General features: G+C 71.5%; 365 protein-coding genes, 2 tRNA genes and 1 pseudogene (2 of these 368 cut by a window edge). 170 read left to right on the top strand and 198 right to left on the bottom strand.

Going from position 1 to position 461,373, the window contains the following annotated elements:
- The 4 genes and pseudogenes from PZE19_RS16210 to PZE19_RS16200 form a co-directional block, all read left to right on the top strand.
- A protein-coding gene (locus PZE19_RS16210) for a DVUA0089 family protein (RefSeq protein ID WP_277861680.1) crosses the window boundary here: on the top strand, positions 1-367 show its 3' portion. Its footprint begins 326 nt before the window's first position; the window shows 367 of its 693 coding nt (coding positions 327-693); its start codon lies beyond the left edge, outside the window; it ends in the stop codon at positions 365-367.
- Positions 368-493: 126 nt separating this feature from the next.
- On the top strand, positions 494-1,561 hold the full coding sequence (locus PZE19_RS16205) for a catalase family protein (protein ID WP_277861679.1): 1,068 nt from the start codon (positions 494-496) through the stop codon (positions 1,559-1,561).
- A 30-nt stretch (positions 1,562-1,591) separates the two neighbouring features.
- Positions 1,592-2,005 (top strand): annotated as a pseudogene (locus PZE19_RS32995) (SRPBCC family protein); the annotation flags it as partial.
- 99 nt (positions 2,006-2,104) lie between these two features.
- Positions 2,105-3,085, top strand: coding sequence for an MBL fold metallo-hydrolase (locus PZE19_RS16200; RefSeq protein ID WP_368411364.1), 981 nt, complete (start codon positions 2,105-2,107; stop codon positions 3,083-3,085).
- On the opposite strand, the gene PZE19_RS16195 is transcribed toward PZE19_RS16200, so the two are convergent.
- The 5 genes from PZE19_RS16195 to PZE19_RS16175 all read right to left on the bottom strand — a co-directional run bounded on the left by PZE19_RS16195 (position 3,063) and on the right by PZE19_RS16175 (position 10,350).
- Positions 3,063-5,285 (bottom strand): xanthine dehydrogenase family protein molybdopterin-binding subunit, encoded by a 2,223-nt coding sequence (locus tag PZE19_RS16195; RefSeq protein ID WP_277861677.1) that lies wholly within the window; start codon positions 5,283-5,285, stop codon positions 3,063-3,065. The genes PZE19_RS16200 and PZE19_RS16195 overlap by 23 nt on opposite strands.
- Positions 5,282-6,271, bottom strand: coding sequence for an FAD binding domain-containing protein (locus tag PZE19_RS16190; RefSeq protein ID WP_277861676.1), 990 nt, complete (start codon positions 6,269-6,271; stop codon positions 5,282-5,284). The genes PZE19_RS16195 and PZE19_RS16190 overlap by 4 nt, the downstream gene beginning before the upstream one ends.
- Before the next feature lie 7 nt (positions 6,272-6,278).
- Positions 6,279-6,737 (bottom strand): (2Fe-2S)-binding protein, encoded by a 459-nt coding sequence (locus PZE19_RS16185; RefSeq protein ID WP_438269992.1) that lies wholly within the window; start codon positions 6,735-6,737, stop codon positions 6,279-6,281.
- A 141-nt stretch (positions 6,738-6,878) separates the two neighbouring features.
- Positions 6,879-9,461 carry a protein kinase domain-containing protein gene (locus PZE19_RS16180; protein ID WP_277861674.1) on the bottom strand — a complete coding sequence of 861 codons (2,583 nt, stop codon included), beginning with the start codon at positions 9,459-9,461 and terminating at the stop codon, positions 6,879-6,881.
- A 313-nt stretch (positions 9,462-9,774) separates the two neighbouring features.
- Entirely contained in the window at positions 9,775-10,350 is a 576-nt protein-coding gene (locus tag PZE19_RS16175; RefSeq protein ID WP_277861673.1) for an RNA polymerase sigma factor, read from the bottom strand.
- 192 nt (positions 10,351-10,542) lie between these two features.
- Here PZE19_RS16175 and PZE19_RS16170 point away from each other — a divergent pair, with 192 nt between their 5' ends.
- The 3 genes from PZE19_RS16170 to PZE19_RS16160 all read left to right on the top strand — a co-directional run bounded on the left by PZE19_RS16170 (position 10,543) and on the right by PZE19_RS16160 (position 14,113).
- On the top strand, positions 10,543-11,430 hold the full coding sequence (locus PZE19_RS16170) for a phosphoribosylaminoimidazolesuccinocarboxamide synthase (protein WP_277861672.1): 888 nt from the start codon (positions 10,543-10,545) through the stop codon (positions 11,428-11,430).
- 32 nt (positions 11,431-11,462) lie between these two features.
- Positions 11,463-12,617 (top strand): chorismate synthase, encoded by a 1,155-nt coding sequence (aroC, locus tag PZE19_RS16165; protein WP_277861671.1) that lies wholly within the window; start codon positions 11,463-11,465, stop codon positions 12,615-12,617.
- A gap of 167 nt (positions 12,618-12,784) precedes the next feature.
- The gene (locus tag PZE19_RS16160) at positions 12,785-14,113 is read left to right on the top strand and encodes a hypothetical protein (RefSeq protein ID WP_277861670.1); all 1,329 of its coding nucleotides are present in this window, start codon (positions 12,785-12,787) and stop codon (positions 14,111-14,113) included.
- 291 nt (positions 14,114-14,404) lie between these two features.
- Here the strand turns inward: PZE19_RS16160 and PZE19_RS16155 are convergent, their stop codons facing one another.
- The 5 genes from PZE19_RS16155 to PZE19_RS16135 all read right to left on the bottom strand — a co-directional run bounded on the left by PZE19_RS16155 (position 14,405) and on the right by PZE19_RS16135 (position 20,125).
- On the bottom strand, positions 14,405-15,955 hold the full coding sequence (locus tag PZE19_RS16155) for an arylsulfatase (protein ID WP_277861669.1): 1,551 nt from the start codon (positions 15,953-15,955) through the stop codon (positions 14,405-14,407).
- A 430-nt stretch (positions 15,956-16,385) separates the two neighbouring features.
- Positions 16,386-17,486: a recombinase RecA gene (gene recA / locus PZE19_RS16150; protein WP_277861668.1), complete on the bottom strand. Its 1,101-nt coding sequence runs from the start codon at positions 17,484-17,486 to the stop codon at positions 16,386-16,388.
- A 71-nt stretch (positions 17,487-17,557) separates the two neighbouring features.
- Entirely contained in the window at positions 17,558-18,169 is a 612-nt protein-coding gene (gene thpR / locus PZE19_RS16145) for an RNA 2',3'-cyclic phosphodiesterase (RefSeq protein ID WP_277861667.1), read from the bottom strand.
- 88 nt (positions 18,170-18,257) lie between these two features.
- Positions 18,258-19,595, bottom strand: a complete 1,338-nt coding sequence (locus tag PZE19_RS16140) for a glycoside hydrolase family 27 protein (RefSeq protein WP_277861666.1) — start codon at positions 19,593-19,595, stop codon at positions 18,258-18,260.
- Between the two features lie 56 nt (positions 19,596-19,651).
- Complete coding sequence (locus PZE19_RS16135) at positions 19,652-20,125, bottom strand: hypothetical protein (RefSeq protein WP_277861665.1); 474 nt, start codon at positions 20,123-20,125, stop codon at positions 19,652-19,654.
- Positions 20,126-20,525: 400 nt separating this feature from the next.
- Here PZE19_RS16135 and PZE19_RS16130 point away from each other — a divergent pair, with 400 nt between their 5' ends.
- Positions 20,526-21,827, top strand: coding sequence for a hypothetical protein (locus PZE19_RS16130; RefSeq protein ID WP_277861664.1), 1,302 nt, complete (start codon positions 20,526-20,528; stop codon positions 21,825-21,827).
- 76 nt (positions 21,828-21,903) lie between these two features.
- Here PZE19_RS16130 and PZE19_RS16125 read toward each other — a convergent pair whose 3' ends face one another.
- Entirely contained in the window at positions 21,904-22,689 is a 786-nt protein-coding gene (locus PZE19_RS16125; RefSeq protein ID WP_277861663.1) for a TerC family protein, read from the bottom strand.
- 288 nt (positions 22,690-22,977) lie between these two features.
- On the opposite strand from PZE19_RS16125, the gene PZE19_RS16120 reads away from it, so the two are divergent.
- From PZE19_RS16120 to PZE19_RS16110, 3 genes are all read left to right on the top strand, one after another.
- Entirely contained in the window at positions 22,978-23,982 is a 1,005-nt protein-coding gene (locus tag PZE19_RS16120) for a YybH family protein (RefSeq protein ID WP_277861662.1), read from the top strand.
- 156 nt (positions 23,983-24,138) lie between these two features.
- Positions 24,139-25,806, top strand: a complete 1,668-nt coding sequence (locus PZE19_RS16115) for a tetratricopeptide repeat protein (protein WP_277861661.1) — start codon at positions 24,139-24,141, stop codon at positions 25,804-25,806.
- A 359-nt stretch (positions 25,807-26,165) separates the two neighbouring features.
- On the top strand, positions 26,166-26,717 hold the full coding sequence (locus tag PZE19_RS16110; RefSeq protein WP_277861660.1) for a VOC family protein: 552 nt from the start codon (positions 26,166-26,168) through the stop codon (positions 26,715-26,717).
- A gap of 137 nt (positions 26,718-26,854) precedes the next feature.
- Here the strand turns inward: PZE19_RS16110 and PZE19_RS16105 are convergent, their stop codons facing one another.
- The gene (locus PZE19_RS16105) at positions 26,855-27,838 is read right to left on the bottom strand and encodes a GGDEF domain-containing protein (protein WP_277861659.1); all 984 of its coding nucleotides are present in this window, start codon (positions 27,836-27,838) and stop codon (positions 26,855-26,857) included.
- Positions 27,839-28,193: 355 nt separating this feature from the next.
- Between PZE19_RS16105 and PZE19_RS16100 the strand changes: the two genes are divergently transcribed.
- Complete coding sequence (locus PZE19_RS16100) at positions 28,194-28,805, top strand: hypothetical protein (protein WP_277861658.1); 612 nt, start codon at positions 28,194-28,196, stop codon at positions 28,803-28,805.
- Between the two features lie 186 nt (positions 28,806-28,991).
- Here the strand turns inward: PZE19_RS16100 and PZE19_RS16095 are convergent, their stop codons facing one another.
- On the bottom strand, positions 28,992-29,621 hold the full coding sequence (locus PZE19_RS16095) for a CAP domain-containing protein (protein WP_277861657.1): 630 nt from the start codon (positions 29,619-29,621) through the stop codon (positions 28,992-28,994).
- A 1,154-nt stretch (positions 29,622-30,775) separates the two neighbouring features.
- Between PZE19_RS16095 and hisF the strand changes: the two genes are divergently transcribed.
- The 4 genes from hisF to PZE19_RS16075 all read left to right on the top strand — a co-directional run bounded on the left by hisF (position 30,776) and on the right by PZE19_RS16075 (position 35,720).
- Positions 30,776-31,588: an imidazole glycerol phosphate synthase subunit HisF gene (gene hisF / locus PZE19_RS16090; protein ID WP_277861656.1), complete on the top strand. Its 813-nt coding sequence runs from the start codon at positions 30,776-30,778 to the stop codon at positions 31,586-31,588.
- Between the two features lie 83 nt (positions 31,589-31,671).
- Positions 31,672-32,823, top strand: coding sequence for a type IV pilus twitching motility protein PilT (locus PZE19_RS16085; protein WP_277861655.1), 1,152 nt, complete (start codon positions 31,672-31,674; stop codon positions 32,821-32,823).
- Positions 32,824-33,064: 241 nt separating this feature from the next.
- Entirely contained in the window at positions 33,065-34,834 is a 1,770-nt protein-coding gene (locus tag PZE19_RS16080; protein ID WP_277861654.1) for a GspE/PulE family protein, read from the top strand.
- 91 nt (positions 34,835-34,925) lie between these two features.
- Positions 34,926-35,720: a CvpA family protein gene (locus PZE19_RS16075; protein WP_277861653.1), complete on the top strand. Its 795-nt coding sequence runs from the start codon at positions 34,926-34,928 to the stop codon at positions 35,718-35,720.
- A 28-nt stretch (positions 35,721-35,748) separates the two neighbouring features.
- On the opposite strand, the gene PZE19_RS16070 is transcribed toward PZE19_RS16075, so the two are convergent.
- The gene (locus PZE19_RS16070) at positions 35,749-36,309 is read right to left on the bottom strand and encodes a hypothetical protein (RefSeq protein WP_277861652.1); all 561 of its coding nucleotides are present in this window, start codon (positions 36,307-36,309) and stop codon (positions 35,749-35,751) included.
- A 210-nt stretch (positions 36,310-36,519) separates the two neighbouring features.
- On the opposite strand from PZE19_RS16070, the gene PZE19_RS16065 reads away from it, so the two are divergent.
- Positions 36,520-38,040 carry a DUF1570 domain-containing protein gene (locus PZE19_RS16065; RefSeq protein ID WP_277861651.1) on the top strand — a complete coding sequence of 507 codons (1,521 nt, stop codon included), beginning with the start codon at positions 36,520-36,522 and terminating at the stop codon, positions 38,038-38,040.
- A 60-nt stretch (positions 38,041-38,100) separates the two neighbouring features.
- Here PZE19_RS16065 and rpsR read toward each other — a convergent pair whose 3' ends face one another.
- Positions 38,101-38,343 carry a 30S ribosomal protein S18 gene (rpsR, locus tag PZE19_RS16060; RefSeq protein WP_277861650.1) on the bottom strand — a complete coding sequence of 81 codons (243 nt, stop codon included), beginning with the start codon at positions 38,341-38,343 and terminating at the stop codon, positions 38,101-38,103.
- Between the two features lie 332 nt (positions 38,344-38,675).
- On the opposite strand from rpsR, the gene PZE19_RS16055 reads away from it, so the two are divergent.
- Positions 38,676-39,635, top strand: a complete 960-nt coding sequence (locus tag PZE19_RS16055; RefSeq protein WP_277861649.1) for a PEP-CTERM sorting domain-containing protein — start codon at positions 38,676-38,678, stop codon at positions 39,633-39,635.
- A gap of 412 nt (positions 39,636-40,047) precedes the next feature.
- Positions 40,048-41,667: a 2-isopropylmalate synthase gene (locus PZE19_RS16050; protein WP_277861648.1), complete on the top strand. Its 1,620-nt coding sequence runs from the start codon at positions 40,048-40,050 to the stop codon at positions 41,665-41,667.
- Positions 41,668-41,787: 120 nt separating this feature from the next.
- On the opposite strand, the gene PZE19_RS16045 is transcribed toward PZE19_RS16050, so the two are convergent.
- From PZE19_RS16045 to PZE19_RS16030, 4 genes are all read right to left on the bottom strand, one after another.
- Positions 41,788-42,165: a hypothetical protein gene (locus PZE19_RS16045; protein ID WP_277861647.1), complete on the bottom strand. Its 378-nt coding sequence runs from the start codon at positions 42,163-42,165 to the stop codon at positions 41,788-41,790.
- A 110-nt stretch (positions 42,166-42,275) separates the two neighbouring features.
- The gene (locus PZE19_RS16040; protein WP_277861646.1) at positions 42,276-44,114 is read right to left on the bottom strand and encodes a M48 family metallopeptidase; all 1,839 of its coding nucleotides are present in this window, start codon (positions 44,112-44,114) and stop codon (positions 42,276-42,278) included.
- A 136-nt stretch (positions 44,115-44,250) separates the two neighbouring features.
- Positions 44,251-45,324 carry a hypothetical protein gene (locus tag PZE19_RS16035; RefSeq protein WP_277861645.1) on the bottom strand — a complete coding sequence of 358 codons (1,074 nt, stop codon included), beginning with the start codon at positions 45,322-45,324 and terminating at the stop codon, positions 44,251-44,253.
- Between the two features lie 274 nt (positions 45,325-45,598).
- Positions 45,599-47,491, bottom strand: coding sequence for a M20/M25/M40 family metallo-hydrolase (locus PZE19_RS16030; protein WP_277861644.1), 1,893 nt, complete (start codon positions 47,489-47,491; stop codon positions 45,599-45,601).
- Positions 47,492-47,897: 406 nt separating this feature from the next.
- Here PZE19_RS16030 and PZE19_RS16025 point away from each other — a divergent pair, with 406 nt between their 5' ends.
- Entirely contained in the window at positions 47,898-48,761 is an 864-nt protein-coding gene (locus tag PZE19_RS16025) for an Ig-like domain-containing protein (protein WP_277861643.1), read from the top strand.
- A gap of 95 nt (positions 48,762-48,856) precedes the next feature.
- Entirely contained in the window at positions 48,857-49,000 is a 144-nt protein-coding gene (locus tag PZE19_RS16020; RefSeq protein WP_277861642.1) for a hypothetical protein, read from the top strand.
- A 12-nt stretch (positions 49,001-49,012) separates the two neighbouring features.
- Here PZE19_RS16020 and PZE19_RS16015 read toward each other — a convergent pair whose 3' ends face one another.
- From PZE19_RS16015 to PZE19_RS16005, 3 genes are all read right to left on the bottom strand, one after another.
- Positions 49,013-49,963 carry an SDR family oxidoreductase gene (locus PZE19_RS16015; protein ID WP_277861641.1) on the bottom strand — a complete coding sequence of 317 codons (951 nt, stop codon included), beginning with the start codon at positions 49,961-49,963 and terminating at the stop codon, positions 49,013-49,015.
- 474 nt (positions 49,964-50,437) lie between these two features.
- A complete protein-coding gene (locus PZE19_RS16010; RefSeq protein WP_277861640.1) occupies positions 50,438-51,394 on the bottom strand; it encodes a DUF1559 family PulG-like putative transporter in 957 nt (318 codons plus the stop codon).
- Positions 51,395-51,515: 121 nt separating this feature from the next.
- A complete protein-coding gene (locus PZE19_RS16005; protein WP_277861639.1) occupies positions 51,516-52,835 on the bottom strand; it encodes a nucleotide sugar dehydrogenase in 1,320 nt (439 codons plus the stop codon).
- Between the two features lie 312 nt (positions 52,836-53,147).
- On the opposite strand from PZE19_RS16005, the gene PZE19_RS16000 reads away from it, so the two are divergent.
- The gene (locus PZE19_RS16000; RefSeq protein ID WP_277861638.1) at positions 53,148-53,417 is read left to right on the top strand and encodes a hypothetical protein; all 270 of its coding nucleotides are present in this window, start codon (positions 53,148-53,150) and stop codon (positions 53,415-53,417) included.
- A gap of 4 nt (positions 53,418-53,421) precedes the next feature.
- On the top strand, positions 53,422-53,820 hold the full coding sequence (locus tag PZE19_RS15995; RefSeq protein WP_277861637.1) for a YraN family protein: 399 nt from the start codon (positions 53,422-53,424) through the stop codon (positions 53,818-53,820).
- 10 nt (positions 53,821-53,830) lie between these two features.
- Here the strand turns inward: PZE19_RS15995 and PZE19_RS15990 are convergent, their stop codons facing one another.
- From PZE19_RS15990 to PZE19_RS15965, 6 genes are all read right to left on the bottom strand, one after another.
- Entirely contained in the window at positions 53,831-54,820 is a 990-nt protein-coding gene (locus tag PZE19_RS15990) for a Gfo/Idh/MocA family protein (RefSeq protein WP_277861636.1), read from the bottom strand.
- Positions 54,821-54,926: 106 nt separating this feature from the next.
- Entirely contained in the window at positions 54,927-57,620 is a 2,694-nt protein-coding gene (locus PZE19_RS15985; protein ID WP_277861635.1) for a M56 family metallopeptidase, read from the bottom strand.
- 1 nt (position 57,621) lies between these two features.
- Entirely contained in the window at positions 57,622-58,020 is a 399-nt protein-coding gene (locus PZE19_RS15980) for a BlaI/MecI/CopY family transcriptional regulator (protein WP_277861634.1), read from the bottom strand.
- A gap of 387 nt (positions 58,021-58,407) precedes the next feature.
- Complete coding sequence (locus PZE19_RS15975) at positions 58,408-59,331, bottom strand: LpxI family protein (RefSeq protein WP_277861633.1); 924 nt, start codon at positions 59,329-59,331, stop codon at positions 58,408-58,410.
- Positions 59,332-59,359: 28 nt separating this feature from the next.
- A complete protein-coding gene (lpxD, locus tag PZE19_RS15970; RefSeq protein ID WP_277861632.1) occupies positions 59,360-60,478 on the bottom strand; it encodes a UDP-3-O-(3-hydroxymyristoyl)glucosamine N-acyltransferase in 1,119 nt (372 codons plus the stop codon).
- A 279-nt stretch (positions 60,479-60,757) separates the two neighbouring features.
- A complete protein-coding gene (locus tag PZE19_RS15965; protein ID WP_277861631.1) occupies positions 60,758-61,474 on the bottom strand; it encodes an HAD family hydrolase in 717 nt (238 codons plus the stop codon).
- 188 nt (positions 61,475-61,662) lie between these two features.
- On the opposite strand from PZE19_RS15965, the gene PZE19_RS15960 reads away from it, so the two are divergent.
- Positions 61,663-61,848: a hypothetical protein gene (locus tag PZE19_RS15960; RefSeq protein WP_277861630.1), complete on the top strand. Its 186-nt coding sequence runs from the start codon at positions 61,663-61,665 to the stop codon at positions 61,846-61,848.
- 4 nt (positions 61,849-61,852) lie between these two features.
- Here PZE19_RS15960 and tsaD read toward each other — a convergent pair whose 3' ends face one another.
- The 7 genes from tsaD to PZE19_RS15925 all read right to left on the bottom strand — a co-directional run bounded on the left by tsaD (position 61,853) and on the right by PZE19_RS15925 (position 68,759).
- Positions 61,853-62,905, bottom strand: a complete 1,053-nt coding sequence (gene tsaD / locus PZE19_RS15955) for a tRNA (adenosine(37)-N6)-threonylcarbamoyltransferase complex transferase subunit TsaD (RefSeq protein WP_277861629.1) — start codon at positions 62,903-62,905, stop codon at positions 61,853-61,855.
- The gene (locus tag PZE19_RS15950; protein ID WP_277861628.1) at positions 62,902-64,386 is read right to left on the bottom strand and encodes a S41 family peptidase; all 1,485 of its coding nucleotides are present in this window, start codon (positions 64,384-64,386) and stop codon (positions 62,902-62,904) included. The genes tsaD and PZE19_RS15950 overlap by 4 nt, the downstream gene beginning before the upstream one ends.
- Positions 64,387-64,486: 100 nt before the next feature.
- Positions 64,487-66,610, bottom strand: a complete 2,124-nt coding sequence (locus PZE19_RS15945; RefSeq protein WP_277861627.1) for a thioredoxin domain-containing protein — start codon at positions 66,608-66,610, stop codon at positions 64,487-64,489.
- Positions 66,611-66,674: 64 nt separating this feature from the next.
- Positions 66,675-66,902, bottom strand: coding sequence for a hypothetical protein (locus PZE19_RS15940; protein ID WP_277861626.1), 228 nt, complete (start codon positions 66,900-66,902; stop codon positions 66,675-66,677).
- A 50-nt stretch (positions 66,903-66,952) separates the two neighbouring features.
- Positions 66,953-67,177, bottom strand: coding sequence for a hypothetical protein (locus PZE19_RS15935; protein WP_277861625.1), 225 nt, complete (start codon positions 67,175-67,177; stop codon positions 66,953-66,955).
- A 248-nt stretch (positions 67,178-67,425) separates the two neighbouring features.
- Positions 67,426-67,620, bottom strand: coding sequence for a carbon storage regulator (locus PZE19_RS15930; protein WP_277861624.1), 195 nt, complete (start codon positions 67,618-67,620; stop codon positions 67,426-67,428).
- 215 nt (positions 67,621-67,835) lie between these two features.
- Positions 67,836-68,759 (bottom strand): metallophosphoesterase family protein, encoded by a 924-nt coding sequence (locus PZE19_RS15925; protein WP_277861623.1) that lies wholly within the window; start codon positions 68,757-68,759, stop codon positions 67,836-67,838.
- Between the two features lie 275 nt (positions 68,760-69,034).
- Here PZE19_RS15925 and PZE19_RS15920 point away from each other — a divergent pair, with 275 nt between their 5' ends.
- Entirely contained in the window at positions 69,035-69,880 is an 846-nt protein-coding gene (locus tag PZE19_RS15920; protein WP_277861622.1) for an FkbM family methyltransferase, read from the top strand.
- A 52-nt stretch (positions 69,881-69,932) separates the two neighbouring features.
- The gene (gene cyaB, locus PZE19_RS15915) at positions 69,933-70,502 is read left to right on the top strand and encodes a class IV adenylate cyclase (RefSeq protein WP_277861621.1); all 570 of its coding nucleotides are present in this window, start codon (positions 69,933-69,935) and stop codon (positions 70,500-70,502) included.
- Positions 70,503-70,539: 37 nt separating this feature from the next.
- Here cyaB and lpxB read toward each other — a convergent pair whose 3' ends face one another.
- From lpxB to PZE19_RS15860, 11 genes are all read right to left on the bottom strand, one after another.
- Positions 70,540-71,790, bottom strand: a complete 1,251-nt coding sequence (lpxB, locus tag PZE19_RS15910; protein ID WP_277861620.1) for a lipid-A-disaccharide synthase — start codon at positions 71,788-71,790, stop codon at positions 70,540-70,542.
- A gap of 125 nt (positions 71,791-71,915) precedes the next feature.
- The gene (locus PZE19_RS15905; RefSeq protein ID WP_277861619.1) at positions 71,916-73,316 is read right to left on the bottom strand and encodes a sigma 54-interacting transcriptional regulator; all 1,401 of its coding nucleotides are present in this window, start codon (positions 73,314-73,316) and stop codon (positions 71,916-71,918) included.
- A 25-nt stretch (positions 73,317-73,341) separates the two neighbouring features.
- On the bottom strand, positions 73,342-74,160 hold the full coding sequence (locus PZE19_RS15900) for a S24 family peptidase (protein ID WP_277861618.1): 819 nt from the start codon (positions 74,158-74,160) through the stop codon (positions 73,342-73,344).
- A gap of 429 nt (positions 74,161-74,589) precedes the next feature.
- On the bottom strand, positions 74,590-74,889 hold the full coding sequence (locus PZE19_RS15895; protein ID WP_277861617.1) for a metal-sulfur cluster assembly factor: 300 nt from the start codon (positions 74,887-74,889) through the stop codon (positions 74,590-74,592).
- A gap of 37 nt (positions 74,890-74,926) precedes the next feature.
- Positions 74,927-75,241 carry a non-heme iron oxygenase ferredoxin subunit gene (locus tag PZE19_RS15890; protein ID WP_277861616.1) on the bottom strand — a complete coding sequence of 105 codons (315 nt, stop codon included), beginning with the start codon at positions 75,239-75,241 and terminating at the stop codon, positions 74,927-74,929.
- Positions 75,242-75,261: 20 nt separating this feature from the next.
- Positions 75,262-75,699: a SufE family protein gene (locus PZE19_RS15885; protein ID WP_277861615.1), complete on the bottom strand. Its 438-nt coding sequence runs from the start codon at positions 75,697-75,699 to the stop codon at positions 75,262-75,264.
- Between the two features lie 169 nt (positions 75,700-75,868).
- Positions 75,869-76,729 carry a sulfurtransferase gene (locus PZE19_RS15880; RefSeq protein WP_277861614.1) on the bottom strand — a complete coding sequence of 287 codons (861 nt, stop codon included), beginning with the start codon at positions 76,727-76,729 and terminating at the stop codon, positions 75,869-75,871.
- A gap of 29 nt (positions 76,730-76,758) precedes the next feature.
- Positions 76,759-78,096 carry a Fe-S cluster assembly protein SufD gene (sufD, locus tag PZE19_RS15875; RefSeq protein ID WP_277861613.1) on the bottom strand — a complete coding sequence of 446 codons (1,338 nt, stop codon included), beginning with the start codon at positions 78,094-78,096 and terminating at the stop codon, positions 76,759-76,761.
- Positions 78,097-78,299: 203 nt separating this feature from the next.
- Entirely contained in the window at positions 78,300-79,715 is a 1,416-nt protein-coding gene (gene sufB, locus PZE19_RS15870) for a Fe-S cluster assembly protein SufB (protein WP_277861612.1), read from the bottom strand.
- A gap of 93 nt (positions 79,716-79,808) precedes the next feature.
- Positions 79,809-80,642, bottom strand: a complete 834-nt coding sequence (sufC, locus tag PZE19_RS15865; RefSeq protein ID WP_277861611.1) for a Fe-S cluster assembly ATPase SufC — start codon at positions 80,640-80,642, stop codon at positions 79,809-79,811.
- Positions 80,643-80,648: 6 nt separating this feature from the next.
- Positions 80,649-81,350: a helix-turn-helix transcriptional regulator gene (locus PZE19_RS15860; protein WP_277861610.1), complete on the bottom strand. Its 702-nt coding sequence runs from the start codon at positions 81,348-81,350 to the stop codon at positions 80,649-80,651.
- 272 nt (positions 81,351-81,622) lie between these two features.
- Here PZE19_RS15860 and PZE19_RS15855 point away from each other — a divergent pair, with 272 nt between their 5' ends.
- On the top strand, positions 81,623-85,126 hold the full coding sequence (locus tag PZE19_RS15855) for a protein kinase domain-containing protein (protein WP_277861609.1): 3,504 nt from the start codon (positions 81,623-81,625) through the stop codon (positions 85,124-85,126).
- Between the two features lie 136 nt (positions 85,127-85,262).
- A complete protein-coding gene (locus tag PZE19_RS15850) occupies positions 85,263-85,391 on the top strand; it encodes a hypothetical protein (RefSeq protein WP_277861608.1) in 129 nt (42 codons plus the stop codon).
- A gap of 40 nt (positions 85,392-85,431) precedes the next feature.
- On the opposite strand, the gene PZE19_RS15845 is transcribed toward PZE19_RS15850, so the two are convergent.
- Positions 85,432-86,343: a cytidylate kinase-like family protein gene (locus PZE19_RS15845; protein WP_277861607.1), complete on the bottom strand. Its 912-nt coding sequence runs from the start codon at positions 86,341-86,343 to the stop codon at positions 85,432-85,434.
- Positions 86,344-86,710: 367 nt separating this feature from the next.
- Here PZE19_RS15845 and PZE19_RS15840 point away from each other — a divergent pair, with 367 nt between their 5' ends.
- The 5 genes from PZE19_RS15840 to PZE19_RS15820 all read left to right on the top strand — a co-directional run bounded on the left by PZE19_RS15840 (position 86,711) and on the right by PZE19_RS15820 (position 90,561).
- Positions 86,711-86,923 (top strand): hypothetical protein, encoded by a 213-nt coding sequence (locus tag PZE19_RS15840; protein ID WP_277861606.1) that lies wholly within the window; start codon positions 86,711-86,713, stop codon positions 86,921-86,923.
- 250 nt (positions 86,924-87,173) lie between these two features.
- Entirely contained in the window at positions 87,174-87,968 is a 795-nt protein-coding gene (locus PZE19_RS15835; protein ID WP_277861605.1) for a 6-phosphogluconolactonase, read from the top strand.
- Positions 87,969-88,016: 48 nt separating this feature from the next.
- On the top strand, positions 88,017-88,880 hold the full coding sequence (locus PZE19_RS15830) for a fumarylacetoacetate hydrolase family protein (RefSeq protein ID WP_277861604.1): 864 nt from the start codon (positions 88,017-88,019) through the stop codon (positions 88,878-88,880).
- 212 nt (positions 88,881-89,092) lie between these two features.
- Positions 89,093-89,695 (top strand): histidine phosphatase family protein, encoded by a 603-nt coding sequence (locus PZE19_RS15825; protein WP_277861603.1) that lies wholly within the window; start codon positions 89,093-89,095, stop codon positions 89,693-89,695.
- An 80-nt stretch (positions 89,696-89,775) separates the two neighbouring features.
- Positions 89,776-90,561, top strand: coding sequence for a TraR/DksA family transcriptional regulator (locus PZE19_RS15820; protein ID WP_277861602.1), 786 nt, complete (start codon positions 89,776-89,778; stop codon positions 90,559-90,561).
- 26 nt (positions 90,562-90,587) lie between these two features.
- Here the strand turns inward: PZE19_RS15820 and PZE19_RS15815 are convergent, their stop codons facing one another.
- The 4 genes from PZE19_RS15815 to PZE19_RS15800 form a co-directional block, all read right to left on the bottom strand.
- Positions 90,588-91,469 (bottom strand): tetratricopeptide repeat protein, encoded by an 882-nt coding sequence (locus PZE19_RS15815; RefSeq protein ID WP_277861601.1) that lies wholly within the window; start codon positions 91,467-91,469, stop codon positions 90,588-90,590.
- Positions 91,470-91,602: 133 nt separating this feature from the next.
- Positions 91,603-92,391 carry a sensor histidine kinase gene (locus PZE19_RS15810; protein WP_277861600.1) on the bottom strand — a complete coding sequence of 263 codons (789 nt, stop codon included), beginning with the start codon at positions 92,389-92,391 and terminating at the stop codon, positions 91,603-91,605.
- A 79-nt stretch (positions 92,392-92,470) separates the two neighbouring features.
- A complete protein-coding gene (locus PZE19_RS15805) occupies positions 92,471-92,731 on the bottom strand; it encodes a hypothetical protein (protein WP_277861599.1) in 261 nt (86 codons plus the stop codon).
- A gap of 282 nt (positions 92,732-93,013) precedes the next feature.
- Entirely contained in the window at positions 93,014-93,664 is a 651-nt protein-coding gene (locus PZE19_RS15800) for an ANTAR domain-containing response regulator (protein WP_277861598.1), read from the bottom strand.
- A gap of 200 nt (positions 93,665-93,864) precedes the next feature.
- Between PZE19_RS15800 and PZE19_RS15795 the strand changes: the two genes are divergently transcribed.
- Positions 93,865-94,350 (top strand): MaoC family dehydratase, encoded by a 486-nt coding sequence (locus PZE19_RS15795; RefSeq protein WP_277861597.1) that lies wholly within the window; start codon positions 93,865-93,867, stop codon positions 94,348-94,350.
- A 176-nt stretch (positions 94,351-94,526) separates the two neighbouring features.
- Here PZE19_RS15795 and guaA read toward each other — a convergent pair whose 3' ends face one another.
- Complete coding sequence (gene guaA / locus PZE19_RS15790; protein WP_277861596.1) at positions 94,527-96,089, bottom strand: glutamine-hydrolyzing GMP synthase; 1,563 nt, start codon at positions 96,087-96,089, stop codon at positions 94,527-94,529.
- 259 nt (positions 96,090-96,348) lie between these two features.
- Between guaA and PZE19_RS15785 the strand changes: the two genes are divergently transcribed.
- Positions 96,349-96,801, top strand: a complete 453-nt coding sequence (locus tag PZE19_RS15785) for a hypothetical protein (protein ID WP_277861595.1) — start codon at positions 96,349-96,351, stop codon at positions 96,799-96,801.
- 49 nt (positions 96,802-96,850) lie between these two features.
- On the opposite strand, the gene PZE19_RS15780 is transcribed toward PZE19_RS15785, so the two are convergent.
- From PZE19_RS15780 to rpmA, 5 genes are all read right to left on the bottom strand, one after another.
- Positions 96,851-97,924: an SDR family oxidoreductase gene (locus PZE19_RS15780; RefSeq protein ID WP_277861594.1), complete on the bottom strand. Its 1,074-nt coding sequence runs from the start codon at positions 97,922-97,924 to the stop codon at positions 96,851-96,853.
- Between the two features lie 82 nt (positions 97,925-98,006).
- On the bottom strand, positions 98,007-98,855 hold the full coding sequence (gene proC / locus PZE19_RS15775) for a pyrroline-5-carboxylate reductase (protein ID WP_277861593.1): 849 nt from the start codon (positions 98,853-98,855) through the stop codon (positions 98,007-98,009).
- Positions 98,852-99,610 carry a type III pantothenate kinase gene (locus PZE19_RS15770; RefSeq protein ID WP_277861592.1) on the bottom strand — a complete coding sequence of 253 codons (759 nt, stop codon included), beginning with the start codon at positions 99,608-99,610 and terminating at the stop codon, positions 98,852-98,854. The genes proC and PZE19_RS15770 overlap by 4 nt, the downstream gene beginning before the upstream one ends.
- Before the next feature lie 2 nt (positions 99,611-99,612).
- A complete protein-coding gene (gene obgE, locus PZE19_RS15765) occupies positions 99,613-100,692 on the bottom strand; it encodes a GTPase ObgE (RefSeq protein WP_277861591.1) in 1,080 nt (359 codons plus the stop codon).
- A 150-nt stretch (positions 100,693-100,842) separates the two neighbouring features.
- Positions 100,843-101,106 (bottom strand): 50S ribosomal protein L27, encoded by a 264-nt coding sequence (rpmA, locus tag PZE19_RS15760; protein ID WP_277861590.1) that lies wholly within the window; start codon positions 101,104-101,106, stop codon positions 100,843-100,845.
- A gap of 216 nt (positions 101,107-101,322) precedes the next feature.
- Here rpmA and queC point away from each other — a divergent pair, with 216 nt between their 5' ends.
- Positions 101,323-102,033, top strand: a complete 711-nt coding sequence (gene queC, locus PZE19_RS15755) for a 7-cyano-7-deazaguanine synthase QueC (RefSeq protein WP_277861589.1) — start codon at positions 101,323-101,325, stop codon at positions 102,031-102,033.
- Positions 102,034-102,070: 37 nt separating this feature from the next.
- Here queC and PZE19_RS15750 read toward each other — a convergent pair whose 3' ends face one another.
- Positions 102,071-102,850 (bottom strand): hypothetical protein, encoded by a 780-nt coding sequence (locus PZE19_RS15750; protein ID WP_277861588.1) that lies wholly within the window; start codon positions 102,848-102,850, stop codon positions 102,071-102,073.
- A 332-nt stretch (positions 102,851-103,182) separates the two neighbouring features.
- On the opposite strand from PZE19_RS15750, the gene PZE19_RS15745 reads away from it, so the two are divergent.
- The 5 genes from PZE19_RS15745 to PZE19_RS15725 all read left to right on the top strand — a co-directional run bounded on the left by PZE19_RS15745 (position 103,183) and on the right by PZE19_RS15725 (position 112,020).
- Positions 103,183-104,199, top strand: coding sequence for a S1C family serine protease (locus PZE19_RS15745; protein ID WP_277861587.1), 1,017 nt, complete (start codon positions 103,183-103,185; stop codon positions 104,197-104,199).
- 216 nt (positions 104,200-104,415) lie between these two features.
- Complete coding sequence (locus PZE19_RS15740; RefSeq protein ID WP_277861586.1) at positions 104,416-106,230, top strand: hypothetical protein; 1,815 nt, start codon at positions 104,416-104,418, stop codon at positions 106,228-106,230.
- A 103-nt stretch (positions 106,231-106,333) separates the two neighbouring features.
- Positions 106,334-109,141: an excinuclease ABC subunit UvrA gene (gene uvrA, locus PZE19_RS15735; RefSeq protein ID WP_277861585.1), complete on the top strand. Its 2,808-nt coding sequence runs from the start codon at positions 106,334-106,336 to the stop codon at positions 109,139-109,141.
- Between the two features lie 121 nt (positions 109,142-109,262).
- Positions 109,263-110,729 (top strand): RtcB family protein, encoded by a 1,467-nt coding sequence (locus PZE19_RS15730; RefSeq protein WP_277861584.1) that lies wholly within the window; start codon positions 109,263-109,265, stop codon positions 110,727-110,729.
- A gap of 49 nt (positions 110,730-110,778) precedes the next feature.
- Positions 110,779-112,020, top strand: coding sequence for a DUF4832 domain-containing protein (locus PZE19_RS15725; protein ID WP_277861583.1), 1,242 nt, complete (start codon positions 110,779-110,781; stop codon positions 112,018-112,020).
- A 33-nt stretch (positions 112,021-112,053) separates the two neighbouring features.
- On the opposite strand, the gene PZE19_RS15720 is transcribed toward PZE19_RS15725, so the two are convergent.
- Positions 112,054-112,437, bottom strand: a complete 384-nt coding sequence (locus tag PZE19_RS15720) for a VOC family protein (RefSeq protein WP_277861582.1) — start codon at positions 112,435-112,437, stop codon at positions 112,054-112,056.
- Positions 112,438-112,444: 7 nt separating this feature from the next.
- Positions 112,445-112,930 (bottom strand): EVE domain-containing protein, encoded by a 486-nt coding sequence (locus tag PZE19_RS15715; protein ID WP_277861581.1) that lies wholly within the window; start codon positions 112,928-112,930, stop codon positions 112,445-112,447.
- A gap of 132 nt (positions 112,931-113,062) precedes the next feature.
- On the opposite strand from PZE19_RS15715, the gene PZE19_RS15710 reads away from it, so the two are divergent.
- A complete protein-coding gene (locus PZE19_RS15710; protein ID WP_277861580.1) occupies positions 113,063-114,196 on the top strand; it encodes a GTPase in 1,134 nt (377 codons plus the stop codon).
- A gap of 11 nt (positions 114,197-114,207) precedes the next feature.
- Here PZE19_RS15710 and PZE19_RS15705 read toward each other — a convergent pair whose 3' ends face one another.
- The gene (locus tag PZE19_RS15705) at positions 114,208-118,092 is read right to left on the bottom strand and encodes a serine/threonine-protein kinase (RefSeq protein ID WP_277861579.1); all 3,885 of its coding nucleotides are present in this window, start codon (positions 118,090-118,092) and stop codon (positions 114,208-114,210) included.
- Positions 118,093-118,592: 500 nt separating this feature from the next.
- Between PZE19_RS15705 and PZE19_RS15700 the strand changes: the two genes are divergently transcribed.
- Together PZE19_RS15700 and hrpB are read left to right on the top strand one after the other, a co-directional pair.
- Entirely contained in the window at positions 118,593-119,948 is a 1,356-nt protein-coding gene (locus tag PZE19_RS15700) for a peptidylprolyl isomerase (protein ID WP_277861578.1), read from the top strand.
- A 100-nt stretch (positions 119,949-120,048) separates the two neighbouring features.
- Complete coding sequence (hrpB, locus tag PZE19_RS15695; RefSeq protein WP_277861577.1) at positions 120,049-122,586, top strand: ATP-dependent helicase HrpB; 2,538 nt, start codon at positions 120,049-120,051, stop codon at positions 122,584-122,586.
- 138 nt (positions 122,587-122,724) lie between these two features.
- Here the strand turns inward: hrpB and PZE19_RS15690 are convergent, their stop codons facing one another.
- The 7 genes from PZE19_RS15690 to PZE19_RS15660 form a co-directional block, all read right to left on the bottom strand.
- Positions 122,725-123,885, bottom strand: a complete 1,161-nt coding sequence (locus tag PZE19_RS15690; RefSeq protein WP_277861576.1) for a DUF362 domain-containing protein — start codon at positions 123,883-123,885, stop codon at positions 122,725-122,727.
- Positions 123,886-124,067: 182 nt separating this feature from the next.
- On the bottom strand, positions 124,068-128,885 hold the full coding sequence (locus tag PZE19_RS15685; protein ID WP_277861575.1) for a carboxypeptidase regulatory-like domain-containing protein: 4,818 nt from the start codon (positions 128,883-128,885) through the stop codon (positions 124,068-124,070).
- A gap of 4 nt (positions 128,886-128,889) precedes the next feature.
- Positions 128,890-129,282 carry a BlaI/MecI/CopY family transcriptional regulator gene (locus PZE19_RS15680; RefSeq protein WP_277861574.1) on the bottom strand — a complete coding sequence of 131 codons (393 nt, stop codon included), beginning with the start codon at positions 129,280-129,282 and terminating at the stop codon, positions 128,890-128,892.
- A 99-nt stretch (positions 129,283-129,381) separates the two neighbouring features.
- Entirely contained in the window at positions 129,382-130,086 is a 705-nt protein-coding gene (locus PZE19_RS15675) for a zinc ribbon domain-containing protein (protein WP_277861573.1), read from the bottom strand.
- A gap of 134 nt (positions 130,087-130,220) precedes the next feature.
- Positions 130,221-131,831 carry an NAD(P)/FAD-dependent oxidoreductase gene (locus PZE19_RS15670; protein WP_277861572.1) on the bottom strand — a complete coding sequence of 537 codons (1,611 nt, stop codon included), beginning with the start codon at positions 131,829-131,831 and terminating at the stop codon, positions 130,221-130,223.
- Positions 131,828-133,570 carry a SpoIIE family protein phosphatase gene (locus PZE19_RS15665; protein ID WP_277861571.1) on the bottom strand — a complete coding sequence of 581 codons (1,743 nt, stop codon included), beginning with the start codon at positions 133,568-133,570 and terminating at the stop codon, positions 131,828-131,830. Before PZE19_RS15665 ends, PZE19_RS15670 begins: the two co-directional genes overlap by 4 nt.
- Before the next feature lie 79 nt (positions 133,571-133,649).
- Complete coding sequence (locus PZE19_RS15660; protein WP_277861570.1) at positions 133,650-135,419, bottom strand: serine/threonine-protein kinase; 1,770 nt, start codon at positions 135,417-135,419, stop codon at positions 133,650-133,652.
- 377 nt (positions 135,420-135,796) lie between these two features.
- Between PZE19_RS15660 and PZE19_RS15655 the strand changes: the two genes are divergently transcribed.
- Entirely contained in the window at positions 135,797-136,654 is an 858-nt protein-coding gene (locus PZE19_RS15655; RefSeq protein ID WP_277861569.1) for a hypothetical protein, read from the top strand.
- Positions 136,655-136,765: 111 nt separating this feature from the next.
- Positions 136,766-137,935 (top strand): alpha/beta hydrolase, encoded by a 1,170-nt coding sequence (locus PZE19_RS15650; RefSeq protein WP_277861568.1) that lies wholly within the window; start codon positions 136,766-136,768, stop codon positions 137,933-137,935.
- 253 nt (positions 137,936-138,188) lie between these two features.
- Here the strand turns inward: PZE19_RS15650 and PZE19_RS15645 are convergent, their stop codons facing one another.
- Together PZE19_RS15645 and PZE19_RS15640 are read right to left on the bottom strand one after the other, a co-directional pair.
- Positions 138,189-139,799 (bottom strand): prenyltransferase/squalene oxidase repeat-containing protein, encoded by a 1,611-nt coding sequence (locus PZE19_RS15645; protein WP_277861567.1) that lies wholly within the window; start codon positions 139,797-139,799, stop codon positions 138,189-138,191.
- Positions 139,800-140,026: 227 nt separating this feature from the next.
- On the bottom strand, positions 140,027-140,707 hold the full coding sequence (locus PZE19_RS15640; RefSeq protein WP_277861566.1) for a hypothetical protein: 681 nt from the start codon (positions 140,705-140,707) through the stop codon (positions 140,027-140,029).
- Between the two features lie 584 nt (positions 140,708-141,291).
- Here PZE19_RS15640 and PZE19_RS15635 point away from each other — a divergent pair.
- On the top strand, positions 141,292-144,438 hold the full coding sequence (locus PZE19_RS15635) for a tetratricopeptide repeat protein (protein ID WP_277861565.1): 3,147 nt from the start codon (positions 141,292-141,294) through the stop codon (positions 144,436-144,438).
- Positions 144,439-144,532: 94 nt separating this feature from the next.
- On the top strand, positions 144,533-145,438 hold the full coding sequence (locus PZE19_RS15630; RefSeq protein ID WP_277861564.1) for a MotA/TolQ/ExbB proton channel family protein: 906 nt from the start codon (positions 144,533-144,535) through the stop codon (positions 145,436-145,438).
- 21 nt (positions 145,439-145,459) lie between these two features.
- Here PZE19_RS15630 and PZE19_RS15625 read toward each other — a convergent pair whose 3' ends face one another.
- The 3 genes from PZE19_RS15625 to PZE19_RS15615 all read right to left on the bottom strand — a co-directional run bounded on the left by PZE19_RS15625 (position 145,460) and on the right by PZE19_RS15615 (position 151,407).
- Complete coding sequence (locus PZE19_RS15625) at positions 145,460-148,498, bottom strand: serine/threonine-protein kinase (protein WP_277861563.1); 3,039 nt, start codon at positions 148,496-148,498, stop codon at positions 145,460-145,462.
- 109 nt (positions 148,499-148,607) lie between these two features.
- Positions 148,608-150,761, bottom strand: coding sequence for a calcium-binding protein (locus PZE19_RS15620; protein WP_277861562.1), 2,154 nt, complete (start codon positions 150,759-150,761; stop codon positions 148,608-148,610).
- A gap of 103 nt (positions 150,762-150,864) precedes the next feature.
- Complete coding sequence (locus PZE19_RS15615) at positions 150,865-151,407, bottom strand: ECF-type sigma factor (RefSeq protein WP_277861561.1); 543 nt, start codon at positions 151,405-151,407, stop codon at positions 150,865-150,867.
- Between the two features lie 241 nt (positions 151,408-151,648).
- Between PZE19_RS15615 and PZE19_RS15610 the strand changes: the two genes are divergently transcribed.
- Together PZE19_RS15610 and PZE19_RS15605 are read left to right on the top strand one after the other, a co-directional pair.
- A complete protein-coding gene (locus PZE19_RS15610; RefSeq protein ID WP_277861560.1) occupies positions 151,649-153,706 on the top strand; it encodes a hypothetical protein in 2,058 nt (685 codons plus the stop codon).
- A gap of 158 nt (positions 153,707-153,864) precedes the next feature.
- Positions 153,865-154,212 (top strand): DUF1493 family protein, encoded by a 348-nt coding sequence (locus tag PZE19_RS15605; RefSeq protein ID WP_277861559.1) that lies wholly within the window; start codon positions 153,865-153,867, stop codon positions 154,210-154,212.
- 89 nt (positions 154,213-154,301) lie between these two features.
- On the opposite strand, the gene PZE19_RS15600 is transcribed toward PZE19_RS15605, so the two are convergent.
- Positions 154,302-154,745 (bottom strand): nucleoside deaminase, encoded by a 444-nt coding sequence (locus tag PZE19_RS15600; RefSeq protein WP_277861558.1) that lies wholly within the window; start codon positions 154,743-154,745, stop codon positions 154,302-154,304.
- A 141-nt stretch (positions 154,746-154,886) separates the two neighbouring features.
- On the opposite strand from PZE19_RS15600, the gene PZE19_RS15595 reads away from it, so the two are divergent.
- Complete coding sequence (locus PZE19_RS15595) at positions 154,887-155,273, top strand: hypothetical protein (RefSeq protein WP_277861557.1); 387 nt, start codon at positions 154,887-154,889, stop codon at positions 155,271-155,273.
- A 109-nt stretch (positions 155,274-155,382) separates the two neighbouring features.
- Positions 155,383-156,387: a formylglycine-generating enzyme family protein gene (locus tag PZE19_RS15590; RefSeq protein WP_277861556.1), complete on the top strand. Its 1,005-nt coding sequence runs from the start codon at positions 155,383-155,385 to the stop codon at positions 156,385-156,387.
- An 18-nt stretch (positions 156,388-156,405) separates the two neighbouring features.
- On the opposite strand, the gene PZE19_RS15585 is transcribed toward PZE19_RS15590, so the two are convergent.
- From PZE19_RS15585 to PZE19_RS15550, 8 genes are all read right to left on the bottom strand, one after another.
- Positions 156,406-157,623, bottom strand: coding sequence for an ABC transporter permease (locus tag PZE19_RS15585; protein ID WP_277861555.1), 1,218 nt, complete (start codon positions 157,621-157,623; stop codon positions 156,406-156,408).
- 19 nt (positions 157,624-157,642) lie between these two features.
- Positions 157,643-158,203 carry a Uma2 family endonuclease gene (locus PZE19_RS15580; protein WP_277861554.1) on the bottom strand — a complete coding sequence of 187 codons (561 nt, stop codon included), beginning with the start codon at positions 158,201-158,203 and terminating at the stop codon, positions 157,643-157,645.
- 16 nt (positions 158,204-158,219) lie between these two features.
- Entirely contained in the window at positions 158,220-158,780 is a 561-nt protein-coding gene (locus PZE19_RS15575) for a Uma2 family endonuclease (RefSeq protein ID WP_277861553.1), read from the bottom strand.
- An 82-nt stretch (positions 158,781-158,862) separates the two neighbouring features.
- Entirely contained in the window at positions 158,863-159,561 is a 699-nt protein-coding gene (locus PZE19_RS15570; RefSeq protein WP_368411362.1) for an ABC transporter ATP-binding protein, read from the bottom strand.
- Between the two features lie 3 nt (positions 159,562-159,564).
- Positions 159,565-160,884, bottom strand: coding sequence for an efflux RND transporter periplasmic adaptor subunit (locus PZE19_RS15565; RefSeq protein WP_277861552.1), 1,320 nt, complete (start codon positions 160,882-160,884; stop codon positions 159,565-159,567).
- Positions 160,885-160,910: 26 nt separating this feature from the next.
- Entirely contained in the window at positions 160,911-161,645 is a 735-nt protein-coding gene (locus tag PZE19_RS15560) for a hypothetical protein (RefSeq protein ID WP_277861551.1), read from the bottom strand.
- A 123-nt stretch (positions 161,646-161,768) separates the two neighbouring features.
- The gene (locus tag PZE19_RS15555) at positions 161,769-162,383 is read right to left on the bottom strand and encodes a macro domain-containing protein (protein ID WP_277861550.1); all 615 of its coding nucleotides are present in this window, start codon (positions 162,381-162,383) and stop codon (positions 161,769-161,771) included.
- A 58-nt stretch (positions 162,384-162,441) separates the two neighbouring features.
- Positions 162,442-163,038, bottom strand: coding sequence for a glutathione peroxidase (locus PZE19_RS15550; protein WP_277861549.1), 597 nt, complete (start codon positions 163,036-163,038; stop codon positions 162,442-162,444).
- A gap of 176 nt (positions 163,039-163,214) precedes the next feature.
- Between PZE19_RS15550 and PZE19_RS15545 the strand changes: the two genes are divergently transcribed.
- Both PZE19_RS15545 and PZE19_RS15540 read left to right on the top strand, forming a co-directional pair.
- The gene (locus PZE19_RS15545) at positions 163,215-164,786 is read left to right on the top strand and encodes a thiamine phosphate synthase (protein ID WP_277861548.1); all 1,572 of its coding nucleotides are present in this window, start codon (positions 163,215-163,217) and stop codon (positions 164,784-164,786) included.
- 154 nt (positions 164,787-164,940) lie between these two features.
- Positions 164,941-167,970, top strand: coding sequence for a tetratricopeptide repeat protein (locus PZE19_RS15540; RefSeq protein WP_277861547.1), 3,030 nt, complete (start codon positions 164,941-164,943; stop codon positions 167,968-167,970).
- A 9-nt stretch (positions 167,971-167,979) separates the two neighbouring features.
- Here PZE19_RS15540 and hpnE read toward each other — a convergent pair whose 3' ends face one another.
- From hpnE to hpnC, 3 genes are read right to left on the bottom strand one after another with little or no spacing between them, the layout of a single operon-like run.
- A complete protein-coding gene (hpnE, locus tag PZE19_RS15535; protein ID WP_277861546.1) occupies positions 167,980-169,485 on the bottom strand; it encodes a hydroxysqualene dehydroxylase HpnE in 1,506 nt (501 codons plus the stop codon).
- A gap of 22 nt (positions 169,486-169,507) precedes the next feature.
- Positions 169,508-170,428 carry a phytoene/squalene synthase family protein gene (locus tag PZE19_RS15530; RefSeq protein WP_277861545.1) on the bottom strand — a complete coding sequence of 307 codons (921 nt, stop codon included), beginning with the start codon at positions 170,426-170,428 and terminating at the stop codon, positions 169,508-169,510.
- Positions 170,425-171,408, bottom strand: a complete 984-nt coding sequence (gene hpnC / locus PZE19_RS15525) for a squalene synthase HpnC (protein WP_277861544.1) — start codon at positions 171,406-171,408, stop codon at positions 170,425-170,427. The genes PZE19_RS15530 and hpnC overlap by 4 nt, the downstream gene beginning before the upstream one ends.
- 202 nt (positions 171,409-171,610) lie before the next feature.
- On the opposite strand from hpnC, the gene PZE19_RS15520 reads away from it, so the two are divergent.
- Both PZE19_RS15520 and PZE19_RS15515 read left to right on the top strand, forming a co-directional pair.
- A complete protein-coding gene (locus PZE19_RS15520) occupies positions 171,611-172,234 on the top strand; it encodes a 3-keto-disaccharide hydrolase (protein WP_277861543.1) in 624 nt (207 codons plus the stop codon).
- Positions 172,235-172,449: 215 nt separating this feature from the next.
- The gene (locus PZE19_RS15515) at positions 172,450-172,773 is read left to right on the top strand and encodes a hypothetical protein (protein ID WP_277861542.1); all 324 of its coding nucleotides are present in this window, start codon (positions 172,450-172,452) and stop codon (positions 172,771-172,773) included.
- 72 nt (positions 172,774-172,845) lie between these two features.
- Here the strand turns inward: PZE19_RS15515 and PZE19_RS15510 are convergent, their stop codons facing one another.
- Positions 172,846-173,316 carry a SprT family zinc-dependent metalloprotease gene (locus PZE19_RS15510; protein WP_277861541.1) on the bottom strand — a complete coding sequence of 157 codons (471 nt, stop codon included), beginning with the start codon at positions 173,314-173,316 and terminating at the stop codon, positions 172,846-172,848.
- 363 nt (positions 173,317-173,679) lie between these two features.
- Between PZE19_RS15510 and surE the strand changes: the two genes are divergently transcribed.
- The 3 genes from surE to PZE19_RS15495 all read left to right on the top strand — a co-directional run bounded on the left by surE (position 173,680) and on the right by PZE19_RS15495 (position 176,144).
- On the top strand, positions 173,680-174,417 hold the full coding sequence (gene surE / locus PZE19_RS15505) for a 5'/3'-nucleotidase SurE (RefSeq protein ID WP_277861540.1): 738 nt from the start codon (positions 173,680-173,682) through the stop codon (positions 174,415-174,417).
- Between the two features lie 170 nt (positions 174,418-174,587).
- On the top strand, positions 174,588-175,163 hold the full coding sequence (locus tag PZE19_RS15500; RefSeq protein ID WP_277861539.1) for an FKBP-type peptidyl-prolyl cis-trans isomerase: 576 nt from the start codon (positions 174,588-174,590) through the stop codon (positions 175,161-175,163).
- A gap of 126 nt (positions 175,164-175,289) precedes the next feature.
- On the top strand, positions 175,290-176,144 hold the full coding sequence (locus PZE19_RS15495; RefSeq protein ID WP_277861538.1) for a serine/threonine protein kinase: 855 nt from the start codon (positions 175,290-175,292) through the stop codon (positions 176,142-176,144).
- 377 nt (positions 176,145-176,521) lie between these two features.
- Here PZE19_RS15495 and PZE19_RS15490 read toward each other — a convergent pair whose 3' ends face one another.
- Together PZE19_RS15490 and PZE19_RS15485 are read right to left on the bottom strand one after the other, a co-directional pair.
- Complete coding sequence (locus tag PZE19_RS15490; protein WP_277861537.1) at positions 176,522-176,947, bottom strand: hypothetical protein; 426 nt, start codon at positions 176,945-176,947, stop codon at positions 176,522-176,524.
- 15 nt (positions 176,948-176,962) lie between these two features.
- Positions 176,963-178,429, bottom strand: coding sequence for a DUF1501 domain-containing protein (locus PZE19_RS15485; RefSeq protein WP_277861536.1), 1,467 nt, complete (start codon positions 178,427-178,429; stop codon positions 176,963-176,965).
- Positions 178,430-178,619: 190 nt separating this feature from the next.
- On the opposite strand from PZE19_RS15485, the gene PZE19_RS15480 reads away from it, so the two are divergent.
- From PZE19_RS15480 to PZE19_RS15465, 4 genes are all read left to right on the top strand, one after another.
- On the top strand, positions 178,620-179,210 hold the full coding sequence (locus tag PZE19_RS15480; protein ID WP_277861535.1) for a tetratricopeptide repeat protein: 591 nt from the start codon (positions 178,620-178,622) through the stop codon (positions 179,208-179,210).
- A gap of 194 nt (positions 179,211-179,404) precedes the next feature.
- On the top strand, positions 179,405-180,322 hold the full coding sequence (locus tag PZE19_RS15475; protein ID WP_277861534.1) for a MotA/TolQ/ExbB proton channel family protein: 918 nt from the start codon (positions 179,405-179,407) through the stop codon (positions 180,320-180,322).
- A gap of 35 nt (positions 180,323-180,357) precedes the next feature.
- The gene (locus PZE19_RS15470) at positions 180,358-180,810 is read left to right on the top strand and encodes an ExbD/TolR family protein (RefSeq protein WP_277861533.1); all 453 of its coding nucleotides are present in this window, start codon (positions 180,358-180,360) and stop codon (positions 180,808-180,810) included.
- 60 nt (positions 180,811-180,870) lie between these two features.
- Positions 180,871-181,557, top strand: a complete 687-nt coding sequence (locus tag PZE19_RS15465) for a DedA family protein (RefSeq protein ID WP_277861532.1) — start codon at positions 180,871-180,873, stop codon at positions 181,555-181,557.
- Between the two features lie 52 nt (positions 181,558-181,609).
- Here the strand turns inward: PZE19_RS15465 and PZE19_RS15460 are convergent, their stop codons facing one another.
- The 3 genes from PZE19_RS15460 to PZE19_RS15450 all read right to left on the bottom strand — a co-directional run bounded on the left by PZE19_RS15460 (position 181,610) and on the right by PZE19_RS15450 (position 184,790).
- Positions 181,610-181,906, bottom strand: coding sequence for a type II toxin-antitoxin system Phd/YefM family antitoxin (locus PZE19_RS15460; RefSeq protein WP_277861531.1), 297 nt, complete (start codon positions 181,904-181,906; stop codon positions 181,610-181,612).
- Between the two features lie 402 nt (positions 181,907-182,308).
- The gene (locus PZE19_RS15455) at positions 182,309-184,447 is read right to left on the bottom strand and encodes a glycoside hydrolase family 71/99 protein (protein ID WP_277861530.1); all 2,139 of its coding nucleotides are present in this window, start codon (positions 184,445-184,447) and stop codon (positions 182,309-182,311) included.
- Between the two features lie 100 nt (positions 184,448-184,547).
- Positions 184,548-184,790: a hypothetical protein gene (locus PZE19_RS15450; RefSeq protein WP_277861529.1), complete on the bottom strand. Its 243-nt coding sequence runs from the start codon at positions 184,788-184,790 to the stop codon at positions 184,548-184,550.
- 265 nt (positions 184,791-185,055) lie between these two features.
- Here PZE19_RS15450 and PZE19_RS15445 point away from each other — a divergent pair, with 265 nt between their 5' ends.
- Positions 185,056-186,597: a PEP-CTERM sorting domain-containing protein gene (locus PZE19_RS15445; protein WP_277861528.1), complete on the top strand. Its 1,542-nt coding sequence runs from the start codon at positions 185,056-185,058 to the stop codon at positions 186,595-186,597.
- Between the two features lie 36 nt (positions 186,598-186,633).
- Here PZE19_RS15445 and PZE19_RS15440 read toward each other — a convergent pair whose 3' ends face one another.
- The 6 genes from PZE19_RS15440 to PZE19_RS15415 all read right to left on the bottom strand — a co-directional run bounded on the left by PZE19_RS15440 (position 186,634) and on the right by PZE19_RS15415 (position 195,040).
- Positions 186,634-188,226, bottom strand: a complete 1,593-nt coding sequence (locus tag PZE19_RS15440; RefSeq protein ID WP_277861527.1) for a M20/M25/M40 family metallo-hydrolase — start codon at positions 188,224-188,226, stop codon at positions 186,634-186,636.
- A gap of 34 nt (positions 188,227-188,260) precedes the next feature.
- Positions 188,261-189,211: a glycoside hydrolase family 43 protein gene (locus tag PZE19_RS15435; RefSeq protein ID WP_277861526.1), complete on the bottom strand. Its 951-nt coding sequence runs from the start codon at positions 189,209-189,211 to the stop codon at positions 188,261-188,263.
- Positions 189,212-189,418: 207 nt separating this feature from the next.
- Positions 189,419-190,072 (bottom strand): peroxiredoxin family protein, encoded by a 654-nt coding sequence (locus PZE19_RS15430; RefSeq protein WP_277861525.1) that lies wholly within the window; start codon positions 190,070-190,072, stop codon positions 189,419-189,421.
- 40 nt (positions 190,073-190,112) lie between these two features.
- Positions 190,113-191,522 carry a PepSY-associated TM helix domain-containing protein gene (locus tag PZE19_RS15425; RefSeq protein WP_277861524.1) on the bottom strand — a complete coding sequence of 470 codons (1,410 nt, stop codon included), beginning with the start codon at positions 191,520-191,522 and terminating at the stop codon, positions 190,113-190,115.
- Positions 191,523-191,546: 24 nt separating this feature from the next.
- Positions 191,547-192,554: a DUF1559 family PulG-like putative transporter gene (locus PZE19_RS15420; protein ID WP_277861523.1), complete on the bottom strand. Its 1,008-nt coding sequence runs from the start codon at positions 192,552-192,554 to the stop codon at positions 191,547-191,549.
- Positions 192,555-193,420: 866 nt separating this feature from the next.
- On the bottom strand, positions 193,421-195,040 hold the full coding sequence (locus PZE19_RS15415) for a thioredoxin domain-containing protein (RefSeq protein ID WP_277861522.1): 1,620 nt from the start codon (positions 195,038-195,040) through the stop codon (positions 193,421-193,423).
- Between the two features lie 880 nt (positions 195,041-195,920).
- On the opposite strand from PZE19_RS15415, the gene PZE19_RS15410 reads away from it, so the two are divergent.
- Positions 195,921-197,525: an acetolactate synthase large subunit gene (locus PZE19_RS15410; RefSeq protein ID WP_277861521.1), complete on the top strand. Its 1,605-nt coding sequence runs from the start codon at positions 195,921-195,923 to the stop codon at positions 197,523-197,525.
- A 222-nt stretch (positions 197,526-197,747) separates the two neighbouring features.
- Here PZE19_RS15410 and PZE19_RS15405 read toward each other — a convergent pair whose 3' ends face one another.
- Positions 197,748-198,275: a peroxiredoxin gene (locus PZE19_RS15405; protein ID WP_277861520.1), complete on the bottom strand. Its 528-nt coding sequence runs from the start codon at positions 198,273-198,275 to the stop codon at positions 197,748-197,750.
- A gap of 223 nt (positions 198,276-198,498) precedes the next feature.
- Between PZE19_RS15405 and PZE19_RS15400 the strand changes: the two genes are divergently transcribed.
- Together PZE19_RS15400 and PZE19_RS15395 are read left to right on the top strand one after the other, a co-directional pair.
- Entirely contained in the window at positions 198,499-199,395 is an 897-nt protein-coding gene (locus PZE19_RS15400) for an HD domain-containing protein (protein WP_277861519.1), read from the top strand.
- Positions 199,396-199,534: 139 nt separating this feature from the next.
- Positions 199,535-200,239 (top strand): hypothetical protein, encoded by a 705-nt coding sequence (locus PZE19_RS15395; protein ID WP_277861518.1) that lies wholly within the window; start codon positions 199,535-199,537, stop codon positions 200,237-200,239.
- Positions 200,240-200,267: 28 nt separating this feature from the next.
- Here the strand turns inward: PZE19_RS15395 and nadB are convergent, their stop codons facing one another.
- The 4 genes from nadB to purM all read right to left on the bottom strand — a co-directional run bounded on the left by nadB (position 200,268) and on the right by purM (position 208,735).
- On the bottom strand, positions 200,268-201,914 hold the full coding sequence (nadB, locus tag PZE19_RS15390; protein WP_277861517.1) for an L-aspartate oxidase: 1,647 nt from the start codon (positions 201,912-201,914) through the stop codon (positions 200,268-200,270).
- A 276-nt stretch (positions 201,915-202,190) separates the two neighbouring features.
- Positions 202,191-202,607 carry a hypothetical protein gene (locus PZE19_RS15385; protein ID WP_277861516.1) on the bottom strand — a complete coding sequence of 139 codons (417 nt, stop codon included), beginning with the start codon at positions 202,605-202,607 and terminating at the stop codon, positions 202,191-202,193.
- Positions 202,535-207,553 (bottom strand): hypothetical protein, encoded by a 5,019-nt coding sequence (locus tag PZE19_RS15380; protein WP_277861515.1) that lies wholly within the window; start codon positions 207,551-207,553, stop codon positions 202,535-202,537. Before PZE19_RS15380 ends, PZE19_RS15385 begins: the two co-directional genes overlap by 73 nt.
- Before the next feature lie 114 nt (positions 207,554-207,667).
- On the bottom strand, positions 207,668-208,735 hold the full coding sequence (gene purM, locus PZE19_RS15375) for a phosphoribosylformylglycinamidine cyclo-ligase (protein WP_277861514.1): 1,068 nt from the start codon (positions 208,733-208,735) through the stop codon (positions 207,668-207,670).
- A gap of 252 nt (positions 208,736-208,987) precedes the next feature.
- On the opposite strand from purM, the gene PZE19_RS15370 reads away from it, so the two are divergent.
- The 10 genes from PZE19_RS15370 to dcd all read left to right on the top strand — a co-directional run bounded on the left by PZE19_RS15370 (position 208,988) and on the right by dcd (position 218,094).
- Entirely contained in the window at positions 208,988-209,452 is a 465-nt protein-coding gene (locus PZE19_RS15370) for a cytochrome c (RefSeq protein ID WP_277861513.1), read from the top strand.
- A 193-nt stretch (positions 209,453-209,645) separates the two neighbouring features.
- A complete protein-coding gene (locus tag PZE19_RS15365; protein WP_277861512.1) occupies positions 209,646-210,377 on the top strand; it encodes a lipoate--protein ligase family protein in 732 nt (243 codons plus the stop codon).
- A 240-nt stretch (positions 210,378-210,617) separates the two neighbouring features.
- Positions 210,618-213,431, top strand: a complete 2,814-nt coding sequence (locus tag PZE19_RS15360) for a 2-oxoglutarate dehydrogenase E1 component (RefSeq protein WP_277861511.1) — start codon at positions 210,618-210,620, stop codon at positions 213,429-213,431.
- Positions 213,432-213,434: 3 nt separating this feature from the next.
- Positions 213,435-214,694: a 2-oxoglutarate dehydrogenase complex dihydrolipoyllysine-residue succinyltransferase gene (gene odhB, locus PZE19_RS15355; protein WP_277861510.1), complete on the top strand. Its 1,260-nt coding sequence runs from the start codon at positions 213,435-213,437 to the stop codon at positions 214,692-214,694.
- A gap of 98 nt (positions 214,695-214,792) precedes the next feature.
- Positions 214,793-215,077, top strand: coding sequence for a hypothetical protein (locus PZE19_RS15350; protein ID WP_277861509.1), 285 nt, complete (start codon positions 214,793-214,795; stop codon positions 215,075-215,077).
- Between the two features lie 77 nt (positions 215,078-215,154).
- Complete coding sequence (locus tag PZE19_RS15345) at positions 215,155-215,355, top strand: hypothetical protein (protein ID WP_277861508.1); 201 nt, start codon at positions 215,155-215,157, stop codon at positions 215,353-215,355.
- Positions 215,352-215,609: a ParE family toxin-like protein gene (locus tag PZE19_RS15340; protein WP_368411361.1), complete on the top strand. Its 258-nt coding sequence runs from the start codon at positions 215,352-215,354 to the stop codon at positions 215,607-215,609. Before PZE19_RS15345 ends, PZE19_RS15340 begins: the two co-directional genes overlap by 4 nt.
- Positions 215,610-215,675: 66 nt before the next feature.
- Entirely contained in the window at positions 215,676-217,082 is a 1,407-nt protein-coding gene (gene lpdA / locus PZE19_RS15335) for a dihydrolipoyl dehydrogenase (protein WP_277861506.1), read from the top strand.
- A gap of 119 nt (positions 217,083-217,201) precedes the next feature.
- Positions 217,202-217,492: a hypothetical protein gene (locus tag PZE19_RS15330; protein ID WP_277861505.1), complete on the top strand. Its 291-nt coding sequence runs from the start codon at positions 217,202-217,204 to the stop codon at positions 217,490-217,492.
- Positions 217,489-218,094: a dCTP deaminase gene (dcd, locus tag PZE19_RS15325; RefSeq protein WP_277861504.1), complete on the top strand. Its 606-nt coding sequence runs from the start codon at positions 217,489-217,491 to the stop codon at positions 218,092-218,094. Before PZE19_RS15330 ends, dcd begins: the two co-directional genes overlap by 4 nt.
- Before the next feature lie 18 nt (positions 218,095-218,112).
- On the opposite strand, the gene PZE19_RS15320 is transcribed toward dcd, so the two are convergent.
- A protein-coding gene (locus tag PZE19_RS15320; RefSeq protein WP_438269972.1) for an ISNCY family transposase occupies positions 218,113-219,740 on the bottom strand; the annotation gives its coding sequence in 2 pieces (ribosomal slippage) (positions 218,113-218,732 and positions 218,732-219,740; 1,629 coding nt in all).
- Between the two features lie 191 nt (positions 219,741-219,931).
- On the opposite strand from PZE19_RS15320, the gene PZE19_RS15315 reads away from it, so the two are divergent.
- The 7 genes from PZE19_RS15315 (at position 219,932) to gltA (ending at position 227,220) form a co-directional block, all read left to right on the top strand.
- A tRNA-Ala gene (locus PZE19_RS15315) sits at positions 219,932-220,004 on the top strand.
- Positions 220,005-220,370: 366 nt separating this feature from the next.
- Positions 220,371-220,595, top strand: coding sequence for a hypothetical protein (locus PZE19_RS15310; protein ID WP_277861503.1), 225 nt, complete (start codon positions 220,371-220,373; stop codon positions 220,593-220,595).
- A 145-nt stretch (positions 220,596-220,740) separates the two neighbouring features.
- Positions 220,741-221,340 carry a hypothetical protein gene (locus PZE19_RS15305; RefSeq protein WP_277861502.1) on the top strand — a complete coding sequence of 200 codons (600 nt, stop codon included), beginning with the start codon at positions 220,741-220,743 and terminating at the stop codon, positions 221,338-221,340.
- A 275-nt stretch (positions 221,341-221,615) separates the two neighbouring features.
- Positions 221,616-222,917, top strand: coding sequence for a neutral/alkaline non-lysosomal ceramidase N-terminal domain-containing protein (locus tag PZE19_RS15300; protein ID WP_277861501.1), 1,302 nt, complete (start codon positions 221,616-221,618; stop codon positions 222,915-222,917).
- A 121-nt stretch (positions 222,918-223,038) separates the two neighbouring features.
- Positions 223,039-224,769: an NAD-dependent malic enzyme gene (locus tag PZE19_RS15295; RefSeq protein ID WP_277861500.1), complete on the top strand. Its 1,731-nt coding sequence runs from the start codon at positions 223,039-223,041 to the stop codon at positions 224,767-224,769.
- A gap of 58 nt (positions 224,770-224,827) precedes the next feature.
- On the top strand, positions 224,828-225,736 hold the full coding sequence (locus PZE19_RS15290) for a sulfide/dihydroorotate dehydrogenase-like FAD/NAD-binding protein (protein ID WP_277861499.1): 909 nt from the start codon (positions 224,828-224,830) through the stop codon (positions 225,734-225,736).
- Positions 225,733-227,220: an NADPH-dependent glutamate synthase gene (gene gltA / locus PZE19_RS15285; RefSeq protein WP_277861498.1), complete on the top strand. Its 1,488-nt coding sequence runs from the start codon at positions 225,733-225,735 to the stop codon at positions 227,218-227,220. Before PZE19_RS15290 ends, gltA begins: the two co-directional genes overlap by 4 nt.
- A gap of 33 nt (positions 227,221-227,253) precedes the next feature.
- On the opposite strand, the gene PZE19_RS15280 is transcribed toward gltA, so the two are convergent.
- Complete coding sequence (locus PZE19_RS15280) at positions 227,254-229,908, bottom strand: M16 family metallopeptidase (RefSeq protein ID WP_277861497.1); 2,655 nt, start codon at positions 229,906-229,908, stop codon at positions 227,254-227,256.
- 480 nt (positions 229,909-230,388) lie between these two features.
- Here PZE19_RS15280 and PZE19_RS15275 point away from each other — a divergent pair, with 480 nt between their 5' ends.
- The gene (locus PZE19_RS15275; protein WP_277861496.1) at positions 230,389-231,549 is read left to right on the top strand and encodes a PP2C family protein-serine/threonine phosphatase; all 1,161 of its coding nucleotides are present in this window, start codon (positions 230,389-230,391) and stop codon (positions 231,547-231,549) included.
- Between the two features lie 34 nt (positions 231,550-231,583).
- Entirely contained in the window at positions 231,584-232,771 is a 1,188-nt protein-coding gene (locus PZE19_RS15270) for a trans-sulfuration enzyme family protein (protein WP_277861495.1), read from the top strand.
- A gap of 129 nt (positions 232,772-232,900) precedes the next feature.
- Here PZE19_RS15270 and PZE19_RS15265 read toward each other — a convergent pair whose 3' ends face one another.
- From PZE19_RS15265 to PZE19_RS15250, 4 genes are read right to left on the bottom strand one after another with little or no spacing between them, the layout of a single operon-like run.
- Positions 232,901-233,158: a type II toxin-antitoxin system ParD family antitoxin gene (locus PZE19_RS15265; RefSeq protein ID WP_277861494.1), complete on the bottom strand. Its 258-nt coding sequence runs from the start codon at positions 233,156-233,158 to the stop codon at positions 232,901-232,903.
- A 52-nt stretch (positions 233,159-233,210) separates the two neighbouring features.
- Positions 233,211-234,044, bottom strand: coding sequence for a PhzF family phenazine biosynthesis protein (locus tag PZE19_RS15260; protein WP_277861493.1), 834 nt, complete (start codon positions 234,042-234,044; stop codon positions 233,211-233,213).
- A gap of 30 nt (positions 234,045-234,074) precedes the next feature.
- Complete coding sequence (locus PZE19_RS15255; protein WP_277861492.1) at positions 234,075-234,902, bottom strand: ABC transporter permease subunit; 828 nt, start codon at positions 234,900-234,902, stop codon at positions 234,075-234,077.
- Positions 234,899-235,819 (bottom strand): ABC transporter ATP-binding protein, encoded by a 921-nt coding sequence (locus PZE19_RS15250; protein WP_277861491.1) that lies wholly within the window; start codon positions 235,817-235,819, stop codon positions 234,899-234,901. Before PZE19_RS15250 ends, PZE19_RS15255 begins: the two co-directional genes overlap by 4 nt.
- Before the next feature lie 459 nt (positions 235,820-236,278).
- On the opposite strand from PZE19_RS15250, the gene PZE19_RS15245 reads away from it, so the two are divergent.
- Positions 236,279-236,437, top strand: coding sequence for a hypothetical protein (locus tag PZE19_RS15245; RefSeq protein ID WP_277861490.1), 159 nt, complete (start codon positions 236,279-236,281; stop codon positions 236,435-236,437).
- Between the two features lie 12 nt (positions 236,438-236,449).
- On the opposite strand, the gene PZE19_RS15240 is transcribed toward PZE19_RS15245, so the two are convergent.
- The 8 genes from PZE19_RS15240 to PZE19_RS15205 form a co-directional block, all read right to left on the bottom strand.
- On the bottom strand, positions 236,450-237,157 hold the full coding sequence (locus PZE19_RS15240) for a YdjY domain-containing protein (RefSeq protein ID WP_277864355.1): 708 nt from the start codon (positions 237,155-237,157) through the stop codon (positions 236,450-236,452).
- A 170-nt stretch (positions 237,158-237,327) separates the two neighbouring features.
- Complete coding sequence (locus PZE19_RS15235; protein WP_277864354.1) at positions 237,328-237,894, bottom strand: secretin GspD/PilQ domain-containing protein; 567 nt, start codon at positions 237,892-237,894, stop codon at positions 237,328-237,330.
- 4,241 nt (positions 237,895-242,135) lie between these two features.
- Entirely contained in the window at positions 242,136-244,229 is a 2,094-nt protein-coding gene (locus tag PZE19_RS15230) for a hypothetical protein (protein ID WP_277861489.1), read from the bottom strand.
- A 97-nt stretch (positions 244,230-244,326) separates the two neighbouring features.
- Positions 244,327-246,186 carry a prolipoprotein diacylglyceryl transferase gene (locus PZE19_RS15225; RefSeq protein ID WP_277861488.1) on the bottom strand — a complete coding sequence of 620 codons (1,860 nt, stop codon included), beginning with the start codon at positions 246,184-246,186 and terminating at the stop codon, positions 244,327-244,329.
- Between the two features lie 100 nt (positions 246,187-246,286).
- A complete protein-coding gene (gene pilM, locus PZE19_RS15220) occupies positions 246,287-248,815 on the bottom strand; it encodes a type IV pilus assembly protein PilM (RefSeq protein WP_277861487.1) in 2,529 nt (842 codons plus the stop codon).
- A gap of 471 nt (positions 248,816-249,286) precedes the next feature.
- Complete coding sequence (locus PZE19_RS15215) at positions 249,287-252,562, bottom strand: hypothetical protein (protein ID WP_277861486.1); 3,276 nt, start codon at positions 252,560-252,562, stop codon at positions 249,287-249,289.
- Between the two features lie 634 nt (positions 252,563-253,196).
- Positions 253,197-255,308, bottom strand: a complete 2,112-nt coding sequence (locus PZE19_RS15210; RefSeq protein ID WP_277861485.1) for a CehA/McbA family metallohydrolase domain-containing protein — start codon at positions 255,306-255,308, stop codon at positions 253,197-253,199.
- Between the two features lie 133 nt (positions 255,309-255,441).
- A complete protein-coding gene (locus tag PZE19_RS15205; RefSeq protein ID WP_277861484.1) occupies positions 255,442-255,633 on the bottom strand; it encodes a hypothetical protein in 192 nt (63 codons plus the stop codon).
- A gap of 239 nt (positions 255,634-255,872) precedes the next feature.
- Here PZE19_RS15205 and PZE19_RS15200 point away from each other — a divergent pair, with 239 nt between their 5' ends.
- The 4 genes from PZE19_RS15200 to PZE19_RS15185 all read left to right on the top strand — a co-directional run bounded on the left by PZE19_RS15200 (position 255,873) and on the right by PZE19_RS15185 (position 258,452).
- The gene (locus PZE19_RS15200) at positions 255,873-256,295 is read left to right on the top strand and encodes a hypothetical protein (RefSeq protein WP_277861483.1); all 423 of its coding nucleotides are present in this window, start codon (positions 255,873-255,875) and stop codon (positions 256,293-256,295) included.
- Positions 256,296-256,361: 66 nt separating this feature from the next.
- On the top strand, positions 256,362-256,937 hold the full coding sequence (locus PZE19_RS15195; protein WP_277861482.1) for an RNA polymerase sigma factor: 576 nt from the start codon (positions 256,362-256,364) through the stop codon (positions 256,935-256,937).
- On the top strand, positions 256,924-257,535 hold the full coding sequence (locus tag PZE19_RS15190; protein ID WP_277861481.1) for a hypothetical protein: 612 nt from the start codon (positions 256,924-256,926) through the stop codon (positions 257,533-257,535). Before PZE19_RS15195 ends, PZE19_RS15190 begins: the two co-directional genes overlap by 14 nt.
- A 173-nt stretch (positions 257,536-257,708) precedes the next feature.
- On the top strand, positions 257,709-258,452 hold the full coding sequence (locus tag PZE19_RS15185) for a YqjF family protein (RefSeq protein ID WP_277861480.1): 744 nt from the start codon (positions 257,709-257,711) through the stop codon (positions 258,450-258,452).
- Here PZE19_RS15185 and PZE19_RS15180 read toward each other — a convergent pair.
- Together PZE19_RS15180 and PZE19_RS15175 are read right to left on the bottom strand one after the other, a co-directional pair.
- Positions 258,428-259,684 (bottom strand): glycoside hydrolase family 99 protein, encoded by a 1,257-nt coding sequence (locus tag PZE19_RS15180; RefSeq protein WP_277861479.1) that lies wholly within the window; start codon positions 259,682-259,684, stop codon positions 258,428-258,430. The two genes, PZE19_RS15185 and PZE19_RS15180, sit on opposite strands and share 25 nt — an antisense overlap.
- Before the next feature lie 322 nt (positions 259,685-260,006).
- Positions 260,007-263,447: a hypothetical protein gene (locus tag PZE19_RS15175; RefSeq protein WP_277861478.1), complete on the bottom strand. Its 3,441-nt coding sequence runs from the start codon at positions 263,445-263,447 to the stop codon at positions 260,007-260,009.
- A 489-nt stretch (positions 263,448-263,936) separates the two neighbouring features.
- Here PZE19_RS15175 and PZE19_RS15170 point away from each other — a divergent pair, with 489 nt between their 5' ends.
- From PZE19_RS15170 to PZE19_RS15160, 3 genes are all read left to right on the top strand, one after another.
- Positions 263,937-264,797: an SPFH domain-containing protein gene (locus tag PZE19_RS15170; RefSeq protein WP_438269991.1), complete on the top strand. Its 861-nt coding sequence runs from the start codon at positions 263,937-263,939 to the stop codon at positions 264,795-264,797.
- Between the two features lie 91 nt (positions 264,798-264,888).
- Positions 264,889-265,590 (top strand): ankyrin repeat domain-containing protein, encoded by a 702-nt coding sequence (locus PZE19_RS15165; RefSeq protein ID WP_277861476.1) that lies wholly within the window; start codon positions 264,889-264,891, stop codon positions 265,588-265,590.
- 156 nt (positions 265,591-265,746) lie between these two features.
- Positions 265,747-267,750, top strand: coding sequence for an SHD1 domain-containing protein (locus PZE19_RS15160; RefSeq protein WP_277861475.1), 2,004 nt, complete (start codon positions 265,747-265,749; stop codon positions 267,748-267,750).
- 34 nt (positions 267,751-267,784) lie between these two features.
- Here PZE19_RS15160 and PZE19_RS15155 read toward each other — a convergent pair whose 3' ends face one another.
- The 4 genes from PZE19_RS15155 to PZE19_RS15140 all read right to left on the bottom strand — a co-directional run bounded on the left by PZE19_RS15155 (position 267,785) and on the right by PZE19_RS15140 (position 275,785).
- Positions 267,785-268,600, bottom strand: a complete 816-nt coding sequence (locus PZE19_RS15155) for a C40 family peptidase (protein WP_277861474.1) — start codon at positions 268,598-268,600, stop codon at positions 267,785-267,787.
- A gap of 145 nt (positions 268,601-268,745) precedes the next feature.
- Positions 268,746-269,441 carry an FHA domain-containing protein gene (locus tag PZE19_RS15150; RefSeq protein ID WP_277861473.1) on the bottom strand — a complete coding sequence of 232 codons (696 nt, stop codon included), beginning with the start codon at positions 269,439-269,441 and terminating at the stop codon, positions 268,746-268,748.
- Between the two features lie 91 nt (positions 269,442-269,532).
- The gene (locus PZE19_RS15145) at positions 269,533-275,109 is read right to left on the bottom strand and encodes a 3-keto-alpha-glucoside-1,2-lyase-like domain-containing protein (RefSeq protein ID WP_277861472.1); all 5,577 of its coding nucleotides are present in this window, start codon (positions 275,107-275,109) and stop codon (positions 269,533-269,535) included.
- A gap of 94 nt (positions 275,110-275,203) precedes the next feature.
- Positions 275,204-275,785, bottom strand: coding sequence for an RNA polymerase sigma factor (locus PZE19_RS15140; RefSeq protein ID WP_277861471.1), 582 nt, complete (start codon positions 275,783-275,785; stop codon positions 275,204-275,206).
- A gap of 251 nt (positions 275,786-276,036) precedes the next feature.
- Between PZE19_RS15140 and PZE19_RS15135 the strand changes: the two genes are divergently transcribed.
- On the top strand, positions 276,037-276,507 hold the full coding sequence (locus PZE19_RS15135; protein WP_277861470.1) for a GNAT family N-acetyltransferase: 471 nt from the start codon (positions 276,037-276,039) through the stop codon (positions 276,505-276,507).
- On the opposite strand, the gene PZE19_RS15130 is transcribed toward PZE19_RS15135, so the two are convergent.
- The 8 genes from PZE19_RS15130 to PZE19_RS15095 form a co-directional block, all read right to left on the bottom strand.
- Positions 276,504-277,478, bottom strand: a complete 975-nt coding sequence (locus tag PZE19_RS15130) for an RNA polymerase sigma factor (protein WP_277861469.1) — start codon at positions 277,476-277,478, stop codon at positions 276,504-276,506. The genes PZE19_RS15135 and PZE19_RS15130 overlap by 4 nt on opposite strands.
- Positions 277,479-277,617: 139 nt before the next feature.
- On the bottom strand, positions 277,618-278,220 hold the full coding sequence (locus tag PZE19_RS15125; RefSeq protein WP_277861468.1) for a PEP-CTERM sorting domain-containing protein: 603 nt from the start codon (positions 278,218-278,220) through the stop codon (positions 277,618-277,620).
- A gap of 139 nt (positions 278,221-278,359) precedes the next feature.
- Positions 278,360-278,986, bottom strand: coding sequence for a PEP-CTERM sorting domain-containing protein (locus tag PZE19_RS15120; protein WP_277861467.1), 627 nt, complete (start codon positions 278,984-278,986; stop codon positions 278,360-278,362).
- Between the two features lie 344 nt (positions 278,987-279,330).
- Positions 279,331-279,504 carry a hypothetical protein gene (locus PZE19_RS15115; protein ID WP_277861466.1) on the bottom strand — a complete coding sequence of 58 codons (174 nt, stop codon included), beginning with the start codon at positions 279,502-279,504 and terminating at the stop codon, positions 279,331-279,333.
- A gap of 122 nt (positions 279,505-279,626) precedes the next feature.
- Positions 279,627-280,043 carry a bleomycin resistance protein gene (locus PZE19_RS15110; protein WP_277861465.1) on the bottom strand — a complete coding sequence of 139 codons (417 nt, stop codon included), beginning with the start codon at positions 280,041-280,043 and terminating at the stop codon, positions 279,627-279,629.
- A 38-nt stretch (positions 280,044-280,081) separates the two neighbouring features.
- Positions 280,082-280,822 carry a YebC/PmpR family DNA-binding transcriptional regulator gene (locus tag PZE19_RS15105; RefSeq protein ID WP_277861464.1) on the bottom strand — a complete coding sequence of 247 codons (741 nt, stop codon included), beginning with the start codon at positions 280,820-280,822 and terminating at the stop codon, positions 280,082-280,084.
- Positions 280,823-281,014: 192 nt separating this feature from the next.
- Complete coding sequence (locus PZE19_RS15100) at positions 281,015-283,471, bottom strand: tetratricopeptide repeat protein (protein ID WP_277861463.1); 2,457 nt, start codon at positions 283,469-283,471, stop codon at positions 281,015-281,017.
- Between the two features lie 176 nt (positions 283,472-283,647).
- Positions 283,648-284,211, bottom strand: a complete 564-nt coding sequence (locus tag PZE19_RS15095; protein ID WP_277861462.1) for a hypothetical protein — start codon at positions 284,209-284,211, stop codon at positions 283,648-283,650.
- Between the two features lie 258 nt (positions 284,212-284,469).
- On the opposite strand from PZE19_RS15095, the gene PZE19_RS15090 reads away from it, so the two are divergent.
- Positions 284,470-285,597, top strand: coding sequence for a DUF1559 family PulG-like putative transporter (locus tag PZE19_RS15090; RefSeq protein WP_277861461.1), 1,128 nt, complete (start codon positions 284,470-284,472; stop codon positions 285,595-285,597).
- A 31-nt stretch (positions 285,598-285,628) separates the two neighbouring features.
- Positions 285,629-285,871: a hypothetical protein gene (locus PZE19_RS15085; RefSeq protein ID WP_277861460.1), complete on the top strand. Its 243-nt coding sequence runs from the start codon at positions 285,629-285,631 to the stop codon at positions 285,869-285,871.
- 62 nt (positions 285,872-285,933) lie between these two features.
- On the opposite strand, the gene PZE19_RS15080 is transcribed toward PZE19_RS15085, so the two are convergent.
- The 5 genes from PZE19_RS15080 to nusA form a co-directional block, all read right to left on the bottom strand.
- Positions 285,934-286,779, bottom strand: coding sequence for an endonuclease (locus tag PZE19_RS15080; RefSeq protein ID WP_277861459.1), 846 nt, complete (start codon positions 286,777-286,779; stop codon positions 285,934-285,936).
- A 77-nt stretch (positions 286,780-286,856) separates the two neighbouring features.
- The gene (gene rbfA / locus PZE19_RS15075; protein WP_277861458.1) at positions 286,857-287,309 is read right to left on the bottom strand and encodes a 30S ribosome-binding factor RbfA; all 453 of its coding nucleotides are present in this window, start codon (positions 287,307-287,309) and stop codon (positions 286,857-286,859) included.
- 155 nt (positions 287,310-287,464) lie between these two features.
- On the bottom strand, positions 287,465-289,906 hold the full coding sequence (gene infB / locus PZE19_RS15070; protein WP_277861457.1) for a translation initiation factor IF-2: 2,442 nt from the start codon (positions 289,904-289,906) through the stop codon (positions 287,465-287,467).
- Positions 289,903-290,670, bottom strand: coding sequence for a translation initiation factor IF-2 N-terminal domain-containing protein (locus PZE19_RS32990; RefSeq protein ID WP_368411300.1), 768 nt, complete (start codon positions 290,668-290,670; stop codon positions 289,903-289,905). The genes infB and PZE19_RS32990 overlap by 4 nt, the downstream gene beginning before the upstream one ends.
- A gap of 364 nt (positions 290,671-291,034) precedes the next feature.
- Positions 291,035-292,693 (bottom strand): transcription termination factor NusA, encoded by a 1,659-nt coding sequence (gene nusA, locus PZE19_RS15065; protein WP_277861456.1) that lies wholly within the window; start codon positions 292,691-292,693, stop codon positions 291,035-291,037.
- A 394-nt stretch (positions 292,694-293,087) separates the two neighbouring features.
- Here nusA and PZE19_RS15060 point away from each other — a divergent pair, with 394 nt between their 5' ends.
- From PZE19_RS15060 to PZE19_RS15050, 3 genes are all read left to right on the top strand, one after another.
- The gene (locus tag PZE19_RS15060) at positions 293,088-293,549 is read left to right on the top strand and encodes a Fur family transcriptional regulator (RefSeq protein WP_277861455.1); all 462 of its coding nucleotides are present in this window, start codon (positions 293,088-293,090) and stop codon (positions 293,547-293,549) included.
- Entirely contained in the window at positions 293,546-294,445 is a 900-nt protein-coding gene (locus PZE19_RS15055; protein ID WP_277861454.1) for a TatD family hydrolase, read from the top strand. Before PZE19_RS15060 ends, PZE19_RS15055 begins: the two co-directional genes overlap by 4 nt.
- 142 nt (positions 294,446-294,587) lie before the next feature.
- On the top strand, positions 294,588-294,821 hold the full coding sequence (locus tag PZE19_RS15050; RefSeq protein ID WP_277861453.1) for a hypothetical protein: 234 nt from the start codon (positions 294,588-294,590) through the stop codon (positions 294,819-294,821).
- A gap of 35 nt (positions 294,822-294,856) precedes the next feature.
- Here the strand turns inward: PZE19_RS15050 and PZE19_RS15045 are convergent, their stop codons facing one another.
- Positions 294,857-295,612, bottom strand: a complete 756-nt coding sequence (locus tag PZE19_RS15045; RefSeq protein ID WP_277861452.1) for a radical SAM protein — start codon at positions 295,610-295,612, stop codon at positions 294,857-294,859.
- A 326-nt stretch (positions 295,613-295,938) separates the two neighbouring features.
- Here PZE19_RS15045 and PZE19_RS15040 point away from each other — a divergent pair, with 326 nt between their 5' ends.
- The 6 genes from PZE19_RS15040 (at position 295,939) to PZE19_RS15015 (ending at position 302,289) form a co-directional block, all read left to right on the top strand.
- The gene (locus PZE19_RS15040) at positions 295,939-296,916 is read left to right on the top strand and encodes an SGNH/GDSL hydrolase family protein (RefSeq protein ID WP_277861451.1); all 978 of its coding nucleotides are present in this window, start codon (positions 295,939-295,941) and stop codon (positions 296,914-296,916) included.
- Positions 296,917-297,063: 147 nt separating this feature from the next.
- Positions 297,064-297,456, top strand: a complete 393-nt coding sequence (locus tag PZE19_RS15035) for a hypothetical protein (RefSeq protein WP_277861450.1) — start codon at positions 297,064-297,066, stop codon at positions 297,454-297,456.
- Between the two features lie 61 nt (positions 297,457-297,517).
- Positions 297,518-299,803: a glycosyltransferase family 4 protein gene (locus PZE19_RS15030; protein ID WP_277861449.1), complete on the top strand. Its 2,286-nt coding sequence runs from the start codon at positions 297,518-297,520 to the stop codon at positions 299,801-299,803.
- A gap of 85 nt (positions 299,804-299,888) precedes the next feature.
- Complete coding sequence (locus tag PZE19_RS15025; protein WP_277861448.1) at positions 299,889-301,388, top strand: glycoside hydrolase family 130 protein; 1,500 nt, start codon at positions 299,889-299,891, stop codon at positions 301,386-301,388.
- A gap of 65 nt (positions 301,389-301,453) precedes the next feature.
- Positions 301,454-301,705, top strand: coding sequence for a hypothetical protein (locus PZE19_RS15020; RefSeq protein WP_277861447.1), 252 nt, complete (start codon positions 301,454-301,456; stop codon positions 301,703-301,705).
- A gap of 368 nt (positions 301,706-302,073) precedes the next feature.
- Positions 302,074-302,289 (top strand): hypothetical protein, encoded by a 216-nt coding sequence (locus tag PZE19_RS15015; protein ID WP_277861446.1) that lies wholly within the window; start codon positions 302,074-302,076, stop codon positions 302,287-302,289.
- 11 nt (positions 302,290-302,300) lie between these two features.
- Here the strand turns inward: PZE19_RS15015 and PZE19_RS15010 are convergent, their stop codons facing one another.
- Genes PZE19_RS15010 through PZE19_RS15000 form a run of 3 tightly spaced genes read right to left on the bottom strand, consistent with a single transcriptional unit; the run spans position 302,301 to position 304,647 of the window.
- Positions 302,301-302,801, bottom strand: coding sequence for a hypothetical protein (locus tag PZE19_RS15010; protein WP_277861445.1), 501 nt, complete (start codon positions 302,799-302,801; stop codon positions 302,301-302,303).
- Between the two features lie 44 nt (positions 302,802-302,845).
- Entirely contained in the window at positions 302,846-303,538 is a 693-nt protein-coding gene (locus PZE19_RS15005; RefSeq protein WP_277861444.1) for a hypothetical protein, read from the bottom strand.
- Positions 303,539-303,582: 44 nt separating this feature from the next.
- On the bottom strand, positions 303,583-304,647 hold the full coding sequence (locus PZE19_RS15000; RefSeq protein ID WP_277861443.1) for a glycoside hydrolase family 130 protein: 1,065 nt from the start codon (positions 304,645-304,647) through the stop codon (positions 303,583-303,585).
- A gap of 181 nt (positions 304,648-304,828) precedes the next feature.
- On the opposite strand from PZE19_RS15000, the gene PZE19_RS14995 reads away from it, so the two are divergent.
- Together PZE19_RS14995 and PZE19_RS14990 are read left to right on the top strand one after the other, a co-directional pair.
- Positions 304,829-305,113 carry a DUF2171 domain-containing protein gene (locus tag PZE19_RS14995; RefSeq protein ID WP_277861442.1) on the top strand — a complete coding sequence of 95 codons (285 nt, stop codon included), beginning with the start codon at positions 304,829-304,831 and terminating at the stop codon, positions 305,111-305,113.
- A gap of 71 nt (positions 305,114-305,184) precedes the next feature.
- Positions 305,185-305,382 (top strand): hypothetical protein, encoded by a 198-nt coding sequence (locus tag PZE19_RS14990; protein ID WP_277861441.1) that lies wholly within the window; start codon positions 305,185-305,187, stop codon positions 305,380-305,382.
- A gap of 6 nt (positions 305,383-305,388) precedes the next feature.
- Here the strand turns inward: PZE19_RS14990 and PZE19_RS14985 are convergent, their stop codons facing one another.
- Positions 305,389-306,516, bottom strand: a complete 1,128-nt coding sequence (locus tag PZE19_RS14985; protein ID WP_277861440.1) for a Gfo/Idh/MocA family protein — start codon at positions 306,514-306,516, stop codon at positions 305,389-305,391.
- A 218-nt stretch (positions 306,517-306,734) separates the two neighbouring features.
- Between PZE19_RS14985 and PZE19_RS14980 the strand changes: the two genes are divergently transcribed.
- The 6 genes from PZE19_RS14980 to PZE19_RS14955 all read left to right on the top strand — a co-directional run bounded on the left by PZE19_RS14980 (position 306,735) and on the right by PZE19_RS14955 (position 313,532).
- On the top strand, positions 306,735-307,229 hold the full coding sequence (locus PZE19_RS14980; protein ID WP_277861439.1) for an MOSC domain-containing protein: 495 nt from the start codon (positions 306,735-306,737) through the stop codon (positions 307,227-307,229).
- 22 nt (positions 307,230-307,251) lie between these two features.
- Positions 307,252-307,755, top strand: coding sequence for a 5-(carboxyamino)imidazole ribonucleotide mutase (gene purE, locus PZE19_RS14975; RefSeq protein ID WP_277861438.1), 504 nt, complete (start codon positions 307,252-307,254; stop codon positions 307,753-307,755).
- On the top strand, positions 307,752-308,909 hold the full coding sequence (locus PZE19_RS14970; protein WP_277861437.1) for a 5-(carboxyamino)imidazole ribonucleotide synthase: 1,158 nt from the start codon (positions 307,752-307,754) through the stop codon (positions 308,907-308,909). The genes purE and PZE19_RS14970 overlap by 4 nt, the downstream gene beginning before the upstream one ends.
- Before the next feature lie 230 nt (positions 308,910-309,139).
- Positions 309,140-310,144: a VWA domain-containing protein gene (locus tag PZE19_RS14965; RefSeq protein WP_277861436.1), complete on the top strand. Its 1,005-nt coding sequence runs from the start codon at positions 309,140-309,142 to the stop codon at positions 310,142-310,144.
- A gap of 18 nt (positions 310,145-310,162) precedes the next feature.
- A complete protein-coding gene (locus tag PZE19_RS14960) occupies positions 310,163-311,938 on the top strand; it encodes a VWA domain-containing protein (protein WP_277861435.1) in 1,776 nt (591 codons plus the stop codon).
- 286 nt (positions 311,939-312,224) lie between these two features.
- Positions 312,225-313,532 (top strand): hypothetical protein, encoded by a 1,308-nt coding sequence (locus PZE19_RS14955; protein ID WP_277861434.1) that lies wholly within the window; start codon positions 312,225-312,227, stop codon positions 313,530-313,532.
- Here PZE19_RS14955 and PZE19_RS14950 read toward each other — a convergent pair.
- Positions 313,504-314,730, bottom strand: a complete 1,227-nt coding sequence (locus tag PZE19_RS14950) for a DEAD/DEAH box helicase (RefSeq protein ID WP_277861433.1) — start codon at positions 314,728-314,730, stop codon at positions 313,504-313,506. The two genes, PZE19_RS14955 and PZE19_RS14950, sit on opposite strands and share 29 nt — an antisense overlap.
- 315 nt (positions 314,731-315,045) lie before the next feature.
- Between PZE19_RS14950 and PZE19_RS14945 the strand changes: the two genes are divergently transcribed.
- The 7 genes from PZE19_RS14945 (at position 315,046) to PZE19_RS14915 (ending at position 321,130) form a co-directional block, all read left to right on the top strand.
- Entirely contained in the window at positions 315,046-315,255 is a 210-nt protein-coding gene (locus PZE19_RS14945) for a hypothetical protein (protein WP_277861432.1), read from the top strand.
- Between the two features lie 175 nt (positions 315,256-315,430).
- Positions 315,431-315,823, top strand: coding sequence for a hypothetical protein (locus PZE19_RS14940; protein ID WP_277861431.1), 393 nt, complete (start codon positions 315,431-315,433; stop codon positions 315,821-315,823).
- Between the two features lie 246 nt (positions 315,824-316,069).
- Positions 316,070-316,609, top strand: a complete 540-nt coding sequence (locus PZE19_RS14935) for an RNA polymerase sigma factor (RefSeq protein WP_277861430.1) — start codon at positions 316,070-316,072, stop codon at positions 316,607-316,609.
- A 46-nt stretch (positions 316,610-316,655) separates the two neighbouring features.
- Positions 316,656-317,402, top strand: coding sequence for a hypothetical protein (locus PZE19_RS14930; RefSeq protein WP_277861429.1), 747 nt, complete (start codon positions 316,656-316,658; stop codon positions 317,400-317,402).
- Between the two features lie 241 nt (positions 317,403-317,643).
- Entirely contained in the window at positions 317,644-319,494 is a 1,851-nt protein-coding gene (locus tag PZE19_RS14925; protein WP_277861428.1) for a hypothetical protein, read from the top strand.
- 128 nt (positions 319,495-319,622) lie between these two features.
- Complete coding sequence (locus PZE19_RS14920) at positions 319,623-320,336, top strand: hypothetical protein (protein WP_277861427.1); 714 nt, start codon at positions 319,623-319,625, stop codon at positions 320,334-320,336.
- Between the two features lie 38 nt (positions 320,337-320,374).
- The gene (locus tag PZE19_RS14915; RefSeq protein WP_277861426.1) at positions 320,375-321,130 is read left to right on the top strand and encodes an endonuclease/exonuclease/phosphatase family protein; all 756 of its coding nucleotides are present in this window, start codon (positions 320,375-320,377) and stop codon (positions 321,128-321,130) included.
- Here PZE19_RS14915 and PZE19_RS14910 read toward each other — a convergent pair.
- From PZE19_RS14910 to PZE19_RS14895, 4 genes are all read right to left on the bottom strand, one after another.
- Entirely contained in the window at positions 321,106-322,986 is a 1,881-nt protein-coding gene (locus PZE19_RS14910; RefSeq protein WP_277861425.1) for a sulfatase, read from the bottom strand. The two genes, PZE19_RS14915 and PZE19_RS14910, sit on opposite strands and share 25 nt — an antisense overlap.
- A gap of 13 nt (positions 322,987-322,999) precedes the next feature.
- Positions 323,000-323,170, bottom strand: coding sequence for a hypothetical protein (locus tag PZE19_RS14905; protein WP_277861424.1), 171 nt, complete (start codon positions 323,168-323,170; stop codon positions 323,000-323,002).
- 296 nt (positions 323,171-323,466) lie between these two features.
- Positions 323,467-324,726, bottom strand: coding sequence for an MFS transporter (locus PZE19_RS14900; RefSeq protein ID WP_277861423.1), 1,260 nt, complete (start codon positions 324,724-324,726; stop codon positions 323,467-323,469).
- Positions 324,723-325,496, bottom strand: a complete 774-nt coding sequence (locus PZE19_RS14895) for a creatininase family protein (protein WP_277861422.1) — start codon at positions 325,494-325,496, stop codon at positions 324,723-324,725. Before PZE19_RS14895 ends, PZE19_RS14900 begins: the two co-directional genes overlap by 4 nt.
- Positions 325,497-326,054: 558 nt before the next feature.
- Here PZE19_RS14895 and PZE19_RS14890 point away from each other — a divergent pair.
- Positions 326,055-328,277 carry a cellulose binding domain-containing protein gene (locus PZE19_RS14890; RefSeq protein ID WP_277861421.1) on the top strand — a complete coding sequence of 741 codons (2,223 nt, stop codon included), beginning with the start codon at positions 326,055-326,057 and terminating at the stop codon, positions 328,275-328,277.
- Between the two features lie 29 nt (positions 328,278-328,306).
- On the opposite strand, the gene PZE19_RS14885 is transcribed toward PZE19_RS14890, so the two are convergent.
- The 4 genes from PZE19_RS14885 to PZE19_RS14870 form a co-directional block, all read right to left on the bottom strand.
- Entirely contained in the window at positions 328,307-328,828 is a 522-nt protein-coding gene (locus tag PZE19_RS14885) for a hypothetical protein (RefSeq protein ID WP_277861420.1), read from the bottom strand.
- 20 nt (positions 328,829-328,848) lie between these two features.
- Positions 328,849-329,718: a sugar phosphate isomerase/epimerase family protein gene (locus PZE19_RS14880; RefSeq protein WP_277861419.1), complete on the bottom strand. Its 870-nt coding sequence runs from the start codon at positions 329,716-329,718 to the stop codon at positions 328,849-328,851.
- Between the two features lie 55 nt (positions 329,719-329,773).
- Positions 329,774-331,297, bottom strand: coding sequence for a glycine--tRNA ligase (locus PZE19_RS14875; protein ID WP_277861418.1), 1,524 nt, complete (start codon positions 331,295-331,297; stop codon positions 329,774-329,776).
- Positions 331,298-331,411: 114 nt separating this feature from the next.
- Entirely contained in the window at positions 331,412-332,188 is a 777-nt protein-coding gene (locus tag PZE19_RS14870; protein ID WP_277861417.1) for a 2-phosphosulfolactate phosphatase, read from the bottom strand.
- 608 nt (positions 332,189-332,796) lie between these two features.
- On the opposite strand from PZE19_RS14870, the gene PZE19_RS14865 reads away from it, so the two are divergent.
- Positions 332,797-334,554, top strand: a complete 1,758-nt coding sequence (locus PZE19_RS14865; protein WP_277861416.1) for a glycoside hydrolase family 16 protein — start codon at positions 332,797-332,799, stop codon at positions 334,552-334,554.
- A 10-nt stretch (positions 334,555-334,564) separates the two neighbouring features.
- Here the strand turns inward: PZE19_RS14865 and PZE19_RS14860 are convergent, their stop codons facing one another.
- Positions 334,565-335,041, bottom strand: coding sequence for a DinB family protein (locus PZE19_RS14860; RefSeq protein ID WP_277861415.1), 477 nt, complete (start codon positions 335,039-335,041; stop codon positions 334,565-334,567).
- 230 nt (positions 335,042-335,271) lie between these two features.
- On the opposite strand from PZE19_RS14860, the gene PZE19_RS14855 reads away from it, so the two are divergent.
- Positions 335,272-336,243 carry a hypothetical protein gene (locus tag PZE19_RS14855; protein ID WP_277861414.1) on the top strand — a complete coding sequence of 324 codons (972 nt, stop codon included), beginning with the start codon at positions 335,272-335,274 and terminating at the stop codon, positions 336,241-336,243.
- 7 nt (positions 336,244-336,250) lie between these two features.
- On the opposite strand, the gene PZE19_RS14850 is transcribed toward PZE19_RS14855, so the two are convergent.
- Both PZE19_RS14850 and PZE19_RS14845 read right to left on the bottom strand, forming a co-directional pair.
- On the bottom strand, positions 336,251-336,778 hold the full coding sequence (locus tag PZE19_RS14850; protein ID WP_277861413.1) for a hypothetical protein: 528 nt from the start codon (positions 336,776-336,778) through the stop codon (positions 336,251-336,253).
- A gap of 67 nt (positions 336,779-336,845) precedes the next feature.
- Positions 336,846-337,814, bottom strand: a complete 969-nt coding sequence (locus tag PZE19_RS14845; protein WP_277861412.1) for an aldo/keto reductase — start codon at positions 337,812-337,814, stop codon at positions 336,846-336,848.
- A gap of 228 nt (positions 337,815-338,042) precedes the next feature.
- Here PZE19_RS14845 and PZE19_RS14840 point away from each other — a divergent pair, with 228 nt between their 5' ends.
- Positions 338,043-338,870, top strand: coding sequence for a PEP-CTERM sorting domain-containing protein (locus PZE19_RS14840; protein WP_277861411.1), 828 nt, complete (start codon positions 338,043-338,045; stop codon positions 338,868-338,870).
- Here PZE19_RS14840 and PZE19_RS14835 read toward each other — a convergent pair.
- Both PZE19_RS14835 and PZE19_RS14830 read right to left on the bottom strand, forming a co-directional pair.
- On the bottom strand, positions 338,786-340,030 hold the full coding sequence (locus PZE19_RS14835; protein ID WP_277861410.1) for a Gfo/Idh/MocA family protein: 1,245 nt from the start codon (positions 340,028-340,030) through the stop codon (positions 338,786-338,788). The genes PZE19_RS14840 and PZE19_RS14835 overlap by 85 nt on opposite strands.
- 162 nt (positions 340,031-340,192) lie before the next feature.
- A complete protein-coding gene (locus PZE19_RS14830; RefSeq protein ID WP_277861409.1) occupies positions 340,193-341,008 on the bottom strand; it encodes a spondin domain-containing protein in 816 nt (271 codons plus the stop codon).
- Between the two features lie 266 nt (positions 341,009-341,274).
- On the opposite strand from PZE19_RS14830, the gene PZE19_RS14825 reads away from it, so the two are divergent.
- The 6 genes from PZE19_RS14825 (at position 341,275) to PZE19_RS14800 (ending at position 345,152) form a co-directional block, all read left to right on the top strand.
- Entirely contained in the window at positions 341,275-342,108 is an 834-nt protein-coding gene (locus tag PZE19_RS14825; RefSeq protein ID WP_277861408.1) for a DUF1223 domain-containing protein, read from the top strand.
- Positions 342,109-342,159: 51 nt separating this feature from the next.
- Positions 342,160-342,705 (top strand): peroxiredoxin family protein, encoded by a 546-nt coding sequence (locus tag PZE19_RS14820; protein WP_277861407.1) that lies wholly within the window; start codon positions 342,160-342,162, stop codon positions 342,703-342,705.
- 65 nt (positions 342,706-342,770) lie between these two features.
- Positions 342,771-343,433, top strand: a complete 663-nt coding sequence (locus PZE19_RS14815; protein ID WP_277861406.1) for a sigma-70 family RNA polymerase sigma factor — start codon at positions 342,771-342,773, stop codon at positions 343,431-343,433.
- The gene (locus PZE19_RS14810) at positions 343,430-343,735 is read left to right on the top strand and encodes an anti-sigma factor family protein (RefSeq protein ID WP_277861405.1); all 306 of its coding nucleotides are present in this window, start codon (positions 343,430-343,432) and stop codon (positions 343,733-343,735) included. Before PZE19_RS14815 ends, PZE19_RS14810 begins: the two co-directional genes overlap by 4 nt.
- Before the next feature lie 102 nt (positions 343,736-343,837).
- On the top strand, positions 343,838-344,443 hold the full coding sequence (locus PZE19_RS14805) for a DUF1990 family protein (RefSeq protein ID WP_277861404.1): 606 nt from the start codon (positions 343,838-343,840) through the stop codon (positions 344,441-344,443).
- Between the two features lie 4 nt (positions 344,444-344,447).
- Positions 344,448-345,152: a DUF1990 family protein gene (locus PZE19_RS14800; RefSeq protein WP_277861403.1), complete on the top strand. Its 705-nt coding sequence runs from the start codon at positions 344,448-344,450 to the stop codon at positions 345,150-345,152.
- Positions 345,153-345,182: 30 nt separating this feature from the next.
- Here PZE19_RS14800 and PZE19_RS14795 read toward each other — a convergent pair whose 3' ends face one another.
- The 3 genes from PZE19_RS14795 to katE all read right to left on the bottom strand — a co-directional run bounded on the left by PZE19_RS14795 (position 345,183) and on the right by katE (position 348,148).
- A complete protein-coding gene (locus PZE19_RS14795; RefSeq protein ID WP_277861402.1) occupies positions 345,183-345,443 on the bottom strand; it encodes a hypothetical protein in 261 nt (86 codons plus the stop codon).
- Between the two features lie 84 nt (positions 345,444-345,527).
- Positions 345,528-345,977, bottom strand: coding sequence for a hypothetical protein (locus PZE19_RS14790; protein ID WP_277861401.1), 450 nt, complete (start codon positions 345,975-345,977; stop codon positions 345,528-345,530).
- A gap of 65 nt (positions 345,978-346,042) precedes the next feature.
- Positions 346,043-348,148 carry a catalase gene (gene katE / locus PZE19_RS14785; protein ID WP_277861400.1) on the bottom strand — a complete coding sequence of 702 codons (2,106 nt, stop codon included), beginning with the start codon at positions 348,146-348,148 and terminating at the stop codon, positions 346,043-346,045.
- A gap of 203 nt (positions 348,149-348,351) precedes the next feature.
- Between katE and PZE19_RS14780 the strand changes: the two genes are divergently transcribed.
- The 4 genes from PZE19_RS14780 to PZE19_RS14765 all read left to right on the top strand — a co-directional run bounded on the left by PZE19_RS14780 (position 348,352) and on the right by PZE19_RS14765 (position 351,273).
- Positions 348,352-348,585, top strand: a complete 234-nt coding sequence (locus PZE19_RS14780) for a hypothetical protein (protein WP_277861399.1) — start codon at positions 348,352-348,354, stop codon at positions 348,583-348,585.
- Between the two features lie 147 nt (positions 348,586-348,732).
- The gene (locus tag PZE19_RS14775) at positions 348,733-349,239 is read left to right on the top strand and encodes an RNA polymerase sigma factor (protein ID WP_277861398.1); all 507 of its coding nucleotides are present in this window, start codon (positions 348,733-348,735) and stop codon (positions 349,237-349,239) included.
- The gene (locus PZE19_RS14770) at positions 349,212-349,715 is read left to right on the top strand and encodes a hypothetical protein (protein ID WP_277861397.1); all 504 of its coding nucleotides are present in this window, start codon (positions 349,212-349,214) and stop codon (positions 349,713-349,715) included. Before PZE19_RS14775 ends, PZE19_RS14770 begins: the two co-directional genes overlap by 28 nt.
- A gap of 100 nt (positions 349,716-349,815) precedes the next feature.
- The gene (locus PZE19_RS14765; RefSeq protein ID WP_277861396.1) at positions 349,816-351,273 is read left to right on the top strand and encodes a hypothetical protein; all 1,458 of its coding nucleotides are present in this window, start codon (positions 349,816-349,818) and stop codon (positions 351,271-351,273) included.
- Between the two features lie 20 nt (positions 351,274-351,293).
- Here PZE19_RS14765 and PZE19_RS14760 read toward each other — a convergent pair whose 3' ends face one another.
- Both PZE19_RS14760 and PZE19_RS14755 read right to left on the bottom strand, forming a co-directional pair.
- On the bottom strand, positions 351,294-352,199 hold the full coding sequence (locus tag PZE19_RS14760; protein WP_277861395.1) for a hypothetical protein: 906 nt from the start codon (positions 352,197-352,199) through the stop codon (positions 351,294-351,296).
- 50 nt (positions 352,200-352,249) lie between these two features.
- Positions 352,250-352,888 carry a PEP-CTERM sorting domain-containing protein gene (locus tag PZE19_RS14755; RefSeq protein WP_277861394.1) on the bottom strand — a complete coding sequence of 213 codons (639 nt, stop codon included), beginning with the start codon at positions 352,886-352,888 and terminating at the stop codon, positions 352,250-352,252.
- A gap of 524 nt (positions 352,889-353,412) precedes the next feature.
- On the opposite strand from PZE19_RS14755, the gene PZE19_RS14750 reads away from it, so the two are divergent.
- Positions 353,413-354,048 (top strand): RNA polymerase sigma factor, encoded by a 636-nt coding sequence (locus PZE19_RS14750; protein ID WP_277861393.1) that lies wholly within the window; start codon positions 353,413-353,415, stop codon positions 354,046-354,048.
- Positions 354,049-354,051: 3 nt separating this feature from the next.
- Positions 354,052-356,469 (top strand): serine/threonine-protein kinase, encoded by a 2,418-nt coding sequence (locus tag PZE19_RS14745; RefSeq protein ID WP_277861392.1) that lies wholly within the window; start codon positions 354,052-354,054, stop codon positions 356,467-356,469.
- A gap of 12 nt (positions 356,470-356,481) precedes the next feature.
- Here the strand turns inward: PZE19_RS14745 and PZE19_RS14740 are convergent, their stop codons facing one another.
- Positions 356,482-359,136 (bottom strand): glycoside hydrolase family 5 protein, encoded by a 2,655-nt coding sequence (locus PZE19_RS14740; RefSeq protein ID WP_277861391.1) that lies wholly within the window; start codon positions 359,134-359,136, stop codon positions 356,482-356,484.
- A 188-nt stretch (positions 359,137-359,324) separates the two neighbouring features.
- Between PZE19_RS14740 and PZE19_RS14735 the strand changes: the two genes are divergently transcribed.
- From PZE19_RS14735 to PZE19_RS14725, 3 genes are all read left to right on the top strand, one after another.
- Positions 359,325-360,752, top strand: a complete 1,428-nt coding sequence (locus tag PZE19_RS14735; RefSeq protein ID WP_277861390.1) for a DUF1501 domain-containing protein — start codon at positions 359,325-359,327, stop codon at positions 360,750-360,752.
- Positions 360,753-361,011: 259 nt separating this feature from the next.
- A complete protein-coding gene (locus tag PZE19_RS14730; protein WP_277861389.1) occupies positions 361,012-364,458 on the top strand; it encodes a response regulator in 3,447 nt (1,148 codons plus the stop codon).
- Complete coding sequence (locus PZE19_RS14725; protein WP_277861388.1) at positions 364,455-365,303, top strand: CheR family methyltransferase; 849 nt, start codon at positions 364,455-364,457, stop codon at positions 365,301-365,303. Before PZE19_RS14730 ends, PZE19_RS14725 begins: the two co-directional genes overlap by 4 nt.
- Positions 365,304-365,323: 20 nt before the next feature.
- Here the strand turns inward: PZE19_RS14725 and PZE19_RS14720 are convergent, their stop codons facing one another.
- The 3 genes from PZE19_RS14720 to PZE19_RS14710 form a co-directional block, all read right to left on the bottom strand.
- Entirely contained in the window at positions 365,324-365,578 is a 255-nt protein-coding gene (locus PZE19_RS14720) for a hypothetical protein (RefSeq protein ID WP_277861387.1), read from the bottom strand.
- 230 nt (positions 365,579-365,808) lie between these two features.
- Positions 365,809-366,378 (bottom strand): ankyrin repeat domain-containing protein, encoded by a 570-nt coding sequence (locus tag PZE19_RS14715; protein WP_277861386.1) that lies wholly within the window; start codon positions 366,376-366,378, stop codon positions 365,809-365,811.
- Between the two features lie 19 nt (positions 366,379-366,397).
- Complete coding sequence (locus PZE19_RS14710; protein WP_277861385.1) at positions 366,398-366,892, bottom strand: hypothetical protein; 495 nt, start codon at positions 366,890-366,892, stop codon at positions 366,398-366,400.
- A gap of 550 nt (positions 366,893-367,442) precedes the next feature.
- On the opposite strand from PZE19_RS14710, the gene PZE19_RS14705 reads away from it, so the two are divergent.
- The 3 genes from PZE19_RS14705 to PZE19_RS14695 all read left to right on the top strand — a co-directional run bounded on the left by PZE19_RS14705 (position 367,443) and on the right by PZE19_RS14695 (position 373,084).
- Entirely contained in the window at positions 367,443-369,926 is a 2,484-nt protein-coding gene (locus PZE19_RS14705; RefSeq protein ID WP_277861384.1) for an FG-GAP-like repeat-containing protein, read from the top strand.
- 431 nt (positions 369,927-370,357) lie between these two features.
- Complete coding sequence (locus PZE19_RS14700) at positions 370,358-371,470, top strand: AF_0692 family protein (protein WP_277861383.1); 1,113 nt, start codon at positions 370,358-370,360, stop codon at positions 371,468-371,470.
- 750 nt (positions 371,471-372,220) lie between these two features.
- Positions 372,221-373,084, top strand: coding sequence for a hypothetical protein (locus PZE19_RS14695; RefSeq protein ID WP_277861382.1), 864 nt, complete (start codon positions 372,221-372,223; stop codon positions 373,082-373,084).
- A gap of 46 nt (positions 373,085-373,130) precedes the next feature.
- Here the strand turns inward: PZE19_RS14695 and PZE19_RS14690 are convergent, their stop codons facing one another.
- Positions 373,131-373,991, bottom strand: a complete 861-nt coding sequence (locus PZE19_RS14690; RefSeq protein ID WP_277861381.1) for a hypothetical protein — start codon at positions 373,989-373,991, stop codon at positions 373,131-373,133.
- A 433-nt stretch (positions 373,992-374,424) separates the two neighbouring features.
- Here PZE19_RS14690 and PZE19_RS14685 point away from each other — a divergent pair, with 433 nt between their 5' ends.
- The 4 genes from PZE19_RS14685 (at position 374,425) to cysN (ending at position 381,504) form a co-directional block, all read left to right on the top strand.
- On the top strand, positions 374,425-374,991 hold the full coding sequence (locus tag PZE19_RS14685) for a Spy/CpxP family protein refolding chaperone (RefSeq protein WP_277861380.1): 567 nt from the start codon (positions 374,425-374,427) through the stop codon (positions 374,989-374,991).
- A gap of 560 nt (positions 374,992-375,551) precedes the next feature.
- The gene (locus PZE19_RS14680; protein WP_277861379.1) at positions 375,552-378,539 is read left to right on the top strand and encodes a WD40 repeat domain-containing serine/threonine protein kinase; all 2,988 of its coding nucleotides are present in this window, start codon (positions 375,552-375,554) and stop codon (positions 378,537-378,539) included.
- 111 nt (positions 378,540-378,650) lie between these two features.
- A complete protein-coding gene (gene cysD / locus PZE19_RS14675) occupies positions 378,651-379,568 on the top strand; it encodes a sulfate adenylyltransferase subunit CysD (protein ID WP_277861378.1) in 918 nt (305 codons plus the stop codon).
- Between the two features lies 1 nt (position 379,569).
- The gene (cysN, locus tag PZE19_RS14670) at positions 379,570-381,504 is read left to right on the top strand and encodes a sulfate adenylyltransferase subunit CysN (protein ID WP_277861377.1); all 1,935 of its coding nucleotides are present in this window, start codon (positions 379,570-379,572) and stop codon (positions 381,502-381,504) included.
- A 75-nt stretch (positions 381,505-381,579) separates the two neighbouring features.
- Here the strand turns inward: cysN and PZE19_RS14665 are convergent, their stop codons facing one another.
- Together PZE19_RS14665 and PZE19_RS14660 are read right to left on the bottom strand one after the other, a co-directional pair.
- Positions 381,580-382,515 (bottom strand): choline/ethanolamine kinase family protein, encoded by a 936-nt coding sequence (locus PZE19_RS14665; protein ID WP_277861376.1) that lies wholly within the window; start codon positions 382,513-382,515, stop codon positions 381,580-381,582.
- Positions 382,516-383,036: 521 nt separating this feature from the next.
- Positions 383,037-383,123: transfer RNA gene (locus PZE19_RS14660), tRNA-Ser, on the bottom strand.
- Positions 383,124-383,382: 259 nt separating this feature from the next.
- On the opposite strand from PZE19_RS14660, the gene PZE19_RS14655 reads away from it, so the two are divergent.
- Together PZE19_RS14655 and PZE19_RS14650 are read left to right on the top strand one after the other, a co-directional pair.
- Positions 383,383-384,735: a DUF1501 domain-containing protein gene (locus tag PZE19_RS14655; protein ID WP_277861375.1), complete on the top strand. Its 1,353-nt coding sequence runs from the start codon at positions 383,383-383,385 to the stop codon at positions 384,733-384,735.
- A 155-nt stretch (positions 384,736-384,890) separates the two neighbouring features.
- Positions 384,891-385,148: a hypothetical protein gene (locus PZE19_RS14650; RefSeq protein WP_277861374.1), complete on the top strand. Its 258-nt coding sequence runs from the start codon at positions 384,891-384,893 to the stop codon at positions 385,146-385,148.
- Positions 385,149-385,163: 15 nt separating this feature from the next.
- Here PZE19_RS14650 and PZE19_RS14645 read toward each other — a convergent pair whose 3' ends face one another.
- Complete coding sequence (locus PZE19_RS14645) at positions 385,164-386,318, bottom strand: hypothetical protein (RefSeq protein ID WP_277861373.1); 1,155 nt, start codon at positions 386,316-386,318, stop codon at positions 385,164-385,166.
- Positions 386,319-386,474: 156 nt separating this feature from the next.
- On the opposite strand from PZE19_RS14645, the gene PZE19_RS14640 reads away from it, so the two are divergent.
- Together PZE19_RS14640 and PZE19_RS14635 are read left to right on the top strand one after the other, a co-directional pair.
- Positions 386,475-386,945 (top strand): MarR family winged helix-turn-helix transcriptional regulator, encoded by a 471-nt coding sequence (locus PZE19_RS14640; RefSeq protein ID WP_277861372.1) that lies wholly within the window; start codon positions 386,475-386,477, stop codon positions 386,943-386,945.
- Positions 386,946-386,979: 34 nt separating this feature from the next.
- Positions 386,980-387,375: a DUF1398 domain-containing protein gene (locus PZE19_RS14635; protein ID WP_277861371.1), complete on the top strand. Its 396-nt coding sequence runs from the start codon at positions 386,980-386,982 to the stop codon at positions 387,373-387,375.
- A 25-nt stretch (positions 387,376-387,400) separates the two neighbouring features.
- Here the strand turns inward: PZE19_RS14635 and PZE19_RS14630 are convergent, their stop codons facing one another.
- Complete coding sequence (locus PZE19_RS14630) at positions 387,401-387,733, bottom strand: hypothetical protein (protein WP_277861370.1); 333 nt, start codon at positions 387,731-387,733, stop codon at positions 387,401-387,403.
- Between the two features lie 25 nt (positions 387,734-387,758).
- Positions 387,759-388,835, bottom strand: coding sequence for a DUF1559 family PulG-like putative transporter (locus tag PZE19_RS14625; protein WP_277861369.1), 1,077 nt, complete (start codon positions 388,833-388,835; stop codon positions 387,759-387,761).
- Positions 388,836-389,139: 304 nt separating this feature from the next.
- Between PZE19_RS14625 and PZE19_RS14620 the strand changes: the two genes are divergently transcribed.
- The 3 genes from PZE19_RS14620 to PZE19_RS14610 all read left to right on the top strand — a co-directional run bounded on the left by PZE19_RS14620 (position 389,140) and on the right by PZE19_RS14610 (position 394,640).
- Positions 389,140-390,186, top strand: a complete 1,047-nt coding sequence (locus tag PZE19_RS14620) for a WD40/YVTN/BNR-like repeat-containing protein (RefSeq protein ID WP_277861368.1) — start codon at positions 389,140-389,142, stop codon at positions 390,184-390,186.
- A gap of 145 nt (positions 390,187-390,331) precedes the next feature.
- On the top strand, positions 390,332-393,157 hold the full coding sequence (locus tag PZE19_RS14615) for a PSD1 and planctomycete cytochrome C domain-containing protein (RefSeq protein WP_277861367.1): 2,826 nt from the start codon (positions 390,332-390,334) through the stop codon (positions 393,155-393,157).
- A 40-nt stretch (positions 393,158-393,197) separates the two neighbouring features.
- Entirely contained in the window at positions 393,198-394,640 is a 1,443-nt protein-coding gene (locus tag PZE19_RS14610; RefSeq protein WP_277861366.1) for a DUF1501 domain-containing protein, read from the top strand.
- A gap of 12 nt (positions 394,641-394,652) precedes the next feature.
- Here PZE19_RS14610 and PZE19_RS14605 read toward each other — a convergent pair whose 3' ends face one another.
- The 4 genes from PZE19_RS14605 to PZE19_RS14590 form a co-directional block, all read right to left on the bottom strand.
- Complete coding sequence (locus PZE19_RS14605) at positions 394,653-394,877, bottom strand: hypothetical protein (protein ID WP_277861365.1); 225 nt, start codon at positions 394,875-394,877, stop codon at positions 394,653-394,655.
- Positions 394,878-394,885: 8 nt separating this feature from the next.
- The gene (locus tag PZE19_RS14600) at positions 394,886-395,923 is read right to left on the bottom strand and encodes an LLM class flavin-dependent oxidoreductase (protein ID WP_277861364.1); all 1,038 of its coding nucleotides are present in this window, start codon (positions 395,921-395,923) and stop codon (positions 394,886-394,888) included.
- Positions 395,924-396,005: 82 nt separating this feature from the next.
- Complete coding sequence (locus tag PZE19_RS14595; protein ID WP_277861363.1) at positions 396,006-400,178, bottom strand: serine/threonine-protein kinase; 4,173 nt, start codon at positions 400,176-400,178, stop codon at positions 396,006-396,008.
- A gap of 13 nt (positions 400,179-400,191) precedes the next feature.
- Entirely contained in the window at positions 400,192-400,815 is a 624-nt protein-coding gene (locus tag PZE19_RS14590) for an RNA polymerase sigma factor (RefSeq protein WP_277861362.1), read from the bottom strand.
- Between the two features lie 201 nt (positions 400,816-401,016).
- Here PZE19_RS14590 and PZE19_RS14585 point away from each other — a divergent pair, with 201 nt between their 5' ends.
- The gene (locus PZE19_RS14585; RefSeq protein WP_277861361.1) at positions 401,017-401,451 is read left to right on the top strand and encodes a hypothetical protein; all 435 of its coding nucleotides are present in this window, start codon (positions 401,017-401,019) and stop codon (positions 401,449-401,451) included.
- A 102-nt stretch (positions 401,452-401,553) separates the two neighbouring features.
- Here PZE19_RS14585 and PZE19_RS14580 read toward each other — a convergent pair whose 3' ends face one another.
- From PZE19_RS14580 to PZE19_RS14570, 3 genes are all read right to left on the bottom strand, one after another.
- Positions 401,554-401,838, bottom strand: a complete 285-nt coding sequence (locus tag PZE19_RS14580) for a putative quinol monooxygenase (protein ID WP_277861360.1) — start codon at positions 401,836-401,838, stop codon at positions 401,554-401,556.
- Between the two features lie 33 nt (positions 401,839-401,871).
- On the bottom strand, positions 401,872-402,429 hold the full coding sequence (locus PZE19_RS14575; protein ID WP_277861359.1) for a YqgE/AlgH family protein: 558 nt from the start codon (positions 402,427-402,429) through the stop codon (positions 401,872-401,874).
- A gap of 77 nt (positions 402,430-402,506) precedes the next feature.
- Positions 402,507-403,586 (bottom strand): NHL repeat-containing protein, encoded by a 1,080-nt coding sequence (locus tag PZE19_RS14570; protein WP_277861358.1) that lies wholly within the window; start codon positions 403,584-403,586, stop codon positions 402,507-402,509.
- A gap of 403 nt (positions 403,587-403,989) precedes the next feature.
- Between PZE19_RS14570 and PZE19_RS14565 the strand changes: the two genes are divergently transcribed.
- From PZE19_RS14565 to PZE19_RS14555, 3 genes are all read left to right on the top strand, one after another.
- Positions 403,990-406,539 (top strand): Ig-like domain-containing protein, encoded by a 2,550-nt coding sequence (locus tag PZE19_RS14565; protein ID WP_277861357.1) that lies wholly within the window; start codon positions 403,990-403,992, stop codon positions 406,537-406,539.
- Between the two features lie 177 nt (positions 406,540-406,716).
- A complete protein-coding gene (locus tag PZE19_RS14560) occupies positions 406,717-409,704 on the top strand; it encodes a DUF1553 domain-containing protein (protein WP_277861356.1) in 2,988 nt (995 codons plus the stop codon).
- A gap of 34 nt (positions 409,705-409,738) precedes the next feature.
- On the top strand, positions 409,739-411,160 hold the full coding sequence (locus tag PZE19_RS14555; protein ID WP_277861355.1) for a DUF1501 domain-containing protein: 1,422 nt from the start codon (positions 409,739-409,741) through the stop codon (positions 411,158-411,160).
- A gap of 22 nt (positions 411,161-411,182) precedes the next feature.
- Here PZE19_RS14555 and PZE19_RS14550 read toward each other — a convergent pair whose 3' ends face one another.
- Together PZE19_RS14550 and PZE19_RS14545 are read right to left on the bottom strand one after the other, a co-directional pair.
- Positions 411,183-411,641: a hypothetical protein gene (locus PZE19_RS14550; protein ID WP_277861354.1), complete on the bottom strand. Its 459-nt coding sequence runs from the start codon at positions 411,639-411,641 to the stop codon at positions 411,183-411,185.
- Positions 411,642-411,672: 31 nt separating this feature from the next.
- Positions 411,673-412,728 (bottom strand): DUF1559 family PulG-like putative transporter, encoded by a 1,056-nt coding sequence (locus PZE19_RS14545; protein WP_277861353.1) that lies wholly within the window; start codon positions 412,726-412,728, stop codon positions 411,673-411,675.
- A 323-nt stretch (positions 412,729-413,051) separates the two neighbouring features.
- On the opposite strand from PZE19_RS14545, the gene PZE19_RS14540 reads away from it, so the two are divergent.
- The gene (locus PZE19_RS14540) at positions 413,052-413,687 is read left to right on the top strand and encodes a hypothetical protein (protein ID WP_277861352.1); all 636 of its coding nucleotides are present in this window, start codon (positions 413,052-413,054) and stop codon (positions 413,685-413,687) included.
- 106 nt (positions 413,688-413,793) lie between these two features.
- Here the strand turns inward: PZE19_RS14540 and PZE19_RS14535 are convergent, their stop codons facing one another.
- The 6 genes from PZE19_RS14535 to PZE19_RS14510 all read right to left on the bottom strand — a co-directional run bounded on the left by PZE19_RS14535 (position 413,794) and on the right by PZE19_RS14510 (position 421,706).
- Positions 413,794-416,577 (bottom strand): M16 family metallopeptidase, encoded by a 2,784-nt coding sequence (locus PZE19_RS14535; RefSeq protein WP_277861351.1) that lies wholly within the window; start codon positions 416,575-416,577, stop codon positions 413,794-413,796.
- A 106-nt stretch (positions 416,578-416,683) separates the two neighbouring features.
- Positions 416,684-417,559, bottom strand: a complete 876-nt coding sequence (locus PZE19_RS14530; RefSeq protein WP_277861350.1) for a hypothetical protein — start codon at positions 417,557-417,559, stop codon at positions 416,684-416,686.
- Between the two features lie 132 nt (positions 417,560-417,691).
- Complete coding sequence (locus tag PZE19_RS14525) at positions 417,692-418,609, bottom strand: hypothetical protein (protein WP_277861349.1); 918 nt, start codon at positions 418,607-418,609, stop codon at positions 417,692-417,694.
- Positions 418,610-418,741: 132 nt separating this feature from the next.
- A complete protein-coding gene (locus PZE19_RS14520; RefSeq protein ID WP_277861348.1) occupies positions 418,742-419,173 on the bottom strand; it encodes a hypothetical protein in 432 nt (143 codons plus the stop codon).
- 105 nt (positions 419,174-419,278) lie between these two features.
- Positions 419,279-420,589: a Gfo/Idh/MocA family protein gene (locus tag PZE19_RS14515; protein ID WP_277861347.1), complete on the bottom strand. Its 1,311-nt coding sequence runs from the start codon at positions 420,587-420,589 to the stop codon at positions 419,279-419,281.
- 265 nt (positions 420,590-420,854) lie between these two features.
- On the bottom strand, positions 420,855-421,706 hold the full coding sequence (locus PZE19_RS14510) for a transglutaminase family protein (RefSeq protein ID WP_277861346.1): 852 nt from the start codon (positions 421,704-421,706) through the stop codon (positions 420,855-420,857).
- Between the two features lie 285 nt (positions 421,707-421,991).
- On the opposite strand from PZE19_RS14510, the gene poxB reads away from it, so the two are divergent.
- Both poxB and PZE19_RS14500 read left to right on the top strand, forming a co-directional pair.
- Positions 421,992-423,728 (top strand): ubiquinone-dependent pyruvate dehydrogenase, encoded by a 1,737-nt coding sequence (gene poxB / locus PZE19_RS14505; RefSeq protein WP_277861345.1) that lies wholly within the window; start codon positions 421,992-421,994, stop codon positions 423,726-423,728.
- A 38-nt stretch (positions 423,729-423,766) separates the two neighbouring features.
- Positions 423,767-424,504, top strand: coding sequence for a copper homeostasis protein CutC (locus PZE19_RS14500; protein WP_277861344.1), 738 nt, complete (start codon positions 423,767-423,769; stop codon positions 424,502-424,504).
- Here the strand turns inward: PZE19_RS14500 and PZE19_RS14495 are convergent.
- The 4 genes from PZE19_RS14495 to PZE19_RS14480 form a co-directional block, all read right to left on the bottom strand.
- Positions 424,501-428,982, bottom strand: coding sequence for a PVC-type heme-binding CxxCH protein (locus PZE19_RS14495; protein ID WP_277861343.1), 4,482 nt, complete (start codon positions 428,980-428,982; stop codon positions 424,501-424,503). The genes PZE19_RS14500 and PZE19_RS14495 overlap by 4 nt on opposite strands.
- Before the next feature lie 161 nt (positions 428,983-429,143).
- Positions 429,144-429,899, bottom strand: coding sequence for a hypothetical protein (locus tag PZE19_RS14490; protein ID WP_277861342.1), 756 nt, complete (start codon positions 429,897-429,899; stop codon positions 429,144-429,146).
- Positions 429,900-429,921: 22 nt separating this feature from the next.
- Positions 429,922-431,379 (bottom strand): DUF1501 domain-containing protein, encoded by a 1,458-nt coding sequence (locus PZE19_RS14485; RefSeq protein WP_277861341.1) that lies wholly within the window; start codon positions 431,377-431,379, stop codon positions 429,922-429,924.
- A 21-nt stretch (positions 431,380-431,400) separates the two neighbouring features.
- A complete protein-coding gene (locus PZE19_RS14480; protein WP_277861340.1) occupies positions 431,401-433,929 on the bottom strand; it encodes a PSD1 and planctomycete cytochrome C domain-containing protein in 2,529 nt (842 codons plus the stop codon).
- Positions 433,930-434,352: 423 nt separating this feature from the next.
- Here PZE19_RS14480 and PZE19_RS14475 point away from each other — a divergent pair, with 423 nt between their 5' ends.
- The 3 genes from PZE19_RS14475 (at position 434,353) to PZE19_RS14465 (ending at position 438,196) form a co-directional block, all read left to right on the top strand.
- Complete coding sequence (locus PZE19_RS14475) at positions 434,353-436,191, top strand: alpha/beta fold hydrolase (RefSeq protein ID WP_277861339.1); 1,839 nt, start codon at positions 434,353-434,355, stop codon at positions 436,189-436,191.
- A 774-nt stretch (positions 436,192-436,965) separates the two neighbouring features.
- On the top strand, positions 436,966-437,742 hold the full coding sequence (locus PZE19_RS32985; protein ID WP_277861338.1) for a CPBP family intramembrane glutamic endopeptidase: 777 nt from the start codon (positions 436,966-436,968) through the stop codon (positions 437,740-437,742).
- A gap of 175 nt (positions 437,743-437,917) precedes the next feature.
- A complete protein-coding gene (locus PZE19_RS14465; RefSeq protein ID WP_277861337.1) occupies positions 437,918-438,196 on the top strand; it encodes a hypothetical protein in 279 nt (92 codons plus the stop codon).
- A 23-nt stretch (positions 438,197-438,219) separates the two neighbouring features.
- Here PZE19_RS14465 and PZE19_RS14460 read toward each other — a convergent pair whose 3' ends face one another.
- Positions 438,220-438,978: an IS5 family transposase gene (locus PZE19_RS14460; RefSeq protein WP_277864353.1), complete on the bottom strand. Its 759-nt coding sequence runs from the start codon at positions 438,976-438,978 to the stop codon at positions 438,220-438,222.
- A gap of 137 nt (positions 438,979-439,115) precedes the next feature.
- Positions 439,116-439,556, bottom strand: coding sequence for a hypothetical protein (locus PZE19_RS14455; protein WP_277861336.1), 441 nt, complete (start codon positions 439,554-439,556; stop codon positions 439,116-439,118).
- 355 nt (positions 439,557-439,911) lie between these two features.
- Between PZE19_RS14455 and PZE19_RS14450 the strand changes: the two genes are divergently transcribed.
- A complete protein-coding gene (locus PZE19_RS14450; protein WP_277861335.1) occupies positions 439,912-440,220 on the top strand; it encodes a hypothetical protein in 309 nt (102 codons plus the stop codon).
- A gap of 128 nt (positions 440,221-440,348) precedes the next feature.
- Positions 440,349-442,697, top strand: coding sequence for a tetratricopeptide repeat protein (locus PZE19_RS14445; RefSeq protein WP_277861334.1), 2,349 nt, complete (start codon positions 440,349-440,351; stop codon positions 442,695-442,697).
- A 177-nt stretch (positions 442,698-442,874) separates the two neighbouring features.
- On the opposite strand, the gene PZE19_RS14440 is transcribed toward PZE19_RS14445, so the two are convergent.
- Positions 442,875-445,130 (bottom strand): fused MFS/spermidine synthase, encoded by a 2,256-nt coding sequence (locus tag PZE19_RS14440; protein ID WP_277861333.1) that lies wholly within the window; start codon positions 445,128-445,130, stop codon positions 442,875-442,877.
- Between the two features lie 97 nt (positions 445,131-445,227).
- On the opposite strand from PZE19_RS14440, the gene PZE19_RS14435 reads away from it, so the two are divergent.
- A complete protein-coding gene (locus PZE19_RS14435) occupies positions 445,228-447,171 on the top strand; it encodes an ABC transporter ATP-binding protein (protein WP_277861332.1) in 1,944 nt (647 codons plus the stop codon).
- 38 nt (positions 447,172-447,209) lie between these two features.
- Here PZE19_RS14435 and PZE19_RS14430 read toward each other — a convergent pair whose 3' ends face one another.
- The 3 genes from PZE19_RS14430 to PZE19_RS14420 form a co-directional block, all read right to left on the bottom strand.
- Positions 447,210-448,517 (bottom strand): MFS transporter, encoded by a 1,308-nt coding sequence (locus PZE19_RS14430; RefSeq protein WP_277861331.1) that lies wholly within the window; start codon positions 448,515-448,517, stop codon positions 447,210-447,212.
- A gap of 287 nt (positions 448,518-448,804) precedes the next feature.
- A complete protein-coding gene (locus tag PZE19_RS14425; protein ID WP_277861330.1) occupies positions 448,805-449,830 on the bottom strand; it encodes a Gfo/Idh/MocA family protein in 1,026 nt (341 codons plus the stop codon).
- Between the two features lie 57 nt (positions 449,831-449,887).
- Positions 449,888-452,122: a M48 family metallopeptidase gene (locus PZE19_RS14420; RefSeq protein ID WP_277861329.1), complete on the bottom strand. Its 2,235-nt coding sequence runs from the start codon at positions 452,120-452,122 to the stop codon at positions 449,888-449,890.
- 228 nt (positions 452,123-452,350) lie between these two features.
- Here PZE19_RS14420 and PZE19_RS14415 point away from each other — a divergent pair, with 228 nt between their 5' ends.
- Positions 452,351-455,311, top strand: a complete 2,961-nt coding sequence (locus PZE19_RS14415) for a M61 family metallopeptidase (protein WP_277861328.1) — start codon at positions 452,351-452,353, stop codon at positions 455,309-455,311.
- Positions 455,312-455,346: 35 nt separating this feature from the next.
- Here PZE19_RS14415 and PZE19_RS14410 read toward each other — a convergent pair whose 3' ends face one another.
- From PZE19_RS14410 to PZE19_RS14400, 3 genes are read right to left on the bottom strand one after another with little or no spacing between them, the layout of a single operon-like run.
- Positions 455,347-457,794, bottom strand: a complete 2,448-nt coding sequence (locus PZE19_RS14410) for a carboxylesterase family protein (protein WP_277861327.1) — start codon at positions 457,792-457,794, stop codon at positions 455,347-455,349.
- A gap of 16 nt (positions 457,795-457,810) precedes the next feature.
- Positions 457,811-459,280: an MFS transporter gene (locus tag PZE19_RS14405; protein ID WP_277861326.1), complete on the bottom strand. Its 1,470-nt coding sequence runs from the start codon at positions 459,278-459,280 to the stop codon at positions 457,811-457,813.
- Position 459,281: 1 nt separating this feature from the next.
- Complete coding sequence (locus PZE19_RS14400) at positions 459,282-459,758, bottom strand: flavin reductase family protein (protein ID WP_277861325.1); 477 nt, start codon at positions 459,756-459,758, stop codon at positions 459,282-459,284.
- 284 nt (positions 459,759-460,042) lie between these two features.
- Between PZE19_RS14400 and PZE19_RS14395 the strand changes: the two genes are divergently transcribed.
- Positions 460,043-460,660 carry an RNA polymerase sigma factor gene (locus PZE19_RS14395; protein ID WP_277861324.1) on the top strand — a complete coding sequence of 206 codons (618 nt, stop codon included), beginning with the start codon at positions 460,043-460,045 and terminating at the stop codon, positions 460,658-460,660.
- Positions 460,635-460,859: a hypothetical protein gene (locus PZE19_RS14390; RefSeq protein ID WP_277861323.1), complete on the top strand. Its 225-nt coding sequence runs from the start codon at positions 460,635-460,637 to the stop codon at positions 460,857-460,859. Before PZE19_RS14395 ends, PZE19_RS14390 begins: the two co-directional genes overlap by 26 nt.
- Before the next feature lie 147 nt (positions 460,860-461,006).
- Here the strand turns inward: PZE19_RS14390 and PZE19_RS14385 are convergent, their stop codons facing one another.
- Positions 461,007-461,373: the end of a hypothetical protein gene (locus tag PZE19_RS14385; protein WP_277861322.1), read on the bottom strand. The gene runs 1,133 nt beyond the window's last position; 367 of the gene's 1,500 nt are visible here — the last part of the coding sequence; its start codon lies beyond the right edge, outside the window; it ends in the stop codon at positions 461,007-461,009.

The raw sequence follows: 461,373 nt of genomic DNA, 5'->3' as shown, positions 1-461,373 counted from the left end.
CCTGCAATCGCTGCTGCCCGCCGGAGACCCGCTCACGCCCCTGGCGGCCGGCGTCTACTTCCTGGCCGTCACGAGCTACCCCATCGATCCGCTGAGCGCCGGCGGGTCCATCTTCCTGCAGCCGCTCTTCCCCGAGGAGGTCGTCGGGCCCGTGGGCCCCGGCGGCTCCTCGCCCGTGACCGGCTACGACGGCTCGGGCGAGGCCGGCGCCTACGGGATCAGCCTGACCGGCGCCCGATTCATCAACAACACGGCCGTCCCCGAGCCGTCGACGCTGACGATGACGGCCGGCGCCGCCGCGCTGGGGCTCGGCGTCGGCGCCGCGAAGTCGCGGCGCGGCCGTCGGGCCGAGTCGGGCCGCGCCTGAGCGAAAAGGCCGCCGGGGCGACGGGGCTCGCTTGAAAAGCGGTCGACGCTTCCTCTACAAAGGATCGGCCCCGGGCCGGGACGTCGATCGCGGCGGGGCGATCCCGTTTCCTCGAGGCGGCGGCCCGTGAATCACCAGGACGAACCGATCCCCGCCGGCGAGGCCGAGGCCATCCGCAAGGTGGTCGGCCTCAGCCTCAAGATGCTCGACCGCGGCCCGAAGCCGGTCCCCCGCGGCCAGCATCCGAAGGCGCATGGGATGGTCCGCGCGGAGTTCGTCGTCGACCCCTCGGGCCTGCCCCCGGAGTGCCGCGTCGGCCTCTTCGCCGAGGCGAAGACCTTCCCGGCCGTCGTCCGGTTCTCGAACGGCGCCCAGACCGACGACCGCAAGCCCGACGTCCACGGCATGGCGATCAAGCTCCTGGGCGTCGAGGGGGTGAAGCTGATCCCTGAGGAGCGGGACGCGACGACCCACGACTTCATCCTGATCGACGACCCGGTCTTCTTCATCCCCGACGCCGTCGTCTACGCCCCCTTCTTCGAGGCGTTCGCGAAGGCCAAGGGGGACGTCCCGTCGACGCTCCGCAGCGCGCTCTTCCTGCTTCCCAAGGGGCCCCGGATGCTGGCGGCGTTGCTGTCGCTCTACTACGCCCCCCGGGCCTTCAAGGGGCTCGGCCTGCTCACGCGAGCCCTCAGCAAGAAGCCGGACAGCCCGCTGACCTCGCGGTTCTGGAGCACCACGCCGTACCGCCTGGGCCCGCGGGCCGTCAAGTATTCGGCCATCCCCGCGACCACCGAGGCGCCGCCCCGAGCGGACTCGCAGGACCTCTTGCGCCTGGCGATGAAATCGACCCTCGATCGCGGCGAGGCGGTCTTCACGTTCGCCGTCCAGCTCCAGGCCGACGCGACGTCGACGCCCGTCGAGGATCCGACCGTCGAGTGGGACGAGAAGCGATCGAAGTTCATCCCGATCGCCCGGCTCGTCATCCCGCGCCAGGAGTTCGACACCGAGTCGCGGCGGACCTTCTGCGAGCACCTCTCGTTCACCCCCTGGCACGCCCTGCCCGAGCACGAGCCCCTCGGCGGCATCAACCGGACCCGCCGCGCGGTCTACCAGGCCGTCTCCGCCGAACGCCACCGCCTGAACGACAAGCCCCGCATCGAGCCGACGCTCGCCGACGTCGAGAAGCTCTGATCCCGGAATCCCGCGAGAGAGGAGGAGCCCATGCCGCTCGATCCGACGGCCCCCGTCCGCGTCGTCCGCCGATTCGAAGAGCCCGCCGAGCGGGTGTTCGACGCCTGGTTGGACCCCCTCGTCGCGGGCCGATGGCTGTTCGCGACCCCGACCGGGACGATGGTCCAGGTGGCGATCGACGCCCGCGTCGGCGGCTCGTACGAAATCGTGGAACGTCGCGAGGGTGACGAGGTCGAGCACGTCGGCGCGTACTTCCGGCTCGACCGCCCGCGCAGCCTGGCCTTCACGCTGTGGGTCCCGAAGTACTCGCAGGAGACGAGCCGGATCAGCGTCGACGTCGCCCCTCTGGAGGCCGGCTGCGAGCTGACCCTGACCCACCGGGACCTGGACCCGGCCGATCACGCGGTCGCCGAGGCCGGCTGGACGACGGCCCTGGAGAACCTGGCCGCGACCCTGGCTCAAGGGCGGCACGACGGTTGCGGCTCTCTCGCCGGAGACCCTGATTTCCCGGACCTTGCCGAAAAGCGGCCGAGGAGGCTTCGCATGAGCGTTCACCAGGAATCGGCGACGGATGCAGCGGGCGTCGAGCCCCAGGAATGGCCGCGGCCGGTCGCGGAGGGCCTGGCCTTCCTGCGGACGGGGATCGTCAACGTCTTCCTCGTCGGCCGGCCCGGGGCCGGGGATCGGAACTGGGTCCTGGTCGACGCCGGCCTCCCCGGCTGGGCGGACTCGATCGCCGACGCCGCGGCCCGGCGGTTCGGCGAGCGTGCGCGGCCCGCGGCGATCGTCCTGACGCACGGCCACTTCGACCACGTCGGCGCGCTGGAGACCCTGGCCGATCGCTGGGACGCGCCGATCTACGCCCACGCGATGGAGCTTCCCTACCTGACCGGCCGATCCGCCTACCCGCCGCCCGACCCGACCGTCGGCGGCGGGGCGATGGCGACCCTCTCGTGGCTGTACCCCCGCGGGCCGATCGACCTGGGCGACCGCGTCCATCCGCTTCCCGAGGACGGGACCGTCCCCGGCCTGCCGGGCTGGCGCTGGGTCGCCACGCCGGGACACACCCCGGGGCACGTCTCGTTCTTCCGCGACGCCGATCGCGCGCTGATCGCCGGCGACGCCTTCGTCACGACCAGGCAGGAATCGGCGCTCGCCATGATGGCCCAGCGCCGCGAGATCCACGGACCGCCGAAGTACTACACCTGCGACTGGGAAGCCGCCCGCCGCTCGGTGGAGGCCCTCGCCGCGCTCGACCCGGAGACGGCCGGGACGGGACACGGCGAGCCCCTCTCGGGCGAGGTGCTCCGGGTCGGCCTCCAGGCCCTGGCTCGCGACTTCGACCGCGCCGCCGTGCCCACCTACGGGCGCTACGTCGGCCGACCCGCGCGGGCCGACGCCACCGGGGTCGTCTCGGTGCCCAGGGACGTCCCGCATCCGCTCTTGCGGCTGGGCGCGGGGTTCGCGGTCGGCTTCGCCCTGGGGACGGCCGTCCAGCGGCTCACAAGAGATCGTCGAGCTTGATCGGAAGCTTGCGGACGCGGCGGCCGGTGGCGTGGAAGACGGCGTTGGCGATCGCCGCCGCCACGCCGACCACGCCGATCTCGCCCAGCCCTTTGACGCCCAGCGGATTGACGATCTCGTCGTGCTCCTCGACGAAGATCACGTCGATCGCGTGGACGTCGGCGTTGACCGGGACGTGATAGTCGGCCAGGTTGTGGGTCATGAAGCGGCCGAAGGCGTGGTCGAGGACGCTCTCCTCGTGGAGCGCCGAGCCGATCCCCCAGACGACCCCGCCCAGCACCTGGCTCCGCGCCGTCTTGGGGTTGAGGATGCGAGCCCCGGCGACCGCGACCACGACCCGCGTCACCCGGATCGTGCCGAAGTCCTCGTCCACTTCGACCTCGGCGAAGGTCGCCGAGTGGGTCAGACGCGTATAGCGTTGCTGCTTCGCCGATGGCCCCACGGCGGCCTCCCGCTCGATCGCCTCGACCCCGCCGGCCCGCAGCACGGCGGTGATCGCGACCGCCTTCGCGGGGGCGTCGCGGAGCCGGATCGTCCCGTCGACGAACTCGACGTCGTCGATCTTCGCGCCCGCCAGCGGCGAGCCGTCGAGCTTCAGGGCGTAGCCCAGCAGGTCGGCCCGGATCGCTTCGCAGGCCGCCTGCACGGCCGGGCCGACCGACGAGGCCGTGAACGAGCCGCCCTCGACCGGGGCCTGCGGCAGCGTCGAGTCGCCGAGCAGGAAGGTCACGTCCGCCATCGCCAGGCCGAGGGCCTCGGCGGCGACCTGGGTCATGATCGTATAGGTCCCCGTGCCGATGTCCTCGGTCGCGCTGGAGATGGTGAGCTTGCCGTCGACGGTCAGCACGGCCTTCGCGGCGGCCTTCTGCTGGTTGCTCTCCCAGACGCCGCTCGCCATGCCCCGGCCGACGAGCGTGGAGCCCCTCCGCATGGAGCGCGGCTCGGGATTGCGGTCGGCCCAGCCGAAGCGCTCGGCGGCCCGGCGGTAGCACTCCCGAAGCTCCTTGCTGGAGAACGGCTTGTCCTCGTTGCCGTCCTCCTCGGCGTAGTTCTTCAGCCGCAGCTCGATCGGATCCACCTTGAGGGCGACGGCCAGCTCGTCCATCGCCGATTCGAGCGCGAAGAGGCCCCACACGGCGCCCGGGGCCCGCATGTCGAGCGGCGTGAAGAGGTCCAGGGGCACGATCGCGTGGTCGAGCCGCACGTTCTCGCAGCGATAGAGCAGGCCCGTCCAGTTGACGATCATCTCGCTGTAGTCCTCGAACCGCGAGGTCTCCTGGAACGCCTCGTGGATCACGGCCTCCAGGACCCCTTCGGGCGAGGCCCCGAGCGCCACCCGCTGGCGGGTCGCGGGCCGGTAGCCGAGGCTGAACATCTGCGGGCGCGTCAGGACGACCCGGACCGACCGCTTCAGCTCCCGCGCCGCCAGGACGGCCAGGAACACCTGGTGCTGCGGCCGCAGGCCCGCGCCGAACCCGCCCCCGACGAACTTCGAGACCACTCGCAGGTCGTCCGCGGCGAACCCGAAGATGTTGCAAAGGTAGTCGTGGACGTTCTGCACGCCCTGGGTCTTGTCGTAGACCACGAGCTTGCCGTCCGGCTCGTGATGGACGGTCGTCGCGAACATCTCCATCGGGTTGTGGTGCTCGGCCGGGACCCGGTACGCGACGTCGACCTTCACGGCCGCCTTCTCCAGGGCCCCGTCGGGACCGCCCCGGGCCTTCGGAGGCGGCTTGATGCCCCCGCGCTTCTTGGGGGCGCGTCCTTCGGCCAGGTGCGCGTCCAGCTCCGTCGCGTGTCCCGTCGCCGCGTACTCGACCCGGACGAGCGTCGCGGCGTAGCGCGCGACCTCCGAAGAGTCGGCGACGACCAGGGCGATCGGCTGGGAGCTGAAGTGGATCTCGGCGTCGTAGAGCGGGCGGAAGGGCGAGCCCGGCGGGGCGATCTGGTCGCGATAGCTGCGGTCGAGCCAGGCCAGGCGGGGCGTGTTCTCGTGCGTGAAGACGTGGATCACGCCCGGGACCTTGAGCGCCTCCGCCACGTCGATCGCGGCGATCCGCCCCCTGGCCACGGCGCTGTTCACGATCCAGCCGTAGGCGAGCCCGGGCTCGTTGTACTCGGCGGCGTACTTGGCCGCCCCGGTGACCTTGGCCCGGCCGTCGATGCGGTCGATCGGCTTGCCGACGTGGGCGGTGCTCATGCCTGCGGCCCCCCGGCCGCTTCGAGCAGCGCCCGGACGATCACCCGCCGGGCCAGCTCGATCTTGAAGGTGTTGTGCTCGCGTCCCCGGGCGTCCCGGACGATCGCGTCGGCCGCCGCGCGGAACGCGTCGCGGTCGGCGCGGGCGCCCTTCAGGAGCGCCTCCGCGGCCTGGTCTCGCCAGGGCTTGTGGGCCACCCCGCCCAGGGCGATTCGGGCCTCGGCGATCGTCCCGCCCTCGATGCGGAGGGCCGCCGCGACCGACACCAGCGCGAACGCATACGACGTCCGGTCGCGGATCTTCTGATACGAGAAATGGCCCGCGAACCCCTCGGCGGGGAGGTCCACCGCCGTGATGATCTCGCCCGGCTGCAGGTTCGCGTCGAGATGCGGTGCGTCGCCCGGGAGCCGGTGGAAGTCCTCGAACGGGATCGCCCGCCCGCCGCTCGGCCCCTCGACCCGGACGACGGCCCCCAGCGCCGCGAGGGCCACGCACATGTCGGACGGGTGGACCGCGATGCAGTGCTCGCTCGTCCCCAGGATCGCGTGGTAGCGGTTCCAGCCGGCGATCGCCGGGCACCCCGTGCCGGGCTCGCGCTTGTTGCAGGGGGTCTGGACGTCGTAGAAGTAGGCGCAGCGCGTCCGCTGGAGCAGGTTGCCGCCGGTCGTCGCCATGTTGCGGAGCTGGGGCGAGGCCCCGGCGAGGATCGCCCGGGAGAGCAGGGGGTGGCGCCGCTCCACACGCTCGTCGTACGCGACCTGCGAATTGGTCGCCAGCGCGCCGAGCCGCAGGCCGCCGCCGTCGAGGTCGACGATCGCCCGCAGGTCGAGGCGATTGACGTCGACGAGCCGGTCGGGCCGTTCGACGTCGGCCTTCATCAGATCCAGCAGGTTGGTGCCGCCGGCGACGAACTTGACGCCGGGGCCGGCCGCTTCGAGCAGGGCCGTCGCCACGTCGTCGGCGCGGCCGTAGGAGAAGGGTTTCATCGCGGCGTCAGCCCTCCCGCTCGGCCATGGCCTGCTCGATCGCGGCGACGATGTTCGGGTACGCCCCGCACCGGCAGATGTTGCCGCTCATCAGCTCGCGGATCTCGTCCGGGGTCTTCGCGCGTCCCTCGGCCATCAGGGCGACGGCCGAGCAGATCTGGCCCGGCGTGCAATAGCCGCACTGGAAGGCGTCGTGCTCGACGAAGGCCCGCTGCACCGGGTGCAGGGCGTCGCCCTCGGCCAGGCCCTCGATGGTGGTCACCTCCGCGCCGTCCTTCATCACGGCCAGCGTCAGGCAGGAATTGATGCGGACGCCGTCGACCAGCACGGTGCACGCGCCGCACTGGCCGTGGTCGCAGCCCTTCTTCGTTCCGGTCAGGTCCAGGTGCTCGCGCAAGAGGTCGAGCAGCGACGTCCAGGGCGCGACTTCGAGCCGCCTGGGGACGCCGTTGATCGCCAGGGCGATGCGGACCTTCGGCGGCGGCGGCTGGGCGCGCCGCGCGGCGGGTGTCTCGACGGGAGAACTCACGTCCCCTCCTTTCGGGTCGCGGGCTCAAGAGGCGTTCGGGTCGGATTCATGCAAATCCCAGGCCCGAACGCCCGCTCGCTAACGCGCCTCCAGGAGCTTCCGGAAGTCCTCGCGTCCCGCCAGGGCGGCCAGGTCCGCGTCGGCCTTGGCCGCCTCGCGGAGCGACGGGTCGGCGGCGAAGGCGAGCGTCAGCTCGCGGAGGGCCGTGTCGATCATGCTCGTCCGAACGGCCTCGTCGAGGGGCGCGGCCGTCGCCAGGCAGAGCGCGCACGCCACGTTGTAGCGGTCGGCGGGCTTGAGGGGCTCGTCGGGATGGTCGAGGATCGCGGCCGCCTCGTCGCGGACGCGGACGGCCAGCCCGGCGCGGGCGAGGTCGATCAGCCGGAGGAAGCGGCGTCCCAGGCGGCCGGGACGATCGGGCAGGATCTCGATGACGCGATCCCAGTCGGGGACCGCCTCGGCGAAGCGGCCGGCGGCCTCCAGCGCCTGGGCGCGGGCGCCGTGCAGGTTCTGCAGCGTCTGGAGCAGCCGCAGCGATTTCGGCTCCTCCTGGAGCAGCGGCGCGATGCGGCGGAGCCCCTCCGTGAGCTGCTCGACCGCCTGGTCGACGCGGCCCAGGCCGGCCAGCAGGTTCCCGCGATTGACCGCCAGGTCGCAGAGGTCGGCGGCGTGCGAGGGGATCTCCGGCTGCTCGGCGGTCGCCCGTTCGAGCAGGTCCCCGGCTCGCTCGAAGTCGGCCTCGGCCTGGTCGAGACGCCCCAGGACGCCGCGGCCGTTCCCCAGGTTGATGTAGGTCTGCGCCGTGGACGCCGCCAGGCCGGGATCGTCGGGACGCTCCCGAAGGAGCCCGTCGAGGATCGTCGCGGCGCGGGCCAGGTGGGGATCGGCCAGCTCCGATCGGCCCGCGAGCTGCCAGGCCGAGCCGAGGTTGTGCAGGCACCAGGCGACGTCGTGCCGGCCCTGCCAAGACGCGGCGTCGGGGCTGCGCTCGGCGAGGGCGAGGCCCTGCTCCAGCTCGGCGACGGCCCTCGCCGGCTCGCCGTCCATCAGCATGACGCCCAGCTTGAGATGCGTGATCATCCGCGAGCGCATCAGCCCCGGGTCGTCGGACGCGTCGCCGGCGAGCGTCGTCAGCAGCCGGCGGGCGCGGAGCAGGTTGGCCTCGGCGTCGGCCCGCCGCCCGAGGACGATCTGGAGGTTGGCGGCCTCGACGGCGGCCTCGGCGGTGTCGCGGAGCACGACCGGGTCGGTCGGGTCGGCGCGGGCCAGCGCGTGGTCGTAGAAGCCGAGGGCCGCTTCGAGCTGCACCCGCCGCAGCTCGTCCAGGCGCGGCACGTTCCGGAAGCGGGGGTCCGAGAACGCGCCGGTCAGGCGGCCGAGGGCCTCGCGGGCGTCGCGGTAGTTCGACTCGGCGGCCGTCCGCTGCCGCTTCGCCTCGTTCGCGGCGACCTCGGCCAGGCCGAGCGCCGCGCGGAGGCGGCTGTCGTGGACCAGCGCCCCCGCGACGGCCCCCGCGGCCGCCAGGATCGCCAGGGTCGCGAGCGCCGCCTGCGAGGGCCGTCGCCGCGCCCACTTGACCAGGCGGTCGACCGGGCCGGCGGGGCGGGCGAGGATCGGCTCGCCGCGGAGGAAGCGGTCCAGGTCGTCGGCCAGGGCGGCCGCCGTCGCGTAACGTCGAGCGGGCGACTTCTCCAGGCAGGTCAGGCAGATCGTCTGCACGTCGCGCGGCACGCCCGGCTGGAGCCGTCCGGGGGAGGGGGGTTCGCTCGATCGGACGAGGTCCAGGGTCTCGACCGGCGAGGGCGCCAGGAACGGCGGCCGGCCCGTCAGGCACTCGAACAGGATCGCCCCCAGCGCGTAGACGTCGACCGGCGGGTGGGCCCCCACGATCTCGCCCGTCGCCTGCTCCGGCGCCATGTACGACGGCGTCCCCATGATCGCCCCGCTGCGGGTGACCGCGGCGGCGTCGAGCCGCTTCGCCAGTCCGAAATCGGCGACCTTGGGCGTCCCGTCGCCGGCGAAGAGGACGTTGGGCGGCTTGAGGTCGCGATGCACCACGCCGCCCCGGTGCGCGTGCTCGATCGCCCGCGCCAGCGTCGCCGTCAGCGCCGCGGCCTCGCGCGCGGGCATCGGGCCGGCCGCCAGGCGATCGGCCAGCGAGCCCCCTTCGAGCAGCTCCATCGCGTAGAAGGGGGTGCCGTCGATCACCCCCACGTCGTGGATCGGCACGATGTTGGGGTGGCGGAGGCTGGCGGCGGCCTCGGCCTCGACCCGGAAGCGGGCCAGCTCGGCGGGGCTGGCGTCGGCCCCGGCCGCGATCCGCTTGAGCGCCACCAGCCGGCCCAGCCCGACCTGCCGCGCCCGGTGGACGACCCCCATCCCGCCCCGGCCGATCACCGCCTCCAGCGCATAGCCCGAGGGGATCGCGACCGGGGCCGCCTCGCCTTCGCCCTCGGCGGGGCCCGTCCGCGCCGACGCGCGGAGCAAGGCGACGAGCGGGTCGTCGGCGGGGCCGTCCGCCAGCGTCGCACGGCACGAGGCGCAGGCGTCGAGGTGCCGCTCGACGCGGTCGGCGTCGACCGGGTCGATCTCCCCCCGCCCGAAGGCGGCGAGCAGTTCCCCGTCGGGATGATCGTCGGCCGTCGGCGAGGGGTCGGTCATGGTTCCGGATGCTCCAGGGTGAGGGCCGGCGAGCCGGAAGTGTCGATCTTACGTCCGCCGTCCGACAAGTGAGTGCGCCGATCGCGGCATCCTTTCAGAGGCCGTTCCCAGCCGGAGTCGACGGCCTTCCCCCCTCGCGGGGGAAGCTGGCCCGATGGGCCGGATGAGGGGGAGACGGGCACGGTGGCCGTCGCCCTAAGATCCGATCCGCCGGGGGAATCCGACGGGGCTTCGCACGGCCTCGCCCTCATCCGACCCCTGCGGGGTCTGCCTCCCCCCGCGGGGGAAAAGGCGTCGGAGGACGCCGACTCCTTCAGGAAACGAGCCCCCGGACCTCCTCGCGGAGCCGACGCAAAACGCGGGACTTGGCGATCAGGACGGCGTTGACCGTGAGGCCCAGTTCTGCGGCGACGGCCGCCGCCGGCCGGTCTTCGACGACCACCCTCCGGAACGATTGCCACGTGGAGGGGGCGAACTCGGGCTCGACCAGCCTCATGACCTGGGCGGCGATGTACTCGTCGTGCTCGCGGTCCCAGGCCGCGCTGGGCTCGCTTCCCTCGTCTTCGAGCAGGGCGAGCCGTTCCTCCAGGCCGTTGAGCGGCCCGGATCGTTTGGCCCGCCAGTAGCCCCGCAGGCGGTTGACCGTGACCGAGCGGACCCAGCTCCGGAAGGCCCCCTTGCGGCCGTTGTGGTCGAACCCCGGCAGCTCCCGGAAGATGACCAGGAGGATCTCCTGCGCCAGGTCCTCGGCGTCCGGGTCGGGCGCGCCCTGGCCGACGAGCCATTTGCGGATCAAGGGCGCGTACAGGCCCGCGAACCGGTTCCACGACATCTGGTCGTCGGGCCGGCTCCGCAGCCGATCGAGCAAGCTGTGCGAGGTCTCGTTCATCGCCGCGACTCGGCTCCGGATCGTCATGGTCCCGCCGCCGACCTTCCCTGGTTATACGACGCCGGCCCGGATGGTGACGAGGGTGCATCGCGGCAGGCGCCCGATCGCCCGGGGCCCTTGCCGCCGGCCACCTTTTCGTGTAATTTCGTCGCTTTGCGTTGATGAACGGATGTCGGGTGGAGGTTCGCGCACTTGGTCCCCCTGGGAACGCCCCTGGACGGCCTGCCGAAGAAGCAGGGGAAGGTGCGCGACGTGTACGACCTGGGGGACCGGCTGCTGCTGGTCGCCTCGGATCGCATCAGCGCGTTCGACTGGGTCCTGCCGACGCCGATCCCCGACAAGGGGCGGGTGCTCTCCAGCCTCAGCGAATACTGGTTCGAGCGGCTGGGCGTGCCGAACCATCTGATCTCCGCGAACGTCGACGACTTCCCGATCGCGCTCGACGACGCGGCCCGCAAGGCGCTCCGGGGCCGGGCGATGCTCGTCCGCAAGGCGAAGGTCGTCCCCTTCGAGTGCGTGGTCCGCGGCTACCTGTCCGGCAGCGGCTGGAAGGAGTACCGGAAGTCGGGCGCGGTCTGCGGCGTGAGGCTGCCGTCGGGGCTGGTCGAGAGCGACCGCATCGACCCGATCTTCACCCCCGCCACCAAGGCCGAGACCGGCCACGACGAGAACGTCTCGTTCGACTACATGGCCGACGCCCTCGGCGGCGACGTCGCCGCGACCCTCCGCGGCCGCAGCCTGGCCGTCTACGAGAAGGCGGCCGGGGAGGCCCGCGGGAAGGGCCTGATCCTGGCCGACACCAAGTTCGAGTGGGGGTTCGACGAGCCGTCCGGCGAGCTGCTGCTGATCGACGAGGTGCTGACGCCCGACAGCTCGCGGTACTGGTCGCTCGAAGCGTATGAGCCGGGCGGGCCCCAGCCGTCGTTCGACAAGCAGTACGTCCGCGACTGGATCGAGGCGACCGGCTGGGACAAGTCCAGCCCGCCCCCCGCGCTCCCGGACGACGTCGTCGCCCGCACCCGATCGAAGTACGTCGAGGCCTACGAGCTGATCACCGGCCGCCCGTTCCCCTGGCGCTGAGGCGCCCCGAAGAAGGTTCGAAAGACCCGCCCATGCTCCGCACCCTGACCGCCGGTGAATCGCACGGATCGGCCCTGACCGCGATCGTCGAGGGGATCCCCGCCGGCGTGACGCTCGACAGGGCGTTCATCGACCGCGAGCTGGAGCGGCGGCAGGGGGGGTACGGCCGCGGCAAGCGGCAGAAGCTGGAGACCGACCGGATCTTCATCGACTCCGGCACCTTCAAGGGCGTCAGCACCGGCGCGCCGATCACGCTCCGGCTCATCAACAACGACGCCAAGCTCGAACGCCTGTCCGAGCCCGCCGCCCCGCGCGGGGGGCACGTCGACCTGGCCGGCTCGATCAGCTACCAGACGGGCATCCGCCAGGTCCTCGAACGCGCGAGCGCCCGCGAGACCGCCGTGCGGGTGGCCGCCGGCGCGCTCGCCCGGCTGGTCCTGCGCGAGGTCGGGATCACCGTCTTCGGCTACGTCGCCGAGCTGGGCGGGATCGCCGCGCCGCCGTTGAGCCGGGACGTCGCCGTCCGCGACGCCAGCCCGGTCTACACCCTCAACCCCGAGGCCGACGCCGCCATCGTCGCGGCCATCGACGCCGCCCGCGAGGCCGGCGACACGCTCGGCGGCGTGGTCGAGACGATCGTCACGGGCTGCCCGATCGGCCTGGGGAGCCACGTCCAGCCCGACCGCCGGCTCGACGCCCGACTCGCCTGCGCGGTGATGGGCGTCCAGGCGATCAAGGGGGTTGAGATCGGCCTGGGCTTCGAAGCCGCCCGCCGGCCCGGCTCGAAGGTCATGGACCCGATCCGCTACGAGCCCGAGCACGACGCCGACGACCGCCGCTACGGCTTCCGCCGCCCCAGCAACAACGCCGGCGGCATCGAGGGGGGGACGTCCAACGGCGAGCCGATCGTCGTCCGCGCGGCGAAGAAGCCGATCAGCACGCTGGCCAGCCGGGGGCCGTCGATCAACATGGCCACCAAGGCCGAGTCGCCGGCCACGTACGAACGTTCCGACGTCTGCGCCGTGCCGGCGGCCAGCGTGATCGTCGAGAACGTCGTCGGCTTCGAGATCGCCGCCGCCCTGCTCGAACGCTTCGACGGCTCCAGCCTCGACTCGCTGAGGGCGACGATGGCGGCCGTCCACGCCCTGAACCGCGAGAAGCTGGACCACTGGGCCGAGCGCCCGTAAAACCCGAACCCGCGCCGCCGACGGGCCCCGGGCCGGCTGGATTCCCGCGGCCGGACCGGGCGATAGAACGTAGGTATCGCGCCGCCGTCGGCCGCCCGGAGGATCCCGGACGCCTGCGGCCCGCTTCCGCGCATGGCGTTCGTTCGTTCGATTCGAGGGAGGCACGGATGTTCCCCCTTTCGCGCCCGGCCCGCCAGGGGCTGGCGACGGCGGCCCTGGTGGCCCTGACGGTCCTGCCGACGGGCTTCACGGCGTTCCACGCCTGGCGGATCAACCGCCCCGGGCACGTCCGGGACGTCGAGATCACGCTCGGCCGGCGGCTCGGCCTCCAGGTCACGCTCGACGCCGTCCTCTACCCGCGCCCCGGCGAGATCCTCTACCGGGGGATCGTCCTCCGCCAGGAAGAGCCGCGCGGCAAGGGCCTGGCCGAGATCGCCCGCGCCGGGTCGCTCCGGCTGGTCGCGTCGGGCCGCGACCTGGTCGTCCACGCCGACGAGCTGGCGCTGCGGGGCGAGAGCCCGGGCCTGGCCATGACCCAGGTCGGCGCGTTCCTCCAGCGCTCGGGCGAGGTCCCCTACGATCGGGTCGAGATCACCGCGCCGGCCTGCAGGGTGGACCTCGGCGAAGGCCTGGCCTTCCAGGCCCAGGACGTCGCCGCGACCCTGACCGCCGAGGCCTCCGGGCCGACCTTGCGGGTGGCGTACAAGCTCGTCGAGCCGGGCTCGAAGCCGCGCTGCGAGCTGACGCTGAGCCGCGACCGCCGCGTCGACCCGGTCCAGACGACGCTGGCGCTCAAGACGCTGGAGGGCCTGCCGCTGCCGGGCCGGGTGCTCGACGTCTTCTTCGACGCCACCGACTGGATCGGCGAGTCCGCCCGCGTCGACGGCCGGCTGACGCTCCGCCAGTCGGGCGGCCGGGCCTGGGAGGGCGAGTTCGCCGGCGACCTGCACGACGTCGACCTCGCCGCGCTCGTCGCCCGCCGGTTCCCCAGCCACCGGCTGGCGGGCTCGGCCCGGGTCGCCGTCGAGAAGGCCCGATGGGGCGACCGGCCGGGGCAGGGGCCGGGCTGGATCGAGGCCAAGGGGAGGCTCACGGCCGGCCCCGGCAGCGTGGGCCTCGACCTGCTGGCCGCCCTCGGCCGCGAGATGAGGTTCCGGCCCCCCTCGCGGCACGCCCGGATCGACCCCCGCAAGCCCGAGGTCGAGTTCGGGTCGCTGGGACTGGCCTTCGACATGCGGGCCGACGGCGAGATCCACCTCGCCGGGGCCCTCGGCAACGAGCACGCCCCCGACGCCGTGCTGGCCGCCGGCTCCAACGCGCTGATCCACGCCCCCGAAGGCGCCTCCAGCGTCCACGGCCTGATCAAGGCCCTCGTCCCGGCGACCGCCAGCCCCGGCACCATGGTCCCGCTCACGACCGAGTCTCGGGTCCTCCTGTGCCTGCCGGTCGCGCCCAACATCGCCGCCCGGCCGACCCGGACGATGGGGGCGAACTAAGCCGGGGCCGACTTCCAGACGAACCGAAAAATCGGCTTCCCTTCGGCTTCGCTATCGGGTCCGCTCGCCAGCCGGGCGAACCGGCGATCTCGACGTTAAACCCTGTCATCAAATATCTTGAGTCCGACAATCCTCAGCGATGATTGGGTTCGCTCGTCGCATTTCGCTTATGAATTTGAGGCGTTTGAGCGTCACTTCGACCATCCTCCAGAAACCGCGGCCACTGAAGCCTATCTGAAAGGATGGGCTGCGAATGCCGTTTGCAGACGAGGAATCGCGAGGAGACCCCGTTCAGGGTCGATCGACCGCGCCGACGCGCTCGGCCCAGGCCCGCCACATCCGGGCGAGTTCCGCGACGCGCCGGGGCTCGCGGAGGGCCAGGTCGCGGGTCTCGGTGGCGTCGTCGGCGACGTGGTAAAGCTCCCACTCCCCGCGGGGAAGGGCCACCGATTTCCAGTCGCCGGCCAGAACGGCCCGCGCGCCTTCGTGCTCGAAGAAGAGCGTCCGCGGGCCCTCGCGCGGTCGGCCGCGGAGGGCCGGCGCCAGGCTCTCGCCTTCGAGCGGCTTGAGGTCGTGGCCGTCGAACTGGTTCGGATAAGCCACCCCGGCAAGCTCCAGGCAGGTCGGCATCAGGTCGATCACGTGGCCGACCTGTGCGGTGGTCGTCCCGTGAGGGGCCTTCAGACCGCGCGGCCAGTGCACGATCATCGGCGTGTGGCAGCCGCCTTCGAAGGAATCGGCCTTCCAGTAGCGGTAGGGCGTGTTCAACGCGCTGGCCCAGGGGGCCCCGATGTAGCCCCAGGTGGTCTCGGGCCCGGGCTCGAAGCGGCCGGCGTACTGGATGGGCCGGCCGTCGCGGGTCTGCGAGGCGCGGTCGAAGCCGGGGTCGAGATAGCGCTCGGGGGAGGCCCCGTTGTCGGCGAGCACCACGACGATCGTGTCCTCGGAACGGCCGGCGGCTTCGAGCGCCTTGAGGATGGACCCGACGCCCTGGTCGACCCGGTCGACCATCGCGGCGTGGACCGCCATCAACGACGACTCGTGCTCGCGCCGGCCGTCGTCGAGGGCGTCCCAATCCGGGCCGCTTCCGCTCAGCGGCGGAAGGGGGTGCGTCGCGGCGTCGAACAGGCCCATCGCGACCTGCCGGCGATAGCGCGACTCGCGGAGCGCCCGCCAGCCGCCGCGGTAGGTCTCGCGGTAGCGGTCGACGTCCTCGGGACGGGCGTGCAGGGGCCAGTGGGGGGCGCAGTGGGCGACGTAGAGGAAGAACGGCCGGTCGTCGTGCGCCATCGCCTGGATGTACTCGACCGATTTCGCGGTGATCGCGTCGGTCAGGTAAAATCCGTCGGGCACGGCCCGGACCGGCTCGGCGCCGTCGACCAGCGAGAAGGGGTCGAAGTAGTTCGACACGCCCCAGATCGTCCCGTAATGCCGCTCGAAGCCCCGGTGGATCGGGTAGGAGCGGACGTCGGCGAAGGGCCGGTCGAAATCCGCCTGGTGGTTGAGCCAGGCGAGGTGCTCGCGGCCGTCGGCCCGGCCCCCGAGCGGGGCCGTCTCCGAGAGGTGCCACTTGCCCGCCATCGCCGTCTGGTAGCCGGCAGCGTGGAGCAGCTCGGCGATCGTGGCCCCGTCGCGAGTCAGGTCGCGGCCGTTGCGGGCCAGCCCGACCTGGTGCGGATAAAGCCCCGTCAGCAGCGAAGCCCGCGTCGGGCAGCAGCGCGACGCGTTGTAGAACCGCGTGAACCGGAGGCCGTCGGCCGCGAGGCGGTCGATGTTGGGCGTGCGGATCTCGCCGCCGTAACAGCCGAGGTCGCTGAACCCCAGGTCGTCGAGCACGATCATGACGACGTTCGGGCGAGGATCCTCGGCGCGGGCGGGCGCGGCCAGGAGAGTCGCCGCGAAGGCGATCAGGATTCGAAGCCCGACGGCCTTCCTCCCTCGCGGGGGAAGGCAGACCCCGCAGGGGTCGGATGAGGGGGTGCCCTGCAGAGGGGTCGTCGGAAAGCGAAACCCCGCGTCACGTGGAGCCGCCGGCTTCCGTGCTCGTCTCCCCCTCATCCGGCCCTTCGGGCCACCTTCCCCCGCGAGGGGGGAAGGCCGTCGTCCAGACGGGTCGGAGAAGGGGAGCGACGTCACGCTGCGGACTCCCGGCGGGAAAAGGCGAGAGGACCGGGCTGACGGGGCGACGGCCTCGCGGCGCGTCTCCCCCTCATCCGGCCCTTCAGGCCACCTGCCCCCGCGAAAGGGGGGAAGGACATTACGGTGGGGTGGTTCAATCCTCGTCCGGCGGCTCGTCGTCGTCATCGTCGTGGTGGGCGACCGGGCCGTTGCCGGACTTGGCGGCGAGGGCGCCCATGCGGCTGGCCATGACCTTGGCGGCGATCTCGTCGGCGAGGGCGACGTTCTCGCGGAGGTAGTCCTTGACCTTCTCGCGGCCCTGGCCCAGGCGCAGGTCGCCGTAGTTGAACCAGGATCCCGACTTCTCGACGAGCTTGTCGGCCAGCGCCATGTCGAGGACGTCGCCCTCGCGCGAGATGCCGCTGGTGTACATCATGTCGAACTCGCACGTCCGGAACGGCGGGGCGACCTTGTTCTTGACGATCTTGACCTTCACCCGCGAGCCGGTGATCTCCTCGCCGTCCTTGACCGGCCCGATGCGGCGGACGTCGACGCGGCACGAGCTGTAGAACTTCAGGGCGCGGCCGCCGGGGGTGGTCTCGGGGCTGCCGAACATCACGCCGATCTTCTCGCGGATCTGGTTGATGAAGACCAGCACGCACTTCGACCGCGACACGCCGCCCGTCAGCTTGCGCAGGGCCTGGCTCATCAGCCGGGCCTGCAGGCCGACGTGGCTGTCGCCGATCTCGCCCTCGATCTCGGCCTTCGGGACCAGGGCGGCGACCGAGTCGACGACCACGATGTCCACCGCGTTCGACAGCACGAGCATCTCGGCGATCTGGAGGGCCTCCTCGGCGCTCCCGGGCTGGCTGACCAGCAGCGACTCGATGTCGACGCCGATCCGCTTGCACCACGAGGGGTCGAGCGCGTGCTCGGCGTCGATGAACGCGGCCACGCCGCCCATCTTCTGGGCGTTGGCGATCGCCTGCAGCGCGATCGTCGTCTTGCCGCTGGACTCGGGCCCGAACAGCTCGATGATCCGGCCCCGCGGCAGGCCCTTGCCCCCCAGCGCCAGGTCGAGCGACAGGGCCCCCGTGGAGATCCCCTCGACCTCGAGGTGGCTCCCCTCGCCGAGCTTCATGATCGAGCCGGCGCCGAACGTCTTCTCGATCTGGCTGATCGTCGTGTTCAGGGCCTTCGTCTCGGCGGATATGGGCGCCGCCTTCGTTTCGGTTGCAACCTGTCGCTTCGCCACGACGCGGCTCCTTCATGCTCGCCTGAGTTCTGTACACCCGATCACTACTGTAGCACGGCCGGGCGCATTGGTCAAGTATCCGTCCGGGCCTTTGCGGAGGCCAGGGGGGCGCGGGCGAGGGCGGCGTAGGTGGGGCCCTCGGGGGTCAGGGTGGAGGAGTAGGCGACGACCTCGCCGACGGTGAACGCGCCGGCGGTCCATTCGCGGTGCTGCTCGATCAGCGCGGTGAGGTCCGGGGCGGCCGCGGGGGCCTTGCCGCGGCCGGCCTTGAGGCGGCCGAGGGTGACGTGGGGGGTGAACCGCGTGTCCTCGGGCTGGCGGCCGATCCGCCGCAGGTTGGCGACGACGGCCTTCTGCAGCGCGGCGAGCGGTTCGAGGCCGGGGCCGGCGAACCCCGCCCAGGCCACGCGGGGGCGGTCGGGCCGGGGGAACGCGCCCAGGCCGGCGATCTGCACCTCGAAACGCCGCGAGCCGCGGGCGGCCTTGGCGGCGGCCTCGCAGACCTCGTTCAGCTCGGGGAAGGGGACGTCGCCGAGGAAGGCGAGCGTCATGTGGAACGGCGTCGCGTCGACCCAGTTGAACCCGGGGGCGAGGGGCGCGAGCTTCCTCTGAAGCTTGCTCATCCGGTCGGCGACCGCCGAGGGCACGTCGATGGCGAGGAACGTCCGGGTCGTCTGGGCCATCGCGTCGTCTCCCTCACGCCGCGGGCTGGTCGGTCCGGCGTCCCGGCATCATACCCCGAGCCCGGCGATCGTGCGAGGCGTCGGGCGCTCATCGCGGCGGTTCGGGCGCCAGGCGGAGCAGCCGGCAGGCGTGGGGGGCGAGGTCGGCCTCGACGCGATCGGACGCCGCGGGCAGGTCGCGACGCGCCCAGAGGTCGCGGGCGGCGACCGAGCTCGGCAGGCCGAGGCCGCTAAGGGGGATCGAGATGGTCCGGCGCTCTTCCGCGAGGTTGAAGAGGGCGACGACCTTGCCCCCGGCGTTCGCGGAGGACCAGACCTGGCCGCCGCGGCCGTCGTCGCGGATCAGGGCGGCGGGGAAGCCCGCCTGCTGCACGGCGATCACCTCGTCGTTGGTCAGCAGCTCCAGGCCCAGGTCGTCCAGCTTCGTGAGGTCGTCGCCCGCGTAGAGGGGCGAGCAGGCGACCGCCCAGAGCGTCATCGCGCTGCGGCGCTCGTCCGGGGTCAGGCCGCTCATCGCGCCGTTGCCGACCAGGAGCGAGTCGAGGTCGTTCCAGCCCTTGCCCCGGCCCGAGGTCGGCCCGAAGTCGCGGGCGGCGGGGAAGGCGCGGAGGATCTGGGGCCGCCAGTGCGTCAAGAGCGCGTCGTACGACTCGACGTCCTGGGTCACGCGCACGGCGTCGGCGCGGCCCCGCCAGAAGTCGGCGTGACGCATGTCGAGCTTCCACGAGACGGTGAGCCAGATCGGCCGGCCGGTCGCGAGGAGGGACTCGGACCAGGCGGCGACGTCGTCGCGGGCGTCGATCGAGGGGTCGTCGACGTCGCTGCCCGGCGTGACCCCGTCGAACTTGAGGAAATCGACGCCCCAGGCGGCGAAGCGGTCGGCGATCGACCGGACGTACTCCTTCGCGCCCGGCTTCGCGAAGTCGATGGCGTGGCCCCCCTTCCAGGCGTGGGCGAGCCGCCGGGGGGTGTGCACGATCTGCCTGACGGTGTACGAGGTCCCGAGGATCGGCGGGTCGAGCGCGAGGAGGTCGTCGTCGACGCCCGGCACGTAATAGATCCCGAACTTCTGGCCGTGCGCATGGACGTGGTCGGCGACGTCGCGGACGCCCTGCGGGAACCGCTCCAGGTCGGGGGTCGGCCGGCCGTGCTCGTCCCAGCCGCCGCGCCAGCCGGAATCGACGTTGATGCGGAGGAAGCCGTGCGCCTGGAGTCGGGCCGCCATCGCGTCGGACTGCCGCTTGACGTTCTCGGCCGTCAGGAAGGCCTTGCCGTAACCGGGGGACTCCGTCGCCTGGAGGCTCCAGCTGCTCCAGCCGAGGTAGGGCCGCTCCGCGGGGGGACGCTCGGCCCGCGCCGGGGTCGCCGCCGGCGGCGCGAGGCTCGCCAGGACCGGCAGCCATGCGATCGATCGACGAAAACGCATCTATCCCTCCCTGGACGAAGTGGACGGGCGGCCGCTCGAAGAATCTCGCGATCATGTCAACGATTGGGGAAGGTCGGCAGGTCGGGCCGGAGGCGGGCGATCCCGAGCCGGATCATCCGGATGAGGGGGGAGGGATCGTCGACTTCGACGTCCTCCTCCATGTAGCGCGACACCTCGTTGGGCTTCAGGACCACGACGACCCGCAGGCCGTCGCGGCGGGCCTGGTCCAGCTCCTCGCCCCCCACCAGGAAGCCGGGCGCGGGGTTGCCTTCCTGCACGAAGGCCAGCGTCACGTCGTCCTTCGTCCCGTTCTCCAGCCGGACCAGGGTCGAGCCTCCGGAGGGCACGACGCCGACGAGCTGCCTCACGCCCGCGTACGACGCGACCAGGTCGCGCACCGGCGTCCCGCCGCCGTTGATCACGAGCAGCGCCGCCCGAGGCTTGCGGGCGAGCCGGACGCCCACCTCGATCGCAACCGCCGCAAGGACGATCAGGACGACCGTCAGCCACCACCTGCGACTTTTGGTCATGACGCGAAGCTCGCTCGGCCCCGGAAATCGACGACTGTCCGAGGATCGCACGCCGGCGCTTCGCGCGGCAAGGCCCATTTCGCCTCCCGGCTCGGGACGCGCCGGAATCGGCCGATCTCGGGACGATCCGGGGCCGGCCGCAACGAGAAGGCCGGCGGTAGGCGTTCTGCGTCCGCGGGACCCGCCGGGGCGACCCGGAGGCCCTCGAAAACGTCAATCGCCCCCGCGGGAGGGCCGATCAACGGTAGGGGGGCGGGACGCGTCGCAAGACGGCCCGTCGCCCCGCGACGACGGATCGGGACGAGCAAACCCTGCCGATCCCCCGGCCCGCGCCGCCTGGGAAACCCCGGGCGGACGTGCGGCCTCGGGTCGGCCTCGCGCCATGCAGGATGGTCCCGCCTTGAACGAGACTTCGACCCAGCGCCGCGCCGAGCCCTGGTCACGAGTCGATCGGACCGCCGACGGCCCTCACGCCCCCGCGACCCCCCCCACGGAAACCGGACTCGTCCGGCCGACGTCGGGGCGGTTCTGGGGGCTGGTGGGCCTGGCGATCCTGACCGGCGTGACCAGCCTGGTGGTGGCCACGATCTCGATCTGGCTGACGCCGGTCTACATGGCCGCGATGGTCCTGATCTTCGCCACCCCCCGGCCGAACCGGCCGGCCGGATCGCCCGCGACGTCCCCGACGGCCCCCGCCTCGCCCCCCGACGACGCCGCGACGGCCTCTCCCGAGGCCGGAGCCGTCGCCGGGGCGGACGACGGACGGCCCGAGGGGCTCGCCGCAGCGACCGCGCCGGCCGAGGACCCCGCCGAGCCGCCGTCGACCAAGCCCCGCAAACGGCGGGGCAAGGGAAAGCGCGCGGCCAAGGCGGCGGCCCTCGCCGAGGCCGCGGCGGCGCAGCCCACCTGGATCCGCGTCGGGCCGGGCAAATTCGTCCGGGCCGACGTCCAGGCCCCGACCGAGACCGAGAACGAGACCGAGACCCCCGCCGAAGCCGAGACCGACTCTCAGGCCGATCCCGAAGCGAGCCCCACGTCCGCGCCCGGCGCGTTCGCGGCCGCCGGCGAGGCCGTCGATCCGGAGACGGACGCGGAAGCGACGCCCGCGTCGCCGTACGAAGAAAGGCCGCGCGAGCCTTCGCCGGCCCCCTTCGACGGCGACGAAGCGGCCCCCCCGGAGTTCGACGAGGAGTACGGCATCGCGCCCTCTGCACTCGCCGGATCCCGGGAGCCCGAGGCCCTTCCCGACCCCGTCTCCGACGACGAGCCGACGCCCGCCCCCGAACCGTCTTCCGTGGCCGGAGGGTTCGCCCAGGGAGAAGCCCGAGACGAGGTCCCGGCCGAGACGGGAGTCCCGGCCGAAGTCCGGTCCATGGGGGCTGCGATGCCGCAAGGGGCCGGCAGCCCGACGCAGACGATCGCCTCGCCGACGCCCGGGCGCCCCGCGCCCGAGAGGTCGGCGGCGCGGTCGTCGGAGTCGGCCGTACGGTCCCCCGGCCTCGGCGTGCTCCGCCGGGTCTCGCGGATCGTCGGCCGCGGCGAACGCGTCCGGACCTCCCGCCCTCGCGGCTCCTCGCCTCGCCCGGCCCGCTCGGGTCGGACGACGCGGGTGCGCGGCGAACGGCGGCCCGGCCGCCGCACCCGCCGCTGGGACGACGGCCGCCGCCGCCGACATCCCCGCTCCCCCCCGCGGGGAGCCTGACCCCGATCGCGCCCGAATGCGGCGCGTGCGAACGCCCCGGCCGGCGACGGCCCGGGGCGTTCTGCGTTTCGAAGGCTCAGGATTCGACGACCCGCTCCACCGGCGACTCGACGGGGGCCGGCCCGGCCGCGGTTTCGGCCGCAGGCTCGGGCTCGGACTCATGGCTGTAGGCGGCCGGTCGGGCGGAGCCGGGCAGCCACCAGTTGATGGTGAGGCAGAGGGTCACCAGGCCGATCCGCAGCGCCCAGACGCCCCACTGGGGGAACTCGGGCCAGCCGGCGACGTAGCCGGCGTGGAAGAACTCGTGGAGGTCGTGCGCCATCATGTCGGCGGCCGTCCAGGCCAGCAGCGCCGCGCCGGCGTAGGCGATCCAGCGATACCGGCTCATGATCTCGGTGATGATCGCGCTCAGGAAGAGCAGCATCATGATCGAGAGGACCAGGCCCAGGACGATCTGCGACCACGACTGCGCGGCGCTGGCGATGGCCAGGACGTTGTCCAGGCTCATGATGAAGTCGGCCATGGCGATCCGCTGGACGGCCTTCAGCAGCGAGGTCGGGGCGACGGTCGGGTCGGCGGCCGCCTGCGCCTCCTCCTGCATCAGCTTGCAGGCGATCCAGGCGAGCAGGACGGCCCCGATGAACCGCAGGCCGGGGATGAACAGCAGGGTCGAGACGATCAGCGTCAGGCCGATCCGCATGACGATGGCGAGGCCGCAGCCCCAGATCATCGCCTGCTTCCGCTGCTTGGGGGGGAGCCGGTGCGCCGCCAGGCCGATCACGACCGCGTTGTCGCCCGAGAGGACGAGGTCGAAGAGGATGATCTTCAGGATCGCGATCACGAACGCGAAATCGACAACCATGCGTGGTCCGGATGTTGGAGCGAGGGGCGGCCGCCGACGCCGGGGGGCCGTCGGCGGGGAAGGGCGGCCGTCGCGGGCCGGAGCCGGCCGCGCGCCGCGAAGCCCCCATCATAGCCCCGCCGCCCGACCCTGGGAACCTCCCTGGCGACCCGGGGGCGTCGAACGGGATTCCGGGCGAATGCCGGGAGCGCGACTCGCCCCGCCGCCTCGCGGCGCGTATTGTGCTACATAGGTAACTCATCAGGCGCGTCACGGGCCGCCCCAGGGGCGGAGAAAGGCGAGTCGCTCATGTCGAAATCCAGGGCGTCGCTGCTCCTTCTGCTGGGGACGATCCCCTTCGCCGCCGGCCGGTCCCTCGCGGAGGAGCCGCCGGCCGCCGCGACCGGCGGGGCCGACCGCGCCGCGATCGAGGCCGTCGTGGCCGACTTCGTCCGGGCCTTCGACGCCGGCGACGCCAAGGCGGTCGCCGCCCTCTTCACCGAGGCCGCCCGCATCGAGACCGAGGGCTCGCCGCCCGTCCAGGGCCGCGCCGCGATCGAGAAGCTCTTCGCCGACCGCTTCGCGGCCGGGCCGGGCCAGACGATCGTCCTCAAGATGGACTCCCTGCGCATGCTCGGCGCCGACGCGGCGATCGAGGAAGGGTCGGCCGCGATCACGACCCCCTCCGACTTGGGCGAGTCGGCCGAGGTCACGCGTTACAAGTACGCCGCCGCCTACGTCCGCAAGGACGGCCGCTGGCTCCAGGACTGCATCCACGACTACCCCTCGAACGATCCCGACGCCGACAAGGCCCCCCGCGAACGGCTCGAAGAGCTGGCCTGGCTGATCGGCGAGTGGATCGACGAGGACGACGACGCCGAGGTCCGCACCACGGGCGCCTGGTCCGAGGACGGCGCCTTCCTGATCCGCAAGTACCGCGTCAAGATCGAGGGCGAGGTCGTGATGTCGGGCGTCCAGCGCATCGGCTGGGACCCCCGGCAGAAGCAGTTCCGGTCCTGGACGTTCGACTCCGAGGGCGGATTCTCCGAGGGCCTCTGGTCGCGCGAGGGCCAGGCCGCCGATCGCTGGGTCGTCAAGGCGACGGGCGTCCTCAAGGACGGCCGGGCGGTCTCGGCCACGAACGTCCTGGCGCGTCTCGGCCGCGACGTCCTGAGCTGGACGTCGGTCGACCGGACGCTCGGCGGCGCCGCCCTGCCCGACGCCGAGGCCATCACGCTCGTCCGCAAGCCGCCCGCGCCGCGATCCGTCACGACCTCTCCCAAGCCGTCCGAACCCGCCGGGACCCAGCCATGAACTCGACGACCCGACTGGCCATCGCGGGCCTGCTCGCCGCGTGCCTCTGCTTGCAGACGACCCAGGTCCAGGCCCAGCGGGGCGGCGGCGGCCGCGGGGGCGGGGGCGGCATGCGGAGGCGGCGGCGGCGGAGGGATGCGCGGGGGCGGAGGCGCCATGCGCGGCGGCGGCGGATTCTCACCCGGCCCGGCGGCCCGGCCATCGTTCAACCGGACGCCGTCGTTCACGACCCCGGGGAACATCCAGCGGCCCAACTACGGCGGCGCGCCCGGCGGCTGGCAGGGCCAGATGCGGCCCTCCACGCCGGCCCAGCGGCCCAACTTCCCGGTCGCGCAACCCCAGCCGCCCGTGAACCGGCCCAACCTGGGGGCGGGCGTGAACCGACCGGGCCCCAACGGCCCCGTCGGCGGAGGCATGCGGCCCCCGGGCGTCGGCCCCGGCCCCGGCAATCCCGGCGTCCGCCCCCCCATCGCCGGCCCCGGCCCCGGGCCTGGCGGTCGGCCTCCCGGAGTGGGGCCCGGCGGTCGGCCTCCCGGAGTGGGGCCCGGCGGTCGGCCTCCCGGGATGGTGGGACCGGGCCCCGGCGGCCGTCCTCCCGGCGTCGGCCCTGGCGGCCGTCCTCCGGGATGGGGACCGGGGACGAATCCGCCGATGTGGGGCGGCCGGCCCGGCTGGAACAATCACCAGGCCTGGGTCAACGGCTACTGGCACGGCCGCAACAACAACTGGAACAATTGGAACAACGGCGGCGCCTTCTGGACCGGCCTGGCGGTCGGCGGGATCGCCGGCTGGGGGCTCAACTCGGCCATCTACAACTGGGGGTACCGGCCGTACATGAACCCCTACGGGATGGTCGCCAGCCAGCCGGTGATCATCCAGCAGCCCATCGTCGTGGCCGGGGCCGTCCAGCCCGTGCAGGTGGCCGAGGCCCAGCCGACCTACGACTATTCGCAGCCCTTGCAGGCGTCGACCCCCGACGCCGCCACCCCCGACCCGGCCCTCCAGACGTTCGAGGAGGCCCGCGCCGCGTTCAAGGCCGGCGACTACGCCGCCGCGCTGCAGAAGACCGACGAGGCCCTCAAGGCCATGCCCAACGACGCCGCCGCGCACGAGTTCCGCGCGCTCTGCCTGTTCGCGCTCCAGCAGTACGACCAGGCGGCGGGCGTGCTCTACGCGGTGCTCTCGGTGGGCCCGGGATGGGACTGGACGACCCTGATCGGCCTCTATCCCAACGTCGACGTCTATTCGTCGCAGCTCCGGAAGCTCGAAGATTACCGCTCGGCGCACCCCGAGTCGGCCCCCGCCCGCTTCGTGCTGGCCTACCACTACCTGACCGAGGGCTTCAACGACGAGGCGATCCGCGAGTTCAAAGAGGTCGCCAAGCTCCAGCCCGGCGACACCCTGTCCAAGCAGATCGTCGCCAGCCTGACCAGCGGCGGCGACCAGGCCGCCCCGGCCGCGGCGGCCGACGCCGGCCAGGGGCAAGCTCCGCCCATCGCCACGCCCGACACCCCGGCGACGCCCGCCGCCGACGAGCCCAGCCTGGTCGGGACGTGGAAGGCGGCGCCCGACGGCACGACCGCCATCGAGCTGACCATCCAGGCCGACGGCGGCTTCACCTGGAACGTCACCCAGCAGGGCCGCGCCCAGCCGATCACCGGCAAGTACACCTACGGCGGCGGCGTCCTGACCATGGCCCGAGCCGGGGCCGAGAACGACGCCATGGTCGGCCGGGTGACCTGGAAGGACGCGTCGAACTTCGTCTTCCAGGCCCTCGGCGGCGGGGCCGGCGACCCCGGCCTGACCTTCAGCAAGAGCCAGTAAGCGCCTCGGCGCCAAGCGGGCGGCCGACGGTCTCACCGGGAACCCTCCGAGGCCGTCCTTCCGCGGGCGGCCCCGGCCCAGGCGCCCGACGCCGGCACCTGAACGATCGCTTCGGCGACCATGACGTCCAGGCCGTCCGGCCCCCGTTTCGCCAGAGCGTCGGACGGGGGAGGCGATCGACCGAAGCTCGTCGGTTTGGGAGAGGATCTCGGGGCTTGCCGACCGTCGGCGGCCCGATATTCTGGAGTGGTCGCGGCCACTCGGGGCGCCTGGACATCGGCTCCGGGCGGCGGAGCCGCGGCCCACGCGACCTGGCGCGCCGCCGACCTGCGGCCGGTCATGGGCCAGGAGGAAGCGAGATGACGACGGCATCGGAGAAGGTTCAACCCCGCCCGATCACGCATGTGGGCGTCACCGTCACGGATATTGAAGCCTCGATCGACTGGTATCGGCGGGTGTTGGGATTCCAGCTCCTCCACGGGCCGGTGGACTACACGGCCGGCCAGGGCCACTTCGGGCGACTGGTCGCCGATATGCTCGGTCCCAAGGTCGTCCGCGGCCGGATCGCCATGCTGGACGCCGGCGGCGTCGGCCTGGAGCTCTTCGAGTTTTCCGAGCCGAAGGCCGATCGCCGGGGGGCGGAGGAGAACCAGGAGTTCTACCTGCACAAGACCGGCACGTTCCACTTCTGCGTCATCGACCCGGACGTCGAAGGCCTGGCCCGGCGGATCGTCGAGAGCGGGGGCAAGCAGCGCAGCGCGGTCTGGGAGTTCGCCCCCGGCGTCGGCTTCTACGTCTGCTATTGCGAAGACCCGTTCGGCAACATCGTCGAGATCTACTCCCACAGCACGCCCCAAATCTGGAGCACGCTGGCGCAGATCGCCAAGCAGTCGGACGAGCCGAAATCCTGATCCCGGGCGGCCGACGCCCAACGGGCGTCCCTTCGGATGGGGCGCGTCCGGCCGGCGGGGTGGCGCGAACGCCCCGGCTGAAAAACCGTCGCCGGCGGCTCGTCTCTCAGGGTCGACCGGCATGGCCGTCGCCGGGCTCAGGCCCGGGCGAAGACGTCCCGGTCGCGCCCGACGCCCGCATGCGGGGCCGCCGCGATGCGGCCGGGGCCGCATTTCCTCGCCTCGGAGAGCGCCGCGTCGGCCGCGTCGAGGAGCCCCCCCAGCGTCCCCGCGCTGGACGGCAGCGCGGCCGCGCCCACCGAGAGCGTGACGGTCAGGGGGATGTCCAGAAGGTCGACGTCGGCGGCGATCGTCCGGCCCAGCTTCTCGCCGACGTGGATCGCGTCGCGCAGGTCGGCCCGGGGCAGGACCGCCATCAGCCGATCGTCGTCGAGCCGTCCGACGAGGTCGCTGGACCGCAGCAGGCCCGCGATCCGGACGCCCACGCGCTCCACGACCCGGTCGGCGGCCGCGGCGCCCAGCAGCTCGCGGACGCCGCGCAGGGGGTCGATCGCCAGGCAAAGGATCGACAGCGGCTCCTTGTGCCGCCGCGCCTGGCTCATCGCGAACGGCAGCACGGCGCTCAGCAGGGTCGCATCGTGGACCGCCGCGTCGCGAGGCTCGCCGCCGTCGCTCTCGTCGCCGAGATTCGAAGAGCCGGCCGCCGCGTGCCGCGCCGCGATCCGCTCGATCGCGAAGGCGGCGAGCGTGGCCAGGGATTCGAGCCGGCGCCGGACCAAGGCGGGCCGGACGGCGGGCTCCACGGCCCGCCGCCTGAGGACGAGCCGGCCCCACGTCCGCCCCCGCTCCCCGACGCGGACCGGGATCGAGGCGTCGACCCCGGCCCCGTCGTCGGCCTCGTCCGGCTCTCCGGCCAGGATCAGGGCGACCGGGTCGTGGCCCGCCGCCCAGTGCGAGGCCGCGGCCAGCGCGTGGCGGATCGCATCCAGGTCGCCCGCCGCGGCCGCCGCGGCGGCGAAATCGTGGACCGCGACCTCGCCCACCGCCGCGGCCGCCGTCGCGGCCCGGTGATCCGGCGCCGGCCCCTCACCCTCGCGAAGGGTCGTCGCAGACGCCGGCACGTCTCGTCTCCATCCTCGATCTGAATGCATGGCAACCTCGTGCGATCTCGCCGCGCCCCGTGGGAACCCCTGGCCATCCACAAATAGCCTAGGCCATATCCGGGCGGCCGGGACGAAGGAGATCGGCCTTGCCGGGATTCGCAGGATCGGGCAGGATGCGGCGTCACCTCGTCCCGGCCGCGGTTCGCCCGCGTCCGGGGAGGCCGGCCCGCTCGGTTTCATGTCTTCGACCGGGCCGGGACGCCGATAGTCAGGATGCCATCGGGGCGGATCCGAAGATCCCCCGCAAGCGAATCCCACGATCGCGCGCGGGTCCCGGCGGACCGGGCAGGCCAGGCAGGATGGGGCCAGAATCATGCGCAAGTCGCGGGTCGTCGCCAAAGGGGCGGGGTTGGTCGGGGCGTTCGCCCTGACGCTCGCGCAGGCGGGATGCGCCTCGGGGTGGATCCCGACGTCGCGGGTGACGCGGGTCTTCGCGCCCGAGCCCGTCGCCGAGAACCCGCTGCGGGTGCCGGTCGACGACTTCGAGGCCGTCTGGAACAAGACGGTGGCCGAGGTGGGGGGCTACTTCGACGTGGCCTCGGAGAACCGGCTGTCGCGGACGATCACGACCGAGCCCAAGATCAGCCCCACGGTCCTGGAGCCCTGGCTGGCGGACTCCACCACCCTGGGAGACCGGGTCGAAGCGACCCTGCAGACGATCCGACGGCGTGCGATCATCAAGATCGACCCGGCACCCAACGGCGGCTTCCTCGTGAAGGTGGAAGTCCACAAGGAACTTGAGGACATGATCAAGCCCGACCGGCAGATGGCGGGTCGGGCCGTGTTCAACAACGAGTTCCCCGTGAACCGTTCGCGCGAGACCGTCGGTCCCGTGCCGGTGGCCGTGGGATGGATCCCCAGGGGCCGCGACGCCAACCTGGAGCAGGTGATCCTCTCGGGGATCCGCAGCGCGTTCTTCCTTTGAGGCGGTGCGTGCCGTCGATCGCGGCCGAGATCCCGGCGCGGTCCTTCCGCGCGCCGGGACGTCCGCCCGCGATCGCTCCCGCTCGGGGCCCGGGCCCCTTCGCCCCCGAGGTCCGCCGTCGCGGCGGAGTGCGGGCCGCCGACTTCGCCGGCCCTGAGACGCCCTCGATCGAGCGGAGACGCCCGATCAGTTGGCGTTGAACGTCCACCAGGCGCCGGCGCCGGCGATCCCGACGAAGGTGATCGTCGGGTCGAGGAGCGCCGCGCGGTGGGCCGGCGAGGCCATCCACATGTTCTCGATGCCGGGGAACCCGCCCATCGCCGAATTCTGGCGACGCGCCGGGCCCATGACGTGATGGCCCAGGCCGCGGGCGGCCTGCTGGCTGTTATTCATCGCCGCCCAGTTCGACAGGTTGGCGTCGTAGCCGACGGCGCCGAGGCCGTACGAGGCCCGCACGCCGTTGAGCCAGGCGACGAACCCGTACGGGTCGCCGGACGCGGCCGCCGGGGCGGCGGCGTACTGCTGGACCTGGGCCGGCTGCGCCGGCGCGGCCATCCCGGCGTAGGCGCTCTGGTAGTAATATTGGGGGGCCGCAGGCTGCTGGACGTACTGGGTCGGCTGGGCGACCTGGTACGTCGGCTGGGCCGCGGCGGCGGGGGCGGTTTGATAGGTATAAGTAGGGGCGGCGGTCGCGGCGACTTCCGCGGTCGGGTAGTAGTACTGTTGGGCCTCGACCCGCATGCCGGTCGCGAACAGGGCGACGAGGGATAGGAGCAACCGGCTGGGGATGCGGATCGCGAAGTTGGAAATGGGCAACGGACAAACTCCCTTGTGTCGTGCGAGTGGCGCAGCACCATGCCGCGCCCGTAACCGCCGGGCGGCGACCCGAATCCGGGAAGGATTCATTCGCGTCTCCCGAGCTTCCCTCGCACAAGGTGCCAAAATGGGACACGAATCCTCAAAACGCAAACCCTTTCTGGGCGTGATGAAAATTTTCAACATGCCTTCTGCACGACTTGCTTTTACATATTTAGATGTCCAAAATTTCTGGCTTCTCGATCGCTCCGGCGCGTTCGGGCCGTCCCGACGCGACGGCGCAACTCCAATTCGGGCTAAGCTAAGCGGGGGTTCGGGAGCGGCCGTTCAGGGGGCCGGGATCGCGGGCCCCGCCGCCCTCGAGCCGCCCCTTCGGGACCCGCCGCATCGCGGGACGACAGCTTTATGGACATCATGTCTCGCATTATACATAGCTCGATTCGACGACTGGGATGCGACGTAAGCGGGAGGGATCGGTCCTCGCCGAGAATGTGAGAAGGCGGCTTCCCGCAGGGTTCCAGGCGGACCAATCGCCCCAATCCGCGAGGTCGAACGGGCTCGGCCTCGGCCGTCGGGGGCCGTCGGCGAGGCCGGCGCGGCCGGGACGGAGGCCGCCGACGTATTGGGGATCTTGAATGGGATTTCATCCGCCCGGGGCCCGGCGGCGCAGGGCCCCCGCGATCGTCGAGAATGGGAAGTCGAATTCCAGATCAGACTCGCCGCGGGTCGGGCCGTCTGGTGAACATGTGCGAGGTTGGCCGCTCCTCGTCGAGGGGCCGCTCCACCCCCGCGCCTGCGCCCCGGCCGGGCGCCGTCGGGCGGGGGAAAAATTCCGGCCGGAGGGCGGCGAAGCCACGCCGCGGCAGACCCCGACGGCGCGGGGAGTCGCCCGGACCTCGCCGACCGGAGAAGCGGGACGCAGCCCGTCCCGAGAGTTCGGGGAATCTGGGGGATCTCGGATCGACCTTAATCGCGGCGGGGGGCGGCCCGGGACGACTCCGGGATCTTTCATCCACCCTCTAGGCTCCGCTCGACGGCTGTTATAGAATATCGCGTCGCTCTGCCGGGGAGTCGGACGCAACTGCACACGTCGAAAACGGTTCGGGCGCGCGGATGGGCGTAGGCCCCCGGTCGGGCCCGCGATGGGGTCGCGCATGCTGGCCAAGCGGATCATCCCTTGCCTGGACGTCAATCAAGGCCGCGTGGTGAAGGGGACGAATTTCCTCAACCTGCGCGACGCCGGCGATCCCGTCGAGGTGGCGCGGCGGTACGATGAGGAAGGGGCCGACGAGCTGGTCTTCCTCGACATCACGGCCAGCCACGAGCGGCGGGAGATCCTCTGGGACGTGGTCCGGCGGACCTCGGAAGTCTGCTTCATGCCCCTGACGGTGGGCGGCGGGATCCGGACGCTCGACGACGTGCGGGCTTTATTGAAGGCCGGGGCCGACAAGGTGTCGATCAACTCGGCGGCCGTGCGCGACCCCGACCTGATCCGCAAGGCGGCGCGGAAGTTCGGCAGCCAGTGCATCGTGGTGAACATCGACCCCAAGCGGGTGGACCGCGGCGGCCGGGAGGTCTGGGAGGTCCACATCAACGGCGGCCGGATCGCGACGGGCCTGGAGGCGGTCGCCTGGGCGGAGGAGGTCGAGCGCCTGGGCGCCGGCGAGATCGTCCTCACCAGCATGGACGCCGACGGCACCAAGAACGGCTACGACCTGGAGATGACCCGCGCCGTGGTCGACGCCGTGACGATCCCGGTGGTCGCCTCGGGGGGGGCCGGCAGCCCCGAGCACCTGCGGGCGGTGCTGGCCGAGGCGGGCGCGAGCGCCGCGCTGGCGGCGAGCATCTTCCACTATAAGGAGTATTCGATCCGGGAGACCAAGGACTACCTGGCCGGCCGCGGCGTGCCGGTGAGGCGGCCGGCGGCCCGGGCCGCGGCCGCGGCGACGTCGGTCGGGGCGTCCTGAACGGGCCTTCGCCCCGCCCGGCCCGCCCCGCGTCCGACACCCAACGATCCCACTCGCATCTCGATCTCGACTTGAGGAGAGCCATGTCTACAGCCGTCGACCCCAAGATCGAAACGCCGGCCAACGAGCCCGAGGCGAACAAGCTGTTCCGCATGTGCATCAAGTACGCGGGGTCCGACCTCCACCTGAAGGTCGGCATGCCGCCGTCGATGCGGCTGTCGGGCGTGCTCCGCCAGATGCAGCTGCCGCCCCTGACCTCGTCGGACATGGAACGCCTGATGTTCCCGCTGCTCTCGCCCCGCCAGCGCGGGATCCTCGACGAGGAGGGGGGCGTGGACTTCGCGCACCTCGTCTTCGACGGCGACGTCGAGACCCGGTTCCGCGTGAACCTGTTCAAGCAGCGGGGCCGGCTCAGCCTGGTCGCCCGCCGCGTGAACAACAAGATCCCGTCGTTCGAGGCGCTCCACCTGCCGGCGGTCCTGGCCGACATCACCCAGTACGACCAGGGGATCGTGATCCTCGCCGGCGTGACCGGTTCGGGCAAGTCGACGACGATCGCCTCGATGCTCCAGTACGTCAACGAGCGCGAGCGGATGCACATCGTCACGATCGAGGACCCGGTCGAATACACGTTCAAGGACGACAAGTCGATCATCAACCAGCGCGAGGTGGGGATCGACGTCATCGACTGGGACACGGCCCTGAAGCACGCCGTGCGTCAGGACCCCGACATCATCCTCGTGGGCGAGATGCGCGACCGCGAGACCTTCAGCGCGGCCATGCACGCGGCCGAGACGGGCCATCTCGTGTTCGGGACGATCCACGCCGGCACGGCGCCGTCGACGATCGGCCGCCTCCTCGACCTCTTCCCGCGCGACATGCACTCGTCGCTGCGGCAGTCGCTGGCGTTCAACCTCAAGGCGGTCATCGCCCAGAAGCTGCTGCCGACGACGAAGGAGTGGGCCGACAAGGGCGTGGGCCGGGTGCCGACCAACGAGATCATGCGGATCAACCCGACGGTCAAGAAGCTGATCCTCAACGAGGACGACAACAAGCTCGGCGACGCCATCCGGATCGGCAAGGAAGAGGGGATGATGGACTTCACCGAGAGCCTCCGCCAGCTCGTCGTCGCCGAGAAGATCGAGCGCGCGGTGGCCTTCGAGGTGGCTCCGCAGCCCGAGTCTTTGAAAATGGCCCTCAAGGGGATTACCATCAACCAGCCTGGTATCCTATAACGGTCTCGACGCCCCGACGTCGTCCCGGCGGCCCCCGCGCCGGGGGGGGCCGGGGCCCGTCCGCCCACGCCAGGGGCCGCCGCGAGGCGAGCGCGGCCCCGGGGGGACCGACCGCGAGGATCGGCGCGACGAGGGCCCGTTGGGGCTCGCCGCGCCCGGCCCGCGTCGACCCGCCGCCCGCCCGCCGCACGCCGGCCCGCTCGCCTTCGCCCCGGGATCACGCACGCAAGAAAGGTCTGCAATGATTCGTCCGTCTCTGGTGCTCGCGACGTTTCTGATCGGGACGCTCGGCGTCGCCACGGGGGCCGACGCGGCCGAAGCGTTCACGGGGCTGCTCGCGCAGGCCGCCGCCGCCGAGACGGTCGTCGCCGTCCCGCGCGGGCCCGGCTTCTACCTGAACCTCTACAAGTTCGTCCCGGTCGTCCTGATCTACCTGCTCTGGACCTGGACGACCGACTGGGTGGAGCACGACGGCAAGCTGCTCAACAACCCCAAGACCGAGACCTGGAACTGCGTGGTCTTCTTCTCGGGCGTGCTCGGCCTGGCGATGGTCTTCTCGATCCCCATCTACCCGATCGGCGTCACGCTGCTGCTGCTGGCCTACTTCATCCCGATCCTGACCTACGTCTTCATCCGCAACCAGACGGTCGCCGACGACCAGAAGGTGCTGACCCCCTACCACCTGGGCGAGGTCACCAACGACGTCCTGGCGAAGCTGGGGATGCGGCCCCTGTTCAACCGGAACATGGGCTCGGTCGACCGCGCCGGGCCGCCGATCACGTTCATCGGCAAGAGCAGCGGGTCGGCCGGCAAGGAGGATCCCAGCCGCCTCCGCCAGGCCGAGGAGTCGCGGTCGTTCATGGCGGCCAAGGAGCTGGTGTATGACGCGGTCCTCCGCCGCGCGACCGACATCCACCTGGAGCCGACGGCCGACCAGCTCTCGGTCCGCTACCGGATCGACGGCATCCTGCACTCGGCCGAGCCGTTCGACCGGCCGACGGGCGACGCCGTGATCAACGTCTTCAAGGTCCTCTCGGCGATGGACATCTCCGAGAAGCGGAAGCCGCAGGACGGCTCGTTCGGGGCCAAGCTGCAGGCCCGCGACCTGGACTTCCGCGTCGCCACCTCGGGCTCGAAGGCCGGCGAGAAGCTGGTCATGCGAATCCTCGACAACTCGTCGGGCGTGACCAAGCTCGAAGACCTGGGGATGCGCGGCAAGCTCATCGAGCAGGTCAAGAGCCTCGTCACCCAGCCCCACGGCATGTTCCTCTCGTGCGGGCCGACCGGCTCGGGCAAGTCGACCACGCTGTACGCGGCGCTCCGCGAGATCGACCGCTACCAGCGGAACATCATCACGGTCGAGGACCCGATCGAGTACCACCTCGACAACATCACCCAGATGGAGGTCAACACCAAGTCCGGGCAGACCTTCGCCACCAGCCTGCGGTCGATCCTGCGGCAGGACCCCGACGTCATCATGATCGGCGAGATCCGCGACCAGGAGACGGCCAACATCGCCTGCCAGGCGGCGAACACCGGCCACATGGTCTTCTCCACGGTCCACTCGAACGACGCGGTGACCGCCCTCTTCCGGCTGCTCGACCTGGGCGTCGAGCCCTTCATGATCGCCTCGGCGCTCTCGGCCGTGCTGGGCCAGCGGCTCGTCCGGCTGCTGTGCGAGCAGTGCAAGGAGCCGTACAAGCCCAAGCCCGAGTTCCTCAAGAAGGCCAACCTGCCGGCCGACAAGGTCGACGTCTTCTACCGCCGCCCCGAGAACCCCGAGCAGGTCTGCCCCCAGTGCGGCGGCACCGGCTACTTCGGCCGCGCCGGCATCTTCGAACTGCTCGTCCTCACCGAGCCGATCCGCGACATGCTCCGCGAGAACCCCTCGCTCACCAAGATCAAGGCCGAGGCCCGCCGCGGCGGCATGATCTACCTCCAGGAAGACGGCCTCCGCCAGGTGATCCAGGGGCGGACGTCGATCGAGGAGCTGCTCCGCGTCGTCAAGTGACCCGGACCGGATCGACCGACCCGGCCCCGCATCCCGAACCGAAACGGACCGACCCGACCGCCGCCGCCCCCAGCAGAACGGGAACCTTTCCATGTCCGTGCCCCCAGCCCTGCTCGACACGCTCCTCGTCGCCCTGATGCTCTTCATGACCTACGTCCTAACGAGCGAAGGGGCCTGGGGCGCGGCCCTGATGTTCTTCAACGTGCTGTTCGGCGGCCTGATCGCGTTCAACTTCTACGAGCCGCTGGCCAACCTGATCGACTCGACGGGGATCGGCTGGGGCTTCTCCGAGACGCTGGCGATGATGCTCATCTTCTGCGTGTCGGTACTGCTGCTGCGACTGGCGACCGAGACGCTGGCCCCGGCCATGGTGCGGTTCCCCAACCCGGTCTACCACGTCACGCGGCTGATCTTCGGCTTCGCGACGACGATCGTCACCTTTGCGATCATCCTGCTGGCCTTCCACGCCGCGCCGATCCACAAGAACATGTTCGGCTACATCAACTACAACACCAAGCCGCCGTTCGGCATGGGGATCGACCACGCCTGGCTGGGCTTCTTCCAGTACACCACCGGCGACATCTTCGCCCGCTACGGCTCGGGCGTGCGCGACCCCTACAGCACGTACGGCAAGACCGGCAACCAGCTCATGCAGGTCCACCTGTTCGACCCCCGCGGCCGCTGGCTGCTCGACCACCAGGAGGCCCGCCCGTACGGCGAGGGGGGGGCGATCCTCGAGGGCGGCGGCGAGGCGGGGGCGCCCGCCGCGGCGGGCGGCGGCCAGGCGGGCGGGGGCGGCGGCGGGCCCGCGGGCCCCGGCGGGCCTCCGGGGGCGGCGACCTCGCGGCCGATCGGCGGGCCGGTGGCCCCGGCGGTGCCGAACTGACCGCCGCCGGGTCGAGGTCGGGGCGGCCTCAGCGGGCGGCCGGCGGCGCGACGACGGCCGCGGCCTCCTCGACCGGATTCGTCGAGCGGACCTCGATCAGCTCGATGCTGAGCTTGTTCCGGACGCCGAACGCCTGCCGCACGCGATAGACGCCGGCCTTCCCGGTCGTCGTCTCGATGACGAACAGGGGGGCCCAGCCCTCCCCCAGGGTCCCGAGCTGGCCGGTCGTCATCAGGAAGTGGGGCTTGGGGCCGTTGTCGACGTCGAGCGCGAAGTCGGCGACCAGGTCGCGCTCGGCGAAGACGTCCAGGTGTCGCGTGCCGGTCGCCGTCTGGCGGTAGGTGGGGAGCGTCGCCTTCAGCTTCCCGGCCTTGTAGTCGAGGTAGTACAGGGCGTCCTCGGGGATCTGCACCTTGTGCCCCTCGTCGAACCGGACGGCGATCGGCCCGGTGACCACGATCGACTCGCCCGAGCGGTCGCTCCCCCCCGCCAGCATCGGCTGCGGCCGGCCCCCGGCGATCAGGACCCCCAGGATCAGGCCGACGATCAGGCCGAACGCGGTTCCCAGCCGAGGACGCGTCGCATTCATGTCCGTCTCCTCCGTGTCGAGATCTCGATCCTGCGCCCGGACGGGGCCCGACGGCGGCGAGCCTCCGCGCACCTTCAGGGCCGCATTCTGCGAGCCTTGTCCCGGCCCGTCCAGCCCAACCCGGCGGCGGCGGTCCCGGGGCGGGCGCGGCTGGCGGCCGTTCGACTATAATGGATTCGTCCCACCGTCACTCGGGAGGCCCTCGCCGCCATGACCTCGACGATCCTCGCCTTGCTCGCCCTGACGCTCCAGGTCCCCCCGCCGACGTCGGCCGCCGAAACGGCCAGGGGGCTGCGCGACGAGGCCCACGCGATCGAATCGCGCGAGACCGAGGCCCTCCGTTCCCTCGCCGACAGCCTGGCGAAGCAAGGCGAGGCCCGGGGCGCCGCCGAGGTCCGCAAGCTCATGGTGCAGTCGCCCCAGGGGACGGCCACGCGGCTCGTGCCGCTGCCGGAGGTGGTCGAGGCGCGCGGGCGGGCGACGGCCGAGCCCGCCTGGCGGAAGGACCTGGACGCGATCCGCAAGGCGGCCGGCGAGGCGTCCTTCGAGCTGGCTCGCAAGGCGGCGGCGGCCTCGCCCCCCCACATGGCCCGCGCGGCGGTCGCCCTGCGCGAGGCCCTGGCGCGGCTGCCCGACCACGCCGAGGTCCGCCGGCTGCTGGGCTACGTCCCCCACGAGGGGGGCTGGGCGCGGCCGTTCGCCGTCGCCCGGCTGAAGGAGGGGAACGTCGCGCATCCGACCTACGGCTGGGTGCCCGAGGCCTGGGTCCCGCGCCTGGAACTCGGCGAGCTGCCCGCGCCGGCGGTCCGGGGCAGGGAGGCGAACTGGCTTCCCGCCGCCGAGGCCGACCGCCTGCGAAACACCTGGCGGACCCCCTGGGAGATCCACACCGAGCACTTCGACGTGCTCGCCGACGTGCCGCTCGCCGAGGCGATCCGCTTCGGCCGCCGGCTGGAGGCGTTCCACGACCTCTTCTTCACCCTGATGGCCGACGTCGTCGGCGACGACCTGCCGCTCGCCCGCCGCTTCCGGTCGCCGGGCCTGGCCCCCGACGCGAGCTATCGCCCCCATCAGGTGATCTACTACGCCGACCGCGACGAGTATCGCGAGCGGATGCGGCCCGTCGCCGGCGAGCAGGTGGGGGCCGAGAGCCTGGGCTATTACGACCCGCCCCGCAACGGCAAGGGGAACCGCCGGCCGGCCTACTTCTTCCGCGACGCCGACGCCGAGCTGCCGAGCGAGGCGACCCTCTACCACGAGGTCTCGCACCAGCTCTTGTTCGAGTCGGCCGGGCCCAACTCCTACCTCGCGAACGCGGGGGATTACTGGGTCTTCGAGGGGCTCGGGACGTACTTCGAGACGGTCGCCCCGACGGACGACGGCGCGATCGAGGTCGGCGGGACGGTCGGCGCGCGGCTCGACGAGGCCGTGCGGTCGCTGGCCGCCGGCAAGTTCCTGCGGCTGGCGGAGTTCCTCCGCCAGAACCAGGCGGCGTTCAACCGCGACGAGCGGATCCACGTCAACTACCAGCAGGCGATGGCGTTGACGGTCTTCCTGATGCAGGCCGATCAGGGCGCGTACCGCGAGCCCTTCCTGGACTACGTCCGGGACGCGTACCGGGGGCGCATCAAGCGAGGCTCGGGGCGATCGCTGGAAGACCGCCTCGGGATCCCCGTCGACGAATTGGAGCGCCGGTTCAAGGCGTTCCTCGCCCCGCGCGAGGGGCGGTGAACGCGGCGGGCGGGCGGGCCGTCCGAGGCCCGGCCGCGCCCCGTCGTCGTCCGGCCGGGTTCACTCGCCGACGTACGGCAGGAGCCCCATGAAGCGGGCCCGCTTGACCGCGGCGCTCGAAGCCCGCTGAAACGCGGCGCAGTTGCCGCTCCGCTTGCGGGAGAACATCTTGCTCTGGTTGGTGCAGAGCTTCTTCAGGAGGCCGATGTCCTTGTAATCGACATAGGCCGGGCGGGGGCAGCCTTCGCGAGTGCAGAACCGGCAGCGATTCTTGCGGTTGCGTCCGAACTTCTTACGGGGCATAAACCTTCTGTCCTCAGCCGCTTACGTAAAAAAGGATGCACGAGCGACGCCGGCAGGAGCGTCGCCTGGTGTGTTTGCGCCGACTCTAGGGCAAGCTGACAGCTTAAGACCCCCGATCGGCCGCGTCAAGCCGGCCCGACGCGATCGTGCCAAGACTGCGGGATCAGGGCGTCGATCCGGGATCCCCATGACGCTCGCGCCGGGCCGCGATATCAAGGGTGTTCGCAAGGATCGTCTGGTTTTGTCTTGAATTCGGCCGTCCGCCCCCTATGCTGGCCCCTCCTCGTCGAAGAAACAGCGATGCCGGGTGAGGACGAGGTCGGGAGAACTTCATGCGCATCCGTTTCGGGCTTTCGGCGATCCTCTTCCTGACGGGCCTTCAGGCGAGCGTCGACGCGCGGGCCGACTTCCACGTCCAGGTCGACTACAACGATCCTTCGGGGAGCAACGCCGCATACTACGACCGGATCACGGCCGGGATCGATGCGGCGGCGGCCGAATGGGGCCGCTACCTGGACACGCGAAATGAGACGCTGGAGATCCAGCTGAACTTCACCAACGAGCCCACGGGCAGCGGCGGGAGCTTCCTGTACGGGTACGACGCCGACGTCTCGCAGGCCGTCGGCCTCCCCACCTTCGAGGCGGGCGCGGCGATGAAGCTGATGCGCGGGATCGACATCACCCAGGGCGCCGACGCGGTCCTGAACATCGGCAGGGACTGGCTCGAGAACGTCCTCTGGTACAACCCGGATCCCGGATCGTCGACCCCTCCTCCGCCGGGACAGGTCGACTCCCACTACTTCTTCCTGCACGAACTCGGGCACATCCTCGGCTTCTCGTCGTTCCGCGACCCCAACGGCGACCTGCCCCGATTCTCCGACGGGACGCCGTACCAGTCGACGTTCGACGCCCTGAGCGGGTTCGATTCGAATGGCGACTTCTACTATCTGGGCGAGAATGCGATGCTCGCCTACGGCGGGAAGCCGGTCCCGCTGACCTACGGCAACTTCTCGCACGTGGGCAACGGCTGGTGGACGGGCCGGCCGGGCGTCGACCTGGTGAACGACGTCATGAACGGGGTCGTCTCGCAATCGATCCACTACAGCCTGTCGGGCGTGGACGTGGGGGTGCTCTCGGACATGGGTTACTCGCTGACCGCCGAGGGCCGGGCCCTCGTCGGCCTCGCCCCGACGGCGGTCCCCGAGCCGGCCTCGCTGCTGGCGCTCGGCCTCGGGCTGGCCGGAGTTCGGGCTTCTCGGTCCGTCGCGACGCGGCGGCGCCGGGCCGCTTGACGGCCGAATTTCCGCCCGGCCCTTGACCGGCCGGGCGACCTGCGCCTAGGATGCTGCCGGTCCATCATCCCGATGCGACCCGACCCGGAGCCGCCCGATGATCCTGTCGCTTACCAGCCTCGACCTCCTCCTCCTGGGCCTTATCGGCCGTCAGGGTAGGTCGTCTTAGGGCTGGCCAGCTTCTCGATAGAGACGAAAAGCGAAGCCCCGAGACTCACCCTGACCGGTGGATCTCGGGGCTTCGCTTTTCGTCGTTCGAGCCCCGACGATCCCCGGCCGGGCCCTCGTCCTCGCCTTTCGCCTTTGCGGGCGCCCCCGAACGCGTCGTAAACTGAAGGCCAGCGAATCGCGCGGCGGCGCATCTCCACGAGACGCCGACGACCGCGCCCGAACCCAAGGAACGAGCCCCGCCATGACCGTCGACCCGACGTCCCAGCCCGCGTCGTCGAACCCGGCCCCCGAGCGCGAACGCGATCGCGTGCGGATCTTCGACACGACCCTCCGCGACGGCGAGCAGTCGCCGGGCGCGAGCATGAACCTGGGGGAGAAGCTCGAGATCGCCCGGGCGCTCGCCGGCATGGGCGTCGACGTCATCGAGGCCGGGTTCCCGATCGCGTCGGTCGGCGACTTCGAGTCCGTGCGGGCGATCGCCGCCGAGGTCGCCGGCGCGACCGTCTGCGGCCTGGCCCGCTGCAACGACCGCGACATCGACCGCGCCTGGGAGGCCGTCCAATACGCCCAGAAGCCGCGGATCCACGTCTTCCTGGCGACCTCGCCGATCCACCGCGAGCACAAGCTGAGGATGAGCCGCGAGCAGGTCCTCGAGCGGGCCGTCGCCGGCGTCCGCCGCGCCGCGGCCCTGTGCAAGGACGTCGAGTTCAGCCCCGAGGACGCCGCCCGGACCGAGGCCGACTTCCTCCGCGAGGTCATCGAGGCCGTCATCGAGGCCGGCGCGACGACCGTGAACATCCCCGACACGGTCGGCTACCTGATGCCCTCGCAGTACGCGGCGATGATCCGCGACCTGATCCAGAACGTCCCCAACATCGGCCGGGCGGTCGTCAGCACCCACTGCCACGACGACCTGGGCATGGCCGTCGCCAACAGCCTGGCGGGCGTCGAGGCCGGGGCGCGGCAGGTCGAGTGCACCATCAACGGCATCGGCGAGCGGGCCGGCAACGCGGCCCTCGAAGAGATCGTCATGGCGATCAAGACCCGCCGCGACTACTTCGGCGTCGACACGGCCATCAAGACCGAGCGGCTCTACCCCGTCAGCCGGATGCTCTCGACGATCACCGGCCTGGCCGTCCAGCGCAACAAGGCGATCGTCGGCCGCAACGCCTTCGCCCACGAGTCGGGCATCCACCAGGACGGCATGCTCAAGAACCGCACGACCTACGAGATCATGCAGCCCCAGGACGTCGGCGTACCCCAGACCGACCTGGTGCTGGGCAAGCACTCGGGCCGCCACGCCCTCCGCGACCGGATCGTCGAGATGGGCTACACCCTGAACGACGAGCAGGTCGAGGCCGTCTTCAACGACTTCAAGGCGCTGGCGGACAAGAAGAAGGAAGTCTACGACGAGGACCTGGCCGTGCTGGTCGACAAGCGGCTGGGCGACGTCCCGGCGTCGTGGCAATTGCTCAGCCTGCACACGACGGCCGGCACCGGCGTCCTGCCCACCGCGACGATCTCGATCCGCCGCCCCGACGGCGAGATCGTCCAGGACGCCGCGATCGGCGACGGCCCCGTCGACGCCATCTTCAAGGCCGTCGAGCGCGTGACCGGCGTCCACGCCAACCTCCACGAGTTCGTCGTCCGCAGCGTCAGCCAGGGGAAGGACGCGCAGGGCGAGGTGACCCTGGAGCTGGAAGTCGAGAGCGACGAGACCAGCTTCCGCGGCCGCGCCGCGTCGACCGACATCATCGAGGCCTCGGCCCTGGCGTACATCAACGCCGTCAACGCCATCAGCGCCCGCCAGGCCCGCGGCAACGTCCGCGAGGTCGTCGGCCGCCCCGGCGCGGGTCTGTAGCCTCGCCGCGAAGCCCCGGGCCGCGTTCAGAGTCCGCCCCGGGGCTTCGCGGGGACGAAGCATCGTCCACGAGGCCGTGAGGCGAGCCAGGCAGGTCGTCGACGATTCCTCCGCGAGTCATCACTCGATCCGGTACAGGTCGGCGGGCCTGGCCTCCCAGGGATGGTCGGCCAGGTGTTGCCAGCGGGAGATGGCCAGGCGATAGACCTCGCGGCTCCGGCGGAGCTGATCCATTATGGCGAGCCACGCCGCCCTCGGATCGTCGGGCGGCTTGGCCGGCAGGGCCTGTTCATCCCGGTCGTCCAGGCTCGCTTCGGCCTCGGAGAGGGACTTCTCGGTTTCCCCGAGCATGATCCGGTAATTGTCCACCTGCTGGAGGCAGTCGGCCCGGAGCCTGGCCCAGCGTAGCGCCTGCACCCCGCAGGTCGCCACACCAGTCGCGACCGCCAGGGCGACCATGAACGATCGAATGGAGAAGCGGAATGCGGTGAGTCGCATGGGCAGGCGCTCAGAAGTTGAATGCCACGGCCGGCGTGCCCCTGCGGGTGGCGGCGGTCGAGAAGGCGAAAGCTCTGCAAACGGGTCGCGTTCCTCAGGGCCGCGCCCGGTCAAACCGTGTCGGCCTGCGACTCGTCCGGCTTCTCTTCGCAGTGGCTCGCGGCGCTCAGGTAGCGGCCGTAGTAGGCCTGGACGGCCTGGATGGCCTCGGCCTGGCGGGGGCCGAAGGTCTTGGTGGGGATGGTCGCCACGTGGCGGCCGCCGCGGGTGTAGCTGACGAGGAGCGATTGGCCCTCGAACACGAAGCCGAGGACCTCGGCGAAGGCGATCCGGCCGGGCCAGGCCGAGTAGTGCAGGGAGTCGCAGGCGAGGGACAGCGAGCCCTTCTTGCCCTCGATCTCGACGTCCGGGAAGCTCGCGGCGACGATCGCCCGCTCCTCGTCGGTCTCGGGCAGGAGCCGGTACGCGAGCGTCACCTCGTGGACGTCGCGGAACCGCTCCTCGAACTCCCGCCACTGGCCGCGCTCGATCTCCTCGGCGGCGTCGATGGCGTCGTACCACCGGCCGTCGCCGGGCGAGGCGACGAGCGAGGGGACGTCCTGCGAATCGATCGGCACGCCGACGGCCTCCAGCCGCTGCGCCAGCGGCGGGTGGGTGTCGAACGGGTGGGCCGGCTCGAGGTCGCCGAGGCGGGGATCCGCGGCGAACGCCATCGCGTGCTCGTGGAACCCCCGCTCGATCCGCGCCGAGATGTCGGCGGCCTCGAGGGCTTCCTTCCGGCTGAAGAGGTCCTGCTGGATCTCGCCCCGGAACTCCGCGTACGCGGAGATCCGCAGCAGCGCGGCGGCCAGGTCGCGCGGCGACGTCGCCTCGGCCGCGATGCGGTCGGCGCGGAACTCGCGGCTCCGGCTCTGCTCGCCCCGCGACAGCTCGAACAACGCGCGGAAGCCGTTCATGAAGAAATAGACGGGCAGCGCGATGGGGTTCTCGCTCAGCGACTGCAGGTAGAGGCCGTAGCGGGCGAGCAGGGGGGAGATCTTCCGGGAATAGAGCGTGTCGTCGCCGCTGAAGTGCGCCATCTCGTGCGCCAGGACGGCCTCGGCCTCGGCGCCGGCCATCTGCTTCAGGAGCGCCAGGCTGACGTAGAGCGTCCGGCCCCGACAGACGGACCCGTCGACGTGGACCGGCGTCTCGGTGACGAAGAAGTTGGAGTCGACGCCCACGATGACGTTGTCGGGCGGGGCCGTGCCGACCTTCTCGCAGACGGCCCCCAGGTCCTCCCAGAGCCGGGGCGAACCCGCCGGGGCGAGCACCTTCCCCTCGACGTGCATGTCCATCCGGGGCTTCTTGAAGATCGCCATGACGACGGCCAGCGTCCCGGCCGCGGCGACGAGCCCGGCGGCGCCGACGAGCTTCACGGAGTAGAAGTTCATCCAGAGCGCCGTGACCCAGAACGAGAGGGCCAGGACCATGACCCCCTGGGCGATCGCCTGGAGCGCCCCGTAGATCCGCATGACCTGCCAGCCGGCCGCGAGGCTCAGGTACTGGGCCCGCTGCGACCGCCGCGAGAGCCAGAGGCCGATCGCCGCGACCGCGCACATCGCGACGCCCGCGACGATCGAGAGGGCCGACAGCCGGATCATCCACCGGAACGTCGCGAAGTAGAACCGCGTCGTCGAGTCGACGTCGGCCGCGAACCGCTCGTCCTGGATCAGCTCCGAGTAGGGGTGCTCGACGGCGAACGCGACCGCCTGCTCGCGCCGGGCGGGCGAGAGGTTCGAGGTCGCGACGTTCGCCAGGATCGCGTCGCGCGCCCGGCCGTCGCAGAGGGCCTGGGCATGCAGGAAGAAGAGCAGCGTCAGGACCGGGATCAGGAAGATCGACACGCCTGGGAGGACGTACGTCTTGAAGAATCCCATCCTCGTGAAGTCGCGTCGCGCGTCGTTCATCGCGGGCCCCGCTCCAGGTGGCGCCGGGATCGGCCGTCGAGGCCGCCCGGAAGGAGGCTATCGCGACGGCTCGCGAGCGTCAAATGAAATGGTCGTCAAAGCTTGGTTCGAGGAACGGGAGCGGCCTCGCCCCGGGTCAGCGGCGACGTTTGGCCCTGGGGGCGTCCTTCGAGGCCTCGGGCTTGAAGGAGTCGAAGAAGCGCTTCGCGTCCTTGCTGGGGGCCTTCCCCGGCGGCGCGGAGACCGTGAGGTTGTAATAGCGGTCGCCGACCAGGAAGACGCGGGAACGGAAGACGCCGGGGGAGCCGTCGGAGAGCTTCCCCTCGTAGTCCAGCTCGCGGCCGGCGAGCGTCCCCTGCGTGACCGGCCGCGACTTCGAGAGCCGGCCCTCGACGCCGTCGACCATGCCGTTGGCGCTGGCCTCCAGGAACTGCGACGCGGCGTTCCGGGGCACGGCCTCGGGGAGGGTCATCTCGACGACCGCGAACGACGCCCCCTGGACGACCACGGCGGAGGCGAGGACCTTGGCCTTGCGGCCCTCGATCTCGGGCTCCGTCGCCTGCTCGGTCGGGTCGCCGGGCATCTGGATCGAGTAGCGGGCCTGTTTCGACGCGTAGGCCTTCCAGTCGGCCTTCCCCGCGTCCTTGGGCGCCGCCATGCCGGGCTTGTCGGCCGGAGTCTCCGCCAGCGCATCGGGAGGGGCCGTGAGGTGGAAGCTGTTCAGGTAGGCGTCGACTTCGGGGCGGGTCGAATCGGCGACGCGGTCGCCCGGCATCGCCATCGTCACGGTGTAGGCGAAGCCGTTCGCCTGATAGAAGCGGACGACGGCCACGCCCGAGTTCGCGTGCGGCAGCCTGATGAAGCCCTCGACCGTGATCTCGCGGACGGGCCGGCCGTCCTGGGTCAGGTCCTTCTTGTCGAGGACCTGGCCGTTGACGCCCTTGACCATCGCCTGCTCGACGCGGTCGTAGATCGCGAGCAACGCGAGCCTGTCGGCGGGCTGTTCGAGGGGGGCGCGACGGATGAGGTAGAGCCGGCCGTCCTTCTCGCACGTCCAGGTCGCGGTCTCCTCGCCCGCCGCGTCGGTGCTGCGGTCCTCCTGCGGCAGGAGGGGCGTCACCACCGTGAAGTCGCCCATCGACGAGCGGTAGGGCCGGGCCGGGGTCGCCTGGCCGATCAGGATCGCCGCCAGGATCAGGGTGGTCTTCATCGCGAGTCCTCGTACCCGGGGAGCAGGATGGGAACCTCGCCGCCGGCGAGGGCTGGACCGAGGCATGCTAACGCGACGGATTGCATGCGTCAAATCCAAAGGCGGATCGCGATCTCGTGCGAGTGTTCCGCTTCTGGTCCATCCGGTCGGCGAAGAACTCGGATGACGAGAAAAGGCCGGATGAAGGGGGCGACGGCTTGTGGTGCGTCTCCCCCTCATCCGGCCTTCGGCCACCTTCCCCCGCGAAGGGGGGAAGGCCCTCATCGATCCAGGCTCACTGGCCGCCGCCGGCGGTGGCGGCCGCGGCGCGGACCTCGGGGCGGGCGGGGGTGCGGGCGGGCTTGCGGGGGAGCTTCTCGTCGAGGTTGGCGGTGTTGTAGATGAACGCGGCCATGACGATCGAGGCCTGCTTCAGGTCGTCGACCTGGGCGCGGTCGTAGACGTCCATGTTCGAGTGGTGGGTGCGGGTGTCGTACTCGATCTCGTCCTGGATGAACTGGAAGCCGGGCAGGCCCACGGCGTCGAACGAGAGGTGGTCGGTGCCGCCGGTGTTGGCGATCGAGATCGTCTGGGCGCCCATCTCGCGGAAGGGCTGGAGCCACTTGCGGAAGAGCGGGCGGACGGCCTCGTTCCCCTGCAGGTAGACGCCGCGGATCTTGCCCGTGCCGTTGTCGAGGTTGAAGTAGCCGGAGAGCTTGTCGAACTCGGGCTTCGTCTCCTCCTTCTCCTCGGCCGGGGTCTCGGGCGCGTTCGGTCCGCCGGGGCCGCCGAAGCCCATGGGGCGGTCGGGGCGCTTCTTGAAGTGCTCGTCGACGTAGGCCTTGGAGCCGAAGATGCCCTGTTCCTCGCCGGTCCAGAGGGCGACGCGGATCGTGCGGCGGGGCTTGAGGTCGAGCGCCTTGAGGATCCGGGCGGCCTCCATGGCGACCGAGCAGCCCACGGCGTTGTCGGTCGCGCCGGTGCCGCCGTGCCACGAGTCGAGGTGGCCGCCGAGCATGACGATCTCGTCCTTCAGGTCGGTCCCGGGGATCTCGGCGACCGTGTTGTAGGCGTTGAGGTCCTGGTCGTGGAACTCGACGGCTAGGTCGACGGTCATCTTGAGCTTCTCGCCCTGCGCGAGCATGCGGACGAGGCGGTTGTAGTGCTCCTTGGCCATGACGAGCTGGGGGATGACCTTCACGTCCTTGTCCCAGGCCGAGGGCCGCCGGGCCGGCGGCGCGGCCGGGGCGCCCGGCTCGCTCGGCGTCGGCGCGGGGGTCGGGCCGGGGACGCTCGCCGACTGGACGAAGAGCGTGCCGCCGTCGCCGTTGCGGCTGGGGTCGATCAGCAGGGCGGGGGCCTCCTCGACGAAGAACCGCTGCTTCTTGGCGGCCAGCTCCATCTGGGCCCGCATGTCGGCCGGGAAGGCGCGACCGGGAGGGGCGGCCGGCGGGGTCGCGGGGGCCCCGAGCGCCGCAGGCGCGCCGGGGGCTCCGGGCGCGCCGGGGGCTCCGGGGGGGCGGGGACGGCCGCCGCGGCCGGCGCCGGGCTCGGCGGCGTCGGCCAGGTCGAGCAGCTCCTTGTCGGTCTGGCGGCGGGCCAGGGGTTCGAAGCGGGCGAGGACCTCGGGCGCGACGCCGGTCAGGACGATGGCCCCCTTGAGCTTGCCCTTGTACTTCTCGAAGTCGGCCTCGGTCTTGGCGTCGAAGTGGACGACCTCGGCGGTCAGGACGCCGTCGAGCGAGGGGGACCAGGCCTTCGGCACGGCGATCAGCGGGATGCACTGGGGCTCGACGACCTGCGCCGAGAACCTCTTCAGGGTCCACCCCCGGCCGAACGGGCCCCAGGATTCCAGGTGGGCGTTCTCCATGCCCCACTTCGCCATGGCGTCGCGGGTCCACTCGTTGGCGCGCTTCAGGCCGGGCGAGCCGGTGAGCCGGGGGCCGATGACGTCGGTCAGGGTGCTGAGGGTCGCCATCACCTGCGAGCGCTTGTCGCCCTCTTCCTTGATCCGCTCGATGGGGTCGGCGGGGGGCTTGGGGGCCTCGGCCTGCGCCGGGGCGGCGGGCTCCGCCTTCTTGGCCTCGGCGGGCGGTGTCGGCACGGGGGCCTGCGCCCGGGCGCAGGGGATGAGGCCGAGCAGGCCGGCGACGGCGAGCGTCGAGGCCGTGGGGCGGATGCGTAGCATGGGCGTCCTCCAGGGGTCGATCCGAGCGATGGGGATTCTCGACGAAGCCGCGGCGCGCGGCCGCGAGACGACGCGCGCCGGGCGGGAGAGGAGGTGGGCCGAGCGGGCCGCGGAGCCATCATAACAGCCCCCGGCGGGGGATTCCCAGGGCCCGCCGGCCGGACCCGGCGGCCCGTTTTCGGCAAGACGCTCTAGGCGGAACCCCCCGGTTCTGGTAAAGATCCCGCCTGCCCGGCCCCCGTTCGCGGCGCCCGGGCGACACCTCGCGACGGATCAGTTCAGATCGAATCTTTCGGACGAGAGGCCGGACGTCACGTCCTTCCGGCGGCTCTCGCGCTCCGTCGGCCCGCACGTCCGCGATCACGCGGGGCGGGGGCGCGACGTATCCGCCAAGGAGACTGGTGCGATGGATCGCCGCCGTTTCATACCCGGGCCGGAGAGCATGGAGAGCCGGATGATGCTCTCCACGGCGGCCGCCCCCGCCGTCGCCACGGCCGCCGCGACGACCACGACCACCGTCGACGCGAACCTGCCGTACACGATCCAGCAGAAGATGACGCGGATCGACCGGATCCCCATCAACATGCGGGCCCTCGCGCCCAACCGGGTCCTCCCCCAGGGGATGATCGACGCGATCCAGCAGGGGATGGAGGAGACGATCAGCTCGCTGAAGCCGGCGTCGACCGACGCGATCAAGGGCTTCAACAACGTGCTGAGAGACGTCGTCAGCCGGCCCTCGCTGCGGGCCTCCGACGCCAAGGCGCTGAACAACTCGCTCACGCAGGTCCTCGTCTCGGCGGGGGCGTCGACCGACGCGATCGACAAGATCACGACCAACCTGGAGGCGCTGGCGACCACCGTCAACACGGCCCAGGGCCTGCCGGTCTTCCTCACGACCAACGACTACGCGCTGGTCCTGCAGATGACCCTGATCGTCGGCCAGCCGATGCCCGCGCCGACGCCGCCGCGGATCTCGCCGAGCACGGGCACCCAGGTCGACGCGCTGCACAACATCGGCAAGGAGGGCGTGGCGCCGATGTTCACCGGCACGTATCAGGCCACCGCCCAGATGCAGATCCTCCAGGACGGCTCCAACGAGGTCCTGGGCGAGGCCCAGGCGGGCGCCAACGGCCGCTACTCGATCACGCTCAACCAGCCCCTGGGCGTGGGGACGTACAAGCTGCGGATCCGGGCGGTCGACGAGCTGGGGCACGTCGGCAACTCCAGCGGCGTCTTCATCCTCAAGGTCGTCCCGCCCCAGGGCCAGTGACGACTCGGCTTGCGTCGGGCCGGCCCGAGGTGGCATAATCGCCTCTCTTCGAACGGGTTCGAATCGAGGTTCCGGGAAGAAACGAGCAGGTCGTCATGAAGTCGAAGACGAAGAATCGCAAGTCGAGCAAGTGGCGGCGGAAGGCCAACTCGTCGCCGATCGCCAAGGGCCGCCGCACCAAATTCCACGGCGTCCGCAGCCCCCGCAAGCGCAAGCACCTGGGCGGCAAGGGCCTCTGAGCCGACGCCGGCTCAGCTCGCGACGGTCGCGGCGACCGTCCGTCGCAGGCCCTCGGCGAACTCGACCGAGGGCCGATAGCCCAGCTCGCGGCCGATGAGGTCCAGCCCGGCGAGCGAGTCGCGGACGTCGCCGGCGCGGGCGGGGAGCCGCTCGGGCTCCAGGTCCGTCCCCAAAATCGCGTTCAGCGCGGCCACCAAATCGAGCAGGCTCACCCGCCGGCCGCCGCCGACGTTGAGCGCGGCCCCCTGCAAAGGTTTCGGCCTGCGCATCGCCGCCAGGTTGGCCGCGACGACGTCGGAGACGTAGGTGAAGTCCCGCGTCTGGAGCCCGTCGCCGTAGATCCTCGGCCGATCGCCCCGCGCCATCGCCTTGATGAACAGCGAGATCACCCCCGAGTACGGGCTCGACGGGTCCTGCCGGGGCCCGTAGACGTTGAAGTACCGCAGGCTCACGCCGTCGAGCCCCATCGTGCGGGCGTAGACGCGGACGTAATGCTCGCCCGCCAGCTTGCCGGCCGCGTACGGGCTGAGCGGGTCGGGCAGCATCGTCTCGACCTTGGGGAGCGTCTCCGACTCGCCGTAGGCGCTGCTGGACGCGGCGAACATCACCCGCCTCACGCCCGCCCGCCGCGCCGCCTCCAGGACGTTGAGCGTGGCCGTCGGCCCGCTCGCGTGCGAGGGCAGGGGCTCGGCCACCGACCGCGGCACGCTCGGGATCGCCGCCTCGTGGAAGACGTAGGCGACCCCCTCCGCCGCCCGCTCGCACGCCGCGAAGTCCGCCGCGCTCGCCTCGATCCACTCGATCCGGTCGCGCACGCCGTCGAGGTTCGCCGCGCGGCCCGTCGACAGGTCGTCGAGCACGCGGACCGGGTGGCCCTCGGCCAACAGCGCCTCGACGAGGTGCGAGCCGATGAACCCCGCGCCGCCGGTGACCAGGATCTTCTCGCGATCGTTTCGACTCATACGCTCCTCGGGGAGTGTCGTGGTTGTAGGGACGGAAGCGAGGGCCCGTCGTGGATCGTCGTTCCCCCCTCGTGGGAAAAGGTGGCCGCAGGCCGGATGAGGGGCTCGTCATCCGAGGCCGGCCGTCGTGATCCGGCCGCCCATCCGGGCTCGAAGTCGGTGGCCCGATCGGGGTCCCTCTCATCCGGCCCTTCGGGGCGCCTTCTCCCACGAGGGGAGAAGGACGCTCGGTCTCGGTGCTGGATTATAGAGGGACGAGCCGCGGGGGGGACGGACTCGACCGAATCCTCGCCCCCTGGGCGGCCGCACGACCTGCCTGCCAGCCGACCTGGCCAGCCACCTTGATTTTCCCACCGTCTCTCGTCGCGTCGGCGACGGGAGTGCAAGGATACGGAACGCCGACCAGCCCGATGGATCGAGTGCTCGAGGTTGCCAATCCGTTTGTTGCAAAATCGCCCCGGACATCCACTCCATTCAAAATCCAATCCCGTCCATGATTTCGTCGCCGGCCCGCGTCCCCATCGCCCTCCAGTTCATGGGGCCGATCGTCTCCCGGATGGATTGGACATGCCCATCCACGAACCCCACCTGGGCAATCCCCGCATGCCAACTTCCGGCAGTCCACGCGCCATCGGGCACATAGCCGCCATTTATACACGACGAACCATTTACCACGACGATATGATTGTAACGCGCCGCGCCCATTTCTCCGCGCAACCACGTTTCCCCTTTGACTTCCCAAATGATTATGTTCGATGCATCGACATTGTTGTTGCAATAGCTTGCAAATCGTTCCAGTCTTTGATCGCCTCCAAACCAAGGCGTCTTGAACACGCACGTCCTTCGGTCCATCATCGGCGGATTGTCGCGTATGCCTGGATCGCCGACCACCCATTCCGCGAACAAGGCGGTATGCAAGCCGCCGTCCCTGACGCTCGCCATGGTTGCCCCCCCCTTGACGAACATGCCGTTTTCCGAGACGCCTGTTTGGAAGCCTGTCCCAGCGTTGCCTGCGTAGTTCGTGGGGGCCGTCGGGCGAACGGCCGGATTATCAGCCGGGCACAGCAGCACGCTCAACCTCGTGTTCGCGACGGTCGTGTTCATGCCTGCGGGCAGGGTTACCATAATTCCGCTCGTGTTTATGGACGAAAACAACGCCGCCTGTTCGAGATACGGAAGGAGGGCCGCGAACTGAGATCCGACGCGCGACGATCGGGCAGGAAACACATTGTATGTTGATTCATAGTTGAGCGCCGCCAGCCCGAGCTGTTTCAGGTTTGACGCGCAACTCATTCTTCTCGCGGCCGCCCTCGCCGCCTGCACGGCGGGAAGGATGATCGCGACGAGCAGCCCGACGACGGCGACGACGACGAGCAGTTCGATGAGAGTGAATCCGCGCCGCCCCGAGGAAGTTTCCGAGATCGTCACCATGATCCTCCTGATCCGAGATTGATCGCCGTCCACTGCGGGGCTGCGGGGCCGCGCCTCGGCCCGAATCAGACTGAGAGTCGCGCCGGCATGCCGGCGCGGCCGGGCCGCCGGAAGTCGATCCTCACGCCCGGATGATCGTCGCCCGGCCCGACAGGCCGCGCAGGGCGTTGCGGGTGTCGACGATGAGCGACGCGTGGGCGACGATGCTCGGCCAGTCGTAGGCCGAGTGGTCGGTGGCGATCAACAGGCAGTCGCGCGAGCGCAGGTATTCCGGGGTCAGCTCGCGGCTGGACATTTTGAGGTTCGGGTAGCGGCGCATCGGCTTGAGGGTCGGGATGTGGGGGTCGTTGTATTCGACGTCCGCCCCCTTCTGCAAAAGCAGGTCCATCAGCTCGAAGCCCGGCGACTCGCGGGGGTCGTCGACGTCACGCTTGTAGGCCATGCCCAGGATCGTGATCCGGCTCCCCTTGACCGGCTTCTCGCGGTCGTTGAGGGCGTCGGCGATCCGGCCGACGACGTATGCGGGCATCGACGTGTTGATCTCGCCGGCCAGCTCGATGAAGCGGGTCGCCAGGCCGTGCTTGCGCGCCACCCAGGTCAGGTAGAACGGGTCGATGGGGATGCAGTGCCCGCCCAGTCCGGGCCCGGGGTAGAACGCCTGGAAGCCGAACGGCTTGGTCTTGGCGGCCTCGATGACCTCCCAGACGTCGACCCCCATGCGGTCGTAGAGCACCTTCAGCTCGTTGACGAGCGCGATGTTCACGGCCCGGTAGGTGTTCTCCAGGATCTTGCAGCCCTCGGCGACCTCGACGGTCGAGACCGGGACCACGCGGACCACGATCCGGGCGTAGAGGGCCGTCGCCGCCGCGAGGCTCTCCGCGTCGAGCCCGCCGACCACCTTGGGGATCGTCGGCGCCGAGAAATCCGGGTTGCCCGGGTCCTCGCGCTCGGGGCTGTACGCCAGCAGGAAGTCGACGCCCGGGCGCAGGCCGCCGGCCGCCAGGATCGGCAGCACGACGTCGCGCGTGGTGCCGGGATAGGTCGTGCTCTCCAGCACCACGAGCTGGCCGGGACGCAGCCGCGCGGCGATGGCGCGGGCGGATTCGACGACGTAGGCCAGGTCCGGGTCGCGGGTCTCGGTGAGCGGCGTGGGGACGCAGATCAGGATCGCGTCGGGCTCGTCGAGCCGGCCGAAGTCGGCCGTGGCGTCGAAGCCGTTCGCACGCATCGAGCGGACGACGTCGGAATCGATGTGGCCGATGTAGCTGCGGCCCTCGCGGAGCTTCGCGACTTTGGCCGGGTCGACGTCGAAGCCGAGCACGTCGACGCCCTTCTCGATGAACGCCCGCGCCAGGGGCAGGCCCACGTAGCCCAGGCCGATCACCCCGACCGTGACGTCGCCCGACCGGATCTTCGCCGCGAGTGCCGCTGCCGCGCTCATGGAACGTGCCTCTCCCCGCCGCGAGGACCTCCCCGGAGGCGGTCGCGTCGACACGTCCGATCATACCGCAGGCCGCGACCGTCGAGATAGCGACGTCCCGGCCTTCCGGGGGCGTCGTCCGCATGGCTCGGACGCCGCGCGAGGCCGGCCGGAACTTGAGCTGGACCAACTCGGGCGGACCGGACATAGTACGTCGCCATTTCGTGGAGACGTCCCGCCACGGGCCCTCGCCCGTGGGAAGACCTGGAGCCCGCCCGCCGGCTTTCGATCGGCCCGAGGCTCCGCAAGGCTCAAAGCAAGGATGGTGCGGCCATGCGGCGACGCATACTCGTCCCGGCGTGTCTCTTGACGGCCTGCGCAGCTTTCTCGGCGGCCGGCTGCGACACCCTGAAGCCCTCGACCCGGAAGCACGCCGAGGCCGTGAAGGCCGACGAGGTCGAGGCGGTCGGCGGCTCGGCCGAGAAGGTGCTGGGCCTCGACGCCGACCCCAAGAAGCCCGCGCCCTTCTTCAAGAACAGCCGCAAGACCGGCGGCCTCAGCGACGAAGCCCGCGACATCGAGGCCAGCCTCGGCGTACGATGACGGCATGAACCCGATCCTGCGAGCCCTGCTCAACCGGCTCCTCGGCGACCGTGGCGAACGCGCAGCCGCCCGGCTGCTGCGCCGCGAGGGCCTGCGCGTGCTCCGCCGCGGCTACCGGACGGCGCACGGCGAGATCGACCTGATCGCGCGCGACGGGGACGTCCTCGTCTTCGTCGAGGTCAAGGCCCGCCGCCGCGGCGTCCCGGCCGAGGCCGTCACCGTCGAGAAGCAACGCCGGCTGACCCTCGCCGCGCTCCACTTCCTCAAGCGGCACGGCCTGCTCGAATGCCGCTCGCGGTTCGACGTCGTCTCCGTCCTCTGGCCCGACGACGACGGCGAGCCGACCCTCGAGCATTACCGCGACGCCTTCGAAGCCCAGGGCCGTGGCCAAATGTTCCGCTGAGGCGGTCCGCTCAATCCGTCCCCACCCATCGCAAGATCCGTTCGAGGACCCGCATCTGCGCCAGGCCGTCCTCGGCGGGGGCTTCGAGCGCGCCGGCGGCGACCGAGCGGTCGAACGAGTCGACCATGGCCGCGTACTGGTCGACGGCGGGGAACGTCAGGGTCTCGACGCGGTCGTCGCCCGCTCCCACGTCGGAAGGCGCGGACATCGTCCGCAGGACGGCCGTCGGGCCGGATGCGGGGGGGAGGTAGGCGTCGGGGACCGTGATCGAGCCCCGGGTGCCGACCAGCTCGTATGTGCATAGGAAGGGCTGTTCGAAGCTGCAGTCGACGGCGGCCAGGACGTCGCCCGGGAAGTGGAGCACGATGGCCACGTTCATGTCGACGCCGCTGGCGGACCGGGTGCCGACGGCCTGGCCGCTCCTGGGCTCGGCCCCCGCGAACAGCCGCGCGGCGTTCACGCCGTAGCAGCCGACGTCCCACACCGAGCCGCCGCCGCGGGCGGGGTCGAGCCGCCAGTCGGACAGGTCGATCGGGAACGAGAACGACGAGCGGATCAGCCTGAGCCGGCCGATCGCCCCCTCGTCGACCATCTTCCGGATCGCCAGCGTCCGGGGCTGATGCCGCCACATGAAGGCTTCCATCAGCAAGACCCCGCGCGATCGGCAGTGCTCCACCATCCGCCCGGCCTCGTCGGCGTCGAGCGCCAGCGGCTTCTCGCAGAGGACGTGCTTGCCGGCGTCGGCCGCCCGCATCACCCAGGGCTTGTGCAGCTCGTTGGGCAGCGGGACGTAGACCGCGTCGACCTCGGGGTCGGCGATCAGCTCCTCGTACGAGCCGTGCGCCCGGGGGATGGCGAACTCCCCGGCCCACGCCTTCGCCTGCCCCGCGTCCCGGCTCGCCAGCGCCGCCAGCGTCCCCGATTCCGACGCCCGGATCCCCGGGATCAGCCCGCGCCGACAGATCCGCGCGCAACCCAGCAAGCCCCATCGCAACCCCATGCCGACACCTCGCGACGACGTCCCCGATTCCGGCCGACCGACCCGCGGCATCGAAGATACCCCAGCGGCCCCCCGATGGCGACGGCCCGACGGCCTCGACCGCGCGTCACCTCGGTTCGAGCACGAACGTCGCCTCTTCCGTCTGGCCCTCGGCCAGCTTCATGGTCCGGCTCGCCGAGACATAGCCGTCGGCCCTCACGCTGACGAGCACCTCGCGGTCGGGCAGCATTTGCAACGTCCGATAGCGGCCGTCGTTGATCTCGCGTCGGAGCGAATCGGCCTGTCGCCGCCCGCCCAGCACGCGGACCGCGGGATCGCCCTCCAGGTCGAGCGCGTGGTACTGGACGTCGGCCTGGAATCCCTCGATCTGCCGCCCCTCCCTGGTCGTGGCGTTGATGAGGATGACCGGGGCGTCGTAGCGGACGATGTCGAAATCCTTGACGTCGTGGTCGAGCGTGCCGAGGTCGGCGATCTCGCCCACCGCCAACGGAGCCTCCTTGCCGATCCTGCGTCGCATCGAGGTGTACTCGCCCGCCAAGGTGTCGACCTTCGCCAGCCGCAGCCCGCGTGGGACCATCAGCGAGAAGATCCCCTGCGAATCCGGGTTGGTTCTTGCGAACCAGGATTCGCCGCCGATCTGTCCGAAGAGAGTGCTGCTCCAACCCGATCTGGGTCGCCCTTGGCTGTCGAGCCAGCGGCCCTCGACCACGACGTGGGGCGATTCGCGGATCTCCAGGACGGGGGGAGTGGCGTCCTCCGCGATCGAGACCTTCCGCGGCAAGAAGACCCCAGGCAGCTTGCGGCCCCGGCGTTCCGAGGGGTCCACGCGGATATCGATGGCGGTGGGGGCGACTTGATACTCCCCAGGGGGCAGGTGATTGAAAACGAACCGCCCTTCAGCGTCGGTCTCGGTCGTGCTGCGGATCTTGTCGGCGACATTCATCTGGTTGAGGGCGTCGGCATCCGGCCCGCTCTCCTGCTCGCGTCGGGCCGCGATCAGCAGGCGCGCGAGAGGCGTCCCCTGGAGGTCGACGACGCGCCCGGTCAGTGACGCGCCCGGCTTCAAACGAAACGTCCCGAGGTCCCCGCGCCGGCCGTCGGCCAGCACGTGCATCTGCGGGGCGTAAGTCTTCGGCAGGATCCAGAAGACCCCCGGACCGGGCGTGGTGATCGGCAAGCGGAACGCGCCATCGACGTCCGTCCTGGTGTGAGCGAAGGAGCCGGGCGCGTACATGCCCCAGGGGTGTTTGTCGACACGGGAATAGGCATGCACCTCGACACCCGCCGCAGGCGTGCCCTCGGGCGTCTCGACGCGCCCGGTGATCGGCTGCGCAGGGTCCAATTCGATCCTCTCGAAGAAGGGCCGGACTCCAAACCCTTCGTCCTTGCGGATGATCGCCAGGGCTTTGCCGAACCCGGTGCGGGTGGCGTAATCGGGGTGCTCGACGTCCAGTTGGACGTAGAGCGCCCGCTCGGCCGCCTGCTCGGGGGGGATCGTGAACGCGAATGTCCCGTCGGCCGCGGTCGTGTGCCGGGTCTCCTGCAAAATCCGATACACGTCATCCCGATAGATCGAGCGGCGGACGACCACGGCGGCCCCCGCGATCGGCTTGCCGGTGTCCTTGTCCTTGACGATCCCCTTGTAGTTCAGCGTCTCGCCCGCCGGTTTGGCGGCCTCGGGCGGCTTCGGGGCGTCTTGAGCAGCGGCCTCCTTCGGGGCCGGGGCGGCGTCGAGCCGGAGGCCCGAGGCGGCGAGGACGACGACGGCCGACGTGGCCACGGCGGCGAGGCTCCAGGCGGCGCGACAGCGGGGCTCCAGCGGTTCGCGGTCCTGAATCAGCATGACGACCCTCCGGTACAGGCTCGAGCGACGGTCGCCGATCCCCAGGGCGGCCCGGGACGGCCCGGCCTCGTGGATCCGCGCGAGGTGGAGGAGGAACGCGGCGTAGTCCTCGGCCGAGCCCGCCGCGGCGGCGCGGGCGTCGGCGAGATAGTCCTGGCAGAGGCGGAGCTGACGCCGGAGCCACCAGAACAGCGGTTGATAGAAGAGGACCAGGCCCGCCAGCCCGGCGAGGTTCCAGCCCCAGGCGTCGCGCCGCTCGACGTGCGACCACTCATGCGCCAGGGCGTAACGCAGCGCCCGGCCTTCCCGGCCGTCGCAGAGCGACGCGGGGAGCAGGATCACCGGCCGGAGCCAGGTGTACGTGAACGGCAGGGCGATCCGGTCGCTTTCGAGCAATCGGACCCGCTCGCCCGCGGGGCCGGCGAGGTCGATCAACACGTCGCGGGCCGCCCTCGGAGCCGGCCGCGCCGCGCGGGCGATCCGCCAGAGGGCGAACTGCCCGAGCCACCACCAGCCCGCCCAGCCGGCCGCCGCGACGATATAGGCCCCGGCCGCCATCACCCCGAACGAGGGCGCGACCTCGCGCCAGGAGGCCCGTCGTGGGGCGGGCGGTGCGGCGGATCCCTGGACGGAACGGGCCTTCGGCGACGGTCGCTCGACGGGTCCTTCATGGACCGTCTCATCGTGGAGCCTCGCCGCGATCGGGGCGGCCGTCTTCCGCTCGACCGGCGGAGCGACGGCCGACGCCGGGAGGAGGCCCAGCGACCATCGGGGGGTGAAGGGCAGGGCGGCCAGGCCGGGAATCGCGGCCGCGCCCAGCAGTGTCAGGACGACGAGCCGGGCGCGATGCACGGGCTGTCGACTGAGTCGGACGGCCAGGCTCCCCAGGACGAGGACGACCAGGCCGCCGCCGGCGGCGTTCGCCAGCCGGCCGCCGTCGAAGATCGGCCAGTCCATCTCAGCCTCCTTCGGTGTTCGTGCCGCCTCCGGACTCCTTCCGCTTCCGCGCCGCGGCGATCAGCCGCTCCAGCTCGCGAAGCTCCGCTCCGCTGGCGTCCTTGACTTCGAGCAGGCTCAAAACCACCTGATCGAGCGCCCCGTCGAACATCCGGTTCAGCAGCCGCGAGGTCACCCGGTCGCGCGTGTAGGTCGGCTCGTAGACGAACGTCCGCCCGTCGGCGCGATGCCGCACGAGCCCCTTCGTCTCCATGATCCGCAGCAGCGTCTGGATCGTGTTGAACGCCAGCTCGCCCCCGGGACACATCCGCTGATGCACCTCGCGCACGCTCCCCGAGCCCAGGGCCCAGAGCGCCTTGAGCACGTCCAGCTCCCTCGGACTCGGCTCCGATTCGGACATGGTTCGCCTCCCTCCACCTGACTTATTAAGTTAGGTGAAAAGTAGCGAGTCCTTGTCGGTCCGTCAAGAGTATCACCTAAAAACCCAGGTGAAGCTCCGCGGCGTTGACCCTTCTCCCCCCGGGAGAAGGACGGGACGAAGAGCGGTCGAGAGTTTCGAACTGGCATCCTGGTAGTACAATCCAGGAGAAGGGGCCGCGTGGGGAGGATCTTGATGAGCGACTTGCGGGGGGGGTCGAAAATGATGCGTCGTTTGGGCCGAACGAAGCCGATTTCCGGGACCGGCGATCGCAGCGCAAACAAAACCTCGGATTGACTTTGCATCAACCCACGGGCTTCAAAACTGCGCAGGAGCGAACCCGAGGATCGAAGCCGATTTCGGGTCCGTTCAGGCGGCGGGGTCGTCGCGGACGGCGATGATCGTCATGCCGTAGCGGTCGGCGAGGGCGACGACGTCGGGCTGGTCGACGACGATGGTCCTGTCGGCCTCGACGGCGAGCACGCGGCCGCCCGCCTTGTGGAGGTTCTCGACGGTCTTCACGCCGATGGTGGGGACGTCGAACCGCATGTCCTGCTGGGGCTTGGCGACCTTCACCAGGGTCCAGCCGCCGGCCCGGCAGAGCTGGCCGGCGCGTTCGATGCAGCGGTCGGTCCCCTCGATGGCCTCGATCGCCAGGGTGGCCTTCTCCTTGACCGCGACCGACTGGCCGACGTCGAGGCGGCCCATCTCCTTGGCCATCCGCCAGCCGAACTGCACGTCCAGGCGCTCCGCGGGCGACGGGGCGCGGCGGGTGAGGACCCCCTCCTTCACGAGGAGTTCCGGGCAGTAGTCGAGTGCCGAGGTGAAGGTCATACCGTCCCTCTCGAATTCGGCGATGACGGAGAGCAGCAGCGAGTCGTCGCGGTTGTCGGCCCGGTCGCGGCGGTACCACCACTGGACGGTCCGCAGGTCGGGGCAGAGGTGCAGCCAGCGCATGGGGGTGTAGATCACGTTCTTCGTGACCTTGCCCGCCATGACGATCTCCTTCACGCCGCGGCGGCGGAACGTGCGGATCATCCGGCCCATCTTGGCCACGCCCGCGACGTCGAACGTGGTGCAGATCTCGCGCAGCTCGGCGGGGGCCTCGTACTGGATCCCCACGCAGGCGACGGCGTAGCCCTGGCGGCGGGCGGCCTCGGCGAAGAGGATCGGGAACCGGCCGCTGCCGGCCAGCAGGCCGATCGCGGGCGCGTCGGGGTCGACGCGGGCGGGGCCCCGGCGGAGGCGGCCCAGTCCCAGGCCGCGACGGGTCGTTTCCTGCAGCGACGGCACGTCGAGTCTCCCTGGTTGAGATTCGGGCTCAGAAGCCGGTCGGGTCGGCGGCCCCGTCGCCGTCGTCGAAGCCGACGGTCCCGTCGTGGCTGGGGGTCATCGGCAGGATCGCCGAGACGGCCTCGATCTGGGCGGTCAGCTCGCGGAGCTGCTTGTACATGTCGGGGAGCCGGGCGATCATCTGGAACAGCCGGCGCTGCTCGCGGACGGGGATCGCCGGCGAGCCGAGCACCTGCTGGCCGCTGGGGATGTTGCGGTGCACGCCCGCCTGGGCGCCGACCACCACGCCGTCGCCGATCACGGTCTTGTCCTTGATCCCGGCCTGGCCGGCCATCACGACGTAGTCGCCGGTCTTGCAGCTGCCGGCGATCCCGACCTGGGCGCAGAGCAGGTTGTGGCGGCCGACCTGGTTGTTGTGGGCGATCATGACCAGGTTGTCGATCTTGGTCCCCTCGCCGATCCGGGTGGCCTCGAAGGTCGCCCGGTCGATCGTGCAGTTCGCGCCGATCTCGACGTCGGAGCCGACTTCGAGGCGGCCCGTGTGGGGGACCTTGACGTGCCGGCCGTCGACCTGGCGGTAGCCGAAGCCGTCGCCGCCCAGCACGGTGCCCGAGTGGATCTCGACCCGGTCCTCCAGCACGACGTCGGGATAGAGCACGACGTTGGGGTGGATGACGCAGTCGCGGCCGATGCGGACGCGGTCGCCGACCACGGCCCCGGGATGGATCGTCGAGCCCTCGCCGACCACCGCCTGGTCGCCGACGTAGGCGAACGGGTAGATGGCGGCCTCGGGGCCGATCAGCGCCGTGGGGGCGACCCACGACTGGGGGTGGACCCCGACCCAGCGGGCCTTGCTCGCGCCCGAGAGGTGCTTCCGCACCATGATGAACGCGGCGATCGGGTCGTCGACCTCGATCACGGCCAGGGTGTCCTTGACCGGCGTGCGCTTGCTGCGGAAGTGGGGGCCGACGATCGCGGCGGACGCCGGGGACGTCCGCAGCAGCTTCGCGTAGCGCTCGTTCTCGATGAACGTGATGTCGCCGGGGCCCGCCTCGTCCACCGGCCGCGCCGAGCGGATGGCGACGTTGCCGTCGCCCACGAGGCGGCCGCTGACCAAGGCCGCGAGCTGTTCGACCGTTGCGACCACTGGCGATTCCTTTCTTCCCTGAAAGGAGCAGACCAGGAAGGACCAAGGCGACGAATCAGGAGGTGGAGCTTCCGTTCCAGTCCGGTCTCTTTGGAAATCCGTTTCCCTGGGAGCCGCGATCCGTTCCGATCCGTCGTCGGCCTTGCCGGCCGCCGGGAATCTAAACCAACTCGTCCCCGCGGGCAAGCCGAGTCGAGGGCCGCCGACGGCCCGAGGCCGCCCTGGCGACGTCCTCGACGCCGTCCCCTCTCGTCAATCGTCCAGGAGGCCCGCCGAACTTCAGGCTTCCGCCCCCCGAAGCGCCGTAAGGGCGGTCAAATCGGTGACGCTGGGCACGTCGTCGACCCCTTCGCCGCGGCGGCTCAGGAAGAGCGCCGAGAGCCCGGCCCGACGCGCCCCGTGGACGTCGTTCTCCAGGTCGTCGCCCACCGACAGCACCCGGTCGGGGGGGAGCCCCATGCGCTCGCAGGCGGCCCGGAAGAAGGCCGCATGGGGCTTGCGGTAGCCGACTTCCGACGAGACCACGATCGCCTCGACGACGTCGGCCAGCTCCGGCAGGCCGGCGACCACCCTGTGCAGCCGGCCGTCGAAGTTCGAGCCGATGCAGACCCGCATCCCGGCCTCGCGGATGGCCTCGACGGCCGGGGCCGAGTCGGGGAAGGCCCGCCACGATTCGGGCCGGCCGAAATGATCCCAGAGTTCGTCGAAGGCCCGATCGGGGTCGGGCGCCTCGGGCAGGACCCGGGCCACGATCGCCCGCCACCGCCGCCGCTCGACCCCCTCGTCGGTCGACAGGACGCCGTCCGCCCCCTGGACCAGGTCGCCCCGGAAGGCCGCATGGAACCGCCCCCGCACCAGCTCGGGAGCCAGCTCCACCCCCTGCCGCGCGGCGGCCTCGGTGTAGGCCTCGGAGACGGAAGGCGTCGGCTTGATTAAAGTCCCCACGGCGTCGAGGACGATACCCTGGATACGTTCCCATTTCGGTTGCGTGTTCATCGACGTCCGTTGGTTGGCACCGTGGTTCTTCGGCCAGGCTGAGTTCCGCATCTCGTCCCGACCTTCGGCTCGCGGCCCCGTCACACTGGGTAAGCCGCGTTGATATTGTCGGGGCTGATGGACGTCAGGGGAAGTCGGATTTTCGACCGAGCGGGAGACGCGTCCTTTTCACCCAGGGAGTCGCCGCCATGCGTTCGCTCCACCACGGCCCGAGCCCCGTTCGCCAGGGTCCCCACGTCCACGCCGAGACCCTGCCGCCCGAGCAGGTCCAGGCGCTCGATCGGCGCCGGACGCTCGACCAGCAGCAACGGGCCTACCAGGGTATGCACACGCCGAGCCCGAACTCGGGATCGGGACGCCGGCCCCCCTCCTGATTGATCAGGCCGTCGGCTTCGGCCGGACCAGGCCCGCGGCGACGTCCACGTCGAGGTCCGCGGTCCGGCCGGCGGCCAGCTTGAGCAGGGCCACGCCGGCCATGGCCGCGTTGTCGGTGCAGAGCGAGAGGGGGGGGATGAAGGTCTCGACCCCCATCGCGTCCATCGCCGCGCCGAGCTTCTCGCGGAAGCGGCCGTTCGCCGCGACCCCGCCGCCGACCCCCAGCCGCTCCATGCCGGTCTGCTCGAGCGCCTGGCGGGCCTTGGCGACCAGGATGTCGACCACGGCCTCCTGGAAGCTCGCGGCGAGGTCTGCGGTCAGCTCGGGCGTCGGCTCGACGACCCCGCGCTCCTGGTTCGGCCCCCGCAGGGCGTACAGGACGGCCGTTTTGAGGCCCGAGAAGCTGAAAGCCAGCCGGGGCTCGTGCAGGAACGACCGGGGGAAGGCGAACGCCTTCGGGTTCCCGGCCTTCGCCGCGCGCTCGATCTCGGGGCCGCCGGGGTAGCCCAGGTTCAACAGGCTGGCGACCTTGTCGAACGCCTCGCCGGCCGCGTCGTCGATCGTCCCGCCCAGGAACGCGCAGTCGAGCGGTTCTCGGCAGGCGTAGAGGCTCGAATGCCCTCCGGAGACGACCAGGCCCACGCAGGGGAAGACCCGGCGGTCGGGGTGGGCGAGCTGGCAGGCGTAAAGGTGGCCTTCGAGGTGGTCCACGGCGACCAGCGGGACGTCGAGCGCCAGGGCGAGGGCCTTGGCGGCGGTCAGGCCGACGACCAGGGCCCCGACCAGGCCGGGGCGGGTCGATACGGCGACCGCGCCCACATCTTTGAGGCCGACGCCGGCCCGCTTGAGGGCCTCGTCGATCATCGGCACGACCTGGCGGACGTGGGCCCGCGAGGCGATCTCGGGCACCACCCCGCCGAACCTCTGGTGCAGGCCGATCTGCGACGAGACCACGCTCGACAGGATCCGCGGGACCGATTCCCCGAGGGGTTCCCGCCCTTCCAGCACCGCCGCGCCGGTCTCGTCGCAGGTCGACTCGATCGCCAGCAGGATCACGCGGCCTTCTTCTCCTCGGCCGGTGCGGGGGCGTCGAGCTTGCCCTTGAGGACTTCGAGGGCCTTGTCCAGGACCTTGTCGACGAAGGGGGGCGCGCCCTCGGGAGGCGTGGCGGCCTTGGGGGGCTCGGGCTTGGTCGGATCGGCCGGGGGCTTCTCGTCCTTGGGGACGTCCTTGGTCTCGACCTTCTCCTTGTTGTCCTGGGCCTTCTCGGCGTCGGACTTGGCCTCGACGGGCTTCTTGGCCGCGTTGAGCTTGGCAAGCGCCGGGAGGTCGCGGCCGCGGCGGGCGAGGAACCAGTCGCGGTACTCGGCGGGGGTGAGCTTGACCTCCATGCCCGGGTCGGGCGTGACGCCCCACTTGTCGCTGGCCTTGGCGTCGCGGAAGCGGTGGATGTTCTCGCCGGAGGGCCGGTGGTAGCTGGCGACGGTCAGCTTGAGCACGCTGTTGCCGTCTTCCAGCTCCAGGATGTTCTGGACCGAGCCCTTGCCGTAGCTGCGCGAGCCGACGACCACGGCCCGCTTGTGGTCCTGCAAGGCGGCCGAGACGATCTCCGACGCCGAGGCCGAGTTGCCGTTCACGAGGACGGCCATCGGCAGCGACTCGTAGGGGCTGTCCTGCTGGGCGACGTACGACTTGGGGATGGTGTTCCGCCCCTTGGTACTGACGATGTCCCCCTTGTCGAGGAACAGGTCCGACACCTCGACCGCCGCGCTCAGGAGGCCGCCCGGGTCGTCGCGGAGGTCGAGGACCACGGCCCTGGCCCCCTCGTCCTTCAGCTTGTCGAGGGCCTTGCGGACCTCGTCGCCGGTCGACTGCATGAAGTTGGTGATGCGGATGTAGCCGATCTTCTTGTCTTTATCGAGCATGAAGTCCCAGCTGCCGTCCTTCTCGCGGCGCTCGCCCAAAACGCTGGGGACCTCGATGACGGCCCGGCTGAGCTTGATCGGCGTGGGCTGCTCGGAACCTTCGTGCAGCACGTTCAGCTCGACCTCGGTGCCGGGGCGGCCGGTCAGGGTCTCGACGGCCTTGTCCGACGACATGCCCTCGGTCGAGTGGCCGTCGATCTCCAGGATCAGGTCGCCGGCCAGGATCCCGGCCTCGTACGCCGGGGTGTTGACCATCGGCGCGATGACCCGGAGGCGGCCCGTGTCGTGGTCGATGCCGACCTGGATGCCGATGCCGCCGAACTTGCCCTCGATCTGCTTGCGGAACTGCTGCCATTCGCCCATGTTGATGTAAGACGAATGCTGGTCGAGGTTCTGGAGCATCCCTTCCAGGGCGCTCTCCAGCAGCTCCTTGCGGTTGACGGGGCGGACGTAATTGGCCTCGACCTTCTCGACCGCGTCGACGAAGAGGCCGTACAGCTCGAGCATCTCGTCCTTGGGCTTGGCGGCGCGGGTCCCGCTCGCCAGCCAGCACAAGGGGCTCAGGACGGCCGCGGCGGCCAGGGCCAGAAAGATCCGTCTCCGTCTCGACATCGGCGAGCCTCCCAGGTTGTCGCACCCACGCCGCCCGCCCCGTTGGGGCCGAGCGGTCCAGTCGTTCAAGTCTAGTCGACGACCGCCGCGAGCGGCAAGCTCAGCCCCGGCCGGCCCCCGCCAGCGCCGCGAGGACGCCCGACGTCCCCGCGACCGGCGCGCGGCAGGTGAAGTTCTCGCAGTCGTAGAGCGTGACGTGGTCGTCGACGGCGGGCCGGGCTTCCAGCAGCGGGACGAGCTTCGCCAACGCCTCGCGATCCTCGGCGGGGGCCGGGGCGACGACGGCGTGGGGGAGGAACCGCGCGAAGGCGGCGTCGAGCGCGGCGGCGAACTCGCGGCGGTCCGACCCGGCGACGATCGCCAGCTCGCGAGGGGGGGCGAGCAGGAAGTCGAGCGCGATGAGGGTCTGGCCGCCCGCGGAGGGCGCGCCTTCGAGGATCTTCGCGGCGGCCTCGACGGCCTGGCGGCCGATCGTCGCGAGGTCCTCCCGGCCCGTCAGCGCGGCCAGGCGGACCAGGGCGGTCGCCGCCATGCCGTTGCCCGAGGGGGTCGCGTCGTCGAACAGGTCCTTCTGGCGCGTGAGCAGGGTTTCGTGGCTCGCGCCCGTGTAGTAGAAGCCGCCGTGCCCGGCGTCGCGGAACTCGGCGACCATCACGTCGGCCAGCTCGACGGCCGAGGCCAGCCAGCGCGGGCCGCCGGTCGCCTCGAACAGCCGGGTCAGGCCGTCGATCAGGCAGGCGTAGTCGTCGAGATAGCCGTTGAGCTTGGCGATCCCGTCCTTGTAAGTATGGAGCAGCCGCCCGTCGGACGTCCGCAGCCGGTCGAGCAGGAACGCCGCGGCCTTTTCGGCGGTCTCCAGGAAGCGGGGCTCGGCCAGGGCCCGCCCCGCCTGCGCGAGCGCGGCGATCGCCAGGCCGTTCCAGGCGACGAGCACCTTCGTGTCCTTGCCCGGCGCGATGCGGCGGCCGCGCACGGCCAGCAGGGTCGCCCGCGACTCGGCCAGCTCGGCCTCCAGCTCGTCGGCGTCGCGGCCCAGGTCCTTGGCGGACTCGGCGATCGGCCGGGGGAGGTTCAGGATGTTCTTCCGCTCCCAGTTGCCGGCCGGCGAGACGTCGTAGGTGAGCGCGAAGTTCCGCCCCAGGTCGACGCCGAGGACTTCGAGGATCTCGCCCAGCGACCAGACGTAGTACTTGCCCTCCTCGCCCTCGCTGTCGGCGTCCTCGGTCGAGTAGAAGGGGCCGTCGGGGTCGGTCATGCGGTCCAGGACGTAGCCCAGCGTGGCGCGCGCCGTGCGGGCGAAGCTCGCCTCGCCGGTCGCCTGGAAGGCCTCGACGTAGGCCGAGGCCAGCAGGGCGTTGTCGTAGAGCATCTTCTCGAAGTGGGGGGCCAGCCAGCGCTCGTCGGTGGAGTAGCGGGCGAAGCCGCCGCCGAGGTGGTCGTAGATGCCGCCCCGAGCCATCTTGCCGAGCGTGAACGTCGCGGCGTGCAGCGCCTGGGCGTCGCCGGTGCGCGCGAACTGCCGCAGCAGCACGCGGAGGTCCATCGGGTGCGGGAACTTGGGCGCCTGGCCGAAGCCGCCGTGGCGGGCGTCGAAGTTCCGGATCAGGGCCTTCGCCGCGTGGTCGAGCAGCGCGGTCGAGAGCGGAGACGCCTCGCCCTTCCCCCGGCCGGCATCGGCCGCGTTCCGCAGGTGCGAGGTCATCTCGACGGCCGACTGGCGGATCTCGCCCCGGCGCTCGGCCCATGCGCGATGGACGCTCAGCAGGACGCGCGGGAACCCCGGCATGCCCCGCGAGTCGCTGGGGGGGAAATACGTGCCGCCGAAGAACGGCTCCCCTTCAGGCGTCAGGAAGACCGACATCGGCCAGCCCCCCTGGCCGGTCATCGCCTGGACGGCGTTCATGTAGATCTGGTCGAGGTCGGGACGCTCCTCGCGGTCGACCTTGATGTTCACGAAGTGGGCGTTCATGATCCGGGCGATGTCCGGATTCTCGAAGCTCTCCCGCTCCATGACGTGGCACCAGTGGCACGCCGAGTAGCCGATGGACAGGAAGATGGGCCGGTCCTCGGCCTTCGCCAGCTCGAGCGCCTCGTGGCCCCAGGGGTGCCACTCCACCGGGTTGTGCGCGTGCTGCAGCAGATAGGGGCTGGTCTCGCCCGCCAGGCGGTTGGCGGGGTGCTCGGACGCGCCGGCGCGATCGGGGCTCGCATGTGATGACGACATGCCGGGATTCTAGGCCCCCGCGCGCTACGTCGTCAACGACGCCCGGGCGATTCGCGGGCCGGCCTCAGACCTCGTTCGCCAGCGAGTAGATGCCGTGGCCCTCGCGCTTGAGCTTGCCCTCGGTCGCCAGCTCTTCCCAGATGCCCGGGGGGTGGCCGGCGGGGGGGGTGATGCCGCCGATGCGCGAGGTCTTGGTGCCGGGGCTCAGGCCGGACTGGTCGTCCAGGCGCGCGAGCTTGAGCCGCTTCTTGAAGGCCTTGTACGCGTGCTTGCGCTCTTCTTCGGTGGACATGTTCGGGCTCCCAGGCCGGCGGAGGGAGGGTCGTCCGCCAGGGGTCGGGGTCAGACCGCGTCGGCGAGTCGACGACTGACGACGTCGAGCAGTCGCCCGACTTCTCCGGTCTGGAAATTGCCGTTGAACCGGACGCTGAACGTCCTCTCGTCCGGTTCCGAACCATTGCCGACGGCGTCTCGGGAGTGGATGACGACGCCTTGAAACGTGGTGCGGCGGAGGACCTCCTCGATGAGGTCCTCGGTCGCGAAGAGCTCCAGCTCGGGAACGCTCATCCTCGTCCTCGGTGAGAATGGGAGGAGCCCGCCCGACTCCCCGCGACCGCGCCGTTGCGGATTCGCATCCGGATCGGCGGCCTCCCGCCGCATTCTAGCGGGCCTTTCCGAGGCGTGGAAGGTCAAGGCGGCCATCACGACTCGAGGCGCCGAGGTCGCGCGGCGACGCCTCTCGACCGGGGCCCGGATGACCGGGCCGATGGCGCCTTTCGAGGGACGCCCCGATGCGCGACGACTCCTGGCCTGGCTCAGGACGAGAGCGACGACAGGAGGACGTCGCGATAGGTCCGAATCCGGGATCGATCCTCCCCACGCTCGACGGACGTGTCGTCGGGGTATTCGATGGCCAGCCGCACGCGGTCGCCCCGAATCTCCACGACGGTGACGACCACGTCGTCACCGATCACGACGCCTTCGCCCTCTTCCCTGGGGATGATGATCACGGTTCCACCTCGTTGCTAAGCCCCTGGGTCCCATCCGACCGACGCCCGGGGAGGACGGCGGGCGGCACGACCTCCCGATTGTAGCGAGGCGCCCCCACCCGTCAATCGCTTACTCCGGCCCGCGACCGAGCCCCACGGCGACGACCGCACTTGCGCGGACGAAATGGCGTTTTTTTCGGATTCGCGGCGGCGCCGGACGGCTCGCCGCGGGGTCGTCAGGCACCGCGCCAGGCCAACTCGGCGCGTTCGCCGTCCTTCGACCGATCGCCGCCGGTGCATCGCAGCTCGAACGTCGCCCCCCGGCCGTCGCGGAGCGGCTCGAAGCGGCACCAGCCCACGGGCTCGGTTTTTTCGAAGGGGTAGGCGACCGCCGGCAGGTTGACGAGGTGCAGCCCGTCCTCCTCGCTCCGCCGCCAGGCGTGGGTGTGGCCGTACACGAGGGCCTTCACCTGCTTGCGAGGCCGGAGGATGTCGAGCAGCGCGGCCGTGTCCTGCAACGTCCCCGGCGCGGGCTCGGCCGTGGGCGAGGGGTTGTGGTGCACCAGGACGACCGTCGCCGCGGCGGGCGCGGCGTCGAGGGTCCTCGCCAGCCAGGCGCGCTGGGCCTCGCCGAGGAGCCCGGGGACCTCGTCCACCTTGTCGAGCGAATCCAGCAGCACCAGCCGCGCGCCGGCGGCCTCCACGACGGCGGCGCATCGGCCCTCGACCGCGGCCTCGGCTTCCTGGTGCAGCGCCTTGCGGAACGCGTCGCGGTCGTCGTGGTTGCCCAGGGTCAGGTGGACGGGGATCCCGCGCTCGCGGAGCGGGGCGACGAGCTCCAGGAACCGGCCGTAGTCGCCGGGCTGGCCGTTCTTGAGCGCGAGGTCGCCGACGACCGCCACGCACGCGGGCGGCCTCGGCTGCGCGAGCACGTCGGCGACGACGGCGCGCAGGCTGGCGCTCACGTTGAAGGCGTCGCGCACGACCTTGCCGGCGTCCTGGTCGATGTGCGTGTCGGCCAGCAGCGCGACGTAGCCGCCCGGCTCGTCGCGCCCGGCCGCGGACGTCGGCCGGATCCCGGGGAGGACGAGCGCGGCCCCCCCCAGGGCGAGGCTGTTGAGGAACGTGCGACGCGAGGTCGGGGGCAGATGGATCGGCATGGCTCGGCTTCCCATCGTCGGCGGCGGGTTCGATCTTCGTCGGGGCTGCGGGCCGCCTCGGCGACTCCGCACCCCTCCCTCGAACGGGTATCCGCGTTCGGGGCGCCGGAATCAAGGGGGGATCGCTCCCTCCCGGCCGGCGTCCCGCGGGGGGCCGGCCTCCTGGCGGGTGGCGACGGGCGCCGTCCTTGGTTATGATTCGTGCTTCCAAAACCCAGGTCTCCGGCGAAGCCTCCGGGTCGAGAAAGGCTGACGCTGACATGGAAACGAGCGCCGTGCGAGAGACGACGAAGCCCAAGCCCCGCCGATGGTACCGTCGCGTGGCTGACAAGGTCCTCAGCGAGAATCGCATCCAGCAGATGAAGTCCTACGTCTGGCGGTTCAAGAAGGACAACTGGTACATCGGCAGGTACATCGAGCTCACCGGGGACGTGATCGACTTCCACGGCGTCAAGGTCTCCCTCGACAACCCGCTGATCCGGACGCGCGCCAAGAGCCTGATGTATTACGGCTGGCACGAGAACGACGAGATCGACTACACGCTCAAGTACCTCGACCCGGCCCTGCCGACGGTCGAGTTCGGGGCGTCGATCGGGGCCCTGTCCTGCATCACGAACCGCCATCTGCAGCGGCCGACCGAGCACGTCGTCGTCGAGGCGAACCCCGTGGTCGTGCCGACGCTGCTGAAGAACCGCGAACTCAACGGCTGCCGCTTCCAGATCATCTCCGCGGCCGTCGGGGCCGAGAACGCGCTCATCGAGTTCCAGATCGACGACCACCTCGAGAGCCGGATCTCGAGCGGGGGCGACAGCCGCGTCACGGTCGCCGCGATCGGGCTGAAGGACATCCTCAAGCATCGCGGCTTCCAGACGATCAACCTCCAGATCGACGTCGAGGGGGCCGAGATCGCGCTGGTCGACGACGAGCTGGAAACCCTGCGCGCGCACGTCAAGCACATCGTCATGGAAACCCACGCGCGTTTCCTCACCGGCGACGGGACCGAGAAGATGCTCGAGAAGCTCGAGCGGGCGGGCTTCGAATGCCTCGTGGCGGCGACGCCCAGCAGCCCCGTGGTCGTCTTCCGGAATCGCGCGCTCGACGGGCCCACGCGGGCGGAATAGTCCTCGGCCGGACGTCGGGGCGACGTCCGTCCCCTTTGCGGATCGGGACCCCATGGGCTACGAAGTCGAGGTGAAGTATCGCGACGTCGACCACGACGCCCTGCGCCGCGCGCTGGCCGCGCTCGGGGCCGAGGAGCGGGGGACCGTCGACGAGGAGGATTCGTACCTGAACCACCCGGCGCGCGACTTCGCCGTCACCAACGAGGCGTTCCGGATCCGGCGCGTCGGCGGCGACAACCGCGTCACCTACAAGGGGCCGAAGGAGGCCGGGCCGACCAAGACCCGCGAGGAGATCGAGATCCCCTTCGACGCCGGCCCGGAACGCCACGAGCAGCTCGCCCGGCTGTTCGACCGGCTCGGGTTCCGGCGCGTGGCCGTCGTCCGCAAGCGGCGGACCTCGTTCCACCTCCGGTTCGACGGCCACGACCTGGAGACGACCCTCGACCGCGCCGAGGGGCTGGGCGACTTCGCCGAGGTCGAGGCCCTGGCGCACGGCCGCGACGACCTCCCCCGGGCCCAGCAGGCGGTCCTCGGCCTCGCCGCGAAGCTCGGCCTGACGGAGGTCGAGCCCCGCTCGTACCTCCGCATGCTCCTGGAGAAACGGCGGCAGGCGCGTCCGTGAACGCGCCTGCATCGGTCGATCGAACGCCGGGGGCGATTCAGACGCCGTCGTCCGCCTCGACGGAATCGAGCCCGACCGGGTCGAGGTCGAGCGACCGGGCGTGGGGGCCGCGGTAGGCCGTATCCGTCGCGGCGTGGTCGCGGAGCCACGCGAGGATCCGGTCGGCCGCGCGGGCGGTCGCGCCGGGGCGGGCGGCCGTGTAGCGGAGCGCGGCCAGGGCGGCCGTGGCGCGGGCCTTCGCCTCGGGGTCGCCGAGCCAGCTCTCGGCGTGGCGGACCAGCTCGTCCGAGACGTCCCGGCTCGTCAGGTATTCGGGCATCAGCTCGGCGTCGGCGAGCAGGTTGACGAGCGTGATGTACTTCGCCTTGATGAACGGCCGCGCGATGACCAGGTCGATCGGCCGGACCTTGTACAGGATCACGGTCGGCAGCGCCTCCATCATCAGCTCCAGGCTGACGGAGCCGGAGACCGACCAGGCGACGTCCGCGACCCGGATCAGCTCGGGCGTCCGGGCGGAGAAGACCTCCAGGTCGGGGGCGGGCAGGCCCGCGAGCCCCTGGAGCGTGTCGGCGATGATCCCCTCGGCCAGCACGCGGTGGGGCTCGTGCAGGCAGGCGACGGCGAAGCGGACGTCGGGCCGGCGGGCCGCGAGCTTGGCCGCGGCGCGGATCAGGATCGGCAGGTTCCGCTTCAGTTCGAGCGTCCGGGAGCCGGGCAGGATCGCCAGCAGCGGCCGGCCGTGGGCCTCCTGGGCGGTCGTGAACGCCTCGTCCAGGTCGCGGTCCTGGAGCTCGTCGAAGTACGGGTGGCCGACGTGGACCGCGTTCGCGTAGCCGTGCTCGCGATACCAGGCCGGCTCGAACGGCAGGCTGCACAGGACCAGGTCGACGAACCGGCGGACCTTCTCCACCCGCCAGCCGGCCCACGCCCAGAGCTGGGGGGGGACGAAGTAGAACACCGGCACCCCGCGCGCCCGGGCGCGGCGGGCGACCCACCAGTTCAGGCCCGGGTAGTCGACCAGCACCACGGCGTCGGGCTTCTCGTCCCGGAAGCAGCGGTCGGCCATGACGAGCACGCGGACGAACGTGACGATGTTCTGGAAGACGCTCAGGAACCACATCACCGCCAGGTTCACGAGCGGGTATTTCAGCGTCGCGCCCGCCTCGATCATCCTGGGCCCGCCGAAGCCGGTGAACTCGGCCTCGGGGACGCGCTCGCGCAGCGCGTGGATCAGGTTCGCGGCGTGCAGGTCGCCGCTGGGCTCGCCGGCCGAGATGAAGATCTTCATCCTTGGGTCGCTCGCTTCCGTGCTCGGTTCGGAGGGGGCGGATCGCGACGGGTCACGGCCGCGATCCGCGTCCAGGACCGTGATCCCTATCAGAATCCCCCCGCGCCGGGAAGGCGAACCGGGCGTCAGTCCTCGTCGGCGTCGGGGAAGCCCAGCTCCTTGAGGCGGCGGTACAGGCGGGGCCGGGAGACGCCCAGGATCTCGGCGGCCCGCGACTTGTTGCGGCGGGACCGGGACAGGGCGTTCTCGATCAGCCGGCGCTCGACGTCGGTGAGGATCTCGTCGAGGGGGCGGGGGGGGGCGGGCCGGGGCGGGGGATGGGCGTCTCCCAGGTTCCCGCGGACGTCGGCGGGGAGGTCGGCTTCGGAGACGAGGCCGGCCTCGCCCCGGCCGTGGGCGTGCTCGACGACCCGCGCCAGCTCGCGGAGGTTCCCCGGCCAGTGGTAGGCGGCCAGGGCGTCCTCGGCGGCGCGGGCGAACCCGGGCCGCTGGCGGCCCCCGCGGCGGTTGAGACGCTCCAGGAAGTTCTGGGCGAGCAGGGGGATCTCGTCGCGTCGATCGCGCAGGGGGGACAGACGGATGGTCAGCACGGAGAGGGCCAGGTAGAGGTCGCCGCGGAGGACCTCGGAGCGGACGTCGGCCTCGGGGTCGCCGGTCGTCACGGCCAGGATCCGCACCCGGTCGTCGCCGGCTTCGAGCGCGGCGGCCAGCTTCGCCTGGATGTCGCGAGGCAGCGCCGCGAGGTCGCCGATCAGGAGCGAGGAGCCGTCGGCCGCGGCCAGCCGGGGCCGCGCGGCGGGTTCGGCGGCCGCCCCGGTCTCGGCCGCGACGAACAGCTCGCGGTCGAGGATCTCGGCGGGCAGGGCCTCGCAGTCGAGGACCTTCAGCGCGGGGCCGTCGCCGGCGCCGAGCTGGTGGACGGCGCGGGCGGCGTGCCGCTTGCCGGTCCCGGCCTCGCCGACGAACAACACGGGCCGGCGCACCGCCGCGGCCAGCCGGACCTGCTCCAGGAGCCGCCGATGCGCCGGTCCCGATCCGACCATGGAGTCGAAGCCGAAGCGCTCCAGGAGCGAGGCACGGGCGTCCATCAGCAGGACGCGCAGGCGATGCCCCTCGGACTCGGCCCCGGGCGGCGGCGAGGGGGGCGACTCGTCGGCCTCGAGGATCCGCCCCAGCAGACCCAGCAGCGCGCCCCGGCCGTCGCGGAACGGCTGGAAGGCGACGGCCCGTCGCAGCCGCGCGCCGTCCGGGCGCACGAAGAGGGCGAAGGCCGTCGCGCAGCGGCCGGCGAGCGCCTCCGGCGGGGGCGACAGGCTGGCCGCGAGGTCGGCGGCGTCCCCTTCGCCCGACGGCCCGTACGCCGGGCAGGCGGACCCCACGACCGCGGCGGCCGCGACCCCCGTCAGCTCCTCGAAGGCCGGGTTCACCCAGGCGACCCGGAGTCCGGCGTCGAGCCAGAAGAGTGGCTCGCGGGCCGATCGCCAGACCTGTTCCGGCCGCAGGGTCGGGGGGCGGGAAGGCGGCATCGCGAGCCTCTTGCGTCTGGTCGGCTCAACCCTCGCCGAACCGGCTCCACGACCAGACGACCCGGCCGATGAGGAAATCGGCCGGCGCGTCGTCGATCTCGACCGGGACCAGCGGGTGGTCGGGGCCGGCGTGGTTGGGCCGCAGGATCACGTGCCGCCCGCTCAGGTCCAGCCAGCGGATCATGACCTCGCCCTCGAGCCGCGCGGCCACGATCTTGCCCCGCAGCTCCCTCGGGTCGGTCAGGGACCGGTCGATGGCGACGATCGAGCCCTTGGGCAGGATCGGGCTCATCGACTCGTCGACGGCCCGCACCGCGATCGTCGCCCCCGGGTTGGGGAGCCAGTGACGATAGGCCAGCACGCGGCCCACCGACCGCGCCGTATCGAGCGTCGGGCGGTTCAGCTCCTCGAAGGGGAAGACCAGCACGGCCTGGAACTCCGTCCCTTCGCGCCCGGGGGCCAGGGGCCCGTCCTGGCCCGACCCCGGCGAGGAGGAGAAGATCGGGCGTTCCCGTTCCAGCTTCTCAAGTCCGCGGCGGATCAGCTCGAGCGGCGAGAGGTCCGTCATCCGGCGGTCCTCCGACGGGCCGACGTACCGCGGGCCTTCGCCGGTCGTCAGGTAGGTCGGCGACGCGCCGGTGAGCTCGATGAACGAGAGCAGGATCTCGGCCGGGACGGTGACGCCCGTCTCGTAGTTGTACCATGTGCGCGCCGGCAGGTTCAGGCGGCGGGCCAGTTCCGGACCGCCGTGATCGCCGAAGAGTTCCTGGCGGATCTCTCGCAGTCGACGCGAGAGCGACGTCTTGATCGTCAGGCGGACTTTGGGGGTCTTTTTCCGAGCCACGGCGCTCGATCCCATGAAAGGGGACCAGTGGGCCCCATACCCTGATCATCGGTCGCGAAGTATGGGTTGGAAAAACGCTTAGGGAGGGAGGGCCGAGCAAGACGGGGATCAATCCCTTCCGGCAGCCTTCGGCGGACGACCCTGCACGAGTCTCCCGCCCTGGCGGGCCAACTTAACACACGGGACGGGCCGCGTCATCAGGGGACGGCGACATGTCTAAAGAAGTGTATGACGATGTCGGAAAACGGCAACGCAGGCCGCATGCTTGCAGGTTCCATCCTACATACGATGCCTTTTCGGCGTGATCCGGCGGCGACGGGAAAGATGAGGCGGGTCGCCGACCGCGACGCGGCCGGGGGCGACGCGCGATCGGCTTTCTCAAGCAAGGAGAACGAAGGGGGGAAGGGGCGGCGACCGGACCCGGCCCGGTTAAAACATGCCGAGTTCGTCGCGGGCGTCGTCGGTCATGCGGTCGGGGGTCCAGGGGGGGGTCATGACGAGCTTGACGTCGACCTTCGCGACCCCTTCGACCTTCTCCAGGGCGGCGACCGAGTTGCGGAGGATCTCCGGCCCCATCGGGCAGGCGGGCGAGGTCAGGGTCATCTCGACGTCGACGCGGTCGTCCTCCGCGCGGATCGAGTAGACCAGGCCCAGGTCCACCACGTTCACGTTGAGCTCGGGGTCGTTGACGGTCTTCAGGGCCTGGACGAGGGCCTCGTGTTCGATCATCGCGGGATCCTCGGAGGGGGGGGTGCCGTTTCGGGCCTCAGCCGTCGATCCGGACGTAGACGCCGTCGTCGCGGACTTCCACCGGGTGGGTGGGGACCGGCTCGATGGCCGGGAAGCGGACCGCCGCCCCGGTGCGGACGTCGAACCGCGCGCCGTGGCGGGGGCATTCGACCTGCACGCCGTCGAGCTCGCCCTCGGCGAGGGGGCCGCCGTCGTGGGTGCAGACGTCGTCGATGACGTAGTATTCGTCGCCGACCCGGAACAGCGCCAGGGCGCGGCCGTCGACGTCCACGAGCTTCTTGCCGCCGGGGGCGAGTTCCGACGCGGCGGCGATCTTGACGGCTTCCGACATGGGCGTCTCGTCCGATCCGATCAGGGGGTCGAGTGGTGGGCGAACGCGACGCGGGCGACGTCGCGCTTGATGCGACGCAGGACCCCGGAGAGCCCGCGGACCCGGAGCATGCCCAGGACCTCGGTCAGGCCGCAGAGGTCGACCAGGTCGCCGGGGACCTTCAGCACGTCCTCGGGCGACGCGCCGTTGAGCCCCTCCAGCAGGAGCGAGACGAAGCCCCGGACGGTCGGCGCCTCGGCGGGGGCCTCGCCGTAGAGGGCGACGCGGTCGCCGATCATCTCGACGAACAGGTAGACCGGCGACTGGCACTCCTCGACCCGGTGCTCGGCGTCCTTGCGCGCCTCCAGCTCGGGCGGGAGGGGCGGCAGGTTCTTGGCGAAGTCGATCAGGAGGTCGATCCGCTCCTGGCGGTCGGACTCCTTCAGCTCGTCGATGATGGCGTCGAGTGCGGCGGGCATGGAGATGGTCTGCTCCTTCCGGCTGTTGGGAGAGGGCCGGCCCCGGCGGGCTCGGTCGCGGTCGGGTCGTCGGCGCCGCACGCGGGTCGCCGACCGATCGGACCGGGCTCCGAGCTCCCGGGTTCGTTCCATTCTTCACGATGGCGCGAGGCTGGGCAAGGCGCGTTGTTCAGGCGCCGGCCCCGCGCTCGATCGGGGCGCGGACGAGGTTGCCCCACTCGGTCCACGAGCCGTCGTAATTGCGGACGCGCGGGTAGCCCAGAAGGTAAGTCAGCACGAACCAGGTCAGGCTGGAACGCTCGCCGATCCGGCAGTAGGCGACGACGTCGTCGGCGGGCTTGAGGCCGACCTCGCCCTCGTAGATCGCCCTGAGGGCGGCGGCCGACTTGAACGTGCCGTCGTCCTCGACGGCGCGACTCCAGGGGACGCTCTTGGCCCCCGGGATGTGGCCGGCGCGGAGCGAGCCCTCCTGGGGGTAGTCCTCCATGTGGAGCATCTCGCCGGTGAACTCCTTGGGGCTCCGCACGTCGATCAGGGGCCTGCCGGCGCGGACGTGGGTCATCACCTCGTCGCGGAAGGCGCGGATGGCCGCCTCGTCGCCGCCGGCGACCTTGTAGTCGGTCCGGGGGGGCTTGGGGGTCTCGCGGGTGATCGGCCGGCCCTCGTCGATCCAGAGCTTCCGGCCGCCGTCCATCACCTTCAGGCTCTCGTGGCCGAAGAGGGTGAAGGCCCAGAAGGCGTAGCAGGCCCACCAGTTCGACTTGTCGCCGTAGAACACGACCGTCGTGTCGGCGGCGATGCCGTTCTTCGAGCAGAGGTCGGCGAACTTCTCGGCGTCGATGTAGTCGCGGACGATCTGGTCCTGCAGGTCCCCCTGCCAGTCGATCCGCACCGAGCCCGGGACGTGGCCCAGGTCGTAGAGCAGGAGGTCTTCGTCGCTCTCGACGATCCGCACCTTGGGGTCGTCGAGGTGGTCCAGCACCCATTGCGTCGAGACGAGGACTTCGGGATGCGCGTAAGCTTCCCCCATGAGACAGGCTCCCTGGCTTTCCATGACGATCAAGAATCCCCGAGCTTCGCCGCGACGGCGCGCCGGAGCGTCTCCCGGACGGGGTCGAGGGTGATGCGGTCGTAGACGTTGGCGAAGAACCCCTCGACGATCAGCCGGACCGCCGTGTCGCGGGGGATGCCCCGCGCCTGGCAGAGGAAGATCATCTCCTCGTCGACGCGGCCGGCGGTGGCCCCGTGCGTGCAGCGCACGTCGTTGGCCTCGATCTCCAGGCCGGGGATCGAGTCGGCGCGGGCCGAATCCGAGAGGATCAGGTTGTCGTTCTTCTGGTAGGCGTCGGTGCGCTGGGCGTCCTTCTCGACGCGGATCATGCCCTTCCAGACGATCCGCGAGTGGCCCTTGAGGCCCCCCTTGTAGAGCAGGTCGCTGGTGGTGTGGGGGGCCTGGTGGTCCTGGCGGGTGAAGTACGCGAGGTGCTGGCGGCCGGTGGTGAACATGACGCCGTTGACCTGGGCGGAGGCCCCCTCGCCGGCCAGGACGACCTCCTGGTTGACCTTCGACAGCCGCGACCCGAGCGCCCCGACGGTCCACTGCAGCGACGCGTCGCGGCCGATCACGGCCCGCTCGCGGGTGAAGTGCCAGGTCGACGCGTCCCAGTTCTGGATGTTGACCAGGCGGAGCCGGGACGACGCTCCTTGCACCACCTCGAGCGCCCCGACGTGCAGGCCGGGCGCGTCGCCGCGGCCTGCGCTGGCGGTCTCGCGGACGAGCGTGGCCTCGGCGCCCTCTTCGAGCACGACGAGGGTGTGGCCGAAGTCGATGCGGCCGTCGGCCGACATGCCGGCGATGCTGAACAGGGGCAGCTCGACGGCGACCCCCCTCGGGACGTAGAGCAGCGAGCCGCCGCTCCAGAAGGCCGCGTGCAGGGCCGCCAGGACGTCGTCCGAGGGCTTGACGACGTCGGTGAGGAGGTGCTTGCGGAGGATCTCGGGATGGTCCTTGACCGCCGTCTCCAGGTCGACGAACGTCGCGCCGCCGAGCTTGGCCGGGTCGGGCCTGCGGACGACGGCGCCGTCGACGTGCGCGACGCCTGTGGCGTAGTGCGAGGAGAGGCTCTCCCAGAGCGGGTCGAACGCGGCCGTCGCGGCGGCCGAGGCCTCGGCCTGCGCGGGCGGCCCGAAGTCGGCCGGCTTGAAGGCGCGGATGTCGGTCCGCCGCCATTCCTCGTCCCGAGCGGTCGGCCAGGCGAACGCCTGGAACCGCGCGAACGCCTCGCGACGGCGGTCGACGAGCCATCCGGGCTCGTCGCGCCCCTTCAGGAACGCCTCGAAGGCTTCCTCCGAGAAGCCGGCGGGGGCCAGGGTCGACGCGGAAAGGCTGCTACTCATGGTGCTTCCAGGACTTGAACATCAAAAAGAATCGATCGGATCGCCGACACGCCCGACGAGCGCCGGCTCGCTATCCTTCGCGGACGCACGCCCAGGCCGAGCATGAACGGCGACGAGGCCGCCCGCAGGCCGCCTCGTCGCGATCGTACCGCGGGGACCGCCCGACGGCGAGCCGCCGTCGGGGGCGGAAACAGGTTCGGCCGTCAGCCGACGGAGCCTTCCATCTGGAGCTGGATGAGCTTGTTCATCTCGACGGCGTACTCCATCGGCAGCTCCTTGACGAGGGGCTCGATGAAGCCGCTGACGATCAGGGTGGAGGCCTCGGCCTCGGAGAGGCCGCGGCTCCTCAGGTAGAAGAGCTGCTCCTCGCCGATCTTGGAGACGCTGGCCTCGTGGCCGATCTTGACGTCGTCCTCGTCGATCTCGATGTACGGGTACGTGTCGGAGCGGCTGCTGGGGTCGAGGATGAGCGCGTCGCAGACGACGTTCGACTTCGAGCCCTTGGCGCCCTTGGCGACCTTGAGCAGGCCGCGGTAGCTGGCCCGGCCGCCGTTCTTGCTGATGCTCTTGGAGATGATCCGCGAGCTGGTGTGGGGGGCGGCGTGGACGACCTTGCCGCCGGCGTCCTGGTGCTGGCCCTGGCCGGCGAAGGCGATCGAGAGGATCTCGCCGCGGGCGCCCTTGCCGACCATGTAGACGGCCGGGTACTTCATCGTCAGCTTGCTGCCGAGGTTGCCGTCGACCCACTCCATGACCGCGTCTTCGTGGGCCACGGCCCGCTTGGTGACGAGGTTGTAGATGTTGTTGGCCCAGTTCTGGATCGTCGTGTAGCGGCAGCGGCCGCCCTTCTTGACGACGATCTCGACGACGGCCGAGTGCAGGCTCTCGGACGAGTACATCGGGGCGGTGCAGCCCTCGACGTAATGGACCTGAGCCCCCTCCTCGACGATGATGATCGTCCGCTCGAACTGGCCCATGTTCTCGGCGTTGATCCGGAAGTAGGCCTGCAGCGGGATGTCGACCTTGACGCCGGCCGGGATGTAGACGAACGAGCCGCCGCTCCAGACCGCCGAGTTCAGGGCCGCAAACTTGTTGTCGGCGATCGGGATGATCGTGCCCAGGTACTCGCGGACCAGGTCGGGGTGCTCGCGCACCGCCGTGTCGGTGTCGACGAAGATCACGCCCTTCTTCTGCAGGTCCTCGCGGAGGCTGTGGTAGACGACCTCCGACTCGTACTGCGCGCCGACGCCGGCCAGGAACTTGCGCTCGGCCTCGGGGATGCCGAGCTTGTCGAACGTGTTCTTGATCTCGGCCGGGACGTCGTCCCAGGTGCGGCCCTGGCGGTCGGTGGCCTTCATGAAGTAGCGGATGTCGTCGAAGTTCAGGCCCGCCAGCTCGCCGCCCCAGGTCGGGGTGGGCTTCTGGCGGAAGATCTCGAGCGCCTTGAGGCGGAAGTCCCGCATCCAGGCGGGCTCGTTCTTCATCTCGGAGATCTGCTCGACGACGTCCCGGGTCAGCCCCTTGCCGCTCTTGAAGGCGTAGTTGGCGTCGGAGTCGCGGAAGCCGTACTTGTCATCTTCCTTGATGCCCGCAACCTGGAGATTCAGATCGGTCGCCATCTCGGGTCCCTTCGTCTAGGGGGGTGCTCCCCGCCTCTCGTCTCTTCGCTTCGCTTGGTGGTTCGGGGCGAGGCCGGGCCGGGCGGCGTCTCGTCAGACGCCCACGCCCTGCTGGTCCTGCTTGGAGGCTTCCAGCTCCTCGGCGCGGCGGGCGGCCTCGGGGTACTTGGCGCGGATCCAGTCGTAGCCCTCGGCTTCGAGCTGCTTGACCAGCTCGCCGCCCCCCTCCTCGACGATCTGGCCGCCGAAGAGGATGTGGACGAACTGGGGCTTGATGAAGGTCAGGATCCGCTCGTAGTGGGTGATGACCAGGATCCCGGTCGAGTGCTTGGCGGCGACCCGGTTGACCCCCTCGGAGACGATCCGGACGGCGTCGATGTCCAGGCCGCTGTCGGTCTCGTCGAGGATGGCGAAGGCGGGGCGGAGCATGGCGAGCTGGAGGATCTCGGCCCGCTTCTTCTCGCCGCCCGAGAAGCCCTCGTTGAGGTAGCGGCGGGCGAACGCCGGGTCCATGCCCAGGTCGTCCATCTCCTGGCGGATCTCCTTGCGGAAGTCGCGCATCGGGATCAGGTCCTGGCCCTCGCGGCGCTCGGGGTTGCGGACGTTCGTGACCGCGTGCCGCAGGAAGTTGGCGACCGTCACGCCGGGGATGGCCGTGGGGTACTGGAACGCCAGGAAGACGCCCGCCTTGGCCCGCTCGTCGGGCTCCATGGCCAGGACGTCGTCGCCGTCGATCGTGACCGAGCCGCCCGTCACCTCGTAGTTGGGATGACCCATCAGGGCGTAGCTCAGGGTGCTCTTGCCCGAGCCGTTGGGGCCCATCAGCGCGTGGACCTCGCCCTGCTTGATGGTCAGGTCGACCCCGCGGAGGATCTCCTTGCCCTCGACGGCGACGCGCAGATTCTCGATCCGAAGTACCTTGCTCATCGACATTTAAACCCTGTTGACGTCGTCTTCGTAAGAGAGCGGTGCGAACCCCGAGGGGGGCGGCCCCAGGGCCAGCACGGCCGGGGCCGTCGGCTTGGCCTCGAAGTCGCAGGAGCGGCCGCCGTCGAGCCGGCACTGGCTGAGACGCAGGCCCCGGCCCAGCACCTTCTCGAACATCTTCCGCTCCAGCCCGCAGATGGCCCGGTCCAGCTCCGCCAGCTCGTAGTAGGGGCACGAATGCTGGCGGAGGAAGGGCGGCAGGCCGTCGCCTCCGGGGGCCACCTCGGCCTCGACCCCGCGGACCTGCAGCAGGCCGCTGAGCTGGGTCAGCCGGCCTTCCCAGCCATCGCCCCCGACCTGAGTCCGATACATCTCGGCCAGGCGGACGGTGATCCTCTGGAAGATGGCCCGGCGGAGCTTGCGGTCCTCCACCGTCCCCATCATCTCCTCCCAAAGCGCCACGGCGAGGTCGGCGTAGTTCTGGCCGAGGCGCTTGTGGGCCTCGACGCTGGCCTCGTACGTGTGCTTGGGACGCCCCCGGCCGTCCTGGCGCGTCTTCCGCTCCACCAGTCCGGCCCCGAGCAGCCGCGCCAGCCGGTTCCGCACCGCGGTCCCGGTCACGCCCACCGCCGCGGCCAGCTCGCAGACGGTCAGCGGCCCGCGACGACGGATGAGGTCCAGCAACGCCCGATCCGAAGTTTCCGACATGGAAGCCGCCCTTCGATCGCTCGTCGCCCCGGTGCAACCGTCCCACGTCCCTCGCGGAACCTTATTGTAGACGCCCTCTTCTGTCCCGTCCACTCGCCGCGGGCCCCTTTCTCGACTTTCTCGCAAGAAGAATTGCGAAAAATCGAGCACGCGGCGGGCCCCGGCGTGAGGCCCGTTGCCGGCCGGCCGGGGATCGTTCAGAATGCAACCGCGGCGAGGGTGACGACGGCCGGGCCGGGCGTCGCGGCGCGGGCGATTCGGGGGCTCGATTCGTGGGCGAGCATGGCGGGGCCGGGGACGACGAGGAGGTCCTCAGGGCGTTCCTGGCGGGGATGACGGGGGCGATCCCCCGGAACGCGACCGCGTCCATCCTGGAGCAGTGGTCGCACGCGCCTCAGGTCCACCTCTCCGAGCTGCTCCAGAACCTCGGCAAGCTCGACACCAGCCAGATGGAGGCCCTGGGGTGCGTGGCGTCGGCCCACTACCGGGCCAACGGCTGCGACCTGGCCCGCAGCCTGGCCGCCTGGCGCATCTCCACGGTCCGGGACGACGAGGCGGCCGGGGGCGTCCCCGGGGACTCGCTCGCGACGACCCTCCCGGGCGAACCGCCCACGCCCTCGCGGACCTCGCCCGCCGTCCCCCGAGAGGCCCTCGCCGCGCGCTACGAGCTGCTCAACGTCCACGCCCGGGGGGGGATCGGCCGGGTCTGGAAGGCCCTCGACCGCCAGCTCCAGCGCGAGGTCGCGCTCAAGGAGCTTCAGCCCCGGAACGCCGACCGCGAGGACCTGCGCGCCCGCTTCCTGCTGGAGGCGGAGATCACCGGCAAGCTCGAACACCCTGGCATCGTGCCGGTCTACAGCCTCGGCGAGGACGAGGCGGGCCGCCCCTATTACGCGATGCGGTTCGTCCAGGGGGACAGCCTGTCGGTCGCGATCCGCGACTTCCACGAGGCCCGCAAGAAGGCCGAGGCCGCCGGCGGCGACCCCGCGCAGGCCTGGGGGGTCGAGTTCCGTCAGCTGCTGCGGCGGTTCCTGGGTGCGTGCGAGACCCTGGAGTACGCCCATAGCAAGGGTTACATCCACCGCGACTTGAAGCCCGGCAACATCATGGTCGGCCCCTACGGCGAGACCCTCGTCGTCGACTGGGGCCTGGCCAAGGACGTGGGATCGGGGCCGGAGCCGCCCGCCGGGCCCGCGACCGCGCCCGAGGGCGAGGAAAGACCTTCGCCGAGCGGGACGAGCCCCGGCGACCAGCTCGGCACGCCGCAATACATGAGCCCGGAGCAGGCCATGGGGGACCTGGACCGGATCGGGTTCCCGTCCGACGTCTACAGCCTGGGGGCGACGCTCCACGAGCTGCTGACCGGCGAGTCCCCCTTCCACGGGGTCGACCGACACGCGGTCGTCGTCGCCGTCCTCCGCGGGCCGGCCGCCCCGCGATCGATCGTGCCGACGATCCCGCCGGCCCTGGAGGCGATCTGCCTCAAGGCGACGGCCTTCGAGCCCGCCGACCGCTATCCCTCGGCCGGCGCCCTGGCGCGCGACGTCGAGAACTGGCTGGCCGACGAGCCGGTCTCGGCCTATCCCGACGGCGTCCGCGGTCGCCTGGCGCGCTGGGTCCGACGCCACCGCACCCTGGCCTACGCCGCCGCGGCGGTGCTCGTGGGCGTCAGCCTGGCCGCGACGACCGCGGCCTTCTCCATCGATCGAGCCTGGCGGAGCGAGCGAGCCGCCCGCGGCGAGGCCGAGGAGAACTTCAACCTGGCGCAGCAGGCCGTCGAGGATTACCTGACCCGGATCAGCCAGGACAAGCTGCTGCTCATCGAGGACTCGGTCGACATGCGCAGGCTCCGCAAGGACCTGCTCCAGTCGGCCCTCCAATACTACGAGAAGTTCGTGGCCGAGCGCCGCGACGACCCCAAGCTGCGGCGTCGACTGGCGAAGGCCCACCACAACCTGGGGGTCATCCAGACGGACATCGCCGCCCCGCAGGACGCCGTCGTCGCCCTGGAGATCGCCCTGCAGATCTGGGACGCGCTCCTGGAATCGACCCCGGCCGACGTCGGCTTGGCCCTCGACCGCACCCGGACGCTCCAGCGGCTCGGCAAGATCCGGAAGCTCCAGGACCGGCCCGCGGAGGCCCTCGGGGCCTACTACCGGGCGATCGCCGCCCTGGAGGCCCTGATCGCCCGGCCGGGGACGCCCCCCGCGCGGGCGCTCGAGCTGGCCGACTGCCTCTCCGACGTCGCCGCGATCCAGGCGAAGCAGGGTCAGGTGGAGCTGAGCCTGCGGGCGTCGACCCGCGCGCGACGGATCCTCGACGAACTGCTCGCGGCCGACCCCGACCGGCCTTCCTATCGGGCGGCCCTGGCCGAGGTGGCCAACAACCAGGGTTTCGCCGCCAGCCGGAAGGGCGATCATGCGGCGGCCATGGAGGCCTTCGCCGAGTGCGGGGAGATCTGCCGGAAGCTCCTCCAGCAGGTGCCGGAGGGCGAGCCCCGGCCGACCCGCGTGGTCGAGCTGGCCGGCGTCAGCGCCGCGAACACGGGCGACATCCTGTCGACCCTGGGGCGGTACGCCGAGGCGAAGGACCACTATGAGCAGAGTCGCCCGCCCCGCGAGGGGCTGGCGGCGGCGCATCCGACGGTCACCCGCCACCGGCTCCACCTCGGGCTGACCTATCGCGGCCTCGGCTACGCCCAGCATTACGGCGGCGACGACGCCGCGGCGCTGCAATCGCTGGGACGGGCCCGGGTCGCCTTCGAAGAGCTCATCGAGCTGGATTCCGACGTCCCCGAGGCGCACGACTACCTCGGCTGGACCCTGAACGTCATCGGCAGCATCCTCGACGAGCACGGCGACCACCGCGAGGCGATCCCGGCGTTCGAGCGGGCGATCGCCGAGCACCGCCTGGCGACGGCCGGCGCGACCGACGTGCTCGAGTATCGCTTCCACCTCGCGAGCAGCCTCTTCAACCTCGCGGAGCAGCACGCCGACCTGGGCGACGTCGACGCGGCCCTGCCGGCCGCCGAGGAGGCGGCGCGCGGCTCGCTCGACGTCCTGCGGGCGGCCTCCGCCGGCCCGACCCATTTCGCGACCTGCCTCGCCCTCGCCTCGACGTGCGGCGAATGGAGGCTCCAGGCCGGCGACCCGGCCGGGGCGTCCTCCCGGCTCGACGAGTTCGCCGCCGCGATCCGGGAGACCCCCGCGGCCCCGTCGCCTTCGGCCCGCGACGCCGCCCTGGACGCGATCCGAGCCCGGCAGGCCGCCTGCCTGATCGCCGCGAAACGACCCGCGGAGGCGAGGACGATCCTCAAGGACGTGGAGGCGCGACTCCGCGAACGAAACCGCACGGCGGCGGGAGAGACGCCCGACGCGGAGGCGCGGGGGGCCCTCTCCGAAGTCCTCTGGCTGCGATCCCACGTCGCACGACTCCGGGGACTCGACGAGGAGGCCGCGGAAGCCGACTCGGGCCGGATCGGCCTGTGGGGCCCGCGCGACGCCGAGGGCCTCGTCGAGCTGGCGGCGCGGGCGGCCCGTAGGGCCTGCCTCGTCGGCTACGGCCGGACCCCGCTCGCCGCCGCCGGCGAGGCGGCGCGATCGCTCGACGTCGCGACGGCCGAGGACGACGTCCGCCTCGCCCTGGCCCTGGGGTACGCCGACCGGGCCCGCATCCGGGGCGATCGCGAATTGATGACGACCCTCGACCGGCCCGCGACCCGAGACCTCCGCGACGACGTCGGCTTCCCCGACCCGCCCTTCGCCCCCGCGCCGTAGCCCGGCCCACGCCCGTCGCCCGGCTCGTTTGTAAGGAAACGCCCGGGGCCCCGTAGGTTCCCGTCGTACGGACCTCGCGAGGTCCCGAGCACCCGGGATGAGACCCCTCCGCCTGAATCCGCGACAGGAGCCATCGATGGCCGCGACCCAGTCCAATTCGACGACCAAGCCGAAGCCCGAGACCGAGCCCGCCAAGAAGGAGACGATCATCACCCCTCCCAAGCCGATCCCGACCCCGATCGGCAGGCCACCGACCGGGTCGTGAACCGTCCGACGCCGCCGACCGCGGCGGGGATCGTCCCGGCTCAGGCGGGGCGGTCCAGCACGTCGGGAACGACGCTCGGCGGCGCGGCGGGCGGGGGAGTCGCGGAGGTCGTCACGGGCCGATCGGGCGCGGCGGCCGGCCGCGAGACCGGGGGGACCGTCCAGGGCGAGGCCCCGGGGGCGGACGCGGCGATCGTCGAGGCCGGCCGGCCGGCCTCGACGGCCCGGATGATCACCTCGGCGGCGATCTCCAGGCCCAGGCTGTTCGAGTCCAGCACCAGGTCGTAGTTGTGCGGGTCGGCGCTGTTGACCCGGTGCATCGTCCGTTCGAACGCCGCCCGGCGGGCGTCCAGGTCTTTCGCGGCCCGTCGCGCCGTCCGCGGCGAGACCCCCATCCGCTCGCCCAGGCGGTAGGCCCGCGCCTTCAGCGGGGCGACGATCCGCACCGACAACGTCGCGTCGCGCGGCAGCAGGAATCCGCCGCCCCGGCCCACGAGCACCGACTGGCCGGCGCGACCGATGGCCTCCAGCAACTTCGCCAGGTGGTCGAGATAGGCTTCCTGGGGGGCGTAATGCTCCTCGCGGAGCGGCAGGAGCCAGTCCTGGATGACGCTCGGGGCCAGCTCGTCGAACGTTCGGACCTCGTCGACCGTCGTCTGCATCCGGTGGGCGATGGCCTCCAGCAGCTCGTGGTCGAACACCTTCCAGCCCAGCCGACGGCCCACCATCCGCGCGATCGCGCCGCCGCCGGCGCCCGCCTCGCGGCTGATGCAGATGTTCTGGAACCGCGCCGAGCCGCCGATCGCCAGCGGCAGCTCGCGCTCGTCCTCGCCCCAGCCGAACAGCCAGCGCACGACGGAACGGGGCCACTCGCCGAGCCCGCCCCAGCCCCGATCGGCCGCCGGCGGCGGGGTCTCCGAAGTCGAGATCGAGAATGGTTCCCACGCGCCCATCTGTCCGTGCCTCCTGAGGGCCTGGTCTTCCTGACACTCTAGGGCATCGGCGGGCCGTTGAAAAGCCGCCGACCCGCCGGCATGCGGCGTGGAACCAGGACGTTCCGACCGACTTGGCCCCGATGTGTAACTCTTACAAGAACGGCGAGGGATCGGAAAGAACTCGCGGAAATTGTCGATTTTCGCTCAAGTTCCGATCCGCCCAGGAGTTCTGCGCCGGCGCGATGACCGCGACAGGTAGCGGCACGCGGCTTGCTCTTGGTGAGCGACGTCAGCAGACGAGGGCCGGACGAGTCGGCGGCCCCGCGATTGCGGATCGGCCGCGTTCCCCCGATCACGATGGACCCGGATGAAGGATCGTCCCACGATGAGAAATCGGCGACACACCCTATTGTGGATGAAGGATTTGCTCGAACACATGTCGCAGTGCCACGACCAGCTCCAGTGGGCCAGCGACGACCCCACCCAGGCCTTCCTCGCCGATTCCCTGATCGGCGACCTCGTCGAATGCCAGAAGCTCTGCGAAGAACTCCGGGGCCCCAAAAACCGCCGCCCCGCCCGCGAGATGGTCCTCTCCTGATCCCTCATCACGGCCTTCCTCCCTTCGCGGGGGAAGGTGGCCCGACAGGGCCGGATGAGGGGGAAGACGGGCCTGGACGCCATCGGCGTTGCGACGGATTCGAGCCCCATCCTCTTCGAGATGGGTTGCAGCCTGGCGCGACGTCCGACGCCGAACGGTGGCGGACGCGGGCCGATTCGGCTATCGTCTCTTTCTTCCGGAAGACGACCCGAACCGCCCGACGTTGGACGACCGAGGCCAGCCGCCCACGATGACCCCGCCCCCTCCCGCCCCCGTCGCCCGCTTCACCGTCGACGAACTCGACGTCCTGGTCTACGAGGATCGCGGCCAGGCCGGCAGGGCCGCCGCCGCGGCCGTCGCCCTCGCGATCGCCGCCCGCCAGGAGACGGCCGGCAAGGCCAACGTGATCTTCGCCGCCGCGCCCAGCCAGAACGAGTTCCTCGCCGGGCTCGTGGCGGCCGAAGGCGTCGACTGGTCCCGAGTGGCCGGCTTCCACATGGACGAGTACCTGGGCCTGACGGCCGATCACCCGGCCTCCTTCAGGCGCTACCTCCACGAGCACCTCTTCGGCCTCGTCGACCTGGAGGGCCTGCACCTGATCCCCGGCGAGCAGGCCGAGCGGCCCCTGCTGGCCTGCCTGGCGTACGAGGAGATCCTCCTTCGCTACCCCACCGACGTCGTCTGCGCGGGGATCGGCGAGAACGGCCACCTGGCGTTCAACGACCCGCCCGTCGCCGACTTCCTCGACCCGCTCCTGGTCAAGGTCGTGCGGCTGGACGCGTCCTGCCGCGAGCAGCAGGTCCACGACGGCTGCTTCGACGCGCTCGCCGACGTCCCCACGCACGCCTACACGCTGACGGTCCCCGCGCTGCTGCGGGCGGCCGTCGTCTCCGTGGTCGTGGTCGGCCCGCGCAAGGCCGACGCCGTCCTGGCCACGCTCCGCGGCCCGATCTCCGAGGCCTGCCCCGCGACGGCCCTCCGCCGCCGCCGGGGCGCGACGCTCTACCTGGACCGCGACGCCGCCCGGCTCGTCCTCGAATCCTGATCCGCATCCGACCGCCAACCCATCGCCCTCGGGAAGGGAGCCGTAACCGTGCGCTTCGTCACCGTCGAGACCGATCGAGGGCCGCGCGCCTGCGGCGTCCGCCAGGACGGCTACATTGACCTGAACGCGGCCGACCCGGCCCTGCCCGCGAGCCTCAAGGCGATCCTCGCCCTGGGACCCGACGGCGTCCGCCGCGCCGGCGAGGTCACGAAGGAGGCCGGCGCCGTCCTGGATCCGGCGACGGCGAAACTCCTGCCGCCGATCCCCGACCCCCAGAAGATCCTCTGCATCGGCCTGAACTATCGCGATCACGCCATCGAGAGCGGCGCGGCGATCCCCCCCGAGCCGGTCCTGTTCAGCAAGTACCCCAACACGCTGATCGCCCACGGCGACGCGATCGTCCTGCCCCCCGAGAGCGCCGAGGTCGACTACGAAGCCGAGCTGGTGGTCGTCATCGGCCGCGGCGGCCGGCGGATCCCCCGCGAGTGGGCGTTGAAGCACGTCGGCGGTTACATGCCCGGCCATGACGTCTCGGCGCGGGACTGGCAGCTCAACAAGCCGGCCAAGCAATGGACCGCCGGCAAGACCTTCGACACCTTCGCCCCCACCGGCCCGTTCCTCACCACCGCCGACGAAATCCCCGACCCCCAGGCCCTCGGCATCCGCCTGCGCCTCAACGGCCGGACGATGCAGGATTCGTCCACCGCGCAGTTCATCTTCCCGATCGCCGAGCTGGTCTCTTACCTCTCGAACATCATGACGCTGCTCCCCGGGGACCTCATCTTCACCGGCACCCCCCCCGGCGTCGGCATGGCCCGCAAGCCCCCCGTCTGGCTCAAGCCCGGCGACTCCGTCGAGGTCGAGATCGACGGCCTCGGCGTCCTCCAGAACCCCGTCGCCGCCGAGGCGTGATGAAGGCCGTCTCCGTCGGCGGGTGAGTCGGCCGAGGTCCGTCGACAGGCCCGTTTCGACGTGCCTTCGCACCGTCGCTGGCGTCATGCATCAAGATTTCCTACGATGATCGCTCTGCGAGGCCCGCCGGTCCGGAATCCCCGGGATCGAGCGCCGGCGGCTGACGATTCGGCGGCCTCGGCCGCGAGTTTCGGCATTCTGGAGGTTCGTCGATGTCCGAGCGGCTGCCGCGGATCGTGCTGGTGCGTCACGGCGAGACGGAGTGGTCGGCGACGGGCCGGCACACGAGCCTGACGGACGTCGCGTTGACCGAGCGGGGCGAGGCCGACGCCCGACGGCTGGCGGCGGGGTTGCAGGGGAGGGAGTTCGCGCTCGTGCTCACCAGCCCGCTGCTGCGGGCGCGACGGACGTGCGAGCTGGCCGGCTTCGGCGACGCGGCCGTGGTCGATCCCGACCTCGTCGAGTTCCGCTACGGTGCGTACGAGGGCCTGACCACGGCCGAGATCCGTCGCCGGCGGCCTGGCTGGGACGTCTTCCGCGACGGCTGTCCCGAGGGTGACTCGCCCCAGGACGTGGCCGCGCGGACCGATCGGGTGGTCGGCCGGCTCCGCGAGGCCGGGGGCGACGTCCTGGTCTTCGCGCACGGACACATCCTCCGCGGCCTGGCGGTGCGCTGGGTCGGGCTGGAGATCCACGCCGCCAGCCGGCTCGCCCTGACGACGGCCTCGGTCAGCATCCTGAGCTTCGACCACGACTGCGGCGAGCCGAACATCCGGGTCTGGAACGACGAGGATTTTCGAGGCTCGCCGCCCTGATCCGCGGCACGTCGGATGCAAGAGAGGGGGCCGTCCTTTCGACACCACCAGGCGGACGAGCCCCAGGGAGCGAGGCGATCATGGCGACGACCCGGAAGCGGACCGAGCAGTTTCGACGCATCTTGGAGACGATGGACGCGCGGGTGCGGGGCGACCTCCAGAGCCTGGAGGAACAGACCCGCAAGGGCCTGGGGGGCGAGTCGGGCGGCGACCTGTCCGGCGCCCCGATGCATCTGGGCGACCTCGGCACCGAGCAGTACATGCAGGAGTTGAACGCGACCCTGTTCGAGAACGAGGCGTACATCCGCCTGGAGATCCGCGACGCGCTGGGCCGGCTCGATCGCGACGAGTACGGGCTCTGCGAACGGTGCGGCGAGGCGATCCTGGAGGAGCGGCTCGAAGTCCTCCCCTACACGCGCTACTGCACCCCGTGCTCGGCCGCGGTCGCCGACGGGGCCGACGTCAACCTGAACAACGGCCGACCCCAGGGCGGCATGGTCGGACTCGAACTCCGCCAAGGCGACGAGGACGACGACACGGCAGCGGAAGACCTCGACGACGCCGCGACCGACGCCGCGCCGAGGCGGGGTCGGGATCAGGACGTCCACGCGGCCGGCACCGCCGGCGGAGGCACCGCGATCGGCGGGCTGGCCGGCACCAACATCGGCGACGGCGATCCCGACGTCGGCGACCTGGAAGACGCCACGGCCAACGGCGACTTCGACCAGGCGGCGGACGACGACCACGAGGACGCGCCCGCCGATCCCTCGCCCGCCAAAGGCGGCGGAGCCAGGACCGGCGGCCGCAAGGCCGGCGGCGGCCGCGCCCCCCGGTCCGGACGCGGCGAGAAGTCCGTCGGTCGTTGATCCCTCGATGGACGTCCCCCGCCGCGTCAGCGGCGGAGGCGTTCGCTGAGGTTGAGGGCCTCGACGTCGCCGGGGGCCAGGCGGAGGGCGTTCTCGGCGGCCTGCAGGGCGTCGGCGGGGCGGCGGGCGGCGTCGAGGGCGTGGGCGAGCGCGAGGTGCACGTCAGGGCGGTCGGGCAGGTGCTGGGAGGCGGTGCGGAGGTCGTCGACCGCCTGCGGCACGTGGTGCAGGGCCAGGTGGGCGCGGCCGCGGAGGAAGACGGACTCGGCGTCGCCGGGGTTGGTCTCGATCGTCTGGTCCAGCCGCACCAGGGCCTGATCGGCCTCGTTGCGCGAGAGCTGGATCGCGGCGATCCGGCGATTGGCCTCGATCAGGAAGGGGTCGGCCTTCAGGGCGCGATAATAGGCGGCGAGGCCGTCGTCGGTCCTCCCCAGGGCTTCGAGCACCTGGGCCAGCGTGAGGTGCCCGGCGGCGTCGTGGGGCTCGATCTCGATGGCCGTCTCCAGCCGCTTGAGGGCCGAGTCGAGCTGGCCGCGGGCCGCCTCGATCCGGCTCAGTCCGATCAAGGCCCCGACGAAATCGGGGTCCAGGTCGAGCGCCTTGCGGAAGCAGGTCTCGGCCTCGGCGGGACGGCCCCGGAGCTGGAGCACCGCGCCCAGGCGCTGATATCCCTCGGGCGATCCGGGCGAGATCGCCACGAGCTGGGCGAGTTCGGCCTCGGCGGTCGTCAGGTCGCCGGCGTCGACGGCCGCCTGCGCGCGCTCGCTGACCGCCTTGGCCTGGGCGGCTTTCTCGGGGCTCAGGGAGTCTTTCGAACCCCGGCGCGCGCCCGCCCAGCTGCACCCCGGGAGCGCCGGGAGCATCCAGATCAGGACGCCGACGAAGGCGATCAGGCCCTTGCGCCGCATGCGATCGGTCCCCCCTCCCTGGGGTGGGCTGATCGAACCAACCCTGGCGCGGCCGTCGCGGGACGGGCCCGGACGACGCGCCTCTTCCTTCCGGATCGAAGCCCCCGAAGGCTACGCCCGATCGGGCGGATGGTCAAGGGCGATCGGCCCGCGTCTTCCCGGCGGCGGCCGAGTTCGGGGCGGGCGGGGTCCTGGGGAAGACGACGCGGACCACGGCCCCGCGGCCCTCGTCCGAATCCAGGAGGATGCGGCCGTGGAGCTGATTGGCCAGCTCCAGGCCGATCGAGAGGCCCAGGCCGTTCCCCTCGGCGGACGAATGCTCGTCGCGGTTCAGCCGGTAGAAGGGCTCGAAGATCCGCCCCTGCTGGTCGGCCGGGACGCCCGGGCCGTCGTCCGAGACGATCAGGCTCCAGGAATCGGCGTCGGCCTTCCCCTCGACGTGCACCCGGCCGCCGGCGGGGGTGAACTTGATGGCGTTCGAAACCAGGGCGGCGAAGATCTGCTGGCAGCGCGTGGCGTCGGTCGCCACCAGGACGTCGCCGTCGACGGCCTCGGCGCGCCAGTCGAGGCCCTTGGCGCGGGCCGCCGCCCCGAACGAGCGGTCGATCTCGTAGACCAGGGCGCGGATCGAGAAGGTGCCCAGGCTCGGCGAGCGGCCGCCGCGGATGACCTCGGCGTAGTCGAGGTAGCTGCGGGTCAGGCGGAGCAGGTCGTCGCAGAGCGACCGCATGGTGGCGACGTGCCCCTTCTGGTCGCCCGTGAAATCGGCCGGCCCGTCGCCCAGCATCAGGTCGAATCCCGTCCGCAGCGAGGCCAGGGGGCGGCAGAGTTCGTCGCTGAGGCTGCAGAGCAACTTGTGCAGTTCCCGCTGATCGAACCGCGTGGGGTGGCTGTCGGGACAGGCTTCCAGGGGCGCATCCATGGCGGGCTCGGGGTGGAGGACTGGATCGGGGCTCGCGTCGGCTCGGCCGGGGCGATCGGGCCTCGATGGGGCGGAGGGATCAGGAGACGACGATCTGGTTCGCCAGGAGGGGATGACCGTCGGTCAGGTCCAGGACCGCCTGCTGAGCGATCTGCTTGGCGTGGTAGGTGCGCGACCGCCCCTGGAGCAGGATGCGATCCTCGGTGTAGTCCACGCGGAGGTCGCGGATCCGGCCGTTGGCCATCCGATTGACGTGGACCTCGATGTCCTGGGCGAGTTCCCGGTGCGTCTTGCCCGGCCGGAACTCGAAGGGGTCGGTTCGTACGTTCAGCATCGGCATGACCGTGTCCTCGTCCTTGGTGCCGCGATGCGAGATGAACCGGACGCCCGGCCGAGGCGGGTCGCCATCCCTGCAAAGCGGGTCGCCCGCGGCGGGCGGACGAGGCGGCGATTCGGGTCGAGGGCCGACCGCCGGGTCATCCTTCCCCTCGCCGCGCGGAAGCCCCGCATCCGATCGGGACGGCCCGCTGGGCGGGCGCGCCGAACTCGCCTTTTGAGGGGTCTCCCGACCCGGGCGTCCCGGCGCACACGTAGCCTAACCAGATCCCCCGGCGTCGTCAACTCAGTCGAGCGGGGGGTCGACGGGCCGCCGCAGGGGCCGCGCGGCGGGGGCCACGGCCTGGCTGGGGGAGTCGAGCAGCTCGTCGGTCTGGATGATCGATTCGGCGAGCTTGGCCATGGGGACGCGGCGGTCCTGGCTCTGGCGCTGGAGCAGGCGGAAGGCCTCGGTCTCGTTGAGCTGCTTGCGCGACATCAGGATGCCCTTGGCGCGCTCGATCAGCTTCCGCTCTCGGAGGGTCATCTTGAGGTGGTCGACGTTCTCCTGCAGCGCCAGGATCTCGCGGGCGCGGGCCACGGCGACCTCGACGGCGGCCTGGAGGCTGGGCGTCGTCATGGGCTTCAACAGGTACGAGATCACGCCGTCCTCGACGGCCTGGTCGATCAGGTTGGGGTGGCCGTGGGCCGTGACGATGATCACCGGCGTGCCGGGATCCTCGGCGATCTGCCGGGCCGCGGCGAGGCCGTCGAGGCCGGGCATCTCGATGTCCAGGAAGATGGCGTCGGGGGCCAGCCGTCGGCAGATCTCGACGGCCCGCTGGCCGTCGTGGACGACCGCGACGACGTCGTAGCCCAGCGACTCCAGCTGGTTTTGCAGGCCGGCGGCGACCGCCTTCTCGTCGTCCGCGATCACGAATCGGTATGGGCGTGACATCCTCGTTCCTTCCCCTCCGCTCGATAGGTTGTTCGATCGTCGCCCGCGAGCCCCGGTGCTCAACGCGACGCACGCGGCTTCCGCCCTCGCGACGGACCGGATAGACTCGGGGGCCCCGGCCCGAAGCCCGGCGTCCCCGAAGAAATACGAACATGGAAACGGCTCGAAATCCACACCCGACCCCGGGGAGCCCGCCGAAGGTGACGCGACATCGTGCGACGGTCCTCGGTTTCAACGACCTCGTGGTCGGCGACGAATGGGAGAGCGCCGGCAGGACGGTCACGGAGGCGGACGTGGCGACGTTCGCCGGCCTTTCCGGGGACTTCAACGCCCTGCACGTGGATCATGCGTGGGCGGCGAAGGGCCCCTTCGGCCGGCCGGTCGCCCACGGCCTGCTCGGTCTCGCCCTGGCGTCCGGGCTCGCCAGCACGGCGCCCCGGATGGACACCCTGGCGTTCCTGGCCGTCCTCGAGTGGAAATTCCTGCTCCCCATCGCGTTCGGCGACACCGTCCGGGTCGTCTCGACCGTCGAGTCGATCGAGCCCCAATCGCGCGGCCGTCGGGCCGTCGTGATCTGGCGTCGTCGCCTGTTGAACCAGGACGACCGGCCGGTGCAGGAGGGTCGCACCCAGACCCTCGTCCGGGCCCGCAGCCTCCCCGCCGACGACGAGCCGTCGCAAGCCTGACGAATCACCCGGCCTCGCCCGATCCGGCGATCGGCCCAGGTGGCGACCCGTCGCATCCGTCGTCTCCTTCCCGTCGTGGACCTTTCGGTCGAACTTCACCATTTCCACCGACGTTCGACCGAGTAGCAAGCAAATTCAGGACCGCAGCCTTCGAATCCCGCGGCGGGGGGTTGCGGCTACTCCCATTCGATGGTCCCCGGGGGCTTGCTCGTGACGTCGTACACGACCCGGTTGACGCCCTTGACCGTGTTGATGATCCGCGTCGACGTCCGGGCGAGGAGGTCGTGGGGGAGCCGCGACCAGTCGGCCGTCATGAAGTCCTCGGTGTCCACGGCGCGGATGGCGACGACGTTCTCGTAGGTCCGGGCGTCGCCCATCACGCCGACCGAGCGGACCGGCAGCAGCACGGCGAACGCCTGCGCCGTCTGGCGCTCCAGGCCGGCGGCCCGCAGCTCGTCGAGGAAGATCGCGTCGGCCTGGCGGAGGACGTCGAGCCTCGGGGCGGTGACCTCGCCCAGGCAGCGGACGGCCAGCCCCGGGCCGGGGAAGGGGTGCCGCCAGACCAGCGAGTCGGGCAGGCCCAGCTCCAGGCCCAGGCGGCGGACCTCGTCCTTGAACAGGTCGCGCAGGGGCTCGATCAGCTCGAAGCCCAGCTCGGCGGGGAGGCCGCCGACATTGTGGTGGATCTTGATCGTGGCCGCCGGGCCGTCGGGCTCGCCGCCGCTCTCGATGACGTCGGGGTAGAGCGTCCCCTGGGCCAGGAAGTGGGCCCCGGGAATCGAGCGGGCCTCCTCGCGGAAGACCTCGATGAACGTGTGGCCGATCTTGACCCGCTTCTCCTGCGGGTCGGTCACGCCCTCGAGAGCCTTCAGGAACGCCGCCGAGGCGTCGACGACCCGCAGCTCGGCGTCGCTGTGGCCGCGGAAGACCTCTTCCACCTGGTCCCGCTCGCCGCCGCGGAGCAGGCCGGTGTCGACGAACACACAGACGACCCGGGGCCCGAGCGCCTTCGCCAGCAGCGCCGCGCAGACCGCCGAGTCGACCCCGCCCGAGAGCCCGCAGACGACCCGCTGGTCGGGCCCCACCTGCGAGCGGACGCGTTCCAGGGCCTGCTCGATGAAGGCTTCCATGGTCCAGGCGCGGGGGTTGCCGCAGATCCGGTCCAGGAAATTGCCCAGCATCAGGGCCCCGTAAGGGGTGTGCGAGACCTCGGGGTGGAACTGGAGGCCGTAGAACGGGTAGGTCCGATGCTTGGCCGCGGCGATGGGGCAGGTGGCCGTGGCCGCCAGGGGCAGGAAGTCGGGCCCGGCGTCGAGGATCTGGTCGCCGTGGCTCATCCAGACGGTCGTCTCGCGAGGGACGTCGTGGAAGAGGGGCTCGGCCGGGTCGATCACCCGGCAGTCGGTCCGGCCGTACTCGCGGGCCGGCGGCGCGTCGACCTTGCCCCCCAGGGCCTGCACCGCCAGCTGCATGCCGTAGCAGATCCCCAGCACCGGCACGCCCAGGCGGAACAGCTCGGGGTCGCAATGGGGCGCGCCCGGCTCGTACACGCTGCTGGGGCCGCCCGAGAGGATCAGGGCCAGCGGGTTCAGCTCGCGGACGCGCTCGGCCGTGACGTCGTGGCGGACGATGCGGGCGAAGGCGTGCCGCTCGCGGACCCGGCGCGCGATGAGCTGCACGTACTGCGCGCCGAAGTCGAGCACCAAGACCGGCCGCGACGAGGGATCGGAGGGACCCATATCAGGCTTGCCCATTCAGCGACGAAGTTGAAAAAGTCCGGCCGCGAGGCGTCGCGACGCGGCTCGGCAAATCGTCAGTCTAGCACGCCGGCGGGGGATCGAAAACCCGCAGAGCCCCGGTTTCACCGCGGGCCGGATCGGAGGGGCCGATCGCCCGAGACGCCGCCCCCCCCGCTTGACAGCCCCGGCGGCGCGAAGTCAGATAAACGAAGGGGGGATGCAAAATCCCCGCGGAAGGCTCGCGCGAAAGGTGGCAGCGATGGCGACGGCATCCGGCGGCGTAGGTCCCGCGACACCCCCGATCCCGGCCGAGGTCGGCGCCCCGGCCGCCCCCGCCCGACCCGAATACGAGTTCAACGAGGCCGAGGACCGGATCATCCTGGACCTGGGCTCGAAGATGAGCTTCGTCGGCCTGTTCATGGTCGGCATCGGCCTCTGCTTCGCCGTTTCGGCCGTCCAGCGCTGGTCGCGGTTCCAGGAGTTCGAGGTCGGCCTGCTATTCCTGACGATGCTCTTCATGGTCTTCGGCGTCTGGACCCACCGCGCCGGCCGCGACTTCGGCCGCGTCGCCGAATCCCGGGGCCGCGACGTCGCCCACCTGATGTCGGCCCTGTCGTCGCTGCTGAACTGCTATCGACTCATCTACCTGATCTTCTTCGTCGGCCTGATCTTCGCCCTGATCCAGCTCGCCGCGACCAACCTGGGGGGTTGAAGGCGGCCGGCGCACGGCGGATCCGGGACCTCGCGGCACGTCGTCCTCGTCACGCCGCGTCGGGGATGATCCGCTCGCGACGCAGCCTCGCGAAGAGGTCGAAGAACGCGCGGTCGCTCGTCTGATATTCGCGGAAGCCCAGCTCGCGGCTCTTCGACATGTCGGCGAGGCATTCGAACGGCCGCGAGAGGTCGCCGTCGGTGTGCCAGAACGAGGCGATTCGATCGAGCCTGGGCTCGACCAGGCCGTGGCGGCCGGCGATGTCCGCCCAGGCCGGGCCCGCGTCGACCATCTGCTCGGCGAGCGGGCTGTGCTCGCCGGGGAAGGGGGCCGGTTCCAGGCCGAACCACTCGGCGATGCGGCCCCACATCCAGCTCCAGCGGAAGACGTCGCCGTCGACGACGTTGAGCGCCTGGTTCCGCGCCGCGGGGGTCGTCGCGGCCCACTCGAGATGCCGCGCCAACAGTCGAGCCTCGGTCATGTCGGTCAGCCCGTACCACTGTGCGGCGCTGCCGGGGAACGTGAACGGCCGGCCGGTCTCGCGGCAGAAGGACGCGTACACGGCGAGCGTCGACCCCATGTTCATCACGTTGCTGGCGGCATGGCCGATGATCGTGTGCGGCCGGTGCACGCTCCAGCCGAAGCCGTCGCGCTCGGCGGCCGCGAACAACTCGTCTTCCAGCGTGTAGTAGAAGTTGGGGACGTCCAGCCTCGGCAGCGACTCGCGGAAGGGCGTGACGGGGGGCGTCCCCTTCGCGTACATCTCGAACGGCCCGAGATAATGCTTCAGGCCCGTCACCAGCGCGAAGTGCTCGACGCCTCCGTTGGCCCGCAGGACGTCCAGCAGGTTGCGCAGCATCGTCCCGTTGGCTCGAATGTTCTCGGCCTCGGTGGGATGGCGCGACCAGGTCGCGTAGAAGACGTGCGACGGTCGGATTTTGTCCAGGACGACGCGCAATCCGCCAGGATCGAAGAGATCGGCCGCGACGGGCACCGTCCCGTCGACGCCGCCGGACGGCCGCCTCGCCAGGCTGACGACCTCCCATCCACGCCCGAGCAGGTGCTCGGCCAGGCTGGTGCCCACGATGCCGGTGCCGCCCACGATCAACGCCTTGCGACTCATGATCCCGCTCCTTCCTGTGACCGGTCGGCGGACTTTCTCAGCCCTCGCCGAATCCTAGGGGGCCGGTTTCATTTCGCAAGCTTCAGGGCCGAGCCGGTCCCGCCAGCTCGGCCGAGCGGCGGGCGGCGGCGTCGACGGCGTCGATCAGGGCGCCGCGGAGGGCCGCGCGTTCGAGGACCTGGACGCCGGCGATGGTGGTGCCGCCGGGGCTCGTCACCTGGTCCTTCAGGGCCCCGGGGTGGAGGCCGGTCTCCAGGACCATCTTGGCGGCGCCGAGGACCGTCTGGGCGGCCAGGGTCGTCGCGACGTCGCGCGGCAGGCCGGCGCGGACGCCGCCGTCGGAGAGGGCCTCGATGACCATGTAGACGAACGCGGGGCCGCTGCCGGAGAGGCCCGTCACGGCGTCGAGCTGCGACTCCGGCACCCGCACCGAGCGGCCGACCGAGTCCAGGAACCGCTGCACGGCCTGGGCGTCGGCGTCCGTCGCGTCGGGCCCGAGCGCGTAGGCCGAGGCCCCCTCGCCCAGCAGTGCAGGGGTGTTCGGCATCACGCGGACGATCCGCGTCGACGCACCCAGGGCGGCGCGCATCGCGCCGATCCCCACGCCGGCCGCGATCGAGACGATCAGGTGCCGGGGCGCGAGCATCGGGGCGATCTCGGCCAGCACGCTCGCCATGCTCTGCGGCTTGACCGCCAGGACGATGGCGTCGCTCGCCTCGACCACGGGGGAGTTCGACGCGTGGACGGCGATACCCGCCTCGCGCGCCAGCTCGTCGCGGGTGCCGGCCTGCGGGTCGCTGGCGACGATCCGGTCGGGCGTCGCCACCCCCGCTCGGATCATCCCCTTGACCAGGGCCGAGGCCATCCGGCCCGATCCGATGAAGCCCCAGCGGAGTGCGTCGCGGTCGGCCGTTGCGGCGGGTGGCTTCATGGCTTGCTCGGAAAGGCGGCGTGGACGAGGCCCTGGAGGACGAGGTCGGGGACGACGCGGGCGGCGGGGCCCTCGACGGCCGGCGCCAGGCGGAAGGCGTCGCCGCCGGTCCAGACGACGAGCGACGGGCCCAGGTCGGGCTCCTGGCGCGCGATCAGCTCGCGGACCGCGCCGACGGTGCCCCAGAAGACGCCCGCCTCCAGCGACGGGTTCGTGGACCGCCCCCACGACGGGGCCGAGCGGTCGGGCGAGACCAGCGGCAGCTGCGCCGTGAAGTGGTGCAGCGCGCGGGCGCAGAGGCCCAGCCCCATGGCGATCGCGCCGCCTTGCCAGACGCCCTCGGCCGTGAGCCGCTCGACCGTGATCGCGGTCCCGCACGAGACGACGAGGATCGGCCGCCCCCGGCCCAGGAGCCGCGAGGCCCCCAGCACCGCCAGGGCGCGGTCGGAGCCGCCGGTGTCGGCCCCCTCGACGTCCTTGGGCACCGGGACCTCGGCGGCGGTGAGGAACCAGCGGATCTCGGCCGTCTTCCTCTCGGCGAGGAAGGCCGCCAGACGGCCGGCCAGGGGGGGGTTGACCGACGACACGGCCCACGTCGACGAATCCGACGCCGACCGGTGCCAGCCGTCGTAGACCGCGCCCCAGGCCTTGGGGTCGTCGAGGGGGAGGGAGACCGTCGGGCCGAGGCCCCCCTGATCGTCGAGTCGGGCCCACTTGAGCCGGGAGTTGCCGATGTCGGCGACGATCCGCGGCATGGTCATTCGCTCGCGGCGGGGGCCGCGACCGGGGCCGGCGCGCGGGTGGGGCCCGAGGCCGGCGGGGGGAGCGGGATCTCGGCCTCGACCGCGGGCCGGTCCCGGAGCCGCTGCTGGATCGTGCGGAGCAGCTCGGGGACGCCGCGGCCGGTGACGGCCGAGATCGAGAGCACCTCGCGGCCGATCTCGCGGGCGATCCGGTCGCGCGATTCCCCGGCGTCGGTCAGGTCCATCTTGGTGACGACGACCAGCTCGGGGCGGTCGGCGAGGGCCTGGCTGTACTGCGCCAGCTCCTGGCGGATCATCTCGTAGTTGCGGACCGGGTCCGAGCCGTCGACGGGGATCGCCTCGACTAGGTGGACGAGCAGGCCCGTGCGCTCGACGTGGCGGAGGAACTCATGGCCCAGGCCGAGGCCGGCGTGCGCGCCCTCGATCAGGCCGGGGATGTCGGCGACGACGAAGGCGTTCTCGCTGTCGACGATCACGGTCCCCAGGTTCGGGTACTTGGTCGTGAACGGGTAGTCGGCGATCGCGGGGTGGGCGCGCGAGATCCGCGAGAGCAGCGTCGACTTGCCGGCGTTGGGCAGGCCGACCAGGCCGACGTCGGCGATGACCTTCAGCTCCAGGACGATCCAGCGCTCCTCGCCCGGGAGGCCGGCCTCGTGCTGCCGGGGGGCGCGGTTGGTGGACGACTTGAAGAAGGTGTTGCCGTGGCCGCCCCGGCCCCCCTTGGCGACGACGACCTGGTCGCCGTCGTGCTTGAGGTCGCGGAGGATGTGGCCCCGGTCGCGGTCGCGGATGATGGTCCCGGGGGGGACGTCGATGGTCATCGGCTCGCCCCGCTTGCCGAAGCAGTTGGAGCCCTGGCCGTGCTCGCCGCGCTCGGCCTTCCAGTGCCGCTGGTGCGACAGGTGGGCGAGGTTGGTGAGGCCCTCGGCCGCGCGGATGATCACGTCGCCGCCGTCGCCCCCGTCGCCGCCGTTGGGGCCCCCCTTGGGGACGTACTTCTCGCGCCGGAAGCTGAGGCAGCCGTTGCCCCCGTCCCCGCCGCGAACATTGATGGTCACGCGATCCGCGAACATGCGACGACTCGATTCGATCCTGTGGACGGGGCGGGGGGCCGGTCAAGCGAACGGAGAGCGGGAACCCCGGCGGATGGCCGCGGGACGCCCGCCCTCCCATTGTTCTTCGCTCGTCCGCATCCGGGCGTTCGCGCCCGGGCAGGAATCATCTCAGTTGGAGCTGACCTCGGAGGCGGGGAAGACGTTGATCCGACGGCCTTCCTGGTCGAACTTGACCTTGCCCTCGATCAGCGAAAAAATCGTCCAGTCGCGGCCGACGCCGACGTTCTTGCCGGGCGTCCAGCGGGTGCCGCGCTGGCGGCAGATGATGCTGCCGGGCTTGGCCGCCTGGCCGCCGAACAACTTGATGCCCAGCATCTGGGGATTCGAGTCGCGGCCGTTGCGGCTCGAGCCCTGTCCTTTTTTGTGAGCCATCTCGCTCGACCTTCTCTGTCTCTGGGGATCCGTCGCAGGGAATGCCGACGTCCGGTCCGGTCCATGCCGGGGACGGGCGGGGGCGGGTCCGTCCGGGCGCAGCGTGAGGCGGCGCAGGTCGGTTTCCCGCCGATCATGATAGACTATCCGAACGATCCAAGGCCCGACAAGTCCGGATCTCCCGGCGGCCGGACCTGGAACCAGGAGGGACGCCCCGTGAGCGTGGACCCGAACGACGAGAAACGGCCGGCGGTGGTCCTGCTCAGCGGCGGGCTCGACTCGGCCACGGCGCTGGCCGAGGCCGTGGCGGCGGGCTTCGCGCCTTACGCGCTGACGGTCGCCTACGGCCAGCGGCACGCCGTCGAGACGGCGGCGGCCCGGCGGGTGGCGACGGCGATGGGCGTGGTCCGCCACGTCGAGCTGGCCATCGACCTGCGGGCCTTCGGCGGCAGCGCCTTGACGGCCGACGTCGACGTCCCCAAGGACCGCGACGAGGCCGAGATGGCTTCGGGCATCCCGATCACCTACGTCCCCGCCCGCAACACCGTCTTCCTGTCGCTGGCCCTGGCCTGGGCCGAGAGCCTCGGGGCCTTCGACCTGTTCGTCGGCGTCAACTGCGTCGACTACTCGGGTTACCCCGACTGCCGGCCCGAGTTCCTGCACGCCTTCGAGCGGCTGGCCGACCTGGCGACCAAGGCGGGCGTGGAGGGGGCGGGGGCGTTCAAGATCCACGCCCCGCTCCTGAAGCTGACCAAGGAGGCCATCATCCGTCGCGGCCTGGAGCTGGGGGTCGACTACGGCCTGACCCACAGCTGCTACGACCCCACGCCCGAGGGCCTGGCCTGCGGGCGTTGCGACTCCTGCCGCCTGCGGCTCGCGGCCTTCGAGCGGCTGGGGATGCGCGACCCGGTCGCCTACGCCGGCTGAGGACGCCCGGCGCGGGCGGGGCCGGGTCGGGCCGGGCTCACCAGTAGACCCACTCGTACGGGGGCTCGTTGGGCTCGATCTCCTTCTCGGAGATGTTGCGGTCGTCGCCCCGGCGGATGAAGTCGAGCCGGAGCGTCTTGTACTTGACGATCGGCTTGCCGCCGTCGGGCGGGGCGACTTCCTTGTAGCCGTCGGAGAGGCCGCGGACGTAGATGCTGAAGCGGTCGGACGACGTGTCCCACCTGTCCCACACGGCCACGCCGAAGACGGCGTCGTCGACGCCCTGCTTGGTGCTGGGCGGGAGCACCCCCATGATGTTGACCGCGCCCCGGACCGGGATCGAGGGGTCCTCGCGGTTCTGGACGACCGGCACGGCCTCGGGGACCACGGCGTCCTCGATCCGCTGCCCGCGCTCGTTCACCATGATGAACTGGGGGTAGAAGGGCCGGGGGGCGGCCGTGCGGTTGACGACCTTGTAGTAGAGGTAATGCACGGCCTTACGCCCCTTGCCGGGGACCTCGACCGTCTGGATGCGGAGCGGCTTGAAGGCGAAGTCCAGGACCCAGATCCCCTCGCGGTCCTTGGGCAGGGGCGTGGTCTTGATCGGCGTCCAGCCGTGGGAGAGGCGGTCGTGCCGCCAGGGGATGGTCGGCAGGTCGGGGACCATCTTGGGCGACGGGTCCTTCTCGGGCCGGACCAAGTCGGCCGGGTCGGCCGCCGGCTTGGCGGCGGGTTCATCCTGCGCCCGGCCGACGCCGGCCGCGACGGTCGTCGAGAGCGCGACGGCGAGCGCGAACCGCCTTGTGAGGATCCACACGGGACTGTCTCCCCAGGTCTATGTCCCGCGGAAGGGACGGGGCCGAGAGCGTATCGTATTTAAGGGGGCGGAGGTCGGCGGACGCGGTCGTTGCGACCCGGGCGTCGCTGCGAGTAGCTAGCCCGAATCGTCAAAGTCCGTCAAGTCGTCTTCAAGTTTAGCCGGTCTTTTAGCAAACTAGCCAAGGGAGTCGGCCGGCGACGCGGGATTTTCCGGCAAGCCGGCCGCATCGCCAGGGTTGCAACGCCTGCGCGGGCTTTTACAATGAAGCGCCGCGGGGCCGTCGGCCCGGGACGGATCGTCGGGACGAACCAAGAAGGACTCCGCCGCCTATGCGTGGGATTCGAGTGATCGGCGCCGCGACCCTGCTCGGCCTCGCGGCCGGGGCCGGCGCGGCCCAGGGCGACGGGTTCGAGACGATCTTCCTGAAGGACGGCCAGCGGGTCGTCGGCGACGTCGTGGCCGAGAAGCCGGAGGCCCTCTACGTCGACCTGGGGTACGACCTGCTGAAGGTCCCCCGCGAGTCGATCGCCCGCCGGGCCAAGGGGGAGGAGGCCGGGGCCGTCGTCGCCGCGGCCCCGGGCGCGACCACCGTCGACGCCTCGGGCTTCTTCTCGACGGGCGTGCTGCGGCCCTCGCCGGTCAAGGAGCTGGTGGCCAAGTTCGGCGAGTCGGTCGTCTCGATCGAGACCCCCTCGGGCAAGGGTTCGGGGTTTTTGATCAACGACCAGGGCTACGCGATCACCAACGCCCACGTCATCGAGGGCGAGACCCGGATCGCGGCGATCTTCTACCAGAACACCGCCGGCGGCGGCCTGGCCCGCCGCCGCGTCGAGGACGCCGAGATCGTCTCGGTCAACCCGTTCTTCGACCTGGCCCTGATCAAGCTGCCGCTGCCGGCCGACGTGAAACCCAGCCACGTGATCCTGGGTAATGGGGAGGACGTCAACACGGGGGACTCGGTCTTCGCCGTCGGCAACCCGCTGGGCCTGGAGCGTTCGGTGACGCAGGGGATCATCAGCAACCGCAGCCGGAACCTGGAGGGCCAGCTCTTCCTCCAGACCGACACCGCGATCAACCCGGGCAACTCGGGCGGGCCGCTGTTCAACGCGCGGGGCGAGGTCATCGGGGTCACCAGCCGGGGCGCGCGGGCGGACATGGCCGACAATCTGGGCTTCGCCATCCCGATCGCCTACGTCAAGGACTTCCTCCACCATCGCGAGGCCTTCGCGTTCGACAAGACCAACCCCAACAGCGGCTACCGCTACCTCGACCCGCCGCGACGGCCGCGGCGCGAGAAGCCCGAGGGCCTGGCCGGGCCGAAAGCCGACCGGACGGCGACGAAGTGAGCGACCCGGCCCGCGCCCCGCGGCGCGGCGGCCGGGGTGGCATCCGGCGAGACGATCGTTCGAGAGGTGGGTTCGTCGGTCACCGCCGGCGATCCGCCGGGCTTGGAGCCCGGCGGGCGATAGGTTAGGGTCAGCGGCCGACCGGCCGCCTGACGAATCTCGATTTCCTCGGTCGGTGAACCGTGGCTTGACAGAATTAGAATGGAGTGATGATCGATGCCTAAGGCCAAGGGGGCGATTCTTCGCCTGGCCCTCGTCGGGTGGCTCGGACTGACGGGCCTCGGACTCTCCGCGGATCGCGCCGCGGCCGCGGCCCCGCCGGAGCAGGTGCTGCCGGACTCGACCCTGTTCTTCCTCAAGGTCGCGGACGTCGGCAAGTTCCGCGAGGCCTTCCGCGGCAGCACGTACGGCCAGCTCTGGAACGACCCGGCCCTCGCCGAGCTCCGCGCCGACCTGGCCGAGAAGACCAAGTCGACCAGCGACGCCCTCAAGGACAAGGTCGGCGTCACCCTGAAGGAGCTGCTCGAGCTGCCCCAGGGGCCGGTCGCCGTCGCCGCCATCGCCGGGACCGACGAGGCCAAGCCGACCGTGTCGCTGGCGATCATCGCCGACGCCGGCTCCAACGCGTCGAAGCTGACCGAGGTCCTCACCCGCAGCAACAAGCAGGCCGAGCAGGGCGGGGCCAAGGTCGCCGTCGAGACCTTCAAGGACAACCCGCTGCACGTCATCACGTCCCCCGACGCGGACGGCGACGGCAAGAACCCGCCCCCGCCGCCGGTCGTCTGGACCTCCTCGGGCAACACGTTCTTCCTCGGCAGCAACGTCGCCGCGATCAAGGACCTCGTGACCAACGCCGGCGGCCGCGGCTCCGCCGCCCTGGGCGCGAGCGAGGCGTTCGTCAAGACCCAGAACAAGATCGGCGGCGAGGCCGCCCAGGCCGTCTGGTACGCCGACGTCGTCAAGCTCATCCAGTTCGGCACCAAGGCCGGCTCCCGCGGCAACGACGCCCAGGCCCAGCAGCTCGCCTTCCAGATCCAGGCCCTGGGGCTCGACGGCCTCAAGTCGGTCGGCGGCGCGCTGACGCTCAACTCGGGCGCCTACAGCAGCCTGACCAAGACCTTCTTCAACGCCCCCGCCGCCGGGATCAAGGGCCTGCTGAAGCTCTTCTCGTTCCCGCCCGTCGCCATCCGCCCCGAGCCCTGGGTCCCCGCCACCGTCGCCAGCTACCAGACCTTCAGCTGGGACCTCGACAACGCCTACAAGGCCATCGAGGACCTGGTCAACCAGTTCCAGCCCGGCATGCTCAACGTGCTGGAGCAGCAGCTCGTCGGCCCCGAGGGGGGCCAGCCGCTGAGCTTCCAGAAGGACGTCTTCGGCCCGCTCGGCGACCGCCTCACCATGGTCGGCGACTTCAAGAAGCCGATCAAGGAAGACAGCCAGCGGATCATCCTGGGCGTCGCCCTCGAGGACGCCAAGGCCTTCCAGGGGACCCTCGACCGCCTGATCGAGCTGGCCCACGCCGCCCCCAAGAAGCGCGAGTTCCAGGGCGTGACCATCCTCGACTTCGAGCTGCCCGAGATGCCGGCCCAGGCCGGCGTGCAGGCCCAGTTCAAGGGCCCGGTCAGCGTCACCGTCGCCAAGGACACTTTCTTCCTGACGACCGACGCCACCCTGCTGGAGCAGATCCTCCGGCCGGGCGTCGTCCCGCTCTCGGAGAACCCCGACTTCCAGACCGTCGTCAAGGAGCTGCCCGAGAAGGTCAGCGGCATGACCTTCGTCCGCCCCGACGAGCAGGCCCGCCTCACCTACGACATGTTCAAGACCGGCCGCTTCGAGCAGGCCATCAAGCAGGGCATGGCCGCCAGCCGCCCCGGCCAGCCCGTCCCCGACATCCCGCAGCTCGTCGACCCCGCCAAGCTCCCCGACTTCGAGGTCTTCGCCAAGTACCTCTCGCTCGGCGGCAGCTACAGCGTGATGGACGACGACGGGTTCACCCAGACCGGCTTCAGCCTCCGGAAGGCCACCCCCTGATCCTTCCCGCCTGAACTGAAGCGACAACCTCGCGGCGAGCCGGCCCCTGCCGGCTCGCCGCTTCCATTCCGTCGCCGTCGGAGCGCCCCCGGAGGCCCTTCCCATGCCCCAGCCCGACGCCCGCATCCGACTCCGGGGCGCGCGGACGCACAACCTCAAGGGGATCGACCTCGACCTCCCCCTGAACCGCCTGATCGTCGTCACGGGCGTCGGCGGCGCGGGCAAAAGCTCGCTCGCCCTCGACACCCTCTACGCCGAGGGCCAGCGGCGCTACGTCGAGACCTTCTCGGCCTACGCCCGCCAGTTCCTGGAGCCGATGGAGAAGCCCGACGTCGACCGGATCGAGGGCATCCCCCCGGCCGTCGCGCCGGCCTCCCGCTCCCGACCCTCGGCGCGGGCCACGATCGGGACCGTCTCCGAGGCCCACGACCACCTCGCCCTCCTCTACGCCCGCCGGGGCGAGGTCCTTTGCCGGGCCTGCGGCGAGCGCGTGCAGCCCGCCACGCCCCGGACCGTCTCTGAGGCCGTCGACGCCCTGCCCGAAGGGGCCCGCTACGAGATCGCCTTCCCGGTCGAGGTCCTCCCCGGGACCGACCTCCCCGCGCTGGGGCGGACCCTCCTCGAACAGGGCCTGCCCCGCCTCCGCCACGGCGACCGCGCGATCGACCTGTCGGCCGAGACGCTCGACGCCGTCGGGCTGGCCGCCGAGGTGCCGACCCAGGTCGACGTCGTGGTCGACCGCCTGATCCGGGGCCGCGACGCCGTCCGCCGCCGGCTGGACTCGATCGAGACGGCCTTCGCCCGGGGCCTGGGCCGCTGCCGGATCCTCGCGCCGGGCGGGGTCCGCACGTTCGTCCGGGGCTGGCGATGCAGCCGCTGCGGGACCGACCACGTCGAGCCCCAGCCCAACCTCTTCCGCTGGACGAGCCCCCTCGGCGCATGTCCGCGCTGCGAGGGGCTGGGCTCGGTGGTCGACCTGGACCTCGACCGGATCGTCCCCGACCCGTCGAAGACGCTCCGCGACGGGGCCGTCGCCGCCTGGAACGCCCGCACCCACCAGGCCGAGCGCGAACGCCTGATCCGCCTGGCCCCGCAGCTCGGCCTCCCGCTCGACGTCCCGTTCCGCGACCTGGCCCCCGCGCACGTCCGCATCCTCGTCGAAGGCGCGCCCGCAGCCGGTTTCCCGGGCCTGGCGGGGTTCTTCGAGCGGGCCGAGCGCAAGGCCGGACGCGGCGACGACCCGACGGCCGCCGCGACGAAACGCGTGCGACGGACGCGGCCGTGCCCGGAATGCCTGGGCGCGCGGCTCCGCCCCGAGGCCCTGGCGGTCCGGATCGAGGGGATCAACGTCGCCGAGTTCTCGGCGCTCGCCGTCGCCCGCGCCCGCCCGGTGCTGGCGTCGTGGGCCGGGCCCGACGAGCCGGCCGACGCGGCGCGGCTGCGGGGCCGGATCGCCTCCCGGCTCGACGCGCTCGACCGCATCGGCCTGGGCCACCTGACGCTCGACCGCCCCGCGCGGAGCGTCGCCGCCGGCGAGCTGCGGCGGGCGACGATGGTCCGGGCCCTGGGGACGGGCCTGGTGGGGACGCTCTACGTCCTCGACGAGCCCACGACGGGCCTGCACCCGCGCGACGTCGGCCGGATGGTCGAGGCCCTGCGAAGGCTCCGGGACGAGGGGAACACCCCGATCGTCGTCGAGCACGACGCCGACGTGATCCGCGCCGCCGACCTCGTGGTCGACCTCGGTCCCGGCGCCGGCGAGGCGGGCGGGCGGGTCGTCTACACCGGCCCGGTCGCCGGCCTGCTCGCCGCCGAGGGCTCGGCGACGGCCGACTTCCTGACCGGCCGCCGGCGGATCGAGCGACCCGCCTCCCGCCGCGCGCCGTCGCGCGGCGTGCTGACGCTCAGGGGGGCCTCGGGACGGAACCTCAGGGCGATCGACGCGGCCTTCCCGCTCGGCGTCTTCTGCGTCGTGACCGGCGTCAGCGGCGCGGGCAAGTCGTCGCTCGTCGAGGAGACGCTCTACCCCGCGCTGCGGGACCGGCTGGCCGGCGAGGCCCTGCCGTGCCTGCCGTTCGAGTCGCTGGACGGGCTCGGCGACCTGGTCGAGGTCGTGCTGCTGGACCAGTCGCCCTGCGGGCGGTCGGGCCGGTCCAACCCGGCGACCTTCCTCCACGCGTTCGACGAGATCCGCCGCACCTTCGCCGCGACGCACGAGGCGAAACTGCGGCACTACGGCCCGGCCATGTTCAGCTTCAACGTCGACGGCGGCCGCTGCTCGGCCTGCAAGGGGGAGGGCTTCCGACGCATCGACATGCAGTTCCTCCCCAACGTGACCGTCCGCTGCCCCGACTGCAAGGGGACCCGCTACCGGCCCGAGATCCTCGACGTCGCGTACCGGGGCAAGTCGATCGCCGAGGTCCTCGACCTGACCGGCCGCGAGGCCTTCGCCTTCTTCCGGAGCCGGCCCAAGATCCAGTCGCGGCTTCGGCCGCTGCTGGACCTCGGCCTCGACTACCTGCGCCTGGGCCAGCCCGCCGCCACGCTCTCCGGCGGCGAGGCCCAACGCCTGAAGCTGGCGGCCTTCCTGGCCGGCTCGACCGCCGCGCTCAACCGCGCGGGGAACGTGGCGCACACGCTGTTCATCCTCGACGAGCCGACCGCCGGCCTCCACCCGGCCGACATGGTCCGCCTGATCGACGCCCTCTCGAACCTCGTCGACCGGGGCCATTCCGTATTGGTCGTCGAGCACAGCACCGAGATCATGCTCGCCGCCGACTGGATCCTCGACCTCGGCCCCGACGCCGGCGACGACGGGGGCCGGATCGTCGCCCAGGGGACGCCCGAGGACGTCGCCCGCTCGGGCACGGCCACCGGCGAGGCCCTGGCGAAGATTCTCGCGGCCGGATGAGATCGCCGGGCACGGGAATCGCACATCCTCGCCCCGAACCCCGCGCCCCCGCGTCGCGTCCTTGACCTGACGAACACGAGGGCCGCAGAATGACGTCTCACCCGAGACGGGAGGCAGGACGATGGCCAAGGCCGGATACGCGGGGCCGCTGGAGCAGATTTCGCCGTTCCAGTTCCGGATCCCGAAGGACTATCGCGAGGACATGCGGGTCGACGGGATGATCTTCGCCGACGACGCGCTCATCGGCAGCATCAAGGCCGACCAGGGGCCCGAGCAGGTGGTGAACGTCGCCACCCTGCCGGGGATCCAGAAGGCCAGCCTGGCCATGCCCGACATCCACTGGGGCTACGGCTTCTGCATCGGCGGCGTGGCGGCGACCGACCCGGAGGAGGGGGGCGTGATCTCGCCCGGCGGGGTCGGCTACGACATCAACTGCGGCGTCCGCCTGCTGCGCACCGACCTGGAATGGGCCGACGTGAAGGGCCGGATCCGGCCGCTCGTCGAGCAGCTCTTCCGCGACATCCCCACCGGCGTCGGCCAGCGCGGGTCGTTCGCGTTCACCAAGCCGCAGCTCGTCGAACTGATGGAGCAGGGGGTCTCGTACGTCGTCGGCAAGGGGTGGGGGACGGATCGCGACGTCCAGTTCGCCGAGGCCGGCGGCCGGCTCGACGACGCCGACCCCGGCCGCGTCAGCGACCGCGCCCTGATGCGCGGGGCCGACCAATGCGGGACGCTGGGCTCGGGCAACCACTTCCTGGAAGTCCAGGTGGTCGACCGGATCCTCGACGCGCCCGCCGCCAAGGTGATGGGGCTGCACGAAGGCCAGATCACGGTGCTGATCCACTCGGGCTCGCGCGGGCTGGGCTACCAGGTCTGCGACGACTTCCTGGCGGTGTTCAAGGACGCCCCCAGGAAGTACGGCTTCACGCTCCCCGACTGGCAGCTCGCCTGCGCCCCGGTGCGGAGCCCCGAGGGCCAGGCGTACCTGGGTGCGATGCGCGCCGCGGCCAACTACGCCTGGTGCAACCGCCAGCTGCTCACGCACCAGGCCCGCGAGGTCTTCGCGAGGGTGTTCGAGAAGCCCTGGCAGGACCTGGGGATGGACCTGGTGTACGACGTCGCGCACAACATCGCCAAGTTCGAGCATCACGACGTCGGCGGCGGGGTGAGCAAGCAGGTCTGCGTCCACCGCAAGGGGGCCACGCGGGCCTTCCCGCCCGGCCACCCCGAGATCCCCGAGGCCTACGCCGAGACCGGCCAGCCCGTCATCATCCCCGGCAGCATGGGGACGGCGAGCTGGGTCCTCGCCGGCCAGCCCGGCAGCATGGTCCACTCGTTCGGCACGAGCTGCCACGGCGCGGGCCGGATGATGAGCCGCACCGCGGCCGTCCGCCTGGCCGAGGGCCGTCGGATCGACCGCGAGCTGGACGCCATCGGCATCATCGCCAAGGCCCGCGGCCACAAGGGCCTGGCCGAGGAACAGCCCGCCGCCTACAAGGACGTCGACCTCGTGGTCGACGTCGTCGACAAGGCCGGCATCTCCAAGAAGGTCGCCCGCCTCCGGCCCGTCGGCGTCATCAAGGGGTGAGGCCCCGAAGACGTCGCCGGGCCTTCCCACCGGCCCCGAGAGGAGAACGATGAGGCTTCGCAACACGCCGGCGGGATTCGTGACGTTGTGGATCGGGCTGGCCTCGGTCGGGCTCGCCGACGACCTGAGGCCGATCCCCCTGAAGTCGCGGGTGGAGAACGTCCAGCCCATGACGGGGATCGTCCTCTGGTCGACCAACGAGGCCGTGCGCTCGGCCCCGATCCAGCTCGAGTACAGCTACCTCACCTACGCCCAGGTCGTGAAGGGGAAGGGCGAGTGCGACTGGGGGCCCGTCGAGACGCTGCTCGACGCGGTCGCCGGCCGCAAGCATCAGGCGGTCCTGCGGTTCCATGACACGTATGTGGGCAAGCCGTCGGGCGTCCCGGCGTACATCCAGGCCCTCCCGGACTACAAGGGGACCGTGGCCCTCAGCGAGAAGAAGCAGACCGGCTTCTCCGACTGGTCGCACCCGGAGCTGCGCCGGGCCGTGCTGGAGTTCTTCGGCCGGTTCGCCGAGAAGTACGATCGCGACCCGCGGCTGGCGTTCCTGGAGGTGGGGTTCGGCCTGTGGGCCGAATATCACATCTACGACGGCCCGATGACGCTCGGCGGGACCTTCCCCTCGCTCGACTACCAGCGCGAGTTCGCCGGCCGGATGGCCGAGGTCTTCCGCCAGACCCCCTGGCTGATCTCGGTGGACGCGGCCGGCGACCACGCCCCGTTCGCCACCGACGCGAAGCTCCTCGCCCTGCCGTTCGGCCTGTTCGACGACTCGTTCAACCACGCCCAGCACGCCAAGTGGAACGAGCCCAACTGGGACAAGCTGGGGCGGGAGCGTTGGAAGGTCGCGCCGACGGGCGGGGAGTTCAGCTTCTTCGAGAAGAAGGACCAGGAGCAGGCGCTGGCGGCGAAGGGCCCCCACGGCGTCTCGTTCGCGGAGCACGCGGCGAAGTTCCACATCTCGTTCATGATCGGCGACGCCCAGCCGCGATTTCAGCCCCCCGAACGGATCCGCGAGGCGGGCCTGGCGATCGGCTACCGGTTTCGCGTGGCGGCGTTGAAGGGATCGAAGACCCATACCGTCGCGACGATCGCCAACGCGGGGATCGCGCCGATCTACCACGACGCCTTCCCGGCCGTGGCGGGCGTCCGGTCGAAGACGTCCCTCAGAGGCCTCCTGCCGGGCGAGTCGAAGGAATTCCCGATCGAGGCCGGCGGCGGCCCGATGACGATCGAATCCGACCGGCTCGTCCCCGGCCAGCGGATCGAGTTCGACGCCGACCTCCCCTGAGGACGAGCCCGCCCGGGGCGACTCGGCGCGCGTTCAATCCACGAGCGGCTTGCTGCGCCAGACGAGCTGGCAGCGGTTGCCCTCGGGGTCTTGGAAGAACGAGGTCTTGATCGACTCGTCGTCGGCGGCGGTGTCGGTCTCGAAGGCGAGGCCCAGGTTCTCCAGCTCGGCCTGCTTGGCGGCGACGTCGTCGACCCAGAAGGCCAGGTGGCAGACCCACCGCTGGTCGGCGTTGGACTGATCGGCGGGGCGGGCGATCAGCTCGATCGCGCCGCCGTGGTCGTCGGCGAGGAAGTAGCCGCCGGGCGGGTTGCCGCCGCCGGCGCGGACGACCCGCAAGCCCATCGTCCGGACGTAGAAGTCCTTGAGGGCCTCCAGGTCGGCCGCGTAGATCGCGAAGTGCTCCAGTCGCGCCATGAGTCGCTCAGCCTTTCCGTGACTTCTTCGCCGGCTTGATCCCGGCCAGTTCCTGGATCGCCTTCCACTCGCCCTCGGAGACCGGCTGGACCGAGAGCCGGCTCCCCTTGCGGAGCAGCTCCATGCCGGCCAGCGCGGGGACCTCGCGGAGCCGGGCCAGGGTCAGCGGCGGGTCGACGGCCCGCACGGGCTTGATCGTGACCTGGAACCAGGTGGGCGCGTCGGGCTTGCTCTTGGGGTCGTGGTAATCCGATTTCGGGTCGAACGCCGAGGGGTCGGGATGCCCGGCCTCGACGACCTCGGCGATCCCCACGACGGCCGCCGGGTCGGTGCTCGAATGGTAGAACAAAACCCCGTCGCCGGCCCGGATCGCGTCCCGCAGGAAGTTCCGCGCCTGGAAGTTCCTGACGCCGTTCCAGCCGGTCGTCCCGTCGCGCACCAGGTCGGCGAACGAATACGAATCGGGCTCGGACTTGAACAACCAGTAGCCCATGCGAGATCCTTGCTCCGGCCCTCGACGTCCCGACGCCCCGGTACTCTATCATGACGAGGGGATCGCGTCGAGGAAGGCGGGCCGCGTGGAGGATCCGACTTGGCGACGAGCGAATCGGCGGGCGAAACGCGCATGACCGTCCTGACCCCGACCGGCCGGGGGGCGGTCGCCGTGCTGCGCTTATGGGGCCCGAACGCGCTCGCGGCGGCCGACGCGGCGTTCCGCCCGGCGCGCGGAAAGCGGCTCGCCGAGACGCCCTCGGGACGCCCCCGGCTCGGGAGGCTCGGCGCGGGGCTGGGCGACGAGGTCGTCGCGGTGGTGCTCGACGGCGATCCGCCCGGGGTCGAGATCCAGTGCCACGGCGGCTCGGCGGCCGTCGAGATGGTCGCCGAGGCGTTGCGCGGGCGGGGCGTGCGGCTCGCCGAGCCCACCGCGTTCGTCGACCAGGCGACCCCGAGCCCGATCCGCGCGGCGGCGTGGATGGACCTCGCCGGGGCCGGCACGCTGCGGACGGCCGAGATTCTCCTGGAGCAGGCCCAGGGGGCGCTCGACCGGGAGCTGGTGGGATTGATCGCGGGGATCGAGACGGGGAGCCCGGAAACGGCCTCGCGGCTCGATGGGCTGATCGCTCGTTCGCGCGTCGGCCTGCGGCTCGTCGACGGCTGGCGGGTCGTGATCGCGGGCCGGCCCAACGTGGGGAAGAGCCGGCTGCTCAACGCGATGGCGGGCTACGCCCGCGCGATCGTGGCGGCGACGCCCGGGACGACCCGCGACGCCGTGACCGTGCGCACCGCGTTCGACGGCTGGCCTATCGAGCTGGTCGACACCGCCGGCGTCCGCGAGGCCGTCGACGTCGTCGAGCGCTCGGGCGTCGAGCGGGCCCTCCGCGAGCGCGCCCGGGCCGACCTGTCGCTGCACGTCCTGGACCGCTCGCAACCGCTCGACGGCGCCGATCGGGCCCGGGCGACGGGCGGCGGGCCGGCCCTGATCGTCGCCAGCAAGGCCGACCTGCCGGCGGCGTGGGATCCGGCCGAGGCGCTCGGCGGCGACCGGCCGTTCGTCGTCGTCTCGGCCGAGGCGGGAGCGGGGCTCGACGAGCTGGGCGCGGCGATCGCGCGGGCCCTCGTTCCCATCCCGCCCGAACCGGGAGCCGGCGTCCCCTTTCGCGACGAGCAGGTCGTCGAGCTGGCCGCGGCGCGGGACGCCCTCAAACTCGGGGAGGTCGAGGCCGCCGCGCGAATCCTGCGGACCCTGCTGGGGCGCTGAGGCGGCCCGCCTTAGGAGTCGGCGTCGGGCGCGGCGGGGATGGTGGCGTAGTCGGGGCCTTTGCGGGCGAGGGGAGCCCGCGGGGCGAGGCGGAGGGCCTCGGGCGAGAGGGCGCGGGCGGGGAGGGCGGGGGCCTTGCGGTCGACGAACTCGACGTCGAGGACGGGGGCCTCGTCCCGGGCCACGAAGCTGTTGAGCCAGTCGGTGCGGGTGTAGCGCTTGGGCGACACCCCGGTCTGGCCGCCGTCGTCGACGCGGTAGACGGAGATCTCGTGATAGGCGACGTTCTCGCCGGTCCAGCGGATCCGGTCGGCGAGGCCCTCGACGCGGCCGCGGCCGTCGACGCGGAACAGGGGGGAGCCCTCGGCGCCGGTGCTCAGCACCGAGTCGCGGGCGTCGACCTGGGCGAGCGGAAGCTCGGCCTCGTCGACGGAGCTTTCCATGTGCACCAGCCCCCCCTTGGCCCGCGCCAGGACGTGTTCGAGGCGGAGCGTCAGCGTGGGCTCGTCGCGGACCGGGGCCGTCCCGCCCTGGGTGCGGAGGAGGCTGCCGTCGGCCGCGACGATCACGTTGTCGAGCCGGCAGTCGAGCCGCTGGTTCGAGGCCACGGCCACCGCGTCGCCCGCCGTCCGCAGGAAGCCGTCGCGGATGCGGACCACGGCCGGCCTGGGCGGCGCCGTCCCGGTCGCCGGCGCGGCGGTCGGCTTGACGGGCAGGACGGCGACGACGGCGTGCGAGGGGGCCTGGCCGACCAGGCTGATCGTGCAGTCGACCAGTTCGAGGCCGGAGCCGGCGGACAGGCCGACGGCGGCGAGCCGGCCCATCGACTGGTGGTCGAAGTCCTGGATCATCACGTCCAGGCCCCGGAGCTTCAGCTCGCCCCCCTGGACGTTGAACAGGCTGGTCCAGGTCGAGGACGACGAGCCGAACGGCGACGGGTGGAACCGCAGCCGGGGCCGCCGCTCGCCGGGCTCGGCCGCGATCGTCCACGAGCCGGCGGGGAAGTCCAGGGTCGCCAGCTCCAGGTCGACTCCGGCCGCGACGTGGATCACGCCGCCGCCGGGGCCGTGGTGGGCGATCATGTTCCGCAACTGCTCGGCGCTCCGGACGACGTCCTCGTCGGCGATCGCGACCTCGAGGGCCGGCGCGGGGAGCGCGCGGGTCCGATCCGGGGCCGGCTCGGCGGCCCGCGCGGGGGGCTCGGCGGCGGCGGCCGGAGTGGGGTCGGGCCTGCTCGAGGGCGCGACGGCGAGCGGGAAGGCGACCTCGTCGCCTCCCGAGAGGTCCGTCGTGGCCATCGGCGGCATGGTCGGCGGGTCGGGGGTCGTGACGAGCGCCGCGACGGCCGGGGCGACCGCCGCGCTCGATTCGCGGCCCCGGGCGGCCGCCGCGGCGACCAGCTCGGCGGCGGTCGGGACCGGAGCCGGCGACGGGGCCGCCTTGACCGGCTCGACGGCGGGGGCCGTCGTCATCGCCGTCGTGGGCGAGGCCGCCGCGGCGGGCGGCGGGCCGGCGGCGAGGATCCGGGTGCCGAAGGGGCCCCTTTGCGCTCCGGGGGGCGTCGCGACGCCGTCGACCGCGGCGACCCGGAAGGCCCGCGAGGGGGCTTCGCGGCCCAGGGCCAGCTCGCGCGCCGGGTCGGGCGACTCCCAGACCGGGGCCGTCGCCAGGGTCGACCGGGCCTCGCGGAGGTCCGACCGCCAGCGGTCGAAATCGCGGACGGCCTCCTCGGAGGCCGGCTTGCCGGCGACGTCGAGCAGGACGTCGAACTTGCCGTAGAGGTTCGAGCGGCCCGCCCAGGCGAGGTTGCGGGGGTTGTCGACGAGCGCCAGCACCCGCGGCGACGTCACAGCCGAGGCCGAGGCGTCGGCCGGGGCGAACACGCAGTCGTCGGCCTGGAACCGCGCCAGGGAGCCGCGGACCTGGAAGACCGGCGCGACGCCCGCCATGAAGCTGGAGCGGACGATCAGGACGTCGCGCGGGCCGGCCGCCGCGGCGTCGGCGTCGTCGAGCACGATCGCGGTCCCGCCGGGCCCGAAGGTGCAGTCGAGGAGCTGGACGTCGGCGGGCCCCTCGCAGTCGAAGGCGGCGGCGCCGGGGTCGAAATGGCACTGGGCGGCGACGATCGCCGGGGGGCGGTCGCCGGCGGCGGGGTCGGGCCGGCCGCCGCGGCTGCGGACCGCGGGCAGGCCGGGGCCGGCGGACGTATCGGCGGGGCGGCGGAACGAGCAGCCCGTGAGCTGCAGCGCGGCGTCGTCGAGGAGGATCGCGGCGACCGGGTCGTCGAGCGCGCGGCCCTCGGCCTCGAAGGTCAGGCCCTCGATCGCGACCCGGCCCCGCGAGAAGGACAGCAACGACGAGGGCGGCCGGTCGCCCCCCCGCGCGTCGGCCGCGAAGCGGAGCACGGGCCGCTTGCCGACCTCGGCCCGGATCGTGACATCCTTGGCCGCGCCGGCCCGGGGGCCGGACGGCCGCGAGCCCAGCAGGTAGGGCCCGTCCTCGGTGAGCGTGACGACCGCCTTGTGGGGGGCCGCGGCGATCACCGCGGCGAGGTCCTCGCCGGGGCGGACGTCGATCTTCCGGGGCGCCGCCGTCGCGGCCGCGCCGACGGGCCCGGCGCCGAGGCCCGGCGCGGGGGCCAGGGCCGGCGGCGGTCGAGACGCGCTCAGCGACGGGTACTCGGCCGCCGGCGCGGGCGCCGACGGGTCGAGCAGCTCGCGGCCCCAGTAGAAGAGGCCCGCCGCCAGGAGGACGAACCCCGCCAGGGTCGGCAACGCCAGCGAGCGGTCCCAGGCCGGGCGGTCGTGATGAGGGGGCGCCGTTTCGAAGTGCGTCAGGGTCATCCCGGCGCGGCCGGCGACGAGCAGCAGGTCGCGCACCAGCTGCTCGGGCGACTGGCAGCGGCGGTCGCGGTCCTTCGCCATCAGCTTGTCGAGCACGCGGGCCAGCGCCGTCGGCACGGCCGGGTTCAGCTCCCGGACGTCCGGCGGGGCCTCCTCCTGGTGCTGCAGCAGCTTCTGGAGCACGGTCCCGCCCGGGAAGGGGGGCTGGCCGCTCAACATGTGAAAGAGCGTGCATCCCAGCGAATACAGGTCGCTGCGGACGTCGACGTCGCGCGGGTCGCGCGCCTGCTCGGGGCTGATGTAGTCGAACGTGCCCAGGGTCATCCCGGTCTGCGTCAGGCCGCCGCGCTCGCTCTGCCGCTCGAACCGCCGGGCCAGGCCCATGTCGACGAGCTTGGCGCGGCCCTCGGGCGTGATGATGATGTTCGACGGCTTGACGTCGCGGTGGACGACGCCCCGCAGCGACGAGTGCACCAGCGCCTGGGCCATCTGGAGCGTGACGTCCACCGCCTCGGCCACCGCCATCGGCCCGTGCTCGTCGACCCGGCGGCGGATCGTCTCGCCGTCCACGTACTCGAAGACGATGTAGTGGAACGGGCCGTCCTGGCCCAGGCTGTAGACCCGGGCGATGTTCTCGTGGTCGAGCCGGGCGGCCGACCGACCCTCCTGGTAGAAGCGCTGGACGACCTCGGGGTCGTCGACCTGGTCGGGGGGCAGGAGCTTGAGCGCGACCTGGCGGTCGAGGGTCGCGTCGTGGGCCCGGAAGACGGCCCCCATGCCGCCCGCCCCGATGGCCTCCTCGAGCACGAAGGTCCCCAGCACGTCGCCCGGCCGCGGCAGGCTCGCCGCCGGCGCCCGGGCGAGGGCCGGCGCGCGCTTCGAATCGGTGCTCGACCCCCGCAGCACCGTCGGCGAGTCGACGCCCACCTGCGACGAGCCGGGCGCGTTCCCCACGCGCGGCGGGCGCGAGCCGGCCTGGAGGCGCGAGCCCGGGACGGGCGCGGCCCCGCTCGGGGGTTCGGGGGGAGGTTGCGGGGACTCGTGCTCGATCAAAGGGGCTCGTCCCCCAACAAGACGTCCGTGCGCGTTCCTGACGTTCCGGCGAGAGCAGCATCGAGGTCGGGAAGATATGGAGCCCGCACGTGCATGCTCGGACGCGGGGCTCACGCAACTATAAGCCCGGCCCCGGCTCCTGTCAATGACGGCCGCCGCCCGCCGGGGAGCAAGTCTCGATCGCGGAAGGACCTGCGTCTCGGGCCCGGCCCGGCCCCGGCCTTCCGGGCGAAACCGACTCAAGCGGAAAATCCCTGAAGGCCGATACAACCCCGGGACGCGTCGGCGACGGCCGTCTCCGGGGCCCGCAGCCCGGGGGCGAGACGCGGTCGCGGCGGAGGATGCACAGGACAGGCAGCGCCAGGAGGCAGCGTATGTGGCACCGGATCGTTCGGAGATATCCGTTTCTTGCGGCCCCGCAAGCGAGCGGAGCATCCCAGCACGCCGCCCCGCGACCCCGGCGCCGGCCCTCCCTCGAGCCGCTCGAGGCCCGCGAGCTCATGACCGCCGCGCTGGCGCCGATCACCGACGTCACCGCCCCCGCGGGCCTGGGCTACCAGCTCGCCCTCGACGGCAGCGCCAGCGGAGCGGCCAGCCAGACGTTCACCGCCACCTCCGACAACCCCAACATCAAGGTGTCGGTGGCCGACGGCCAGTTCTGGACCATCCTCGTCCAGCACCTCTCGGCCGGGGCCGGCGACCCCACCATCCTGAACGAGCCGATGACCTTCCAGTTCTTCCCGGAGGTCGCGCCCAACACGGTCCAGCGGATCACCAATTTCAGCAACAACGGCTACTACGTCAACACCGGCCGGTTCTTCCCCCGCATCCTCGACGGCTTCGTCGCCCAGGGCGGCTCCAACAGCGCCACCAGCACCTCGTCGACCAGCGGCGTGACGCCGATCGGCATCGAGGTCAACCCGGCCGTCGACTTCAGCAGCTACGGCCAGCTGGCGATGGCCAACACGGGCCAGCCCAACTCCAGCGACGCCCAGTTCTTCGTGACCTTCGGCCCCCAGACCTCGCTGAACCAGAGCTACACGATCTTCGGCCAGCAGGTCGCCGGCACCAGCACGCTGGAGAAGCTCTCGCAGGTCGCCGTGAGCGCCAACTCGTCGGGCGAGGTCTCGGTCCCGAACAACCCGGTGACGATCACGGGCTCGACGATCTCGGCCACCAACCCCAACGGCGCCCTGCTGATCGACACGACGACCGCAGGGCCGGGCCAGACGGCGAACATCACCGTCACGGCGACCGACGCCGCCGACGGCACGACGGCCGTCCGGACCTTCAAGGTCTACACCCCCGGGAACACCACCGCGGTCCGCCAGATCGGCGACGTCCTGATCGCCACGCCCCCGGCGCTCGGCAAGTTCTACGGCGGGACGAACACGATCGAGGTCAACCAGGTCCCCGCGCCGACGATCCCCGCCAGCGACAAGATCCAGGTGATCGTCAACGGGATCGCCGACACGATCCAGCCCAACCCGGCCTCGCTCTCGCAGATCATCGTCCAGGGCTCGAAGGCCAACGACGACATCACGGTCTCGAACGACGTCACGGTGCCGGCGACGATCGACGGCGGGCAGGGGGGGAAGAACGTCGTCAAGGCCGGAGGCGGCTACTCGCTGGCGCACGGCTGGTTCGGGTCCAACACCCTGGTCGCCGGCGACGGGCCCAACAAGCTCATCGGCCGGACCGGCCACGTCCGCTTCCGGGCCAACGCCAACACCACCCTGGCGTTCTCGGGCAACGCCCGCGGCCGCTCCAGCAGCGGCCAGCCGCTCAAGCCGGCCGGCACCTACTATCGGTTCGTGAACAACCACCTGGTCCCGGTTCTCAAGATCAAGAGCTGACGCTAACCTGGACGGGAAGTCGCGAAGCGGGGGCGATCCCCGCTTCGTCGCGTTTCGAACGCCGTCGGATCGGCCGATCCCCGTCGAGCCCCCGCCCGCCATGACCCCGCTGCCGATCGACCCCAGCCTGACGCGGATCCTCGACGCCCTCGCCGCCGCCGGGGCGCTCGTCCTGGTCGCCGAGCCGGGCTCGGGCAAGACGACCCGCGTCCCCCCCGCGATCGTCCGCCAGGGGCTGGGCGGCCGGGTGATCGTCCTCCAACCCCGGCGGGTCGCGGCGCGGTCGACGGCGGCCCGGATCGCCGACGAGCGGGGCTGGACGCTCGGCCGCGAGGTCGGCTACCACGTCCGCTTCGACCGCCGGGCCTCGGCCGACACCGGGCTCGTCATCATGACCGAGGGGATCCTCACCCGCCGGCTGCTCGCCGACCCGTTCCTCGAAGGGGTCGGGACCGTCGTGCTCGACGAGTTCCACGAGCGCAGCCTGCACACCGACCTGGCCCTCGCCCTGCTGCGCGAGGTCCGCCGCGAGGTCCGGACCGACCTGCGGATCGTGGTGATGTCGGCCACGCTCGACGCCGAGCCCGTCGCCCGGTTCCTCGACGCCCCCGTGATCGCGGTCCCCGGCCGGACCCACCCGATCGCGACCGCCTATCGCGACGCCCCCCGGCCGGCCGACCCGGACGCCGTCGCCGGGGCCGTCGCCGACGCCCTGGCCGACCCCGCCGACCGCGGCCACGTCCTGGTCTTCCTCCCCGGCATGGCCGAGATCCGCCGCGCCCAGCGCGAGCTGGGGCCGATCGCCGCGCGCCACGACGCCCGCGTCCTGCCGCTGCACGGCTCGCTGCCGGCCGACGAGCAGGACGCGGCGCTGCGGCCGTCGCATCAACGCAAGATCATCCTTTCCACGAACATCGCCGAGACCTCGCTGACGATCGACGGCGTGACGACCGTGATCGACTCGGGCCTGGCGCGGGTCGCCCGTCACGACGCCTCGCGGGGGCTGGACCGCCTGGACCTGACGGCGATCAGCCGGGCCTCGGCCGACCAGCGCGCCGGCCGCGCGGGGCGGACCGGGCCGGGGCGCTGCATCCGGCTCTGGTCGGAGCAGCGGCAGGCGCTTCTGGAGCCGTTCGACGAGCCCGAGATCCGCCGCGTCGACCTGGGCTCGACGCTCCTGACCCTGCACTCGTGGGGCGTGGGCGAGCCCGGGGCCTTCGGCTGGTACGAGGCCCCCGAGCCCGAACGGATCGAGGCCGCCGAGGCCCTGCTCGCCCGCCTCGGCGCGTTCGACCCCGCCGCGCGGCGGATCACCCCGACGGGCGAGCGGATGCTGGCGCTCCCCGTCCACCCTCGGCTCGCCCGCCTGCTCCTCGCCGCGGCCGACGAGGGCCTGCTGCACGAGGGCGCGGCGCTGGCGGCCCTGCTCTCCGAGAAGGACGTCGCCGAGCGCCGGCGGCCGGCGGGGCACCGCGGCCTCTCGGACATGCTCGGCCGGCTGGACCTGCTCGCCGAGGCCGAGGCCGCGCGGTTCTCGCCGTCGCTCAAGGACCGGGGGATCGACCCGATCGCCGCCCGCCAGGTCGCCAAGATCCGCGACGACCTCGCCCGCCTGGCCTCGCGCCTGGACGTCGGCCGCGCCTCGGGGCTGGACGAGGCGGCCCGCGAGGAGGCCCTGCTCAAGCTCCTGATCCTGGCCTATCCCGACCGCGTGGTCCGGCGCCGCGGTGCCGAGGAGACCGGGGTCATGGTGGGCGGCCGGGGCGTGCGTCTGGCGCGCGAGTCGGTCGTCCGCGAGGGGGAGTTCTTCCTGGCCCTCGACCCCCGCGAGGAACGTCGCCAGGGGACGCTCGAACTCCAGGTCGCGCTCGCCAGCGCGGTCCGGCTGGAGTGGCTCGAAGAGCTGGTGCCGCAGTCGATCCGCCGCGAGCGGCGGGTGGAGTTCGACCCGGCCCGCGAGCGGGTCGTCGCCATGAACCGGCTCTGGTATGAGGACATCCTGATCCGCGAGGACCCCGCCCGGCCCCCCGACGGCCGCGAGGCGTCGCGGGCCCTGTACGAGGCCCTGCTCCCCCGCGCGGGCGAGGTCTTCCGCGCGGATCCGGCGGCCTCGGCCTGGCTCGCCCGCTACGACTTCGTCCGCCTGGCCGTCCCCGAGCTGGGCTGGACCGAGCTGGCCGACGAGGCGCTCGCCGGCCCGCTGGAAGTCCTCTGCCACGGCAAGACCCGGATGGACGAGGTCCGCCAGGCGGCGAAGGTCGCCTACCTCGAAAGCCTGCTCGCCCCCGCCCAGGTCCGCGAGCTGGACGCCTGCGCCCCGACCTCGGTCACGATCCCCAGCGGCCGGCACGTCCGCCTGGCCTACGAGCCCGGCCGCCAGCCGGTCCTCGCGGCCAAGCTGCAAGAGCTGTTCGGCTGGCCCGAGGCCCCCCGCCTGGCCCGGGGCCGCGTGCCGCTGCTGCTGGAACTCCTCGGCCCCAACCAGCGCCCGGTCCAGGTCACGTCCGACCTGCGGAGCTTCTGGGCCACGACCTACCACCAGGTCCGCAAGGACCTCCGCAACCGCTACCCCAAACACCCCTGGCCCGAGGACCCCACCACCGCGCAGGCCCCCGTGCGCACGCCCCGGCCGCGGTGAAATGGGTTGGGTTCCTATCGGCTTCATTCGTCGCGGAGACCAACGAAGCCGATCGACCTAAGTTATTACCATAATTGTGGTTTACGATCAGAAAATCGATCCGCGGCCGTTGCGCCGCGTTTCGATTTTCGGGCCGATTCAGGCCTCGCGTTCGGGGGGTTCCCAGCCGAACGGGTGGCGGGCCTCGGCGAGGGGGAGGCCGACGACCTCGATGCGCTTGGGGTCGTTGGTCCCCAGGCCGAGGGCGGCGGCCATGGCCAGGTGGTTGTCGCCGGGGAAGGGGCCGGTCGCCCGCGCGGCCATGGGGTCGTAGCCCATGACGGCCGTGGCGATCGAGTCGGTGCAGACGGCGTTGCGGCCGGCGATCAGCAGGCCCGGCTCCTGCACCTTCAGGGCGGGGACCCAGGGGCCCTCGCCGCCGGACGTCGTCTCGATGCCGTCGAGGATCACCAGGTCGATCGGCCGGATGCCGACGGCGTCGACGATGTGCCGCGGCACGCGGTACGGCGGCCGGCGCGGGGTGGTCTTCGACAGTTCCTGGGGTACGCCCTCGGCCGGGCCCTCCTCGCCGGAGTGGAACATGGCCCGGCTGCTGGTGCTGTCTTCCTTGTGCTCGTGCTGGCCGTAGAGCGCGATCGGCGTGATGCCGAAGTTGTTCTTCATCCCCAGCGTGACGCCGGCCGTGTAGTGGTTCTTGAGCTTGCCCAGCGAGACGTAGACGTCGCAGTCGTGGTACGCCGGGTTCAGCTGGTAGGCCGGGAAGAGCGAGCCGCCCCCGGGGACCTTGAACTCCTGGTAGTTCTTCCGCTTGCCGAGGTTGCGGGTGTCCTCGAACTCCACCGGGGTCTTGGTCGCGGTCAGGGCGTCGAGGTCCCAGCCCGCCGCCTTGAGGTAGGGCTCGAACGCCTCATGCTGGTGGGTCGATTCCAGGAACCGGATGCGCCGGGCCCCCGCGCGGTCGAGCAGCGCGGCCACGGCCGCGACGACGGCGGGGTGGGTCTGATAGGTGCGGTTGGCCGGCTTGCCGTGGATCCCCTGGCGGACGTTCCCCACCAGGTTGACCTTCACGGCGACCGTCTTCCCCTCGACCAGCGGCCGGATGCCGCCGATCCTGTCCATCAGCCCCTCCAGCTCGGCCAGGATGGCCTGCGGGTCGTACTTCTTGCACCGAGCGATGCCCACCGGCGCGGACGGCGGCGCGGGCGCGGCCCGAAGCGATCGCGACGGGGCGACGATCGGGGCCAGCATGGCGGCCCCCGCGACTTGCAGGAATCTCCGGCGACGGCATTCCGGTCTCATCGGCATCCTCCGGCGTCCGAGTTCGAGGTGGTCGTTTCGATGTGAGCCCGTCGATCCTAAACCGCTCGGACCCGCCCCGGCAACCTCCCAGGCCGCGCCGGCCTCGGACGACGGCGCGGAATCCCCTTAAATAGCTATGGTCCCGATTCGCCGATCGCGCACCGGCCTGGGTCCGCGACGGCCTATTTGAAGTCGACCTGCTGTGTCTCGCCGGGGCGGAGCCTGACGACTCTCGAATCCAGGGGCTTCGCCATGCCTTTCGGGTCGGGGGGCGCCAGGCGATCGGGCGGGGCCTCCAGCCGGATCGTGTATTCCAGCGCCGCCAGGCCGTCGAACTCGAACCGATCCTGCCGATCGGACTGAACGAGGATCACCCCGGGCGGGGCCTCGGCCCGGGCGGCCGAGACGGCGACGCGGCCGAGGTTGGGCCACCGCTTGCGGTCGACGGTCACGACGATCCGGGCGGCGGGCTGGGCCTTGATCTCGATCGCCGCCTTCGCCGGCCCGTCCAGGCGGTCCAGGCCCTTTTCGCTCTGGGGTGCGACGCCGCCGCCCCACCAGTAGAGCGACGCCTCGGTCCCCTTGGGGACGCCCTCGAAGGCGAAGCGCCCCTGAGCGTCGGTGACGGCATCCAGGTACCGCTCGCCCTGGGGCCGGGGGGCCGGACGGCCGTAGACGGCGCCGTTCCAGTCGAAGAAGCGACGGCGAGCCTGGACGCGCGGGTCGTCCGACGGCCTCACGGCCAGGAGACGCACCTGGGCCCCGCGCACGGGCGCGCCGCCCGCGTCGACGAATCGGCCCGCGTACAAATCCACCGAGGCCGGATCGATCGTCGCGAGTCGATATTCGCCGACGGCGGCCTCCTCGGGCTTCGCGACGACCACGCGATCGGCCGCCGCCTCCTCGCGGCCCGGGGCCGAGACCAGCACGAGGACCACGCCCCCCACGTCCAGGCCGTCGAGCCGAAACCGGCCGTCCGGGGCGGCGAAATCGAACCCGTCCATGGCGTCACGGCTGAACCCCCCGTTGGGGTCGCCGGGTTTGCGCTCCCTCGGGAAATCAAGGCGGACGCGGAACGAGGAGAGCGGGGCCCCGGTGCCGGCGTCGAACGCCCGGCCCAGGATCACCCCCTTCGCGGCGAGGCGGACCTCGACCGGGTCGGCCCCGTCGAGCGGGATCTTCCGGCGACGGACCTCCGAGTAGCCCGCCTTCCGGAAGTCGATCCCGGCGTCGGCGGGGAGGGCGTCGAACCGGAAGCGGCCGTCCTCGCCGGTGGTCTGCCGGATCCGGAACGGGACGACCCCCTCCGCGTAGGAGACGAGGACCCCGGAAAGCGGCCGGCCCGCATCGTCGATGACCCGCCCCTCGACGCGATGGCCCGGCTCCAGCCTCACCGTCCTCTCGGCGGGCTGATCCGCCGGCCCGACCTCGACCGTCAGCTCGATCGGGGCATAGCCCTTCGCGCGGACGCCGAGCGTCTTGGCCCCGCTCCTGTTCGTGTAGAGGCCGTCCAGGCGGAACCGGCCGTCGGGACCGGACGTGGTGCGGACGGACTCCTCGGGAATCCCGGTCGTGTTGAGCAACTCCGCGCCGGCGATCGGCCGGCCCTCGCGGTCCACGACGACGCCCGCGATCGCGCCGCCGTAGGGCCTCGATTCGAGCACGAGGTCGACCGAGGTTTCCGCTTCCGATGTCACGAAGCGGCGGTTCGCGGGGACGTAGCCGGGTTTCCAGGTCGTGAGGGTCAATCCCTCGTCGCGAGGCAGGCCCGTGAACCGGTAGCGGCCGTCCCGGTCGGTCCGGGTGTAGTCGAGGGAGCCGGAGCGGCTCCCGCCGAACCGGACCACGTTCAGGTCGACGCCCGGCACCGGCTTGCCCGACGGATCGCGGACGACGCCTTCCAGCCCAGCGCCGGGTTCGAGCAGGAACGCGGCCCCGGCATCCGGGCGGGCGTCGACGCCGAGCAACTGCTCCTGCGTCGCGAAGCCGTCGGCCCGGACCTGGAGCGTCCAGGATCCGGGCGTGAGACCCCCGACGGCCGCGACGCCCTGGGCGTCCGTCCGGAAGGCCTGGGGGAAGGCCCCCCGGGGACGCACCTCCGCGCCGGCGATCGGTCGGCCGTCGGACCGGCTCGTCACCTTGACGGAGAGCGCGACGGCGGGCGCGAGCGTCAGCTCGACGAGCGTCGGGGCCTCGCCCTCGAAGACCGGGACCGCGGGGCATCGATCGACGTCGCGGGGCGAAACCAACCCGGCCGACGACGCCCATACGCGATAACGGCCCGGCGGGACCCCCTCGAACGCAAACGAGCCGTCCGGGCCCGTCTTCGACGTCCGCAGGACCTCGCCGGCCCAGGCCCCGGATTCGTCTTTCGTCGGCGCCAGGTGGATCGAGACCTCTGCCCCGGACGCCGGGCCGCCTCCGACCCCCGTTGCGACTCGTCCGACGATTCGCCCGTTCGCAGGCCCGGGAGCCCGGGGCTTCGCCGCCTCCTGGACCGCGGCCGTCGCCGGCGCGTCACCCTCGCGAGCCAGGACGCGGACGGTCAAGGCGGGGCCCGATTCCCGGTCGAGCTTGTATTCGTCGGGACGCAGCTCGGATTCCCGGACGCCGAGGACCCGCTCGATCACGGCCGACTTGTAGCCTGGCGCCGAGACCTTCACCGCCACCGGGTCGCCGGGCCGCAGGCAGCCCATGCGGAATCGGCCGTCGCCGGACGAGAGGTCCCACCCCCCGGCCCAACGCGGGAGGATGCGAGGCGTGGGGCCGCCGGGCCGAGGGTTCGGGCATGGGGCGATCTCGACGCGAAAGTCCGGAATCGGCCGGCCCGTCCTCGCGTCGGTCACCAGCCCCGAGAACCAGCCGGCGGATCCCAGCACGTAGCGAGGGACGTCGTCCGGTCCCGCCGGCGGGACCACGAGGCCGGAATCCGTATAACGCGGCTTCGAGAACGTCAAATCCGTAACGGGTGCGGCGACCGATTCGAATCGGAAGCGGCCGTCCTCGCCCGTCGAGACGGACGAATCGAAAGGCCCCAAGGCGTCGGCGGCGACGATGACCTGGGACAGGGGTCGACCTTCATCGTCGACGACGAGGCCTTCGAAAGGCCCCCCCGGCTCCAGGGCGATGGTCGTCTCCGCCGGCTTCTCGATCGGGCCGACGGCGACGACCGTGCGGGCGATCGCGAACCCGGGCTTGCGGACCCAGACGACCTTGTCGCCGGACCGATCGGCCCGGACGTCCTTCAGAAGGAACCGGCCGTCCGGCCCCGTCCGGGCCCGGACGATCTCGCCGGTCGACGCGACGTTGACCGCATCGGCCTCGGCGAGCGGCCGCCCGTCGCGGTCGACGACGAGGCCCGCCGCCGCGCCGCCGAAAGGCCTCGCCTCGAGCACGAGGTCGAGCGTCTTCGAGGGCCCGCCCACCGCAATCGGCGTGGATTTGGGGAGGCTCCCGGGATCCGTGGCGGTGAGCAGCAGCTCGGCCCCCCGGGGCACGTTCGTCAGCCGATAGCGCCCCTCCGCGTTTGACAGAACCGAGCTGTCGTAGAAGTCCGCCCCCAGCCCCAGCATGTCGCGGTGCCGGCACGTCACCCGGGCTCGCGGGATGGACTTGCCGAGCGCATCGCGGACGACGCCGACGACCTCGGCGCCCAGGCCGAGACGGAACTCCAGGTCGACGTCGGCGCCTTCCTCCGTCCGGATCTCGCGAGCGAGGCGGGCGAGGCCGTCGGCCTCGACTTGGAACCGCAAGGCTCCGGATGCGACCGAGCGGAACACGACTACGCCGTCGGCGTCCGTCGCCGCGCCGCGGCCGCCGGGCTCGATCCGGACGTCCGCGCCGCCGATCGGGAGGCCGTCGTCCCGGGCCTTGACGCGGACCGTCACCGTCCGTTCACGGCCGGGAGGCTGCGCGGCCGGACCAGGCTGATGGAGGAATTCGCCCGCGGTCTCCGATGCCGTCGCGCGACGGCCGAGGCGGGCCGTGGCCGTGGCGAGGACCAGGAAGATCGCGACGAAGGCGAGGAGGCGCGAGCGCCGTCGGTCGAGCGCGGCGTGGCTGCGACGGTCGTCGAAGAGGGCGATGATGCGACCCTCCAGGTGGTTCCTGCGGGCCATGCCGACGGCCGCGGCGCACCTGGGGGCGCGGAGGCGTCGGGCGAGGTCCAGGAGGCGCTCCGCGTAATCGGCGGGTCGCTCGCCCGTGGCGAGCACGGCGTCGTCGCTGGCGTGCTCGCACTCGATGCGCAGGCGGTGGATCGCGTACCAGGCCAGGGGATGGAACCAGAACACGGACGCCGCGAGTCGGGACAGGAGATGCACGAGCCAATCGTGCCGCCGGACGTGCGCCAGCTCGTGGGCGAGGACGACCCGGCGCGTGGGATCGGGCCACGACTCGGCCTCGGCCGGCAGCAGCACGACGGGACGGACGACGCCCCAGGTCGACGGGATCGTCGCCGAACCGCCCAGCCGCAGGTCGACCCGTCGGCGGATCCCGAAGGCCTGCCGCACCTCGGCCAGCAAGGGCGACCACACGCCTGCGAGCTGCCGGGACGATCGCCGCCGCAGGCCGTTCGCCGCGAGACCGACGGCCAGCGGCGCCAGGGACAGGGCCAGCCCCGAGGCCCAGCCTATCAGCCAGGCGTCGGGACGAGTCGGCCCGGGCTCCCGGCGAAGAAGCAGCGTCGGCGGCTCGGAGGCCTTGGAATGCGGCGGATCCAGGACGAATGGCGGCGGGAGCGTCGACTGAGGCGGCGCGGCGGGTTCGTCCGGGATGGGCGGGCGGATCGGCGTCGGGACCGGTTGACCGACCGGCAACACGGCGAGGGTCCAGGTCGGGGCGAGGATCGAGGCGATCGGCAGGGTGGGGAGGGCGAGGAGGGCGGTCGCCCAGACGCGGTGGCGGAAGGCGGCCGAGGAGCGCCGCGAGGCGGTCGCGAGGGCTGCGAATCCCAGCAGGAGCGTCGCCCGGACCGAGGCGTCGAACAGCAGGTCGCGCATCCTGTCACTCCTCCGGGTTCCGGGCCTGGCGGATGAGCCGCTCCAGGCGGTCGAGGTCGTCGTCGGACAATTTCGCGACCGACGGGTCGAGGATCGCCTCGACGGTCGCCGCGGCCGAGCCGGCGAAGAAGGTCTGCATCAGGTTCTTCAGGGCCGACGCCTTCGCCGTCTCCCGCGAGTGTGCGGGGCGGTAGACGTATCTGATCCCCTCCTGCCGGTGCTTCAGGAGACCTTTCGCCTCCAGCGAGCGGATCATCGTCCGGACCGACGAGTAGCTCGGCGGGTCGGCCAGCGCGGCCAGGACCTCGGCCACCGAAGCCTCGCCCAGCCGGTAGACGGCGTCCATGATCTGCCGCTCGCGGGCCCCCAGGCCCTCCCTCGGGTCGTGCTTCGGCATGCCTCGCCTCCTCGTCGTCCAATATGGCAATCGATTGCCATGTGGCAGTGTATTGCCAGAACGGGGCGGAGTCAAGCGGGGAGGGGGAGCCGGCCTGATTCAGGCGTTGGGGCGGCGCGCCAGGTCGGTGCCGGCGGGGCGGGGGGGCGGGACGACGCCGTTGGAGGGGGGGGCGGGCAGGGGCGATGGCGAGGGCGGCGAGTTCGGGGCGTAGGTCGAGCGGGCGAGGCGGCGGCTGACGTCGACGGAGAGGCAGAGGAGGGCGGCGGCGGAGACGAGCAGGACGACGGCGGCGATGGGCCGGAGCAGCTCGTTGGAGAAGAAGCGGGCGTCGTCGAACCGGGCGACGGCGAGGGCCGTCCGCACCAGGATCACGGCGGCCGCGAGGAGGAAGATGACGGCCCAGGCCTGGAACAGGCGGATCCGCCAGACCCAGGGCCGCAGCGCGAGGTAGACCCAGGGCGAGGGCCGGCGGTCGACGGCGGGGGCCGCGGCGGCGAGCGTCCCGTTGGCGTGCGCAGGGTCGGCTTCGGGATCGACGTCCCAGGCGTCGTCCCACGAGTCGAGCGGGCCGAGGCCATCGCCCAGGGGGTCGAGCTCGTACGACGAGTCGCTGGGGTCGAGGCGCGGGCGGGTCAGGTCGTGGCGCAGGTCGGGTCGGCCGACGGGCTCGGCGACCTGGACGTCGGGATCGCCGATGTCGAACCGGGATCGGCACTTGGGACAACGCGCCTGGTGCGGGGCCAGGGCCGCGTGGTCCGGAACGCGCCCGGAGAAGCCGCAATGCGGGCACTCGATGATCATGGGCGCCTCGACGTCCCCACCATTGAATCTTGGCGCGAAGACGTCATGTTAAAAACTCGCACGCGGAGTTCAAAAAGAAAACTCGGGGATTTCCCAAAACCCCGGAGCACGTCGTCCGGGGGCCGTGCGGAGGGTCATCGAGGCGGGGCGTAGGCGGCGGCCAGCGCGCGGGCGGTGCGGAGGCCGTCGACCGCGGCGCTGACGATCCCGCCGGCGTAGCCCGCGCCCTCGCCGCAGGGATAGAGGCCGGCGACGGTCGGGCTCTGGCGGGTCTCGGGGTCGCGGGGGATCCGCACGGGCGAGCTGCCGCGGGACTCGGGGCCGGTCAGGGTGGCGTCGCGCAGGAACCGGCGGTCGAGCCGACGGTCCATGATCGGCAGGCCCTTGAGCAGGGCCCGCGCGACCTTCTCGGGGAGCAGCGGGCCCAGGTCCATCGCCTTGACCGAGCCCCGCGTGTAGCTCGACGGCGGCTTCCCCTGGCTCGCCCGGCCGGCGAGGAAGTCGTTGGCCCACTGGATCGGCGCGGCGTACGACCGGCCGCCGGCGACGTAGGCGGCGCGCTCGTAGCGCTGCTGGAAGTGGACGCCCGCCAGCGGGTGCGAACTCGTCTCGCCGGGGTCGATCGTGACCACGAGCCCGCTGTTGGCGAAGGGGGAGTCGTGGCGGCTCTCGCTCATGCCGTTGGAGCAGAAGTACCCCGGCTCGCTGACGCTGGGCATGACGTAGCCGCCGGCGCACATGCAGAACGTGAACAGGTCGCAGTTGCCGGCGCGGACGGAGAGCCCGTAGTCGGCCGCCCCCAGCGCGGGGTGGCCCTCCTTGGGGCCGTACTGGGCCTTGTCGATCTGCTGCTGGGGCTGCTCGATCCGGACGCCGAACTGGAAGGGCTTGGCCATCAGCGGGACGCCCCGCCGCAGCAGCATGTCGTAGGTGTCGCGGGCGCTGTGGCCGACGGCCAGGATCGCCACGTCGGCCGCGATGTAGCCCGAGCTGGTCCCCAGGCCGCGGAGCCGGCCGTCGGCGACGTCGACGTCCTCGACCCGGCAGGAGAAGCGGACCTCGCCGCCGAGCGCCTCGAGCTTCTTGCGGAGGGTGCGGACGATCAAGGGCAGCCGGTTCGAGCCCAGGTGGGGGCGGTGCTCGTAGAGGATCGACGGCTTGCCGTGGCAGTCGGCGAGGATCTCCAGGATCCGGTCGACGTCGGGGCCGCCGCTGCGCGAGGTCAGCTTGCCGTCGCTGAAGGTGCCGGCCCCCCCCTCGCCGAACAGGTAGTTGCTCTCGGGGTCGAGGGCCCCCCCGGCGTCGAACCGGCGGACGTCGGCGACCCGGTCCTTGACGGCGCGGCCCCGCTCCAGGATCAGGGGGCGGTAGCCGTTGAGGGCGAGCAGGTAGCCGGCGATCAGCCCCGCCGGCCCCGCCCCGACCACGACCGGGCGGTGCTCCGAAGGCCGGTCGCCCGGCGCGGGCCACGAGAAGGCCTCGGGGAGGTAGGGCTGGACGATGACGCCGGCGGCGGGCCTTCGCGAGAGGGCTCGGTCGGCGTCGGCGGCGGGGAGCTCGACCTCCATCGCGTAGTTGAAGTGGAGGTCGTCGACGCGGCGGGCGTCGAGCGACTTGCGGAGGATCCGCCAGCGCAGGACCGATCCGGCCCCCAGCCCGAGGCGGTCGGCGACCCGCCTGGGGAGGGCCTCCTCGGGGTCGTCGAGCTCGAGGCGGAGGTTGTTGATCTTGACCGACGTGCTCATGACGTGGGGGGGCCTTCGGGATGCGGCTCGGGGCCGGCCAGGGTGGGGCCGAAGCAGATGAGGGTGATGTCGTCGGCCTGGACGTGGCCGAGCGAGTACTCGCGGATGTCCTGGAGGATGGCCTTGCCGACCGCCTCGGCGCCCCCGCCGGCCTCGGCCACGCGGCGGAGCAGGCGGCGGTTGTCGCGGCAGTCGTACAGCTCCTCGTCCACGCTCCGCGAGTCGGTGACGCCGTCGGAATAGACGACGGCGACGTCGCCGGGCCTGAGGAAGACCTCGGCCTGCTTGTACTCGGCGCCGGGGATGATCCCCAGCGGGAAGCCGCCGATCTCCTCGCCGACCTCCTCGACCGTGCCGTCGGCGCGGCGGACGAGGATGGGGAGGTGGCCGGCCGAGGCCATCGCCAGCGAGCCCCGGCGGGCGTCGAGCACGCTCAGGCTCAGGGTGATGAACTTCTCCTCGATGCCGGCCGAGAAGAGCAGGGCGTTGAGCTCGGCGGCGGCGGCCCCGGGGGCGTTCTCGGTGAGGATGCAGTAGCGGGTGTCGCCCGAGAACTTGGCCATCATGAGCGCCGCGGCGACCCCCTTGCCCGAGACGTCGCCGAGCGCCACCGCCAGGCGGTCGCCGACGAGCGGGACGAAGTCGTAGTAGTCGCCGCCGACCTCGTAGGCCGGCTCGTAGTGGGCGAAGAACTCGTAGCCGGCGATGTGGGGGACGTCCTGGGGCAGGAACCGCTTCTGCACCTGCTCGGCCAGCTTCAGGTCGCGGTCGACCCGCTCGCGCTCCAGCAGCGACTCGAAGAGCTGGGCGTTCTGGATCGCGATGGCCGCCTGGCCCGCCACGGCGGCCAGCACGTCCAGGTCCTCCTGGTGGAACTGCTTGCGGTCGCTGGTGTCGAGCTGGATGATCCCCACCGGCTGGCCGTTGGGCGTGACCATGGGGACGCACATGACCGACCGGATCTTGAGGTCGGCGATCGAGGCGCTGGTGGGGAGGTTCTTGTCGGTGCTGGCGTCCTGGCTGAGGACCGCCTTCTTCTGGCCCAGCACGTGGTTGACCAGCGACCGGCTCATCTGCATCGGGGCCTCGTCGGCCGGGATGCTGGTGTGGAAGTTGGTCCGGCCCCGGGCCTGGCGGACCTTGGTGGCCTTGCGGACCAGCCGCTTGGTGACCGGGTCGATCAGGACCAGGAAGAGGCGCTCGGCCTGGGGGAAGAGCTGGGCCAGCGACTCCAGCACGCGGGGGGCGACCTGGTCGATCTTCAGCTCGGTGGAGAGGTCGCGGGTGATCTCGAGGATCGCCTTGAGCTTGACCTCGGGCTTGACCATGCTGGCGACGGAGCTGGAGCGCGAGGCGTCGAGGGTGTGCAGCGGGGGGATGTCGAAGGCCTCGCCCTCGGTGACGATGACGATCTCGCCGTCGGGCTCGGGGTCGCCGGGCTCCAGGGGGTGGAAGACGAACTCGACGTCGCAGATGTTGATGCGGTCGCCGGCGACGAGCTGGCGGTCGGCGCCGGGCATCAGCTTGACGTTGTTGACCTTCGTCATGTTCCGCGACTTGAGGTCGGCGACGAAGTAGTCGTCCCCCTTGCGGTAGATCTCGGCGTGGCGGCGGCTGACCCCGTTGGGCCCCAGCACGATGTGGCACTGCTCGGGCGAGCGGCCGATCACCGTCCGCTCCTGCTTCAGCTCGATGATCTGCCCGGCGGAATCGCCGTTGGCGCGCTTCAGGAAAGCCATCCCCGTCCTCTCCTCGGCACCCGAGACCGGACCCCTCGCCGACGTGGCGAGTCCAGGATATCACGACGGCCGCCCGGCGTCATCGGACGGCGAGGTCCGCCGTCAACACGCGGTTGCGCAGCAGCAGCAGCCGGCCCCGCAGCGCCGCGAGGGCCGGCCGCTGGGCCGCCGCCCCGGTCGCGCCCGGCTGGTCGATGACGCGGAGCGCGTCGGCGACGATCTCGACGCAGAAGTCGACCAGGCCGGGGTCGGAGAGCGGCCGCTGCTTCGAGTCGACGACCCGACCCAGCCGGCCGATGACGCCGTCGACGTCGCGCCGCAGCAGGTCGCCGGCCGTCTCCAGGACGTCGGCGAGCTGCTCGTCGCGGGTCTGCCGCGCCCGCCACGACCGGATCGCCTGGGCGAGGCCCGGCACCCGGTCGGCGTCGCGCTCGCGGTAGAGCACCCGTCCCAGCTGGAGGTAGGCCGCCGACGCCCATTCGTACGACTCGGGGAAGTACGCCGGCACGGCCAGCCAGGCGGCGGCGAGGCGGCCCGGGGGGGCGACGAGCTGGGCGTAGCGGTACTGGCCCTCGGCGTTCTCCTGCCTCGGGGCCGTCGCCCAGCGAGGGCCGAGCCCCAGCGCGGGCGCCGTCGCCGCCAGTCGGCCCCGCTCCGCCGCCCGCTCGTCGACCCTCGCCCGCCAGCCCGCGAACGCCCCGACCGCCGCGCCCAGGAGCCCCAGCGCGACCAGGAGGCGGGGCCGGAACCAGGTCGAGCCGCCGGCCGACAGGGAGCTCAAAAAGGCGGCGACGTCCAGGCCGCGCGACGACGGGGCCGCCTCCACGCCCGAGAGCGAGGCCAGGCCCGACGGGTTCGCCGCCGCGGCCGCCGCCGCCGTCCCCAGCAGGACCGAAGGCGTGGACGGCAAGGTCGCGAAGTCGACGGCCGTCGCCCCCGCGACGGTCGTCATCAGGTTGCGGATCTTGGCCAGGTCCGCCAGCATCTCGGCCGCCGACTGGTAGCGGTCCTCGGCCTTCTTCGCCATCAGCTTCAGGACCAGGCGGTCGAGCTCGACCGGGATGTCGGGCCGCCGGACGCGCATGCTCGCGGGCTGCTCGCGGACGTGCTTCAGGGCCAGCGCCAGGGCGGAGTCGGCCCGGAAGGGGGGCTCGCCGACCAGCATGTGGTAGTAGGTCACGCCCAGCGAGTACAGGTCGCTGCGATGGTCCATCGCGTGCCCCTGGGCCTGCTCCGGGCTCATGTACAGGGGCGTCCCCATCGTCGTCCCCTGCTGGGTGACGTGGTGGCGGTCCGACTCCATGTCGCGGCAGAGGCCGAAGTCGGCGACCTTGATCCGCCCCTTGCGCGTCAGCAGCAGGTTCTCGGGCTTCACGTCGCGGTGGATCAGCCCCACCTCGCCGGCCGCGCCGATGGCCGCGGCCGACTGCCGCATGATCGAGAGCCCCAGGGGGAGGTCGAGCGACCCCTTGCGGATCAGGAACTCGCGGAGGTTCGTCCCCTCCACGTACTCCATCGCGATGTAATGGATGCCCTCGGCCTCGCCCAGCGCGTAGACCTGGACGATGTTGGCGTGGTTCAACTTGGCCACGGCCATCGCCTCGACGGCGAACCGGCTCAAGTAAGCAGGGCGGTTGATCCACTCGGGGAGCAGGACCTTGAGGGCGACGGGCCGCTTGAGGCTGATCTGCTCGGCCAGGTAGACCTCGCCCATCCCGCCGCGGCCGAGCAGGCGCTGGACCCGGAAATCGCCCAGGACCAGGCCGGTCAGGTCGCGGGCGGCGACCTTCGACGTCTCGGGCCAGGCGGAGGTCCGCTCGACTTCGGCTCGCTGGGGGTCGGATTTCATCGCGACGACCGTTCCCTCGACGGTGAAGTTTCCGCCCGCCGCGCCGCCATTTCCGGCCGCGTCGCGGGACGCGACCAGCTTAAGGCCGATGCATGCGTGCGTAAAGGAAAACCCGGCGACCCGGCCGCGCGAGGGCGCATCCCCGAAGTCCGCGACCGCCCGCCGCCGATATTCTACAAGAGACTACGTTCGAAATCGGGGAAGGTTCCCGGCGAGTCTTCGCGGATTCCGCCGCGAGCTTCGAAAATCCAACGCCTCACGCGTTGATCGGGCCCCCGCCGGGGGGCTATTGTGATGGGAAAGGGGCCCGTCCCCGCGCGCCGGCCGATCGGCGCGGCGGCCCGGGTCGGTCCGCGGGGGCGACGACCATGAGCAGGATGAGACGATTCCGCGCCGGACGACTCCGGATCGCCGCCTGGATGGGCCTCGTCGCCGCCTTCGCGGCGGGCCTCGACGTCGCGTCCGCCCAGGACGCCGTGCAGAACGACCCGCTCCAGGTGCCGAACGACCCGCTCCAGGAGGCGGCCGAAGGCGCGGCGGCCGGCCGCCCCCCGCAGGGCATCCCGCCGGCCCCGCCCGAGGGGGCCTGGGGCGAGATCATCAACGCCACCGAGCGCTGGATCGTCCTGCAGAACCACTCGGGCCAGCAGTTCCCGATCGCGACCGAGGACGTGCAGGAGTTCCTGATCCGCTGGCCCGGCCGCATCGACCTGATCTCGCAGGACGCCTACGTCGAGGCGATCGGCTTCAGCCCCGGCTCGAACATCATCCGCACGAACCACGTCGACTACTTCGAGGGGGCCGACCGCACCCTCGTCTCGCCGACCTACGCCGAGGTCCTGCCCAACAACATGGCGGTGACCACGATCGACCCCGGCTTCAACCGCTTCATGAACGCCTGGGACTACGGCGGCCAGAACCTGCTCTACGGCTGGGCCTACCCGATCCCCCCCGGCATCCAGGGGAACCCCGCCCGGCTGCACGTCGTCGGCGCGTTGGCCTTCCCCCAGCCGCTGCAGCTGGCGATCCCCGGCAACAACATGGCCACGGTCCTTCCCGAGGACGCCGGCGGCATCACCGTCACCCAGATCACCCGCGGCAGCTCGCGCTACATCCGCAAGGGCGACTACGCCTACCTGATGCCGATCGAGGCCCGCCTCCGCGGCCTCCGCGTGGCCCAGCTCGTCGTCTACAAGCCGATGCCGCTCCGCCAGTTCAACCCCGACGCGAAGTGACGAGATGGGCCGGGCGAGTCGGAGGCCTTCGCGGTCGACGCGCGTCGCCCGTTCGTCCCTTCGCGCCCTCCCTGCCGGGTCCCCACGCTTGATCCACCGAGGAGTTTCGTCATGAGGCCGATCGCGATCCTGTCCGTCCTCGCCGGTCTCTCGGCCCTGACGTCGCCCGCGGCCTCGGCCCAGGACCGGCCGCCGCGTCCTCCCGCGTTCGCCTCGCCCGAGGTCACGGCCGAGAAGAAGGTCTCGTTCCGGATCCACGCGCCGAAGGCCGAGAAGGTCCAGCTCTCCAGCAGCGACCTCCCCGACGCCGGCCGGGGGCTGGACATGACGAAGTCCGACGAGGGGGTGTGGGAGGCGACGGTCGGCCCCGTCGTCCCCGGCGCGTATCGGTACAGCTTCAACGTCGACGGCCTGGCGGTCATCGACCCCCGCAACCCCGCGACCAGCGAGGCCAACAACAACACCTTCAGCCTGGTGTACGTGCCGGGCTCGGAGACCTCCGACGCGAAGGACGTCCCCCACGGGGCGGTGGCCGAGGTCGTCTATCCGTCGCAGACGCTCCAGCGGCCCCGGCGGATGCACGTCTACACGCCGCCGGGCTACGAGAAGGGCGAGGGCCGGTTCCCGGTCTTCTACCTGCTGCATGGCGCGACCGACAGCGACGCCTCGTGGAGCACCATCGGCCGGGCCGGCTTCATCCTGGACAACCTGATCGCCGCCGGCAAGGCCCGGCCGATGATCGTCGTCATGCCCGCCGGCCACACCGGCCCCTTCCGCTTCGGGGGCGCGGGCGGCGTCTCGTTCGAGACCCAGATGGCCCAGTTCGAGCAGGACTTCGTCAAGGACCTGAAGCCCTACATCGAGACCAACTACCGCGTGATCGCCGACCGCGAGCACCGCGCGATCGCCGGCCTGTCGATGGGCGGGGCCCAGACGCTCAACGTCGCGTTCGGCCATCTCGACGAGTACGGGGCCGTCGGCGTGTTCAGCTCGGGCGTCTTCGGGATCACCGGCGGCCCGAACGGCGGCGCCCCGGACACGCGCTGGGAGGACGCCCACAAGTCGACCCTCGACGACGCCGAGCTGAAGAAGGGCCTGCGCCTCGTGTGGTTCGGCTGCGGCAAGGACGACTTCCTGCTGAAGACCTCGCAGGCGACCGTCGAGATGCTCAAACGCCACCAGATCGACGTCGTCTCCCGCGACACCGTCGGCGGCCACACCTGGCTCAACTGGCGCGACTACCTGGTCGAGTTCGCCCCGCTGCTGTTCCAGGGGAAGTGATCGGACGACTGTTCCAAACGTTCGTCCACGCCGCCGAACGACGACTTTCCCCCTCGCGGGGGGAGGTGGCCCGAAGGGCCGGATGAGGGGGTGACGGGCACGAGAGCCGTCGCTGTAAATTTTCCGGTCTGCCGTGGAATTCCGAACGGGCCTGGCGCGGCCTCCCCCTCATCCGACCCCTGCGAGGTCTGCCTTCCCTCGCGAGGAAGAAGGCGTCGGAAGGCCGCTCCTCTCGACTTTCAGGGACGATCTCTCAGATCTTCTTCTCCGCCTTCGCCTCGGCTTCGGCCGGGAGCGGCAGGGGGGGCGGGGGCTCGTCCATGCTCTCCTCGTCGGCGGTGCGGTAGAGGGGGAGGTAGCGGTAGTAGACCTCCAGGGTCAGGATCGAGAGCGACGTCTGGAAGAGTCGGCCGCCGGTGGCCCCCCAGCGGTCCTGGCTGGGGAAGGCCGGGTCCCAGCTGCCGTTGGGGCAGCCGTCGTCGTGGATCTGGGTGCGGATCAGGGCCTCGCGGACGTGGGGGTTCCAGCGCTCCCAGTCCTTGTTCCGCATGTTGTGCAGGAGCTGGGTGGCGTAGTACCAGTAGTAGATGTTCCGGTCCTCGGACTTCTCCAGGTGGGCGGCGACCCGGCCGGCCCCCTTGATCAGCGAGGGGTGCTCGCGGGACCAGCCCATGAGCTGGCGGCCGACGAGGGCCTCGGCCGTCATCACGGGCGAGGCTTCGCGGTTGGGCTGGTAGGCGTACATCACCTTCTTGCCGTCGACCGACGCCAGGTTCAGGTAGTCGTTGCAGCCGCGCAGGGTCTGATTGGGGACCTTCAGCCCGGCGAGGTTGGCGCTGCGGAGGGCGAAGATGTTCCAGCCGAAGACCGACGTGTCGCCGGCCTGGCCCGGCCGGTAACGCCAGCCGCCGGTCTCGGGATCCTGGGCCTCGGCGATGAACGCGATGGCGCGCCGGGCCGGCTCCTGGAGCTGGGGGTCGCGCGACACGCCGTAGGCCTCGCAGAGGGCCATCGCGGCGATCGCGTGGCTGTACAGGTAGCTGATCCCCGTCCCGCCCACGTGCAGGTCGCCGTTCTCCTGCTGGTTGGCGCAGAGCCATTCCAGCCCCCGGCGCACCGAGGCCTGGTGCCGGCTCTTGACCGTGTGGCTGTAGCCGGCGCCCAGGAGCGGCAGCAGGGCCAGCCCGGTCGCGCCGGTCTGCGAGATCACGGTCTGCTGGGCCGGGCAGGTCTGGCAGACGTCGTTGACGTTGAGCACCCAGGAGCCGTCGGACTTCTGGTGCCGGACGATCCAGGCCAGGCCGTCCTCGACGGACTTCTCGGAATGGACCGTCCCCCCCTCGCGGCGCACCAGCTCGGCGCGGCCGAGGCCCGACCGTCCCGAGAACGGCGCCTGCACGTTCGCGGCCAGCCCGGCCAGCGGCGCGGTGCCCATCAGCGAGGACGCGAGGTCGCGTTTCGGCGCGGGCCCCGCCGGGTCGGGGGCGAAGGCGACCAGGCCGGGGATCTCGGGCTGGTTCGCCAGCTTCATCGCCGGGTCGGCCGGGCCCAGGCTCATCGACGGCGGATTGGGGTCGTCGCGGTCGGTGAACGGGTCGCCCGAGCGGTCGGCCTCGACCAGCGACGTCAGGTCGGCGATCTCGCCCGGCGGCAGCTCGGCCGTGAACGTCCGCTCGGGCACGACCACCCGTCCGTGCTGGATCAGGAAGGCCAGCAGGAGCAGGGCGAACGCGTGCAGGAGCAAGCTCACTCCCCACGACGGGACCGACCGCAGGGTGCCGGGATCGATGTCCCGCCCCTCCCACGCCAGGGGCGCGCGGCCGACGCGTTCCAGGATCCTCAGCGGCAGCTCGCGGAGCCTCATGAAGTGGACTCGACAGGATCGAGATGAAAGCGTCGTCCCCCGCCGCCCGTCCATTCTAGGGGGCCGGCGGCGGCGTTGACCAGTCGGGCGAGGTCCCCCGTCCTCGAGGCGGCGTCGTCCACGATGGTCCCGTCCTGGGAATCGCCGAATTCCTTGACGGCAGCGCGCAAAAAAAATCCCCGACCATGAGGGTCGGGGACGAAAGCGCTTCGTGGAGATCCGCTCGCTCAGGCCTTGGGGGCTTCGGGCGTGGGGACCGGGGGGGTCGGGACCGCAGGGGCGGCCGGAGCCGGAGGAGGCTCGTCCGAGGCGGCCGGGGCCGCGGGAGCGGCCGGGGCCGGGGCGGGAGCGGCCGGAGCGGCGACTTCACCCTGGGGGGCCGGGGCGACGGCCGGGGCGTACTTGCCCGGGACGGTCGGGGCCTGGCCGGCCGGCGAGACGGCGGCCGGGGCGTACTTGCCCGGGACGGTCGGGGCCTGGGCGACGGGAGCCACCGCGGCCGGGGCGTACTTGGCCGGGGCGGCCGGGGCCTGCGCCACGGGGGCGACAGCGGCCGGGGCGTACTTGGCGGGAGCGGCCGGGGCCTGCGCGACCGGGGCGACGGCGGCCGGGGCGTACTTGGCGGGGGCGGCCGGGGCCTGCGCGACGGGAGCCACGGGGGCGGGCGTCCACTTGGCCGGGGCGGCCGGGGCCTGCGCCATGGGGGCGACGGCGGCCGGCGTGTACTTGGCGGGAGCGGCCGGGGCCTGCGCGACGGGAGCCACGGCGGCCGGGGCGTACTTGGCGGGGGCGGCCGGGGCCTGCGCCACCGGGGCCACCGAAGTCGGCACCTGCTTGGAAGGGGCCTGGGCGAAGGCCGACGTAGCCGCAAGGGCCACGGCCGCGCCGAACAACGAAGTGCGAAGCATTGTTGCTATCTCCACGGAAACCGGATCAAAAGGTGCTGAAGACCCGCTGACGCCTCGGAACACCGCAAGGGCGACCGAGCTTACGCAACTATACTAGATCACCGACTGCGTGCTCTGGGCGTTTTGCGAATTTTCAGTAGAATATATCGACCTCGAAGCCGAGTCCAGCATTTCCTCAGGGATTTTCGAGAAAACATATCCCCTAAATCCCCAAGGCTTCCTAGTCGAATGCAAAAGATGCGCCGTCGGGGCCGATCTTGCGGGCGGCGACCTCGCCGGGCGACGACTCCTGAACTCCCCCTGAGGAAGTCCCGTTGTTGGTCCTCGTGTCCTGAGTCTAGCATGCCGATTTCACAGGTGTGGTCGGCGTCGGAACTCCAGGGGCGGGGCGTCGGTTTTCCGCGGAGGGTTGAGCCGGGCGATGGACCGAGGATAATCAGGGTGCATCGCGGCGACTGAGCCGGCGGGGGACCGGGCGGGGCGGGCCGTCGTTCCCGATTATGGTGACTTTACGCCCGGAAGCTAGTACGTACTCCCGGGGCTCGTTCGTTGGAATCGGGCGAGACCGGGCAAGGGAGGGGCTTTTGGTCTCCCTCGTCTCGAACACGGAGGGCGGGACGGCCGCAGGCCTGCGGCGACGCCACGAAAGCCGGCGCACGGCGTGGGCGCTGCTGCTCGCGCTCGCGATGGGCGGCCTCGCCCTCGGCCAGGAGCCCGCCGAGCCGGCGCGACGGATGCCCGAGCCGCTGCGGTTCGCGCACGGACTGTTCCGCCAGCGGAAGTACGACCTGGCCGCCGACGAGTACGCGAAGTTCCTGGAATCCGACCCGCAACCCCCCGACGGCGACGACGCCCGCTTCGGCCTGGCGAGCGCCCGGCTGCTCCAGGGCCGCTACCAGGATTCCCGCGAGGCCTTCCGGGAGTTCATCCGCCGCGCCCCCGCGCATCCCCGGGCGCGGACGGCCTGGTACCGGCTGGGCGAGCTGTCGTACATGATCGGCGACCTCCCCGCCGCCCGCGAGGCCCTGGAACGGTTCACGTCCACGCCCGGCGACCACCCCAACCTGGAGACGGCCTGGACCTACCTGGGCGACGTCCTCTCGGCGCTCGACGACCCCGGGACCGCCCGGCTCGCTTATGAACAATCGTTGAAGCGATTCCCGGACGCTCGGCTGGCGGACCGCGCCCGCTACGGCCTGGGCCGGGCCCTCGCGGCGACCGGCGAGCCCCAGCCGGCGCTCGACGTCCTGGCGGAATTGATCCGCCGCAACCCGCCCGAGTGGGTCGACAAGGCCCGGCTCCAGGTCGGCAAGATCGAGCTGGCCGCCGGCCGGTTCGACGCCGCCGAGAAGTCGCTCGCGCAGGTCGCCGCCGCGGGCCCGCTCCAGTCCGAGGCCCGGCTCCGCCGCGCCCAGGCCCTGATGCGGCTGGACCGGCTCGACGAGGCCGCCGACCTCCTGCGCCCGCTGGCGGCCGACGCGGCCGAGCCGGCCTCGATCGAGGCGAGCCTCGACGCGGCGAGCGTCGACCTCCGCCGCAACCGCGCCGAGGACGCGCTGAAGATCCTCGACGCCGCCGTCCCCCGCGCCGCCAAATCGCCGCTCGCACCGGCCTTGCTCTACCGGTCGGCCGAGGCCCTCCGCGCGCTCGGCCGCGGCCCCGAGGCGCGGGCGCGGTTCCTGCAGGTCGCCGAGACGGCCCCGTCCGACCCCTGGGCCGACGACGCCTGGCTCGAGGCCGTCCGGCTGGCGCACGAGGCCGGCGATCACGACGCCGCCGAGAAGCTGGCGGAGGGCTTCGCCGCGAAGTTTCCCGCCAGCAAGCTCCTCCCCGACGTCCAGCTCGTCGAGGCGAAGGCCGCGACGGCCGCCAAGCGTCCCGAGGCCGCGATCGCCGTCTTAGAACGACTTTTGGGCGACGGGTCGAAGCCCCCGGAAGCCTCGCCCGAGGTCGTCGACGCCGCTCGCTACGAGCTGGCCCAGGCCTATCGCGGCGTCGGCAAGGGCGAGCAGGCCGACGCCATGCTGGCGACGCTGGCGAAGTCGTCGAAGAAGGAGACGGCGGCCGACGCCGCATTCCTCCTCGGCCGCGCCAACCTGGACGCCGGCCGATTCGCCGAGGCCTCGGCCGAGTTCGAACGCTACCTCGAAGCCGCCCCCGACGGCCAGGTCGCCGACCACGCCCTCGCCCACGAGACGGCCGCCTTGCTGGGCCAGGGCAAGCGCGACGAGGCCGTCGCGGCCGTCGGCCGGCTCGCGACCCGATTCCCCGAAAGCCCCGCGCTCCCCCCGGCGCGCCTTCGCCTGGCCGAGGCCCTCGCCGAGGCCGGCGACCTGCCGAAGGCCGTCGAGCAGTTCCGCCCGCTCGCCGAGTCGTCCGACGCCAAGCTCCCGGCCGCCCTGAAGGAGCGGGCCGAGCTGGGACTGGCCCGCGCCCTGGCGAAGCAAGGAGACGCCGCGGCGGCCTCCAAGGCGTTCGACGCGATCCTCGCCCGCACGGCCGACGAGTCCCAGGCCGCGGCCTTGGCCCTCGAACGCGCCCGGTCGGTCGAGGCCTCGGGCAAGGTCGACGAGTCGCTCGCGGCCTACGAGCAGGTCGAGGCCCGCGCCCCGAAGCTCGACGCGGCCCTGCACGCCGCCCTGGCCCGCGCGCGGCTGCTGGCGAAGGACAGGCCGCAAGACGCCGCCGACCTGCTCGGCAAGCTCCTGGACGGCGACGAGGCCCGCGCGCGGCTCAAGGCGATCGGCCAGCCGATCGACGCGCTGCTCGCCGAGCGAGGCTGGGCCCTGATCGACGCCGGCAAGGTCGACGAGGCCGACAGGAGCTTCGCCGAGCTGCTCGCCGCCTTCCCCGAGGGCCCGCTCGCGGCCGACGCGCGGTTCAACCTCGCCGAGTCGGCCAACGAAAAGAAGGACTACGCGGAGGTCGTGCGGCTGCTCGCGCCGCTGGTCGACGCCGAGGGCCCCGCCGCGCCGAAGCTCGCCGAGCGGCTCGCGCCCGACGTGCTCTACCGCCTCGGCCGGGCGCGGATCGAGCTGGGCGACTGGCCGCGGGCCGCCGCGACGCTCGACCGCCTGATCGCCGAGGCCCCCGCGAGCCCCCGCATCCGCGAGGCCCGCCTCCTCCGCGCCGAGGCCGCGCTGCGTCAGGACCAGTTCGAGCCCGCCGAGAAGCTCCTGGCCGAGCTGATCGCCGCGCCCGCCGCGGCCGGCGACCCGCCGGACTTGCTCCGGCTGGCGCGCGAGCGCCGCGTGCAGTGCCTGCTCGGCCTGAAGCGCTGGCAGGACGCGCTCGACGAGGCCGACGGCCTCAAGGGGACGATCACCGTCGCCGCCGCCCGCGACCCGGTCGAGTTCGCCCGCGGCCGCGCGCTGCTGGGCCTGGCCCGGCCCAACGACGCCCGCGCCGCCTTCCAGGCGGTGATCGACTCGCGGAAGGCCGGCGACCTGGCGGCCCAGGCCCAGCTCATGCGCGGCGAGGCGTACTTTCACGAGGAGCAGTTCCTCCAGGCCCTCAAGGAGTTCCTCAAGGTCGACGTCCTGTACGACGCCCCGCGCCGCCAGGCCGCCGCCCTGCTCGAAGCCGGCAAGGTCTACGAACGCCTCGGACGATGGAGCGAGGCCGCCGAGACCTATGAACGCCTGAAAACTCGATTCCCCGAAGATCCCTGCGCCGCCGAGGCCCAGGCCCGCCGCGCGGCGGTCCTCGCCGAGCACGGGACGAAGCCGTGAGCGGCCGGGCCGCGATCGTCGTTCTCCCGCCGGGAGAAGGCTCTCCAGGATCGAGGCCGACACACCATCCACGTCCCAGGGAAGGAACCCGTCCATGAGCTTGATGAGTCGTCGCGGGCCGGCCGTCGCGTCGGGCCTGATCGGGATCGTGCTGCTGGCGGCGGCGCCGGCGGCGTTCGGGGGCGAGGCGGGCGTCGACCTGTCCGTGGAGGTCCAGCGCAGGCTGGCGAGGGCGGCGGGCGACGTGCTGGTTTGGTATGAGCGGACGCCGCCGGGCGAGCGGATGGCCTGGGGCGGGCTCGGGGCCTGCGTCGTGCTGGGCGCTTGCGTGACGCTGGAGCGGCTCTTCCGGCTGCGGCGGCGGGCCGTGATCCCGAACGACTTCCTCGTCCGGTTCCTGGACCGTCTGCACGAGGGCCGGCTCGACGGCGGCAAGGCGCTCGACTACTGCGAGATGCACCCCAGCCCCGCCGCTCGCGTCGCGCTGGCCGCGGTCCGCCGCTGGGGACGGCCGGCGGCCGACCTGGAGCGCGCGGTGGGTCTCGCGCATCGCTGGGAGTCGGAACAGCTCCGGCGCAACGTCGACACGCTGCGGCGGATCGCCGTCCTGGCCCCGCTGCTGGGCCTGCTGGGGGCGCTGATGGCCGCCGACCGGCTGCTGCGCCAGGCCGGCGACGCGTCGCCCTCCGCGGCCGCGCTGGCCGACGCGCTCGGCCCCCTGACCTTCGGCGTGGCCGTGGGCGTGGCGGCGATGGTGTTCAACGACCTGCTGTCGACCCGCGTCGAACGCCTGGGCGCGGCGCTCGACCGGCTCGGGGCCGAGACGATCGACGCCGTCGCGATGACCACCGCCGTCGCGGCGCCGACCTTCCCGTCGCACTCCCCCACGCCCCACATCCGCCTCGGCGAGCCGATCGTCGAGCGCCGGCCGTCCGTCGCGGTCCCGGTCCGCGAGTCGAGTCCCCGCCGACCGCGCGACGAGCCCTCGGCCGGGGCCTGACGCCGCATGGCGCGCGGCCGCCTATCGAGGGCGATCCGGGGCGTCGGCCGGTCGATCCGCCTGCACGGGGGGCAGGCGGGTCATGACGTCCTGGAAGTCGCGTCGATCCCGGAGCGGGGCCAGGTCGGCGTCGTTGGTGATCAGGTCCCTGTCGTGGAAGCCCCGCGAGAAGGCCGTGCGAAGGTGGGCGACGGCCCGCAAAGCGTATTCCTCGGCCAGGGCGGACCGGCGATCCGGCGGCAGGGCCGGGTCCTTCGCCGCCAGGGCCGAGGCGCGGGAATAATAGCAGCCGGCGTTGTAGGCGCTGAGCGCCTTGTTCGGCCCCGCGAGCCCGGCCAGCTCGTCGGCCGAGACGACCGCCGCCGCGTGGTCCCCGAGGTCGAGTCGGACCTGCGACAGGTAGGTGAGCAGCGATTCCTCGGCCAGGGGCCCGGCCGGGTCGCGGGCCAGGAGGCCGGGCGTTTCGGCCCGGAGCCGGTCGGCCCGCTCCAGGTAGGCCAAGGCCCGCGGATAGTCCTTCCGGGCCTCGGCCACCGCCCCCATCCGGACGAGGGTCGCGACCAGGCCGGTCAGGTATGCCGGCGACCCGGGGGCCTCGGCATGCAGCCGCTCGACCAACGGCAGGGCCGCGGCCAGCAACGCCTCGGCCTCCTCGTTCTTGTCTTCGAGCGCCAACTGCTCCGCCATGTTCAGCCGGGCGCGGGCGAGCAGTTGCCGGTATGGGGCCACCGCAGGGAAATCGTCGCTCAGCCGCAGGGTCGTGGATGCTGCGTCCCGATAGGCCGCGACGGCCGCCTCGGGCCGGCCGAGCCTCACGTAAAGCATGCCCAGGTTGAGTTGCCCGCGGGCCAGCTCGTGGCGATGCTCGGGTGCGGCCGGGTAGTCGGCCGCGAGCGCGGCGTGGAGGGCGATCACTTCGCGCTGGATCGGCTCGGCCCCGGCCAGGTCGCCGCCGTCGATGAGGAGGGCGACCCGGCTCTGGAGGGCCTTGCCGAGGGCGAGCTTGATCCGCGGGTCCTTGCCCCGGGCGTCGGCCTCCCGGAGCAGGGTCACGGCCTCGTCGAGCGTCCGCGCGGCCTCGGCCGCCCGGCCGGTCCGGCGGAGGACCGTGTACAGGTTGTGCAGGGCGCGGGCCCTCTCCGAGGGGTAGAGGAGGTTGGTCGGATCGGCCGTGGCCAGCTCGCCGAGCCGTGCGGCGGCGTCGCGGCAGTCGTCCTCGGCGGCCTCGAACGCGCCCATCTCGATGCGGCCCCACCCGGCGTCGTTCCGGACCAGGGCGGCCCCCAGACGGTAGGCCGGATCCGCCGGAAATTCGACCGTCAGCCGGTCGTAAGCGGCCGCCGCGCGGGCGAACTCGGCCTGGGCGTCGGCCGGCCGGCCGTGCGTCTCCAGAAGGTCGCCGAGCCGCCGGCCGGCCTGGGCCGCGTTGGCCCGGGAGGACCGATCGGCCAGCCGGCCGAACGCGTCGATCGCCGCGCGGTAGTCGGCCTCGGCGGCCTTCGCGTCGCCGAAGAGGGCCTGGATCGAACCCAGCCGGAGCCGGGCGGCGGCTCGCACGCGCCGGATCGCGTCGGCGTCACCCTCGGCCGCCGCCAGCCGTTCGAACTGGTCGCGCACCCGCCCGAGGAACGCCCGCTCGCGGTCGCCCCACGACGCCTGCCGGCCGAGCAGCCCTTCGAGCGCGTCCTCGGTCAGCACGTCGAGGGCCTGGAACGCCCGGTCGGTGGCCCGCTCGGCCCGGCCCCGCTGGGCGGCCTCCCGGACCAGCCCCCAGGTCGTCCCGACGATCCCCGCCACCAGCGCGAGCAGGACCAGCCCCGCGGCGAAGACCGCCGTCCGGTTCCGGCGGACGAACTTGCGCGCCCGGTAGACGGCGGTCGGCGGGCCGGCCGAGACGGGCTCGTGGTTCAGGAACCGCTCGACGTCGGCCGAGAGCGCGTCGGCCGACTCGTAGCGCCGGCCGCGGTCCTTCTCCAGGGCCTTCAGCACGACCCAATCGAGGTCCCCGCGGACCAGCCGGACGAGCCGGCCCGGATCCGTCCGGCGGTCGGCGGCGACGGTCGGCAGGGGGTCGCCCGAGGCCAGCCGACGACTCGGGGCCGGCGGGTCGTCCTCCCGGATCACCCGCAGCACCTCGGTCAGCGCGGTCCGCTTGAGGAGGGTCCGATCGATGGGCGTCGTCCCGGTCAGGAGTTCGTAGAGGATCGCCCCGAGCGCGTAGACGTCGGCCCGGGTGTCGACGTCGCCGGCGGCCGGACCCGTCTGCTCCGGGGCCATGTAGAGCGGCGTCCCGGCGATCGAGCCGTGGGCGGTGAACAGGGTCTCCTCGGTGAGGACGGTCCCGCCGACGGCCTTGGCCAGCCCGAAGTCGATGACCTTCGGCGTCGGCCTGCCGCCGTGGTCCTCGACCAGGACGTTCGACGGCTTGAGGTCGCGGTGGACGACCCCCTTCTGGTGGGCGTGCTGCACCGCCCCGCAGATCTGGCGGAAGAGGTCGAGCCGGTCGGCGACGGCCAGCCGCCGCGCGTCGCAGTAGCGGCCGAGGGGGACGCCGTTGACCAGCTCCATGACGAAGAACGGCCGGCCGTCGGGCGTCGCGCCCGCGTCCAGGACCTTGGCGATGTTGGGGTGGTCCATCAGCGCCAGGGCCTGGCGCTCGGCCTCGAACCGGGCCAGGACCGTCCGCGAATCCATCCCGGGGTTGACCAGCTTGACGGCCACCGACCGCTTGACCGGCCGGAGCTGCTCGGCCCGATGGACCGTCCCCATGCCGCCGCTGCCGATCTCCGGTCCCAGCACGTAGCGGCCGGCGAGGTGGGTCCCCACGAGGCTCGACTCCGGATCCGCCGCGTCGGGAGGGAAGCCGGAGACGGTCCCCTCCAGATATTGCTCCGCGGCCGGACGGGCCATGAAGCTCCCCTCCGCGTCGTGGGCTGAGAGCAGCTCCTCGACCCGGCCCCGGAGGCTCGCGTCGTCCCCGCAGGCCTCGTCCAGGTAGGCCGCGCGGGCGGCCGGGTCGGGGATCTCGACGGCGGCCAGGAAGATGGTGCGTTCGCTCATGTCGGCGTCCGGGGTCGGGGTTGAGATCGGACGGAGGATGATGGTGCGGCCGGGATACGCCCCCGGGCCGATCGGGGAGGGACGCCTCGCGGCGTCCCTCCCGCCGCGGTCAGGAGAACAGCGAGCTGACGCCGGCCCGCTTGGAGCGCCCCTCGCTCAGACGATACAGCTCGGCCAGGGCCGCCTCCACCGGCTCGGGCGGGGCCGAGGACTTCGCCGACGGGGCGACGGAGGACTGGGCGGTCAGCGACGAACGCACCTGGAAGATGTGCCTCCTGTCGCCGCTCCCGAAGTCTCGGACGTAGTCTTCGAGCTGCCCGTCCTCCCTCAGGAGGATCACGAACGTGTCGGCGCCCGAGCCGCCGGTCATCGTCTCTCGCGAGTCGAAGTAGCCGGCGAACAGGTAGTCGTCGCCGTCTTCGCCGTAGAGTTGGTCGTGCCCGCCCTCGCCGTAGAGCTCGTCGCGGCCCTTGCCGCCGTAGAGGGTGTCGTCCCCCTCGTCGCCCCAGGCGTTGCCGTGGTTGTCGCCCCAGAGGTAGTCGTTGCCGTCGCCCCCGACGAGGTAGTCCGACCCCATCTCGCCGTACAGGACGTCGCCGCCGCCGCCGCCGTAGAGCTGGTCGGTCCCGCCCCCGCCGAAGATCCAGTCGGCGCCGCCGACCCCCGTGTGGCTGTAGGAGTCACCGTACATCGTGTCGTGGCCTTCGTTCCCATACACGACGTCCGACCCGCCCTCGCCGAATATGGAGTCGTTTCCGCCCTGGCCGGCGAGCGTGTCGTCGCCTTCGCCGCCGAAGATGACGTCGCCCTCCCAGCCGCCGTTGGGGTCGTACCGCTCGTCGCCCCAGATCGTGTCGTTGCCGTCGCCGCCATAGATCGTGTCGGAGCCGAGGTCGCCGGACAGCTCGTCGTTGCCGCCGTTGCCCAGGAGGTAGTCGTTCCCGGCCCCGCCGAAGATGACGTCGCGCCACGGCTCGGCCCCGAAGTCGTCGCCCGCCAGGGTGTCGTTGCCAAAGCCCCCGACCAGGAGGTCCGACCCGATCTCGCCGGACAGGACGTCGTCGCCGCCCTGGCCGTACAGCGTGTCGTCCTCGGTCCCGCCGTAGAGGTGGTCCTGCTCCCAGCCGCCCGCCGGATCGTAGTAGACGTCGCCCCAGAGCGTGTCATTATGGGAGCCGCCGTACAGGTAGTCGGCCCCGAGGTCGCCGGACAGGAAGTCGCTGCCGCCCTCCCCGGCCAGGACGTCGTTGCCGTCGCCGCCGTAGAGGTAGTCGTTCCCCTCGTCGCCCCAGGCGTTTCCGTAGTTGTCTCCCCAGAGCGAGTCGCTGCCGGCGTAGCCGAACAGGACGTCGGAGCCCATCTCGCCGTACAGGCCGTCGTTGCCGCCGCCGCCGTTCAGGTAGTCGTCGCCCGCCCCGCCGAAGAGCCCGTCGCTGGAGTTCCCGGCCCACGGGTCGTTGCGGTCGTCGCCCCAGAGCTGGTCGTGGCCGTCGTTGCCGAGGATGCTGTCCGAACCGCCGTCGCCGGCGATCTGGTCGTTGCCGCCCTGGCCGGCGAGCGAGTCGTCGCCCTCGCCGCCGTAGATGACGTCGTTGCCGGTCCCGCCCCACGGCTGCGCGGCGCTGTCGCCCATGACGGTGTCGGCGCCGTCGCCGCCGTAGATCGTGTCGTCGCCGCCCTCGCCGTAGAGCTGGTCGTTGTCGGCCTCTCCATTCAGGGTGTCGTTCCCCTCGCCGCCGAAGGCGAAGTCGTCGCCGAGGCCGCCCCAGACCTTGTCGGCCCCGTCGTTGCCGTAGATGAGGTCGTTGCCGCCGAGGCCGTAGATCTGGTCGTCGTTCGCCCCGCCGGAGAGGACGTCGGCGCCCGCGCCGCCGAAGAGGATGTCGTTCCCCGCCCCGCCGTCGGCCGTGATCGGCATCGTGACCAGGCCCGAGGCGTTGAGGTTGTCGTTGCCGCCGAAGCCCTGGAAGTTGACCTGCCGCGCGGTGATCTGCGAGCGTGAGAAGGACTGGGCCGTCCCGTTGATCGTCACCTTGATCTGGCCCGCGGCGCTGTTGGGGTTGATGTCCTGGATGGTGACGACGTCGGCGGCCTGGGTGCCCTCGACCATGAGGACGCCCCCCCAGATGTAGGCGGCCGGGACGATGCGGGTCTCGAGGAGGTCGTAGCCGGACCAGGTCCGGGCGACCTTGGGACGGCGGCGGCTCGCCGGCGCGGGGAAGGACCAGCGGCGCGACTTGCTGCGGACGGACTCGGCTGACATTGAAGAGGTCTCCCTGGTTGTCGGGCCGGATGTCGGCCCGTCATCCCCGGACACGCAGTCCGGCGGGAAACCGCGCCAGGTCCTCCGAAAGATTTCGGGATTTTCACCTACCCTCGCCGACGGCCGTGCGGAGCCAGGCGCGGGCGTAGGCCCAGAGGCGGTCGGCCGTGCGGGGGGCGATCCCCAGGGCGTCGGCCGCGTCGGGGATGCTCATGCCGGCGAAGTACCGCAGCTTGACCAGCTCGGCCGCCTGGGGGTCGGCCTCGGCGAGGCGGTCGAGGGCCTCGTCGACTGCGATCAGCTCGGCGTCGCCACGGTGGTCGGGGGCGGCCAGGGCGTCCTCGGGGAGGTCGATCCGGGCGACCGCGCCGCCCCGCTTGAGGGCGTTCCGGCGGCGGGCGCGATCGACGAGGATGTGCCGCATGGCCTCGGCCGCCGCGGCGAAGAAGTGGCTCCGGTCGGCCCACCGGGGGCCGTCGGCCGGGCCCACCAGCCGGATGTACGCCTCGTGGACGAGCGCCGTCGCGTCCAGGGTGCGCCCCGCGGCCTGCCCGGCCATCCGGGCGGCGGCCAGCCGCCGCAGCTCGGCGTAGACGAGCGGGAAGAGGTCGGCGGCCGTCCGCCGATCGCCGTCGGCGGCATCCACGGGTGAAGAGTCTTCGCACATGCCGCCGATTCTATTCCCGGCGCGACGCGCCGCAACTTAACTTTCCTAAACTCTCCCGGCAGGGAAATCGGGGCGGGGAGGATCGCCGCGCCGAGGGCCTTGCGGGCGATTCGGCCCGTGTGGGGCGGTCGGCGTGCGGAATACGCCCGTTTCGACTATGCTGGCACCAGGCGGGGGAGGGACGTCCCGCGATCCCCGAGGCGAGACGAGGCGTGAGCCGATGACCGGACTGGACCTGGAATCGTTCCTGCTCCTGCTGAAGGCCGACCTCGGCGCCTGGGCGCTCGTGGCGCTGGGCTGCCTGATGCTGGCGATCCTGGTCTGGGTGAGCTGGGGCTCGCGGCAGGCGATCCGCAAGTGCCTGGCGATGTCGATCGCCGCCCACGCCGCCCTCCTGCTGGGCGGCAGCAGCGTGCCGGCCGTCATGCGGGCGCTCAACCCGCAGCGGGCCGAGGACGACGGCGAGGACCACATCCGCCGCATCCGCGTCTCGCCCGTCGCCGATCCCGAGACGGCCGGGGCCTCGGCCGAGATCCTGCCGTTCGCCTCGCTCGCGGGCCGCCCCGCGCGCTCCGGCCCCGCCCCGGTGGACCGGCTCGACGAGCCCGTCGACCTCGCCGCGCCTCGGGTCGACGCGGCGCGTCCCGAGCCGGCGCCCGCCGCGGCGATCCCCGAGCCGACGCGGCCGCCGCCGCTGGCCATCGAAGGGGCGTCCCCCGCCGCGCCGGCGGTCCCGCAACCGAGCGCCCCCGAGGAGGCGCCGAGGCCCGCCGACGCCACGCCGCAGCCGCCCGAAGCCATCGCGGCGGTCGGCGACGAGACGCTCAACGCCCCCGACGTCCCCGCGCCCGAACCGGCCCCGGAAGCCGAATCGCCGCGAGGCAACGTGCCCCTGGCGGGCGACGCGCGGATCCGCACGAGCCGGCCGCGGACCCGGCCGGAGGCCGCGAAGGCCGAGTCGCCGGCCGAGCAGCCCGCGCTCCCGCCGCTCGCCCTGGCGACGCCCCGCCCGGCCCCGGCGCGTCCCGCCGCCCCGCCGCTGGCCGACCTGTCGGCGACGCCCCGCGCGCCGATCACCGAGGTCCCCAGGATCTACCGCTCGCGGCTCGACGCCGACCGCTCGGCGCGGGCCCAGCGCGCGGGCGCAAGCCCCGCCAGCGAGCAGGCCGTCGAGCGCGCGCTCGACTGGCTGGCGCGGCACCAGGACGCCGACGGCCGCTGGGACGGCGGCACCGCCCGCTTCGAGGACGGCGAGGTCGTCGAGGGCGACGACGACTACACCGTCCACTGCCCCGCCGGCCAGACCTGCTTCGGCGAGTGCGCCTACTGGGAGGCCGACACGGGCCTGACGGCGCTGGCCCTCTTGACCTACCTCGGCGCCGGCTACACGCACAAGGAGGGGAAGTACGCCGCGACCGTTTCGAAGGGCCTGGGTTTCCTGCTCCGCCAGCAGAAGCCCGACGGCGACCTGCGGGGCGTCAGCAAGACCGTCGGCATGTACTGCCACGCGATGGCCACGCTCGCCCTCTGCGAGGCCTACGCCCTGTCGCTCGACGACCGCTTGCGAACCGGGGCCGAGCGCGCCGTGGGGTTTCTGGGCCGCTCCCGCGCCCGCGACGGGCTCTCGTGGCGGTACGCCCCCGGCGCTCCCGCCGGCGACACGAGCATCCTGGGCTGGGTCGTCATGGCGTTGAAGTCGGCCCGCGAGATCGGCGTGCCGATCGCCGACCAGGCGTCGCTGGAGAAGGGGGCCGCGACCTGGCTCGAACGGGTGGCCGACGGCGACGCCAAGGGGCTCGGCAAGTATCAGCCCTGGGAGGGCGTCACGCCGACGATGACCGCCGAGGCCTGGGCCTGCCGCCAGTTCCTCGGCCTCGGCGGACCCGGCCCCGCCAGCTCCGAGGCCGCCGCCTACCTGCTCAAGCACGAGTCCGACAAGGGCGGCACGAACGTCTATTACTGGTACTACGCCACGCTCGCCATGTACCAGCACGGCGGCCGCCCCTGGGCCCAGTGGAACGACCGCGTCCGCAACCGCCTGGTCTCGCTCCAGCGCACCGCGGGCCATCAGGCCGGGAGTTGGGACCCCGACGACAGCGTCTACGGCGCCCGCGGCGGCCGCATCTACTGCACCACCCTCGCCGCCCTGACCCTGGAAGTCTACTACCGCTACCTCCGCCTCTACGACAAGCCGAGCCTCCCCGAAGACCTCGACGACGAACCGCTCCCCGACCCCGCCCCGGACCTCGACGCGCCGGTCGCGCCTGGGCGGCCGTAGAACCCCCCCGGCTCACGGGGCACGGACGGTCGTCGAGGCCGACGGGGTTGGGCAACAATAACCTGGTGAAAAACGGTCCAAGCGGATCTGATTGCGAGAATCGTCGTTCCCCCCGACGAGCCTGCAACTGCCTTAGATCCGTAAAGTAGAGGTGCCCGATGGATGCCGGTCTCGAAACCAGGGTGAAGGAATTCTTGGCGAAAGAATTGGCGACCCATCCTGCCCGCTTCAGCCTTCGGACTACTCTCCTCGCCGATCTGGGCATCGATGGTGAAGACGGCTGGGAGTTGATCGAGGCGTTCGGCAAGGAATTCGAGGTCGATCTATCCGGGTTTGATGCGTCGAAGCACTTCGGACCGGAAGCGGGCGGAACTCCATTCACGTTTGTCTATGCTTTCATACAGGAATTCCTGCTTCGAAAGGACCCCCATGACCTATGGGGGCTCTCTGCCATCACGATCGGGGATTTGATCGAAGCCGCCGAACAAGAGACATGGCTCAAGTAGCGTCTGTTGTTATCTCACGGCCCGAATAGCCATATCGGAATTCACCAGGTTATTCTTGCTCGCCTCCGACGTGCAAATCCGGGCGACGCTCATCTCACCTTCAGCCGCCCACACTCCTCACGCATGACTCCGCCGATCACCGCCGGCGCCGGCCGCCAGTCGTCGAGCGCCGGATCGGTCAGGATCGGATGAATCGAAGTGACGCCCCCGACGGCCGGGGTTTCCAATCCGTACACGACGAGGCTGATGCGAAGCTGACGGATGACATACGCGCACATGAAGCACGGCTCGGCGGTCGTGTAGAGGACCGCCGCGGCGAGGTCCCTGCGACCCGTCGCATCGAGCGCCGCCTGACAGGCGAGGATCTCGGCATGGCCGGTGACGGAGCGTCCTGTGGGCAAGGTCTCGGCCCCTTCGCCGAGGATCACGCCGTCAAGCGCGACGACGCCGCCGACCGGGGTGTCGCCGCGGTCGCGTGCCGTCGCCGCCAGTTGGAGGCAGCGTCGCATGAAGCGTTCGTGGTCGTCCGACATCCTCTCGACTCCCTTGGTCGTGCTTGATCGATTCGTGCGTCCACTTCGTTGTAAACCGGGCGCGGCCTCGTGCGTAAGAGTGAGGGGAGCCTAGCCGGCTCCGCCCGTCCCTTCGTACCTCAACCTGGTGGGGAGCGCGTCATGATTCGGTATTCCGCGGCCCTTCTCGCCATCCTCGCCTGCGGCGTGGTCGACGCGGGAGACGATGGCCAGAGCCCGGTGCGCACCTGGCGTTATCCGACCGACAACGGCCTCACCGGCACCATCTTTGGACGCGACGGAGCCGATTGGACGGAAATCCGGCCCGCCGGGGAGCCGACAAGCACGTTCAAGTTCGTGCGTCACACGAACCGCTTCACCGAGCTCTTCGACAAAGACCGGAACTTCACCCTGATCCTCTACTCCGACGGCGAGAGCGAGTGGAGCGTGGGGGAGGGATGGAACAACTGGCTCAAGGGGACGTGGGAGCCCGGCACGGCCTTGGCGGTCCGGAGCCACGGACCGATCCGATGCCGAGAGAGCGGTTGAGCCGGCGGTCGCCGGAGGCTGCGATCTTCGCCGACGGCTCATCGACAGGATGAGCGGGCGTCGGGACCGACGCATGGCGGTCGACGTTGTTTCATGAAAGGGGCTCTCGATGGACCGACGCGAAGTGATCCGACGGTCGGTCGCGATCGGCCTGATCGTCGCCGCCTCGTCGGCGGCCGTCGAGGCCCAGGAGCCCTCCGGCCGGCCGCACGCGGGCTACACCGAGGCGATCCCCGACTCGGCCGTCCGCTTCGACATGGTCGCGATCCCCGGCGGCACGTTCGCCATCGGCAGCCCTTCCGGCGAGGCGGGCCGCGGCGGCGACGAGGGGCCGCGGCGCTCCGTCACGATCCGCCCGTTCTGGATGGGCAGGGCCGAGGTCACCTGGGACGAGTACGCCGAGTTCCGCAAGGGCGGGAACATCTCGAACCGGACGAACGCCGAGGCCCTGGCGAAGGACGCCGACGCCGTGACGCGGCCCACGCCGCCCTATCCCGACGAGACGCGGGGCTACGGCCGCGAGGGCTACCCGGCCATCGGCGTCAGCCACCACGCGGCGATGGAATACTGCCACTGGCTCTCGAAGAAGACCGGCAAGATCTACCGCCTGCCGACGGAGGCCGAGTGGGAATACGCCTGCCGCGCCGGAACGAATACGATCTACTTCTTCGGCGACGATCCGAAGGAACTCGCCCGCTTCGCGTGGTTCGACGACGGCGCGAACGAGACGCCGCAGCCCGTCGGCCGAAAGGCGGCGAACCCGTGGGGACTCCACGACATCGTCGGCAACGCATCGGAATGGTGCCTCGACCGCTACGTCGCCGAGGCCTATGCGAGGCTGCCCGAAGACCGGCCCTCGGTCGGCCCCGTCATTCTTCTGAAGGAGGCGCCCCACCCGCACGTCGCGCGGGGCGGTTCCTGGGCCGACCCTGCGGCCGCCTGCCGTAGCGCCTCGCGGCGGGGCTCGGACGCGACCTGGAACCAGATGGATCCCGACGGCAGCATCCGGTGGGTCTGGGACGCCGACTTCGTCGGCTTCCGCGTCGTGCGGGCGGTCGACGAGCAGGAGGACCTCAAGGGCGTGCGCTCGCTGGTCACGAGGAGACGCCGATGAACGCGGCGCGAGGCCGGCTCACTCGTGCCGGAGCGCGTCGATCGGGTTGAGCAGCGACGCCTTGATCGCCGGGACGAGGCCGAAGACGACGCCGGTCATCGTGGAGACTCCGAAGCCCAGCGCGACGGCCCAGAGGGGGATGACGACGTCGACCATCTGGGGGTGGAGGCTCGCCAGCGAGCAGAGCCCGTAGCCCAGCGCCACGCCGGCGGAGCCGCCCAGCAGGCTGAGCGACACGGCCTCGATGAGGAACTGCAGCAGGATGTCGCGCCGCCGCGCGCCGACGGCCTTGCGCAGGCCGATCTCGCGGGTGCGCTCGGTGACGCTGACCAGCATGACGTTCATGACGCCGATGCCGCCCACGAGCAGCGAGACGCCCACGATCCCGGCCAGCACGGCGGTGGCCACCAGGCTCATGCTGTTGAAGGCGTCGAGGATCTCGTCCTGGGTCCGGACGTTGAAGTCGTTGGGCTGGTTCGCGTCCAGCCGGTGCCGCCGCCGCAGCAGGTTGACGATCTGGGCCCGGGCCTCGGGCACCGCCTTCTCCGACGTCGCCTGCGCCGTCGCCGCCAGCCGGCGGAGCTGGGCGGGGTACATTTTGAGGGCCATCGTGTAGGGGATCAGGATCAGCTCGTCCTGGCTGTTCCCCAGGAAGCTCCCCTTCTCGGAGAGCACGCCCACGACCGAGAACCGCCGGCCCTCGATCAGCAGCGAGCGGCCGACGGCGTCGTCGCCCAGCTCCAGCTTGCGGGCCACCTCGCGGCCGAGCATGCAGACCGCCCGACGCTCCTCGACGTCGACCACCGAGAACGGCCGGCCCGACGCGACGTCGAAGTTGCGGATCGTCAGGTAGTCGGCCGACACCCCCTCGAGCGCCGCCCGCATCTCCTCGCGGCCGGACTGCACCAGCACCGCGGGCGACCGCACCAGGGGCGAGAGCCGCCGCAGCGCCGGGCAGTTCTGCCCGATCGCGACGAGGTCGCGCTCGTCCATCGCGATCCGCCCCAGCCGCCGCCCCGCCTCGCCCGCCGGCCGCTCGGGCCAGACCCACATCGCGTTCGTCCCCAGCCCCTGCAGGAACTCGGCCACGTATCGCGTGAAGCCCTGCACCACCCCCACCACCGTCAGCGTCGACGTCACCGCGATCACGATCCCCAGCACGGTCAGCATCGACCGCAGCCGGTGCGCCCAGATCTGCTCGAACGCATTCCCCATGTTCGCCAGCGCGATCCGCATTCAGGACCTCTCGTTCACGTCACTCGAACAGCCGGCCGACCGTCACATCGAAGCCCGGCAGGATCGACTCGAATCGCAGGACCTCGTCCGAGCCGAAAGACTTCGACGATTTCGCGGCATCGAACAGACGCGCATTCCGCTCTTCCGGATCCAGAACGACGACGACCAGCACGCCCGCGTTGATGTATTCGCCCACCTTCCGCAGGACGTCGCCCCAGCGGTCGCTGGGCGAGAGGACTTCGAAGACCAGCTCCGGCGGGCTGGGATTGTAGCCGGTAGGCGGGTCGCCTTTGGGCAGCCGGGCGTAGCTGTAATACGACACGTCGGGGCCTCGCACCGTGTCGGGGCCTCGTTCGGTGACGACGCCGGCGTCGTTGTTCACGACATAGCCCAGGTCATGGTCGTCCACGAAGATGGCGAGGAGTTTCCCGATCCTGTTGCAGACGATCCCGTGCCTGACTCCCGGGGGCGGCGACATGATGATGCGTCCTCGCACCAGTTCCTCGACGTACCCCGAGTCGGGACGCCGGGCGAACTCCTCGGCCGTGATCAGGGCGGGCGTCTGTTCGACCGTCGCCATCGGGGATCCTCCTCGTTCACTCGAACAGCCGACCGACGACCACCTCGAAGCCGGGAAGGACCGCCTCGAATTTCAAGACGTCCTCCGGCCCGAGAGTGCGCGGTCCCTCGTCTGGCTCGAACATCCGGGCGGTCCGCTCTTCAGGATCCAGCACGACGACGGCCAGCACGCCGGCCCCGAGATAGTCGCCGACCTTGGTCATGACGTCCTTCCAGCGGTCGCTGGGCGAGAGGACCTCGACCGCCAACTCGGGGATCTCCGGGCCGTAGCCGACGTTGTCGGCGTCCGTCGGGAGCCGCTGGAAGCTGTAGTAGGCCGCGTCCGCGCCCCGGACGGTGTCGGGATCGCGGCGGATCACGATGGCCGAGTCGTTGCCGAAGACCCGGCCCAGGGCATGATCTTCCAGGAACCGCCCGATTGAGTAGACGACCCTGGCGCAGACGAAGCCGTGGCGACGATTTGGAAGCGGCGACATGACGATGCGTCCTCGCACCAGTTCCTCGATCATGCCCGAGTCGGGCCGCCGGGCGAATTCCTCGGCCGTGATCAGGGCGGGCGTCTGTTCGACCGTCGCCATCGGGGACGCTCCTTTCGCGCGGTAGGCCTGTCGTGTCGCATTGTCCCAGACGGGGCGGAAACCGTCCACCGGGGCCGGGCGGTCAGGGCTCGCGGCATTCGTCGGACTCGACGCGGCCGTCGCGGATGCGGACGATGCGGCGGCAGCGGGCGGCGACGTCGGGCTCGTGGGTGACGACGACGATGGTCTGGCCCTCGCGGTGGAGGTCGGCGAAGAGGTCGAGGATCTCCTCGCCGGTCTGGGTGTCGAGGTTGCCCGTGGGCTCGTCGGCGAGCAGCAGGGCGGGGCGCTGGACGATCGCCCGCGCGATCGCCACCCGCTGGCGCTGGCCGCCCGACATCTGGTTGGGCCGGTGGCCCATCCGGTCGCCCAGGCCCACCCGCTCGAGCGCCTCGACGGCCCGCCGCTTCCGCTGCGAGGCCGACGCCCCCGAGTAGATCATCGGCAGCTCCACATTCCGAAGGGCCGTCTGGCGGGCCAGCAGCTCGAACGTCTGGAAGACGAAGCCGATCCGACGCCCGCGCACCTGGGCCAGGTCGGCCTGCGAGAGCGCGGCGACGTCGCGGCCGTCGAGCCGATAGCGGCCGCTGGTGGGGACGTCGAGGCAGCCGAGGATGTTCATCAGAGTCGACTTCCCCGAGCCCGACGGCCCCATCACGGCGACCAGCTCGTTGGCCCCGATCGCCAGGTCGACCCCCCGGAGCGCGTGGACCGTCTCCTCGCCGACGCGGTAGAGCTTGGCGACGCCCTGCAGCTGGATGACGCTCGCGTCGGGCTCGATGTCTCAGCCCTCCTCGGCCAGCTCGGCCGTCGTCGCGACCGGGACGACGGGGTCGCCGTCCTTCATCTCGTCGAGGGCGTGGAAGGGGCCGACGACGACGCGGTCGTCCTCGCGGATCCCGGCCTTGACCTCCACCCGGCTCTCGTCGCTCAGCCCGGTCTCGATCGGCCGGGCGCGGGCGACGCCGCCTTCGAGGACGAAGACGACCTTCAGGTAGCTCAGCTCGGCGTCGCGGGCCTTCTCGCCGGGCGGCCGGGCGTTGCGGCCGGCCCATTCGCGGATCGTCGCCGAGTCGGGCAGCTCCTTGCGGCGGCGGTGGACGACCGCCTGCGAGGGGATCGAGAGGGCCTCCTCGCCGCGGCGGACCTCCACCTCGACGGTCACGCTCATGCCGGGGCGGAGCAGGGGGCCGTCGGACGCGGAGCCGGTCGGCGGGGCGACGTCCAGGTTCACGAGCGTCTCGAAGCCGACGACGTCGTCCTTCTTGAGCTTGCCCTGGGGCGAGACGCGGTCGATCTTGCCGGCGATGGGGCGGAGCTGGTCGGACTGCAGGAAGACCCGGGTCGTCTGGCCGGGGCGGACGAGCGGCACGTCGGTCTCGTCGACGTCGGCCCGCACCCGCATCCGGCCCAGGTCGCAGACCTTCATCAGCACCGAGCCGGGCAGGTTCGTCGTGCCGGCGATGACGATCTCGCCGACGTCGACGTTGATGTTCGAGACGACGCCGTCCATCGGGGCCCGGATGATCGTCCGCCGGACGTCCTCCTCGCTGGCCCGACGCATCGCCTCGGACTCGATCAGCTCGTTGCGGCTCATCGACAGGGCGGCCTCGGCCTTCGCCAGGGCGGTGAACGAGTCGGCCAGCTCGGTGGGGGTCGAGTAGCCGCGGCCGGCGAGCTTGGCCGCCAGGTCGGCGTCGCGGCGGGCCTTTTTCAGGTCGGAATCCGACTGGTTGATCGCGGCGTCCAGGCGGGAGATCCGCGCCTTGGTCGAGTCGAGCTTCGCCTGGGCGTCGGTCGGGTCGATCTCGACCAGGACGTCGCCCGTCTTGACGGCGTCGCCCTCCTTGAATTTGACGGCGATCACCCGGCCGATGATCTGGCTGGCGATCTCCGCCTCCTCGACCGACTCGACCTTGCCCGAGGCCGTGATCGTGCGCACGATCGTCGCCCGCGCCAGCGGCTCGGCCAGCACCTTCCGCGAGGGGGTGCGGACCAGGGCCCAGTCCAGCTTGACGTTGCCCGGCCGCCGCGCGGCGTTCATCGCCGCCAGCCCCGCCGCCAGGACGCAGACCCCGAGCACCGTCGCCACGCCGCGCATCATGAGCATCCCTCCTCGTCGAGTCCGAATCACGACGCGATCAGCGCCAGCCGCATCGCCGAGCCCACGAACCACGCCGCGCCGACCCTCGCCGCCAGCTCGACCGCCCCGAGCACGCCGCAGAGCCCCAGCGCGACCGCCAGGTTGGCGTCGCCGCGACGGCGCCCCGCCAGGGCGAGCGCCAGCCAGCCGACGATCGCGAAGGCGTCGAGCCCCCGCAAGGCCAGCCAGACGGCCGCCTGGTGCGTCCCGGGCGGCAGGAAGAGGGCGAGCGACGTGTCGACGTCGTCCTCGCTGCGGCGCAGCCAGACGACGAGGCCGAGCCGGACCGCCAGGCCGAGCACCCACCAGCCCTGGAGCCGCACGCAGCCGGCCCAGGCCGGCTCGAACTTCAAGGGCCTCCCCGCGAGCGCCGCGCAGGCCGTGAAGCCGACGGCCGCCGCCCCGGCGCGGAGCGCCATCGCCGCCGGCTCGAAGAGGAAGTCGCCCAGCAGCCGGACCGTCGCCCAGAACCCGAACGCGGCCCGCTGCATCGCGACCGCCTTGCGCACCGCCTCGTCGCTCGGCGCGGCCGCGCCGTCGCGCTCGATCCGCGTCACGCCCCCCTCGAGCGCCGTCGTCAGCGCCGCGGACCGGCCCCCGGACGCCCACATCGCCGCGTACAGCGCCAGCATCAGCGCGAGCCAGAGCCCCAGCATCGGGGCCCCGCGAGGCTCCTCGACCCTGATCGATCCCGACGTCCCCAGCGTTGCGGCGAGTTCCATCGCGGCGTGCTCTTCCCCCGGATGGATCCGGCGAACGCGAATGTATCGCATCGGGTTACCCGAGTCACGCGCCGAAGGTTTCAGGCGCGGCGCGTGAATCGTTCGGGACCGGTGCGCAGGCGTTCAGCGGACGACCTGGCGGTCGCCGTCGTACTGGATCGCCCGCTGGCGTTCGACGACGAAGTCCCAGTCCAGGCGATGAGGGGGTTCGAGGAAGTGGCGGTAGGCCGCCGCCATCTGCCGCGCCGCCTCGTCGAAGGTCACGCCCCCGAAGCCCGTCCCCATCGCCGGGAACGCGGCGACCTCGATCTTCCGATCGGCGGCGCGGTTGTGGGCGTGGATCGCCAGGATGGCCGCCCACGTCGCGCTGTACACCTTGTCGGTCCCGTCGATGCCGCCGGGGACCCGCATCGTCGGGGCGTGGCACAGGAACGGGACGGCCTCACGGCCGGTCTCCAGCACGAAGGCCGTCCCGACCGGCTGCTCGCCGAAATACTCGTCCATGATCCTGTGCTGGACCCGCCCCATGAGCGGCTCGCCGAAGTATTGCACGACGGCCGCGTCGATCCCGGCCGTCATGATGCCGAAGGCGTTGCCGGCGGTGACGAAGCAGTCGTGCGGTTCCAGCTCCTCGAACCGCGCCCGGACGACGCGCACGCCCGGCAGGCCCGCGAAGCGGCGCCGGAAGGCCTCGCACGCCGCCTCGTCGGGGTGGATCAGCCAGAGGGCCTGCAGCATCGCGATTCGCTCCGTCGCAGGCCCTCCGGTCGTGATCGTCGGCCCGTCCCCTACCGGCTCACTTCTCGGCCAGGGCCTTCTCCAGGGCCGCCTGGACCTCGGGCGACTCGGGCGTCGTCTTGGGGTCGAACCGGGCGACGACCTCGCCCTTGCGGTTGACGAGGAATTTGGCGAAATTCCAGCCGATGGGGCCGGCGTAGCTGGGGTTCGTCGACTCGTTCGTCAGGTACTGGTAGAGCGGGTGGATCCCCTGGCCCTTGACGACGATCTTCGAGAAGAGCGGGAACGTCACGTTGTACTTGGTGCTGCAGAACTGCTTGATCTCGTCGTCGGTGCCCGGCTCCTGCTTGCCGAACTCGTTGGCGGGGAAGGCGAGCACTTCCAGGCCCTGGTCCTTATACTTCTTGTAGACCTCTTCCAGCCCCTTGTACTGCGGGGTGAGGCCGCACTGGCTGGCGGTGTTCACGAGCAGGAGCACCTTGCCCTGGTACTTCGACAGGGCCACGTCGGCGCCGTCGATGTCCTTGACGTGGAAGTCGAGGACCGAGGCCGGCTTCTTGTCGTCGGCGGCCGCCGCCGGATTCGCGGCGAAGGCGGCCACGGCGAGGCCGAGGGCGAGGAGGAGCGGGCAGGCGAGCAGGAATCGTCCGAGCACGGTGGGGGTCCTCACTTGGGGAGCGGGCGCTTGGGGGGATGACCGGGGGGGGTCGTCGCGGCGAGGCCGACAGCGTTCATCTTCTTGTCGTACGATGGGTTTTTCAAGAGACGTCAATCAAGAGTTCAACCTTTCGGCCGGCGGCCGGGGTCGGGGCGGCGAGGATCGAGGACGCGATGGATGAGACGTTGACGCCGGGCGCCCGGCGCGCGATGGATCGGGCCGCGAGCCGGGCGCGGTCGCGGGGCGCGGCGGCCGTCGAGCCGGCCGACCTGCTCGCCGCCCTGCTCGACGAGCCGGAATCCCGCGCCTCGGAGCTGGTCGCCGAGTACGGCATGGCCCCGCAGGACGTCCGCGAGGCCCTGGGCGCGGCCCGGCTCGACGAGGACGCGATCGAGGCGGCGGGCTACGGCCTGCTCGACGAGCCCGCGGTCGATTCGCCTAGGTCGTCGGCCATCCGAGCGGTCGTCGGCGAGGCGACGGCCCGGGCGCGGGCCGACGGCCGCAAGGCGAGCGTCGGCACCGAGCACCTGCTGGCCGGCCTGGTCGCCGAGGCGGCCTTCGTCCTGGAACCGCTCCGCGACGCCGGGCTCGACCTCGACGGCCTCCGCGACGCGCTCATCCGCGACGAGGCCGAAGTCGAGCCGTTGCCGCCGCTGGAGGGCCCGCCGCTCGACCTGTCGGACTCGACCCGCACCGTCGACCTGGCGCGGGTCCTCGACGCCTCGGCCAACCGGGCCCGCGAGGGACTGCGGGTCGTCGAGGACTACGCCCGGTTCGTGCTCGACGACCCCGGCCTGACCCGCCGGCTCAAGGAGGCCCGGCACCGGCTGGCCGACGCCCTCCGCGGCTTCGACCCCGACCTGCTGCTCGCCGCGCGCGACACCCGCGAGGACGTCGGCACGCACATCATGACCCACTCCGAGCAAGTCCGCGAGAACCCCCGCGCCGTGCTCGCCGCCAACTTCAAGCGCACCGGCGAGGCCCTCCGCTCGCTCGAAGAGTACGGCAAGCTCGTCGACGTCTGGCTCGCCGGCCGCTTCGAGGTCCTCCGCTACGACGTCTACACGCTCGAAAAGCTGATGATGACGGCGGTCCACGCCTACCGCTCGCTCGCCGACTGCCGGCTGATGGTCCTCGTCGGCGGCCTGCCGACCCTGGGCGACGTGACCTGGATCGTCGGCGAGGCCCTGGCCGGCGGCGCCGACGTGATCCAGCTCCGGGAGAAGGGCCTCCCCGACCGCGAGCTGCTCACCCGCGCCCGCGAGGTCCGGATCCTGACCGCGCAGGCCAAGGCCCGGTTCATCCTCAACGACCGCCCCGACCTGGCGCGACTGTCCGGCGCCGATGGCGTCCACCTGGGCCAGGACGACGTCACCGTCCGCGACGCGCGGCGGATCGTCGGGCCCAACCTCGTCATCGGGGTCTCGACCCACGAACGGGCCCAGCTCGACGCCGCGATCGTCTCGGGCGCGGGCTACCTCGGCGTCGGCCCGGTCTTCCCCAGCGCGACCAAGGACTTCGCCGAGCCCGAGCTGGCCGGCCTGGCCTACGTCCGCACCGTCGCCGAGACGACGAACCTCCCCTGGTTCGCCATCGGCGGCGTCGACGCGACCAACGTCGACCGCGTCCTCGAAGCGGGCGCCTCGCGCATCGCCGTCAGCGCCGCCGTCGTGAAGGCCGATCGCCCCCGCGCCGCCGCCGCCGCCCTCCGCGCGGCGCTCGACGCCGCGGCCGACGGCCGCTGAGCCCGCCGCGCCGGATTCGCCGCGACGGGTTTTGCATTTCGACGGGGCGAGGACTAAGATCTTCGTACCACGTCGCGGTCATTCATGATCGCTTTTTTATAGTTCCGGCCGACGGGGGCGTCGCTCCCGCGGCCGGCCTGAGGGGGCCGCGCCGATGTCGTCGTCGCAAGGGGTCGGGTCGGAAGCGGGCGAGCCCGGCGGGGCGGCCCGAGACGGGGCCTCGACGGGCAAGCGAGGCCGGCCCCTGGTCGCGGTCGCGGCGCTGGCCGTCATCGCCGGCTCGGCCGCGTTCGTCTGGAGCCAGGTCGACTGGACCCCGAGCGTCGAGGACCGGCCGCCGCCGGCCCGCGCGGCGAGGCCGCCCCGGCCTCCGGGGTCGATGGACGTCAGCCCCCAGTCGCAGATCGACGTCCGGAGCCTCCTGACGATCCGGAAGCCGGAGGCGGGCGGGCGCGCGACGGCCTTCCTCGGCAAGCCGGACGGCCCGAAGGACGCCACCGGGGTCTACGTCTCGCAGCAGAAGCTCCTCGACCGCGAGCTGGTCCGCCAGGCGGTCCTCCTCGCCGCACGCGAGGAGCGCGGGCTGGCGACGCGCGACGAGCTGCTCGACGGCGAGGCGCCGCCCGCCGGCGGGCCCCATCCCGCGGAGATCAGCAGCAACTTCAACGAAAGGCAGACCCGCGTGCTCGCCCGCGAGCTGGACGGGAAGCGCCCGGCCGGGCTCATCGAGCCTTCGCTCGCCAGGAAGCTGGGCGACGGGCCCGACGCCGACGACTACCCCCTGCGGCTCGCCGCGATCCTGGAGGGGATGACCCGGGCCGAATTCCCGGCGCTGCTGGACCGGATCGGCGGGAAGGGGGGGCCGAATCGGGCCGTCGCCGAAGGCGCGGCGCCGGAGGGGGTCGAGGCGAGGCTGGCCACGCTGGGGCTCGTCGACCACTTCGAGGCGGTGCGCGCCCTGCACCGGTCCCTTCGCGAGGAGGGCGAGTCGCCGGAGCGCCTGGGCGCGCTGGCGCGAGCCTATGCGCAGCTCGCCGCGCTGACCGCCCACCACTGGAGCGCGGTGCATCGCACCTTCCAGGCCCGCGCGATGCTCTATGCGGAGCGGCTCGCGGCCCGGGCCCCCGATTCGGCCTTCGCGCTCCGCTGCCGGGCGTTCGTCCGCACGCTCGTCGGCGTCCATTTCGCCGCCGCGAAGGACCTCGAGGCCGCGGCCGCGCTCGACGCCAGGGCCGAGAAGCCCGCCGCCGCGCCCGGCTGGGTCGACGTGATCGACGCCGCGCTGAAGTACGATTCCGCCCGCCTGGCGGCCGCTAAGCCGCCGCACGACCGGCTCGCGGCGTTCCTCGACATGGCGAGCGTCGAGCAACCCCCGGGGACGCGGCTGGCCGTCCAGTCGGCCGAGGCCGTCCTCCGGCTCGACCCCGACTGCGGCCGGGCGTTCGACCTCATCAGCGACGGCGGCGAGCTGGGCGACCGGCACAGGTCGACGGAAGCGGCCCCGGCGGCCTTCCGCCACTTCTTCCGCGAGAAGCTGGCGGCCCTGAGCGGCCTCCCGGCGGCGGTGAAGGCGGCCCTCGGCCAGGACGCCGACGATCCGGCCCTGACCGCCGCCCTCGACGAGGCCGGGCGGCCGGACGTCGACGCCGGCGAGCCCCCGTGGGGCGCGCTCGCCCAGCTCGCCCGCGAGGCCCGGTTCGTCCAGGTCCAGCGCCGGCTGGTCTTCATGAGCCGCACCTGGGGCGTCCCCGTCGACGACTACTGGGACGAGGTGCGGCCCCTGGTCGACGGCCACCGCTACCGACCCTACCTGGGCGCGTTGACGAAGGACCCGGCCGAGGCCCGCGCGTTCGCCGAGTTCGCCAAGACGTTCGAGATCGGCGACCTGGAACCGACCGAGCACGACATGCTGCGACTGATCTCCGGGGACGGGAAGAAAGATCCCAAAAGCTACTGGGCGGTCGCCGAGGGCCATGCGTCGCGCACCGCCCGCGACCTCTCCCTCGTGATCGCCGAGGTCCCGGTCAAGCAGACGCCGCCGGCCGAGGTCCTGCTCCGGGTCAGCCCGCGCAACCCGTACGCCAAGGCGATCTTGATCCGGCAGGACTGGGACCGTTCGCAGGCGAGGCTCGACGAGTGGGTGAAGAGCGACGGAGACCAGCCGGCGTTCCAGCGCGCCCTGGGCTTCCAGTACCTCGACCTGAAGCGTTTCGCCGAGGCGCGGGAGTGGCTGGTCCGCTTCGTCCAGCGGTCCCCCGACCGGCAGGCCTACGAGAAGCTCGCGGCCTGCTACGAGGGCGAGGGCGACCGCAAGCGCTGGCTCGCCACGCTCGACGCCTACCTGGAGAACACCGAGGACGCGGGCCTCGGCCACGCCCAGGTCCGCGTCCGGATCGCGAAGTACTTCCTGTCGCAGGGACAGCCCGAGAGGGCCAAGCCCTACGCCGACGAGGCGGCGCAGACCTGGGCCGGCTGGGCCATGCTCTGCGCCTCGGAGGTCGACGAGCGGCTCGGCGACCTGGACTCCGCCGAGGCCTGGGTGCGGAACGTCGCGGAACGCTATCCCGCCAACTGGGAATACTGGTATCGCTTCTGCCAGCGCACGGGCAAGGGGGACCTCGAAACCTCCCGACGGCTGGCGAGGGCCGCCGTCCGCGGCTCGGGCCTCGCGACCCCCTACGGCCAGGCCTACTTCCACTGGATCGAAGGCGAGCCGGACGACGCGGCCCGCGTGCTCGAGCGCATGCGCGAAACGAAGCCCGACCCCAGCGTCGAGAGCCTCCTGATGCTCGTCTACGACCAGACGGGGGCCGCGGAGAAGCGCGACGCGCTGCTGCGAAAGCTGGTCGGCGACCTCAAGGACCAGGCGCCCAAGTCGTCGGCGATCTGCTCGCTCCTCCTGGGGTCGACGGCGGCCGGCGCCGGGCCGCTCGACCTCGAGGCCGTCGAGGCGGTCCTCGCCGAAACCCCGCCCGAGAACCGCCTCCCCATGCGGTTCCTCGTCGCCCGGTTCCTCCTCAACCACGGACGCGCCGAGGACGCGCGCCGGTACCTCGAAGCCTGCCTCGGCCCCGACCACGCCAACGACTGGGGCCGCGCCGCCGCGGCCGCGTGGCTCCGCGGCCTCTCCCCGGCCGCCAAGCCCCCGGGTCCCGATGCCAAGCCCGCCCCCAGCCGGACCTGACTCGGCCCGTCAGCCGCCGGCCGGCTCGGGCGAGACCTCCTCGAAGTCGGGCGCGAACCGCAGCCCGCCCGAGTCGGCCTGGGGCGTCAGCAGCCGGCCGGCCAGGCGGTCGGGAGTCAGGTCGGGGCGGAGGAGGCGGGCGGGGCGGTCGAGGTCTTCGAGGATCCCCTGGGCCGCCAGGTAGCCGCTGCGGACGGCGCCCTCCATCGTGGCGGGCCAGCCGGTGTCGGTCCAGTCGCCGGCGAGGAAGAGGCCGTCGACGGGCGTCCTCTGGGGGGGGCGGAGCGCGGCCACGCCCGGCCGGGGGGCGAACGTCGCGCCGTGCTCGGTGACGACCCACCAGCGGACGAGATTCGCGTCCTCCGCGGCCGGCCACATCTCCGCCAGGTCGGCCAGCACGGCGTCGCGGATCATCTCCTTGCTCATCCAGGCCAGGTCGTACGAGGCGCTGATGACGACCTGAAGGTACTGGCCGCCCCCCTTCGGGCTGCGGCCCTGGAGCGCCGTGTGGTTGAAGACCCACTGGAGGAACCGGCCCGGGGCGACGGCGTGGTCGAGCGGGCAGACGGGGCGGTCGAACCAGAGGTGGACGCCGGTGATGGGCGAGGATTCCAACCGGCCCAGGCCCTCGATCGCCGGCACGCGGCCGCGGATCGCCGGGTCGAGCAGGCCGCCGACGCGGTCGAACGGGACGGCCGCCACGACCATGTCGGCGTCGATCGTCTCGCCGTTGCGGAGCGTCACCCCGCGCACGGTCGAGCCGTCCTCGTCGGCGTCGATCGACCGCACGCCGGTCGTCAGGCGGACGTCGACGCCGCGGTCGCGGAGCCACGTCTCCAGCCGGGCGCCGTAAAGCTCGCCGAGCGGGGCGGAGGGGACCTCCATTTGGAAGCCCTCGCGGTTCATCAGGAAGCCGTCGACGAACACCTGGCGGGCCAGGCCGACGTCCATCTGGTCGAGCCGCTCATTGAGCGCCGAGACCAGGACCGTCGCCCAGAACAGGTGGATCGTGCGGACGTTCTGGCCGTGCCTCCAGAGCCAGTCGGCGAACGACTCGTCGCGGCGGTCGCCCCCGCCGGCGTCGCGGTCGAGGGCCAGCCGGGCCAGGCCGTAGGCGACCCGCATCTTGTCCCCCCACCCCAGGTACTTCGCCCGCAGGAAGCTGCCCCCGAGGTGGAAGGGCGCGGGGCCGAACCCGGCGCGGAGGGTCGACGTTCGGCCGTCGGGACCCAGGAACGTGATCGTCGGCTCGCGGCGGAAGAGGCCCGCGATCCCCACCCGGCGGCAGAAGTCGTCGAGGTTCGTGCAGCAGACCATGCTGACGTGTTGACAGTTGTCGACGAGTTCGCCCGTGACGGGATCGGTGAACGAGCTGGCCCGGCCGCCCAGCCGGGGGCGGCTCTCCAGCAGGGTGATCCGCAGCCCCCGGTCGACGAGCGTCGCCGCCGTCGCCAGCCCGGCGAGGCCGCCGCCGACGATCACGAGGTGGGGCGGGGGAGGGGGGTTGCGCATCATCGCGGGCGGCCTCGGCATCGGCTCAGGAGACCAAGTCGGGCTTGCGGGGGGTGCCGGCGTCGCGGCGGCCCGGGCCGAAATAGCGCGAGGGGAGCGAACGCAGGGCGATGGCGACCTTCCGCCAGCGCGGGACCGAAGTGCGGCCGGCGAGGACGTCGTAGTCGCGGCGGACGATCTCGTCGAGGAGCGCCCGGTAGATGCCGACGATCGTCAGGAGCACCGGCCGGCCGACGGGGGCGACGAGCGGGACGAGCCCGGCCGCCTCGTCGTAGAAGCCGTAGGCCCGCGCCGCGTAGTCTTCGAGCAGCCGCCGCAGGGCCGGGCCGGTCTTCGCCGCGAGCAGGTCGCGGTCGGCGACGCCGTGGCGTGCGAGGTCGTCGGCGGGGAAGTAGACCCGGCCGTTCTCGGCGTCCTCGCGGACGTCGCGGAGGATGTTGGTGATCTGCAAGGCCAGGCCGCAGCGGTCGGCCAGGCGTTCGGCGCGGCCGTGTTCGGACTCGTATCCCCAGATGTGGATGCAGCAGAGGCCGACGGCCGAGGCCACGTGGCGGCAGTAGTCGGCCAGCTCGTCGAAGTCGGCGAATCGCCGGGGGGACAGGTCCATCTCCACGCCATCGATCACCTCGTGCAGGAGCGTCGGCGGGATCGCGGCGACCCGGACGGTGTCGGCCAGCGCGACCAGGCCGGGCCAGGTCGAGGGCTTTCCCGCGAGCGCGTCGTCGAGGTCCCGCCGCCAGGAGGCCAGCGCCCGGACCTTGTCGGCCGCCGGGGCCTCGTCGTCGGCCAGGTCGTCCGAATGCCTCATGAAGGCGTAGAGCGCGCACATCGCCCGCCGCCGGTCCGGCGGCAGGAGCCGGAAGGCGTGGTAGAAGTTGCGGGCCTCGCGGCGGGCGACCTCGCCGCAGAAGCGATGGCTCTCCGCGAGCCGGGCGTCGGGCGTCACCGGGGGCTCTCCCCGCGCGGGGCCGCCGCGGCCAGCGGGGGGGCGGGGTCGAGACGGCGTGCGCCGCCGCCGGTCAGGCGGGCCCGGGCCAGGCCGAGCATCGCGCGGGCCAGCAGCCGGACCTTCGCGGCCTTGCCTAGCGACGGCCGCGCGGACAGCACGTCGTATCCGCACGCCTCGATCTTCTTGAGGATCTCCAGGCCGCCGCGCGAGAAGAGGTCGACGTCGACCGCGAACTCGCCGGGGATGCGGGCGACCAGCGGTCGGCCGGCGTCGAACAGCTCGCGCGTCCGCGCCACCTCGAACTTCAGCATCTCGCCGAAGGCCGGGGTGAAGCGACGCGCCTTCAGGTCGTCGTCGCGGACGCCGAATCGCTCGCGGTCCTCGCGGGGCAGATAGATGCGGCCGATGTCCAGGTCGCGGGCGACGTCCTGCCAGAAGTTCGCGAGCTGGAGCGCCGTGCAGGTCGAGTCGGAGAGCCGGGCGTTGGCCTCGTCGAAGGCCCCGGCGACGTACAGCACGAGCCGGCCCACCGGGTCGGCCGATCGGGTGCAGTAGTCGCGGAGCTGGTCGAACGTCGCGTAGTCGACGACCGTCTGGTCCTGGACGAAGGCGTCGATCAGCGCGTGGAACGGGCCGGGGGGGATGCCGTAGCGCCCGACGGTCTCGCGCAGGGCGATCATGACGGGGTGGCGGGCGCGGCCGTCGAACATCGCGTCCAGCTCGCCGCGCCACCAGTCGAGCAGCTCCAGCGATCGGGCGGGGTCGCCGACCTCGTCGCCCAGGTCGTCGGACCAGCGGCAGAAGGCGTAGATCGACTGGAAGGCCGGCCGGTGCTCGCGGGGGGTCAGCCAGGTGACGACGCTGAAGTTCTCGTAGTGCGTCGAAGTCAGCCGCGCGCAATAAGTGAGCGCGTCCCGGGGCGAGACGGTCTCGCAGGCCGGGGGGCCGAATCGCCGGAGGTCCGTCTCGAACGTCATCCCTGGTCGCTCCGCTTGCGGGGCCGGCCTCGCACGGCCGGGGCGTGGTCGGGCTTGATTCTACAGGCGGCCGGCCCGTCCCGCCAGTCGGGCGCCGGGCGGCCCATTGACCGCGCCCCGCGGCCCCGTGACAATCGGCGCGTCTCCGCCGGCCGACGCGATCGGCCGCGGCGTGCGACCGAACACCCAGGGGAAAACGACCATGCGCCCATCGACGACGACCCGTCTCGCGACCCTGCTCGCGGCGACGTTCCTGCTCCCGGCGACGGCGGCCCTCGCCCAGAGCGCCGGCAAGCCGCTGTTCAACGGCAAGGACCTCGACGGCTGGGTCACGCCCGCCGACAAGGCCCTCTTCGCCGTCGAGGACGGCGTGATCGTGGGCCGGACCGCCGGCGACCTCAAGAAGAACGAGTTCCTGGTCACGGCGAAGCCGTACAAGGACTTCACGCTCAAGGCCAAGGTGAAGCTCCGCAACGGCAACTCGGGCATCCAGGTCCGCAGCAAGCGCGCCGACGACGGGGCCGTCTCGGGCCCGCAGGCCGACGTGGCCGTCGGCTACTGGGGCCTGCTGTACGAGGAGCGCGGCCGCGGCATCCTCGAGCGCTACCCGGAGGCCGAGGCCGCCAAGATCGTCAAGGAAGGCGACTGGAACGACTTCGCCATCACCTTCAAGGGCAAGCGCCTGACGGTCGTCCTCAACGGCGTCACCGTGATCGACCGCGAGGACAAGGAGTTCCCCGACGAGGGGATCATCGCCCTGCAGGTCCACGTCGGCCCCGCGATGGAGGTCCGCTACAAGGACCTGAGCATCGAGGAGCTGAACTGAACGGAAGGCTCGGACGTCCCGGGGGCGTCGGTGAGGGGTCGACGCCCCCGTGCCCGTGCGAGGGACGGGGGCGCCTGGCTGTGGGCCGACGTCGACTCGTGAGGAGCCGATCATCGTCAGTCGCACGAGGGCTCGTCGTCATCGCCCTTTATCGGAAAGCAACGGCACGACCGGGGGCTGATCGGGTTGGCCTTGCCATTACCGGAGTATTGCCGATGCGGAGAGCCCTTTGCCTCGCGGGAATCCTGGCCGCGATCGCCTGCGGCGGGATCATCGGGTTCGTGTCGGGCGCGATTGTGGGGGTGGAACATCTCTACCGACGGTATACGGACCTCAAGCTCGGCAAGCATCGCCCAATCTTGCGTGAGCCGCAATTCGCAAGCGTCGAGATCGAGATTTCGTCCGCCGCACAGGTTTACCTGATGGGCAGAGTCGATTCCCGGGAGGCGTACAAATCCTTGGAGGAGCGGGTGCGGTTCTTGTTCGGCGACGAGGAGGCAAGAGACATCGTCAGGAACGTCTCCGTTTCCCAATATTGAGCGATCCTGACGTCGCGAAGACTTTCCAGCGGAACCACGACATCGTTCCACCAAAGGACGTCTTGCCCCTGCTCAGCTCTGCAGGCAGACCCAGCGGTATTTCAGCTCGCCGAGGATCTTCCAGAAGACGCGGCTGTGCATGCGGCCCGGGACGCGGCCGCAGGCCCGCGCCGAGAAGCTCCCCGGCTCGGTGTATTCGAGGTGGTGGGCGATCTCGTGGAGGAACGTGTCGAACAGCTCCTCCAGCGGCCGGCGGCCCTGCTCGGTGTCGTGGACGTAGAGCCGGACGAGGCGACGCGACCGGTAGTAGCCGCCGAGGACGCGCGCCGTGGCGCGGACGTTGACGTCCAGGTCGAAGTCGACCCGGCAGGGGAAGATCCGGTCGAGGCGGGCCCGGAAGAGCGGCCCGATGGCCGAGACCGGCACGTCGAACCGGCTGGGGAGCTGCGCCGGCTTGCGGATCTCCGACGCCGACGACATGCCGTCGACGCCTTCGCGCGCGGTCGCGCGGCCGTTGGTGGGGAGGGTCGAGTTTGTGTCCATGCTTTTCAGCGCGTCTCGAGCGAAAGATCCGGATCGGGACTGAGCCGGGGGAGACCGGGACTTGGTCGCTGGTCGCCGATCGGGCGGGGCTCTTCCTTACCAGTCGCATCCCGGTCACCGTCGACGTCAAGCCGACCGGCGGAAATCGCCCCCCGGACACTTTATCACGCCGTCCGGCCCCGCGAGAATCCGAGATCCGCACGGCGGCCCCGACTTTTCCGACGAGCCGACCCGGCCGCTCCGGCCCGATTTGACAACCCGGCGCGGGCCCTCGACAATCCAGGGATGCGGCGGCCGGCGGCCCGGTCGGGCGCGAGGACGGCGACGGATTCGAGGGTGCGGATGTCGGATCGCGGGACGCGCATGCTGGTTCTGACCAACGACGACGGCTACGACGCCCCCGGCCTGGCGGCGCTCCGGGCGGCGGCCGAGGGCCTGGGGACGCCCCGGGTGGTGGCCCCGCTGGCGGCCGAATCGGGCTGCGGGCACCGGGTCACGACCCACGAGCCGCTGCACGCCACGGCCCACGCCGGCGAGGTCGTCGCCGTCTCGGGCACGCCCGCCGACTGCGTCCGGCTGGCGCTCCACCACCTGGCGGCCGACGCCGCCTGGGTCCTCGCGGGGATCAACGCGGGGGGCAACCTGGGCGTCGACGTGTTCCACTCCGGGACCGTCGCCGCGGTCCGCGAGGCGGTCATCCACGGCGTCCCGGGGATCGCCCTGTCGCACTACATCGCCCGGGGGAGGGCGATCGACTGGGACCGCGCCGCACGCTGGGCCCGGCCGGTGCTGATCGACCTGCTGGGCCGGCCCTGGACGCCCGGCACGTTCTGGAACGTCAACCTACCCCACCCCGCCCCGGACGCCCCCGACCCCGAGGTCGTCTTCTGCCCGCTGGACCCCTCGCCCCTGCCGCTGCGGTTCGAGGTCGAGGGGGGTCGGTCGCTCTACCGGGGCGACTACCAGCAGCGGCCCCGCCGCGAGGGCGGCGACGTGGCCGTCTGCTTCGGCGGCCGGATCACCGTGAGCCTCGTCCGGCTCTTCGACGCCGGCCCGCCCGAGGGCGGATCGGGGCCGGAACCCGTCGCGGGGGGCGGCTGAGGTCTGGCCGAAGTCTTTGCGGGCGTGGCATAATCATCTGGACTCGGCCGACGCGCCGCGCGCAGGCCGCGACCGCCGGGTCCGCCCGCGACGGTCGGCCCCGCGCCATCTTTCCCGTCATTGCCGATTTCAATCCGAACCGTGTCCGGTCCGAGTGGGAGAACGATCCGATGAGGCGAGGGTTGCTGGGCGTCTGGGGGATCGTTTGGGTGTCGCTGGGGCTCCCGGGGTGCGGGGATCCGGGGCAGATCGTCGCCGTCATGCCGCCGGGCGCGATTCCGATCCGCAAGGTCGCCGAGGGGGACGTCGCCCAGGCCCAGGGCGAGACGCCCCGGCCGGCCAAGGCGGCCCCCGGCGCGGCACCCAAGGGCGAGCCCTTCCCCCCCGCCCCCCCCACGGCGGCCGGCGAGACCAAGACCCTGGAAGGGAACGTCAAGTACGAGACGATCAAGGCGGGGACCGGCGAGGAGGTCAAGTCGGGCCGCGTGGCCGTCCTCCACTACGTCGGCACGCTCGACGACGGCAGCACCTTCCAATCCAGCCGCGAGCGGGGCGCCCCCGTCGAGTTCACCCTCGGGACCGGCGGCCTGATCAAGGGCTGGGAATACGCCATCCCGGGCATGAAGGTCGGCGAGATCCGCAAGATCGTCGTGCCCCCCGAGATGGGCTACGGGGCCCAGGATAAGGGGAAGATCCCCCCCAACTCCACGCTCACGTTCGAAGTGGAACTCGTCGGCGTCAAGTGAGGCGGGCCCGCCCGACCTGAACCGCCCCGATTCGACCCGGTCCGCGCGGCGAGGCGCGGAGGCCGCACGGCGACGCCCCCCGGCCCGGGATGGCACGACACGGACTCACCACCTACGAGGCAGAGAATGGCAAGCGCGTCGGTCACGCCCAAACTGTCGACGATGAAGTACCGCGTGGTCAGCCCGCTGGGCAGCGGGGCGGGCAGCACGATCTTGCAGATCGCCGACAAGAACGGCGGCAAGCGGTACGCCCTGAAGGTCGTCAGCAAGCACGAGCCCGAGGACGAGATCTACATCGACCAGGCCAAGACGGAATACGCGGCCGCCCAGAAGCTCAACCACCCGGCCATCGCCAAGGTCTACGACCTGAAGCTCAAGAAGTCGTGGTTCAAGGTCGTCGGCGCCGACCTCCTGCTGGAGTACGTCGACGGCAAGACGCTCGACGAGATCGAGGCCCCCGAGCTGAGCCAGCTCGTCCTGATGTTCTCGCAGGTGGCCTCGGCGCTGGCGCACATGCACCGCCGCGGCGTCTACCACGGCGACCTCAAGCCGTCGAACATCATGCTGACCAAGGCCGGCCAGGTGAAGCTGATCGACTTCGGCACCGCCTGGGTCCGCGGCCAGGACAAGAACCGCGTCCAGGGGACGCCCCAGTACATCGCCCCCGAGCAGGCCGCCGAGAAGGTCGTCAACGAGCGGACCGACGTCTACAACCTGGGCGCGACGATGTACCGCATGTTCACCGGCCGATTCGCCCAGCCCGACATCCCCAAGGCGGGCTCCGAGCGCAAGCTGCCGGCCGTGAACAAGATCAACCCCCGCGTCCTCTCGAAGCTCAACAACCTCGTGCTCGCCTGCCTCGACCTCAACCCCGAGAAGCGCCCCGCCGGCATGTTCGAGATCCGCGAGACCATCTCCGCCGTCATCAAGGAGATGGGCCTCGAAGAGGTCGAGCTGAAGGGCGCCGACGAGGAGGAGTGAGCGGCTGTTCCTCAAGATGTCAGGACGGCGGCCGTTCCGGCCACCTTCCCCCGCGAGGGGGGAAGGCCGTGGTCCGAGGACGCGGCCCGCTGCGCGTCGCATCCAGCCCCGGGACGGCGACTGGCTTGGATTCGGCTTCCCTCGGGGTTCGTTGGCTCGGCCCGCTTCGCGAATCTTTTTGACTTAAATCCCTATTCTATATTGATTTAAGATCACGATTCGGCCTCGGAAAATTGGCTTCGCTCGTCGATTTTCGCGTGATTTTTCGGGCCTTTCCCGCCGTTCCGTAAGCCGCCCCCACGCGGGGCGGCCTCTCACTGGATTATAGGCGCGATCGCCGATTGCGCACGCCGGGCCGTGTCCAGCGGCCTCGCGGCTCAGGCGGGCGGCTCGCCGAGGGCCCGGGACTCGCGTCGCTTCCTCCGGACGTAGAGGATCGCGCCCGCGATCGGGCCGGCGAGGAAGAAGCACAGGCCCGTCGCGCCGGCCGTGGTCCAGCTCCGATAAGCCAACCAAACGAGCCCCCCTCCGTAGACGACGGCCAGTCCCCAGGGAGTTCGCGAGACCACGAGGACGGTGGTTGGAGGAGCCATCCCCAGGATGAAGCCGAGGAGACCGCCGACGAGCAGGCCCGGCAGTCCGGGGGCGACCCATCCGGCGGGGACGGCCCGACCCTGCCAACCCACGGTCGCCCCCACCCACGCCCCGCACGTGCCGCAGAGCAGGCAGATGGCCAGGGGGCCGAGGCGGGTCGCACGCGGCGACGGGAGGCCCTCGGTCGTCTGCGTGAACGAGGCGCTCATCGCGGGCCCTCCGGGTCAGAACAGCTCGGCGATGGGCCGGCCGCCGTCGGCGACGATGAAGTGGGGGCGCCGGTTGGCGTCGTGGTAGACGGCGTCGAGGGGGACGCCCATGTGCTGGTAGATGGTGGCGGCGAGGTCGCCGGGGGTGACGGGCCGGTCCTTGATGTGGCCGCCGTCGGCCTCGCTGGAGCCGATGACCTGACCGTGCCGCAGGCCGCCGCCGGCGAGGCACATCGACATGACGGCGTTCCAGTGGTCGCGGCCGTCGCTGCTCCCCTGCGTGCCCATCCTCGGGGTGCGGCCGAACTCGCCCATGGCGATCACCAGCACGTCGTCGAGCAGCCCGCGCTGATCGAGGTCGGTGACCAGAGTGGTGATCAGGTGGTCGAACAGCGGCAGGAGCGGCTTCAACCCCTTGCTGATGCCGCCGTAGGGGGGGATGTTGTCGCCGTGGTTGTCCCACGTGCCCGAGGCCGTGTGGTAGCTCAGGTCGAGCGTGACGAACGCCGCGCCGGCCTCGACGAGCCGGCGGGCCAGCAACGCCTGCTGACACCAGAGGTGCTTGCCGTAGCGGTCGCGGACGGCTTCCGGCTCGTCGTCCAGGTCGAACGCCCGCTGCGCGCGGCGGCCGACGAGCAGGTCGACGGCCTCGCGGCCGTAGCGGTCCATCGCGGCGACGTCGGGCGAGTGGTCGAGCGCGCGGCGGAGCCCGTCCAGGTCGTCGAGAAGCGCCTGGCGGCCCTTCAGCCGCTCGTGCGACATGCCCCCGGGGAGCTTGAAGAAGCCGGCGGCCGAGGTCCGGCCCGAGTCGACGCCGACGAGGTCGTAGACCGGCAGTCGGCAGGCCTGGTTGGCGATGAACGGGTCGAACTGCTTGCCCAGGTGGCCGCCGTAGGCGACGTGCGTCCGCGAGGTCTGGAACGCGACGTAGGGCGGGATCCCCGGGTTATTGGCCCCGTGATGCCTCGCGACGATCGAGCCGATGGCCGGATAGAGGTCCTTGCTCGGCCCCAGGCGGGGCTCGGCGTCGAGGTTGGCGGTCTGGAAGACCTTGTTCGGCTCGTGGTTGCTGTGGCGGGCGTCGACCGACCGGATGATCGTGAACTTGTCGAGCATCGCCGCCTGCTTCGGCAGGTGCTCGCAGAGCCGGACGCCCGGCAGGCTCGTCTCGATCGAGCCGAAGGGCCCGCGGTTCTCCAGCGGCCGGCCCGGCTTGGGGTCCCAGGTGTCGATTTGGCTGGGCCCGCCCGCCATCCAGAGCAGGATGACGGCCTTCCCCCCCGGCGGCCTCGCCCCCGAGGCCGAGGCGGTCGACCTCAGCCGCAGCAGGTCGGGCAGCGTCAGCCCGGCGAGCCCCGCCAGGCTCGCCTTGAGCATCCCCCGCCGACCGGCGACCACCAGCCCCTCGCGCTCCCGCGCATGCAGGCCGCCGAACGGGTGGGCGTGGTCGTGCCCCGACTGGCTTCGTCCCGGTCCACTCAAGATCGCGTCCTCCGAGGTCCGGCGGCCCTCCCCGATTCGTTTCGGGGATTTCCAGGATACCTTTTGGAAAGCCATGTGTCTGCCTGGCGTTGCGATCAGGATCCGACCGCCACGTTGACGCTCGGGTCCCCGTGGGTTGACATGAGTTCTGGTCGGCCTGCGCCAGGGGCGACCAGCGGCGGAGGACGTGATGGGCCAAAGAGAGCGGTTCAAGCGGCTGCGGCGGATTTCGAACGGGCGTTTCCCAGCCCTGACGATCCGCGTCGCGCGGCGTTACCTGATCGACTTCCCAGATCATGGCCTGAGCTGGTTGCTGCTCGGGATGGCACTCGTCCAGGTGTCCCGCTACGAGGAGGCCGAGCAGGCGATCGCGAAGTCCATCGACCTCTCCCCGCCCGAGAAGCGCCGGATCCCCCTTTCAAACATGGGCCACCTCTTCGACCAGGCCGGCGATTACGACCAGGCGGCGGCGTGGTATCGAAAAGCCATCGCGGCCGATCCTGGCGTTGCGTCCGGCCGAATCTACCTGGGTGCCGTGCTGGCCAAGCAAGGACGGCTGCACGAGGCCGAGGAGGTTCATCGGGCGGCCGTCGGCTGCCCGAAGGGATGCATCTGGGAGGCCTATCTCAACCTGGGATTGGTGCTGCGGGCTCGCGAGCGTTTTCACGAAGCCGCCGATTGCTTCCGCGAAGCGATCCGCCTAAACCCGGAATGTCGGGAGGCGCGGCGAGCCCTTCGCGACGTCGAGTATTGCATCAAGTGGACCGGAGGTCGGGCCTGACTCACTTCGGCTGGGGAACCTAGGCCGGGCGATCGGTTCGATTGACAGCGTCGGCGGGGCTGTTTACATTCACGCCGGGCCGTCGTGCGCGCGACGACGTCCCGCGCGATCGTCGTCGAACATCATGAGAAGCATCAATCGGGGACGGGCCTTCCGGCGAGGGGCCGGGCCCGAGCGGCCGGGAATCCTGATCCTTGAAACTCCGCCTTCGCTCGACCTTCGGCCCGATCCTCGCGGCGACCGCCCTCGCTTGGGGCGTCGCGCCCGGCTCGATCCGGGGGCAGGAGGTCCCGCCGCCGCCGGCGGCCGAGGCGAAAAAGGCCGCGGACGCCCCGGCCCCGAGCGTGGGGGCCGCGCCCTCCGGCGCGTCGCCGACGGCCGGGGCCGAGCCCAGGCCCGGGATCGACCGCAACGCGGTGCGGCGGCTGCTGCTGACCGCGAACCCGATGCTCTGGCCGCTGGCCGCCTGCTCGATCCTGACGATGGGCTTCGCGCTCGAGCGATTCCTGGCCCTGCGCCGCAAGCGGGTCGTCCCGCCCGAGTTCGTCGACCGCTTTTTGGAGCGGCTGGCCTCGGGGAAGCTCGACCGCGACCGGGCGCTGGAGCTGTGCAAGGCGCATGACAGCGTCGCCGGCCGGGTGTTCGGCCACGTCGTCCGGGCCTGGGGCCGGCCGGGGGCCGAGATCCGCCAGACGGTCGCGTTCGACTCGGCGGGCGAGATCATCGAGCTGAAGCGGAACCTGCGCGTCCTGAGCGCCATGGCGACGCTCGGGCCCTTGCTCGGCCTGCTGGGGACCGTGGTCGGCATCATCCAGTCGTTCGACGCCCTGGGCGGCAAGGCCGGCCCGGCGCGGGGCGAGATGCTGGCGCAGGGGATCAGCCTGGCCCTGATCGCCACGGCCTTCGGGCTGGGGATCGCGATCCTGGCGGTCTCGATGTATTACTACCTGCTCAACCGCCTGGACGTCCTGACCCGCGAGCTGGACGACTACGCCCGGCAGGTGGTCGACATGGTCGCCGGCGACTCCGTCCGGCCCTCGGGCGTCGACCGCCGCATCCCCCCCGGCCTCCCCAACGACCTCCCCCGGCCCCAGGAGACGCGCGTCGTCTGACGCGGGTCGAGCCCCGTCCCGCCCGAGGCCCCGCCATGCTCTCCAGCCGCCTCCAGGCCCAGGACGAAGCGCCCGTCATCAACATGACGCCGATGGTCGACGTGATCCTTTGCCTATTGGTGTTCTTCATGGCGGCCACCCGCCTGTATGATTGGGACGAGAGCGAGTTCGCGGTCAAGGTCCCCGAAGTGGCCGACGCCGCCCCCCTGACCGCCGCGCCCGACGACCTGGTGCTGACCGTGGTCGAGCCCGGCAAGGTCGCCGTGGGGGAGACGGTCCACGACCTCGACGGCCTGACCGTCCTGCTCCGCCGGGCCCGCGACCGCTACGCCAACCAGGGCGTGATGATCCGCGGCGGGGCCGCGCTGGCCTACCAGGACCTGGCCGACGTGCTGTCGGCCTGCGACGCGGCCGGGATCCGCAACGTCCGCCTCCCCGTCCGCTCGCGCGACGAGTCGAAGAAGGCCGGGGGCCGGGAAGCCCCCTGACGAGGGATCGTCGCCCTCCCCCGCCGCGTCCCGCCCGTTTCCACCCCTTCGGAGTCGATGATGGAGCTTGCCCGCCAGCTTTTCGAGTTCGTGGTCCACTTCAGCCCGGAGTCGCTCAACACCCTCGCCCAGGCGGTCGGGCCCTGGCTCTACGTGATCCTCTTCGCGATCATCTTCGCCGAGACGGGGCTGGTGGTGACGCCCTTCCTGCCGGGCGACTCGCTGCTCTTCGCGGCGGGGGCCGTGGCGGCCCACCCGAATTCGCCGATCCAGATCGTCCCGCTGACGGCGCTCCTGATCGTCGCGGCGATCCTGGGCGACGCCGTGAACTACGCCGTCGGCTGGTACCTGGGGCCCAAGGTCTTCTCGCGGGAGGACTCCCGGCTGCTGAACCGCAACCACCTGATGCAGGCGCACGCGTTCTACGAGAAGTACGGCGCGAAGACGATCATCCTGGCCCGGTTCATCCCGATCGTGCGGACCTTCGCCCCGTTCGTGGCCGGGATCGGCCGGATGAACTACGGCAAGTTCGCGCTCTACAACGTGACCGGCGGCGTCGCCTGGGTGACGATGTTCCTGGTGGGCGGGAAGTGGTTCGCCGGCAGCAAGGTCGTCCAGGAGAACTTCAAGATCGTGGTCGTGGCGATCGTCGTCATCTCGGTGCTGCCGGCGGTCTTCGAGATCGTCCGGGCGAAGATGAAGAAGAAGCCCGAGCCGACGGCGGCCGAGCTAGACCTCGCCGAGTGAGCGGGAGAGGGGCCTCGGCGGGAGTACTGGCGTGGGCGACGGCGTGAGAGCGTCAGTCGCCGCGCTGGTCGAGGGCCCGCTCCAGGTCGTCGAGCGGCACCGCGCCCAGGTCGCCGCCCAGGAGCGCGGTGAGCTGGAGGCCGACGAGGGCCTCGCTCGACTTGCGGCCGTCGAGGATCATGCTGAGGTAGGGTTCGGCCCCGACCAGGACCGCGCGGGGCTTGCCGTGGACGGTGAGGACGTAGCGGACCTTGTCATTCTCGAGCTCCCGCAGGATCCCCGGCAGGTTCTGGTGCAACTCCCGACTGCCGATGATCCGCACGGGAGAGTCCGAGGTCTTTTCCGCCATGAACAAGGCCTCCGCCAATCAGAGATGATGCGACGCCCCTCGATCCTCGGGGAGTTCCGCGGCCGCGGGCTGCGGCCGGCGCCGTCGCGGGGATCCGCGAAGGCCCGGGTCGACGCACGCGGCGATTTTCGACTCTTCGTATGAAATTCGTATTGGAAAGACGGGGCGACGATCCGCCCGGACAAGTCCATAAACAAACGCAGGCCGGATGCCCGACGGCTCCTGGCCCTGCGGCGGCCGAGACGTGCGTTCCGCGCGACGCGGTCCGACTATTTTACGAGACCCGCCCGCCCTTGCAAGTGACCAACCCGTCCGCGGGGCTTTTGACGGCCGTCTCAAGCCGGTCCCGGGAGTCGGCTTGCACCGAGACGCGGAGGCCGAGGATCGCGTCCCCGTCGGGGCTCAATCGGCTTTCGGGAACGTCGCCCGGTAGTTGAACCGGTCGTTGGGGGCGGCGTCGCCGTTGAGGGTGAAGTCCGACCAGTCGCCGGTCTCGGCGAGGGCGTCGGCCCACTTGAAGTCGATCGCGGCCCAGCCGGGCCTGAGGCCCAGGTCGGCGGTCGGCACGGCCAGCTCCAGGCGGTCGCCGGCGGTCGATGAGGGGACCGGCTTCGGGTCGGTCCATTCGTACTTGCCGCCGACGTTCCGCTCCAGCGTCGGCCGGCCCGGGTTGCGGCCGACGACGAAGTCGTAGCCCAGCCAGCCGGTTTTGGGATCCGAGTCGACGTCGAGGAAGAGCATCGGGCCGCCCATCTCGGGCGTCGCCAGGATCGGGCCGCCGCACTGGAGGAGGAAGGCGACGTGGTCGGCGTCCCGGCTCGCCTTCGCGGCGATCAGGTCGTTGCGGCCGGTCGCGTTGACGTAGTGGAGCGTCTTGCCCCAGCCCGGGAAGTCGCGCTTCATCGGGTCCCCGATCGTGTCGCGGAACTCGGGGGCGACGCCCTCCCAGTCGTCGAAGCGGCCGTCGACCTGGATGGGCCGCGAGACGATCTCCGGGACCGGCCGCACGCCCTTGTACCGTCGCACCTCGGAGACGAGCTGGTAATAGAAGGCGTCGCCGTGGCCCCCCTTCATCGGCTCGATGTCGCGGCTGTGCTCGCGGTCGAACTGGTCGACGAACGTGACGGGCCCCGCGCCGGCGAGCGGGAAGGTCTCGTCGAAGCGGCCGGCGATCCACTCGTTCCAGCCGGTGACGAAGACCAGCGGCGGGTCGATCTCGCGGGCCCGCTTCCACTGCTCGGCGAAGTTCCTGCCCGTGAAGTCGACCCCCTCCGGGCCGGGCTGGACGCCGTTCGAGAAGCTCCGGCCGTGGGCCCGCGGGTGGCTCAGCACGCCGAGCTTGCCGTCGACCGCGTTCTGCCCCACGCCGGCGGAGACCTGTTCGGGCTTGCCGTCCTCGTCCGGGAAGGGGTGCTGGGGATGGACTTCGAGCCAGCTCCACTGGGCCCGGGCGGTCGGGCCCTGGAAGTAGTCGGGCTGGGGCCGGCGGAACGTGAAGAACGACATCATGCGGCGGTCGGCCTCGTCGATCCGGCCGACCTTGAGGTTCAGCTCCCCCTCGCCGTCCTTCCAGACGCCGATGCGGCCTTTCGGATCCGAGATCTCCAGGTGGTACGCGCCCGCCGGCGCGGGGGCGTCGAGCGCGATCGTCTGCCAGGCGTTGTCGCGGACGTCCTCGACGCGCTTGGTAGCGACGACCTCGCCCGTCGCGTCGCCGCGACGGAGGGTCAGCGTCGCCGACGCGCCCCGCTCGCCCCAGGTCGGCGTGGCCAGCGCGGCGGAGTCGAACGAGACGTCGACCTTGAACCCCGCGCCCAGCTTGTCGCCGGCCGCGAGCGGGACCGAGGTCGTGTGCTTCTCACGCTTCAGGACGTCGTCGCGCAGCAGGTCGGGGTCGGCCAGGATGAGGGGCTTGCCCTTCCAGCGGAACCAGAGGTCGGGGTGCAGGCCGGGCTCGTAGAGCTGCGTATACAGCTCGCGGACGACCTTCCGGGGCGACCAGAACGGGGTGAGGAAGGCCATCTTGGGGACCTTCAGCCCCTGCCGGCGCATCGCGTCGAAGGCCGTCCCCAGGGCCTTCCAGCTCTCGGGGTAGGTGAGCTGGTTGGTGACGTCGAAGAAGACCGCGTCGACCCCGGCGTCGGCCAGCATCTGGGCGTGCTTGCGGAGCACGCCCGGGTCGTCGTTGCGGTAGTAGCCGAAGATCGACTCGCCCCAGTGGTGGGGGTAGTGCAGCGGCCCCCAGAGCGGGTTCTTGGGCTCGCTCATGGCGTTGGGCGCGGCCTGCAGGATCCGGGTGATGTCGAACGGCCCCAGCTCGCCGCTGCGCCCCAGCCAGAGGAAGTAGAAGATCGCGACCGTCCGGTCCGGCTTCGGCGGCCCGACCTCCGCGGCGGTCGGCAAGCGCCGACCCAAACCGTCGACGGCGACCCAGGTGTCGCTGGCCAGGTCGCGCGAGCCGTCCTCGGCGCGGGCGGCCCGGCCCGGGATCGCGACGCCCCCGAGGACGATCAGGGACCAGAGCGCGAGTCGCGTCTTCATGGGGGCGGTTCCGTGGTGGAGGGGCAGGGAGTGAGGAAGCTCGCCGCGCCCGGGGCCGTGGGGGTCGGCGCGCGGGCGCGGCGGGTCGGGCGCGGGGCGGTCAGGCGTTCGGCTCGTCCGGATGGAGGACGATCGTGCCGTCTTCGAGGTGGGTGATCGAGCCCCACCGCCGTTGCTCGTGGGCGTGCCCGAGGGCGTCGGCGACGACCTCCTGGATCGTGTAGCGACCGGGCCTGAGGTCGGCCACCACGCCCTTGAAATACGGGATCGTATCCCCGTAGGCCAGCTCCTGGCCCTCGGCGTCGATCAGGCGATACTGCTCAGGCCGATGATGATGCGACATGCTCCACCTCCCGGGTCGCCGCCGCCGTCGGCCGGCCGACCCTTCCGATCGCGGTCGTCGTTCAGGATCCAGACGCAGGATTATTATACGCCCCCCGGCCGCCGGTTCACGCCCCGACCGGGGGGCTGAGAAGAGGCGGGCCGCAACTCCTCGCATTGACTCATGGAAACCACATGGCTACGCTTCCGGGCGTCGGCCTGCGAGGCTGCGCCTCGGCGTCCGACGCGGGGGATGGACGTCCCTCGATCGCAACAAGGAGGAAGCCATGCCCTCGCCTCTCCGCGCCCCGCGCGCCTGGCTGGTCCCCGTCGTCCTGACGGCCCTCGCCGTCGTCGCCCCTCATGAGGCCTGGGCCGCGCCAATCTCGCCCTGGCAGCCCGACGGGCCGCGATTCACGCTCACGTACAGCACGAGCCTGATCGGCCGCAACCTCAATACGTCGTCGGGCGACGGCCTCCCGGGCGTCACGTTCCAGGGGGTGCAGGACCGGACGATCCTCTCCCCCGCGCCGTTCCAGGTCGGTTCCTTCCCCCAGGCGCTGCCCGGCGGCTCGGTCGTCGACCTCCCCCTGGGGACGTTGGACGTCCATATCCCGTCGGACGCGAGCCCGGAGGACGGCGAGATGTTCCGGATCCGACTGACGGTCTGGGCGACCGACGCCGCCGGATCTTCGGAGACGATGTCGGCGCAGCTCATGCTCAACATGAGCCTCATCGAGCCCACCGGGCCCTCGGGAGGCCTCAAGCTGTCGTACGGGTTCTTCGTGTTCGACTCCCCGCCCCCGATCGGCCCCCCCGGATCCATCGCGGGGGTCCTCGCCCAGGATGGATTCACCCACCTCGTGCTCGCCCCCCCCTCCTGGCAGACCATCCCGGTCTCCGCCGACGGTGTCCTCGCCCTGGATGCGAAGCTGGTCACGGCGCAGGTCGGCGGCGTCCCCGTCCCCGAGCCGTCGACCTGGCTCGTCTTCGCTGGGACTGTCGCTGCATTCGGCTTGCGACGAATGAGGCGATCGAAGTCTTCATTCCGTAGCGATGCTGCTGGTCCGGATCGCATACTTAAGAATGCCGTCCAGCCACCAGCCCCCGCTCGGCATAGGACGATCCCACTCGATGACATCCAGGAGGGAAATATGCTCTCGCCCCGCGAATTCGCCCACACCCGCGCCCTATCCACGATCCTGACGGGCCTCGTCGTCCTGGCCGCCGCCGGCCGCGAGGCTCGGGCCGTGCCGATCCCGACGCAGATCACCTACAGCACGTCCGGGCCTGAAGCGTCGCATGCGTTACCCACCCTGGGCCCTTACGAATTTCACCCGGTGACGGATGGCTTGGCGACCGTGGGCTCGGAACTGAAGTTGGGGATGATCCTCGTCCATCGCCAGGAAGCGGGCCAGTATATGCCCGTACTCGGCATACCCTTCCCGATCGAATTCCGGGTCACGAAGTTCGGGGAAGCTCCCCTCCCCGCGGGCGGTGCGAGCATCCAAATCGACAACTTCATCAATCATTACATCCGAACCGATGGGACGGTCGTCGGCAACATGGAGATGTTTATTCGTATGGATCCGCTCGACGGAGGCAAGTACGACCCGGTTCAGGTCGGGCCGATCAGTCTGTCGTTGAAGCCGATCGCGGTCCCTCCGAACTGGGACCAAAGGCCTGACCAGGAAGTCGTTGCGGTCGACGTCTACGCCCGGCTCGAAGGCGCCCCCGTCCCCGAGCCGGCCACATGGGTCGTCTTCGCGCTCGGCGCGGTGGGGGCCTGGCGGGCGACTCGAACCCGCGCGGGGCGATCACGGGCCTGAACCGCGTGAACGCCCCGCACGGTCGGCGGCCGGACGTCAGGGCTGCGCGGCCGGTTGGGCGGCCGGCTGGGCCTGGATCTTCTTCGGGGCCTCGGCGGCCTGGGCGGTCTTCCATCCCAGGCGGAACGCGGCGCGGGCGACGCGGGCGGCTTTTTCGAGGTCGGCCTTTTCGAAGTCGTCGGTCGGCTTGTGGTAGTCCTCGTGCAGGCCGGCGAAGAAGAAGATGACGGGGACGCCCTTGGCGGCGAAGTTGTAGCTGTCGGTCCGGGCGTAGTAGGGGTCGGAGTCGAACAGCATCTCCAGGCCCTCGGCCTTGGTGGCGACCGCGGCGTCGGCGACGAGGGTGTTGTAGTCGGGGTGGCTGGGCGAGGGCGTCGCGCCGATCTTGGTGCCGTCGTTGCGGCTGATCATGTCGAGATTGATGTCGGCGACGATCTTCATGCCCTCGGGCAGGGCCTGGTGATCGGCGAACCACTGGCTGCCGAGCAGGCCCTTCTCCTCGCCCGAGACCCACAAAAAGGCCACGCTCCGCGCCGGCCGGGGGGCCGCGCCGAACGCCTGGGCGACCTCGAGCACGCCGCTGGTGCCGCTGGCGTTGTCGTCCGAGCCGTTGTAGATCTGGCCCTTGTCGTCGACGCCTTCATGGTCGTAGTGGGCGCTGAAGACGACGATCTCGTTCTTCTTCTGGGGGTCGGCCCCGGGCAGGAAGCCGACGACGTTGCGGTCCTCGCGGGGCTCGCGCTTGACGGCGTGGGTGAAATGGACGCGGAGGGCGCCCGCCGGCGGGAACGGCCTCATCCTCGGTTGGTCGGCGGCCGTGTCGATCTTCGGCAGGTTGAGGGCCGGTACGAGGAGGTCGCGGATCGCGGGGGTCAGGGCGATCGCCGGGATGGTCGCGGGAGGGGAGCCGAGCGAGACGCGGGGGCGGTCGAAGCCGAACATGGCCGCAGGAGAGGGCGGCAGCGGTTCGCCCGCCACGCCGGGCGGGGCGATGATCAGCAGGCCCAACGCCCCATGCTCGACGGCGGTCTTCAACTTGTCGCCCGCGCCGCGACGGCCCGCGCCGGCGCCGCCGTCGCCCGGCTCGCCCTGATACACGAGGACGAACTTGTTCCGGACGTGCAATCCCTCGTAGTCGTTGATGTTCTGATCGGGCTTGTGGCGGCCGTAGCCGGCGAAGACGACGTCGGCCTCGACCTCGCCCCCCGCGACGCCCTGCGGGCCGTAGATGTAATCGACGCCCAGCTTGCATTCGATGACGCGCTTCGAGCGGTCGGGGGCGAGGGTCAGCGTCAGCTCCGAGCCGGCCGAGAGGGGCGTGGAGGATTCGAGCATGAAGCGCTGGAGGTAGGTCCGGCCGCCGCGGCCGGGGTCGCCGAGGGGCTCGGCGGAGATCGCGGTCAGGTGCGAGGCCAGGTACTCGGCCGTGAGCCGGGCCTCGGGCGAGCCGGCCTCGCGGCCGCGCATCAGGTCGGAGGCCAGGAACCGCAGGTGGCCGCCGATCTCGGGGCCGGTGATCGACTGCACCGCGGCCGGCGGCGGCTCGACCGCGGTGTCGGCGACGGGGGCCTGGGCGAGGGCGACGGTCGGGAAGAGCAAGGTCAGGGGCGGGATGAGAGCGCGTTTCATGAACGGTCCTTGAATCCAGGAAGTCGGAGATCCGTCACTCGCGGCCGGCCGATTCCAGGCCGGCGAGGATCGACGCGGGGACGAGCAGGACGCTGCCGTGGCGGAAGTCCTTCGGGAAATGCACGCGGTCGGACTCGTCGCGCCAGCGGACGAGGTCGGTGGAGGTGACCAGGCCGTAGCGGCCCTCGGTGTAGCGGTCGAAGTAGACGTACCAGCGGCCGCCGAGCTTGATCGCCGACGGCCCCTCCGCCCAGTAATTCCCGGTGATCGGCGACGACGGCGGCCCATACGGGCCGGCGGGCGCGGGGGCGAAGGCGACCCGGATGTTCTTGGCCGGCGGGGTCCGGGTCTCGTCCTTGATGAACATCGCGTAGCGGTCGCCGTCGCGGACGATCGTCGAGTCGATCGAGTTGAAGCCGGGGTCGTAGAGCAGCCTCGTCGGCGTGAACGTCTGGAAATCCTTCGTCGCCGTCATGTAGGTGCGGTGGTTGTAGCCGTCGTCGCCCGTCGCCTCGGTCGCGGGGAACCGGCCGGGGATCGTCGAGGCCCAGAAGATCAGGAAGCGGTCCTGCTTGTCGTCGAAGAAGAGTTCGGGCGCCCAGACGTTGCGGGCCCTGGGCTCGGCCGTCATGACGTCGACCTGGCGGGCCTCGGACCAGTGGATCAGGTCGCGGGAATGCGCGTAGCCGACCGACGAATGGGTCCAGCCCGTGGTCCAGGTCATGTGGTAGACGCCGTCGGGGCCCGCGACGATGTTCGGGTCGCGCACCAGGCCGCCGCCGACTTTGGGCTGGAAAATCGGCTTATCGTCGCGGAGCGGCGTCCAGGTGTAGCCGTCGCGGCTGGCGGCCAGGTGGAGGCCGTCGTCGCCGTCGCCGCGGAACGACGTGAAGACGAGCGCCGAGCCTTCCGGGACGATCGGCTCCTCCGCGAACGCGGCCGGGGCGAAGGCCAGGATGGCGACGACGAGCGACGGGTGTTTCATGACGAGTCGGCCTTGCGTCCCCCTGCGCACGCGCGAGCCGAGCCCGTCCGCCGATGGGACCTGACGAGGAATCCAACGGTTCCCACTCGATCAGGCCGAGAGCGAAAAAACAAGCCCCGAGGGCCGGGCGCGCGGCGGCCCGGACGCCGGTGCGGGGGGGGCGTCCGGCCCGCCGCGGGGCGGGCGAGGCTCCGGGCGGCGAGGAGGTCAGAACGGACAGCCGGAGTAGATCTCGACAGGGGCGTCCGTCGCGTCGAAGGGCATCGCCTCGACCCCGGCCAGCCGGGCGAGGCGCTCGTTCGCCTCGTTGAGCATGCCCACCGAGTATCCGGGCCAGTACCTCTCGATCGCGCCGCCCTTCGAGATGATCGCGAAGTACGCCGAATTCTCGGCCCTGTACTCGCGGACGATCTGGAGTCCGGGATCGCAGAGGATCGGAAAGGAGAGGCGATTGGCCCTCGACCACTCGCGCGCCACGTCGGCGTCGCCGTCGATGACGCCGAAGAACCGGACGCGCGAGCCGTAGGCCTGATGGAGGCGGTCGTAGAACGGCCGGGCGGCGACGCTGCACGGGCAGCCGACCTTGATGAAGACCAGGGCGAGCGGGCCTTGCTCGGCGAGGTCCCGCAGCGTGTAGGTCTCGCCGTCGTCGGCGACGGCGCGGAACGCGGGCGCCGCCCTGCGCTCCATCGAGCCGGCGGCCGCGATCATCGCGGGGGTGGCGGCGTGCTCCGGCTCGGAGACGAGGACGACGGGGCGCCCGGGCGGGCTCTCGACCTCGGCCCGGTGCTTCGAGACGGCGTAAGCCAGGCCCAGCAGCGACGCCAGCAGCGCCGGCAGGGCGAGGGTGGATTTCTTCATGGTCCGCCTTTCGTTCGAGGGGAGGGGGCCCGGCGCTTCGTCAGGCGCGGGAGGTCTGGAGTCCGAGCCAGTGGCTCACGGACGGGATCCGGCCGAGGATGAGCTTCTCGGCCGCCAGCACGGCGAGCAGCGAGGCGCCGAAGAGCGGCAGGTAGACCCCCAGGGCGAAGATCGTCAGCAGCAGCCCCGGCGCGAAGGCGGGCCGGGCCAGGGGCCTCGGCGCCCCCAGGGTCCCCGGGTCGCGGCGTCGGAGCCAGAGCACCACGGAGCTGACGCTCAGCAGGACCAGGCCGGCGGCGGTCGCGAGGCCGAGTAGCTGGTTGGGCGGGCCGAAGAGCCGCCCCTCGTGGAGCGCGATCCCCACGCCGACGATCCGGTCGATCGGGTGGCGGTCGCCGAATCCCTTGCGGCCCTTGATGGCCCCCGTCGCGCCGTCCATGACGAGGTCCACCCGGTAGGGTCGGTTGGCCGTCATCGACCGGGCGGTCCAATCCGCCAGGGAGCCCGCCGCCGGTCCGCCGGTCGACGGGGCCTCGGGAGGCGCGATCACGACCGGGGGGGGCAGACGGAGCGGGCCGACCGTCGCCGCGATCCGGTCGAGCGCGGCGAGGTCGGCCGTCGGTCTGGAGCCGGACCCGCGCCCCCCTCGCGCGCCGCCGTGCCCGGCGTGGCCCCCGTCGGGCTCCGTCATCGCCCGGGGGACCGCGCCGTTCGTCCAGTCCTGCCGGGCGACGGCCGTGCCGGTGAGCCGCCTGGCGCCCCGGAAGTAGTCGCCCCAGAACTTCGCCCAAGGCAGGCCGGTCAGCAGCAGGACCAGCGCGAATCCCGAGACCCACAGCCCGGTCGCGGCGTGGAGGTCACGCCAGAAGATCCGTGATCCCCGACCCAAGCGAGGGTAGAGGACGCCGCCGAGCCGCCGGGCCCCGCGCGGCCACCACAGGAAAAGGCCCGTGACGATCATGACGATCGCCCACGACGACGCCAGCTCGACGATCGCCGACCCCCGGTCCCCCATCAGCAGCTCGCCGTGGAGCCGGAAGAGCCGGCGCATGAGCCGGTCCTCCTCGACGACCGCGTGGAGGACCCGGAGGCTCTCGGGATGGACGTACACCCGCAACGCCTCGCCGCCTCGTCGGACGATCACCCGCGTCGACTCGTCGTCGGCCTGGGGAAGCTCGTACGCATGGAACGAGGCCCCCGGGAACGCCGCGAGCGCCGCGGCGACCTGTTTCGACGGCGGCTCGGGGCGGCCTCGCACGCTCAGGCCGTCGTACGGGCGGTCGATCCAGGACTCGATCTCCTGCTTGAACAGGTAGATCGAGCCGCTGATCGAGAGCACGACGACGAACGGGACGCAGAAGAGGCCGGCGTAGAAGTGCCAGCGCCAGACGGCGCGGTAATCGGGCCAGCCCGCGGCTTCGCCGGGGCCGTTCGACTTCGACTCGGTCATGGTGGGTCTCCGGGGTGGGTCGGGTCAGAGGGCGTCCGAGGAGACGACCTCTCCCCCGGCGCGGGTGGAGATCGCCCGGAAGGTGGGCTGATCCACGGAGTCCTTCACGAACTGGACGTGGCCGTCGAGGAAGAGCATGTTCACCCCGCCGGTGTGGAAGCTCCGCGGCGCGGTGACGGCGGCGGCGCGGCCGGCGTCGGTGCAGTCCGGGAAGCCGCTGTTCGGCGTGTAGAAGTGGTTGTAAGAGGTCATGACGAAGCTCCCGCGCGACCACTCGCGGCCGCGGTCCCCGGCCCACTGGTCGGGCGAGCCGCAGGCGGGGAGGGAGGTGCTCGGCGGCAGGAACAGGGAGGCCGGGAGCGTCCCCAGATAGCCCGACGCGTTGAAGACGGCGAGCTGCCTCCGGGCGTCGGCGGGCGGGGAGGTCCCCGGGGAGGAGACGACGTCGTTCCCCAGGATCGTCTCGCTGAAGCCGGCCGTGCCGCTGAGCCCGTCGGCCACCGCCGCGAAGCGGACGGCGCTGGTGTTGTAGAACGGGCCGTCGGGCAGGGGCTTGCCCGACAGCACGTTGAAGCTGCCGTTGTTCACCGTCCCGGTCCCGGAATTCGACGCGTAGTTGGTGGCGCCGAAGGCCGTCGCGGCCACCCGTCGCCGGCCGTCGCTGGGGCAGAGGAACGCCTGGACGACGACCGCCTGCGCCGTGGCGTTGGCCGGATGGGGGGCCTGGCTCACCAGCGAGGGGAACGAGAAGTTGATCGCGTCGTACATGTTCGCCGCCTCGATGTAGCTCAGCATCGACGCCAGCGACGACCAGAGGTACGGGTAGCCGAATCGGCCCGCCGGCAGGACGCCGTGCGCGCCCTCGTAGTTGTGCAGGGCGATCCCCAGCTGCTTGAGGTTGTTGTTGCATTGCATCCGCCGCGCCGCCTCGCGGGCGGCCTGGACGGCGGGCAGGAGGAGGGCGATCAGCACCGCGATGATCGCGATGACGACCAGGAGTTCGATGAGGGTGAATCCCCGACGTTCGGACATCTGACGTCTCCCGGAAGTTGAGCGGGCTCGGAACGTGGACCGGCGTGCCGCCGACGGCGCGGAAGGCCGGCGGACGGGGTGTCGACGAGGACGATCAGGCGACGGACGGCGAACCCGCCCCGACCGCGCGCGGGCGGGGGGCCGGGGCCTCGCGTACGAGGCCGGGCATGCGGGATCGGCGGCGCGGGACTGGGCTCAGGCGACGGCCGGAGGTTCCGGAGGCTCTTCGAGGCGGGAGGCCCGCCGGGCCGGGAGCGACGGATGCGGGGGGGCGGGGAAGAGGCGGCCGACCGCGAGGACGAAGGCCCCGCCTCGCTCGGCGAGGGCCGCGGTCTTCCCGATCGGGCCGACGGACGGGGAGCCCGGAAGCCCCGGATCGCCGCAGGGGGCGGATCTCATGCAAGGGCTGGCAGAGGCCGGGAAAGCCGGGACTGCCGGGGCGGGGGGGGCGAGGATCTTCCCGGCCTTGCGAGGGGCGCAGCAACAGGATTCGCGGCTGCAGGTCCGGCACTTGCAATATCGGGCGTGGTCGTCCTCGGCGGCCGAAGCGGAGGCGGCGGAGACCGAGGAGGCGGCCGCGTTCGAGCCGAGGACGAGGGCGAACGCGAGCGCCGGCAAGAGCCGGCGCACGACGATCGATCCTGGCTTTCGGACTCGAAGGAACATGGCGGGCGTACTCGGCGGGGAGGCCTCGATCTCGGTGGATGGGACCGGCATCCATATTCGGTGCGACAGGCGGCGGCGTCAACCCGGGCGCGGGATCGCCGCGGAGACCTTTCGCGCCCGCCGCGCACGCGAAACGACGAGGCCGGCGCCCGGGAAAGGGGCCGGCCTCGTCGTCTTGAGAGTCGGTCTCGGGCGTCGGCTCAGCGGCCGACGGCCGAGGTCTTCACGGGGCGCCAGCCGGAGGAGGTCCCGGCCGGTGCCGGGGCCGCGGGCTTGCGGGACTCGTTGCGGGGGGCGACGTCGACGTCTTCGCCGTTGATGCGACGCTCCTCCTCGTCCTGCTCGTCCTCGACGAAGGCCGGGGGCGGGAAGTGGCTGTTGTCGACGTGGGCGTCGAGGTCCAGGTCGGTCGACTCGGTCTCCTCGTCCGTCGGCCGCGAGACCCGCTTGGGCGAGGGGGTCGGCGACCAGGCGACGCGGCGGTCGCCCGTCTTGTTGCTGGCGGGCTGCACCTGGGCCGAGCGGCGGTCGGTCGGCGAGATGGGCTCGATGCCCACGATCTCGGGCTCGGGGAGCGTCACGTCGCCGGGGCGGGCGGAGCGGGGCCGCTCCTCGCGATCGGGCGACTGGCCGCGGACGCTGCGGCTCGCCCCGCCGCGGTCGGCCAGGAGCGTGTCGGGCCCGGCGAGCGACGCCGGGGCGTAGAGCGCGGCGAGCTTGTTGCGGTCGAGGAGCTTGTAGATCGACTCGGGCGCGGCGTAGAGGCCGCGGTCGCCCTGGGGCTCGGCGAAGTTGCAGACGCCCGCGACGTAGCCGTTGTCGGTGTACAGCCCGCCGCCGGACCGGCCCTGCTTCGGGGCGTGGGTGCACTCGATCGCCAGGTGCTGGTCGTTGCCCCGGAGCATCCGGGTCGGGGCCTTGGTGATGAGCGTGCTCCAGGCGGTGGCGTCGTGGCCCTCGGAGCATCCCACCGTATACATGTGCATCCGCTCTTGCGGCTGCCAGTGGGCGGGGACGACCCGGGCGAAGGGGAGGCGGCGGCCGGGGCGGATCCGGATCAGGCCGACGTCGGTCCCGAAGTCGTAGTCGACGGCCTTGCCGGGGATCCCCTCCTCGACGCACGTGAGCTGCTGCTGCCCCTTGAGCCGGCCATCGAACAGGTCGATGGCGATCTTGTTGGGGAACTTGTCGGGCGTCGCCTGCTTGCGGCCGTCGAGCTTGAAGATGTGCGCGCAGGTCAGGATGATCGACTCCTCGGGCGTGCTGGAGATGATCGTCCCGGAGCCGAAGCCGATCGAGCCGCCGTTGTAGACCTTGATCCGGACGACGGTCTCCCAGGGCTTGGGATTGACCGCCTTGGGACGGGCGCGGCGGGCGATCTCCTCTTCGGTGAGCGACTCGGCGTCGGCGGCGTCGGCCGGCGGGTCGTCGGCGGCCTGGGCGGCCCCGTCGTCGCGTTCGGCCGGCTCGTCCTGGTCGGGCGCCTGGGCCGCGGCCTTGGTGCGGGCGTCGAGGTAGAGCTTGGCGAGCTGGGCGGCCGGCTGGGCGCCGGAGGAGCGGTCCAGCTCGCGGCCTTCGGCGTCCACCACGATGAAGGTGGGGACCGCCTCGACCTCGTACTTGGCCGCCAGCTTGGGCGATTTATCGATGTCGATCGACTTGACCGGATAGCCTTTATCGGCCAGGGCCTGGACGGCCGGGCGCATCTGGCGGCAGGGGCCGCACCAGTCGGCGTGGAAGTCGAGCAGGACCGGCTGGGACTCTCCCGCCGCGGCCTGGGCGACGCTGACGAGCAGGAGCAGCGCAGGTGCGAGTTTCATGCCGCAAGGACTCCTTTCCCTCGGGGGCGTCCGTCCGCCCGGTCCGCTCGGGCGCGGGCCGGTTCCGGGACCAGCATCGTGCCGAACGCCTCGGCCGGGGCCGAGATCGGCGGCTGGGCCGGGTCTCGCGAGGGGATCCGCCGCATCGTCCGTCCCGGTCGCGTCCCCAATGCGTGGGGCGGCGGCCGGCGCGTACGAGCCAGGCCCGCGGCAGCGGGCTTGGGGGCCGAAAGAAGCGGATGACGTTCGAGGTGGAGCGCGATGTGCCGGGGGACTCCCCCGGACCTTCCTTGGGCGGCGGGCCTTGCGAAATCGGCCCCGCGGTCGACCCTCATGGCCGCCCGCGTCCCGTCGGTCCGTCTGCTGCGGTCGAACAAGGCCCCGCCGTCCCATCGCTGGGGGGACGCGGCCGACGACCCTGACAGGCCGACCGACGGTCCCGCTGCGTACGCGTCCTCCCTGATGCTCGACAACCCTGGGCGTCCCGCCCATGGGATACGACGATCGGAGGGGATCGCGTTCACCGCGGTGAGCCCCTTTTACTAGAGGTGGATCAGGAGTTCCAGGTCAGTTATCGGCGATTTCCCCCGCCCGCCATCAGCTTTCCCGGGGAATTCCGCCGACCCCCTCCGCCGAGCCTGGGATTCAAGAACGTGGATGGTTGATGCGGCCGCCGCTCGCGACGCAGACGGGGCCGACCCGCCTCGACGCGCCGCGGGTTGATGAAGGGTTTCGCCCCCTCGCGACGCGGGATGTGCGGGCGACGACCACGCCGGCCCGGGGCGGTGCGACGGCGAGGCCGAGCCGTCGATCCACCGAGGTTTGTTCAAGCGTGGAAACGATCGGCTCGTTCCTCAGGTTTCGAAGTCGGGAGACCCCCATGAACGGTGCCCAGAGCTTGTTCAAGTCGCTGGTGGACGCGGGGGTCGCGACCTGCTTCGCGAACCCCGGCACGTCCGAGATGCAGCTGGTCTACGAGATCGGCATGACCGACGCCGTGCGCCCGGTCCTCTGCCTGCAGGAGGACGTCGTCACCGGCGCCGCCGACGGCTACGGCCGCATGAAGGGCGCGCCGGCCTTCACCCTGCTGCACGTGGCCTGCGGGTTCGCCAACGGCGTCGCCATGCTGCACAACGCCGCCCGGGCCAACACGCCGGTCGTCAACGTCGTCGGCGTGAACGCGTCGTACCACCAGGCGAACTACCCGGAGCACGAGCTGGTCAACGGCCGCGCGTCAGACCTCGCCCGCGCGGTCTCGCACTGGTGCGGCGAGACCCGCAGCGCGTCGCACCTCGGCGAGCTGGGCGTGGAGGCCGCGGCGCTCGCGAAGACCGGCAAGGTCTGCACCATCGTGGCGCCCAACGATTATCACTGGAGCGACGCGACCCCGCCGCCCTCCCCGCCCGCGCCGTCGGCCCGGCCGCAGGCGGCCCGGGAGGCGATCGCGCGGGCCGCCGAGATGCTGTCGAACGGCAAGAAGACCGGCCTGGTGCTGGGCGGCCTGGCCCTCCAGGGCGAGGCGCTGGAGTCCGCCGGCCGCATCGCCGCCAAAACCGGCGTAACCCTGCTGGCCGAGACCTTCCCCTCGCGATTCCTGTCGCGCGGCGAGGGCCGTCCGCCCGTGGAGCCGATCCCTTACGAATTCGAGATCGGCGTCAAGTTCCTGGAGCCCTACGAACAGTTGGTCTTCGTCGGCGCCGGATTGCCCGTCGCCACCTTCGCCTACCGGAACAAGCCGACCCTCAAGAGCCCGCCGGGATGCGACCTGTTCGCGATGGCCTCGGCCGACCAGGATCTCGACACGGCGCTTCACGCGCTCGCGGAGGCGACCGGCGCGACCCACACGCCGGCGGTCCGGCAGCCTCGCAACGAGCCGCCGCCGGCCTCCGGAGAGCTGACGGCCGCGGCGATCGGCCAGACCCTCTGCTCGCTGCTGCCGGCCGACGCCATCCTCGTCGACGAGGCGGCCACGAACGGCCCGGCCATCCTCGCGGCGACGAAGGGGGCCCGCGCGCACGACCTGCTCAACCCCGTCAACGGCGGGGCGATCGGCGGCGGCCCGCCCATGGCCCTGGGCGCGGCGATCGCCTGCCCCGACCGGAAGGTCGTCCTGCTCCAGGCGGACGGGAGCGGCATGTATACCGTCCAGGCGCTCTGGTCGATGGCCCGAGAAAAGGCCGACGTCGTCGTCGTCGTCCTCAAGAACGACGCCTACGCGATCCTCGGCCTGGAGATGGAGCGCGTCCGCGAGCGCGAGGAGAACGCGAAGATGAAGTCGATGCTCGACCTCGACGACCCGTCGATCGGCTGGGTCGAGATCGCCACGGGCCTCGGCGTGTCGGCCACCCGCGCGGCGACGGCCGAGGAGTTCCGCGAGCGGTTCGAGGCCGCGCTCGCCGCCGGCGGGCCGCACCTCATCGAATGCCGGGTCAGCCCCACGAAAGACTGGCAGGCGCTCGAAGAATACGTCCACCGGACGCGCTGAGGCCGGCTCGAAGCGCCCTTCTCCCCTCCGTGGGAGAAGGTGGCCGGAGGCCGGACGCGGGGCTCGTCACCCGTCGCCGGTGGTTGTGATTCGAGTCCCCATCCGACCTCGAAGTGCGAGCATCCGATCGGGTTCCCCCTCATCCGGCCCTTCGGGCCGCCTTCTCCCACGAGGGGAGAAGGCGGATCGCCCCGCATCCGCGACGGAGTTTTCGCGGGGGCGTCAGTCGGCCAGCTTCAGGTCCTTGACCTTGGCGGCGACGTCCTCGGCGGCCTTCGCGACGTTGATGTTCTTGTCGATCCCCTTGATGACGCCCTGCTTGTCGATGTAGAACGTCCAGCGCTCGGGGACGGCGCGGCCCTCGTGGACGACGCCGTAGGCCTTGGCGACGTCCTTGCTCGGGTCGCTGAGGATCGGGTAGTCGGCGTTGAGCGACTCGGCGAACTTCTTGTTGTAGTCGGCCTCGTCGACGCTCGCCGTGAAGTAGGCCACCTTCAGGCCCTTCAGCGACTCGCCCGCCCCGGCGAACGACTGGCACTCCTTGGTGCAGCCCGGCGTGAACGCCTTGGGATACCAGGCCAGGACGACGCCGCTCTTGCCCTTGTAGTCGGCCAGGGCGTGCGTCTTTCCGTCCGAGCCTTGCAGCGCGAACGCCGGCGCGGGGTCGCCCACCTTGAGGTCGCCCGCCCGTGCGAACGTCGCCGACGCCGCCGCGATCCCCAGGCCCAACAGCGCGATCCTTCGAAACATGCCGTCCTCCAGCCCCGGATCCGGGGCGATTCGATGCCGATCTTGGGAAATGCCGTCGTCCCCGATCATGCCAAGCTCGGCGGGCCGAGACAACAGGGGCCCCGGCCGCCCCCCCCTCCGGCCCGCGCGCTCTTGTCAATCTCGGCCCCGGCCCGGATCATGGGATGAGGGCGCTCTCGGCGGGGCGACGACGCCCGCAAACGCCAGGGGGGTTCGACGTCCGATGCAGTGGAACGACAGGGTTTACGGGCGCGTCCAGGTCGACGACCCGGAGATCCTGGACCTGATCGAGGGGCCGACCTTCCAGCGGCTCCGGGGGATCCGCCAGGCGGGGCCGTCGGCGATCGCCTTCCCGTTCAAGAACGTCACCCGGTTCGAGCACAGCCTGGGCGTCTTTATCCTGCTGCGCCGCCTGGGCGCGCCCCTCAAGGAGCAGGTGGCGGGCCTGCTGCACGACGTCTCGCACACGGCCTTCTCGCACGCGGTCGACTTCCTGGTGACCTCGGCCGAGCAGGACCACCACGAGAGCCTCAAGCCGATCCTGCTGCGCCGGCCCGACGTCGTCGCGGCCCTCGACCGCCTGGGGTTCGTTCCCGAGGACTTCTTCGACGACTCCCGCTACCCGCTGCTCGAACGCCCGCTGCCGTGGCTCTGCGCCGACCGCCTCGACTACTTCCTCCGCGACGGGATCGCCTGCCAGGCCGTGCATGCCGACCACGCCGCGCGAATCCTGGGGGCGGCGGCGGTGGTCGATTCGACGATCGTCTTCACCGACCCGGACGTCGCCCGGCTGGCGGCCGGCCTGTTCGACGTGATGAACCGCGACTGGTGGGCCAGCGACGTCGAGGCCTACATCTACAACGAGTTCGCCGACGCGCTCCGCATCGCCTTCCGCCAGGGCGCGCTCGCCGAGGACGACCTGCTCAGCGAGGACGACAAGGTCCTCGCCAAGCTCGACGCCGCGCGGATCCCGGCCGTCGACGCCGTCCTCTCCCGGATCCGCCGATTCGACCCCGCCTTGGCCGAGGACTACGCCCCCCGGATCGCCCCCAAGCAGCGCCGGATCGACCCGCCGGTGCAGGTCGGATCAGGATTTCAGCGCCTGTCGCACTTGCATTGACGCATCACGCGGTTCAGCGTAGTTTTTCGGAGTCGGGCCGACCGGCGTCCGTCGCGGCAGCTCGACTCTCAGCTTTTGAAAGCGGTCTCGCTCGACGAATGGGAGCGCGGCCGACCTCTCCTGGACATGGAGATGCACCATGACCTGTTCAAGGAAGAACTCCCTGCTCGTTCGGCTCGCGCCGACCTTCCTCATCCTGCTCCTGCTCGCCGCGGCCTCCGCCCGCGGGGCCTTGATCCGCTACGACTTCGGGGGATCCTTCACCGAGATGACGGCGTCGGGGCCGTGGCCCGCCGACCCGCGATTCACCGGGACCTTGATCTACGACGACGCCGTCCCGCTCGGGCCCGCGACTCGCGACGTGTTCGGTGCCACGGTGCGCCGGTACGAATCGGGGACTCATCGGACTTCGGCCCCGGTCGCGGACGGGACGAGGCTCGAAATTCGGATCGCCGGCCGATCGGTCGCGCCGATCTCAACCGGGCTGACCGGCGGCCTGACCACCCGAATCATCGACGGCCAGCCGGCCGCAGTCATGTCGTTCAACAGCCACCCCTTCGAAGCGTCCGGCGGTTACCGGGGGCTCTCGATCGACTTCCAGGCGACGAACCCGTCGCTGTTTGCGGATGGGAAACTGCCGGCGGGTCTGAAGCTCCCAGACCTCGCGAGTGCGGGAATCTCGCTGTCCGGAGTCATGTACGGCGACTTCGACTACGGCAGCTCCTTCATGTACATGGGGACCATCGACACGCTGACCGCCACGCCCGTCCCCGAGCCGACCTGGACCATCGCGGCCCTGCTGGGCGCGGGCCTGGTGTTCCGGCGGCGATTCCGGGCCGGTTGAGCGGGCGCTCCGCCACGTCCGGCCCGGGTCATCGGGAGCGGCCTGTCGGGGCCTCGCTCGCCCCAGAGGCCCGCAGGGTGATGTGGCGGAGCCAGGCGGGGTCGGCGGCGGGGTAGTCGGCGCGGGAGTGGACGCCGCGGGACTCGGTGCGCTCGGCGGCGGCGGCGATCATCAGGCGGGCGGTGGTGAGCATGTTCTGGATGGCCCAGCCGGCGGGGTCGTCGAAGTCGTGGGGCAGGATGTAGCGGCACCAGCGGTCGACCTGGCGGGCGGCGTCGGCCAGCCCTTCGGCGTCGCGGGTGATGCCCATCCGCCGCCACATCAGGGCCCGCAGCGACTTGCGGAGGTCGTCCAGGTCGATCGCCGGCCGGCGCTCGCGGGCCGTGGCGATGGCGATCGGCGGGACCTCGAGCTGCCAGGGACCGCTCGCGTCCAGGTGGGCGGCGACGTCCTCGGCGACGCGGGCGCCGAAGACCAGGCCTTCGAGCAGGCTGTTGGAGGCCAGCCGATTCGCGCCGTGGAGGCCCGAGCTGGAGACCTCTCCGGCCGCCCAGAGGCCGTCGAGCGAGCTGCGGCCGCGGTCGTCGACGGTCACGCCGCCGATCATGTAGTGCGCCCCGGGGCAGACGGGGATGAGGTCGCGGGTGATGTCCAGGTCGAAGCCGCGGCAGAGGCGGTCGATGCCGGGGAACCGGCCGCGGATGAAGTCGGCGTCGAGGTGCGAGAGGTCGAGGTAGACGTTGGGGTGCCGCGTCTTGGCCATCTGGGCGGCGATGGCCTGCGAGACCGCGTCGCGCGGGGCCAGCTCGGCCCGGGGGTCGTAGTCGGGCATGAAGCGGTGGCCGTGGCAGTCGCGCAGGTAGGCGCCCTCGCCGCGAAGGGCCTCGGTCAGCAGGTGCCGCGCCGAGCCGGCGAGGTAGAGCACCGTGGGGTGGAACTGCATGAACTCCATGTCGCGCAGCTCGACCCCGGCGCGGTAGGCCATCGCGTGGCCGTCGGCCGTGGCGATCGACGGGTTCGTGGTCTCGCGGAAGAGCTGCCCCGCGCCCCCCGTGGCCAGCACGACGGCCCGCGCCCAGACCAGGGCGAACCCCCGGCGCTTGTCCCAGACCAGCACGCCGCGGCAGCGGCCGTCGAGCGTCAGCAGGTCGACGGTCGTGCAATTCTGCCAGATGCGGACGCTCTTGCGCGCCCGGGCCTGGCCGATGATCGCGCGCATGATTTCGCGGCCGGTCTCGTCGCCCAGGGCGTGGACGATCCGGGCGTGGGAATGCCCCCCCTCGCGGCCGAGGGCGACGTGGCCGTCGACCGTGTCGAAGTGGGTGCCGAGGTCCATCAGCTCGCGGATCCGATCGGGGGCCTCACGGACGACGACGTCGACGACGTGGGCGTCGCAGAGCCCCTTGCCGGCGGAGAGGGTGTCGGCGATGTGGTCCTCGACGCGATCCTCGGGGTCCATCACCCCGGCGATCCCCCCCTGGGCGTAGCTGCTGTTGCTCTCGCGGACCTCGTCCTTGGTCACCACCAGCACCCGCGCCGAGGCCGGGACCCCGAGCGCCGCGCGGAGGCCGGCGATGCCGCCGCCGACCACCACGACGTCGGTGAAGTGGTGGGGCAGCTCGCGAGGGTCGAAGTCGACGAGATAGCGCCGGGGCAAGGGCAGGGGGATGGTCATCGCTGAGGGTCGCCTGGGCGGGAGTGGATGGCTCGGATCGGGAGAGGGCGGGATGTAAGCGGCGCCCCGCCGTCGCGACGCGTCCCACTCCCCTGGTGGGAGAAGGTGGCCGAAGGCCGGATGAGGGAGGCCGTCAAGGCGGACGAGGCGTCGACGGCGTCTGGTGCGTCGCCCCCTCATCCGCCCCTGCGGGGCACCTTTTCCCCCCGAGGGGAGAAGGATGCTCGGCGTCGGCTTCTTGATCGATCCTCCCCTCATCCGGCGAGGGGAAGGGGCTCAGCGGGCGCCGCCGCTCGGGGCCGGCCGGGACGGCCGCGCGGGCGAGCCGGGGCGGCGGGAGAGGGCGTTCTTGTAGCCTTCGACCTTGCCGCGGAACTCGGCGGGAGGCGCGAAGCGGATGCCCTCCTGGTTGTCGCGGATCTCGTCCTGGGCCGTCGCCCCTCGCTCCTTGATGGTCTTGCTCGACGACCGGGCGCGGTCGCCCAGGCCGGGGAGCCCGGGCTCGGCCCGGACCCCCTCGCCGGACTGGCCGGGCTTGATCTCGATCTCGCGGCCGGGGCCGGCGGGCTCCGACTTGAGCTTCTCGTACTGCTTGACGAACTGCTCCATCTCGGTCCGACTCATGCCGGTCTCGGCTTCCAGCTCGGACGTGTCGGTCTTCTTGTCGAGCAGGTCGCGGATCGTCCGGAGCACCAGCTCCGACTGGGGCTGGTCGCGGGGAGCGATCGTCTCGCCGTTGGCGTCCTCACGCTCCTTGACCGGGGCGACAGGCTCGTCCTCTTGAGGCGGAAGCGCCCCCGAACCCGCCGCCCCGCCCGGCTTGCCACCGCCGGTCGAGCTTGTGTTCGGCTGCCCGCCCGTCCCTCCGGCCCCTGGCTTGCCACCGCCCTGCGGTTGGCCACCAGGCTGCGCCCCCTCTTTGCCGCCCTGTTGAGCGCCTTCCTTGCCGCCTTGCTCCCCCTCTTTGCCGCCCTGATGAGCGCCTTCCTTGCCGCCCTGCGCCCCCTCTTTGCCGCCCTGCTGAGCGCCTTCCTTGCCGCCCTGCTCCCCCTCTTTGCCGCCCTGCTGAGCGCCTTGCAGCGCCCTGCCCTGCGCCCCCTCTTTGCCGCCCTGCTGGCGCCTTCCTTGCCGCCCTGCTCCCCCTCTTTGCCGCCCTGCTGAGCGCCTTCCTTGCCGCCCTGCGCCCCCTCTTTGCCGCCCTGCTGAGCGCCTTCCTTGCCGCCCTGCGCCCCCTCTTTGCCGCCCTGCTGAGCGCCTTCCTTGCCGCCCTGCTGAGCGCCTTCCTTGCCGCCTTGCTGAGCGCCTTCTTGACTGCCCTGCTGAGCCCCCTCCTTGGGACTTTGCTGCGACCCCTCATTTGCGCCCTGTTGAGCGCCTTCCTTGCCGCCCTGCTGTTGTTCGCCGGAAGGTGAAGAGGACGGGTCGGACGGCCGCTGCGGGGGCGATTCATCCTTGGGCTGAGGGTTCTTGGGGTCGGCCGGCTGCGGCGAGGGCTCCTCGGCGGCGCCGTCCTCGGGCTTCGCCTTCTTCTCGGCGGGCTTCTGCGGGTCCTTGGGCTGGGGGGACTGGTACTTCTTCTGTTCGTCCTTCTTGGCGGCGTCCTTGGTCGCGTCTTTCTTCGTGGCGTCCTGGGTCGCGGCCTTCTTAATCTCGGGCTTGTCGCCGGGGGCCGGCTTGGGCTGGTCTTTGGGGGTCCCCTTCGTCTGGGGATCCTTGGGAGCATCCTTCGGCGCGGCCTGATCGCCCGGCTGAGCCTGATCTTCGGGGCGTGCGGCGTCCTTGGCGGCGTCGCGCGGGGCGTTCGGATCCTGGGGCCGCGGATTGGTGCGGGCCTTGGGATCGGCCTGCTCGGGCCGGGCCGCGGCGTCATCCTTGGCCGGATTCGCCGGGTCGGGCTTGCCAGGCTCGTTCCTGGGCTGGGCGTCCTTGGGATCGGCCGTTTCGGGCTTGGCTCCGTTCGGAGCCTCCTCGGGCTTCATCGCGCCGGGCTCGCCCGCGGGCTTCGTCTGGTCTTTGCGGACGCCGTCCTTGGTCTGCGCGTCTTTCTTCTGGGCGTCGGCCGCCTGGGCGCGCGGATCTTGATTGGCCTTCGGCTTCGCGCCGTCGGGCTGGGGACGACCGTCCTCGGACGGCTTCGCGCCGTTGGGCTGGTCCCTGGGATCATCGGTCGGCGATTTCTCCATCCCCGGTTGGGGAGGGTTCTTGGGATCGCCGGGCTGGCCGCCCTGGGGATTCTTGGGACCGTCGGGGCGGGGCTCGCCGGGTTTCCCCTGGTCGCCGCGGGCCTGAGTCTTCGGATCCGAAGGCGTACCGGGCTTGTCGGCCGGATCCGTGGAAGCGTCGGGCTTGCCCGAATCGTCGCCGGGCCTGGCCTGCGTCGAGTTGGCCTTCGGGGCGCCGGACGGGTTCGACTCGCCCGGCTTCGACCCCGGCTTGGCCGAGCCCGGATCGGCCGGATTCGACGAATCGCCGGGCTTGCCTGGCGTCTCGTTTTCCTTGTCGCCGGAAGGCTTGTCGCCGGGCCGGCCGGTCGGCCCCGGTTTGCCTTTCGGGGCCTGATCGCCGGGCTTCGGATCGCCCGGCTTCCCGGACGGGTTCTGAGTATCAGCGGTGCCGTCCGGCTTCGAATCGGTCGGCTTGCCACCCGGCTGTTGGTCGCCGGGTTGGCTGCTGGGTTTCGGGTCCCCGGGCTTACCGCCGGGCTTCGAATCGCCCGGGTCGCTCATCGGTTTCTGGTCCCCCGGGTTGCCGCCGGGCTTCGGATCGCTCGGCTTGCCGGCGGGATCCTGGCTCCCAGACTGGCCGCCCGGCTTCGGGTCGCCGGGCTCGCCGCTCGGCTTCGGAGCTGCGGGATTCGCGCCGGGGTCTTGGTCGCCGGGCTTGCCGGCCGGCGTCGATCCCGCCGGCTTGCCGCCTGGCTTCGGATCGCTCGGCTTGCCGGACGGGTCCTGATCGCCGGGCTTGCCTGCCGGCTTCGGGTCGCCGGCCTGGTTCGGGTTGCGGCCCTGGGTCGCGTCGGGCTTGCCGCCCGATTGCGGATCGGTCGGCTTCTGGTCGCCGCGCTGGCCGCCCTGCTCGTCGCCGGCGTTGGGCTGGTCGCCCGGCTTCCCGGTCGGGTCCGCGCCGGCGGCCGGCTTATCGCCAGGCTTGCCGGCCGGATTCGCGCCGGGGTTGGGCTTGTCGCCGGGCTTGCCGGCCGGATTGGGATCTCCGGGGTTGTTCCGGGCGTCGGGCTTGCCGGGCTCGTCGGCGCCGGCCGGCTGGTTGGGCGCGTTCCCAGGCTCCTTGGCGTCGGCCGGATCGCCGGGCTTGCCCCCCGGGGGCCGGTCGCCTGGTTTGGTCTGAGGCTGGTCGTTGCGACCGCCCGGGTTCGTCGCGGCCTGGGGGTTGGACGGGTTCCCGGCGGGCTGGCGCGGGCCGGGGTCGCCGGGCTTGGTCTGGGGCGGATTCCCGTCGTTCGAGGGCTTCGCGTTCGGCTCGCGGTCGCCCTCCTTGACCTCGCCGCCGGGGTTGTTCGCGCCGGGCTCGCCCTGGGGCTGACGCGGGGGCGGGTTCGCGCCCGGTTGGCCGCCGTTGGGCTGCTCCATGCGGGGACGCTCGCCGGTCGGGGCGTTCTGGGGATCGTCGTTGCTGGGCTGCTTGCCGTCGCGACGGCCGCCGGGCGAGGGCTTCTCGCCGGGCTTGCCGGGTTCGGGTTTCAGGAGGCCCTGCTTCTGGAAGGCCTCCTGGAATTTCCGCATCTTGGCGTCGGCGGCGGCCTGCTCGGGGTTCCCGGCGTCGTCGTCGGCGGAGCCGGGCTGGGGATCGCCGGGTTTCGGGGGCTGGTCGGGATCCTGGGGCGGCTCGTTGGGGGCGTTCCCGCCGCGGTCGGCGGGTCCGGGATGGTCTTCGCCACCGGCGCCGCTCTCGGGGACGCTGTCGCGCGGGGGCTCCTGCTCGGGCCCCTCGGCGCCGCCCGGCTGGCCGCCCTGGGTGGGATCGGCGGGCTGCGGGGGCTGGTTCTGCTGGGCCTCGCGGGCTTCCTTCTCGCGGCGCTCGCGGTCCTCGGCCTGCTGACGCTCGATCTCCTGCTTCTCCTTGACCGCGACGGGCTCGCCGACCTCGATGGTCTGGCGCTGGGTCTCGATGCGGTTGGAGGTCGGCTCGCGGTTGTCGCGGACGGCCAGCCAGTAAGTCAGGGTCGAGCCGGCGGGGACCTTGAGCTGCTCCAGGTTCAGGGTCTCGGCCGCCTCGAAGGCGGTGAGCGGGGGCCGGCCTTCGAGCACGTTCTTGGTGACGAGCGGGTCGTCGCCCAGCAGGACGTGGAGCGTGGCGTCCTTGACGCCGTGGTCGTCGTCGCCGGCCATCACCAGGTCGACCGGGACGTTCGCCGGGACCCGGACGGCGGACCGCTCGGGCTTGAGGAACTTGGCCGCCGGCTGACGGTCGGGGATCGCCTGGATGTCGTAGGCGACCGGGTTGGGGTTGAGCTGGCCGCCGGTCGTGCGGAAGTTGACCGTGTACATGCCGATCTTCTCGACCTTGAACTTGCCGGTCAGCTCGCGGGCGTCGGCGTCGGAGACGGTCATCCCGGCCGACGCGCCGGTGGTCAGGTTCAGCGAGCCCGCCTTGGCCGGCTCGCTGGTGCGGGCGTGGACCGTGACGATGGTCCCCTCGACGGCCTCGACGTGGCCGCCCTCGACGTGGGTGCGGGGCGGGACGCCGGTGTAGCGGGGGAACTCGTAGTCGACGGCGACCGAGTCGACCATCGGCGCGGCGATGACCTTCAGCTCGTAGTGGAGCGACTCGGCGTCGTTGGCCGTGACGTAGTAGTCCAGGCTCTGCTGGAGGTTCGTCAGGGTCGTCGACCAGGGGTCGTAGTAGTTCTTGCCGGCCTCGAACTCCTTGACCGCGTAGAACTTGCCGCCGTCGGCGCTGTAGTGGAGCTTGACCTTCTCGGGCCGGACGCCCTGGACGTCGACCGAGAACGCCACGTGCGACCCGGCGACGATCTCGGACAGCGCGGCGTCGTCGCCCGGCCGGATGTTCACCAGCTTGGTGTTGGTGGGCCGGACCACGTCGGCGAGGAACGCGCGCTTGGTCGAGTCGAGGATGCTCTTGGGCGTGATCGCGGCGTAGATGCAGAAGGCGACGATGACGCCGCAGAGCGCGTAGGCCGTCTGCATGGCCCGCCGCTGGTCGACGACGTCGTCCAGCTCGACGTGCGTCAGGTCGGCGACCGCGCGGGACTCGAGCGCGGCCATGACGTTCTTGGAGACCTTCGTCGGGTCGCGGCGGATCTCCAGGTAATTGATCAGGCTGTTCTTGATCCCCCCGTCGGCCCCCTCGATCGTCTTCGCGGCGTAGATCGTGTTGATCGAGAGCAGGAGCGGGCGGAGGATCCGCATCATCACGAACCCCGCGGCCGAGACCGTCCCGGCGATCAGGATGATCCGCCGCACGAAGGCGGGCAGGCCGAAGGCGTGGTCGAGCACGACCTCGATCAGGAGCGTCAGCGCGACGCCGACCGCCAGGACCAGGCAGGCGGTGACCAGGTCGGTGTACTTGATCCGCCGCCGCGTCAGGGCGATCTGGTGCTCGATGAACTCCTTGTAGTCCAGGAGCTTGCCCTGCGTCCGAGTCTGGGCGCCGACGGTCATGCCTGTACTCCCTGGATGTGACGACCCGGATCCGCCGCGAAAGGTCCGTGCATTATACGTCGCCGACGACCGGAAAGAACGGCCACCTCCCCCCGAATCCTTTCGGGGCCGGGCTCAGGCCCACTCGACCTCGCGGGCCCCGGGGACGACCTCGCCGATGATCCACGCGGGGATGCCGGCCTTCTGCTCCAGGTGGCGGACGATCGACTCGGCGTAGTAGTCGGCCGCGACGACCACCATGCCGATCCCCATGTTGAAAACGCGAAACATCTCGTCGTCGGCCACGCCGCCCAACCGCTGGAGCCAGGGGAAGATCGGCGGGACCGTCCACGAGCCCCGCTTCAGCCGCATGCCGCAGCCCTCGGGGAGGATCCGCGGCGGGTTGTCGATCAGGCCGCCGCCCGTGATGTGGGCGATGCCGTGGATGATCCGCTTGACCCGGTAGTGGCGGTAGACTTCCTTGAGCGCCCGGGTGTAGATCCGGGTCGGCTGGAGCAGCTCGTCGGCGACGGTCCGGCCCAGCTCCTCGACGCGGTCGTCGAGCTTCAGCCCGGCGTGGTCCAGGACGATCTTCCGGGCCAGGCTGTAGCCGTTGGAATGCAGCCCCGACGACGCCAGGCCGATCACCTTGTCGCCGACGCGGATCTCCTCGCCCTTGAGCAGGTAGCGGCGCTCGACGACCCCCAGGCAGAAGCCGGCGAGGTCGTATTCGCCGGGCTGGTAGAACTCGGGAAGGATGGCCGTCTCGCCGCCGATCAGGGCGCATTCGGCCTCGATGCAGCCGTCGGAGATCCCCTTGACGACCTGGGTCGTCAGCTCGGGGTCGTCCTTGCTCATGGCCACGTAGTCGAGGAAGATCAGCGGCTCGGCCCCGGCGCAGAGGCAGTCGTTGACCGACATCGCGACCAGGTCGATCCCCACCGTGTCGTGCCGGCCGGTCGCCACCGCGAGCTTCAGCTTCGTCCCGACGCCGTCGGTCGAGGCCACCAGGACCGGGTCGCGGTAGGTCCGCGAGAGCAGGCCGATGCGGGCGTCGAGCCGGAAGAGCCCGGCGAACCCGTCCTTCCACTCCATCACCCGGGGCGTGAACGTCCGGCGCATCAGGGGGGGGAGGCGGGCCATCGTCTCGTCATAGGTGGTCAGGTCCACGCCCGCCGATCGATAATTCAGTGGCTCGCTCATGTCCGTCCGGTCGCTGGAACCAAGGTGGGTCGCCGCCCGAAGTCGATGCTCCGAAGGGAGAATCATCGCCGAGCGGCGGCGGCGGCGACAAGGCGCCTTCGCGACGGCCGCCCGTGCTTGATCGATCCACTCGCGCGGGATAGATTAAGGTTCCCCGGGCCGAACGGCGAGGTTTCGGCCGGCGTACCGCACCCACCCCTTTTTTCGGTCCCGACGGACCACCCCGGTCCCGAGATCCGGAGGAGAACCAACATGAAGCGGAATTGGTTTGTCCTGGCCGCGTGCCTGGCCCTCGGCCTCGGACTGGGCGTGACGGCCGTCTCCCGGTCGGCCGACGACGACGAGACCCCGCTCGGCAAGATCATGGAGAAGGTGCAGAAGCACAAGGCGACCATCACCAAGGGCGTCCGCAACGTCGCCTCCTACAAGAAGTCGCAGGAGGACATCGAGAAGTCCGCCAAGGAATGGTCCAAGCTCGCCAAGGAATCCAAGCCCCTCAACGACGCCGTCAAGGCGGCCAAGAACCAGCCCGAACCCCAGAAGAAGTGGGACGAGCTGATGGACCTGTGGGGCAAGGAATCCGACAAGCTCGCCGAGCTCGCCGCCAAGGCCGACTCGACCCAGAAGGACGCCAAGGACCAGCTCAACACCATCAACAAGACCTGCACCGAATGCCACCAGGTCTTCCGCGTCGACGCCGAGGCCGACAAGTTCTGAGGCATACGGCGCTAGTCGCCGGATCGTCGAGCGCGCCCTCGACGGCCTTCCCTCGCGGGGGGAAGGCCGTCGAGGCCCGGACTCAGGGAGAGACCTGGCTCGTCGCCATCCGGCCCTCCCGGCCGCCTTCTCCCGGGGGGGGAGAAGGGTTTAAAGTCCAATCGCCCCTCACCTTGCGACAAGGCCCTGCGGCGTGACACCCGATCCCTTCGTGCTCACGCTGCCGACCGTTCATGAGAACCTGGCGTTCGACGAGGCCATGCTGGTCGACGCCGACGAGCGCGACGGGCCGCCGACGATGCGGCTCTGGGAGCAGGCGGACTTCGCCGTGGTGCTGGGCTCCTCGCGGCGGCTGGCCGACGAGGTCGACATAGGGCGCTGCCGCGAGGACGGGGTTGCGGTCGCGCGGCGGACCAGCGGCGGGGGGACCGTCCTGATCGGCCCCGGCGCGCTTAATGCAACGGTCGTCCTGCCGATGGATTACGCTCCCGAGCTCGTCACGGTCGACGGGGCCCAGGCGTACGTGCTGGGACGGGTCGCCGACGCGCTCCGGGAGCGGGGTCCCGCCGTCGAGGTCCGGGGGTCGGGCGACCTGACCGTCGCCGGCCGGAAATTCTCCGGCAGCGCCCAGCGCAGGTTGCGGCGACGGCTGATGGTGCATGCGACGATCCTTTACGATTTTCCGATCGCGCGGATCGCCCGGTATTTGCGGATCCCGGGGCGTCAGCCCGATTATCGGGGGGGCCGGACGCACGAGGACTTCTTGATGAATCTCGCCTTGGGGCGTAGAATTTTAATCGAATCGATCCGCTCGGCGTGGTCCCCCTCCAATCTCCTCACTACGACGTCGGATGTCCCACAAGATCTCCTCGAAACTCTGCGATCGGAGAAGTTCTCCGACCGATCTTGGATCGAGCGACTATGACGCCATGGCGATGGAGTCGCCTGCGGTGATGCGACCAGGTCGAGCCGCGATGGTCTTGGGGGCGTCCCCGACGCCCGCAACGCCCCCGCGCGCGCGCCGGAACCCACGATCGAAACCCCGAATCCAGCCGGACGGCCCCGCCCGCGGGACGGTCCGCGCCCCCGGATCCGGCCTACCTCCGTCTAGTCCGCGGCTCGCCCCCAGGCCGAATCGGCCGGGCCGGCCAGGAGATCCATTTCGATGACACCCACGTCGGTCGTGAGCCGGGCGAACCTGGAACTGGTCGAGGACTACCAGCGTCGCTGGCGCGAAGACCCCGGCTCGGTCGACGAGTCGTGGCGGAACTTCTTCGAGGGCTACGACCTCGGCGCCTCGCTCCTGAACCCCGAGGCCGCGGCCTTCGGCTCGTCGCCGCCCCCGGCCCAGCAGGCCGTCAAGGCCGTCACCCGGCTGGTCGACGCCTACCGCGAGATGGGCCACAACCTCGCCGACCTCGACCCCCTGAAGCTCACCCCCCGCCGCCAGTCCGACGAGCAGCTCGAGCTGGCGAGCTTCGGCCTCTCGGAGGCCGACCTCGACCGCGACTTCTACAGCAAGCTCGGGGCCGAGAGCCACGGCACCCTGCGCGAGATCCTCAAGGTCCTGCGCGAGACGTACTGCCGCACCATCGGCGTCGAGTTCATGCACATCCGCGACCTGGAGATCCGCCGCTGGCTCTTCGAGCGGATGGAGCCGGTGCGCAACCACCCCCGCTTCGACCTCAAGCAGAAGCGGCGGATCATCTACAAGCTGAACGAAGCCGAGCTGTTCGAGACCTTCCTGCACAAGAACTTTGTCGGCCAGAAGCGGTTCTCGCTCGAAGGGGGCGAGATGCTGATCCCGCTGCTCGACGCGATCATCGAGCGCGGCGGCTCGCGGGGGGTGCAGGAGATCGTGATGGGGATGCCCCACCGCGGCCGGCTCAACGTGCTGGCGAACATCCTGCACAAGCCTTACGGCCTGATCTTCAGCGAGTTCGAGGGGAACATGCCCGAGACGGTCGCCGGCGACGGCGACGTCAAGTACCACCTGGGCTTCTCGGCCGACCACGTCACCCAGGACCGCCAGACGGTCCACCTGACGCTGACGCCCAACCCCAGCCACCTGGAGGCCGTCGACCCGGTGGTCGAGGGCCGGATGCGGGCCAAGCAGCGGCAGTCGAAGGACGCCCTGCGGAAGGCCGGCGTGCCGATCCTGATCCACGGCGACGCCGCGTTCGCCGGCCAGGGCCTGGTCGCCGAGACGCTCAACCTGTCGCAGCTCCCCGGCTACCGGACCGGCGGCACGATCCACGTCGTCGTCAACAACCAGATCGGCTTCACGACCTCGCCCAGCGAGGGTCGGTCGACGCGCTACTGCACCGACGTCGCCAAGATGATCGAGGTGCCGATCTTCCACGTCAACGGCGAGGACCCCGAGGCCGTCGTCTACGTCGGCGAGCTGGCGATGGACTTCCGCCAGCAGTTCGGCCGCGACGTCGTGATCGACATGGTCTGCTATCGCCGTCACGGCCACAACGAGGGCGACGAGCCGGGGTTCACCCAGCCCCTGATGTACGACAACATCAAGAACCGGATCAGCATCCGCGAGCTCTACACCGAGCAGCTCGTGATGTCGGGCGAGCTGTCGAGCAAGGAGGCCGAGACCATCGCCGAGACCTTCGCCGACAAGCTCGGCCAGGTGCTCGAAGAGGTCAAGCGCGAGGGGATCGAGCCCCGCACGGTCTCGCCCGGCTACGCCTCGGGGCCCTGGTCGGAGCTGACGCCCAAGTTCTCGTTCGAGCCGGTCGAGACGGGCGTCTCGTACGAGACGCTCAAGGAGGTCACGGCCGTCTACGCCGACCCGCCGGGGGGCTTCACCCCCAACCACAAGCTCGTCCGGATCTTCCAGAACCGCGTCAAGACGGTCGAGGAGCGCGGGGCCGTCGAGTGGTCGCACGCCGAGGCCCTGGCCTTCGGGTCGCTCCTGAAGGAGGGGACGCCGGTGCGGCTCAGCGGCCAGGACAGCCGCCGGGGCACGTTCAGCCAGCGGCACGCCGTCCTGATCGACCAGATGACCGCCCAGCCCTGGGTCCCGCTCAACAACCTGGGCTCGGGCCAGGCCCAGTTCTGCGTCTACGACAGCCTGCTCTCCGAGGCCGCGGTGCTCGGCTTCGACTACGGCTACTCGCTCGACGAGCCCAACATGCTGATCATGTGGGAGGCCCAGTTCGGCGACTTCGCCAACGGCGCCCAGGTGATCGTCGACCAGTTCATCGCCTCGGCCGAGTCGAAGTGGGGCCGGGGCAGCGGCCTGGTCATGCTCCTGCCGCACGGCTACGAGGGGCAGGGGCCCGAGCACTCGAGCGCCCGCCTGGAACGCTTCCTCCAGCTCTGCGCCGAGGAGAACATCCAGGTCTGCGTGCCGTCGACCCCGGCGCAGTACTTCCACATGCTGCGGCGGCAGGTGCGGCGGAACTTCCGCAAGCCGCTGATCGTCATGACCCCCAAGAGCCTGCTCCGCCGCAAGGAGTGCGTCTCGCCCGTCGACCAGCTCGTCGTGGGGGGCTTCCACGACGTCCTCGACGACCCGACCGCGCCCAAGTCGGCCCGTCGGCTCCTGCTCTGCTCGGGCAAGGTCTACTTCGACCTGGCCGCCAAGCGGGCCGAGGTCGGCAAGGGGGGCGACGTCGCGATCGTCCGCCTGGAGCAGCCCTACCCGTTCCCGGCCGAGGAGCTGAAGCGGATCCTCGACGGCTACCCCGACGTCCGCGACTGGGCCTGGGTCCAGGAAGAGTCGCAGAACATGGGCGCCTGGACGTTCGTCGCCCCGAGGCTGGAGGAGCTGATGGGCTTCCCCTTCCAGTACGTCGGCCGCGACGCCAGCGCCAGCCCGGCCACCGGATCGAAGCTGGTGCACGACCGCGAGCAGGCCGAGCTGGTCGAGGCGGCCGTCGGCGCCGCGGTCCCGCACCTCGTGTCCGCCACCCCCGCCCGCGCCCTGGCCGCCGCCGGGTCGCGGCAAGGAGTCCGTTGAACGATGTCCGCCGTTCCGATCAGCGTCCCCGGCGTCGGTGAATCGATCTCCGAAGGCATCCTGGCGAAGTGGCTCGCCGCCGACGGCTCGGCGGTGAAGGCCGGCGACCCGCTCTTCGAGCTGGAGACGGACAAGGCGACCAACGTCGTCCCCGCGCCGGCGTCGGGCGTCCTCAAGGTGCAGGCGGCCGAGGGCGACACCGTCGCCATCGGTGCCACCGTCGGCGTCATCGACCCGTCCGGCGCCCCCGCCGCCGCCAAGGCCGCGCCCGAGAAAACCGAGGCCAAACCCGCCCCGGCCGCCCCCGCCGCGCCCGCGACCGGTGCCGACGGGGCCGAGCACCTGTCGCCCGCCGTACGCCGGATCGTCGCCGAGGAGGGCGTCGACCCGGCCTCGGTCGAAGGGACGGGCAAGGGGGGCCGCGTCACCAAGGGGGACGTCCTCGCCCGCGTCGAGTCGGGCCCCGTCGCCCCGGCCCCGACGTCGGCCCCGGCCCCCGCGGCCAAGGCCCCCGCTCCGGCGCCGGCCCCGACCGTCGCCGCCCCGAAGCCCGCCGCCCGCGCCGGTCGCGAGACCCGCGAGCGCATGAGCGGCCTCCGCCAGCGGATCGCCCAGCGCCTGGTCGAGGCCCAGCACACGGCCGCCATCCTGACGACCTTCAACGAGGTCGACCTGACCCGCGTCATGGCGACGCGGACCAAGTACAAGGAGGCGTTCCAGAAGGCCCACGGGACCTCGCTGGGCTTCATGTCGTTCTTCGTCAAGGCGACGATCGAGGCCCTCAAGGCGTTCCCGGCGGTCAACGCCCGGATCGAGGGGCTGGAGATCGTCTACCAGAACTACTACAACATCGGCGTGGCCGTCAGCACCGAGCGGGGCCTGATGGTCCCGGTGATCCGCGACGCCGACGCCCTGTCGTTCGCAGAGATCGAGAAGGCGATCGGCGTCTTCGCCGACAAGGCCCGCAAGGGGACCATCGGGGTCGACGACCTGCAGGGCGGCACCTTCACGATCACCAACGGCGGCGTCTTCGGCTCGCTCGTCTCGACGCCGATCCTCAACCCGCCCCAGAGCGCCATCCTGGGGATGCACGCGATCAAGAAGCGGCCCGTCGTCGTCGACGACCAGATCGTCATCCGGCCGATGATGTACCTGGCCCTGTCGTACGACCACCGGCTCATCGACGGTCGCGAGGCCGTCAGCTCGCTCGTCCGCATCAAGGACTGCCTCGAAGACCCCGAGCGGATGCTCCTGTCGCTCTGACGAGAATCGAAAGTCGGCCTCGGACCGGTCCCGCGCGGGCCCGTCCGAGGCTGGCCTGTTTTCAACCCAGGCCTCGTTAGGCGGTAGAAAGCCTCCTCGTGACGTCACCTGCGGAACTGCTGGATCTCGTCGCGGACCGCGACTCCCTCATCGCACTTGTGAAAGTGCTGGCGGCGGAACGGGCCGAGGCCGCCGAGATCGAGCGGGCCGCCCCACAGACCTATGTGCTGGACGGGGCGCACGGCTGGAAGAATGCCGGGATCGACGATTTCCTCCTGGCGTCGCTCGTCTATTTCGAGCCGAAACCCTACCACTCTCCCGAGTCGGAACCGAGTTGGCGGATGTTCGCCGAGTTCCTTTGGTACGGCAAGATCTATGAATAGAATAGCCCTGGCAGCCTGACCTTGCGTCGTCGCGTAACGCCTGGTTTCGAGTCGAGGACACTCGGTACGTCGTCATCATGAGCACCGTCGATGAGATCGAAGACGCCATCCGCAAGCTCCCGGATGAGGACCTGGCCGCGCTTCGCGCCTGGTTCGCCGAGTTCGACGCCGCGGTCTGGGACCGCCAGTTGGAGAGGGACGTCGCCGAAGGTCGGCTGGATGCGCTGGCCGACGAGGCCCTTCGCGACTGGCGAGAGGGGCGTTGCACCGACCTGTGAACCACCGCGCGACCCCGAGGTTCTGGTCCTGCTATCGTCGACTGCCCGACGAGGCCCGACGGCTGGCCGACTCCTGTTATGAGCTGCTCCGCCAGGACTCTCGGCATCCTTCCCTCCATTTCAAGAGGGTCGATCGACTCTGGTCCGTCCGGGTCGGTCTACACTATCGAGCCCTGGCGATCGAAGACGGCTCCGATCTGATCTGGTTCTGGATCGGCACGCACGCCGAGTACGATCGCTTGCTCGGCCGTTGAATCAATGGTTTCCCTCGGCGGGACGTCCGTCGAGCCTGGTTGCTAGAGAGAAACGAGGAACCCGCGGTGGCGGAACGGTACGACCTGGTGGTGATCGGGGCGGGCCCCGGCGGTTACGTGGCGGCGATCCGGGCGGCGCAGCTCGGCATGAAGGTCGCCTGCGTCGAGAAGGCCGACGCCCTGGGCGGCACCTGCCTGCGGATCGGCTGCATCCCCAGCAAGGCGCTCCTGGACTCCAGCGAGCTGTTCCACCTGGCCGAGTCCAAGTTCGCCAAGCACGGCATCAAGCTCGACAACCTGGGCGTCGACCTCGTCGCGATGCACAAGCGCAAGGACGGGGTCGTCAAGGGCCTGACCGACGGCGTCGCCTACCTCTTCAAGAAGAACAAGATCACCCCCGTCTTCGGGACGGCGAAGCTGACCTCGCCGACGACCGTGCAGGTCCCCGGGAAAGACGGCAAGACGGTCGACCTCGAGGCCGGACACATCCTGCTGGCCACCGGCTCCGAGCCGATCAACCTGCCGTTCCTGCCGTTCGACGGCCAGACGGTCGTCGGCTCGACCGAGGCCCTCGCCTTCGACGCGGTGCCCAAGCACCTGGTCGTCGTCGGCGGCGGCGCCATCGGCCTGGAGCTGGGCTCGGTCTGGCGTCGCCTGGGGGCCAAGGTCACGGTGATCGAGTTCCTGCCCCGGATCGTGCCGTCCTCGGACGTCGAGATCGGCGAGCTGCTGCGCAAGGCCCTCGTCAAGCAGGGGCTCGAATTCCACCTGGAGACCAAGGTCACCGGCGCGGAGGTCAAGCCCGACGGCGCGGTCGTCACGGCGCAGAACAAGGCCGGCGAGACCCTCTCGTTCACCTGCGACAAGATCCTCGTCTCCGTCGGCCGTCGCGCCTACAGCGCGGGGCTGGACCTGGAGAAGGCCGGCGTGCAGGCCGACCCGAAGACCGGCAAGGTCCCCGTCGACGCCCACTTCCGCACCAACGTCCCGACCATCTCCGCCATCGGCGACCTGATCGCCGGGCCGATGCTCGCGCACAAGGCCGAGGACGAGGGGGTGGCCTTCGCCGAGCTGCTGGCGGGCAAGGCGGGGCACGTCGACTACGACACGATCCCCAACGTCGTCTACACCTGGCCCGAGCTGGCGAGCGTGGGCCGGACCGAGGAGCAGCTGAAGGAGCAGGGGGTCGAGTACAAGGTCGGCAAGTCGATGTTCCTCGCCAACGGCCGGGCCAAGGCGATGGACGAGACCGAGGGGGTCGTGAAGCTCCTCGCCGACGCCAAGACCGACCGCCTGCTGGGCGCGCACATCGTCGGCGCCCGGGCCAGCGACATGATCGCCGAGCTGGTCGCGGTGATGGAGTTCGGCGGCTCGTCCGAGGACGTCGCCCGCACCAGCCACGCCCACCCGACCCTCAGCGAGGTCGTCCGCGAGGCCGCCATGGCCGTCGAGAAGCGGTCGATCAGCGGCTGATCCGCAGATCCCGAACCCCCCGGCGCGGCCGGTCCGACTCCGCCGCTTGCAACCCGCGCCGGGGCGTGTAGACTGATCGTACATACACGCCAGCCCGTCGATCAGCCAGGAGTCGGACGATGTGGGAAGTCCTCTGTGAAGTGAGCGCGGGCCTGCGCCCCACCGAGCGGACCGTGGCCGTCCCCGACGTCTACGGCAACCGCCACCACCTCCGGGTGGAGGAGGGCTTCATCGCCGAGATCGGCGGGAAGTCGTACATCCCCGTCGGCATGATCGGCGTCGACGAGGCCAAGAAGCTGGCGCTGGTCGAGCTGCCGCACGAGTCCGACGGCGGCGCGAACCGGCTCTGGGTCTGGCAGGCCAACCTGCACCGGATCGCGGCGGCCGACGCGGCGACGGCCGCCTCATGATCCTCTCGGACCGGCAGATCGAGGCCGCCCTGCGGCGGGGCCAGGTGCGGATCACGCCCCCGCCCGACGACCTGGCCTCGGACGTCTGGTCTTCGACGGCCCTCGACCTCCGCCTGGACGCCCGGCTCCAGGTCTGGCTGCCCGACGCGCCGGGGGCCCGCCTGGTGGTCGACCCCTGCGACCTGAACTTCAGCGCCACCGAGCTGGCCTCGGCGCACGCCGCCGAGGCGGACTGCAGCGACGGCTTCGAGATCGAGCCGGGCATGTTCCTGCTGGGCTGGACGATCGAGAAGCTCCAGCTCCCGCACGCCTCGCGGATCGCCGCTCGGGTCGAGGGCAAGAGCAGCCTGGCGCGGATCGGCCTGGGCGTCCACGTCACCGCGCCGACGATCCACGCCGGCTTCGGCTTCCGGGCCGAAGATCCCGGCTTCGTGGGCAACCCCATCCAGCTCGAGATCTGGAACGCCGGCCCCCTGACCGTCCGCCTGGTGAAGGGCCTGCGGATCTGCCAGGTCATCTTCGAGGAAGTCTCGGGCGTCCCCAGCCGGGGCTACGACGGCGTCTTCGCCGTCCAGGGGCCCGACGTCGCCCCGCCGGGCTGACCTCCCCTCCGAAAAAAACTAGGACGGTAGAGCCGGCTTGATCATGATCTCCTTAAGCGACAGCAGGTAAGCCGCGGGATCGCGGCGGAAGCGGTGGCCCATCTTCCTGACCTCCTGCCTCCGCTCCAGCCCACCGCGGAGCGCCCGCCACGCCGCGAGGTCCGATGGCACCAGGTCGGCCCTCTCGATCGGCCGGAGCCGGGTCGCGGTCGCCGAGACCAGCCGTACCGAGCCCCGCACCACCATCCCCGGCGACGCCACCTTGCGGCCGCTGCAACGCCGCTCGTGATGGCGATACGAGCCGAACAGTTGCTCCAGGTCGTTGTTGGTCCGCGGCAGGCCGGCCGTGTCATAGCAGGCGAACAGCCCGGGCCAGTAGCTCCGCGTCACCTTCAGGAAATGGCCGACCGCGTCGTCCAGCCCCCCGGCGGCATCGCGATGCCGCCCTATCTCCCCCATCAGCCCGACGAACCGACGCCGCACCCCGGCGGCGTCGAGCCCCGCCTTGTTCCGCAGGATCGCCGCGGCGCGATGCACCCGGCCGAACGCCGCACGCACCTCGGGCCACGCCGAATCGGTCGCCTCCAGGCCCCCGGCCAGGATCGCACGCAGCCGCGTCAGTTCTTTCGGGAGCCCCTTTTGGCGCCGACCTCGTCCAGGCCCTCGGCGACCTTCGCCAGCCGGTCCCGCAGCACCAGGCCCGAGGCCGCCAGCGGCGGCCGGCCGTCGTCGGTCAGCGACGTGCGGACCGCGGCGCAGTAGCCCCGGATCGCCGTCGCCTCGTCGTCGTCGCGGCCCTCGACGGCCCGCTCGATCGGGCGGATGCCCCGGACCTTCTTCTTGAGCGTGACCTTGGCGTGGCGATCGGCCTCGTAGATCGGCCGGGCCGCCTCGCGGAGGTAATGGAACTGGCAGAGCTGGTGCGGCACGCCGGGCAGGGCTTCGGCCACGGCGTCGCGGATGGAATGCTGGCCGTCGGAGATCACCCCGACGATCGGCACGCCGGCGGCCCCCTCGGCCTCGGGCTGGAGGGCGGACCTCACCTCGCCGAGCAGCTTGGCCAGGTCGGCCCGGCAGGAGGAGAGAAGGCTCCGGGCCAGGAGGATCTCGCCGGAGAGGACGTCGCGGATGACCCAGAGGACCTCGTGGCCGACGTCGGGCTGGAGCCCATCGATGGCCAGGATCACCCGCCCGGCCTCGGCGACGACCCGGCGGAGTCGGGCGGGGTCGGACAGCGAGAGGGCGAGCAGCTCGTCGTAGCGGTCCAGCAGGCAGGAGACGCTCCGCACGCAGATGCCCACCCCGCGTCGGGTCAGCTCGGCGTGGATCTCGGCGACGCCGCGGTGCTCGACATGGCGGAGGCGACCGACCAGGGCGATGACATCCAGGCCGAACTCCTGCTGCGGCAGGGCGATGGCCCCCTCGGCTTCGGCCCGGAGCGAGACGTTGTGGCGGGGGCAGTCGGCATCGCGGCAGCGTCGGACCTGGACGGCGAATCGGGTGAGCCCCTCGAGGGTGGCGACGACGCGGCGGCCCTTGTAGGCGGCCCAGAGGGGCCGGTCGCACCCGGGGCAGACGCGGGTGGCGGTCGTCAGCTCGACGGTGCGAGTGGGGGCCGGTCGTGGCGTCCGCTTGGGCTTGGGCATCGGTCGACTCCTGGAGGGCTTCCCCAGGAGAACCGATGGCAAACTACCGATCAAGCCGGCTCTACCGTCCTAGAAAAAAAGCGGGGGAATCGACGTTGAACTGGTTTTCGACGGTCGGTAAGATGACTCTCGTTCAGTGCGACCGAGAGCCGATAACGATGTTGCCCAAAACATCTCAGGCTTTCTTGTACGGGGGATTAGCTCAGCTGGGAGAGCGCTTGCATGGCATGCAAGAGGTCAGGGGTTCAAATCCCCTATCCTCCACTCCTCGAATCGACGATGACCGCGTCGACCCTTTCCGCCTCTTGATCGACCCGCCGCATCGCTGCGATCGAATCCGTTAGAAGCCTCGCACTCCAGGATCCACCCTGCTCGCGGCCGATCCCGAATCGGCCGCTCCGAGCATCTCCAAGCTCTCCACGGTTCGACGTCCCCGGCCGGGCGCGTTCCTGCGGGAACCACCGTTCGGGTCCGTCGTCACGATCATCCCGATCGCGAATCGAAGGATTCTGGCACGGCGCAGGGAATCGCCGACTTGGAGACGTATTGATGCGGATGTCTTGGCATGCGCAGGATCGACGGCCCATCGATCACATTCGGGCCCGCGTGTTCGTCGTGAGCCTCCCGGGGATGACCAGCGAACGCGAGCGGGTCTTCATCAACCATTGCCGCCGCCTCGCCCGCACCGCGATGGCCGCCGGCGTCCCGCTGACCGTCGCCTGGGGCGTCATCGCCCAGCGCGCCGACCGCATGACGCCCCGACTCCGCACCGAGCACGAGCGCGAAACGTTCCTCGCGATCATGCAGCGGCTGCGCGTCGAGCTGTTCCAGGACTACGCGGTCGCCTCGAGCTGAATCCACCCCGACGGGCTTCCCGTCGCGGAATCGGCAAGTTCTGGTGATGGGATCCGCTTCGCGAGCCCGGGCCGCCGACATCCCCGTAGGCCGGCGCGGCGGCCTCGCCACGCACTGAACGCGGCTCCCGGAGCCGAAGATCGACGTGGACGCCCTCGCGCAGCGTGAGGTCGATACAGTCGGCCTCGATCGCGAAATAGACGACGCCGGCTTCATATCCACGGCCCGCGGCGACGCCAGGGCTGACATGCGGATGATGCGCGAGCCGTTCGGCCGGACACGCGCCGAGGTTCGCCCCCCCAACTTCCAAGCGGCCGGGATGTCGAGGTGGCCTACAGTCGCCCCTGCGCCGGGCCGACGAGCCCGACCGAGGTGGCAGGTTTTAATGAGTAATATGGTCCGATTCGCCGCGGCTGATGTCTCACTTGATCCCCAGGTCGGCTTCGTCGGCTTCTCGGATGGGGAAGGGGAGCATTATTTCTGGATGCAACCCGGCGAGCTGACGAACGCCAAGGACGAGATCTGGCTGGAACGGGACGATCAGGAATGGGGCGGGCGAGGAGGGGCGTGGGACGTCGTCCTGAGCAGGAACACGTTCATCGTCAATACGCGGGAACTCCCGTGGATGGAGTGCGACGCGGTCGAGATCGAATTCACGGCGGACGACGGGACCTATGCGCGGCTCAAGGGGTTGCTCGAACAGGTCATGCTCGGATGCCCATCCGACCTCGATATAAGGGACTGAGCGCGCCGCCGAACGTTCGGTGCAGCGGACCCAGTCCGCCAAGGCGGCGATGCCCTCCGAAGCTCCCGCGCGACGCGAGAACCACCTCATTCTGCACGCTCGCCGGAAGGGCGGGGTGGATCGCCCCGACTTCTTCGAGTCCTCATCGCGCAAGTGTCTATGCCACGAGCGGCGAAGGGCGTACAACTGGGGGCCGTTCGCTCATCTCCCTTCATCCGGCGCGCCGTCGCGGTCCACCACGGGGGAGGGATGGAGCCTCTCCCGGAGGAATCCGCATGCGATGGCAGCCTGGGATCCTGCTCGTGGCCCTCGTCCCCATGCTCGGGCGGGCCGCGGAGCCGGCGGCGACGTTCCGCGCGGGGGTCGCCGCGTGCGACGTCACGCCCGACGCGCCGACGCCGATGTGGGGCTACGGGGCGCGGCACGACATGCTCTCGAAGGGGGTTCGAGACCGCCTGCTGGCCAAGGTCGTCGTGATCGAGGCCGGCGGGACCAAGCTGGCGGTCGTCGGCATGGACCTGGGGCGGGGGCCGACGGCCGCGATGATGGCGACGATCCGCGAGGCCCTGGCCCCGCGCAAGTTCGCCGGCCTGCTGATCTCCGGCAGCCACACCCACCACGGACCCGTCATCGAGCTGACCGACGAGCCCGGCCGCGGCAAAGGGAAGTTCGACGCCGCCGTCGCCTATTCCCGCGACCTCCCGGTCCGGCTCGCCCGCGCCATCGCCGAGGCCGACGACCAACTCGTCCCGGTCACCATCCGGGCGGCGTCGAAGGACGTCGCGCTCAACCGCAACCGGCACTCGAAGCGGGAGCCGAAGTCGGTCGACCCTCGCCTCACCCTGATCCGGCTCGACCGCGCCGACGGCTCGCCCCTGACGGTCCTCGTCCACTTCGCCGCCCACCCGGTGATGCGGCCCGGGGAACTCCTGGAATTCTCCGCCGACTACCCGGGCGCGATGCGCGCCGTCGTCGAGCCGGCGCTCAAGGCCCCCGCCGTCTTCCTCCAGGGGGCCGGCGGCGACATGAGCCCGAACTCGCCGCCCGAGGTCCACGGCGCCGACGCCTTCGGCGAGGTCCTCGCCCGCGCCGCGATCGAGACGGCCGAGGCGGCGAAGGCCGCGCCGGCGGTGAAGCCGTCGCTCGCCGTCGCGACCGAGTCGCATCACTTCGGGATGAGGCTGGACATCGCGAACCCGCTCAATCGCGTCCTCTACGGCCGGGCCTTCTTCCCGGAGCTGATCGAAAGCACCGTCCCCGATTACGTCGGCGGCACGAATCCCGAGACCACGACGGCCCTGCTGGGCGACCAGATCGGCATCGTCGGCCTCCCCGGCGAGCCCTTCCACGGCCACGCGACGCGGCTCCGCGAGCGGGCGGACCTCCCGCACGCCCTGGTGTTCGGGTACTGTAACGGCCATTACCTCTACTTCCCCACGATCGAGGCGGCCTCCGAAGGCGGCTACGGAGCCGACCCGAGGATGTCGCCGATCGCCCTGGGGGCCGGAGAGGCCATGCTCGACCGGGCCCTGATCGCACTTTATCGCATGCGCGGCAAGTTCCCGGGCGAGCCCTGACGATCGTTTCGGTTCGTTTCGACGAATCGGTCCGATTGTACGAAACGCCCTGGGATCGAGGGGCTCCGCGCGGCATAATCGTTGAGAGACGACGCCCCGGCGTCGGAAAGGAAGTCCCGGCATGTCTCGCTTCGGCCCTCGCCCCCAACGCGACCCCCGGACGGGCGAGGAGGCGGACGCCTCGGCCCCCCGCGGTTGGTGGTTGCTTCGTGACCCGCTCCTGAACAAGGGGGCGGCGTACTCGAAGTCGGAGCGCGACCGCCTGGGCCTGCGGGGGCTCCTGCCGCACGCGCACCTGACGATCGAGCAGCAGGTCGCGCTGGAGCTGGAGCACGTCCGGGCCAAGCCCGACGCGCTGGAGAAGTACATCGGCCTGGCGGCCCTGCAGGACCGCAACGAGGCCCTCTTCTACCGGGTGGTCGTCGAGAACCTGGAGGAGCTGCTGCCGATCATCTACACGCCCACGGTCGGCAAGGCGTGCCAACTCTACAGCCACATCGTCCGCCAGCCGCGCGGGCTCTGGATCACGCCCGAGGACGTCGACGACATCCCCGGCGTCCTGCGGAACGCGCCCAACCAGGACGTCCGCCTGATCGTGGCGACGGACAACGAGCGGATCCTGGGCCTGGGCGACCAGGGGGCCGGCGGGATGGGGATCCCGATCGGCAAGCTGTCGATCTACTCGGCCGCCGCGGGCATCCACCCCGCGCACTGCCTGCCGATCTCGCTGGACGTCGGCACCGACAACGCCGAGCTGCTGGCCGACCCGTTCTACCGCGGCTACCGCGGCCGCCGGCTGCGGGGGGCGCCGTACGAGGCGTTCATCGAGGCCTTCGTCGGCGGCGTCCGCAAGGTCTTCCCCCACGCCCTGCTGCAGTGGGAGGACTTCCACAAGAACATCGCGCTGTCGCTGCTGGACCGCTACCGCAAGCGCTGCCCCAGCTTCAACGACGACATCCAGGGGACGGCCGCCGTCGCGCTGGCGGGGATCCTCTCGGCCCTGCGGATCACCGGCGGCGGGCTCGCCGACCAGCGGATCGTCTATCTCGGCGCGGGCGCGGCCGGGGTGGGGATCGCCCGGCTGGTCAAGAGCGGCCTGGTGAAGGCCGGGGCCGACCTCGTGACGGCCCGCCGCGCGCAGGCCATGCTCGACAGCCGGGGGCTGGTCGTCGCGAGCGACGACCCCAAGGACCCGTACAAGAGCGAGTTCCACTGGGGTCGCGACGACCTCGACCGCTACGGCTTCGAGGGCGACGGCCCGTTCGGCCTGCTGGAGGTCGTCCGCCGCGTCAAGCCGACGGTCCTGATCGGCACCACGGGCAACCCCGGCGTCTTCGGCGAGGAGGTCGTCCGCGCGATGGCGGCGGGCGTCGATCGGCCGGTGATCCTGCCCCTGAGCAACCCCACGTCGCGGGTCGAGTGCACGCCGCTGGAGGCCCTGACGTGGACCGACGGCCGCGCGGTGGTCGCCACCGGCAGCCCGTTCCCCCCGGTCGCGTTCGGCGGCGAGACCGTGACGATCGGCCAGTCCAACAACGCCTACATCTTCCCCGGCGTCGGCCTGGGCGCGATCGTCTCGGAGACGCGCGAGGTGAGCGACCCCATGTTCCTCACCGCCGCCGAGACCCTGGCGTCGTGCGTGTCCCCGGCCGACCTCGCCAAGGGGCGGATCTACCCCGGGCTCGACCGCCTCCGCGAGGTCTCGCGGACGATCGCCGCGGCCGTCTTCCGCGAGGCCCGCGCGCAGCACCTGGGACGGAACCTCGGCGACGACGCCATCGAGAAGGAACTCGACGACTTCATCTGGTTCCCCGACTACGACCGAGACGACGACGCCCCGGCGTCCACCTGACCACCCGGGGCCGACGCGGGCGTCGCCAGCCCGCCATGCAATCGACGAGGCCCATCCCATGTTCCCAATCGTCGAGGCCGAGTTCCTCGCACCCGACGTCAAGCGGTTCGTCATCGAGGCCCCGCGCGTCGCGAAGAAGCGGCGGGCCGGCCAGTTCCTCATCCTCCGCCTCCACGACCACGGCGAGCGGATCCCGCTGACGATCGCCGACTCCGACCCCGAACGCGGCACCGTGACGATCATCGTCCAGGGCGTCGGCAAGACGACCAAGCTTTTGAACATGCTCGGCGCCGGCGACGCGATCCTCGACCTGGTCGGGCCGCTGGGCTCGCCGTCGCACGTCGAGCCGTTCGGCACGGTCGTCGTGATCGGCGGCGGCCTGGGCGCGGCGATCGCCTACCCCACGGCGAAGGCCATGAAAGAGGCCGGCAACCACGTGGTCTCGATCGTCGGCGCCCGCACGAAAGAGCTGGTGATCCTGGAGCGCGAGATCGGCGCGATCAGCGACGAGCTGCTGATCACGACCGACGACGGCAGCTACGCCCGCAAAGGGTTCGTCACCGGGGTCCTCGCCGAGCTGATCGAGTCGGGCCGCCGGCTCGACCTCGTGCTGGCGATCGGCCCGCCCCGGATGATGCAGGCGGTCGCCGAGACGACCCGGCCGCGCGGGATCAAGACGGTCGTGAGCCTGAACTCGCTGATGGTCGACGGCACCGGCATGTGCGGAGGCTGCCGGGTGCTGACGAACGCCGGGGCGCGGTTCGCCTGCGTCGACGGCCCCGAGTTCGACGCCCACGAGGTCGACTTCGACATGCTCGTCCGCCGCAACCGGACGTATCTCCAGAACGAGTCCGAGTCGCTCAAGCGGTTCCTGGAAGACCCGACCCGCGACCTGGAGCGGGTCCGCGAGTCGTGCCACCTGGAACAGAGACACCCGGAAGTCCGTCGCGAGGCCAGCCGATCATGAGCGCCGAGACCACCGACCCCGCCACCCCGGCCGTCCCGCCGTCGAAGAAGGATCGGATGAAGATCCCCCGGCAGCACATGCCCGAGCAGGACCCCGCGCGGCGGCGGCGGAACTTCGAAGAGGTGAACCAGGGCCTGACCGTCCTGGGGGCCGCGACCGAGGCCCTGCGCTGCCTCTCGTGCGCCAACCCCAAGTGCACGGCCGGCTGCCCGGTCGGGGTGAAGGTCAAGGACTTCGTCGACCTGATCGTCGCCGGCGACTACCTGGGCGCGGCGGCCAAGATCCGCGAGGACAACATCCTGCCGGCGATCACCGGCCGCGTCTGCCCGCAGGAGACCCAGTGCGAGGGCTGCTGCATCCTGGGCAACAAGTTCGAGCCCCTGGGCGTCGGCTACCTCGAACGATTCGTCGCCGACTACGAGCGCGAGACCGGCCAGGTCGGGCTCCCCGAGCGGGCCCCGGCCACCGGCAGGAGGGTCGCGATCGTGGGCAGCGGGCCCGCCGGCCTGAGCGCCGCGGGCGACCTCGTCCGCATGGGGCACGAGGTGACGGTCTTCGAGGCCCTGCACGAGATCGGCGGCGTGTTGGTCTACGGGATCCCCGAGTTCCGGCTCCCCAAGGAGATCGTCCGCCACGAGGTCGACGCCATGCGGAAGATGGGCGTCGACTTCCAGACCAACGTCGTGATCGGCAAGACGGTGACCATCGACGAGCTGATGGGCGAGGAGGGCTACGACGCCGTCTTCGTCGCCACCGGCGCGGGGCTGCCCAAGTTCCTGGGCGTCCCCGGCGAGCACCTCAACGGCGTCTACTCGGCGAACGAGTTCCTGACCCGCGTCAACTTGATGCGCGCCGACGCCTTCCCCGAGAGCGACGAGCCGGTCTACGACTGCCGCGATCGCGACGTGGCCGTGGTCGGCGGCGGCAACACGGCGATGGACGCCGTCCGCACCGCCAGCCGGCTGGGCGCCGCGACGAGCCACCTCGTCTACCGCCGCTCCGAGGCCGAGATGCCCGCCCGCGCCGAGGAGCTGAAGCACGCCAAGGACGAGGGGATCTCGCTGATGTGCCTGACGAACCCCGTCGCCTTCCTCGGCGACGAGGACGGCTTCGTCAGCGGCATGCGCTGCGTGCGGATGGAGCTGGGCGAGCCCGACGCCTCGGGCCGGCGCTCGCCGAAGGAGGTCCCCGGCTCCGAGTTCGAGATCCCGATCCAGGTGGCCGTGATCGCGCTCGGGACGTCGGCCAACCCGCTCATCCAGTCGACCACGCCCGACCTGCAGACGACCCGCAAGGGCTACATCGCCGCCGACCCGGAGACGCTCCGGACGTCGAAGCCGGGCGTCTTCGCCGGCGGCGACATCGTGACCGGCGGCGCGACCGTGATCCTCGCCATGGGCGCCGGCCGCAAGGCCGCGGCGTCGATCCACGAGTTCCTGAGCACCGGCGTCTGGGACGCGACGGCCGCCGAGACCCCCTCGTAGCCAGGGTCGGTCCGGCCCCGTCCCGTCCCGCCGTCAGTCCTCGATGATTTCCAGGTCCGCCCAGGGGATCGATTCGAGCTGGGTCCGGACGTGTTCGGCGTCGGCGACGACGACGGCGACGAGGGCCCGGGGGTCGAGGTTGCGGCGGGTGGCGGCGGCGACGGAGTCCAGGTCGACGGCGGCGATCCGCTCGGGGAAGGTCGCCAGCGAGTCGAGCGGCAGGTCGTGGATGAAGACGTTCGCGTAGCGGTTGACCAGGGCCGAGGGGGTCTCGAAGTGGCGGGCCTGGCCCTCGACCAGCGAGCGGCGGGCGTCGTCGATCTCGCGAAGGGTCGGGGGGCGGTCGCCGAGCACCTCGTCCAGCTCGTGGCGGACGTCCTCGAACGCCTCGGCCAGCTTGTCGGCCTGCAGCGAGGCGGAGATCGCGAACGGCCCCGCGCCCCGGCGGCCGTCGAAGCTGCTGCGGACGCCGTAGGTGAACCCGCGCTCCTCGCGGAGCTTCTCGTTGAGCCGGGACGTGAACTGGCCGCCGAGGACCTGGTTGAACAGCAGCAAGGGGTCGTGGTCGTCGTCGCCGCGGGCGATCCCGACGTGGCCGAACCGCACCACGGCCTGGGGGGCGGCGGGCCGGTTCAGCAGCAGGATCCGGGGCCGCTCGGCGCGGGCCGGAGCGGCGATTTTGGGCAGGGTGACGGCGCCGCCCCGCCAGTCGCCGAGGCGGGCTTCCAGGAGCGACAGGATCGCGTCGGGGTCGACGTCGCCGGCCACGATCACGCCGGCCTGCGCGGGGCCCAGGTTGCGGCCGAAGAAGCCGACGGCCTCGTCGCGATCCAGGCCGGCGACGACCGCCTCCACGCCGTCGAGCGGGTGGCGGTAGGCGTGGCCCTCGGGGTAGAGGGCCTTCATCAAGGCGCGGTGGCAGCGGGAGTCGGCCCCGTCGCGTTCGGCGCGGAGGGCGGCGACGGTCTGGCCCCGCAGCCGTTCCCACTCGTCGACCGGGAAGGTCGGCTCGCGGAGGACGTCGACGCCCAGGTCGAGCGTGCGGTCGAGCACCGTCTTGAGGCAGCGGATCGAGACGAACGCGCCGTCCCAGCCGCACGAGGCCGACAGCGACGCGCCCATCGACTCGACCTCGGCGGCGATCCGGGCGGCCGAGCGCGTCCGCGTCCCCTCGTCGAGCATCGACACGGCGAGCTGCGCCAGCCCCGGGCGGTCGACGGGCTGGAGCGCCGCCCCGCCGCGCATCGCGACGCACATCGTGACCGTCGGCAGGTCGCGCTTGGGGAGGATCCAGACGGGGAGGCCGTTGGAGAGCGAGTGGACCTCGGGCGCGGGGGCGCGGAAGGGCGTCGGCGTCCGCGCGGGGGGCGGGGTGGCGCGATCGACCTTCGCGACGCCGGCCGCCGGCTTGCGGCCGTAGATCGACAGGCCCACGTAGGGCTTGCCGTCGAGGTACGCCGCGGCCGCGGCGCGGAGGTGGTCGGGGGTCACGCGGAGGAACCGCTCCAGGTCGGTCGTGATCCGCGACGGGTCGCCGCAGTAGATGTTGTAGGCGTTGAGCCGGTCGGCCACGCCGCCGAATCCGCCGGCGTGTTCGAGGGCGAACAGGAAGGCCGACGCCTTCATCGTCTTGACGCGTTCCAGCTCCTCCTCGGCGACCCCGTCGCGGGCGATCGCGGCGACCTCCTCGAACAGGACCTTGCGGACGTCGGCCATCGACCGCCCGGGGCGGATCGTGGCGATCAGGCCGAAGGTCCCGGCCAGCTCGCGGCCCGACTGGTACGCCGCGACGTCCTGGGCCCACTGCCGCTCCAGCACAAGCGACTTGTAGAGCCGGCTGGACCGGCCCCGTCCCAGGACGTCGCCCAGCAGGCTGAGCGTCGCGTCGCCGCCGTCGAACTGGGGGACGGTGTGCCAGACGAGGTAGCAGCGGTCCAGCTCGACGCGGTCGAGCAGCTCCAGGTCGCGGGCCTCGCCCAGCTCGACCGGGGGCGTCCAGGGCCGGATCGCCCGCGAGCCGCCGGGGATGGGGGCGAAGTAGCGCTCGGCCATCGCGAACGCCTCGTCCTCGGGGATGTCGCCGACGATCGCCAGGCTGGCGTTGGCCGGCACGTAGTAGCGCCGGAAGAAGGCCGCCACGTCGTCGCGCGAGGCCGAGTCGAGGTCCTCCATCACGCCGATCGTGAGCCAGCTGTAGGGGTGCTGGGGAGGGTACATGGCCTCGGCGAGGATCCGCCAGGCCTGGCCGTAGGGGCGGTTGGCGTGGGTCTGGCGGTACTCGTTCTTGACCACGTCGCGCTGGACGTCGAGCTTCTTGTCGTCGAGGGCCGGGACGAGCCAGCCCATCCGGTCCGACTCCATCGCCAGGACGCGCTCGACGTGCACGGCGGGGACGTCGGTGAAGTAATTGGTTCGGTCGGTCGAGGTCGAGCCGTTGATGCTCGCCCCCAGGGGCTGGAGGTGCTTGAAGAAGTCGCCGGGGTAGTGCTCGGAGCCCTCGAACATGATGTGCTCGAACAGGTGGGCGAAGCCCCGCTGGTTGCGCTCTTCGTCCTTGGAGCCGACGTGGTACCAGAGGTTGACCGCCGCCGTCGGGATGCCGGGCCGACGCCGGGCGATCACGTCGAGGCCGTTGGCGAGCGTCTGCTTCCGGAACTCGAACGGCGGGGGCGTCGTCAACTCGCTCATCGCGGGAGGGCTCGCTTCGGTTCGACGTGACGCGGGGGACGCCGCCGCCGGCCGCCACGTCGCGCGGCCTCGGCCGTCCCGGAACTTCGGACCTTCCAGCTTAGCGTCTTCCTCGGTCCCCGGGCAGGCCAACGACGGCCCTTCGCGACGCGGGGGCCCGGTCCCGATTCCTCGGGGCGGGGGGCGGTCACAAGTCGCGCGCGCGGCGAGTAATATCAGGACGACGGATCATCGGCTTGCCGGCGTCGGGCCCACGCGCCTAAGCTCGTAGGACCGCCTCCGCGCGCACCCGAGAAAATTGGGAGGCGGCTGGGGGCCGTCGCGACGACGGGTTAGAATGCAGATTGGGCGGGTCGTCGCCATCGCGGGTGTCTCGAATCACGCAGGCATGGCCTCGGCGGGCCCGAGGTCGTCCGGCCCCCGCGAGGTCCGCCGCCGGGGGCGGGGGCCGTTTCCGATGTTCTTTCAGAAGGTCGGCCTGTGAACTGGGACGACATCATCATCGACGCCTCGGCCTCCGACACGGGGATGCGCCGTCAGAACAATCAGGACAGCTTCGCGGCCGTCCGCGCGGCCAACCGCGAGACCTGGCGGCGCCGCGGGCACCTGTTCATGGTGGCCGACGGCATGGGCGCGCACGCCGCCGGCGAGCTGGCCAGCAAGATGGCCTGCGACCTGATCCCGCACAGCTACATGAAGGCCAAGGTGGGCGCGGCCGGCGAGGCCATCGCCAAGGCCTTCCGCGACGTCAGCGCGCAGATCCACGTCCGGGCCGCGGCCAACCGCGACTTCGACGGCATGGGGACCACCTGCTCGTCGCTCCTATTGATGCCCGAGGGGGCCCTGGTCGCGCACGTCGGCGACTCGCGGGTCTACCGCGTCCGCGAGCGCCGCATCGACCAGCTCTCGTTCGACCACAGCCTGGTCTGGGAGCTGGTGCGCCGCAACCACCTGACGCCCGAGCAGGCGAACGTCTCGATCCCCAAGAACGTGATCACCCGGAGCCTGGGCCCGGCCGAGGTCGACGTCGACCTGGAAGGCCCGTTCGCCGTCCACGAGGGGGACGTCTTCCTGCTCTGCTCCGACGGCCTCTCCGGCTTCGTGACCGACCCCGAGCTGGGGGCCTTCGCCGGCCACTTCCACCCCCGCGACGCCTGCCGCTACCTCGTCCACCTGGCGAACCTCCGGGGCGGGCTCGACAACATCACCGTGCTCATCGTCCGCGTCGGCCCCTGGGTCGACCCCGAGTCGGGCGAGACCGACGCGCACGACCCCGACGCCAAGAAGGGCCGGCCGACCAACGGCGCGACGAAGTCGTGGAAGGACCGGCTCGTCGCGCGGTTCACCGGCCCCAAGCCGCTCCAGACGCTGGCCCCCGAGGACGAGCACCGCTACCGGACGGCCGAATGCGCGATCGACGACCGGCTCGTCGAGGAGCTTTCGCAGCTCGTCGAGGACGTCCGCGAGGCGGCCATCTCGCAGGCCTGGTCGGTCGACTGGACCCAGCTCTCCGAGCACCGCCGCAAGCTCGCCGAGGCCCAGGCCGCCCGCAACGCCTGGGTGTCGCTCCGCGAGATCGGCGAGATCGCCTCGATGCTCGGCCAGGCCGGCCGGTTCCATCGCAAGCACGCCGCCACCTGACCCGCACCGTACGTTCCCACGGACGGACCCCGCGATGCCCCACGACGAGCCCGCCTCCGACGCGACCCGATGCGCCCGCGCGCCCGAGCCCCCGCGCTCCATCAGCGAGCCGCTGGCCCCGCCGATCCAGCTCGCCTCGGTCTACCGGATCGCCGGCCTCGACGAGGTCGACGCCCTGTTCGAGGGCCGCGCCGAGGGCTTCTTCTACGCCCGCGACGGCCACCCCAACGCCGCCCAGCTCGCCGACAAGCTCGCCAAGCTCGAAGGGGCCGAGGCCGGCCTGATCTGCGCCTCGGGCATGGGGGCGATCGCCGCGTCGGTGCTGACCCTGACGGAGCAGGGGGGCCGGGTGCTCGTCTCCGAGGGGCTTTACGGCAAGACCACGACGCTGATCGCCCGCGAGCTGGCCCGGTTCGGCGTCTCGCACACCCTGTTCGACCCGTCGCGGCCCGAGACGCTGCGACGGGCCCTGGCCGAGGCCCCCGACGCCCGCCTCGTCGTGGCCGAGACGATCTCGAACCCCTTGCTCCGCGTCTGCGACCTGGAAGGCGTCGCCGCCGCCGCCCGCGACGCCGGCGTCCCGCTGATGATCGACCACACGTTCGCCCCCCTGCTGTGCAAGCCGATCGCGCTCGGGACGACGCTGGTGGCGCACTCGCTGACCAAGCTGATCGGCGGCCACGGCGACGTGACGCTGGGCGCGGTGGTCGGCCCGCGCGACCTGATCGCCCGGATCCACGCCGTCGCCTCGACGTTCGGCCAAACCGGCAACCCGTTCGACTGCTGGCTGACGATCCGCGGGGCCGTCACGCTGCCGCTCCGCGTCGAGCGGACCTCGCGCACCGCCCTGGAGCTGGCCCGCCGGCTCGAAACCCACCCCAAGGTCGAGCGGACGATGTACCCCGGCCTGGTCTCGCACCCCGACCACGCCCTGGCGAAACGGCTCTTCTCCGGCGGCTTCGGCGCGATGATCGCCTTCGACGTCGGCGGCCGCGAGCAGGCCGACCGCCTCATCCGCGGCCTTCGCGCGATCCCCTTCGCCCCCAGCCTGGGCGACGCCCAGACGACCGTCAGCCACCCGTGCTCCACCAGCCACCGCGGCCAGGACCCGGCCGTCCTCGAACGCCTCGGGGTCACCCCGGGCCTGATCCGCCTCTCCGTCGGCCTCGAAGACGTCGAGGACCTCTGGAACGACTTCGCCCAGGCGCTCGAGTTCGCGTGAGGATCGGCCGAGGCCGAGAAACGAACACGACCGCAACGTCCGGTCAATCGCCGGGTTCCTCGTCCATGAGGTCGGCAAGGATTGCGGCGAGGTCGGCTTCCGCCAGCGGGGCGTGCAGAACTTCGGCCATCAGGAGGGCCCGGCGGCCTGCCGGGAACGGACGCGGGCGATCGTGTCATGGGGGTCGAAAGGCGTCGGCTCGCCACGATCGGCCTGGGCGACGGCCTCGCCGACGTCATGGCGAAGCAGCGCCGACTTGGCTTCCTCGACATGTTCGTGAAGCAGCCTCAGAGCCGCCTCGACCACGGCGTCTTCCGAGGCGAACCGCCCTGCGTCGATGAGCGAACGGACGAACTGCTCGCCGTCGTCGGACAGATGGATCGTCATGCGAGAGCCTCCTTCCTGAGCAACATATCAAGATCGACCCGCAGCGTCGCCTTCAGAGCCCCGCCGCGCCTTGCAGGCGGCCGCGGAAGGTGGTGACGGCCTGGCCGGCGAGGGCGACGCGTTCGGCGCCGATGCGGAGGCGGAGGACGCCGCCTCGGGCGGAGACCTGATGGGCGAGCAGGTCGGCGCGGCCCAGGCGGGCGGCCCAGAAGGGGCCGGAGCAGCAATGGGCGGAGCCGCAGACGGGGTCCTCGTCCACGCCCACGTTGGGGCAGAAGAAGCGGGAGACGAAGTCGAAGGCCGGGTCGGACGACCGGCCGGTGACGATCGCCCCGCGCGGGGTGATCCCCTTCACCAGGCCGAAGTCCGGGGCCAATTCACGCACGGCGCGCTCGTCGGCCAGCTCGACCAGCAGGTCGAACGCGTTGCGATGGGCCGAGACGACCTCGCTGCGCAGGGCCGCGGCGATCGCCTCCAGCTCGGCCGGGTCCTCGACCCGTCGATCGGCGGGCTTGGCGGGGAAGTCGAGTTCGATCCAGCCGTCGACCCGGCGGGCGGTCAGGAGCCCGCTGCGGGTTTCGAACTCGGCGGTCGCGTCGGCCGCGAGCCGACCTTCCTCCCACAGGACGTGCGCCGTGGCGAGCGTCGCGTGGCCGCAGAGGTCGACCTCGACGGCCGGGGTGAACCAGCGCAGGCGGTATCTCGGGCCGCCGTCGATCGGGTGCAGGAAGGCGGTCTCCGACAGGTTCATCTCGCGGGCGACGAGCTGCATCCAGCCCTCGGGCGCGGGGGCGTCGAGGACGCAGACGGCCGCCGGGTTGCCGGCGAAGGGCCGATCCGTGAAGGCGTCGACCGTGGTGATGGCGGGCGCGGGGGCGGGGTTCACGGCGGGGATCCCTCGGGGTCGGTCCGGGCGTCAGGAGTTGGCCGGCAGGTCGCGGACGGCGAACGCCAGGAAGGCCAGGGCGATGCACGCCGAACCCAGGCCCAGCAGCACCGCCACGTCGTAATCGTAGTGGGAGCGGTCGGAGACCGCGTCCACGGGATTATAGAGGGTGAACAGCGACGCACGTTCGGCCCAGGGCCGCCAGGCCGAGTCCTTGAACACGGGGATCACGGCGATCACCCGCGCGATGAACCCGCCCAGCGTCAGCACCGAGCCCACCATGAGCGCCCGCCAGCGGACGATGTCGATCGCCGAGACGAGCAGCGTGTAGCCGTACATCGGGAAGGCCAGCGCGGCGAGGTTGAACGCCGGCCGCATCAGCAGCCCGAACGCCGGGGGCGTCTTCAAGAAGTTGTAGAAGGTCGCCGCGTACGCGCCCGCCGCCAGGGCCCCGGCGATGGCCAGCAGGCCCAGGGTCGACGTCAGGACCTGCGACGCCAGGTACGCCGACCGGGAGACGGGGCGCGACATCACCATGTCGAGCGTCCCGCGCTCGATCTCGGCGCCGACCGCGTTCGCCCCCCGGCCGATCGACCAGATCGCCACCAGCAGGATGATGAACGGATGGTTCCAGAAGGCCATCATGATCTCGATCGACGGCGGATTCGCCTCCAGGCCGAGCTGGCGGACCCACTCGAACCCCTTGCCGTCGCTGAGGGCCTGGCGGATCCGCGTCTCCTGCAGCGACGCCACGTAGACCAGCAGCCAGCCCAGGGCGAACAGGCAGACGATCGACAGGAAGAGCGACCAGCGCACGTCGTGCAGATTCTTGCGGACCAGGGTCCAGAACGGCTTCATCGGGCGGAGTCCTCATCCTCGGCGACGTCGACGTCGGGGCCGTGAAACTGGTTGTACAGGGTGTGGAGGTCCTCGGTCCCGATCGCCAGGTCCTCGACCGGGACCGTCGCCAGCCAGCGGAGCAGGGGGCCCAGCTCGCCGCCGTGCTCCAAGAGGAGAGCCGCGCCCTCCGTCCCCCGGACCTTCAAATCCAGCTCCTCGGGGAAAGGGAGGGGGGGCTCGCCGGCGAAACGAGCCAGGACCATGCGCAGGCGACGGCGTGCGTGCATGTCCTCGACATGGACCAGGCGGCCCCGGCGGAGGATCGCCACCCGGTCGCAGACCGACTCGATCTCGGAGAGGACGTGGCCGGAGAAGATCACCGTCTGGCCTTGCGCCTTCGCCTCGCGGATCAGGTTCATCACGTCGAGCCGCGCCGAGGGGTCGAGGGCCGAGGTCGGCTCGTCGAGGATCAGGACGTCGACCGGGTCGGCGAAGGCCTGGGCCAGGGCCAGCTTCTGCTTCATGCCCGTCGAGTATTTCCGGACCTTGCGACTCAGGTCCAGCTTCATCACCCGCTCGGCGATCGCCGCGGCGCGGTCGAGGCCCTCGCCGTCGCGCAGGCCGCTGAGGAACTTCAAGACCCCCAGCCCCGAGAGCGAACCCGGCATCCGCAGCTCGCCCGGCAGGTACGAGACCAGCCGCCGCACCTGCAGGCCGCCCCGCCAGCAGTCGAGGCCGAAGATCGACGCCCGGCCCCGAGTCGGCCGCATCAGGCCTAACCAAAGCCGGATCGTCGTCGTCTTGCCCGAGCCGTTCGGGCCCAGCAGCCCGAACACCTCACCCTGGCGTACGTCGAGACTTAGGTCGCGCAGCGCATAAGTCGGCCCGTAGGCCTTCGTCAGTCCGTCCGACATGATCAGGGCCGGTTGCTTCATGGGATCCGACCTTCATTGGTTGCAAAAAATGTGTTTTCCTCGAAGAACAACGCTCTTTGACGACGCGAGCGGGGATCAAAAACACGCATGCGCCCATGAAAACACAGTAGACAGGCTGCACCCTCTTGCAACGGGGTTTTATTAAGCGCAGAATCAAGCCAGCTTCAGGCGGTTCGTCTTCCGCTCATCTCGGACCAGCGACGTCCGACCCCCTTCCGCCCGAAGCGACCTCGGGGTCGGTCGCGTCGCGGGTCCAATTTCAACTCCTCGAGACGATACAGGAAAACGGCGTGCGAGCGACGAGGCTTGCGCTCCCGGGTCAATGTTGATCCTTCCCAAGAGGTAAAACGACCCCGCAGGCGTCCGTGCGGCTATGAGGCCCCGGATGCAACAGGAGCCCCGGCAGTGAATCATAACGGTCGGATGAGCGGGCTGGCGATTGCACGCGATAAAGCACCCATGCACCACGTGGTGCCGGCCACCGGATGGCGGATCAACGGCCATCCGGCGCGTCTGCTGATCTGGTCGCTGGAGGAGTGGGAGCATCTCGAAGTGCGTCCCATCGACGCCCAGTTCCATCCTTTCGGCGTCTGGTGCGCCCTCAGATTGACGGATTAGCAAACAAGGCAATCAGGGAGTTTTCGGTATTTTGGGGGGATGAGGGCTCATAATGAGCTGGACTTCGGTCCCGACGGCGGGGATGCGCGAGGTATGCGCGACGAAGGTTCGTTCGGCGTCGTCGGCCGAGCTGACGACCGGGAGGTCGAGGATCGCGCTGGCGAAGTTGGCGACGGTGATCAGGTCGCCCTCCTCGGCGGCGTAGACGGCCTTCTTGGTGACGGGGTCTTCGTAGAGGATGCTGCCTGCGAAGACCCAGTCGACGTCGAGGTCCTTCTTGGTCTTGTCGTCCTGGACCCAGGTCCGGGCGTCGGCCTGCTCGATCGCCTCGCCCCGCTTCCAGCGGACGGTCAGGCCGATGGCGGGCCCGTGGGGGGGGCGGAACTCGGGCTTGAACCGGACGGGCCCGCCGGGCTCGACGCCGGTCAGGAGCAGGCCGGCGTGGATCTGGGTGGGGGCGGCGTCGGTGGCGATGATCGCCTCGTGCTCCTTGGTGCCGCGGAGGCAGACGAGGTGTTCGAGCGGGCCCTCGCGGAAGACGACGCGGCCCCGCAGGATCAGCCGCTTGGGGCTGGACGCGGCGTCGAACCAGAGGCTGCGCCCCAGCGATTTCCAGCCCGGCTCGGGCTTGAAGGCGGGGGGGGCCTCGGCCGGCTCGTCGTCGGGGGCCTGCCAGCCCAGGGCCGCCAGGAAGGTCGCGGAGAGGATCAGGGTGTTCATGCGTGGCTCCTCGGTCGCCGCGTCGGGGTTCGGTCGCGCTCGTTTCGCCCCCCAGCATGATCCGCCGACGGCGCCGGTGCAAGCCGGACGGCGGGCGTTCGAAATGCGAGACCGCCGGGAGTTCGTCCCGGCGGTCCCTGGGTTCGCAGAGCCTTCGGCGCGGGCCTCGGTCAGAAGGCGACCGAGGGGATGCCGAGCCGCTCTTCCTCTTCCTCGAGGATGATGATCCGCGGGGTGACCATCAGCATCAGGCTGGAGGTCGTCCGGCCGATGCCGACGTTGCGGAACAGGCGGTCGATCCACGGGGCCTTGGAGAGCACCGGGACGCCGTACTCCAGGCGCTGCTCCTGGAGCTGCTTGACGCCGCCGAGCAGCACGGTGCCGCCGTCGGGGACGGTGACGGTCGTGTTGACGGTGGTGACCGTCGTGTTGGGCAGCTGGATCGTGCCGTTGATGGCCGCCGAGGCGCCGCCCAGGCCGGCTCCGCCGACCGCGGCGGGGACGGTGATGGTCGTGAAGCCGTTGACGACCTGGAAGAACGGCGAGAGGCTGAGCCGCACGTAGCGGCGGTCGGCCGTGACGACCGGCGTGACCTGCAGGATGACGCCGTTGTTCAGCTGCTGGACGTTGGGCTGGAAGGCCACCGAGCCGGGGCCGAGGATCGGGAAGAGCGACGCCACGTAGTACTGGACGTCGCCGTTCTGGATGGTCGCGGCGGCCCCGTTGAAGGTGGTCACCTTGGGCGCCTGGAGGATGTTGTTGCGGGTGTCGCCCTGGGCGGCCGTGAGGAAGAAGTAGACTTCCAGGTCGCTCAGGAACGCCAGGCCCAGCGAGGCGCCGGCGCCGGCCACCGTGTTGAACGGGGCGATCAGGCTCCCCTGGGTGTTGGTGAAGGGGATCTGCAAGGTCGGCGAGAAGTTGTAGAGGCCGCCGCCCTGGGTGCCCACCACCACCGGCGACTTGCCGCCGGGCAGGTAGTTGGAGTAGTCGCGGATCGGGTTGATGAGGTAGGCCGGCGTCTGGGTGCCGGTCCCCCCGCCGGTGCCGCCGCCGCCGGCCGTGGTGGCGCCGCCGCCGCCGATGCCCGCCCCGCCGATGCCGCCGGTGCCGCCGCCGCCGCCCTGGGTGCCGCCTGGTCGTGCCGCCGCCGCCGCCGCCGGTGGTGCCGCCGGTGGTGCCGCCGGTCGTGCCGCCGGTGGTGCCGCCGGTGGTGCCGCCGGTCGTGCCGGTGCCGCCGCCGCCGGGCGCCGTGATGACGTTGGTGACGGTGTTGTTCGGGTAGGCCCAGGTGCTCTGCTTGCCCACGCTCTTGGAGTTGATGGCGAAGTCGAAGTCGACGCCGATCTGCTCGAAGAACGAGTCGGTCACCGTGATGAACCGGACCTCGATCGAGACCTGCAGGTCCTGGAGCCTACGGAGCTGGCGGAGCAGGTCGGCGATCTGCTCGTGGACCTCCGCCGTGTGGCGGATGATCAGGCTGATGCTGAGGAAGAACGGCGTGATCGAGCCGGGGGGCCGCCCCTGGTCGATGTCGCCGCCCGCGCCGCCGCCGCCGAAGCCGCCGCCCAGGCCGTAGGCCGAGGAGACGTCCTGGTTCTCGCCGTCGCGCACCTGCCAGGTGCCCGGGGCGATCGACGTGGTGATGAGCTGGATCAGCGGGGTCATGTCGACCGGGGGCCGCTCCTCGTGGCTCGACGAGGCCGAGCCGGGGGAGCCGCCGACGCCGAGCGGCACGCCCTGGCCGCCGTTGATCGGCATGCCGTGGACGTCGGTCTGGGTCGTCGTGTTCGCGTTCAGGGCCACGCCGGGGGTCTGCCGGGCGTCCTTGCTCTTGGGCATGACCAGGTCGGCCACGTAGTAGGGGTGGGTGAAGGTCTCCTGGCTGGTCGCCTGGTTGTCGGTGATGACGAGGACGTCTTCCTCGATCGTGTAGTTCATGCCCAGCGGCTTGAGCATCAGCTTCAGCACGGTCTTGAGCGAGACGTTCGACAGGTTCAGCGACACCGGGGTCGAGGACGTGAGGCCCTCGTCGGTGAGCGCCTTGGGGTCGAGCGTGATGTTCACGCCGGTGTAGTTGCTGATGAACGCCATGGCCTCGCCGAGCGGCTGCTTGTCGAAGTTGACGCTGATCGGCTCGCGGAGCTTGGCCTCGACGGCCAGCGTCTTGGGGTTCTTCTTGGGCTCCAGCCGCTTCGTCAGGGCCGCGCGGCTCTTGCTCAGGTCGGCGAACGACTTCGGGTAGGCGATGTCGCGGAGCTGGACCTCGGGGTCGGCGACGGCGGCCAGGTCGACCTCCTGGAAGGCGGTGACGGCCCCTTCCTCCTTGGCGCTCTTGTTGGCGAGGTCGGTCTTGTAGCGACGCTCGGCCTTGGCCTTGAAGACCATGACCGTGGCGGCGACCTCGGTGGGGTCGATCTCCATGGCCTGCTTGGCGTAGGACTCGGCCTTGAAGAAGTCGCCGTCGCCGTAGGCCGCCTGGGCCTTGTCGAACAGGTCCTTGTAGCGCTCCTTCTTGGCCTTGTCGGCCTCGAGGATCCGCAGCCGCTTGATCTCGATCTCCTCGCGGGCGCCCTTGTCCTTCATCTTCTCGTCGAAGAGGACCTTGTCCTTCTTGGCGAGCTCGACGGCGACTTCCAGCCGGCGGACCATGGGCCGCTGGAGGTTGGGGGCGACGTCGGAGGCCTTCACGGCCTTGAGGGTCTGCTCGTAGATGCCCAGGGCCTTCTCGGGGTCGACTTCCTGGAGGCGGCGGGCCTCGGCGATCTTGGCGCCGACCTCGGCGTTGAGCTTCTGGGCGGCGATCGACTCGCCGTCGTCGGCGCTCCGCATGCGGTCGTTGACGACGGCCCGGCCGGCGGGGTCGCCGATCTGGTCGGTGGTCAGGCTCTTGAGCAGCTCCTGGACCTTGGCCTGCAGGTTCTCGTCGAGGGCGGGGCCGGCCGAGGCGACCTCGGTCAGCAGGGCCCGGGCGCGTTGGTTCTCGCCGCTCCGCATGAGGGCGAGGGCCGACTCGTAGAGGCTGAGGGCGCCCCCCTGTTCGGCGAGGCCGATCTGGGCGGTCAGCTCGTCGGCCTGGCCTTCGAGGCCGAAGCCGCCGGCCTTGGCCTTCTCGGCGAGCTGGCGGGCCGCGGCGTAGTTGCCCTCGGCGTAGAGGGTCTTGGCCTGGGCGATCATCCGCTCGCCGGGGTTGTCCGCGGCCGGGGCCGCGGCCGCCGGGGCGAGTTCGAGGGCCGGGGCGGCGTCGGCCTTGGGCTCGTCGCCCGGGGCGGGCGCCGGGGCGTCGAGCGCGGGCTCGTCGGCGCCGCTCTTCTGGACGTGGGGGTCGAGCAGCGGGGCCGCCGACGCCAGCGTCGGGACGGCGGCCTCCGCGGCCCGGAGCCGTTCGGCCTCGGCGAACTTGGCCGCGGCGGCGGCCTGGTCGCCCTTGGCGAGCAGGGCGTCGGCCTCGTGCTCGACGGCGTCGCTGACGGACTCGGCCGGGGCCGGGGCCGGGGCGGCGGAAGTCGGGGCGGCCGCGGCGGACGCGACGACCGGGGCCTCGGCGGCCTTGGCGCGGGCCATGGCGACCTCGTGCAGGACGGACTCGGCGCGGTCGGCCGTGAGGGCCGGCACGACGTTCATCCGCTGGGCCTGGCGGGCCTTGGCCTCGGCCTCGGCGAGCTTGCCCATCTTCGTCAGCTGGCGGGCCTCCTGGACCAGGACGTCGTAGACGCCCGGGCTGGCCTGGTCCTTCCTCGGCGTGCCGCGGATCACGTCACGCTTGCGGAGGGCGCGGGCGGCGGCGGCGACCTTGTCGGGGTTGTCCTCGAACATGCCGTACGAGAGGTTCCAGCCCTTCACCTCGAGGGCGATCGACTCGGCCACCTCGAACTGGCGGTTCGTCAGCGCGGAACGCGCCTCCTGCAGCTTGGCCTTGGCGGTCTTGTGGTCGGCGGCCTGGACGGCCTTGCCCGCGGCGGCCCCCTTGGGGCGGGCCTTCGCCAGGGTCTGGCGGGCCTTGGCCGGCGTGGAGTCGAAGAGGCCCCACTTGATGTTCAGCGACTCGACCTCGGCGATCTTCTTCTCGGCGGCGTCGTAGTCGCCGTTGATGATCTGCTCGCCGGCCTCCTGGAGGAGCCATCGGCCCTTCTGCTTCAGGTCGGGGTCGTCCCCCTTGATCGTCTCGGTCCGGGCGACGGGCCGGGCCTCGACGACCGCCGGGGCGGCCGGCGTCGGGGCCAGGGCGGGTTCCGGCGTCGCGGCCGGGGCCGGGGCCGAGACCGGGGCGGGGGCTGCGGCCGGCGCGGGGGCGGCGTCGCCGCCCTTCACCTTCTTCAGCTCCCGGGTGTACTCGTCGAGCAGGGCCTGGTGGTCCGGCTCGAGCTGATCGCGATACATCTGCGCCGCCTCGAGATACTTGGCGGCCAGGTCGAATTGCCCGCTGTTGAAGAGGCGGGAGCCCGCCTCGAGATACTTGATCGGCGGGGCCGGAGCCGGCTTGCGGCCCGTCGTCGGGGACGGCGAGGCGACCGCGTCGTCGAGGGTCGCACCATCCGTGGACGCTCCCCCCCCTGCACCGAGGATCATGATGACAGTGAGCGTTCTGAGCCTTCTCAACGCGACCTCCTTTCGCCGCCACGCGGACGACCGCCGACTTCCCTGAGAGCGGCCTCGTTCGAGTCCTCACGGCGAGACACGATTTGTTGCGGCAGCTGCGCCCGAACCCGCCCCGGAACACCGAGACGGGGTTCTTCAACCCAAGTGAAACGAGCCCTTCCCGGCGATCGCGATCGATCGAGGTGGTTGGTTCAAGGTGGTGCGCCGGGAGCGGGAGAAGATGGGGCTGTGTGTACCTGTAATGAGAGTTTCGGTCAAGACGGGGGGTCGACTTTTACCGAAGATCCGGAAAATGCGGCGCGTGTCGGTCGCGCAAGAAAAAACGCCTCCCCCCGGCTCGGGGGAGGCGTCTCGCGGTCTCTCATCGGCCGGGCGGGACGACTCAGCGGCTGCGGCCTCGTCCGCCCATCATGCCGCCGCCCATCATGCCGGAGCCCATCATGCCCGAGCCGCTCCCCATGGAGCTGGAGCGGATCTTGTTGGACTCCTTGATCTCGCGCTTGTAATTGCCCTCGACGTCCTTGCGGACCTCGTCGGGGCGGTCGTCGGCCTCGTCGCGCATCTCCACGGAGCCGTCGGGCCGCAGGAGCAGGGCGGCGGCGGGCTGGGAGATGACGTTGCCGAGGAAGCCCGAGGGGAGCGGCTTGAAGCCGCCGGTGACGTCGAGCACGAGCAGCCGGCTGTTGAAGTCGATGGTCTTGGGCTTCGCCCCCGTGCCGTCGGAGGTCGGGACCTCGGCCGTGCGGGGGTCGCCGATGATCTCGCCGGGGGCCGCCTCGAAGTTCCGGGGCACGGTCTGGCCGTCCTCGGGGTTGAACTTCACGACCTGGAAGACCGCCTTCATCTCGGACTTCGGGCTCGCCGGCAGCACGCCCAGGGCGTAGGCCGTGACGTCGGGGGGCATGTTGACTTCGGCCGAAGCCTCGCTCCACGGCCCCAGCAGCTCCTCGGACTTGGCGTCCACGCCCGGCGAGACGTCCTCGCGGTTCAGGTTCGGGTTGTAGACCACGACCCGCATCCGGTAGCGGTAGCGCTCGTCGGGCTGGGCGGTGAAGTCCAGGGCCCGGACCATCACCTTCTTCTCCTCCGACCGCCAGAATTGGGCGAGGGTCTCGGCCTGGCCGCCGCCGCCCATCCCCATCATCCCGCCGCCCATGGACGAGCCGCCCATCATCATGGACATCCCGGCCATGCCGCCCATCATCTTGCTGCCGCCGCCGCTGCCGGAGCCCATCATGGAGCCGGAGTTCATGCCGCCCATCGGGCCCATGCCGCCCATGCCGCCTTCCATCATCGAGCTGGAGCCCATCATGCCGCTGGACCCCATCATGCCGCCCATCGGGCCCATGCCGCCGGCGCCCGTCTTGGTGGGGTCGGGGACCTCCTTCAGCTCCTTGGGCACGAGGCTGGCGATGTGCACCTTCTCCCACAGGCCGGCGGTCAGGAACGGCAGGGGGTCGTTCAGGTTCTCGGGCCGGACGGTCTCCGGGGTCAGCTCCTCGTCGTTCATGGGGAGGTTGTCGAGGACCTCCAGGTTGCGCTCGGCGACCACGTCGCCCCAGTCGCTCCACGAGCCGTCCTTCTGCTTGGTCTGGCGCTGGACGTCGAGGCGGCGGTAGTTGGGGTGCGCGATCGCCTGGTTCTTGAGGGCCTTGCGGTAGTTCTCGAGCATCTGGTTGTGGTCGAGGGTCGCGGTCAGGGCGACCCAGCGCAGGCCCTTGGTGATCTCCTTGGGGGGCGGCCCCTGGGCCTTGGTGGCCGGGTCTTCCTTCTCCTCCTCATCGGCGGGCTCGTCCTTGCCGGCGAGCCGGGACGCGATCTCCTTCCGCTTCCGCTCGGCCTCGGCCTTGAGCTGCTTCTCCTGCTCGGGCGTCGGGGGCCCGCCGCCGCCCATCATGCCGCTCATCCCGCCGCCCATCATGCTGCTCATGCCGCCGCCCGAAGACCCGCTCATGCCGCCGCCGCCGCGACGGCGGCGGTTCCTGCGGATCGTGCTGGACTTGGGGACCGCCTTGGGCTCGGTCTCGACGACCCGCTTGCCGTCGGCGTCGAGCTCGTAGACGAGGGCGCCGCCGCGGCCGGGGTAGGCGTAGACGTTGGTCGGCGCGATCAGCTCGGGCTGGTCGCGGATCAGGCCCGCGCCGGGCTCGGGCGTGACCCATTGGCGGCGCGCCTTGAAGTCGTTGGCGACCAGGAGCATGTTGGACGACGTCTCGGCCTCCTTGGCGAAGTCGGACGTCTTGATGCCCTGTTCGACCAGGGTGTTGACGATCTCCTCGGTCGGCACCTTGCGGCGCAGGTTGGAGTCGGACTGCTCGGCCGCCTTCTTGATCTGGTCGGGCGAGACGTCGATCGTCGGCCGCGTGAGGGCCTTGCCCAGGCACATGAAGAAGACGACCGAGGCCAGCGCCACGGCGATCTTGTCCCCGAATCGCAGGCCGAAGTGCTTGAGCTTTTCCGCAGTGGCGTTGGCCATGCGAGGGTCTCCCTGGGAATTAGGCCCCCCGTGATCCGGGAGGGACGTGGTCTCTCGTTGATCTCACTCCGCGACGCGACGGATCGATCGAATCGAATCAGGGGGTCGGCGCGGGCGCCGGCGTCGGAGCCGGCGCCGGGGCCTCGGCGGGCTTGGCGGCGTCGGCCTTCGGCTCCTCGGGCTTGGTCGGCTCGACCTTGGGCTCCTCGGGCTTGGCGGCATCGGCCTTGGGCTCCTCGGGCTTGGCCGGCTCGGCCTTGGGCTCCTCGGCCTTCCCTTCGGCCTTGGGCGCCTCGGTCGGCGGGGCGTCGGCCTTGGGCTCCTCGGCCTTCCCTTCCTCGGCCTTGGGCTCTTCAGGCTTGGCCTCGTCGGCCTTCTCTTCGGCCTTGGCCTCTTCGGGCTTGGCGGCGTCGGCCTTCTCTTCGGCCTTGGCGGGCTCGGTCGCGGCCTCGCCCGGCGATTCGGCCGGGGCCGCCTCGGGGGTCGGCTCGTTGTAGAAGCGGGCCTGGCCGTAGACGGTGACCTCGACGATGTTGTAATAGGCGTCGAAATCGGCGGCGGGCTTGGCGGCTTCCAGGGCCTTCTCGGTCTCTTTGCGCTTCTCGGCCCGGTTCTCGCCGCGCTTGTCGACGCCCTTGCGATCCGGAGCCATGCCCGCGCCGCCCATCATGCCGCCCATGCCGCGCATCGATGCGGAGTTCATCATGCCGGGCATGCCCATGCCCATCTCGCCGCCTTCCATGCCGCCCATGCGGCCCCGATTCATCATGCCGGACATCATGCCGCCGTAGCCCATCTTGCCGCCGCGGCCGCCGGGCATCATACCGGACATCATGCCGCCCATCATGCCGCCGTAACCGCCCATGAAGGCCTCGCCCTTCTCGGGCTTGGTGACCTTCGCCGTCGGCCGCTGCAGCTCGAAGTCGCGGACCTCGATGGACATCGGCGAATTTTCGAACTCGACCAGCAGGTCCTGGACGTGGTCCTGATCGACCAGGACGGTGAGCATGATGGGGAGGATCTTGTACTGGGTGGCGTTGGGGGGCTTCAGGAAGAAGACGCTCTCGGCGGCGCCGCCCTTGGCCGCGCCCCCCATCATGCCGCCCATCATGCCGCCGCCGGAGCTCATCATGCCGCCCATGGCGCTCGAGCCCATCATGCCGCCCATCCCGCCGCCGGCGTCAACCTCTTCCTCTTCGGGCTCGTTGGGGGCCCGGATGGCCTCGGCCTCTTCCAGGACGTCGCCTTTGGAGAGCGAGCGCTGGTCCTGGGCGATGGCGCTGCCGACTTCCAGGGCCTTGATCTCCTTGACGTAGGCGGAATCCCAGTCCTTGGCGTTGCGGTTGACCTGGGCGATGACCTCCAGGGCCGTGCGCTGGACCCAGAGCCGCTCCTGGGCCGACCAGACCTCGCCGAGCTTGGGGAGCTGGACGGGGTCGAAGGTGACCTGGCGGAGGAGCATCTCCTTGGGGGCCGAGGCGACGACCCCCTCGCCGGTCTCGTAGTTGAACGGCCGGAAGACCTTGAAGACCTCGTCGACGTAGCCGGGATAGGCCTCGACGTAGTCGACGATCGCCAGCTGCACGGCGCTCGGGGCGATCTCCTCGGGCCACTTGCGGCCCCACTTCTTGAACCGCTCGGAGACCGTCTCGGGCCAGGTCAGCAGGGGGGCCTGGCGGTCGTAGAGCTGCTTCCACGCGCCGTCGACGTCCTTGGTCAGGACGGCCGTCTTCTCCTCGACGATCGGCGAGAAGTCGGCGGTCGGGACGGAGCTGGAGGCGTACTGCTGGACGTCCTTGTAGGCCGAAGTGATCTTGCCGGTCTGGTCGGTGGTCTCTTTCTGGACCGGCCCCGAGCCCAGGACGTAGGCCCCGGTCGCCAGGAGGGCCGCGATGGAGACCGAGATCCAGAATCGATAGCGGGCGACCTGCCACAGGAATTGCTTGAGCTGATCCATCGGTGGAGACCTCGTTCGCAGGAGCATGGGAGTGGACGGGTTGGGATCGCCGGCCGCCCGGGAGCTCCGCCCCGGGGGCCGGCGACGACGCCTCGACGGCTCAGGCCTTGGGTGCGGCGGCCTCGGGCTTGGCGGCCGGGGCCCCCTTGGCCGCCGGGGCTTCCTTCCCGGCCGGAGCGGCCGGTGCCCCCTTCGCGGCCGGGGGCGGCGTGCTCAGGGCCTTGTTGATGGCGCTGTCGATCGCGTCGGATTCCTTGCTCGACGCCTTCTCGATGTCGGCCTCGACCGGGATCGTGACGGCCGAATTCCCCTTCTCGGCCTCGCTCATCTTGCCGATGACCTCCTGGAGCTGGGCCTTGCGGGCCTCCAGCAGCTCTTCGGGGGTCTTGGCCTTGTCCTCGTCGCTGGGGGTCGGGGGCTGCCAGACGAACTGGATCAGGAAGTCGGTGCGGGTGAGGGTGCGGATGTTCTTCTTGGCGTCGGCGTCCATGGCGCCGCCCATGGCGCCACGTCCCATCATCCCGGGCATCCCCATGCCGCCTTCCATGCCGCCCATCATCCCGCCCGAACCCATCATCCCGCCGGAGCCCATCATGCCGCCCATCGGGCCCATGCCGCCCATCTCGCCGCGGCCGCCGCGGCGGCCCATCATGCCCGAGCCCATCATGCCGCCCATCGCGCTGGAGCCCATCATGCCGCCCATCGCGCCTCCGCCCTCGGCGTCTTCCGGGGGGGCGGCGCGGTCGAGCAGGGGGACGGTGCGGCTGGCGAGGTTGTTGGTGGCGCTCCCCTTCTCGCTGGTCCAGGTCTTGTCGGAGCTCATCCAGGCCAGGGCGATGTGGGTGACGCCGTAGAGCCGCAGCGACGGCGAGTTGAGCTTGCGGAGGACCTTGCGGACGAGGAACTCGTACGGGCCGAAGTCGACCCGCTTGGGGTCGTCCGGGCTGGCCTGGGCGAGCCGCTGCTGGTCGGGGGTGGTGGGGTAGGGGTTGTAGTGGTGGCCGACGATCTGGACGACCCAGCCCTCGCCCGAGGGGGGGTTGGCGGCGTCGTACGGGTGCATCAGCCGCTTGTAGAGCGGGTTGAGCGCGTCGAACCAGTCGACGGCCAGGTCGGTGCGCCAGACCGGCATGATCTTGTCGATGTGCACGCCCAGCTTCTCGATCAGGTACTCGTCCTTGGGGTTGTCGGCCTTGAGGTTGTACTCGGAGACCGGGTCGGGGAAGTAGCTGCTGACGGTCTTGAGGAACGCCGGCCACATCCCCTTGTTGGACGGGTCGATGATCAGGGCCTTGCCCTCGTCGTACTTGGCCTGCCACGAGGACTTGGCCGCGTCGAGCCCGCTCTTGATCGAGGCCCCGTTCTTGGAGACGCCGGTCGCCTGGTCGACGGCCGACTTGAACTGGGGCGTGGAGATCTTGGCCAGGGCGCGGTAGTCGCCCAGGACGAACAGCGAGCTGAGGCCCAGCATGATCAGGGCCGAGGCCGCCAGCGCCCAGGGCTTCTTGGCCCGGATCATGCGGACGCGCTCGATCTCGGGGGGCAGGAGGTTCGTCCTCAGGGCCGAGCGGCCCACCCCCTGCAAGGCCAGGCCGTAGGCGACGGCGAACGACGCCAGGTTGTCCTGGAACTGGGGAGCGGCCTTGACCTCCTCGCCCTCGAGCCGCTGGAAGGCGTCGACCTTCTCGACTTCCTGGTTGAGGTTCTGCTGGAGGAACTTCTGGAGGCCGGGGAGCTTGAAGCCGTTGCCCAGGCCGACGACCTTGCGGATCTTGGCCGTCCGGTTGATGCTCGAGTAGAAGCCGATCGAGCGGTTGATCTCGCTGGCGAAGTCGTTGAACACGCCCCGCATGGCGGTGAAGATGGCGCGGGGGTCGGGGGCCTTGGTGGCGTTCCGCTTGAGGTGCTCGGCCTTGGCGAAGGTGAGCTTCATCTCCTTGGTGAGCGCCCGGGTGAAGTGGTTGCCCCCGATCGGCACGTTCCGCTGCCAGATCCGCACGCCGTCGGTGATGATCAGGTCGGTGTTGTCGGCCCCGATGTCGAGCAGGACGACCGAGTCCTTGGACCCGCTCCCCTTGATCTGGTCGTAGGTGATGTAGTTGTAGAGGGCGATCGGGGCCATCTGGACCACGTCGACCTCGATGCCGGCGACGGTCAGGGGCAGGATCGCGCGGGCGATCTGGTCGCGCTTCATGGCGAAGAGGCCGACCTCGGCCATGGTGAAGTCGTCGTCGCCCCCCTCCTCCTCGTCGTCGCCGATCTGCTGGTAGGCCCAGACGACCTCGTCGAGGGCGAAGGGGATCTGCTGCTTGGCCTCGAACTTGACGATGTCGGGGATCCGCTTCTTCTCGACCGGCGGCAGCTTGATGAACTTGACCAGGCCCGCCTGCCCGGGGACGGCGATGGCGACGCGGCACCCCTTCAGGTCGTTGCGGTCGGTGAACGTCGCCAGGGCCTCGCGGACCAGCTCCTCGGGCTCGGCGTCGGGCTGGCTGAGGAGCTTGGGGTACTCGATGAAGTCGAACGCCTCGGCGGTGACGTGCTCGGCGTCGGCCCCGGGGACCAGCTTGAGCGCCTTGAGCGCGGCCTGGCCGATGTCGATCGCCCAGACGGACTGGATCTTCGCCATGAGGTGAGACTCCTCTCGGGTCGAGCCGAGCGTGCCGACGGGCGGGCGGCCCGGATCCCCGCCGGGCCGCCCGCCGTATCGTCTGAGTTGCGTGTTGGATTCGGTTGTGCGGTCGCGAGTTCGGTCGACGGACGGGGCGGCGGGCCGTCCCCCCGGCGGGCGAGGTCGGGCCGCCGGGGCCGCCCGACGGCGGGCCTCGCCCCCATCCTTCATCCCTTCGATGCGGCGCGGCTGCGAAAAGTTCCGACGTTCCGGCGATTCGGGGGCCGGAAAACCCCCGCAAGTCTAGCACAATGTCGGGACGTCGCCGCGACTTCGGGCGTCAAGGACCGCCAGTCCAGCATCTCGCGGCCCCGATGTCAATCGGGGAGGACGGCGACCTCCGGGCGCGCCGGCCCGGACGGCCGCGAGGGCTCGCGGCGACGTGTTCCGGGGCCGGGCTGCGGCGGGGGGACGTCGGCCCCCCCTTTTTCAACGTCGGCGGCCGCGCGTTTGTTCAGGGGCCCCCGCGGCGGAGGCCGCGGAGGCGGCTGGGGAGGCGGAGGAGGGGAGGCGGGGGTCGGGGAGGCGCGGGACGCGGGCCTCGCGGGGGGCGTCGGGGTCGGCGGGGGCCTCGGCGTCGCCGGCCAGGCCCGCGTCGGGCTTCTCGGGCAGGTCGCCCCGGTCCTGCTCGACCAGCTCGACGCGGAAGTCGTCGAACCAGGCCTCGCCGTAGCCGGCCAGGCCCAGGGTCACGGTGAACTCGCCGTCGGCCGGGGCCTTGCGGTACAGGACGACGCGCGACCAGTTGGCGATGAAGTCGCTGCTCCGGAACTGGAGCTGCTCGCCGCCGATCGAGTCGCGGACGATCAGGCCCCCCGCGCCCGGCGCCGAGCTGATCGGCCGCCGGACCATCACCGAGATCCGCAGCAGGTTGTTGGCCTGCACCTTCAGGGCCGGCGAGCGGACGGCGACCAGGGGATGGTCGACGAACGGCGGCAGGGTGGTCTCCAGCTCCTTGGGGTCGACCGGCGTGGCGTTCATGCGGATCGCGCGGTTGTCGGTCGGGGCCGTGGCCTCGACGACGTCGGGCGGGACGACGGCCATCTTGGCGTCGATCCGCTCGGCCTCGTAGCTCATGTTCATCCAGCCGTCGTCGGTCATCTCCTGGGGGTCGTCGAAGGTCCCCGAGGGGACGCGGTTGGCGCCGAACCGATAGCCGGCCTTTCCGCTGATCCAGTCGAGCCAGACGTACAGCTCGGGCAGGGTGGCGAACGAGACCAGCGGCGGGCAGCTCGTCGGCTTCATCAGGACGGTCGCCGCGGGCGGCTTGACGGACGTCCGGGGCGTCCCTTCGAGCGGCTCGAAGTCGACGACGCCGGCGGCCGTCGAGAGCGCCTTGTAGGCGTTCACCCAGTGCGCGAAGGCCAGGATGCGGAGCGGCCTCTGGGCCCGCCGCGCCTCCTTCCAGGCCAGCCCGAAGTCCTCGCGGTCGCGGGCGTCGCGGGCCGACTTGACGCTGGCCTCGGCCTTCGCCAGGAGGTCGGCGGCGTCGTCGAACGGCTTGTTCAGCCCCAGCGCCTGGCGCTGGCGGACGTCGTCCTGGGTGGTGATGGTGACGCCGTCGGCGGCGAGCCGGCCGTTGATCTCGGCGACCTGCTGGAGCATCAGCTCGGCCTGCTCGATGGCGAGCTGGACGGCCGTCGGCCGGGCCCGCGCGATCGCCATCTCCAGCCGGTCCTTGAGGGCCATGTCGGTCGTGCAGAGGATCATCGACGAGACGCCGAACTCCTCGACCGTGATGTTCGTCCCCCCCGGCCCCCGCTTGTGCTCCAGGACCTCGACCCCCCCCGGGCTGATCTCGAACGCCTCGACCCCCTCGGGCAGGATGGCCCGGATCACCAGGTTGCGGGCGGCCATCTGGTAGGGCTGGTACTGGACGTGGTCGTAATAGTCGGACAGCAGGAGCAGGGCCCCCCGACGGTCGATCGAGATCGCCGCCGCCTTGTGGTAGGGCTTGGGGTCGTACTCCTTGACCGGCCGGACCCGGGTCGACGGCAGCGAGCCCGGCGGCGGCAGGACCGACGGCGGGGGGTCGAAGACCGGGTGGACCGGGATCGGGTCGGCGCTCAGGGCGAGGATCCTCTCGACCAGGTCGATCTCCTCGTTGAGCAGGGCGGACTCGATCAGCAGGGGGCGGCCGCCGGGCCGGGTGAGGTCGGCGTCGCCCTGGAAGATCAGGCCGCGATAGCCGGCCGCGAGCGCCAGGTAGGTCATCGCCCGGAGGTGCTCGGGCAGGGGCCGGGGGACGCCCCAGGCCGGCGGCGGGGCGTCGCCCCAGATCGCCTGCTGGAGCGCCGGCGGGGCCGAGGCCGGCAGCATCGCCCAGTAGAGCTGGCCCGCGTTGGCCTTGGCCGTCAGCTCCCGGCGCTGGGCCAGGAAGCGGAAGAACTCGCTCTGCTCCTGGGCCGAGGCCCAGTGGTTGGTCGGGATGGCGATCGTGTCCAGGTTCGAGGGCGCCCGCGCGTAGAGGGGCAGCTCTCCGCGCACCTGGCCGATCGTCAGCCGCGAGGAGGTCGGGGGCAGGGCGTGGATGGCGTGGATCAGCTTGCGGGTGCGGTCCAGCTCCTCCTCGCGGACCTTCCGCTCGCGGTTCCGCCCCAGGTCCTCGCCGACCATCCAGAAGGCGGTCGCCGCCGCGAACGGGAAGTCCCGGACCTCGCCGAGCTGGTCCTCGATCCCGTCGCCGGCCTTGGCCCGGGAGAGCCGGGTCATGAGCGTGAAGCCCCGCTCGACGGCCTCCTTGAGGCGGGCCTCGTCGGCGTCGGGGCCGTCGACCAGGACGTCGAACCCGTACCGCCGCAGCTCGGTGACGTCGGCCCCGGGGGCCTCGACGGCCGTGGGGAACCAGTCGTGCAGCCGCTGGTCGTCGCCCAGCCGGCGGAGGCGGTTGCGGTCGAGCCGGATCCGGTCGTACCTGGCGCGGGTGGTCGCGTCGGCCACGGTCGGCGGGGCCGGGGCCGGGTCGGCGGCGGGGGCCGCCGGCGGGGCCTCGGGCTTCGTCGCGGCGTCGGGGGGCGTCCACGAGGCGGCCAGCTCGGCCGGGACGGGCCCGACGCTCAGGTCGTCGAGGAAGACCTCGGCGCCCCCCTGGCCCCCCATCAGGTTGACGACCACGCAGTCGACGTAGGCCCCTTCCAGGCTCACCGGCCGCTTCGACGACGCCCGCAGCACCCGCGCCTGGCGCTCCACCGAGGGGGGCATGTGCGTCACTTCCAGCCGCTGCCAGCGGTCGACCCGGTCGAAGACCGTCCCGGGGACCAGCACGAACGACGGCGCCCGGCTCTCGGGGTCGACGTCCTTGGGGAGCACGACCCGGACGAAGACCTGCATCCCCGCCCGATTCGCCCGGACGTTCACGACCGCCTCGAGCGCGTCGTTCACGGGCACGTTCGGGATCGGGTAGCTGACGAAGAACTGGCTGCCCGGCTCGGCCTCGAACTGGAACCGCTCGGACTGCCGGCCGTCGTGCGCCGCCCGGTCGGAGCGGTCGTGGCCCAGCAGGGTGATCGTGGTGTCGGTGTGCTCGCGACGCCAGGCCACGGCCGGGGCCTCGAAGCCGTCGTGCAGGACGGCCGGCTCGGCCTTGGGGGCCTCCGGGTCGCCGTCCTTGATCTCCTGGGAGAGGAGCGCCGGGCCCGAGAGCCCGATCAGGGCCGTCCCCAGGACCAGCCGCCACCCCACGCGCGATCGTCGCCGGCTTGCCATCGGCTCGAGACCTCCCTGTACTCGGGCCACCCTCCTCAGGACCTCTGGAATCGGCAATCTACCCGCGCCCCGGCAAACCGAGAAGGGCAAACGCCCCCCGGCGGGCCCTCGCCTGCCTCCCGCGCGACCCGCCTCGCCGGGCCCGCCGAGGTCGGCTTCGGTTGGCTTCCCTATTGGGTCCGCCCACTTCCCATAAAATCGCGTTAAACGCTTACTCTTAAGTGACTTGCGACCTAGAAAATTGGCTTCATTCGGCGATTTTCGACCTCGTTTTTTCGACCCCGGCGTTCCCGACCCTGACGACTTTTCGGCGAGTTCCGCCACGCCCCCCTGGAGAATCTACATCCAAATCGCGTGAAGCGGAGGGCGATGTCGAGCGACGACCCTCGGGCTGTCTTCTAAGGTCGTAAGGCGAGGGCCTCCGACGCCTTCCCCCCTCGCGGGGAAGGCAGACCCCGGTGGGGGTCGGATGAAGGAAGCCCGCGTGAGGCCCCGTCGGAATTCTCAAGCAGATCGGATCTTAAGGCGCCGGCGTCCGTGCTCGTCTCCCCCTCATCCGGCCCTTCGGGCCACCTTCCCCCCGCGAGGGGGGAAGGCAGGGAAAAGTCGCCATCCAGCCTTGAAAAACCGCCTCTCACCGCGGGCCCTCGGCGGCGAGCCAGACGGGCTGGGTGAAGGCTCCATCGCCGGCGACGTCCCAGGCCTCGAACCGGACCCAGGTCCGGCCTGCGAGGTCGAGGGGGAGGCGGAGCCGGCGCGTGCCGAACTCCTCGGCGTCGGCGAGGTCGATCCGGTGGCGGAAGACGCGCCGGCCGTCGCCGGAGACGACCTCGGCGAACGCCATCGGGAAGGTCCATTCCAGGCTCGCCTCCAATACCGTATCTCCTCCGCCGATCGGGCCGAGGGTCTGGCCCGACGGCTTGCCGCCGACGGTGAACTCCGGGATCAGGACCTCGCCCGTGGTGGTGAAGAACCGCCCGCCGCGCAGGGCGTCGAGCACCGGCTTCCAGCCGTCGCCGAAGCGGGGGATCGCGTCGAGCTTGAGGTAGTTGATGTTCATGTGCGCGTAGGTCTCGTAGTCGGGCTCCATGCGGAACAGGTCCGCCTCGCCGACGAGCTGCTTCCGCGCGCCCTGGTTCGCCATGTCGTCGAGCAGGTCGAGGGCGCGCCAGCCGAGCGTGGGCCGCGACAGGTCCGCCTGCATCGCCTTCCAGGCGGCGCCCAGGAAATGCTCGGAGCGGAAGAACGCTTCATCCTTGTACCTGTCGGGAAAGCCGATCGACCCCTTGATCCGGGGGTGGGCCGTCCACATCAGGCCGTCTTCCCGCTCCATCAACCGGAGCACGTCCTGCGGGTCGCCGACGCGGTAGACCGTCCCGTAACCCTCGACCTCCTCGACGAACGGCTGGTCCCGCCGGCGGTTCAGCACCCAGTAGACGGGTTTCGGGAAGAAGCTGAGCCAGTGCCCGCCCAGGTGGACGTTCGCCTCCTCGCCCGGCAGCACGAGCAATCCCTTCTCGGAGAGGCGGGCGCACTCCGCATGGAGGAGCTTCAACTGCGGGAGCCGCTCGGCGTCGCCGAGCCTGGGCGTCTCGCCGATGTGGAACTCCGCGAGGTGGACGATCTCCACCCCTCTGGCCTTGAACGTCTCGACCAGGCCCGGCGTCTCCAGCCCGCGCGGCAGGCCTTTGGTCCCCTGTTCCTTCTGACGCCGGAGGTATTCGAGGGTGTGCTCGACGTGGTAATGGCTGGTGAACGTCCGGTGGCCCGGCAGGGCCTTGAAGCGGTCGCCGCGGGTGTATCTCGCGACGGCGTCGAGCGCCCGGCGACCGTCGCCCCGCGTCAGCAGGAGGAAGACGCCGAGATGCTGCTCCGTGCCCGGGGGCGCGTTGAACCAGGGCACGAACCGCTTGTCGCCGGTGAGCGATTGGCGGACGCCGATCCCGTAGCCCAGGGCCGAACCGCCGTAATCGCGGCCGTGCCAGACGAACTTCAGGTTGAACGCCTCGTCCTGGGGGTAGAAGAACCGGTGCGGCTCCGGGAACACGGCGAGAGCCCCGGCGCGCGACTGGGCCGCGACGGTCCGGCCCGAGACCGCGAGGGGGGTCGCCGGGGAATTCGCATCGAACGTCGCTTTCTTCGGGGCGCCCGCCGCGTCGGTCCAGGCGATCGCGTCCCAGCCCGGGCTCGCGCCGGCGAAGCCAGCGTCGTAGACGATCGCGCGACCGTCCTCCGGCGTGGAGACCACCGTCTCGGCATGGATCAGCGGGCTGTTGCGGTGGAACGTGAAGCGCAGGTCCCCGCGGAACGACGCGGCGGAGACCTCGGCCACGCTCACGGTCGTCCGCGCGCCTTCGCGGGTCACGACCGCCCGGCGCTTCCCGAGCAGGACGGGGTAGGTCTGGTGGGGCCGCAAGGGCGGGTTGTCGAAGAACGCCACCCAACCCGCCGGGTTCTTCAGGTCGCGGCTGCCCACGGTCAGGTACGTCACCGGGTTCAGGCCCGTCGCGACCGGCGTCGCGGCGCCGCCGGCGATCACCCCGAGCGATTCGACGAGGGGCTTCGCCGGGTCGAGGCTGAAGACCGCCGAACCGGTCTCGTCGCCGGAGATCGGCCAGGTCACTCGCACCCGGCCTTCCTTCTCGTCGACCTGGACCCCGGAGTCGGCGGCCCCCGTCGCCGCGACGCCCAGGCCGAGGATGATCCCGATGGCCGTCGCCCGGATGGGTCGAAGCGTTCGTGACATGCGTCCTCACCTCCTGCTGACCTGGTGGCTTCCCGAAGGAAGCGTACCCGAAGCGAGGCGAGGGAGCCACGGGCGCGACGCGATCGGCCGCCCGAGGCGGGGAGGGGGGGCCGTCCGGGTCGCTCCTCGGAAGCTATTTCTCCTTCGGAGCCTCGTGCTTGCCGCGCTCGTCGCGACGGCCGTGTTCGCGCTCCCGGGCGGCCGCGTTCGGGTCGGGGCCGGGCTGGCCGATGTCGCGGCCGCCGCGGTCGGTGGTCGCGCCGCCGCCCTTGTTCGCATCCTCGTCGCCGTCGAACTGGTCGTGTTTCTTGGGATCTTCGCTCATGATGGACGCTCCGGATTCGAGCTGGGGTGGGGAACCGTGTCTTCGTCGGCCCGATCCGATCTCCAGTGCAACTCCCGGACCTCGAGGCCGACTTCCGGCCGAGTCCTCGCCGATCGTCGCCGCCTGGCCCTTTCCTAGGGCCGACTCTCCGATAGGATCGATGATGTCGGGATCGTGAATCCTGGACGAGTTTCGGGGGAAGTTTCGATTCGGCGGCGGCGGGGGCGGAGTCTCTGGCGATGACCTGGCCGTTCCGCGAACCCGCCGGCCTCTCGTTCGACCAGTACCGCGCCACCCTGCGCAGGATCGTCGAGCCGCGGGCTGCGCAGAGCCGGCTGTCCCGACTCCGTCGCCGCGATCGGCCCGAGAATCCCCGGCAGCTCCTGGTCGTGGCGGACCGGATCGGCGAGTTCCTCACCGTCCGCCAGCGCCGGGCGCGGGTCCGCGCCGCCTGGCCCGAGCGGGAGCTGCTCGCCGCGGCGACCGGGACGCCGCTCGAACAGGTCGACCGGTTCCTGGCCGACTTCGACGCGACCGCCGAGGCGGCCTATCGCTATCGCCGCCTGGGCCTGCGAGGCCGCGTCCGGCTGCTCGCGGACGACGCGCCGATCTTCGCCTGGCTCTCGCGCCTCTTCCGCCCCGAGGACGACGGCCCGGATTGAACCCGCCGCCCCCGGGCCGCGACCTTGATACAGACGGGCCTTCGACCCCGTCGCGACGAGGTCACCATGACGCCCGACCCCCGATCCCTGCGCGACGAGATCCTGGTCCTGAAGCATCGCCTCGGCGACGCGTCGGCGTTCGACGAGCTGATGCGGCGGTGGGAGCCCCGGCTCCTCTACTACCTCCGACGCCTGGTCCCCCAGGAGGCCGACGCCTGGGACGCGCTCCAGCGCACCTGGCTGGCCGCCTTCCGCGACCTGTCGCGGCTGGAGGAGCCGAAGGCCCTGCGCGCCTGGCTCTACCGCGTGGCGCGGAACCAGGCCGCGAGCCACCTCCGCGCCGAGTCCGCCCGCCGGGGATCCGTCGAGGACGTCGACCCCGACGACCTGGTCGACACGTCCTGGACGCCCGACCCGGACGACGCCGAGGCCGTCCACGCCGCGCTCGCGATCCTGAGCCTGCCTCATCGCGAGGTCGTCGCCCTGCATTTCCTGGAACAGATGCCCCTGCGCGAGATCGCCGAGGTGGTCGGGGCGCCCGTCGGGACCATCAAGTCCCGGCTCCATCACGCCCGGCGACTCTTGCGACGCGCCCTCGAATCCCACGAGCCCGAAGGAGGCCGGATCCATGAGCCCCGATGACGTGACCCTGGGCGATCGCCTGATCCAGGTCGAGCCCCAGGACGACGAGCTGCGACGCCGCTTCGAGGAGGGGAAGCTCGCGCTCCGCGAGCGACGGCTCACGCCGATGCAGCAGGCCCTGGGCTGGATGGGGCTGCCGCTGAACTTCGGGCTGTCCTTCGCGCTCGGCCGGCGGCTGCTCGCGGGCGAGACCGGCGACCCCCCGGAGTTCGTCGCCCTCCAGGCGGTGAGCGTCGTCGGCCTGCTGGTGATCGGCGCCTGGTCGCTGTACGTCCTGGTCCGCGGCCGCGCGACCTGGCTCGCCGACCGGATCTTCCAGGGGCTCGCCGCGGCCCTGACCTGCGGCCTCGCCCTCGCGGCGTTCGAGGTCGCCCGGTCGCTGGACGACCCCCGCGCGGCCATGGGGATGCTCGGCGTCGCCGCCGTCATCCTGATCGCCCTCGGCGGCGGCCTGATCGTCGAACGGTCCCGCCGCACCGCCCTCGAGACCCAGGTCGCCCTCCTGGAGAACGAGCTTCGCGTCGCCGAGCTGGCCCGCGACGTCGCCGCCGCCCGCCCCCGGGGGGGCGACTCCCCGGGCGGGATCGAACCACGGTGACCCCCGGTTCGGTCGACCGCGCCGGGGCCTCTCCGGATCGCGTCAGTCGCCGGCGTCGGGGGCGGCCGGCGGGGCGATCCGCACGCCGTGCTGGTCGACGTAGGCCCTTCCTTCGCTCGCGAGGGCCCGATAGACTCGGCCTCGCCCGCCGCGGCGGTAGGAAGGGTCGACCCATGCCGCACGAAATCGACCGCATCGCCCCGACGCTCCGTCCCGACGGCCGCACGGCCATGCGTCAGCGCTGGGCGGAGCTGCTCTTCCTGCACTGGCCGGTCCCGGTCGAGGCGGTCCGGCCGCTGATCCCCGACGCGCTGGAGATCGACGCCCACGACGGCGTCGCCTACGTCGGGCTGGTGCCGTTCACGATGACCGGCATCCGCTATTCCTGGGCCCCGGCGGTCCCGGGGACGTCGCGGTTCCACGAGGTCAACGTCCGCACGTACGTCCACCTTGAGGGCCGCGACCCCGGCGTCTGGTTCTTCAGCCTCGACGCCGCGAACGCGCTGGCCGTGCGGGTCGCGCGGCGGTTCTGGAGCCTGCCGTACCACTTCGCGCGGATGAGCCTGACGCGCGGGGCCGACGAGATCGCCTACCGTTCCGACCGCCTCTGGCCGGGGCCGACCCCCGCCGGCTGCGATCTGGCCTATCGACCCGAAGGGACGCCCGGCGCGTCGGCCCCCGGATCGCTCGAACATTTCCTGGCCGAGCGCTACGTCCTCTATGCGACGCACCGCGGCCGCCTGTTCTCGGGCCGCGTCCACCACGAGCCCTATCCGCTCCAGCCGGCGCGCGTGCTGCGGCTCGAAGAGTCGCTCGTCGCCGCCGCGGGCCTGCCGCGCCCGGCCGACGTCGCCCCGCTCGCGCACTACGCGAGCGAGGTCCGCGTCCGCATCTACCCGCTGCGGCCGGTCGTGTGAGCGGCGGCGGCTTCCGCCTCGGCGATCCGTCGCGCGGCCCCGGCGGCGTCGCCGGCCGAGAGGGCGTCGGCCGCGGCGTCGAGGTTCTTGCGGGCCGGGTCCGCGGCGGGCAGTCGCTTGCGAAGCCCGTAGATCCGCGCGGGGAGCCGCAGGTCGGCGGGCCGGTAGGCGAAGGGCTCGCCGGGGAGCTTGCGGCGGGCCCCCTGGAGCGTCTCCAGCTCGCGATATCCGGCCTCGCGCGTGGGCTCGATCGCGGTCCCCTCGCCGTAGTCGTTCCAGGTGACGAGCTGGACGTACGGGGTCCCGGAACGCAGCGCCCCGTCGAGCGTGCGGCGGAAGGTCGCGCCGTCGCGGGCGTCGAGGAATCCGTGCGAAGGCTGCACGCCGGCCTGAGCGTAAATGTCGTGGAAGCCGGGGAAGGCGGCCGGGATCCTGGGGCCGTCCTGCTTGGCGAAGCGGTCGAGGTAGGCGTCGAGGGCCTCGTCGCCCAGCACGCCGTCCTTCGACGCCCACATCGGCGGCCAGGCGAACGCCCCCAGGGCGGGCGGCTTGCGCTCGTGGAGCGTGAAGAAGGCCGGGGCCGGCGACAGGCCCCGGAAGGCCGCATCCCATTGCGGCACCGTCAGGTAGTCGGGCCCGAAGACCAGGAGCAGCGGCCGGCCGTCGAGCGTGGCGTAGCCGGGCCGCCGGAACCAGTCGGCGGCGCACGTTTCGAGGTGCGTCCGCGCGTGCTCGACGGCCTGCGCGGGCGTCCAGCCCCCCTTCTCGGCCATCGCCTTCAGCACCCGATCCTCGTAGCAGACGGCGAAGCCCAGGCCGCGTCGTCCGAGCGCGTCGAACAGGGCTCCGGTCCGGCGATGGATCATGGCGTAGTCGTTGACGTCCTCGCCGCCGTACCAGTCGGCGATCGCGCCGTCGATCCCCGCGACCTTCATCAGCAGCGTCTGGTATTCCAGCACGTCCGGGTCGGCCGAGTCGTAGGGTCCGATCAGCGGATGGACGTGCGAGGCGATCTCGCGCCGGCCCGCGGCGTCGAGCCGCTCGGGATCGAACCGCCCCATGGTCCAGTGCCACCCCCAGCGCCCGCTCACCGCCTTCGACTCGAACCAGGGCATGACGTGCACGAGAATCTTCGGCCGCGCCGGGGCGTCCTCGGCCCGCGCGGCGGGGCCTGCCGGCGAGCAGCCCAGGAGAGGGATCAGGATCATGGTGCTGAGGACCGATCGACCCATTGGAGTCCTCCCCCGGCAGGCCGGGCGTCATGTCGGCGACGGCGGCCTGGCGACGGTCTCGCTCGATCCATCCCTCGATGCCGCCGCCGGCCTCCCTACTTTCACCGCCTGAAGCCTTCCATGCAAATCCTCCGCGGTCCGCCGACGTCGATTCCGGGCGGTCCCTCCTCACGGCCTTGAATCGATGCAAGCCGCCGAGGCGGCCGTCGATGCCCCGGAGGACCGGATCCCCCCGCCTTGAAGCGGAGAGCGTGCCGATCACCGCGGAGAGAGACGGCCGCGAGGGCGGCTTGCGGGGGCGATGCTCAGGGACCGTGCCGGCTCAACGCCGACGGAGGCCGATTCTTGCGAGCACCGAGGTCCGCTCGGCGGCCGGCGCGACGACGGTGGTCTTGCCTTCCGGCTTCCGCGCGGGCGCGTCGATCGCCGGGGGCCGGACCGGTGCCGACCCGGAGGCGGGCGCGGCGGTCGGCTTCACCGAGGAGTCGCGTCGCGCGGCGGCCGCGATCGGCCGCGGGATCCTGGGGGCGGCGGAGGCGCCTGGCGGGATCGGCGACAGGTCGGTCGCCGCCCCCCCGCCGCCCGGTCCCGAGGCCGGGTTGGGCTCGGGCCTGGGCGGGGGGGGCACGTCTTCGACGCCCGCCGGCGTCGGCGAGAGGGCGGGCGCGACCTGGCCCTGGCCCGTGGCCCCTGCGTCGACCGGGAGATCCGGCACCAGGTTCGGGCTGATCGTCAGGGCGCCCTCCGCCTCCAGCTGGACCACGTCGTGCGTGTCGCCCGGGAGAATCGGCGTGATCAGCACCTGATCCATCTTCAAGGCCGGGAGGGGATTCGCCTCGGGGACGAAGTAGTCGAGCCCTTCGAGCTGGTCGACGTACGCGGCGGCGATCACGCCCCGGTCCCGCTCCGTGATCTCATAGGCGCCGCCGCTGGCCGTCAGTGTGAGGGGATCGGAAAGCGGGATTTGGATGCGGCCCCCCCTGTGGTGCGCCAGCAGCGTCAGGAGCACCTGCTTGGGCGCGGCGCCGGTCGGGGCGTTCCAGTTGATCTTGATGTTGGGCGTCCCGGGGCTCGGGCGGCCGTAGCGGGCGACGAACCGACCGTTCCCGTCCTTGATCAGGTTGTAGTCGATGGCGAGCGTGGGCGTCTTGGCGCTGACGGTGTAGGCCGACTTGGGCTCGGCGGCCGCCGGGGCGGCCGACGCCGCGGGATCCGCCTCGATGAGCAGGTGGTTCGAGACGCCGTTGGGCGTGGCCACGTGGACGTCGATCACCAGCCGGGGCTTGCCGTCGAAGTCGGCCTTCGTCTTGATCATCCGGGCCTCGGCCGGGATCGCAATCCGCAGGACGTTGCGGCTGAGCAGCTCGACGTCGCCCACCAGCACGCCGCCGGCGACGGCCTTCAGCTCGTGGATGCTGAAGCCGGTCCCCACGATGAAGATCGACGACGGCCCGCCGTTCTGCTGGGGCTCGCCGTACCAGGTCAGCAGCTTGGGGGCCAGCCCGGCGTTCGACGACGAGAAGATCTCCGAGGCCGTCAGGTCGCCCTCGAACGGGAGCGTCACCCGGTGCGTCCGCATCGGCAGCAGGGCCTCGAGCTGGTCGAGGCGGTCGGCCAGCATCTGCATCTGGTCGGCGGGGTAGGTCTGGGCGTCGCAGATCCGGTCCATCGCCATCCGCGCGGCCTGGAGCTTCCGGCCCATGCGGACCATGTCGGTGGTCTCCATCGTCTGGCTCATGTGGTGCCCGTTCAGGTCGAACCAGTTGGCGACCGAGGTGAGGCGGAGCTGCGGGACGAAGTTGGGGGCGACCACGACGGCCACGCACTCGCGCGGGCCCGGCTCGATGCGGCGGTTCGCCAGGTCGTAGTTCAGGTCCGGGCCGCCCCGCCAGAGCAGCCCCACGGCGCGCTGGACGTTGTTCTGCGTCGGCGGCGTCTGGATCCGGGGATAGAACCGCCATCCGAAGGTCGTGTCGCCGGCCCCGAAGCCGACGGCCGTCCGATTGAGGTTGATCGTCGCCAGGTCGGTCTCGAGCCGTCGGGCGTAGGTCGTCGCGTTCTGGAAGTTGACCTGGCCGCTGGCGACGGCCGTGGCCAGGGCGAGCTGCAGCTCGCTTCGGCGGCTGAACAGGTCCAGCTCGTTCTGCTGGTCGACGGCCGGGTCGAGCGAGAAGACGTGGATCGGCCACTTGCACGCCACGTAGGCTCCGAACGCGCTGCGGGCGTCCTCGGAGGGGTCGGGCTCGAACAGCGACAGCCCCCAGGGCTCGCCGCAGGCGCACCCCTTGCGACGGGAGACCACCTCCATGTCGAACTTGATCTGCCGGTCGAGGTAGTACATCTGGATCATCAGGCCGAACGTCAGCACGTCGATCGAGTCGAGCTTTTCCTGGAACTTCGCGTCGTCCTCGGTAATGCTCACGTCGTTCAGGTCGGTTCCCGTCCGGCGGAGGATCAGGGCCTTGAGGAACGTCGTCCGCTCGATCTTCAGCTCGGCGTAGCGGCGCTGGAACGCCAGCTCGCCGAGGCGGTCGACCTGGGCGGCGTCGAACAGCGGGTCGCCGCGGCGGGCGCCGTCGCGGTAGAAGTTGTAGGCGGTGGCGAACTCGCCGAACAGCCAACTCAGGACGCTCGGGTCGTGGTGGTACCAGTCCTTCTCATCCAGCTCCAACTCCTTCTTGATGGTCTCCAAATTCGACCCGCCGTAGACGTCGAGCAGCTCCGTCGGCGAGATGGCGGCCTGAGAGGGGGTGGAGCCGCTGCCGACCTGGCCGATCGCAGGAGGGGCCAAAGCCTGCGGGGCGAATCCTCGGCTCGGAGCAGGCTTGGGAGCGGGCGTGCTCGTCGTCGCCGGGTTGGGCAGCGTCAGGTCGACGGACCCGTGGAGCGCCCGCGTGAGCATGTCCTTGAGCTGGAACGAGGCGTCGAGGATGACGACGCTGCGGAAGGTGACGGGGAGCAGGTCGGCGGTCGGCTCGTACTTGGCCTGGAGCGTGACCGAGGCGCCCTTGCCCTTCTGCGACTGCGCGCCCGGGAGCAGCGAGACCGGCATCCGCAAAAGGTAGAGGCCGTAGCCCGGCAGGTCGGTCGTGTCGTCGCCCAGGTTGTTGCGGCGCAGGGTGGACAAGTGGTCCAGGTAGCGGGCCTTCTGGTCGAGCACGATCGTCGGCTCAAGGCCGATCCCCTCGCGGTTCTCGGCGTTGTTGGCGAGGTTCGTGAAGCCGGCCGGGCCGGTCAGCAGGCCGGTCGACGTCCCGATCAGGGTGTTGGCGTTGGCCACCAGGCCGCCCGGGATCCCGGGGGTGTCCGGGATCTGGATGGTGTTCGTGACCGTCTGCGAGTCCGCCGCGGCGCCGGCCCGGGCGGGGCGGGCCGTGGGCTGCACGGCCGCCGCGATCGTCGTCGCCGACGTCAGCGCGGCCGCGTCGGAACGCCTCTGGTAGGCCTGGAGCATCAGCCTGAACTGGTCGACCTCGGCCTTCATTTGATTCTCGAACTCGGAGCGATACTTCGTCATCCGGTTCTGGCCCCAGACGTCGGGCGACTTCACCGCGACCTTGCCGTGGCGGAACAACTCCTTGTCGAGCCTGTCGATGAGGGCGGCGAGTTCCTCGACCGTGCGGATGTTCGAGCAGTCGACTTCCTGATCATGCCCGAACCAGTGCCCCGGCGCGCTTTGGGCCCCGACATCCCGGGCCGTGGGCCCGATCAAAACGGCCAGAACTATCGCCGGGCCGAAGCCGCCAAGGACGTTCTTCCTCATCGCCGAGCCTCCTCTACAACCCCTAAAATCGATTGGGCGGATTGCGGACGTTTTCTAGATCGTCCGGGCCCCCCTCCACAGCCAATGAAAATCACGACTCTTCACCCGTTCGGAACATTCCGCGGGTCGTTGATTGCTTTAAGCTTCGTTGTGAAACGGTTTTCATTTCCAAAGCAGTTAAAATGAAGACACGCCAGTCATTTTTTGGCAGGACCCTCTTGAACCTTGCAGAGTGCGGCCGCCAGGCTCGAAGTACGGATCGGGTCGAACCCGCCTAGCCCCACGGTGGATGCGTTCCGTTTTGAACGACAAACCTCAAGCTACACGAGCCTGGGCGACGAAAAGCGCGATCCGGCCCGGCCGTCGTCGCCAATACCGGGGCCGCCGCGGCGAAGACTCGTCCGGGTACGACGCTCACAACCTTGGATTTGAACAGGAATTCCGACGATGGAAGCGGATTGGGGAAGCGCAACGAAGCCGACGATCCAGATGCGGGACGTGCACATCGTGCCGAGGACGGGCATGAGCGTCTTGCCCTATTTCGGCGGGGCCCTGGCGTTCGGGCTGCTGATGCTGGTCATGGCGATCGCGACGGAGCACCCCATCTGGGTGCTCCCGGCCATCCTGGCGGGCCTCGTCCTGTTCTTCGGGCTGATCGGGCTGTTCACGGTGGGCCCGAACGACGCCAAGGTGTTGCAGCTCTTCGGCGACTACCGCGGGACGGTCCGCGAGCCGGGGCTGCGGTGGATCAACCCGCTGTTCACCAAGCGGACCATCTCGCTGCGGGTGCGGAACTTCGAGAGCGAGCGGCTGAAGGTCAACGACCTGGCCGGCAACCCGATCGAGATCGCCGCCGTGGTCGTCTGGCGAGTCGTCGACACGGCCGAGGCCCTCTTCCACGTCGACGACTACAACGACTTCGTCCACGTCCAGAGCGAGGCCGCCCTGCGGAACCTGGCGCTGAGCTATCCCTACGACCCCCACGTCGAGGGCGAGATCGCGCTGCGGAGCCACACGCAGGAGGTCGCCGAGCACCTCAAGGTCGAGATCCAGGAGCGGCTCGTGCAGGCGGGCGTCCAGGTCCTGGAGGCGCGGATCAGCCACCTGGCCTACGCCCAGGAGATCGCCCACGCCATGCTCCAGCGCCAGCAGGCCAGCGCCGTGATCGCCGCCCGGCAGATGATCGTCGAGGGCGCCGTGGGCATGGTCGAGATGGCCCTGGAACGGCTCTCGCACCAGAACATCGTCGAGCTGGACAACGACAAGAAGGCCACCCTGGTCGGCAACCTGCTGGTCGTCCTCTGCTCCGACCGCGGCACCCAGCCGGTCGTCAACGCCGGCAAGGGTTGACGGACCCCGGAAAACCCTGGCATGGGGAGGGCGCCCGATGCGAGGATGACCTGTCCGCGAGGTTCCGAATCGGACGGGACGGGGAAACGCCATGGCGGAAGAATCGATCCATGACGCGTGCGGACGGGGCGACGTCGAGGCCGTGCGGGCGATGATCGCCGCCGACCCCGGCGTCGTCGACGCCGACGACGAGCACGGCTGGCGGCCGATCTTCCACGCGGGCCTCTGGCGGCGCGAGGCGGTCGTGCGGCTGCTCATCGAGGCCGGGGCCGACCTGGCGGCCCACGACGGCGACGCGATGCACTACGCCGGCGAGGTCCCCGACAACAAGTCGATCGTCGCGCTGCTCATCCAGTACGGAGCGCTGGACGCCCACGTCCGGCCCGCCGACGACCTGTCGCGTCAGTTCCTCGCGGCGGTCTTCCTCGCGAACGCCGCCCGGGTGCGATCGCTCCTCGACAGGCACCCGCACCTGGCGGCCGCGGCCGACGGCCGGGGCGACCGGCCGATCCACCACGCGGCCCGGAACGGCGACGCCGAGATCGTCCGGCTGCTGATGGGGCGCGGCGCGGACGTCGACGCCATGACCACGCGCGGGCAGTCCGTGCTGTTCTGCGCCGGGGGGCACGGCCACCTGGGCGTCGTTCGGATTCTCCTCGACGCGGGGGCCGACCGAAACGCCAGGGCCGTCCGCGACGGCAAGACGTTGCTGGAATGGCTCGACCAGTTCCCCGGCGACCGCCGCTTCGCGCCGATCGCCGAAGAATTGCGGCGACGCGGAGCGGGGGCCTGACCCGCGGCGCGGGGACCTTGGTGAGTTAAGGAATCGCCGCCGCATTGCACGCTTGATGACCCGCCTCCGCGGAGGTAAGTTCGACGCATCGACGCCCCCTAATCCCGGCCTTGGGTCGAGGCGAGATCGGGGGCTCTCACGTCGGGAGTCGTCATCATGCGAGCGAGTCTCGGTCCCGTCGCGCTGCGTTGCGCGGTGCTGTTCGGCGTCCTGGTTTTCGCCTCCAGCCCCCCGGCGCGGGCCGACGAGCCCGAGGTGCGGACCTGGAAGGACGTCAGCGGCCGGTTCAAGATCCAGGCCCGTTACGCCGGCGTCGACGGCGAGAACGTGAACCTCAAGAAGGCCGACGGCAGCCAGGTGCAGGTGCTCCTCGACCGCCTCTGCTCGGCGGACCGGAACTACGTCGCCGAACAGCAGAAGAAGCTCGCCGAGGAAGACCCCTTCAAGCCCAAGCCGGCCGAGGACCCGTTCCAGCCCAAGCCCACCCCGGGCAGCGGCCACAACAACGGGATGGCGCGCAAGCCGGGGACCGCGAAGCCGGCCTCCGCGGACGCGCCCGCCTCGCCCGCCGGCGGCGAGCCCTTCGAGATCCAGCCCGACTGGTCCTCGGCCCAGCTCGCCGGCCTGCCCGCCGACGGCGAGTGGAAGGTCGCCGTGGGATCCGCCGGCGCGGCCCCGACCGCCAGCGCCTCCCCCCGCCTGCGCGCCGTGCCGATCCCCGCCACGACCGACTTCTTCGAGGGCCGCAAGGGGTACGTGCTGAACGCCCCCGGGACCCACGCCCTGGTCGGCTACACGCTCGACAACCCCAAGCCCGGCGCGACGCGGGTCGTGCTCTGCGACCTCAAGGCCGGCAAGCCCCTGGCCTCGATGAAGTCGGAGGGGCTGATGGCGCCGCTGGCCCTCTCCGACGCCGGCGACCAGGTCCTGATGCGCAAGGACGAGTTCGGCTTCGGCAACGCCGACCGCCTGGAGCTGTGGAACCTCGCCGGCAAGGGGGTCGTGAAGGTCTGGACGATGGCCCCCCACGGCGACGCGCAGGGGCCGGCGCGCGACGTGAAGTGGGCCGCGTTCCTGGGCCCGAAGCGGTTCGCGACCGTCGGCGGCGGCAAGCTGGCGATCTGGGATCTCGACCCGGTCCGGCCCACGACGACGCTGCAGGTGGCCGACGGCTGCGTGCCGGCCGTCTCGCCCGACGGCAAGTTCCTGGCGTTCGCCCACGACGGCAAGGTCGGCCTGCTCGACGTCGAGGCCGGCCAGGTCGCCGCGCTCCAGCCGATGCCCGTGCAGCACGCCCCCTGGCCGGCCTTCGGCTTCAGCCCGACCGGCAAGCGGTTCGCCTGCCTGGCCGGCGGCAAGATGTTCGTCTGGAACTCGGACGACGGCGCGCTCCATCGCGACGTCCAGCTCAACCCGATCGCGGTCGGCCCCAACGTGCCGCCGGCCTGGTCCGACGACGACCACGTCCTCGTCGGCGACCGCTTCCTGATCGACGTCGAGAGCCAGGTCAAGCTCTGGGAGTACCAGGGCCCCGAGGCCGTCGTCGCCGACCGCGACGGCGTCTGCTGGTTCCTGCTCGCCGCCCGCCAGAACCAGCCCGGCGCGCTCGTCCCGGCGCGGCTCCCCCAGGCGAACGTCCAGCAGGCCCTGAAGCAGGCCCTGGCCGACCCGAACTTCTTCATCCTCCGCCCCGGCGCGACGGTCTCGATCGACGCGTCCGGGATCGCCGACGGCTCGCAACGCGGGCGGGTCGTCGAGGCCCTGACGGCGAAACTCGCCGAGATGCAGGTGAAGGTCGCCCCCGGCGCCCCGCTCGTCGTGCTCCCGGCCGTCGAGGCCGGCAAGGAGGAGGAGATCTCGTACCGCACGATGGGCGCGGGGTTCCGGACCGACAAGTTCAAGGTCCGCCCCCAGCTCAGCCGGGTGAAGCTCGCCTACCAGGGCCAGCAGGCGTGGGAGTCGGGCTCGTCCACGCTCCCACACTTCGAGATCGCCCATCTCGGCCCCAACGAGTCGCTCGCCGACCACGTCAAGAAGTTCGAGAAGCCCAACTACGCGTTCTTCGAGCACGTCGAGCTGCCGCGCCTGCTCGCCCGCCCCAGCCCCGGCGGCTCGTTCACCCTGGGACGCTCGCAGGTCTCGACGGCGGGGGTGCGTTGACCCGGACGCGGCGAGCCTCGCCGCCGCCGCGTCCTCAGCCCTTGACCGCGAGCGTGCCCACGAACGTGAACCTCGACGGGTCGTCCATCGCGTAGTCGACGATCCCGCCGGGGGTGTCGGCGACTTCCGGCGCGATCTTCACCCCGGCCCGCCGGTAGGCCCCGATGACCATCTCGGAGCAGAAGACGCCCGGGGCCAGCGAGGTGCCGGTGAACTTCCAGGGTTTCCCGGTGACGGCGCGGAAGAACCGGAAGGCCGGCGTCAGCTCGGCGATCAGGCCGCCGGCGATGCCGGCCGCGCCGTAGATCTTGCCCCGGGATTGTTCGGCGGCGCGGACCACCGTCTTCGCCTGGGCGGGGGTCAGGTCGTTCACGCGGATGACCCCGACCACGCTGGCCGGGTCGGTCAGCTTCGCGAGCGGACGCCGGGAGACGACCGGGAACGTGGCGTCGATGATGTTCCCGCCGCCGACGTAGAGCGAGGCGTGGCTGAAGTTGGAGAACGTCAGCTTGCGGATCTGCTTCGAAACGAAGCTGTTCTTCTCGGTCGAGACCAGGATGTCGCCGGGCCGGAGCGAGCCCACGTCGATCACCGGCAGGCCGCGGAACGGGTCGGGGAACATCCGCTGCGTCGACTGGGCCGCGAGGCCCGACGAAAGCTCGACGACCTGCGGCGACGCCCCGGCCGCGGGCGCGTCGTGGGCCGTCATGCGGGCGACCCAAGCCGAGCCGTCCCCGCGCGGGGCCGCGGCCTGCACGACCTCGGCGGCGATCGTCGCCGCGAGCAAGGCGCGAGCCTCCATCGGCTCGACCTGGAGGCGGCTTCGGCGCCGCCGCAGAATTGTCGGCATGCTGAGACTCTCCCGGGTTCGCCGGAACGGGGGCCGGGGCGGCCTTCCGCCCTTCCGCCGGATCCGACCGTAGGAACCCTAGGATCCGGATCCACGCGGCGGGGCGCAGGTTCCGCAGTTCGTCCGGGGCTCCCCGGGTAGCCGTTCAGCCGACCTGGAGCCGGAAGCGCTGCTCGCCGAGCTGGAAGTGGAGGGTGCGGTCGACCGCGATCCGGGCCACGCGCAGCCAGAGGCCGTTGAGCGTGTGGTCGTGCTCGACGCGCCAGCGGCCCCGCGGACCGCGCCGGAGCCGGGCGTGGCGCGGCTCGCAGAACGGGTCGTCGGGCCGGGCGACGAGGCAGGACGGGTCGGAGCCGATCCAGCATTCCGAACCGGTCAGCACCACGCGGCCGCCGTCGATCGGCTCGCGGAGCGCGGGGGGGCGTCCGGAGCCGGGCCGAGGGTCGTCGAACCGGTAGCGGCCCCGGCCGACGAGGAACTCGGCCCCGTCGGCCAGGGGCGCATGGGAGACGCGCACGAACAGCCCGTTGCGGCTCCCCACGTCGACGACGGCCCACGAGGCGGACCCGCCGACCCCCTTGCGGACGATCTCGACGTGTCGCGCCGAGACCCGCGGGTCGTGGGCGATCCGCAGGTCCCCCTCGGTCCGGCCGATCACGAACCGCTCGCCCCGGATGCGGATCGCCTCGCCCTCGGACCGGCCGTCGTCGCACACGGTCAAGACGGCCGTCGGCGGCCGTTCGAGCGGCCGGAAGGTCGCGGCGCGGGCCGCTTTCTCCCTCGCTCGCGCCGCGAAGGCCCGGCGGACGTCCTCGTCCAGCTCGACCACCGTGCTCGCCATCCCCGGCGGGCGTTCTCGACCCCTCGACGACGCCATGACATGCCCTCCGATGCGGACGACGACGAACTCGAAGGCCGGGACGTTCGGGATCTCACCGCCGCCTCGCGGGCCGGACGACGGGACGGGGCCACTCGCAGATGAATCCCGGCGCGTGCTGGACCGAGACGGCCGGCTGGTCGGACCACGTGCCCTTAAAATCAACTTTGTTAAATGTGTCGATCATGACGAGGTAGTTCTCGCCGTCCCCCTTATTGTTCGGTTGGCCGGCGTTCCAGTTCGTATAGATGCCGATGTCGGGTTCGTCGGGATGCGGGATGGGCGAGCCGTCGACCCAGACCCATACCTTCTCGACCTGCTCGTCGGTCCCCCCGAGCCAAATCGCATCCACGCTCCGCTCCTTCAGCAACCCGAGGAGGAACGCGTTCTGGTCGGCGTCGCGAACGATCGCTAGCCGTCCGCCCATCTCGCGGCACTTGGCGGCCGCTTCATGCCAGGAGAGCTTCTGGGGGAAGAGCTTGTAGTGCGCGCCCCGGAACTCCCGGGCGTCGGCGGGCCGGGGGGCGACCGCCGGCGCGACGGCCGCGGCGGCGGTCAGATCCCGGAGTTCGACGTTCCGGTAGCGGATCGTCCCCGTGTGGCACTGGAAGCCGATCCGACCCGAGCGACGCCGGATCCCCTCCATCGCGTCGGGCTCCCTGGCCAGCAGCGCGAGATCGACGCGTTTCGCGAGGACGCCGTTGATGACGACCTCGAGCGTGCCTTCGCGGACTTCGACCTCCATCGCGTTCCAGGCGGCGGCCGCACGCGGCTCCACCGGCCGGTCGGGGGCGAGATAGTTGGTCCCGTCGCCGTTGTTCCGCCACCGGAGCGCCCCCGTCCGGGCGTTCATGCCCGGCGGATCGTCGAACCGCCGCAGGTTGATCTCGGGGGGCGAAGGATTCTCGCCGGGCACGGCCCGGAACACGACGCCGCCGTCCGAGTCGGGGGCGAGCTGGTACTCGAGATGCAGCGAGAACTCCGAAAACTCCCGATCCGAGAGCAGGTACGTCACGTCCCGATAATCGCCCGAGCCTTTCGAGACCAGGGCGCGGTCCTGCACCCGCCAGGTGGCCGGATCGCCCCGGTCGACCTTCCAACCGTCGAGGCTCCTGCCGTCGAAGAGCGGGACGAAGCCGTCGCGTCCGGCGGCCGTCGAAGCCGGGTTCTCCGGCCATTCGCAGATGAACCCCGGCGGCCCCAGCTTCACCTCGCCCTGGGGCGGGACGTCGTTCCACTTCCGTCGCGAGGCCGAGAGCAGCAGGTAATGCTCGGGCTCGCCGCGCGTGCTGCGGTTGGTCGGCTGGACGACGTCCCAGGCGCTGAAGCGGAGCGGCGAGCCGTCGAGCCACCTCCACTCGCCCTCCTCCTCCTCGTCGGTCGCCCCCAGCCAGGCCTCGTCGAGCTTGGCCCGGTTCATGAGATCGATCAGGAAGTCGTTCGCGGCCGCATCGGGGACGCGGGCCAGGCGGCCGCCCATCTCCTCGCAACGTCTCCGGGCCGCCTGCCAGGTTATCCGCTCGGGATAGACCTTGTAGCGGCCCGCCACGAAGATCACCGCGTCGTTCGGCGGCTTCGACGCGAGGGCCGGCCTGGCCGGCTTCGCCGGGGGCCGGACGCCCAGCTCATGGATCTCGATGCTCTCGAACTCGATGCGGGTCTGAGAATTGTGCACCTGGAGCGCGATGTGCCCCGAGAACGCCAACCGTTGCGAGTCGATGTAGTCGGCGGTGACGCGATCGTCGACCTTGATGACGATGTGGTCGCCCTCCGCGGTCATCTCCATCGTAAACCATTGGCCCGGGCGGATCGGCGTGTCACGCACGGCGGCCGGAAACCGGCCGTTGATGTAGAGGCTCCCGGTGCGGATCGGATCCCGATGCGTGCTGTTGATCTGGGCCTCGTAGCCGCCCGGCCAACGCGGGTCGTTCTGGGGCCAGACCGGCGAGCCCGCCGCGCGGAGGAAGACGCCGCTGTTGCCGCCGTCGTTGATCTTGGCCTTGACTCGCAGACGGAAGTCCTTGTAGTCGCCTCGATCGCTGTAGAGGTGGCTGATCCCCGGGGCCGTGCCGACGATCAGGCCGCCCTCGACCCGCCAGTCACCCCCCTGGGTCGGGTTCTTCGTCCAGCCGGCGAGGTCCTTGCCGTTGAACATCGGGGTGAATTCGTCGCGCCGCGCCACGACCACGGGGGCCGGCCGCGAGGGCTCTGGACTTGGCTCGCCCCGGGCGGCCTCGGCCGGGGGCCCGACGGCGAGTCGAACCAGGTGGAAATTCCCCTGGCCGCCATTGACGGATCCGAAGCCGATCCTTGGCTCTCCCAGGTCCCCGTATCGATCCCCCGGGCAGCCTGCAAGGGCTAGACGATCGTCGATGTAGAGATCGGCGAGCTTCGATTCCGGTTTGTATACGAGACGATAGGCGTGATGCGCATTCCCGGGCAGGGTCACGTGCCGCCCCGACGCCGTGTGCGCCGCGTCCGCCCCCGCCGCCCCGACGTCCTCGGGGACTAGGACGACGGTATCGCCGGCCTCGGTCAGCCCCAGGGCGATCTCATAACGCTGCGGCCCTATCTGGACGTAAGCCTTTGCGATGGGGAACCGATCGGATTCGGTCGATGCAGGCGCTCGGTTCCGCAGGGCGCGTGCGGCGAGGACCAACGCGAATCCCCGCTCGAGGGCGTCGGCCTCCTGGGAATTCGAGAGGGCGCGGCGATAGAAGCTCGGACGCCTCGGAGACTCGGAGGGCACGGACCAGGTCGGCTTTCCGAGATCGTCGGCCGTCTCCGAAGCGGCCCAATCGGCGTTCGGCGCGGGGTCGAGCGTGAAGCCTTCCGAGACGGGATTCCGGGCCCCGACGTGCTCGGCGACGACCGCGCCGAGGCCCGGCGCCGCCGCGTCGCCGACCTCGGCGGGGACGGTCGCCGGGGAGGCCTCCGCCGCATCGCCGTCGCCCCTCGCGTCGGCGGGGGGCTTCGGTTCCGACGCGTCGGGCAGCGGGTTCTCCCACGACTTCAGGCTCCCGCCGCCGGTGAAGATCCAGCGCCCGGCCGGGCTGAACTGGACGAACCCGAGGAGGGACCGCGTCGCGCCGGTGAGGGTGTCGAGGAGCGAATTGTCGCGCGTGTCCCACACGCGGACGAGGTTGTCCCGCGACGCGCTGGCCACGAGACGGCCGTCGGGGCTGAAGGCCGCATCGATCGGATGATCGTCGTACGGGCCGAGCGTGGCGAGGCATTCCAGGGTCTCCACGTCCCAGATCTTCAACGTCTTGTCGAAGCTGCAAGACGCGAGGCGGCGGCCGTCGGGGCTGAACGCGACCGAAGTCACGCGCATGGCGTGGCCGTCGAGCCTCCGGAAGGAGCCGGACTCGCGATTCCAGAGCATGAGCTCCATGACGGCAGGATCATTCTTCTGGTCCTCCCACGCGTCGCCGCTGCCGGACGCGATCCATTTCCCGTCCGGGCTGAACGCGATGCTCCAGATGCTGCCGGTGTGGCCGCCGAGGGCGGCCTTGTTCTCGCCCGTGGCCGCATCCCAGATCCGCAGCGTCCTGTCGATGCCCCCGGACGCGATCCATTTCCCGTCCGGGCTGTACGCCGCGGCGAGCACCGCCTGCTCATGACCGCGCAGTTGGCGGGCCTCCTCGCCGCTCGCCACGTCCCACAGGTGCACGAGCTTGTCGTTCCCCGCGGTCGCCAGGACCGAGCCGTCCGGGCTGAAGGCCGCCGCCCAGAAGAACCCCCGAAGTTGCAAGGACTCGGCGAAGACGCCGCTGTCGGGCGCCGACAGGATCCCGATCGTGCCGTCCGGTCGGCGGCAAGCCAGCCGCCGGGCGTCTCGGCTGAGGGCCAGCGGCCAGTGACCCGTCGGCATTTCGCGTCCGAGTCGGGTCGACGTCTGGGGCCAGGGGTGGGGCTCCCGCTTCTCGACTTCCGGGCGGGTCGGGATCGGGACCGGCCGGGACGGGTCCAGCTCGACGGTGAACGTCGTCCCGGCCTCGACGGCGATCTTCTCGCCGTAGACGACGACTCGTCCCTGCCGCACCTCGAGGCCGTGAGGCCCGGCCTTGACCGAGACCTCGCCGGCTCCGCCTTCGGTCCAGACGATCGTGGCCGCCTCGCCGTCGACGGCGACCGCGGCGCCTTTCGGCAGGCCGCCGACGCGGATCGTGCCGTACCGGGTCCGGATCAGGAGGTCCGAAACGAGGAAGGCGAGGCCGAGCCCCAGCAGCAAGGCCCCGACGGCGATCGCGGGGCGGGCGGGGATGCGGGACCAGGGCGACGAGGTCTCCAGCGCCGCGACCGGGACGGGGGCCGCGACCGGCGTCGGCGAGGGGCGGTCCGCCACGGTGTCCCGGAAGTCGATCAGGCTCTTCCACATCTCTTCGGGCGGGGGCGCGGGCTTGGGGGGCCGAGGCGGCGGGAGGGCCGGGGGCGCCGCGGGGCCGTCGAGGGGCGCTTCGGAGACGGCGACATCAGGGGTGACGTCCGGGCGCGGCCGGGGCGCGGCGGCCGTCGGCTTCTTGAAGAAGGGCGTCAGCGCCCGGGCGACCTCGGCCGGCGTCTGGAACCGCCGGTCCGGGTCCTTGGCCATCATCTTCGCCACGAGCGCCGCCAACTCGGACGGGACGTCGGCGCGGAGGCGATCGAGGAGGCCGGCGTCGCGCGAGATGTGGGCCTGGTAGAGGTCGTAGAGCGACGCCGCCTGGAACGGCGGCCGGCCGGCCAGGAAGTAGTACAGGGAGCATCCCAGGCTGTAGATATCCGCCCGGACGTCGACGTCGGGGGCGTTGAAGATCTGCTCGGGGGCGATGTAGTCGGGGGTCCCGAGCGTCTGGCCCTCGTGCGTCAGGGCGCTGTCGACCTGGCCCTCGCGGGTCGCCTTGGCCAGGCCGAAGTCCAGGATCTTGATCACCCGGTGCTTGCCGTCGTGCGTCAGCATCAGGTTGTGGGGCTTGATGTCGCGGTGGACCAACCCCCGCTCGTGGGCGTGCTGGAGGCCCAGGGCCGCCTGGTGGGCGAAGTAGGCCGCGTGCACGACCGGCAGCGGACCCTTCACCTTGATGAGCCGCGCCAGGTCCATCCCGTCGACGTACTCCATCGCGAAGACGAGCCCGCCGCCGAGCCGGAACGCCGAGTAGGCCGTGACGATGTTCGGGTGGCGGAGCTGGGCGACCGAGCGGATCTCGCGCTGGAAGCGATCGAAGACCTCGGGACGGCCCATGATGTCGGGCCCGATCACCTTCAGCACTTCGTCGCGGCCCATCATCCGGTTGTAGGCCAAATAGACGACCCCCATGCCTCCCCTCCCCAGCTCGCGGCGGATCGCGTAGTCGGGATGATCGGCGAGGCCGGGCGGGATCGAATCGGCCTGGGGAGGTCGGGGCGCGGGGGCCGACGCGCCGTGCGTCCACGTGGCGGCCTCCTCGCGTCCTCCCGGGGACGCGAGGATCCGTCCGCCCTGGGCGTCGCGGAGCCGGCCCAGGAACGAGTCGGACGAGACCTCGGCCGCCCGGCGACGGCAGGGGGGACAGACTTCCAGGTGCGAGCCGACCGCCTCGGCGCGGGCCTCGGCGAGCCGGCCCAGGCCGTATGAGCGGAGGTCGCGGTCGTTGGGATGCTGGACGTCCATCGGTCGTTCTCCGGATCCCTGCGACGAGCTGACGCCCTGGATCGCCGTGGAAGAAAGGCCGGGTCGCGGCCGGACCTGCCGCGAAAGCGGAAATTCAGCCCAGGAAATCCCCGGCCTCCGCCCGCAACCGCCTGAGGATCCGCGACTTGGCCTGGAGCACCGCGTTCTCGGTCTGGCCCAGCCCCGCCGCGACCTCCGCCGCGGGACGGCCCTCGAGGGCGAACCTCCGGAAGGCCTCCCACGTGGCCGCCGCGAAGTCGGGGCGGACGATCCCCAGCAGCTTCTGGAACACGAACTGGTCATGCTCGCGGTCCCACTCCCGGGCGAGTTCGCCGTCGGGGTCGGCGAGGGATTCGAGGAAGCCCGCCGACGGATCGAGGCCCGCGATCGGAAACCGTCGGCGTCGCTTCTGATAGGTCCGCACGCGGTTCACGGCGACGCACCGGAGCCACGCGCGGAACGACCCCTCGCGACGCCTGTCGAAACGGGGGATCTCCCGGGCCACGACGGCGAACACCTCCTGCGCCAGGTCGTCGGCCTCGGCGCCCAGGCCGGGCACGCGTCCGAGCCAACGTCGGAGCAGGGGGAGGTAGACGTCGTGCAGCCGATCCCAGTCGGACGCGTCGGGATCGGCCGCCCTGAGCCGATCGAGCAGGCTGAGAGAGGTGGGTTTCACGCCCGCCCGCCGGCGTCAGGCCGCGTCGAATCCCGACCGATGAAGGCGGACCCTCGAGACGACATGCCTGGATGATCGCCGGTCGGGACCGAATCGTCAACGTACCATCGAAATCCTTCCGCCTTCGGCAAGGAAAGCTCGCCTCCGGACGCCTCCGGTGGATCGACCTCGCGACTTCCTCGCCCGCGGTCGGGATGGGAAAATGGGCGAGACGCGACGCGACGATCGGCGGAAGGGGAGGGGAGGGCTTCGTGGGCGAGATCGGATTCACGACCATGACCGACGAGCGATACGCCGAAGGCGTGCTCGACCTGATGTGGGGCCTGCACGACGAGGACGGGTCGGCGGGCGTCGACGCCGGTCGGTTCCCGGCGACGATCCGGCACGTGCTCGATCATCCCGAGCGGGGGCGGGTCGTCCTCTTCCTGGACGGCGAGGCGCTCGTCGGCTATGCGCTCCTGATCCCGTACTGGAGCAACGAGTTCGGCGGGCCGCTCGTCTTCGTCGACGAGTTGTACGTCGCGCCCGCGGCCCGGGGCGTCGGGCTGGGGCGACGTTTCCTGGAGCGGCTGGCCGTCGAGCGGCCGTTCGACGCGGTCGCCGCGCTGCTGGAGGTCGGCCGGTCGAACGCGCGGGCCCGGCGGCTCTACGAGTCGCTCGGGTTCCGCGAGCGTTCCTACGCCACGATGGCGCTGCGGTTCGAGCCGCCGGGGGACGGCTAGTGGTCGCCGCAGGCGTGGGCGGTCCCCCAGGCCTGGGACGGCACGAGCAGCTCGGAGACGCGGGCGAGGGTCGGCAGCGACCAGAAGGAGGCCGCCAGGAACGCCGCCGCGACGACGATCAGGGGTGCGAGCCCGCCGAATCTTCGCGTCGACCGGCCCCCCCGCGACGCGGCTTCCCCGAGGAGCGACGGGGCGTCGCGGAGCAGGAGGGCCAGGTCGACGGCGTCCTTGACGCGCCGCGATGCGTCCGCGCCGCCCGCCGGTGACGCGGCGGACGACGCGAGATCGCGACCGGAATGCACCAGGGCCGAGGCGGCGTCGGAGCGGCGGGGGCGGCCCAGCCAGGCGAGCAGCGTCGAGAGCAGAATGCCGGCGCGGCCGAGCCGGCCGCGGAGGCTCTCGCGGGCCTGCGAGAGCCGCCACTTGACCGTGCCGGTCGGGCATTGCAGCAGGGAGGCGGCCTGCTCGCTGCTCAGGCCGTCCCAGTAGCAAAGCTCGATGGGACGGCGGTATTTCTCGGGCAGCCGCTCGATCTCGGCGCGGAGCGCGCGCAGGTCGTCGCCGAGGGCCGGGCCGCGGCGGTCGGCGACCTCGTGGAGGTCGATCGAGGTCCCTTCCAGCCGTCGCCGGCGGGTCGCCTTCATCTTCGCCCGTCCGGCCACCCGCCGGGCGACCCCGGAGAGCCAGCCGCCGACGTTCCCCGGCCGCCGGATCGCGTCGCCGCGGGTCGCGAGCAGGAGGAACGTCGCCTGATAGGCGTCCTCGGCGTCCTGGCCGTCCCCCAGCCATCGCCGGCAGATGCGCAGGACCCTCGGGCCGTGACGCCCGACGAGCCGCTCGAAGGCGGCCTCGTCCCGGTCGGTCAGGAAGCGATCCAGCAGCTCCCGGTCCGTCGTCGCGACCGAGCCCTCGTCCGGCCGGCCCGACAGCCACGGGAATTCCGCCTGATCTCCGACGAGCGAAGCTGACATGGGCGCGTCTCCTGAACGTCGGGGCCCCGGTTCCGGCCCGGGGCGGAGTGCCTGCATTTGGACGATCTCGGCGGCGGGATATGAGACAAGGACCAGGATAGGATCGCCGCCGAGATCGGGATAGTGTCGTGGTCCGAAATCAACGCCCCGGTCGCCGTCCCCCGACGCGCCGGAGGCCGACGGCCCCGCCGCCGGCGACGCCGAGGGCCGCCAGGGCCAGCGACGCGGGCTCGGGGACCGCCGTCGCGACGAACTGGGAGCTCTCGCCCTGCAGCGGGCCGCCCTGGTAGACGAACGAGGTGCGGACCAGGTCGGCCGGGTAGAAGGACGAGTTCCCGAAGACCTGCGTCGGCGCGTCGGCGCTCGTGAAGCCGAAGGTCAACGAGGACCCCGGCGCGAGCGCCTTCGTCGGGTCGGGCGAGGCCGCGGAGCCCGCGACCCAACGGACGCCGAAGCCGTCGGTCGACGAGTTCGGGACGTGGGTGATCGTGAACGACCAGCCCGCGGGCGACGTGACCGACGTCGGGGCCGTCGTCAGGAAGTTCCGGAAGGGCACCCAGCCGAACCAGAAGGTCCCGACGTCCACCGTGCTGGAGGCCGAATTCGTCAACGTGATCGAATAATCGTAGAGAGGTCCGTCCTGCTGGGCCGAGATCACCGCGCTCGCGATGAGGGCGGCCCTGGCCTCGGCACCCGACAGGCTGAGGGCCAAAACGGCCCCGAAAATGGCGATCGACTTCAAGGCATCCTCCGGATTCCTGCAGCTTCCCGGAGGACCGGCGAAGGTCCCCAGAGGTCCCCGGCCGACCCGCCGCGCGCGAGGCGCGGCGAGGCGGCCGGTGTTGAAGTGCCGGTCGGCGGGGCTGCGGTTGGGTTTTTCTTCAAGAATTTATCGAATCGACCCTCGCGCCCGATCCCGGAGCCTTCGCACGCCGGCGGCGGAGCGCGACGGCCCCTCCCAGCGTTCCGAAGGCCGCCAGGGCCAGAGACGAGGGCTCGGGGACCGCCGCGACGGTGAACTGGAGGCTCTCGCCTCGGAATGGGGCGCCCTCGTAAACGAACGAGGTGAGGACCGACGGATGATTGAAAAAGGTCGAGTTCCCGAAGACCTCGGACGGCGCGTCGGCGCTCGTGAAGCCGAAGGTCAGCGAGGAACCGGGCGTGATCGCCTTCGTCGGGTCGGGCGAGGCCCCGGAGCCGGCGACCCACTGGATCGCGTAGCCGTTGGTCGGCGCGTCGGGGAAGTGGGTGATCGCGGACGACCAGCCGGCGGGCGACGTGATTGAGGAGGGCGACGTCTTCAGGTAGTCCTGGCCCGGGATCCAGGCGAACCAGAACGTGCCCACGTTCACCGTGCTGGCCGCCGAGTTCGTCAGGACGATCGTATAATCGTAATTCGACCCGTCTTGCTGGGCCGAGATGGTCGCGCCGACCACAAGGGCCGCCTTCGCGGCGCCCCCGCCGAATCCGACGCAGAGCGCGGCCGCCCAGATCGCGATGCTCTTCATGACGCCTCCCGGTACGCCCTCCGATGCGGAGGGCCTTGAGCCATGCACTCGGATAACGGAACCGCCCCCGATGGGGGAGGTGGGTCGGACGTCATTAGGAGTGCAGCCCGCCCCGGGGATGGTTGGCTCTTTTTCAGGAAGTGGCGCTCATTCCGCCTCGCCCGTGCGGGGACGCGCCCGCGGCCGTCGTCGCGGCGGGGATGAGCGACGGCGTCCTCATGGGAGCGCGACGGTGGTCAATCGCCGAGTTCGCAGCGGCGCTTCAGCCCGTCCGCTTCGAGCGCCATGCGGCGCTCGCTCAGCCCGCCGATGAGCCATCCGACCAGCCCGCCGAGGAGGCCCTCTTAGCGGAGCGTGAGCGTCGGCCGGCACCCGGTCGGCGTCGGCTCCAGCACGTGGTCCGCGAAGGCGGCCGCGCCGGGGTGGCTTCCCGTCCAGGCGAACCGTCGGCCCGGCTCCCACGCCGCCGACACGGCGAAGACGGTCGTCTTCAGCCTGGGCTGCTCGACGCGGGTCATCGAGGCGGTTATTCGGGCCAGTGTCGGACGTCGGCCAGGACGTCCCAGGCGCGCGCGCGCGGGGCGGCGATCTCGACGGCCTGGATGAATTCGCGCACGGGCGAGGCTCCGCGGGCGGCGGGTCAGCCGCCCTGATCCCAGGCGACCCATTCGGAGAAGGGCCGGTCGTCCAGGGGTTCGGAGCCGAACCGCAGGACGTGGCCGTCCGGATCCTCGACGTGGAACTCGCGGGCCCAGGGGTAGTTCGTCGGCCCCAGCCGGATCGTCGCCCCCGCCGCGGAATACTCGCCGAAGAGGGGCTCGACGTCCTCGACGCCGAACCAGACCCAGGTCCCCGGGCGGCCCTGCGAGCCCTCGCAGAGCATCAGCCCGGCGCGGTCGCGCGAGACGCCGGCCATGGGGCCCGCCCGCCAGTCGAGCCGGAACCCGAGGACGCCTTCGTAGAAGGCCAGGCTCGCCGGCAGGCTCGCCACGCGGAGGATGGGCGTGACGCCTTCGAACCGGGCCGGGGTCGGCCGCAGGGCCTCGCTCTCGGGCATGGGGCTCGGGCTCCGTCCGGGGTGGCGAAGTCGGGGGGTCAGCCCGCCAGGACTTCCTCGGGGATGTTGTCGTTGGCGTAGACGTTCTGGACGTCGTCGTTCTCGTCGAGCAGGTCGCGGAGCTTGAGCATCCGCTTGCCGTTGTCGACGTCGAGGTCGACGTAGTTGGACGGGATGTAGCTCGTCTCGGCGCTCTCGGCGGCGATCTTGGCGTCTTCGAGGGCCTTGCGGACGGCCTCGACCTGCTTGGGGTCGCAGGTGACCTCGAAGTAGCCCTCGACCAGCTCGACGTCGTCGGCGCCGGCTTCGAGGGCGACCTCCATCAAGGCGTCCTCGGTCGTGTGCTTGGGGTCGACGACGAAGAGCCCCTTGTAGGCGAAGAGGTAGCTGACGCAGCCGGTCGCCCCGAGGTTGCCGCCGGCCGCCTCGAACGCGCGGCGCAGGTCGCCGGCGGTGCGGTTGCGGTTGTCGGTCAGGACCTCGCAGAGCACCGCCACGCCCGACGGGCCGTAGCCCTCGTACATGACCTCTTCGAAGTTCTCGCCGCCCAGCTCGCCGGCGGCCTTCTTGATCGACCGCTCGATGTTCTCCTTGGGGCAGGAGACGGATCGGGCCTTGTCGATCGCGTAGCGGAGGCGGAGGTTCATGGCGGGGTCGCCGCCGCCGTTCCGCGCGGCCACGTAGATGGCCCGGCAGAGCTTGCTGAAGAGCTTCCCGCGCTTGGCGTCGACCATGCCCTTGCGGTGGGCGATGTTCGCGGAGTGGGAATGTCCTGCCATCTCGGGTCTCGGCTCCTGGTCGGATCGGGTGGATCGGGCGGGTCGGCGGCCGCGCCGGGCCGGGTTCCATTCGGGTCGGGTTGCGAGTCGGTTGCGGTCGTCGCCTCGACGACGACGGGCCGACGCTGCGATCGCGCCGGCCCGATCGGAATCGCCGGGAGGTCGCGTCGCCCGGACGCGCCTCGCGCGGCGTCAGGGGTTCAGGCCGGTGGAGGCCTTGGGGGCCTTCTCCAGGGCGTCCAGCGAGGTCAGCTTCTTGCGGATCTCGTCCAGACGCTTGTCGTGGGGCTCGCTGCGGGCGGCGGCCTGCTCGGCCTCGCGCCACCAGGTCCGGGCCTTCTCGACCTCCTGGAGCTGCAGGAAGACGTCGCCGAGGTGGTCGGGCAGGGTGGCGTCGGGCGAGGCGAGCCCGCGCTTCTCGGCCTCCCGGTGCAGCTCGACGGCCTTCTGCAGCGGCTCGACGGCCTCCTTGAGCTTGCCCTGCTTGAAGAGGGCCCAGCCCAGGCTGTCGAGGTAGGCGTAATTGTCCGGGTCCTCCTTGAGGGCCTTGCGGATCATGGCCTCGGCCTTGTCGAGGTTCTTGCCCTGGTCGGCGTAGAGGTATCCCAGGTCGTTGTTGACGCCCGGGTCCTCGGGGAAGCGTTCGAGGGCGGCCTCGAGCTCGGCCTCGCCCTTGGCGTAGTCGCCCTGGTTGACGTAGACGATCGACAGGTTCGAATGGATCAGCTTGGCGAGTTCCAGGTTGCCGGCGTTGCGCGTGAGCATCTCGCGGAAGTGCTTCACGGCCTCGTCGTGGCGGCCGTATTTGGTGAGCAGGCCGCCGAGCAGGAACTCGTAGGTCGGGTTGCCGGGCTCATCCTTGATGAGCTTCTCGTAGATCGGCACGGCCTCGTCGACCCGGCCCAGCTCGGCCAGCAGGTCGGCCGCCTGCCTCCGCTCCTCGGCCTCGTTAGGGCCGAGCTTGATCGCCTCGCGGACGTTCTCGAGCGCCTTGTCGTCGCGTCCGGCCTTGTGATAGAAGCTCGCCAGGAAGGCCAGGAAGCGCGGCTTGCGCTCGCCGGGATATTCGGCCAGCATCTTCTCGAGCATCGCGGCGGCCTCGGCGTAGTGCGTCAGGCGCTGCTCGGTGTCGATGACTTCGAGATAGAGGGTGGGGTTGGGGGACTTGTCGAGCAGGAGCCGCTGGAGCTTCAACAGCCGCTCCAGCCGGGCGGGCTTGGGGTCGCGGCGGTCGGGCAGGGCGATCAGGCCCAGGATCCGGAAGGCGGCCGCCTGCGGCAGGCCCGGGGGGTCGGCGGCGAGTTGCTTGAAGCCCTCGTCGAGCATCTCCTCGGCCAGCGCGTCGTCGGACGCGATCGCCTGGAGCTGGCCGCCGACGGCCTCGGCCCCCTGGGGCCGGGCGACGGCCTCGCAGAGCACCTTCAACAGGTCGCCGGCCTTCTTGCGCTTCACCAGCGAGGCGGCCAGGGCCCGGTAGGTCTGGGGCGTCGGCTGGCTCGCCAGCAGGGTCTTGTAAAGCGCCTCGGCCTTCTCGACCTGGCCGGTCTCGCGGTAGCGGTCGGCCAGGACGTACTGCAGCGGCACGTTCTTGGAATCGCGCTGGGCGGCCTCCTCGAGCCGGGGCGTGATCTGGTCTTCCCGGTTCAGCGCCTTGAGGACGCGGGCGAGCAGCTCGTAGGCCTCGATCCCCTGGGGCTGCCGCTTGACGAAGCGGTCGACGAGCGCCAGGGCCCTGTCCCCCTGGTTCGACTTCAGGTAGGTCTCGGCCAGGAGCAGGGGGATCTGGGGGTTGGTCTCGTCGTAGACCAGGCCCCGCTCGAACGCCTTGACGGCCAGGTCGTCGCGCTTGGCGGCGAGGAAGACGAGCCCGAAGCCGAGGTACGCGACCGCCGGCTCGTTGCCGAGGATCCGCGCGATCTCGGCGGGCTTGAGCTTGTTCGACTCCTTGTCGTCGAGCTCGGCGACGACCTTGGCGTAGGCGTCGGCCGCCTTCTCGGGGTCGTTCAGGCCGGTCGAGTAGAGCCGGCCCAGTTCGAACCAGGCGACGATCCGCCCCGGCGCGTGGGGCTCCAGCTTGGGGTTGGCGAGGACTTCCTGGAGCAGCGACTCGCACTCCTTCAGCTCGTTGCGCTGGAGGTGGAACTGGAAGAGCCGCTCCAGGGTCTCGGTGTCGCTGGGGTCGGCGGCCAGGGCGCGCTTGCCGAACTCGACGGCGAGGTCGGGCCGGGCCAGGGGGCCGACGTAGAGCCGGCTCAGCCGGCGGGCGATCGCGACCGAATCGGGGTCGAGCTTGAACGCCTGCTGGAGCACGTCGACCGCGTCGGCGTACGCCCGGCGGTCTTCCAGGGCCCGCGCGGCGCTGTAGAGCCGGACGGCCTCCACCCGCTTGCGGTCCTCGACCGACTGGGCGTTGAGCGGGACGAACGGCCTGGGCGGCTCGGTCCCGGGGCGGTCGAACAGCTCTCCGAGGTCGGGCTTGGGCTGCGCGGGGGCCGGCGGGGCCTCGGCCTTGGGGGCCGGCGCCGGCTCGACCGGGGCCTGGGCCCGCGCCCGGCCCGCCGTCGCGCCCGCGACGAGCGCCCCGCCCGACAGCACGATCGCCGTCCAGCCCGCCCGGAACGCCGCAGAGCTTCGGTTCGGCCCGACCATGTCCACCCCCCGTCCTCGATGCGTCCTCGTCGGGATGACGGTCCCTCGTCCTCATCCCATCCCGGCGCGATCTCCGCCGAGAGTATCGTCCCAATCCTATCAGCGGACGCACGAGCCTGCCAAGACGTCCTCGCGCCCGCGCCGCCCCGGGGCGGCGCGGGCGTCCGGCGGGTTCGTCAGGGGGTCTTGACCTCGACCAGGGTCATGGTGGTGTTCTTCCTGGCGCCCGGGACCCGGGTCACCGACTTGACCAGCAGGCCGGGGACGTCGTCGGCGTACCAGGCGCGGACGACCGACGGCCCCGCCTCGGTCTGGCCCTTGGTGTCGAACCATTCGGCGTGATACGTCCGGCCCGCGGCCTCGACGTCCTCCTTCCCCTCGTCGTCGGCCTTCTGGGGCCGGCCGAGGCGGGCCTTGTCGACGCCGGCCGGCAGGGCGAAAGTCCGCCGGTGGGTGTACTCCTGGGGCTCGGACTTGGTCACGCCGGCCGACGATTCGGTCTCGATCACCTCCTCGACGACCGCCTTCCCGGCGGCCAACGTCTTGAGGACCCGGCGCTTGGTGACGACGAGCCGTTCGCCGCCCCCGCCCTCACGCTCGGTCACCTCTCGGACGACCACCGTCGTCCCCGGCCGACAGCGCGCCCAGCTCGTGTAGATCGGGTTCTCGACCTCCTCGGCCGAGCCCCGCGACGCTCCGGCGATGATGGCAAGGACGGCGAGCATGATGAGTCTATGCATGGCGTCTCTCCGCACAAAATGAATCGCTGCAAGGCCCGACGTCCGGGCCGTCGAACGTCCTTAAACTATTCATCAGCTAAGCCTTCCGCCATCGCAATCGACCGCCTCGGGCCGATGTTCTCGGGAACTTCCCGGCTTAACCGTGCGACTTTCCCGGACCTCGCGCAAGACCTTCCCGATTCGTGGCTAGGATCGGTCGCGAGGGCTTCGACGTCCTCACTCGATCCATCCTTTCTCTCAGCGCGAGGTGACCAGACCGTGTCGCAGATTCGTCCGATTCGTCCGACCCGCCACGCCTTCACGCTCATCGAGCTGCTGGTGGTGATCGCGATCATCGCCGTGCTCATCGCCCTGCTGCTCCCCGCCGTGCAATCCGCCCGCGAGGCCGCCCGCCGCACCCAGTGCACCAACAACCTGAAGCAGCTGGGCCTCGGCTGCTTCAACTTCGAGAGCGCCAACGGCTACTTCCCCCAGGGCCCGCACGACGGCCACCCCCAGGCCGTGACCAGCTCGGGGGCCCCGGATCCCAACGGCTTCAATTACGACGAGGTCTCGCCGGCCTACGGCGGCACGACCTGCTGCAACGCCTGGCATCCCGACGGCTGGAACCAGTTCTTCAAGATCCTCCCCTACGCCGAGCAGCAGGCGGTCTACAACCTCGCCAACTTCTCGGTCCTCCCCTACAACGGCGGTCAGAACGTCAACGGCGACCTCGACGTCTCGCGGGTGGCGATCCCCTACCATTCCTGCCCGACCCGACGGGCGCCCCAGCGTTACGGGACCGACCCGCTGACCGCCATCTCCAAGAACGACTACGCGGGCTGCGCCGGGTTCTTCACCGGGCAGTTCATCGACTGCGACTTCGGCGTCGCTGACCCCGGCCGGTTCATCCCGCCGGCGCCCAACGGCGCGACGCCCAACAGCGACGAGCGGTCGACGATCAACCAGGCCAACACGGGCGGCCGCAAGGGCGCGATCGCCTGGTCCGGCCGGGGCGTGAAGCGGAAGCTCGCCGACATCTCCGACGGCACGAGCAACTCGATCCTGATCGGCGAGAAGGGCCTGCCCCCGGACCGCCACGCCGGCGAGGGGGGCGACAACGAGCGCTGGAACAACGCCGGCTGGGATGAAGACGTGATCCGCTGGCACTTCGTGCCCCAGCCCGACCGGCAGGCCCCCAACGGCACCGGCGCGTGCGCGACCCCGCCGACCCCCGGCGGCGCCAGCATCTGGCGGCGGACCTTCGGCAGCTCCCACCCCGGCGGCGCCAACATGCTGCTGTGCGACGGCTCGGTTCGGTTCTTCAAGTTCACCGTCGACCCGGGGACGTTCCGCAAGTTGGCCGTGGTGGACGACGGCGAGCCGATCAGCTCCGACGCCTACTGAGCCGACGTCACGAACCGCGAGGAGGACCCCGATGCGCTCCCGGATCCATGCCACCCTCTTCCTGCTGGCCGCCGTCGTCCCGGCGGCCTGCGACGACGCGGGAACCCACCCCCCGGTCGCCGCCGACGAGCTCCCGCCGCTGGCGGCCGAAGACGTGAAGAAGATCCAGGCCGAGGACGCCCGGATCGAGGCCGAGGAGCGGGGCACGCCCGTGCTCCCCGGCAAGAAGAAGAAGGCCCCCGGCGCGACCAAGCCCGCGCCGACCCAAGACTGAGGCGGCCGCGCCGCGGCTCGCCGACCCCCGTCTCGCTCCCCGCTCGGCGCGGGGCGGGCTCGTTATTCGCCCGGCTTCCCCTTGCCGCCCTTCTTGGGGGGGGCGGGGGGCGGCTCTTTGGGCGCGGGCTTCTTGGCCTTGGGGGGGGCGGGGGCGGGCTCGGGCTCCGGCGCGGGCGCGGCCTTCGCCTTCCCCTTGTCCGGGGCCTTCGTCGACCGGGCGGGGGCCTCGGGGACCTCCTTGGAAGGCTTGCCGGGCTTGCCCTGGTGGGCCCAGCGGGGGACCTTGGAGTCGGTCTCGATGGCTGGGTCGTGGGCCATGTCTTCGAGGAGGTCGAGGAACTCGGCGCCGCGGTTCTTGGGGATGGCGCGCTCGATCAGGCCGCGGAGCGAGGCGACGTCGGGCTCGTGGAGGCCGAGCTTCTCGAGCGCCTTGCGGGAGGCCTCGTCGATGGGGATGGCGTGGCCGCCCAGGGCCTGCTGGATGACGGTCGCGGTGACGTAGTCGGAGGTGAACGCCTCGAACCCGTGGAGGCTCTTGAGGGCCTCTTTGAGGGGCTTCTTCACGAGCTGCTCGAGCGCGGTGAAGCTGTACGTCCGCTCGAAGAGCTGGCGGAGGAAGCGGCGGATCCGCTGGGCGCGGGCGGCCGGCTCGGGGACGTCGGCGAGGGTCTCCTCGACCTCCTCCAGGGGGCTGACGCGGACCTCGTTCCAGTCGAAGAACTGGTCCTTGAACCGCGAGAGGGCCTGGTTGGCCTGCTCGCGGGTCGTGTCCTCGTGGCAGATCCCGTAGACCACGGCGTCGATCACCGGCAGCCGGGCGGCGGCGGGGCCGGGCTTAGGCTTGTAGCGGCGCTTCAGGTAGGCCTGGAGATCGGCGAGATATTGGGTTTTGCTTTGAGTCGCCATGAACCTGTCGGGGGTTGAATTCGCTTCGTCCGGGCCCGGTTCCGGGTCCGGGCCGCCTGGGGGCGGGCCGGGGCCGCTCAGGCGTCCTCGGGGTCGTCGTTCGGGGATTCGGGCCCGCCGGGGGCCGCCTCGGGCTCGTCGTCGGCTGGGTCCTCGTCGTCGTCGGGCTCGGCGCCCGCCTTCTTGTCGGCCGCGACGGCCTCGTCGATCAGGCGGCCGATCTCGACGGACTTCTTGACGCTGTCGTCGAACTTGAACGTCAGGATCGGGGTGTAGCGGATCTGGAGCCGGGCGGCGACCCGCGACTGGATGAAGCCGCAGGCGCTGCGGAGACCCTTCATGGCGGTGGCCTGCTCGCCGTCCGAGCCCATCACCGTGACGAAGACGGTCGCCGTGCGGAGGTCCTGCCCGACCTCGACGCGGAGGACGGTGACGCCCTGGATCCGCGGGTCGGCGACTTCGAACAGGACGGCCGAGGCGACCACCTCGCGAATGGCTTCGGCGATGCGGAGGCTGCGGTGGAAGGGCATCGGGGGGCTTTCCTCGGTCGGTCGATCGGTCGTGCGGGGCCCGGGACGAGCGGGCGGGGCGGGGCCGCGGCCCCCGCGACGACGACCCGGTCCGGGCCGGCTTGGCGCCGGCGCGGCCCGGGTCGCGGTGGGGGCGTGCGGGGCCCGAGGGGCGGTTACAGGGTGCGGCGGATCACGTCGACCCGGTAGGCCTCGATGACGTCGTCGGACTTCACGTCGTCGAAGTTGGTGATCTTGATGCCGCACTCGAAGTTCTGGGGGACTTCTTTGACGTCGTCCTTGAACCTCTTGAGGGCCTCGATGGCGCCCTTGTAGATCTCGCGACCCTCGCGGATCAGGCGGACCTTGGCCGAGCGTTCGATGACGCCCTGGGTGACGAAGCAGCCGGCGACGGCGCCGACCTTCGAGATCCGGAAGACCTGGCGGACGACGGCCCGGCCCAGGTGGACTTCCTTGATCTCGGGGACCAGCATGCCCTCGACGGCCTTCTTCACGTCGTCGGTGACCTGGTAGATGATGTCGTAGCGGCGGATCTCGATGTCTTTCTCGTCGGCCATCGTGATCGCCCGGTCCTCGGGAGCGACGCGGTAGCCGATGATGATCGCCTGCGAGGCGTCGGCCAGGATGACGTCGCTCTCGGAGATGCCGCCGACCCCCTTGAGGAGGATGCGGATCGGCACCTCGGCGTTCTCGAGCTTCTCCAGCTCCTTGATGATGGCCTCGATCGAGCCCTGGACGTCGGCCTTGACGATCAGGTTGAGCGCCTTGACCTTGCGCTCGGCCATCCGGTTGTAGAGGTTCTCGAGCGTGACGGTCTGGCGCTCGGCCTGGGCGGCGTCGCGGGTGCGGAGGCGGCGGGCCTCGGCGACCTCGCGGGCGCGGCCGACGTCGTCGACGACGGCGAAGTTCTCGCCGGCGTCGGGGACCACGTCGAGGCCGGAGATCTCGCACGGGAACGACGGGCCCGCCTTGTCGATCGAGCGGCCCTGGTCGTCGAAGAGGGCGCGGACGCGGCCGTAGCCGTCGCCGCAGACGACGACGTCGCCGACCCGGAGGGTGCCCTCGCGGACCAGCACGGTCGCCACGACGCCGCGGCCCTCGGAGATCGAGGCCTCGAGGCAGGTGCCGGTCGCCGGGCGGTCGGGGTCGGCCTTCAGCTCGTGCAGCTCGGCGATGGTCTCGAGCGTCGCGAGCAGGTCGGAGACGCCCAGGCCGGTGGTGGCCGAGGTCTTCACGACCTCGACGTCGCCGCCCCACTCGACGGGGTTGAGCCCCTGCTGGGCCAGCTCGCCGAAGATCTTGCTGACGTTGGCCGCCGTGTCGACGTTGGGGATGTCGATCTTGTTGAGCGCCACGACGATCGGGACCTCGGCCGCCTTGGCGTGCGCGATGGCCTCGACGGTCTGGGGCATCACGCCGTCGTCGGCGGCGACGACCAGGACCACGATGTCGGTCACGTTGGCGCCGCGGGCCCGCATGGCGGTGAACGCCTCGTGGCCCGGGGTGTCGACGAACGTGATCGGGTGGCCGTTGTACTCGACCTGGTAGGCGCCGATGTGCTGGGTGATGCCGCCGCTCTCGCTCTCGACGACCTTGGACTTGCGGATCCGGTCGAGCAGCGAGGTCTTGCCGTGGTCGACGTGGCCCAGGATCGTGATGACCGGCGGCCGGGGCTGCAGGGCGTCGGCTTCCGCCGCGGGGGCGAAGGCCTGCATGAAGTCGTCCTCGGCGGTGCGCTCGTGCACCACGTCGAGGGTCATGCCGAATTCCATCGCCAGCATGACGGCCAGCTCGTCGTCGATGTTGGCGTTGATGGTCGCCATCGAGCCCATGGCCATCAACTTGCGCAGCAGGTCGTTGGCCTTGATGCCCAGCGCCTCGGAGAGCGTGCGGACGCTGATCGGGGCGTCGACCTCGGCGTGCGACTTCCGCGCCAGGGCGGCGGCGGCGTGGCGGCCGCCGCCCTTGTGGTGGGGCCGGCGCCCCGAGCGGCCGCGGCGCGCCTCGTCGTCCTCGTTGAGGAGCGAGGCGGCGGGCATCGGCGAGCTCACGCGACGCTCGGTGGCGCGCTCGTTGCGGCGGGCGCGACGGCCGGCGCGGTCGGCGGAGGAGCCGACGCCCTTGCCCTTCTTGCGGTCGTCCTCCTCCTCGGAGGTCGTCGGGGCCGGGGCCGGGGCGTGGCCAGGCGGGCCGGGGCCGGGCCGCGGGCGACAGGGGCCGCGGCTGGGGCCGCTGGCGGGGCCTGAGGGCGGCGGGCCGGGGGGCGGCCGGGGCCGGGCGGCCGACCAGGCCGCCGCCGCCGGGGCGGGGGCGGGGCGCCAGGACGCGCGGGCCCGCCGGGACAGGCCGGGGGCGGCGGGCGTGGCGTTGGGGCCGATCTGGCCCGACCGCATCAGGGCCAGCATGTCGTCGCGGGTCATCCGCTTCTCGGGCCGCTGGCTCTTGACCTCGGCCGAGCCCGGCTGGGGGCGCGGCGGGCCGCCCGCCTGGGGCCAGGGCCCCTGGGACGACGAGGGGGCCACGGGGGAGCGGGCGGCGCGGGCCGGCGGCGTCGCGGCGCGGGCCTTCGCCCGCGTCGTCGGGGCGCCGGGCTTCATCGCCGGGGCGTCGGCCGGAGCCCGCGGGGGCCTGGTGCGACCCGGTCCGCTGGACCGGGGGGCGGATTCCCGCCGAAGTCATGTATTCGCTCCGCTTCAGGGGTTGGAACGACGACGAGCCGCCTCCCGACGTCGGGGGGGAGGCCGAGACCTGGCCTTGCTGCGAAGGGGGCCTCGGGTCGCCGGGGCGGACGACGCCGCCGGTGCGGTGAGGCGTGTGGCCGGAGAGCGGGCCGCTCGCCCGGGCCAGCGGGGGGGCCGCCGCGGCCGGGGGCCGGCGTCGGGTTGAGGCCGAGGCGGGGCGGCGGCGGTCGGCGGGGCCAGGGCCGTCGTGGATGCGGCGGGACGCGGCGGTCGCGGTCGCGGCGGGCGGCGGGCTGGCTCGGCGGCGGCGGCCGGGGGCGCGGGCAGGGTCGCGGCGGGGGCCGGGCTTCCGTCGTCGGCAGGGGCCGCGGGCCGGGGGGCCGCCGCGGCGGCCGGCGGGGCCAGGGGGGCCTTGGGGCGGGGGAGGTCGAGGCCGCCGGGGCTTCGACGGGCTTCGCAGCCGGCCGTCGCGCGGTCTCTTCGGCGGCCGCCGGCTTCGGGGCCGCGGCCCCGCCGTTCGACTCGCGCGCCATCAGCTCCCGGACCTGCTCCACGGTTGGGGGATCGACCACGGCCAGGGCGTTCGCCTTCACGTCCAGATTCCACTTCTGGATCCGATCCAGCAGATCCTGGCTCTTCAATCCCAGCTCTTTCGCCAACTCGTGAACACGCGTGGACAAAGGCAACTCCTCCCGGAACCGGCTCCGGCTGGCCGCGACGGCCGCGACCCGTAACGAATGTCTCTGAGATATCGATTATAGCGAGGCGACCGGCCGCGCGGCGAGCCCGTTCGGCGGGCGGCGGCGACCTCTCGGGGATTCCAAACGCCGAGGGGGCGGGCCCGCCCGCGCCGAGGGGCGCGACGCCGCGGGGGGCGTCGGCCGTCGGGGCCGAGGGCGGGGGCCGGCCCGGGGCGCGACTCGCGTCGTGTCGGGTCGGGTTCGTTTCGGGTGCGGCGGTCGGGTGCGGCGATCCTCGATTCCTGTGGGCGGAGTTCGCGCCGGCGACGGCCGGCGTCCGGGTCCCCGGGGCGGGGCCTCCGGATCAGGGCTCCTCGTCGTCGGCGGTCTCGGCGACCTCCGGGTCGCGGCCGGGATCGGCGTCGAGGCTGGGGGGCTCCTCCCCGTTTTCGACCACGTCGGTGACGAGCCGCATGGTCTCGTTCTGGTCGGCGTCGCTGGGGCGGGACGTCACCTCGCGGCCGCCGTTGGACCGCCGGCCGGTCTCCTCGGCCAGGGCCACGTCGCGGCCTTCGCCCCCCTCGGCCTCGCCATCGTCCTCGTCCTCACCCGGCTCGTCCCCCTCGGGCTCGGCGTCCGGGTCGTCCTCGTCGCCGGCCGGCTCGGATTCGTCCGCGTCCCGAGAATCGGCGGGCAAGGCCGACTCGAGTCCGCTCTCCGACCCCGACTGCGACCCGTCCTCGTCCCCTTCGATCGGGGCTTCGTCCCCTTCGATGAACCCCTCGCCTCCGCCCTCGACGGCGGCCTCGGCGGGGGGCGTGCCCTGGTCCTCGACCAGGGCGGCGGCGTTGCGGCCCGACTTGCGGCGGGGGAGGTCTTCGGTCTCCTCCGCCAGCTCCTCGGCGCGGCCGACGACGTAGGCCGCCAGCTCCTCGTCGAGGCCGTCGATCGTGGCGACCAGGTCGGCGATCTCCATCACCGACAGGTCGTCGTAGCTCAAGATCCCCTGCTCGACGAGCCGCTCGGCCAGCTCGACGTCGACCCCCTCGATCTTCGAGAACGACCCGACGGCCTTCTCGATCACCTCGTCGAGCTCCTCGGCGGTCATGATCTCGACGTCCCAGCCGACGAGCTTCGAGGCCAGGCGGACGTTCTGGCCCCGGCGGCCGATCGCCAGCGAGAGCTGGTCGTCGCGCACCAGGACGATCGCCCGGCCCAGCAGGTGGCAGAGCATGACCTCGTCGATCTCGGCCGGCTGCAGGGCGTTGGGGATCAGCACCTGGAGCGACTCGTTCCAGCGGACGATGTCGATCCGCTCGCCCCCCAGCTCGTCGACGATGTTCTTGATCCGCGTCCCCCGCACGCCGACGCAGGCGCCGACCGCGTCGATCTTGGCGTCGATCGAGGTCACCGCCACCTTCGACCGGTAGCCGGCCTCGCGGGCCAGGGCCCGGATCGCGATGGTCTGGTCGGCGATCTCGGGGATCTCCAGCTCGAAGAGCCGGCGGACGAAGTCGGGGTGGGTCCGGCTGAGGATGATCTTGACCCGCTGGCCGACCTTGCGGACGTCGAGGATGACCGCCCGGATCCGCTCGTTGGGGTGGTAGCTCTCGCCGGGGATCTGCTCGCCCCGGGGCAGGATCGCGTCGGTCTTGCCCAGGTTGACGATGACCGCGCCGCCCTCGAACCGCTGGACGGTCCCCGTCATCAGGTCGCCGCGCTGGTCCTCGAACTCGTCGAAGAGGCTGTCGCGCTCGGCCTCGCGGATCTTCTGGATGATCACCTGCTTGGCCGTCTGGGCCGAGATCCGGCCCAGCTCGGCGGGGTCCATCTTGACCCCGTCCTTGGTCGCCTCGATCACGCCGCTGTCGCGGTCGATGTGGACCTCGATGTCGGCGGCCTCGGGGTAGTGCTTCCGCGCCGCGGTGGCGAGCGCCGACTGGATCCCGTCGAACAAGATCTCCTTGGAGATGTTCTTGTCGCGATGGATGCTATCGACGATCCGGACCAGGTCGACGCTCATACCTTCCCCTCCGAGGCGTGCATTCAAGAGAGTTCACTCGACGGCGAGGCGGCGGTTTCGACCGTCGGCCGCGTCGGGCGGGCGGATCCCGGCAGGGAAGGCCGCCCCCAACGAAGCCGAGCCTCACCCGGTGTCGGGCGGGGCTCGGGTTGATGCCGCGATACCATCGAGTGGGCAGCGCCTCCTGGGCCGCTCCCCTCGCCCCGCCGGCCGCACGACCGGGGCGCAGGCGCAGGAACGAACCCCACCCCGCATGGGCCGAGCCGAATCCACCGGTCTTCCGAAGGCCCCGGCCCTGCTGCATCCTATCCGGATGTTGACAGTTCTGTCAAGCGTTCCGCACAATGGGGACCGCCGGCCGACCCGCCGCACCACGGACCGCCCTGGAACCGCGATGACCCCGACCCGCCTCGATCACGACGCCCTGAGCGACGCGCTGCAGGCCGCCGGGCTGCGGCCGACGGCCCAGCGGCTGGCGGTCTACGATCAGCTCGCGGCCATGGACCAGCACCCCACGGCCGAGCAGGTCTTCCGGGCCGTCCGCCCCCGCCTGCCGCGGATCAGCCTGGCCACCGTCTACAAGGCGCTCGAGGCCCTGGTCGCCGTCGGCGCGGTCGACCGCCTGGGGGCCGAGTCGGCCGCCGGCCCAGCCCGCTACGACGCCCGCGGCGACCGCCACTACCACTTCCGCTGCCTCCGCACCGGCGCGATCCACGACCTGCCGGTGCAGTACGATCCCAAACTGATCGAACGCCTCGACCCGGCCCTCGCCGACGACCTGCGCAGCCGGGGCTTCCAGGTCACCGGCTATCGCCTGGAACTGCTGGGCTACCAGGACGACGGCCGCGACGCATGAGCATGAGCACGAACCCCGACCCCGACGCCGTGAAGACCAAGAAGGCCGGCCCGCCCCCGCCCCTGGAGCCGCTGGTCGACACCCACGCCCACCTCGACGACCCCCGCATGCGGCCCCACCTGGGCGAGATCCTGGCCCGAGCCCGGCGGGCCGGCGTGGTCCAGGTCGTCGCGATCGGCACCACGGCGGCCGACTCGGCCGACGTCGCGGCCATCGCCGGCGAGCAGCCCGGCGTCTTCGCCGCGGTCGGCTTCCAGCCCAACAACGTCGTCGACGCCGTCGCCGGCGACTGGGGACGGATCGTCGAGCTGGCCGCCCGCCCCCGGGTCGTCGCGCTCGGCGAGACGGGCCTCGACCGCCACTGGGACCGCTCGCCGTTCGGCCTCCAGCAGGAATGGTTCCAGCGCCACCTCGACCTGGCGCGGGAGCGCGACCTCCCCGTCGTGATCCATTGCCGCGAGTGCGAGGCCGACGTCGTCGCCCAGCTCGCCGGGATGGGCGGCCCGGTCCGCGGGGTCTTGCACTCGTTCACCGGCGGCCGCGAGCAGGCCGAGGCGTTCCTGGGGCTGGGCCTGCACATCTCGTTCGCGGGCATGCTCACGTTCGCGAACAAGAATCTCGACGCCCTCCGCGAGGCCGCCGCCGCCGTCCCCCTCGACCGCCTCCTGGTGGAGACCGACAGCCCTTACCTGACCCCCCACCCCCTGCGGGGCCGGGGCAACGAGCCGGCCTTCGTCACCTGGACCGCCCGCAAGCTCGCCGAGATCCACGGCGTCTCCGACCTCGAACTCGCCCGCATCGTCACCGCCAACGCCCGCGCCCTCTTCCGGCTCCCCGACGCCGACCTCATCCTCGCGCCGGCCCGGGGCGAGCCCGGCCGTCCCGCTTCGGCCTGAAATTTGCTTCCTGGCGAGACGAAGTTACTATTCTTCGTCTCGACGGATCGGCCGACTTCGCGTGTAATGCGCGAGGCGCGATCCATCGAGCGGACGACTCGTCGAAATATCGCCGCGCCTGCGGGCCGGGAGCGTGATCGGGATGGACCTGAACCACATCATCGCCGTCTTGCTGGTCGCGACGCCGATCCTCACCTTGCTGCTCGTCGGCGTGTTCATCGCCACCCGCAGCGGCGTCGAACGGGTCTCTTCGCCCCGGGACCTCGTGCAGATCGCGGGCAACTTCTCGGCCGTCCTCCTGCGGGTGGCCGGCTACGTCGTCGGCCTGCTGCTGGTCCAGCACTTCATCGGCCTGCGGTCGACGTTCGGCTGGTGAGACGGACGTCGAGGGCCGCGAGGCCCCGACCGATTTCAGACGCCCCGCGCCCCGGGATCCCACAGGATCTTGTGGAGCTGCACCTGCAGGCGGATCGGCAGCCCGGCGTCCAGGATCCAGGCCGCCAACTCGGTCGGCTCGACCCGGCCGAACACCGCGCTCATGAGGACCGGGCATCGCCGCGCCAGGTCGTGACGGCGGACGACCTCGACCGACCAATCAAAGTCCTCGCGATCGCCGAGGACGAACTTGACCTCGTCGGTCGGCCGGAGGCGGTCGAGGTTGGCCCAGACGTTGGCGTCGGCCTCGCCCGAGGCCGGCGTCTTGACGTCCAGGATGATCCGGACCCGAGGGTCGACCCGGTCGGTGGCGACGCCGCCGCTGGTCTCCAACAAGACCGTCCAGCCCTTGTCGGCCAGCCGCTCCATGAGAGGATAAGCCTCGACCTGGAGCAGCGGCTCGCCTCCCGTCAGCTCGACGAGCCCGCCGCCGAGCTTCTCGACGGCCTCGACCACCGCGTCCAGGCCCATCGCGGCCCCGTGGCGGAAGGCGTGCGCGGTGTCGCAATACACGCAGCGCAGGTGGCAGGCGGTCAGGCGGACGAAGACGCAGGGCAGGCCGGCGAACGTGCTCTCGCCCTGGATGCTGCGGTAGATCTCGTGGACCAGCAGCGTCCCCGCGGCCTTCCCCTCCAGCGGCTTGAGTCGACGCGCGATCGCCGCCGCATCGCCGCCGAGGCCGGCGGGGGCGGTCGACGCGGCTCGGTCGTCGGTCGAGGCGAGGTCGTGCATCGGCGTGGTCGGGATCTTTCCGGGGTCGGGGAAATCGGCTGCGTCTTTCCATCCTAGCCCCGCGGGGTCGGGCCCGCCCAGAGCAAGATCGAGGACCAAGACCGAAGAAATACAAAGACGCCCGGTAGGACCGAAAAAATTCCGTTTACCTCAAAAGTCGCCTGGCGGCATCCACCATTCGTTCATAGATTATCTCCTCCGCACACGCCTGGCTCTCGACTCGGGGGGATGGATGGCGGGAGGTCGGCGTCCGGGATGGACGATCGATCAGGATCACGACGGCCGGGAAGCGCCGTCGGCATGATGCAACATGAGGAGCGAGGACCATGGACGAATTGAAGCGTGCCGGGTGCATCCGGCGGGCGGCGCTGGCGATGGCCCTGATGCTCGTCGCCGGCCTGGGCGTCGAATCGCGGGCGGGGTCGTACACGGGGCTCGTCGTCTTCGGCGACAGCCTGTCGGACGTGGGGAACACGTTTGCGGCGGCGACGTTCCCCGGCGCCCCTTACGTCGGCGGCCGCTATTCGGACGGGCCGATCTGGGTCGATTACCTGGCGGCGAGGCTCGGGATCGCCGCGCCCACGCCGAGCTTCCTGGGCGGGACCGACTACGCCTGGGGGTTCGCCCAGTCGGGCGCCGACTTCAGCTATCCGATGGGCCCCATGGGCCCGGGCGTACCGAACCTGCTCACGCAGGTCGGCGGGTTCCTCATGGGCGGCGGGACGTTGAACGACGGCCAGCTCGTCTCGGTCTGGGCGGGCGCCAACGACTTCCTGAACAACGGCGTGACCGACTTCGTCCAGGTGGCCGACAACATCATCACGGCGATCACGACGCTGGCCGCCGCGGGGGGCACGCACTTCCTGGTGGGCAACCTGCCGTTGCTGGGCATGCTCCCGCTGACCCCGGCCATCTCGGACGCGCAGCGGGCGGGGCTGAACATGCTGACCATGGCCTTCAACGCCACGCTCGGGGCGAAGATCGCGGGCCTCCAGGCGGCGATGCCGGGGCTCGACATCCACTACTTCGACGTGAACGCGAAGTTCCAGCAGATCATCGCCGATCCCGCCGCCTTCGGGCTGACCAACGTGACCGACGGGGCCATCTTCAAGACCAACCCGGCCGACGGCACGGGCTATCTCTTTTGGGATGAGGTCCACCCGACGACGGCGGTCCACGCGCTGATCGCCGACGTCGCCTTCGCGGCGGTGGTGCCGGAGCCCTCGTCGCTGGTCCTGGCGGCGATCGCGGGCGGGTCGGTCCTCGTCGCCGCCCGCGCGACGCGCTCGCGCCGCGCGGCCTGAATCCGACTCTCGAAGCCGTCCCCCGACGACGCGCGGGCCCGCGCGTCGTCGGGCGCCCCCTGGCGGACCGAGCCGGCGCGAGGTACTCTCTGGTAGGCGTCTCGCCGATCGAGGGCGCGTCGGTGGGTCCGCCGGGAGGTCGTCGCCATGAGGGTCTCGAAGGTCTTCTGCCTGGTCGTCGCCGCGGCCTTCTTCGCGACGTGGCAGGCCGAGGCGCGCGCCCAGTCCGCGCCCGGGACGCATTTCAACCGCACGCGCAGCGGCGACGCGGGGGCCTCGACGCCCACGCGGGCCCCGGCGAGGCGGGCCTCGGCGTTCGAGGGGACCGCGGCGAGGACCACGCGACTCGGGGCCGACCCGCTCGCCCCCTACAGCTCGCGGCCTCGCGAGGGCTCCGGGAGCCCCGCGTCGGCGGCCCCGCCGGCCCCGCCGCCGATCACGCCGCCGGTGGTCCGCAATTACTACCCGACCGCGCGGTCGGGGCAGGTTCGGCACCACTGCACGCCGTCGCGGGCGGGCGTGTATGGATCCAGTCGTTGAATCAAGGAACGCCGCCGGGGCCGCCTCGTCTCGAGCACCCCGGCGCGTCCCGCAAGGTGACATGAACCGAACCAGCGAAGTCCGGAAGATCGCGTTCGTCGGCGACTACTTGCCCCGCAAGTGCGGGATCGCCACCTACACCCACGACCTCTGCACGTCGACGGCCACCCAGTTCCCGTCGGCCGACTGCTTCGTCGTCCCCGTCAACGACCTGCCCGAAGGGTACGACTACCCCCCGGAGGTCCGCTTCGAGATCGAGGAGCAGGAGCTCGACTCCTACCTCCGCGCCGCCGACTTCCTGAACTTCAGCAACGCCGACGTCGTCTGCCTGCAGCACGAGTACGGCATCTTCGGCGGCCCGGCCGGCAGCCATATCCTCCGGCTCCTGCGCAACCTGCGGATGCCGATCGTCACCACCCTGCACACCGTCCTCAAGGAGCCCAACGAGGACCAGCGGCGGGTGATGGACGAGATCCTCGAGCTCTCCGCGCGGGTGATCGTGATGTCGGAGCGGGCGCGGACCTTCCTGCGCGAGGTCTGGAACGCCCCCGAGGCCAAGATCGACCTGATCGCCCACGGCATCCCCGACATGCCGTTCGTCGACTCGGCGTTCTACAAGGACCAGTTCTCCGTCGAGGGGAAGCACGTCGCCCTGACGTTCGGCCTGCTGGCGCCGAACAAGGGGATCGAGTACATGCTCGAGGCGATGCCGGCGATCCTCGAGGAGTTCCCCAACTTCGTCTACATCGTCCTGGGGGCGACCCACCCGAACCTCGTCCGCGAGCAGGGCGAGCGCTACCGGATCAGCCTGGAGCGGCTGGCCCGCAAGCTGGGGATCCGCGAGAACGTCAGCTTCTACAACCGCTTCGTCGACCTGCCCGAGCTGATCGAATTCATCGGCGTGGCCGACATCTACGTGACGCCCTACCTGAACCCGGCGCAGATCACCTCGGGCACGCTGGCCTACGCCTTCGGCTGCGGCAAGGCCGTCGTCTCGACCCCCTACTGGCACGCCGAGGAGCTGCTGGCCGACGGCCGCGGCGTGCTCGTGCCGTTCGCCGACTCGGGGGCGCTCGCGACCGCGATCCGCGACCTGCTGCGCGACGAGTCGCGGCGGCACGCCATGCGGAAGCGCGGCTACCTGATGGGCCGCGAGATGATCTGGAGCCGCGTCGCCCACCAGTTCGTCGAGTCGTTCCAGCACGCCCGGCGGAGCCGGCTCGACGTGCTGCCGATCAAGCCCCTGGCCGTGCGGACGCTGGCCGAGCAGCCGCTCGACCTGCCGGGCTGGCGGCTCGACCACCTGGTCCGCATGAGCGACTCGGCCGGGATGTTCCAGCACGCCACGTTCACCATCCCCAACTTCGCCGAGGGCTACTGCACCGACGACAACGCCCGGGCGCTCCTGCTGACCGTGATGCTGGAGCAGCTGGGCCAGGGCTCGCTGCAGACGGCCCGGCTGGCGTCGACCTACGCGGCCTTCCTGAACTACGCGTTCGACCCCGCGCGGGGGCAGTTCCGCAACTTCATGAGCTTCGACCGCCGCTGGCTGGAGGACGTCGGCTCCGACGACAGCCAGGGCCGGGCGATCTGGGTGCTGGGCGCCTGCGTCCGCCGCTCGCAGCGCCACGACCTGCAGTTCTGGGCCTCGCACCTGTTCGACCAGGCGCTCCCGGGCCTGCTGGAAACCTCGTCGCCCCGCGCCTGGGCGTTCGGCCTGCTGGGCGTCTGCCACTACCTGCAGAGGCTCGCCGGGGCGAGGCCGGCCAGCCAGGCCCGCGACCTCCTGGCCCAGAAGCTCCTGCAGCTCTACGAGGCCGTCGCCACCGACGAGTGGCGCTGGTTCGAGGACCGCCTGACCTACGACAACGCCCGGCTCTCGCAGGGCCTGATCGCCGCCGCCCGCAACGGCGGCCCCCCCGAGGCGCTCCAGGCCGGGCTCGACTCGCTCTCGTGGCTGGTCGAGCATCACAAGGCCCCCTCGGGCTGCTTCCGGCCCATCGGCTGCAACGGCTTCTACGTCCGCAACGGGATCCGCGCCCAGTTCGACCAGCAGCCGGTGGAGGCCCAGGCCATGGTCTCGGCCTGCCTGGAGGCCTACCGCGCCACCGAGGACCCCTCGTGGCTCGCCGAGGCCCGCCGCGCGCTGGAATGGTTCCTGGGGGGCAACGACCTCGGCCTGGAGATCTACGACGCCAAGTCCGGCGGCTGCCGCGACGGCCTCCAGGAGGACCGGATCAACCAGAACCAGGGCGCCGAATCGACCCTGGCCTTCCTCCTCTCCCTCGCCGAGATGAAGCTCATCGAGAGCGTCCTGTCGCACCAGCGCCAGGTCCAGTCGACCTGACCCGACCCGACCGGAGCCCGAGCCTCCGACCCCCGCGTCGCCGCGGACGTCGCAACGCATCCCCACGTTTCAGGATCTCCCCCGCATGGACGTCACTACGACCACGGCCCGCCCCAACGTCTCGGGAAGCCGCACCCCGCCGAAGGTCGAACGCACGGGCATCGTGCTGCGGCCCAACAACAGCCGCGTCGTGATCCGCCCCTTCCAGCCGGCCGACGACCATCGCGTCGAGCGGATCCTGGGGCGGATCTGCGCCCTGTCCGAGGCCCAGGTCGAAGCCCAGCTCGAAGAGGTCATGCGCGAGTTCCGCGACCGCCACCAGAAGATCCGCCAGTACTTCCTGGAGCGGTTCGAGAACGTCCGACGCCTCCTCCTGACCGACCAGCCCATCGGCGAGGGCCGGCGGCTGCTCATCGGCGCGTATTTCACGCAGGAGTACGCGCTCGAGTCGGCGGCCCTCTTCAACCCGTCGATGATCTGGGCCCCGGACCAGTCGGGCGTGCCCGACGGCTCGAAGCGGTTCATCATCAGCCTGCGGGCCACCGGCGAGGGCCACATCTCCTCGATCACCTTCCGCAGCGGCCTCGTCGACGCGGCCCACCGCATCCACATGGACGAGCCCACCCGGTTCGTCACGGCCCCCGACCTCGTCCCCAACACCCTGTACGACAAGTTCCTGTTCCTGCGCAAGCTCGTCGAGCTGCGGATCGACGGCCCGTTCGCCGAGCAGGTGATCGAGACCCTGGGCGACCGCTTCACGCTGGAGCAGCTCGAGGCGGCCATCGACCGCGCCCTGAACCTGAGCCGGCCGCGGCACCACGAGCTGGAGCCCCTGGCGCAGGGCATGCGGACGCTCGTCCGCGCCAACTACGAGGTCGCCTTCGACCCCGACCTCAACGTCTCCGAGCGGATCATCTTCCCGTCGTCGCCGACCGAGACCAACGGCATCGAGGACGCCCGCTTCGTCGAGTTCCGCGAGGACGACGGCTCGACCAGCTACTACGCCACCTACACCGCGTTCGACGGCAAGGTCGTCCTCCCCCAGATCCTCGAGACCAAGGACTTCCTCCGCTTCAAGGCCAGCACCCTCAACGGCCCGGAGGTCCGCAACAAGGGCCTGGCGATCTTCCCCCGCAAGGTCAACGGCCTCTACGCCACCCTCTCGCGGCAGGACAACGAGAACATCTTCCTGATGTACTCGGACATGCTCCACTTCTGGTACACCAAGGTCCCGATCGCCAAGCCGACCTACGCCTGGGAGTTCGTCCAGCTCGGCAACTGCGGCTCGCCCATCGAGACCGACGCCGGCTGGCTCGTCCTCACCCACGGCGTCGGCGCCATGCGCAAGTACGCCATGGGCGCCTTCCTGCTCGACAAGGACGACCCCTCGCGGCTCATCGGCCGCCTCGAAGAGCCCCTTTTGGAGCCCAACGCCAACGAGCGCGAGGGCTACGTCCCCAACGTCGTCTACTCCTGCGGCGCGCTCGTCCACGAGGGGGTTCTGATCATCCCCTACGCCATGTCCGACTACGCCAGCACCTTCGCCACCGTCCCCGTCGACGACGTCATCGCGGCGATGGTCTGAGCCCCGACGCGGTCGCCTCGGGACGGCGCTCATGCTATCCTTGGGATTAGAGAGGGGGACGATCCATGCAGACCGACCGCTTCAACGACCCCGTCGCCTTCCGGGACTTCCTGGACGCCAAGCTCGCCGGGGCCCCCCCGGATTTCACGCTGCACGACGCCCTCGCCCAATGGGAGTTGGAGAACCAGGCCGATCGAGGCGAGAGCCTGGCAGCGGTCCGACGCGGCTTCGAGAGCCTCGAAGCCGGGAAGACGGTGGACGCCTTCGAGTTCGTGGAGCGGATGCGACGCAAGATCCGTCCGCTCCCCCCGAGATGACCTACGACGTCCGCCTCACCGACGGCGCCGAGGCCGACGTGGAGCGCCGGCTGACCGAGTTCGCCGCATTCTCGACCAGGGCCGCCGAGCGGCTCAACGACAGCTTCGAGCAAGCCCTGATGAGGCTCCGCGACTTCCCCCCTGTCTTGCGGTCGGGCTTACGAAGCCGACGCCTTTCCCGAAGACCTGCGGCACATCCTGTTCTGGAGTCATCCCAAACGGAAGCACCGGGCGATCTTCGTGGTGCGGGGCGGCACGGTCGTCGTCCTCGCCGTCCGGGCGCCAAGGGAAGGCCCCGTCGAGCCGGAGGACGTCGAACCCTGAGCCAATCGAGGCCGTGCCGGCCGCGAACGTGAAAGGCCCTCTTCATGCCGACCGATCGTCTCAACGACCTGGCCGCCTTCCGCGCCTTCCTCGACGCCAAGCTCGCCGATCCCGGCAACGACCTCACGCTCGCGGAAGTCCTCACGCTCTGGAAGGCCGAGAACCAGACGGAACAGGAGGCCGAGGAGGCTCACCGCACCGTCCGCGACGCCCTCGCCGAGGTCCCGGCGAACCGGCCGGATCCGGGTCCGAAGCCCTGAATCGATCGAGATCACGTCGACTCGCCCGGGCTTCCGACCGGCGCTTCGAGCGGGTCGTCGATCCGCTTCCTCCCCTCGCGACGCTTCCACAGATAGGCCGCCAGGGGACCGGCGAGCGAGATCGAGGCCAGGGCCAGGAAGATCCGCGTGTGGAGGCGGATCGTCGCGCGGGGCCGCCAGTCGCCGTCGCCCTCCTGCGTCGCCGCGAGACCGTACATCGAGAGCATGAGGCCGATTCCCAGCGCGAACCACGTCCAGGCCATGCGGTCCGCGAGCGACTTCGGTGCCTCGACGGGTCGTCTCCAGATCCGCCAGGCGAGGGCGGGGAGGACGACCGACCCGAAGGGCAGAATCCAGCAGAACACGAGCGCCGTCACCGTGGCCGCGGCACGCCGCCCCACGGACGGACGCGCCCTCTTCTCTGAAGCGATCGGCCCCCAAATCCAGCAAGCCGCGATCGCCAGGCACGGCAGCCCCACCAGGCCGAAGATCCGCAGGAAGCCCCACATCATTTGGTCCGAACGGCTCCCATTCGCTTGACGGTCGAAGGGTTAGGTCAGAGGCTCCGGGGCGGGAAGCCCCGCGTCAGCGCGGCCAGGAGGGCCACGGCGAGGAGCAGGCCCACGACGACCGCCGCCCGGCCCAGGCGATCGCGGCGGCCGGCCCCGGCGTGAAGGCCGAAGCCGACGCCGACCAGGATCGGGGCCGCGACCGCGAAGGGGAGGAGGGCCGGGACGCCCCTTCCCCCGGCGCGGGCGTCGCCGGCGACCTGGGCGACCTCCATCGCCGCCAAGGCGGCGAGCAGCCATCCCACGACGAGGAGGACGGCCCCGACCGCCGGCGCAAAGTTCCCCGGCCGCCGGATCGCCGTCGAGGCGATGAAGCAGGCGACGGCCTCCGCCAGCAACGTCGGGATCCCGAGCAGCCCGCGGATCGCGGCCGGCGCGATCCACGAGCCGACGAGCATCAGGACGAGGCCCGTCCGGCTGCTCGCCGCCAGGGCGCGGGAAACGGCCGCGAATGGCCTGGCAGCATCGCCTTCGGAGCCGGACGACCACGGCTCGGACCGGTTCCGACGTCGCGTCCGACAGCCTGCGAGGACGCCGCCGAGCAGCCAGCCGGCCGTGTAGAGCGTCATGCCCGAGGGGATGGCGAAACGGCCTCCCTCCGCCGTCCCCGGCCCGACCGCGACCAGCCCGAAACCGCCGACCACCATGAGGATCGCCAGGCCCGGCAGCCACCTGCCCATGCTCGCCCTCCGGAGTTCCGCGCCGTTGGGATGGTCGCCGAGCTTCACACCTCCACCAGCGCCCCCAGCACGTCGTCGCGGCGGAACTCGACGACGGCCGAGGAGGAGTCGGCGGCGCCGTAGTAGACGAGATAGCCGTCGGAGGTCTCGACGAGGGCGGTGGGGAAGACGACGTCGGAGACGAAGCCCTTGCGCTCGAAGTCGGCGGTCGGCTCGAAGATCGAGTCGGGGGTGCGGCGGAGCACGCGCGAGGGGTCGTCGGCGTCGAGCAGGAGGACCCCGGTGGAATAGGCGCCGACCTCGCCGGGTTTCGTGGGGCGACGGTTGCCGTGGTAGATCTCCAGCCAGCCGTCGGCGACCCGAACGGGAGGCGTCCCCGCGCCGACGCGGCCGGTCTCCCACGAGCCGCCGCCGCCGTGGAGGGGGGCGTGGCGGCCCCAGTGGATCAGGTCGGGCGAGCGGGCGATCCACATCTCGGGGCGGTTGAACGGGGTCGCCGGGTTGGGTCGGTGGATCGCCGCGAATTCGCCGCCGATCCGCTCGGGGAAGAGCACGACGTCCTTGTTCTCCGAGCAGAAGATCACGCCGTGCCGCTCGAACGATCGGAAGTCGGACGTCGAGGCCAGCGACGTCGACGCCCCGTGCCGCGACACGGAGACGTACGTGAAATAGTAGCGGCCGTCGAGTTCCGTGATCCGGGGGTCCTCGACGCCGAACTCCTCCATCGGTCCCTCGGGGACGAACCGGACGTCGGTCGTCGCGGCGACGGATCGGCCGTCGCCCAGGCGGACGACTTGCAGGTGCGAGGTGAACGTCAGCCGGACCAGGCCGTCGGCCTTGCCCTCGACGACGCGGGGGTCGATCGGCCGCAGCTCGTCGTCGGCGACCCAGTCGACGGTCAGCCCGGCGTCGACGTCCCAGCGGGGCAGGGCGGTGTAGCCCGGACGCACCTCGCGCGGCCGCTCGGCCACCCGGACGAGCATCACGACCTCGTCCCCGAACCGGATCACCCCCGGGTTGAACGCGCCGACGACCTCGAAATCCTCGCGCGAGGGCTTCACGTCGGCGGGCGTGAGCAGGAGCTTCTCGAATCGCCGGGTCAGGATCATGGGTCGCTCCGTCGTGTAGCGAGGCGTGCTCGGTCCAGGTCCGTCCCTCAGCTTATCGACGCCGTAGCCCCGCGGCGACCTCCGCGATTCGCCGCCGGGCCGGCACGCCTCTTGCGTTAGGGAATCTCAGGACGATCCGCCGCCGGGCGGTACGACATTCCACGACGTACACGAGGACGACATGCACGACGAACATCCCAACAAGTCGGGCGCCTCCCTGGACGAAAGCACGGGCCCGACGGGCTCGCCCGCGGACATCCGCGAGCACATGGAGGTCTACGCCTCCTGCGGCACCAAGGTCGGCGTGGTCGATCACGTCGAGGGCGATTCCATCAAGCTGACCAAGCGCGACAGCGCCGACGGCCAGCACCATCGCATCCCGCTCTCGTGGGTCGCCAAGGTCCACGACCACATCCACCTGAACGTGGATCACAAGGAAGTCGAGAGCCAGTGGCAGCCGGCCTGACCGCCCGCCCGGGCCTCGCGACCATCCGGCCGGGGTTCGTCCCCGGCCTTGCTTTTTTCGGAGGATTTCCGATGCCGGACAAGCCCGTCCCCGACGCGATCCCGACCCCGAACGAGCCGGCCCCCGCGCCGCCTCCCACGCCCGACTTCCCCTTCATGCCCAAGCCCGAGGAGCCGCGGTCGCCGTTCCCGGCCCACCCCGACCCCTCGCCCGGCTCGCCCACGCCGATGAGCCCGCCCTCGTCCTCGCCTCCCGGCCCGATGGCCTGACGGCCCTCAGGCCGACGCCTGCGCCAGGCGGTCGGCCTCGCAGGCGAGCACCAGGGAGTCGCGGCCGTTGGAGTCGGCCACTTTCCGCACGTGCGAGCGATCCCGGATCCAGGCGAGTTGATCGGCCATCATCCTCCGCAGCAACTCGCCGTAGCGGTGCGACTTCACCACGCCCTCGCCCCAGGACAGCTCCAGCGTCTGGTAGACGTCGAGCATCTTGTGGCGGGCGGCGCAGGCGCGATCCTTGGGGGCGTAGCTGGCCGTGCAGTCGATCCGCGCCCCGGGGAAGAGCCCGGCGAGCGCCCGGGTCTGGGCCTCGTCGGCGACGGCGTGGATCTTGACGACGGTCGGGATCCAGCCGTAGAGCGTCACGTCGCCGCGTTCGAACACCAGCCGCAGCTCCTGGCGATCCATCCGGCCGGGCTGGTGGAAGCCATGGTAGAAGTTGATCAGCACGTCGTCCGCGTACCTCACGGCGCACTGGACCTGCTCCTCGATCGGCGGCGAAGAGCCCGGGCGGATCCCGCGCTGGGCGGAGACGACCTCGCCCGCGCCGAGCCAGCCGGCGAGCAAATCGAAGAAGTGGACGCCGTGCTCCACGAAGATGCCGCCGCTCTTGGCCCGGTCCCAAAACCAGTGCTCGGGGCCGAGGTTCTCGTCGGACGCGTAATTCTCGAAGAACCCGTGGATCGGCTCGCCGAGCACCCGGTCGGCGATCAGCGTGGCGACGGCGTCGTACACCGGGTTGTAGCGCTGCATGAGGTTCGCCGTCAGCAGCAGGTCGCCGCGTTTGGCCTCGGCGATCATCGCGTCGGCCTGCTCGACGGTCATGGCCAGCGGCTTTTCGCAGACGACGTGCTTGCCCGCTCGCAGCGCCTGCATCGCCTGGGGGAAGTGCAAAAACGGCGGCGTGGCGATGTAGACGAGATCCACGTCGTCGCGGGCCAGGAGGGAGTCGACGGACTCGACGTCGGGGATGCCGAACCGCTTCGCCGCGGCGATCGAGGCCTCGCGCGCCGTGCCGGCCATCGCCACCGGCCGCACGCCCGGCACCTGCACGTACTGCTGCAGCGCGTAGAGCCCGAAGCCCCCGCAGCCCACGACCCCGACCCGCAGATCGCCCTGGTCCGTCATCCGTCGCACCTCCTGATCGGCCTCGCCCTGGATAAGGGGCTCATTGTCGCCGCGACGGCCGGCCCGGTCAAATCGCACGAAACCCGCGGCGCATCCCGAGACAGGGTGGGCACCGGCGGGCCCGAGGCGGATAATAGGTTGAAGACGGGGGGCGGGACGTCCGAAAAGAGGGGGACCCCCGACGCCGACGTCGATCGTCACCACCCGGGAGACGCGCCATGCTCGAATCGCCAGCCGGGTCCGCCTCGGTCACGGCCCTGTTCGTCGGCCCGACGCCCAGCAAGCCCATGCAATCGGTGGGCGAGGTCGTCGCGGTGGCCGAACACGGGCTGGAAGGCGACCGCAAGTTCCGCCGCGAGGGCCGTCCCGCGCGGAAGGACGGTCCCGACCGCGAGGTCACCCTGATCGAGGCCGAGGCCGTCGAGGCCGTGAACCGCGACGGGATCGAGCTGGACGCGATCGAGTCGCGGCGGAACATCCTGACCCGGGGCGTGGCCCTCAACCCCCTGGTCGGCCGCGAGTTCCGGGTCGGCCCCGTGCTGCTGCGGGGGATCCGCCTGTGCGACCCCTGCGACCACCTGGAGAAACTGACCCGACCGGGCGTCTGCAAGGCCCTCGCCGACCGCGGCGGCCTGCGGGCGCAGGTCCTCGAAGGCGGCGTCATCCGCGTCGGCGACCCCGTCGCGGCGGCCGATCGACGCCCCGACGCGTGACGCGGAGAGCCGCGGGAAGCCCATGGTCAAGCCCCAAGAACAGAGCGAAGCGCCCCTCGTCGGCGTGGTGATGGGCAGCAAGTCCGACTGGGAGACGATGCGGCACGCCTCCGAGCTGCTGACGCAGCTGCAGATCCCGCACGAGACCCGCGTCGTCTCGGCCCACCGGACGCCCGAGCGGCTGTTCGCCTACGGCCGCGAGGCCGAGGGCCGGGGCCTGGAGATCATCATCGCCGGGGCCGGCGGCGCGGCGCACCTGCCGGGGATGCTGGCGGCGATCTCGATCCTGCCGGTGCTCGGCGTGCCCGTCGAGAGCCGGACGCTCAAGGGGGTCGATTCGCTCCTCTCGATCGTCCAGATGCCGCGCGGGGTCCCGGTCGGCACGCTGGCCATCGGCGCCTCCGGCGCGGCCAACGCGGCCTTGCTGGCGGCGGCGATCCTGGGCCGGAAACACCCGGCGGTCCGCGAGGCCCTCGCCGCCTTCCGCGCGGCGCAGACCGAGGCGGTGGGAGAGTCGCCCCAATGACGGCCGACGCGCCGGACGGCGTCTTGCATCCCCCGGCGTCGATCGCGGTCGTCGGCAGCGGCCAGCTCGGGCGGATGTTCATCCAGGCGGCCCAGCGGATGGGCTACGAGGCCGGCGTGCTCAGCGCGACGGCCGAGACCCCCGCCGCCCAGGTCGCCGACTGGACGGTCCTCGGCCCGCCCGACCATCTGCCGGCGCTGCGGGCGCTGGCCGACCGCGCGCTGGCCGTGACGGTCGAGTTCGAGAACGTCTCGGCCCCGGCCCTGCGCTGGCTGGCGCGGCGGCGGATCGTCCGGCCGGGCTGGCGAACGCTCTGGGTGAGCCAGAATCGGCTCCGCGAGAAGACGTTCCTCGCCCGCCACGGCATCCCCCACGCCCCCTGGCGGCCGGTCCGCACCGCCGACGAGCTGGCGACGGCCGTCCGCGAATTGAAGACGCCGCTGATCCTCAAGACGTCGGACTCGGGCTACGACGGCAAGGGGCAGGTGCTCGTCGAGCGCGACGGCGACGCCGAAAACGCCTGGAGCAGCCTGGGGCGGACCTCGTGCGTCGCCGAGGGCTGGGTCGAGTTCGCCGCCGAGGCCTCGGTGGTCGTCGCGCGCGGCCGCGACGGCCGGGCCGTGGCGTTCCCGGTCGGCCTGAACCACCACGAGCGGCACATCCTGGCGACCACGACGACCCCCGCGGCCGTCGGCCCGATCGTGACTCAGGAGGCCCACGACACGGCCCTGGCCGTGGCCCAGGCGCTCGGCGCCGTCGGCGTGCTTTGCGTTGAGTTCTTCCTGACGTCCGCCGGCCGGCTGCTCGTCAACGAGATCGCGCCCCGGCCCCACAACTCGGGCCACCTGACGATCGAGGCCGCGTACACGAGCCAGTTCGAGCAGCAGGTGCGGGCCCTCTGCGGCCTGCCCCTGGGCTCGTGCGACCTGACCTCGCCGGCCGCCATGGTGAACCTGCTGGGCGACCTTTGGGCCGGCGGCGAGCCGCGCTGGGACCAGGCCCTGGGCGACCCCGGCGTCAAGCTCCACCTCTACGGCAAGCGCACCGCCAAGCCCGGCCGCAAGATGGGCCACATCACCGTCCTGGATCCCGACCCGGCCCAGGCGCTCGCGCGGGCCCTGGCCGCCAGGAGGGCGCTGACGGAGCGGGGTTGATGGGCGAAGATCTGTAGGCGACGGCTCGAATCGATCATCCTTCTCCCGCCGGGAGAAGGTGCCGCGCAGCGGCGGATGAGGGTCGTCGGAGTTCGCGAGGAGCTTGGTTCGCGAGGGCGCCCCCGAAATCCCATGACCCTCATCCGGCCCTCCGGGCCACCTTCTCCGGGGGGGAGAAGGGCCCTTGAGTCGAACGCACTTCGACCCGCACCTGATTTGCGAGGCACCGCATGCGACTCGCCCAGCCCTTCTGGCTGATCCTGCTGGCCTTCGCGGCCCTGCCGCTGGTGCGCGAGCGGCTGCGGGGGCGGACGGCCTGGCCGAGCCTGGCCCCGTTCGGCGGCGGCGGGGCGGGGGCGTCGCCCTGGGTTTGGGTCGCGTGGCTGCCGGCGGCCTTGCAGGGGCTGGCGATCGCCGCGACGGCCGTGGCGTTGGCGAGGCCGCAGGCGATCGGCGGCGTGGTGCGGATCGCGTCGCAAGGCGTGGCGATCATGGTCGCGATGGATCAATCCTCGAGCATGAGCACGGTCGACTTCCCGGCCGACCTCGACTCGCGGCGGATCAGCCGGCTGGAGGCCGCTCGCGAGACCTTCGCGCGGTTCGTGGCGGGTCGCCGCGACGACCTGATCGGGCTGACGGCGTTCGCGAACTACCCCGACCTCGCCTGCCCGCCGACCCTCGACCACCGCTTCCTGCTGGAGGCCGCCGCGGCCGTGCGGCCGGCCCGGCCGGGGGACGACGGCACGAACATCGGCGACGCGCTGGCCTGGTCGCTCGAAGCCCTCCGCCGCGCGGCGCCGGCGAAGAAGGTGCTCATCCTCCTGACCGACGGCAACGACGCGCCCGCCGTCCCGAACCCTTTGAATCCCGACCGCGCCGCCGCGCTGGCCCGCGACCTCGGCGTGACGCTGCATACGATCGCCGTAGGCCGCGAGGGGGGCGTCGTCCACGGCCTCGACAAGGCGGGCCGCCCGGTACTCGCCGAGCGCGAGGGCCCGAACGTCGAGCTGCTCGAACGGCTCGCGGCGACGACCGGCGGCCGGTCGTTCCGCGCCAACGACGCCGACGCCCTGGACGCCGTCTTCCGCACGATCGATTCGCTGGAAAAGAGCCGGATCCGCGACGAGGTCCGCACCCGGTACGACGAGCGGTTCGCGCCCTGGGCCGCCGCCGCGGTGGGCCTCCTGACCCTCGACCGCCTCCTGACCTGCGGCCGACTGCGACGCCTCCCCTGACGCGACGAGGCCGACCCGATGGACTTCGAGAACCCGCAACGCCTCTGGCTCCTGCTCGGCCTGCCGCCGCTCATCCTCTGGGCCTGGCGGGCCGCCCGGCTGCGCGCCCGGGGATGGAAGGTCCTCGGCCAGTGGGGGGCCCCGCCGCGGGACCGGTCGGTCGGGATCCTGATCGCCCTGACCTTCGCCGTGCTGGCGCTGGCGCGGCCGAGGATCGGCTTCGCGCCCGACGAGCCGATCGGCCCGGGCCAGGACGTGATCCTGGCGTTCGACGTCAGCCGCAGCATGGCCGCCGAGGACGCCACGCCCAACCGCCTGGGCCTGGCCGTCGAGACCGCGCGGAGCCTGGTCGACGTCCTGGCGCGCGAGCCCGCCGACCGCGCGGGGGTCGTCGCCTTCGCCGGCCGCGGCGTCCTGCGCTGCCCGCTCACCCAGAACATGGGGGCGGTCGTCGATGCGATGGACCGCCTCCGCCCCGGCGACGTCAAGCCCGGCGGGACCGACCTGGCCGCGGCGCTCGACGCGGCGGTCGAGGCCTTCGACCCGACCGAGTCCGAAGAGGGCCGGACCGTCGTCGTCTTCACCGACGGCGAGGACCACGAGGGCCGCTGGGAGGAGGCCCTGGAGCGGGCGATCGCGCGCGGGGTGGTCGTCCACGCGATCGCCCTGGGAGACGCGGAGGACGGCAACCCGGTCCCCTCGGGGACGCCCGATCAGCCCCTGACCTACCGGGGCGAGCCGGTGGTCTCGAGGCGGAACGACGCCGCGCTCGACGCCATCGCCGAGCGGAGCGGGGGGGCCGTGCTCAAGCTCGGGCTGGCGACGGCCGACCTGGGGCTGCTGTACCGCGAGCGGATCGCGCCGGTGGCCCTCGCCCGCCGCCGCGCGTCGAAGGCCGCGGATCGACCCGAGCGGTTCCCGCTCTTCCTGGCCGCGTCGCTCGGCTTCCTGATCGCCGCCTGCCGCCCGGGCGACCGCGTGCGCCGGCCGCGACGATTCCCACGAAACGCCGCGAGGTCCGTCATACTCGGGCTCGCCTTGACCCAGGTCGGAGCCGATCCCGCGCCCGAGACGGCAGCCGCGGCCGTCGCGCGGGGCCGCACCGCCTACGACGCCGGCCGGTTCGCCGAGGCGCTTGCGGCGTTCGAGGCCGCCGCCGCGAGGGCTCCCGACCGGGCCGTCCCCGCCTACGACGTCGCCGCGACGCTCTACCAGATGGATCGTCACGCCGAGGCGGTCGCGCGCTATCAGGAAGCCCGCGTTCGCGCCGACGCCGCGCTCCGGACCAAGATCGACTACGCCCTGGGCAACGCCGCGATCGGCCTCGGCGACCTGCCCAACGCGGTCCGGCACTACGATGCGTGCCTGGCGTCGACCGCCCCGGGCGAGGCCCTCGACGCCGTGCGGAGCGACGCCGCGATCAATCGCCGCTTCGCCCTCGAACAGCTCCAGGAGGCGATCTCCCGCCAGGACGAGCCGGCCCCCGACGACCCATCCGACCGCAAGGACACGCCCGACGGGACGCCCCGAGGCGGCGAGGCCAAACCGGACGACGGCCCCGGCGACGACCCCGAGGGCCGCTCCGGCGACGCCGACCCGTCCGGCGGCCGCGAGACCGACCGCCCCAGCCCCCGCAAGCGCGGCGGGGCCGGCGGCGACGACCCCAGCCCGCCCGGCGGATCCCCCGACGCCCGCCTCGACGACGCCCTCGAACAGATCCGCGACGCTCGCCGCCGACGCCTCCCCGACGAACCCCCGCCCGACGCCCCCCGCGCCGAGGGCAAGGACTGGTGAGGCGATGACGGAACGATCCATGGATATCTCGATCCCTTCTCCCCTGGTGGGGGAAGGTGGCCCGGAGGGCCGGTTGAGGGGGACCATGATCGTCCCATCGCCGCCGCCCCAGCGACCCGCCGCATCCTCGGACCGCGAGGCCGCCAGAGCCCGCGATGCGAACAGCCCGGCGTCGGATGACGAGCCCCTCATCCGGCCCTCCGGGCCACCTTCTCCCACGGAGGGGAGAAAGAGGTTTCGCCACGCCCGCTCGGGCGTCTTCGACGGAGCACCATCCGGGAAGAAGATGATCCGGATCGCGATTACGCTTTTCCTGTTTTCGAAGATCGCGCAGGCCGAGGACCTGACGGTCCGGATGCGGACGCGGGGGGTGCGGGTGCTGGTGGGGCAGGGGGTGGACGTGTTCGTGGACGTCCCGGCGCGGGATCGGCGGCCGAAGCTGGAGTTGCCGACGCTCAGGGACGCGCGGATGTGGCCCGTGGAGGAGTCGTTCCGGCCGATGGGGATGAGCGCGATCGGGGAGACCGTCGCCAGCGACAACGTCTTCTCGACGCGGCTCCGCCTGGTCGCGACCGCGCCCGGCCGGCTCGACGTGCCGCCGGTCGCGGCGCGGCTCGATGAGCGGTCGGGCCGGTCGGCGCCGCTGCGGCTCACGGCCGAGAATCCGCCCGTCGCGGGCCGGCCGCCGGGATTCCTCGGCGGCGTCGGCGACTTCGACGCCTGGGCCGAGGTCGAGCCCGCCCAGGCGCGCGTCGGGCAGGAGGTGACGTACCGGATCCGGATCGAAGGCCCCGGCGCGTGGGGCATGACGACCCGGCCGGGCCTCGATCGGCTCCGCGCGCTGGCGGTCGAGCCCCGGGTCGAGGATCGGCCCGACGAGACGACCGACGAGCCCCCCGAGCGGGCCTTCGTCTACCGGGTCCGGCCCATGAAGCCGGGCGAGGTCGTGCTGCCGCCGGTCTCGATCGCGGCGTTCGACCCCCGGATCGGCCGCTACATCACCCGGGCGACCAACGGCGTGCCGCTCAAGGTCGTCGCCGTCCCCGCGTTCGACGCCGGCGGGCTCGATTACCACCCGCCCTCGCCCGGGATTTCGCCCTGGAGGCTGGCCGCGGTCGTGGGGCTCATCGTCGGGGTCCTCGCCGTGCTGGGGCTCGTCGCCTTCCGACGCCGAGTTGCGAAGTGGCTGCGTCGTCGGCTCGTCGGCGGACGCGGCGCGCGGCGATACGCGGGCGAGGCCGCGCGGCGGTTTCATAAGAGCGACGGCTCGGGCGACGACCCGGCGCAGGCGGCGATCGACGCGCTGATCGAGTACGCCCGACTGGGGGTCGGACGCCCGCCGGGCGCGTTGACGCCCGAGGAGGCCGGCGCGGCGGTGGCGGGGGCGAGCGGCTCGGACGAGCTGGGTCGCCGCGCGGCGGGCCTCGCCGCGCGATGCGATCGGGTCCTGTTCGCCGCCCGGGGGCCGGACGGCGGTCGGGACGAGTCGGACCGCCTGAGGAGAGACGCCCAGGAGCTGTTCGAAGCCCTCGGGCGCGGCGGCGGTCGGGGTCGGGGGTGGCGGGTCAGCGGGAGGCGAACGAACGCTTGGTGACGGTGTTGAACAGCTCGCGGGCCTTGGGGGCGGTGGCGGACTGCCGGACGACCTCGAAGCCCTCGACGTGGTGGACCGGGATGACCTTGTTGATCAGGGTCTCGATCTCGGTCAGGGGCTCGCCCTGATCGGGGCCGACGAACAGGTAGGCGATCCCGTCCTTGCCCATGCGGCCGGTGCGGCCGATGCGGTGGACGTAATTTTCGGGGTCGTCGGGGATGTCGTAGTTGACGACGTGGCTGATGCCGGCGACGTCGATGCCGCGGCCGACGACGTCGGTCGCCACCAGGATCGGGATCGACCCGGCGCGGAAACCGGCCATGACGCGGTCGCGGGCCGTCTGGGCGAGGTCGCCGTGGATGGCCGCGACGCCCGGGACCGTCCGCCGCAGCCGCTCGGCCAGCCGGTCGGCGCCCCGCTTGGTGCGGGTGAAGACGATGCACTGCCGGGGCTTGTCGCGCCGCAGCAGGTGCACGAGCAGCTCCATCTTGCGGTCGTGGTTGACCGAGATGTAGAACTGCTGGATCGTCTCGACCGAGGGCTCGTCCGTCGACAGGTTCAGCTCGACGGGCTCGTGCATGTAGCGGTGGCTGAGCGTGCGGATCTCGGGGCTGATGGTCGCCGAGAGCAGCATCGTCTGGTGGGGCGTGGGGACCTTCCGCAGGATGCGTTCGATGTCGGGCCGGAACCCGATGTCGAGCATGCGGTCGGCCTCGTCGAGGACGACGTGGAAGATGTCCCCGAGGTACAGCGTGTGGCGCTCGATGTGGTCGAGGACGCGGCCGGGCGTGCCGACGGCGATGTCGATCCCCTGGCTGAGCGCGCGGATCTGGCGGTCGATGGGCTCGCCGCCGTAGAGCCCGCAGATCGCGACGTCGGCGCGGTTCTGCGCCAGCTTCTTGATCTCGACGACGATCTGCTGGGTGAGCTCGCGGGTCGGAGCCAAGATGATGGCCTGCGGCCCCCGTCCCCGGGCTTCGAGCATCTCGATGAGGGGGATGCCGAAGGCGGCGGTCTTGCCGGTGCCGGTCTTGGCCTGTCCCAGGACGTCGAGGCCGTCGAGGGCCTTGGGGATGAACTCGGCCTGGATCGGCGAGGGGGTGTGATACCTGGCGAGGGCCAGGGCTTTGAGCATGCTCGGGCTCAAGGCCATCGAGCGGAAGCCCGAGGCGGGATCCTCCTGAACTGGGCGAATCAAAAAATCCTCCGAAAAACTCTGCGATTGCGATTTGGGATGAAGTGTGAGGGCCGCCTGCGGCTTGTCTCGCCGCGGCCCGCGTTCCGTTTCGATTCAATTCTCCATGGTGGAATCTAGCAGATCGCGACGTCCTCGTCAAAGGCAAGACGAAACTCGCCCTCCGACGGTTCGCCCGGGGCCGCCGGTCCGAGGGAAATCGTCGCCGGGCGCTTGCCCTGGGCGCGGCCGGCGATGGACAATCGGGGGCGGGGCTCCGAGGCGCGTGCGTCGCCCCGAGGCCCGCCCCCGACCACGACATGCGAAAGGAGACCCGACGTGCCCGAGCCCACGCCCCAGTCCCCCGACCTCCAGCAGAAGTACCGTCAGTTCCTCGACTTGCTGCCCCTGACCATCGCCCTGGCCGGGCTCCACACCAGCGAGGGCCGGCCCTTCACCGAGGACCAGATCGACGGCCGCGGCCTGACCATCAAGATCGCCTACCGCGTCGCCCGCAACGTCGCGAAGGAATGCCTGGGCGGATCGTAAGACCGATGCCGGTCGCATCCGACGGGGGTCGGGATTCTCCACCCCGACCCTGTTCGAGCGGCGCGGGGGATCCGATAAGAAGCCTGACGAACCTGGCCGATGCCGGTCGAGGGAAACGCCCCCCGTTCGCCATCCCTCCACCGTCGGCGACCCCACGCGAAAGGCCCCCTCCGCGATGATCACGATTCAGCCCGAGACAGCCCGCCCTCGTCGCCTCCGCGCCGCCATCATCGGATTCGGGCTCGACGGCGGCGACGACCTGCAGCGCCTCACGCGGAGCGCCCAGTGCCTGGTCGTCGGCGGTTCCGAGGAGACCCACGACGCGATGCGCGAGGCCGTGATCCGGATCGAACTCGAACTCGAGGCGATGCAGCGCGAGCTCGGGGACCTCGACGCCGACGACCTCGCCGAGCTGGCCTTCCGGGTCGACCTCCCGGAACTGGCCCAGATCGCCGAGCGGCTCGACGCCGGCCTGGAACGGCAGGGGCGCTCCTTCGGCGAGCTTTCGGCCGAGGAGCTGACGGCCCTGCTCGACCTGGAAGACCTCGGCGCCGCCGTGGGCTCCTGAGCCGAGCCGACCGACCCCCGATCGCCCGCCCGCAACCGTCGGCGGCGCCTCGGCCCTCTGGGGACCGACGCGCCGCCGACCGGCGTTTCCGGGCCCGCCGATCGCCGGCCCGGCAAGAATCGGCGAGAATGGGCGAATCGCTGAAACGAGGCCCCCCGCCCCCGGGTAACACCCCTCGACCGGCGCGTGGTCGGCGAACGCCCGGGGGAGGACGGACGGGCGACGCACCGGGCGGGCTGATCGACGATGGACGACCGCTTGCTGGTCGAGGCGATCCGGACGGGCGACCCCCAGGCCCCTCGCGAGCTGATCGCGCGGTTCCAGGGGGTGGTCTTCGGCCTCTGTTACCGGATGCTCGACCATCGGCACGACGCCGAGGACGCGATGCAGGAGACCTTCGTCCGGGCGCTGAGGGGGATTTTCGGCTTCGACGCGACGCGGCCGATCCGGCCCTGGCTCCTGGAGATCGCCGCCAACCGCTGCCGCACCGCCCTGGCCTCGCGGTCCCGACGGCCCACGCCGGCCGAGCCCGCCTGGTTCGGCGACCAGACCGACGCCCGCGCCGCGCCGCCCGACCCCGACGACCTGGCCGGCGAACTGGAGCTGGCCCTGGGCCGGCTCCGCCCCGATTACCGCCGGGTCTTCGCGCTCTTCCACGAGCAGGGCCTGTCGTACGAGGAGGTCGCCCGGGCCGTCGATCGGCCGGTGGGGACCGTCAAGACCTGGCTGCACCGCGCCCGCGGCGAGCTCGCCGCCCACCTCGCCAGCCGCGGGGTCCATTGCTGAGTGATTCGGCGGATCCGAATTCGACGCCCCGAACCGGACACGGACCATGAACTGCCGCGATTTCGACCAGATCTGGAACCAGTTGCTCGACGCCGAGTCGGCCGCCCGCCGCGACGACCCGGGGATCCGCCTCGAACGCGAGGCGAGCCTCCGCGAGCACGCCGAGGCGTGCCCGTCGTGCCGGCTCCGCCACCGCCAGTTCGAGGCCCTCCGCGTCGCGATGCGGGCCTGGACCGCGCGGCCCCGGCCGGCGGCCGAGGTCTCGCCCCTGGTCGCCGAGCGGATCCTGCGGGCCGCCGCCGAGCCCGAGATCCTGACGGCCCGGCCGCGACGGCAAGGGCGGCGGGTGGGCCTCGCCGCCTGGGCCCTCGCCTCGGCCGCGATGCTCGCGCTGTTCGTGCTGAAATCCGATCCGCCCCGGGACGTGCGCCGACCCCAGGTCGCGGCCGGGGCCCCCGCGCCCCGCTCGCTGAACGTGGCGGTGGCCGACGCCCGCGCCGCATCGTGGCGGCTGGCCCGGACGGCCTCGGAGCCGGCCGCCCGGCTGGGCCTGGCCATGCTCGACGCCTCGCTGGCCGGCGACGACGCGCCGGCGGCCGAGGCCTCGCCGACCTCGGCGCTCGACCCCTGGGCTTCGCCGCCGGCGCTGCTCGACCAGGTCGGCGGCTACGCCGCCGCCGGCGCCCGCCCGCTCTCCGCCGCCGCGCGGCAGGCCTTCGGGTTCCTCCGCTCGCCCACCTTCGACAAGCCCGAGCGAGCCCCCGGCCCGCCCGCCTCCTCCAAGGGAGCCTGAGATGACGACGACCTCGCACCAAGTCCGGCGTCCGACGTCCTTCCCCCCTCGCGGGGGAAGGTGGCCCGAAGGGCCGGATGAGGGGGGGACGAGCACGACGGCTCTTGGTGCTCGAGGTCGGCGGCCGTGCCCATCGGAAGACGGCCGTATGCACCATCCTCGACCATTTGATGCGTCCTTCCCTCATCCGGCCTTCGGCCACCTTCCCCCGCGAGGGGGGAAGGGAATTGCCGCCGGTCTCGTGACGTGCCTGGTCCTCGTCCTCGCCTCCGCCGCCCGCGGCGAGGAGGCGACGGCGTCGGCCGACGCGCTGCTGAAGCTGGTCCCCGCCGAGGCCGGGGCGGTGCTGGCGGTGGACGATTTGCGGGACCGCTGGGCGGCGATCGCGGGGTCGCGATTGGCCCGGGACGTCCAGGAGCTGCCGGCCTTCCGCGCCTGGCTCGACTCGCGGAGCGCCGGCGACTTCCTCGAGGCGCGCGACCGGATCATGGGGTTCCTCCAGACCTCGCATCGCGAGATCCGCGACGAGATCCTGGGCGACGCCGTGGTCCTGGCGATCCTGCCGCCGGAAGACCCCGCGCTCGACGCCTCGCAGTCGCGGGGGCTGATGCTGCTGAAGGCCCGCGATCCGAAGCTGCTCAGAAGGCTCGTGGACCAGATCAACGCCGTCCAGAAGCAGAACGGCGAGCTGGCCGAGGTCGTCGAGGTCCAGCGGGCGGGCGTCGGCTACTTCACGCGTCGGTTCCCGGAGGGCTCCGGGCAGATCCCGGAATCGTTCGCGATCTTCCCCGACGGCGTCTTCGCGTTCTCGAACGCGGAGCCGTTGATCCAGGAGGTGATCGACCGCAAGGCCGGGCCGAGCGGAGAGGGGAACGGCAAGGGCCGAGGGGCGTCGTTCGTCGAGGCCGCCGGCTTCGCGGAGGCGTCGAAGGCCCTGTCGGGCCGCCCGCTGGCCCGCGCGTTCGTCTCGCCCGACTTCGTCGCCCGGGTCTTCGCCGGCCTGCCGCCGGCCGCGGATCCCGAGCTGCGGCGGGTCGTCGACGCGGGCCGCGCGTACCTCGGGGCGATGAGCCGCGCCGGGGCGGCGCTGGTCGTCGAGGACGCGAAAATCCAGCTCCAGCTCGTGCAGGCGTTCAAGGCCGGCTCGTTCCGCCGGCTGGGCGGTTCGATCCTCTCCGCCTACCAGCCGGGCGTGGAGCGGCCCGGGCCCGGGCCTCGGCTCATGGCGCTGCCGGCGACGGCCGTGGCGGCCGCATCGCTCCGCGTCGACGTCGCCGGGATGTACAGGTTCCTCATGGACCTGGTCCCCGCGAAGGACCAGGCCCGGATCGCCAAGCTGGAGTCGATCGCGGGCGTCCTCTTGCTGGGCCAGGACCTCCGCAACCGGATCCTGCCGACGCTCGGCCCCCGGCTGGTCGTCTACGCCGACGCGGCCGACCTCTCCGCCCCTAAGCGGACGGCCGAGGCGAGTGTGGGCGGCTTTCCGTTCCCGATCGTGGCCTCGATCGAGATCGACGAAGAGGCCGCCCTGGACCGCGACGGCGGCGTCCCGCGCGCCTCGACGGCCGCCGCGGTCCACAACGCGCTCAACGGGGTGCTGACGGCGCTCGCGCTCGACGAGAAGCGGGTGCCGGCGACGGCCAACGTCGTCGTCCGCGACGGCGTCGCCGCGCTCGACGTCCCCTATCCGTTCGCCTTCGCGATCGACCCCCAGGGCCGGTTCCTCTCGGTGGGCACCTCGATCGAGGCGGTCGCCCGCTACCTCCAGGCCGGCGCGCGCGCCGACGCCGGGGCCCGCTTCCGGGGCTTCCAGGCCGCGGCCTTCCCGGACTGCGAGGCCTTCGCCTGCGTCGACCTCGCGGCGCTGGGCGAGCTCGCCGTCAAGCACAAGGACCGCCTGACCGCCGCCGTCGCCCGCCGCAACGGCCGCCCGGCGGAGGACGTCGCCCGCGACCTCGACCAGCTCATGGGCCTCATCCGCCTCTTCGACGCCGCCTATCTCGCCGGCCGCGTCGACGTCCCGGGCGTCCTCGTCGACCACCGGCTCGGCCTGCTCGCCCGGCGTGCGGGCGCGACCCCCGCGACCCCCTGAGGGGCGGCCGCGGCCCCGGGCGTCTTCCCGCCCGGCGGACTCCGCGGCTATCCTGGACCCGGCGGGCGTCCTATTCCCAGGTAACGTCGACGCCCCGCCCCCGGTCCCGCTGGAGCCCCGCTCGCGCCGTGAAGATCCTCTACCTCAAGCACGAGCAAGGCCGCCCGTTCTTCTACGCCGAACCGTCCGAGGTCGCGGCGGCGGCCGACGAGTCGACGCGGCCGACGGGCGCCTGGGGCTGGGCCGGGCGCAAGTGGAACGACCTGGAGGCCCGCTGGAAGGGGGCCGAGGGGGTCGCGGCCAGGTCGTCGCGGCGGCTCTGGGACTGGCTGCACACCTGGAGCCGGCCCGACGAGCCCCTGCTCACGCGGCTGGGCACGGCCGAGTCGATCGCGATCCGCCACCCCGCCTCGATGCCCGAGAAGAAGGCCCGCTCGGCCTGGAAGCGCTACCTCACGGCCCGGGCGAGCACCCACCTGTTCTGGCTGATCGTCGACGGGATCCTCGCCCCGGTGACCGGCCTGGCCCTCTGGCTCTTGCCGGGGCCGAACGTCGTCGGCTTCTGGTTCACCTACCGGGCGATCAACCACTACACGATCGTCCGGGCCATCCGGCGGGCTCGCTGGCGCCCGCCCCCGACGACGTTCGAGGCCGACGAGGCCCTCGACGAGCCCGTGCGCGAGGCCGAAGACGACGCCCCCGCGCACGACGCGGTGGAGGACGCCGCGAACCTCCGCCTTTACATCGAACGCCGGAAGGCGTCCGACGACGTCGACGCCCACCCCCACGACGACCAGGACGACCCCGCCGGCACGGACGTCCAGCCTTCCGGCAAGGCGTGACGCCACGCCAGCCACGAACGGAGCCCGCGACCAAGCCCATGCGCATCTTGAGCTACAACATCCACAAGGGGATCGGCGGCCGCGACCGCCGCTACAAGCTCGACCGGGTCATGCAGGTCGTCGAGCACGAGAACCCGGACCTGATCTGCCTGCAGGAGGTCGACCGCGCGGTCAAGCGGACCCGGCACGACGACCAGCCCCGGCGGTTCATCGAGGCCTTCCGCCCGGCCGCCCACCTGTACCAGCTCAACGTCAAGCTGAAGGAGGGGGGCTACGGCAACCTCGTCCTCTCGCGGTGGCCCTTCCAGGCGCACCACCAGGTCTCCCTCCGCCAGGAGAGGCGCAAGCCCCGGGGGGCGCAGATGTGCGTGGTGGCGACGCCCGAGGGGCCGCTGCACCTCGTCCACTGGCACCTCGGCCTGGCCGAGAAGGAGCGGCACTGGCAGGCCGAGCACCTGCTCCAGCACGCCCTCTTCCGCGAGTCGTGCCACCTGCCGACCCTGATCATCGGCGACTACAACGACTGGCGCAACACACTGGGCCGCCGCGGCGCGCTCGGCCGCGACGGCTTCCACCAGGTCACCGCGCCCCGGTCGCGGTTCCGCTCGTTCCCCTCTTACCTGCCGATGACGGCCCTCGACAAGGCCTACACCCGCGGCCCCATCGCCGTCCGCCACGCCCGCATCGCCCGCTCGCGGCTGGCCCGCGACGCCTCCGACCACCTGCCGCTGGTCATCGACTTCCACCTCGAACCGGGCCCGGGCGGGGCTCAGCGGGTGTCGGAGATCAGCTGATCCACGGCCCGTCGCCCGGCCTCCAGCGCCTCGGCCAGGGCGGGGTCGTCGCTGCGGTCCCGGGCCTCCGACGGGTCGGTCGCCAGGTCGTAGAGCGACTCGCGGCCATCGCCGCGGCGGATGTAGACCCGGCCGTCGACGACGACGCTCTCCCACGGGCCCGACGCCGGGTCGTCCGCGGCGGCCGGCCGCGCGACGCGCTCATCGACCGGCCCGAGCAGCTCGGAGAAGGCGGGGGAGATCACGCCCGGGCCCTCCCCGCGCAGGCGGGCGGCGAGCGAGTCGCCGGGCAGGGGGGGCATCTCGATGGGGACCCCCGAGAGGTCGAGCGCGGTGGCGGCGACGTCGCGCAGGCTGACGTCGTCGCGCTCCACCCGGCCGGCGGGCACCAGGCCGGGGGCGCGGATCAGGAGCGGGACGCGGACCTCCTCGTCGTACAGGCTCAGGCCGTGGCCGAACCCGCCGTGCTCGCCGAACTGCTCGCCGTGGTCGGCCGTGACGATCAAAACGGTCCGGTCCAGGACGCCCCGGGCGCGCAGGGATTCGATCAGGTCGCCGAGCTGGGCGTCGAGGGCCGCGAGGCAGTCGTCGTAGGCGTCGCGGGCGGCGTGGACGTCGCCCGGGGTCAGCTTCGCCTTGTCCACCCGCTGCCAGTCGCGGAGCAGATGGGGCGTGTCGGGCCGCGACGATCGGCCGAACCGGAGATCGAAGCCCGGGGGCGGGATGTACGGGTCGTGGGCGTCGAAGAGGTTCAGGAAGGCGAAGAAGGGCCGGCCGCCGTTACGCCCCAGCCAGCCGAGGAACTCGCGCGAGACCGCCGCGGCGTCCTTGCGAGAGAAGTCGAGGTCGACGTCGCGGACCGCGCCGGCGGTCGCGTGGGCCTCGATCCGGGCGTTGAGCCGGAGCCACGACCGGGCCAGCAGCCAGCCCAGGCTCGACGAGCGGAGGACCTCGCCGGGCGTGATCGGATAGTCGGCGTAGACCTGGAACCCTCGCGCCAGGCCCGAGCCCCGGCCGCAGAAGAAGGGGTTGGCGACGAATCCGGCCGTCGCGAAGCCGGCGTCGCGGAACCGCTCGGCCACGGTCGGGGCCGACCCGTCGAGCCATCCCCGCCGCTCCACGCTCAGCTCGCCGGGCCATCGCCCGGTGAACAGGGTGGCGTGCGACGGCAAGGTCCACGAGGCCGCCGCGCGGGCCTGGTCGAAGACCGTCGACTCCCGCGCCAGCCGCGCCAGGTTGGGCGTGGTCTCGCGGTCGTAGCCGTACAGGCTCAGGTGATCGGCGCGGACCGTGTCGAGGACGACGAGCAGGACGTTGCGGACGTCGCTCGGGGCCTCCTCGACGTCGCCGTCCCGCCAAAACGCCTCGCGGGCGTCGCGGACGAAGCTCGCGACCGCCAGGCCCGCGAGGACGACGCCGAGCGTCGGCAGGCTGCGATCGACGACCCGACGCAGGCCCTCGCGGCGGGCGTCGAGCCACGGCGCCCCCCGCGCCGCGAACCCCAGGGCGATCAGCCCGCAGGCGACCGCCTCGAGCCCGCGGACCAGCAGGAACCAGCCCAGGAACGCCGTGAAGACGTACAGCCCGAGGACCGCGCGACGGGCCGACGCCCGCGGCCCCGCCCACGCGACGAGAGCCGTCGCGAAGCCCCCTTCGGCCGCGAACAGGATCAGGACGGACGTCGGGACCATCCAGACGAAATGCCGGCTCCGCAGGATGAACCCGCCCTCCTGGACCTCCACCCGGAGGACCAGCAGGAGCAGCTCGACGAACCCGGCCGCCAGCCCGAACCAGAGGGCCGTGCGGAAGGCGTCGAGGGCGGCCGGGAGCCGCGACGACCGGCCCCGCCCCACCATCGGCCGGGGGGCGTCAATCGCGAGAGCCTCGACGCAGGCTCGACGCCCCCACCCGCTCCCACAACCGCCGGGCCGCACGCGCCGGCGCGGCGCCCGCGATCATCAGCATGCCGACGACCGACGCCAGCAGCGAGGCGAGCGGCATCTGGACCTCGGGGCCGAAGTAGGCGAGAAGCGGTTCCATGCGCGGACCTCCGAATGCGTCGTGATCATAAAATCACAACTTCATAAATAAATAAACGCGACGGCGCGTCCTCGCCGCGGCGGGCGGCGTGGACGGATCGACGACGGGCCCCGCAATCCTCGCGGGGCGTGGACGAAAACGGGCCGGGCGTCGTCGTGCGACGACCGGGAATGCGACCGCCCCTGGGGCGGGGCGGGTCTCTTAAAATCTTGAGCGACATCCGGACGCGGGCCGTCCCCGAACTTTCGGCGCGTGTCCGAAAATCATAGAGGGTCGATTCGCGACGGCGGCGTCGATCAGGCCGCCCGGCGGGGGGCGTTCCAGAAGGCGAGGAGGGCGATCAGGGCGAGGACGGGGACGAGCCCGGCGAGGAACGTGGGCTCGGCGTAGGAGCCGGTCCGGTCGATCCACTGGCCGATGGCCTTGTGCATCGCGCCCGAGACGATCCAGGTCGTGAAGCTCAACACGCCCGTGACGCGGCCCATCCAGCGCGTCGAGATCTCCTGGGTGAACGCGTAGTAGGTCGGGAACTGGCCGAGCGAGCCGAAGCCGATCGCCAGCAGCAGGCCGAGCAGCAGCCACGACGCGGGCGCGAACGCCGCCAGGCAGCTCAGGCCCGTCAGCGCGACGCAGGCGGCGAACGTCGCCATCCGCGCGCCGTGGACCGACCGGCCGCCGGTCGCCAGTCGCCGCGAGAGCACGCCCGCCGCCAGGCAGCCGACGCCCGCCGCCAGGTAGTACGCCGAGGAGAAGAGCTGGACGTCCCGCTTGCCGTAGCCGTGCTCCTTCTCCAGCATCTTCGGCATCCAGGCCCGGAAGTACTGCCAGCAGAGGTTGATCGCGATCACCACCACGATCAGGACGGCGATGCGGCGGATCGCCGTCGCCCGGTCCGACGGCGCGACGTCGCCGGCCTCGCCCGGGGCCGAGGCGCGGTCGGGCGCCTCCAGGTCGCGGGGGCGGATCAGCACGAGCCAGGCGACGACCCACACGGCCCCCAGCGCGCCGATCACGCGGAAGGGGGTCCGCCAGCCGCCCAGGCCGCCCGAGTTCAGGGCCAGCACGATGAGCGGCGTCGCGATCGCCCCCAGCGACGCCCCGCTCTGCAGGATGCTGTTCCCCAGCGCCCGGTTGCCGCGCGAGAGCAGCCGCTGCGAGGCCGCCAACGCGCACGGCCACTGGCCGGCCTCGAAGAACCCGAGCAGGACTCGATACATCAGCAACTCTTCATACGACCGCGCCCCGCCGGTGAGGTAGCCGACCGCCGACCAGGCCAGCAGGATCGCCGGGTAGAGCCAGCGCAGGCTGAGCGCGTCGACCAGGAACCCGGTGGCGACGCCGCCGACGGCGAAGGCGATCCCGAACCAGAATTCGAGGTTGCCGTAGTGCTCGTTGCTGAGGCCCAGCTCGGCCTGGACTTCGCTCGCCTGCTGCGCCAGGGCCTGGCGGTCCATGTAATTGAGCGCCGTCGCCAGCAGCATCAGGCCGCACGCGGCCCAGGTCCGCCAGCCGATGGGGGGGGCGGACGTCGCGGTCGCCTCGTCGGTGGTGCTCATGCGCGGCCCTCGTTCCCGGCCCACGTGCGGCCGTCCCAGGCGACGACCTTCTCCAGGAAGGCGACGACCTCGGCGGAGAAGTGCTGGAACAGCCGCTCGCCCTTCTCGGCGCCGGCGTGCCGGGGCCGGCCGATGTAGCCGGCCTCGCTCCGGTCCCTGGTGGTCCACCCGTGCGCGGCGGGGGCGAAGCCGTCGGAGCCGCTGACGAATTTCAGCGAGTCGATCGGCCCGACGAGGTGGGGCGCGAGCCGGAGGATCATCGACGTCTCCCACTCGCAGGCGTGTTCCATGTGGTCCTGCTCGAAGTCCGGCCCGAGGTCCGGCGGCTGCGGCCCGGTCGCCCAGTAGGTCGCCGAGAGCAGCAGCAGGTCCTTGCGGTCGCGGTGCCGCTGGCGGGCCTCGAAGACGGCCTGGCTCGACGGCACGATGTTGCCGCCGTGGCCGTTCAGGAAGACGATCCGCCGGAAGCCGTGGTGCAGGAAGTTCTCGACCAGGCCGGCGAGGACGTCGAGGTACGTCCGCGGCTCGGCCGAGACGGTCCCGGGGAAGTCCATATGATGATGCGAGTTGCCGAGCCAGAGCAGGGGGGCCCAGACGGCCCGGTCGCCCAGCGCCTCCTCGGCGCGGCGGGCGACCTCGCCCAGGAGCATGCTGTCGGTGAACACGGGCAGGTGCGGCCCGTGCTGCTCGACGGCCGCGATCGGCGCGACGATCGGCACGTCGCGCGACAGCGCGTCCACCTCCGGCCATTTCAGGTCTTGCAGTCGCATCGGGGGCCCCCTCGCCCGGGATCGAACCTCACCGCCGCCCGCCTCGCCTCGCGACGAGCCGGCGGCACGGGGACCAGTGTAGTCGACGGCCCCACGGGTTCAAAGCGTCGAACCCCGGGAGACTCGCCGGGACGCGGGGCCCGGGCGCCGCGGGCGAATGACGCCGGAACCGGCACTTCGGCGTGCGGGACGTCGGCCTTGTGCATGAGTCCCGGGCGAAACCGCGCCGAAGTCGCCCGGGGCCGAGGCTCGACGCGAAGCCACATCGGCGGGGCCGGCGTTGCGGAATCACGACGTGCTCCGATCCGAAAAAGCCACGAGCCCGGCCGGCCCGTGCCGCGGGCGAACCGCCGAACTTGCGAGGCCGTAGCAGCGAGAGAGGGCGAGGGCCGCGACGGCCCCGCGTCCCCCGATCGGCGCGAAGGCGTCGGGGCGTCCCGACGTCGCGCCGATCGTATCCTACGAAGGACCATCATGACGAGTTTCCTCGGATTCGACGGCCGGAATCGGCGTGGGCGGAGCAGGCGCGGCTCTCGGCCGAGCCAGGAGACGCTGGAGGTGCGGACCGTCCTCTCGGGCGTCGCCGCGGCCTTCGCCGTCACGCAGGACTGGGGCTCGGGGCTCCAGGCGACCGTCACCCTCACGAACCGCCAGTCGGCGGCCGTCGCCGACTGGGTCCTCGAGTTCGACTACACGGCCGGGATCACTCAGATCTGGGACGCGCAGGTCGTGAGCCACGTCGGCTCCCACTACGTGATCCGCGGCGCGGGCTGGAACGGCACGCTGGCGGGGGGCGGGACGGTCGCCTTCGGCCTGATCGCGAGTCCGGGCGGGTCGACGGCCGCCCCGTCCAACTACCGCCTCAACGGCGCCCCGCTCGACGGCGCCGCGCCGCCTCCGGCGACGCCGACGCTCAGGGTCGACGACGCCGCGGCCGTCGAGCCGTCTTCGGGCTCGACCCCGCTCGCGTGGACCGTGAGCCTCTCGTCGCCCTCGGCCTCGGCGGCGACCGTCCGCTACGCCACGTCCAACGGCACGGCCGTCGCGGGGACCGACTACGTCGCGGCCTCGGGCACGCTCACGTTCGCCCCGGGCGAGACCGCGAAGACCCTGACGACCGCCGTGCTGGCCGACGCGCTCGTCGAGGGCGACGAGACGCTCAGCCTGACCCTCTCCGCCCCGGTCGGCGCGACCCTGGCGAAGGCCCGCGGCGCGGGCGTCATCCGCGACGCCGCGCCCGCGCCTCCGCCGGCCGGGGGCGACTTCTCGTTCCAGGTCACGAACGATTGGGGGGGCGGCTACAACGGCCGGATCACCGTGCGGAACAGCGGCCGCAACGCCTGGACCGCCTGGACGCTGGAGTTCGACTACGCCGGGGCCTTGACCTCGGTCTGGGACGCGGTCGTCGTCTCGCACGTCGGGAACCATTACGTCGTCGCCAACGCTTCGTACAACGGCGGCGTCGATCCCGGCGCGTCGGCGAGCTTCGGCTTCACCGCGAGCCCCGGCCACCCGGCCGCGGGGCCGACGAATTACGTCGTCCGCGGCGGGGGCCCCGTGAACCACGCGCCGGTCGCGGTCGACGACGCCGCGTGGACGGCGCCCGGTCGTCCCGTGACGACGACCGTCCTGGCCAACGACGCGGACGCCGACGGCGACCCCCTGAAGGTCGCGGCCGCGGCCCAGGGACGGCACGGCACGACCGCCGTGGGCGCCGACGGCGCGATCACCTACACCCCGGCCGCCGGCTTCACCGGCCCCGATTCCTTCACCTACACGATCTCCGACGGCCGCGCCGCGACGGCGACGGCCACCGTGACCCTGACCGTCTCGAACCTCGCGTGGCCGGCCCACGTGTTCGCGCCCTACGTCGACATGGGGCTCTACCCGACCTACGACCTGGTCGCCGCGGCGAAGTCCCAGGGGCTGAAGTACTTCAACCTGGCGTTCATCGTGGCCGATGCGGGCCGCCCGAGCTGGGGCGGCTTCGCCGCCGTCGACGGCGGCGCGTTCGACATGGCCGCCCGCGCCCAGATCAACGCGCTGCGGGGCATGGGAGGCGACGTCGCCGTCTCGTTCGGCGGCGCGTCGGGCTCGGAGTTGGCCCAGTCGATCACCGACGTCGACGCCCTCAAGGCCGCCTACCGGACCGTGGTCGACGCCTACGGGCTGACCCGCGCCGACTTCGACGTCGAGGGCGCGGCCGTCGCCGACCGCGCCTCGGTCGACCGCCGCTCGCAGGCCCTGGCCGGCCTGCAGCGCGACCTCGCGGCCGCGGGCCGGCCGCTGCAGGTCTGGTTCACCCTGCCCGTCCTCCCGACCGGCCTGACGCCCGACGGGCTGTACGTCGTGCAGTCGGCCCTCAAGGCCGGCGTGAAGCTCGGCGGCGTCAACGTCATGGCGATGGACTACGGCGATAGCGCGGCGCCCTCCCCCCGGGGACGGATGGGCGACTACGCCATCCAGGCGGCCACGTCCACCTTCGGCCAACTCCGGCCCCTGTTCGGCGCGGCGGCGACCGACGCCCAAATCTGGGCGATGATCGGCGTCACGCCGATGATCGGCCTGAACGACGTCGTCACGGAGACCTTCACTCAGGACGACGCCCGCAAGCTCCTGGCGTTCGCCGACAAGACGGGCCTCGGCCAGGTGGCCATCTGGTCGCTCAACCGCGACCAGCAGAACCCGAGGGGCGCGGTGAACTACGCCGAGCCGACCTCGAGCAGCATCGTACAGGGCCTCTTCGAGTTCTCGCTGATCTTCAAGCCCTTCACGTCCTGAGCCGCCCGGCCGCCCCCTCGATCGCGGATTCAAGCCGCGTCGGGGCGGGCGGAGCGGGCGAGCACGTCGGCGAGGTCCTCGGGGCGCTGGCTGCCGATGAGGAGGCGGGAGCCGTCGGCGAGGACGAGGCGGACGCCGCGGTCGCCGCGGGCGGTGAGGGCGCGGTCGCCGTCGGCGAGGCGGCGGACGCCCCAGCCGCCGTAGTCGGCGATCGGCCGGTAGCGGACGACCTCGCACGACTTGACGTCGGCCAGGTTGATCGTGCGGCGGTAGATCGGCACCCAGCCGTACCAGACGGTCACCACGTCGGCCGCGGCCTCGGTGGTCATGTGCAGGACCGAGACGATCAGCAGGAAGGGGAGGCCCAGGCCGGCGGAGAGCCCCAGCAGGAACTCCAGCGACCAGGCGTGCGTCAGCAGGCCGGCGACGTCGGCGCGGTGGGTCCAGCCCAGGATCGCCAGGCCGCAGAGGGCCTCCAGCGAGCCGATGAGCGCGTAGACCTTCCAGTCGAAGTATTGCTCTTCGTGGAAGAGGGCCGCGGCGGGTCGCATCGTCGCCACGCTCGACACGCTCAACGCCCCCCCCGCCCCGCGGCGGACTCGCGGCCGGCGTCGGGCCCGTCCCCATCGCCCCAGCGGCCCAGCGTGCGGGTCATCGCCTGGTGGCCGAAGTCGGCGATCCGGTCGACGGGCGCGGCCCAGAGCGACGGGTTGAGCACCTCCAGCGACACCGGGCCGTCGTAGCCGATCGCCCCCAGGTGGTCGAGGATGGGCGCGATCTGGAAGTCGCCCTCGCCGGGGAAGATCCGGTCGGCGTCGCCGGCCAGCTCGCGCGGCGTCCCGGCCAGGTCGCAGACCTGCACCCAGGCCAGGTTCTCGCGGTTCAGGTAGGCGAAGTCCTCGAACTTGCTGGGCCCGGTGTAGTAGTGGAACAGGTCCAGGCAGACGCCGACGTGCGGCGACTTGCACTGGGCGATCAGGGCCAGGGTCGTGTCCAGGCTGGAGCAGAAGGCGGCCCCCTTCTGGAACTCGAGGGCGATCTTCACCCCGTGCGAGCCCGCCAGCGCGCCGGCCTCGGCGAGCGAGGCCGCGGCCAGCGGGTAGTCGTCGTCGGTCAGGGTGCGGTTGAAGTCGACCGCCACGACCATGACCGGCACGTCCAGCTCCTTCAAGAGGGCCAGGCGGCGGCGGAAGAGGTCCCAGTGGACGCCCCGCTCGGCGCCCCGCGAGAGGAGGAGCCCCCCCTGGCCGGCGGCGGCGGCCGGAGTCAGGCCGTTCGACTCCAGGAGCCCGAGCAGGTCGGCGACGGAGTGGTCGCGGAGGTAGCCCTCGACCTTCGTCAGCCAGAGCTCGACGAGCGACCAGCCGCCCCGGCCGTAGGCCTGGAAATCGGCCTCGAGCGGGGCGTTCATGGTCGTGGCTTGGCTGATGCAGGGCTTCATGGGCGGCACCGATTCCCGCGGGGGGGCAGGGGGGACGCGACCGGGCCGGGGGCGGTCACTCGGCCCCGGGGACGGCCTTGCCGTCGAGCAGGTCCCGCAGCGCCTGCACCGCGCCGGCGGCCGGGACGCGCCACTGGCGGCAACTGTCGCGGTCGCGGAAGGTCACGGTGTCGTCGGTCGCGGTCTGGCTGTCGATGGTGATGCAGAACGGCGTGCCGGCCTCGTCCTGGCGGCGGTAGCGGCGGCCGATCGCCCCCTTCTCGTCGTAGTAGACGTTCTGGGAGCGCTTCAGCTCGCGGTAGATCGCCTCGGCCTTCTCGGGCATGCCGTCGCGCTTGACCAGCGGGAAGACGGCGGCCTTCACGGGGGCGATCCGGGGGTGGAACTTCAGGACGGTGCGGGTCTCGCCGGCCACCTCGTCCTCGACGTAGGCCTCGCACAGGAAGGCCAGCGTGGCGCGGTCGGCCCCGGCCGAGGGCTCGATGACGTGGGGGGTGAACCGCTCCTTCTTCTCCTCGTCGAAGTAGGACAGGTCCTTGCCGCTGAACTTCATGTGCTGGGTCAGGTCGTACGCGCCGCGGTGGGCGATGCCCTCCAGCTCGCTGACGCCGAAGGGGAAGGCGTACTCGATGTCGGCGGTGGCCGTCGAGTAGAAGGCCAGCTCCTCGGGGTCGTGGTCGCGGAGCCGCAGCTTCTCCGACTTCAGGCCCAGGCCCGTGTACCAGGCGAACCGCAGGTCGCGCCAGTACTTGTACCAGTCCTTCGCCTCCTCGGGCCGGCAGAAGAACTCGATCTCCATCTGCTCGAACTCGCGCGAGCGGAAGGTGAAGTTGCGGGGGTTGATCTCGTTGCGGAAGCTCTTGCCGACCTGGGCGATGCCGAAGGGCAGCTTGACCCGCGCCGTGTCGACCACGTTCTTGAAGTTGGCGAAGATCCCCTGCGCCGTCTCGGGCCGCAGGTAGGCGACGTTCGACTCCGATTCGAGCGCGCCGACGAACGTCTTGAACATCAGGTTGAACGAGCGGGGCTCGGTGAGCGTCCCGGTCTCGTCGGTCGAGGGGCCGACGACCTTGATGCGGTCGTCGGCGGCGATCTGCAGATAGGGGGTGACGACCGGCGGGTCGGCCGGCTTGCCGAACTTCTTGGCGAGCTTCGCCGCGCGCTTCTCGACGGGCTCGGCGGCCTCCTCGGGCGAGCCCCCCAGCCCGGCGAGCCAGGCCTCGGTCGGCTCGCCCTTGGAGTTCGTCGCCGGGAAGACGTAGGCGAAGACGTACATCTGGTCGGCGCGGTAGCGCTCCTTCGTGGCGCGGCAGTCGACCATCGGGTCGCTGAACCCGCCGACGTGGCCCGACGCCTCCCAGACCCGCGGGTTCATGATGATCGAGCAGTCCAGGCCGACCATGTCGTCGCGCATCTGGACGTTGTCGCGCCACCAGGCGTCCTTGATGTTCCGCTTCAGCTCGACGCCCAGCGGGCCGTAGTCCCAGAACCCGTTGATCCCGCCGTAGACCTCGCTCGAGGGGAAGATGAACCCTCGCCGCTTGCACAGCGAGACCAGCTTGTCCATTTCCAGTTCCATCGTCGTTCCCACTTTCCCCTGAGGCCGATCCGGTCGTCGTCGATCTCTTGAATTTGAAACGGAAAACCCCGCCCCGAGGCGCGTCGCGGCCGGTCGGATCGGGCGGTCGCGGCCCTAGTCCGACGCCAACAGCCGCAGGGGGTCGCGGGCCAGCTCGACGACCAGGTGGCAGTCGGGCCGGTTGAGGGTCGCGGCGGCCTCGACGTCGTCGGCCAGGCCCAGCTCGATCACCCGCCGGCCGCCGGCCCCGCGCTTCAGGTAGCGGACCAGGGGGGGCTCCTCGCCGGGCCGGAGGCCGTGGTCCTCGTGCGACCAGACGTTCTCCTGCACCCGCTCCCAGAGGCCGCGGGCGATCTCGGCCTCGTCGTTGCCCAGCTCGTGCTCCAGGTCGACGAACCGGCCCGCGAACGCGCCGGCGAGCAGGGCGTCCTCGTAGCTGACCGCCCCCTCGGTGCCGGCGCAGACGAGGTGGACGGGCCGCTCCTCGTGGATCAGCCGCTGCACGGTCGCCGCGAAGTTGACGAACGACCCGACCAGGACCGTCTCGGCCTCCAGGCTGGCGAGCAGGGCGCGGGTGCCGTTGGTGGTGGTCATCACCAGCGTCCTGCCGCGGCAGGCCTCGGCCGTGTACTCGCCCGGCGAATTCCCCAGGTCGAACCCCTCGATCGGAACGCCGTGGCGCTCGCCGCCCAGCAGCGCCGAGCCCCGGGGCAGCCCGGCGGCGACCCGTCGGGCCTCGTCGATCTCGCCGCACGGGATCACGGCCGTACAGCCGTGCGCCAGCGCGTGGACGATCGTCGTGGAGGCCCGCAGGACGTCGATCACGACCGCCACCCCCCCGCGCAAGGCCCCCGACGGTATCAAAGACGGCAGCAGATGTACCGAGACCATCCCCAACCCCCTCCCATCCGGCGCGCCGCCCGCCGCGGGATCGACGCCCGGAATCCACCCCGCGATTATGGCACAGCCCGCCCCGCCTGGGGAGCCCCCGCCCCCTTCGCGTCGGGGCCGGACCTCGCTCTCCACGCCGGAGCAAGCCGATCGGAACGACTGGAGGAGGGGCGTCGGGCTGCGAGGAGCCCAGGGATGTCGTATGCGTCGCAACCGCCGCGGCGAATCATCGTTCTCCCCTCGTGGTGCTCTGTCGAGAAGCCATTCGCGAGCCTCCTTCTCCCCTGGTGGGAGAGGGTGGCCCGAAGGGCCGGATGAGGGGGCCCCCAATCGTGGGGTCCTCGGACTTCGAGGCCGATGCGGCGATGTGAATTGCGAAGGGCCGGCGTCGAATGACGAGCCCCTCGTCCGGCCTCCGGCCACGTTCTCCCACGGCGGGGAGAAGGACGATCGCCCGGGCTCGCGAACGACTTTTCGGCAGGGGGCCGTGAGGGGAGAAGGTCGATCGGACGTCGACGGGTCCGCGGCGGCGACTTGTCGTCGCCGGCCCACAGGCGCAAACTCCGGGAAAGCGTGTCGTCCCCCCGCCGTTCCCCGAGGCCCCTCCCATGCGTCCCGCTTTTCCCCGACCGCTCCTCGCCCTCGGCCTGTTGTCCCTCGTTGCGGCGACCGCGCCCGCGCAGGCCCCCAAGCCCGCGGCGATCCCGATCGACGACTTCGAGTCCGACCTCAAGGGCTGGAAGTTCGTGGGGGGCGAGGAGTTCCCGGGGGCGAAGGGGGCCCTTGAACGCGACGCGACGGCGGCGCGGGCGGGGAAGGAGTCGCTGCGGCTGGACGGCGATTTCCGGGGCGGCGGGGCCTACGTGGGGTCATGGAAGGACCTTGACGGGCTGGATCTTCCCGACGTCGACCAGTTCCGTGTGTGGGTGCGGGTCCGCGACCTGAACGGCCTCGGCGTGCGGCTCGTCGATGCCACGGGCCAGTGCCACCAGGGGCGGGCGACGATCCCCGACGGCGCGGAGGGCGGCTGGCGCGAGCTGGTGCTGAACGTGGCCGACCTCGTCGGCGGCGAGCACTGGGGAGGCGCGAACGACGGCAAGTGGCACGGCCCGGCGAAGGGCCTGGGCCTGAACGTCGGCAAGGACGTGGTGAAGGGCGAGGGCGGACGGAGCAGCCTGTGGCTGGACGACCTGACCGCCGTCCCGGTCGCCGCGGGGACGCCGACGCTCGTCTCGTGCACGATCGAGCCGACCGCGTGCCGGCCGGGCTTCGGATCGCGGATGACCTACGCCTGGGACGCCGAGCCGCTGGGGATCGATTGCAGCGTCTTCGTCCACTTCCGCAACGAGAAGGGCCAGATGGTCTTCCAGGCCGACCACGACCCGGGAGCGCCGACCAGCCGCTGGAGCGGGCGGGTCGAGTACGCGAAGACGATCGTCGTGCCGAGCGAGACGCCGCCCGGCCGCTACGAGGTCGTCCTCGGCTTCTGGTCGGGCAAGCCCGTCGCCAAGGGAGGGGGCCGCAAGACCTTCCGCGCCGGGGCGGGTTCGAACCTTGCGATGGTCGAGCCCGACGCCTGCCGCGTGGGCTATCTTGACGTCCGCGCCGACGCCCCCTTGCCGACGCTGCCGCCGCCGAGCCTGAACCTATCGGGCTGGAAGCGGACCTTCGGCGAGGAGTTCGACGGCCCGCTGAGCGTCTCGGCCTGGGGGCCCGGCACGCGCTGGATCGCCCACACGCCGTACGGCGGCGACTTCGGCGACGCCGGCTTCGCCGACCCCCAGCCCGACTTCCCGTTCACCGTGAAGGACGATCTCCTGCGCATCGAGGCGAAGAAGGTCGAGGGTCGGTGGCGGTCGGGCCTGCTGTCGTCGGTCGACGCGAAGGGCGAGGGCTTCTCGCAGAAGTTCGGCTACTTCGAGATGCGGGCGAAGTTCCCCAAGGGCCCCGGCACCTGGCCCGCCTTCTGGCTGCTGGGCGTCCCGCAACTGCAGGAGCCGAAGGATAAAAAGACGCTCACGCAGATCGAGCTGGACGTCGTCGAGCAGTACGGCGTCAACGACAACGCGCTGCACACCACGACCCACCTCTGGCCCCCCGTCGCCCCCCACACGGGCGACGGCGACGTCGCGCTCGTCCCCGACATGACCGCCGACTTCCACACCTACGGCGTGATGGTCGACGACGCCGTGATCACCTACTACTTCGACGGCGTCCCCCTCCGGACCCACCCCACGCCGCCCGAGGCCAAGGTCCCCCTGTACCTGCTCGTCGACCTGGCCCTCGGCGGCGGCTGGCCCGTCGACAAGACGCCGGACCCGTCGATCATGATCGTCGACTACGTGCGGGTGTACGCGAAGGAGTGACGCCGCTGCGTCACATCAGTTTCTTCAGGAGCCCGATCTGCGCCGCGTGGTAGGCCATGTGCTGGGCCGCACCGCGGACCATGTGGGCGATCGAATAATCCTTGCCGGCCACCGTCTCGGGAAGCCGCGCGGGGTCGAGGTCGGCGAGGACGTCGAGCAGGGCGGCGTGGCGGGCGTCCAGCTCGCGGAAGTCGGCGGCCCAGGCTTCGGGGCCGGCGCCGACGACCGCGGGGAAGTCGCCGACGTCGGGCTCCTCCATCGCGCGGCGCTCGGCGATGCGACGCGCGACCACGTCGTCCCAGGCCGCGAGGTGGGCGACCAGCTCGCGGATCGTGTGCCCGCCCGGGACGGGCCGCGCATCGGCCGCCTCGGCGGTCACGCCTTCGAGCACCTTGCGCAGCGAGGGCCCGTGCCACGGCTCGCCGTCATACCCGCGGCGGAGGTCGTCGATGAGGCCTTCGAGTTCGGCCCGGTTCGGCTCGGCCATGATGACTTCTCCCAGTCGTCGAGACGCGAGGCCCGACGCCTCGCCGGGACGCACCATCGTACCACTCGCGGCCGGCGGAGCACGACGGCCGCCGGCCTCGACGCCACTACCTACTACAAATGTAAAAATTCCCTCGCCGACGAGCTTGACATCGCGACGCGCCGCGACCAAGATCGACGACGCATGTCGATCCGAAACTTATAAGACCCCCCCGTCCGGAGGCGGCCTCGATGCACGTCGCGACGGTGATGCTGCTCGGCCTGGTGGCGAGCGACCCGACCCCGCTGGAACGCTTCCGGGCCAATTACGCGTTGATCCGGGCCGAGATGGAATACGTCCTCGAGCACGATCCGCCGCCCGCAGGCGAGGAGCCTGCCTGGCTCGAGGACGTGGACAGGCCGACCGTCGGGGCGTGGGCCTGCGACGGGGCCGCGGAGTACTACCGCCCGGGCCTGTACCAGGGTCGAAGCTCCCGGAGCCGGTGGACGGAGATTCCGCGCGGCGGAGGGGGCGAGGCGTACGGGAACGAGGGACCGTCCCCTTTCGGCAGCCTGGGCCAGGACCTCCCGAGCATCCTCAAGGCCCGCTTCGCCGGGGTGGATCCCATTCGCCAGCCGGGCGTGCGGGACGGCCGGCGCGTGACGGTGGAGAACTACCGCATCGACGAGGCCGACCGACGGGTCGACCTCGTGGTCGCCTACGACCCGTCCGTCGGCTGGCTCCCGAGGTGGCTCCGCCTGATCGAAACCCACCGCCAAGATGAGATGGAACAGGGCCGCGAGATCGAGCTGGTGGAAGCCCGCCGCTGCGCCTCGGGCGGGTTCGTGCCGACGGAGTGGCGCGGCAAGCTCTGGCTCCTCGGCGGCGCCTTTCAGGCCGCCCCGAAATCCCGCCGGCGCACCTGGTCCAGCCGATTCCGCGCGACGTCGTTCCGGGACCTCGGCGACCTGGGAGAAGTCCTCCGCCCGGCCGCCCCGCCCGACGCGACGCCCGACGCGACGCCCGACGCGACGCCCCTCGGGCCGCCCGACACCGCGATCGAGACCGCCGCGATCCCCTCGCTCCCGGCCGACGAGACGACGCAGCCCCCCCCGCCGGCGAGCCCCGCGGAGGCCCAAACGCGGGCCGTCCTGCTGGCCCTGGCGACGACGGGGATCCTCGCCTGGCTCGGCCTCCGCGGCGTCGCCCGGCGGCTCGCCTGAGGGGCGATCACCATTCCTGGACGTAGCGGAAGCCGTCGCGGTCGAAGCCTTCGACGTAGCCCATCGAGGCGAGCGATCGATCCGCCTCCGCCCGGAAGGGGAAGCCCTGGAGGTCGGCGACGAAGTACCGATCGGCGAGGTCCTCGGCCGCCGCGAAGTAGGGCGTGGGATTCCGGCCGAGCTTCATCAGGGCGTCGTACAGCGGGGCCAGGCGGAGGATCCCGTCGCGGGGCTCGACGGCCCGGGCGCCGAGCGTCGCGGCTTCGAGGCCCTCGCGGACGTGCTCGGGGTCGCCCGTGCGGACGGCCAGGGCGGCCATGCGCTCGGCGAAGAGCAGGCAGAGCATCCCGTGGCGGTCGCCGAGCTTCCGCCACAGCTCATCGCGGGTCGCCGGGTCCGCCCCCCGGATCCGCCCGACGAGCCGGCGGACCAGGTCGTCGACCGCGTCCGGGATCGGGCCCGGCCCGTAGCCTTGGGTCTTGTCGGAGTCGAGCGACGCGAGCAGCTCGGCGAGCGCTTCCTGCGGACTCATCATGACGATCCCCTCCCGGGGAGGGCCGTACGTCTTGAGCGGGGGGCGGGCCGGTCCATCGCAACGCGGCTCAGGCGTCGCGATGGTCGCGGAAGAATTCGACCACGGCCGCCTTGCGCTCGGTCGCGATCGAGTCGCTCAGGCGCTTGCGCTCGTCGGCCGGCATCGGCGCGAAGGCGCGGGCGATCTCGATGTTGCGGTCGATGAATTCGAGCTTCGGCATCCCCAGGCTCGCCAGGCTGACGGGGAGCGACAGCGCGTAGGCCATCAGCTTCTCGACCGGCGCGGCGCCCAGGATCTGCTCCTGCGCGAAGACCTTCATGGCGATGACGCCGAGGCCCTTGCGGACGGCGACCGGCAGGGCCAGCTCCTCGAAGCTCCCCTCGGCCATCGGCGTGGCCTTCATCCCCCCCTTGGCGTCGGCCATGCGGGCCATCGCGGCGTTGAGGGCCATCTGGGTGGCGTCGAAGTCGTGCCGCTCCAGGGCCGTCTTGAGGGTCGCCGGCGCGGCGTGGCAGCTGATCCCCACGGCGCGGACGACCTTCTGGTCGCGGGCCTCGTAGAGCGCCTTCAGGACCCCGTCGGCCGCCTCGATCCGGGCGAGGTCCTCGTCGCCGGAGAGGGCGTGGATGTGGACGACGTCCAGGTGGTCGGTCTTCAGACGCTTGAGGCTCGCCTCGAGCTGCCGCCTGGCGTCGTCCCCCTTGCGGGCCCCGAGCTTGGTGGCGACCGTCACCTTGTCGCGCCAGGCGGGCAGGATCCGGCCGATCCGCTCCTCGCTCTTGCCGTCGCCGTAGCCGTTGGCCGTGTCGATGTAGGTGATGCCCAGCTCGAGCGCCCGCGTCAGCGCCTCGAGGGCCTTCTCGTCGTCGTACATCAGGAACCGGCTGCCCGAGCCGAACCCGATGATCGACACCTCGAGCCCCGTCTTGCCGAACGCCCGCGTCGGCAGCTTGCCCGCGGCCCCCGCGCCCATCGCCGGCGCGACGGCGGCCCCGGCGGCCGCGGCCTGGATGAACTGGCGTCGAGAAAGGTCCATGACGGCTCCTCGCGGAAGGGATGACGACGACGTGGGACGCGACGCTCCGATCCGGGCATCGTATCCCGTCCCGCCGCGCGGGGCCATGGCGTCGATCCGCGATCGGCCCTGTAAGACCCGAGGGGCGACGGCGTATCGTTCGAAACATTTCCGAATCGGGCCGCGTCGCGGTCGGTCGTCGAGTGGCCCTGGGCCCCAGACCCGGAACGTCCGGGAGGAGCGGTCGTGATGCAGCGCATCCTCTCCATGACGATGGCCCTGGCCTCGCTCACCCTCGGGTGCAGCGCGAGCCGGGCCGCGTCGATCACCTGGGGGCCGGCGACGAACATCGCCGGCGACGCCGACGTCCGCACCGGGGGGAGCCTGGTGGCGGCCTACAACTTCGGCGGCCGCGACGTCGGCGTCGCGACGATCAACGGCGTCGCGTTCCAGCCGTTCGCGGTCGCGGGCAACCCCAGCACCCACGGGGGCGTCACCATCGCGGAGTCTCCCGGCATCCTGCTCGGCCTGGACGATTATTTCGGTTCGGCCTCGGCCCCGTTCACCGACCTGTCGTCGGCGTACCAGGCGATGCTCCGGTCGGGCGGCTTCACCATCTGGCAATCGACGCTCACGCTGACCCTGGACGGCCTGGCCGTCGGGCAGGCCTACGAGATCCAGATCTGGTCCAACTTCTCGGACGCCGGCAGCCGGAGCGCGAGCCTGGAATCGGGAGGCTCGGTCGACCTGGACTGGAACCCGTCGGGTGTGGACGGCGGCCTGGGCCAGTTCGTCGTGGGCTCGTTCGTCGCCGACTCCGCGAGCCAGTCGATCCGCATCACGGGCTCCGCCGATTTTGACACGGGGGTCCTCGTCAACGGCCTCCAGCTCCGCACCGCCGCCGCCGTGCCCGAGCCCGCGGGGCTCGTCCTCATGGCGGTGGGCGCGGCCTCGATCGCGTGGCTCGCCTCGCGCCGTCGGACGGACACGCCTCAGCCCGGCGCGGGGCCGCGGGTGGCGTCCCGGGCCTCGACGGCGGCGAGGTCGACGGGCTTCCCCTCGCGGGCGGCGCGGTAGATCGCCTCGATGATCCGGATGTCCTGAAGGCCTTCCTCGCCGGGCGTGTGGGGACGTTCGCCGGCGGCGACGCGGCGGGCCATGTGGTCCATTTCGAGGGCGAATTGGTCGTGCTCGGGCAGGGCGATTGCGGTGGTCAGCTCGGCCTCGTCGCGGGCCCGCGACGTCTTCATCCGCAGGCCGTGGTAGGCGAAGGCGGGGTCCATGTCGATCCAGCCCTTCTCGGCGAGCACCCGGCAGCGGCGCGACTCGTGCGCGGAGTAGAAGCTCTGGCAGACCGCCAGGACGCCCGAGGGGAAGCGGAGCTGGAAGCTGATTCGGTCCTCGACCTCGCGGAACCGCGGGTCGGACGGGTCGACGGCGATCTGGGCCGTCACCTGCACGGGCTCCTCGCCGGTGATGTACCGCGCCGCGTTGAGGCAGTAGATGCCGACGTCGGGGAGCGAGCCGCCGCCGGCGAGGGCCTTTTTGTGCCTCCACTGGTCGGCCGGCCCCTGGTTCTGGCCGTTGGACGCCTCGATCATGCGGATCGGCCCCAGCTCGCCCGAGCGGGCCAGGCGGATCATCTCGCGGTGGTGGGGCTCGTACTGGCAGCGATAGGCGATCATCAGCAGCCGCCGGGCCGACTCGCAGGCCGCGATCATCGCCTCGCACTCGGCCGAGGTGTTCGCCATCGGCTTCTCGCACAGGACGTGCTTGCCGGCCTTCGCCGCGCGGACGGTGAACTCGCGGTGCATCGAGTTCGGCAGGATGATGTAGACGACGTCGACCGTCGGGTCGTCGGCGATCCGGTCGAAATTCTGATAATCGTAGATGTGTTCGGGGCCGATCCCGTACTGGTCGGCGACCTTCTCGGCCTTGGCGCGATCGCCGCTGACCAGGGCCGTCGGGCGGGCGTACTTGCAGCGGCCGAAGGCGGGGAGCACCTCGCCGAGCGCCAGCTCGCCGAGGCCGACGACGGCGAACCCCAGTCGCTTCGCCGGCGGCGCGGGAGCGGGGGGCGGGCCGGCCTGCGCCTCGGTCTTCGCCTTCATGCCGGGGACCTCGACGGCCTTCGGCGGCTCGTCGATTTTTGGGGCCGTCGCCTGCGAGGCGACCGCCGCCGCCGCGCCGGCCGCCAGGAACCCGCGGCGCGTGGCCGCCTCGATCGGATCGTGCATCGCGTGAACCTCGTGCGAGGATCGGCCGGCCCGGGGTCGCCCCGGACGGGACACGGCGGGATCTCCTCGCATCGGTCGTGCCGACGTTCGCAATACGGCGCGGCGAGGGTCGGGGAGGTATGGAGATTCGGCGGATTCCCGACCCACGCCGGCCGTCGGGCGTCAGCCGCGGGGCCGCGACCGACGGGCCGCGAGGCCCACGCCGACGGCGGCGACGCCGAGCATCAGGAACGTCGAGGGCTCGGGCACCGACGTGATGGTGATCGTGGCGATCAGGTCGCCCGGGCTGATGAGGTGGGAGATATTGTAGCCGTACGGGGTCGCCCGGCCGTCGATGCTGGCGAGATAGGCCGACTGATCGATCGATCCGCCGAAGACCCGGGTGATCACGCCCCCCTCGGCCACGTGGTCGTGCGCGTCGTCGCCGGCGATGAACGCGGCCCCGAAGCCGATGTCGTTCACCTCGCTCCCCGCGTCCCAGGCGCCGGCGCCGAAGATCTGGATCGTGATCGGCCCGGTGAACCGGCCCTGGGCGTCGAACAGCCGGAACGCGAGCGGGTCGGCGTTCCCGAAGAAGAAGTCGTTGGAGGGGACGACCATCGACGCGAAGCTCAGGTACTGCTGGGTCGTCGGGTCGGCGACGTCCAGGATCGTCGACGCCGAGCCCCCCGGGCCGATCGGCGCCGAGCCGGCGACCGCCCCCGAGCCGTGGCCCGCGAACGCCGCCGCGAGCGCGGACGGGTCGCCCAGCTCGGCCAGCGCCTGCAGGGCCGGCCCGACGGCCTCGCCGGGCGTGAACGTCCGGTAGGTCCCGTCGTGCACGCCGAGCCAGACGGGCGAGATCCCGAACCCGCCCCCCGGCTGGTTGTTCGTGACCGTGACCGCGAGCGGGCCGGCGACCGCGGACGCCCCCCCGAGAAGCGAGAGGAGCGCGACGAGCGCGAGCGAGCGGGCCCGCCAAGCGTGGGTGTTCAGCATGAATCGTCCTTTTTTGTCGATCCGGGTCGGATCCGGGCTCCTGGGAATGGCACGGCCCGACGGCCGTCGCCTCCGCATTAGTCGCGAGGGTCCACGTAGCGTTACGGGGTCGACCCGATCTTTTTTTCGTGCGGCTCGGCCTCGAATATCCCGACGGCGGGCGTCGTCTGGTGATCGACCGCGACCGGGGCCCTCGCCCGGCGCGACGCCGAGGCGACCGGATCGCCCCGGCTTCGGATCCCTGGCGAACCAACCGGGAGGCCCCCTTGAACCTTCGCCGCCGAACGCTCCTCGCGCTGGTCCTCGCGGCCGGCGTCTGCCGCCCCTGCGTGGCCGCCGACCCCGACCCCTCGAAGCGGATGGTCCTCGTCGAGCTGTACACCTCGCAGGGGTGCGACATGTGCCCGACGGCCGAGGAGATCCTGGGGAAGCTCGCCGCGCAGGACTCGAGGATCGTCCCCGTCGCCTTCCACGTCGACTACTTCAACACGCCCTGGCGGGACGTCTTCTCGGACCCGCTGTACAGCCGCCGGCAGGCGACCTACAACGAGGTCTACGCCGGGCCCAAGCCGGAGTCGTACGGCCTGTATTACACGCCCATGCTCATGATCGACGGCGAACGCTCGGTGAACGGCCGCGACCCGGCCGCCGCCGTCGCCGCGATCCGCGCGGCCCGCTCGAAACCGCCCGGGGTGAGGCTCGACGTCGATCTCGACCTCGCCGCGGACGAGCTGTCGGGCAAGGTCAAGATCCGCGTGACCCGGCGTTCGGCCCGCGTCGGCAAGGCGCCGCTGCTGGTCTGCGCGGTGCTGCGCGAGGACGGCGTGGCGACCGACGTCCCCTCGGGCGAGAACGCCGGCAAGACCCTCGTCGCGCGGTTCCCGGCGCGGCGGACGGAGTACGACGACGTCGAGCTGAAGGACGACCTCCCGGCCGCGAAGGAGTTCGCCTTCACGATCGACCCCTCGTGGAAGCGGGACAAGCTGCGCCTGGCCGTCTTCGTGCAGGACAAGCGCACGGCCGCGGTCCACCAGGCGGTCGACCTCCCCTGGAAGCCCGCCGCACCCGCCACGGGATCGCCCGCCGCGTCGGGCCGCTGAAAACCCTCGCCACTTCGCATCGACCGCATGAACCACACAGGAATCCCCCCGATGTCCCGCAGACCTTTCTTCGGTTCGATCCTCGCCTTCTTCTGCGCTGCGGCGACGTGTCACGCCGCCCCGCCCCGGGAAGGCGAGTCGGCCGCCGACTTCACCTTGAAGACGCTCGCCGACGAGCCGGTCCGCCTGAAGACGCTCCTGGAGCGCGGCCCGGTCGTCCTGGTCGTGCTCCGCGGTTGGCCCGGCTACCAGTGCCCGATCTGCACGGCGCAGGTCCGCGAGCTGGTCCGCGAGTCCAAGACTTTCGAAGCCCGCAAGGCCCGGGTCGTCCTGGTCTATCCCGGGCCGGCGGACGGCCTGAAGGCCCACGCGGCCGAATTCGAGCGCGGCAAGGGGCTGCCGGACGGCTTCCAACTGGTCATGGATCCCGACTACGATCTGACGAAGAGCTACGACCTGCGATGGGACGCCCCCGGCGAGACGGCCTATCCCTCGACGTTCGTGATCGACCGCGAGGGCAAGGTCGTGCTCGCCAGGGTCAGCCGCAGCCACGGCGGGAGGGCCAAGGCCGGCGAGATCCTCGAAGCCCTCAAGTAGCCGGCCTCCCCCGGGGCGGGCGCGTTCCCTCGTCGATCCCGACCCGACGGCCGCGAGGCGTCTTGATGTCGAAATCCCACCCCCGCCCGGACCCTGACCGGGCGGGTCCCGAGCCCGGCGCGACGCCCGATCGGCCGGCCGACGAGGCGGCGGACCCGGCGGGATGGCTCCACCTGCACGGCGACGCGCTCTACCGCTTCGCGCGGACGCGGGTCGGCCGTCGCGAGACCGCCGAGGACCTCGTGCAGGAGACATTGCTGGCCGCGCTCCAGGCGTCGGATCGCTTCCGCGGCGACTCGCCCCGCCGCACCTGGCTGACGGCGATCCTGCGCCGCAAGATCGCCGACTTCTACCGCCGCGAGCGGGCGTCCGCGCCGACGATCGAGGCCGACCTGACGGCCCCCCCGGGCCGCTCGTCGTCCCCCTTCGACGCCGAGGGGAACTGGCGGAACGCCCCTTCGAACTGGCGTGGCCCGCAGGCGGCGCTCGACGACGCCGACTTCTGGCGGGTGTTCGAAGCCTGCGCCGCGCGGCTGCCTCGGCACCTCGCCGAGGCCTTCCTGCTCCGCGAGGTGGAGGGGCTCGACGTCGAGGCGCTGCGCGCGGCGCTCGACGTGGGGGCCGGAAACCTGCGCGTCCGACTCCACCGGGCGCGGCTCCTGCTCCGCGAGTGCCTGGCGAAGAACTGGTTCGGGACGGACCCTCCGAGATCGGCGGGGCGACCATGAACGGGCCGCGACGACTCCTGCGGATCCTGACCCTCCGCTGCGCCTCGGCGTCCGAGCTGGCCTCCCAGCAGCTCGACGGCCCGCTGCCGACGCCCGAGCGGCTGGCGCTCGCGGGCCACCTCCTCGTCTGCTCGTCATGCCGGCGGTTTCGCGGCCAGATCCGCTTCCTGCGCGAGGCCTGCCGACGCCGGGCCGCCGGGCCTCAGGCCGACGCGATCGGCCCCGAGGCCCTGTCGGCCGAGGCCCGCGGGCGAATCGCCCAAGCCCTGCGCGAGGCCGCGGCGGATGACGACGGAGCTTGAACCGCCCGAAGGCCCCCTCGACTGGATTTCGAGGTGATTCGGCTCGTCCTTTGCTCCGCAACCGATGGAATTGAACCATCGAGATCGAAGGACGAGACGACCATGAGTGAAGCATCGATCGGAGCGGAGGTCCAGGACGTCATCCACGCGGCGACCGGCACCGGGCCGCTGCTGCAACGCGACTACATCGGGGCGATCGAGGGGGGGCCTTGCTCCCCCGAGGACCTGGCGAAACTCGTCCGAACGCACTTCACCGAGTTCGGGCCGCCGGAGACCGCCGCATTCCAGCGCCGGGGCGAAGAGCACAAACCGCTGGAGGTCGGCGACGAGCTGTCCATCCGGCTCGCCGGGATCATGCCCTGCGGCGTCCGCGTCGTCCAGGTCGACCCCCTCTGCCTCACGCTCCGCACCCTCTGCGGCCATCCCGAGGCCGGGCGGATCAGCTTCAAGGCCGGACGCGACGACCAGGGGCGGGTGACGCTCCACATCCGCAGCCGGGCCCGATCGGGCGGGCTGATCCATTACATCGGGTTCCTGGTGCTGGGCCGGACGATGCAGGCCCGCTGCTGGATCCGCTTCATCGGTCGCGTCGCCGAGGTCTGCGGCGGCCGGCTGGACGGCCCCGTGCGGGTTTCGACGTCGCGCGTGGACCTCGGCGCGGCCGACTGCGGCGGGCCCGATCGCTCCACCTTCGAATGCGAGGGCTGAGCGGATGGCCCTGTTCCGGTTCGGCCGGGGGTGGAACGACCGCGAGATGCGCGGCTACCTCGACGCGCTCAAGGACCGCACGGTCAACTTCGACACGCCGCTCGAGGAGATGACGGTCGCCAACGGCTGGATCGTCGACGGCAGCGACGACGAGATCGGCACCGAGCCGAAAGGCCCGCCGGTCCCGGACGGCGTCTTCGAGCGCGCCAAGCAGGCGATCATCAACTACGACTTCTCCGACCCCCGCATCGTCGTGGGGCACTTCGACCCCGACACCCCGCCGGTCGGCCGCGACATGCTGCTGGAGCTGAAGGTCCTGGGGTTCCGCTTCCTCTGCGGCGTCCGCGTCCACAGCCTCCGCGAGGAGGACTTCGGCGACGTGAGCTACTTCGGGTTCCGCTACGACACCCTTGAAGGCCACGTCGAACGCGGCTTCGAGTGGTTCCTGATGACCAAGGACCACGAGACGGGCGGCGTCCACTTCAAGATCGAGGCGCACTGGCGGATGGGCCAGTTCCCCAACCTGTGGACGAAGGTGGGCTTCCGGGTGATCGGCGAGCACTACCGATCGCTCTGGCGTCGGCGTGCCCCCGAGAGGCTGCGGCGCGTCGCCCACCAGCCCGTCGTCAAGCCGGTGGCCGAGGCGGGCGGACTCGCCCATCGCGGCGACCCCGCGCCGGTCCGGACCGACCCGGAGCCCGCCGGCTGATCGCGCCGGGGGCCTTCGGGTCGGGTCGGCTCAGTCCGATCCCTGGAGTTTGACGAGCTTGTTGTAGAGCCCCATCAGCATGAAGGGCGCCACCCACTGGCCGACGAACTGCGCGTCGCGGTCGCGCCCGCTCAGCTTGAGCGCCAGCGAGATCCCCACCGAGCCGAAGGCCAGGCCGAGGTAGAACCCCGAGGGGACCTGACTCGTGTACTGCTCGATCAGCTTGGTCCCGAAGCCTTCCTCGTGCTCACGCGCCTTGACGCCCACGCCCTCGAAAACCGCTTCCGTCATCGTGATTCTCCTGGTGTTGAAGGATCGATACGTGTCGATCGATATCAGAATCGAGGCCTGAAATCGGCCCTCCGCCGGCCGGGCTCAGGCCAGGATCGGGGCGGGGGGGAGGCTGGCGAAATCGAGCGGACGGCCCGGCCCATCGGCCGGCCGGCCGTCGGTCCTGACCACGTCCAAGGTGGCGACGTAGAGCCGGACGCCCCCGCGTACGGGGCCCGGTTCGAAGCCGCTGCGGACGATCCGGAGACGGCCCGCCGGGAAGCCGGCGAAGGGACGGTCGTTGCAGCAACCCTGGACGCCGGCCTGGACCTGCTCGGAGCAGCCGATCTCGACGCGGCGACACGTCGAGCCTCGGCCGTCGCCGGGGCCGGCGAAGGCCTCGCGGACGGCGTCCTCGAACGGCCGGAAGCGCAGCGTCGGGGCCGCGTCGGCCGGGGCTTTCAAGGCGTCGGCCCCGGCCCGGACGCTCTCGCCCAGCCCGAAGGGGAGCGCGGCGCCGAGCGCGGAGAGGACGGATCTTCGGCTGTGGGGCATTTTCGGAGGGTCCTTCGAGTTGATCGCGAACGGTACGGCGACCATCGGCCGGGAAGGGAGACGACTCAGCGTTCGGCCCCGGCGCGATCCCAGAAGCGGAGCTTGCGGCAGGCCGTCACGAAACCCGCGGCGTCGGCGGCGGCGTTGAGGGCGATGAAGCCCTCGTCGAGGCCGGCCCCCGCCTTCTCCAGCAGCGGCGTCGCCGCGGCGACGTAGGCGATGAACTTCCGGTGCGCGGCGGCGTCGGCGACGAAGTCGCGGGCCGCGGGGACCGAGGCCAGCATCGCCGCGCCTTCCTTGGAGGGGAGGATCGCGACGGCGTCGAAGAGGACCGACGGCCCGCCTTCGAGCTTCTCATGCGCGTCGTGCCAGGCCCCGGCCGAGTCTTTCACGCCGCCGACCTCGGGCGCGACGAGCTTGAGCGTCGCCCCCTCGGCCTTGAGCGCCTTCTCCAGCGCGGCCAGGACGTCGGCGTCCACGCCGTCGGTCACGAGCGCCCCGACCTTGCGGCCGGCGAAGCTCCTGGGGCCGTTGAGCACGACGCTCAGGGCCGGCGAGGGCTTGAGGTCCTGGCGCGTCGGCTTGAGGGCGTCGGCGGCCTTGGGCATCTCCTTGAGCCGGATCTGCTTCGCGACGGTCTCGGCGAGGCCCGCGTCGATGTTCATCAGGTGCGCGACGATCCGCGACCGGATGGCCGGGGTCTCGACCTTGCTCAGCTCGAACGTGATCGCGTTGGCGATGTGCGTGCGCTCGATCGCGGTCTGGCTGATGTAGAACTGGCGGGCCTGGCTGTAGTGGTCGGCGAACGTCTCCGAGCGGGCCCGGATCTTGGGGCCCTGCACCGGCTCGGGGTAGCTCCGGAAGCCCTTGTCGGGGCTCTCGCGGGGGTTCTCGGCGGCCGTCCACGAGTTGGGCTCGTAATTCACGCGCCCGCGGGGGTTCCGCATGGCCATGTGGCCGTCCTGCTGGAACGTGTGGAACGGGCACTTCGGGGCGTTGATCGGGATCTGGGTGAAGTTCGGGCCCCCCAGCCGCTTGAGCTGGGTGTCCAGGTACGAGAAGTTCCGGCCCTGGAGCAGGGGGTCGTCGCTGAAGTCGATCCCGGGGACGATGTTCTGGGTGCAGAACGCGACCTGCTCGGTCTCCAGGAAGAAGTTGTCGACGCAACGGTCGAGAACCAGCTTGCCCACCGGCTTGACCGGCAGGATCTCCTCGGGGATCAGCTTGGTGGCGTCGAGGACGTCGAAATCGAACTTCTCCGCGAAGGCCTCGTCGAAGACCTGCAGGCCAAGCTCCCACTCGGGGAAGTCGCCGGCGTGGATGGCGTCCCAGAGGTCGCGGCGGTGGAAGTCGGGATCGGCCCCGTTGATCTTCACCGCTTCGTTCCAGACGACCGACTGCAGCCCCTGCTTGGGCTTCCAGTGGAACTTGACGAAGGTCGACTTGCCCTCGGCGTTCACCAGCCGGAACGTGTGGACGCCGAAGCCCTCCATGAACCGGAACGACCGCGGGAGCGACCGGTCCGACATGACCCACATGATCATGTGCATCGATTCGGGCGTGAACGAGATGAAGTCCCAGAAGTTGTCGTGGGCCGACTGGGCCTGGGGGAACCCGCGGTCGGGCTCGGGCTTCACCGAGTGGATCACGTCGGGGAACTTGACGGCGTCCTGGATGAAGAAGACGGGGATGTTGTTGCCGACCAGGTCCCAGTTCCCCTCCTTCGTGTACATCTTCACCGCGAAGCCGCGGACGTCGCGGGCCAGGTCGGCCGAGCCCTTGCTGCCGGCGACCGTCGAGAACCGCACGAAGGCCGGCGTCTTCTCGCCGGCCCGCTGGAACAGGTCGGCGCGGGTGAGGTCGGCCAGCGGGCCGTAGTTCTCGAAGTAGCCGTGGGCCCCGAACCCCCGCGCGTGGACGACCCGCTCGGGGATCCGCTCGTGGTCGAAGTGGAAGATCTTCTCGCGGAGGTGGAAGTCCTCCAGCAGGGTCGGCCCCCGGGCGCCGGCCTTGAGCGAGTTCTGGTCGTCGGCGACCGGGATCCCCTGCTGGGTCGTCATCACCGGATGCGCGGCGTCGGCCGTCTGATGGGTCTCGCCGCCGGCCGCGACAGGGACGGCCTGTTCGCCATAGCGTGCGGTCGTGCGTGCTTCGTCTTTCGGATCGGCCACGGCGTCGCTCCTCCTCGGCTGCTTCGGGATGTCATCTCATGGGCCCTCATCCTGGCCCCCGGACCATAAGGCAATTCCCATTCCATCGGACGTTCGATCTCGTCCGGACTGCCCATTCCGACAGGGCCGACCCCCTCCCGTTCTACGGGGGCGGGCGACCGCTCGCCCCGAGCCGGCCGTCGCGGCCCTTTGGGAGCCCCGCCATGAGCGAACGATTCCTGCGACCCGAGGCCGTCATCCCGCCCCGCAGCCCGATCGAGCCGCCCCCCGACCCCTTCCGCCACGAACTCACCCGGGACCGGCCCTTCCGGTACGTGGGCGACGATCCCCGGGCCCTCCCGACGGCGAGCCGCCGGCCGGCGCGAAGGGGCCCATGCTCGTCCGCGGCGACGGACCGCGCCGTCGGGTCCTCGACGCCTGCGGGCTCCACGTGCTGACCGACGCCCGGGGCCTCAAGAGGCTCGACCGACCGCCCGCCGGGCGGATCGGGAAGAATTTCGCCCGCCCCCCGAGAAATCGCCGAGGCCGCGACGTCTGGTACTCTGGGGAGAGGGGTCCGACCACTGTCGATGGGCGGAGGGGACATGGGGGTGGGTCCGGACGACCTGGGACGCCTCTTCGACGCCCACGCGGCGGCCCTGATCCTCTACGCCCGCCAGTGGCGCGAAGGGCCCGAGGCGGAGGACCTGGTTCAGGACGCCTTCGTGGCCCTGGCCCGCCGGCCGACCCTCCCCGACCAGCCGGCGGCCTGGCTCCACCGGGTCGTGCGGAACGCGGCCCTCTCGGCCCGTCGCGGTTCGCGGCGGCGGAAGGCCCGCGAGGCGAGCGTCGGCAGGCCCGAAGGAGACGCCTGGTTCGCGGCGGTGGACGACCGCCTCGACGCCCGCGAGGCCGCCGCGCACCTGGCCGGGCTCGACCCCGAGGCCCGCGAGGTCGTCACGGCCCGGATCTGGGGCGGGCTGACGTTCGAACAGGTCGCCGAGCTGCAGGGCTGCTCGACGGCCGCCGCCCATCGTCGCTACAAGCTGGGGCTCGCCCGGCTCCTGGAAAGGCTGGAACGACCATGTCCCTCGACGAACCCGACCCCCTGATCGCCCTGGAAGGCCGCCTCGCCGCCTGGCTCCCCGCGTCCGGCGGCCTCGACCGCGGCCGGATGCTCTACGAGGCCGGCCGGGCCGCCGCGACCGCCGAGCGCCGCGGGGCCTTCCGGACGCTCGCGGCCGCGACCCTGACGCTGGGCCTGGCGTCCATCGCCCTCGCGACCGGGTGGGGCCTGGAGCGCCGCCGCGCCGTCGCGCCCGAATCCGAGCGGATCGCGGGCCGCCCCGACGCGGGGCTCGCGAGATCGACGCCCGACCTCGCCCGTCCGGCTCCCCCGCGGCCCCAAGTCGCCGACGAGCGCGGACGCCCCTTCGCGGCGACGAGCTATCTGGAGCTGACCCGCCGGATCGCCGACGGGAGATTCGAGCCCGAGGTCCAGCCCCGGCCCCCGGGCGGGGGGTCGGCGGATCCGCCGGAATCCGCCCCCATCCGGGTCGGCGACCGGGATCGATTCCTGAACCTGTAGCCGCCCGGACGAGACATCGCACGATCTTCATGGGTCGCCCCCGGGCGGCGGCGGTCGCCGTCCGCGCGGCCCTAAGTCGGTTCGACGAGGAGACGATCGGATGAAACGCGTTTCGATCCCCTTGCTGGTCCTTTCGGCCGTCGCCGCGTCCTCCCCGGCGCGGGCCCAGGCTCCGGCGGCCCGAAAAGCCGCGACGCCCGTGACGCTGGCGGTCTCGCCGGCCGCGGAGCCGAGCCCGTCGTTGCGATATCCGCTGCTCCCCTCGTCGGCCCGGCTCAATCCCGGCGACGCCGCGCCCATCATCCTGCGGCTCCGGTACGAGGTGAAGGAGCAGGAGTGGGACGCGCTGGCCAGGGAGCCCGCGCGCTGGCTCCAGCTCCCGATCCGCGAACTCCCGCTCGCGGAGGCGAAGGCCCTCGTCGACGCCCGATCGCGGCAGCTCGACCTGCTCGCCATCGCCGCCCGACGCGCGACCTGCGACTGGGCGTATCCCCTGGAAGAACAGCGCGTCGACGTGGTCGAGATCGCCCTCGGGGACGTCCAGTCGCTCCGGAACTGGGCCCGGCTCCTCGCCGTGAAGGCGAGGGTCGAGATCGCCGAGGGCCGGTTCGACGACGCGGCGCGGTCGATGGAGACCGGCTTCGCCTTCGCGCGGCAGGTGGGCTCCTCGCCGTTCGCGATCGGCGGGCTGGTCGGCGTGGCGCTCGGCTCCATCAACCTCGACCGCGTCGAGGACTGGATCGGGGCGCCGGGGTCGCCCAACCTCTACTGGTCCCTGACCGCCCTGCCCCAGCCGTTCGTGAGCCTCCGCGAGGCCCTGGAGCAGGAGCGGCTGATCGCCGAGAACATGGTCCCCGAGCTGGTGGACGGCGCCGAGCCGGCGACCGCCGCGGGCTGGGCCCGGCGCCTGGAGACGATGGACGGACGGCTGCGCAAGCTCGCGGGCCGGGTCTCCTTCGGGGGCGGCCCGGGCGGGCCGACCGAGGAGGAGAAGCGGCTGAAGGCCGCGATCGGGACGGACCTCGCGGCCTACAAGCGGATGCACCTCACGACGCTCCGGGAGCGGGTCGTCGAGTCGGGCGGCTTCCCGGCGGTACGGATCCGGGACATGAGCGAGGACGAGGTCGCCGCCCGCGGCCTGGTCCTGGGCTACCGGACGCTCTGGGACCGGCTCTTCCGGACGATGTACCTCCCGTTCCTCGAGGCCCGTGAGCGGCAAGGGGAGTATGAGAAGGCCGTCGAGGGGGCCAAGGACGGCCCGTTCGCCGCCCTGGTGATGCTCCACCCTTCGATCTACCCGGTCCAGAAGGCCGAGGCCCGGCTCCCCCGCCGCGTCGCCCTGCTGCGGGTCGTCGAGGCGATCCGAATCCACGCCGCCGGCCACGGCGGGGCCCTGCCGAAATCGCTCGACGACGTGAAGGAGGTCCCGATCCCCGCGGACCCGGCGACCGGGCGGCCGTTCTCGCTCGAACTCGAGGGCGACGCCGCCGTGCTCACCGCGCCGGAGGTCCCCGACCTGTTCACGCCCGAGTACCGGATCACGATCCGAAAGCCGTGAGCCCCGACGCCGGCGGCTCCTCACCGCCTGGGGCGGTACTCGACCATGGAGTTCGGGTCGTCGGCGAGGAGGTTTCGGACGTCGGCGGCCTTGCAGTAGATCGTGCCCAGGATCTCGTCGTCGTGGGAGGCTTTGGCGTTCTTCATCGTGGCGACGCCGGCCTTGCTCAGGTGCATCGGGACGTCGCCGCGGAGGGTGCCGCCGCGGGGGACGTCGATCCGCAGCCAGTCCTCGTCGCGGCGGACGAAGGTCGTGACCTTGACGGCGGCGACGGCGTCGGGACGGAGGCCCCGGCTCGTCAGGAAGTCTCGCAGCTTCCGGGCGGGGTCGAACGCCGGCTCGCGGGGGTCGTGGGTGGAGGGCGTGTCGGACTCGTCGGGCGTCGCGGCGAACGCCCCGTTCGTCCGCCAGTCCGGCGGGGCGGCGATCGTCGCGTGGTCGATCTCCCCCTGGGCCGCCGCCACGACCGCGGCGACGGCGGGTCGGATCTCTTCGTCCAGCTTGCGCAGGAGGTCCTCCAGCCGGCGGCGGTCGCCGTGGACCTTGTCCCCCAGCGCCTCGGGGGGAATGCGGAGGTAGCTGTACGACTCGTCGAAGTGGGCGTCGGCCCGGATGTTCAGCCGCTTGCCGGCGGCGATCTCGGGCCCGAGCAGGTCGGAGATGGCGGGGTTCCCGGGGTCGAACAGCCGCGCCGGATCGCGGACGCGGTTGCGGCCCAGCGGGAAGGCGACGTGCACCATCGGCTTCCCGCCGGCCTCCTGATCCTCCGCCACCAGGCGGACGCCGAGCACCTGCGGGTCCTGGCGGCGCAGCCACTCCGCCAGGACGCGCAGCCTCCGCTCCACGTCCGAATCCGCCGGCCCGGCCGGCTCGCCCGGCTTCAGGAACCGTCCGTACCGCGGGTCGTCGATTTTGAAAGACGCCATTCCGTTATCCGGGCTGGCAACCCAGCCACCAGAAGGCCGAGCCTGATGCATCAGCGGCGTAACCAGCAGAGGAACACGCTCAAAGCACCGAGGCCGATGAGAGCGAGGCTGGACGGTTCAGGAACAGACGAGAGAGTGCCGGTCACTTGAATGTTCCAATTCTCCGGGACGCCGAGGCCTACTCGGAGGAGTTGTAGGTGATGCACCCCAGAAGACAGATCACCGAGATTGTATACGTATTCACCCAAAGGATGTGGAAGTCCGGGTGCAATGTCGCCGTGGACGAATGACCCGTCGAGCCAGACGAGTATACCGTTGTCGACACCAATCGAGATACTTACATCACCGAGCTTATATCCGCTCTCTCCGATCGAATATATAACCGCCGTGGAGGTGCCGTTGGCCCATGCGGTGGGGATCGAAACCGGGCCGGAACTCCAGGTCGATCCAGGCGTGGCAAGATCAAGCGGCTCGGTCAGCCAACCGCCGAGCTGGGTCGCCGCCGCGGATAGATCGGGAGCGCTACTCACGCTAAGCCTCGGATCGCCCGTGAAGAAGGGCCCCGTGTTGACCAGCCGGCCGCCGATGCCCGAGTTGTAGTAGCCCAGGGTGGAATTGTCGACGAGGACCCCACCACTTGCCTGCCCCACCATGAGAGAAGCGAGCACGACGAACGATTTCAGTCGCATAACTATACTCCTGTTTGTGACGTTATTCGGAGTGACGAAGCCAGGCAAGGCAAGAGACGCGGGCATGAGAATCGAAAATTAGAGGCTGCGATGCATTGGACAAAGACACTTCGCATCTTGGTCCTCCACTTCGGACGTTTGTCGTGCGCCCCCGGCCGCCTTGGTGGCCGCGCCAAGAATGGCGATGAATGGGCAGATCTTGTCGGCGATGTCATACGGCGGAACCCGCAACGAATCTTCTAAGGGACGGTGTTCGCGCCGCAGCCTCCTCAACGAACACGAGTCGCGCCATTGAACTCCGACCCAGAGAATTCATGATTCGCATCGAGATCTAAACGTGACTTCAGGTCACTTGAAGACCGTCACCGCCAGTGATAGATTCAATGCATGCGCATGCGCCGTCATTACGAGAGACGACTTGCTCCGTAAGGACTCCTCTTACCTTGGACACGCCTAGAGAAATTTCTCCCTCGAGATTCCCTCGTCACGAGGCCTCGAAGTTGTCCTGTTCGGAGTGCCGAGTCATGCTATACGCCGAAGTGGGGAGCACCAGGCCGTCGATGCTGGGGGCGGTCGCCGACTGGGGCGACCAGCAGGCCTGGGACGCCTTCCGGCGGCGGTACGACCCGCTGCTCTCGGCCTGCTGCCGTCGGCTCGGGCTCGACGCGGCGGCGACGGACGACGTCGTCCAGGAGACCTGGATCCAGGTGGCGAACCGGATGCGGTCGTTCGTCTACGACCCCGACGGCAGCTTCCGGGGCTGGCTCTGGCGGGTCTGCCGCTACGAGGCGATCGACCACCTCAAGAAGCGGAGGGCCGAGGCGACGGTCCCCCTCGACGATCGCGACGAGTTCGCCGCCGCCCGCGGGGTTTCGGTCGATCCGACGCCCGACCCGGACGGCGACGGCTGGCCGTCCTGGTTCGCGGGCCGGCGTCGCGAGGCCGAGCGGATCCAGGCCGAGGTCCGACGCCGCGTCGAGCCCCAGACCTGGGAGGCGTTCCGGCTCGTCTGCCTGGAGATCTGGACCGTCAAGGAGGCGGCGCGGCACCTCGGCACCAGCGAGGCCAACGTCTACAAGGCCGTCGCGCGGGTGCGAAAGCGCCTGGGGGACGAGGGGGCCCGGGCGCTCGACCGGCCGACGGACGCGGAGCGGCCCTGAACCATGCAAGACTGCCCGTCGGACGAGACCCTGCTGCAGCTGGCCGACGACGACCTCGAACCGGGGCGGTACGCCGACCTCGAAGTCCACATCGCCGGCTGCCTGCGCTGCCAGTCGGAGCTGGAATCGAGGGCCTGGAACTGGCCGTCCACCCTCGCGGACGACCTGGGCCGCCCCCCGCGCCGCGGCGCGCCGCCGCAGATCCCCGGCTTCGCGATCGAGCGGGAGCTGGGCCGGGGCGCGATGGGCGTGGTCTACCTCGCGCGTCGGGACGGGCTGGACCGGCTCGTCGCGCTCAAGGTCGTGGGGGGCGACGCGGGCCCGGGCGACGACCCCGGCGCGCGGCGGCGGTGGCTCGCCGAGGCGCGGGCGGCGTCGAGCGTCCGGCACCCGAACGTCGTGTCGCTGCACGAGTACGGCGAGGCCGGCGGCTGGCTTTACCTGGTCCTGGAGTACGTCCCCGGCGGATCGCTGCGGGAGCGGATGGACGGCCCGCTGCCGCCCCGCGACGCGGCCGCGTTGGTGGCGGCGGTGGCGCTCGGCGTCGAGCACGTCCACGCCTGCGGCCTGCTACACCTCGACCTGAAGCCGTCCAACATCCTCGTCGACGGCCCTCCCGGCCCCCCCTCGGCCGCGACGACGCCCCGGGTCGCCGACTTCGGCCTGGCCCGGCCCGGCGAGGGCCCGGGCACCACGGCGTCGAGCCTCGCCGGCCCTCGGGGGACGCCGTCGTACATGGCCCCGGAGCAGATCTTCGGCCCCGACGGGCTCGGGCCGGCGGCCGACGTGCACGCCCTGGGCGCGATCCTCTACGAGGCCCTCACCGGCCGGCCGCCGTTCCGCGCGGCCACCGTGTTCGAGACCCTCGAACAGGTCCGCGACCAGGAGCCGGCCTCGCCCCGGGCCGTCAACTCGCGGGTCGACCGCGACCTCGACACCATCGTCATGAAGTGCCTGCGGAAGGAGCCCCACCGCCGCTACGCCTCGGCCGCCGCGCTCGCCGACGACCTCCGTCGCCGTCTCGACGGCCGCCCCATCCTGGCCCGCCCGGTCCCGCTCGCGACGCGCACCTGGCGGCTCGTCAAGCGACACCCCTGGGCCTCGGCCTCGGTCGTCGCGGCGGCCCTCGCGCTGGCCGTCGGCGTCGCCTCGATCGTCGCCGCCAAGCGCGAAGCCGAGCGGCACCTGGCGCTCGCGACGACGGGGATGAAACAGTTCACCTCCCTGGTACTGGCCACCTACTATGGTCACCAGCCGCTGGCGGGTGAGAGGCTGACGCAGACGGCCGGCATCCTGCGCGAACAGATCGGCGCCGTGCGGGCGATCCCGGGGGTCGACGCCGAACTCTTGATCCAATTAAGCCTCTTCGACGGCCAGGTCGCGGGTCGGCTGAGTGCGCTGAAACGCTTCGACGAGGCGCGAGTCGCCGGCCGGGAGATGTTGGATCTGCTTCGCGAATGCCTGACGCGCGAGGGTGTGCGGGCGAAATACCCCTGGGCCGAGCCCGGTGCTCATTGCGAGGTCGGCAGGCTGGAATTGGAGGCGGGGCGGGTTCAAGAGGCGCTGGACTATTTGGACCGGGCGACCTCGCTCATCCTGGCCGACACGAGCCAGTATCCACAGCGGGGGCGGTTAGCCTTGGTTCTCGCCGGTCATTACCGGAAGGCCGAGGCTGCGTGTGGCGCGGTCGGCGACGGCGCGAACGCGGCTCGGGCACATGAGTCCCGGACGGCGTTGCTCGCACCGCTCACGTCGTTCAACCCCAGCCGACCGGACGAGATCCTTCAGAAGGCCAACGCCCTCAGCGAGCTTGAGCGCTGGCACGAAGCCCGTCGCCTGATCGAGGATCTGACATCCTCGAAGGGCTCGTTCGTCCCTTTCTCGATACTCGCGCACCTCGAGGCCCTTCAAAATGGGGCGGAAACCTGGTTCCGCCAGGAAATTCGCCACTGGCGCTGCAACGAGGTCCTCGGCCCGCCCGATCCGAAAGCCTTCGATCGCGAGGCCGACCGTCTCGTGAGGCTTCTCATGACCTTCCACGAGAAGTCCGGGAGGGAGGCTACGATCTGGTCGCAGGGGATCAATGGACTTCATGGCGAACTGTTCCTCCTGGCGACGGAGCAACGCAAGTGCGGCCGGATCGATCAGGCGGACGCGACCGCCGCGATGACGTCGGCGATCGCGAGAAGCCTGTTGCGCGAGCGTCCCGGAGACCCATATTCCCACGCCATGCTCGGCCACGCGTATGTCCAGGAGAACAAGAACGCCTGGAAACGCGAGGACATCCCGACTGTCAGGCGGACCCTGGAGTTGGCGATCCAGGCGTACCGGCGGGCGGTCGCCGGCGCTCCCGACGATCCGACGATCCGGACCGCCCTCCAAAACTGCCAGAACCGCCTGGCGGCCCTCCCGAAGCCCTAGCCACCATCGTCCTCACGGCTTCGGAGCGGCGTCGGGGGCGCGGGGCTTGAGGACGTACCAGTGGGTGCCGCCGGCGTCGGGGAGGATGATGCGGAGGGCGCCGTCGAGGGTCCTGGGGCGGGAGCGGCCGGCGATGCGGCCGTCGGGGGCCAGGGCGAGCAGCTCCAGGTCGGTCGCCTCGGTCTTCAGCGAGACGGTGCCGATGACCGGCTCGGAGGCGAACGCCGAGCGCTTGGTCGGGTCGGCCACGGCGCGGGCGACGGCGGTGATCAGGATGAACCGGGACTTCGCCAGCGGCCGGTCGTCCACGCTGTTGAGGGCGACGACGGCCTTCTTGGTCAGCATCTCGAAGCGGGCGTCGGTCGTGGCGATCGGCTCGCCGCCGATCCAGCCCGAGGCCGCCTGGCACTGGGGCGCGTCGATCACCTGCACGCCCCGCTTCCAGTCGCGGACGAGCTGGCCGGTGTCGGAGCGGACGGACGTCGCCCCCTCGGGGATCATGTCGCGGTCGGGGTCGTCGACCACCGTCGCCCCCTCGGGGACCGGGCTCGGCTTCAGCCAGGGGAGCTCGCGGACCTTGGGCAGGCCGATCGTCAGGCGGCCCTGCTCGGCGATCGTGCGCAGCGCGGCCGCGGATTCGGGCGTAAGGTTGCGGTCGAAGAGCTGCGCCGGCGTGAGCGCCAGGTGGTAGGTCGTGCGGGCCGGCGCGACCTGGCCGCGGCGGTAGAGCAGGGCCGCCGCCGGCATCACGCCCGCGAGCGCGGGGTCGTAGTAGGTGGACCAGACCGAGGGCCCCTGGGGCTTGACGAGGCGCTCGAAGGAGTAGCTGTAGATCATGGGCGCGTCCCAGCCCTGGAACGCGGCCAGGGACGCCATGTAGAGCGGCGCGGTGAAGCGGTCGTCGATGGGGAAGGGGGCGTTCCACTCGGAGACGGTCAGCGGCTTGCCGGCCACCTGCGCCGCGGCGGTCCACGAGATGTAGTTCGCCTCGTACCGGGGGTCGGTCCCGAGCGCCTCGGCGAGGCCGTACGAATGAACGTCGACGACGTCGCCGTCGCAGAGGCCCGGGAGGCTGAACAGCCCCGTGTTGCCCCAGTAGTTGGTCGTCGCGGTCAGGGCCCGGAGCCCCAGGCGTCGCAGGTCGTCGAGGAAGGTCCCGTTGAAGCGATGCTCGGCGTCGGCGAGGAAGAGCTTGCTGGGGCCGGGCTGCCAGGTCTTCGCCATCTCGCCCTCGGGCAGGTCGTATTCGCGGGCGAACGCCTGGTACTCCTTCGTGAACCGGGCCGTGTGGGAGGGCCGGTTCGCCACGGGGATGAACATGGTCCCATAATGGGTGTTCAGGTCGTTCTCGTTGGTGACGAGCACGGCGGCCACGGCCGGGTCGTCCTTGTAGGCCAGGCCGGTGTGGGCGTTGACGTGGGCCAGGTAGGCCTCCTGGAACTCGCGCATGAGGCCCTGGATCTCGGCGTTGAAGTAGGAGAAGCCGATCAGGGCGCCCTTGGCCTGGGCGACCTCGTCCTTGCCCTCCGTCAGGCCGTCGTCGGGCTGGATCGTGCGGCCGACGTGGAGGTCGAGCCAGACGTAGATCCCCTCGTCCTTGAGGCACTTGATCCACCAGTCGAGCGTCTCCATCGCGGCCGGGTCGAGGCGGCGCGTGGATTTGGACCGGACGCCGAAGGCGTTGGGGGTCACCCACGACGAGTCGTGGTGGTGGATCCGCATCAGGTTGAAGCCCATCTGCGCCATCCGCCGCGCCTGGGGCGCGACGGCCTCGCGGGGCGACGCGAAGAGGGCGTAGGCCGCGAGGTTGGCCCCCCAGAACCGCGCGGGGGTCCCGTCGCCCAGGACGAGGCCGTCGCCGGCCGCCCGCACCGGCCCCCGACGCCCCGCGGGCCGGTCGTCGGCGTTGAGGAACCGCAGGTCGACCGGGCTCGCGTCCCAGGCCATCGCCCCCGAGAACCAGCGTTCGGGGGTCGCCGGGTCGTAGCGCTCCTCGAGCCTCGGCTCGCGGGTCGCGCCCTCGGGGAGGGTCAGGGTCATGCGGAACGTCTTCGTCCCCGGGTCGATCCGCTCGGACAGCAGGTACAAGCGGACCCCGCCCCGGTCCTCGACCTTCGCCAGCGCGGGCGCGACCGCCAGGTGGATCGTCGCCCCCCGCGCCGGCTCCCACGTCCAGCCCAGGCCCCCCGGCGGGACCGTCGGCGCCCCCGCGCGGCCGCCGAGCACCGGGGACTGGGGCCGGAACGTCCAGTGCAGGCCGCCGCCCACCACCCCGGCGAGGGCCTCGGTCGAGGTGTACTTCAGCTCCATCTCCAGGACGTTCGGCCGCGGCGAGCGATACGCCCCGGCGATCGCGGTCTTGAGCCCCGGGACGGTCGCCGTCAGCGTCCCGCCGCCGTCGGCCCCGGGCTTGAACGCGGCGTCGGGCGCCCCGCTCCAGGCCCACTTCGCCCCCCAGTAGACCTGGCTCGACTCCAGGACCACGGATCCCTTGCAGAGGACCCGCACGCCGCCGTCGGGCTGGATCCGCCAGGTCCAGTCCCGGCCCTCGATTTTGGGCGCGGGCCCTTCGGCCCGCTGGGCCGCCGCCGCCGCGAGCAGGTGGAGCGACCAGGCCAGGCCCAGGGCGACGACCGGCGAGAGCGAGTAGAACACGCGAGGCTTCATCGCAAGGGCTCCGGCGGGACCATGCTCGGCGAGCCCTCGCGGCCCCCCGACGGCCGCCCGACTCCCCCGCGCATCGTACCCGATCGCCGATCCCCGCCGGAAGCCGCCCGCGGCCGCCCCTTGGCGCGGCGGCCGGCGCTCGGCTATTTGTTGAACATCCGTCGAATCCGAGTGTCGAAGGGGACCTCATGCCGCTTCATCGAACGCGACCCCATGACGCCTCGCCGACGCGTCGCGGCGTCCTGGCCTCGGCGCTGGCGTCGGGGCTGGGCCTCGACCTCCTGGGGCTGCTCCGCGCGCGGGCGGAGGCGAAGCCCGTCCCGACGGCCCGGGGCGGGGCGTCGCCGCCGATCCGCTCGTGCATCGCGATCTTCTACTACGGCGGGCCCAGCCAGCTCGACACGTTCGATCCCAAGCCCGACGCCCCCGCCGAGATCCGCGGCGAGTTCGCGACGATCGCCACCTCCGAGCCGGGGATCCGGGTCTCCGAGCACCTGCCGATGACGGCCCGGGTGATGCACAAGGTCGCCCTGATCCGGAGCATGCACCACACGAACCGGCTGCACGACCCGGCGTCGATCCACACGTTCACCGGCCGGCTGCCCCCCCAGGGCGACTTCGAGCTGTTCGCCGCCGTGCCCCAGCACTTCCCGAGCTGGGGGGGGACGGTCGCCTACATGATGCGCGACCGCGACCTGCCGGTCGCCAGCGCCGCGCTGCCGTTCGCGTTCCACAACGTGGTCGAGACCCCGTGCCAGGGGGGCGGCTTCCTGGGCCCGGCCTACGACCCCTTCCGCATCGAGGGCGACCCCGAGGCCGGCTCGTACCGCGCCGAGCTGCTCTCGGCCCCCGAGGGCGTCGGCCCCGACCGCCGCCGCCGGCGGCGCGACCTGCTCGACGCGATCGAGGGCCGGTCCGAGTCGCCCCACGAGGCGGCGATGCGGCGGCACTACGACAAGGCGTACCGCCTGCTGGCCTCGGACGACGTCGCCCGCGCGCTCGACGTCGGCCGGGAGGACCCGCGCGTGCTGGCCCGCTACGGGGCCGTCGACGGCCCCTGGGCCCAGGGCTCGGGGAACGGGGCGGGGCAGGCCCAGGGCCGCAACCTGCGGGGCCGAAACCTGCTGGCGGCCCGCCGCCTGGTCGAGGCCGGCGTCCCGTTCGTCAACGTCCACGACTTCCGCCAACAGGGCCAGAACTGGGACTCGCACGCCCAGAACTTCCAGCAGCACCGCGAGCACCTGCTGCCGCCGATGGACCGCGGCTTCTCGGCCCTGATCGAGGACCTCGACGCCCGCGGGCTGCTGGAGAGCACCCTGATCGTCGCCCTCGGCGAGTTCGGCCGCACGCCCCGGATCAACAAGGAGGCCGGCCGCGACCACTGGCCCGACTGCTACACCGTGGCCCTCGCCGGCGGCGGCGTCCGCGGCGGCGCGGTGCACGGCGCCAGCGACCGCTTCGCCGCCTACCCGACCGCCGACCCCGTCTCGCCCGCCGACCTCGCCGCCACCATCTTCTGGCGCTTCGGCCTCGACCCCGCCAGCGAGATCCGCGACGCCCAGGGCCGCCCCTACAAGCTCGCCGACGGCGAGCCGATCACCAGCCTCTTCGGCTGAGCCCCCGCGCGACGGCCGTCGGAGGCGTACCGCCGCGAGGTCGGGGCCGGTATGCTGGACGTCCGAACGTATTCCTCCGGCCTGCCCCATCGAGGCCCCCCGGACGCGACGGCCCGGCGCCGATCCCGCCGGCGGCCCTTCGCCGCTCTCCCTCGCAATCGCGGAGAGCGGCACGCCCCGTGCTACGGTCGGGCGTGGAGGTCCACGCCCGCGGGGGCCGACGATCCGCGGATGAGCCTTTGACACCCCAGGACGATCGATGACCGACCAGCAATCGACCGCCGCCGGACGCGGGACCGGCATGGGCCTCTTCCTCGGGGTCGCCGCCGTCCTGGCCGTCTTCGTGGTCAGCGGCCTGATCGCCTACCTCAACACGCGGACGCTCTACCGCAACGCGCGGCTGGTCATGCACACGCACAGGACCATCACGACGCTCGCCGACGTCTTCTCGCTCATGAAGGACGCCGAGACCGGCCAGCGCGGCTACGTCCTCACCGGCGACGTGCGGTATCTCGAACCCTATCAGGCGGCCCTCGCCCAGATCGACCGGCGCGTCAACGACCTCTCGACCCTGCTCGCCGACAGCGCCGACCAGCTCGCCCGGATCCCCGCCATGCGGGGCTACATCGACGCCAAGCGCCGCGAGCTGGGCGAGACCGTGGACCTGCGGCGGACCCGGGGCTTCGAGGCCGCGCAGGCCGTGGTCCTGAACGACAGCGGCAAGGCGGCGATGGACGCCCTCCGCGCCCTGGTCGCCGAGATGCAGGGGGAGGAGGAGGCGGAACGCGGCCGGCGGCTGGCCGAGATGGACTTCGCCTACCAGGTGGCCGTCGGCAGCGGCGTCCTGACGGGCGTCCTGGGGGCCCTGCTGTCGCTGACGGTGGGCTACCTGCTGCGGCGATCGATGCTCATCCGGCGGCGCCAGGACTGGTTCCGCGCGGGCCAGCTCGGCCTGAGCGCGGCGATCGTCGGCGAGCAGCGGCTGGCGCAGCTCGGCCAGAGCGTGCTGAAGTTCCTGTCCGGCTACCTCGACGCCCACGCCGGCGCCTTCTTCGTCGAGTCGGGCGCCGACTACCGCCGCGTCGCCACCCTGGGCGTCCCCTCGCCGGGCGACACCCCCGAGCGGTTCGGCGCGGGCGAGGGCCTGCTCGGCCAGGCCGCCGTCGACGCCCGGACCACGGTCGTCCGCGACGTCCCCGACGGCTACCTGGCCTTCGGCTCGGCGCTCGGCAAGGGGAAGCCCCGGCACCTGGTCATCGCCCCGCTCGTCGCCGACGAGGCCGTGAAGGGGGTCCTCGAGCTGGGCTTCGTCCACCCGCTGGACGATCGCGCGATCCAGATCCTGGAGATGGTCTCCGGCACCGTCGGCGTCGCCGTCAAGTCGGCCAACTACCGGCTCCACCTCCAGAATCTCCTGGAAGAGACCCAGCGCCAGTCCGAAGAGCTGCAGACCCAGTCCGAGGAGCTGCGGGTCTCCAACGAGGAGCTGGAGGAGCAGGGGAGGGCCCTCAAGGAGTCGCAGACCCGCCTCGAACTCCAGCAGGCCGAGCTGGAGCAGACCAACGCGCAACTGGAGGAGCAGGCCTCGATGCTGGAGGCCCAGCGCGACGAGCTGGTCTCCGCCAAGGACTCGCTGCTGCGGCAGGCCCGCGACCTGGAGCAGGCCAGCCAGTACAAGTCCGACTTCCTGGCCAACATGTCGCACGAGCTGCGGACCCCGCTCAACTCGTCGCTGATCCTGGCCCGGCTGCTCGCCGACAACCCCGAGGGGAACCTGTCGGACGAGCAGGTCCGGTACGCCGAGACCATCCAGGCCGCGGGCAACGACCTGCTCGTCCTGATCAACGACATCCTCGACCTCTCGAAGATCGAGGCGGGCCACATGGAGATCCGGCCCGAGACGGTGTCGCTCGCCCGGCTCATGGACGGCCTCCGCCGCACCTTCGAGCCCGTCGCCGCGCAGAAGGGGCTGGCGTTCCAGGCGAAGCTCGCGCCCGGCTGCCCGGAGGTCGTCGTCACCGACCGCCAGCGGTTCGAGCAGGTGCTCCGGAACCTGCTCTCGAACGCGATGAAGTTCACCCCGCGCGGCGAGGTGACGATCGCCGTCGGCCGCGCGGCCGACGGCCGGATCGCGTTCGCCGTGACCGACACCGGCATCGGCATCGCCCGCGAGCAGCACGGGGTGGTCTTCGAAGCCTTCCGCCAGGCCGACGGCACCACGAACCGCCGGTTCGGCGGGACCGGCCTGGGCCTCTCGATCTCGCGCGAGCTGGCGCGGCTGCTCGGCGGCGAGATCCGCCTGGAGAGCGAGCCGGGCCGGGGCAGCACGTTCACGGTCACGATCCCCGAGACCTACGACGCCGCCCTCGCGCGGGCCCGCGGCCCGATCCTCGACCAGCCGCCGCCGCCCGCCCCGTCCCGCGCCGCGACGCCCGCGCCGCTGTCGCCCGGGACGCGGCCGGCGGCCCCGACCTGGACGCGGCAGGTCGAGGACGACCGCGAGCGGCTGACCTCCGACCGCCGGGTCATCCTGGTCGTCGAGGACGACCCGTCGTTCGCGCGCGTCCTGTACGACCTGACCCGCGAGCTGGACTTCCAGTGCCTGATCGCCTCCTCGGCCGAGGAGGCCGTGGCGGTCGCGGTCCAGTTCCTGCCGAGCGCCGTGCTGCTGGACATCGGCCTGCCCGACCACTCCGGCCTGTCGGTGCTCGACCGCCTCAAGCACGACGCGCGGACCCGGCACATCCCCGTCCACGTCGTCTCCGCCGGCGACCACGCCCGCACGGCCCTGGAGCTGGGGGCCGTCGGCTACATGCTCAAGCCCGTCAAGCGCGAGGAGCTGGCCGACGCCCTGCGTCTGATCGAGACCCGGCTGGCCCAGCGGCTGCGGCGCGTGCTGGTCGTCGAGGACGACCCGGTGCAGCTCGACAGCCTGCGCAGGCTGCTCGCCCTGCACGACGTCGAGACGACCGGGATCGGCACGGCCGCCGAGTGCCTGGAGCGGCTCCGCGAGACCACCTTCGACTGCATGGTGCTCGACCTCTCGCTCCCCGACGCCTCGGGCTACTCGCTGCTGGAGACCCTCAGCCGCGAGGACGCCTACGCCTTCCCGCCGGTCATCGTCTACACCGGCCGCGAGCTGTCCGACGCCGAGGAGCAGCGGCTGCGGCGGTACTCGAAGTCGATCATCATCAAGGGCGCGAAGTCGCCCGAGCGGCTGCTCGACGAGGTGACGCTCTTCCTCCACCAGGTCGTCTCCGACCTGCCCGCCGAGCAGCAGCGGATGCTGGAGAAGGCCATGGTCCGCGACTCGGCCCTGGAAGGCCGCCGGATCCTCGTCGTCGAGGACGACGTCCGCAACGTCTTCGCCATCACCAGCATCCTCGAGCCCCGCGGGGCCGTCGTCCAGATCGCCCGCAACGGCCTGGAGGCGCTCGCCGCCCTCGAGAAGTCCGCCGCCGACCCCGAGCGCAAGATCGACCTCGTGCTCATGGACGTCATGATGCCCGAGATGGACGGCCTCGCCGCCACCCGCGAGATCCGCAAGCGCCCCGAGTGGAAGAAGCTCCCCGTCATCATGCTCACCGCCAAGGCCATGAAGGACGACCAGGCGAACTGCCTGGAGGCCGGCGCCAACGACTACATGGCCAAGCCGCTCGACGTCGAGAAGATCCTCTCGCTCGTCCGCGTCTGGATGCCGCGGTGAGCCGCGACGGGCCGGCGACGCCCGACGCGACCGCGGACATCGAGATCCGGCTCCTGCTCGAGGCCGTCTTCCAGCGCTACCACTACGACTTCCGCGGCTACGCGCGCGAGTCCATCCGCCGCCGCCTGCACCTGGCCCGCGACCAGTTCGGCTGCGACACCTTCTCGCAGCTCCAGGACCGCGTCCTGCACGACCCGACGACCCTGCCGACGCTGCTGTCGTACCTCACCGTGCAGGTCAGCGAGTTCTTCCGCGACCCGTCCTACTTCCGCGCCCTCCGCGAGAAGGTCGTCCCCTACCTGAAGACCTACCCCTGGCTCAAGGTCTGGGTCGCCGGCTGCGCCACCGGCGAGGAGGCGTACTCGCTGGCCATCCTCTTCCGCGAGGAGGGCCTGGAGGAGCGCACCATCTTCTACGCCACCGACGTCAGCCGCGGCGCGCTCAAGAAGGCCGAGGCCGGCGTCTACGAGCTGGACCGGATCCCGCTGTTCACCGAGAACCACCGCCGCGCCGGCGGCCGGTCCTCGCTCTCCGACTACTACACCGCCCGCTACGGCGCGGCCGTCTTCGACCGCAGCCTGCGGCGGCGGATCGTCTTCTCCGACCACAACCTCGTCAGCGACTCCGTCTTCGCCGAGGTCCAGCTCGTCTCCTGCCGCAACGTCCTGATCTACTTCGACCGCGAACTCCAGGACCGCGCCATCGGCCTCTTCCAGGAGGCCCTGGTCCGCAAGGGGTTCCTCGGCCTGGGCTCCAAGGAGAACCTCCGCTTCTCCCGCCACGCCGACGCCTTCGCCGACTTCCACGCCGAGGACCGCATCTACCAGAAGCGCGCCACGCCCTGAGCGTCGCGGGCGCCCCGGCCTCAGGGCCGCCCCTTCGGCGCACGCTCGCGGAGGAGGTGGATCGCGGCGCCGCAGAGGATCCCGCCGATGACGAAGGGGGCTCCGAGCGCCAACGACCACCGAGCGAGGAAGGCGGCCATCGGCAGGTCGTTCGTGCCGTAGAGCGAGGCGTAGCCCAACGCCCAGGCGAGCGCGGCGGCGAGCCCGACGAACACGCCGATCGTGGTCCGCTTGCAAAGCCGCACGTCGTCGTCGAATTGCCGGTAGAGGTGCATGACGGCCTCCGGGGTGGAAGTTCCGAACGACTCCGAGTAATTCTATACGGCCGACCCCGTTTCTCCAGCAGAATCCACCGCGGCGGCCCGACCGCGCATCGCGAACCCCCGGGCCGAGAGCCGGCCCACGCGCCCGCCTCGACCGACATGCATCCGGAAAATCGGGCCTGGCGTCGGGATCGACGACGTTGAAACCCGTGGCCCGGCGGAGGCCTTCGGCCCCCCCACCGTCAACCGCCAGGCCCCTCGTCCGTCTCGTCCGACGACGCCGCCGCATCGCCCTGCGATCCTTTTCCAGGCGTCTTCGACTCCAGGTAGCGGATCATCTCGTCCTCGCCCTGGCGGCGGGCGTAGCCCAGGGCGGTGGTGCTGTAGAGGTCGCCCCTGGTCGTGTCGGCGCCGTGCTCGACGAGGATGCGCACGATGTCCCAGTGGGCTTCGGCGGCGGCCAGGGTGATCGCGCTGTAGAAGTCGAGGTCCTGGCGGTCGGGGTCGGCGCCGTTCTCCAGCAGCAGCCGCACGCAATCGGTCCTGCCGTGGAAGGCGGCGTTCATCAGCGGCGTCCAGGGGAAGCGGCCGTCGGTGACCGAGTTCACGTCCGCCCCCTCGGCGAGCAGGCTGCGGATCAGGGGGGCGTCGCCGAGTTGCGCGGCCCTGAGGATCTCATACGGCAACTCCTCGCGCCTCTCCTCCCACCGCCGATGGCGGATGTAGGCCCCGAGGCCGATGGCCACGGCCGCGATCAGCAAGAGCAGCGTGCGGACCCGCAGTCCGACTCGGAATCGCGACCTGTCGGCCATGCCGTGGCTCCTGCCGGGATTACGGCGTCACCGCGACGATGCTGCCGCGGACGGCCTTGCCGTCGGGGTCGGGCGAGATCGTCGCCGTGACGGTGTACCGGTCGGTCTTCAGCAGGAAGAGGCTCGGCCCGCGAACGATGGGCGCGACGGTCGCGGGGAGGTCGGAGACGACGTAGCTCCCCCTGGGGCCGACGTCGCCCGTGATCTGGAACGTCTTCGCCTCGTACCGCTTCGGGAAGCCGCAGAGGTCGGCGTAGTGGTTCCACAGGTCCTCGAACGACGGGCCCTCGATCCGGAAGGTGTACCCCGCGATCGAGGGCGTCTCCTTGGGCGACGAGCCGATGGCCCGATAATCCCTCGTCCCCCGGATCTCGGGCTTCCACAGCTCGACGACCTCGTCGACCGTGATCCCCCCCGGAGCCTCCGCGACCTCCGCCCCCAGCGCGGCCGCGACCGCGATCGCGACCGGGATCAGGCAGGCCGGGATCATGATCCAACGCGTTCGACGCAACATATCTCTCTCCGATCCCCAGGTTCGACCGAACGACCGACGCGGCGCCGAGCTTGACGGCCTTCCCCCCCGGCGGGGGAAGGTGGCCCGAAGGGCCGGATGAGGGGGAGACCAGCAAGCAGCCGTTGCCCGAAGGAGAGGCCGGACCGCGGATTCCGGCGGCGTCCCTGCTCGTCTTCCCCCTCATCCGACCCCTGCGGGGTCTGCCTTCCCCCGCGAGGGGGGAAGGCCGTTTTGGTCAGGGCCGCGACCTTCGGCGACGGCCTCATCTCCATACCTGCGCGTCGGGACCGGCCGTCAACCGTCGCGCCTCGAAAGACCCGTCGGAGTTGGAAGAGACCCAGGCCTCACAGCCATTCCAGGATTTTTCCGAATTTCCGGTCCATCCTGTTAGCAATGCCACGCGGGGCGACTTAGCTTTAGGCTATCTGCGCGAAGTTGGGCAGGTGCACGACCATCGATCCTCCCACCGCACCGGCCGGCGGTTTCGAGGATCCATCCCCGCCCTCCCGAGCCAGGGAGCCTCTCCCGCCTCTCTCCATGGGACGCCGTCATGAGTCCGACCGAACGCCGTCGTCGCCGTTCACTCCTCAACGTCGAGAGCATGGAGCGCCGGGAGTTGCTCTCCGGGGCCCCGGTGCTGTTCACCTCGGGAGCCCTGGCCAGCCGTCCCACCGAGTGGGGCGTCGTGCCGTCGTCCGCCCACGGCGAGCTCGCCTCGTACTTCCACGCCAACATCGCGGTCACGCAGGACGTTTACGGCAAGCCGATCGACTTCAACAAGGACGGCCTGACCGACCTCGTGATGGGCGGGGGGATCACCGAGACGGTCGGCTATTACCCCGGCGAGGAACTCGTCGGGAGCAGTCGCGGCGGTTTCGCCCAGGCCTACCTGGCCGACCCGAACGGCGGGCTCAAGGTCATCCCCGGCCCCACGGCCTCCGGCGACGTCAAGGCCTGGAGCTGGGGCCACTTCGCGGTGCTGGACATCAACGGCGACGGCTCGCAGGACGTCCTGAGACTGGGGACGGGCGGCAAGATCAGCCTGTTCGTGTACGACCCGGTCGGTGCCACGTTCTTGCTGACCCCGGACGCGTCGACCCTCCACCACGCCGACTACGTCGGCAGTTCGAGCCTGACCATGGGAGACGTCGACGGCGACGGCCTGCCCGACCTGGCCGTGCCGGACTATGTCGGCGGCGGCCAGCTCGCCGGCTTCAGCATCTTCCTCGCCCAGGCCCCTCCTCCCGGCGGCTCCTGGGACGGCCAGTTCCTGCCCGACGCCGTCGCCACGGTGACGGTCCGCGAGGCGGTCCCCCTGCTGAACGATGGGTTCGCCTCCGCCGGGCCGGGGAACGTCCAGCCCATCCTGGCCGACTTCAACGGCGACGGCCGGCTCGACATGGTGATCCCGGAACAGCAGGGCGTGTCCTTCTACAGCAACCCCGGCGGCGGCGAGTTCGCCCGGGTGACGCCCACGTTCGTGCCGAGCGTCGGGTCGGTGCTCGGGTTCAACCTGCAGGCCGCCGACTTCAACAACGACGGCAAGATGGACCTGATCTCGACGCCGAACCCGGTCTCGCTGAACCTGGCCGGCACCATAGATCCCGGCATCCACACCTGGAACGACGTGCCCGCGCCGGTGAGCGTCTACCTCAACACGACGCCGACGGGGGGTGCGGCGTCGTTCAACGTGGTCGCCGCCGGCGCTTCGGACCAGTACTACGGGTTCCTCCAGGTGGGCGATTTCAACCTCGACGGCAACATGGACATCGGCGCGTCGTTCGCCTCGCGGCAGGGGACGACCTTCGCCGTCGGCACGGGCGACGGCCAGGGCGGCTTCGGCGTCTTCAAGCTCTACGTCGCGTATACGAACGCCGACGACGGGGTTTATGAGGGATGGACGCGCCAGGTCGTCGCCTTCGGGGTCGGCGATTTCGACGGCGATCATCAGCTCGACGTCGCCGCCACGGCGAGCACGCTGAATATGCAGGATTTCGCCGTCAGCATCACCGGCCTCTCGTACAACAAGACGTTCGCGTCGCCCGGGGCCCTGCCGGCGAATCCCCTCCCCGCGTTCGCGGGCCAACCGTACACCCTGCAGTTGACGCCCTCGGGCGGCGACGCGGCGAGGCCGTACACCTACACGCTCGATCCCCAGAGCGTGCCGCTGCCGGCCGGCTTGACGATGTCCGCCTCGGGCCTGATCACTGGTACGCCCACGCAGAGCGGGCCCTTCCAGCTCCTGGTCGACGTCGCCCAGCCGAACGGGCTGAGGGGGAGGTCGTTCGTCTACCTGACGGTCCAGCAGGTCGCGCAGGGGACGATCTCGCCGGGCGTCGCGCCCAACGCCGTGCTCGGCGCGCCGTTCAACCTCCAGTTCACGACCAGCGGCGGCCCCGCCGCGTGGGACGTGACCTTCGGCGCCCTGCCCCCGGGCCTGACGCTCTCGCCGGGCGGCCTGCTCAGCGGGACGGCGACCGGCACGGGCCAGTACGGCTTCCAGATCACCGCCACGGGCAACGGCTTCCAGTCGAGCCTGAGCTACACGATGGTCTCTCAGGCCGCGGGCGCGCCGATCGTCACCAGCCTGGCGCGCCACGGCGTCCACAACCAGAAGACGACCCTCGTGGTCGCGTTCAGCCAGGACATGAATCCGCAGTCGGCCTCGAGCCTGGCGAACTACGTCCTGACCACGGCCGGGCGCGACGGACGCTTCGGCACGCGCGACGACGTGACCGTCGCCCTGGCGTCGGCGGTGTACGACGCGACGGCCCGCACGGTCACCCTGTCGCCCGTGGCGCGGACGCTGCCGCTCTGCCGCCCCTACCGCCTGACGATCATCGGCACCCCCACGCAGGGCCTGAGCAGCACGGCGGGCACCTACCTGGGCGGCCAGGGGGTCGCCAGTCCCGGCACGAACTACGTCCGAGTCTTCGGGACCGAAGTGCTGGTCACGCAGCCCGCCCCCGTCGTCCGGGCCGCCCCCCGCGTGGCGTCCCGCCCGGCCCTGCGGTCGCTCGCCGTGCGGCGCTGAGAGACGATTTCGTTAAGATGATAGCCCAAGGGTCTCCGACGCCTTCCCCCCTCGCGGGGGAAGGCAGGCCCCGCAGGGGTCGGATGAGGGGGAAGACGAGCAGGGACGCCGCCGGAATTCGCAATCCGGCCAGACGTTGCGCCGAAATCGACTCGCGTGTCCTCCCCCTCATCCGGCCCTTCGGGCCACCTTCCCCCGCGAGGGGGGAAGGCCGTTGAGATCCGGGCCGTTCGACGCCTTCCCCCCTCGCGGGGGAAGGCTGGACCCGCAAGAGTCAGATGAGGGGAAGACGAGCACGAGGGTCGTCGGAATTCGCAATCCGGCCGGACGTCGCGCCGAAAGCGACTCGCATGTCATCCCCGTCGTCCGAATTTGAGAGTCGTCGGGCGGGACAGGTCGACGGCGGTTCCGTTCGGGAGGAGGTCGCGGGCATGCCGGCGGTGAATCTCTCCGGGGTGGACGATGACGACGCGGCCGACGGACCGAGTCGGGGGGGCCGTCGACCCGTCCGGGATCGCTTCGGGGTGGTCTTCGCGCGGCTGCTGATCGGGTTGATGGTGCTCATCTGCGCCGAGGTCTTCTCGGGGGCGTCGCTCGGGATCGGGCTCTGGAACCCCTGGACGCTGGTGATGACCTTCTGGCTCTACTTCGCCCATTTCTTCTTCTTCACGACGCTGGCGATCTGGACGGGCCGGACGTCGTTCTGGGCGCTGTATCTCTGGGGCGTCCTCTACGGGCTGTATGAGTCCTGGATCACCAAGGTGATCTGGTACGGGTACGGCGGCGACGGCAAGGTCGTCATGGGGAGGATCGGGGCGTTCGGGTTTTCCGAGATGAGCATGGCCTTCATCTTCCATCCGGTGATGTCGTTCATCGTCCCGCTGGCGGTCGCCTGCGTCCTGTGCCCGCCGCTGCGTCGGTCGTTCCCCGACCTCGCCTGGCTGACGGGCGCGAGCCGGAGGGGGCGGACGGTGCAGGCCTACCTCGTGGCTTCGTTCGCGCCCGTCGTGGCCATCAACTCGGGGGGGCCGGCGAACCTCGCCGCCAACGCGGCCTTCGTGACGGTCCTGCTGCCGCTGCTCCTCTGGCTGGCCGCCCCGGCGCTCGCCGCATCGGACGGCCCTTCGATCGTCGCCTTCCGGCGGCCGGGGTTCGTCGGGCTCTGCGTCTATCTCGCCCTCCTGTACGGGCTCACGTACGGGACGATCCGGCCCGAGGGGCTGCCCTCGGTCGGGGTGCAGCTCCTCACCCTGGGCTTCTACGCCGTGGCGATCGCGGGCCTGGCGCTGCATCGGCGTCGGGAACGCCTGGAGGCGACCAGTCCGGCCGTCGCGGTCGATCCTCGCGAGATCACGGTCGTCACGACCGTGCTCGGGCTGGTGATCGGCCTGGGCTTCGTGCTCTCGTGGTTCCGGGGCGTGCCGGTCCTGTTCCTGCCGATGGTCGCGAACTTCGTGATCTGGACGCTGCTGGGATTCGTGCTCACCGCGATCGCCCTCGCGGCGGGCGTGCGCGAGCGGATCGAGGGGCCGGCGCGGGCCTGACCGTCCTCGAAGAGCCCACCCCCGGGTCGTGGGCGAGCCGGCCGCGCCGGGGCTGCGTGACTTTTCTCCACCAGGTCGTCCCTATCTCCCAAACACGCCTATCTTCACTTAATGAGGGCGCTGGGTTTCTCGCGGATCGGGATGAACGGCAGTGAGGGATGAGACAGAGGAGAGGGCTCGGAAATGATCATCGAAATCAGACGAACGAAGCCGATTTCCGAGCGCGTTTTCCGATCCGCAAATTCATACCTTGGTTATTCTTACGTCCACAATTCCTGCTCAAAATTGAGCAAGGACGAAGCCGAATCGAAGCCAGGGCCGCGGGTGCCGAAAAACGGGCCCGAAGCGCGACGAACGGAGCCGATTTCGGGAGTCCGGAAAACCGCCATATCCTGTTGACTGAATTAAACTTGCGACCGCTCGACCAACGGAGAAGCGAGCAGAAACGAAGCCGGGACGAAGCCGATTCCGGCGTGGGTGGGCGATCGAGGCTGGATGGGGCGGGGTGGGGATGACGATGTAAGGATTTTGGCGGGAACGGGAAGGGTGCGTGGGAGCCGGTGGGGGCCCGGGACGACGAGGCCGCATTGTGGCCCGTTCGCCTTCCCAGCCGGGGGCGTTTGGTGTAGCCTCCGGACCTCGAATCGCGGTCGTCGGCAGCCGACGCCGCCGGGGGGCCGGGCGAGCCGCTCGCCGGGGACTTCCCGTCAGCAGTCCACCCCCATTGGTCGTCTTGAGCGAGGTGCATGGATGCACGAGCCGAAGGGACGATACCTCTCGCCGACCGGCCCCCGGGGGTTCATCGGCGACCTGGTCCACTTCGCCCACAAGATCCCCTCGGCGCCGGTGAGCCGGGCCTTCGACGTCTCGGCGCTGGCGGGTCCGCGGACCCGGCACCCGCTGCGGCCGTCGTGGTCGTGCCTGTTCATGAAGGCCTACGCCCTGGTCGGCGCCGAGCACTCGCCGCTGCGGCGGTCGTACCTGGAATTCCCCTGGCCGCGCATCTATGAGCATCCCTGGATGAACTGCGCGCTGGCGATCGAGCGCCAGTACCTGGGCGAGGACGGCGTCTTCGTCGGCCTCTTCCGGGCGCCCGAGCGGCAGACGCTGGCGCAGCTCCAGGAGGCCCTGCTGCAGTACAAGAACCTGCCCCTCGAGGAGGTCGGCTTCTTCCGCCAGGCCCTGCGGTTCAGCCGCGTGCCCCGGCCGGTGCGGCGGTTCCTGTGGTGGAGCACGCTGAACATCTCGGGCTTCAAGCGCTGCAAGCGGTTCGGCACGTTCGGCCTGAGCACCTACGGGGCCCTGGGGGCCGAGCAGATCCACCCCATCTCGCCCCTGACCACGACCCTGACCTTCGGGCCGATCGACCCGGTGCAGGGGCGGGTCATGGTCAAGCTGATCTACGACCACCGCGTGCTCGACGGGGCGTTCGTCGCCCGCCGGCTCCGCGACATCGAGGAGGCCCTCAACGGCCCGATCCTCCGCGAACTCCTCGACGGCGAGGTCGCGCCCGTCCCGGCACCGGCACCGGCCGCGACCGCCGCGGTCGCGGTCGACTCGCTCTGGCGGCCGCACCTGCCGGCGGCCCCGGCGCGGGCCCCCCGGGCCGACTGATCGAGGCCGGCCGGGGAGGGGTCGCGTCAGGGCGAGAGGTCCGACCTCAGACCAGGGGGTCGTCCTTGTCGGTGGTGATCCGGACGTCGAGCCGGCTCATCAGCCGCTTCAGGGCCTCTTCCTTGGTCCCGATGAACAGCACGTTCTCGAGGATGATCGCCCGGTCGACGTTGGGCACGCGGAGCACCAACCGCCCCGCGCCGAGCATCAGGTATTCGAGGACGTCGGGGATCTCCTTGTCGAACTTCAGGTTCATGGTCGGGAACCGCTCCAGGTCGCTGAGCGGGCCGTGGTGGTGGAGGATCTCGTTGGGCAGGATCTCCCAGTAGTCCAGCCAGCGGGTGATGTAGACGATGACCAGCACCGCCAGCACGGCCAGGGCGTACATCAGGTAGAAGCCGGCGTTGGCGAAGGTGTAGACCGAGGCCAGCACCTGGTTGATCGGCCTCATCAGGTCGAGGTCGAAGTACGCGCCCAGCCAGAGGACGAAGAAGATCCCGAAGAGCACGGCCAGGATGATCCCGATCAGCTCGAAACGCGGGAAGTCCAGCCCCATCACCACGAGGTTGAACGCCAGCACGACCAGGAAGAGCAGCCCCAGCAGGTTCTGCGGGGTGTTGAACCGCTCGCGCCGGGTCATCGGCGCCCCGGGCGCATTCTGGACCGGCGCGGGGGCGTTGGGGTCGACGGACTTGGCGTCGATCAGGACCGGCTCGGGCGGCACGGTGGCGTCGTAGGCCTTGTGGGGCAGCCAGTACATCCCCATCGCGCAGATCAGGGCCACGAGGGCCGACGGGAAGATGTAGATGACCTTGGGCCACATGAAAATCTTGATCCCCTTCTCGCGGCTCCGCGGCACCGTCACCGTGGAGGGGGGGGGTTCGGGGCTCTTCGCGTCGGTGGACATGACGTAAACACTCCAAGCGGCAAGGTCACGTGGTCGCCGGCCCGGACCTCGTCCGGGGGCGTGCGCCGCCGGACGTCCGGCGGAGAAGGTGGGGGCCCGGGGCCGGCCAGCGAAGATCGTAACGCCCGGCCAGGGCAGGGTAAAGCCTCAGCCCCCGGCCCGCGGCGTCGTCGCGTCGGCCCGCACCAGACCCGGAATCCGGGCCCGGTAGCTCTTCGTCGCGCGGGCCTCGGATCTTGGCGGCGACCCTTCCCTTTCCACCCCGGCGCTCGCCCTGGACCGTAGCGAATCTCGTGCCTTGTCGCTATTTCGCCGCAATCCCCCCACTTTACGGGGTGCGGGATTGCGACGACCTCCATCCATGAACTAGCCTTGAGCAAAGGTTCGGGCTTGACGCCCGGCCTGATCCTTGTTCCTGGAGAGGTCCTTTCCCATGACGAGCCTGGTTCGGAAATCGGCGGCCGCGGCCGCCGGCGCGGCGCTCATGACGTTCGCCCTGTCGGGCCTGACCACCGCCATCAGCGCCCAGGAGGCGGCCCCGGCCAAGGCGAAGACGACCAAGAAGGCCGAGGCTAAGGCCGAGGCCAAGAAGGGCGCCGCGGCCAAGGCCGTCCCCGAGGAGGAGCCGGACGAGCCCAAGTCCAAGTCCGGCCGCCAGGCCCCCCCGGACGCCACCCACCGCGTCCCGATGCACTTCGCCGGCCTGGGCCTGACCGACGAGCAGAAAGAGGCGCTCTACGCCGTCGCGGCCAAGTATCAGCCCCAGATCCAGGACCTGGAGAAGAAGGCCGACGCGCTCCGCGACCGCCAGACGAGCGAGTGCGAGAGCATCCTGACCGCCCCCCAGAAGAAGGCCCTCGCCGAGGCCCGCAAGGCCTCCGCCGAGCGTCGCAAGGAGGCCGCCGAGCGCCGCAAGGCCGAGTCCGGCTCCGACGACGAGCCCAAGGCCGAGTCCAAGAAGGCCGAGTCGACCACCCGCAAGGCCGTCACGAAGGACTGACCGGGCGGCGGCCCGCTTCCGATCCAGATCCGCAGGCGCGTCGATCCGACTCCGGGATTGACGCGCCTCGCGGTCGTTTTACGGCCGCGTCGATCGGGCCGCCGTTCGATGTCGCGGCGATCTTCGACGCCGCCGGCCGCGTCGCCGCTTCGGGCCGCCGACGGCGGCCCCCATCACCTTCCGGACGCTCGCGGGGGCCGAAGGGCGAGGCTCGCCCACGGCCCTGCCCCTGGAGGACGGGCCCTCGCGCCTATAATGCCTGACGCGCCGGTAAAGGCCGCGGGAGCGCCGCCGCAACAAGACGCGACCGCCCACCGCGTCGGGCGGTCGCGGCGGCTCTTGCAGGGAGGCCGCCTCCCCACGGCGCAGGCGGCCGCGCGGCGTCCGCCGACCCGCAAGATCCGCCGAGAGGAGGCGTCGCGCGTCTTCGAGCAGGCCGCCGGCGCAGGTCTAGAATCGGGGGAAGCCTCCCCGTCCCTCCAGGGAAGGAGATCGTCTACACCCGTGGCCTGATGCACTCAGGGCGGGATTCCGAGCTTGCGCGGCGGGGAGGAAGCACCTTGAAGCATCGCGACTTACGATCGGACGCCCACCGGACGACGGCTTATTTCGCCGAAAGCCCCTCCACCCACGACGCGAACTCGCGGCCGAACTCGGCCGCGGAGTCGACCCCGACCGGCCTCGACCCGGACCTGCGGGCGGCGCTCCGATGGGCGGGGTTCGAGGTGCTCGGCGAGCTGGGCCGGGGCGCGACGGGGATCGTCTACCTCGCCCGCAACGTCTCGCTCAATCGCCCGTGCGCGATCAAGACCTTCCTCGCCGGCGGCGGCGACGCGACGGCCTCGGCGAGGCTGCGGGCCGAGGCCGAGTCGGTCGCCCGGCTGCGGCATCCCCACGTCGTGCAGATCTACAGCGTCGGCGAGGCGGCCGGGCGGCCCTTCCTCGAGCTGGAGCACCTCCCCGGCGGCAACCTCGCCGACGCCCGCGACGGCGCGCCGTGGCCCGGCCGCGCGGCGGCGGCGCTGATCGAGACGGTGGCGCGGGCCGTCGCCGAGATCCACCGCCTCGGGATCATCCACCGCGACCTGAAGCCGGCGAACATCCTGCTGACGACCGACGGCGAGCCCAAGGTCGGCGACTTCGGCCTGGCCAAGTCGCTCGCCTCCGGCCCGTTCCTGACCGAGCACGGCCGGTTCGTCGGCACCCCCGCCTACGTGGCCCCCGAGCAGGCCCGGGCCGGCGGCGAGGCGGTCGGGGCGACGGCCGACGTCTACAGCCTGGGGGCGATCCTCTACGAGCTGCTGGCGGGCCGCCCCCCTTTCCTCGCGGCGACGGTCCTGCAGACGCTCGAGCTGGCGCGGCGCCAGGAGCCGGTCCCGCCCCGCCGGATGCAGCCCGACGTGCCCCGCGACCTGGAGACGATCTGCCTGAAATGCCTGCACAAGGACCCCTGGCGCCGCTACCCCGGCGCCGAGGCCCTGGCCGACGACCTGCATCGGTTCCTCGCCGGCCTGCCGATCCTGGCGCGGCCGACCGGCCCCGTGGAGCGGGCGTGCAAGTGGACCCGTCGCCGCCCCGCCGTGGCCGCGCTATCGGCCGCGCTCCTCGCCACCGCGGCCCTCGGGCTCGTTTCGGTCGCCTGGCAGTGGCGACGCGCGGAAGGCCGGGCCGTCGCCGAGTCGGCGGCGCGCCGCGAGGCCGCGCGGGGGCAGGCCCAGCTCGCCATGGACCACGGCCGGGCCCTCTGCGAGCAGGGCGAGATCGGCCGGGGGCTGCTCTGGCTGACGCGCAGCCTGGAACTCGCGGCCGACGCCCGCGACCGGTCGCTCGACCGCGCCGCCCGCATCAACCTGGCCGACTGGTCGGCGCGAATCGGGCCCCTGCCGACCCGGCTCCAGGTCCCGGCGCCGGCCCTGGGCCTGGCCTTCGGGCGCGACGGCCGTTCCCTCGTCGCCCGCGGCGGGGACGGGACGACCCGATGCTGGGACGCCGAAGGCCGGTGCGGTCCGGAACGGCCGTCGTCCCTCGCCGGCCCCGACTCCGACGCGACGGTCGCCGTCAGCCCCGACGGCCGGCTGCGGGTCGTCGCCGAGGGCCTGGTCGTCCGGCGCGAGACGGCCGCGGGCGAGGCGGTCGGCCCGGACCTGACCCTCGGCTCGCCGGCGCGCCGGGTCGCCTTCATCGGCGACGGCCGCCGCGTGCTGGCGGCCACGGAGGACGGCCGCGTGCTGGCCTGGGAGCCCGCCTCGGCGCGGGTCTCCGACCTCGCGCCCGAGGATTCGGCGGTGACCTGCCTGGCGGTCTCCTCCGACGGCGAGCGGTTCGCCACCGGCTCCGAGGGGGGCACGGTGCGGCTCTGGGATTCGACCACGCTGCTCCATCAGGGGCCCGCGTTCAAGCTCGCCGAGGCGGTGACGAGCCTGGCCTTCCGGCCCGACGGCCTGGCCCTGGCCGTGGGCCTCGACGACGGCGCGATCCGGATCTGGGAGGTGCCGCGATCCGGCCCCGCGACGCCCCCGCTCCGCGCATCGGGGCCGGTCCGGACGGTGGCCTTCAGCCGCGACGGGACGCAGCTCCTGGCGGTCGGCGACCGCGGCCTCGCGTGGTGGGACCTCGACCTCGCGGGCGGGGGAGGCCGCCCGAGGCTCGTCGGCCGGGCCTGCAAGCGCAAGGCCGCGGGCGGCGGGCGTCAGGGCGCTACCGGGGTCGCCACGATCAGCCCGGACGGCCGCCTGATCGCCATGGTCGCCGCGAGGCCGCCCGGCGAGGGGGACGCGGCCCGGATCGTGCTCCTCGACGCCGAGACGGGCGCGGTCCTCCGCGAGTCGCCGGGGGCGCCGCAGCCGACGTCGGGCCTCGCCTTCAGCCCCGATTCCCGGCGGCTCCTGGCCTGGGGCCCCCGGCCCGGGACCGCCTCGATCCGGGAGGTCGACGCGACCGCGACGCCACGGCCGATCTTCCGGACGCTCGGGGTCGCCGTCCATCAGGCCGCCTTCAGCCCCGACGGCCGGGCCGTCCTGCTGGGCTGCCGCGACGGCAAGGCGCGGCTGTGGGACGTGGCGCGCGACGTCGAGATCCCGGCCGAGGCCCAGCCGTACCACGCCTACCCGATCACGGCCGTGGCCTTCGACCCCTGGACCTCGCGGATCGCGACCGGCTGCCACGCCGGCACCGTGCGGCTCTGGGACCGCGCCAGCGGCGCCATGCTGTGCGACGTCCGGGGCAACGCGGGCGAGGTCGCCGCCGTCGCCTTCAGCCCCGACGGCCGGACCCTCCTGACCGCGAGCCACGACGCCACCGCCCGGTTCTGGGACGTCGACTCCGGCCGCCAGCTCGGCCCGCCCCTCCACCACGCCGACGCCGTGCTCTGCGTCGCCTTCCACCCCGACGGCCGGAGCGTCGCCACCGGCACGCGCGACGGCCGGGCCTGGCTCTGGAAGGCCCCGCCCGCCCCCATGCCCGGCGACCTCGACCGGATCTCCCGCGACGTCGAGGCCCGGACGGGCCTGACCTTCGTGGAGCCCCGGCACGCCCCGGCCGCCCCCTGAATCGCCGCCGGCCCCCCGAGATCGCGAGCCGCCCCGGACGAGTCGCCCCCCTACCCGGGAGCGAAGTCGATCTCCTATAATCGACTGACCGAGGTCGAATCAGGAGGACGGATGATCAGCAGCAGCAGTTACAACCTGACCCATTTGAAGGTGCTCGAGGCGGAGAGCATCCACATCATCCGCGAGGTCGCCGCCGAGTTCGAGCGGCCGGTGATGCTCTACTCCATCGGCAAGGACTCGGCCGTCATGCTGCGGCTGGCGCAGAAGGCCTTCCATCCCGGCCGGCCGCCCTTTCCGCTGCTGCACGTCGACACGACCTGGAAGTTCCGGGCGATGATCGAGTTCCGCGATCGATTCTGTCGCGAGCAGGGCCTCGACCTGAAGGTCTGGATCAACCCGGAAGGGCGGGCCCAGAACATCAACCCGTTCGACCACGGCTCGAAGAAGCACACCGACGTCATGAAGACGGCGGCGCTCAAGCAGGCGCTCAACCACTACCAGTTCGACGCGGCGTTCGGCGGCGCCCGCCGCGACGAGGAGAAGAGCCGGGCCAAGGAGCGCGTCTACAGCTTCCGCGACCGCCTCCACCAGTGGGACCCCAAGAACCAGCGGCCGGAGCTGTGGAACCTGTTCAACAGCAAGGTGAACAAGGGCGAGAGCATCCGCGCCTTCCCGCTGAGCAACTGGACCGAGCTGGACGTCTGGCAGTACATCCACCTGGAAGGCATCCCCATCGTGCCGCTCTACTTCGCCGACGTCCGCCCGGTCGTCGAGCGCGACGGCACGCTCATCATGGTGGACGACGAGCGGATGCCGCTGCGGCCCGGCGAAGAGCCGATGATGAAGCGGGTGCGGTTCCGCACGCTCGGCTGCTACCCGCTCACCGGGGCGATCGAGAGCGACGCGACGACCCTGCCGGAGATCATCGAGGAGATGCTGCTGGCGAAGAACTCCGAACGCCAGGGCCGGATGATCGACCACGACGAGACGGGGTCGATGGAGCAGAAGAAGCGCGAGGGGTATTTCTGAGATGCAAGCCGTTGACCTGAGCCAGGAAGACATCCACGCCTACCTCGCCCGCCACCAGAAGAAGGAACTGCTGCGCCTCCTCACCTGCGGCAGCGTCGACGACGGCAAGAGCACGCTCATCGGCCGGCTGCTGCACGACACCAAGATGATCTACGAGGACCAGCTCGCCGCGGTCAAGCGCGACAGCGAGAAGGTCGGCACCACCGGGGCCGGCGAGATCGACCTCGCCCTGCTGACCGACGGCCTGAAGGCCGAGCGCGAGCAGGGCATCACCATCGACGTCGCGTACCGCTACTTCTCGACCGACCGCCGCAAGTTCATCATCGCCGACACGCCCGGCCACGAGCAGTACACGCGCAACATGGCCACCGGGGCGTCGACGTGCCAGCTGGCCGTCATCCTCATCGACGCCCGCCACGGCGTGATGACCCAGACCCGCCGGCACTCGTTCATCGTATCGCTTTTGGGCATCCGGCACGTCGTCGTCGCCGTCAACAAGATGGACCTCGTCGGCCACTCGCGAGACGTCTTCGAGCGGATCAAGGACGACTACACCGGCTTCGTCGCCAAGCTCGACCTGCGCGACGTCACCTTTATCCCGATGTCGGCGCTCAAGGGCGACAACGTCGCGTCCAAGAGCGACGCCATGCCGTGGTACACCGGCCCGCCGCTGCTGGACCACCTGGAGACGGTGCACATCGCCAGCGATCGCAACCTGACCGACCTGCGGTTCCCGGTGCAATACGTCATCCGCCCCAACCTCGACTTCCGCGGCTTCGCCGGCACCGTGGCGTCCGGCATCCTGCGCCGGGGCGACGAGGTGATGGTGCTGCCGTCGGGCAAGCGCAGCCGGGTGAAGTCGATCGTGACCTACGATGGCGACCTGGAAGAGGCGTTCGCCCCCCAGGCGGTGACGGTCACGCTGGCCGACGAGGTGGACGTCAGCCGCGGCGACATGCTGGTGCGGCCCGACGGCCCGCCGCACGTCAGCAGCGAGATCGAGGCGATGGTGGTGTGGATGGCCGAGCAGCCGTTCGTCCCCGGCCGGTCGTACACGCTGAAGCACACCACGCGGCAGGTGGCGGCCGAGGTCGCGGCGTTCCGCTACGGCGTCGACGTCAACACCCTGGAGCACCGCGCCATCTCGCGGCTGGAGCTGAACGAGGTCGGGCACGTGCAGCTCAGCCTGACGCAGGCGCTGGCGTACGACCCGTACCGCGCCAACGCCGCGACCGGGGCGTTCATCCTGATCGACCGGCTGACCAACAACACGGTCGGCGCCGGCATGATCCTGGAAGCCGGCGGCGGCCGCGCCCCCGGCGACGCGTGGGGCACCGAGCCGGCGGAGCGCCTCAAGCAGCGCGAGAGCCTGGTCGCGCCGGCCGAGCGCGAACAGCGATACGGCCAGGTGCCGGCGACCGTCTTGCTGGTCGGCCTGACCGGCAGCGGCAAGAGCCGGATCGCCTTCGGCCTGGAACGCCGGCTGTGGGACGAGGGCCGGCTGGTGACGGTGCTCTACGGCCAGAACATGCGACAGGGCCTGAACCGCGACCTGGGCTTCACCGCCGACGACCGCTCCGAGAACCTGCGGCGGTCGGCCGAGGTGGCGAAGCTGATGAACGACGCCGGCGTGATCACCGTCGCCGCGTTCGTCGCGCCCCACGAGGCCGTGCGCGAGAAGGCGAAGCAGCTGATCGGCGCCGACCGCGTCCTGGAGGTCTACTGCACGGCGCCGATGGACGTCCTGCGGGCGCGCGACCAGAGCGGCGCCTACCGCCTGGCCGACGAGGGCAAGATCGCCCAGATGCCCGGCGTGACGGCCGCGTTCGAGGAACCGAAGTCGCCCGACCTCGTGCTCCAGACCGACCAGATCGGCGTCGACGAGAGCGTCGCCCGGATCGTCGAGCTGATGAAGTCGCGAGGCTTCCTGCGCTAGGCCGTCTCGGGTCCCACGAGGGGAGGATGCTGCGGAGTAGGGTAGGGGAGGGGCTGATCGGGGGGCGGAGGAACGTCAGCCGGATCGAGGACGCGGCCCGGAGCCTTCGAGCACGTCGAGCCACTGCCGGTACTCGGGCGATTCGAGGGCGGCCCGGGCTCGTCCCCAGCGTTGGTCGACCCAGCTCCAGAAGTCGAAGTCGATCGTGGAGACCTTCCACTGGATCGCGGCCCAGAGCGTCCAGCCGACGTTCGACATGAGGATGTTGAGCTTCATCCGGGCGAGCTTGTCCGGATAGGCTTCGCCGAAATACGCGGCGCACGTCTCCTCGACGCGCGGCTCGTCGTATTCCAGCTCCTGGCACGCGTTCCCCAGCTCGAACGCCGGGTCGTTGTTGCCGCTGTATTCGAAGTCGATCAGCCGGAGCCGGCGGCCGTCGTCCAGGATGTTCCCCGCCAGCAGGTCGTTGTGGCAGGGGACCGTGGCGACGGGCCGCCGGGCGAAAGCAGCCTCGATCCGCTCGACCTCGGGCATGTAGCGGACGTAGTCGTCGGGGATGGGGATCTCCAGCTCCTGCGCGATCCTAAGGTAGCGCCGGGTCAGCGCGAACATGTCGAAATCGTGCAGGAAGCGAGGCCCCGCGTGGAGCCGCTTGAGGACGTGGGCGAGCCTGACCGGCATCCCCGGGCGTCGCATCGAAGCCAGGGTCATGGTCTCGGCGGGGATGAATTCGAGGACCAAAACGTCCACGTCGCGGAAGTGGTGGACGACCCGCGGGCCGACCCCCGCCTCGGCCGCGGCCCGGGAGTTGTGCAGCTCGTTGCCGCGATCGATCGCGAGCCATTCGGTCCCCACGCCCGGGATGCGCACGACGAACGCCTCGTCGCCCACGGCCACGCGGTAGGCCCGGTTCGTCAGCCCCCCGACGAGCGGCGTCACGGCGGGGGATCGGCCCGACCAGGCGGGGATCCGGTCGATGACCTGGTCGATCGAGATCGTCGTGGTCTTCAATTCCGGCGATGATCCGCGGCCCGGGACTGTTTCGACCCGACCAGGCACGGGACCATGCCTGGCGACCGGGGGAGGCTTGCAAGCAGAGGGGGGAATCCGTCGACCGACGGCCGTCATGATGATCTCATATCAGCCCGAACGGCTCAAGCCGCCGCCTCTCGGGCCCAGCGAGGGGCGGCCGGCGAGCATTTCGCGGCGCGCCCCGGTCGCGGGGGAGACGAGACCGCCCGAGCCCACGCCACGGCGATCCCGCCCCGACGGGCGAGTTCGCCCGGCTGAACCTCCCGAAAGCGGCGCCGGCGCGCGGAGCAGGCCTCCGGCCGAGCCGACCCGCATGCGGCGTCGCATCGCCCGATCCGGCCGCCTCCGGCCCATTTCGCCGACGCAGCCGCATGCGGCCGGGCCTCGCCGCCCGCGGATCCTTCGCCACATCATGCGCCAGGACGACTCAGCCAACGAAGCAGCCCGGATCGCGTCGCCGTCTGGCCGACGCAAGTCCGGGCCGTTGTATCTCGTGCAAGCGGAGAGGGAGGGATTCGAACCCTCGGTACGTGTTACCGTACACGGCATTTCCAGTGCCGCACCTTCGGCCTCTCGGTCACCTCTCCAAGGGCCTGAGGAACCCAATGTAACGCTCGCCGCGCCTCCAAGCAATCCGGCTTTCCGTCAGGGGTTCGGGCGAGTCGCCTCGTCGTCCTTCGGTCGCGACGCGGCTCGGGCTTCGCGGGCTCGGCCTCGTTCGGGGACCCGGCTTGAAGTGGGGGGCGATTGTCCAACAATTGCGGGACATGTTAGGATGGCCCCGGCCGGCCCGGGAGGGCGAGGTGGCCGACGGGCGCACCCATCGAACACGACGAGGACGACGCGGTGTCCGAAGCTCGACCGTGCACCGGAGCGACGCCCAGACGGGCCTTCCTGCGGGCCTCGCTGACCGGGTTCTCGGCGCTGGGGATCTCGGACCTCTTGCGGCTCCAGGCGGCGAGGGCCGCGCCGGGGGGCGGGACGGGGGGGCCGTCCATGATCGTGGTCTGGCTCTGGGGAGGGCCGAGCCACATGGAGACGTTCGACCTCAAGCCCGACGCCCCCGAGGCGTATCGCGGCCTCTTCCGGCCGATCCCCACCAGCGTTCCGGGGCTCGAGATCTGCGAGAAGCTGCCGAGGCTGGCGGCGATCGCCGACAAGCTGGCGATCGTCCGTTCCGTCTCCCACGACAGCCCGGGCCACGCCAACAGCACGCACACGGTCCTGACCGGGTATGAAGGCGACGTCGTCGAGACGCCGCCGTTCACGCCCAAACACCCCTACGTCTTCCACGCCGCGAACCGGCTGCTGCCGGAGGCCGCGGGGCTGCCGAAGTGGGTCGCCATGCCCGACCTGCCGTACGAGGGCGGGGGGGGCCTGGGCCGATCGTATGGGCCGTTCAAGGTCGCGGCCGACCCGAACAAGCCCGAGTTCATGGTCCCGGAGCTGGTGCTCGACGAGGCGCGACGTGCGAGCCTGGGCGGCCGCGGCCGGCTGCTCGCCGGGTTCGACGCCGCGCGGCGGGCGATGGAGGCCACGCCCGTCACGCGCTCGTTCGACGACTTCCAGCGGCGGGCCCTCGACGTCCTGACCTCCGGCGCCGCGCGAAACGCCTTCGACCTGTCGGGCGAGCCCGACGTGCTCCGCGACCGCTACGGCCGCAACGTCGTGGGCCAGCGCTGCCTGCTGGCGCGCCGTCTGGTCGAGGCGGGCGTGCGGCTGGTGACGATCGACTTCCCCTGCGTCCCGGGCCAGAAGGCGTTCTCCTGGGACGACCACGCGAGCGTCTGGAACATCTTCGAACAGATGGAGATCCGCCTCCCCGTCCTCGACCGGGCCGTCTCCGCCCTGATCGAGGACGTCCACGCGCGGGGCCTGGACCGCGAGACCCTGATCGTCGTCATGGGAGAGATGGGACGGACGCCCAAGCTCTCGAACCACCAGGGCCGACCCGGTCGCGAGCACTGGGGACGGGCCATGTCCGTCCTCATGTCCGGCGGGGGGATGCCCATGGGCCAGGTGATCGGCTCGACCACCTCCCGGGGCGAAGAGCCCAGGGAGCGGCGGTTCACCCCCAACGACCTGCTCGCGACCTGGTACCGCCACCTCGGCATCGACCACGCCCAGACCTATCAGGACGTCTCCGGCCGACCCATCGCCCTCCTCCCCCACGGCGAGCCGATCGCCGAGCTGACCTGAGGCTCCCGACGGCCAAGACCGATTCCGCCGCCTCGTCGCGGGATTTCGCGCCCGATCGAGGGGTTTTCGGCCCGTCGGTTGCAGTAGGGGACGGGTCGAGATCCACCCGCGTGAAGGTCGATCCCGCCCGAGTCGAAGGGAATGGAGATGTCCTCATGACTGCTTCCAACTCGCATTCGAACGGTCACGACCATGAGTCGGATTGGGGCCTTTGCAAGGCCTGCAAATGGTGGCAGATCGAGCCCGAGGCGAAGGTCGAGAACCTGACGCTGGGGCTATGCATCGACGAGGACCTGCAGCCGTACAGTCTCAGGGTGTCGGGCCTCAGCGGCTGCAACCGCTTCATGCTGGGCAAGCCGGCGCGGGCGGAAGGCTCGGCGGAGGCCCCGCCGCGCGCCAAGGCGACGCGCTGAGGTCGCGCGATCCGCTCAGCCTCGCGGGCGGATCCGGTACAGGTGGACCTGATACCCGGTGAAGCGGTCGGGCCACGCGCCGGCGGGGGCTTCGAGCGACCGCGACTCGTCGAGGACCTCGACCTGGGCGTCGGCCCGGTCCGGCAGGCGGAATCGGACGTCGGTCCCGCCGTCGCTCAGCGAGGCGGCGAAGACGTAGACGGCGTCGCCGTGACGCTTGACGACGGATGCGATCGGGACCTTCGGGTCCGACGCGACGACCTGCACGCCGTCGGGCACGTCGGGGCTGTTGAGCACCGGCGCCAGCTCGTGGATGCGTCGGTTGGTCGCGGCGACCTCGCGCGCGACGGCCTCGTCGGCGAGCAAGCCGGCCTCGATGAACGTCGGCTTGAACTGGTGGGCGAAGTAGACCAGCCCCTTCGCACCCCGGATCAGGGCCATCCAGACCTCGGAGCGGATCTCGGCCGGGGTCGCCTTGCGGGCCTCGTTGTCGATCCGCGTGGTCTCGATGCAGCACCAGACCGGCTTCTTCGCGCCGGCCCATTTCCTGAGCCGCTCGACGCCGAGCGGGACGTACCAGAGCTTGCCCGCGACCGGGGCGTCGCGATGGCAGGCGGGGTAGATGTCGAACGAGGCCACGTCGCACCCCTCGACGTACTCGGGATAGTCTTCGGGGTGGTTCGTCCGGGTCCCCCGCCCGTACCAGCCGTCCCACGCGACCCCTTGTCCCAGGTTCAACATGACGGGGCGGTCGGGGTCGTTGCGCTTCATTTCGCGGTATCGCGCCACGATTGCGTCGGGCGTGACGGGGGGCCCGTAGCCCTTGCCGTTCTCGAGCGCCTGGGCGTTGTCGGGCTCGTCGTCGTGCATCCAGCCGACGATCGTCGGCCGGTCGCGGAACGCCAGGGCGGCCGGGCTCTGGCCCGCGATCAGGCGGATCCCCGCCGCGTCGAGCGCGTCGAGCTGCGCGGCCGTCGGCCCCTTCCACAACCCCACGTACAGGTTCACGCCGACGTCCCGGTACCGGGTCGCGTTGGCCGTGTCCTGGAGCCAGACCGCGATCGGAAAGAAGTCCGGCCGATCGGGGATGCCCTTCGAAGGCCGAGCCTCCTGAGCCGCCGCCCCGAGCGTCCACGCCGTCAGCATCAAGACGATCGCCCCGGTCCGCATGATCCCGCCTCCCGGAAAGTTGGGCCCGAAGATCCCGAGCGCCATGATAGCGCCGCCCGACCTCCCGAACCAGGGACCCGGCCCTCTCCTCATCACTTCCCCTTCGCGGCGTTTTATTGCCTTGACAACAATTGCCTGGGCATCTATATTTCCCGCATGACGAGCGAACGCCCGAGCGGACTGGAGGACCACCTCGGCTACTGGCTGAGGCGGCTGTCGAATCGCGTGTCCCGCGGCTTCTCCGACCGCCTGGAAAGGCGCGGGGTGACGGTCGCGCAATGGGTGGTGCTCCGTTGCCTGTACGACGCCGAGGGCGCCTCGCTGCTGATCTTGGCGGCGACGGTCGGGGTGGACGGCGGGGCGATGTCGCGGATGGTGGAGCGACTGGCGAAGAAAGGACTCGTCGTCCGCGCGGCCGACCCGACGGATCGTCGCGCCGTCTCGATCCGGCTGACCGAGGCCGGCCGGACGCTCGTGCCGGTGCTCGCGAGAGAGGCCGACGAAAACGACGACGCCTTCTTCGGCGTCGTGGGCGAGCCCGAGCGCCGGCGGCTGCTCGCGAGCCTGAAGTCGATCCTGGCGAAGCACGAGGCGGGAGACGAGTTCCCTGGGAAGACCCTGGATTGAAGGCGCCCGACGCGAAACGAAACGAGGCCGAACGATGGACGCGACGATCCTGCACGACTGCCTGACACAGGCCCTCGCCGGCCGCATCACATTCCCCGAAGTCGTGGGGCGGCTGCTCGCGACGGGCGTGGAACGCTACGACGCCGACCTGGCGCGGATGGAGCTACGGCACTATGCAGCCGCCGGCGCGATCCACGTCGAGCCCCTGCCGCTAGCCGACGCCCCGGCGGTCCCGCGGACGTTCTCGGCCGAGGGGGTCCGGTCGGCCGTCGCGGCCGCCCAGGGCCGCGAGGTCGACTATCCCGGCTTCCTGCGGCGGATCATGGCCGCGGGGACGGTCGGCTACACCGCCTTCCTGGGCGGCCGGAGGGTCGTCTACTTCGGGCGAGACGGCGACTGCCACGTCGAACCCTTCTCCGGGCCCCGATGAGCCGGCCGCCGGTCGAAGTCCCCGCCTACCGCCCCCGGCTCTGGCCGCGCATGAAGCGGGCGAGGCGGGACTGGGCGGACTCCCAGCCGCCGCCCTTGGCCTCGGCGGCGAGGCCTTCCAGGGCGTCGCAAGGGGCCGGGTCGAGCTTGCCGGCCTCGCGGAGCGACTTCAGGGCGGCCAGGCACTGGTCGACGAGCGCGGGCTCGCGCAGGGAGACCGCCGTGTAGAGGGCGTCGACCGTCTTGAAAGCCTCGGCGTCGGCGCCGATCTGGGGCGGCCCGCCGCAGCCGAGGGCCGCCGCGAGGATCGCCGGGGCGAGCAGGGCCGCCCCCCGGCGGAATCGCTTCGTCATATTCATCAATGAGCTTTCCTTATCGGGTCGATCAGTAGTCGCCGGAGACGACCTCGCCGCCGTTGCGGGTCGAGAGGGCGACCCAGGTCCGGGGGTGGATGGTCTCCTTGACCCAGCGGACGGAGCCGTCGCCCATCAGGACGTTGGAGCCATCGCCGTCCTCGGAGTACATCTCGTCGGTGTGGCCGAACGGGTGGTTCGGTGCGTGGATGATCACCTGGGGATGGTCGCGGACGTCGGGCCCGCAGTGCGCGCCGACGAGGTTGCCGCCGCTGTTCGGGTCCGACGGCCAGCCGCGACGCGGGGGCGTGCTGGCGAACGGGACCACGCCCACCCACGTCGCGTCGCAGAGGATCGGCGCCTTCTCGCCCAGGAAGACCGTGTTCGACAGCCCGTCCGTCACCGACGCGGCGCGGGTCCGCGAGTTGCGGTAGAAAGGGCCGTCGATTTCGTGCGGCGACGGGGCCCCGGGGATCGGTTCGGCGACGTCGAAGTCGTACGAGTACGCCGTCGTCCGCCCCCAGGGCTGGTTGATCCCCGCGTTCGTCACGTAATGGCTGCGCGACAGCAGGATCCGAGGCGTGAACTCGCCGGCGTCGTTGGGCGAGCCCGAGTTGCCGTTGTCGTACTTATGCACCGCGAACGGCTCCGTCCCGCCCGTCGCCGACGGGCACAGGAAGACCGAGAGCCGCACCGTCGCCCCGGTCGCGTTGTCGGCCGCCCAGCAGGGGAGGTTCGTGTTGAAGCTCGCGTAGACCGTCGCCTGCTCGATGTACGGCAGGATCAGCGTCCCCCAGGCGAACCCGGGCGTCGTGTTGAGGTTCCCGTCCGGATAGCTCACCCCGTAGGCCGTCCCGACCGCCCGGGGATCCCCCACGTAAGCCGGCGGGAACGCCCCGATCGCCGACTCGTAATTCGCCAGCCCCAGCCCGATCTGCTTGAGATTATTCACGCACTGCGTCCGCCGCGCCGCCGACCGCGCCGCCTGCACCGCCGGCAACAGCAGGCTGATCAGCACCGCGATGATGCTGATCACCACCAGCAGCTCGATCAGCGTGAAACCGCGCCTCGAGCCAGCGCCCCGCCGCGCCCGTTCCTGCAGACCCATATGTCCTCCGCATCGACCAAATCATGTTTTCCGGTTTTTCACGAGTTCCACGCAGCAGATCATAAAGCGAAAACACCAACGCGCCAATCTTTGTTTTTGACAGCCCAAAATTTCGAGCTTTCATGGTTCAGGATGAGCTTTCCCGGACCGTGCCTTTTCTCAGGGGCCAGAGCCTTGAATCACGGTTGGTCTCTACGCCGTGGGGACTTGTCGCTCAAGACGTTAGAATCGCCCGGGATCGAGAACCCTTCAGGACCGTGGACCACGACGGCCGACGCGGCCGTCTCGAAACTCGAGGCACCGGATGAGACGCCTGTTTCTGATAATCGCGGCGCTCTGCAGCGGGCCGGCCGTCGAGGCGCAATGGACGTTTCAGACATCCGGGACGACGGCCCGCCTGCGGGGGGTCGCCGTCGTGGATGGGCGGGTCGCCTGGGCGAGCGGGACGGGGGGGACGGTGCTGCTCACCACGGATCGCGGCGCGACCTGGCGGGGGCGGAACGTGCCGAATTCGGGAGGACGGGATTTCCGCGACGTCGAGGCGTTCGACGACCGGACGGCCCTGGTCCTGTCGATCGGCGAGGGCGATCAGTCGCGGATCTTCAAGACGACCGACGGCGGCGAAACGTGGAGGCTCCGGCATGTCAACGCCGACCCGAAGGGCTTCCTCGACGGCCTGGCGTTCTCGGACGCCCGGCACGGGCTGGCGCTGGGGGATCCGGTCGACGGCCGGTTCGTCATCCTTGCGACCGACGACGGCGGCGACACCTGGGCCCGCGTCGCCGGAGATTCCATGCCCGCGGCCCTGCCGCGCGAGGGGGCCTTCGCGGCCAGCGGAACCTGCCTGGCCGTGAAGGGGGATCACGCCTGGTTCGGCACCAGCGGCGGGCGGATCTTCCGGAGCGACGACCGAGGGCGGACCTGGACGGCCCACGCGACGCCCCTGCGCGCCGGCGAGGGCTCGTCGGGAGTCTTCTCGCTGGCCTTCCGGGATGCGGAGCACGGCGCGGCCGTCGGCGGCGACTACAAGGAGCCGGACGCGAAGGGGCGGCTCATCGCCCTCACCCACGACGGCGGCCGGACCTGGATCGCCCCCAGTGGCCCCGAGCCGTCCGGCTACCGCTCGGCCGTCGCCTTCCGGCCCGGGACGCCCGGGCCGTCGCTGATCGCCGTCGGCCCGACCGGCGCCGACCGCTCGGACGACGGCGGCGAATCCTGGTCGAAGCTCGGCGACGCCGGCTTCCACGCCGTCGGATTCGCCGCCTCGTCCGCCGGCTGGGCCGTCGGCGAGCGCGGCCGCATCGCCCGGTTCGACCCGGGAAGCGAGCCCGGCCCGACCACCCCTCCTTGACGATCGAGCCGCCGTCGATTCGGCCGCCGCCGACACCATCGGGCGACGAGGCCCGAGGCCGACGCCTTGACAGCCGGACCCCCGGATGCGCGAATTGTACAAAGAATGTTGGAGACTTCGAGGGGGGGGCGGGAGGACGACGCCGATGGCGACGCTGCATCTCGGGCGGATATCGCGGATCGTCGCGGGCGCGCTGGCCGTCGTCTTCGCGGCGGCCTCCCCTTCCGCATCCTGCACCGAGGAGCCCGGCGCGGATCGGGACGCGTTCTTCGAGGCCAGGGTCCGTCCGATTCTCGTCGAGCGCTGCTTCGGCTGCCACTCGGCCCAGGCCGAGAGCCTGAAGGGGAGCCTCGCGGTCGACTCTCTCGAGGGGCTGCTGAAGGGGGGCGACCTCGGGCCGGCGGTCGAGCCGGGCAAGCCCGAGGCGAGCCTTCTGATCCAGGCCGTCGGCTACGAGGACGACGCGGTCAAGATGCCGCCGAAGCAGAAGCTGCCCGACGCCGAGATCACCGTGCTTCGGCAGTGGGTGGCCGGAGGGGCGACCTTCCCGAAGGCGGTCGCCGCGCCCGCGGCCAAGGCCCGAGGGATCGACTTCGTCGCGGCCCGCAAGCACTGGTCGTACCAGCCCGTCGCCCGCCGTGAGCCCCCGAAGGTCGCCGACGCTTCGTGGCCGAACTCACCGATCGACCCGTTCATCCTGGCGAAGCTGGAGGACGCCGGCCTGGCCCCTTCGCCGCCGGCCGACCGTCGTACGCTCCTGCGCCGGGTCTCTTACGACCTGATCGGCCTGCCGCCGACCGCCGAGGAGATCGCCGCGTTCGAGGCCGACCGATCGGACGACGCCTACGCGAAGGTCGTCGATCGGCTGCTGGCCTCGCCGCGATACGGCGAGCGATGGGGGCGGCACTGGCTGGACGTCGCCCGCTACGCCGACTCGAAAGACGGCGTCCTCATGTACGGGGACGACCGCATCCGGCCCTACGCCTACACCTATCGCGACTACGTCGTGCGGTCGTTCAACGAGGACGCACCCTTCGATCGGATGATCCGCGAACAGCTCGCGGCCGACGCGGTCGCGCCCAAGGACGAGCCCTGGCGGCTCGCGGCGATGGGCTTCCTGACGCTGGGCCGGGCCTTCGACAACAACGTGCACGACCAGATCGACGACAAGATCGACGTCGTGAGCCGCGGCCTGCTCGGCCTGACGGTCGCCTGCGCCCGCTGCCACGACCACAAGTACGACCCGATCCCCACCGCCGACTACTATTCGCTCTACGGCGTCTTCGCCGGTGCCGAGTCCCCGCTGGAACTCCCCCTGATCGACGACCCCGCGAAGACCCCGGACCGCAAGGCGTTCGAGGACGACGCCGCCGCCAAGCGGGCCGAGATCCGCAAGTTCCTCGACGACCAGTACGCCCTGCTCCTGGAAGAAGCCCGCAAGCGCGGCGGCGACTACCTGTACCGCGCCGGGACCACGCCGCCCGACCCGTTGGAGACGGCCGTCTTCTTCATGTCGCTCGCCCCCGACGACCTCCGCCCGCCGATCACCAGCCGCTGGCGACGCTTCCTCAAGCAGCGCGCCGTCCCGTCCGACCCCGTCTTCGGCCCCTGGTCCGACCTGATGACGCGCGACGATCCCGCGCTCGCCGCCGAGGCCCCCGCCGTCCTGGCGAAGTGGGCCGACCGCCCCGCCGGGATCGAGCCCGACACGCTCAACCCGCTGGTCTACTCGGCCCTGAGCGCCGCCCCGATCCGGTCGAAGGCCGACGTCGCGAAGGCCTACGCCGACCTGTTGCGCCGCGTCTACGACGAGGCCAAGGCCGCCCCGCCCGACCCGGCCGACAAGGCCCGCCGCCAGGTGCTCGACGTCCTGTACGGGCCCGACGGCCCGTCCTATTTCGCGCGGGCCCTGACGCAATCCTACATGTCGCGTAGCGAGAAGGACGGCTTCTACGGCAAGGTCGTCGCGCTCGACCGCACGACGGTCAAGGCGGCCGACGCGACGCCCCGGGCGATGGTCCTGGTCGACTCCGACGAGCCCTACGCGCCCCGCGTCTTCGTCCGCGGCAACGCCTCGCAGCCCGGAGAGGCCGTCCCCCGGCGGTTCCTCCGCATCCTGGCCGGCGACGCGCCGCGGCCTTTCGCGCGGGGCGGGGGCCGGCTCGACCTCGCGGAGGCGATCGCCGACCCGAAGAACCCGCTCACCGGCCGCGTGATCGTCAACCGCGTCTGGATGCACCACTTCGGCGAGCCCCTCGTCTCCACCCCCAGCGACTTCGGCGAGCGCAGCACGCCCCCCTCGCACCCCGAATTGCTCGACGACCTGACCGCGCGGTTCCTGGAGGGAGGATGGTCCCTCAAGAACCTCCACCGCCTGATCGTGCTGTCGTCGACGTACCGGCAAGCGAGCGTCGACAGGCCCGACTGCCGCAAGGTCGACCCGGAGAACCGGCTGCACTGGCGCGCCAGCCGCCGCCGGCTCGACTTCGAGGCCATGCGCGACACCCTGCTGTTCGTCTCCGGCCGGCTCGACCCGACGATGCACGGCAAGCCGGTGGACGTGGCGAACGACCCCGGGAACGCCCGCCGCACCGTCTACGGGCTGGTCGACCGCCAGAGCCTGCCGGCCGTCTTCCGGGCGTTCGACTTCGCCAGCCCCGACGCCTCCGCCGAGCGCCGGCCGCTCACGACGGTCCCCCAGCAGGCGCTCTTCGGCATGAACGCCCCCCTGGTCGTCGAGCAGGCCAGGGCGCTCGCCGCGCGTCCCGAGGTCGCCGGCCCGTCCCCGGCCGAGGCGGTGCGGGCGCTCTACCGGATGATCCTGGCCCGCGCGCCCGCCGACGACGAGGCCGAGATGGCCGGCCGGTTCCTGAAGAGCCTGGCCGACGAGCCCGGCGGGCCCAAGCTCGACCCCCGCGCCCAGCTCGCGCAGGTGTTGCTCATCACGAATGAGCTGATGTTCGTCGACTGATTTTCACTCCGCTCCATCCATCCGACCCGAGGCGGACGCCATGAACGCCGACTTCCGACGCCCCATCTCCCGACGCGAGGCGATCCAGCAGGCCGGGACCGGCTTCGGCATGCTCGGCCTGGCCGCCCTCCTGGGCGAGGCGGGTCTGCTCGGCGGCCCCGCGGCGGCCCGCGCGGGGACTCCGGGTGCGACGCTCAACCCGCTCGCGCCCCGGGCCCCGCAGTTCGCGCCCAAGGCGAAGCGGATCATCCACATCTACCTGAACGGCGGGCCCAGCCAGGTCGACACCTTCGACCCCAAGCCGTTGCTGACGAAGTACGACGGCAAGCCGCTCCCCCAGGGGAACCTCTCCACCGAGCGCAAGACCGGCGCGGCGATGGGCTCGCCGTTCAAGTTCCGCAAGTACGGCGAGAGCGGCCTCGACGTCAGCGAGATCTTCGATCGCACCGCCGCGCACGCCGACGACCTCTGCGTGATCCGCTCGATGCAGGCGAATACGCCCAACCACGAGCAGTCGATGCGGCTGATGAATTGCGGCGACGAGCGGCTCTCGCGCCCCAGCATGGGCGCCTGGCTGACCTACGGGCTGGGCTCGGAGAACGAGAACCTGCCCGGCTACGTCTCCATGTGCCCCGGCCTCCCCGTCGCCGACGTCTCCAACTGGCGGTCCGCGTTCCTGCCCGGGGTCTTCCAGGGGACGTACATCGACACCCGCAAGGAGAAGGCCGAGGACCTGATCGAGAACATCCGCAACGCCTACGTCTCCAACCGCGAGCAGCGCCGGCAGCTCGACCTTCTGGCCGAGATGAACCGCCGCCACCTGCAAGCCCGCGCCGAGGACGACGCGCTCGACGCCCGCATCGCCAGCTTCGAGCTGGCCTACCGCATGCAGATGGAGGCGACCGACGCCTTCGACGTCTCGCAGGAGCCGCAGCACGTCCGCGACATGTACGGGCCGGGCGTGCAGAACCGGCAGCTCCTGATCGCCCGCCGGCTGATCGAGCGCGGGGTGCGGTTCGTGCAGCTCTTCCACGGCGACGTCCAGCCCTGGGACAGCCACGACAGCCTGCCCGCCGCCCACCGCGAGCTCGGCCGCCAGTGCGACCAGGGCATCGCGGCCCTGCTGACCGACCTCAAGCAGCGCGGGCTGTTCGATGACACGCTGGTGCTCTGCGGCGGCGAATTCGGCCGCACGCCGTCGGTCGAACTGGTCGGCGGCAAGCCCGCCATGGGCCGCGACCACAACCACTGGGGCTTCTCGGTCTGGCTCGCCGGCGGCGGCGTCAAGCGGGGCCACGTCCACGGCGCGACCGACGATTTCGGCTACAAGGCCGTCGAGGACGTCGTCCACGTCCACGACCTCCACGCCACGATCCTGCACCTCCTCGGCTTCGACCACACCAAGCTCACCTACCGCCACGCCGGCCGCGACTTCCGCCTGACCGACGTCCACGGCAAGGTCGTCGACGCGATCCTGGCGTGAGCCCTCGGCGCCTCACCGATCTCGCGTCAGCTCGACGAGGACCGTAAGGACGCCGAACATCATGGCGAGCGGGCCGAGGAGCCGACAGGCCTTCCCGAAGCGTTCGTGCCACGCGTCGTACTCGACGTCCATGCCGGCGGCCTTGCCGATCCGCCGCGTGCCCAGGAGCCAGCAATACAGGCCGGCGAAGAACGGGATGGCACCGTTCACGAGCGATCCGAGGAGGTCCGGCGACATGCGGCCTCCTATCGCGACGACGGGAGGGAGGCGGCTTCTGCGGCGGCTGACGTCCGGCAGACCTGCATCAGCAGATCATAAGATCGCAGCCGGGCGGCGTGGTCGTAGATGTGGCCGGAGAAGACGACCTCGTCGGGCTTGACGGCGTTGACCAGCGACTGGAGGCGGCCCCGGACGGTCTCCGGCGAGCCGACGACGGAGACGCGGGTCATCTTGTCGACGTGGGCCCGTTCGAACGGTGTCCAGAGCGCCTCGACGTCGTCGACCGGCGGCGGGAGCAGGCCCGGCCGGCCCCGCACCAGGTTGAGGATGGCCTGCTGATGCGAGCTGAAGAGCCGGACGGCGGCCTCGTCGGTGTCGGCGAGGAAGGCGTTGACGCCGATCATGGCGTACGGCTTCTCCAGGGCCTCGGACGGGATGAAGTTCTCGCGGTAGATCGCCAGGGCATCGAAGAGCTGATCGGGGGCGAAGTGCGAGGCGAAGGCGTAGGGGAGGCCCAGCTCGGCCGCCAGCCGCGCGCCGAAGTCGCTGGAGCCCAGGATCCAGATCGGCACGTCCAGGCCCTCGCCCGGGATCGCGTGCACGAACCGGCCCGGGCCCGCGGGGCGGAAGTAGTTCTGCACCTCGCGGACGTCGCGCGGGAAGGCGTCGACCTCTTCCTGGTAGCGTCGCAGCGCCCGCGCGGTCCGCTGGTCGCCGCCCGGGGCGCGGCCCAGCCCCAGGTCGATCCGGCCCGGGTAGAGCGACGCCAGCGTGCCGAACTGCTCGGCGATCACCAGCGGGGCGTGGTTGGGCAGCATGATCCCGCCCGCGCCGACGCGGATCCGCGACGTCCCCCCCGCGACGTGCCCGATCACCACCGCGGTCGCCGCGCTCGCCACCCCCGGGATGTTGTGGTGCTCGGCCACCCAGTACCGCTCGTACCCCAGCCGCTCCGCATGCCGCGCCAGGTCGACCGCGTCGCGGAAGGCGTCGGCCGCCGTCCCGCCCTCGACGATCGGGCAGAGGTCCAGGACCGAGAGCTTGACGTCATCTAAAGACTTCACGCGAAATCCCTCCCGCCCGCCGCCGCTCCGATGGCACCGAGCCGGGGAATTGTAGGCGCGGCCAGGCGAAAAGGCGATTTGTTCAATTTCGCCTCGGGGCGATCATGCCGGCGGCCTTCTCCGGTTCTCGGATGAGTTGGCGACGCATCCAGGACTCGGACGCGGCGATTTCGACGTCGCCGGACTCGCCGCCGAGGGACTGGCCCAGGCGGCGGCGGGAGGCGGCGGCGCAGAGGTTCATGTCGACGGATTCGAAGGCCGCGACGGCCTCGCGCCACAGGGGCGCGGCGAGGTCGGCGCGGCCGGCGAACGAGGCGAGCGAGGCCCGGATCATCCGGGAGTAGGCGGCGGGGCAGGGCATCTTCTCACGTTCAAGCGCGCGGGCGTCGCGGCCGGCGACGGCGAGGAGTCGACAGGCGCCCGACGCGTCCTTCGCCCGGAGTTCGAGCGCCGCGGCGAGGGCGGCGCGGGCGCGGAGGAACCGCATGGACGTGCGGATGAACTGGACGCGCAGCAGCAGCGAGCGGCGGAGCGCGGGCCAGGCGTCGTCGAGGAGCCGCCACGCGGCCGGGCCGCGGCCGTCGTACAGCTCGATCTGGACGGCGGCCCACAGGGCGTCGTTGTGCTGGACGTGATAGCCCCGACGCGACCAGCGGGCGTTGGTCGCGGCCAGTTCCTCGCGGGCGCGGGCGGGCTCGTCGGCGGCCAGCCGCACGATCGACATCAGGTACGAACTCAGGTTCATGGCCGCATAGAGGTCGCCGCGGTCGACGGCCTGGGCCAGGAGGATCGGCCAGCGCCGGGTCAGCTCGCCGGTCTCGCCCTGGTGGCTGAGGCCCCAGAGCGAGAAGGCGTCGGCCGTGTTACGCTCCCAGGCGACCCCGGTGCAGCGGTCGCGGAAGACGGCCTCGGCCTCGTCGCATTGCGCCTGCGCGAGCCGCCAGCGGCCTTCGAGATAGGCCGAGACGCCGCGCGCCAGCGTCACCATCCCCAGGGGGTAGGGGTGCTCGACGCGGCGGGCGAGCGACTCGGCCGTGGCCAGCAGCCGCTCGGTGCGTCGGCGGTTGGAGCCGCCCGTCGAGGCCGCGTGGGCCGCCTCCATGGCGAGCGCGCGGGCGATCCGCGAAGGTTCGCCGGCCGCCAGCGAGAGCAGCAGGCCGCGGGCCTGGAAGTCGGCCCCCCGGATCGTGTCGACGACGCTCAGGCCCACGCCGGCCGACCAGCAGACGTCGATCCGCGTCAGGGCCGAGGGGGGCGCCCGCGACGGGTCGACCTCGCGGAAGTGCAGCCCGCGGAGCCGCAGGAGGGCGCGACGCCAGAGCAGCGACGCGAGCGCCCGCCGAGGCGTGCTCGGGAGCCTCATGCCGACGCGCGCGAGCACGTCGTGGAGCGTCTCCAGGCCCTCGTCGATGTGGCCGCTGACGAGGAACTGCATGGCCGCGCGGCGTCGACGCTCGAGCGCCTCGTCGGGGGAGGCGTCGGTTGCAGCCGTCAGGTAGGCCGAGGCCGCCTCCACGCCCCGGCCCGCGTTCGCCAGGGCGTCGCCGAGGCTCGCGAACAGCCGTCCGCGGCGATCGGGCGCGGCGCGGCCGATCTCGATCGCACGGCGGTACAATCCCGCGGCGCGTTCGAAGGCGAGGGCGTCGGCCGCCTCGTCGGCCGCCGCGGCGAAATACGAGGCCGCCTTCTCCGTCGCGTCCGCCGCCAGGAAATGGACGCCCAGGACCTCGGGATCGGCCCGGCCCGACGCCTCCAGCACCGTCGCCAGCCGGCCGTGGCGTTGGCGTGCGACCTCAGGCGCGAGGCGTGCCGAGACGGTCTCGCGAACGCGGTCGTGGTACGCTTCCACCTCGTCGGTCTCGGCCCGTCCGGTCCCGCGGACGAGCCTCCCGGCGCGCAGCAGCGCCAGCGCCGAGCGCTCGTCGACGGAATCGTCCAGGCAGGCGTTCAGGTCGACGAGCCGGAGCGGCCGGCCCGAGGTCGCGACGACTTCCAGGACTTCGCGCGCCTCGGCCGGCAGCCGCCGGATCCGCGACCAGAGGACGTCGTCCAGGACGAGCCGCCCCTCCGCATCGCCCCCGGTCGCGTCCAGCTCCAGCGCCCCGGCGTGGACGTGGCGCACCAGCTCGGCGATGAAGTACGGGTTCCCCTGCGACTCGCGAGCCACGGTCTCGGCCAGGGTGGCGCGGCGGGCGACCGAGGCCGCCTCGTCGCCGTGCAGGAGCGTCGCGGCCAGCGCCCGGGCCTCGTCGTGCGAGAGCGGCTCGACGCGCAACGAGCGGGCGTCGAGGCCCGCGGCGGGGTCGACCCCGACCCCCAGGGCCCCGGCCTTCGCCAGGGCCTGGAGCAGGGGGCTCGCGGCCTCGTCCTCGCTGCGATAGGTGGCCGCGAACAGGAGGACGGGGGCGTCCGGGGGCCGCATCACCTCGACGAGCATCGCCGCGCTGTCGGCGTCCCCCCATTGCAGGTCGTCGACGGCGACGATCAGCGTGCCGCGGTCGCCCAGGCGGGCGAGCAGCTCGCGGAGCGCGGCGAAGGCGCGACGGCGAAGCTCCTGCAGGTCGGGCGTCTCGCGGGCCCGCCGGGGGTCGCGGGCGACGGCCTCCACGCGGCGGAGGCTGGGGAAGACTCGGGCCAGCGAGCCCACGTCGCGGGGCAGGACGGCCGCCAGCTCCACCTCGCCCATGCGGCCGAGTCGCCGCGCCAACGCGTCGACGAGGCTGTCGAACGCCTTGTACGGCACCGACTCGCGCTCGTAGCAGCGGCCCGTCAGGACGATCGTCTCCTCCTCGTCGGCCTGCTCGTCCAGGAAGCTCTGCAGGAGCGCCGTCTTGCCCGCGCCCGAGCTGCCGTGCAGGTACACGGCGACCGGCCGGCCGGCCCGGACGTCGTCCAGGGCGGCCTGGAGCGCGGCCCGATGGCGGTCGCGGCCGACCAGGACGACCCCCCGGCCGGTCGACGACGGGTGCGGCGAGACGACGCGCGCCCGCAGCCCCGGACCCGGCTGTGCGACCTCGCCGGCCGCGCCCAGCCGCCTCAGGATCGCGTCGGCCGGGGGGCGGTCCTCGGGGCGACGCCGCAGCAGGTCGACGCAGAGGTCGTTCAGGTCGTCGGGGACGTCGGCCGCGATCGTCGCCGGCGCGGGCGGGTCCATGCGCTGCTTGTCCATCAGCATCATCAGCGCGCCGCCGGTGAACGGCAGCCGGCCGGCGACCGCCTCGAACAGCATGACGCCGACGCTGTACCAGTCGCTCGCCGCCGAGACCGGCAGGGCGGCGGCCTGCTCGGGCGCCATGTAGGCGGCCGTGCCGACCATGCGGTCGTCGCTGCTCTGGTGCCGGCCCTCGTCGTCCTGGTCGGCGGCCAGGCCGAAGTCCAGCAGGACGACGCGGCCGTCGCGCGTCACGATGACGTTCGAAGGCTTGATGTCCCGGTGCAGCTTCCCCGCCTGGTGCAGCGCCGCGACGCCGTCGGCCAGCCGGCGGATGGCGGCCCGGATGCGGCCGAAGCGGTCGGGGCAGGGCTCGCGGACGTACGTCAGGAAGTCGACGCCGTCGAGCAGCTCCATCGTCAGGAACCAGTTCTCGCCGTCGCCGATCAGCTCGTACAACGTGACGAGGTTGGGATGGACGACGTCGAGCAGCGACCGGAACTCGTGCTTGAACCGCAGCAGCGCCGCGGCCCCCGCGCGGTTCATGGTCTTCATGGCGACCATGCGGCGGCATTTGCGGTCGAACGCCTTGTAGACGGTCCCCATGCCGCCGCTCCCCAGCAGGCCCAGCACGTCGAACCCGGCGACGACCGGCAGCCGGGGATCGCGCGGGGCGGAGGCCGGCGGCCCTCCGTCGGCCGACGATGGGTCGACCCGGGGCGTCGCGGGGACGGACGTCGGGCCTTCCCACTCGTCGGCGTCGGCGGCGTCCCCCGAGGCGGTCGAGAGGGCCACGCTGAACGGCCGGCTCAGGCGGAGGGCCTCGTGGACCTCGAACTGGGCCCGCAGCTCGTCGCGATGCTCGGGGAAGCGGTCGAGGTATTCCTGGAGCGAGGGCCGCTCGCCGTCCTCCTCGCGCAGGATGAGCTCGCCGTAGACGAGGTCGAGCAGGTCCGAGGCCGCGACCCGGGCCCGGCCGCGACGCTCCAGGTACGTCTCGACGCGCAGACGCTCGCCCCGCCGCCAGAGTTCGCGGTGGTCCTGCATCAGCCGCGTGGCCGTCTGGGTGCTCGGGCCCGTCTCGGCGGCGTCCTGGGTGCTCATGAGGACGCCCGCGTCATTCCAGCCCCAGCTCGCCGGCCACGCGGTCGACGGCCCGCGCCAGCCGCTTGCGCAGGGCCTCGGGGCTCGCGCCCAGCTCGGACGCGATCTCGGCCCAGTCGCGGCCGGCCTCGCGGTCGTCGAGGAGCCGCAGCTCGTCGGGGGAGAGGCGGCGGCGGGCCTCGTCGAGCATCTCGCGGGCGGCGACCTCGCGGCTGGGCGTCGGCAGCGCGCCGGCGACGTGGTCGAACGCCGCCCCCGCGGCCGACCCGCCCGCCCCCGCATCGCCCTGCCCCGGCGTGGTGCGGCGGAAGTCGCGCCGCTGGGCGCCCTGGGCCTTCACCACGTTCGCCAGCTTGTTGCGCGTCATCGTCGCCAGCAGCTTCAGGAGCTGGTCGGGCGTCTCCAGCTCGTACTGGCCGAGCGCCGTGCGGACGAAGAAGCTCGCCATGACGGACTGGCAGACGTCCATGGAGTCGAGCATGCGATTGAGCCGCGTGTCGACCAGTCGGACCCTCGCGGCGCGGCGGACGGCCGGCTCGTAGCGGCGGACCAGCTCGGTCGCCGCCTCCTCGTCGCCGGCCCGGACGCGCCCGATGAGCGCCTGGAACCCCTCGGCCCCGGTACTTGGATCAGTCATGGCGATTCGGCCCTCCACCGGCTGCCACCCATTCTCATGCGTCGATCATCCCCGGACGCGACCGGACGCGAAACCGCTTCTCGGAAAAAAATCCGGCGCGGCCCGTCCGGTCGCCCTCGCGACGGTGATAACCCACCGAGCGGACGTCGAGGACGCCCGGGACCTTACGAAGAAAACCACGAAACGAGACGGAGGCCCACGATGAAGGCGACGCGAATCCTGACGGCGGCCCTGGCCCTGACGATCGGCGGCGTGCTGGCGACGAGCGAAGCCCACGCCCAATCGGGCGGCAAGGGGCTCGCCCCCAAGAGCGGCTTCTTCCCCGGCGGGGGATACGGCGGCGGCTGGGGCGGCGGGTTCCCCGGCGGCGGGTACGGCGGCGGCTGGGGTTCCCAACCCTGCCCGCCGAGGCCTTACCCCTACCCCTATCCCCAGCCCTATCCGTTCCCCCGGCCCTGCCCGCCGTATCCCGGCGGCGGCTATCCCGGCGGCGGCTACCCCGGCGGCGGCTACCCCGGCGGCGGCTGGGGCGGCGGGTTCCCCGGGAGCGGGTCGGGCGGCGGCTGGGGCGGGGGGTACGGCGGCGGGTCCGGCGGATGGGGCGGCGGATACGGCGGGAAGAGCTTCAAGAAGTGAACGACGCACGAGGCCCGGGGGCTCTTCGCGAGCCCCCGGGCCTTCGCGCGCCGAGGTGACGATCGGGGAGGCCGTCATGACGCCGAGCCCGCGAATCCCGGCTCAGATGGGCTCGTACTTGACCAGGTCGCTGGACTCGATAAGGGAGGACAGCTCCTGGTGGACGTAGCGTGCGAAATAGGCGGAGTTGGAGTGGGACTGGAGGGCCGCCTCGTCGACGTATTGCTCGTAGACGAAGAACTTGCGCGGGTCGGTCGGCGAGCGATGGAACTGGTACATCAGGCAGCCCGGCTCGGCCCGACTGTGCTCGGTCAGCTTGCGGAAGGAGTCGGCGGCGCGGTCCTCGGCGCCGGGGCGGACCTGGAAGGTCACGGCGAGGCAGATCATCGGGGCGGTCCTTTCGATTCGATGCGATCCCAATCAGTTCGCACGAGGGTCTTCGGGGATGTGGCGGGGCTCGATGAGGGATTGGACCTCGCGACGTCCGGCGACGGTGGCGGCGTCTTTCCAGAGCGACTGGGAGTCGTGGTCGCCGAAGACGTGGTCGGGGACGGCGGCGGCGACGAGCCAGCTCCCCTCGCGCAGCTCGTCTTCGAGCTGGCCCGGCCCCCAGCCGGCGTGGCCGGCGAAGAAGCGGACCCGGCCGTCGGCCGAGGCCGCGAGCGACTCCATGGCTCCCAGCTCGGTCGCGACGTAGAGGTCCTCGCCGACCAGCAGGTTCGCCAGGGGCCGGCGGTCGTGGACGGCCATCAGGGTGCCGCCCACGGGGCCCCCGTGGCGCATCTTCTCGCGGCGGACGCAGGGCTCCGAGCTGATCCGGGCCCAGACCTCGGCGACGTCCGAGTCCAGCTCGCGGTTCAGGATCAGCCCCAGCGCGCCGGTCTCGCCGTGCGCCGCGATCAGGACGACCGCCCGCGCGAAATTCGGGTCGGTCAGGCTGGGGGCGGCGATCAGCAGGCGTCCACGCAGTGATTTCATGGCGGCGGTGATCACGGCCCCGGGGGGCCGCGCCGAGGGACCGGCGGGAGGCGATCGGCGACGGGCGGATCCCGACGTCAGCCCACCCGCTTCAGGAACGACACCCGGCCGGTCGCGACCCATTCGGCGACGAGGATGTTCCCGTCGCGGTCGAAGCAGGCGTCGTGGGGATGGATGAACTTGCCGGCCGGCCACTTGTCCGGCTGCTTGCGGACGACGAACCCGTCGAGCACCTGCTTCGTCCAGCCCGGGTCGTGGCCCAGGTGGGTGATCACCTTGTCGTCCTTGTCCATCAGGGTGATCCGCGCGTGCAGGTCGGGGACCAGCAGGACCTCGCCCCGGATGTCGAAGTGGGCCGGGAAGGAGACGTCGTGGTTGTCGGCGCCGACGTGCTCGCCGTCGAGCGTGAAGCGCTGGAGCCGGGCGTTGGCGCGGTCGGCCACCACCAGGGTGGGCTTGCGCCCCGGCCGGTCGTCGAGCCAGAGGCCGTGAGGGGTCTTGAACTTCCCCTCGGCGTCGCCCGTGCCGCCGAAGGTCTTCACCCACTTCGCGTCCTCGTCGTACTTGTGGATGTAATTCGAGCCGTAGCCGTCGGCGAGGAAGAAGCCGCCGTCGGGCGCGAAGGCGACGTTCGTCGGGGCGAACTTGGCGTCGGGTCGGTCGTAGACGTGGGGCTCGGGCGGGGCCTCCTTGATCCAGACCACCTCGCCCTTGAGGTCGGTCTTGGCGACGAGGTCGACGGGCATCATGCACGCCAGGTAGAGGTACTCGACGCCGTCCTCGCGGCGGACGTCGATCCCGTGGCCGCCGCCGTGGAACGCCTTGCCGAACGAGCGGACGAACTTGCCCTCGGGGTCGTAGACCGCGATCGTGTCCTGGGCCTCGGCGGGCGAGGTCGGTTTCGTCGCGGCGCCGCGGTGCGTGAAGTAGATGAACCCCTGGGAGTCGACGGCGACGCCGTGGGTCTCGAACCAGCGGATCGAGCCCGGGGCCTGGAAGAAGTCGTGACGACACTCGTAGCGGTGCTCGCCCTCGCCGACGATCGGGGCCCTGGAGCCCGCCTTGTCCGCGGCGTGGATGAAGGGCCCGGCCGCCGACGAAGCGGAGGCGGCCAGCGCCGCGGCGGCCCCCTGCTTGAGGAACTCGCGTCGGTCCATGTCGTTGCGCCCCGGTGGATGGAGAGGGATCTGGGCGTCGTCCCGATCATCGGCACGATCGTTCCATCTTGCTCCATTTCCGGGCCGACCTCAAGGACGTCGCGAAACCCCGGGTCGACGGCGGAGGGCCGGGCCGCGCCGACGTCGAGGGGGCGGATCGAGGGGGCCGGCCGTCCCGGATCGTCGCTACACATCGGCGACCGTCGATGTTGCAGAAATTGATAATTCTTGATCCGCCCGCTGCGTGACGAAAGCCGTGTTAGATTTGCCGCGGGGCAAGGAGCAGCGCACCCACGATTCCCACCTCTCGGCCGCCAAGGCCCCCGAAATTCGCGTCGGCGACACATCCCTCCCATCGCGGCGGCACGAAGGAGGGCCTTTCCCCACGAAGACGAGGGGCATGATGATGATGATACGCGCCGGGGCCGATCGACGATCCGTCCGCAACCGCCGCAGGCCCGTCCTGGAGATCATGGAGCGGCGCGAGTTGCTCGCGACGTTCCTGGTCACGAACACGGCCGACGACGGTGCGGGGTCCTTCCGGCAGGCGATCCTCGACGCCAACACGACGACGGGGCCCAACCTCATCCAGTTCCACATCGGCTCGGGGCCCCAGACCATCATCCCGGCCACGCCCCTGCCGACGATCAGCAATCCCGTGACGATCGACGGCGCCAGCCAGCCGGGCTTCGCCGGCGCGCCCCTCATCCAGATCGACGGATCGCAGATCTTCTATCCCGACGTCACGCCCCCCATCCGGGTGCCGGACGTGACCGGGCTGGTCGTCACGGCCCGCAGCACGGTGCGCGGGCTGGCGATCAACCGATTCACGGGCAGCGGCATCCTCCTTCAGGGGAGCAGCGGCAGCACGATCGCCGGCAACTACCTCGGGGTCGACCTCTCCGGCGAGACCCCGCTGGGCAACACCTACAACGGGATCGGCGTCGTCGACTCGCGGAACAACGTCATCGGCGGCACGACCGTCGCGGACCGCAACGTCATCTCGGGCAACCTTTCCAGCGGGATCATCATCACGACGGCCTCGAACCAGCCCAACAACGGCGGCAACATCATCTCGGGCAACCTGATCGGCACCGACGTCACCGGCCAGGCCGACCTGGGCAACCAGTTCGACGGCGTCACGATCACGACCAGCAACAACACGATCGGCGGGCTCCTCCCGGGCGCGGCCAATATCATCGCGCACAACGGCGGCAGCGGCGTCGCGGTCTCGGCCCGCAATTTCACGTCCAGCCCGCTGAACACCCCGATCCTCTCGAACCCGATCTACGCCAACGGCTCGCAGGCGATCAACCTGGGCTTCCAGGCGAACGACCCCGTCTCGTCGGCCGCGTTGAATTCGGCCTACCAGGCCGGCGCGTCCACGGTCGTCGAGGGGCGGTTCCGGGGGGCGGCCGACCGGACCTTCACGCTCCAGTTCTTCTCGAATCCGACCCAGGCCCGGCCGTCCCTGGAAGAGGGGCGGACGCTGGTCGGCACGCTGAGCGTCGCGACCGACGACTTCGGCCAGGCCGATTTCACGCTCACGCTGCCGACGCCCGTGGCCGCGGGCCAGTACCTGAGCGCGACCGCGACCGACCCCAGCTTCAACACGACCTCCGAGTTCTTCGGCTCGGTGCTCGTGACGACGACCGCGAGGGCCGACGTCGGCGTCTCGATGTCCGCCAGCGCCGACGGCGTGTTCGCGGGCAGCCCGCTGACCTACTTCATCAACGTCGTCAACGGCGGCCCGTCGAACGCCACCAACGTGACGCTCACCGACGCGATCCCGGGCGGCATGGCCGTCAAGACGGTGACCGCGCCCAAGGGGACGGTCACGCAGGCCGGCGGGGTCGTGACGGTGAGATACGCCCAACTCTCCTCCGGCGACTCGCGTTCGGTCCAGATCACCGTGGTCCCGGCGACGATCGGCAACGTGACCAACACCGTGACGGTCAAGGCCGATCAGACCGACCTCGACCCCGACAACGCGACGGCCTCGGTGACCACGTCGGTGGTGGCCAACCCCAACCCGCCGACGGTGATCGACCAGACGTTGGTCGTCACCCAGGACGCGATCACGGGGCTGATCCTGAACTTCAACCAGCCGCTCGACCCGGCCCAGGCGACGAACCCGATCAACTACGGCCTGACCACCAGCGACCAGCCGGGGCTGTTCAACGTGATCGTCCCCCTCGACGCGCCGGCCTACGACCCGCTCAACTCGGTCGTGACCCTGACGCCGTCGCAGCCGCTCCAGCTCGGCAAGACGTATCGGCTCACGATCAACGGCCAGGGCTCGGCCGGCCTGTCCGACCTCGCCGGCGACCTGGTGGTCGGCAACACCCCGCTCGGCCCGCAGGGGCCGTACGTGTGGGACTTCAGCCGGGGCGTGGTGCCGCAGCCCCAGCTCGCCGTGGCGACCCAGAATCTGGTCGTCGCCCAGAACGCGATCACGGCGATCGTCCTGGGCTTCAACGCGTCGCTCGACCCGGCCCAGGCGGTGAACCCGCTCAACTACGCCCTGGCGGCCGCCGGCCCGAACGGCAAGCTCACGCAGAAGGTGGCCCTCAAGACGCCCGTCTACGACCCCCTCTCGCGGAGCGTGACCCTGACCCCGGTCCGCCCGCTCCAGCTCGGCAGGCTCTACCAGCTCACGGTGAACGGTCAGGGCTCGGCGGGGGTCGTCGACCAGTCGGGGAACCTCCTGACCGGCAACACGCCGGCCGGCGCCCAGGGGCCGTGGACCTGGAGCATCAGCCGCGGCTACGTCCCCCACCCCGCGCCCCGGCGCCAATCGGTGCGGCCGCACCAGACCGGGCACGTCCGGCTCGTCGAGACGGCGACCACCCGACGCATCCTCTCGAGGCCCGGCTCGCCCTCGTCGAACGCCTTGCCCCCGCTTTCCGAGTCCAGCAGCACCCGGAACGACATCAACACCAACCCGTCCTGAGCCCTCGCGGCCATCGATCGGAAACCCTCCCGGCGTCGCCGAGCACCAGGCTCGGCGACGCCGTTTTCGTCCTCGTTGCAGCAGTGTGGGAACGCCGTTAAACTTTGTTTGAAATGCGGAGCCGAATCGAGGCATGTTCGGCCCGCCGACCGGGCCCGGCGATTTCGAGGCGTTGCCATGAGACGGTGGATCGGCCTCGGTTGCATCCTGGTCACGGCCGTCGCGACGACGAGGGCGGCGGGGACGGATCAGGACTTCGACGCCAGGGTCGCTCCGGTGCTGGCCCGGCACTGCCTGGACTGCCACTCGGGCGCCGACCCGAAGGGGAAGCTCGACCTGTCCGCGCGGGCCGCGGCGTTCGCCGGCGGGGAAGGGGGCGAGGCGATCGTCGCCGGCAAGCCCGACGAGAGCCTGCTTTGGGAGAAGGTCGCCTCGGGCGAGATGCCCCCCAAATCGCCGCTGACGGAGGCCGAGAAGTCCACCTTGAAGGCGTGGATCGCCGGCGGGGCGAGCTGGGGCGCCGATCCGATCGACCCCTACCAGGTGACGACCGCCAGGCGCGCCGGGCGCGACTGGTGGTCGCTCCAGCCGGTCCGCCGGCCGACGCCCCCGACGACGACCGACGGCCGGGCTCGGACGCCGATCGACGCCTTCGTCCTCCACGCCCTGGAGGCGAACGGCCTGGCCCCAGCGCCCGAGGCGGGCCGCCGCGAGTTGATCCGGCGACTGACCTTCGACCTGATCGGCCTGCCTCCCACGCCGGCCGAGATCGACGCGTTCGTCGCGGACCGGTCCGAAACCGCCTACGAGATCCTCGTCGATCGCCTGCTGGCGTCGCCGCAATACGGCGTGCGCTGGGCGCGATGGTGGCTGGACCTGGCGCGCTACGGCGAGAGCGGCGGGTTCGAGTACGACGAGTTCCGCCCGTCTTCGTGGCGATACCGCGACTGGGTGGTCGGGGCGTTCAACCGGGACATGCCCTACGACGAGTTCACCCGTCTGCAGATCGCCGGCGACGTCCTGCGGCCCAGGGACGCCGAGGCCGTGGAGGCGACGGGCTTCCTGGTCGCCGGCGCTTATGACACGGCGGGCCAGAACCAGATCAGCCAGGCGATGCGGGCCGTCGTGAGGGCCGACGAGGTGGAAGACCTCGTCGGCACCGTTGCGCAGACCTTCCTGGGGCTGACGGTCAACTGCGCCCGCTGTCACGACCACAAGTTCGACCCGATCCGCCAGGCCGAATACTACCAGTTCGTCTCGGCGCTCGACGGCGTCCGTCACGGCGAGGTCGACCTGTCCGACCTGGACCCGAAGTCGATCGCACGACGGTCGAGAATCGCGGCGATCGAGGCCGAGGTCGCGACGATCGAGGCCCCGGCGCGGGCGAAACTCCTGGGTGCGAAGGCGGCGGACGTCCAGGCGATCCCGCCCTCGCCCATGGCGGCCTGGGACTTCAAGACAGGGGGCGAGGATCGGGTCGGCCACGCCGACGTGGCCCTGCATGGCGGCGCGAGCCTCTCGGCCGAAGGGCTGGCGCTCGACGGCAAGGAAGCCTATGCGATCACGCCGCCGCTGGGGGTCGAGCTTCACGAGAAGACGCTCGAAGCCTGGGTTCGCCTGGAGGGGACGGATCAGCGCGGCGGGGGCGTGGTGAGCGTCGTGGCGGAGGTGGGCGGCGCGTTCGACGCGGTCGTCTTCGGCGAGTCGGAGCCCGGCCGCTGGATGGCCGGGAGCGAGAACTTCGTCCGGACGTCGAGCGTGGGCGGCCCCGCCGAAGTCGAGGCTGGGCGACGGTTCGTGCACGTCGCGATCCGCTATTCCGCCGACGGGATGATCCAGGCCTTCCGCGACGGCCGGCGCTACGGGAAGGCCTACCACTCCACGGGTCCGGCGGTCTTCGCCGCGGGGCGGGGGCGGGTGGCGTTTGGAATAAGACATCTTCCCGTCGGCGGCAACCGAATGCTGCGAGCGACGATCGCGAGGGCCAGGCTCTACGACCGGGCGCTGACCGACCGCGAGCTGGAGGCCTCGGCGTCGTCGGGAGGGACGGTCCTCGAAGTCGGGGACGTGATCGCAGCCCTGGACGCGGAGGCGCGGTCGTCGCGCGAGCGGCTCCTCGAGGAGGCGCGGCGACTGCGGGCGAGCCTCGCCGTCGACCGCCGGAAGGCGTATGCGGTCGCCCCGAGGCCGGCCGGCGCGACCCGGATCCAGATCCGGGGGAATCCCGGCCAGCCGGGCGAGGTCGTCGCCGCGGGCGGAATCGCCTCGCTGGCGGGGACGGACCCGAAGTTCGGGCTCGCCCCCGACGCGCCCGAGGCCGAGCGTCGGATCCGGCTCGCGGGCTGGATCGCCGACGCGCGGAACCCGCTGTTCGCGCGGGTGGTGGTCAACCGGCTCTGGCTGGCCCATTTCGGCTCGGGCCTGGTGGAGACGACCAGCGACTTCGGCTTCAACGGCGGCGTCCCCTCGCACCCGGAATTGCTCGACTGGCTGGCCTCCGAGCTGCCCCGGCGGGGCTGGAGCCTCAAGGCGATGCATCGCCTGATCGTCACGTCGGCCGCGTACTGGCGGTCGTCTCGTCCCGACCCCGAGGGGCTCGCGAAGGACGCCGGCGACCGGCTCCTCTGGCGGAAGCAGCCGGCGCGGCTGGAGGCCGAGATGGTGCGCGACGCGATGCTCGCGACGGCCGGCGTGCTCGACCCGGCGACGGGGGGGCCGAGCTTCCGCGACCACGAACCCCGCAAGGCCGAGGGGACCACGACGATCCTCTACGTGCCGACCGACCCCGCAAGCCCCGGCCAGGACCGCCGGACCCTCTACCGGGCCTGGGCCCGGGGCGGCCGCAGCGCGTTCCTAGACGCCTTCGACTGCCCCGATCCGTCGACGACCGCCCCTCGCCGCGCCGCCACGACCACGCCGCTGCAGGCGCTCTCGCTGATGAACAACGCGATGGTGCTGCACCTCTCGGACGCCTTCGCGAAGCGGCTCGTCCGCGAGGCGGGGCCGGACGCGAAGGCCCAGGTCGCGCTGGCGTATCGGCTGGCGCTCGGGCGACCGCCCCAGGACGACGAGTTCGCCGAGGCGGCGGCCGTCGTCGACCAGTTCGGCGCGGCCGCTCTGGCCCGGGCGCTCTTCAACAGCAATGAATTCCTCTATCTCGACTGACGTCGGCGGCCGGCGATTCGAGGCGGGACCCCCAATGGACCGACGCGACTTCTTCTGCTGGATGCGAGACGGGCTGGCCGGCGCGGCGGCGGCCTCGTTGATGCTGCGCGACGGCTCCCTCCGCGCGGGCGAGCCCGGCGACGGCCGGCCGCCGGGTCCGAACTTTCCGCCCAGGGCGACGCGCGCGATCCACATCTGCCTGGCCGGCGCGATGAGCCACGTCGACTCGTTCGACTACAAGCCGGGGCTGATCGCGGCGCACGGGCAGTCGCTCGTCTCGCCGACCAAGCCCGACGTCTTCTTCGGGCAGGTGGGGCGGCTGAAGCGGCCCGACTGGGACTTCCAGCGGCGGGGCGAGTCGGGGCTGTGGGTCTCCGACCTCTTCCCGCACATCGCCGGCGTGGCCGACGAGCTGACCGTCATCCGGTCGATGGTCGCCGAGACGTCGAACCACACGCCGGCGACGTTCCAGGAGAACAGCGGCTTCCGCCTGAACGGCTTCCCCAGCCTGGGCTCGTGGATGAGCTACGGCCTGGGGAGCGAGGCCGACGACCTGCCCGCCTTCGTGGTCATCCCCGACGCCCGCGAATGGCCGGCCGGGGGCTCGATCAACTGGGGCAACGGCTTCCTGCCGGCCCGCCACCAGGGGGTCGTCATCCGGCCCCGCGGCGAGCCGATCGACGACCTGTTCCCGGCCCGGCCGATCTCGGCGGGGTCCGAATCGGCCACGCGCGGGCTCGTGAGCGGCATGAACCGCCGCCATCTCGACCGCCATCCCGGCGACGACGCCCTCTCGGCCCGCATCCGGGGCTACGAGCTGGCCGCGCGGATGCAGACGTCGGTGCCGCGGGTCGCCGAGATCGCCGGCGAGGACGCCGAGACCCTGGCCCTCTACGGCGTCGACCGGCCCGAGACCGACGACTTCGGCCGCTCGTGCCTGGTCGCCCGCCGCCTGCTGGAGCGCGGGGTGCGGTTCGTCCAGCTCTTCTCGGGCGGCACCTTCGGCAGCCCCCGCCGCAACTGGGACGGCCACGAGAACGTGAAGCTCAACCACGGCCAGGAGGCGCTCCGGATCGACCGCCCCGTCGCCGGCCTGCTGCGCGACCTGCGCCGGCGGGGGCTGCTCGACGACACGCTCGTGCTCTTCACCACCGAGTTCGGCCGCACGCCGTTCGCCCAGTCGGGCGCCGACGTGGTGGGGCCGGGCCGCGACCACAACCAGTACGGCTTCAGCGTCTGGATGGCCGGCGCGGGCCTGAAGCCGGGCGTCGCGTACGGCTCGACCGACGAGATCGGCTGGAAGGCGGCCGAGTCCCCCGTGACCTGGCCCGACTTCCACGCCACCGTGCTCCACCTGCTGGGCGTCGACCACACCCGGCTGACCTACTATCACAACGGCATCCAGCGCCGCCTGACGAACGTCCACGGATCGGTGATCCAACCCATCCTGGCCTGAGCCCGCCGAGCCTCGTCGACGGTCAGTCCACGACGAGGTCCGGCAGGGACTCGACGCCCGACTCGACCTCGACGGCGAGGCCCGACCGATCGGGATCGCCGTAGCGCTCGGCGGGGGCCGACGCGCCCTTCTTGGGGGCGCGCTCGACCTTCTGGAGGAACGTCCGGTTCTCGGTGGACGGGGGCTGGACGCGGACCCCGACCCTGTACGAGCCGGCCGGCGCTCCGTCGTCGCCGGCGAAGGTGTGCAGGACGTAGCGGCCCTCGGCGTCGGTCGTGCCGGAGGAGAGCGGGACGTCGACGCCCGGCGGGGTCGCGGGCTTGAAGATCACCAGGGCGCCGGCCAGCGGCTCGCCCCGGAACGTCACGCGGCCCCGGGCGGGGACGAGCGGGACGGGCGGCCCGCCCTCGCAGCCGGCGAGGGCCGCGACGAGGAGCAGGGCGGCGGACCGGCCCGGGATCGATCGGATCATCGGCGACACGACGAGGCCTCTCTTCGGGTCCGACCCGCGGTCAGTAGGCGTCGGCCGAGACGATCTCGCCGCCGTTGTAGCTGATCAGGGCGTTGAAGACCGACGGGGCCACGGACTGCTTGAGGAACCGGGCCGAGCCGTCGGCGAAGAGGAAGTTCGCGCCGCCGGGGTGGAAGGCGTAGATCTCGTTGTTGCTTGAGTAATTGGTGTGCTCGGGGCTGCCGTCGCCGTCGGTGGCGTACTCGCTGTTGTAGTCGGACCAGCCCGCCCCCGAGCCCTGGTCGCTCTGGACCGGAGGCGTCCCGTTGCGATACCAGGGGTACGACTGGCCGTAAGACATCTGTCGTCCCTTGACGTAGAAGTCCGGCCGGCCGGCGTCCTCGGTGATGAGGACGGTGTTCGACAGGCCGTCGGTCGCCTCGGCGATCCGCCGGGTGTAATTCCCCTTGAGCAGGCCGCGCGTCTCCTGGCCGGCGGGGTGGTCGACCTTGTTCACCGTCAGCCAGCCGTCGCTGACGCCGCCGTCGACCGCATAGTCGCCCACGCCCAGCTGCACCGTCTGGCCGTTGAGCTGGTTGAGGAACGGCGTCGTCGTCCGGGCGGGGGCCGAGGGGCAGCTCATGAAGCCCACGCGGGTCGCCACGGCCGTCGTGTTCTCGGGCTGGGGGAACGCCTGGCTCATGTTGATCGAGTTGTACAGGTTCGTCTGCTCCATGAAGCCCATGACCATCGGGACCCAGCACTGGATGCTCAGCGGGTAGTCGCAGACGAGCCCGAGCTGCTTGGGGCAGGGGGGGATGTAGCTGGGGTGGGTCGTCGGCAGCGTCGTCGCGTCGACGGGCTGGAAGGGGGGCTTCAAGAAGGTCGTGCTGATGGCCCAGGCGGGGGCGAAGAAGCCGAAGGTCCCCTCGAAGTTGTGGAAGCCCAGGCCGATCTGCTTCAGGTTGTTGATGCACTGCGCCCGCCGGGCCGCCTCCCGCGCCGCCTGCACGGCCGGCAGCAAGAGCGCGATCAGCACGGCGATGATGGCGATGACGACGAGCAGCTCGATGAGCGTGAAGCCGCGCGCACGCGGGCCGCGAATGTCGGGGGTCATGGGAGTTCCTTGGGGTGAGGGAGGGCCGCCCCGCCGACCGGGAGGAACGAGCGGGCGACCCGACGCCGGAATGGTCCGGGCGCCGGGCCGCACCTCTCGCACTTGTTCGGGGTCGCCCATCAGTATCCTCACGATCGCGTGGATTGAAGGTCCGGTTCGATGAAGATCTCGTTCAACCACGGCCGGGGCCAGGAAACTCGTTCCGCCGACGGTCGGCCGCTCCCCTTGACCGAATCTCAACGGCGAGGGAACATCCAAATTGGTGCGAGGCGACGACCGGACGTCGCACGCCCGCGGCCCCCAACCGAGAGGAGGAGCGGCCCATGAAGCGGCTCGTCAAGATTGCGGCGGCCGCGGCCGGCGTCGCGTCTCTGGCCTCGCCGACGGCGCGGGGCTGGGGCGACGGCGACGACTTCGTCGGCCCGCGCCCGGGCCTCAGGATCGTCCTGGGGGCCGGATCGGTCCGTCTCGTCGCGCCCGAGAGCCGCGTCCGACGGGGCCTGGCGCGGCTGCCCAGGGGAGAATGCCCGTCCCCGCTCGTGGCGGACGGCCTCCCCCGGTCGGGCCCGGAGTCCTTCAAGACCGCCGTCCGAATCGATCCCGAGGCGCGAGGCGAGGACCTCCGATTCCAGGAGCATTTCGCCGCCGCCCTCGCCAGGTCCGACCCCCGCCCGCCGCAACGGACGGCCCATTTCGACTGGCTGCCGCACTTCGACGAAATCCCCACCGTGTATCACGCCGGATGGGACGGGACGATCGTGCAGGTCGAGCCGCAGGGCGACGGCTCGCGACTCGTGAAGGTCCGGATGACCCCGGCGCTGTCGTCGATGGCCCTCAAGACGCTGATGTTCGACTACGTCGAGGAGACCTACCGGGTGAAGGGAGACGCGATCGAGCTGGTCGGCTCGGACGCCGAGACGCCCAGGCCGCGGCACCAGACCTTTCCGGTGATGTTCTGAGCTTCGAAACGAAAGCGGGCGCCGCGCGTCGAGGGGTCTCGACGCGCGGCGCCCGGTTGGGGACGGCCGGAGGGCACGGGTCACGCGGCGCGGGGGCCGCGGCGGGTCACTTCTTCTCTTCGGGCTGGGCGCCCTTGTTCTTGAAGTCGCCGGCGGTGACGACGGAGAACTTCGAGAAGTCGACGTACTTCTTGAGCGCGGCGTCGACCGCGGCGGCGTCGAGGTCCTTGACCTTCGACTCGACGTCGGCGTCGAACTGGAGGGTGCGGCCGAGGAAGAGGTTCGAGGCCAGGGTGGAGGCCAGCGAGCCGTCCTCGGTGCGGCCGATCTCCTGGCGGCGGAGCCAGCCGTCCTTCGCCTTGCTCAGTTCCTCGGCGGTGACGCCTTCCTTGACGATCCGCGCGACCTCCTCCTTCACGCCGGCCTCGACCTTGGCGAGGTTCCGGGGGTTGTAGATCGCCATGACCATGACCGTGGCGCGGGGGTCGAGCGACGAGGCGTTGAACATCGAGGCCGCCGAGTACGACAGGCCCCCCTTGCCGCGGAGCCGGTCGGCGATCCGCGACGAGATCGAGCCGCCGCCCAGGATGAAGTTGCCGACCGAGAGCGCCGGGTAGTCGGCCGCGTCGTCCTTGAGCGGGAAGACGGAGCCGGCCAGGTACATGGCGTTCTCCTTGTCGGGCGTCTCGATGGTCTCGATCGCCGTCTTGAGGCCCTCCTGATAGGGCCGCTCGATGCGGGCGTAGGGCTTCGAAGCCTTCCAGCCCTCGAGCATCTTCTTGACGATCGGCAGGACCTCGGACGGCTCGAAGTCGCCCACGACCGCCAGCTCGCCGACGTTGGCGCCCAGGTATTCCTGGTAGAGCTTCTTGACCTGGTCGTTCGACGCCTCCTTGACCCGCGCGATGCCCTCTTCGGGCGTCGGCGTGTAGCGGACGTCGTCGGCCGGGTACGAGGACATCAGCCGCTGCAGGCGGTTGGACGCGAGCGTCGTGGGCTCGGTCCGCGAGGATTCCAGCGCGGCCAGGCGGCCGGTCTTCTGGACCTCGAACTCCTCGGCCGGCAGGAGCGGCTCGCGGAGGACCTGGCGGAGGATCTCCAGGGCGGCCGGCAGGTTGGCCCGCTTCGTCTCCAGCGCGAAGGCGACCGTGCCGACGCCCGAGCCGCGCGGCGAGAGCCGGGCGAAGTTCTTGTCCAGCTCGTCCTGGAGCTGCTGCTTGGTCAGGTTCTTGGTGCCGCCCCGGACCATCAGGCCGGGGAGGAAGTCGGCGGCGGTGGTCAGGCCCTTGAGGTTCTCGGCGTCGCCGTAGCGGAGCGTGACGACCAGGTTGACCGACTCGCCGCGGGTCTTCTTCGGCAGCAGGGCGACCTTGACGCCCTCGATCTCCGAGGGCCGCTGGACGCGGGCCTCGATGGCCTCGGGGCGGACGTCGAACGACTCGCCGGTCGACTTGGCCTCGCGGCCCTTGTAGCCGCCCACCAGGGCGTTGACGTCGGGGTTGGCCGGGATCGGCGTCCGCTCGGGCTTCTCGGCCGGGATGAAGTAGCCGACCGTGCGGTTGCTGGGCTCGAAATAGGCGGCGGCGACCCGCTTCACGTCGTCGGGCGTCACCTTCTCCATGCGGTCGCGGGCCAGGAAGTAGAGCCGCCAGTCGCCCTGCGCGGCCCACTCGCTCAGCTCGAGCGCGATCGAGTTGGGGTCGGACGACTCCATCTCGAAGTTCTTGGCGTACCGCCGCACGGCGCGGCCGACCTCCTCGGCCGTCACGCCCTCGTCGGCGACCTTCTTCAGCTCGGCGTAGATGACGTCGCGGACCTTCTCCAGCTCGGCCCGGTCCTTGGTGTTGACCCGGGCGATGACGGTGAAGAGGCCGGGGTCGTGCGAGGGCGACGAGCCGCCCGAGACGCTGGCCGCCTTGCGGGTCTCGACCAGGGCCTTGTACAGCCGGCCCGAGGGCTGCGACGTGAGGACGTCGGCCAGGACCTCGAGCGCCGGGTAGTCGGCCTGCGGGCCCGACGGGACGTGGTACGCCATGCCGACCACGCCGACGTCGCCGACGCGGCGCAGGGTGACGACGCGCTCGCCGTCCTGCGGGGGCTCCTCGGTGTAGGTCTGGGGCAGCTTGCGGTCGGGCTTGGCCAGCGCGCCGAAGTACTTGACGATGTAGTCCTTGGCCTTGGCCTCGTCGAACTTGCCGGCGACGACGAGCATGGCGTTGTCGGGCTGGTAGTACTTCTTGTAGAAGGCGCGGAGGTTGTCGACCGGAACGCGCTCGATGTCGGTGCGGTTGCCGATCGTCGACTTGCCGTAGTTGTGCCAGTCGTAGGCGGCGGAGGAGATCCGCTGGAACAGCACGCCGATCGGGCTGTTCTCGCCGCGTTCGAACTCGTTGCGGACGACGGAGAACTCGGTCGCCAGGTCTTCGGCCTTGATCGGGCTGTTGACCATGCGGTCCGCTTCCAGCCGGACGGCGAACTCGAGGTTGTCGTCGGTGGCCGTCAGGGTCTCGAAGTAGTTGGTGCGGTCGTCGCTGGTGGTGCCGTTGAACTGGGCGCCGCGCTCCTTGAAGACGCCCGGGATGTTGGGATGGTCGGGGGTCCCCTTGAAGACCATGTGCTCGAGCAGGTGGGCCATGCCGGTCTCGCCGTAGCCCTCGTGCCGCGAGCCGACGAAGACGGTCAGGGCGACCGTCACCTTGGGCTTGGAGGCGTCGGGGAAGAGCAGGACCCGCATGCCGTTGGGCAGGTGGTACTCGGTGATCCCCTCGACCGAGGCGACCTGTTCGAGCGGGCCCTTGGCGACGGCGGCCGGGGCCCCCGCCAGGGCGACGATCGATCCCAGGGCCGCCGCGAGCGTCGGGAGCGCGAGGCGCATCGACGTGATTCTCATTCGTTTTCGCTTTCCTTGATCGGAATTGGGATGGAGCGTTCCAGGTCCTTCGTCGTGGCTCATCCGTCGTGGAAGTCACGGTCGAAACCCCGACCGCGCCGGGCGGTCAGGGAGTTGGTGCGGGAGAGGTCGGGGCCGGCGGCGCGGGCGCGGGAGCCGCCTTCGGTTCGGCCGCGGCCGCGGGCTGCGGCGGCGCGGGTGGTTCGGGGGCCGGCTTCGGCTCGGAGGGAGGCGTCGGCGCGGGCTCGGGGTCCCGGGGCGTGACGATCATCACGCCGTCCTTGACCTCCAGCGAGGCGATCCGGTGCAGCAGGCGCTTGTAGCGGCGCTCGCCCTCGGAATCGTTCGCGTCCTCCTCGTCGTCGCCCAGGACGATGTCCGACTGGCCGAGGATGTCGCGGACCGGCCCCGGCAGTTCCTTGCCGTCGACCAGCATGGAGACGACCTCCACCTTGACCGCGCCGTTCTTCAGGGCGAGCCTGACCTCGGCCTCGCCGTTGAGGAACCGGCCGCGGGTCAGGCTGATGTCCTTGATCTCGCTGAGCGGGAAGCTGACCTTGGCCTTGATCTTGTCGCCGACGATCGACAGGTAGATGCGATCCTTGAGGCGGGGCGACTCCTGGATGAGCGCGTTGAGGTCGTCGCCGCCGAGGACCAGGGGCTCGACCTTCCCGCCGGCCTCGACCGCGTCGCGGAAGGCCTCGATCCGGGCGACGGCCCTCTTCTGCTCCTCGCCGACCAGGGCGGGCTTGGGCAGCTCCACCGGCGCGGTCGCGGTGTACATGTCGCGATAGGTCAGGAAGGTCCGGTAGGCCACCAGCGCGGCCAGCGCCAGCCCCAGCATGAGCAGGACCGACAGGACGATCGCGATCACGCAGCCGTAGAAGAAGCAGCCGCGTCGGCGGGGCTCGGCGTCGTAGCCGTAGCCCGGCGGGGCCTTCTCGGGGTCGACGGGATGGAAGTCGGGGTCGTAGCTCGCCATAATCCCTCGAAGCCGGGGAAGCGTCGCGGCCCGTCTCGACGCGACGCGGCCCCTCCATGGCCCTCGACCGTCCCCTCGATCATCGTCGAAAAGGGCGGGAAAGAAAAGGGGCGAGGGCCGCCGCCGCGGCGGTCAGGCGGGGGGCTCGGGGGCCGGCTCGAACCGCGTCGGGACGACGAACGCGGCGATCCCCGCCGAGGTGAACAGGGCCACCAGCGCCCGCGCCAGCAGCCGCGACTCCCGGCTGTTGGAGATCGGCTGGGTCGTGCCGTCGAGCGGGAAGGCCGCCGCCGCCAGCAGCTCGTAGGCCGCCGCGCCGAGCATGCCCCCCAGGAACCCGCCGACCACGCCGAGCGCCGCACGTCGCACGCCGCCCATCCCGAACCCGAAGGCCGCGCCGCCCGCCGCGCCGATCGCCCCCCAGACCAGCCCCAGGGCGCCGATCGCGTAGAGGATCTCCACGTCCATCATCTCGGGACGGTTGAGGATCCGGGCGTAGAACGGCAGGATCCCCAGCGAGGCGCCGACGCCCGCCGCGACGCCGAGCGCCGAACCCGCCAGGCCCGCGGCCGCACCGGCCCGGGGCGACGACCGGATCATTCCGCCGGCGATCCCCAGCAGCAGGCCCATCAGGCCCCCGAGGAGGCCAAAGGCCAGGGCCGCGTTGCGCACCAGGGCCGTCGTCATCGCCGTGAAGTCGGCCACGACCAGCCCGCGCGGGCCTCCGCCGCCCCCCCCCGGAGGCTCCGGCGCGATCTCGGCGACGAACCAGCCCAGCAGGTACTCGCCGGCCAGCCACGAGGCCAGGCCCGCCAGGCCGCCCCCGGCCAGCGCCCACGCCCAGACCTGGGCCGAGCGGGGGCGGGTGACGCCCGGATCCTGCAGCGGGCCCAGCTTGACGTGCAGGTCCACGGCCGAGGCCGGCGTCGGCTCGGCCGCCGCCACCGCCGCGATCGGCCCCGGGCCGGGATCGTCGGCCCCGGCGCTCGCGACCGGTTCCGTTGGAGGGGCGGGTGCGGGCGAAGGCGGATCGATGGGCGTATCCGACATGGGCGGCGTTCCTGATGCGGCGCGCGGCGAGGCTGCGGCGGTGGAAGACGCCCCCACCCCTCACGGATTACAACGCGCCCGATCGACGCCGTAAAGGACGCACCCGCACGCCCTTCGAGGATGGCCCCGGCCTCACTCCGTCGCACCCTCGACGTCGTAGGCCGCGACCCGCGGCCCGGCCTCGTCCACGAACGCCAGGAAGCAGTTGTAGCAGGCGTCGAACTCGGAGCCCTGCGAGGGCAGGAAGTCGACCTCGACCCAGCCGAGGGGGATCCTCGGGTCGTGGCCGGCGGGCGGATCCCGCTCCTCGACCTCGAACACCTCGAACCGCCTGGGCGGGTCGAGCTCGGGGACCATCGCCTCGTCCTCGCCGGTCGCCGCGATGTGCTCGCGACGGAGCCGCGGGCCGAGCGCGGACCAGCCGAACTCGGCGGCCAGCGCCTCGACCGTCAGGGTCGCGCGGAGGGCCGTGGTGCAGAGCGGCGGGACCTCGTCCCACTTCCGCCGGAGGATCGCCCTCGCGAATTCCCGGGCCGCCTTCGCCGCCCCTTTCGGCAGGCTCATCCCGACCTCGCCTTCTTGGAGAGGAGAAATCGAAGGCCGGACGAGGCGCCGACGCGATTCGGAGGCGTCGCTTCTCGTCCGGCCGTGTGCGTCGAGGCTCGCGGCTCAGGCCGTCTTCCCGAAACCGGGGATCGGGATCGGCGCGACCGGGAGCGGATCGGGGCCGAAGGTGTACGCCGCCGGGCTCAGGTCGTCCTTGGAGTCGAGGATCTGCTCCGGCGTGACGATCTCGCCCGTGTAGGCGGCGGTCCGGCCCATCAGGCCCAGCAGGGTCGAGTACGCGGCCTGCTCGCCGTTGTTGATGATCCGGCCGGCGCGGAGGGCGGCGTACATCTCGTCGTGCTCGACCTGGTACATGTCGTACTTCTTCGAGTCGCCGGTGTCGCGGTACCGCCACTTGTTCTTGCCGCTGAGCGAATTGGCGAAGACGTCGGCCGTGCCGTCGCTGCCAAGGATGTAGTCCTTCACGCGGTTCGCGGTGTTGACCCAGTGGCGGCACTGGTGATAGCCGCGGACGTCGTTCGGGTACTCGTACACGATCGAGAAGTGGTCGTAGATGTTGCCGTACTTGGCGTCGGTCCGCGACTGACGGCCGCCCACGCCGTAGCAGCGGTCGGGGAGCTTGTCGCCCATCGCCCAGCCCATGGTGTCGAGCCCGTGGATGGCCTGCTCGACGATGTGGTCGCCCGAGAGCCAGTTGTAGTAGTACCAGTTGCGGAGCTGGTACTCCATGTCCGAGCCGCACTGCTCGCGGGTCTTGCGGGGCTCCCACACGCCCTGCGAGTTGTACGTGGTCTCGATGGAGCGGATCTCGCCGATCTTGCCGTCGAAGACCTGCTTCATGGTCTCGCGGCGGGGCGGGTGGTACCGCCAGCAGAAGCCGTTGACGACCGCGACGTTCTTGGCCTTGGCGTCCTGGACCGCCTTGAGGAACTTGCGGAGCCCGGGGCCGTCGACGGCCATCGGCTTCTCGACGAAGGCGTGGACCCCCTTCTCGACGGCGTAGGCCGTGTGCAGCGGCCGGAAGTGCGGCGTCGTCGCCAGCACGACCACGTCGACCTGGTCGATGACCTGCTTGTAGGCGTCGAACCCGGTGTACCAGTGGTCCTTGTCGGCCACGACCCGCGGCCCCACCGCCGAGCCCTTCAGCGCCGAGACGCATTCCTCCAGCCGGTCGCCGAACACGTCGCCGATGGCCACCAGCTTGGTGCCGCTGTCGGCCGTCAGGGCCTGCTCGGCCGCGCCCGTGCCGCGCCCGCCCGCGCCGACGAGGCCCACCTTGATCGCGTCGCTGCCGGCCGCGTGGACCATCGGCGCCCACGAGGCCAGCGCCGCCGCCCCGGCCGCCGCGGTCGTCGTCTCCTTCAGGAAGCCCCGCCGGGTGGTCCCGTCGTTCGCGCAAGGTCGCTCGGTCACGGTTGGATCTCCGGATGTGTGGATGAGTGGGGCGTCGCCCGGCTCCGGCTCGATCCGGCCGCGACGCGCTGCGAAGGAGGGAGGGACGCCGGATCGGCCGCCCATGCCGGCCCGAGGAGGATGGCCGGCCGGGCGACGGATCGAATCGCGACCCATCCTAACCCACCCCCGGCCCGGTTGCCAATTATAAAAGCTCCATCATCCATCCCTCCGGCCGGCGGCGAAACCGGGCCTCGCGAGCGGGCGATCGGGGCCGCCGGCCGGGTCAGAGTCCGAAGACCTGCACCGAGACCTCCATGCGGTCGAACGCCCCCGCGGGGCCGGACCAGGAGCCGGACAGGGGGGAGGCCTTCTCGTGGTCGCGCGAGACCGCGACCGAGACGTGCTCCGAGCCGGCGAGCTTGTCGTTGGTCGGGTCGAACCCGCGCCAGCCGGCTCCGGGGATGTAGATCTCGGTCCAGGCGTGGGTCGCGCCGTGCTGGCCCTCGCCCATCTGGACGTACCCCGTGACGAACCGCGCGGCGAAGCCCAGGTGGCGGGACGCCTCCATCAGGAATACGGCGTAGTCGCGGCACGACCCGGTCCCCAGACGCAGCGTCTCGCAGGGGACCTGCACGCCCGCCTCCTCGCGGCGTTTGTAGCGGAACGAGCGATACACCAGGCCGTTGAGCCCGTTCAGCAGGTCGGCGGTGAGGATCGTCCGGCCGGGCGAGTACAGTTCGCGGAGCCACGCCTGGACCGCCGCGCCGTCGTGGGGGTAGCTGGGCAGGCGGTAGGGGACGATCTCCACCTGCTCGGCCGCGTCGTACTGGAACGGATACCACTGCGCCGAGGGGTCGACCGCGCAGTCGATCGGACCGTCCGCGTACAGGTCGACGTCGACCTCGCTCTCCAGGCGGAGCGTCGCCCCGGGCTCGGCGAACGTCAGGAAGGCGATCGAGTTGCCGTAGACGTCGCGGATCCAGCGCACGTCCGCCCTGGGCTCGACCGACAGCTTCGACCCGGCGATGTGCACGTCGTGCCCCTCGCGAGGCCGCAAGAGCGCCCGATGCGCCCCGAACCGGACGGGCTCGTGGTAGTGGTAGGCCGTGGAATGCACGATCCGGATGCGCTTCATTTCGGCTCCGCCCCTGCCTTCAGCCCGGGCGCCGCGACGCCGCTCGTCCCGCACTGGTTGGGCCCCATCGTAGCAGGGACCCACGACCCGCCGCCGATTTCCTCCCGGATTCCCGGCCGCCCGTCTCGGCTTCCCGGACCACGCGGAGGCCAGGCATGACGAAGCAAGTCTGTTTTCATGCATCTTTCCGGCCCGGGACTTGCTGAAATCCCGTTATCGCGCGCCTAGAATGGGCCTGCGGGACGAATGGACGCAAGGTCAGGCCGGTCGGGGGCGACGAGAATCATGGCGCAGACGGTCAGCGACGTATTCATCGACACGCTCGTCGCCGCGGGGGTGAAGCGGGTCTACGGGGTGGTGGGCGACTCGCTCAACGGGCTGACGGACGTCATCCGTCGCCGCGAGGGGATCGACTGGATGCACGTCCGGCACGAGGAGGTCGCCGCCTTCGCCGCGGGGGCCGAGGCGCACCTGACGGGCGAGCTGGCGGTCTGCGCGGGGAGCTGCGGGCCGGGGAACCTGCACCTGATCAACGGGCTCTACGACTGCCACCGCAGCCGCGTCCCCGTGCTGGCCATCGCGGCCCAGATCCCCAGCAGCGAGCTGGGGAGCAACTACTTCCAGGAGACCAACCCCCAGCTCCTGTTCAAGGACTGCAGCCACTACTGCGAGTTCATCTCGCAGCCCGAGCACGCCATCCGCATTTTGGGCATCGCCATGCGGACGGCGATCGCGAAGAAGGGGGTGGCGGTCGTCGTGATCCCGGGGGACGTCGCACTGCGGGCTTGCAGCTCGAAGCCGGCCTTCCTGGCGCTCGATTACGCGCCCTCGATGACGATCCCGCCGGCCGACTCGCTGGCGGGCGCGGCCGAGATCCTCAACGCCGCCGACCGCGTGACGATCCTCGGCGGCGCGGGCTGCGCCGGGGCCCAAGCCGAGCTGATGGCGACCGCGGAACGCCTCAAGGCGCCGATCGTCCACGCCATGCGGGGCAAGGAGTTCATCGAGCCCGACAACCCATACGACGTCGGAATGACCGGACTCCTGGGGTTCTCGTCGGGCTACCACGCCATGATGAGCTGCGACGCCCTGCTGATGCTCGGCACCGACTTCCCGTACCCGCAGTTCTTCCCCACCGGCGCGAAGGTCATCCAGGTCGACATCCGGGGCGAGCAGATCGGCCGCCGCACGCGCGTGGACCTTGGGCTGGTCGGCGGCGTGAAGGAGACGCTCTCGGCGTTGGCCCCGCTGCTGACCGACCAGGCCGACCGCCGCTTCCTGGACGACTGCCTGGAGCACTACGCGACGACCCGCAAGGACCTCGACGATTTGGCCGTCGGCAAGCCCGGGAAACGGCCGATCCACCCCCAGTTCCTCGCCCACGAGATCGACGCCCTCGCCGCCGACGACGCCGTCTTCACCTGCGACGTCGGCACGCCGACGATCTGGGCCTCGCGCTATCTCCACATGAATGGACGCCGCCGACTCCTGGGCTCGTTCTGGCACGGGTCGATGGCCAACGCGATGGCGCAGGCGGTCGGCGCGCAGGCGGCGCAGCCCGGCCGGCAGGTCGTCAGCCTGAGCGGCGACGGCGGCCTGGCCATGCTGCTGGGCGACCTGCTGACGCTCCGCCAGCTCAAGCTGCCGGCGAAGATCGTCGTCTTCAACAACGGCTCGCTCGGCTTCGTCGAGCTGGAGATGAAGGCCGCCGGCCTGCTCGACTACGGCACCGACCTGGTCAACCCCGACTTCGCCAAGCTCGCGCAGTCGGCCGACATCCTCGGCCTCCGTGTCGAGGACCCCGAGGACGTCCGCCCGGCTCTCCAGCAGGCCTTCGCCCACGACGGCCCGGCGCTCGTCGACGTCGTCGTCAACCGTCAGGAGCTGGCCATGCCGCCGTCGATCACGGCCTCGCAGGCCCTGGGATTCAGCCTGTACCTCATCCGCGCCGTCATCGGCGGCCGGGGCGACGAGGTCGTCGACCTGGCGAAGACCAACTTCCTGCCGCGCGGGAAACGATGAGAGAGAGCGTCGCGACCGATCGGGGGGAAACGAGTCGCATGCGCCCGCTTGTCGAGATCTGCGTCGGCGACCTGCGCTCGGCCATCGAGGCCGAGGCGGGGGGCGCGGACCGGGTCGAGCTGTGCGACCGCCTCGAAGTCGGCGGCACGACCCCGGGCGCGGGGACGATCGCCGAGGCCTGCCGCATCCTATCGATATCGGTGCATGTGTTGATCCGCGTCCGGGCCGGCGACTTCACGCCCGACGCGTCCGAGCTGGCCGCGATGCGCGACGACGTCGACGTCGCCCTGCGGATGGGGGCGTCGGGCGTCGTCTTCGGGATCCTCCTGCGCGACGGCACGATCGACCGCGAGGCGACCGCGCGGCTCGTCGAGCTGGCCCGGCCGATGAGCGTGACCTTCCACAAGGCGTTCGACCAGACGCCCGACCTCGACGAGGCGCTCGAAACCCTGATCGAGCTGGGCGTCGACCGCGTCCTGACCTCGGGCGGCCGGCCCTCGGCCGAGGAGGGCGTCGACGCTCTCGCCCGGCTCGTCGCGACGGCCGGCGACCGCATCGGCGTCCTCGTCGCCGGCCGGCTCTCGGTCGCGAACCTGCTCGAGATCGTCCGCCGCACGGGGGCCCACGAGGTCCACCTCGGCTCGGCCGCCGTCGACGTGATCAAAAGCCCCTGCACCTTCACGACCCGCGACGGCTCCGCCCTGGACTGGACGGGCGTGCGGGCCGAGAAGGTGCGGCGGATCCTGGAAGCCGCGTCGGATCTCGGGTCGGGTTAATCGATGATCGGCTGGCTGACGCGAAGGTACGAGAGCAGGTCGCGGACCTGGGCGTCGCTCAGGTCGTCGAGCAGGCCGTCGGGCATGATGGAGGCCTTCGAGGGGTCGAACGACTCGACGTCCTCGCGGGCGAACGTCCGCTCCTCGCCGTCGGCGCAGCGGAGGACGACGATGCGCGGATCCTGGTCGGCGCAGACGCCGGACAGGACGCGGCCGTCGGTCGTGGCGAGGGCGTAGGCGACGTAGCCCTCGCGGATCTCGGCCGAGGGGTCGACGATCGCCAGCAAGACCGAGTCGAGGTCGTCGCGGCGGAACGTGGTCAACTCGGGCCCGACCTTCCCCCCCTTGCCGAACAGGGCGTGGCAGCGCTCGCAACGCTCGTGGAAGATGGCCCGGCCCGCCTTGGGCGTGCCGCCGCCGGCGCGGACGACCCCGGAGAGCGCGGTGATCCGGTCCTTGCGGGTCGACGCCCCGGCCGGCTCGCTCGCGCCGAACGCGCGGGCGGCCATCTCCTCGACCTTCGGATCTTTCAAGGCGCGGAACCGGGCGACGGCCTCGCGGGGGATCGTCTTCGCGTCGATCCGGCCGGCGGCGACCGCCTCCAAAAAGGTCGCGGCCCACGCCCGCCGGGTGGCGAGGAGGTTCCACGCCGAGGCGAGCACGTCGTCGGGGAGCGACGGATAGGTCTTCAGCACCTCGCCCGCGATCTCGGGGTCGTCGAAAACCGCCAGCGCCGAGAGCGCCGCCGAGCGGATCGGGTTCACCGGCGAGTTCAGGGCGAGCGCCTGGACCGCCGGGCGGCAGGCGTCGATGCGGACCTCGCCCAGCACGCGGAGGTACTGCAGCTGCTTCTCGCGGTCGCCGTCGGGGCTGGACAGGAGCTTCGTCGCCTCGGCGACCGCCTCGGGCCTGGCCCGACGCAGCCCCGTCACGACGGACGACCTGCCGAACGTCTCCAGCGCGTCGGCCAGCCTGAAGGGGAGGCCCGCGGTCGAGCGTCCCACGTAGGCCGCCTCCAGCCCGGCCATCAGCCGGGCGGCGTGCGGGGGCTCCGGCGCCAGCAAAAGGAGCTTCTCGCAATAGCTCAGGTTCTTCTGCCCCCCCTCGGCGGCGAAGCGGCGCATCAAGCGCTCCTGGAGCGTCGAGACGGAGATCGGCGCGTCCCACATCGCCGGGTCCTGGAACAGCAGGAGGACGGAGCCGGGATCGTCCGCCACACGCGCTTCGATCGCCCACCAGATCAGCAGGGGGACGTACGGATCGCCGACGTCCTCGCCCCGCCTCGCGAGGTTCTTCAGGATCTGGAACCAGCCCCCGGAGTCCAACCTGCGCGCCGAGGACGCCAGCTGGCTGCGGACCTCGACACGGGGGTCGTTCCTGGCCAGATCGACAAGGGCCGCGGCGACCGGGCCGGTCACATGATAGGGAACCGATGCGGTCGACGGCTTACCGCCGGGGAACGTCGGCAGGTGATCAGACTCGCAGGCCAGCCGCACCGCCCAGGTCCGCACGAACGTGTCCTCGTGGCGTAGCGCCGTCAGGGTCGAAGCCTCGTCGAGCCCGCCGATCAGGTTGAGCGCCCAGAGCGCCTCGAGGGCCGGCTGGCCCGTCCGCGCCGCGAGGCGACGGCGCAGCTCGGGGACCACCTCCTGAGAACTCCGGGGCCGATCGCCGAGCAGGCGGAGGACGGTCTGGCGGACCCAGCGGTTGGGGTCGTCGAGGCGGTCGATCAGTTCGGGCGCGGTGAGCGTGCCCAGGTCGGGGAGCGGGCCGGTGGGCTTCGCATCGCGGGCGCGGATGCGGTAGATGCGGCCGGTGGCCTGGTCGACCAGGCCTTCGTGGTTGCGGTAGTGGTTCACCTGGGCGTCGTTCCAGTCGGCGACGTAGAGCGCGCCGTCGGGGCCGAGGGTGACGTCGACCGGGCGGAACATCGGGTCTTCCGACTCCATGGCGAAGCCGACGTCGCGGGTGCGGAAGGTCGAGCCGTCCGGGATCACCTCGCTCATGACCACGTGATGGAGCAGGGGGGCGACGCCGAACAGCACGCCGTCGTACTTCTTCGGGAACCGGCCCCCTTCGTAGATCGTGAAGTCGTGCGTGAAGCGCGGGGTCTTGTCGTGCTTCATGGCCGGGAAGTAGCCGAAGGCGTAGGGGTTGGAGAGCGGCCCGTGCTTGTCGAACCCTTTTTGCAGATAACCGCCCGGCACGTAGTGGAACCCGCGGGTGTCGCCGCCGTTGTGGCCCGAGAAGACCCGCCCCTTGGCGTCGATCTCGACCCCGAACGCGTTGCCGCCCCCCTCGGCGAAGACCTCGTAAAGACGCTTTTCGGGGTGATAGCGCCAGATGAGCTGGCCGAGCGAACGCGTGGGCTCGCCCTCCTGACCGGGCCTCATGACCCGGCCCGAGACCGTGCTCCCCTGCGCCGCGTAGAGCCAGCCGTCGGGGCCCCAGGTCAGGCTGTTGACGACCGAATGCGAGTCTTCCATGCCGAAGCCCTGCAGTCGGACCTCGGGGTCGCCGTCGGGGACGTCGTCGCCGTCGCGGTCGGGGTAGAAGAGGAGGTAGGGCGGGTTGAGGACCCAGACCCCCTCGCGGCCGACGGCGACGGACGTCGCGATGTTCAGGCCCTGCACGAACGTCTTGTGGCGGTCGTACGTCCCGTCGCCGTCGACGTCCTCGTGGATCGAGATCCGGTCCAGGCCGCGGACGTGGTTCGGCGGGGCGACCGGGACCTTGTCGTACACCACGCGCCAGACGCCGTCGCGGCTGAGCATCGTCAGCCCGGCGGGGTCGGGATACTGGGCGTACTGCACGACCCACATCCGGCCCCGTTCGTCGAAATGGATGTTCAACGGCTGACGGACGATCGGCTCCGCGAGCACCAGGTCGACCGCCAGGTCGTCGGGGACCTTGAACGGCGGCGGCGCGATCGCGGCGACGGGCGCAGGCCGGTCGAGCGCCCAGAAGACCGCGTTGCGCAAGAGGCGTCGGAAGGCGGGCGTCTCGAAGTCGCCCGGCGCGCCGAGCGACGTGTAGAAAACCCGAGACCGGCCCTTGAGGTTGACCCAGGCGACGGGCTCGGCGGGGTGGCCCTCGATCGCGCCGATCAGCAGCGGGATCGTCGTCGCCGCGAGCGGGCCGGCCTTGTAGAGCGAGCCGGGGCTGCGGAAGCCGGGCTCGACGCCGTCGAGGATCGGGTGGCCCTTGGCGTGCTCGGCGAGGGCGATCGTCGGCTCGACGCCGTTCTCGTGGTGGCCCGTGTAGTGGCCGCCCAGGACGTCGGGGTCGAACGTCGTCCATTCGGCGTGGCCGGCCGGGGCCGTCCCTCGGGTGTCGAAGGCGTGGCTGGCGGTGCGGATGCCGACGACCGGCTTTCCGGCCTCGACGAAGCGGCGGATGATCTTCATCTGAGCATCCGTCGGCGCGCGTCGGCGGGCGCTGACGAAGAGCAGGTCGGCGTCGTCGAGCGCCTCGACGCCGGGGAAGTCGTTGGGCGCCTTGGGGTCGGCGATCGCGAACGTGCAGCGCACGCCGGCCGGCTCCAGCTCGGTCTGGGCGAAGGCCGGGAGCGTCTCGGCGGTCTTGTACTCGTCGTCGCCGATCAGGAACACGGCGCGGGGGCGGTCGTCGGGCTTGAAGGCGAAGGCCGGGCGGCCGGTCAGGTCGGTCGACGTGATCGTCGCGCAGACGAACTTCTCGATGTGCTCGACGACCCGCGCCGTGCCTTCGAAGTGCGAGACGTAGGGCGGCCGCCGCGAGTTGTACATCGTGTCGGTCAGGTCGCGGATCAGGACGACGTCCTTGCCGTTCTTCGCCAGGTTGCGGAGGCCGAACGGGCGGCCGAGCACGCACATGTTCGTGTGAACGCCCGTCAGCATGACGTGCTCGACCCCGCGGCTCGCCAGCAGGTTCCAGACCTCCTCGCCCGAGTCGCTGATCGCGTCCTCGTCGCGGATCTCGATCCTCGGGTCCTGCGACTTCCAGGCGGTCCGCTCGGCGCATCGCGGCCCGTCGTCGCAGCCGCCGTCGGCCTGGTCGACGGGGTACTCGCCGCGCTCCTCCGAGGGGATCTTGTAGCACCACGCGCCGATGTCCTTCGGCAGGTCGGCGGCCTTCGGGGCCGACTTCGCCCGCAGCCGCGCGGGGTGGTCCTTGTAGGCGTCCATGCAGCCGCTGGGCGAGTGGACGATCAGCACGCCCTTCTTGCGGGCGGCGGCCACGACCTGGTTCAGCACCGGGGCCAGCTCGCCGCAGCGCCGGGTCGCCCCCTTGCACCAGTGCTCGTCCCACATGTCGCAGACGATCAGGGCCGTCTTCGAGGGCCGCCAGCTCGCCGTCTTCTGGACGACCTCGTAGGCGTCGGGCCGGCCGGCGGAGGGGACGCGCCGCTGCTCGTGCAAGGTCATCGGCGCGTCGTCGGCGACGGCCGCTCCGAGGGCCGTCGCCGCGAGCGCAAGGGCGATGAGGATGGGCCGCATGGGGGGGCTCCGGGGGTGCAGGCTCGGCGGGGACGCCCGCGCGACGGTCGGCGCGCGGGCCGGTGGGGAGGAGCGACCCCGGAGATTCTCCACCCCGGCCGTGGCCGCGTCAACGATCCGACGGGCCGGCCGCGTGCTCCCGCAGGTGCCCGCGTCGCATCTCAGGTCAGCCAGGCGTCGACCTCGGTCTCCGGCAGCCTCGTCTTGATCGCCTTCACGATCCGTTCCTGCTCCACCATCGGGGTGTAGAACAGGCACAACGCCATGAGTTTCTCGCCGTGACGCCCCTTCAACACGGGCCGCAGCAGGATCGGCTTGCCGAAGGTGTCGTTCAGCGTCTGGACCTCGCAACTGTACACGTCGGACCAGGGGACGAACCGCCGCCAGAGGGCCCGATGGGACGGATAGCCGTTCACGCCGTCGGCGTCGACCCGGGCGATGGGCTTCCCGTAATCCACGATGTTCTCGACGAAGCAGGCCAGGAAGAAGAAACCCATGCCGATCGAGAGGCATCGCATCCAGATTTGCTCCTCGAAAACCCACGCGCCGGCGTAGCAGATCAGGACCATGACCGGCGCGCCGCACAGGAGGAAGAGGAGAGTTCCCGGGGGGACGCGGGCCTCGACCGTCTCCCCCGGCGCGACGTCCTCGGTCGGGCCGAAGAGAGATCGGGCGTGAATCTCGACGGAGGTCCCGCGCCGGGTCAGGTCGCGCAGGCGGAGGATCCACTCGGCCAGGGCGCGAGCGAGGATGATGTAGAGCCCGGTCAGGCCGGCCAGCAGGCCCGGTTCGATCCGACCTCCGCACGCGCTGACCAGGACGTTGGCGGCAAGGGTCGCCACGGCGCAGGTCAGCAGGGTCAGCGCCATCGTGAGCCGAAAGTAGGCTTTCTTCGAGATCGTCCGCGGCTCGTCCATCGGTCGTCCCCGGACGCGGCGGTCAGGCCAGCAGCTTGGTGCAGACCTGGCCTTCGTTGACGGTGGGGCGTTCGGGGCGGCCCTGGTGGCGGTAGATGAGCTGGGCGTGGTCGGCGCCGAGGCAGTGGAGGATCGTGGCGTGGAGGTCGTGGACGTGGAGGCGGTCCTCGATGGCGTGCAGGCCGGCCTCGTCGGTCCTGCCGAGGGTGACGCCGGGCTTGATCCCGCCGCCGGCCATCCACATGGTGAATCCGTTCGCGTTGTGGTCGCGGCCGTCGCCCTTCTCGGACATCGGCGTGCGGCCGAACTCGCCGCCCCAGACGACGAGCGTCTGGTCGAGCAGGCCCCGGCGCTTGAGGTCCTTGATCAGGCCGGCGACCGGCTTGTCGCTGGCGCGGCAGTTCTTCGAGTGGTTCCCCTCGATGTCGGAGTGGGCGTCCCACTTCGACCCGGCGCCGCAGTAGAGCTGCACGAACCGCACCCCGCGCTCGACGAGGCGGCGGGCGAGCAGGCAGTTGCGGCCCATGCTCTCGGTGATCGGGTCGTCGACGCCGTAGAGGGCCAGGGTCTCGGCCGACTCGCGCGCCAGGTCGACGGCCTCGGGGGCCTCGGCCTGCATGCGGAAGGCCAGCTCGTAGCTGCGGATGCGGGCGTCCAGCTCGGTCTGGTCGCGGCGGGGATCCATGTGCCGGCGGTTGAGCCGGTCGAGCAGCGCGAGCTTGGCCTGCTGGCGATCGCCGGCGACGACCGCGGGGGGTTGCAGGTTGGCGATCGGGACGGCGCCGCCGTCGATCCGCGTCCCCTGGTAGAGCGCGGGCATGAACCCGGTCCCCCAGTTGCGGGGGCCGCCGGCGACGGTCGACTTGGGGTAGTCCTGGAGCACGACGTAGCCGGGGAGGTCCTGGTTCTCGGTCCCCAGGCCGTAGCTGACCCAGCTCCCCAGCGAGGGCCGGCCGCTGCGGGTGGAGCCGGTGTTCATCTGGCAGACGCCGTTGACGTGGTTCAGGCCGTCGGCCCAGCACGACCGGATGACCGCCAGGTCGTCGACGCACTCGGCCGTGTGCGGCAGCCAGTCGGAGACCCATGCGCCGCTCTCGCCGTGTTGCTTCCACTTCCGCTTCGAGGGGAGGATCGGCGAGTAGAACTCGCCCATCGGCGTGATGACCGGCTTGAAGCTCGACGGGATCGGCTTCCCCGCCAGCTCGGTGAGGAGCGGCTTGGGGTCGAACGTGTCCATCTGGCTCGGCCCCCCCTCCATGAAGAGGAAGATGACGCTCTTCGCCGTGGCCGGCCGCGCCCAGGGGGGCCTCGCCGCCGCGCCGGGGATCGCCAGGTTCTCCGCGGCCTTCACGTCGCGGGCGAGCAGGTCCAGCAGCGGCAGCGCGCCGAAGCCGCCGGCGGCCTGGAGCAGCCAGTCCCGGCGCGAGGAGGGCGTCGTGCTGTGCGGGACGATGGGCCGACCTTGCGAATCCGCGTTCATGGGGACACCCCCTCCCGGCCGTCAATCCACATAGAGGAATTCGCTGGCGTTCAGCAGGACGTGGCAATAGTCGACGAGCGCCAGGGCCTTGTTCGCCCGGTCGAGGAACGCCAGGCCGGCGGCCGTCTCGTCGTCGTCGGGCTCGCGGCCGACGGTCAGCCGAAAACCCCGGACGATCCGGGCGCGGTCGCGGGCCCGTTGGGCGTCGGGCGTCCCGGCCGTGAGCCGATCCAGCCGCACGGACAGGGCCTTGGCCCGATCGAGGGCCCAGGGGCCGTTGATCAGGAGCAGCGTCTGGTTGACGGTCGTGGTGGTGTTCCGCAGCCCCGCGCTGTTGAAGGCGTCGGGGGCGTCGAAGGCGTCGAGGACCGGGTCGCGGGTGTTGCGGACGACCTTGCAGTCGACCGACCGCCGGGGCCCCTTGGCGTCGCCGGCGGGGCCGCCGCGGACGTCCGCCAGCTCGCCCGAGGCCGACAGCATGGCGTCGCGGATCGCCTCGGCTTCCAGCCGCCGCACGGGCCGCTTCCAGAGCAGGCGGTTCCCCGGGTCGACCAGGCGGGCGGCCTCGGCCTCGCTCTCGGGGCGGAAGGCCGACTGGCGGTACGCGGCCGACGTGACCATCAGCCGGTGCAGGGGCTTGAACCGTCGGCCGTCGGCGACGAACCGCCGCGCCAGCCAGTCGAGCAGCTCGGGGTGCGACGGGGCCTCGCCGAGCTTGCCGAAGTCGTTCGAGGTCGCCACGATCCCCCGGCCGAAGTGATGCTGCCAGGCGCGGTTCACCACGACGCGGGTCGTCAGCGGGTTGTCGGGCCGGTTGAGCCACTCCGCCAGCGCCAGCCGACGCCCCGTCGAGCCGGGCGCGGCGGGGGGCGGGGCGATCGTCGCCGACGACGGGTCGAGCACCGACGGGAAGCCCGGATCGATCGGCTCGGCCGCCCTGCGGTTCCCGGGGATCCGGGTCGGCGGGGCCTCGGGGTCGACGTCCCGCACGCCGAGCGCGACGGGCAGGGGGGCGGGCTTGATCGCGTCGGACTTCTTCAGATCGTCGATCATCGCCTGCCACCGCGGCCGATCCTCGGGCCTGATCGTGCCGGCGATGGGCTTCTCGTCGCGGTCGAGGACCACCTGGCGGTACGCCAGCGCCTTGATCTGGCGGTCGTAGGGCGGGATCTCGGCGTCGGCCCGGTCGAGCAGCGCCTGGAGGTCGGGGGTGAACTTGGCCACGATGTCGTGGGCCAGCTTGTCTCGGTAGGGCTTCTCCAGATCGGCGATCCTGCCGCGGATCTCGGCCGTGGCCTGCTCCCAAACGGCGAGCTTCGCGTCGTGCTCGGCCTTCTGGGCGTCGGTCCAGAGCGGGACGGAGTCGACGGGGAGGATCGGCGTGAAGAAGGCCTGGAGGCGGTAGTAGTCGGCCTGGGCGATGGGGTCGAACTTGTGGTCGTGGCAGCGGGCGCAGCCGACGCTCAGGCCGAGGAAGGCCTCGCCGACGACGTCGGTGATCTCGTTGAGGATGTCGGCCCACTGGCCCCGGACGTTCCGCTGGTTGGCCTCGTACGGGCCCAGCCGGAGGAAGCCGGTGGCGATCCGGGCGTCGACGTCGGATGGATCCAGCTCGTCGCCGGCGACCTGTTCGGCGAGGAAGCGGTCGTAGGGCTTGTCGGCGTCGAGCGAGCGGACGACGTAGTCGCGGTAGCGCCAGGCCTCGGGGCGATAGGCGTCGGCGTTGTAGCCGTCGGACTCGGCGTAGCGGACGACGTCGAGCCAGTGCCGCCCCCAGCGCTCGCCGTAGCGCGGCGAGGCCAGCAGCCGATCGACGAGCCGCTCGTAGGCGTCGGCCCGGTCGTCGGCGAGGAAGCCGTCGACCTCTTCGGGGGTCGGCGGCAGCCCGATCAGGTCGAACGTCGCGCGGCGGACGAGGGCAAGCTTCGACGCCTCGGGCGCGGGGGTCAGTCCGCTTTCGAGCAGGCCCTTCAGCACGAACCCGTCGATCGGGTTCCGCGCCCAGCCGTCCCACGGCGTCCCGGCGAGCGCCTGGGGGTCGGGCGGGGCGACGTCCTTCAGGGGCCGGAACGACCAGAACGAGCCGTCGGCCTTCTCGACCTTCGCGGGCCGGGGCGCATCGGCCGGAGTCGTCCCGGCGGGCCAAGCGGCGCCGTCGGCGACCCATCTCGCCAGCGCGGCGACCTGGGCGGCTTCGAGCTTCCCCGTCGGGGGCATTTCGAGCCCCTCGTAGCGCACGGCCTGGACGAGCGGGCTCTCGCCCGGCTTCCCCGGCTCGACCACCGCGCCGGTCTCGCCCCCGCGCAGCAGGGCCTCGCGCGAGTCGAGCCTCAGGCCGCCCTTCTGCTTGTCGGGCCCGTGGCACGACTGGCACTTGGCGACCAGCAGGGGCCGGACCTCCTGCTCGAAGAACCGCGTCCGTTCCGCCTCGACGCGCGGGTCGGCCGCGTCGCCCTCGGCGGAAGCCGACGCACCGGCGCCCAGCGCGGCCATCGCCGCGCACGCCGCCGCTCCGAGCCATCGCGACCATGTCCGCGGGACGAGGACCATGCGGCTTCGACCTCCGGGAAGGGTCCAGGCGATCCCGGCCGGCCATGGAGAGGGGCCGGCCGCGCGGCCCGGTCAGGTCGACCGGGCGTCTCGATCTTCGAAGTCGAACATCCGTTCAAGGAGCGTCCATCGTACGTGGTCCGGCGTCTCAAGGCTACTTCGTTTCCGGCGGGAGTCCGGCTCCAGCAAAATCCTCGCGCCGGGACGAGCCAAGGCCTTCCATCCTTCAGAAACCGGCGAGTCCCGAAAATCCCTCAAGTCGACGGCGTTTCGGGGCGATATCAAGGGGGCATGGCCCAGATTTCGAACGGCCGGGCCTCGGATGGTTCGAAATCGTCGCGCTGCACCCCTTCGAGGCGAAGTCGCCTCGATCCCTCGGCCGCGACTTCTCGCTTCCGCGGCCCTTCACAATCGGGCTCCGTCGTGCGTACCAGATCTCGGGTCCACATCATCCTGTTCCTCCTGGGCGCGGCCTCCGCGCCGGGATGCCACGCTCCCAGCATCAAGGAGCGGCCGTCCCGCGCGATCAAGGCCGCCTATACGCGCGTCCTGGGCTGCATCCCGGGATCGGCCGCCGCGACGTCTTCGGAGGAATTCGCGTATTCGCAGGCGGCGGCCCAGGTCGAGGCATCGGACGTCCTCGATCCCGGGCGGCTGCTGGCGCTCGCCGACGAGGCCGACGCGATCGGCTCGCGCCTGGCCCGCCGCGACCCGGTCGCCGCGCTCCCCTGGTTCCGCGACGCCGCGGCCTATTCCGCGTTCGCCCTGGCCTCGGCCGGGCCGGCGGATCCCCCCTCGGCGCTTTACCTCCGGGCCTGCGACCTGCACGACCACGCGGTCGAGGAACTGGTCCGCGGCTCGGCCTCGGGCTCGCGCAGCTCGACGGGCTCGGGGGCCGAGGTGGTCGAAGTCGCCTGGCGGGAGCGGCTCGCCGCCTCGGGGGTCGCCGTCGCCCCGTGGTCGCCGGGGGGCCCCGAGATCCCTTGCCACGAGCTCTGGGTCGCCGCCGACTTCCGGGTCAAGAACATCGACCACGTCGGCCGCGAGGGGCTGGGCGTCCCGCTCGTGGCGCTGACCCGCTTCCCCGACCGGAAGGCGGTCCCCGACCGCTTCCTGCCCGAGCGGCTCCGGCTCCCGGCGACGGCCGTCCTGTCCCCGAACGGGCCGCTCCGCGGCGGGGCCTGGCGATCCCAGCCGGCGACGCTCGCCCTGCACGACCCGATCCAGGAGACGACCGTCGTCCCGGCCCCGGGCGCGCCGGCCGCGCCGCTGGCGGCGGACCTGACCACGCCGCTCGTCCACCAGGTCCTCAACTCGACCTTGCAGCAGCTCCGGTGGGGCGGCCTGCTCAGGCCCACCTCGTACAACACGGCGCCGGGGATCTTCATGGGCGCGCCGTATCGGCCCGGCAAGATCCCGGTCCTGTTCGTCCACGGGCTCTGGTCCAGCCCGGACGCCTGGATGAAGATGACCAACGACCTCGAGGCCGACCCGCTCATCCGCGAGCGTTATCAATTCTGGTATGCGTACTATCCGACGGGCGCCCCGCTCATGTTCTCGGCCGCGCGGGTCCGCCAGGCCCTCCACGAGCTGCGCGAGGCCGTCGACCCGGGCCGCGCCGACCCCGCCCTCGACCAGATGGTCGTCGTCGGCCACAGCCTGGGCGGCGTCCTGAGCAAGCAGCTCGTGCAGAGCAGCGGCCGGAGGCTGGAGCAGGGCCTGCTCACCCGTCCGCTGGAGCAGGTGGCCCTGTCGCCCGAAACGCGCGAGGCGCTCTCCCGCGTCATCTACTTCGAGCCCGAGCCCTCGATCCGCCGGGTCGTGTTCGTCGCCGCCCCCCACCGCGGGAGCAACACGGCCAACCAGGTCGTCGGCCGCCTCAGCTCGTCGCTCATCTCCCGGGCCGGCGCCCCCCAGGCGCTCCACGCCGAGGTCCTCGCCCTGAACGGGCCGGACGTGCTCCAGCCCGCGTACCGCCGCCGGCCCCCGACCAGCATCGACAACCTGGAGTGGGAGAGCCCGATCTTGACCGCCCTCTCCGAGCTGCGGATCGCCCCCGGGGTCCCCTACCACTCGATCGTCGCCAACCTCTTCCCCGAAGCCCCGCCCCGCTTCTGGACCGACGGCGTGGTCCCCTACGAGAGCGCCCACGTCGAGGGCGCCGAATCCGAGATCATGATCCGTGGCAGCCACCTGATCAACGACGCCCCCGAGGCCGCCGCCGAGGTCCGACGCATCCTGCGCCTCCACCTGGGAAACTGAGCCGCCCGCGCCCGCGGGGTGACGCGCTCGACATCTGACGAGCGGGCTGACCGGCCTGGACGTGCGTGCCGATCGCGGGCTGCCTCAGAGGGTGTTCGCACTCACGGCGTTCGTTCCGCCAGGGGCGGGGTCGGCGGTGCCGCCGGGGAGGTTGATAGGGCAGGGCGGGTGAGAGGCCGGGCCTGCGTCTTTTCGAGCCGGCGGCAGTCCGGGCCGGGGGCGTCGCCCTCAGGAGGTCGGGTGCTGAGCGGAGCGCATCGCCTTCAACGGCGAGTGGTTGCAGCCCCGATACCCGCCTGGGAAGATGCCGGGGCGGTTCGCGGCCATACGACACCGTCGCCGATCGCACCGCCGCCGCAGCTTGAAGGGGTATGCAACCCTGCTCGACCAGGAGGGCCCCACCTGCTACGTCGCATCTTCGAATCCAGGCCCGATGCGGGTCGAGGGGCCCCCCTACAACGAGCAACCCGAGTTCCGGGACCACGTCCAATACGAAGAGTGCCACGCCCAGGGCAGGATCGTGCTGGGCGGCCCGTTCATGGAGGGCCAAGCCGGCATGGCAGCCGGCGGCGTGGCGGACTTCAAGGGATTCGACCTTGAGTCCCGACCTGTGATGCATCAGGCATAAGTGGTGCAGTAGTGCTGGAGGATCTAATGCCGACGGATGTAGCCCGCCACGGGACGGAAGCGAGACCAGGCGGGCCGCCCCTGCATTGGCCACTGGCGACCCCTCGGCCTCGACCGGTGCCGGCGACGGCCCTCCTCGGCCTCGCCGTGCTACTTGCGTGCGGGAACGCCTGTCTGATCTTCTTCGCCTTTCGCGATCCCCAGCGCTGGTTTCACCCCGCCTGGCGATTGGCCCAGGCGACCGGCGGCCTCCTCAACCTCACCCTGTCGGCGAACGTCCTCAACCTCGTCGTCTTCGTGGGCGGCGTGCTGATCTTCGGGTTCGGACAGCGGCCGGTCGCGCTGGGCCTCGATCCGAAGCGCCTGCCGGCCGGGGTCGCGGGGACGCTTGCGATCTTCCTGATCGCCACGACGGTCCAGGCCGCCGCCGCGTGGAAGCAAGGCATGCCGCTCGCCGGGAGCTCCGCGTGGTCCTCGGGGACCTGGCCTGCGGCGGCCGGCCTTTGGATCGCCCAGTTCCTCGGGAACGCGTTCTTCGAGGAGGTCATGTACCGAGGATTCTTCTTCCCCCAGATTCATCTCCTGGCCGCCCGCAAGCTCCCCGGCCGCCCGGCGGCATGCCTCGCGGTCGCCCTCGTGCTGTCGCAAGGCGTCTTCACCGCGATCCACATTCCGGTCAACGTGGCGCACGGCGTCCCCGCGATCTACATGCTCGTCCAGTTCGCTGTGGGTTTGGTGTTGGCCGGGATCTATCTGGCATCGGGAAACCTGTTCCTGGCGATGGGCGTCCACACCCTCGTCAACGAGCCGCCGCCGCCATTCGCGTCGCCCCTCCCCGAGGGCGTAGTGCCCGGGCTGCTGACGCTGGGGCTGCTCGCCATCCTCATCGTGCGGCGAGTCTGGGCCGCGAGGAGGGCGGCGTAATTCCGCTGACGCGGTTCGGCGCCAAGGGGCCGTCATGAAGAAGCCGACCCGCCCCCTGCGCACCGGCCGCGTGGAACGCCGTTAGGACGTCGTCCGCCCACCTCCATCCGATCAGGCTGATCCGACGACCGACGCGTGCCGGCGAGAGCCCGTCGCCTGATCGAGGGATCCGCCCATGCCCGTCCGCCCGTCCCCGCTCGGCGTCCGTCTCCTCCCGCCGGCCTCGGCCGCCCTCCTCGTCACGCCCTCGGCGGAAGCCCAGCGGGCGGCCGCCCCCAGGAGGCCCCGGGGCGGCAAGCGGTTGATCACCCAGTACGGCGCGGTCCTCCGCGTCGACGGCAAGCCCTTCGACGACGGGGAGGGCGCGGCAAGAACCTCGCCCGCGGCAAACGCCAGGCCGCTCACCGGATCTAAGAAACTATCTCAGAACCGTTATGAGGCCTTAATCCGGTGAAGTCGCCGGTACCATAACAGGCTTCAGGCCAGTTGGATCAGCCCCAGGTAGTTCTCGTCGTGTTTGTCGTAGCGGACCAGCAACGCCCGGCACTTCGACAGCCACGCTAGCGTCCTCTCCACCACCCAGCGCCGGGCCTTGCGGCGACCGGGACGCCGACCCGGACGGGGACCCGGGCGGGCTGGACGGATGTGACCGATGTACTTGTGCCGCTCGACGACCTCACGACTCGGCTCGTTGTCGTAGCCGGCGTCCAGGCACACGTGCTGCTCGACTTCGCCCGGGTCGGGTCGCTCGACGACTACCGCCTCGAGCGTCTCGGCGAGTAGCTTGAAATCCGGCACGTTTGCCCCGGCGATCACGGCCGCTAGCGGGCCGCCGTCGGCCTCGACCAGCAGGCTCTGCTTCGTCCCCGGCTTGGCCCGGTCGGTCGGGTTCGGGCCCGTCTCTTCCCCCCCGAACCGGGCCTTGCCCAGCCGCCCGTCCGCTGCTTGCCATTTCCAGCTCACAGCGCCCAATTCGTCGCACGCCTCGACGAGCACGGCCCAGATGCGCTCAAAGACGCCATTGCGGCACCATCGTTGGAACCAGCGGTGGATCGAACTGTCATCGCCAAACCGCTCGGGGAGCTTATTCCACCGGCATCCGGTGCGGAGGCGGAAGATAATCCCGTCAATGGCGGCTCGCCAATTGATTCGCGGGCGTCCGCCATGAACTTTCGGCGTGGGCGGAGCATCTTCCGAGAGGATCGCTTCGATGCGGCGCCAGAGTTCGTCGTCGATTTCCCAGATTGTGTCGAGGGGCTTATCCTGAGGACGGTTCCGTCCCATTCGAGCGCTTCTCCTGGTGCAGAAATCGGAGCAGAGGTGGTTTTATGCACTCATCTACGCTCCTTCCCAGGAGAAGGTTAGGAGGCCATTTAGGCCCCGAATGAATTTGCTCCAAAGAGGCGTACGCCGTCCACCACCTCGCAGTCGCTCGGGATCTCCCTACGACGGTGGAAGGCCCGGAAGATCGATAAAACCTCCGCGGGTGTGAACACATCGGACGGGGCGACCTCGACCACATCGGCCGGACCGGCACCGTGTCGCAGCGGATCGGCGACTCGGCCCCCGCCGAGCCGATGGCGGAGGACGAAGTGGCGGACGTTGCCCCCTTCGATGAGCCGCCCTTCGATGAGCCGCCGGTCAGGCTCGCCGACGCACCAGAGGCAGCTTTCGTCGCCGGTGTCGGAGAGGCAGCAATAGAACGTGCGCCGCCCGTCGAACATGCCGACCACCCGCTCGATCTCGGTGTCATCGGCCGTAGGCAGCGTGTAGATCTCCTCATCGCAGTCGTGTTCGAGAAGCCATCGGTCCACGAGAGGGCCTCCGCCGCCTAACGAGGAAACTCTGCGGACCCGGGCCGCGCAGAACCAGCCCTGATGCTAACATGATGCGCATGCGATGGGGCAGCCCAATGCATTGCGAGGTTCTGAGATAGTTTCTAAGACGTCAAGCAAGCGAACGGGCCCTGGCACTGGGTCGTCGCCGAAGGGTCGACCGCCCGCAGTACGGCAAGACGCTTGTGGCGCTTTCGCAGGGTCGGGCCGAGGTCCTCGACGACGCCCGCGCGACGATCCGGGCCGACGGCTGGAAGAGCGCGATCTCGACCTACGCGGCGCCCCTCGGCCGCCTTGTCGGCGTCGGATCGGCCAGGCCGACGCGGCTCGGGCGATGCTCGACGCGGCCGACCGCAAGGCCGAACGGTCGCTCGGGCCCCGTCCCGTCGTCCGCTGCGACCGGGGCGAGATCGACGAGAAGGCCCTCCTCGCCCTGGCGGCCGACGCCGACCAGGAGACGGAGTTTCGCTGCCGCCTCGGCTTCGATCGGCACCTGAAAGGCCGCATCGACGAGGCCCGCGCGAACTTTCGATGGATCCACGACCGGGGCTCGCCGAGATACCCGCAGTCCGTCCTCGCCGTCGCCGAGCCGGAAAAGCAGGACGAGCCGAAGCCGGCCGCCCCCAGAGACGATGCGGCATGACGAACGTGAAGCCGCCCGCCCTCCGATGCCGAACCCAGTAAGATCGGTAATTTTTCGAAGGCGGCCGGGCGGCGCTTTGCGATATCTTCATCTCGCCACGGTGAGGATGACGCGAGAGGAGCCGGATCATGCCCGCGCGAAGGCCGCTTGCAGCTTGGTCGTCGGTCGCGGTCTGCGCCGCGATCCTCACCGCGTGCCCGATCGCCGGGGCGGAGGAGGCGCGGGACGCCCGCGTGGGCCAGGTCGTGGTCCTGGAGGACGGGGCCGAGCTGCAGGCCGACGGGGCGGCGGGCGCGATGCCGTCCCAGGACGAGCGACGGCGGGCCCTGATCGCTCACACGATCGATCGCGTCGACGGCGGGCGGCTCCGCCTCGTCGCCGAGGGCGGCGGCCCCGAGGGGTGGGCGAAGGCGGGCGACGTCGTCCCCCTGGCCGAGGCCGTCGCCGTCTACACCGAACGGATCCGCCTGAAGCCCGAAGACGGCCGGCTCTTCACGCGCCGCGGCGGCGTCCGGCTCCTGCGCAAGGAGTACGACGAGGCCGTCGCCGACTTCTCCGAGGCCCTCCGCCTCGACCCGGAATCCGCGGCGGCCTGGTACGGCCGCGGCCTCTCCTGGGCTGCGAAGGACGAGCGTGACAAGGCCCTCGCCGACTATGACGAGGCGATCCGCCTCGGCCCCGATCTCGCCGGGGCGCGCGTCCGACGAGCCGTGATCCGCGGCTTTCAGGGCGATCAAGATGGTGCGATCGCGGATTGCGATGAGGCGATCCGCCTCGGCGCGACCGACGCGTCCATTTACGCCCTCCGCGGCTTCGCCCGCCGGCAGAAGGGCGAGGCGGAGGCGGCGGTCGCCGACTACGACGAGGCCGTCCGCCTCGGGACCAGGGACGCTGCCGTCTTCGGCAATCGGGCCCGCATCCGCGCCGAGAGGTCGGACCTGGACGGCGCGCTCGCCGACTACGATCGGGCCGTCGAGTTGGAACCCGACCTCCCGGGCGTCTATGCCGAACGCGCCGGCATCCGCATCCGCAAGGGCCGGCCGGGCGAAGCCCTCGCCGACTACGATGAGGCGATCCGCCGCGCGCCGCACGATCCCGACTCCTTCTTTCATCGAGCCGCGACCCATTCGGCGATGAAAGACCGCGATAAGGCGATCGCCGACTATGGCGAGGCCTTGCGGCTCCGGCCCGGCGACCCCGCCGCCCTCGTCGGACGAGCCTACGCTCGGCAGGACGAGGGCGACCTCGACGGCGCGATCGCCGATTGCGATGCGGCGATCGCGGCCGACCCTACGGGCCCCGACGCCTACGCGTTTCGCGGCTACGTCCGCTTTACGAGGGAGTTGTACGACGCCGCGCTCGCCGACTTGAACGAGGCGATCCGGCTCGGGTCCGAGTCGGCGGCGGTCTACGCCAATCGGGCGAAGCTCCGGGTCGAGCGATCGGACCCGGACGGGGCCCTCAGCGACTACGACGCCGCCATCCGGCTCGATCCCGCGATCGTCGACGCCCACGCCGAACGCGGCGCCCTCCGGCTCGGCAAGGGTATGTACGCCGAGGCGCTCGGCGACTATGACGAGGTCTTGCGCCGCAATCCTGAAGACGCGAAGGCCCTCGTCGCCCGCGGCTGGATCCGCTTCAAGCTCCGGGACGACGATGGAGCCCTCGCCGACCTCGACCAGGCCCTGCGACTCGATGCGGACGACCCACAGGCCTACCTGTACCGCGGCCATGTCCGGTCCAGGAAGGAGGAGTACGACAAGGCGATCGCCGACTTCGACGTCGCGATCCGTCTCGAACCGAATTTCGCTGAGGCCTATCGCGAGCGGGGAAAGGCGATGGGCAACAAGGGCCAGGACGCCGGCGCGATCGTCGACTTCGACGCGGCGATCCGCCTCGACCCCGAGGACGCCTATGCCTACCAATGCCGCGGGATCTCCCGGTCCTTGCTGAAGGACCACGACGGGGCCGCCGCCGACTTCGACGCGGCGGTGCGCCGGGGCACCGGCCCCGAGGTGCGATTCGCGAAGGTCCTGGCGCGGTTCGCCGCCGGTCGCCCCGAGGCCGTCGCCGACGCCCGCGAGACGATCGAGGCGACGGGCTGGAGGGGCCGCGATCCCATCGACGCCGCGATCGTCGGCAGCCTCGCCGCGACGAGGGCCAAGGACCACGCCGCGGCCAGGGCCCTGCTGGACGAGGCCGCCGAGGAGGCCGAGGAGGGGGGCTGGCCGTACCCGGTGATCGAATACCTCCGCGGCGACCTGACTTCGGAGGCCCTCCTGGACGCCGCGCCCGACGATCGCGACCGGTCCGAGGCGCAATGCTGGGTGGCCCTGGACCGGCTCCTGGCCGGCCGCGTCGACGAGGCCGCGGCCATGCTCCGCAAGATCAAGGAACGCGGCCCCCGCACCGCCACCGAGCGGGCCGCCCTCGCCGAACTGGAACGGCGCGAAGCGACGAAGCCGGCCGCCCCCTGAACGTTCGAATCCGCCCAATCTGGCGCATAATCCCGGTAGTGGGAGCATGCGGTCGAAGACGACGGAACGGGTGGGCGAGGGCGGCGAGGAGAGTCGGGGAAGCCGAAAAAATCGTCGCGAAATCGACCAACCAAGCCAATCTCTCGGGCGGGCTGGAACTCCGTAAAACCTCGGTTTTCACGGCGTTTTACGAGTGTCGGGAATGGGCTCCGGCGCAGGACCAACGGACCCAAAGGAACCCGATCGGCGGCGGCCGAGGATGAGGTACGAGGCGAGGTCGGAATAGTCGTCGGTCCAGGGGGACGAGCCGGGCCGGGCGCGAGGGGCGGACCAGTCGGGGGGCAGGGGGGGGAGGGCTTCGGACTCGGCCATGAGCGCCCAGATAGAGGGGCGTTTGCCGGCCTCGACGGCGGCGGCGGGGACCTCGCGGTCGTGGCGGACGCGGCAGGCGAGGCCGGCGTCGAGCGCCTGGCGGGCCATTAAGAGGTCCAGGTCGAGGAAGTTGGTGGACAGGTTGAACGCCAGGACGCCGCCGGGGGCCAGCTTGCGGCGGTAGAGGGCGACGGCCTCGCGGGAGAGGAGATGGACGGGGACGGCGTCGGAGCTGAAGGCGTCCAGGACGATCAGCGCGAAGCCGGCGTCGGGGGCGTCGGCCAGGCGGAGGCGGGCGTCCCCCTCGACGACCGCGACGGAGGCCCCGCGGCGGCGGGCGTCGGCCAGGTAGGTGAAGCAGGCGGGGTCCTCGGCGACCCGGGCCACCGCGTCGTCGATCTCGTAGAACGTCCAGGCCTGGCCCGGCCGGGCGTAGCAGGCCAGCGTCCCCGTCCCCAGGCCGACGACCGCCACCCGCGTCCCGGGCCGGTCCAGGGTCGACCCCGCCGCGGCGAACATCTCGCCGATCGGGCCCGAGCGGGTGAAGTAGGTCGAGGGCTCCTCACGCAGCCCCGGGGCCAGGCTCTGCTGGCCGTGCAGGGTGCTGCCGTGCATCAGCCGGCGGACGTCCGCCTTGGCGTCGTACAGGACCCGGAGCCGGCCGAAGAAGTTCCGGCCGCGGCGGATCACCTCGCCCCCCGGGTCGGGCGCCAGGCCGCCCGCCAGGAAGACGGCCCCCAGCGTCAGGGCGAACCGCAAGGGCCGCGAGCCCGACTCCCACACCGCCAGCACGCCCAGGCCCGCCGCCAGCATGGCGACCAGCACGCCGGCCGTCGCGTCGCGGAGGTCGGGCCAGCTCGTCAGCACCCAGGTCGCCAGGAAGATCAGGATCGGGATCGGCAGCTCCCCGCGCAGGCGACGGCCTGAGGGCCAGGCGAGCGCCATGCAGGACGCGAAGACGACGAGGGGGTACTCGACCATGCGGTCGAACAGCCACGGGGCGAGGATCGCGCAGAAGAGGCTCCCGAGCGCCCCGCCGAGGCCGATCGCCAGGTAGAACGTCGTCAGCCGGCCGGGCTCGGGGCGGATCGCCGCCAGCCGGCTGTGGCCGAGCAGGGCCGCGACGAAGAACGTCGCGAGGTGGAGCGGCATCCAGGGCGGGTGCACGAAGCCGGCGGCGAGCACCAGCGTCAGCGCCGTCGCCAGCCAGGGGAACGTCGGCGCGAGCCGCCTCGCCCACCGCTCCCCCACGCCGGCGAAGGCCAGGATGTACGTGACCAGGTACATGCCCAGCGGGATCGTCCAGAGCAGGGGCATCGGCGCCAGCTCGGAAGTCAGGTGCGTCGTCAGCGCCAGCAGCCAGACGACGGGCCCCGAGGCCAGGGCCGTCCAGGTCAGGAACTCGCGCCAGGAGGTGCGGCCGACGGTCCCGCCGGGCTCCTCGACGGCCACCCCGACCGGACGCCGGTCGGCCGCGACGGCGCAGAGGAGCGTGGCCGTGGTCGCGGCCCCGAACCCGGCCGACCAGGCCCGCGTCTGCCATCCCAGGGTGGACAGGGGCTCGATCAGCAGCGGATAGGCCGCCAGCGCCGCCAGGTTGCCCGCGCAGCTCGCGGCGTACAGGACGAACGGGTCGCGGCCGCCGGGCGAGGCGTACCAGCGCTGGAGCAGGGGGGAGGTCGCGGCGATCAGGACGAACGGCGGCCCGACGGTCGTCGCCAGCAGGCCGAACACCCAGAGCCCCGGCCCCCAGGCCCCGGCCGTGGGGGGCGAGCGGTCGAGCGGGATCAGGATCGGCAGGAACCCCAGCGCCGCGATCGAGAGCAGGCCGTGCAGGACCGCCTGGCCCCGGACGCCCAGCAGGGCCGAGGTCGCGTGGACGTAGGCGTAGCCGACCAGCAGGGCCGCCTGGAAGAACAGCATGCACGCGTTCCAGACCCCCGGCGTCCCGCCGAAGGCCGGCAGCAGCATCTTGCCGATCATCGGCTGGACCGCGAAGAGCAGCCCCGAGGCCCCCAGGGTGGCGGCGCCGAACAGCCCGTTCCGAACCTTCGTGTCCATCTCCCCTCGCCGTCCGCCGTCAGGGTCTTACAATAGGAGTGTCGCCCGGAGACCCCCATCAGGATAAGCGGCCCGAGGCGCCGCGATAAGGATCAGGATGCCCTCGAACTCCTCCCACCACCACTGGCCCGGCAGCCGTCGGGGATTCCGGTCGTTCATCCGATCCCAGCGCGAGGCCCTGAGGCGCAAGCCCGAGGAGGCCCCGCTCGACGACCGGAACCGCAACCACCCGGCCCTGCGGCACCGCTCGCTCCCCGAGCTGTACCGCGAGCTGTACCGGCTGCTGTACGGCCGCCGCGCGACGATCGCGCTGGCGTTGGCCACCCTGTCGCTCGCCACGGTGCTGAGGCTGGTCCCCCCGGCCGCCACCAAGGCCGCGATCGACTACGTCCTGCTGGGCCGGCCGATCCCCGACTCCGTCGCGAGGTGGTCGCCGGTCGCGATCCCCGAATCGCCCACCCATCGGCTGCAGCTTCTGGTCGGGGTGGTCGCCTGCGTGACGGTGCTGGCGACCCTGGTCGGCCTCTGGAGCCGCTGGATCGCGACGCGGACGACCAAGCGGGTCCAGATCGACGTCCGCCGCAAGGTCTACGACCACGCCATGCGGCTGCCGCTGCACCGGGTCTACGCGCTGAAGTCGGGCGGCGCGTCGAGCCTGCTCCGCGAGGACGCCGGCGGCGTCGGCGAGTTGCTCTTCAGCATGATCTACAACCCCTGGCGGGCCGTCGTCCAGTTCGCCGGCGGCCTGCTCGTGCTGGCCTGGGTCGACTGGCGGCTGCTGGCCGGCGCGGTCGTGCTGCTGCCCTTGCTCTACGTCTCGGACCGCTTCTGGAACCGCCGCATCCGGCCGATCTACCGCGAGGTCCGCAAGAAGCGCCAGCAGATCGACGCCGAGGCGACCGAGGTCTTCGGCGGCATGCGGGTCGTCCGCGCCTTCGGCCGCCAGAAGAGCGAGTCGACGCGGTTCATGATCGAGAACCACCTGATGGCCCGCCTGGAGTTGTTCGTCTGGTGGGTCTCGCGGGTCGTCGAGCTGATCTGGGAACTGCTGGTGCCGCTGGCCTCGGTGGCGCTGCTGTACTACGGCGGCTCGCAGGTCCTGTCGGGCCGGCTCTCGCTGGGCGACATGATGATGTTCCTGGTCTACCTGACGATGCTGCTGGAGCCGATGGCCGTCCTGGCGACGAGCGTGACCCAGTTCCAGAACAACCTCTCGGGCTTCGACCGCGTGCTCGACCTGCTGGCCGAGCCCCGCGAGATGGCCGACCGGCCCGGCGTGCGACGGGTCGAGAAGGGCCGGGTCGAGGGCCGCATCACCCTGGAGGACGTCTCGTTCGCCTACCCCGGATCCGACCGCATGGTCATCCGCGACGTGGACCTGGAGATCGAGCCGGGCGAGACGATCGCGCTGGTGGGCCGCAGCGGGTCGGGCAAGACGACGCTCTGCAACCTGGTCGCGCGGTTCTACGACCCGACGCTCGGCGCGGTCCGGCTCGACGGCGTCCCCCTGCCGGAGTACGACGTCGAGAGCTACCGCCGGCTCCTGGGCGTGGTCGAGCAGGACGTCTTCCTGTTCGACGGCACCATCGCCGAGAACATCAGCTATGGCGACCGCTCCGCCACCCGCGCCAAGATCCTCGAGGCCGCCGAGGCCGCCAACGCCGCCGAGTTCATCGAGCGCCTGCCCGAGGGCTACGAGACCGTCATCGGCGAGCGCGGGGTGCGCCTGAGCGGCGGCCAGCGCCAGCGGCTGGCGATCGCGCGGGCGATCCTGGCCGACCCCCGCATCTTCATCCTCGACGAGGCCACCAGCAACCTCGACAGCGAGAGCGAGCGGCTGATCCAGCAGAGCCTGGGCCGGCTCCTGAAGGGCCGGACCTCGTTCGTGATCGCCCACCGCCTGAGCACCATCAAGAACGCCGACCGCATCCTCGTCCTCGAAGACGGCGTCGTCGTCGAGGCCGGCGCCCACGAGGACCTGATGGCCGCCGCCGGCCCCTACCGCGACATGGTCGAGCTGCAAAGCCTCGGCGGCGAGTGACCCTCCTTCGCCCCCCGGGAGAAGGCGAGGGGGGGCCGTCAGGCGACGGCCTCGCCCACGACCCGTCGCGGGTCGACCAGGGCCCAAAGGACCATCCCGACGAGCGCCACGCCGACGTAGATCCAGAATCCCGGATCCCACTGGTCGCGGCCCGTGCGGCCGGCCGCCTTCATCGCGTCGACGAACCAGCCGAGGAACGACGGCGAGACGATCCCGCCCACGTTGCCGATCATGTTCATGAGCCCGAACAGGGCCCCGACGTGCCGGCCGCTGACCTGGGTTGCGGCGGCCCACCAGGCGGGGACCTGGATCTGGACGCCGAAGCAGGCCAGGGCGACGAACGCGGCCGAGAGCCCCGGCGAGTCGACCGACAGGCTCGCCGCCAGGGCCCCGGCGGCGAGCGCCGCGCCGAGGACGCACTGGAGCGTCCGGCCCCAGCGCCGGCCGACGCGGCCGTTGGTCAGCCGGTCGGTCAGCCAGCCCCCGAACAGGCAGCCGACGGCCCCCGCGCCCAGGACCAGGCTGGCGAGGTTCGCCGAGTCGCCCGCCGAGGCCCCCCGCGCCGCCTGCAGGTACTTGGGGTACCAGGCGATCAGGAGGTTGTAGATCGCCGCCATCGTGATCATCGCCCCGCCCAGCAGCCAGATATCGGCCGAGCGGAAGACCAGCGGCCAGGGGATGGGCGAGTGGGTCCGCGAGACGTCCTCGCCGCCTCGGCCGTCGGCGATCAACCGGCGTTCGGCCCCGTTCACACCCGGGTGCGAGTCGGGGTCGTCGCGGAACCAGACGTAGAAGGCCGCGGCCCAGGCCAGCCCCACCAGGCCGAACGCCCAGAACGTCGCCCGCCAGCCGAGGCCGTCGATGAGCCGCTGGCTGACCACCGGCGCCAGCGTCCCGCCCAGCATCATGGCCGTCGTGATCAGCCCCTGCGCCCGCCCCCGGCTGGCGTCCGAGAACCAGACCCGCAGCACCCGCGCCGAGTTCGGCAGGGCCCCGGCCTCGCCCGCCCCGAACAGGAAGCGGATCGCCAGCAGGCCGACGAGCCCCCCCGCCGCCCCCGTCAGGGCCGTGAAGATCGACCACCAGACCACGATCCGCGTGAGCACCCCGCGCGACCCGTAGCGGTCCCCCCACCGACCCGTCGGGATCTCGAACAACACGTACGACAGGCTGAACGCCGAGAACACCCAGCCCATCCGCGTGTCCGAGATCCCCAGCTCCTCCTGAATCCTCGGCGCCGCCTGGCCGATGCAGACCCGGTCCAGGTACAGCACGAACGTCATCGCCGCCAGGAACGCCAGAACGCCGAACCGGACGCGCGTCGGTGACTCGGAAGGTTCCGTCATCAGTTCAGAGGCTCCATCGACGAGCTTGGATCGGTATCAAGAGAGGATTGAGGAGCAGAGGGGTGATGCGGACCGAGGGCCGTCGCGAACCGTCCTTCTCCCCTTGTGGGAGAAGGTGGCCGAAGGCCGGATGAGGGATACCGTCAAGGCGGGAGAGGACGTCGAAAGCGAGTCGATCAGGGTAAACACAAACTCCACCGGCCTCCCTGCTCGTCTCCCCCTCATCCGGCCCTACGGGCCGCCTTCCCCCGCGACGGGGGAAGGGCTGGATGATGAGGCGACGCGCGTCACTTGCCGCGCGAGGCGACCTCGGCCTGGGCCTTGGCGAGGACGCTGGGGATGGTCACGGGGCGGCCTTCCTGGCGCTTGCTCTCGTCGGCGGCCTCCATGAAGGCGAAGATCTCGAGCGTCTCCTCGGGGCTCACGGGGGCCTGGCCGGTCTTGAAGAACTTGACGATCTCGCCGACCAGGGGCTGGTAGCCGACGTAGCCGCCGCTCTGGCCGATCCCCTTGGCGCCGAAGACCGTCGCGCCGAAGTCGTGCGGCGCGCCGTCGCGGATGCCGCGGAAGGTGCCGATCCGGCCGCCCTTCCAGACGCCGACGGCCACGTCGGAGCCGGGCGTCGTCGTCCGCGAGACGGCTTCGCAGCCGGTCCCCATGATCGTGAAGAGGGTCTCGACGCCGTGGACGCCGTACCAGAACAGGTCCGGGTGGTGCTCCTCCAGCTCGCAGGGGCTGTAGGCGTCGCAGCCGGCCACCGCGCCGAGCTTGCCCGCGCGCATCGCGGCGATCCCGGGCGAGAACCGCAGGGCCGAGCTGGAGAAGACCGGCGTGCCCGTCTCCTTGGCCAGGGCGAAGATCGCGATCGCGTCGGCCACGCTGCCGGCGACCGGCTTGTCGATGAACACCGGCTTGCGGGCCTTGAAGACGGGCTTCGCCTGCTCCAGGTGGGGGCGGCCGTCGACGCTCTCCAGCAGGACGACGTCGACCTTCTCCAGCAGGGCGTCGATCGAGTCGACGATCTCGACGCCGTAGGTCTCCTTGAGGGCCTTGGTGTACTCGGGGACGCGGTCGCGGCTGGACGGGACGTCCGGGCTGCCGCCGGGGAACGCCGCGACGACGCGGACGCCGGCCACCTCGGGGGGCGACTTGGGGTCGTTCAAGAGCTTGGTGAAGGCGACCGCGTGCGAGGTGTCGAGCCCGATGAGCCCGGCCCGCAACGGCTTCTCCGCCGGCGCGGCCTCCTGCGCGACGCACGCGGTCGCGAGGAGGAACAAGGACAGGGCGGCCGGCGTGGCGATCCGAACGTTCATGATGCTTCCTTTGGGCCGAGCGAGACGAAATCATCCGCAGGCGTGATTATGCCCGGATCATTCGTCCATGGCCAGCGGCGGCAGGCCGAGACGCGCCTCGACGCGCTCGACGATCGCCGACAGCCGGCTCAGGGCCCGGATGTACGTGCGATGGAGCCGCTCGCCCGCCTGCTCGGCCGCCTGCAAGAGGCCGCCGACGTCGTTCTCGTCCGGCACCACGGGGAGGACGTGGTCGGCCGTCGAGATCCCCGGCCGGGACGCCTCGAACGGATACGTCAGGTCGTCGCCGATCGCGGCGTTCAGCCCGCCGAGGCGCGAGTGCAGGTCCTCGGCCGCGGCGAGGATGGCCCGGCGCAGGGCGTCGTCCCGCTCGTTCCCCTCGAAGCTCCCGAGGATCGACCTCAGCACGCCCCGCGCCTGGAGCATCGCGCACAGGGCCGGCCAGGCGCGCGCCGTCAGTTCCGACGCGAACGGGTAGAGGGCGCCGACCTCGGCGCGGGCGGCCTCGGCCTCGTCGATCGCCGCGTCGTCGCGGTCGAGCAGGCCGAGGGCCAGGGTCATCCTCCGCGCGCAGAGCTGGTCATACCCGTCGAGGGCCGGCGAGCGCTCGCGGACGCCCCGGTCGATCGCGTCGAGGGCCGAGCGGGCGGCCTCGTCCGTGACGCTCGTCAGCCCGTAGTCGGCCGGGCGGAATCGGAAGCCGGCGGCCAGCATCGCCTGCGCCGCCTGGGCCGAGACCCGAAGCCCCAGGGCCTCCCGCTCCGCGGCGGCGAGCGCGTCGTGCTCGCCGCGGGCCGCCGCCTGCTCGCCGCGCAGCCGCTCCAGCTCCTCGCGCGCCGCGTCCGTCTCCTCCGCGACGGACGGCGGCTCGGCCGGGAGCGGGATCGGCCGGTGGAAGAGCGGCGAGGCCGGACAGACCCGCTGGAAGGACTTGTAATCCGCCTGCAAGTCCTCCACCCCGCGCACGACCTCCCGGTACGGCTGGAGCCGCTCGGGCTCGAACCCCTCGCCCAGCAGGCCCCGGTAGTGGTGGGCCGTCGCCGCGCGCGAGAGGGCTTCGAAGTCGCGGAAGAAGGCCGTCGCCGGCCCTTCCAGGTGGAAGACGCCCGTCGCGTCGATCCGCAGCGCGGCCGCGATCCGGTCCCTGTCGGCGGGGTGGGTGTCGAAGACCCCGGTCTTCTCGGCGGCGAGCGAATCCTCGAGCGAGCGGATCGCGGCGTCCGAGATCTGGGGGAGGTTGGCCTCGATGAGCCGGGGCAGGTCGTCCGGCAGCCGGCCCGCCCGCCAGCTCTCCGAAACGTCGCTCATCGCCCCGCCCTGCGCCATCAGGGCGACCCGGACCCGCCTCCTCCTTGAGGCCAAGGTCGCCGAGCCCGTCAGGAGCGCCTCGCAGCGGTCGGCGTCGAACTCCATATGCCTCAACATCGTGCAGCTCACCGCGTGGCCCACGTACATCAGGCCGCGCAGGATCCCCCGCGTCGCCCACACCAGGGATCGGGCGAGGTTCCCCAGGATGATCGTGTAGAGGTTGCCCGACTTCGACCATTCGACGAGGGCCTCGTCCCATTCGTCGCGGGCGTAGACCACCCGGGCGAACCAGGCGTTGACCGACCGGATGACGCGACTCAGGCTCATCCCCGCGGACTGCGCGAAGTGGCCGAACTCGTGGGCCAGCACCCCGGCGAACTGGTCGGCCTCGAAGACCGCGACCAGGGGCAGGCCGATCCTCAGGACCAGCCGCCTCCGCAGCAGCGAGATCAGGCCGCGCTCGGCCCCCGCCGCCGCGTTCACCTCGCAGTCGACGTCGATCCGCACCGGCAGCGGGGCGCCGACCGCCTTGCAGACGCCGTCCACCAGCGCGAACAGGGCCGGCTCCTCGTCGCGGCCGATCGACCGCCGGCGGCCTCGCTCGGCCCGCTTCGCGAACAGGGGCTTCGCCAGGAAGAGGACGACCGTCCCCAGAACGACCAGCGGCCCGAAGTACGCCACCGCGGCCGCCTTGCCGCGGACGGACTGGAAAACCACGTGGTTGCGGGTCGCGTGCCAGTACATCGCATAGACCGCGAAGCCCACGATCGCCAGGTAGATGAGCGGCAGCGTCACCATCACGCAGGCCACGACCAGCGTCCAGAGCCGGTACGAGGCCGGCAGCCGCTTGGGCGGGATCGCCCCGCGGAACGCCGCGCGCACCTGCTCGGGCGTGAACGGGACGGGGTCGGGCTCGATCCCGAAGACCTCCTCATCGTGCTCCGGATCGCCGACCTCCGCCGGCTCGCGCGCGAACTCATCCATACGACGCCCCTTCCTGAGCGGATGCCCGGGGCCGCGCCGGGCGTCCGGGCCGGCGGCGAAACCCCGGACGGACAGATTACTCGGCGGTGCGCCACGGGGCCAATCGAAAACCCGGAGGCCGCGCGACCCGGCCGGACTCGGCTCTCATTCCGCCGCGATTTCCTCTACGATGGGGCGTCTCCGCGCGCTCGGGCGCGGGGCCTCGAATGGTCACCTGGGGTTTCGTTCATGTTTTCGATCGAGCATCTTTCTCGGGCCGGGCTTCGGCGGCGGACGGCGGCGTGGCTGGCGGCGGTCGGCCTGGCCCTCGTCGCGGCGGCGCGGGCCGGCGAGCCGACGATGACCGTCGAGGTCGACCTCCGCGACCTCCCCAAGCGGCTCGTCCATACCACGATCGACGTCCCCTGCAAGCCCGGGGCGGAGCTGGCCCTGTGGCATCCCAAGTGGATCCCCGGCACGCACGAGCCCTGCGGGGCCAACGAGGCCGTCGCCGGGCTCCGCATCACCACGCCCGAGGGCGCGGTCGTCCCCTGGCGGCGCGACGACCTGGAGCTGTACCGGATCGTCTGCAAGGCCCCCGAGGGGGCGGCGAAGCTGCGCGTCGCGCTCGACACGATCTGCAACGAGGCCACGATCGAGGCCAGCGGCCACCTGACCTTCGGCAACAAGCAGGTCGGCGTCGTGAACTGGTCGACCTGCATCCTCTACCCGGAAGGGCCGACGGCCGCCGAGACGATCGTCGCCCTCTCGGCGCGGCTCCCCGAGGGCTGGAAGCACGCGACGGCCCTGAAGGCGAAGTCGAACGAGGCCGGCCTGATCCGCTTCGAGCCCGTCTCGCTCGTCGACCTGATCGACTCGCCCCTGATCGGCGGCGAGCATTTCAAGACCACGAAGCTCGACGTCGGCCCGTATCCGCCGGCGTTCTTCCACGTCACGTCGGAATCGCCCGAGGCGCTCGAGCTCTCGCCCGAGACGATCGCGAAGTACGGCCGGGTGGTCCGCGAGGCCGGCGCCCTGTTCGGGTCGTGCCATTACGACGAGTTCCAGTTCATGACCACGCTGAGCGACGAGCTGGGCTACCTGGGCCTGGAGCACCTGGCGTCGAGCATCAACGGCGTCGGCGAGCGCGACCTCGTCGACGACGCCCGCCGGGTGGGCTGGGTCGCCAACCTGATCCCCCACGAGTACGCCCATTCCTGGTGCGGCAAGTACCGCCGGCCGGCCGGCATGGCGACGGCCAGCTACCACCAGCCCATGGCCACGCGGCTGCTCTGGGTCTACGAAGGGCTGACGGAATACCTGGGCGAGGTGCTGATGGTCCGCTCGGGCCTGGTCAAGCCCGACGACTACAGGAAGACGCTCGCCCACACGATCGAGGGGCTGATGTTTCAGGCCGGCCGGCGTTGGCGTCCGCTCGACGACACGGCCGCCGCGACGTCCTTCCTCCGCGCCCCGAGCCCGAACTGGAACGCCCTCCGGCGCGGCCAGGACTACTACATGGAAGGGGCCTTGCTCTGGATGGAAATCGACGCCATGATCCGCGAGAAGACCGCCGGGGCGAAGTCGCTGGACGACTTCTGCAAGGCGTTCCTCGGCGGCCCGACCCGTCCCGAGAAGGTCGACCCGTACACGTTCGAGGACGTCGTCGCGGCCCTGAACGCCGTCGCCGAGCACGACTGGAAGTCGTTCCTGGAGGAGCGCGTGTCGAAGCCGCTCGACGCCCTGCCGACCGACTTCGTGGCCAAGCTCGGCTACCGCATCGAATTCGGCTCGGGACCGCCGCCGACGTATAAGGGCCGGCGGGGCGGGGGCGGCGGGGCTGCGGCAAGGCACTCCCTCGGCCTGGCCTTCGGCGACGACGGCTCCATCACCGAGATCGTCATCGGCTCGCTCGCCGACAAGGCGGGGCTCGCGAAGGACCAGAAGGTCGTCGCGATCAACGACCGCCTCTTCAGCGCCGACGCCCTGCGCGACGCCCTGACCGCCAGCGTCGAGCGCGGCAAGGTCGACCTGCTGCTCGCCGACGGCGACCGCCTGCGGCCGCTCGCGATCGCCTATCGCGACGGCGTCAAGAACCTGACGCTGGCCCGCATCGATTCGAAGCCCGACGTCCTCGGCGAGATCCTCAAGCCCCGCGACAAGAGCGGCGAGGCCAGGCCCGGCGAGTCGCCCAAGGACGCCCCGAAGGCCGCCGCCGCCGAGCTTCCCAAGGGCTACGTCGCCCACCGCGCGCCTCGGCCGATCGACGTCGACGGCAAGCTCGACGAGGCCGCCTGGCAGGCCGCCCCCTGGACCGACGCGTTCGTCGACATCGAGGGCGACCGCAAGCCCCGCCCCCGGTTCGAGACCCGGGCCAAGATGCTCTGGGACGACGAGTATTTCTACGTCGCCGCCAAGCTCGACGAGCCCCACGTCTGGGGGACGATCACCGAGCACGACGCGGTGATCTTCCAGGACAACGACTTCGAGGTCTTCATCGACCCCGACGGCGACAACCACGCGTATTACGAGATCGAGATCAACGCCCTCAACACCGAGTGGGACCTGCACCTCCCCAAGCCCTACCGCGACGGCGGCCCGGCCCTCAACGCCTGGGAGATCCCCGGCCTCAAGAAGGGCGTGGCCGTGCAGGGGACGATCAACGACCCGTCCGACGCCGACCAGTCCTGGACCGTCGAGTTGGCCTTCCCGTGGAAGGTCCTCGCCGAGCACGCCGACCGCCCCGCGCCCCCGGCCGACGGCGACCAGTGGCGCGTGGACTTCTCGCGCGTGGAGTGGCTCCACGAGATCGTCGACGGCCGGTACAAGAAGGTCCCCAAGACGCCCGAGGACAACTGGGTCTGGTCGCCCCAGGGCGTCGTCGACATGCACCGGCCCGAGACCTGGGGCGTCGTCCAGTTCTCCAGGACCGAGCCCGGCGGCGCGACCGTGGCCTTCCGCCCCGACCCGGCCGAGCCCGCCCGCCGGCGACTCATGCAGATCTACCACGCCCAGAACGCGTACAAGCGGAACAACGGCGCCTGGGCCGACCGCCTCGAAATTCTCGACCTCGCCGCCGCTCCCGCCGGCCTCCCCGCCGTCGTCCTGACGCGCACGGCCGACGGCTACGAGGCCGCCGTCGCCCTCGAAGGCGACCCGCCCCGGACCTGGACCGTCCGCCAGGATTCGCGGCTTACCCACAAGCCCTGATCCGCGATCGACCGCGGGACGCGGCTCGGAGCGGGTCAGTCCCGCCAGGCGAACTCGCCCGAGTCGACGCCCCAGTCCTCTCCGAAGTACCCGGCCGCCACGGCGTGCGGGGGTCGCGCCCCGTCGCCGCCGCGGACGATGGCGAGGTCGGGGAAGCCGGTGCCCGAGACGAAGTAGGGGAGCGTCGCGGACAGGCGCATCCCCCTGGCACCGGTGCCGGCGACGACGCCGACCGAGGCGACGTCGCTGCCGGGCCGGGGCCGGATGAAGAGGCAGGCCAGGTCGTCGCCCTTCACCTCGCGGTCACCGACCCGCACGACGCCTCGGTCGACCTGGACCGGGCCCTCGCCCAGGAGCGGACGCCAGGCCGCGTTGGTCATGATCTGGCCGTAGAGGACGACGCTGCGGTCGCGGAAGGCGTCGGCCAGCGGCGGGTGCAGGAACGCCACGTCGGCGACGACGTCGACCGAGCCGTTGCCGCGGTACCAGAACACCTCCGCGTCGTAGCGGGCGCGGGCCAGCGACAAGGCGTTCTCCTCGGGCGTCCCCGTCGTGCCGTAGACCAGCACGAAGCGGCGGTTGAACGCCTCCTTGAACGGCCCGGAGCGGTTCGGACCCTTGAGCGCCGGCGACGCCGGGGCGGCCAGGGTCGACCACGCCCCTTCCTTCGAACGGGCGAGCAGGATCCGAGGGGCCCCGGGCGCGTCGACCCGCGCGACGCCGCTCAGAGTCTGGCCGTCGAGGACGACGTCGATCGGCGGGGCGGAGACGCCGAGCGTCAGCCGGGCGACGTTCTCCGTCGTCCCCTCGAGGCGGCGTTTCTCGGGGTCGAACGCCAGGTGGATCGCGCTCGGCCGCATCGCCTTCGCCTGGGCCTCGATCGTCGCCCAGCCCGAACGGGCCGAGACGCCGGGGCTCATCGTGACGAAGTCCACGCGGCGGATCTGATCGACGGGCTTCAGCTCATGCTCCCGCAAGTAGGCGATCAGCGGGGGCCAGTCGACGCATTCGTTCCCCCACCAGTGGCCCGCGCCTGGGCGCTCGTAATAGGCGAAGTCGGGCTGGAAGGCCGCCAGTCGCTCGCGCATGGTGCGGGCCTGCGCGACGGGCACGTTGTCGTCGGCGTCGCCGTGGAGGACGTAGACGCCCAGGCCGGCGAGGTTGCGGACGAGGCCCAGCGTGTCGCTGGGGTTGGCCGCGCGGGCGATCAGCTCGTCGACCGGGTCGGGGGCGTCGGGCCGGGTGGCGCCGGCGTAGCTGAACATGCTCACCCACCCCGCGCTGGGGGCGATCGCGGCGAAGCGGTCGGGGTACGTCACGCCCAGGTGCCAGGTCCCGTGGCCCCCCATCGAATGCCCCGTCAGGTAAGTCCGTCGGGGGTCGACGCCGAGCAACTCCGAGGTCGTTTCGAGGACCTCGATCGCGTCTTTCCGGCCCCAATCCTCCCAATCGAAGCCGTAAGGCCGGCGGTTCGTCGGCGCGACGACGTGCAGCCCCGGCTTGGGGCGATAGGCCGCCGCCTGGCCGATCCCCTCGACCGAGGCGCCGTGGAGCGTCAGGATCAGGCCGGGCCTCCCACCCGCCGCATCGGCCGCGGCCGGGACGTGGCCGTAATACTGGATGCTCCCGTCGATCGCGCTGAGGAACGTCCGCTTGCGATCCTGTTCGGGACGACGGGACCGCAGCGGGATCGTCGCCTCGTCGAGCGTCGTCTCGCCCTCCACGAGTTGGACGACCAGCGGCCGGTCGGTCGTCCCGGACCTCGGCTCGGCCTTGATCGCGAACCGGACCTTGCGTGTCGCGAACGGGGGCAGGAGCGGGACCGGCGTGCGGACCTCGGGGCCGCCGTCGACCCGGCTGACGATGGCCAGGCCGTCGCGAATCTCGTCGGTTGCGTTCAGCACGACGACCGCCGCGTCGGCCTCCAGCGGCTCGCCATCGAGCAGGTCGGGCGTGGTGGCGTCGCCCGTGTTCAGGAGGGCGGCGGCTTTCGGAGGCGTGAACTTCACCGGGATCGATCGGCCCCGGCCGCCCAGGAAGAGGAGCGGGTTGGAGCCCTTTCGCAGCTTGATCGGGATGCGGACGTAGCCCGTCGCGTAGGGGTCGCCCGTGTGCGGCTCGTCGCCGACGTAGACCGCGCCGTGGCCGGAGGCCTCCAGGATCACGACGCGATCGTCGGGCGAGACGGCGTCGATCGCGAGATACGAGCCCGGGGGCGTCGGGAAGCCGTCGGCCTGCGCCTGGACGGGCTCCCACTTCCGCTCGCGGTCGTCGCCCAAGGCCGCGGCCTCGCCGGCCCGGGGCGGGGTCCACGTCCCGGCGACGATCCGCGCGACGATCGGGTCGGCGGGGATCGCCTCGCGACGGCCGCGACGCCCGCCGGGGAGGACCAGGCCCTCGCGGACCTCGATCGGCTCCGCGGCCGAGGCCGCGGCGGCCAGCAGCAGCGTCATCAGGAGGAGCGTCGGGCGTCGTCGGAACATGTGCGGATCTCCTCCGTCAGTCGGGCAGGGGCTGGTCGCGGGTCTCGGGGGCGAAGGGGACGACGAGCAGGCCGAGGACGTAGATCAGCGACATGCAGAGCGCCGCGCGGGAGTAGCCGCCGACGCCGAGCGCCAGCCGCCCCAGCAGGATCGGGCCGGTGGCGGTGAGGTAGCGGGCCATGTTGTAGCAGAAGCCCATGCCGGTCGTCCGCAGCCGGGTCGGGTACAGCTCGGGCAGGTAGACGACGATCACGCCGAAGATCCCGCACGTGCAGAAGCCCAAAAGCGGCAGCATCCAGTAGACGTCGGGCCCCCGCGACATCCCGCCGAAGACGAGCCAGACCGACGCCATCGCCATCGCATAGGCCGTCGCGAAGGCCCGGCGGCGGCCGAAGCGGATCGCGATCCAGGTGCAGAAGGGCGCGCCGAAGAACGAGCCGACGTCCTGCAGCAGCGTCCCCCGGCCGACGTAGCCGTCGGCCTCGGCCTTCCACGCGGCGAGCCGCGGGGCGGCGTCGGTCCCGGTGCGCGCGGCCCACGCGCGGGCGAGGTCGTCCTGGTTGCCGATCGCCTCGATCGCAAGGGCGTCGCGGCCGCCGGCCTTAAGCTCGGCCTGGACCTCGCGGCGATGCTGGCGGAAGAGGGTGTCGCGCACCAGTTCGGGCGTGTACAGGCCGATGCTCCAGAGGCCGACCTGGCCGACCATCCCGAGCGCCATGCCGATCAGCGTGCGGCGACGAAGCTTCGGATCGGAGAAGATCTCGCGGACGTCGCCCATCTTCCGACCCGGCTGGGGGTCGCGGCGGGCCTCGTCGCGGGCGCGGATCCAGCGGTCGGGCTCGGGGACGCGGAACCGCAAAAGGACGAGCAGGACGCTGGGGATCACGCCGAAGAAGAAGAGCACGCGCCAGCCCTCGTAGCCGCCGACCCGCGACTGGGGCCCGACGAGCAGGCTCAGGCCCGACCCGAGGATCGCGCCGATCGACGAGGCGGCCTGGACCAGCCCGAGGCAGAAGGCGCGGGCGCGGGCCGGCATGGCCTCGGCCACGAGGGCGACGCCCGCCGCGTACTCGCCGCCGATCCCCATGCCGCAGAGGAAGCGATAGGCCGCGAACTCGGGCCACGATCGCGCCAGGCCGGAGAGGCCGGTGAACACGGAATACATCAGGATGGTGAGCGCCATCGTGCGCACCCGGCCCCAGCGGTCGCCGACCAGGCCGAAGGCCAGGCCGCCGGTCGCCCAGCCGGCGATGAACAGGGCCGTGGCCCAGCCGGCGAGCGTCGGCAGGCTCGCGGGGTCGACGCCCGGCGACAGGTCGCGGAGAGCGGGGGTGCGCGCCAGGATGAACAGCCGCTGATCCATGGCGTCGAACAGCCAGCCCAGGGCGGCGGCGAGCAGGATCCACAGGTGGGCCGGCGCGAGGCCCAGGACGAGGCCGCGGGAGGGCGGATTTTCGGGCGCTGCGGAGGGGGCCGACGGGTCCATGTCAGTCGGCCAACCGGCGGTAGCCGCCGGCGAAATAGAGGAGGGGGTCGCCGCCGTCGTACACTGCGCCGCCGACGACCTCGCCCACGAAGATCTCGTGGTCGCCGCCGGGGAGGACGTCGTACAGGCGGCAGTCGGCGTAGGCGAGGCAGCCGGCGATGATCGGGGCCTCGGTCGCGTCGGTGGTCAGGTCGAGGCCGAGGAAGTCCTTCGGGCCGGGCCGGGCGAACCGCTGGGAGACCTCCTCCTGATCGTGCCGGAGGATGTTGACGGCGAAGCAGCGGTTGGCCTTGAGGAACTCCAGCGTCTGCGACCGCTTGTCGACGGCGACCAGGAGCAGGGGGGGGTCGAGCGAGAGCGACGTCACGGCGTTGGCCGTCAGGCCGTGCATCCCCATCGAGCCGCCGGTGGTGACCACCGTCACGCCGGTCGCGAACCGTCCCATCACCTTGCGCTGGATCAACGAATCGATCGCCATGGCCCCTCCCGCACCGCCGTGAATCCCGGACCCGCCGCCGTCGGCCGCCCATTCTACACGAAAATCGCCGAAATCCGACGCCGGGGCGTAAGGACGGCGATCGGGCCGCGTATTCGTGGGGTTGGACGGCTCGGGAGGCGACGGAACGGACGGGCGAGTCATGAACACCGTTCAGGGATTCGCTTGCGTTACACTCAATGATTCGTGGTATCTTGTCGGCTGTCAGAGACGCCGTGCCTACGGAATCCATCGGACCATTCCCCTGTCACAGCCGGACTCACATCATGCCCAGCACTCACGACCTGACGAGGTTCTCGATCATCGACGGGATCCTCGACCGTGACGCCGACCGCTGGCGAGACTTCTACGCGATCTACAAGCCCATGCTCCTGGGCTACTTCCGCAAGCAGGGGCTCAAGGAGAGCGACGCCTCGGACCTGATCCAGGACGTCTTCCTGAAGCTGCTCAAGAAGATCCACACCTACGACCGCGAGCGGACCCGGTTCCGGACCTGGCTGTTCACGGTGGCCCGCAACACGCTCATCGACCAGGCGCGTCGGTGCCTGACCCAGAAGCAGGCGATCGACGGCTGGGTCAAGGAGGTGCTGAACGCGGCCTCGGACGAAGAAGATCGCCAGCGCGAGGAGTTCGAGCGCAGCCACCACACTCGGGTGCTGCAATTCGCCTTCGAGAAGGTGCGCCGGCGCTCGTCGCCGCGGGTCTGGAGCTGCTTCGAGCTGTCCGTGATCAAGGGGCTCCCCGGCGCCGAGGTCGCCAGGGCGCTCGACGTGACGACGAACGTCGTCTACGTCAATTCCTGGCGGGTCCTCCAGGCGGTCAAGAAGGTCTGTCACCGCTATGACGAGGACCTTAAGCATGAGCCGAACGATCGCATGTCCTGAGAAGAGCGACCTGCTGGCCATCGCGGCCGGAGAGGTCGCCTCCCCGCCCCTGCGGTCGCACGTCGACGGCTGCCTCTCCTGCCGGACGACCGTGCGCCGCCTGAAGGTCGAGATCGGCTGCCTCCGCTTCAGCGTCGCGCCCGAGCGCTGGATCCCCTCGACGGTCCTCGCCTGGCGGGCCTCGCCCCGGGCCGACTGAGCCCGGCCGATCGAATCGCGCAATCGACGATAGAGCGGGCGACGCGACTTCCCGGTCGCGCCGTCCGTCCCATTTTGCACGACGTCCGCGACGGTCCGCCAAGAGCCCCGCCGCCTTCGCGCGGGGCCGTCGGCGGCCTCCTCGCGATCAGGGCGTCGCCACGCCGGGGATCACGAAGGCCGTCAGCAGGCTGCCGCTGGTCGACGCCATCCCAAGCATCCCGGAGAAGTAGATGCCGACGTAGTAGTCCCCCGGCGCGAGCCCGGTGACCACCCCGTTGACGGAGATCATCGTGGCCGAGGTCGAGGCCAGGAGCTTGACGGGCCCCGAGGTGTCCGCCGTCACGGCCGTATTCACCGACACGCCGACCGTGAGGCTCGGCAAGGCGGAGGTGAGCATGACGTCGCCCATGATGACGATCTGGTCGAAGGTGCTCGTGATCGTGAGCGTCTGGGTCATCACGGAGGAGTCGAGCAAGGTCCCGCCGAGGACGACGGCGGTTGCGAGGGTGCCG

This window comes from Paludisphaera mucosa (genome assembly GCF_029589435.1).
GTDB classification, from domain to species: Bacteria; Planctomycetota; Planctomycetia; order Isosphaerales; family Isosphaeraceae; genus Paludisphaera; species Paludisphaera mucosa.
Note: the sequence above shows the minus strand (reverse complement) of the source record. Positions and strands in the feature narration are given on the sequence as shown.

What these genes read in the sequence shown, in the direction of transcription:
- PZE19_RS16200 (WP_368411364.1), top strand. Translation starts at nt 2,105, where the DNA reads ATGAGCGTTCACCAGGAATCGGCGACGGATGCAGCGGGCGTCGAGCCC.
- PZE19_RS16195 (WP_277861677.1), bottom strand. Translation starts at nt 5,285, where the DNA reads ATGAGCACCGCCCACGTCGGCAAGCCGATCGACCGCATCGACGGCCGG.
- PZE19_RS16190 (WP_277861676.1), bottom strand. Translation starts at nt 6,271, where the DNA reads ATGAAACCCTTCTCCTACGGCCGCGCCGACGACGTGGCGACGGCCCTG.
- PZE19_RS16180 (WP_277861674.1), bottom strand. Translation starts at nt 9,461, where the DNA reads ATGACCGACCCCTCGCCGACGGCCGACGATCATCCCGACGGGGAACTG.
- PZE19_RS16175 (WP_277861673.1), bottom strand. Translation starts at nt 10,350, where the DNA reads ATGAACGAGACCTCGCACAGCTTGCTCGATCGGCTGCGGAGCCGGCCC.
- aroC (WP_277861671.1), top strand. Translation starts at nt 11,463, where the DNA reads ATGCTCCGCACCCTGACCGCCGGTGAATCGCACGGATCGGCCCTGACC.
- PZE19_RS16160 (WP_277861670.1), top strand. Translation starts at nt 12,785, where the DNA reads ATGTTCCCCCTTTCGCGCCCGGCCCGCCAGGGGCTGGCGACGGCGGCC.
- PZE19_RS16155 (WP_277861669.1), bottom strand. Translation starts at nt 15,955, where the DNA reads ATGATCGTGCTCGACGACCTGGGGTTCAGCGACCTCGGCTGTTACGGC.
- thpR (WP_277861667.1), bottom strand. Translation starts at nt 18,169, where the DNA reads ATGGCCCAGACGACCCGGACGTTCCTCGCCATCGACGTGCCCTCGGCG.
- PZE19_RS16140 (WP_277861666.1), bottom strand. Translation starts at nt 19,595, where the DNA reads ATGCGTTTTCGTCGATCGATCGCATGGCTGCCGGTCCTGGCGAGCCTC.
- PZE19_RS16135 (WP_277861665.1), bottom strand. Translation starts at nt 20,125, where the DNA reads ATGACCAAAAGTCGCAGGTGGTGGCTGACGGTCGTCCTGATCGTCCTT.
- PZE19_RS16125 (WP_277861663.1), bottom strand. Translation starts at nt 22,689, where the DNA reads ATGGTTGTCGATTTCGCGTTCGTGATCGCGATCCTGAAGATCATCCTC.
- PZE19_RS16120 (WP_277861662.1), top strand. Translation starts at nt 22,978, where the DNA reads ATGTCGAAATCCAGGGCGTCGCTGCTCCTTCTGCTGGGGACGATCCCC.
- PZE19_RS16115 (WP_277861661.1), top strand. Translation starts at nt 24,139, where the DNA reads ATGCGCGGCGGCGGCGGATTCTCACCCGGCCCGGCGGCCCGGCCATCG.
- PZE19_RS16110 (WP_277861660.1), top strand. Translation starts at nt 26,166, where the DNA reads ATGACGACGGCATCGGAGAAGGTTCAACCCCGCCCGATCACGCATGTG.
- PZE19_RS16100 (WP_277861658.1), top strand. Translation starts at nt 28,194, where the DNA reads ATGCGCAAGTCGCGGGTCGTCGCCAAAGGGGCGGGGTTGGTCGGGGCG.
- hisF (WP_277861656.1), top strand. Translation starts at nt 30,776, where the DNA reads ATGCTGGCCAAGCGGATCATCCCTTGCCTGGACGTCAATCAAGGCCGC.
- PZE19_RS16085 (WP_277861655.1), top strand. Translation starts at nt 31,672, where the DNA reads ATGTCTACAGCCGTCGACCCCAAGATCGAAACGCCGGCCAACGAGCCC.
- PZE19_RS16080 (WP_277861654.1), top strand. Translation starts at nt 33,065, where the DNA reads ATGATTCGTCCGTCTCTGGTGCTCGCGACGTTTCTGATCGGGACGCTC.
- PZE19_RS16075 (WP_277861653.1), top strand. Translation starts at nt 34,926, where the DNA reads ATGTCCGTGCCCCCAGCCCTGCTCGACACGCTCCTCGTCGCCCTGATG.
- PZE19_RS16070 (WP_277861652.1), bottom strand. Translation starts at nt 36,309, where the DNA reads ATGAATGCGACGCGTCCTCGGCTGGGAACCGCGTTCGGCCTGATCGTC.
- PZE19_RS16065 (WP_277861651.1), top strand. Translation starts at nt 36,520, where the DNA reads ATGACCTCGACGATCCTCGCCTTGCTCGCCCTGACGCTCCAGGTCCCC.
- rpsR (WP_277861650.1), bottom strand. Translation starts at nt 38,343, where the DNA reads ATGCCCCGTAAGAAGTTCGGACGCAACCGCAAGAATCGCTGCCGGTTC.
- PZE19_RS16055 (WP_277861649.1), top strand. Translation starts at nt 38,676, where the DNA reads ATGCGCATCCGTTTCGGGCTTTCGGCGATCCTCTTCCTGACGGGCCTT.
- PZE19_RS16050 (WP_277861648.1), top strand. Translation starts at nt 40,048, where the DNA reads ATGACCGTCGACCCGACGTCCCAGCCCGCGTCGTCGAACCCGGCCCCC.
- PZE19_RS16045 (WP_277861647.1), bottom strand. Translation starts at nt 42,165, where the DNA reads ATGCGACTCACCGCATTCCGCTTCTCCATTCGATCGTTCATGGTCGCC.
- PZE19_RS16040 (WP_277861646.1), bottom strand. Translation starts at nt 44,114, where the DNA reads ATGAACGACGCGCGACGCGACTTCACGAGGATGGGATTCTTCAAGACG.
- PZE19_RS16035 (WP_277861645.1), bottom strand. Translation starts at nt 45,324, where the DNA reads ATGAAGACCACCCTGATCCTGGCGGCGATCCTGATCGGCCAGGCGACC.
- PZE19_RS16030 (WP_277861644.1), bottom strand. Translation starts at nt 47,491, where the DNA reads ATGCTACGCATCCGCCCCACGGCCTCGACGCTCGCCGTCGCCGGCCTG.
- PZE19_RS16025 (WP_277861643.1), top strand. Translation starts at nt 47,898, where the DNA reads ATGGATCGCCGCCGTTTCATACCCGGGCCGGAGAGCATGGAGAGCCGG.
- PZE19_RS16020 (WP_277861642.1), top strand. Translation starts at nt 48,857, where the DNA reads ATGAAGTCGAAGACGAAGAATCGCAAGTCGAGCAAGTGGCGGCGGAAG.
- PZE19_RS16015 (WP_277861641.1), bottom strand. Translation starts at nt 49,963, where the DNA reads ATGAGTCGAAACGATCGCGAGAAGATCCTGGTCACCGGCGGCGCGGGG.
- PZE19_RS16010 (WP_277861640.1), bottom strand. Translation starts at nt 51,394, where the DNA reads ATGGTGACGATCTCGGAAACTTCCTCGGGGCGGCGCGGATTCACTCTC.
- PZE19_RS16005 (WP_277861639.1), bottom strand. Translation starts at nt 52,835, where the DNA reads ATGAGCGCGGCAGCGGCACTCGCGGCGAAGATCCGGTCGGGCGACGTC.
- PZE19_RS16000 (WP_277861638.1), top strand. Translation starts at nt 53,148, where the DNA reads ATGCGGCGACGCATACTCGTCCCGGCGTGTCTCTTGACGGCCTGCGCA.
- PZE19_RS15995 (WP_277861637.1), top strand. Translation starts at nt 53,422, where the DNA reads ATGAACCCGATCCTGCGAGCCCTGCTCAACCGGCTCCTCGGCGACCGT.
- PZE19_RS15990 (WP_277861636.1), bottom strand. Translation starts at nt 54,820, where the DNA reads ATGGGGTTGCGATGGGGCTTGCTGGGTTGCGCGCGGATCTGTCGGCGC.
- PZE19_RS15985 (WP_277861635.1), bottom strand. Translation starts at nt 57,620, where the DNA reads ATGGACTGGCCGATCTTCGACGGCGGCCGGCTGGCGAACGCCGCCGGC.
- PZE19_RS15980 (WP_277861634.1), bottom strand. Translation starts at nt 58,020, where the DNA reads ATGTCCGAATCGGAGCCGAGTCCGAGGGAGCTGGACGTGCTCAAGGCG.
- PZE19_RS15965 (WP_277861631.1), bottom strand. Translation starts at nt 61,474, where the DNA reads ATGAACACGCAACCGAAATGGGAACGTATCCAGGGTATCGTCCTCGAC.
- PZE19_RS15960 (WP_277861630.1), top strand. Translation starts at nt 61,663, where the DNA reads ATGCGTTCGCTCCACCACGGCCCGAGCCCCGTTCGCCAGGGTCCCCAC.
- PZE19_RS15950 (WP_277861628.1), bottom strand. Translation starts at nt 64,386, where the DNA reads ATGTCGAGACGGAGACGGATCTTTCTGGCCCTGGCCGCCGCGGCCGTC.
- PZE19_RS15945 (WP_277861627.1), bottom strand. Translation starts at nt 66,610, where the DNA reads ATGTCGTCATCACATGCGAGCCCCGATCGCGCCGGCGCGTCCGAGCAC.
- PZE19_RS15940 (WP_277861626.1), bottom strand. Translation starts at nt 66,902, where the DNA reads ATGTCCACCGAAGAAGAGCGCAAGCACGCGTACAAGGCCTTCAAGAAG.
- PZE19_RS15935 (WP_277861625.1), bottom strand. Translation starts at nt 67,177, where the DNA reads ATGAGCGTTCCCGAGCTGGAGCTCTTCGCGACCGAGGACCTCATCGAG.
- PZE19_RS15925 (WP_277861623.1), bottom strand. Translation starts at nt 68,759, where the DNA reads ATGCCGATCCATCTGCCCCCGACCTCGCGTCGCACGTTCCTCAACAGC.
- cyaB (WP_277861621.1), top strand. Translation starts at nt 69,933, where the DNA reads ATGGGCTACGAAGTCGAGGTGAAGTATCGCGACGTCGACCACGACGCC.
- lpxB (WP_277861620.1), bottom strand. Translation starts at nt 71,790, where the DNA reads ATGAAGATCTTCATCTCGGCCGGCGAGCCCAGCGGCGACCTGCACGCC.
- PZE19_RS15905 (WP_277861619.1), bottom strand. Translation starts at nt 73,316, where the DNA reads ATGCCGCCTTCCCGCCCCCCGACCCTGCGGCCGGAACAGGTCTGGCGA.
- PZE19_RS15895 (WP_277861617.1), bottom strand. Translation starts at nt 74,889, where the DNA reads ATGATCGAACACGAGGCCCTCGTCCAGGCCCTGAAGACCGTCAACGAC.
- PZE19_RS15890 (WP_277861616.1), bottom strand. Translation starts at nt 75,241, where the DNA reads ATGTCGGAAGCCGTCAAGATCGCCGCCGCGTCGGAACTCGCCCCCGGC.
- PZE19_RS15885 (WP_277861615.1), bottom strand. Translation starts at nt 75,699, where the DNA reads ATGCCCGCCGCACTCGACGCCATCATCGACGAGCTGAAGGAGTCCGAC.
- PZE19_RS15880 (WP_277861614.1), bottom strand. Translation starts at nt 76,729, where the DNA reads ATGGGGGAAGCTTACGCGCATCCCGAAGTCCTCGTCTCGACGCAATGG.
- sufD (WP_277861613.1), bottom strand. Translation starts at nt 78,096, where the DNA reads ATGAGTAGCAGCCTTTCCGCGTCGACCCTGGCCCCCGCCGGCTTCTCG.
- sufB (WP_277861612.1), bottom strand. Translation starts at nt 79,715, where the DNA reads ATGGCGACCGATCTGAATCTCCAGGTTGCGGGCATCAAGGAAGATGAC.
- sufC (WP_277861611.1), bottom strand. Translation starts at nt 80,642, where the DNA reads ATGAGCAAGGTACTTCGGATCGAGAATCTGCGCGTCGCCGTCGAGGGC.
- PZE19_RS15860 (WP_277861610.1), bottom strand. Translation starts at nt 81,350, where the DNA reads ATGTCGGAAACTTCGGATCGGGCGTTGCTGGACCTCATCCGTCGTCGC.
- PZE19_RS15850 (WP_277861608.1), top strand. Translation starts at nt 85,263, where the DNA reads ATGGCCGCGACCCAGTCCAATTCGACGACCAAGCCGAAGCCCGAGACC.
- PZE19_RS15845 (WP_277861607.1), bottom strand. Translation starts at nt 86,343, where the DNA reads ATGGGCGCGTGGGAACCATTCTCGATCTCGACTTCGGAGACCCCGCCG.
- PZE19_RS15840 (WP_277861606.1), top strand. Translation starts at nt 86,711, where the DNA reads ATGAGAAATCGGCGACACACCCTATTGTGGATGAAGGATTTGCTCGAA.
- PZE19_RS15835 (WP_277861605.1), top strand. Translation starts at nt 87,174, where the DNA reads ATGACCCCGCCCCCTCCCGCCCCCGTCGCCCGCTTCACCGTCGACGAA.
- PZE19_RS15825 (WP_277861603.1), top strand. Translation starts at nt 89,093, where the DNA reads ATGTCCGAGCGGCTGCCGCGGATCGTGCTGGTGCGTCACGGCGAGACG.
- PZE19_RS15820 (WP_277861602.1), top strand. Translation starts at nt 89,776, where the DNA reads ATGGCGACGACCCGGAAGCGGACCGAGCAGTTTCGACGCATCTTGGAG.
- PZE19_RS15815 (WP_277861601.1), bottom strand. Translation starts at nt 91,469, where the DNA reads ATGCGGCGCAAGGGCCTGATCGCCTTCGTCGGCGTCCTGATCTGGATG.
- PZE19_RS15810 (WP_277861600.1), bottom strand. Translation starts at nt 92,391, where the DNA reads ATGGATGCGCCCCTGGAAGCCTGTCCCGACAGCCACCCCACGCGGTTC.
- PZE19_RS15805 (WP_277861599.1), bottom strand. Translation starts at nt 92,731, where the DNA reads ATGCCGATGCTGAACGTACGAACCGACCCCTTCGAGTTCCGGCCGGGC.
- PZE19_RS15800 (WP_277861598.1), bottom strand. Translation starts at nt 93,664, where the DNA reads ATGTCACGCCCATACCGATTCGTGATCGCGGACGACGAGAAGGCGGTC.
- guaA (WP_277861596.1), bottom strand. Translation starts at nt 96,089, where the DNA reads ATGGGTCCCTCCGATCCCTCGTCGCGGCCGGTCTTGGTGCTCGACTTC.
- PZE19_RS15785 (WP_277861595.1), top strand. Translation starts at nt 96,349, where the DNA reads ATGGCGACGGCATCCGGCGGCGTAGGTCCCGCGACACCCCCGATCCCG.
- PZE19_RS15780 (WP_277861594.1), bottom strand. Translation starts at nt 97,924, where the DNA reads ATGAGTCGCAAGGCGTTGATCGTGGGCGGCACCGGCATCGTGGGCACC.
- proC (WP_277861593.1), bottom strand. Translation starts at nt 98,855, where the DNA reads ATGAAGCCACCCGCCGCAACGGCCGACCGCGACGCACTCCGCTGGGGC.
- PZE19_RS15770 (WP_277861592.1), bottom strand. Translation starts at nt 99,610, where the DNA reads ATGCCGCGGATCGTCGCCGACATCGGCAACTCCCGGCTCAAGTGGGCC.
- obgE (WP_277861591.1), bottom strand. Translation starts at nt 100,692, where the DNA reads ATGTTCGCGGATCGCGTGACCATCAATGTTCGCGGCGGGGACGGGGGC.
- rpmA (WP_277861590.1), bottom strand. Translation starts at nt 101,106, where the DNA reads ATGGCTCACAAAAAAGGACAGGGCTCGAGCCGCAACGGCCGCGACTCG.
- PZE19_RS15745 (WP_277861587.1), top strand. Translation starts at nt 103,183, where the DNA reads ATGCGTGGGATTCGAGTGATCGGCGCCGCGACCCTGCTCGGCCTCGCG.
- PZE19_RS15740 (WP_277861586.1), top strand. Translation starts at nt 104,416, where the DNA reads ATGCCTAAGGCCAAGGGGGCGATTCTTCGCCTGGCCCTCGTCGGGTGG.
- uvrA (WP_277861585.1), top strand. Translation starts at nt 106,334, where the DNA reads ATGCCCCAGCCCGACGCCCGCATCCGACTCCGGGGCGCGCGGACGCAC.
- PZE19_RS15730 (WP_277861584.1), top strand. Translation starts at nt 109,263, where the DNA reads ATGGCCAAGGCCGGATACGCGGGGCCGCTGGAGCAGATTTCGCCGTTC.
- PZE19_RS15725 (WP_277861583.1), top strand. Translation starts at nt 110,779, where the DNA reads ATGAGGCTTCGCAACACGCCGGCGGGATTCGTGACGTTGTGGATCGGG.
- PZE19_RS15720 (WP_277861582.1), bottom strand. Translation starts at nt 112,437, where the DNA reads ATGGCGCGACTGGAGCACTTCGCGATCTACGCGGCCGACCTGGAGGCC.
- PZE19_RS15715 (WP_277861581.1), bottom strand. Translation starts at nt 112,930, where the DNA reads ATGGGCTACTGGTTGTTCAAGTCCGAGCCCGATTCGTATTCGTTCGCC.
- PZE19_RS15710 (WP_277861580.1), top strand. Translation starts at nt 113,063, where the DNA reads ATGACCGTCCTGACCCCGACCGGCCGGGGGGCGGTCGCCGTGCTGCGC.
- PZE19_RS15700 (WP_277861578.1), top strand. Translation starts at nt 118,593, where the DNA reads ATGACCGCCGCGCTGGCGCCGATCACCGACGTCACCGCCCCCGCGGGC.
- hrpB (WP_277861577.1), top strand. Translation starts at nt 120,049, where the DNA reads ATGACCCCGCTGCCGATCGACCCCAGCCTGACGCGGATCCTCGACGCC.
- PZE19_RS15690 (WP_277861576.1), bottom strand. Translation starts at nt 123,885, where the DNA reads ATGAGACCGGAATGCCGTCGCCGGAGATTCCTGCAAGTCGCGGGGGCC.
- PZE19_RS15685 (WP_277861575.1), bottom strand. Translation starts at nt 128,885, where the DNA reads ATGCGCGACCTGCTGTTCGACGCCTCGGTCCGGGCGACGCTCCTGCTG.
- PZE19_RS15680 (WP_277861574.1), bottom strand. Translation starts at nt 129,282, where the DNA reads ATGCCGAAGCACGACCCGAGGGAGGGCCTGGGGGCCCGCGAGCGGCAG.
- PZE19_RS15675 (WP_277861573.1), bottom strand. Translation starts at nt 130,086, where the DNA reads ATGATCATCGAGTGCCCGCATTGCGGCTTCTCCGGGCGCGTTCCGGAC.
- PZE19_RS15670 (WP_277861572.1), bottom strand. Translation starts at nt 131,831, where the DNA reads ATGAGCACGTCGGTCAAGATCAACAACCTCCGCCTCGAGCTCGACGAC.
- PZE19_RS15665 (WP_277861571.1), bottom strand. Translation starts at nt 133,570, where the DNA reads ATGGCTTTCCTGAAGCGCGCCAACGGCGATTCCGCCGGGCAGATCATC.
- PZE19_RS15660 (WP_277861570.1), bottom strand. Translation starts at nt 135,419, where the DNA reads ATGAAATCCGACCCCCAGCGAGCCGAAGTCGAGCGGACCTCCGCCTGG.
- PZE19_RS15655 (WP_277861569.1), top strand. Translation starts at nt 135,797, where the DNA reads ATGAGACGATTCCGCGCCGGACGACTCCGGATCGCCGCCTGGATGGGC.
- PZE19_RS15650 (WP_277861568.1), top strand. Translation starts at nt 136,766, where the DNA reads ATGAGGCCGATCGCGATCCTGTCCGTCCTCGCCGGTCTCTCGGCCCTG.
- PZE19_RS15645 (WP_277861567.1), bottom strand. Translation starts at nt 139,799, where the DNA reads ATGAGGCTCCGCGAGCTGCCGCTGAGGATCCTGGAACGCGTCGGCCGC.
- PZE19_RS15640 (WP_277861566.1), bottom strand. Translation starts at nt 140,707, where the DNA reads ATGCTTCGCACTTCGTTGTTCGGCGCGGCCGTGGCCCTTGCGGCTACG.
- PZE19_RS15630 (WP_277861564.1), top strand. Translation starts at nt 144,533, where the DNA reads ATGAGCTTGATGAGTCGTCGCGGGCCGGCCGTCGCGTCGGGCCTGATC.
- PZE19_RS15625 (WP_277861563.1), bottom strand. Translation starts at nt 148,498, where the DNA reads ATGAGCGAACGCACCATCTTCCTGGCCGCCGTCGAGATCCCCGACCCG.
- PZE19_RS15620 (WP_277861562.1), bottom strand. Translation starts at nt 150,761, where the DNA reads ATGTCAGCCGAGTCCGTCCGCAGCAAGTCGCGCCGCTGGTCCTTCCCC.
- PZE19_RS15610 (WP_277861560.1), top strand. Translation starts at nt 151,649, where the DNA reads ATGACCGGACTGGACCTGGAATCGTTCCTGCTCCTGCTGAAGGCCGAC.
- PZE19_RS15605 (WP_277861559.1), top strand. Translation starts at nt 153,865, where the DNA reads ATGGATGCCGGTCTCGAAACCAGGGTGAAGGAATTCTTGGCGAAAGAA.
- PZE19_RS15600 (WP_277861558.1), bottom strand. Translation starts at nt 154,745, where the DNA reads ATGTCGGACGACCACGAACGCTTCATGCGACGCTGCCTCCAACTGGCG.
- PZE19_RS15595 (WP_277861557.1), top strand. Translation starts at nt 154,887, where the DNA reads ATGATTCGGTATTCCGCGGCCCTTCTCGCCATCCTCGCCTGCGGCGTG.
- PZE19_RS15590 (WP_277861556.1), top strand. Translation starts at nt 155,383, where the DNA reads ATGGACCGACGCGAAGTGATCCGACGGTCGGTCGCGATCGGCCTGATC.
- PZE19_RS15585 (WP_277861555.1), bottom strand. Translation starts at nt 157,623, where the DNA reads ATGCGGATCGCGCTGGCGAACATGGGGAATGCGTTCGAGCAGATCTGG.
- PZE19_RS15580 (WP_277861554.1), bottom strand. Translation starts at nt 158,203, where the DNA reads ATGGCGACGGTCGAACAGACGCCCGCCCTGATCACGGCCGAGGAGTTC.
- PZE19_RS15575 (WP_277861553.1), bottom strand. Translation starts at nt 158,780, where the DNA reads ATGGCGACGGTCGAACAGACGCCCGCCCTGATCACGGCCGAGGAATTC.
- PZE19_RS15565 (WP_277861552.1), bottom strand. Translation starts at nt 160,884, where the DNA reads ATGATGCGCGGCGTGGCGACGGTGCTCGGGGTCTGCGTCCTGGCGGCG.
- PZE19_RS15560 (WP_277861551.1), bottom strand. Translation starts at nt 161,645, where the DNA reads ATGGAACTCGCCGCAACGCTGGGGACGTCGGGATCGATCAGGGTCGAG.
- PZE19_RS15555 (WP_277861550.1), bottom strand. Translation starts at nt 162,383, where the DNA reads ATGCTGCAGGCCCTCTGGCTGATCCACCCCGACGAGGCGGCGTGCGAG.
- PZE19_RS15545 (WP_277861548.1), top strand. Translation starts at nt 163,215, where the DNA reads ATGGATGAGACGTTGACGCCGGGCGCCCGGCGCGCGATGGATCGGGCC.
- PZE19_RS15540 (WP_277861547.1), top strand. Translation starts at nt 164,941, where the DNA reads ATGTCGTCGTCGCAAGGGGTCGGGTCGGAAGCGGGCGAGCCCGGCGGG.
- hpnE (WP_277861546.1), bottom strand. Translation starts at nt 169,485, where the DNA reads ATGATGCGCAACCCCCCTCCCCCGCCCCACCTCGTGATCGTCGGCGGC.
- hpnC (WP_277861544.1), bottom strand. Translation starts at nt 171,408, where the DNA reads ATGACGTTCGAGACGGACCTCCGGCGATTCGGCCCCCCGGCCTGCGAG.
- PZE19_RS15520 (WP_277861543.1), top strand. Translation starts at nt 171,611, where the DNA reads ATGCGCCCATCGACGACGACCCGTCTCGCGACCCTGCTCGCGGCGACG.
- PZE19_RS15515 (WP_277861542.1), top strand. Translation starts at nt 172,450, where the DNA reads ATGCGGAGAGCCCTTTGCCTCGCGGGAATCCTGGCCGCGATCGCCTGC.
- PZE19_RS15510 (WP_277861541.1), bottom strand. Translation starts at nt 173,316, where the DNA reads ATGGACACAAACTCGACCCTCCCCACCAACGGCCGCGCGACCGCGCGC.
- surE (WP_277861540.1), top strand. Translation starts at nt 173,680, where the DNA reads ATGCTGGTTCTGACCAACGACGACGGCTACGACGCCCCCGGCCTGGCG.
- PZE19_RS15500 (WP_277861539.1), top strand. Translation starts at nt 174,588, where the DNA reads ATGAGGCGAGGGTTGCTGGGCGTCTGGGGGATCGTTTGGGTGTCGCTG.
- PZE19_RS15495 (WP_277861538.1), top strand. Translation starts at nt 175,290, where the DNA reads ATGGCAAGCGCGTCGGTCACGCCCAAACTGTCGACGATGAAGTACCGC.
- PZE19_RS15490 (WP_277861537.1), bottom strand. Translation starts at nt 176,947, where the DNA reads ATGAGCGCCTCGTTCACGCAGACGACCGAGGGCCTCCCGTCGCCGCGT.
- PZE19_RS15480 (WP_277861535.1), top strand. Translation starts at nt 178,620, where the DNA reads ATGGGCCAAAGAGAGCGGTTCAAGCGGCTGCGGCGGATTTCGAACGGG.
- PZE19_RS15470 (WP_277861533.1), top strand. Translation starts at nt 180,358, where the DNA reads ATGCTCTCCAGCCGCCTCCAGGCCCAGGACGAAGCGCCCGTCATCAAC.
- PZE19_RS15465 (WP_277861532.1), top strand. Translation starts at nt 180,871, where the DNA reads ATGGAGCTTGCCCGCCAGCTTTTCGAGTTCGTGGTCCACTTCAGCCCG.
- PZE19_RS15460 (WP_277861531.1), bottom strand. Translation starts at nt 181,906, where the DNA reads ATGGCGGAAAAGACCTCGGACTCTCCCGTGCGGATCATCGGCAGTCGG.
- PZE19_RS15455 (WP_277861530.1), bottom strand. Translation starts at nt 184,447, where the DNA reads ATGAAGACGCGACTCGCGCTCTGGTCCCTGATCGTCCTCGGGGGCGTC.
- PZE19_RS15450 (WP_277861529.1), bottom strand. Translation starts at nt 184,790, where the DNA reads ATGTCGCATCATCATCGGCCTGAGCAGTATCGCCTGATCGACGCCGAG.
- PZE19_RS15445 (WP_277861528.1), top strand. Translation starts at nt 185,056, where the DNA reads ATGCCCTCGCCTCTCCGCGCCCCGCGCGCCTGGCTGGTCCCCGTCGTC.
- PZE19_RS15440 (WP_277861527.1), bottom strand. Translation starts at nt 188,226, where the DNA reads ATGAAACGCGCTCTCATCCCGCCCCTGACCTTGCTCTTCCCGACCGTC.
- PZE19_RS15435 (WP_277861526.1), bottom strand. Translation starts at nt 189,211, where the DNA reads ATGAAACACCCGTCGCTCGTCGTCGCCATCCTGGCCTTCGCCCCGGCC.
- PZE19_RS15430 (WP_277861525.1), bottom strand. Translation starts at nt 190,072, where the DNA reads ATGAAGAAATCCACCCTCGCCCTGCCGGCGCTGCTGGCGTCGCTGCTG.
- PZE19_RS15425 (WP_277861524.1), bottom strand. Translation starts at nt 191,522, where the DNA reads ATGACCGAGTCGAAGTCGAACGGCCCCGGCGAAGCCGCGGGCTGGCCC.
- PZE19_RS15420 (WP_277861523.1), bottom strand. Translation starts at nt 192,554, where the DNA reads ATGTCCGAACGTCGGGGATTCACCCTCATCGAACTCCTGGTCGTCATC.
- PZE19_RS15415 (WP_277861522.1), bottom strand. Translation starts at nt 195,040, where the DNA reads ATGAAACTCGCACCTGCGCTGCTCCTGCTCGTCAGCGTCGCCCAGGCC.
- PZE19_RS15410 (WP_277861521.1), top strand. Translation starts at nt 195,921, where the DNA reads ATGAACGGTGCCCAGAGCTTGTTCAAGTCGCTGGTGGACGCGGGGGTC.
- PZE19_RS15405 (WP_277861520.1), bottom strand. Translation starts at nt 198,275, where the DNA reads ATGTTTCGAAGGATCGCGCTGTTGGGCCTGGGGATCGCGGCGGCGTCG.
- PZE19_RS15400 (WP_277861519.1), top strand. Translation starts at nt 198,499, where the DNA reads ATGCAGTGGAACGACAGGGTTTACGGGCGCGTCCAGGTCGACGACCCG.
- PZE19_RS15395 (WP_277861518.1), top strand. Translation starts at nt 199,535, where the DNA reads ATGACCTGTTCAAGGAAGAACTCCCTGCTCGTTCGGCTCGCGCCGACC.
- nadB (WP_277861517.1), bottom strand. Translation starts at nt 201,914, where the DNA reads ATGACCATCCCCCTGCCCTTGCCCCGGCGCTATCTCGTCGACTTCGAC.
- PZE19_RS15380 (WP_277861515.1), bottom strand. Translation starts at nt 207,553, where the DNA reads ATGACCGTCGGCGCCCAGACTCGGACGCAGGGCAAGCTCCTGGACTAC.
- purM (WP_277861514.1), bottom strand. Translation starts at nt 208,735, where the DNA reads ATGAGCGAGCCACTGAATTATCGATCGGCGGGCGTGGACCTGACCACC.
- PZE19_RS15370 (WP_277861513.1), top strand. Translation starts at nt 208,988, where the DNA reads ATGAAGCGGAATTGGTTTGTCCTGGCCGCGTGCCTGGCCCTCGGCCTC.
- PZE19_RS15360 (WP_277861511.1), top strand. Translation starts at nt 210,618, where the DNA reads ATGACACCCACGTCGGTCGTGAGCCGGGCGAACCTGGAACTGGTCGAG.
- odhB (WP_277861510.1), top strand. Translation starts at nt 213,435, where the DNA reads ATGTCCGCCGTTCCGATCAGCGTCCCCGGCGTCGGTGAATCGATCTCC.
- PZE19_RS15345 (WP_277861508.1), top strand. Translation starts at nt 215,155, where the DNA reads ATGAGCACCGTCGATGAGATCGAAGACGCCATCCGCAAGCTCCCGGAT.
- PZE19_RS15330 (WP_277861505.1), top strand. Translation starts at nt 217,202, where the DNA reads ATGTGGGAAGTCCTCTGTGAAGTGAGCGCGGGCCTGCGCCCCACCGAG.
- dcd (WP_277861504.1), top strand. Translation starts at nt 217,489, where the DNA reads ATGATCCTCTCGGACCGGCAGATCGAGGCCGCCCTGCGGCGGGGCCAG.
- PZE19_RS15310 (WP_277861503.1), top strand. Translation starts at nt 220,371, where the DNA reads ATGACCAGCGAACGCGAGCGGGTCTTCATCAACCATTGCCGCCGCCTC.
- PZE19_RS15300 (WP_277861501.1), top strand. Translation starts at nt 221,616, where the DNA reads ATGCGATGGCAGCCTGGGATCCTGCTCGTGGCCCTCGTCCCCATGCTC.
- PZE19_RS15295 (WP_277861500.1), top strand. Translation starts at nt 223,039, where the DNA reads ATGTCTCGCTTCGGCCCTCGCCCCCAACGCGACCCCCGGACGGGCGAG.
- PZE19_RS15290 (WP_277861499.1), top strand. Translation starts at nt 224,828, where the DNA reads ATGTTCCCAATCGTCGAGGCCGAGTTCCTCGCACCCGACGTCAAGCGG.
- gltA (WP_277861498.1), top strand. Translation starts at nt 225,733, where the DNA reads ATGAGCGCCGAGACCACCGACCCCGCCACCCCGGCCGTCCCGCCGTCG.
- PZE19_RS15280 (WP_277861497.1), bottom strand. Translation starts at nt 229,908, where the DNA reads ATGAGCGAGTTGACGACGCCCCCGCCGTTCGAGTTCCGGAAGCAGACG.
- PZE19_RS15270 (WP_277861495.1), top strand. Translation starts at nt 231,584, where the DNA reads ATGCCCCACGACGAGCCCGCCTCCGACGCGACCCGATGCGCCCGCGCG.
- PZE19_RS15265 (WP_277861494.1), bottom strand. Translation starts at nt 233,158, where the DNA reads ATGACGATCCATCTGTCCGACGACGGCGAGCAGTTCGTCCGTTCGCTC.
- PZE19_RS15255 (WP_277861492.1), bottom strand. Translation starts at nt 234,902, where the DNA reads ATGAAGCCGTTCTGGACCCTGGTCCGCAAGAATCTGCACGACGTGCGC.
- PZE19_RS15250 (WP_277861491.1), bottom strand. Translation starts at nt 235,819, where the DNA reads ATGAAGCAACCGGCCCTGATCATGTCGGACGGACTGACGAAGGCCTAC.
- PZE19_RS15245 (WP_277861490.1), top strand. Translation starts at nt 236,279, where the DNA reads ATGCACCACGTGGTGCCGGCCACCGGATGGCGGATCAACGGCCATCCG.
- PZE19_RS15240 (WP_277864355.1), bottom strand. Translation starts at nt 237,157, where the DNA reads ATGAACACCCTGATCCTCTCCGCGACCTTCCTGGCGGCCCTGGGCTGG.
- PZE19_RS15230 (WP_277861489.1), bottom strand. Translation starts at nt 244,229, where the DNA reads ATGGCCAACGCCACTGCGGAAAAGCTCAAGCACTTCGGCCTGCGATTC.
- PZE19_RS15225 (WP_277861488.1), bottom strand. Translation starts at nt 246,186, where the DNA reads ATGGATCAGCTCAAGCAATTCCTGTGGCAGGTCGCCCGCTATCGATTC.
- pilM (WP_277861487.1), bottom strand. Translation starts at nt 248,815, where the DNA reads ATGGCGAAGATCCAGTCCGTCTGGGCGATCGACATCGGCCAGGCCGCG.
- PZE19_RS15215 (WP_277861486.1), bottom strand. Translation starts at nt 252,562, where the DNA reads ATGGCAAGCCGGCGACGATCGCGCGTGGGGTGGCGGCTGGTCCTGGGG.
- PZE19_RS15210 (WP_277861485.1), bottom strand. Translation starts at nt 255,308, where the DNA reads ATGTCACGAACGCTTCGACCCATCCGGGCGACGGCCATCGGGATCATC.
- PZE19_RS15205 (WP_277861484.1), bottom strand. Translation starts at nt 255,633, where the DNA reads ATGAGCGAAGATCCCAAGAAACACGACCAGTTCGACGGCGACGAGGAT.
- PZE19_RS15200 (WP_277861483.1), top strand. Translation starts at nt 255,873, where the DNA reads ATGACCTGGCCGTTCCGCGAACCCGCCGGCCTCTCGTTCGACCAGTAC.
- PZE19_RS15195 (WP_277861482.1), top strand. Translation starts at nt 256,362, where the DNA reads ATGACGCCCGACCCCCGATCCCTGCGCGACGAGATCCTGGTCCTGAAG.
- PZE19_RS15190 (WP_277861481.1), top strand. Translation starts at nt 256,924, where the DNA reads ATGAGCCCCGATGACGTGACCCTGGGCGATCGCCTGATCCAGGTCGAG.
- PZE19_RS15185 (WP_277861480.1), top strand. Translation starts at nt 257,709, where the DNA reads ATGCCGCACGAAATCGACCGCATCGCCCCGACGCTCCGTCCCGACGGC.
- PZE19_RS15180 (WP_277861479.1), bottom strand. Translation starts at nt 259,684, where the DNA reads ATGGGTCGATCGGTCCTCAGCACCATGATCCTGATCCCTCTCCTGGGC.
- PZE19_RS15175 (WP_277861478.1), bottom strand. Translation starts at nt 263,447, where the DNA reads ATGAGGAAGAACGTCCTTGGCGGCTTCGGCCCGGCGATAGTTCTGGCC.
- PZE19_RS15170 (WP_438269991.1), top strand. Translation starts at nt 263,937, where the DNA reads ATGCGGGACGTGCACATCGTGCCGAGGACGGGCATGAGCGTCTTGCCC.
- PZE19_RS15165 (WP_277861476.1), top strand. Translation starts at nt 264,889, where the DNA reads ATGGCGGAAGAATCGATCCATGACGCGTGCGGACGGGGCGACGTCGAG.
- PZE19_RS15160 (WP_277861475.1), top strand. Translation starts at nt 265,747, where the DNA reads ATGCGAGCGAGTCTCGGTCCCGTCGCGCTGCGTTGCGCGGTGCTGTTC.
- PZE19_RS15155 (WP_277861474.1), bottom strand. Translation starts at nt 268,600, where the DNA reads ATGCCGACAATTCTGCGGCGGCGCCGAAGCCGCCTCCAGGTCGAGCCG.
- PZE19_RS15150 (WP_277861473.1), bottom strand. Translation starts at nt 269,441, where the DNA reads ATGGCGAGCACGGTGGTCGAGCTGGACGAGGACGTCCGCCGGGCCTTC.
- PZE19_RS15145 (WP_277861472.1), bottom strand. Translation starts at nt 275,109, where the DNA reads ATGGACGTCCAGCATCCCAACGACCGCGACCTCCGCTCATACGGCCTG.
- PZE19_RS15130 (WP_277861469.1), bottom strand. Translation starts at nt 277,478, where the DNA reads ATGTCAGCTTCGCTCGTCGGAGATCAGGCGGAATTCCCGTGGCTGTCG.
- PZE19_RS15120 (WP_277861467.1), bottom strand. Translation starts at nt 278,986, where the DNA reads ATGAAGAGCATCGCGATCTGGGCGGCCGCGCTCTGCGTCGGATTCGGC.
- PZE19_RS15115 (WP_277861466.1), bottom strand. Translation starts at nt 279,504, where the DNA reads ATGACCCGCGTCGAGCAGCCCAGGCTGAAGACGACCGTCTTCGCCGTG.
- PZE19_RS15110 (WP_277861465.1), bottom strand. Translation starts at nt 280,043, where the DNA reads ATGCCCGAGAGCGAGGCCCTGCGGCCGACCCCGGCCCGGTTCGAAGGC.
- PZE19_RS15105 (WP_277861464.1), bottom strand. Translation starts at nt 280,822, where the DNA reads ATGGCAGGACATTCCCACTCCGCGAACATCGCCCACCGCAAGGGCATG.
- PZE19_RS15100 (WP_277861463.1), bottom strand. Translation starts at nt 283,471, where the DNA reads ATGGTCGGGCCGAACCGAAGCTCTGCGGCGTTCCGGGCGGGCTGGACG.
- PZE19_RS15095 (WP_277861462.1), bottom strand. Translation starts at nt 284,211, where the DNA reads ATGCATAGACTCATCATGCTCGCCGTCCTTGCCATCATCGCCGGAGCG.
- PZE19_RS15085 (WP_277861460.1), top strand. Translation starts at nt 285,629, where the DNA reads ATGCGCTCCCGGATCCATGCCACCCTCTTCCTGCTGGCCGCCGTCGTC.
- PZE19_RS15080 (WP_277861459.1), bottom strand. Translation starts at nt 286,779, where the DNA reads ATGGCGACTCAAAGCAAAACCCAATATCTCGCCGATCTCCAGGCCTAC.
- rbfA (WP_277861458.1), bottom strand. Translation starts at nt 287,309, where the DNA reads ATGCCCTTCCACCGCAGCCTCCGCATCGCCGAAGCCATTCGCGAGGTG.
- infB (WP_277861457.1), bottom strand. Translation starts at nt 289,906, where the DNA reads ATGAAGCCCGGCGCCCCGACGACGCGGGCGAAGGCCCGCGCCGCGACG.
- nusA (WP_277861456.1), bottom strand. Translation starts at nt 292,693, where the DNA reads ATGAGCGTCGACCTGGTCCGGATCGTCGATAGCATCCATCGCGACAAG.
- PZE19_RS15060 (WP_277861455.1), top strand. Translation starts at nt 293,088, where the DNA reads ATGACCCCGACCCGCCTCGATCACGACGCCCTGAGCGACGCGCTGCAG.
- PZE19_RS15055 (WP_277861454.1), top strand. Translation starts at nt 293,546, where the DNA reads ATGAGCATGAGCACGAACCCCGACCCCGACGCCGTGAAGACCAAGAAG.
- PZE19_RS15050 (WP_277861453.1), top strand. Translation starts at nt 294,588, where the DNA reads ATGGACCTGAACCACATCATCGCCGTCTTGCTGGTCGCGACGCCGATC.
- PZE19_RS15045 (WP_277861452.1), bottom strand. Translation starts at nt 295,612, where the DNA reads ATGCACGACCTCGCCTCGACCGACGACCGAGCCGCGTCGACCGCCCCC.
- PZE19_RS15040 (WP_277861451.1), top strand. Translation starts at nt 295,939, where the DNA reads ATGGACGAATTGAAGCGTGCCGGGTGCATCCGGCGGGCGGCGCTGGCG.
- PZE19_RS15035 (WP_277861450.1), top strand. Translation starts at nt 297,064, where the DNA reads ATGAGGGTCTCGAAGGTCTTCTGCCTGGTCGTCGCCGCGGCCTTCTTC.
- PZE19_RS15030 (WP_277861449.1), top strand. Translation starts at nt 297,518, where the DNA reads ATGAACCGAACCAGCGAAGTCCGGAAGATCGCGTTCGTCGGCGACTAC.
- PZE19_RS15025 (WP_277861448.1), top strand. Translation starts at nt 299,889, where the DNA reads ATGGACGTCACTACGACCACGGCCCGCCCCAACGTCTCGGGAAGCCGC.
- PZE19_RS15020 (WP_277861447.1), top strand. Translation starts at nt 301,454, where the DNA reads ATGCAGACCGACCGCTTCAACGACCCCGTCGCCTTCCGGGACTTCCTG.
- PZE19_RS15015 (WP_277861446.1), top strand. Translation starts at nt 302,074, where the DNA reads ATGCCGACCGATCGTCTCAACGACCTGGCCGCCTTCCGCGCCTTCCTC.
- PZE19_RS15010 (WP_277861445.1), bottom strand. Translation starts at nt 302,801, where the DNA reads ATGATGTGGGGCTTCCTGCGGATCTTCGGCCTGGTGGGGCTGCCGTGC.
- PZE19_RS15005 (WP_277861444.1), bottom strand. Translation starts at nt 303,538, where the DNA reads ATGGGCAGGTGGCTGCCGGGCCTGGCGATCCTCATGGTGGTCGGCGGT.
- PZE19_RS15000 (WP_277861443.1), bottom strand. Translation starts at nt 304,647, where the DNA reads ATGATCCTGACCCGGCGATTCGAGAAGCTCCTGCTCACGCCCGCCGAC.
- PZE19_RS14995 (WP_277861442.1), top strand. Translation starts at nt 304,829, where the DNA reads ATGCACGACGAACATCCCAACAAGTCGGGCGCCTCCCTGGACGAAAGC.
- PZE19_RS14990 (WP_277861441.1), top strand. Translation starts at nt 305,185, where the DNA reads ATGCCGGACAAGCCCGTCCCCGACGCGATCCCGACCCCGAACGAGCCG.
- PZE19_RS14985 (WP_277861440.1), bottom strand. Translation starts at nt 306,516, where the DNA reads ATGACGGACCAGGGCGATCTGCGGGTCGGGGTCGTGGGCTGCGGGGGC.
- PZE19_RS14980 (WP_277861439.1), top strand. Translation starts at nt 306,735, where the DNA reads ATGCTCGAATCGCCAGCCGGGTCCGCCTCGGTCACGGCCCTGTTCGTC.
- purE (WP_277861438.1), top strand. Translation starts at nt 307,252, where the DNA reads ATGGTCAAGCCCCAAGAACAGAGCGAAGCGCCCCTCGTCGGCGTGGTG.
- PZE19_RS14970 (WP_277861437.1), top strand. Translation starts at nt 307,752, where the DNA reads ATGACGGCCGACGCGCCGGACGGCGTCTTGCATCCCCCGGCGTCGATC.
- PZE19_RS14965 (WP_277861436.1), top strand. Translation starts at nt 309,140, where the DNA reads ATGCGACTCGCCCAGCCCTTCTGGCTGATCCTGCTGGCCTTCGCGGCC.
- PZE19_RS14960 (WP_277861435.1), top strand. Translation starts at nt 310,163, where the DNA reads ATGGACTTCGAGAACCCGCAACGCCTCTGGCTCCTGCTCGGCCTGCCG.
- PZE19_RS14955 (WP_277861434.1), top strand. Translation starts at nt 312,225, where the DNA reads ATGATCCGGATCGCGATTACGCTTTTCCTGTTTTCGAAGATCGCGCAG.
- PZE19_RS14940 (WP_277861431.1), top strand. Translation starts at nt 315,431, where the DNA reads ATGATCACGATTCAGCCCGAGACAGCCCGCCCTCGTCGCCTCCGCGCC.
- PZE19_RS14935 (WP_277861430.1), top strand. Translation starts at nt 316,070, where the DNA reads ATGGACGACCGCTTGCTGGTCGAGGCGATCCGGACGGGCGACCCCCAG.
- PZE19_RS14930 (WP_277861429.1), top strand. Translation starts at nt 316,656, where the DNA reads ATGAACTGCCGCGATTTCGACCAGATCTGGAACCAGTTGCTCGACGCC.
- PZE19_RS14915 (WP_277861426.1), top strand. Translation starts at nt 320,375, where the DNA reads ATGCGCATCTTGAGCTACAACATCCACAAGGGGATCGGCGGCCGCGAC.
- PZE19_RS14910 (WP_277861425.1), bottom strand. Translation starts at nt 322,986, where the DNA reads ATGGTGGGGCGGGGCCGGTCGTCGCGGCTCCCGGCCGCCCTCGACGCC.
- PZE19_RS14905 (WP_277861424.1), bottom strand. Translation starts at nt 323,170, where the DNA reads ATGGAACCGCTTCTCGCCTACTTCGGCCCCGAGGTCCAGATGCCGCTC.
- PZE19_RS14900 (WP_277861423.1), bottom strand. Translation starts at nt 324,726, where the DNA reads ATGAGCACCACCGACGAGGCGACCGCGACGTCCGCCCCCCCCATCGGC.
- PZE19_RS14895 (WP_277861422.1), bottom strand. Translation starts at nt 325,496, where the DNA reads ATGCGACTGCAAGACCTGAAATGGCCGGAGGTGGACGCGCTGTCGCGC.
- PZE19_RS14885 (WP_277861420.1), bottom strand. Translation starts at nt 328,828, where the DNA reads ATGCGACCCGCCGCGGCCCTCTTCCACGAAGAGCAATACTTCGACTGG.
- PZE19_RS14880 (WP_277861419.1), bottom strand. Translation starts at nt 329,718, where the DNA reads ATGAAGCCCTGCATCAGCCAAGCCACGACCATGAACGCCCCGCTCGAG.
- PZE19_RS14875 (WP_277861418.1), bottom strand. Translation starts at nt 331,297, where the DNA reads ATGGAACTGGAAATGGACAAGCTGGTCTCGCTGTGCAAGCGGCGAGGG.
- PZE19_RS14870 (WP_277861417.1), bottom strand. Translation starts at nt 332,188, where the DNA reads ATGGTCTCGGTACATCTGCTGCCGTCTTTGATACCGTCGGGGGCCTTG.
- PZE19_RS14865 (WP_277861416.1), top strand. Translation starts at nt 332,797, where the DNA reads ATGCGTCCCGCTTTTCCCCGACCGCTCCTCGCCCTCGGCCTGTTGTCC.
- PZE19_RS14860 (WP_277861415.1), bottom strand. Translation starts at nt 335,041, where the DNA reads ATGGCCGAGCCGAACCGGGCCGAACTCGAAGGCCTCATCGACGACCTC.
- PZE19_RS14855 (WP_277861414.1), top strand. Translation starts at nt 335,272, where the DNA reads ATGCACGTCGCGACGGTGATGCTGCTCGGCCTGGTGGCGAGCGACCCG.
- PZE19_RS14850 (WP_277861413.1), bottom strand. Translation starts at nt 336,778, where the DNA reads ATGATGAGTCCGCAGGAAGCGCTCGCCGAGCTGCTCGCGTCGCTCGAC.
- PZE19_RS14845 (WP_277861412.1), bottom strand. Translation starts at nt 337,814, where the DNA reads ATGGACCTTTCTCGACGCCAGTTCATCCAGGCCGCGGCCGCCGGGGCC.
- PZE19_RS14840 (WP_277861411.1), top strand. Translation starts at nt 338,043, where the DNA reads ATGCAGCGCATCCTCTCCATGACGATGGCCCTGGCCTCGCTCACCCTC.
- PZE19_RS14835 (WP_277861410.1), bottom strand. Translation starts at nt 340,030, where the DNA reads ATGCACGATCCGATCGAGGCGGCCACGCGCCGCGGGTTCCTGGCGGCC.
- PZE19_RS14830 (WP_277861409.1), bottom strand. Translation starts at nt 341,008, where the DNA reads ATGCTGAACACCCACGCTTGGCGGGCCCGCTCGCTCGCGCTCGTCGCG.
- PZE19_RS14820 (WP_277861407.1), top strand. Translation starts at nt 342,160, where the DNA reads ATGTCCCGCAGACCTTTCTTCGGTTCGATCCTCGCCTTCTTCTGCGCT.
- PZE19_RS14815 (WP_277861406.1), top strand. Translation starts at nt 342,771, where the DNA reads ATGTCGAAATCCCACCCCCGCCCGGACCCTGACCGGGCGGGTCCCGAG.
- PZE19_RS14810 (WP_277861405.1), top strand. Translation starts at nt 343,430, where the DNA reads ATGAACGGGCCGCGACGACTCCTGCGGATCCTGACCCTCCGCTGCGCC.
- PZE19_RS14805 (WP_277861404.1), top strand. Translation starts at nt 343,838, where the DNA reads ATGAGTGAAGCATCGATCGGAGCGGAGGTCCAGGACGTCATCCACGCG.
- PZE19_RS14800 (WP_277861403.1), top strand. Translation starts at nt 344,448, where the DNA reads ATGGCCCTGTTCCGGTTCGGCCGGGGGTGGAACGACCGCGAGATGCGC.
- PZE19_RS14795 (WP_277861402.1), bottom strand. Translation starts at nt 345,443, where the DNA reads ATGACGGAAGCGGTTTTCGAGGGCGTGGGCGTCAAGGCGCGTGAGCAC.
- PZE19_RS14790 (WP_277861401.1), bottom strand. Translation starts at nt 345,977, where the DNA reads ATGCCCCACAGCCGAAGATCCGTCCTCTCCGCGCTCGGCGCCGCGCTC.
- PZE19_RS14780 (WP_277861399.1), top strand. Translation starts at nt 348,352, where the DNA reads ATGAGCGAACGATTCCTGCGACCCGAGGCCGTCATCCCGCCCCGCAGC.
- PZE19_RS14775 (WP_277861398.1), top strand. Translation starts at nt 348,733, where the DNA reads ATGGGGGTGGGTCCGGACGACCTGGGACGCCTCTTCGACGCCCACGCG.
- PZE19_RS14770 (WP_277861397.1), top strand. Translation starts at nt 349,212, where the DNA reads ATGTCCCTCGACGAACCCGACCCCCTGATCGCCCTGGAAGGCCGCCTC.
- PZE19_RS14765 (WP_277861396.1), top strand. Translation starts at nt 349,816, where the DNA reads ATGAAACGCGTTTCGATCCCCTTGCTGGTCCTTTCGGCCGTCGCCGCG.
- PZE19_RS14760 (WP_277861395.1), bottom strand. Translation starts at nt 352,199, where the DNA reads ATGGCGTCTTTCAAAATCGACGACCCGCGGTACGGACGGTTCCTGAAG.
- PZE19_RS14755 (WP_277861394.1), bottom strand. Translation starts at nt 352,888, where the DNA reads ATGCGACTGAAATCGTTCGTCGTGCTCGCTTCTCTCATGGTGGGGCAG.
- PZE19_RS14750 (WP_277861393.1), top strand. Translation starts at nt 353,413, where the DNA reads ATGCTATACGCCGAAGTGGGGAGCACCAGGCCGTCGATGCTGGGGGCG.
- PZE19_RS14745 (WP_277861392.1), top strand. Translation starts at nt 354,052, where the DNA reads ATGCAAGACTGCCCGTCGGACGAGACCCTGCTGCAGCTGGCCGACGAC.
- PZE19_RS14740 (WP_277861391.1), bottom strand. Translation starts at nt 359,136, where the DNA reads ATGAAGCCTCGCGTGTTCTACTCGCTCTCGCCGGTCGTCGCCCTGGGC.
- PZE19_RS14735 (WP_277861390.1), top strand. Translation starts at nt 359,325, where the DNA reads ATGCCGCTTCATCGAACGCGACCCCATGACGCCTCGCCGACGCGTCGC.
- PZE19_RS14730 (WP_277861389.1), top strand. Translation starts at nt 361,012, where the DNA reads ATGACCGACCAGCAATCGACCGCCGCCGGACGCGGGACCGGCATGGGC.
- PZE19_RS14720 (WP_277861387.1), bottom strand. Translation starts at nt 365,578, where the DNA reads ATGCACCTCTACCGGCAATTCGACGACGACGTGCGGCTTTGCAAGCGG.
- PZE19_RS14715 (WP_277861386.1), bottom strand. Translation starts at nt 366,378, where the DNA reads ATGGCCGACAGGTCGCGATTCCGAGTCGGACTGCGGGTCCGCACGCTG.
- PZE19_RS14710 (WP_277861385.1), bottom strand. Translation starts at nt 366,892, where the DNA reads ATGTTGCGTCGAACGCGTTGGATCATGATCCCGGCCTGCCTGATCCCG.
- PZE19_RS14705 (WP_277861384.1), top strand. Translation starts at nt 367,443, where the DNA reads ATGAGTCCGACCGAACGCCGTCGTCGCCGTTCACTCCTCAACGTCGAG.
- PZE19_RS14700 (WP_277861383.1), top strand. Translation starts at nt 370,358, where the DNA reads ATGCCGGCGGTGAATCTCTCCGGGGTGGACGATGACGACGCGGCCGAC.
- PZE19_RS14695 (WP_277861382.1), top strand. Translation starts at nt 372,221, where the DNA reads ATGCACGAGCCGAAGGGACGATACCTCTCGCCGACCGGCCCCCGGGGG.
- PZE19_RS14690 (WP_277861381.1), bottom strand. Translation starts at nt 373,991, where the DNA reads ATGTCCACCGACGCGAAGAGCCCCGAACCCCCCCCCTCCACGGTGACG.
- PZE19_RS14685 (WP_277861380.1), top strand. Translation starts at nt 374,425, where the DNA reads ATGACGAGCCTGGTTCGGAAATCGGCGGCCGCGGCCGCCGGCGCGGCG.
- cysD (WP_277861378.1), top strand. Translation starts at nt 378,651, where the DNA reads ATGATCAGCAGCAGCAGTTACAACCTGACCCATTTGAAGGTGCTCGAG.
- cysN (WP_277861377.1), top strand. Translation starts at nt 379,570, where the DNA reads ATGCAAGCCGTTGACCTGAGCCAGGAAGACATCCACGCCTACCTCGCC.
- PZE19_RS14650 (WP_277861374.1), top strand. Translation starts at nt 384,891, where the DNA reads ATGACTGCTTCCAACTCGCATTCGAACGGTCACGACCATGAGTCGGAT.
- PZE19_RS14645 (WP_277861373.1), bottom strand. Translation starts at nt 386,318, where the DNA reads ATGCGGACCGGGGCGATCGTCTTGATGCTGACGGCGTGGACGCTCGGG.
- PZE19_RS14640 (WP_277861372.1), top strand. Translation starts at nt 386,475, where the DNA reads ATGACGAGCGAACGCCCGAGCGGACTGGAGGACCACCTCGGCTACTGG.
- PZE19_RS14635 (WP_277861371.1), top strand. Translation starts at nt 386,980, where the DNA reads ATGGACGCGACGATCCTGCACGACTGCCTGACACAGGCCCTCGCCGGC.
- PZE19_RS14630 (WP_277861370.1), bottom strand. Translation starts at nt 387,733, where the DNA reads ATGAATATGACGAAGCGATTCCGCCGGGGGGCGGCCCTGCTCGCCCCG.
- PZE19_RS14625 (WP_277861369.1), bottom strand. Translation starts at nt 388,835, where the DNA reads ATGGGTCTGCAGGAACGGGCGCGGCGGGGCGCTGGCTCGAGGCGCGGT.
- PZE19_RS14620 (WP_277861368.1), top strand. Translation starts at nt 389,140, where the DNA reads ATGAGACGCCTGTTTCTGATAATCGCGGCGCTCTGCAGCGGGCCGGCC.
- PZE19_RS14615 (WP_277861367.1), top strand. Translation starts at nt 390,332, where the DNA reads ATGGCGACGCTGCATCTCGGGCGGATATCGCGGATCGTCGCGGGCGCG.
- PZE19_RS14610 (WP_277861366.1), top strand. Translation starts at nt 393,198, where the DNA reads ATGAACGCCGACTTCCGACGCCCCATCTCCCGACGCGAGGCGATCCAG.
- PZE19_RS14605 (WP_277861365.1), bottom strand. Translation starts at nt 394,877, where the DNA reads ATGTCGCCGGACCTCCTCGGATCGCTCGTGAACGGTGCCATCCCGTTC.
- PZE19_RS14595 (WP_277861363.1), bottom strand. Translation starts at nt 400,178, where the DNA reads ATGAGCACCCAGGACGCCGCCGAGACGGGCCCGAGCACCCAGACGGCC.
- PZE19_RS14590 (WP_277861362.1), bottom strand. Translation starts at nt 400,815, where the DNA reads ATGACTGATCCAAGTACCGGGGCCGAGGGGTTCCAGGCGCTCATCGGG.
- PZE19_RS14585 (WP_277861361.1), top strand. Translation starts at nt 401,017, where the DNA reads ATGAAGGCGACGCGAATCCTGACGGCGGCCCTGGCCCTGACGATCGGC.
- PZE19_RS14580 (WP_277861360.1), bottom strand. Translation starts at nt 401,838, where the DNA reads ATGATCTGCCTCGCCGTGACCTTCCAGGTCCGCCCCGGCGCCGAGGAC.
- PZE19_RS14575 (WP_277861359.1), bottom strand. Translation starts at nt 402,429, where the DNA reads ATGAAATCACTGCGTGGACGCCTGCTGATCGCCGCCCCCAGCCTGACC.
- PZE19_RS14570 (WP_277861358.1), bottom strand. Translation starts at nt 403,586, where the DNA reads ATGGACCGACGCGAGTTCCTCAAGCAGGGGGCCGCCGCGGCGCTGGCC.
- PZE19_RS14565 (WP_277861357.1), top strand. Translation starts at nt 403,990, where the DNA reads ATGATGATGATACGCGCCGGGGCCGATCGACGATCCGTCCGCAACCGC.
- PZE19_RS14560 (WP_277861356.1), top strand. Translation starts at nt 406,717, where the DNA reads ATGAGACGGTGGATCGGCCTCGGTTGCATCCTGGTCACGGCCGTCGCG.
- PZE19_RS14555 (WP_277861355.1), top strand. Translation starts at nt 409,739, where the DNA reads ATGGACCGACGCGACTTCTTCTGCTGGATGCGAGACGGGCTGGCCGGC.
- PZE19_RS14545 (WP_277861353.1), bottom strand. Translation starts at nt 412,728, where the DNA reads ATGACCCCCGACATTCGCGGCCCGCGTGCGCGCGGCTTCACGCTCATC.
- PZE19_RS14540 (WP_277861352.1), top strand. Translation starts at nt 413,052, where the DNA reads ATGAAGCGGCTCGTCAAGATTGCGGCGGCCGCGGCCGGCGTCGCGTCT.
- PZE19_RS14535 (WP_277861351.1), bottom strand. Translation starts at nt 416,577, where the DNA reads ATGAGAATCACGTCGATGCGCCTCGCGCTCCCGACGCTCGCGGCGGCC.
- PZE19_RS14530 (WP_277861350.1), bottom strand. Translation starts at nt 417,559, where the DNA reads ATGGCGAGCTACGACCCCGACTTCCATCCCGTCGACCCCGAGAAGGCC.
- PZE19_RS14525 (WP_277861349.1), bottom strand. Translation starts at nt 418,609, where the DNA reads ATGTCGGATACGCCCATCGATCCGCCTTCGCCCGCACCCGCCCCTCCA.
- PZE19_RS14520 (WP_277861348.1), bottom strand. Translation starts at nt 419,173, where the DNA reads ATGAGCCTGCCGAAAGGGGCGGCGAAGGCGGCCCGGGAATTCGCGAGG.
- PZE19_RS14510 (WP_277861346.1), bottom strand. Translation starts at nt 421,706, where the DNA reads ATGAAGCGCATCCGGATCGTGCATTCCACGGCCTACCACTACCACGAG.
- poxB (WP_277861345.1), top strand. Translation starts at nt 421,992, where the DNA reads ATGGCGCAGACGGTCAGCGACGTATTCATCGACACGCTCGTCGCCGCG.
- PZE19_RS14500 (WP_277861344.1), top strand. Translation starts at nt 423,767, where the DNA reads ATGCGCCCGCTTGTCGAGATCTGCGTCGGCGACCTGCGCTCGGCCATC.
- PZE19_RS14495 (WP_277861343.1), bottom strand. Translation starts at nt 428,982, where the DNA reads ATGCGGCCCATCCTCATCGCCCTTGCGCTCGCGGCGACGGCCCTCGGA.
- PZE19_RS14490 (WP_277861342.1), bottom strand. Translation starts at nt 429,899, where the DNA reads ATGGACGAGCCGCGGACGATCTCGAAGAAAGCCTACTTTCGGCTCACG.
- PZE19_RS14485 (WP_277861341.1), bottom strand. Translation starts at nt 431,379, where the DNA reads ATGAACGCGGATTCGCAAGGTCGGCCCATCGTCCCGCACAGCACGACG.
- PZE19_RS14480 (WP_277861340.1), bottom strand. Translation starts at nt 433,929, where the DNA reads ATGGTCCTCGTCCCGCGGACATGGTCGCGATGGCTCGGAGCGGCGGCG.
- PZE19_RS14465 (WP_277861337.1), top strand. Translation starts at nt 437,918, where the DNA reads ATGCCCGTCCGCCCGTCCCCGCTCGGCGTCCGTCTCCTCCCGCCGGCC.
- PZE19_RS14450 (WP_277861335.1), top strand. Translation starts at nt 439,912, where the DNA reads ATGCTCGACGCGGCCGACCGCAAGGCCGAACGGTCGCTCGGGCCCCGT.
- PZE19_RS14445 (WP_277861334.1), top strand. Translation starts at nt 440,349, where the DNA reads ATGCCCGCGCGAAGGCCGCTTGCAGCTTGGTCGTCGGTCGCGGTCTGC.
- PZE19_RS14440 (WP_277861333.1), bottom strand. Translation starts at nt 445,130, where the DNA reads ATGGACACGAAGGTTCGGAACGGGCTGTTCGGCGCCGCCACCCTGGGG.
- PZE19_RS14435 (WP_277861332.1), top strand. Translation starts at nt 445,228, where the DNA reads ATGCCCTCGAACTCCTCCCACCACCACTGGCCCGGCAGCCGTCGGGGA.
- PZE19_RS14430 (WP_277861331.1), bottom strand. Translation starts at nt 448,517, where the DNA reads ATGACGGAACCTTCCGAGTCACCGACGCGCGTCCGGTTCGGCGTTCTG.
- PZE19_RS14425 (WP_277861330.1), bottom strand. Translation starts at nt 449,830, where the DNA reads ATGAACGTTCGGATCGCCACGCCGGCCGCCCTGTCCTTGTTCCTCCTC.
- PZE19_RS14420 (WP_277861329.1), bottom strand. Translation starts at nt 452,122, where the DNA reads ATGGATGAGTTCGCGCGCGAGCCGGCGGAGGTCGGCGATCCGGAGCAC.
- PZE19_RS14415 (WP_277861328.1), top strand. Translation starts at nt 452,351, where the DNA reads ATGTTTTCGATCGAGCATCTTTCTCGGGCCGGGCTTCGGCGGCGGACG.
- PZE19_RS14410 (WP_277861327.1), bottom strand. Translation starts at nt 457,794, where the DNA reads ATGTTCCGACGACGCCCGACGCTCCTCCTGATGACGCTGCTGCTGGCC.
- PZE19_RS14405 (WP_277861326.1), bottom strand. Translation starts at nt 459,280, where the DNA reads ATGGACCCGTCGGCCCCCTCCGCAGCGCCCGAAAATCCGCCCTCCCGC.
- PZE19_RS14400 (WP_277861325.1), bottom strand. Translation starts at nt 459,758, where the DNA reads ATGGCGATCGATTCGTTGATCCAGCGCAAGGTGATGGGACGGTTCGCG.
- PZE19_RS14395 (WP_277861324.1), top strand. Translation starts at nt 460,043, where the DNA reads ATGCCCAGCACTCACGACCTGACGAGGTTCTCGATCATCGACGGGATC.
- PZE19_RS14390 (WP_277861323.1), top strand. Translation starts at nt 460,635, where the DNA reads ATGAGCCGAACGATCGCATGTCCTGAGAAGAGCGACCTGCTGGCCATC.